General features: G+C 35.1%; 401 protein-coding genes, 9 tRNA genes, 2 other RNA genes, 27 pseudogenes and 1 riboswitch (1 of these 440 only partly in view). Of the genes and pseudogenes, 266 read left to right on the forward strand and 173 right to left on the reverse strand.

All coding sequences use genetic code 11. The features are described from left to right. Positions 1-20 precede the first annotated feature (20 nt). Positions 21-1,016 (forward strand): uroporphyrinogen decarboxylase, encoded by a 996-nt coding sequence (gene hemE / locus ABWU55_RS00005; RefSeq protein WP_410529762.1) that lies wholly within the window; start codon positions 21-23, stop codon positions 1,014-1,016. A gap of 68 nt (positions 1,017-1,084) precedes the next feature. After that, entirely contained in the window at positions 1,085-2,278 is a 1,194-nt protein-coding gene (locus ABWU55_RS00010; RefSeq protein WP_353286323.1) for a pyridoxal phosphate-dependent aminotransferase, read from the forward strand. Positions 2,279-2,323: 45 nt separating this feature from the next. Here ABWU55_RS00010 and ABWU55_RS00015 read toward each other — a convergent pair whose 3' ends face one another. Beyond that, the gene (locus ABWU55_RS00015) at positions 2,324-2,812 is read right to left on the reverse strand and encodes a hypothetical protein (protein WP_006280043.1); all 489 of its coding nucleotides are present in this window, start codon (positions 2,810-2,812) and stop codon (positions 2,324-2,326) included. A gap of 488 nt (positions 2,813-3,300) precedes the next feature. Here ABWU55_RS00015 and ABWU55_RS00020 point away from each other — a divergent pair, with 488 nt between their 5' ends. The 4 genes from ABWU55_RS00020 to glyA all read left to right on the forward strand — a co-directional run bounded on the left by ABWU55_RS00020 (position 3,301) and on the right by glyA (position 8,494). Beyond that, on the forward strand, positions 3,301-4,515 hold the full coding sequence (locus ABWU55_RS00020) for an MFS transporter (protein ID WP_174515889.1): 1,215 nt from the start codon (positions 3,301-3,303) through the stop codon (positions 4,513-4,515). Between the two features lie 75 nt (positions 4,516-4,590). After that, positions 4,591-5,820, forward strand: a complete 1,230-nt coding sequence (locus tag ABWU55_RS00025; RefSeq protein ID WP_010962993.1) for an MFS transporter — start codon at positions 4,591-4,593, stop codon at positions 5,818-5,820. A 135-nt stretch (positions 5,821-5,955) separates the two neighbouring features. Next, the gene (locus tag ABWU55_RS00030; protein WP_010081954.1) at positions 5,956-7,176 is read left to right on the forward strand and encodes an MFS transporter; all 1,221 of its coding nucleotides are present in this window, start codon (positions 5,956-5,958) and stop codon (positions 7,174-7,176) included. Between the two features lie 40 nt (positions 7,177-7,216). After that, entirely contained in the window at positions 7,217-8,494 is a 1,278-nt protein-coding gene (gene glyA, locus ABWU55_RS00035) for a serine hydroxymethyltransferase (protein WP_010962995.1), read from the forward strand. Positions 8,495-9,573: 1,079 nt separating this feature from the next. Here the strand turns inward: glyA and ABWU55_RS00040 are convergent. Together ABWU55_RS00040 and ABWU55_RS00045 are read right to left on the reverse strand one after the other, a co-directional pair. After that, positions 9,574-11,160, reverse strand: a complete 1,587-nt coding sequence (locus ABWU55_RS00040) for a collagen-like protein (RefSeq protein WP_353286324.1) — start codon at positions 11,158-11,160, stop codon at positions 9,574-9,576. 686 nt (positions 11,161-11,846) lie between these two features. Next, positions 11,847-15,224, reverse strand: coding sequence for a peptidase M2 (locus tag ABWU55_RS00045; RefSeq protein WP_353286325.1), 3,378 nt, complete (start codon positions 15,222-15,224; stop codon positions 11,847-11,849). Between the two features lie 250 nt (positions 15,225-15,474). On the opposite strand from ABWU55_RS00045, the gene ABWU55_RS00050 reads away from it, so the two are divergent. From ABWU55_RS00050 to ABWU55_RS00060, 3 genes are all read left to right on the forward strand, one after another. Continuing rightward, positions 15,475-15,547 (forward strand) — tRNA-Val (locus ABWU55_RS00050). A gap of 11 nt (positions 15,548-15,558) precedes the next feature. Further along, the gene (locus ABWU55_RS00055; RefSeq protein ID WP_083250476.1) at positions 15,559-16,470 is read left to right on the forward strand and encodes a cation diffusion facilitator family transporter; all 912 of its coding nucleotides are present in this window, start codon (positions 15,559-15,561) and stop codon (positions 16,468-16,470) included. Positions 16,471-16,522: 52 nt separating this feature from the next. Continuing rightward, positions 16,523-18,400 carry a hypothetical protein gene (locus ABWU55_RS00060; protein WP_353286326.1) on the forward strand — a complete coding sequence of 626 codons (1,878 nt, stop codon included), beginning with the start codon at positions 16,523-16,525 and terminating at the stop codon, positions 18,398-18,400. On the opposite strand, the gene plsY is transcribed toward ABWU55_RS00060, so the two are convergent. From plsY to recA, 6 genes are all read right to left on the reverse strand, one after another. After that, positions 18,391-18,969 carry a glycerol-3-phosphate 1-O-acyltransferase PlsY gene (plsY, locus tag ABWU55_RS00065; RefSeq protein WP_010963004.1) on the reverse strand — a complete coding sequence of 193 codons (579 nt, stop codon included), beginning with the start codon at positions 18,967-18,969 and terminating at the stop codon, positions 18,391-18,393. The genes ABWU55_RS00060 and plsY overlap by 10 nt on opposite strands. Positions 18,970-18,981: 12 nt before the next feature. Beyond that, complete coding sequence (locus ABWU55_RS00070; protein WP_155969383.1) at positions 18,982-20,448, reverse strand: alanine/glycine:cation symporter family protein; 1,467 nt, start codon at positions 20,446-20,448, stop codon at positions 18,982-18,984. A gap of 1 nt (position 20,449) precedes the next feature. After that, a complete protein-coding gene (locus ABWU55_RS00075) occupies positions 20,450-21,793 on the reverse strand; it encodes an alanine/glycine:cation symporter family protein (protein WP_038199325.1) in 1,344 nt (447 codons plus the stop codon). 22 nt (positions 21,794-21,815) lie between these two features. Continuing rightward, on the reverse strand, positions 21,816-22,586 hold the full coding sequence (locus ABWU55_RS00080) for a CDP-alcohol phosphatidyltransferase family protein (protein ID WP_015589351.1): 771 nt from the start codon (positions 22,584-22,586) through the stop codon (positions 21,816-21,818). Continuing rightward, positions 22,583-23,275, reverse strand: a complete 693-nt coding sequence (locus tag ABWU55_RS00085; RefSeq protein ID WP_007548750.1) for a phosphatidylserine decarboxylase — start codon at positions 23,273-23,275, stop codon at positions 22,583-22,585. The genes ABWU55_RS00080 and ABWU55_RS00085 overlap by 4 nt, the downstream gene beginning before the upstream one ends. A gap of 187 nt (positions 23,276-23,462) precedes the next feature. After that, positions 23,463-24,530 carry a recombinase RecA gene (recA, locus tag ABWU55_RS00090; RefSeq protein WP_353286327.1) on the reverse strand — a complete coding sequence of 356 codons (1,068 nt, stop codon included), beginning with the start codon at positions 24,528-24,530 and terminating at the stop codon, positions 23,463-23,465. 624 nt (positions 24,531-25,154) lie between these two features. Between recA and ABWU55_RS00095 the strand changes: the two genes are divergently transcribed. Next, a complete protein-coding gene (locus ABWU55_RS00095; RefSeq protein ID WP_410530060.1) occupies positions 25,155-26,063 on the forward strand; it encodes a J domain-containing protein in 909 nt (302 codons plus the stop codon). Between the two features lie 34 nt (positions 26,064-26,097). After that, a protein-coding gene (locus tag ABWU55_RS00100; RefSeq protein ID WP_156518142.1) for an IS630 family transposase occupies positions 26,098-26,957 on the forward strand; the annotation gives its coding sequence in 2 pieces (ribosomal slippage) (positions 26,098-26,422 and positions 26,422-26,957; 861 coding nt in all). 80 nt (positions 26,958-27,037) lie between these two features. Here ABWU55_RS00100 and ABWU55_RS00105 read toward each other — a convergent pair. Together ABWU55_RS00105 and ABWU55_RS00110 are read right to left on the reverse strand one after the other, a co-directional pair. Further along, positions 27,038-28,327, reverse strand: a complete 1,290-nt coding sequence (locus tag ABWU55_RS00105) for a bifunctional folylpolyglutamate synthase/dihydrofolate synthase (protein ID WP_022626401.1) — start codon at positions 28,325-28,327, stop codon at positions 27,038-27,040. Continuing rightward, positions 28,324-28,908 carry an ABC transporter substrate-binding protein gene (locus tag ABWU55_RS00110; RefSeq protein ID WP_317050406.1) on the reverse strand — a complete coding sequence of 195 codons (585 nt, stop codon included), beginning with the start codon at positions 28,906-28,908 and terminating at the stop codon, positions 28,324-28,326. The genes ABWU55_RS00105 and ABWU55_RS00110 overlap by 4 nt, the downstream gene beginning before the upstream one ends. 116 nt (positions 28,909-29,024) lie before the next feature. Between ABWU55_RS00110 and ssrS the strand changes: the two genes are divergently transcribed. The 3 genes from ssrS to ABWU55_RS00125 all read left to right on the forward strand — a co-directional run bounded on the left by ssrS (position 29,025) and on the right by ABWU55_RS00125 (position 30,425). Next, positions 29,025-29,185, forward strand: a non-coding RNA gene (gene ssrS, locus ABWU55_RS00115) — 6S RNA. Positions 29,186-29,204: 19 nt separating this feature from the next. Next, the gene (locus ABWU55_RS00120; RefSeq protein WP_010963012.1) at positions 29,205-29,666 is read left to right on the forward strand and encodes a type II toxin-antitoxin system RatA family toxin; all 462 of its coding nucleotides are present in this window, start codon (positions 29,205-29,207) and stop codon (positions 29,664-29,666) included. Positions 29,667-29,720: 54 nt separating this feature from the next. Further along, positions 29,721-30,425 (forward strand): DsbA family protein, encoded by a 705-nt coding sequence (locus ABWU55_RS00125; protein WP_038199341.1) that lies wholly within the window; start codon positions 29,721-29,723, stop codon positions 30,423-30,425. A gap of 29 nt (positions 30,426-30,454) precedes the next feature. Here ABWU55_RS00125 and ABWU55_RS00130 read toward each other — a convergent pair whose 3' ends face one another. Beyond that, the gene (locus tag ABWU55_RS00130; RefSeq protein WP_006279425.1) at positions 30,455-30,733 is read right to left on the reverse strand and encodes a DUF2671 domain-containing protein; all 279 of its coding nucleotides are present in this window, start codon (positions 30,731-30,733) and stop codon (positions 30,455-30,457) included. Between the two features lie 250 nt (positions 30,734-30,983). On the opposite strand from ABWU55_RS00130, the gene ABWU55_RS00135 reads away from it, so the two are divergent. Beyond that, entirely contained in the window at positions 30,984-31,631 is a 648-nt protein-coding gene (locus tag ABWU55_RS00135) for an O-methyltransferase (protein WP_010081993.1), read from the forward strand. A gap of 1 nt (position 31,632) precedes the next feature. On the opposite strand, the gene ABWU55_RS00140 is transcribed toward ABWU55_RS00135, so the two are convergent. Both ABWU55_RS00140 and ABWU55_RS07810 read right to left on the reverse strand, forming a co-directional pair. Further along, positions 31,633-32,286 (reverse strand): glutathione S-transferase family protein, encoded by a 654-nt coding sequence (locus tag ABWU55_RS00140; RefSeq protein WP_010081992.1) that lies wholly within the window; start codon positions 32,284-32,286, stop codon positions 31,633-31,635. A 107-nt stretch (positions 32,287-32,393) separates the two neighbouring features. Further along, positions 32,394-32,510 (reverse strand): annotated as a pseudogene (locus ABWU55_RS07810) (WPE palindromic element domain-containing protein); the annotation flags it as partial. Between the two features lie 236 nt (positions 32,511-32,746). On the opposite strand from ABWU55_RS07810, the gene ffs reads away from it, so the two are divergent. The 7 genes from ffs (at position 32,747) to dnaN (ending at position 39,089) form a co-directional block, all read left to right on the forward strand. Then, positions 32,747-32,836, forward strand: an RNA gene (gene ffs, locus ABWU55_RS00150) — signal recognition particle sRNA small type. 21 nt (positions 32,837-32,857) lie between these two features. Then, positions 32,858-34,459, forward strand: coding sequence for a DNA polymerase III subunit gamma/tau (dnaX, locus tag ABWU55_RS00155; protein ID WP_353286329.1), 1,602 nt, complete (start codon positions 32,858-32,860; stop codon positions 34,457-34,459). Positions 34,460-34,462: 3 nt separating this feature from the next. Beyond that, the gene (locus ABWU55_RS00160; protein ID WP_010963017.1) at positions 34,463-34,795 is read left to right on the forward strand and encodes a YbaB/EbfC family nucleoid-associated protein; all 333 of its coding nucleotides are present in this window, start codon (positions 34,463-34,465) and stop codon (positions 34,793-34,795) included. 597 nt (positions 34,796-35,392) lie between these two features. After that, complete coding sequence (locus ABWU55_RS00165) at positions 35,393-36,106, forward strand: P44/Msp2 family outer membrane protein (RefSeq protein ID WP_138264894.1); 714 nt, start codon at positions 35,393-35,395, stop codon at positions 36,104-36,106. Positions 36,107-36,424: 318 nt separating this feature from the next. Continuing rightward, on the forward strand, positions 36,425-37,318 hold the full coding sequence (locus ABWU55_RS00170) for an RNA polymerase factor sigma-32 (protein WP_010963019.1): 894 nt from the start codon (positions 36,425-36,427) through the stop codon (positions 37,316-37,318). Next, a complete protein-coding gene (locus ABWU55_RS00175) occupies positions 37,311-37,808 on the forward strand; it encodes an invasion associated locus B family protein (protein WP_006279310.1) in 498 nt (165 codons plus the stop codon). The genes ABWU55_RS00170 and ABWU55_RS00175 overlap by 8 nt, the downstream gene beginning before the upstream one ends. Positions 37,809-37,931: 123 nt before the next feature. Next, on the forward strand, positions 37,932-39,089 hold the full coding sequence (gene dnaN / locus ABWU55_RS00180; RefSeq protein WP_038199350.1) for a DNA polymerase III subunit beta: 1,158 nt from the start codon (positions 37,932-37,934) through the stop codon (positions 39,087-39,089). A 79-nt stretch (positions 39,090-39,168) separates the two neighbouring features. Here the strand turns inward: dnaN and truA are convergent, their stop codons facing one another. The 5 genes and pseudogenes from truA to ABWU55_RS00205 form a co-directional block, all read right to left on the reverse strand. After that, a complete protein-coding gene (gene truA, locus ABWU55_RS00185; protein WP_010963021.1) occupies positions 39,169-39,906 on the reverse strand; it encodes a tRNA pseudouridine(38-40) synthase TruA in 738 nt (245 codons plus the stop codon). Between the two features lie 62 nt (positions 39,907-39,968). Continuing rightward, positions 39,969-40,100, reverse strand: a pseudogene (locus ABWU55_RS00190) (IS630 transposase-related protein); the annotation flags it as partial. A 284-nt stretch (positions 40,101-40,384) separates the two neighbouring features. Beyond that, positions 40,385-41,143: a cytochrome c1 gene (locus ABWU55_RS00195; RefSeq protein ID WP_010963022.1), complete on the reverse strand. Its 759-nt coding sequence runs from the start codon at positions 41,141-41,143 to the stop codon at positions 40,385-40,387. Between the two features lie 368 nt (positions 41,144-41,511). Further along, positions 41,512-42,741: a cytochrome b gene (locus ABWU55_RS00200; protein WP_006280242.1), complete on the reverse strand. Its 1,230-nt coding sequence runs from the start codon at positions 42,739-42,741 to the stop codon at positions 41,512-41,514. Positions 42,742-42,845: 104 nt separating this feature from the next. After that, the gene (locus ABWU55_RS00205; RefSeq protein ID WP_010082675.1) at positions 42,846-43,016 is read right to left on the reverse strand and encodes a J domain-containing protein; all 171 of its coding nucleotides are present in this window, start codon (positions 43,014-43,016) and stop codon (positions 42,846-42,848) included. Positions 43,017-43,084: 68 nt separating this feature from the next. Here ABWU55_RS00205 and ABWU55_RS00210 point away from each other — a divergent pair, with 68 nt between their 5' ends. Further along, a complete protein-coding gene (locus ABWU55_RS00210) occupies positions 43,085-44,614 on the forward strand; it encodes an N-acetylmuramoyl-L-alanine amidase (protein ID WP_353286330.1) in 1,530 nt (509 codons plus the stop codon). Positions 44,615-44,754: 140 nt separating this feature from the next. On the opposite strand, the gene ltrA (ABWU55_RS00215) is transcribed toward ABWU55_RS00210, so the two are convergent. Further along, positions 44,755-45,921 (reverse strand): group II intron reverse transcriptase/maturase, encoded by a 1,167-nt coding sequence (gene ltrA, locus ABWU55_RS00215; RefSeq protein WP_353286331.1) that lies wholly within the window; start codon positions 45,919-45,921, stop codon positions 44,755-44,757. Between the two features lie 91 nt (positions 45,922-46,012). Here ltrA (ABWU55_RS00215) and ABWU55_RS00220 point away from each other — a divergent pair. Together ABWU55_RS00220 and ABWU55_RS00225 are read left to right on the forward strand one after the other, a co-directional pair. Continuing rightward, positions 46,013-46,845 (forward strand): annotated as a pseudogene (locus tag ABWU55_RS00220) (IS5 family transposase). 405 nt (positions 46,846-47,250) lie between these two features. Next, on the forward strand, positions 47,251-48,444 hold the full coding sequence (locus ABWU55_RS00225; RefSeq protein WP_209472538.1) for a bifunctional 2-C-methyl-D-erythritol 4-phosphate cytidylyltransferase/2-C-methyl-D-erythritol 2,4-cyclodiphosphate synthase: 1,194 nt from the start codon (positions 47,251-47,253) through the stop codon (positions 48,442-48,444). Positions 48,445-49,480: 1,036 nt separating this feature from the next. Here ABWU55_RS00225 and ABWU55_RS00230 read toward each other — a convergent pair. Continuing rightward, positions 49,481-50,545, reverse strand: coding sequence for a 5-(carboxyamino)imidazole ribonucleotide synthase (locus ABWU55_RS00230; RefSeq protein ID WP_353286332.1), 1,065 nt, complete (start codon positions 50,543-50,545; stop codon positions 49,481-49,483). 96 nt (positions 50,546-50,641) lie between these two features. On the opposite strand from ABWU55_RS00230, the gene apaG reads away from it, so the two are divergent. From apaG to ABWU55_RS00250, 4 genes and pseudogenes are all read left to right on the forward strand, one after another. Then, positions 50,642-51,043 carry a Co2+/Mg2+ efflux protein ApaG gene (gene apaG, locus ABWU55_RS00235; protein WP_007549064.1) on the forward strand — a complete coding sequence of 134 codons (402 nt, stop codon included), beginning with the start codon at positions 50,642-50,644 and terminating at the stop codon, positions 51,041-51,043. Positions 51,044-51,220: 177 nt separating this feature from the next. Then, positions 51,221-51,466: pseudogene (locus ABWU55_RS00240) on the forward strand (PD-(D/E)XK nuclease family transposase); the annotation flags it as partial. 633 nt (positions 51,467-52,099) lie between these two features. Further along, on the forward strand, positions 52,100-53,647 hold the full coding sequence (ltrA, locus tag ABWU55_RS00245; RefSeq protein WP_151807757.1) for a group II intron reverse transcriptase/maturase: 1,548 nt from the start codon (positions 52,100-52,102) through the stop codon (positions 53,645-53,647). Beyond that, positions 53,644-54,414, forward strand: a complete 771-nt coding sequence (locus ABWU55_RS00250) for an Rpn family recombination-promoting nuclease/putative transposase (protein ID WP_353286333.1) — start codon at positions 53,644-53,646, stop codon at positions 54,412-54,414. The genes ltrA (ABWU55_RS00245) and ABWU55_RS00250 overlap by 4 nt, the downstream gene beginning before the upstream one ends. Positions 54,415-54,424: 10 nt before the next feature. Here the strand turns inward: ABWU55_RS00250 and ABWU55_RS00255 are convergent, their stop codons facing one another. Continuing rightward, the gene (locus ABWU55_RS00255) at positions 54,425-56,023 is read right to left on the reverse strand and encodes an ABC transporter permease (protein WP_264374021.1); all 1,599 of its coding nucleotides are present in this window, start codon (positions 56,021-56,023) and stop codon (positions 54,425-54,427) included. Between the two features lie 129 nt (positions 56,024-56,152). Here ABWU55_RS00255 and ABWU55_RS00260 point away from each other — a divergent pair, with 129 nt between their 5' ends. Next, complete coding sequence (locus ABWU55_RS00260) at positions 56,153-56,980, forward strand: rhodanese-related sulfurtransferase (RefSeq protein ID WP_264705317.1); 828 nt, start codon at positions 56,153-56,155, stop codon at positions 56,978-56,980. 178 nt (positions 56,981-57,158) lie between these two features. Here the strand turns inward: ABWU55_RS00260 and topA are convergent, their stop codons facing one another. Together topA and terL are read right to left on the reverse strand one after the other, a co-directional pair. Continuing rightward, a complete protein-coding gene (gene topA, locus ABWU55_RS00265; RefSeq protein ID WP_353286334.1) occupies positions 57,159-59,609 on the reverse strand; it encodes a type I DNA topoisomerase in 2,451 nt (816 codons plus the stop codon). Between the two features lie 276 nt (positions 59,610-59,885). Next, a complete protein-coding gene (terL, locus tag ABWU55_RS00270) occupies positions 59,886-61,337 on the reverse strand; it encodes a phage terminase large subunit (RefSeq protein ID WP_353286335.1) in 1,452 nt (483 codons plus the stop codon). Positions 61,338-62,767: 1,430 nt separating this feature from the next. On the opposite strand from terL, the gene ABWU55_RS00275 reads away from it, so the two are divergent. Then, positions 62,768-62,841 (forward strand) — tRNA-Arg (locus tag ABWU55_RS00275). A gap of 8 nt (positions 62,842-62,849) precedes the next feature. Here the strand turns inward: ABWU55_RS00275 and ABWU55_RS00280 are convergent. Both ABWU55_RS00280 and ABWU55_RS00285 read right to left on the reverse strand, forming a co-directional pair. Beyond that, positions 62,850-63,800: a complex I NDUFA9 subunit family protein gene (locus tag ABWU55_RS00280; protein WP_010082395.1), complete on the reverse strand. Its 951-nt coding sequence runs from the start codon at positions 63,798-63,800 to the stop codon at positions 62,850-62,852. A gap of 50 nt (positions 63,801-63,850) precedes the next feature. After that, positions 63,851-65,380, reverse strand: coding sequence for a UDP-N-acetylmuramoyl-tripeptide--D-alanyl-D-alanine ligase (locus tag ABWU55_RS00285; RefSeq protein ID WP_022626416.1), 1,530 nt, complete (start codon positions 65,378-65,380; stop codon positions 63,851-63,853). Between the two features lie 183 nt (positions 65,381-65,563). Between ABWU55_RS00285 and ABWU55_RS00290 the strand changes: the two genes are divergently transcribed. Genes ABWU55_RS00290 through mdh form a run of 7 tightly spaced genes read left to right on the forward strand, consistent with a single transcriptional unit; the run spans position 65,564 to position 69,369 of the window. Beyond that, the gene (locus tag ABWU55_RS00290) at positions 65,564-66,322 is read left to right on the forward strand and encodes a hypothetical protein (protein ID WP_264329491.1); all 759 of its coding nucleotides are present in this window, start codon (positions 65,564-65,566) and stop codon (positions 66,320-66,322) included. A gap of 16 nt (positions 66,323-66,338) precedes the next feature. Continuing rightward, complete coding sequence (locus ABWU55_RS00295) at positions 66,339-66,596, forward strand: hypothetical protein (RefSeq protein WP_353286336.1); 258 nt, start codon at positions 66,339-66,341, stop codon at positions 66,594-66,596. A 3-nt stretch (positions 66,597-66,599) separates the two neighbouring features. Beyond that, positions 66,600-66,968 carry an HIT domain-containing protein gene (locus ABWU55_RS00300; RefSeq protein ID WP_010082356.1) on the forward strand — a complete coding sequence of 123 codons (369 nt, stop codon included), beginning with the start codon at positions 66,600-66,602 and terminating at the stop codon, positions 66,966-66,968. Between the two features lie 18 nt (positions 66,969-66,986). After that, positions 66,987-67,340: an NADH-quinone oxidoreductase subunit A gene (ndhC, locus tag ABWU55_RS00305; RefSeq protein ID WP_353286337.1), complete on the forward strand. Its 354-nt coding sequence runs from the start codon at positions 66,987-66,989 to the stop codon at positions 67,338-67,340. Positions 67,341-67,343: 3 nt separating this feature from the next. Next, a complete protein-coding gene (locus ABWU55_RS00310) occupies positions 67,344-67,850 on the forward strand; it encodes a NuoB/complex I 20 kDa subunit family protein (RefSeq protein ID WP_006279574.1) in 507 nt (168 codons plus the stop codon). Beyond that, a complete protein-coding gene (locus tag ABWU55_RS00315) occupies positions 67,843-68,415 on the forward strand; it encodes an NADH-quinone oxidoreductase subunit C (RefSeq protein WP_006279573.1) in 573 nt (190 codons plus the stop codon). The genes ABWU55_RS00310 and ABWU55_RS00315 overlap by 8 nt, the downstream gene beginning before the upstream one ends. Positions 68,416-68,418: 3 nt before the next feature. After that, positions 68,419-69,369, forward strand: a complete 951-nt coding sequence (mdh, locus tag ABWU55_RS00320) for a malate dehydrogenase (protein WP_209472522.1) — start codon at positions 68,419-68,421, stop codon at positions 69,367-69,369. 27 nt (positions 69,370-69,396) lie between these two features. On the opposite strand, the gene ABWU55_RS00325 is transcribed toward mdh, so the two are convergent. The 3 genes from ABWU55_RS00325 to ABWU55_RS00335 are packed head-to-tail and all read right to left on the reverse strand — an operon-like array spanning position 69,397 to position 71,259. Continuing rightward, entirely contained in the window at positions 69,397-70,164 is a 768-nt protein-coding gene (locus ABWU55_RS00325) for a TatD family hydrolase (protein ID WP_010082353.1), read from the reverse strand. Beyond that, entirely contained in the window at positions 70,161-70,607 is a 447-nt protein-coding gene (locus ABWU55_RS00330; protein WP_007548581.1) for an RNA pyrophosphohydrolase, read from the reverse strand. Before ABWU55_RS00330 ends, ABWU55_RS00325 begins: the two co-directional genes overlap by 4 nt. 34 nt (positions 70,608-70,641) lie before the next feature. Continuing rightward, positions 70,642-71,259 (reverse strand): AAA family ATPase, encoded by a 618-nt coding sequence (locus ABWU55_RS00335; RefSeq protein ID WP_022626414.1) that lies wholly within the window; start codon positions 71,257-71,259, stop codon positions 70,642-70,644. A gap of 179 nt (positions 71,260-71,438) precedes the next feature. Between ABWU55_RS00335 and rsfS the strand changes: the two genes are divergently transcribed. The 11 genes from rsfS to ABWU55_RS00390 all read left to right on the forward strand — a co-directional run bounded on the left by rsfS (position 71,439) and on the right by ABWU55_RS00390 (position 79,275). Continuing rightward, positions 71,439-71,756 (forward strand): ribosome silencing factor, encoded by a 318-nt coding sequence (rsfS, locus tag ABWU55_RS00340; RefSeq protein ID WP_006279567.1) that lies wholly within the window; start codon positions 71,439-71,441, stop codon positions 71,754-71,756. After that, on the forward strand, positions 71,747-71,986 hold the full coding sequence (locus tag ABWU55_RS00345; protein WP_010963049.1) for a hypothetical protein: 240 nt from the start codon (positions 71,747-71,749) through the stop codon (positions 71,984-71,986). The genes rsfS and ABWU55_RS00345 overlap by 10 nt, the downstream gene beginning before the upstream one ends. A gap of 1 nt (position 71,987) precedes the next feature. After that, positions 71,988-73,238 carry a tyrosine--tRNA ligase gene (tyrS, locus tag ABWU55_RS00350; RefSeq protein ID WP_007548582.1) on the forward strand — a complete coding sequence of 417 codons (1,251 nt, stop codon included), beginning with the start codon at positions 71,988-71,990 and terminating at the stop codon, positions 73,236-73,238. 398 nt (positions 73,239-73,636) lie between these two features. Then, on the forward strand, positions 73,637-73,966 hold the full coding sequence (locus ABWU55_RS00355) for a transposase (protein ID WP_007548762.1): 330 nt from the start codon (positions 73,637-73,639) through the stop codon (positions 73,964-73,966). Then, positions 73,950-74,150 (forward strand): hypothetical protein, encoded by a 201-nt coding sequence (locus ABWU55_RS00360; protein ID WP_010082383.1) that lies wholly within the window; start codon positions 73,950-73,952, stop codon positions 74,148-74,150. Before ABWU55_RS00355 ends, ABWU55_RS00360 begins: the two co-directional genes overlap by 17 nt. Positions 74,151-74,169: 19 nt before the next feature. After that, positions 74,170-74,577, forward strand: a complete 408-nt coding sequence (locus ABWU55_RS00365; protein WP_353286299.1) for a transposase — start codon at positions 74,170-74,172, stop codon at positions 74,575-74,577. Between the two features lie 371 nt (positions 74,578-74,948). Further along, positions 74,949-75,278, forward strand: a complete 330-nt coding sequence (locus tag ABWU55_RS00370; RefSeq protein ID WP_007548583.1) for an SWIM zinc finger domain-containing protein — start codon at positions 74,949-74,951, stop codon at positions 75,276-75,278. An 870-nt stretch (positions 75,279-76,148) separates the two neighbouring features. Then, positions 76,149-76,730, forward strand: a complete 582-nt coding sequence (ruvA, locus tag ABWU55_RS00375; protein ID WP_353286338.1) for a Holliday junction branch migration protein RuvA — start codon at positions 76,149-76,151, stop codon at positions 76,728-76,730. After that, positions 76,727-77,707, forward strand: coding sequence for a Holliday junction branch migration DNA helicase RuvB (ruvB, locus tag ABWU55_RS00380; RefSeq protein ID WP_353286339.1), 981 nt, complete (start codon positions 76,727-76,729; stop codon positions 77,705-77,707). Before ruvA ends, ruvB begins: the two co-directional genes overlap by 4 nt. 77 nt (positions 77,708-77,784) lie before the next feature. Further along, complete coding sequence (locus ABWU55_RS00385; RefSeq protein WP_353286340.1) at positions 77,785-78,702, forward strand: hypothetical protein; 918 nt, start codon at positions 77,785-77,787, stop codon at positions 78,700-78,702. Positions 78,703-78,765: 63 nt separating this feature from the next. Beyond that, complete coding sequence (locus tag ABWU55_RS00390; protein WP_353286341.1) at positions 78,766-79,275, forward strand: DNA-3-methyladenine glycosylase; 510 nt, start codon at positions 78,766-78,768, stop codon at positions 79,273-79,275. A 19-nt stretch (positions 79,276-79,294) separates the two neighbouring features. On the opposite strand, the gene purF is transcribed toward ABWU55_RS00390, so the two are convergent. The 3 genes from purF to ABWU55_RS00405 are packed head-to-tail and all read right to left on the reverse strand — an operon-like array spanning position 79,295 to position 83,329. Further along, positions 79,295-80,680: an amidophosphoribosyltransferase gene (gene purF, locus ABWU55_RS00395; protein WP_353286342.1), complete on the reverse strand. Its 1,386-nt coding sequence runs from the start codon at positions 80,678-80,680 to the stop codon at positions 79,295-79,297. 25 nt (positions 80,681-80,705) lie between these two features. Then, positions 80,706-81,809 carry a rod shape-determining protein RodA gene (gene rodA / locus ABWU55_RS00400; RefSeq protein ID WP_353286343.1) on the reverse strand — a complete coding sequence of 368 codons (1,104 nt, stop codon included), beginning with the start codon at positions 81,807-81,809 and terminating at the stop codon, positions 80,706-80,708. Between the two features lie 53 nt (positions 81,810-81,862). After that, positions 81,863-83,329, reverse strand: coding sequence for a proton-conducting transporter membrane subunit (locus ABWU55_RS00405; protein WP_038199409.1), 1,467 nt, complete (start codon positions 83,327-83,329; stop codon positions 81,863-81,865). A 64-nt stretch (positions 83,330-83,393) separates the two neighbouring features. Here ABWU55_RS00405 and ABWU55_RS00410 point away from each other — a divergent pair, with 64 nt between their 5' ends. From ABWU55_RS00410 to virB9, 3 genes are all read left to right on the forward strand, one after another. Then, positions 83,394-83,708 (forward strand): NADH-ubiquinone oxidoreductase subunit NDUFA12 family protein, encoded by a 315-nt coding sequence (locus tag ABWU55_RS00410; protein WP_007548590.1) that lies wholly within the window; start codon positions 83,394-83,396, stop codon positions 83,706-83,708. Between the two features lie 2 nt (positions 83,709-83,710). Next, entirely contained in the window at positions 83,711-84,166 is a 456-nt protein-coding gene (locus ABWU55_RS00415; RefSeq protein WP_010082331.1) for an outer membrane lipid asymmetry maintenance protein MlaD, read from the forward strand. Between the two features lie 185 nt (positions 84,167-84,351). Beyond that, positions 84,352-85,134, forward strand: coding sequence for a P-type conjugative transfer protein VirB9 (gene virB9, locus ABWU55_RS00420; protein ID WP_353286344.1), 783 nt, complete (start codon positions 84,352-84,354; stop codon positions 85,132-85,134). A gap of 3 nt (positions 85,135-85,137) precedes the next feature. Here the strand turns inward: virB9 and ABWU55_RS00425 are convergent, their stop codons facing one another. The 5 genes from ABWU55_RS00425 to der form a co-directional block, all read right to left on the reverse strand. Further along, the gene (locus ABWU55_RS00425) at positions 85,138-85,734 is read right to left on the reverse strand and encodes a ribonuclease HII (protein WP_010082329.1); all 597 of its coding nucleotides are present in this window, start codon (positions 85,732-85,734) and stop codon (positions 85,138-85,140) included. Positions 85,735-85,740: 6 nt separating this feature from the next. Further along, positions 85,741-86,721: a phospho-N-acetylmuramoyl-pentapeptide-transferase gene (gene mraY / locus ABWU55_RS00430; RefSeq protein ID WP_209472500.1), complete on the reverse strand. Its 981-nt coding sequence runs from the start codon at positions 86,719-86,721 to the stop codon at positions 85,741-85,743. Positions 86,722-87,301: 580 nt separating this feature from the next. Then, positions 87,302-87,844, reverse strand: a complete 543-nt coding sequence (locus tag ABWU55_RS00435) for a demethoxyubiquinone hydroxylase family protein (protein WP_006279362.1) — start codon at positions 87,842-87,844, stop codon at positions 87,302-87,304. Further along, positions 87,819-88,340, reverse strand: coding sequence for a disulfide bond formation protein B (locus ABWU55_RS00440; RefSeq protein WP_010963042.1), 522 nt, complete (start codon positions 88,338-88,340; stop codon positions 87,819-87,821). Before ABWU55_RS00440 ends, ABWU55_RS00435 begins: the two co-directional genes overlap by 26 nt. Continuing rightward, positions 88,337-89,662: a ribosome biogenesis GTPase Der gene (gene der / locus ABWU55_RS00445; protein WP_010963041.1), complete on the reverse strand. Its 1,326-nt coding sequence runs from the start codon at positions 89,660-89,662 to the stop codon at positions 88,337-88,339. The genes ABWU55_RS00440 and der overlap by 4 nt, the downstream gene beginning before the upstream one ends. Before the next feature lie 131 nt (positions 89,663-89,793). Here der and ABWU55_RS00450 point away from each other — a divergent pair, with 131 nt between their 5' ends. Next, a complete protein-coding gene (locus tag ABWU55_RS00450; protein WP_010081834.1) occupies positions 89,794-90,003 on the forward strand; it encodes a hypothetical protein in 210 nt (69 codons plus the stop codon). A 9-nt stretch (positions 90,004-90,012) separates the two neighbouring features. On the opposite strand, the pseudogene ABWU55_RS00455 reads toward ABWU55_RS00450, so the two are convergent. Both ABWU55_RS00455 and ABWU55_RS00460 read right to left on the reverse strand, forming a co-directional pair. Continuing rightward, positions 90,013-91,156, reverse strand: a pseudogene (locus ABWU55_RS00455) (transposase). 296 nt (positions 91,157-91,452) lie between these two features. Beyond that, on the reverse strand, positions 91,453-91,845 hold the full coding sequence (locus ABWU55_RS00460) for a TraR/DksA family transcriptional regulator (protein WP_010963040.1): 393 nt from the start codon (positions 91,843-91,845) through the stop codon (positions 91,453-91,455). A gap of 106 nt (positions 91,846-91,951) precedes the next feature. Between ABWU55_RS00460 and ABWU55_RS00465 the strand changes: the two genes are divergently transcribed. Further along, on the forward strand, positions 91,952-92,599 hold the full coding sequence (locus tag ABWU55_RS00465; protein WP_353286345.1) for a heme exporter protein CcmB: 648 nt from the start codon (positions 91,952-91,954) through the stop codon (positions 92,597-92,599). 476 nt (positions 92,600-93,075) lie between these two features. Here ABWU55_RS00465 and trmB read toward each other — a convergent pair whose 3' ends face one another. Further along, positions 93,076-93,741, reverse strand: coding sequence for a tRNA (guanosine(46)-N7)-methyltransferase TrmB (gene trmB / locus ABWU55_RS00470; RefSeq protein ID WP_012673367.1), 666 nt, complete (start codon positions 93,739-93,741; stop codon positions 93,076-93,078). A 139-nt stretch (positions 93,742-93,880) separates the two neighbouring features. Between trmB and ABWU55_RS00475 the strand changes: the two genes are divergently transcribed. From ABWU55_RS00475 to ABWU55_RS00485, 3 genes are all read left to right on the forward strand, one after another. Beyond that, complete coding sequence (locus ABWU55_RS00475) at positions 93,881-95,533, forward strand: 30S ribosomal protein S1 (RefSeq protein ID WP_012673366.1); 1,653 nt, start codon at positions 93,881-93,883, stop codon at positions 95,531-95,533. A 29-nt stretch (positions 95,534-95,562) separates the two neighbouring features. Beyond that, positions 95,563-95,841 carry an HU family DNA-binding protein gene (locus ABWU55_RS00480; RefSeq protein WP_010963035.1) on the forward strand — a complete coding sequence of 93 codons (279 nt, stop codon included), beginning with the start codon at positions 95,563-95,565 and terminating at the stop codon, positions 95,839-95,841. A 72-nt stretch (positions 95,842-95,913) separates the two neighbouring features. Beyond that, positions 95,914-96,240: a cell division protein ZapA gene (locus ABWU55_RS00485; RefSeq protein ID WP_010082086.1), complete on the forward strand. Its 327-nt coding sequence runs from the start codon at positions 95,914-95,916 to the stop codon at positions 96,238-96,240. Here ABWU55_RS00485 and ABWU55_RS00490 read toward each other — a convergent pair. Further along, positions 96,215-96,493 carry a succinate dehydrogenase assembly factor 2 gene (locus ABWU55_RS00490; RefSeq protein ID WP_006279484.1) on the reverse strand — a complete coding sequence of 93 codons (279 nt, stop codon included), beginning with the start codon at positions 96,491-96,493 and terminating at the stop codon, positions 96,215-96,217. The two genes, ABWU55_RS00485 and ABWU55_RS00490, sit on opposite strands and share 26 nt — an antisense overlap. 99 nt (positions 96,494-96,592) lie before the next feature. Between ABWU55_RS00490 and rseP the strand changes: the two genes are divergently transcribed. The 7 genes from rseP to ffh all read left to right on the forward strand — a co-directional run bounded on the left by rseP (position 96,593) and on the right by ffh (position 107,163). Further along, positions 96,593-97,711: an RIP metalloprotease RseP gene (gene rseP, locus ABWU55_RS00495; RefSeq protein WP_353286346.1), complete on the forward strand. Its 1,119-nt coding sequence runs from the start codon at positions 96,593-96,595 to the stop codon at positions 97,709-97,711. 8 nt (positions 97,712-97,719) lie between these two features. Next, the gene (gene bamA / locus ABWU55_RS00500) at positions 97,720-100,056 is read left to right on the forward strand and encodes an outer membrane protein assembly factor BamA (RefSeq protein ID WP_253303390.1); all 2,337 of its coding nucleotides are present in this window, start codon (positions 97,720-97,722) and stop codon (positions 100,054-100,056) included. Continuing rightward, entirely contained in the window at positions 100,057-100,608 is a 552-nt protein-coding gene (locus ABWU55_RS00505) for an OmpH family outer membrane protein (protein ID WP_209472492.1), read from the forward strand. It abuts the gene before it with no gap. A gap of 4 nt (positions 100,609-100,612) precedes the next feature. After that, complete coding sequence (fabZ, locus tag ABWU55_RS00510) at positions 100,613-101,044, forward strand: 3-hydroxyacyl-ACP dehydratase FabZ (protein ID WP_010082082.1); 432 nt, start codon at positions 100,613-100,615, stop codon at positions 101,042-101,044. 45 nt (positions 101,045-101,089) lie between these two features. Then, positions 101,090-103,972, forward strand: a complete 2,883-nt coding sequence (locus ABWU55_RS00515; protein ID WP_353286347.1) for an FAD-dependent oxidoreductase — start codon at positions 101,090-101,092, stop codon at positions 103,970-103,972. A gap of 303 nt (positions 103,973-104,275) precedes the next feature. Next, the gene (locus ABWU55_RS00520) at positions 104,276-105,835 is read left to right on the forward strand and encodes a proton-conducting transporter membrane subunit (protein ID WP_264329484.1); all 1,560 of its coding nucleotides are present in this window, start codon (positions 104,276-104,278) and stop codon (positions 105,833-105,835) included. Next, on the forward strand, positions 105,820-107,163 hold the full coding sequence (gene ffh, locus ABWU55_RS00525) for a signal recognition particle protein (RefSeq protein ID WP_095742798.1): 1,344 nt from the start codon (positions 105,820-105,822) through the stop codon (positions 107,161-107,163). Before ABWU55_RS00520 ends, ffh begins: the two co-directional genes overlap by 16 nt. Positions 107,164-107,480: 317 nt before the next feature. Here ffh and ABWU55_RS00530 read toward each other — a convergent pair. Continuing rightward, positions 107,481-108,340, reverse strand: a protein-coding gene (locus ABWU55_RS00530; RefSeq protein ID WP_156518142.1) for an IS630 family transposase whose coding sequence is annotated in 2 segments (ribosomal slippage) — positions 107,481-108,016 and positions 108,016-108,340 — 861 coding nt in all. Because the reading frame shifts where the segments join, the coding sequence is not laid out codon by codon here. 1,164 nt (positions 108,341-109,504) lie between these two features. On the opposite strand from ABWU55_RS00530, the gene surE reads away from it, so the two are divergent. Next, the gene (surE, locus tag ABWU55_RS00535) at positions 109,505-110,257 is read left to right on the forward strand and encodes a 5'/3'-nucleotidase SurE (RefSeq protein ID WP_010081939.1); all 753 of its coding nucleotides are present in this window, start codon (positions 109,505-109,507) and stop codon (positions 110,255-110,257) included. 20 nt (positions 110,258-110,277) lie between these two features. Here surE and hisS read toward each other — a convergent pair whose 3' ends face one another. Further along, positions 110,278-111,504, reverse strand: a complete 1,227-nt coding sequence (gene hisS, locus ABWU55_RS00540) for a histidine--tRNA ligase (RefSeq protein ID WP_010963026.1) — start codon at positions 111,502-111,504, stop codon at positions 110,278-110,280. After that, positions 111,501-112,073: a NifU family protein gene (locus ABWU55_RS00545; RefSeq protein WP_265044031.1), complete on the reverse strand. Its 573-nt coding sequence runs from the start codon at positions 112,071-112,073 to the stop codon at positions 111,501-111,503. The genes hisS and ABWU55_RS00545 overlap by 4 nt, the downstream gene beginning before the upstream one ends. A gap of 169 nt (positions 112,074-112,242) precedes the next feature. Here ABWU55_RS00545 and ABWU55_RS00550 point away from each other — a divergent pair, with 169 nt between their 5' ends. The 3 genes from ABWU55_RS00550 to ABWU55_RS00560 all read left to right on the forward strand — a co-directional run bounded on the left by ABWU55_RS00550 (position 112,243) and on the right by ABWU55_RS00560 (position 114,016). After that, entirely contained in the window at positions 112,243-112,503 is a 261-nt protein-coding gene (locus ABWU55_RS00550) for a J domain-containing protein (protein WP_353286348.1), read from the forward strand. Between the two features lie 382 nt (positions 112,504-112,885). After that, a complete protein-coding gene (locus ABWU55_RS00555; RefSeq protein WP_255324786.1) occupies positions 112,886-113,014 on the forward strand; it encodes a hypothetical protein in 129 nt (42 codons plus the stop codon). Between the two features lie 142 nt (positions 113,015-113,156). Next, positions 113,157-114,016, forward strand: a protein-coding gene (locus tag ABWU55_RS00560) for an IS630 family transposase (protein WP_156518142.1) whose coding sequence is annotated in 2 segments (ribosomal slippage) — positions 113,157-113,481 and positions 113,481-114,016 — 861 coding nt in all. Because the reading frame shifts where the segments join, the coding sequence is not laid out codon by codon here. A 55-nt stretch (positions 114,017-114,071) separates the two neighbouring features. Here the strand turns inward: ABWU55_RS00560 and ABWU55_RS00565 are convergent. Further along, positions 114,072-114,904, reverse strand: a protein-coding gene (locus ABWU55_RS00565; RefSeq protein WP_094189578.1) for an IS5-like element ISWpi1 family transposase whose coding sequence is annotated in 2 segments (ribosomal slippage) — positions 114,072-114,535 and positions 114,535-114,904 — 834 coding nt in all. Because the reading frame shifts where the segments join, the coding sequence is not laid out codon by codon here. A gap of 73 nt (positions 114,905-114,977) precedes the next feature. On the opposite strand from ABWU55_RS00565, the gene ABWU55_RS00570 reads away from it, so the two are divergent. From ABWU55_RS00570 to ABWU55_RS00600, 7 genes are all read left to right on the forward strand, one after another. Next, on the forward strand, positions 114,978-115,913 hold the full coding sequence (locus ABWU55_RS00570) for an AI-2E family transporter (protein WP_353286547.1): 936 nt from the start codon (positions 114,978-114,980) through the stop codon (positions 115,911-115,913). Between the two features lie 129 nt (positions 115,914-116,042). Next, on the forward strand, positions 116,043-116,678 hold the full coding sequence (locus ABWU55_RS00575) for a DnaA ATPase domain-containing protein (RefSeq protein WP_006280257.1): 636 nt from the start codon (positions 116,043-116,045) through the stop codon (positions 116,676-116,678). Between the two features lie 205 nt (positions 116,679-116,883). Continuing rightward, entirely contained in the window at positions 116,884-117,054 is a 171-nt protein-coding gene (locus ABWU55_RS00580) for a hypothetical protein (RefSeq protein WP_007549057.1), read from the forward strand. Then, positions 117,044-118,030: a site-specific tyrosine recombinase gene (locus ABWU55_RS00585; protein WP_353286349.1), complete on the forward strand. Its 987-nt coding sequence runs from the start codon at positions 117,044-117,046 to the stop codon at positions 118,028-118,030. The genes ABWU55_RS00580 and ABWU55_RS00585 overlap by 11 nt, the downstream gene beginning before the upstream one ends. A gap of 55 nt (positions 118,031-118,085) precedes the next feature. Beyond that, complete coding sequence (locus ABWU55_RS00590) at positions 118,086-118,811, forward strand: lysophospholipid acyltransferase family protein (RefSeq protein WP_010963063.1); 726 nt, start codon at positions 118,086-118,088, stop codon at positions 118,809-118,811. A 51-nt stretch (positions 118,812-118,862) separates the two neighbouring features. After that, complete coding sequence (rpsT, locus tag ABWU55_RS00595; protein ID WP_012673338.1) at positions 118,863-119,132, forward strand: 30S ribosomal protein S20; 270 nt, start codon at positions 118,863-118,865, stop codon at positions 119,130-119,132. An 80-nt stretch (positions 119,133-119,212) separates the two neighbouring features. Then, positions 119,213-120,463: a citrate synthase gene (locus ABWU55_RS00600; protein ID WP_353286350.1), complete on the forward strand. Its 1,251-nt coding sequence runs from the start codon at positions 119,213-119,215 to the stop codon at positions 120,461-120,463. 291 nt (positions 120,464-120,754) lie between these two features. Here the strand turns inward: ABWU55_RS00600 and ABWU55_RS00605 are convergent. Further along, a protein-coding gene (locus ABWU55_RS00605) for an IS630 family transposase (RefSeq protein ID WP_156518142.1) occupies positions 120,755-121,614 on the reverse strand; the annotation gives its coding sequence in 2 pieces (ribosomal slippage) (positions 120,755-121,290 and positions 121,290-121,614; 861 coding nt in all). Between the two features lie 312 nt (positions 121,615-121,926). Beyond that, positions 121,927-122,877, reverse strand: a pseudogene (locus ABWU55_RS00610) (transposase); the annotation flags it as partial. Positions 122,878-123,031: 154 nt separating this feature from the next. On the opposite strand from ABWU55_RS00610, the gene ABWU55_RS00615 reads away from it, so the two are divergent. From ABWU55_RS00615 to ABWU55_RS00630, 4 genes are all read left to right on the forward strand, one after another. After that, positions 123,032-123,166: a hypothetical protein gene (locus ABWU55_RS00615; RefSeq protein ID WP_255324782.1), complete on the forward strand. Its 135-nt coding sequence runs from the start codon at positions 123,032-123,034 to the stop codon at positions 123,164-123,166. A gap of 32 nt (positions 123,167-123,198) precedes the next feature. Beyond that, positions 123,199-123,555 carry a hypothetical protein gene (locus tag ABWU55_RS00620; RefSeq protein ID WP_223823154.1) on the forward strand — a complete coding sequence of 119 codons (357 nt, stop codon included), beginning with the start codon at positions 123,199-123,201 and terminating at the stop codon, positions 123,553-123,555. Positions 123,556-123,579: 24 nt separating this feature from the next. Then, on the forward strand, positions 123,580-123,882 hold the full coding sequence (locus ABWU55_RS00625; protein WP_231115838.1) for a hypothetical protein: 303 nt from the start codon (positions 123,580-123,582) through the stop codon (positions 123,880-123,882). A 107-nt stretch (positions 123,883-123,989) separates the two neighbouring features. Then, complete coding sequence (locus tag ABWU55_RS00630; RefSeq protein ID WP_209472540.1) at positions 123,990-125,516, forward strand: acyl-CoA carboxylase subunit beta; 1,527 nt, start codon at positions 123,990-123,992, stop codon at positions 125,514-125,516. Between the two features lie 46 nt (positions 125,517-125,562). Here the strand turns inward: ABWU55_RS00630 and ABWU55_RS00635 are convergent. Then, positions 125,563-125,635 (reverse strand) — tRNA-Thr (locus tag ABWU55_RS00635). 19 nt (positions 125,636-125,654) lie between these two features. Between ABWU55_RS00635 and ABWU55_RS00640 the strand changes: the two genes are divergently transcribed. From ABWU55_RS00640 to pdxH, 3 genes are read left to right on the forward strand one after another with little or no spacing between them, the layout of a single operon-like run. Then, the gene (locus ABWU55_RS00640) at positions 125,655-125,798 is read left to right on the forward strand and encodes a hypothetical protein (protein ID WP_187296969.1); all 144 of its coding nucleotides are present in this window, start codon (positions 125,655-125,657) and stop codon (positions 125,796-125,798) included. Continuing rightward, a complete protein-coding gene (gene mutM / locus ABWU55_RS00645; protein ID WP_353286351.1) occupies positions 125,764-126,567 on the forward strand; it encodes a bifunctional DNA-formamidopyrimidine glycosylase/DNA-(apurinic or apyrimidinic site) lyase in 804 nt (267 codons plus the stop codon). Before ABWU55_RS00640 ends, mutM begins: the two co-directional genes overlap by 35 nt. A gap of 16 nt (positions 126,568-126,583) precedes the next feature. Beyond that, positions 126,584-127,177 carry a pyridoxamine 5'-phosphate oxidase gene (pdxH, locus tag ABWU55_RS00650; RefSeq protein ID WP_209472544.1) on the forward strand — a complete coding sequence of 198 codons (594 nt, stop codon included), beginning with the start codon at positions 126,584-126,586 and terminating at the stop codon, positions 127,175-127,177. A 3-nt stretch (positions 127,178-127,180) separates the two neighbouring features. Here the strand turns inward: pdxH and ABWU55_RS00655 are convergent. Further along, positions 127,181-127,257, reverse strand: a tRNA-Met gene (locus tag ABWU55_RS00655). Positions 127,258-127,426: 169 nt separating this feature from the next. Further along, a complete protein-coding gene (locus ABWU55_RS07815) occupies positions 127,427-127,576 on the reverse strand; it encodes a hypothetical protein (RefSeq protein WP_410530057.1) in 150 nt (49 codons plus the stop codon). Here ABWU55_RS07815 and ABWU55_RS00660 point away from each other — a divergent pair. The 3 genes and pseudogenes from ABWU55_RS00660 (at position 127,569) to ABWU55_RS00670 (ending at position 132,187) form a co-directional block, all read left to right on the forward strand. After that, positions 127,569-129,493: pseudogene (locus ABWU55_RS00660) on the forward strand (ComEC/Rec2 family competence protein). The gene ABWU55_RS07815 and the pseudogene ABWU55_RS00660 sit on opposite strands and share 8 nt — an antisense overlap. A 61-nt stretch (positions 129,494-129,554) precedes the next feature. Continuing rightward, complete coding sequence (locus tag ABWU55_RS00665; RefSeq protein WP_353286352.1) at positions 129,555-131,252, forward strand: hypothetical protein; 1,698 nt, start codon at positions 129,555-129,557, stop codon at positions 131,250-131,252. Continuing rightward, positions 131,243-132,187: an RluA family pseudouridine synthase gene (locus ABWU55_RS00670; RefSeq protein WP_038227940.1), complete on the forward strand. Its 945-nt coding sequence runs from the start codon at positions 131,243-131,245 to the stop codon at positions 132,185-132,187. The genes ABWU55_RS00665 and ABWU55_RS00670 overlap by 10 nt, the downstream gene beginning before the upstream one ends. 11 nt (positions 132,188-132,198) lie before the next feature. Here the strand turns inward: ABWU55_RS00670 and ABWU55_RS00675 are convergent, their stop codons facing one another. The 5 genes from ABWU55_RS00675 to ABWU55_RS00695 all read right to left on the reverse strand — a co-directional run bounded on the left by ABWU55_RS00675 (position 132,199) and on the right by ABWU55_RS00695 (position 134,672). Then, positions 132,199-132,549 (reverse strand): diacylglycerol kinase, encoded by a 351-nt coding sequence (locus ABWU55_RS00675; RefSeq protein WP_007549043.1) that lies wholly within the window; start codon positions 132,547-132,549, stop codon positions 132,199-132,201. A gap of 97 nt (positions 132,550-132,646) precedes the next feature. Further along, positions 132,647-132,835, reverse strand: a complete 189-nt coding sequence (locus ABWU55_RS00680; protein WP_010082006.1) for a hypothetical protein — start codon at positions 132,833-132,835, stop codon at positions 132,647-132,649. Beyond that, positions 132,813-133,142, reverse strand: coding sequence for an EndoU domain-containing protein (locus ABWU55_RS00685; RefSeq protein ID WP_010082007.1), 330 nt, complete (start codon positions 133,140-133,142; stop codon positions 132,813-132,815). Before ABWU55_RS00685 ends, ABWU55_RS00680 begins: the two co-directional genes overlap by 23 nt. Beyond that, positions 133,139-133,426 carry a hypothetical protein gene (locus ABWU55_RS00690; protein ID WP_012673373.1) on the reverse strand — a complete coding sequence of 96 codons (288 nt, stop codon included), beginning with the start codon at positions 133,424-133,426 and terminating at the stop codon, positions 133,139-133,141. The genes ABWU55_RS00685 and ABWU55_RS00690 overlap by 4 nt, the downstream gene beginning before the upstream one ends. Before the next feature lie 49 nt (positions 133,427-133,475). Then, a complete protein-coding gene (locus ABWU55_RS00695) occupies positions 133,476-134,672 on the reverse strand; it encodes a phosphoglycerate kinase (RefSeq protein WP_010963073.1) in 1,197 nt (398 codons plus the stop codon). Positions 134,673-135,497: 825 nt separating this feature from the next. Between ABWU55_RS00695 and ABWU55_RS00700 the strand changes: the two genes are divergently transcribed. From ABWU55_RS00700 to ltrA (ABWU55_RS00735), 8 genes are all read left to right on the forward strand, one after another. Beyond that, complete coding sequence (locus ABWU55_RS00700; protein WP_010082022.1) at positions 135,498-136,019, forward strand: cytochrome b; 522 nt, start codon at positions 135,498-135,500, stop codon at positions 136,017-136,019. 5 nt (positions 136,020-136,024) lie between these two features. Then, complete coding sequence (locus ABWU55_RS00705) at positions 136,025-137,053, forward strand: NAD(P)H-dependent flavin oxidoreductase (RefSeq protein WP_209472394.1); 1,029 nt, start codon at positions 136,025-136,027, stop codon at positions 137,051-137,053. A 113-nt stretch (positions 137,054-137,166) separates the two neighbouring features. Next, on the forward strand, positions 137,167-138,306 hold the full coding sequence (locus tag ABWU55_RS00710) for a hypothetical protein (RefSeq protein WP_353286353.1): 1,140 nt from the start codon (positions 137,167-137,169) through the stop codon (positions 138,304-138,306). Between the two features lie 94 nt (positions 138,307-138,400). Continuing rightward, positions 138,401-138,775, forward strand: coding sequence for a hypothetical protein (locus ABWU55_RS00715; protein WP_022626145.1), 375 nt, complete (start codon positions 138,401-138,403; stop codon positions 138,773-138,775). A gap of 44 nt (positions 138,776-138,819) precedes the next feature. After that, positions 138,820-141,174, forward strand: coding sequence for a type VI secretion protein (locus tag ABWU55_RS00720; protein WP_353286354.1), 2,355 nt, complete (start codon positions 138,820-138,822; stop codon positions 141,172-141,174). Next, on the forward strand, positions 141,155-144,016 hold the full coding sequence (locus ABWU55_RS00725) for a hypothetical protein (protein WP_353286355.1): 2,862 nt from the start codon (positions 141,155-141,157) through the stop codon (positions 144,014-144,016). Before ABWU55_RS00720 ends, ABWU55_RS00725 begins: the two co-directional genes overlap by 20 nt. A gap of 526 nt (positions 144,017-144,542) precedes the next feature. Next, the gene (locus ABWU55_RS00730; protein ID WP_255324786.1) at positions 144,543-144,671 is read left to right on the forward strand and encodes a hypothetical protein; all 129 of its coding nucleotides are present in this window, start codon (positions 144,543-144,545) and stop codon (positions 144,669-144,671) included. Further along, positions 144,634-145,947 (forward strand): group II intron reverse transcriptase/maturase, encoded by a 1,314-nt coding sequence (gene ltrA, locus ABWU55_RS00735; RefSeq protein WP_006280268.1) that lies wholly within the window; start codon positions 144,634-144,636, stop codon positions 145,945-145,947. The genes ABWU55_RS00730 and ltrA (ABWU55_RS00735) overlap by 38 nt, the downstream gene beginning before the upstream one ends. A gap of 91 nt (positions 145,948-146,038) precedes the next feature. Here ltrA (ABWU55_RS00735) and ABWU55_RS00740 read toward each other — a convergent pair whose 3' ends face one another. Together ABWU55_RS00740 and ABWU55_RS00745 are read right to left on the reverse strand one after the other, a co-directional pair. Further along, on the reverse strand, positions 146,039-146,212 hold the full coding sequence (locus tag ABWU55_RS00740) for a reverse transcriptase N-terminal domain-containing protein (protein ID WP_353286356.1): 174 nt from the start codon (positions 146,210-146,212) through the stop codon (positions 146,039-146,041). 633 nt (positions 146,213-146,845) lie between these two features. After that, positions 146,846-147,091 (reverse strand): annotated as a pseudogene (locus tag ABWU55_RS00745) (PD-(D/E)XK nuclease family transposase); the annotation flags it as partial. 580 nt (positions 147,092-147,671) lie between these two features. Here ABWU55_RS00745 and ABWU55_RS00750 point away from each other — a divergent pair. From ABWU55_RS00750 to ABWU55_RS00790, 9 genes are all read left to right on the forward strand, one after another. Beyond that, positions 147,672-147,956, forward strand: coding sequence for a transposase (locus ABWU55_RS00750; protein WP_038198869.1), 285 nt, complete (start codon positions 147,672-147,674; stop codon positions 147,954-147,956). An 88-nt stretch (positions 147,957-148,044) separates the two neighbouring features. Continuing rightward, a complete protein-coding gene (locus ABWU55_RS00755) occupies positions 148,045-148,404 on the forward strand; it encodes an IS3 family transposase (RefSeq protein WP_081420805.1) in 360 nt (119 codons plus the stop codon). Continuing rightward, positions 148,404-148,568 (forward strand): hypothetical protein, encoded by a 165-nt coding sequence (locus ABWU55_RS00760; RefSeq protein ID WP_156768652.1) that lies wholly within the window; start codon positions 148,404-148,406, stop codon positions 148,566-148,568. The genes ABWU55_RS00755 and ABWU55_RS00760 overlap by 1 nt, the downstream gene beginning before the upstream one ends. Then, the gene (locus tag ABWU55_RS00765; RefSeq protein WP_080717614.1) at positions 148,558-148,722 is read left to right on the forward strand and encodes an IS3 family transposase; all 165 of its coding nucleotides are present in this window, start codon (positions 148,558-148,560) and stop codon (positions 148,720-148,722) included. The genes ABWU55_RS00760 and ABWU55_RS00765 overlap by 11 nt, the downstream gene beginning before the upstream one ends. Positions 148,723-150,258: 1,536 nt before the next feature. Continuing rightward, positions 150,259-151,023 carry a cytochrome c oxidase subunit II gene (gene coxB, locus ABWU55_RS00770; RefSeq protein WP_010962498.1) on the forward strand — a complete coding sequence of 255 codons (765 nt, stop codon included), beginning with the start codon at positions 150,259-150,261 and terminating at the stop codon, positions 151,021-151,023. 15 nt (positions 151,024-151,038) lie between these two features. Further along, positions 151,039-152,589: a cytochrome c oxidase subunit I gene (ctaD, locus tag ABWU55_RS00775; protein WP_353286357.1), complete on the forward strand. Its 1,551-nt coding sequence runs from the start codon at positions 151,039-151,041 to the stop codon at positions 152,587-152,589. 1 nt (position 152,590) lies between these two features. Then, complete coding sequence (locus ABWU55_RS00780; protein WP_155968887.1) at positions 152,591-153,478, forward strand: heme o synthase; 888 nt, start codon at positions 152,591-152,593, stop codon at positions 153,476-153,478. Between the two features lie 175 nt (positions 153,479-153,653). Continuing rightward, a complete protein-coding gene (gene rnhA / locus ABWU55_RS00785) occupies positions 153,654-154,091 on the forward strand; it encodes a ribonuclease HI (RefSeq protein WP_151807582.1) in 438 nt (145 codons plus the stop codon). Further along, on the forward strand, positions 154,084-157,206 hold the full coding sequence (locus tag ABWU55_RS00790) for an AsmA-like C-terminal domain-containing protein (protein WP_353286358.1): 3,123 nt from the start codon (positions 154,084-154,086) through the stop codon (positions 157,204-157,206). Before rnhA ends, ABWU55_RS00790 begins: the two co-directional genes overlap by 8 nt. Positions 157,207-157,728: 522 nt before the next feature. Here the strand turns inward: ABWU55_RS00790 and groL are convergent. Continuing rightward, a complete protein-coding gene (groL, locus tag ABWU55_RS00795) occupies positions 157,729-159,378 on the reverse strand; it encodes a chaperonin GroEL (RefSeq protein WP_010962503.1) in 1,650 nt (549 codons plus the stop codon). A 100-nt stretch (positions 159,379-159,478) separates the two neighbouring features. Then, positions 159,479-159,760 (reverse strand): co-chaperone GroES, encoded by a 282-nt coding sequence (locus ABWU55_RS00800; protein ID WP_173862895.1) that lies wholly within the window; start codon positions 159,758-159,760, stop codon positions 159,479-159,481. Between the two features lie 186 nt (positions 159,761-159,946). Between ABWU55_RS00800 and ABWU55_RS00805 the strand changes: the two genes are divergently transcribed. Further along, complete coding sequence (locus ABWU55_RS00805) at positions 159,947-160,753, forward strand: YgfZ/GcvT domain-containing protein (RefSeq protein ID WP_010962504.1); 807 nt, start codon at positions 159,947-159,949, stop codon at positions 160,751-160,753. Positions 160,754-161,650: 897 nt separating this feature from the next. On the opposite strand, the gene recJ is transcribed toward ABWU55_RS00805, so the two are convergent. The 12 genes from recJ to ABWU55_RS00865 form a co-directional block, all read right to left on the reverse strand. After that, on the reverse strand, positions 161,651-163,390 hold the full coding sequence (gene recJ / locus ABWU55_RS00810) for a single-stranded-DNA-specific exonuclease RecJ (RefSeq protein WP_010962506.1): 1,740 nt from the start codon (positions 163,388-163,390) through the stop codon (positions 161,651-161,653). A 60-nt stretch (positions 163,391-163,450) separates the two neighbouring features. Beyond that, on the reverse strand, positions 163,451-163,684 hold the full coding sequence (locus ABWU55_RS00815; RefSeq protein WP_010962507.1) for a hypothetical protein: 234 nt from the start codon (positions 163,682-163,684) through the stop codon (positions 163,451-163,453). A 771-nt stretch (positions 163,685-164,455) separates the two neighbouring features. Beyond that, on the reverse strand, positions 164,456-165,715 hold the full coding sequence (locus tag ABWU55_RS00820; RefSeq protein WP_353286548.1) for a cbb3-type cytochrome c oxidase subunit I: 1,260 nt from the start codon (positions 165,713-165,715) through the stop codon (positions 164,456-164,458). A 34-nt stretch (positions 165,716-165,749) separates the two neighbouring features. Beyond that, positions 165,750-166,778, reverse strand: coding sequence for a Na+/H+ antiporter NhaC family protein (locus ABWU55_RS00825; protein WP_353286359.1), 1,029 nt, complete (start codon positions 166,776-166,778; stop codon positions 165,750-165,752). Then, positions 166,771-167,603, reverse strand: a protein-coding gene (locus tag ABWU55_RS00830; protein ID WP_209472412.1) for an IS5-like element ISWpi1 family transposase whose coding sequence is annotated in 2 segments (ribosomal slippage) — positions 166,771-167,234 and positions 167,234-167,603 — 834 coding nt in all. Because the reading frame shifts where the segments join, the coding sequence is not laid out codon by codon here. Before ABWU55_RS00830 ends, ABWU55_RS00825 begins: the two co-directional genes overlap by 8 nt. 90 nt (positions 167,604-167,693) lie before the next feature. Next, positions 167,694-168,553 (reverse strand): IS630 family transposase gene (locus ABWU55_RS00835; RefSeq protein WP_156518142.1). Its coding sequence is split into 2 segments (ribosomal slippage): positions 167,694-168,229 and positions 168,229-168,553, totalling 861 coding nucleotides; the frame shifts between segments, so codons are not numbered across the junction. A gap of 34 nt (positions 168,554-168,587) precedes the next feature. Further along, positions 168,588-168,917, reverse strand: coding sequence for a hypothetical protein (locus ABWU55_RS00840; RefSeq protein ID WP_353286360.1), 330 nt, complete (start codon positions 168,915-168,917; stop codon positions 168,588-168,590). A gap of 283 nt (positions 168,918-169,200) precedes the next feature. Beyond that, entirely contained in the window at positions 169,201-171,654 is a 2,454-nt protein-coding gene (lon, locus tag ABWU55_RS00845; protein ID WP_264329549.1) for an endopeptidase La, read from the reverse strand. A 15-nt stretch (positions 171,655-171,669) separates the two neighbouring features. Then, positions 171,670-172,947: an ATP-dependent Clp protease ATP-binding subunit ClpX gene (gene clpX / locus ABWU55_RS00850; protein WP_353286361.1), complete on the reverse strand. Its 1,278-nt coding sequence runs from the start codon at positions 172,945-172,947 to the stop codon at positions 171,670-171,672. Continuing rightward, positions 172,947-173,573: an ATP-dependent Clp endopeptidase proteolytic subunit ClpP gene (gene clpP, locus ABWU55_RS00855; RefSeq protein WP_006280254.1), complete on the reverse strand. Its 627-nt coding sequence runs from the start codon at positions 173,571-173,573 to the stop codon at positions 172,947-172,949. The genes clpX and clpP overlap by 1 nt, the downstream gene beginning before the upstream one ends. 11 nt (positions 173,574-173,584) lie before the next feature. Next, positions 173,585-174,919 (reverse strand): trigger factor, encoded by a 1,335-nt coding sequence (gene tig, locus ABWU55_RS00860; RefSeq protein ID WP_155968869.1) that lies wholly within the window; start codon positions 174,917-174,919, stop codon positions 173,585-173,587. Positions 174,920-175,077: 158 nt separating this feature from the next. Then, positions 175,078-175,159 (reverse strand) — tRNA-Leu (locus ABWU55_RS00865). Positions 175,160-175,299: 140 nt separating this feature from the next. Here ABWU55_RS00865 and ABWU55_RS00870 point away from each other — a divergent pair. Both ABWU55_RS00870 and gshB read left to right on the forward strand, forming a co-directional pair. Further along, complete coding sequence (locus ABWU55_RS00870) at positions 175,300-175,884, forward strand: BON domain-containing protein (protein WP_353286362.1); 585 nt, start codon at positions 175,300-175,302, stop codon at positions 175,882-175,884. 60 nt (positions 175,885-175,944) lie between these two features. Continuing rightward, a complete protein-coding gene (gshB, locus tag ABWU55_RS00875; protein WP_353286363.1) occupies positions 175,945-176,805 on the forward strand; it encodes a glutathione synthase in 861 nt (286 codons plus the stop codon). Positions 176,806-176,868: 63 nt separating this feature from the next. On the opposite strand, the gene ltrA (ABWU55_RS00880) is transcribed toward gshB, so the two are convergent. After that, positions 176,869-178,182: a group II intron reverse transcriptase/maturase gene (gene ltrA / locus ABWU55_RS00880; protein ID WP_006280268.1), complete on the reverse strand. Its 1,314-nt coding sequence runs from the start codon at positions 178,180-178,182 to the stop codon at positions 176,869-176,871. After that, positions 178,145-178,273 carry a hypothetical protein gene (locus ABWU55_RS00885; RefSeq protein WP_255324786.1) on the reverse strand — a complete coding sequence of 43 codons (129 nt, stop codon included), beginning with the start codon at positions 178,271-178,273 and terminating at the stop codon, positions 178,145-178,147. The genes ltrA (ABWU55_RS00880) and ABWU55_RS00885 overlap by 38 nt, the downstream gene beginning before the upstream one ends. A gap of 389 nt (positions 178,274-178,662) precedes the next feature. On the opposite strand from ABWU55_RS00885, the pseudogene ABWU55_RS00890 reads away from it, so the two are divergent. Then, a pseudogene (locus ABWU55_RS00890) lies at positions 178,663-178,791 on the forward strand (glutathione synthase); the annotation flags it as partial. Here ABWU55_RS00890 and murG read toward each other — a convergent pair. Next, a complete protein-coding gene (murG, locus tag ABWU55_RS00895) occupies positions 178,776-179,807 on the reverse strand; it encodes an undecaprenyldiphospho-muramoylpentapeptide beta-N-acetylglucosaminyltransferase (RefSeq protein WP_353286364.1) in 1,032 nt (343 codons plus the stop codon). The pseudogene ABWU55_RS00890 and the gene murG sit on opposite strands and share 16 nt — an antisense overlap. A 69-nt stretch (positions 179,808-179,876) precedes the next feature. Here murG and ABWU55_RS00900 point away from each other — a divergent pair, with 69 nt between their 5' ends. Further along, on the forward strand, positions 179,877-180,269 hold the full coding sequence (locus tag ABWU55_RS00900) for a hypothetical protein (RefSeq protein WP_006279962.1): 393 nt from the start codon (positions 179,877-179,879) through the stop codon (positions 180,267-180,269). A gap of 5 nt (positions 180,270-180,274) precedes the next feature. Here ABWU55_RS00900 and lpdA read toward each other — a convergent pair whose 3' ends face one another. The 4 genes from lpdA to ABWU55_RS00920 all read right to left on the reverse strand — a co-directional run bounded on the left by lpdA (position 180,275) and on the right by ABWU55_RS00920 (position 183,954). Beyond that, complete coding sequence (gene lpdA, locus ABWU55_RS00905; protein ID WP_353286365.1) at positions 180,275-181,648, reverse strand: dihydrolipoyl dehydrogenase; 1,374 nt, start codon at positions 181,646-181,648, stop codon at positions 180,275-180,277. A gap of 75 nt (positions 181,649-181,723) precedes the next feature. Further along, a complete protein-coding gene (locus ABWU55_RS00910; protein ID WP_049973639.1) occupies positions 181,724-182,146 on the reverse strand; it encodes an IS110 family transposase in 423 nt (140 codons plus the stop codon). A gap of 323 nt (positions 182,147-182,469) precedes the next feature. Next, a complete protein-coding gene (locus ABWU55_RS00915) occupies positions 182,470-182,637 on the reverse strand; it encodes a hypothetical protein (RefSeq protein ID WP_155968863.1) in 168 nt (55 codons plus the stop codon). Between the two features lie 484 nt (positions 182,638-183,121). Continuing rightward, a protein-coding gene (locus ABWU55_RS00920) for an IS5-like element ISWpi1 family transposase (RefSeq protein ID WP_094189578.1) occupies positions 183,122-183,954 on the reverse strand; the annotation gives its coding sequence in 2 pieces (ribosomal slippage) (positions 183,122-183,585 and positions 183,585-183,954; 834 coding nt in all). A 302-nt stretch (positions 183,955-184,256) separates the two neighbouring features. Between ABWU55_RS00920 and ABWU55_RS00925 the strand changes: the two genes are divergently transcribed. The 5 genes from ABWU55_RS00925 to ABWU55_RS00950 all read left to right on the forward strand — a co-directional run bounded on the left by ABWU55_RS00925 (position 184,257) and on the right by ABWU55_RS00950 (position 187,846). After that, positions 184,257-185,855, forward strand: coding sequence for a hypothetical protein (locus ABWU55_RS00925; protein ID WP_353286366.1), 1,599 nt, complete (start codon positions 184,257-184,259; stop codon positions 185,853-185,855). 249 nt (positions 185,856-186,104) lie between these two features. Beyond that, a complete protein-coding gene (locus ABWU55_RS00935) occupies positions 186,105-186,434 on the forward strand; it encodes a transposase (RefSeq protein ID WP_353286368.1) in 330 nt (109 codons plus the stop codon). After that, positions 186,418-186,618, forward strand: a complete 201-nt coding sequence (locus ABWU55_RS00940; protein ID WP_264378130.1) for a hypothetical protein — start codon at positions 186,418-186,420, stop codon at positions 186,616-186,618. Before ABWU55_RS00935 ends, ABWU55_RS00940 begins: the two co-directional genes overlap by 17 nt. Positions 186,619-186,637: 19 nt before the next feature. Next, positions 186,638-187,030, forward strand: coding sequence for a transposase (locus tag ABWU55_RS00945; protein WP_223823060.1), 393 nt, complete (start codon positions 186,638-186,640; stop codon positions 187,028-187,030). Positions 187,031-187,342: 312 nt separating this feature from the next. Further along, the gene (locus ABWU55_RS00950) at positions 187,343-187,846 is read left to right on the forward strand and encodes a protein-disulfide reductase DsbD domain-containing protein (RefSeq protein ID WP_015589109.1); all 504 of its coding nucleotides are present in this window, start codon (positions 187,343-187,345) and stop codon (positions 187,844-187,846) included. Positions 187,847-188,002: 156 nt separating this feature from the next. Here the strand turns inward: ABWU55_RS00950 and ABWU55_RS00955 are convergent, their stop codons facing one another. From ABWU55_RS00955 to ABWU55_RS00975, 5 genes and pseudogenes are all read right to left on the reverse strand, one after another. Beyond that, on the reverse strand, positions 188,003-188,566 hold the full coding sequence (locus ABWU55_RS00955) for an IS110 family transposase (RefSeq protein WP_010082346.1): 564 nt from the start codon (positions 188,564-188,566) through the stop codon (positions 188,003-188,005). 12 nt (positions 188,567-188,578) lie between these two features. Further along, positions 188,579-188,963: pseudogene (locus ABWU55_RS00960) on the reverse strand (IS110 family transposase); the annotation flags it as partial. A 333-nt stretch (positions 188,964-189,296) separates the two neighbouring features. Beyond that, positions 189,297-189,704, reverse strand: coding sequence for a transposase (locus ABWU55_RS00965; protein ID WP_095742667.1), 408 nt, complete (start codon positions 189,702-189,704; stop codon positions 189,297-189,299). A 19-nt stretch (positions 189,705-189,723) separates the two neighbouring features. Continuing rightward, positions 189,724-189,924, reverse strand: coding sequence for a hypothetical protein (locus tag ABWU55_RS00970; RefSeq protein WP_010082383.1), 201 nt, complete (start codon positions 189,922-189,924; stop codon positions 189,724-189,726). Next, entirely contained in the window at positions 189,908-190,237 is a 330-nt protein-coding gene (locus ABWU55_RS00975; RefSeq protein WP_007548762.1) for a transposase, read from the reverse strand. The genes ABWU55_RS00970 and ABWU55_RS00975 overlap by 17 nt, the downstream gene beginning before the upstream one ends. Before the next feature lie 375 nt (positions 190,238-190,612). On the opposite strand from ABWU55_RS00975, the gene ABWU55_RS00980 reads away from it, so the two are divergent. After that, entirely contained in the window at positions 190,613-191,956 is a 1,344-nt protein-coding gene (locus tag ABWU55_RS00980) for an alanine:cation symporter family protein (protein ID WP_038198671.1), read from the forward strand. Positions 191,957-192,302: 346 nt separating this feature from the next. Next, complete coding sequence (locus tag ABWU55_RS00985; RefSeq protein WP_209472823.1) at positions 192,303-194,981, forward strand: hypothetical protein; 2,679 nt, start codon at positions 192,303-192,305, stop codon at positions 194,979-194,981. Here the strand turns inward: ABWU55_RS00985 and ABWU55_RS00990 are convergent. The 5 genes and pseudogenes from ABWU55_RS00990 to ABWU55_RS01010 all read right to left on the reverse strand — a co-directional run bounded on the left by ABWU55_RS00990 (position 194,973) and on the right by ABWU55_RS01010 (position 200,761). Beyond that, positions 194,973-195,569 (reverse strand): Maf family nucleotide pyrophosphatase, encoded by a 597-nt coding sequence (locus tag ABWU55_RS00990; RefSeq protein WP_010082554.1) that lies wholly within the window; start codon positions 195,567-195,569, stop codon positions 194,973-194,975. The two genes, ABWU55_RS00985 and ABWU55_RS00990, sit on opposite strands and share 9 nt — an antisense overlap. After that, positions 195,547-195,810, reverse strand: a complete 264-nt coding sequence (gene infA, locus ABWU55_RS00995) for a translation initiation factor IF-1 (RefSeq protein ID WP_007550159.1) — start codon at positions 195,808-195,810, stop codon at positions 195,547-195,549. Before infA ends, ABWU55_RS00990 begins: the two co-directional genes overlap by 23 nt. A 112-nt stretch (positions 195,811-195,922) precedes the next feature. After that, positions 195,923-198,400, reverse strand: a complete 2,478-nt coding sequence (locus ABWU55_RS01000; protein ID WP_353286369.1) for a hypothetical protein — start codon at positions 198,398-198,400, stop codon at positions 195,923-195,925. A 251-nt stretch (positions 198,401-198,651) separates the two neighbouring features. Next, positions 198,652-199,380: pseudogene (locus ABWU55_RS01005) on the reverse strand (IS5 family transposase). A 103-nt stretch (positions 199,381-199,483) separates the two neighbouring features. Beyond that, complete coding sequence (locus ABWU55_RS01010; protein WP_070357042.1) at positions 199,484-200,761, reverse strand: adenylosuccinate synthase; 1,278 nt, start codon at positions 200,759-200,761, stop codon at positions 199,484-199,486. A gap of 180 nt (positions 200,762-200,941) precedes the next feature. Here ABWU55_RS01010 and ABWU55_RS01015 point away from each other — a divergent pair, with 180 nt between their 5' ends. The 3 genes and pseudogenes from ABWU55_RS01015 to ABWU55_RS01025 all read left to right on the forward strand — a co-directional run. Further along, positions 200,942-202,387 (forward strand): hypothetical protein, encoded by a 1,446-nt coding sequence (locus tag ABWU55_RS01015; protein WP_353286370.1) that lies wholly within the window; start codon positions 200,942-200,944, stop codon positions 202,385-202,387. Between the two features lie 20 nt (positions 202,388-202,407). Then, positions 202,408-203,240, forward strand: a pseudogene (locus tag ABWU55_RS01020) (IS5 family transposase). 86 nt (positions 203,241-203,326) lie between these two features. Continuing rightward, a pseudogene (locus ABWU55_RS01025) lies at positions 203,327-203,473 on the forward strand (transposase); the annotation flags it as partial. Between the two features lie 42 nt (positions 203,474-203,515). Here the strand turns inward: ABWU55_RS01025 and ABWU55_RS01030 are convergent. Further along, positions 203,516-204,787 (reverse strand): annotated as a pseudogene (locus ABWU55_RS01030) (IS4 family transposase). A gap of 90 nt (positions 204,788-204,877) precedes the next feature. Between ABWU55_RS01030 and ABWU55_RS01035 the strand changes: the two are divergent. After that, positions 204,878-205,575, forward strand: a pseudogene (locus ABWU55_RS01035) (IS5-like element ISWpi1 family transposase); the annotation flags it as partial. 23 nt (positions 205,576-205,598) lie between these two features. Further along, positions 205,599-205,799 (forward strand): annotated as a pseudogene (locus ABWU55_RS01040) (hypothetical protein); the annotation flags it as partial. Between the two features lie 51 nt (positions 205,800-205,850). Here ABWU55_RS01040 and ABWU55_RS01045 read toward each other — a convergent pair. Continuing rightward, on the reverse strand, positions 205,851-206,267 hold the full coding sequence (locus tag ABWU55_RS01045) for a GNAT family N-acetyltransferase (protein WP_353286371.1): 417 nt from the start codon (positions 206,265-206,267) through the stop codon (positions 205,851-205,853). 8 nt (positions 206,268-206,275) lie between these two features. Continuing rightward, entirely contained in the window at positions 206,276-206,986 is a 711-nt protein-coding gene (gene ccmC / locus ABWU55_RS01050) for a heme ABC transporter permease CcmC (protein WP_010962525.1), read from the reverse strand. Between the two features lie 135 nt (positions 206,987-207,121). Between ccmC and ABWU55_RS01055 the strand changes: the two genes are divergently transcribed. The 7 genes from ABWU55_RS01055 to ABWU55_RS01085 all read left to right on the forward strand — a co-directional run bounded on the left by ABWU55_RS01055 (position 207,122) and on the right by ABWU55_RS01085 (position 209,617). Further along, positions 207,122-207,952, forward strand: coding sequence for a pyruvate, water dikinase regulatory protein (locus ABWU55_RS01055; RefSeq protein WP_006280267.1), 831 nt, complete (start codon positions 207,122-207,124; stop codon positions 207,950-207,952). Between the two features lie 49 nt (positions 207,953-208,001). Then, a complete protein-coding gene (ykgO, locus tag ABWU55_RS01060) occupies positions 208,002-208,130 on the forward strand; it encodes a type B 50S ribosomal protein L36 (RefSeq protein ID WP_006279631.1) in 129 nt (42 codons plus the stop codon). 49 nt (positions 208,131-208,179) lie between these two features. Next, a complete protein-coding gene (locus ABWU55_RS01065) occupies positions 208,180-208,494 on the forward strand; it encodes an FtsB family cell division protein (protein WP_010962526.1) in 315 nt (104 codons plus the stop codon). A 79-nt stretch (positions 208,495-208,573) separates the two neighbouring features. Then, complete coding sequence (locus ABWU55_RS01070) at positions 208,574-208,876, forward strand: transposase (RefSeq protein ID WP_209472831.1); 303 nt, start codon at positions 208,574-208,576, stop codon at positions 208,874-208,876. Positions 208,877-208,947: 71 nt separating this feature from the next. Next, entirely contained in the window at positions 208,948-209,295 is a 348-nt protein-coding gene (locus ABWU55_RS01075; RefSeq protein ID WP_353286549.1) for an IS3 family transposase, read from the forward strand. Between the two features lie 3 nt (positions 209,296-209,298). Next, complete coding sequence (locus tag ABWU55_RS01080) at positions 209,299-209,460, forward strand: DDE-type integrase/transposase/recombinase (RefSeq protein WP_010082071.1); 162 nt, start codon at positions 209,299-209,301, stop codon at positions 209,458-209,460. Next, on the forward strand, positions 209,453-209,617 hold the full coding sequence (locus ABWU55_RS01085) for an IS3 family transposase (protein ID WP_010082072.1): 165 nt from the start codon (positions 209,453-209,455) through the stop codon (positions 209,615-209,617). The genes ABWU55_RS01080 and ABWU55_RS01085 overlap by 8 nt, the downstream gene beginning before the upstream one ends. Positions 209,618-209,717: 100 nt before the next feature. Here ABWU55_RS01085 and ABWU55_RS01090 read toward each other — a convergent pair whose 3' ends face one another. The 5 genes and pseudogenes from ABWU55_RS01090 to ABWU55_RS07820 form a co-directional block, all read right to left on the reverse strand. Then, positions 209,718-210,800: an efflux RND transporter periplasmic adaptor subunit gene (locus ABWU55_RS01090; protein ID WP_174515936.1), complete on the reverse strand. Its 1,083-nt coding sequence runs from the start codon at positions 210,798-210,800 to the stop codon at positions 209,718-209,720. Between the two features lie 201 nt (positions 210,801-211,001). Further along, positions 211,002-212,084 carry a Fic family protein gene (locus ABWU55_RS01095; protein ID WP_010082532.1) on the reverse strand — a complete coding sequence of 361 codons (1,083 nt, stop codon included), beginning with the start codon at positions 212,082-212,084 and terminating at the stop codon, positions 211,002-211,004. A 329-nt stretch (positions 212,085-212,413) separates the two neighbouring features. Then, complete coding sequence (locus ABWU55_RS01100; RefSeq protein WP_353286161.1) at positions 212,414-213,679, reverse strand: IS4 family transposase; 1,266 nt, start codon at positions 213,677-213,679, stop codon at positions 212,414-212,416. 219 nt (positions 213,680-213,898) lie between these two features. After that, positions 213,899-215,647, reverse strand: a complete 1,749-nt coding sequence (dnaG, locus tag ABWU55_RS01105; RefSeq protein WP_353286372.1) for a DNA primase — start codon at positions 215,645-215,647, stop codon at positions 213,899-213,901. Positions 215,648-216,265: 618 nt separating this feature from the next. Next, a pseudogene (locus tag ABWU55_RS07820) lies at positions 216,266-216,352 on the reverse strand (WPE palindromic element domain-containing protein); the annotation flags it as partial. 195 nt (positions 216,353-216,547) lie between these two features. Here ABWU55_RS07820 and ubiG point away from each other — a divergent pair. Then, on the forward strand, positions 216,548-217,717 hold the full coding sequence (gene ubiG, locus ABWU55_RS01115; RefSeq protein ID WP_353286373.1) for a bifunctional 2-polyprenyl-6-hydroxyphenol methylase/3-demethylubiquinol 3-O-methyltransferase UbiG: 1,170 nt from the start codon (positions 216,548-216,550) through the stop codon (positions 217,715-217,717). Between the two features lie 28 nt (positions 217,718-217,745). Here the strand turns inward: ubiG and ABWU55_RS07825 are convergent, their stop codons facing one another. Then, on the reverse strand, positions 217,746-218,183 hold the full coding sequence (locus ABWU55_RS07825; RefSeq protein ID WP_410530058.1) for a TrbC/VirB2 family protein: 438 nt from the start codon (positions 218,181-218,183) through the stop codon (positions 217,746-217,748). 157 nt (positions 218,184-218,340) lie between these two features. Between ABWU55_RS07825 and metG the strand changes: the two genes are divergently transcribed. Then, positions 218,341-219,978, forward strand: coding sequence for a methionine--tRNA ligase (metG, locus tag ABWU55_RS01125; RefSeq protein WP_353286374.1), 1,638 nt, complete (start codon positions 218,341-218,343; stop codon positions 219,976-219,978). A 159-nt stretch (positions 219,979-220,137) separates the two neighbouring features. Further along, a protein-coding gene (locus ABWU55_RS01130) for an IS630 family transposase (protein WP_156518142.1) occupies positions 220,138-220,997 on the forward strand; the annotation gives its coding sequence in 2 pieces (ribosomal slippage) (positions 220,138-220,462 and positions 220,462-220,997; 861 coding nt in all). A gap of 25 nt (positions 220,998-221,022) precedes the next feature. Here ABWU55_RS01130 and ABWU55_RS01135 read toward each other — a convergent pair. Further along, positions 221,023-221,877, reverse strand: a complete 855-nt coding sequence (locus ABWU55_RS01135; protein WP_353286375.1) for a hypothetical protein — start codon at positions 221,875-221,877, stop codon at positions 221,023-221,025. A gap of 470 nt (positions 221,878-222,347) precedes the next feature. Between ABWU55_RS01135 and ABWU55_RS01140 the strand changes: the two genes are divergently transcribed. After that, positions 222,348-222,476, forward strand: a complete 129-nt coding sequence (locus tag ABWU55_RS01140; protein WP_255324786.1) for a hypothetical protein — start codon at positions 222,348-222,350, stop codon at positions 222,474-222,476. After that, positions 222,439-223,752 (forward strand): group II intron reverse transcriptase/maturase, encoded by a 1,314-nt coding sequence (ltrA, locus tag ABWU55_RS01145; protein ID WP_006280268.1) that lies wholly within the window; start codon positions 222,439-222,441, stop codon positions 223,750-223,752. The genes ABWU55_RS01140 and ltrA (ABWU55_RS01145) overlap by 38 nt, the downstream gene beginning before the upstream one ends. Positions 223,753-223,815: 63 nt before the next feature. On the opposite strand, the gene ABWU55_RS01150 is transcribed toward ltrA (ABWU55_RS01145), so the two are convergent. Both ABWU55_RS01150 and ABWU55_RS01155 read right to left on the reverse strand, forming a co-directional pair. After that, the gene (locus tag ABWU55_RS01150) at positions 223,816-224,376 is read right to left on the reverse strand and encodes a hypothetical protein (RefSeq protein ID WP_353286376.1); all 561 of its coding nucleotides are present in this window, start codon (positions 224,374-224,376) and stop codon (positions 223,816-223,818) included. A 115-nt stretch (positions 224,377-224,491) separates the two neighbouring features. Further along, positions 224,492-225,943 (reverse strand): replicative DNA helicase, encoded by a 1,452-nt coding sequence (locus ABWU55_RS01155; RefSeq protein WP_353286377.1) that lies wholly within the window; start codon positions 225,941-225,943, stop codon positions 224,492-224,494. 114 nt (positions 225,944-226,057) lie between these two features. On the opposite strand from ABWU55_RS01155, the gene ABWU55_RS01160 reads away from it, so the two are divergent. The 4 genes from ABWU55_RS01160 (at position 226,058) to ABWU55_RS01175 (ending at position 228,814) form a co-directional block, all read left to right on the forward strand. Continuing rightward, positions 226,058-226,140 (forward strand) — tRNA-Leu (locus ABWU55_RS01160). Positions 226,141-226,164: 24 nt separating this feature from the next. Beyond that, a complete protein-coding gene (locus ABWU55_RS01165) occupies positions 226,165-226,761 on the forward strand; it encodes an RDD family protein (RefSeq protein ID WP_190321214.1) in 597 nt (198 codons plus the stop codon). Positions 226,762-227,571: 810 nt separating this feature from the next. Then, positions 227,572-228,246, forward strand: coding sequence for a RadC family protein (radC, locus tag ABWU55_RS01170; RefSeq protein ID WP_353286378.1), 675 nt, complete (start codon positions 227,572-227,574; stop codon positions 228,244-228,246). Positions 228,247-228,523: 277 nt separating this feature from the next. Next, positions 228,524-228,814, forward strand: a complete 291-nt coding sequence (locus tag ABWU55_RS01175; protein ID WP_010082530.1) for a GIY-YIG nuclease family protein — start codon at positions 228,524-228,526, stop codon at positions 228,812-228,814. Positions 228,815-229,138: 324 nt separating this feature from the next. Here the strand turns inward: ABWU55_RS01175 and ABWU55_RS01180 are convergent, their stop codons facing one another. Continuing rightward, on the reverse strand, positions 229,139-232,456 hold the full coding sequence (locus tag ABWU55_RS01180; protein ID WP_353286379.1) for a UvrD-helicase domain-containing protein: 3,318 nt from the start codon (positions 232,454-232,456) through the stop codon (positions 229,139-229,141). Between the two features lie 81 nt (positions 232,457-232,537). Between ABWU55_RS01180 and ABWU55_RS01185 the strand changes: the two genes are divergently transcribed. The 11 genes from ABWU55_RS01185 (at position 232,538) to ABWU55_RS01235 (ending at position 241,523) form a co-directional block, all read left to right on the forward strand. Further along, entirely contained in the window at positions 232,538-233,404 is an 867-nt protein-coding gene (locus tag ABWU55_RS01185) for a 4-(cytidine 5'-diphospho)-2-C-methyl-D-erythritol kinase (protein WP_265023264.1), read from the forward strand. 3 nt (positions 233,405-233,407) lie between these two features. Next, entirely contained in the window at positions 233,408-233,773 is a 366-nt protein-coding gene (locus tag ABWU55_RS01190) for an Mth938-like domain-containing protein (protein ID WP_151808071.1), read from the forward strand. A gap of 1 nt (position 233,774) precedes the next feature. Then, a complete protein-coding gene (locus ABWU55_RS01195) occupies positions 233,775-234,575 on the forward strand; it encodes a metal ABC transporter permease (protein WP_010962536.1) in 801 nt (266 codons plus the stop codon). Between the two features lie 131 nt (positions 234,576-234,706). After that, positions 234,707-234,886, forward strand: coding sequence for a hypothetical protein (locus ABWU55_RS01200; protein WP_010082539.1), 180 nt, complete (start codon positions 234,707-234,709; stop codon positions 234,884-234,886). Between the two features lie 5 nt (positions 234,887-234,891). Next, positions 234,892-235,884, forward strand: coding sequence for a DNA polymerase III subunit delta (gene holA, locus ABWU55_RS01205; protein WP_265042721.1), 993 nt, complete (start codon positions 234,892-234,894; stop codon positions 235,882-235,884). Positions 235,885-236,053: 169 nt separating this feature from the next. Next, on the forward strand, positions 236,054-237,088 hold the full coding sequence (locus tag ABWU55_RS01210; protein WP_264374183.1) for a Fic family protein: 1,035 nt from the start codon (positions 236,054-236,056) through the stop codon (positions 237,086-237,088). 219 nt (positions 237,089-237,307) lie between these two features. Beyond that, positions 237,308-238,167 (forward strand): IS630 family transposase gene (locus ABWU55_RS01215; RefSeq protein ID WP_156518142.1). Its coding sequence is split into 2 segments (ribosomal slippage): positions 237,308-237,632 and positions 237,632-238,167, totalling 861 coding nucleotides; the frame shifts between segments, so codons are not numbered across the junction. 519 nt (positions 238,168-238,686) lie between these two features. Next, positions 238,687-239,472, forward strand: coding sequence for a 4-hydroxy-tetrahydrodipicolinate reductase (gene dapB, locus ABWU55_RS01220; RefSeq protein ID WP_010962542.1), 786 nt, complete (start codon positions 238,687-238,689; stop codon positions 239,470-239,472). Next, on the forward strand, positions 239,469-240,227 hold the full coding sequence (pstB, locus tag ABWU55_RS01225; RefSeq protein ID WP_006280935.1) for a phosphate ABC transporter ATP-binding protein PstB: 759 nt from the start codon (positions 239,469-239,471) through the stop codon (positions 240,225-240,227). The genes dapB and pstB overlap by 4 nt, the downstream gene beginning before the upstream one ends. Before the next feature lie 78 nt (positions 240,228-240,305). After that, positions 240,306-240,599 carry a transposase gene (locus ABWU55_RS01230; protein ID WP_010082069.1) on the forward strand — a complete coding sequence of 98 codons (294 nt, stop codon included), beginning with the start codon at positions 240,306-240,308 and terminating at the stop codon, positions 240,597-240,599. Between the two features lie 64 nt (positions 240,600-240,663). Further along, positions 240,664-241,523, forward strand: a protein-coding gene (locus ABWU55_RS01235) for an IS630 family transposase (RefSeq protein WP_353286256.1) whose coding sequence is annotated in 2 segments (ribosomal slippage) — positions 240,664-240,988 and positions 240,988-241,523 — 861 coding nt in all. Because the reading frame shifts where the segments join, the coding sequence is not laid out codon by codon here. A 210-nt stretch (positions 241,524-241,733) separates the two neighbouring features. Here ABWU55_RS01235 and prfB read toward each other — a convergent pair. Further along, a protein-coding gene (gene prfB / locus ABWU55_RS01240) for a peptide chain release factor 2 (RefSeq protein ID WP_151808105.1) occupies positions 241,734-242,838 on the reverse strand; the annotation gives its coding sequence in 2 pieces (ribosomal slippage) (positions 241,734-242,762 and positions 242,764-242,838; 1,104 coding nt in all). Positions 242,839-242,991: 153 nt separating this feature from the next. Here prfB and mgtE point away from each other — a divergent pair. Further along, on the forward strand, positions 242,992-244,362 hold the full coding sequence (gene mgtE, locus ABWU55_RS01245) for a magnesium transporter (protein ID WP_353286380.1): 1,371 nt from the start codon (positions 242,992-242,994) through the stop codon (positions 244,360-244,362). Positions 244,363-244,625: 263 nt separating this feature from the next. Here the strand turns inward: mgtE and ABWU55_RS01250 are convergent, their stop codons facing one another. From ABWU55_RS01250 to ABWU55_RS01260, 3 genes are all read right to left on the reverse strand, one after another. After that, the gene (locus tag ABWU55_RS01250) at positions 244,626-245,129 is read right to left on the reverse strand and encodes a potassium transporter TrkG (protein ID WP_353286381.1); all 504 of its coding nucleotides are present in this window, start codon (positions 245,127-245,129) and stop codon (positions 244,626-244,628) included. A 15-nt stretch (positions 245,130-245,144) separates the two neighbouring features. Next, a protein-coding gene (locus tag ABWU55_RS01255) for an IS630 family transposase (protein ID WP_156518142.1) occupies positions 245,145-246,004 on the reverse strand; the annotation gives its coding sequence in 2 pieces (ribosomal slippage) (positions 245,145-245,680 and positions 245,680-246,004; 861 coding nt in all). 60 nt (positions 246,005-246,064) lie between these two features. Continuing rightward, positions 246,065-247,039, reverse strand: coding sequence for a TrkH family potassium uptake protein (locus tag ABWU55_RS01260; RefSeq protein WP_353286382.1), 975 nt, complete (start codon positions 247,037-247,039; stop codon positions 246,065-246,067). A gap of 141 nt (positions 247,040-247,180) precedes the next feature. Between ABWU55_RS01260 and ABWU55_RS01265 the strand changes: the two genes are divergently transcribed. After that, the gene (locus ABWU55_RS01265; RefSeq protein WP_244226868.1) at positions 247,181-248,239 is read left to right on the forward strand and encodes a hypothetical protein; all 1,059 of its coding nucleotides are present in this window, start codon (positions 247,181-247,183) and stop codon (positions 248,237-248,239) included. 72 nt (positions 248,240-248,311) lie between these two features. Here the strand turns inward: ABWU55_RS01265 and ABWU55_RS01270 are convergent, their stop codons facing one another. Next, positions 248,312-249,328 (reverse strand): substrate-binding domain-containing protein, encoded by a 1,017-nt coding sequence (locus ABWU55_RS01270; protein WP_070356802.1) that lies wholly within the window; start codon positions 249,326-249,328, stop codon positions 248,312-248,314. 141 nt (positions 249,329-249,469) lie between these two features. Between ABWU55_RS01270 and dcd the strand changes: the two genes are divergently transcribed. Further along, positions 249,470-250,027: a dCTP deaminase gene (gene dcd / locus ABWU55_RS01275; RefSeq protein WP_006280485.1), complete on the forward strand. Its 558-nt coding sequence runs from the start codon at positions 249,470-249,472 to the stop codon at positions 250,025-250,027. Here dcd and ABWU55_RS01280 read toward each other — a convergent pair whose 3' ends face one another. After that, positions 250,028-251,038, reverse strand: a complete 1,011-nt coding sequence (locus ABWU55_RS01280; protein ID WP_353286383.1) for a hypothetical protein — start codon at positions 251,036-251,038, stop codon at positions 250,028-250,030. Positions 251,039-251,319: 281 nt separating this feature from the next. Between ABWU55_RS01280 and ABWU55_RS01285 the strand changes: the two genes are divergently transcribed. The 4 genes from ABWU55_RS01285 to ABWU55_RS01300 all read left to right on the forward strand — a co-directional run bounded on the left by ABWU55_RS01285 (position 251,320) and on the right by ABWU55_RS01300 (position 260,489). Continuing rightward, complete coding sequence (locus tag ABWU55_RS01285) at positions 251,320-254,664, forward strand: glycoside hydrolase TIM-barrel-like domain-containing protein (protein ID WP_353286384.1); 3,345 nt, start codon at positions 251,320-251,322, stop codon at positions 254,662-254,664. A gap of 57 nt (positions 254,665-254,721) precedes the next feature. Beyond that, positions 254,722-255,537, forward strand: coding sequence for a hypothetical protein (locus tag ABWU55_RS01290; protein ID WP_022626257.1), 816 nt, complete (start codon positions 254,722-254,724; stop codon positions 255,535-255,537). Between the two features lie 394 nt (positions 255,538-255,931). Then, positions 255,932-257,122: a multidrug effflux MFS transporter gene (locus ABWU55_RS01295; RefSeq protein ID WP_353286550.1), complete on the forward strand. Its 1,191-nt coding sequence runs from the start codon at positions 255,932-255,934 to the stop codon at positions 257,120-257,122. A gap of 112 nt (positions 257,123-257,234) precedes the next feature. Further along, positions 257,235-260,489 (forward strand): ankyrin repeat domain-containing protein, encoded by a 3,255-nt coding sequence (locus ABWU55_RS01300; RefSeq protein WP_353286385.1) that lies wholly within the window; start codon positions 257,235-257,237, stop codon positions 260,487-260,489. A gap of 244 nt (positions 260,490-260,733) precedes the next feature. Here the strand turns inward: ABWU55_RS01300 and tkt are convergent, their stop codons facing one another. Next, the gene (gene tkt / locus ABWU55_RS01305; RefSeq protein ID WP_264373794.1) at positions 260,734-262,806 is read right to left on the reverse strand and encodes a transketolase; all 2,073 of its coding nucleotides are present in this window, start codon (positions 262,804-262,806) and stop codon (positions 260,734-260,736) included. A gap of 113 nt (positions 262,807-262,919) precedes the next feature. Between tkt and rpsD the strand changes: the two genes are divergently transcribed. The 8 genes from rpsD to ABWU55_RS01345 all read left to right on the forward strand — a co-directional run bounded on the left by rpsD (position 262,920) and on the right by ABWU55_RS01345 (position 267,746). Beyond that, positions 262,920-263,534: a 30S ribosomal protein S4 gene (gene rpsD, locus ABWU55_RS01310; RefSeq protein WP_010962555.1), complete on the forward strand. Its 615-nt coding sequence runs from the start codon at positions 262,920-262,922 to the stop codon at positions 263,532-263,534. 9 nt (positions 263,535-263,543) lie between these two features. Continuing rightward, positions 263,544-263,630, forward strand: a tRNA-Leu gene (locus tag ABWU55_RS01315). A 30-nt stretch (positions 263,631-263,660) separates the two neighbouring features. Beyond that, positions 263,661-263,861, forward strand: coding sequence for a Fe-S cluster assembly protein IscX (gene iscX / locus ABWU55_RS01320; RefSeq protein ID WP_010962556.1), 201 nt, complete (start codon positions 263,661-263,663; stop codon positions 263,859-263,861). A gap of 446 nt (positions 263,862-264,307) precedes the next feature. Further along, complete coding sequence (locus ABWU55_RS01325; protein ID WP_010082513.1) at positions 264,308-264,649, forward strand: DUF721 domain-containing protein; 342 nt, start codon at positions 264,308-264,310, stop codon at positions 264,647-264,649. Between the two features lie 37 nt (positions 264,650-264,686). Then, on the forward strand, positions 264,687-265,001 hold the full coding sequence (rpmB, locus tag ABWU55_RS01330) for a 50S ribosomal protein L28 (protein ID WP_006279619.1): 315 nt from the start codon (positions 264,687-264,689) through the stop codon (positions 264,999-265,001). Further along, the gene (gene lipA, locus ABWU55_RS01335) at positions 264,994-265,857 is read left to right on the forward strand and encodes a lipoyl synthase (protein ID WP_010082514.1); all 864 of its coding nucleotides are present in this window, start codon (positions 264,994-264,996) and stop codon (positions 265,855-265,857) included. The genes rpmB and lipA overlap by 8 nt, the downstream gene beginning before the upstream one ends. Positions 265,858-265,917: 60 nt before the next feature. Beyond that, positions 265,918-266,634 carry a bifunctional demethylmenaquinone methyltransferase/2-methoxy-6-polyprenyl-1,4-benzoquinol methylase UbiE gene (gene ubiE / locus ABWU55_RS01340; RefSeq protein WP_353286386.1) on the forward strand — a complete coding sequence of 239 codons (717 nt, stop codon included), beginning with the start codon at positions 265,918-265,920 and terminating at the stop codon, positions 266,632-266,634. Next, positions 266,631-267,746: an FtsW/RodA/SpoVE family cell cycle protein gene (locus ABWU55_RS01345; protein ID WP_353286387.1), complete on the forward strand. Its 1,116-nt coding sequence runs from the start codon at positions 266,631-266,633 to the stop codon at positions 267,744-267,746. Before ubiE ends, ABWU55_RS01345 begins: the two co-directional genes overlap by 4 nt. A 194-nt stretch (positions 267,747-267,940) precedes the next feature. Here ABWU55_RS01345 and ABWU55_RS01350 read toward each other — a convergent pair whose 3' ends face one another. The 3 genes and pseudogenes from ABWU55_RS01350 to ABWU55_RS01360 all read right to left on the reverse strand — a co-directional run. Beyond that, positions 267,941-268,681, reverse strand: a complete 741-nt coding sequence (locus tag ABWU55_RS01350; protein WP_353286388.1) for an Rpn family recombination-promoting nuclease/putative transposase — start codon at positions 268,679-268,681, stop codon at positions 267,941-267,943. Then, entirely contained in the window at positions 268,678-270,225 is a 1,548-nt protein-coding gene (gene ltrA / locus ABWU55_RS01355) for a group II intron reverse transcriptase/maturase (RefSeq protein ID WP_151807757.1), read from the reverse strand. Before ltrA (ABWU55_RS01355) ends, ABWU55_RS01350 begins: the two co-directional genes overlap by 4 nt. Before the next feature lie 633 nt (positions 270,226-270,858). Beyond that, positions 270,859-271,104: pseudogene (locus tag ABWU55_RS01360) on the reverse strand (PD-(D/E)XK nuclease family transposase); the annotation flags it as partial. A 129-nt stretch (positions 271,105-271,233) separates the two neighbouring features. Between ABWU55_RS01360 and ABWU55_RS01365 the strand changes: the two are divergent. The 9 genes from ABWU55_RS01365 to ABWU55_RS01405 all read left to right on the forward strand — a co-directional run bounded on the left by ABWU55_RS01365 (position 271,234) and on the right by ABWU55_RS01405 (position 280,813). Then, positions 271,234-272,145 (forward strand): helix-turn-helix domain-containing protein, encoded by a 912-nt coding sequence (locus tag ABWU55_RS01365; protein ID WP_010962718.1) that lies wholly within the window; start codon positions 271,234-271,236, stop codon positions 272,143-272,145. 169 nt (positions 272,146-272,314) lie between these two features. Next, positions 272,315-272,971 carry a RadC family protein gene (locus tag ABWU55_RS01370; RefSeq protein WP_006280787.1) on the forward strand — a complete coding sequence of 219 codons (657 nt, stop codon included), beginning with the start codon at positions 272,315-272,317 and terminating at the stop codon, positions 272,969-272,971. A gap of 100 nt (positions 272,972-273,071) precedes the next feature. After that, entirely contained in the window at positions 273,072-274,205 is a 1,134-nt protein-coding gene (locus tag ABWU55_RS01375; protein WP_007549714.1) for a hypothetical protein, read from the forward strand. A 75-nt stretch (positions 274,206-274,280) separates the two neighbouring features. After that, positions 274,281-275,189, forward strand: a complete 909-nt coding sequence (locus ABWU55_RS01380; RefSeq protein ID WP_006280075.1) for a helix-turn-helix domain-containing protein — start codon at positions 274,281-274,283, stop codon at positions 275,187-275,189. Between the two features lie 25 nt (positions 275,190-275,214). After that, positions 275,215-276,126, forward strand: a complete 912-nt coding sequence (locus ABWU55_RS01385) for a helix-turn-helix domain-containing protein (RefSeq protein WP_010962716.1) — start codon at positions 275,215-275,217, stop codon at positions 276,124-276,126. Positions 276,127-276,609: 483 nt separating this feature from the next. Then, the gene (locus ABWU55_RS01390) at positions 276,610-277,524 is read left to right on the forward strand and encodes a DMT family transporter (RefSeq protein WP_006280073.1); all 915 of its coding nucleotides are present in this window, start codon (positions 276,610-276,612) and stop codon (positions 277,522-277,524) included. 470 nt (positions 277,525-277,994) lie between these two features. Further along, entirely contained in the window at positions 277,995-278,123 is a 129-nt protein-coding gene (locus ABWU55_RS01395) for a hypothetical protein (protein WP_255324786.1), read from the forward strand. Continuing rightward, a complete protein-coding gene (gene ltrA, locus ABWU55_RS01400; RefSeq protein ID WP_006280268.1) occupies positions 278,086-279,399 on the forward strand; it encodes a group II intron reverse transcriptase/maturase in 1,314 nt (437 codons plus the stop codon). Before ABWU55_RS01395 ends, ltrA (ABWU55_RS01400) begins: the two co-directional genes overlap by 38 nt. A gap of 157 nt (positions 279,400-279,556) precedes the next feature. Continuing rightward, entirely contained in the window at positions 279,557-280,813 is a 1,257-nt protein-coding gene (locus ABWU55_RS01405; RefSeq protein WP_353286389.1) for a UDP-glucose dehydrogenase family protein, read from the forward strand. A 17-nt stretch (positions 280,814-280,830) separates the two neighbouring features. On the opposite strand, the gene ABWU55_RS01410 is transcribed toward ABWU55_RS01405, so the two are convergent. From ABWU55_RS01410 to ABWU55_RS01450, 9 genes are all read right to left on the reverse strand, one after another. After that, the gene (locus ABWU55_RS01410) at positions 280,831-281,976 is read right to left on the reverse strand and encodes an MFS transporter (RefSeq protein WP_006280071.1); all 1,146 of its coding nucleotides are present in this window, start codon (positions 281,974-281,976) and stop codon (positions 280,831-280,833) included. A gap of 127 nt (positions 281,977-282,103) precedes the next feature. After that, positions 282,104-283,156: a threonine aldolase family protein gene (locus ABWU55_RS01415; RefSeq protein ID WP_006280070.1), complete on the reverse strand. Its 1,053-nt coding sequence runs from the start codon at positions 283,154-283,156 to the stop codon at positions 282,104-282,106. Further along, complete coding sequence (locus tag ABWU55_RS01420; RefSeq protein ID WP_006280069.1) at positions 283,153-284,202, reverse strand: threonine aldolase family protein; 1,050 nt, start codon at positions 284,200-284,202, stop codon at positions 283,153-283,155. The genes ABWU55_RS01415 and ABWU55_RS01420 overlap by 4 nt, the downstream gene beginning before the upstream one ends. A 1-nt stretch (position 284,203) precedes the next feature. Next, a complete protein-coding gene (locus tag ABWU55_RS01425) occupies positions 284,204-285,979 on the reverse strand; it encodes an ABC transporter ATP-binding protein (protein ID WP_006280068.1) in 1,776 nt (591 codons plus the stop codon). Next, positions 285,980-286,969 carry a phytanoyl-CoA dioxygenase family protein gene (locus ABWU55_RS01430; protein ID WP_006280067.1) on the reverse strand — a complete coding sequence of 330 codons (990 nt, stop codon included), beginning with the start codon at positions 286,967-286,969 and terminating at the stop codon, positions 285,980-285,982. It abuts the gene before it with no gap. Positions 286,970-286,972: 3 nt separating this feature from the next. Beyond that, positions 286,973-288,667: a WG repeat-containing protein gene (locus ABWU55_RS01435; RefSeq protein WP_006280066.1), complete on the reverse strand. Its 1,695-nt coding sequence runs from the start codon at positions 288,665-288,667 to the stop codon at positions 286,973-286,975. Further along, positions 288,628-290,964, reverse strand: coding sequence for a glycosyltransferase (locus ABWU55_RS01440; RefSeq protein ID WP_353286390.1), 2,337 nt, complete (start codon positions 290,962-290,964; stop codon positions 288,628-288,630). The genes ABWU55_RS01435 and ABWU55_RS01440 overlap by 40 nt, the downstream gene beginning before the upstream one ends. Then, positions 290,921-291,880, reverse strand: coding sequence for an NAD-dependent epimerase/dehydratase family protein (locus ABWU55_RS01445; RefSeq protein ID WP_006280064.1), 960 nt, complete (start codon positions 291,878-291,880; stop codon positions 290,921-290,923). The genes ABWU55_RS01440 and ABWU55_RS01445 overlap by 44 nt, the downstream gene beginning before the upstream one ends. A gap of 131 nt (positions 291,881-292,011) precedes the next feature. Then, positions 292,012-292,773 carry a sugar phosphate nucleotidyltransferase gene (locus ABWU55_RS01450; RefSeq protein WP_010082157.1) on the reverse strand — a complete coding sequence of 254 codons (762 nt, stop codon included), beginning with the start codon at positions 292,771-292,773 and terminating at the stop codon, positions 292,012-292,014. Positions 292,774-293,466: 693 nt separating this feature from the next. Between ABWU55_RS01450 and ABWU55_RS01455 the strand changes: the two genes are divergently transcribed. Together ABWU55_RS01455 and ABWU55_RS01460 are read left to right on the forward strand one after the other, a co-directional pair. After that, positions 293,467-296,994 carry a DEAD/DEAH box helicase gene (locus tag ABWU55_RS01455; protein ID WP_353286391.1) on the forward strand — a complete coding sequence of 1,176 codons (3,528 nt, stop codon included), beginning with the start codon at positions 293,467-293,469 and terminating at the stop codon, positions 296,992-296,994. Between the two features lie 707 nt (positions 296,995-297,701). Continuing rightward, positions 297,702-299,897, forward strand: a complete 2,196-nt coding sequence (locus ABWU55_RS01460; protein ID WP_006280189.1) for an AAA family ATPase — start codon at positions 297,702-297,704, stop codon at positions 299,895-299,897. 1,158 nt (positions 299,898-301,055) lie between these two features. Here ABWU55_RS01460 and ltrA (ABWU55_RS01465) read toward each other — a convergent pair. The 5 genes from ltrA (ABWU55_RS01465) to ABWU55_RS01485 all read right to left on the reverse strand — a co-directional run bounded on the left by ltrA (ABWU55_RS01465) (position 301,056) and on the right by ABWU55_RS01485 (position 305,717). Continuing rightward, positions 301,056-302,369 (reverse strand): group II intron reverse transcriptase/maturase, encoded by a 1,314-nt coding sequence (gene ltrA, locus ABWU55_RS01465; protein WP_006280268.1) that lies wholly within the window; start codon positions 302,367-302,369, stop codon positions 301,056-301,058. After that, a complete protein-coding gene (locus ABWU55_RS01470; protein WP_255324786.1) occupies positions 302,332-302,460 on the reverse strand; it encodes a hypothetical protein in 129 nt (42 codons plus the stop codon). Before ABWU55_RS01470 ends, ltrA (ABWU55_RS01465) begins: the two co-directional genes overlap by 38 nt. A 382-nt stretch (positions 302,461-302,842) precedes the next feature. Beyond that, positions 302,843-303,799 carry a hypothetical protein gene (locus tag ABWU55_RS01475; protein WP_353286392.1) on the reverse strand — a complete coding sequence of 319 codons (957 nt, stop codon included), beginning with the start codon at positions 303,797-303,799 and terminating at the stop codon, positions 302,843-302,845. A 133-nt stretch (positions 303,800-303,932) separates the two neighbouring features. Beyond that, positions 303,933-305,144, reverse strand: a complete 1,212-nt coding sequence (locus tag ABWU55_RS01480; protein ID WP_353286393.1) for a DNA modification methylase — start codon at positions 305,142-305,144, stop codon at positions 303,933-303,935. Positions 305,145-305,252: 108 nt separating this feature from the next. Then, positions 305,253-305,717, reverse strand: coding sequence for a crossover junction endodeoxyribonuclease RuvC (locus ABWU55_RS01485; RefSeq protein WP_353286394.1), 465 nt, complete (start codon positions 305,715-305,717; stop codon positions 305,253-305,255). Positions 305,718-306,553: 836 nt separating this feature from the next. Here ABWU55_RS01485 and ABWU55_RS01490 point away from each other — a divergent pair. From ABWU55_RS01490 to ABWU55_RS01625, 28 genes and pseudogenes are all read left to right on the forward strand, one after another. Beyond that, positions 306,554-307,558, forward strand: coding sequence for a virulence RhuM family protein (locus ABWU55_RS01490; RefSeq protein ID WP_010962468.1), 1,005 nt, complete (start codon positions 306,554-306,556; stop codon positions 307,556-307,558). 494 nt (positions 307,559-308,052) lie between these two features. After that, on the forward strand, positions 308,053-308,181 hold the full coding sequence (locus ABWU55_RS01495) for a hypothetical protein (RefSeq protein WP_255324786.1): 129 nt from the start codon (positions 308,053-308,055) through the stop codon (positions 308,179-308,181). Further along, the gene (gene ltrA, locus ABWU55_RS01500; RefSeq protein ID WP_006280268.1) at positions 308,144-309,457 is read left to right on the forward strand and encodes a group II intron reverse transcriptase/maturase; all 1,314 of its coding nucleotides are present in this window, start codon (positions 308,144-308,146) and stop codon (positions 309,455-309,457) included. Before ABWU55_RS01495 ends, ltrA (ABWU55_RS01500) begins: the two co-directional genes overlap by 38 nt. Before the next feature lie 112 nt (positions 309,458-309,569). Further along, a pseudogene (locus ABWU55_RS01505) lies at positions 309,570-310,523 on the forward strand (hypothetical protein); the annotation flags it as partial. A 183-nt stretch (positions 310,524-310,706) separates the two neighbouring features. Beyond that, positions 310,707-311,189: a hypothetical protein gene (locus ABWU55_RS01510; RefSeq protein WP_155968600.1), complete on the forward strand. Its 483-nt coding sequence runs from the start codon at positions 310,707-310,709 to the stop codon at positions 311,187-311,189. An 18-nt stretch (positions 311,190-311,207) separates the two neighbouring features. Beyond that, entirely contained in the window at positions 311,208-312,692 is a 1,485-nt protein-coding gene (locus tag ABWU55_RS01515) for an ankyrin repeat domain-containing protein (RefSeq protein ID WP_353286395.1), read from the forward strand. After that, on the forward strand, positions 312,689-314,515 hold the full coding sequence (locus ABWU55_RS01520) for a phage terminase large subunit family protein (RefSeq protein ID WP_353286551.1): 1,827 nt from the start codon (positions 312,689-312,691) through the stop codon (positions 314,513-314,515). The genes ABWU55_RS01515 and ABWU55_RS01520 overlap by 4 nt, the downstream gene beginning before the upstream one ends. A 1-nt stretch (position 314,516) precedes the next feature. Further along, positions 314,517-314,741, forward strand: a complete 225-nt coding sequence (locus tag ABWU55_RS01525) for a gpW family head-tail joining protein (RefSeq protein ID WP_353286552.1) — start codon at positions 314,517-314,519, stop codon at positions 314,739-314,741. Further along, on the forward strand, positions 314,742-316,148 hold the full coding sequence (locus tag ABWU55_RS01530; protein ID WP_353286396.1) for a phage portal protein: 1,407 nt from the start codon (positions 314,742-314,744) through the stop codon (positions 316,146-316,148). After that, complete coding sequence (locus tag ABWU55_RS01535) at positions 316,148-317,182, forward strand: S49 family peptidase (RefSeq protein WP_353284060.1); 1,035 nt, start codon at positions 316,148-316,150, stop codon at positions 317,180-317,182. The genes ABWU55_RS01530 and ABWU55_RS01535 overlap by 1 nt, the downstream gene beginning before the upstream one ends. Before the next feature lie 67 nt (positions 317,183-317,249). Next, positions 317,250-317,618: a head decoration protein gene (locus ABWU55_RS01540; protein WP_047759659.1), complete on the forward strand. Its 369-nt coding sequence runs from the start codon at positions 317,250-317,252 to the stop codon at positions 317,616-317,618. A gap of 32 nt (positions 317,619-317,650) precedes the next feature. Next, positions 317,651-318,655, forward strand: coding sequence for a major capsid protein (locus ABWU55_RS01545; RefSeq protein ID WP_353286397.1), 1,005 nt, complete (start codon positions 317,651-317,653; stop codon positions 318,653-318,655). A 97-nt stretch (positions 318,656-318,752) separates the two neighbouring features. Next, the gene (locus ABWU55_RS01550; RefSeq protein WP_353286398.1) at positions 318,753-319,058 is read left to right on the forward strand and encodes a hypothetical protein; all 306 of its coding nucleotides are present in this window, start codon (positions 318,753-318,755) and stop codon (positions 319,056-319,058) included. Continuing rightward, entirely contained in the window at positions 319,059-319,556 is a 498-nt protein-coding gene (locus ABWU55_RS01555; protein ID WP_353286399.1) for a phage tail protein, read from the forward strand. Continuing rightward, positions 319,553-319,855 (forward strand): annotated as a pseudogene (locus ABWU55_RS01560) (hypothetical protein); the annotation flags it as partial. The gene ABWU55_RS01555 and the pseudogene ABWU55_RS01560, both read left to right, overlap by 4 nt. 401 nt (positions 319,856-320,256) lie before the next feature. Beyond that, the gene (locus ABWU55_RS01565) at positions 320,257-320,385 is read left to right on the forward strand and encodes a hypothetical protein (protein ID WP_255324786.1); all 129 of its coding nucleotides are present in this window, start codon (positions 320,257-320,259) and stop codon (positions 320,383-320,385) included. After that, positions 320,348-321,661 carry a group II intron reverse transcriptase/maturase gene (ltrA, locus tag ABWU55_RS01570; RefSeq protein WP_006280268.1) on the forward strand — a complete coding sequence of 438 codons (1,314 nt, stop codon included), beginning with the start codon at positions 320,348-320,350 and terminating at the stop codon, positions 321,659-321,661. Before ABWU55_RS01565 ends, ltrA (ABWU55_RS01570) begins: the two co-directional genes overlap by 38 nt. 93 nt (positions 321,662-321,754) lie before the next feature. Further along, a complete protein-coding gene (locus ABWU55_RS01575) occupies positions 321,755-321,946 on the forward strand; it encodes a hypothetical protein (RefSeq protein ID WP_353286580.1) in 192 nt (63 codons plus the stop codon). Next, on the forward strand, positions 321,933-322,397 hold the full coding sequence (locus ABWU55_RS01580) for a phage baseplate assembly protein V (protein ID WP_015588267.1): 465 nt from the start codon (positions 321,933-321,935) through the stop codon (positions 322,395-322,397). The genes ABWU55_RS01575 and ABWU55_RS01580 overlap by 14 nt, the downstream gene beginning before the upstream one ends. Then, entirely contained in the window at positions 322,394-322,648 is a 255-nt protein-coding gene (locus ABWU55_RS01585) for a PAAR domain-containing protein (protein WP_015588268.1), read from the forward strand. Before ABWU55_RS01580 ends, ABWU55_RS01585 begins: the two co-directional genes overlap by 4 nt. A gap of 2 nt (positions 322,649-322,650) precedes the next feature. Beyond that, complete coding sequence (locus ABWU55_RS01590) at positions 322,651-322,986, forward strand: GPW/gp25 family protein (protein ID WP_015588269.1); 336 nt, start codon at positions 322,651-322,653, stop codon at positions 322,984-322,986. Between the two features lie 2 nt (positions 322,987-322,988). Beyond that, positions 322,989-323,789, forward strand: a complete 801-nt coding sequence (locus ABWU55_RS01595) for a baseplate J/gp47 family protein (protein ID WP_353286400.1) — start codon at positions 322,989-322,991, stop codon at positions 323,787-323,789. A 278-nt stretch (positions 323,790-324,067) separates the two neighbouring features. Further along, on the forward strand, positions 324,068-325,228 hold the full coding sequence (locus ABWU55_RS01600) for a phage tail protein (RefSeq protein WP_338481574.1): 1,161 nt from the start codon (positions 324,068-324,070) through the stop codon (positions 325,226-325,228). A gap of 167 nt (positions 325,229-325,395) precedes the next feature. Then, on the forward strand, positions 325,396-326,124 hold the full coding sequence (locus ABWU55_RS01605) for an ankyrin repeat domain-containing protein (protein WP_265039209.1): 729 nt from the start codon (positions 325,396-325,398) through the stop codon (positions 326,122-326,124). A gap of 38 nt (positions 326,125-326,162) precedes the next feature. Beyond that, a complete protein-coding gene (locus ABWU55_RS01610; RefSeq protein WP_338481571.1) occupies positions 326,163-326,615 on the forward strand; it encodes an ankyrin repeat domain-containing protein in 453 nt (150 codons plus the stop codon). Between the two features lie 4 nt (positions 326,616-326,619). Further along, positions 326,620-327,060, forward strand: a complete 441-nt coding sequence (locus tag ABWU55_RS01615) for a DUF2924 domain-containing protein (protein ID WP_264704370.1) — start codon at positions 326,620-326,622, stop codon at positions 327,058-327,060. Then, on the forward strand, positions 327,053-328,540 hold the full coding sequence (locus ABWU55_RS01620) for a recombinase family protein (RefSeq protein ID WP_353286401.1): 1,488 nt from the start codon (positions 327,053-327,055) through the stop codon (positions 328,538-328,540). Before ABWU55_RS01615 ends, ABWU55_RS01620 begins: the two co-directional genes overlap by 8 nt. A 66-nt stretch (positions 328,541-328,606) precedes the next feature. Then, on the forward strand, positions 328,607-329,617 hold the full coding sequence (locus ABWU55_RS01625) for a hypothetical protein (protein WP_141456727.1): 1,011 nt from the start codon (positions 328,607-328,609) through the stop codon (positions 329,615-329,617). A gap of 117 nt (positions 329,618-329,734) precedes the next feature. Here the strand turns inward: ABWU55_RS01625 and ABWU55_RS01630 are convergent, their stop codons facing one another. The 3 genes from ABWU55_RS01630 to ABWU55_RS01640 all read right to left on the reverse strand — a co-directional run bounded on the left by ABWU55_RS01630 (position 329,735) and on the right by ABWU55_RS01640 (position 332,067). Continuing rightward, entirely contained in the window at positions 329,735-329,947 is a 213-nt protein-coding gene (locus tag ABWU55_RS01630) for a plasmid pRiA4b ORF-3 family protein (protein WP_141456728.1), read from the reverse strand. 384 nt (positions 329,948-330,331) lie between these two features. Next, positions 330,332-331,414: a hypothetical protein gene (locus ABWU55_RS01635; protein ID WP_264339566.1), complete on the reverse strand. Its 1,083-nt coding sequence runs from the start codon at positions 331,412-331,414 to the stop codon at positions 330,332-330,334. Positions 331,415-331,611: 197 nt separating this feature from the next. Next, positions 331,612-332,067: an Hsp20/alpha crystallin family protein gene (locus tag ABWU55_RS01640; protein WP_141456730.1), complete on the reverse strand. Its 456-nt coding sequence runs from the start codon at positions 332,065-332,067 to the stop codon at positions 331,612-331,614. 302 nt (positions 332,068-332,369) lie between these two features. Between ABWU55_RS01640 and ABWU55_RS01645 the strand changes: the two are divergent. After that, a pseudogene (locus ABWU55_RS01645) lies at positions 332,370-333,325 on the forward strand (IS630 family transposase). 179 nt (positions 333,326-333,504) lie between these two features. Here ABWU55_RS01645 and ABWU55_RS01650 read toward each other — a convergent pair. Further along, complete coding sequence (locus ABWU55_RS01650) at positions 333,505-335,763, reverse strand: hypothetical protein (RefSeq protein WP_353286402.1); 2,259 nt, start codon at positions 335,761-335,763, stop codon at positions 333,505-333,507. A 379-nt stretch (positions 335,764-336,142) separates the two neighbouring features. Here ABWU55_RS01650 and ABWU55_RS01655 point away from each other — a divergent pair, with 379 nt between their 5' ends. The 4 genes from ABWU55_RS01655 to ABWU55_RS01670 all read left to right on the forward strand — a co-directional run bounded on the left by ABWU55_RS01655 (position 336,143) and on the right by ABWU55_RS01670 (position 350,577). Further along, positions 336,143-336,799 (forward strand): exopolysaccharide biosynthesis protein, encoded by a 657-nt coding sequence (locus ABWU55_RS01655; protein ID WP_264339068.1) that lies wholly within the window; start codon positions 336,143-336,145, stop codon positions 336,797-336,799. Positions 336,800-337,430: 631 nt separating this feature from the next. Continuing rightward, positions 337,431-338,681, forward strand: coding sequence for a hypothetical protein (locus ABWU55_RS01660; protein ID WP_353286403.1), 1,251 nt, complete (start codon positions 337,431-337,433; stop codon positions 338,679-338,681). A gap of 204 nt (positions 338,682-338,885) precedes the next feature. Beyond that, entirely contained in the window at positions 338,886-339,395 is a 510-nt protein-coding gene (locus ABWU55_RS01665) for a hypothetical protein (protein ID WP_353286404.1), read from the forward strand. 16 nt (positions 339,396-339,411) lie between these two features. After that, complete coding sequence (locus ABWU55_RS01670) at positions 339,412-350,577, forward strand: ankyrin repeat domain-containing protein (RefSeq protein ID WP_353286405.1); 11,166 nt, start codon at positions 339,412-339,414, stop codon at positions 350,575-350,577. Positions 350,578-350,922: 345 nt separating this feature from the next. Here the strand turns inward: ABWU55_RS01670 and ABWU55_RS01675 are convergent, their stop codons facing one another. The 6 genes and pseudogenes from ABWU55_RS01675 to ABWU55_RS01700 all read right to left on the reverse strand — a co-directional run bounded on the left by ABWU55_RS01675 (position 350,923) and on the right by ABWU55_RS01700 (position 356,966). Next, the gene (locus ABWU55_RS01675; protein ID WP_353286406.1) at positions 350,923-351,741 is read right to left on the reverse strand and encodes an Rpn family recombination-promoting nuclease/putative transposase; all 819 of its coding nucleotides are present in this window, start codon (positions 351,739-351,741) and stop codon (positions 350,923-350,925) included. Beyond that, a complete protein-coding gene (gene ltrA / locus ABWU55_RS01680) occupies positions 351,738-353,285 on the reverse strand; it encodes a group II intron reverse transcriptase/maturase (RefSeq protein WP_151807757.1) in 1,548 nt (515 codons plus the stop codon). Before ltrA (ABWU55_RS01680) ends, ABWU55_RS01675 begins: the two co-directional genes overlap by 4 nt. A gap of 633 nt (positions 353,286-353,918) precedes the next feature. Next, positions 353,919-354,164 (reverse strand): annotated as a pseudogene (locus ABWU55_RS01685) (PD-(D/E)XK nuclease family transposase); the annotation flags it as partial. A gap of 315 nt (positions 354,165-354,479) precedes the next feature. After that, on the reverse strand, positions 354,480-356,300 hold the full coding sequence (gene glmS / locus ABWU55_RS01690) for a glutamine--fructose-6-phosphate transaminase (isomerizing) (RefSeq protein WP_353286553.1): 1,821 nt from the start codon (positions 356,298-356,300) through the stop codon (positions 354,480-354,482). Positions 356,301-356,380: 80 nt separating this feature from the next. Then, on the reverse strand, positions 356,381-356,752 hold the full coding sequence (gene yajC / locus ABWU55_RS01695; protein WP_010081840.1) for a preprotein translocase subunit YajC: 372 nt from the start codon (positions 356,750-356,752) through the stop codon (positions 356,381-356,383). A 140-nt stretch (positions 356,753-356,892) separates the two neighbouring features. Further along, a tRNA-Asp gene (locus tag ABWU55_RS01700) sits at positions 356,893-356,966 on the reverse strand. Positions 356,967-357,157: 191 nt separating this feature from the next. Between ABWU55_RS01700 and rpsB the strand changes: the two genes are divergently transcribed. The 7 genes from rpsB to ABWU55_RS01740 are packed head-to-tail and all read left to right on the forward strand — an operon-like array spanning position 357,158 to position 361,753. Next, on the forward strand, positions 357,158-358,006 hold the full coding sequence (gene rpsB / locus ABWU55_RS01705; protein WP_010962661.1) for a 30S ribosomal protein S2: 849 nt from the start codon (positions 357,158-357,160) through the stop codon (positions 358,004-358,006). Then, positions 357,987-358,847: a translation elongation factor Ts gene (gene tsf / locus ABWU55_RS01710; protein ID WP_070356839.1), complete on the forward strand. Its 861-nt coding sequence runs from the start codon at positions 357,987-357,989 to the stop codon at positions 358,845-358,847. Before rpsB ends, tsf begins: the two co-directional genes overlap by 20 nt. Before the next feature lie 16 nt (positions 358,848-358,863). Continuing rightward, positions 358,864-359,601: a UMP kinase gene (gene pyrH, locus ABWU55_RS01715; RefSeq protein ID WP_369800793.1), complete on the forward strand. Its 738-nt coding sequence runs from the start codon at positions 358,864-358,866 to the stop codon at positions 359,599-359,601. Positions 359,602-359,608: 7 nt separating this feature from the next. Next, positions 359,609-360,166: a ribosome recycling factor gene (frr, locus tag ABWU55_RS01720; protein WP_010962658.1), complete on the forward strand. Its 558-nt coding sequence runs from the start codon at positions 359,609-359,611 to the stop codon at positions 360,164-360,166. 5 nt (positions 360,167-360,171) lie between these two features. Then, the gene (locus ABWU55_RS07830) at positions 360,172-360,435 is read left to right on the forward strand and encodes a hypothetical protein (protein WP_010962657.1); all 264 of its coding nucleotides are present in this window, start codon (positions 360,172-360,174) and stop codon (positions 360,433-360,435) included. 6 nt (positions 360,436-360,441) lie between these two features. Further along, entirely contained in the window at positions 360,442-361,137 is a 696-nt protein-coding gene (gene uppS / locus ABWU55_RS01735; protein ID WP_006279327.1) for a polyprenyl diphosphate synthase, read from the forward strand. Next, positions 361,127-361,753 (forward strand): phosphatidate cytidylyltransferase, encoded by a 627-nt coding sequence (locus tag ABWU55_RS01740; protein ID WP_209472786.1) that lies wholly within the window; start codon positions 361,127-361,129, stop codon positions 361,751-361,753. Before uppS ends, ABWU55_RS01740 begins: the two co-directional genes overlap by 11 nt. Before the next feature lie 16 nt (positions 361,754-361,769). On the opposite strand, the gene ABWU55_RS01745 is transcribed toward ABWU55_RS01740, so the two are convergent. Continuing rightward, positions 361,770-361,961 (reverse strand): zinc-finger domain-containing protein, encoded by a 192-nt coding sequence (locus ABWU55_RS01745; RefSeq protein ID WP_006279326.1) that lies wholly within the window; start codon positions 361,959-361,961, stop codon positions 361,770-361,772. Between the two features lie 68 nt (positions 361,962-362,029). Beyond that, a complete protein-coding gene (gene coaD, locus ABWU55_RS01750; RefSeq protein WP_006279325.1) occupies positions 362,030-362,536 on the reverse strand; it encodes a pantetheine-phosphate adenylyltransferase in 507 nt (168 codons plus the stop codon). Between the two features lie 79 nt (positions 362,537-362,615). Between coaD and ABWU55_RS01755 the strand changes: the two genes are divergently transcribed. From ABWU55_RS01755 to ABWU55_RS01765, 3 genes and pseudogenes are all read left to right on the forward strand, one after another. Further along, positions 362,616-362,688, forward strand: a tRNA-Phe gene (locus ABWU55_RS01755). A 218-nt stretch (positions 362,689-362,906) separates the two neighbouring features. Continuing rightward, positions 362,907-363,770: a gamma-glutamyl-gamma-aminobutyrate hydrolase family protein gene (locus ABWU55_RS01760; protein ID WP_353286407.1), complete on the forward strand. Its 864-nt coding sequence runs from the start codon at positions 362,907-362,909 to the stop codon at positions 363,768-363,770. A gap of 221 nt (positions 363,771-363,991) precedes the next feature. Continuing rightward, positions 363,992-364,370 (forward strand): annotated as a pseudogene (locus ABWU55_RS01765) (IS4 family transposase); the annotation flags it as partial. Positions 364,371-364,459: 89 nt separating this feature from the next. On the opposite strand, the gene ABWU55_RS01770 reads toward ABWU55_RS01765, so the two are convergent. From ABWU55_RS01770 to ABWU55_RS01785, 4 genes are all read right to left on the reverse strand, one after another. Continuing rightward, the gene (locus ABWU55_RS01770; RefSeq protein ID WP_353286408.1) at positions 364,460-364,624 is read right to left on the reverse strand and encodes an IS3 family transposase; all 165 of its coding nucleotides are present in this window, start codon (positions 364,622-364,624) and stop codon (positions 364,460-364,462) included. Continuing rightward, on the reverse strand, positions 364,614-364,778 hold the full coding sequence (locus tag ABWU55_RS01775; RefSeq protein ID WP_156768661.1) for a DDE-type integrase/transposase/recombinase: 165 nt from the start codon (positions 364,776-364,778) through the stop codon (positions 364,614-364,616). The genes ABWU55_RS01770 and ABWU55_RS01775 overlap by 11 nt, the downstream gene beginning before the upstream one ends. 84 nt (positions 364,779-364,862) lie before the next feature. Continuing rightward, positions 364,863-365,204, reverse strand: a complete 342-nt coding sequence (locus tag ABWU55_RS01780; RefSeq protein WP_095866567.1) for an IS3 family transposase — start codon at positions 365,202-365,204, stop codon at positions 364,863-364,865. Between the two features lie 21 nt (positions 365,205-365,225). Next, positions 365,226-365,510: a transposase gene (locus tag ABWU55_RS01785; RefSeq protein ID WP_038198869.1), complete on the reverse strand. Its 285-nt coding sequence runs from the start codon at positions 365,508-365,510 to the stop codon at positions 365,226-365,228. A gap of 85 nt (positions 365,511-365,595) precedes the next feature. Between ABWU55_RS01785 and ABWU55_RS01790 the strand changes: the two genes are divergently transcribed. The 3 genes from ABWU55_RS01790 (at position 365,596) to ltrA (ABWU55_RS01800) (ending at position 367,925) form a co-directional block, all read left to right on the forward strand. Next, the gene (locus tag ABWU55_RS01790) at positions 365,596-366,138 is read left to right on the forward strand and encodes a hypothetical protein (protein WP_245994758.1); all 543 of its coding nucleotides are present in this window, start codon (positions 365,596-365,598) and stop codon (positions 366,136-366,138) included. Positions 366,139-366,520: 382 nt separating this feature from the next. After that, positions 366,521-366,649 (forward strand): hypothetical protein, encoded by a 129-nt coding sequence (locus tag ABWU55_RS01795; protein ID WP_255324786.1) that lies wholly within the window; start codon positions 366,521-366,523, stop codon positions 366,647-366,649. Then, positions 366,612-367,925, forward strand: a complete 1,314-nt coding sequence (ltrA, locus tag ABWU55_RS01800) for a group II intron reverse transcriptase/maturase (protein WP_006280268.1) — start codon at positions 366,612-366,614, stop codon at positions 367,923-367,925. The genes ABWU55_RS01795 and ltrA (ABWU55_RS01800) overlap by 38 nt, the downstream gene beginning before the upstream one ends. 361 nt (positions 367,926-368,286) lie before the next feature. Here ltrA (ABWU55_RS01800) and gatA read toward each other — a convergent pair whose 3' ends face one another. Continuing rightward, the gene (gene gatA, locus ABWU55_RS01805; RefSeq protein WP_353286409.1) at positions 368,287-369,756 is read right to left on the reverse strand and encodes an Asp-tRNA(Asn)/Glu-tRNA(Gln) amidotransferase subunit GatA; all 1,470 of its coding nucleotides are present in this window, start codon (positions 369,754-369,756) and stop codon (positions 368,287-368,289) included. 389 nt (positions 369,757-370,145) lie between these two features. Here gatA and mtaB point away from each other — a divergent pair, with 389 nt between their 5' ends. Further along, the gene (gene mtaB / locus ABWU55_RS01810; RefSeq protein ID WP_010082135.1) at positions 370,146-371,372 is read left to right on the forward strand and encodes a tRNA (N(6)-L-threonylcarbamoyladenosine(37)-C(2))-methylthiotransferase MtaB; all 1,227 of its coding nucleotides are present in this window, start codon (positions 370,146-370,148) and stop codon (positions 371,370-371,372) included. Between the two features lie 66 nt (positions 371,373-371,438). Further along, the gene (locus tag ABWU55_RS01815; protein WP_353286410.1) at positions 371,439-372,350 is read left to right on the forward strand and encodes an outer membrane protein; all 912 of its coding nucleotides are present in this window, start codon (positions 371,439-371,441) and stop codon (positions 372,348-372,350) included. A 7-nt stretch (positions 372,351-372,357) separates the two neighbouring features. Here the strand turns inward: ABWU55_RS01815 and ABWU55_RS01820 are convergent, their stop codons facing one another. The 3 genes from ABWU55_RS01820 to ABWU55_RS01830 all read right to left on the reverse strand — a co-directional run bounded on the left by ABWU55_RS01820 (position 372,358) and on the right by ABWU55_RS01830 (position 376,949). Beyond that, a complete protein-coding gene (locus ABWU55_RS01820) occupies positions 372,358-373,845 on the reverse strand; it encodes a type II secretion system protein GspD (RefSeq protein WP_353286411.1) in 1,488 nt (495 codons plus the stop codon). 134 nt (positions 373,846-373,979) lie between these two features. After that, the gene (locus tag ABWU55_RS01825) at positions 373,980-375,344 is read right to left on the reverse strand and encodes an ankyrin repeat domain-containing protein (protein ID WP_012673105.1); all 1,365 of its coding nucleotides are present in this window, start codon (positions 375,342-375,344) and stop codon (positions 373,980-373,982) included. A 930-nt stretch (positions 375,345-376,274) separates the two neighbouring features. Next, entirely contained in the window at positions 376,275-376,949 is a 675-nt protein-coding gene (locus ABWU55_RS01830; RefSeq protein ID WP_209472799.1) for a septal ring lytic transglycosylase RlpA family protein, read from the reverse strand. A gap of 26 nt (positions 376,950-376,975) precedes the next feature. On the opposite strand from ABWU55_RS01830, the gene murC reads away from it, so the two are divergent. The 4 genes from murC to fumC all read left to right on the forward strand — a co-directional run bounded on the left by murC (position 376,976) and on the right by fumC (position 382,548). After that, the gene (murC, locus tag ABWU55_RS01835; protein WP_038250394.1) at positions 376,976-378,472 is read left to right on the forward strand and encodes a UDP-N-acetylmuramate--L-alanine ligase; all 1,497 of its coding nucleotides are present in this window, start codon (positions 376,976-376,978) and stop codon (positions 378,470-378,472) included. Between the two features lie 4 nt (positions 378,473-378,476). Then, positions 378,477-379,751 (forward strand): phosphopyruvate hydratase, encoded by a 1,275-nt coding sequence (eno, locus tag ABWU55_RS01840; protein WP_010082238.1) that lies wholly within the window; start codon positions 378,477-378,479, stop codon positions 379,749-379,751. Continuing rightward, positions 379,739-380,761 (forward strand): Obg family GTPase CgtA, encoded by a 1,023-nt coding sequence (gene cgtA / locus ABWU55_RS01845; RefSeq protein ID WP_006280016.1) that lies wholly within the window; start codon positions 379,739-379,741, stop codon positions 380,759-380,761. The genes eno and cgtA overlap by 13 nt, the downstream gene beginning before the upstream one ends. 392 nt (positions 380,762-381,153) lie before the next feature. Then, the gene (fumC, locus tag ABWU55_RS01850; RefSeq protein WP_264706075.1) at positions 381,154-382,548 is read left to right on the forward strand and encodes a class II fumarate hydratase; all 1,395 of its coding nucleotides are present in this window, start codon (positions 381,154-381,156) and stop codon (positions 382,546-382,548) included. A gap of 194 nt (positions 382,549-382,742) precedes the next feature. Here fumC and grxD read toward each other — a convergent pair whose 3' ends face one another. Then, the gene (grxD, locus tag ABWU55_RS01855) at positions 382,743-383,066 is read right to left on the reverse strand and encodes a Grx4 family monothiol glutaredoxin (RefSeq protein WP_006280013.1); all 324 of its coding nucleotides are present in this window, start codon (positions 383,064-383,066) and stop codon (positions 382,743-382,745) included. A 15-nt stretch (positions 383,067-383,081) separates the two neighbouring features. Next, entirely contained in the window at positions 383,082-383,300 is a 219-nt protein-coding gene (locus tag ABWU55_RS01860) for a BolA/IbaG family iron-sulfur metabolism protein (RefSeq protein ID WP_006280012.1), read from the reverse strand. Between the two features lie 129 nt (positions 383,301-383,429). Here ABWU55_RS01860 and ABWU55_RS01865 point away from each other — a divergent pair, with 129 nt between their 5' ends. Next, on the forward strand, positions 383,430-383,702 hold the full coding sequence (locus ABWU55_RS01865; RefSeq protein ID WP_353286412.1) for a hypothetical protein: 273 nt from the start codon (positions 383,430-383,432) through the stop codon (positions 383,700-383,702). Beyond that, on the forward strand, positions 383,699-384,337 hold the full coding sequence (locus ABWU55_RS01870) for a P44/Msp2 family outer membrane protein (RefSeq protein ID WP_237357341.1): 639 nt from the start codon (positions 383,699-383,701) through the stop codon (positions 384,335-384,337). The genes ABWU55_RS01865 and ABWU55_RS01870 overlap by 4 nt, the downstream gene beginning before the upstream one ends. Before the next feature lie 14 nt (positions 384,338-384,351). On the opposite strand, the gene ABWU55_RS01875 is transcribed toward ABWU55_RS01870, so the two are convergent. Beyond that, positions 384,352-385,674 (reverse strand): malic enzyme-like NAD(P)-binding protein, encoded by a 1,323-nt coding sequence (locus ABWU55_RS01875; protein ID WP_077188090.1) that lies wholly within the window; start codon positions 385,672-385,674, stop codon positions 384,352-384,354. 134 nt (positions 385,675-385,808) lie between these two features. Here ABWU55_RS01875 and pgsA point away from each other — a divergent pair, with 134 nt between their 5' ends. The 11 genes from pgsA (at position 385,809) to ABWU55_RS01930 (ending at position 397,619) form a co-directional block, all read left to right on the forward strand. Beyond that, on the forward strand, positions 385,809-386,351 hold the full coding sequence (gene pgsA, locus ABWU55_RS01880) for a CDP-diacylglycerol--glycerol-3-phosphate 3-phosphatidyltransferase (protein WP_253303417.1): 543 nt from the start codon (positions 385,809-385,811) through the stop codon (positions 386,349-386,351). Positions 386,352-386,462: 111 nt separating this feature from the next. Continuing rightward, the gene (locus ABWU55_RS01885; protein WP_010962628.1) at positions 386,463-387,404 is read left to right on the forward strand and encodes a hypothetical protein; all 942 of its coding nucleotides are present in this window, start codon (positions 386,463-386,465) and stop codon (positions 387,402-387,404) included. A 60-nt stretch (positions 387,405-387,464) separates the two neighbouring features. Beyond that, positions 387,465-388,172 (forward strand): outer membrane protein assembly factor BamD, encoded by a 708-nt coding sequence (locus tag ABWU55_RS01890; RefSeq protein WP_155968525.1) that lies wholly within the window; start codon positions 387,465-387,467, stop codon positions 388,170-388,172. 59 nt (positions 388,173-388,231) lie between these two features. Then, positions 388,232-388,966, forward strand: a complete 735-nt coding sequence (locus tag ABWU55_RS01895) for a YebC/PmpR family DNA-binding transcriptional regulator (RefSeq protein ID WP_353286413.1) — start codon at positions 388,232-388,234, stop codon at positions 388,964-388,966. Between the two features lie 3 nt (positions 388,967-388,969). Continuing rightward, on the forward strand, positions 388,970-389,908 hold the full coding sequence (locus tag ABWU55_RS01900; RefSeq protein ID WP_265023748.1) for a M23 family metallopeptidase: 939 nt from the start codon (positions 388,970-388,972) through the stop codon (positions 389,906-389,908). A gap of 7 nt (positions 389,909-389,915) precedes the next feature. Continuing rightward, positions 389,916-390,761 carry an SPFH domain-containing protein gene (locus tag ABWU55_RS01905; RefSeq protein ID WP_264705665.1) on the forward strand — a complete coding sequence of 282 codons (846 nt, stop codon included), beginning with the start codon at positions 389,916-389,918 and terminating at the stop codon, positions 390,759-390,761. 76 nt (positions 390,762-390,837) lie between these two features. Then, positions 390,838-390,940: riboswitch (TPP riboswitch) on the forward strand. Then, positions 390,929-391,204 carry a SemiSWEET family sugar transporter gene (locus ABWU55_RS01910; protein ID WP_006280002.1) on the forward strand — a complete coding sequence of 92 codons (276 nt, stop codon included), beginning with the start codon at positions 390,929-390,931 and terminating at the stop codon, positions 391,202-391,204. It overlaps the preceding riboswitch by 12 nt. Then, on the forward strand, positions 391,185-391,877 hold the full coding sequence (locus ABWU55_RS01915) for a thiamine diphosphokinase (RefSeq protein ID WP_353286414.1): 693 nt from the start codon (positions 391,185-391,187) through the stop codon (positions 391,875-391,877). Before ABWU55_RS01910 ends, ABWU55_RS01915 begins: the two co-directional genes overlap by 20 nt. 1,246 nt (positions 391,878-393,123) lie before the next feature. Next, a complete protein-coding gene (locus ABWU55_RS01920) occupies positions 393,124-394,518 on the forward strand; it encodes a malonyl-CoA decarboxylase (protein WP_038198837.1) in 1,395 nt (464 codons plus the stop codon). A gap of 75 nt (positions 394,519-394,593) precedes the next feature. After that, entirely contained in the window at positions 394,594-396,390 is a 1,797-nt protein-coding gene (gene lepA, locus ABWU55_RS01925; RefSeq protein ID WP_264373826.1) for a translation elongation factor 4, read from the forward strand. An 854-nt stretch (positions 396,391-397,244) separates the two neighbouring features. After that, positions 397,245-397,619: a TrbC/VirB2 family protein gene (locus tag ABWU55_RS01930; RefSeq protein WP_006279664.1), complete on the forward strand. Its 375-nt coding sequence runs from the start codon at positions 397,245-397,247 to the stop codon at positions 397,617-397,619. Here the strand turns inward: ABWU55_RS01930 and ABWU55_RS01935 are convergent. Together ABWU55_RS01935 and ABWU55_RS01940 are read right to left on the reverse strand one after the other, a co-directional pair. Next, positions 397,595-398,593: a pyruvate dehydrogenase complex E1 component subunit beta gene (locus ABWU55_RS01935; RefSeq protein WP_010082654.1), complete on the reverse strand. Its 999-nt coding sequence runs from the start codon at positions 398,591-398,593 to the stop codon at positions 397,595-397,597. The two genes, ABWU55_RS01930 and ABWU55_RS01935, sit on opposite strands and share 25 nt — an antisense overlap. A gap of 547 nt (positions 398,594-399,140) precedes the next feature. Then, positions 399,141-400,136, reverse strand: a complete 996-nt coding sequence (locus ABWU55_RS01940; RefSeq protein ID WP_353286415.1) for an ATP-binding protein — start codon at positions 400,134-400,136, stop codon at positions 399,141-399,143. Between the two features lie 819 nt (positions 400,137-400,955). Here ABWU55_RS01940 and ABWU55_RS01945 point away from each other — a divergent pair. From ABWU55_RS01945 to ABWU55_RS01965, 5 genes are all read left to right on the forward strand, one after another. Beyond that, the gene (locus tag ABWU55_RS01945; RefSeq protein WP_353286416.1) at positions 400,956-401,222 is read left to right on the forward strand and encodes a hypothetical protein; all 267 of its coding nucleotides are present in this window, start codon (positions 400,956-400,958) and stop codon (positions 401,220-401,222) included. Positions 401,223-401,429: 207 nt separating this feature from the next. Continuing rightward, entirely contained in the window at positions 401,430-402,635 is a 1,206-nt protein-coding gene (locus ABWU55_RS01950) for an MFS transporter (protein WP_353286417.1), read from the forward strand. 249 nt (positions 402,636-402,884) lie between these two features. Further along, positions 402,885-403,829: an ankyrin repeat domain-containing protein gene (locus tag ABWU55_RS01955; protein WP_353286418.1), complete on the forward strand. Its 945-nt coding sequence runs from the start codon at positions 402,885-402,887 to the stop codon at positions 403,827-403,829. Positions 403,830-404,099: 270 nt separating this feature from the next. Continuing rightward, positions 404,100-405,173: a hypothetical protein gene (locus ABWU55_RS01960; RefSeq protein ID WP_353286419.1), complete on the forward strand. Its 1,074-nt coding sequence runs from the start codon at positions 404,100-404,102 to the stop codon at positions 405,171-405,173. Next, complete coding sequence (locus ABWU55_RS01965) at positions 405,166-405,645, forward strand: hypothetical protein (RefSeq protein ID WP_353286420.1); 480 nt, start codon at positions 405,166-405,168, stop codon at positions 405,643-405,645. Before ABWU55_RS01960 ends, ABWU55_RS01965 begins: the two co-directional genes overlap by 8 nt. Before the next feature lie 71 nt (positions 405,646-405,716). On the opposite strand, the gene ABWU55_RS01970 is transcribed toward ABWU55_RS01965, so the two are convergent. From ABWU55_RS01970 to secG, 3 genes are read right to left on the reverse strand one after another with little or no spacing between them, the layout of a single operon-like run. Then, a complete protein-coding gene (locus ABWU55_RS01970) occupies positions 405,717-406,124 on the reverse strand; it encodes a nucleoside deaminase (RefSeq protein WP_209472967.1) in 408 nt (135 codons plus the stop codon). A gap of 25 nt (positions 406,125-406,149) precedes the next feature. After that, positions 406,150-407,754, reverse strand: a complete 1,605-nt coding sequence (locus ABWU55_RS01975; RefSeq protein ID WP_015588967.1) for a CTP synthase — start codon at positions 407,752-407,754, stop codon at positions 406,150-406,152. Beyond that, positions 407,754-408,074 (reverse strand): preprotein translocase subunit SecG, encoded by a 321-nt coding sequence (gene secG / locus ABWU55_RS01980; protein WP_353286421.1) that lies wholly within the window; start codon positions 408,072-408,074, stop codon positions 407,754-407,756. Before secG ends, ABWU55_RS01975 begins: the two co-directional genes overlap by 1 nt. 135 nt (positions 408,075-408,209) lie before the next feature. Here secG and ABWU55_RS01985 point away from each other — a divergent pair, with 135 nt between their 5' ends. Then, the gene (locus ABWU55_RS01985) at positions 408,210-408,725 is read left to right on the forward strand and encodes a gamma carbonic anhydrase family protein (RefSeq protein ID WP_182320224.1); all 516 of its coding nucleotides are present in this window, start codon (positions 408,210-408,212) and stop codon (positions 408,723-408,725) included. 50 nt (positions 408,726-408,775) lie between these two features. Here the strand turns inward: ABWU55_RS01985 and ABWU55_RS01990 are convergent, their stop codons facing one another. After that, the gene (locus tag ABWU55_RS01990) at positions 408,776-409,708 is read right to left on the reverse strand and encodes a hypothetical protein (protein WP_353286422.1); all 933 of its coding nucleotides are present in this window, start codon (positions 409,706-409,708) and stop codon (positions 408,776-408,778) included. A 259-nt stretch (positions 409,709-409,967) separates the two neighbouring features. Between ABWU55_RS01990 and ABWU55_RS01995 the strand changes: the two genes are divergently transcribed. The 8 genes from ABWU55_RS01995 to ABWU55_RS02030 all read left to right on the forward strand — a co-directional run bounded on the left by ABWU55_RS01995 (position 409,968) and on the right by ABWU55_RS02030 (position 419,416). Beyond that, positions 409,968-412,529 (forward strand): valine--tRNA ligase, encoded by a 2,562-nt coding sequence (locus ABWU55_RS01995; RefSeq protein ID WP_353286423.1) that lies wholly within the window; start codon positions 409,968-409,970, stop codon positions 412,527-412,529. A 66-nt stretch (positions 412,530-412,595) separates the two neighbouring features. Then, entirely contained in the window at positions 412,596-413,165 is a 570-nt protein-coding gene (locus tag ABWU55_RS02000; protein ID WP_353286424.1) for a hypothetical protein, read from the forward strand. Between the two features lie 12 nt (positions 413,166-413,177). Beyond that, the gene (locus ABWU55_RS02005; RefSeq protein WP_353286425.1) at positions 413,178-414,101 is read left to right on the forward strand and encodes an ATP-binding protein; all 924 of its coding nucleotides are present in this window, start codon (positions 413,178-413,180) and stop codon (positions 414,099-414,101) included. Positions 414,102-414,406: 305 nt separating this feature from the next. Then, positions 414,407-415,266 (forward strand): IS630 family transposase gene (locus tag ABWU55_RS02010; RefSeq protein WP_156518142.1). Its coding sequence is split into 2 segments (ribosomal slippage): positions 414,407-414,731 and positions 414,731-415,266, totalling 861 coding nucleotides; the frame shifts between segments, so codons are not numbered across the junction. 15 nt (positions 415,267-415,281) lie between these two features. Then, positions 415,282-416,382 (forward strand): hypothetical protein, encoded by a 1,101-nt coding sequence (locus ABWU55_RS02015; RefSeq protein WP_353286426.1) that lies wholly within the window; start codon positions 415,282-415,284, stop codon positions 416,380-416,382. A gap of 159 nt (positions 416,383-416,541) precedes the next feature. Then, entirely contained in the window at positions 416,542-417,864 is a 1,323-nt protein-coding gene (locus ABWU55_RS02020) for a hypothetical protein (RefSeq protein ID WP_353286427.1), read from the forward strand. Between the two features lie 30 nt (positions 417,865-417,894). Next, complete coding sequence (gene pyrF / locus ABWU55_RS02025; protein ID WP_010082622.1) at positions 417,895-418,569, forward strand: orotidine-5'-phosphate decarboxylase; 675 nt, start codon at positions 417,895-417,897, stop codon at positions 418,567-418,569. Positions 418,570-418,618: 49 nt separating this feature from the next. Next, positions 418,619-419,416, forward strand: coding sequence for a hypothetical protein (locus tag ABWU55_RS02030; protein ID WP_155968486.1), 798 nt, complete (start codon positions 418,619-418,621; stop codon positions 419,414-419,416). A 192-nt stretch (positions 419,417-419,608) separates the two neighbouring features. Here ABWU55_RS02030 and ABWU55_RS02035 read toward each other — a convergent pair whose 3' ends face one another. Beyond that, positions 419,609-419,902: a hypothetical protein gene (locus ABWU55_RS02035; protein WP_010962608.1), complete on the reverse strand. Its 294-nt coding sequence runs from the start codon at positions 419,900-419,902 to the stop codon at positions 419,609-419,611. Positions 419,903-419,950: 48 nt separating this feature from the next. On the opposite strand from ABWU55_RS02035, the pseudogene ABWU55_RS02040 reads away from it, so the two are divergent. After that, a pseudogene (locus ABWU55_RS02040) lies at positions 419,951-420,532 on the forward strand (phage major capsid protein); the annotation flags it as partial. A gap of 59 nt (positions 420,533-420,591) precedes the next feature. Then, positions 420,592-421,424 (forward strand): annotated as a pseudogene (locus tag ABWU55_RS02045) (IS5 family transposase). Between the two features lie 55 nt (positions 421,425-421,479). Here the strand turns inward: ABWU55_RS02045 and ABWU55_RS02050 are convergent. Continuing rightward, positions 421,480-422,339 (reverse strand): IS630 family transposase gene (locus tag ABWU55_RS02050; RefSeq protein ID WP_156518142.1). Its coding sequence is split into 2 segments (ribosomal slippage): positions 421,480-422,015 and positions 422,015-422,339, totalling 861 coding nucleotides; the frame shifts between segments, so codons are not numbered across the junction. Positions 422,340-422,388: 49 nt separating this feature from the next. On the opposite strand from ABWU55_RS02050, the gene ABWU55_RS02055 reads away from it, so the two are divergent. Beyond that, positions 422,389-423,021, forward strand: coding sequence for a phage major capsid protein (locus ABWU55_RS02055; protein ID WP_353286428.1), 633 nt, complete (start codon positions 422,389-422,391; stop codon positions 423,019-423,021). A 327-nt stretch (positions 423,022-423,348) separates the two neighbouring features. Here ABWU55_RS02055 and ABWU55_RS02060 read toward each other — a convergent pair whose 3' ends face one another. From ABWU55_RS02060 to ABWU55_RS02070, 3 genes are read right to left on the reverse strand one after another with little or no spacing between them, the layout of a single operon-like run. After that, positions 423,349-423,990: an amino acid ABC transporter ATP-binding protein gene (locus ABWU55_RS02060; protein ID WP_209472947.1), complete on the reverse strand. Its 642-nt coding sequence runs from the start codon at positions 423,988-423,990 to the stop codon at positions 423,349-423,351. Further along, complete coding sequence (locus tag ABWU55_RS02065) at positions 423,974-424,621, reverse strand: amino acid ABC transporter permease (protein ID WP_022626279.1); 648 nt, start codon at positions 424,619-424,621, stop codon at positions 423,974-423,976. The genes ABWU55_RS02060 and ABWU55_RS02065 overlap by 17 nt, the downstream gene beginning before the upstream one ends. After that, on the reverse strand, positions 424,621-425,355 hold the full coding sequence (locus ABWU55_RS02070; RefSeq protein ID WP_038198776.1) for an ABC transporter substrate-binding protein: 735 nt from the start codon (positions 425,353-425,355) through the stop codon (positions 424,621-424,623). Before ABWU55_RS02070 ends, ABWU55_RS02065 begins: the two co-directional genes overlap by 1 nt. A 125-nt stretch (positions 425,356-425,480) precedes the next feature. Between ABWU55_RS02070 and ABWU55_RS02075 the strand changes: the two genes are divergently transcribed. Next, positions 425,481-425,936 (forward strand): ArgR family transcriptional regulator, encoded by a 456-nt coding sequence (locus ABWU55_RS02075; protein ID WP_353286429.1) that lies wholly within the window; start codon positions 425,481-425,483, stop codon positions 425,934-425,936. Positions 425,937-425,989: 53 nt separating this feature from the next. Here ABWU55_RS02075 and tatC read toward each other — a convergent pair whose 3' ends face one another. Both tatC and ABWU55_RS02085 read right to left on the reverse strand, forming a co-directional pair. Then, a complete protein-coding gene (tatC, locus tag ABWU55_RS02080; protein WP_010962605.1) occupies positions 425,990-426,751 on the reverse strand; it encodes a twin-arginine translocase subunit TatC in 762 nt (253 codons plus the stop codon). After that, entirely contained in the window at positions 426,748-427,836 is a 1,089-nt protein-coding gene (locus ABWU55_RS02085) for a type I glyceraldehyde-3-phosphate dehydrogenase (RefSeq protein WP_353286555.1), read from the reverse strand. The genes tatC and ABWU55_RS02085 overlap by 4 nt, the downstream gene beginning before the upstream one ends. 919 nt (positions 427,837-428,755) lie before the next feature. Here ABWU55_RS02085 and ABWU55_RS02095 point away from each other — a divergent pair. Together ABWU55_RS02095 and ABWU55_RS02100 are read left to right on the forward strand one after the other, a co-directional pair. Then, positions 428,756-429,289 (forward strand): HK97 family phage prohead protease, encoded by a 534-nt coding sequence (locus ABWU55_RS02095; protein ID WP_353286430.1) that lies wholly within the window; start codon positions 428,756-428,758, stop codon positions 429,287-429,289. 135 nt (positions 429,290-429,424) lie between these two features. Next, positions 429,425-431,149: a hypothetical protein gene (locus tag ABWU55_RS02100; RefSeq protein WP_353286431.1), complete on the forward strand. Its 1,725-nt coding sequence runs from the start codon at positions 429,425-429,427 to the stop codon at positions 431,147-431,149. Here ABWU55_RS02100 and ABWU55_RS02105 read toward each other — a convergent pair. Together ABWU55_RS02105 and ABWU55_RS02110 are read right to left on the reverse strand one after the other, a co-directional pair. Further along, positions 431,133-432,308, reverse strand: a complete 1,176-nt coding sequence (locus tag ABWU55_RS02105; RefSeq protein ID WP_353286432.1) for a CCA tRNA nucleotidyltransferase — start codon at positions 432,306-432,308, stop codon at positions 431,133-431,135. The genes ABWU55_RS02100 and ABWU55_RS02105 overlap by 17 nt on opposite strands. Before the next feature lie 75 nt (positions 432,309-432,383). Beyond that, on the reverse strand, positions 432,384-433,328 hold the full coding sequence (locus ABWU55_RS02110; protein ID WP_353286433.1) for a hypothetical protein: 945 nt from the start codon (positions 433,326-433,328) through the stop codon (positions 432,384-432,386). Between the two features lie 117 nt (positions 433,329-433,445). On the opposite strand from ABWU55_RS02110, the gene ychF reads away from it, so the two are divergent. From ychF to ABWU55_RS02135, 5 genes and pseudogenes are all read left to right on the forward strand, one after another. Next, the gene (ychF, locus tag ABWU55_RS02115; RefSeq protein ID WP_353286434.1) at positions 433,446-434,540 is read left to right on the forward strand and encodes a redox-regulated ATPase YchF; all 1,095 of its coding nucleotides are present in this window, start codon (positions 433,446-433,448) and stop codon (positions 434,538-434,540) included. Positions 434,541-434,807: 267 nt separating this feature from the next. Beyond that, positions 434,808-436,001: an ankyrin repeat domain-containing protein gene (locus ABWU55_RS02120; RefSeq protein ID WP_353286435.1), complete on the forward strand. Its 1,194-nt coding sequence runs from the start codon at positions 434,808-434,810 to the stop codon at positions 435,999-436,001. Further along, complete coding sequence (locus tag ABWU55_RS02125; protein WP_070356815.1) at positions 435,994-437,799, forward strand: pentapeptide repeat-containing protein; 1,806 nt, start codon at positions 435,994-435,996, stop codon at positions 437,797-437,799. The genes ABWU55_RS02120 and ABWU55_RS02125 overlap by 8 nt, the downstream gene beginning before the upstream one ends. Beyond that, the gene (gene gmk, locus ABWU55_RS02130; protein WP_264339592.1) at positions 437,783-438,388 is read left to right on the forward strand and encodes a guanylate kinase; all 606 of its coding nucleotides are present in this window, start codon (positions 437,783-437,785) and stop codon (positions 438,386-438,388) included. Before ABWU55_RS02125 ends, gmk begins: the two co-directional genes overlap by 17 nt. A gap of 286 nt (positions 438,389-438,674) precedes the next feature. Continuing rightward, positions 438,675-441,216, forward strand: a pseudogene (locus ABWU55_RS02135) (ankyrin repeat domain-containing protein). Here ABWU55_RS02135 and sdhA read toward each other — a convergent pair. Both sdhA and gltX read right to left on the reverse strand, forming a co-directional pair. Continuing rightward, positions 441,188-442,987 carry a succinate dehydrogenase flavoprotein subunit gene (sdhA, locus tag ABWU55_RS02140; protein WP_353286437.1) on the reverse strand — a complete coding sequence of 600 codons (1,800 nt, stop codon included), beginning with the start codon at positions 442,985-442,987 and terminating at the stop codon, positions 441,188-441,190. The pseudogene ABWU55_RS02135 and the gene sdhA sit on opposite strands and share 29 nt — an antisense overlap. Positions 442,988-443,952: 965 nt before the next feature. Continuing rightward, positions 443,953-445,383, reverse strand: coding sequence for a glutamate--tRNA ligase (gltX, locus tag ABWU55_RS02145; RefSeq protein WP_265013744.1), 1,431 nt, complete (start codon positions 445,381-445,383; stop codon positions 443,953-443,955). Positions 445,384-445,533: 150 nt separating this feature from the next. Here gltX and ABWU55_RS02150 point away from each other — a divergent pair, with 150 nt between their 5' ends. Together ABWU55_RS02150 and ABWU55_RS02155 are read left to right on the forward strand one after the other, a co-directional pair. Beyond that, entirely contained in the window at positions 445,534-446,289 is a 756-nt protein-coding gene (locus tag ABWU55_RS02150) for an ankyrin repeat domain-containing protein (RefSeq protein ID WP_353286438.1), read from the forward strand. 72 nt (positions 446,290-446,361) lie between these two features. Continuing rightward, positions 446,362-448,437 (forward strand): acetyl-CoA carboxylase biotin carboxylase subunit, encoded by a 2,076-nt coding sequence (locus tag ABWU55_RS02155; RefSeq protein WP_353286439.1) that lies wholly within the window; start codon positions 446,362-446,364, stop codon positions 448,435-448,437. Here the strand turns inward: ABWU55_RS02155 and ABWU55_RS02160 are convergent. The 6 genes and pseudogenes from ABWU55_RS02160 to ABWU55_RS02185 all read right to left on the reverse strand — a co-directional run bounded on the left by ABWU55_RS02160 (position 448,386) and on the right by ABWU55_RS02185 (position 452,984). Then, on the reverse strand, positions 448,386-449,414 hold the full coding sequence (locus ABWU55_RS02160; protein WP_353286440.1) for a COX15/CtaA family protein: 1,029 nt from the start codon (positions 449,412-449,414) through the stop codon (positions 448,386-448,388). The two genes, ABWU55_RS02155 and ABWU55_RS02160, sit on opposite strands and share 52 nt — an antisense overlap. Then, a pseudogene (locus ABWU55_RS02165) lies at positions 449,396-450,989 on the reverse strand (glycosyltransferase family 2 protein). Before ABWU55_RS02165 ends, ABWU55_RS02160 begins: the two are co-directional and overlap by 19 nt. A 14-nt stretch (positions 450,990-451,003) precedes the next feature. Continuing rightward, positions 451,004-451,480: a hypothetical protein gene (locus tag ABWU55_RS02170; RefSeq protein WP_065094793.1), complete on the reverse strand. Its 477-nt coding sequence runs from the start codon at positions 451,478-451,480 to the stop codon at positions 451,004-451,006. A gap of 8 nt (positions 451,481-451,488) precedes the next feature. Continuing rightward, positions 451,489-451,968 (reverse strand): ATP synthase F0 subunit B, encoded by a 480-nt coding sequence (locus ABWU55_RS02175; RefSeq protein ID WP_010962584.1) that lies wholly within the window; start codon positions 451,966-451,968, stop codon positions 451,489-451,491. Positions 451,969-451,971: 3 nt separating this feature from the next. Continuing rightward, positions 451,972-452,199 (reverse strand): F0F1 ATP synthase subunit C, encoded by a 228-nt coding sequence (locus ABWU55_RS02180; protein ID WP_006014985.1) that lies wholly within the window; start codon positions 452,197-452,199, stop codon positions 451,972-451,974. Between the two features lie 59 nt (positions 452,200-452,258). Next, entirely contained in the window at positions 452,259-452,984 is a 726-nt protein-coding gene (locus tag ABWU55_RS02185) for a F0F1 ATP synthase subunit A (RefSeq protein WP_353286441.1), read from the reverse strand. Between the two features lie 229 nt (positions 452,985-453,213). Here ABWU55_RS02185 and ABWU55_RS02190 point away from each other — a divergent pair, with 229 nt between their 5' ends. Continuing rightward, positions 453,214-453,477 carry a hypothetical protein gene (locus tag ABWU55_RS02190; RefSeq protein ID WP_010962582.1) on the forward strand — a complete coding sequence of 88 codons (264 nt, stop codon included), beginning with the start codon at positions 453,214-453,216 and terminating at the stop codon, positions 453,475-453,477. Between the two features lie 112 nt (positions 453,478-453,589). Continuing rightward, positions 453,590-455,929 carry a phenylalanine--tRNA ligase subunit beta gene (pheT, locus tag ABWU55_RS02195; protein WP_209472911.1) on the forward strand — a complete coding sequence of 780 codons (2,340 nt, stop codon included), beginning with the start codon at positions 453,590-453,592 and terminating at the stop codon, positions 455,927-455,929. Here pheT and ABWU55_RS02200 read toward each other — a convergent pair. Both ABWU55_RS02200 and ABWU55_RS02205 read right to left on the reverse strand, forming a co-directional pair. Further along, complete coding sequence (locus ABWU55_RS02200) at positions 455,920-458,667, reverse strand: hypothetical protein (protein ID WP_353286442.1); 2,748 nt, start codon at positions 458,665-458,667, stop codon at positions 455,920-455,922. The two genes, pheT and ABWU55_RS02200, sit on opposite strands and share 10 nt — an antisense overlap. Positions 458,668-458,725: 58 nt before the next feature. Then, positions 458,726-461,373: the 3' portion of a class I tRNA ligase family protein gene (locus ABWU55_RS02205; protein ID WP_353286443.1), read on the reverse strand. The gene runs 694 nt beyond the window's last position; only the last 2,648 of its 3,342 coding nucleotides appear in the window; its start codon lies beyond the right edge, outside the window; its stop codon occupies positions 458,726-458,728.

Consider the following 461,373-nt stretch of genomic DNA (forward strand, 5'->3'; position numbering starts at 1 on the left):
TGGAAAGCGGCAAAACAACAATAGCGAAAATTATTAAGAGAAATGAGCCGGGTGGAAGAGTGCCTATCTGGCTAATGCGTCAGGCTGGCAGGTCTCTTCCTGAGTACCGCAAAGCAGTAGAAAATATGAATAATTTTATGGAGATATGCTACAACACAGATTTAGTGACAGAATTGACGTTACAGCCGGTGACAAGATTTGACATGGATGCGGCGATAATTTTTTCAGACATTTTAATAATAGCTGATGTTTTGGGTTGTGACGTGAATTTCGTACGCGGTGTAGGTCCAATAATAAAACCCGTGGAAAGTCCTAAGGAATTGAAGGGTCCACAAGAAATTGAAACTAAAACCTTACCAATTCTAAACGCTATAAAAAAAGTCAGAAGCCAATTACCAAAAGAAAAATCTCTCATAGGATTTGCTGGTGGACCATGGACAGTAGCCTCATACATCATAGAAGGTAGGAGCAGCAAAACTTTTTCCAAAGTATTAAATTTTTATCCTTCGTGTTTGAAGGAAATAATTGAACGAATAACGGAAGTAACGATTATTTATCTAATTAAACAGATAGAATTTGGAGCAGATGTTATTCAGCTATTTGACAGTAATGCTGGTGCGTTATCGGAACCATTGTTTAAAGAATATGTTATCGAACCAACAAAGAGAATTATCTTGGCAATAAAGGATAGATTTTCTGATTTTCCAATAATAGGTTTTCCAAGGTCTGCTGGAAATCTTTATAAAGATTACTGCGAACAAACAGGTGTATCTGCAGTAAGTATAGATTATAATGTTCCAATAAAATGGGCGAAAGCGAATCTAAACATCCCTCTACAAGGAAACCTTGATCCTAATCTTTTAGCCTATAATAAAACGGAAGCAATCAAAGAAGCAAAACGTATAATAGATTGCTTTAGAGATTTACCCTTCATATTTAATCTCGGACATGGAGTACTCCCTGATACTCCAGTTGAAAATATTGCTGCATTGGTAAACCTGGTAAAAAGCTACTAATACAATACACAAAATTCTAGCTTTTTTGTTGTACGGGGTTTATCATTTGAATTTAGCTTCAGTAAGATATGTCAGACCTTGCAAAAAGAATGTCCCTAATAAAACCATCACCTACGATTGCTGTAACTGATAAGGCAAATAAGTTGAAAAATGAAGGAAAAAAGATCTGTGTTTTAGCTGCAGGAGAACCGGATTTTGATACTCCAGATCATATAAAAAAAGCAGCTATTCAAGCAATAAGTGAAGGTAAGACTAAATATACTGCTGTTGATGGAACGCGTGAGCTGAAAGAAGCAATAATTAATAAGTTAAGAAAGGATAATAACCTCGAGTACACGCTTAACCAAATCTGTGTTGGTACAGGTGCTAAGCAGGTGTTATTCAATTTGTTCATGGCAACAATTAACTCTGGAGATGAAGTTATTATTCCAGCTCCTTATTGGGTTTCATATGTTGATATGGTAAGTCTTTTTGGCGGCTTGCCAGTTGTAGTAGAATGCAAACAAAATTTTAAACTGACAGCGGAATTATTAAAAAGCAGGATAACTAAAAAAACTAAATGGTTAATTCTTAACTCACCGAACAACCCTGCAGGAGCTGTGTACACATGTGATGAATTGAAAGACATAGCACAAATATTGCTTGAATATCCACATATGAATGTCGTTACAGATGGTATTTATGAGCATATAATATACGACGAAAAGTTTTTTACTATCGCTCAGGTTGAGCCGAAGCTTTATGATAGAGTTTTTGTAGTCAATGGAGTATCAAAAGCCTATGCAATGACAGGCTGGAGAATAGGGTATATTGCAGGTAGAAGTGATGTGGTAAAAGCTATCTCTACGCTGCAGTCTCAAAGCACTTCTAATCCAAATTCGATAGCACAAGCAGCAGCAGCAGCAGCATTAAACGGTGATCATAGTTTTTTGAAAGAAAGAACAAGGATTTTTAAGAGTCGTAGAGATTTTATGGTGAAAGAGCTAAATTCTGCCCCGGGATTATCAGCGTCTGTTCCACAAGGTGCGTTTTATTTATTTGTCTCATGTGAAGGATTGCTCAGTAAAAGCACAAAAAGTGGTAAGATAATAAATAATGATTTAGATTTTACTGAATACTTACTGGGAGATCATTTGGTTGCTGTGGTTCCAGGAATTGCATTTGGTCTAGAAAATTTTATCAGAATTTCTTATGCAACCTCTCAGGAACAATTAGAAATTGGATGTGATAGTATTACTAAAGCGTGCCAGGAGTTAAAATGAAATAGACTATCCATAAGTTGTATATTTTGCCATACTTCGCCAAGGTTATTTTGAATGTTCTAACTTGTGTTTTTCTATGGAAGGCATTTTTATTGATTGAGCAAGTGTCTTTCTAATATTGAATTCCTCATTTTTTTCATTTTGTTGCAGTAAGTTAATGTTATTTATTTTATTTACTAAATCTTTCCCCTTTTCCAGAGTCTTTAAATCACTTTCGTTAATGTGATGTTCATTGTAAAATTCTGCAACAATTTCTTTTCTTTTCGGATAAGTATTTAAAAATTCCGACACCTGATGTTTAGCAACAGCTTGAATAAATTTCTTATTAAATCTTGAATCGTTATATAGATCTTCTAAATTTTCATCGTAGTGTTTTGCTTCATTTACAGCAAGCTTTATTATCTCTTCTATACCACTTAGAAGTTTCCTATACAATTTGTCGTATCTATTGCCTAGCACGTGTGTAGCGAATGTTTGTTCAATGTATTTTGTTATGTAATTTTGCAGCGTATTATCTATCGTGCTTATATTCATCAGCCTGCTTTAATATTATATTAACTATTTTACACATAAAAAGGTTAATATTGAATTAATAGAATACTTCTGAAGTCAAATTTTACTGAAAATTATGGTATTTAAGATATAATTGTCAGCATGAAATAAAAACATAAATAAAATGGATCTTGTAACAAAAGTGAAGCTCAAGATAAAGATGAATAAGGGTAAAATCATAAATATACTTATCATTTGTGGTGTAATTTTTTTCATATACCTTATTCATGAGCCAGTTGTAGATATGGTAGAAAAAATTATAAGTAAAATAAAAGGTCTCTTTTAAAAATAGAAAAAGTGAACTTTTTCCATCATCCAAACTTGAACCTGTAAAATTTAGTTAATGCATAAACTACTTATGTTGGCTATGAGTTCAACTGTATAAAATTCCGGTAAATTAAAATAAGTATTCATAAAAATATTGTTTTCTATAAACAGAGTATCTATAATGCTAGCTTTGGGGTAAAGTATTGCAGAGGAATTTTTTAATCTGGTTGTTGGCGTCACTGTTTTATGCATACCAATATATATTACGCGTAATTCCAAATATTATAATTCCTGAATTGGTAGTAAGGTTTAATATAGGAACAACAGAAATAGGACAATTTTGTGGACTGTATTATGTAGGTTATGTGTTAGCACATATTCCTGTAGGTATTCTTTTAGATAGATTTGGTTCTAAAGTTGTTATACCGATTTGTATTGCATTAACATCTTTAGGTGCTTTACCTTTAGTCAGTTCTAATGATTGGAGTTATTCTATTATTGGAAGAATAATTACTGGTATTGGATCCTCTGCTTCAGTACTTGGACTCTTTAAAATAATAAGAATCTATTACCATAGAGAAAAATTTGCCATGATGTTCAGCATATCGGTTATTATTGGCATTTCAGGTGGTGTATTTGCCACCAAACCATTACATGTCTTACTTGATAAGTTTGGGTGGGATTATTTATTTACTGTGTGTATAATGCTTGGATTATTGCTTGCTTTAACTACCTTTATATCTATACCTAAAGTTGGCACCTCAGACGAAGAATTAAATATTAAAAATTTAAGCAAAGTTATATTTAATAAAGATATTTTATTGATAGGTTTGTTTGGCGGTTTTATGGTTGGACCATTAGAAGGCTTTGCAGATGCGTGGTCCGCAACATTCTTGCATGAGATGTACGCTATAGATAGACACATTGCATATAGCATTTCAAAATGGATACTAATAGGCTTTGGCTTTGGGCATTTATTACTTCCTTACATATTAGCAAAAAATCCAACCAAGCACTATGAAATAATAATTTCTTGTGCTATGGCCATGATAATTGTGTTCTTATTACTTTTTATATGCAATATTAGTGAACTCCTGGCATGTATATTACTATTCATTATTGGTCTTGCTTCTGCATACCAAATTGTTTTTACTGCTAAAGTTGTAAGTTGTGTAAAAAACGAAGCAGTAGCAAGTGCAGGATCTGTAGGTAATTCCATAGTTATGAGTTTTGGTTATTTTTTTCACGTCATTATTGCAAATATAATGAATTTTTATTGGAACGGTGAAATTATCGATGGAAAGCCATTTTATGGAACTGATGTAATGGTTAAGTCTATGTTAATAATACCTATATGCCTACTAATAGGAATGATAGGCTTTTGGTTACTTAAAGTTATAAGCTGTAAAAAGAGCTAAGCAGATTTAGATGATTAATATAGTATTGTTTTTTATAACTAAAGTATCTATAATCCTAAATTTTAGCTGAGATTCATGTTGCAGAGGAATTTTTTAATCTGGTTGTTGACGTCACTGTTTTATGCATACCAATATATATTACGCGTAATTCCAAACATAATTGCGCCTGAATTAATAACAAAATTTAACATAAGTATTGCAGATGTTGGCCAGTTTGGTGGGTTATACTATGTAGGCTATACGCTAGCTCATATACCTATTGGTCTTTTCCTTGATAGATTTGGACCAAAGTTTGTTTTACCTGCTTGTACCGTTTTGACATTTACCGGAACACTACCGCTTATATGCTTTGATGAGTGGAGTTATTCAATAATTGGAAGAATAATTGTGGGAATTGGGTCATCCGCTTCGGCAATTGGAATCTTTAAAGTTGCAAGCATGTATTTTGCGCAAGAAAAATCAGCAAGAATGGCCAGCTTATCTATAATTATAGGAATTTTGGGAGGGATATGTGGCGGGTTACCTTTAGACTTCTTACTCGATAAATTTGGCTGGAATTATGTTATCTATACATTCTCAGCATTTGGGTGTTTACTTGCTCTGTTGCTGTTCTTAGTAACGCCTGAAAGCAATGCTCAACAGGAAAAAGTTAGCATTAGAGACTTAAAAAACATACTTTTCAACAAGCATATTATTCTAATTAGCTTTTTTGGTGGACTCATGGTCGGTCCAATGCAAGGTTTTGCCGATGGTTGGGTGAAAGCATTCTTTTTTGAAGTATATAAAATGAATGAAGACTTGGCATCTTCTCTCTCTTCCGTAATATTGATAGGAATGTTAACAGGATCATTCTCTTTGGCTTATTTATTGGAAAAATATAAAAATAAGCATTATGAAGTAATAATTGCATGCTCATTTGCAATGATCGCTAGTTTTCTTTTGCTTTTTACTCAGATTGGTGGCTTGTATGTTGTATTACCTACGCTTTTTATTATTGGCTTCACATCTGGATATCAGGTGGTTACCATTTACAAAGCGATAAGTTATGTAAATAATAACTTAGTAGGCCTGGCTACAGCTGTGTCAAACATGATAGTTATGGTTTTTGGCTATTTTTTTCACACTGGGATCGCAAAAATAGTAGATTTGTGTTGGGATAGAACAATAATACAAGGAAATCCTGTGTATGGTGCTGAATTGCTGATAAAAGCAACATCAGTTATTCCTGTATGTTTGCTGGTGGCTGTTTTTGGGCTCTTATGGTTAAAAAATAAAGATTTTAGAGAAGTTGATTGTAATAAGTAGATAATTTATCGAAGGCTCGTATGATAAAATCGTTAGATGTACTAATTTAAGGCTCTTGTTATTATGAAATATAATACTTTATTTTACTTTGATATTTTTGTTTTAATTGTAATTGGGTTTTATTAGGTGGTAGGTATGTCGAAAAGTAATTTTTTTGTATGGTTGATAGTATCTCTTTTCTATGCATACCAGTATGTGTTACGTGTCATGCCAAACATAATTGCGCCTGTATTAATAACAAAATTTAATATAAGCATTGCAGATTTAGGGCAATTTAATGGTCTCTACTATGTGGGATTTACACTAGTTCATATCCCTGTTGGTCTTTGTTTTGATAGATTCGGTCCAAAAATTGTTTTACCTATTTGTGCTGTCTTGGTATCTATTGGAACATTACCTCTTGTGTGCTTTGATGAGTGGTATTATTCAGTATTAGGTAGAATAATTGTTGGGATTGGCTCGTCTGCGTCAGTAATAGGAGTATTTAAAGTTGCCAGTATGTATTTTCCGCGAGAAAAATCAGCAAAAATGGCAAGCATATCTGTTATTATAGGGCTATTAGGGGCAATATATGGTGGTCTACCAATAGAACTTTTGCTTGATGAGTTTGGTTGGAATTACGTAATTTATATTCTTTCAGGGTTTGGTTTCTTACTCGCTTTATCTTTATTTTTAGTTATTCCTTACAATGCTTACGACTTTCGAAAAGAAAAAATTAGCATGAAGGATCTAAAAACTGTGCTTTTCAATAAATATATCATTCTAATTAGTTTTTTTGGTGGCTTAATGGTAGGTCCACTAGAAGGTTTTGCTGATGCTTGGACAAAAGCTTTTTTATGTGAGGTATATCAAATGGCCGGTGATCTAGCGTCTTCAATTTCTTCTGTTATATATGTAGGATTTGCAGCTGGATTGCTCTCTTTTGCTCACATATTAGAAAAATATCCAAATAGACATTATGAAGTTATTATTGTCTGTTCCTTTGCAATGATTGCTAGTTTCCTTTTACTTTTTACACAGGCTGGCGGATTGTATATTGTATTGCCTGCACTTCTTGTTATAGGTTTCGCTTCTGGATATCAAATAGTAACACTGTACAAAGCATTAAGTTATGTAAATAATAACTTAATAGGATTAACTACAGCTGTGTCAAATATGATAGTCATGGTTTTTGGCTATTTTTTTCACACTGGGATCGCAAAAATAATAGATTTGTGTTGGGATAGGACAGTGATACAAGGAAATCCTGTGTATAGTGCTGAATTGCTGATAAAAGCAACATCTATTATTCCTGTATGTTTGCTGATAGCTGTTTTTGGGCTCTTATGGTTAAAAAAGCAGGATAAGCAGTCTTAAAATTGCTTGTGCATCTTAAAATTAAAGCGAGGTTTGATCTATGATGAGTGTTTTAAAAAAAATCTGTGGCTCTAAAAATAGTTTAAAGTCTTTTGATAACGAGGTTTATCAGTCTATAGAAAAAGAATTACAACGCCAAAAATCACAATTGCAATTAATTGCATCAGAAAATTTTGCAAGCAAAGCGGTAATGGAGGCACAAGGCTCTTTTCTGACTAATAAATACGCAGAAGGTTATCCAGGTAAAAGATATTACTGTGGTTGTGAGCATGTGGACAAAATTGAAAGTCTGGCTATAGAAAGACTTTGTAAGTTGTTTGGTGTTAAATTTGCAAACGTTCAACCTCATTCTGGTTCTCAGGCAAACCAGGCGGTATTTGCTTCACTGCTTACTCCAGGCGATACAATACTTGGATTATCACTGAGTTGCGGTGGGCACCTAACTCATGGTGCGGCACCAAGCCTTTCTGGTAAATGGTTTAAGTCAATTCAATATACAGTGAATAAAGACACTTATCTGCTCAATATGGATGAGATAGAAAAGCTGGCGCTGGAGCATAAACCGAAATTGATCATAGCTGGTGCTTCTGCTTATCCAAGAAAAATGGACTTCAAACGCTTTCGCGAGATTGCAGATAAAGTTGGTGCTTATTTGCTTGCAGACATTGCTCACTATGCAGGGCTTATTGCAGCGGGCGAATATCCATCCCCTGCTGAATATGCACATGTTATGACTTCCACGACTCACAAAACTTTGCGTGGTCCTCGTGGTGGAATAGTGATGACCAATGATGAAGCATTACACAAAAAAATTCAATCCGCAGTTTTTCCAGGATTGCAGGGCGGGCCACTTATGCATGTGATAGCTGCAAAAGCTGTTGCATTTAAAGAAGCATTAGCACCAGAGTTTAAGACTTATAGCAAGAAAGTCGTGGAAAATGCGAAAGTGCTGGCTCAAGAATTGCAAAAGCATGGACTTGACATTATAACCGGTGGCACTGACTCTCATATAGTGCTAGTTGACTTAAGATCGCAGAAATTAACTGGAAAAGACGTTGTAGATAGCCTTGAGAGAGCCGGTATTACCTGTAATAAAAACTCTGTACCATTTGATACAGCAAAGCCGACCATCACTTCAGGGCTCCGTTTTGGCACCGCTGCTGAGACAACACGCGGACTTGAGGCAGAAAATTTTAAAGAGATAGCTGGTCTAATAAATGAAGTAATTCAAGGATTAATCAGCGGAAATAGCTCAAGTGTCGAAAAAGCAGTAAAAGCTAAAGTTGAAAGGATTTGTAGTAATTTTCCTATTTATTAATTTATGTGGTGTCATCCAAGTAGCTGGTAGAAACGAAAAAACTTACTTGACACCCTTCGCCAGCCCTCTTATCATGAAACTGAAGGTATTCATTTATCTTCAATCTGTGCAGATTAAACGACAACAGTATTACGTAATTGGCGTCTTATTTTTAATTTTTTGCACTATGCGCACCCTACGTCTTCACAACATTTCTGGGTTTTTACCTATATAAGCTGAAACGCGCTTATAAAGCGTTTAAGACAGTATAGCACGCCAATTTGCAGGATTAGAGAGTGACAACTAGCTAATACGGGATTTCTTTTGCCTTTTTTTCTGCTTAGTAAATTTCTTAAACATTTAAACTAAGATGAGTTGCATTTAAAAGCAGCTAAATTGCAGTGTTTAAGACTTAAAAAACGCCAATACTGAAAATAGACAATGACTGGGGCTTCTTTTGCCTTTTTTTCGTTTGGTAAATTTCTTAATGTTTGTAGCTAACATGAACAAACATTTGAGAGTAACTTCTGCTAGTAGGGTGTCATCCCAGTGCCCAGACACTGGGATCCAGGAATTTTATTAAGTTAGTAAGCATAAAAGTAGCCGTTTTATGTTAAAATACAACATTTTAATGATTATGAAAAGGCTGGATTCCAGCGGGCTTTGTTGCATCGCTAGCTATGATGGATTAAAGATAAAAAAGATGGAGAATATCAGTAGCTTATTATTCTGGTATTTATAATAAGAACGGTCAGTGAATACCTAAATTTGAGTAAAAGAAATTTCACTACCACTCACTAATCTGGCTAAAATTCAAGAATTTCAATGCTTTAGCTATTTTCAATAGAATTAAATTTATTAATATAAATAATAAATTACTATTCTTAAATTTGATCAGATTGATTGCAAAAAAACAAGATTTTCAATAGGTTGCTTATAATTCTAACTATAGTTAGCCTTTCATAAGTAGCGATGCAACAAAGCCATTCCAGCGTCACGCGCTGGAATGACATTGTAGGGTGTTATCCGAGTCCTTTTTCCGTCATCAGAGGACCATATGACGTCATCCAAGTAGCGTGACTACTTGGATCTAAGCTGTATTACCAAGTCCAATTAAGTGCAGCATCATCACTTGTTGGAGGCTCAAAATACGGTTGTGACATTTCCTCTTGCACAGCTCTTTTAAATTCTGGACTTTGTATGCTTATCTTTGTTACATGCTCTTGTAAGGCTTTCTCAGTAGCTATTTCAGCAGCTGTTGGACTTTTACCATCTGCTCCTGTCTCCCCTTTCTCCCCTTTCTCCCCTTTCTCTCCTTGTGGGCCTTGAGCTCCATCTTTACCATCTGCTCCTTTAGGACCAGTGGCTCCTGTCTCCCCTTTTAGCCCTTTGCCTCCTAAGAACACCTTTGCTGTTTGATCATTTTTGTCACCATACGCTGTGTCAGTAGCATCAAGAAATCCTCCTAATTTATCCACTAAAATTGATTTGTCGCCGTCTTTTGCATCAAATATAGCATTCACGACATCTTTCGCTGCAGCTTTTGTTTTAAGCTCTGTAGCTTTAACAAAAGCAGTCTCTGCAGCAGTTTTAGTGTAAACTTCATCGGCTGGAGCAGCTTTAATATATACCTTATTTGTAAAATCAGGAGAAGCAGTTATAGCATCCACAACAGGCTGTTTTACTACTTCTGTTTTTAGCGTATCTGTAAGTCCTAAAGTTTTAACAAATGCATCATCAACACCTTTTTTGGTATAGATACCATTATCATCAGCACCTTTTGCTAATTCTGGTATTAAAGCATCCACAACAGCTTTTTCTGCAACTTTTGTTCCAAGATCTGCAGTTTTAAGAAACGTGTCATCAACACCTTTTTTAGTATAGATACCATTATCATCATCACCTTTTGCTAATTCTGGTATTAAAGCATCCACAACAGGCTGTTTTACTACTTCTGTTTTTAGCGTATCTGTAAGTCCTAAAGTTTTAACAAATGCATCATCAACACCTTTTTTGGTATAGATACCATTATCATCAGCACCTTTTGCTAATTCTGGTATTAAAGCATCCACAACAGCTTTTTCTGCAACTTTTGTTCCAAGATCTGCAGTTTTAAGAAACGTGTCATCAACACCTTTTTTAGTATAGATACCATTATCATCATCACCTTTTGCTAATTCTGGTATTAAAGCATCCACAACAGCTTTTTTTGCAACTTTTGTTGCAAGATCTGCAGTTTTAACAAACGCAGTATCTGCATCATTTTTAGTGTATACTTTATCGGTAAAATCAGTAGAAGCAATTATAGCATCCACGACATCTTTCGCTGCAGCTTTTGTTTTAAGCTCTGTAGCTTTGACAAAAGCAGTGTCTGCATCAGTTTTAGTGTAAACATCTGCAGTATTAGCTTTGTTGGCTAGATCAGCTGCACCAGCTTTCTCTCCTAGCTCAGCATCGACGTAATTCTTGTCAGCTTTTTTTGCCAACTCATCATTTACATTTCTTTTAGTGTAAACATCTGCAGTATTAGCTTTCTTTCTCAACTCATCATCCACACCTTTTTTAGTATATATACCTTTATCATTAGCACCTTTATTGAGTTCCACTATCAATTTTCCTAAAAAATTTTTGTTAGTTGCAAGGTTTTCTATTGTATCTATTGTACTCAATTTTTCACTCAACGCCATATCACCCTCCATTAATTACAAAAACCATAGCATGCATGAAAATAGTATAATTTTCGTTAATGTTAGATTTTACATAAGATTTCCTTGAAACTTGTTGTTTCAGAATTCTTCTCTTGTCATTCAAGTGTGTAGCAGATGATGTCATTCCAGTCTGGAATCCAGCCTTTATTATGCAGCCACTTATTTAAAGTTAAGTTTTCTGGATCCCAGTGGGCTTTGTTGCATCGCTAGCTATGATGGATTAAAGATAAAAAAGGTGGAGAATATCAGTAGCTTATTATTCTGGTATTTATAACAAGAACGGTCAGTGAATACCTAAATTTGAGTAAAAGAAATTTCACTACCACTCACTAATCCGGCTAAAATTCAAGAATTTCAATGCTTTAGCTATTTTCAATAGAATTAAATTTATTAATATAAATAATAAATTACTATTCTTAAATTTGATCAGATTGATTGCAAAAAAACAAGATTTTCAATAGGTTGCTTATAATCCTAATTATAGTTAGCCTTTCATAAGTAGCGATGCAACAAAGCCATCCCAGTGTCTGGGCACTGGGATGACACCGAAGGGGCTACTCGGATGACAAACCCTGTCATTCCAGGGCGTGACGCTGGTTTCCATCCAAGACGGCAGTGCTTGACACTGGAATGACAAGAAGAGGGCACTGCCCTCCTTGTATGTATTAGATATAGGCCGAGTTGTGGTCGTGATAAATGTGATCGCTTGCGCAATCGAACATTTTCACAAAACCATTCTCTAGATAAAGATTATATTCGTGATGTTGATCTGATAATACAATATTATCTTGCTCCCCTGAATTGAAATGACTTGAATCTGACAGCAATTCGTAATTTGGATTATCTATTTTACTAATGCTGTTTATTACTTTGCCATTACCACTTGATATAGCTAAACTATAACTATCACCATCCTTCATTATCTTGATGGACACCTTATCTTCAGGTAACACTATAAGCTTCTTTGTGCCACTATCGTGGATTACGAATTTGCCTTTTTCAAAATAGTATTTGTCTTCCGGCAAAGCACCAACCTTATAATCTGATGTGTGCAGTTTGTTCCAAAAATCTAACACAGATTGCTTTTCTGCTCCTTCCGCTCTATCATACAAGGCTTTCACATCATTATAATTTATCGTTACATTTGCCTTATGCTTCCCTTCTGAGTCCTGCTCGTAGCTCTTTTCTATTTTGAGAATTGTGTCTTTTAATACTACCTGTTCTTGCTCTTTCTCCTCCACTGAAGCTGACCTTTTTGCCCTTGTTGGAATTTGTGGCTGATCAGACTGCATTTCACTATTGTCGTTTGATGCAGTTTTCTCTTCAGCAGCTTGTGCAACAACATTAGTAGTACTATGAACTTCTGTCTTAGTTTCACTTACTTGCCCTTTTGGACTTTCGGTTTTTGTATATATTCTCTGATAGTCCGTGTAGCCTCTATTAGTATCACCGATATCACCACTACCTTGATCGAAAGTTATTTTTTTACTTCCATTTCCCATATCCTCAATTTCAACTTGAGGAGAAACAGATGCTAGGAAATCGTTATAACTGTAGTTGTAGTCAGCAGAAAAGAATATTTTACCTTTGAAGTTATGGAAGTTATTAGATAACATTCCAATTTCTTCGTCGCCATCAAACAATTTTACTTTAGTGAAATATGTTTGATCTTTTATTCTAACTATTTCACCGCTAGAGTTTCTTTGTATGTGGTAATCATTTGGGTCGTACTTTATAGCAAAAAGTTTGCCAGAGCCATATTTCTCTAAGTTTATAAGGCCCACATTTACATGTTTATGGGAATAATCTCTCTTTTCATATTCATGTGCAAATATTGGATCTATATATCTATATTCGTCTGATATATTTGGCATACCTACTGGATGTTCATTCCCATCTTTCGTCACCGGAACAAGCTTATATGCTCCATCTTTTTCCACTAATTTTAGGTGAGTAATACTTTGTGGTAGTTGAAACCTTACGTTTGCTCCATGGTCATGAATAAATAGATCACCTTTCTCGGTAATATAAAAGCCCATATTTTTAAATTCATGTAAGCGCTCGTCTCCTTGCTTTACGACAGCTTCATATACATCATCGTCTGTCCTATCTGTTCCCTTATTATCCAGTAATTTTCCTTTTTCCACGATTACTCCATTTGCCTTTTGCTCATCAGAATATTGTGCATGTTCTGAATCCTGATGATTCAAAATTTTGGTACCTCTAAGAAGCAGAGAATCTAAATCTTTTTGGATGTGTCCAGTGCTAGGATGCAACAATTCATTTTCATGTAAATGCGCTTCATCAAAGTATTCATCGCGTTCAACTGTTCTGCCATCTATTAGGGAAGCTTTATAATGACCATTTTCTTTTGTAACTGCCATGTAAGCACCGCCTTCGTATGAAACATTTAAGTTGTGCAATATATCCTCAAAAACGAAAGTTTCTTTAGTTTGGCCTTCAACTTGCTTAAAAAATCCTGATTCGCTCAATAATTCTCCAAGCTTTGTATTTCCGTCATATATAGACAGTGCACCCATATCTCCTTGACCATGAGCTTGCATAGAAAAAATCTTACCTTCTTGTAGATCAATATGATTTGTACCTCTTATCAAGTTTGAATCGATGTTGATCATCTCTCCTAACATCTTTTCTACGTCGATGTTCTTAGTCGCTTTTACTTGTTCTAAGCCAGTGTTTATGGTTTTATCAAGTAAGGTACTTTTTAATTCCTCATATTTGGAGGGAATTGAATAATATTTGTCTGAATACTCTTCGTAAGAAATCTTCCCTTCGCTATATTCTTTATTTATCTTGGGATATTCCATTTGCCTCTGCTCATCCAGATTTTTTAATGCATCATCATAAGCTTTCTTTAAATTTTCATCATACTTTGATAGCATTCTAAAAGCCTGATTTTTATACTCTAGACTGTTTCGGTACTCATTACCTTGTTGGTCAGAGTAAGTTAGTTTATCCTGTCCATCGGAAGTTTTTACTACCTTGAGGAAATGATATTCCTTTGATATATCAAGTGTATCATTTGTTGCCCTATTTATAGCACGAGCAACATCATAAAATGCAACGTGTTCTACAGGAGAAAAACTTCCAACGTTTTCTCCATCCATTTTTTCTATATTTGCTTTATAGTAGGATACGTTTTTAATTTCTCCACCCACTATTTCTTGACCAATTGCTATGAAATCTCCTTTTGTAACTTGCAAAGCGTTGAGATGTTCCATTGCAGTTTCTGTATCATTCTCAGCAAGCCAACTTTTGAAGTCAGTATCGTGTCCTTTTATGTCTTTCAAGAAACTTTTTGACTCATCTGAGTTACCTTGACGTAAAGCATCTAGGTAGTCTCTTAATAAACTAGGATCTTTTTCCTGTAAGTACATTATCAACGCATGACCTGTTTTATAAACCAAGCTATTTGCTTCGCTGTCCTTTGAGTATTCTAAACTTAAAATTTTATCTAAATCCAAATTTGCAGCTTCAGTTTTGTCGATACTTGATCCTTGAGAATTGAATTTATGATCTGAATGATGCTCAAAGTAGTCTGCAATTCCTTCCATTAATACTGTAGGTAAAGATTTGCCTCCTGTAGCCAAGTAAGTTAAACCATGTGCAAATTCATGCTGAAGGTTATGAATGCCACCTTGCTGGTAGACGTACATTTCAGCAAAAACGTCAGCTTTCCCTTTGTAGTAACATTTACCACCTTCGTCTCCAAGGTAAGAACCGAAACGCTCGCTTCCGCCAAGGTGAGTGTAATCATCCTTGTCATCAAACATGTAAATTTTAAATGTTTGTTCTGAACTGCCGCGTTCTAACTCGAATGCGTTTTTAAAATTAGTAGCTGTTTCTCTTATCTCACTTTCAATGTTAGCAACTTTACTTGCTCTTAAATTGTGAGAATAAACCTCTACTTTAATATTTAAATCTTCAACTTCTATAACATGTGGCGAATTAAACCCTTTGCCGTTATTGTTGAAATATTCTGCTTTAGTTATATTTTTATTTACTTGTTGACTAATTGTCATAATTTTAACCTCTAATTTGCTGATCTTTCAATATCAAGCATAAAGTAATTTCCCTAAAAAAAACGTAAATCCCTGTATTAATATAATTTATATCTTAATAAATAAAGTATAGATAGTTAACTTAATATGTAAAATTTAGAATATGGCTGAAATTCTATACAGCTATATTCCGGAATCACATTGGACAAGGACAAAAGCAAAGTGGTTTATTGACTTTCATTCCACCAAAGCACTATACTAAAACCACGATGGGTAATTAGCTCAGTTGGTAGAGCACTTGCTTGACGTGCAAGCGGTCGCTGGTTCGAACCCAGTGTTACCCACGTTTTTGTTTATGAAAAGATTTTATATGACAGCAGTGCATAACGGTAAACACTCAGCAGCGCAGTCCAAGCGCTTAATCTATTCCATAATAATAGTTGCGATAACAATGTTTATGGAAATAGTAGGTGGAATAATTTCACATTCGCTTGCTCTATTATCAGATGCAGGGCATATGCTCACTGACCTCTTTGCCTTGGTTTTAAGCTGGTTAGCACATAGGTTTTCAGCTAAGAAATCCGATTTGCAGAGATCATACGGATATCATCGGTTGCAGATAATTGCAGCATTTGTTAATGGTTTAACTCTATTCCTCATTGCAGTAATCATTATAATTGAGTCAATAAAGAGGTTTATTTTTCCAGTCAATGTTGAGTGGAAAGTAATGTTAATAATTGCTACACTCGGTCTTGTCTCTAACATAATAGTCTTTTTTATATTACATAGTAAATGCGAGAGCAATATAAACATAAAAAGTGCTGTACTACACGTTATAGGAGATATTTTAGGTTCTGTAGCTGCTATACTTGCATCTATAATTATCATGCTTACTGGATGGCAAATAGTAGATCCAATCTTATCAGTATTTGTTAGTGTGATAATTCTAAATAGCGGCTATAAAATTCTCAAAAATTCTTGCCATATACTCCTTGAAGGTACGCCTGAGGGTATATCTGCTGAAGAGATAAAAAGTAAGATCACATCAGAATTACCTGAAGTGATAGATGTGCACCACATACATACATGGTCGCTGTCTGATAATTATTTTATAATTACCATGCATGCTAAAATAAAGCAAAATGTGCAGCACACCAATGTTTTATATGAAATAAAAAAAATATTGCTAGATAAGTTCGAGATAGCACACTCTACAGTCGAGATCGAATACGATGAGTGTGCGGATAATAAGATACTTAAACATTGACGTTTTAAATTATTATGCTATTACTAGAGTGTAATGATGTTGAAGGTAAGCTATGATAGGTATTTCTCAAATACAATTTCCTTCAAAGGATTCTAGTAAGCTAAAATTTGTTAGCTACTTTGGAGCTTTTGTCTCGTTAAGCATTATCACTAATCCTGTTAATGTTCTTTTTTCTTTTGGTACTATGTTCTTCAGGTCTGAAATTAAAACTCTTTATATCTACAAAGAAATAAAAACGGCAAAACAGCAAAAAATGAGCAAAAGGGAATATTGGGAAATATTTTTTAAAAACAATACAATCAAGGTAGCAGCCTTCCTCTTGTTTTCTGCTTTCATAACATATCTAACTTTCACTACCACTTTCTTGCTTATTTCGTTACTGGGAACTATACCACTTACAATGCTATTAATTTTATTGCAGAGTGAACTAAGGCCAAAAGATTTTAACCCATTTACGCTGCTTAAAGCTTCTATAAATTTCTTTTTGGAAGGTATAAAAGAGAATTTACGTGGTATGGTTAATAGTTTTGATGTTAAGCTTGAACATTTACTGCCCCATCAATTAAATGATGATATCATTAAAAATATTGATAAATTAAAAGGTAAGTATAGTGAACAAGTACCTGAAGACGTAATCAAAAATGATGAATATATTCAATTCATTGGATATATAAACAATTCATATGAGTTTAGTGATGAGGATAAAGGAAGAGTAATTGCATTTTTAGATGACTTTTGCAAAGATGATCAAAAGCATAGCTCCGGCTTTACAGGTGGGCAGGTTCTGCTTTTAGTTTTAAGGGCTTGCAATGATGGAGACGGAGAAGCCGTTAAGAGTAAAAAGGATGCATTGATTTCTAATTTAATTGATAGCCAAACTTTCTCTAGAAAAGAGCGAATTCCTAACACTTGCTTCACCGGTATTATCTATAGAATGTTAAGCACGCTAGGGGGTATTCATCCTGATCCAGAAATTAGATTTACTCCCCCAAGGGAAATGTTGCTCTCAGAAGCACAAAATAAAGCACGTGAGTTTATGTTAGACAGGTTAAAAAACAAGAAAAACAATAAAGAAATTCTTAAGGCTTGGTATGACGTTCAAAATGGTTATGAAGACGATGAAAGTCAAAAAATAGTTGATGATTTTATTTCAGAAGTAAGTATTCCTTTAATGAGAAAATTATTGAGTATTACTTCTCAATATAGTGAACAAATTGTGCTGACGTTAATGAAAAATATTAGCTCTATAAAGTTAAATAAATTACAATGTTGTGAGCTGGTTCAGCACATGAGAAATAAACTGCAGGAGCATGATTTAGATGACCAAGAAAGTTTACTCGAAAACATCGGAAAAAAAGTATTCTTAGAGCTATTAAATCGAGATCTACTCGAGACAGATTTTTCTCTCAAGGATTCATCTTTGGATGGAGCTAAGAGAATAGCTAATAAGATAATAGAAGAAGAAGTAGCAGAATTTAAATTAAAGGCTGAGAAGACTATTGAAGGTCAGATAATTAGCATGTTAGATGGGTTAAGAATGCTCCCAAGAGAAAAAAGATGTTATAGGGTATATGTAGAACTCAGTAAAAATAACGAAAATGATAAGGAAAAAATAAAGAAAATTTTGCAAGAAAGGTTAAAAGTAACAAAAGCAGCAATGGATGAAATGTTAAAAAAAGGAGCTTCACATAAGCTAGAGTTAGAAATTGAAAGTGTATATGAAGGAAATAAAGATCACGTTACTCAACTTTATGAAAAAATAAGAGAAACAAAAAAGGAATTCATTGAAGATGGTCTTTTAACACCTCAAGAAGTAGAGAATATAACAAAAGCAAAAATCATAGACTTAAACAAAGAGGACAAAATCATACCGTCAAGCAATTTGTCTCGTAGTTTAAGTGTCAATAATTTGGCAGTACATTATCTATAAAATTTATACTCTTTACCTTGCAGAAGATTCACAATATTTCTGTGGTGTTTTAGGAAGACCAGTGCTCCTATAATTAGTAATGTTAAGAACAAATTCCTCTGAAAAAAAAAGGACCATGCTACAGCCGTTGAAGTAGCACTGAGTGAAGCAAGGGAAGAGTATCTAAAGGCAAGAAAGACTATTATCCAAATTATTACGAATACTAAAGTAATATCGATGTTAAATGCTATCAGTATCCCTAGAGTGGTTGCAACGCCCTTTCCTCCACTGAATTTTAGCCAAATAGGAAACATGTGTCCTAAAACTGCTAAAATTGCAGATACATATATATAAAAATCGTTATTATCACAAAATTGTTGTGCTATATAAACGGCAATAAATCCCTTAAAGGAATCCAGAAATAATGCCAAAGCAGCAAGAAATTTATTTCCCGTCCTTGCAACGTTTGTAGCACCAATGTTTCCTGAACCTACTTCTCTTAAGTTTATCCCTTTTATTCTTGTAATGATTAAGCTAAACGGTATTGAACCGAGTATGTAGGACAGTATAAGGACTACATACTTTTCCATTATACCAAGAACCTAATTAATTTTATTATTCCTCAGCCTTTTTAGGTAGCACTGAACTTCATCGTTAATCTGATTACTAAACAGTATAAGCGCTGTCATGTTGATGAGAGCTAAACAAGAGAATAAAGTTCCACCGATATTGGCAATAGCCATTATATCTTTAGAAAGACCAGAGAAAAACGCCACAATTATTACCGCTATGCGGTATATCACTATACTTTTTGCACCGAATAAATATAGCCACCCCATTTCACAACAATATACAAACGAAATTACTGAAGAAAATGCAAACAAAGGAGCAGCTACTGTTAGAAGGATAGGAAACCATGGAGAAACTGTCTCAAATGCTTTGTGAGTAATTAATATTCCCTCACCAACACCTGTTTGGTATGCACCTGTTATTACTATTGTTATTCCTGTTAAACAGCAAATTAACATTGTGTCAAAGCATGGTTCTATCATAGCGACTAGTCCAGTTCTTACTGGTTCTTCATCTTTAGTTGTTGCATGAGTAATTGAAGCAGAACCAACACCTGCTTCGCTGGCAAAGATTGCCCTTTGAATTCCAGCAACAAATGCTCCTACCATCCCTCCGCCAACAGCATTGAAATCTATCATAGTGGAAAATAATATTTTCAACGTATAACCAAGGTTATGAATATTAAATGCAATAATAATAATACAACTAAAGATATATATAAGTGACATAATAGGCACTAGTGCAGAAGATACTCTAGCTATCCTTTTAATTCCGCCAATAATCACTAGAGCAAGCAGCGCAGAAATTATGGAAGAAAGAAACCAAGAGTGACCATCTACCCAACTTGAATAGCCAGATAATATTGAAACCATTTGGTTGGTTTGAAACGCTACACTTCCACCAAGACCTGATAATACAAAGAATACTGCATACATGGCAGCCAGCACAATACCAAGTTTTTTAAATCCAAATTCCTCCAGACCATTCCTTATATACTGAAAGGGACCACTAAACAATTGGTCCTGATCTTCTGTTCTATGTCTAAACGCCAACGTTACCTCAGCAAATTTTGCTGACATACCAAAAAAACCTGTAATCATCATCCAAGGCACCGCTCCTGGTCCACCCATTGAAACTGCAATTGCGACTCCAGCAACAGTTCCAAGGCCTACTGTGCTTGAAAGTGCAGTCATAAATGCCTGAAAATGCGTAATATGACCATCATGGTGATTCGTGTCATATTTTCCACATAAAATAGCAAACGCATGCTTAAACATTCTTATGTTGAGAAATCCAAAACGTAATGTTAGAAACACATAACCAAAAACTAGTAGAAGGATTATAAATGGCACGTAAAGGATCTTGAAAAACAGTACTTCATTCATGAAGTTATTTATTCCATTCAACACAGCGTCATAACTTTCGTAAAAACCTGAAGCAGCGTACACATCATTAAACAATAGGCAAAATAACACCATACAAAGCAATCTATAAATCATGTTAATACCCTTTAGAATTGTAATAAGAATCTATTGTATTCAAAACTTCCCTTCTTAGTAGATATATTGCAACAGCATTTGGAATCATAAGGCACATAAACAAACTGTCACCTAGATAAGATATAAATTCTATATTCTTTGACATACAGCTGATATACACTGAAACCACTATAAGAATTTGGAACGGTATCAGTATTTTTTTACTACCAAATAAATACAGCAAAGCAACTTCACAGTAGTAACAATAAGCTATTATTGTGGAAAATGCAAAGGAAAACATCATTAGCGGAAAAACTAACTTGCTGAACAAGGGCAAAGCTGTTGAAAATATCGAACTAATTAGTGTAATATCACCCACGTTATCAGTGCTATGCATACCAGTGATAATTATCACAATACCAGTCAAAAATGAGATTAATATTGTGTCTATAAGTGGTGCAATCATTGCAACGCACCCAACTTTAATTGGATCTTCTTCTTTTACAGCTGAATGTGCTATAGCTGCTGTTCCGGTACCTGCTTCGTTAGCAAACACTGATCTTCTCACTCCGGCTATTAATCCGCTCAATACTCCGCTTCCTATAGCTGATTTATTGAAGATATCTTGGAATATTATGGATAGAGCATTCAGCAAATTACTTCCGTTTACATAAATTAAATATATACACATACCCACATATAGCACTATCATAATTGGTGCTAAGCTCGTTGAAACGAAAGCAATGCGCTTTATTCCTCCCAATATTACAATAAAGACAAGCAGGGATATAATAATGGATGCGTTGTATTCTAGGAGGTTATTTGATAGTGCTGCTATTTGATTTGCTTGAAATGGTATACCGCCCAAAATCATTGCAATAAGTAGCATAATCGCATAAGTGAAGGCAAGAAATCTACCAGTTTTTGCAAATCCAATTTTTGCAAGCCCGTACTTCATGTAATAAAAAGCCCCGCCAGTTGTATTTTCAGAGCGATAAGTAAATGCAAGCACCACCTCGGCAAACTTTATCGACATACCAAGTATTCCGGTAATTACCATCCAAAAAACTGCACTTGGGCCCCCTATTGTGATAGCTATTGCAACTCCTGATATTGTTCCAAGACCAACTGTTCCTGAAATTACTGTTGCAAACGCTTGAATATGAGTGATTATGCCATTGTTGCTGTTATTACACTTTAGATTGAATAGCGTCTGTATTCCATATTTAAGTAACCTAAAGTTAATGAATTTGAACTGGGCAGTACAAAAGATTCCAGTTGCAATTACCCAAATAATTATAAATGGAATGTTGAATATCTTTATATACAGAAATGAATTTAATAGTTCACTTATCTTCAAAATCATGCAGTTTTCTATTTTTTGTTAGCTAACGAGTTTTATATGTAAAATATATGTAAAACCCGATGCTTATTGGAATAGTAAGTGTATACACTATACCTAAAATTGGTAGAGTCATCCAGGGCTTACTGATGAAAAATACAATAAGTACTCCAAAAAATGACACAAATATATAGGATAGACTTTTGGGAATATAAATATATTTTGCAGAGAAAGTTGGAATGTGACTTATCGAAAAAAATGAAATGGCCAGAAAGTAACAAGCTACGTTTCTTGTGTTAAAAAATCGCTCTATGAGAAGTAAGTATTCACTCTCATGAGATTGAAAGGTAATAATTATTGGTAACAAAGAAAGTAAAGCACACACTGGAGCTGGAACACCAGAAAAGAAAAATTTTTCCCAGTATGGTTGTTCTGAGTGTAGCGAAACATTAAATCTTGCAAGTCTTATTGATATGCAGATTACGTATATCATTACTAAAATCCAACCTATGACTTTGATTTCGTTTAGCTTCCAAAAATACAAAAGAAATGCAGGCGCTGCACCAAAATTTAGAAAATCTGCAAAAGAATCAAGCTGGGCTCCAAAATCGCTAGTTGATTTTAGAATTCTAGCTATTCTGCCATCCATTCCATCTATTATTGCTGCAATGATGATAAAAATTACTGAGAATTCCCATTGTTCATTAAATGTAAATTTAAGTGAAGTGAGACCAGAACATAAACCCAATAAAGTTATAAAGTTTGGGAATAATTTAGTAATAGGTAAGAATCTACTGTTACTTCCATCGTTATTCATATAACGTCAAAAGTAAGCTTCTCTTGAACGTTTTCCTTATTTAAGTTTGCTATAATTGTTTCACCACCAATAACAGTTTGCCCTTCTGAAACTCTGACTTCTGTATCAGCAGGAACATAGATATTCACTCTACTGCCAAACCTTATAATTCCAAACCTTTCACCTGCTTTTACGTTCTGGGATATTCCTAAATTACAAACGATACGACGTGCAATTAATCCAGCTATTTGCTCCACAATAATTTCTTTCCCCTTTTCGTATTCAATTACAATAACCTGCTTTTCATTTTCATTACTAGACCTATTGCTCATTGCGGATACAAACTTGCCTTTTTTATAACTCATTTCCTTTATCGTACCAGATATTGGTATACGGTTCACATGGACGTTCAAAACACTTAAAAATATGCTAACAAGCGTAAACTTCTTCTCCTCTCCGTTTTCTGCTGATAAAGGATAATTAACTTCTTCAATTTTTGAAATCACACCATCAGCAGGACTTAATATAAGATTCTTATTGTTTGGCACAGCTCTTGCTGGATCACGAAAGAAATAAGTACACAATAATGTCGGAAACAAGCACGTAACGCCAAACCCCCAAGATATAGAGAATGCTATACACGTTACTATAAAGGAAACTACTATAAATGAATAACCTTCCCTGTTTATATTAGGTAAACCAAAACACATAATCTTATTAACAATAACCTATTGTTAACAATTTATCATTTATAATTTCTCATGAAAAGCTTTTTTTAACTGCTTCAGCAAAGTCTTTTTGATACAAGGTAACATTACAGATTGTTATATTAGCACATAGAATTACCGTCATACTGTAACAACCCGTCCAACACAAAATCTAATGCCTAAGTTTAGATCAGAAAACTGATTCTTCTAAAAGTTGCTCACTATCCTCGTCTATTATGATAGAATTATCATGATTTCTGAGTAAATCTCTGATTTTCGTTTCTATTTCATTTGCGACTTCTTTGTTTGTTTTTAGGTAAGTTTTTACATTCTCTCTTCCTTGCCCAAGACGTGTGTTGTTATATGAATAGTAAGCGCCTGCTTTTTCAAGCACACCAAGCTTTGCTCCCATATCTATTATTTCTCCGAGTTTTGATATACCTTCATTGTACATTATATCAAATTTCGCTTCTCTAAATGGAGGAGCAACTTTATTTTTTACAACTTTAACTCTTGTTTCATTACCTGTAATATTTTCTTTGTCTTTTATTACACCAACTTTTCTTATATCAAGCCTTACAGAAGTATAGAATTTTAATGCATTTCCACCCGTGGTAGTTTCAGGATTTCCATACACTACTCCTATTTTCATACGAATTTGATTAATAAATATCAATATACAGTTCGCTTTTGAAACGGCAGAGGTTAGTTTCCGTAGCCCATGACTTAGAAGCCTTGCTTGCAGCCCCATATGTTGATCACCCATATCACCTTCAATTTCAGCTCTTGGAGTTAATGCTGCGACAGAGTCAATAACTATCACATCAACTGCACCAGAACACACTAAATACTCAACAATATGCAACGCCTGCTCTCCAGTGTCTGGTTGTGAAATCACTAAATCATCAGTGCTTACCCCAAGTTTACGAGCATATAAGACATCCAATGCATGTTCTGCATCGATAAATGCGCATGATCCTCCTTTTTTTTGTGCTTCAGCAATCACGTGCAAGACAAGAGTGGTTTTACCAGAACTCTCGGGGCCAAATATTTCAATTATACGCCCTTTTGGCAGACCTCCAACACCTAGAGCCGAATCAAGCGCAATTGATCCTGTGGATATTGTGTCTATTTTTTCTACAGGGTTTTGCTTCAACTTCATTATTGCACCTTTACCAAATGCTTTTTCAATCTGGCTTATTGCGTTATCTAGCGCTTTTTGTTTATCACTATTTCTTTCTTCTGGGTTACTTGCCATAGATCATTTATTAATTTATATAATTCTCTATGATAATCAAACGCGAATAACCTGCCAAGGTTTTTCTAGTATTTATGTATTATTTCAATGAAAAATATTAACGTTTTCATAAAGCAGATATTTGTTTGCCTTCGTTAGTAACACACTATACTTTAGTGTACGAACGTTGCAATTTGCAGCATAGCAGGTGGTGTCATCCAAGTAGCCAACACTGAAATGACTAAATTCGAAATGGCTACATGAATTTATTGTAAATTACTACCGTATAAGGTGCGATGCAACAAAGCCATTCCAGTGTCAGCTACTTGAATGACACCTCTTAGATGGGTCAGCTACTCAGATCTGCCATGAAAACTGCAACCCTAAATGTTGGAGCACTGTCGTACACTAAGCGCTGTAATGACAATTTTAGTCGCTTCATACACTTATCATGCTAGTCATAACAGAAATAATTTTTACCAAAGATATTTATGAAATAATTGACATAGTTTGGAAATATGTATATTATAGAACATTAATAGTTAGTTAATTTGTAGGTGTAATGTGGCTAGAAATGTTTTGAATGAAAATGAGTACCACGCTTTAAAGCAGTTGTTTTTAACATTTAATATTCAAAAGGAGGATGTGGTAAATTCTGACATTAAGAATATTAAGAAAAAGCTTAGTCAACAATACCGTAAATTATCGTTAAAATATCACTCAGATAAAAACCCAAACAATAAAGAAGCGGAGGAGAAATTTAAGGTTATTGCATTAAATAAGCCATTTTTTGAAGAATTTATAATAGAGCCATTGGAGAAAGGTCTCAATAAAAGAAATAATTTAATAAAAGAATTACGCGGTAAGTTGTGGAGTCGCAGTTATGAAGAATTGCAAAAATACTTAGATGATAAGTGCAGAAATAAACTCTATAATAAGCAGCAGTCAATTAACAATAATGTAACTGCTTATGTAAAATATTCTTCTTATTCAAATCTCTTAGGAGTTCTTTTAGTATCCTTCACATCAATTGCATTTTTAATAATTAATGGTATTTCTTCTAATGTACCAATAGCAGTAGGTTTTCTTGCTCCCTTGTTAGCAGGATCTATTTTAAATCTAGCTGTTAAGAGCATTTATACTAGAAATGGGAAAGAGTTTAATCATCAGACTAATATTTTATTATTGTTTAACTTTGACCAAGAATGCGAAAATTTTTCAAAGAGTGATAGGACTAAATTAAAGTGGCTAAAAAATTCAGTTATTTTGAGCAACACAATCTGTACATCTTTAATGTTTTTCGGTATGGGATTAGATTTAGTTGCCAACGGCTTTGGTATAACTAACTCTATGATGTTATCCGGCTTATTACTTTCATTACCATTCACGCTTTTAATTGTTACTTCACCTATTTTAAATGCTGCAAGTAATTATATTCTCAAAAAGACAGCTATAAATTCAATTGAGGAGCAATTTAAAGGTGATGATCAGTTTATAGAAGTCGATAACGAAAAGCCAAGCAGTATAGCTCTTTCCACAGAAGTCCGGATATGATAAGATTAAGGATAGATGGCGATAAGGAGGTTGGATGCCGGCAGCATATAGTTATGATTTAAGAAAAAAAGCAATGGAAGCACTAGACGAAGGGGAAAGCAGAGAAGCAGTGGCAGCAAGATTTAAAATTGGACGAACTACTTTGTGGGAGTGGCAGCAAAGAAAAAAAGAAACAGGCGACTTTCAGTCAAAAAAACTCGGTAATGGAGGTTACAATCAGAAAATTATCGACTGGAATAAGTTTATCGAATTTGCTAAAAAACACGGTAGAAAAACTCTGTCGGAAATGGCTAAACTTTGGGGCAACGTTAGTATCCAAACGATCCACCGAGCTCTCAGAAAAATTGGATTTACGCGCAAAAAAAGACATATGGATACAAGGAAAGGAACGAAGAAAAACGTGCTGAATTCTTAAAAATTATAGCAACAAAAGAACCAGAAAACTTAGTGTATATAGATGAGTCTGGGATTGATAACACGGAGGACTATCCATATGGGTATTGCCAGAAAGGACAGCGATTTTATGCCCTAAAATCTGGAAAAAAAACTCAACGAATCAGCATGGTTGCAGCCTTAAGTAGAAGAAAGATAGTTGCTCCATTAACATTTGAAGGCCACTGTAATATGGATATTTTTAATGGATGGTTTGAGCAATTTTTGGCACCGATCTTAGAACCTGGACAAACTGTCATTCTTGATAATGCTACTTTTCATAAGTCTGATAAGCTTATCAAGCTCGCTAAAGGAGTCGGTGCAGAAATTTTGTATCTGCCGCCTTATTCTCCAGATTTTAACAAAATTGAGCATCATTGGTTTGCTATAAAAAACAGAGCCAGGAAAAACATTCCTCTATTCGAATCCTTTCGTCGTGCTGTTGATTCTGCCTTCCTATGACCTATTCGGACTATTATGAGAAATGCTATACTATGAGCAATCAAAGTTATTTCCCCATCGGTCAGTTAATATCATCAAAGTTAGCTATTCTCCATAGCGAAGTCTCTAGCTAGGAACAATGAGCCACAGATTAGTATGGTTTTGACGTTTTGGGTAGAGGCTTTTAATATGTGATTTGATATTGCATCGCCAATTGATTCACATTCAACTGCTTTTATTCCTATGTTATTGGCTTTTTCCCTAATCAAATTTGTATTTGTTGCTTTAGGTTCAGACTTAACACAAACCGCACATAGTAGCTTGATATATGGCTTTAAGTGCTCTAAGAACTCTTCCACATTTCTGTTACTAGTAACACCAAAAACCATATAAATACCTTCAGCAAAATTATCTTTTACCCACTGAGATAGTACTCTAGCACCATCATTATTGTGTGCACCATCTAAAAATAATTGCCAATCTTTCGGTAGTAGGAAAATTAAATTACCTTCTTTTATAGACTCTAGCCGTGCAGGCCAATAAGTGCACTGTAAACCTGAAGTGATATCCTCTTCTCCAATATCAAATTCATACTTTCCACTTAAAATACTACATGCTGCAATAGCATTGCCTGCATTAATCACCTGATGATCACCCTTTAAAGATGGCAAAGGAAATTCTATTGATTGAATAGCTGATTGAAAAACCATTTTGTTGTTCTTTTTTTTGCAATTCCATTCAAGACCTCCTCTATACAAGGGAGATTTCTTATTTATTGCGTGGTGTTCTAGCGTGTTCACTATAGATTTTTCTTGCGGTGCTATTACGCAAGGAACATTAGGTTTCATTATTCCAGCCTTTTCACCTGCTATAATTTCTACAGTAGGGCCAAGATATTCCGTATGATCAAGTGCAATGGAAGTAATTATTGTTAAAATCGGATTATCTATAACATTTGTTGCATCAAGCCTTCCACCCATACCCACTTCAACTAAAGTTATATCGGCTTTATGACGAGAAAAAGCTAAAAAAGCTGCAATAGTTGCAGCTTCAAACAGAGTGATAGGTTGTTCTGCAATTACTGCACGACATTCTTCTAATAAGCTATATAATTCATTATCGTCGATATAGCTGCCGGCTATCACTATCCTCTCATTAAAACTCACTAAATGTGGAGAAGTGTATGCGTGTACCTTATACCCTGCTGCTTGCATTATATATCTTATAAATGCTAGTGTTGAGCCTTTCCCATTAGTTCCAGCTATATGAATTACGGGAGGCACTTTTTTCTCGGGGTTATCTAGTTTGCTAAGAAAGCCTTTTATGCGATCAAGAGAAAAATCATTCGGCCTGCTACCAAGTGGCTTAGGCCAATGAGGCATATATATCATGGATTGTTATTGCATTTTAATTCAGCTATAACGCTTGCTATGCCATGCGTGTCGATTTTTTCACTAAATTGATAACGTTGATTAATAGCAATACTTATTCCACTCATTACAACATCACTTATCAAGAAAGAACTGTTATTTTTAGTAACTTTAAAATCAATATTTGTAAATTCTTCATCACCGTAAGAAAATCTTGTACCAATTAAGCAAGTTTCATCGTCAACTGCTTTTGTACTCATTATGATCATTTCACTATCATGCATGTATTTATATAAAATTTTAACGCACAAACGCGTAAGATACACTTCATACTCTCTTAAAAAATCTTCTTTTTGTTTAACTAAAGCCCAATGTTTTCCTATGACGAATTGCGATATTCCTTTGAGGTTAACATTGTTTTGAATGACCTCCTGAAGCTTTTTTTGCACACATTCCCGGTTTTTTTTATTCTCCTTTGTAGATATACCATCCACTTGTTGCTTCATAGTATGCACAAAAATTTTGTGATCTGTACAATTAGTGTAAGCACTTGAAGAAATTACAATAAAAACAATGATAGTTAAAACTTTAGTAATGTTCATAAGATATATTTATTAGCTATGATACTTAGAATGCAAAGTTTAATAAAGATTAAATAATAATCGCTAGCTTTAATATATCTATAGACACACCTTGTATAAATCATCTACAATTAATTAAGGGTCTGTTCTATGCGTTATGAGTTAAGTTAAATTTCCCGAGCGATAATTTCTAGTCAAGGGAATTGCCTCTGTTAATTTCGTTGAAATTGATACGCGATGCCCACCTTAACTTTAGTCTCAGGAATCTACTAAGGCTGACGGTAGATACGGATCCTATTTTGATTGGTTTAACATTTATGCTTCATCAATACAAAGAACAGGGTGTTTTCCTATGTTTGCCTAATGAAGTATTCCAAATTGTAATTGATGTTGAAAGGTATCCTGATTTTGTTCCTTGGTGCAAAGCCGTTTATATAAAAGAAAAAATTAACAACCAAATGGTTGTGGATCTCCTCGCAGCTTTTCATGGAATTAAAGGTAGATATACATCAGAAGTTACTTCTCTTTCTCCAAGTGGAACAAATGAAGGTTGGATAAAAGCTGTATCATCAAATGGAATATTTAAACATCTATACAATGAATGGCAATTCATTCCCATAGATGAAAATAAAACTATGGTAAAGTTTTATATAGAGTTTAAGTTTAAGTCCAACTCATTTTCCACTTTATTAAACTCAGTATATAAGTATACACAAAGTAAAATAATTGCTGCATTTAAAGATAGGGCTGAAAGCCTTGCTAAACAAAAGTTATCTTGACATTATTAATATAAATGTATAATTTTTTTTAGTAAGTTAAGTGTTTATATTGTAATGATTTTTAGACTATTGTTTTTATTAATTTTCATAAGTGTTAATTCTTATGCAGTTGTTAAGCAAGATTTATCCGATAACCAATACATTCAAAAAAAACCCAATGAAATAACATCAAATGAGCTATTATCGCCATTACCTAATGATAAATTATTAGGAGATCCAAAAGCACCAATTCTAATGATAGAATATGCTTCATTAACTTGTTATCACTGCTCTCTTTTTCATAGGAATGTTTTTCCTAAAATTAAAGAGAAATATATAGACACAGGTAAGATGTTATATATATTTCGTCATTTTCCTTTGGATTACAGAGGGCTAAAGGCTGCAATGCTAAGTCATTGCTACGAAAAACAAGAAGACTACTTTAATTTTAACAAAGCTGTTTTTAACTCAATAGATTCGTGGAATTACTACAATTTAAGTGATTTGACTTTACTACAAAGAATTGCTGCACTAAGCAACTTAAAGCAAGATGCATTTAACCAATGCATTAATGATAAGAAAATAATGGATAAAATCGTAAATGATAAATCACTGGCAATTAATAAACTTGGTATCACAGCCACTCCAATATTTTTCATCAAGCTTAACGATGATAAATCATATATAGAGCATAATAAAGTTAAACATGGAGGGTATAAAGAGCTGAAATATTTCACTAATGTGATAGATAAATTATATGGAAAAGCTATAGTGAAGTAATACCACTGTAGCTTACCATATAAAAGACTCTATGCTGAGTCATTGTTTTTCACTACTGTTTGTTGTTTTTTACGCTCAAACTCTCTTTTTTTACTGTGCCAAGTGTAGTAATACATAGCGATTTTATTCTCTATTAATACTATTGTCCCATCATAAAACTGAACCATATCCATAACTTTTCTCTGAGCTTCATCAAAACGTTCTTTATACTTTTCACGATAAGCTGGATTATGTAGTAACATAACCCCTTCATTCTTGTTAGATTTTTTGTTTAACGTTTCAACTTCACCAGCAATAGTATAAGACATATAACCCCCTCTAATTGATTATAAAAATTATATTTTAAAAAGAGAAATGCGCATAAACAATCCCTTTAATTCTAGCATAATAATCGACTGTTTATTATACTAGTTAACTATAGTACGATATATAATAATTTTTGTCACTTAAAATTTTATACTATGAAATAATAACTTAAAATAAATGTTTTTATTATTTTAAACTATATTATTATATTTATAAATTGTGTATGAATTAAGTCTCCCTAATTTATAATATATGCGTAATAATTTTAGTATAAAATTGTCATACATAAGAAATCTATTTGCAAAAGAATATAAAAAAATAGAAGAATATTGTATTCTTGAAAAAAAGCAACATATTCAAATTGGCCCTGAAGAAGGAAAGCTATTAAGTTTATTTATAAAAATCCAAAAAATCAAAAGTATTGTTGAGATTGGCACGTTATACGGTTACTCGTCGATTTGCATGGCAAAAGCTCTACTAAAAGACGGTCATATATATACAATAGAAAATAATCCTCAACACTCAAGAATAGCAAAAAAAAATTTTAGTGCTTTTAATCTAAGTGATAAAATTACTCTAATAGAAGGCGATGCACTGGAAAAAATTAATGAATTATCAGCAAAAGCACCATTTGACATGATATTTATTGATGCTGACAAAAGTAGTTATCCTAAGTATTTAGATTGGGCAGAGTCATACATTAAACAAGATGGGCTAATCGTTGCAGATAACACTCTACTGTTTAACACAGTATTTTTAGAATCGCCTCCAAAAGAAGTATCAGAAAAATCATGGCATGCCATGAGGGAGTTTAATAATAGATTATCAGATGAAAAAAAATATTTCTCTATATTGATTCCAACTGATGAAGGAATGACTGTAGCTTTAAAGCTAACATAAGTTAAAAATCAAGGTCAGCATAATGTTTAGGAGGGATTAAACCAGAAATCCTCTCTAATAATATCTCACGAAAACAAGGCTTTGATTTAACAATGGAGTACCATTCTTTTAAAATTTTACTTTTTTCCCATGGAAAACTACTTACATAATCCATTACGGAAATATGCGATGCTAAAGTAATATCAGCTAAAGTGAACTTATCAGTTGCAAGCCAAACGTTCTTGTTAATTAAGTGTTCGGTGTATTCCATATGGCAAGGCAGGTTATGCTGAGCTGCATGAAGAAATCTAGAGTCAGGGCTGCGGTTAGTAATTACTTTTTCATTCATAATATACTTAGTAACTTCATTGTAAAATTTGTTATCGAACCAATTGATTAGAGCGCGTATTTTAGACTTAATAATAGTGGATGAACCAAGTAATTTGACGTCGCTATTGTAAGTCTCTTCTATATATTCACAAATGGCATTACTATCCGCTATTACAAAGTTATTATCTATTAACACTGGTACTTGCCCGGTTGGATTGATCTCCATAAATTCATTCCGCTTTTCCCACGGATTTTCATACACTAGATCACAGCCTAATTTTTTTTCTTTTAGAAAAGCTCTAACTTTTCGTGAAAATGGACAAAGAGGAAAATGATATAAAATCATAATGTTCCTCTTTTGTTATACCAATATCCTTTTTTTGTTACTCTATGGCTTGACCTACAACTGTACGAACTTTCTTTGTAGTCCACAGAAGTTTGCGTAGCAGGTAGTGTCATGCAAGTAGCTGACACTGGAATCCAGTTCTTGTTATACAATTGCCTAGTGCGCTCATTTACAGTTAAGTTTTCTGGATCCAAGTAGTCAAGCACTGGGATGACATCCTTTTCGGTAAAAATTGCTCTTATATCACAACATTCATACAGCTGTATGCCTAGGCACTGGGATGACATAAATAAGCGCTGAAATGACATAAATAAACATTGGAGTGACAATCTTGTAGTGACTTGCATGACAACTAACTTTTTGTTTACTTCAAAATAGCACTGTAAAAAATTTAACATATCAAATTATAGAGCTAATATAGGATATACCTTGCTAAATAAAAAAAAAAGTATAATATTTTATAAGGTATGCAGGCAAAAACTCTGTAATTTGGTCAGATCAGAAATGAAGCAGCCATATCAGAACCTTTTTGGGTTGCATACCTATTTCATTATTTGTTTTATCCGAGGCTATGAATATAGCATTAAAACATCGTCCTAGTAGCTTCAAAGATCTAGTAGGTCAAGATATATTAGTGCGTGTATTAGAAAATGCTTTTATTTTAAACAAAATCCCACAATCTATACTGCTCTCTGGTAGTAGTGGAGTTGGTAAAACCACCACTGCAAGGATAATAGCTTTATGTTTGAATTGTTCCCTGGGGCCAATTTTTGAACCTTGCGGATCATGTGAAAATTGTCTAGCAATAAAAAATTCAAGCCATCCAGATGTAATTGAAATCGATGCAGCAAGTCACACTAGCATTGACGATATTAAAGTAATCCTGGGAGATATTTGCTATTCACCTATAAGCTCTAAATTCAAAGTCTACATTATAGATGAAGTACACATGCTATCTAGCAGTGCATTTAACGCATTACTTAAAACCCTAGAAGAGCCACCATCTAGTGTAAAGTTCATTTTAGCAACTACGGAAATAAAAAAGATACCAATAACTATTATTGCACGTTGTCAAAGATTTGATTTACACAACATTCCTGTAGCTAAAATAGTGGAACGTTTAAATGATGTTGCACAAAAAGAGAGTTATTCCATTGAAAAGGGAGCATTAGAATTAATTGCACGACACTCTGGAAATTCAATGCGTAACGCCTTGTTTTTGATGAATCAAGCAGTGCTATATAGCAAAGATGGTGCAATATCCACTAAAAATGTGACAGACATACTTGGCCTAGTGGATAAAGATATTATATTCGATCTATTAGGGGCAATATTAGAAGGTGATTTACAGAAAGCTCTATCAGTGTTTGACAAGGCGGTAAAAACAGCAAACCCACTTAGTATTTTTGAAGGTCTATTGCAAACAATTCAGTTAGTATGCCGTTTTTTGATTACAAAAGAGATTGATAATGCAGTTACAGAGCATGAAAAGAATAGGATAAAAGATTTAAGTATAAAGAGATCTTTAATATTTTTTTCGAGATTGTGGAAGATGTTGCTTAAAGGTATTCAAGATATAAAAACTTCAACATGCAACGATGTTGCTGCTGAAATGATGTTAATTAGCCTCTGTTATCTTTCTGATCTGCCTTCTCCGGAACAGGTGATCAAAAAAGTTCTTTCGCAGAATGTAGAGCAAGGAAATGGACAGGGCAGACCTGTTGCACCTTCCCCCTCTGTCATCCAAGTAGCTGACTACTCGGATCCAAAAAAATATGTGGAAAGTAAACAACAACCCCACTCTGTCATCCCAGTGCGTGACACTGGGATCCATGTGGAAAATAAACAACAAAATTACGATTTTGATAAGATTTTGCAACTATTAAGGCGAAGTAACCAAATTTATCTTTACAAACAACTGTGTAATAATCTACAATTAATAGATTGTAAACCTGGATATTTAAAATTAAAAGCTGTATCTAAGTTGGATAGTAATTTTTGCAATGATTTAAAAAATTACTTAAACCAGGTGACTCAGCAAGAGTGGGTTGTTGCAGTTGATACAGGTTATATAAACAGGGAAGTGAGTAATTTAAATTATGCACCTGCAGTTAAGGATATCCTTGACACGTTTAAAGGTGCAAAAGTAGTTAATATAGAAAATAAGGAGTAAGTTGTGGATTTTAGTCAAATAATGAAACAAGCGCAAGAGATGCAAAAAAAGCTTGCAGAAGCTCAAGAAAAATATGTTGGAAAAGAGTTTCAAGGTATTTCTGGTGGTGGCAAAGTTTCTGTATTAGTGGAAGTCATAAAAATAGGTAGCTATAAAGCTAAAAAGGTGAACATAGACTTAGAACTTATGAGAAATGAGGAAAAAGATATAGTAGAGGATTTAGTAACAGCAGCGTTTAATGATGCCGTTAAAAAAGCAGAAGAAGATATGGCGAATGCAACTTCTGATCTTGCAGGTATGATGGGTTTACCATCTGGGTTTAAACTTCCTTTTTGAATTTACTACTGAAGTTTCTTTTAGTGTAAGTATTTTTTTTCTAATATTCCCAACGCTAGTACTTCTTCATATAATGTACCTATACTAGCATAGCCCTACGTCATACCGTGATTCATTCCACAACTGTACAAACATTGCAATATGGCACATAGTAAACGATGTCATTCCAGTCTGGAATCCAGCCTTGCCGTAATCTCATCAAGAACATTGTGTTTTAACATAAAACGGCTACTTTTATGCTTACCAACTTAATAAAATTCCTGGATCCCAGACTGGGATGACAAGAAGATGGTACTTGGATAAGAGGCATTGCCCTCCTGGTAGGCCCAAATTGCAATGTTCGTACAGTTGTGGATTTCTCATCCGCTAACAAGCAGCGGAATGACGAGGTCTTTCGATAGTAAATCTTACCTGTGTTAGCTATACCAAAAAATCAAGAGTAAAAAAGTCGTATTTATTCATTAATAAAATCTTTGTCTTCTCCTAAAAATTAGTTAAAATGTAGAATATTTTGTGTTATTAAGTTAGCACTTGACTTAACTTTAGTTGTTACTTAGACTGCTAAAGTGGAATTTTAATTTTTTTACGAGGACAATTATGCATTATAAAAAGTTTTTTTCAGCAGCCGCTTTAGCAACGTTGCTAAGTTTATCAAACTCTGCTTTTTCAGATCCTGTTGGTCCAATAAGTGATGAAGAAACTAGCTACTACGTTCGTTTGCAATACAACGGTGAATTTTTACCTCTTTTCACAAAAGTTGATGGTATTACCTATAAGAAAGACAAGAGTGATTACAGTCCATTAAAACCATCTTTTATAGCTGGTGGTGGTGCATTTGGTTACAAAATGGACGACATCAGGGTTGATGTTGAAGGAGTTTATTCATACCTAAACAAAAATGATGTTAAAGATGTAACATTTGACCCAGCAAATACTATTGCAGACAGTGTAACAGCAATTTCAGGATTAGTGAACGTGTATTACGATATAGCAATTGAAGATATGCCTATCACTCCATACATTGGTGTTGGTGTTGGTGCAGCGTATATTAGCACTCCTTTGGAACCCGCTGTGAATGATCAAAAAAGTAAATTTGGTTTTGCTGGTCAAGTAAAAGCTGGTGTTAGTTATGATGTAACTCCAGAAGTCAAACTTTATGCTGGAGCTCGTTATTTCGGTTCTTATGGTGCTAATTTTGATGGAAAAAAAACAGATCCTAAAGATTCAACCAGACAGGTTACTGATGCAGGCGCATACAAAGTTCTTTACAGCACTGTTGGTGCAGAAGCTGGAGTAGCGTTTAATTTCTAGTCTATCTCAGTCTTGTTATCCCAGTGAGTTTTTTCTTGCCATCTAAGTGGCATGACACTGGGATCTAGAAAAAAGAAATGTGGATTCCAGTGTCAAGGCACTGGAATAACACTATTTGCTATGTGTTTAAGCTATAACGTTTACCATTGTACTGGTAGAATATCATCTAAGGTTACATAATGTTATCCAATTAGCTAACACTGCGGCCTACTGTCTCCAAGAAATTAGATGGAAAATTTGTACTTTTTTCAAATCAAAGCTTGAATTTTTGCTGGAAAATCAATATATTATATGCATGAAGTTTTGATTTAAGTTGTTATGTTGACCTCAATGGCAAACTTATGTGTCGATAGCAGAACCAATCTCATGCAATATATTGCTAGGGTGCAAAAATTTCCTATGCTGTCTCAAGAGGAAGAGGTACGATTAGCAAAAAATTGGAACCAATATAAGGATGTTTCTTCTGCTCATAAATTGATTACCAGCCATTTGAATTTGGTAGTGAAAATTGCAATGAAATTCAAAAATTATGGGCTATTGTTGATGGACCTGGTTATGGAAGGAAATATGGGTTTAATGCACGCAGTGAAAAAGTTTAATCCTGATTTAGGGTTTCGTTTTTCAACTTATGCAGTGTGGTGGATTGAAGCTTCAATAAAAGACTTTATATTGAAATCTTGGTCGTTTGTGAAAATAGGCACAACGCAAGCACAAAGAAGATTGTTTTTTAGTTTACGTAAAATAAAAAAAAGAATTTTACAGTATACAAACAGGGAAACTTTAAATAATGAAGAAATAAAAGCAATATCTAATGAGCTTTCTGTATCCGAAGGAGACGTTCTGCAGATGAATTACCGTATGGCTTGTAAGGATCAGTCGCTAAACGATTGCATAAAAATAGGTGATGACTCTAAAAGGGAGTTGCAAGATATGATCCCATGTAACTTGGTCAGTCAAGAAGTAACCTATCAGAATCATGAAGAAAAAGAATTAAAAGAAACAATTTTAAACAATGCACTAGCGAGTCTCAACGAAAGGGCAAGAGACATTTTTATCAGTAGATATTTGTCTGAAAACATTCAAACTCTGGATGAACTTAGTAAAAAATATTGTGTTTCAAGAGAAAGAATAAGGCAGTTGGCTGAGCAGGCGATGGCTAAGGTAAAACAATATATACAATCTGAAAGTTTGAAATTTGGTTTGCATGCGTAGTTTTTTTATATTTCTAATATTTTTTTCGATAGGCGCTTTTGCATCGGTTAGTGATGTACAATTGAAGGAAAAATATAAAGATTGGCTCGTGTATACTGCATTGGAAGATGGAGAGAAAGTATGTTATATTGTATCCTATCCTAAAAAAAAAAGCGAATATTATACAACCAATCGCAAGCCGTATGTAATGGTTAGTTATGTTGATAAAAAAGCAGATGAGGTAAGCGTTACCTCTGGTTTTCAGTATGATAAGGAGCCTGTAGCTCTCAATATCGACAAAAAAATTAAATATACACTGCCCATAATACAGGGAAGTTTTGCGTGGGCGGAGCATACAAAAATAGATCAAGATCTCATTCTAAAAATGAAGCAGGGATTATCAATGGTAGTTAATGGAAAAACAAAAACAGTGACCATTGATGATACTTATTCCCTACTTGGTTTTCAAAAAGCGTATCAAAAAATGCATGATTTATGCCATACAAAGTAAATTATTGTAACAGAATACCCAGCTATAGTATAAACTAGACTACTCTTTCAATGGAAATATAAATAGCACTTTACTTTATATGGGATGTGGATATCATTTAAAATATATTTTTGAGAGTTAGCAATGTCAGAGGTTGCAGGTGTAGATACAGAAATCAAAAAGCAAAATTCTGTGTGCGAGCAGATGCGTTTTAGCGTGAGCCGCACAAGTCTTTTAAATACATTATCCAGAGTAAGTGGAGTGGTTGAAAGGCGTAATGCAATAGATGTTTTGGCGTGTATAAATATCAAAGCACAACACGGCAGCATAAAATTAATGGCAACTGATCTTGACATTTCAATGTTTGCCTCACTTGCTGCAACCGTATTAACAGAAGGAGAAGTAAAAATTTCAGCGCATACTTTACATGACATAGTGAAGAAGTTACCCGCTGATTTGGATGTCAATTTTGAAGTAAACAACCAAGGAAAATTATTGATGTCTTGCGGAAATGCAAACTTTTCTTTACCGAATGTAGTTTCAAGCAGCTTTCCTGCTCTTGAAGAAGACAATTATAAACATGATTTTACTCTACTAAATACAGACCTGATAGACTTATTAACTAAAACAAAATTTGCTGTATCACTAGATGATACAAGGTATAATTTAAATGGAATATATCTACATACAGATGAGCAATTTCTGTACTGCGTTGCAACTGATGGCCATCGTTTATCATGTATAAAGAGGCCAAAGCCTGGGAACATCAATGGCGAATTTGGTGTGATCATTCCACGTAAAACTGTTATGGAGCTGTTAAAAATATTGGACGATTGTAATGAAATTAAAGTAAAACTCTCAGACAGAAAAATCAAGTTTACATGCGGTGAATATATTCTAATATCAAAATTAATAGATGGAACTTTTCCAAATTATAAAGCAGTTATTCCAGCATCTCAAGATAAGCATATGATTATTGAAAGTAAAAAACTTTCAGACGTTATAGATCGAGTTTCCGTTGTTGTATCTGATAAAGTAAAATCTATTAAATTCTCACTACAAGAAAAGCTGCTAACTCTGCATTCAAACTCCCAAGAGTGCAGTGATGCAACTGAATCCATAGAAGTGGACTACAATGAAGCCCCTATAGAAATAGGGTTCAACTCGCGTTATTTACTTGATGTTCTATCCTGCATAAAAAATAAATGTAAGTTTAGCTTAGCCGATGGTAATAGTGCTACAATTATCACTGATGAAGACGATTCAAGTGCATTATATGTAGTAATGCCAATGAGAACTTAAACTCGTCATCTCGCTGCTTGTTAGCGGAATCTGGAGATACCGTGGCGGTATGGCACTTATTTCACTAGCTTTTATTAAATTAGTAATCTATCTTTACCAAATATAAGCCAAAAGGTGGTGCAGTAACTCCAGCGGCACTTCTTTTGCATTGGTTTAATATATTTAGCATTTCTTGCGGATTGGTTCTATTTTTTCCAAATTCAACTAAAGTACCCACAATAATCCTCACTTGGTTATGTAAAAAGGAAATAGCAGATATTTTGATGTGTATATGATTCCCATTTTGTATTATATCGATATCATCAATTGTTCTTATCGGATTTGCGGCTTGACAATCTTTTGAACGGAAACTTGAAAGGTCATGTTTTCCAAGTAGATGTTTAGCAGCTTCACGCATAATATTTACATCAAGTGGGCTAAACACTTGCCATACATAACCCGTCTCCAGAGCGGCAGGAGCATAGCGATTAACTATTCTATATTCGTAATATCTTTTTTTTGCTGAAAACCGTGCGTGAAACGCATCATCTACAACTTCTGCATTAAGCACGACTATAGGAATTGATTTTAAATGATAGTTTATTGCATTCCTTATTCTATAAAGCTCAAATTCCTTTTCCATATCAAAATGAGCAACTTGTCCTAAAGCATGAACTCCTGCATCAGTCCTGCCACCACAGTACAAAGTAACTTTCTCACCACTAAAATTAAATATAGCATTTTCTATCTTCTCCTGGATTGAGTTAGCAGAGTGTTGCTGTTTTTGCCAACCAGAGAAATTACTACCATTATATTCTACCGTTATTTTGTATCGCACTGCATTACATCAAGCTCTATCTAAAATAGTCATTTTCTATCTTAACATAATTTATGGTCAAGCCTACGGTGCTGCCACTCCCATAAAGTAGTTCGTCCAATCTTAAATCTTGCTGCCACTGCTTCTCTGCTTTCTCCTTCGTCTAGCGCCTCCATTGCTTTTTTTCTTAAATCATAACTATATGCTGCTGGCATTCAACCTCCTTATCATTATCTATCCTTATCACATCCGGACTTCTATGAAAAGAGCTATAAATCGTGAAAAAGAACTGCTCATTAAGTGCTGTTTGCTTAATAAATTTACTGACATTGGTATGGCTAAATTCGAAATGGCTACATGAATTTATCGTAAATTATTACCGTATAAGGTACGATGCGACAAAGCCATCCCAGTGTCAGCTACTCGGATGACACCGTCATAAAGGAACCAGTGTTAGCTACTTGGATGACAACCATTGTGCTTGAGGCAAAATTGACTATCACTTCTTTTTATAGAGCTTGCTCCAAACTTTGTTGTTAGTTAATACAAAAAACACTGTTAAAATTATAAAATACGCCACTACTTTTAATCCAAGTTTATGCCGGCGCTCTAATTCTGGCTCTGCTGCCCATTGTAAAAAATTTATCACATCATACGCCATATTTTCAACTGTGGCTTGCCTTGCACCATCATATTCCACCATTCCTTCAGAAAGTGGTGGCGCCATAGCTAATCTGCCTGTTGGAAAATACGAATTAAAATATAAATCATTTTCATCGTGTTCGCCGTTTTGATAGCCTGTTAACAATGAATAGACATAATTTGCACCATCATGCCTTGCTTTAATAATTAATGATAAGTCTGGTGGGACTGCACCATTGTTGCTTGCTGCAGCTGCTTCTTTTGTATCAAAAGGCGCAATAAAATAATCCGAAGGTACTCCAGGTCTGTCAAACATTTCACCCAAATCATTCGGACCATCTTTAACTTGATAAGAAGCTGCTATTTGTTTTACATCTTCTTCAGAAAAACCGACATCTTGCAAATTACGAAATGCTACCCTATTCATTGAATGACAAGCAGCACAGACTTCTTTATACACTTTATAGCCACGCTGAATTGACTCTCTATCGAAAGATCCGACAATTCCATCAAATTTCCAGTCTATTTTCTTATTTGGTGATGATTTAAATTCTTCTGCAGATATAAGACTAGATAGAAATAACATGCAGAAGATTGCAAATACATTAGATCCCATGCATAACCACTGTTTTAGTAAATTTCGAATTGATGTCATGCAAGTAGCTGACACTGGAATCCAGCTTATTTCATCACTGACATTATGGTTATCATGCACTCCTAGAATCTGTTGTCCATTGCATGATTTGTAAGTATTTTTATACCTGGATCCCAGTGTCAAGCACTGGGATGACAACGGAAGATAGTGGAATGACACTGTGTGTTGTATACAACGTTCATACAATTGTGTACATGATGCTGGAATCCATTTATTTTTTTTCTGGATCCCAGTGTCAAGCACTGGGATGACAAAAGAGGGCTCTGGGATGACAGAAGAGAGCTCTGGGATGACAGAGAATTTTGTAAGAGATCTGCTTTGAATTGACATCACCTCATCTCCGGCACAGAATCACTTAAGGTTTTTGGTGGTTCTTTTGGCTTTTCATACTTACTAAGCAGTGGTAAAACTATCACAAAGTATGCAAAGTAATAAAGAGTAGATAGCCTACTCATAGTGATGTAAGGCTCTTTTACCTCTTGTCCTCCAAGCCAGGCAAGAAGTACAAAATTTATTGCAAAAACCCAAAAAAATTTCTTAAACACCGGGCGATAAGCACCACTTTTAACTTTTGATTTATCAAGCCAAGGTAACAAAAACCACACTAAAATAGACGCAAACATGGTAAGCACACCAGTAAGTTTATCTGGAATTGAACGTAGCATTGCATAAAAAGGTAAAAAATACCACTCTGGCACTATATGTACCGGAGTGACCATAGAATCAGCTTCTATATAATTGTCTGGATGCCCAAGATAATTGGGAGCATAGAAAACAAATGCGAACAAAACTACAAAAAACAGACCAAAAGTTATGCAATCCTTGACTATATAATAAGGATAGAGAGGGATGGTATCCTTATCTGATTTTACCTCCACTCCACTTGGGTTACCAGAGCCAAACCTATGCAGAGCTATCACATGAAGCATAGCTAAAGCAATAATAACAAAAGGCAGAAGATAATGCAGAGCGAAAAAACGGTTAAGTGTTGGGTTATCCACTGAAAAACCACCCCATAACCATATAACTATTTTATTGCCAATTAAAGGTATAGCAGAAAATAAGTTGGTTATAACTGTTGCACCCCAGAAACTCATTTGTCCCCAAGGCAATACATATCCCATAAAGGCAGTTGCCATCATTGCAAAAAATATAAATATTCCAATAAACCACACCATCTCTCTCGGTCTTTTATAAGATCCGTAATATAATCCACGCATTATATGAACATAGACTACCATAAAGAAGAGCGATGCTCCAACAGCGTGAGTGTAGCGTATTAACCACCCGTAATTCACATCTCGCATTATGCGCTCTACACTATTAAACGCATAATCAACATGCGGAGTGTAGTGCATAGCAAGAAATATACCTGTTATTATTTGTAAAATCAGCGCTATACCAGCCAAAGAGCCAAAGTTCCAAGCATAATTTAAGTTTTTTGGCACTTGGTAAGAAGCAGTGTGTCTTAGAAAAGAAAATATAGGCAATCTATATTCTATCCATCCTAATATGCCTTTTTCTTCTTTTATTGTTTCTTTTTTGTTATCTTCCTGCATAACTTAAACCTTTCTGAACACATGTCCATTGCTACTTTTATCTTATTTTTTTATTGTAGCAACTTATCCTTTACGCACAAATAAAAACTTTAAAGCAATATTAATTACCTCTTCAGCAACCTGTCACGTGCTGCGTTTAATTTTTGTGCAAAATATTCCGAGCCTCCTTTATCTGGGTGAACTAATTTCATTAAATTTTGATATGCTTTATTGATTTCATTTTGGTTCGCTCCAGAATCTATTCCTAGCACTTTAAATGCTCCATCTCTGAACATGTTACTACTACCAGACTAGTATGATTTTGTCTTGTAAATTTATTCAACAACCCTATTCTAACTATATAATGAAAAATTATCTACAAAGTGTTTATGAAGATGGTATGAAAATCCAACTATCTAAAGTCAACAAATATTTATTAGTTTTACTGATTACTGTCTCAGCATTTCTCATATCTGGGCAAGTATCCAGTTCAAGCAATATCGAGAATGATTTTCAAGATTTACAAGAAAAATTACCATTATTGAAAGATCAGGATTTGTTATTTTTAGATCCAGCTTCAGCTTTAAATTATGGTGATAGGGCAGGTAAAAAAGTGTTAATGGTTATAGTTCACCATACTGAAACATCAACACTAAAAGGTACAAAAGATACGCTGAATGCTAGAGGATTGTCAGTTCATTTTATTGTCGATAGGGATGGCAGCATCACCTTAATGGTTCCATTAGAGAAAGAAGCATGGCATGCTGGTATTAGTTATGCAGGAGTTAAGGTAGATAGTAAGCTTGAAGAGTTACGGAAGCTTAACAACTATTCTGTAGGTATTGAAATTGTAAACACAGGACTTGAGCCTTTTCCGGAAGAGCAAATGAGATCTGTTAAAGAGCTGATTTTATACCTTATGGAGCGTTTTAAAATTAAAAGGGATATGATATTTAGTCATTCTGAAATAGGAACTATAGTGTATGATCCAGAGCTTGGCTATACAATGCGTAAACCAGATCCACACAAATTGTTTGATTGGGAGTTATTAGAGAAAAATGAAATTGGATTGCACATAAGTGACAGAATAAACCCTAAAGATGCTAAACACAAAATGGGCAAAACATTGTATAAAGCAGGTGATAGAAATGAAGGTATTTTGAAATTAAAACAAAGGCTGAACAGATTTTTCTATAAGATAGAACCTTGGAATGATAAGAAAGGTAATGTAATTTTTCCTGATAATAATGCTGATTACTCAGATGAGTTTGATGAGAATTTTGTATGGGTTATTTATCAGTTTTCAATACATAATTTACCAAGAGAAATTAGAAAAGATCTACCTCTTAAACTAGAACAAGCAGATATATTTCCTGAATTCTTTAGTGAATATAGTCATGGCATTTCTTCTAGTTATCTAACCTTTAGTGAAAAAATTAAATCGACTCTACAACCATGTTTAAGCAAAGTAGATTATGAGAATTTATTATCTTCTCTTGCACAATATGAGAATAACATTTCTCCTGATGCATCTACCACTTTAATGTACAAAATTAAGTTATACTATGATTCTTATTTAAGATATCGCATATGGTCTTCACTCTATAAACCATTTAAGCTTAATGTATTGGAAGAGTTAGAGATTTTAAAGAGTGGAGTGTTATCTTTAAAATCACTAGATAGCTCTAAAGCTGCAGAAGTTTCCAGTTTAATTGATAGCTTTAAAGTAGATATTTCTTTAGAATTTCAGGGTTTTGAAAAACAGTGGTTTCAGGAGTTTAAGAATGCTTGGAGACAAGAATTTATACCTTCCCTGGAAGAACAGATAACATGGACTGCACTACATGAAGCAATATTGGAGTATTTAGAAAAAGCAAAGGAAGAAATTCGTTAAACGAAAACTTTTTTTAAGATCACTTTTTTAGTCTGGTAGAGACTCATGACCTTGAAACCAGCGATTTGGTCTCATAACCATAGTCTCCCCAAAAGAACCGTGCTTGCGGATTTCCCGCACACGGCTCCACAATACAGCGTTCACACTAGTGCTCCTGTGTATAAAGAAACATATACCTTTGGTTTTGGTAATGGATTTACTTTTAAATAGTGTATAAATTGTTCCCAATCCATACTTTTCTTTTGACTACGTCGGTTTATCCACTTAAATGCTAACTTTGTTACCGGTCGATAGAATTGAATCAAACACCGATAATTTCCGCTAACTCCGAAGTAGCTATAGTGTCCTGTTAGTTTGGCTTTAAGTTTCTGCCACCAATCTTTGAGACAGATACGACTTCGTACCATCTTCAACCATTCTTTGATTTCTTTAATCTTTCTGGCTAGGCTTATTTTTGAAGTTTTCTGCTTCATCATAAGTTTACCATTACGACTTTTTCCACAATAATGTGTAAATCCTAGAAAGTTGAAGCTAGCCGTCCTACGTTTCTCTCTTTCTGCTTGATACCATTCTTTCTTACCAAACTTTACTATTTTTGTTTTATTTTCAGCTATTTCCAACCCAAATTTACTTAGTCTTTGTTTCAGTAATTCTAGAAATTCTTTTGCGTCTTCTTCCCTCTCGCAGCCAACTACAAAATCGTCGCAAAACCTTATTAGCTGTAAATATCCTCTGGCTTTTGGCTTAAATTTCTTTTCAAACCATAAGTCCAGCACATAGTGTAAGTATATATTAGCTAATACAGGGCTTACTATACCACCTTGTGGTGTGCCTTGATCGGTTGCTTTATAACATCCAACTTCGACTATTCCTGCCTTTAGAAATCGTTTTATTAACCACAATAAATTTGGGTCAGCTATTCGTTCCCTTAGACAATTCATTAGCCATTTATGTTGAACATTATCAAAGAACTTCTTGATATCCACTTCTACAATATAGTTAATTGGTTTGTGCATAACTGCTTTATCTAGAGCGTTTATCGCCTGATGACAATTTCTTCCTGGTCGAAATCCATACGAGCTGTCCATAAAGTTTGCTTCATAAATATTTTCTAATATCTTCTTTAGCATTACCTGTACCAACTTATCTTCCGTTGATGGTATTCCGAGACCGCGCTTCTCTTTGCTCCCGGCTTTGGGTATGTATACCCTTTTCACTGGTAGCGGTTGATATTGTTTTCTCTTCATACTATCCACTAGTGTTTTAAGTTTCTCTTCTAGATTTTCTCCATAAGCTTCCACTGTCACACGATCTATACCACAAGCCTTGTTGCGTTTTAGAGGTTGTCCGGAAACAAGTAAAAGGCTATAATATCTGAAATTTTAGTACGGGGTAAAGATGAGAAAAAAGTATCCAACAGATCTAAGCGAAAGGGAATGGGCAAGAATAGAAAAACACTTCAGAGTATCATACAAGAAAGGAGGAAGGCCGCCAAAGTATAGCAAAAGAGAAATATTAGAAGCAATTTTCTATGTATTGCGTACAGGGTGTCAATGGCGGTATTTACCAAATGATTTTCCGCTATGGAAGACTGTGTATGAGCAGTTCAGGCAATGGAAGAAGCAGGGAATTTTTGAGAAAATGAATTATGAAATTACAAAATATAGTAGAAGAAAAATAGGAAGGAATGAGCAGCCGAGTGCCTGTATAGTAGATAGTCAATCTGTAAAGACTACAGAAAAGGGGGGATCAAAGGCTATGATGGAAGTAAAAAAGTAAAGGGTAGAAAAAGGCATATAATTACAGACACTCAGGGTTTTATACTAGGTTGTTACGTAGGCGCTGCTAACGAAAATGATAGAGATGGTATTAAAATAGCATTAAACAATATGAGAACAAAATATACTAAAGTTAAAAAAATGTGGGCTGACATGGGATACCAAGGAAGAAATTTAAAGAATCACATAAAGGAAGAATATGACATAGATATTGAAATTGTTAAAAGGCCTCCATGTAGATTTTGGGTGCACAAAGATACGCCACCTGAGCTACTACCAACAAGAGAACAAGGGTTTAAAGTACAGCCAAGAAGATGGGTTGTAGAAAGGACTTTTGCTTGGGTTAATAGGAATAGAAGGCTATCGAAGGAGTATGATTTACTCACAACATCCACTGAGAATTTCATATACCTAGCTATGAGTAGGGTTATGTTAAAGAGGGAATATGCTTGAATTTACTAGTTTCCGGACAACCTCTAAACAAATATGCAATAATAATAGATATTAAACATGGAAAAATCATAGTACGCATCAGGAATAACATCCCTATTATAAAAAGCAGTATGAAACAAATAGTTATATGACGTTTTTGCATGTGTTTAGCATAGCTAATTTACTGAAAAATATGCAATTTATTTTTCCTATGTTGAAAGTATTTTACGATTTGTAATACTATCGTTTTTTACTAAAATTTAGTTGTTTAATCCGCAGGCAAAGATAGATTTTGAGCTCTCTAAATATCTCTTTTGCTATTATAATTATGCTAGTTAATAGGGGAAGTAACTTTTATATGATGTCAGAAATTTTATTTTTCGGAAAGAATCTTGGATAGAGAGGAAAGCTTCTACAAAAAGAAATATGTGCGCTAAGAAATACAAAATAGCAGCATTAATAGTTGCAGCGGGAGTAGGCAGTAGATGCAATTCTACGATTCCTAAGCAATATATAAAACTGGCAGGTAAATCTGTTTTATTTCATACAATTAAAAGATTTCTGGCTAACCAATATATAGATTACATAAGAATAGCAATTAATAGAGACCATGAAAGTTTCTATGAGAAAGCTATATCACTCATTACAGACACTAAATTACTAAGCCCTGTATACGGAGGAGAAAACAGGCAAAGTTCAGTTAAACTAGGGCTTGAAAGCTTACAAAAAATTAACCCAGATTTTGTAGTTATACACGATGCTTGTAGGCCTTTTGTGTCAGATGTTCTGATAGATAACTTGGTTGAATCTATGATTAATGATCAATATACAGGAGTAGTTCCAGCAATAGAAGTTGAAGACACTATGTCATTGGTGAGTAATAGTTTTATTGAATCTACGATTTCAAGAGGAAAGCTCAGAGCCATACAAACCCCTCAAATTTTTAATTTCAAAGAATTATTATCATGCCATCAATCAGTCAAAGAATTTACTGACGATTCATCACTAATGGTAGAGCACAAAAAACATGTTGCGATTATTAAAGGTGAGAAAAGCAATTTTAAGTTAACCACAAAAGAGGATATCAATATGGCAAAGCTTCTTTTTGAAGAGCCAAAATTTCGTGTCGGAGCCGGTTATGATATACATAAGTTCATTAAAGTTCAAAATGGTGCTGAAAGCTTTATAAAAATTTGCGGTGTGAAAATTGAACACAACATGGCAATAGAAGCGCACTCTGATGGTGATGTTGCAATACATGCAATCGTTGATGCAATACTCGGAGCACTGGGATGTGGCGACATAGGAGAGCACTTTCCTCCTAGTTCCTCTGAATGGAAAGATTGCAATTCATCTCACTTTCTTGACTTTGCTGCTAAAAAAGCAAAAGAAAAAGGGTACAGCGTGTCTAATTTAGATATTACTATAGTTTGTGAAGAGCCTAAAATATCGCCTTACAAAGTAGAAATGAAGAAATTCATATCAAAAGCATTAGAAATTGATGATGAATTTGTAAATATCAAAGCAACCACTGCAGAGAAATTAGGTTATATTGGAAGAAATGAAGGAATAGCAGTGCATGCTTCTGTGTTATTGCATACAAACTTTTATTGGGAATAGAAACGAAAAAACTTACTTGACACCCTTCGCCAGCCCCCTTATCATGAAACTGAAGCTATTTATTTATCTTCTCTGTACAGATTAAATGACAAAAAAACTCACGTATCTGGCGTCCCATGTTTAATTTTTTGCACTATGTGCACCTTATGTCTTTATAAAATTTCTAGGTTTTTACCTAATATAAGCAGAAATGCGCTTATAAAGCATTTAAAACATCAAAAAACGCCGATTTAAAAAATGGATAGTGAATAACTAGCTACCCTAGGGTTTCTTTTGCCTTTTTTTCTGTTTAGTAAATTTCTTAATGTTTATAATTTAGATTAGTTGCGGCTTAAAAGCAACTAAATCGCGGTTATTAAGCGTTTAGAATAAAAAAACGCCATACTTGAAAGTATAATGTAAGTAATTAGCCAACCACGGGGCTTCTTTTGCCTTTTTTTTTATTTGGTAAATTTCTTAATATTTATGGCTAAACGACAATCGTCATCCCGCTACTTGTTAGCGGGATCTAGAGATACCGCGGCGGCATGACGTAGGACTGCTGTCATTCAAGTAGCTGACGCTGGAATCCAGCCTTGCTGTAATCTCATCAAGAACGTTGTGTTTTAACATAAGATCAGCCACTTTTATGCTTACCAACTTAATAAAATTCCTGGATCCAAGTAGTCAGGCTACTCGGATGACACCTTCATAAAGTGAAATGAGATCCCGCTAACAAGCAGCGGGATGACGAGAAAGGGGCTACTCGGATGACACCCTCATAAAGTAAAATGAGATCCCGCTAACAAGCAGCGGAATGACGGGAAAAGAGGTGCTGGGATGACACCTTCATAAAGTGAAATGAGATCCCGCTAACAAGCAGCGGAATGACGGGAAAAGAGGTGCTGGGATGACACCTTCACAAAGTGAAATGAGATCCCGCTAACAAGCAGCGGGATGACGGGAAAAGAGGTGCTAGAATGACACCGTTTACTATGTAACATCTCATCATATCACAATGTTCGTACAGTTGTGGCGGTATGACGTAGAAAAACTGTTAACTTAAATCTATATTGACATGTCCCATTTTACGCTTATCCCTAACCTCTTTTTTCCCATATATGGTTAAACTAGCTTTTTCGTTGCTCAAATACTTATGAGAATCATATATATCATTACCTATTATATTTTTCGTCATACAAGGAAAGCGTAATACTACTTCCTGCATAGGTAGCCCGCATATTATCCTAACTAGCTGTTCAAATTGACTAACGTTACATGCATCCAAGCTCCAGTGGCAAGAATTGTGAGGTCTTGGAGCTAGTTCATTAACTAACAATTCGTTATCCCTAGTAACAAAAAATTCAATAGCCAGAATTCCTATTACATCAAGCGCATTTGCTATTTTCTTTGCAGCTCGTTGTACCTCTTGAGTTAATTTACTATCTATTTTAGCTGGCACTGTTGAAGTATCAAGTATTCCATCAACGTGGTAATTTTCTGCTATAGGAAAAAAAGCTACTTTACCGTTTTTATCTCTTGCAACGACTATTGAAACCTCTTTCAGTAAATCAACACTTGCTTCAAGAATGTACTCTGTATTCCAATCAAAGGAAGCAAATTGCTTCACTTCAGAATCATTCTCAAGCACATATTGCCCTTTTCCATCATAACCCATTTCTGTTGTTTTCAGCCTTGTTGGATAGCCAAAAGCTCTACTGCTTTTCAGTAGCTCATTATAATTTTGTATACTTTTGTATTCAGCAGTTTTTATACTCAAGCTTCTAATGAAATCTTTCTCTCTAAGCCTATTTTGCGCAATGTGTAACGCTTTTTTACCCGGATAAAAATTTACATCGATATCAATTGCACTACATGGAATATTTTCAGACTCAATAGTGACCAAATCCACACTCTGTGCAAAAGATTCAAGCGCTTTCTTATCAGAGAAATCTGCTATTGTGAAATCATCAGCAATAGAACAAGCTGGATCGTCTTTAGCACTGGCAAAAACATGTATTTTTTGTCCAAGTTTTGTTGCAGCGATAGCAGTCATTTTACCTAATTGTCCACCACCTATTATTCCTATTACTTTTTTGCTCAGCGCATCTGGTTCATTCATACTATAAATTGATATTTCCTAATTAAAGTATACTTGAAAAATCTATGAAAAAAGTATATAATTAAAATACTATTTTCTTATCATGAATATTTTATAATGATAGAATACACACTAACTACCAACTTTGTTGAAGTTACAGTTTTACCAATTTATATTGAAGAGCAATCCATTCCTTATGAAAATTGCTATGTATGGATGTATAACGTTAAGATAAAAAACAAAAGCCAATCAACTATTCAATTGTTAAGTCGTCATTGGCAAATAATAGATTATAAGGGAAAAGTAAATGAAATTGCCGGAGTTGGTGTTATCGGAGAACAACCTGTGATAAAATCTGGAGAGGTATTTAAATACACAAGTGGAACATACTTAAATGTACCGTCAGGAATAATGCAGGGTAAGTATGAATTTCTGAATGAAGAAAGCATAAAAGTTTTTGAAGTTATGATACCACCCTTTTCTTTGGATAGTCCATACATCAAAACTAGACCCCATTAACTGTCAAAATAGTTTATTTGTAACCAGACTGCATTCTGTGATTTTTAGCAAAGCACGATCTTTCATTTGAGCTTTCTTCAATTTAAAATAAATACAGAAACTAGCTATCTTCAAAAATATGGTTGAATAATTGTTAATAATAGTGTATAATTATTAATATTTTCAAGCATTTTTGCCATGGCTCTTTCAAAATTTCTCGATCCTCGCAATGATTTGTGTTTCAAAAAAATCTTTGGAACGGAAAAAAATAAGAATATCCTGATCCACTTTTTGAACGATATTTTAGGGTTTACTGAGATAAATGCAATACAAGAAGTTGAGTTTCTTAGCACTATTATGGATCCCGAAGTTGCCTCTGATAAACAAAGTATTGTTGATGTTCTCTGCAAGGATTCTCACGGAAATAGATATATAGCAGAAATGGTGCGACCTGAAAGTCTTCGGTCATATTGTTTAAAAGGAGAGGAATTCCTCCAGAAAGAAACTGAAAGGATTCTAAAACTTATTAAACCAGATGTTTTGCCATCTGAGTCTACGCATCAGTGCGAATCGGGCAACCGGTTGGTGCCAAGCGATGCGGACAATGAACCTCCTCTTGAAAAAGAAGATGCTCAATCGTGAGAGGAGCATAAACTACAAGCATCATGTGGTTGGAGAGCTAGGCTAGTGGTATGGTGAACGTAAGTGAAACTTCAAAGTATCGTAATTATGAAGGAGCTAAAGATGCTGATAAGCTCTAACCAAAAAGGTAATGTGGATAAGTTACATTTCTCATTTCTAGATGTACGCAAATAATAACTCCACCGGTATAGAGAAGTCACCTAACCCACTGTTGTATGACAGAAGGAACAGGGTAAGCCTGTATTTTCGCCTACATGGCAAGCAAACCGCAAGGAATGCTGATGGAAGTGCAGGTAAAGGAGAATGGAGAAAGCGAATGCCATTTTGTAACGAAATGGATAGAATTTGTAACATTAATTCGCGTGAAAACGAGCAGACTTCCGTTTGGTCCCTCGTGACAAGAAACTTTGTTAACCACTTAAGGTAGGAAAGCAGATGATTACAAGTAAACCTGTAAGTGCATCTACCGAAAGCTTTGAAGCATGGAAGCAGTTGCCATGGAAGAAATGCCAGAAAGTTATTGTGAGGCTACAAAGACGTATTGTTAAGGCTGTCCAAAAAGGAAGATGGGGTAAGGTAAAAGCTTTACAACATCTTCTCACACGCTCTTTTAGCGGAAAAGCTTTGGCTGTTAAGAGAGTAACTGAAAACCAAGGAAAAAACACAGCGGGTGTAGATCGTCAATTATGGTCAACTTGCAATGCTAAATTTCAAGGAATAAAGCAGTTAAAGCAAAGAGGATATAAACCTTCTCCGCTAAAACGGATTTATATCAGTAAATCTAATGGCAAAAGAAGACCTCTTGGAATACCATCGATAAAAGATAGAGCCATGCAAGCATTATATCTGTTTGCTCTGGAACCGATAGCTGAAACAATCAGTGATCGTCACTCCTATGGCTTTAGGCCTAAAAGATCCTGTGCAGATGCTACAGTAGCTTGTCATTTGTTACTGGCAAGTCGTAATCAACTACAATGGATACTTGAAGGTGATATCAAAGGATGCTTTGACAACATTAATCATGAATGGCTTATGAAGCATATTCCTATGGAGAAGAAAATTCTGCATAGTTGGTTAAAAGCTGGCTTCCTAGAATCGAAAACTCTGTATCCCACAACTGCAGGTACCCCGCAAGGTGGTATAATTTCTCCAATACTAGCCAATTTAGCCTTAAACGGACTTGAAAAGTTATTGGAAAGTCGATTTGGTAAACTCGGCAGTAGAAGAAGAAACAAAATCAGAAGTGGAGTGAACGTAATCAGATACGCAGACGACTTTATTATTTCAGGTTTCACACATGAAGTACTGGAAAATGAAGTTAAGCCTTTAGTATCATCTTTTCTTCATGAGCGAGGTTTAATTCTTTCAGAAGAGAAGACAAAGATTACATCTATCACAACAGGGTTTGACTTTCTTGGTTGTAATGTACGTAGATATAATAAGAAGTTAATTATTAAACCTTCGAAAGAAAGTATTAAAAGACTTCTTAATAAAGCACGTACATTGATAAAAGCAAATATAGCGAACACTCAGGCTATAGTAATTAAGTCACTCAACTCTCTACTGAGAGGATGGGGAAATTACTATCACCATGTGTGTGCTAAAAAAGCGTTTAGAAAGATCGACAATGAAATTTGGCATAGTTTATGGAAATGGGCAAAGAAAAGACATCCTCGTAAAGGATTACGTTGGATAAAGAATCGTTACTTCAAAGTAATGGGTCAACGCCAATGGGTCTTTGCTGCACCCATATGCAAGAACAAACCAAAAGAGATACGGTATTTAAGACTGCTTAAGCTGATTGATATACCTATCAGACGACATGTTAAAATCAGAGCGGATGCAAATCCCCTTGACTTAAAATGGAAAAAGTATTTTGATGAGAGAGTGAAACGAACAAGAATGTTAGCAAGCTCTTTCTCAAGAGAAGGTTCTCTACTGTTGGTGTCACCATTAAGAATGATGTTTCCTGAGGAATCATGAAGGACAAGCCGGTTCTAGAAAAGAAGAACTTAGATAAGGGGCTCAAGCGTAGTGTGGGGAAACCTGCATGCTGCGTTTCTAAGGGAGGGGGTAGTAGTAATACTGCTTCCTTACCTGACCAGCTCGCTAGAGACAAGGGCTTCGAAAAACGCGCTCAATTATATGCCGCTAAAGCCTACTCAAGACAATTAGATAAATCTGGCAACTACATTGATTTAAAGAAAGTCTTCTTTATTGCTATATCAAATTGTAACTTACTTCCTGAAGAAGTTGATTATATTTCTACTCACAATATACGTGATATAAAAACTAACGGCCATTACTTAAAAGATTTTCAATTTATCTTTATAGAATTGCCCAAATTTTCAAAAAGTAAAGTAGAGCAGCTAGAAAGTACAATAGAAAGGTGGTGTTTCTTTTTTAAATATGCAGAAGAAACAACAGAAGAGGACTTAAAAGAGATAGCAGAAAAAGCACCAATAATAAAGCTGGCGTATGATGAGTTAGACAAGTTTCGTTGGAACGAAAAAGATTTAGTAGCCTATGAAGAAAGGATAATGGATCTACGCAAAGAAGAAGCCATTCTTGAATACAGACTTGATCTTGCTACTGAAAAAGGCAAAAAAATTGGTAAAGAGGAAGGGAAAATTGAAGGGAAAATTGAAGTCGCAAAAGCAATGCTGGCTAATAATGTTGATGTCAACACTATTGTCAAGTTTACTGGCCTTTCTATTAGTGAGATTGAAGAATTAAGTGGAAATCTGTGAACGGTTACGTTTATTTTTTATCCTTATCATCAAGTGTAAATAAGGTTATTGTAGAGATTAAGCCTATTATAACTATTATTAACGAAAATGGGGCAGCTTCTCTATAGCGCTCATCGCTTACAAGTTCATATATTCTAGTTGATATAGTTTCAAAATTAAATGGTCTTATAATAAGTGTTGCTGTGAGCTCTTTGATAGTATCCATAAATACGAGCAAAAATCCCGATAATATACTCTTCTTGATGAGAGGGATATGAACATTCAAACATGTGGAAATAGGTCCATGACCCATAGTATATGCAGTCCACTCAATTTCATTTGGTGTTTTTTTGAGCCCTGACTCTACCGCCTTGAAAGATATAGCAAAAAAACGAAATAAATATGAGTAAACTAATGCGCCAATAGTTCCTACCAAGCTAATTTCCACAATATATTGAGTAATGAAAGAGGATATTCTGCTTAAAAATATTATTATGCTAATTGCGATAATTGCATTTGGAATTGCGTAGCCTAAAGAAATGAGACGTGCTACATTATTGATTACCTTATTTTTACGCGCCGTATATCCAATAATTATTGCAATGCTAATTGAGATTAGTGCAGTGATGAATGATAAACTAACGCTATTTGCTATTATGTTATAGAATCTTGCTTCATATATGAAAAACCCCTTCTCTATGCTCCAATATATGAGCGGAATCATTGGCAAAATAAAACCTATTAATATCGGCAATACACACATAAGATAAGCAAAGATCAATGGTATAGTGCCACTTATACTCCGTTTGTTGTGATAATCTGAATTGGTATTGATTGAAGAGTAGGATATTCCTTTTTTTTGTAGTTTTTTTTCGATAGCTATTAGTGTTGCAACGAAAATCAACTCTGCAACTGCTAAAACAGTAGTTGAATATTTGTCATGCAGTAAAAACCAGGTGCGATATATTCCTGTTGTGAAAGTATCGATAGCAAGAAACTGTGGTGTGCCGAAATCTGTAATTACTTCCATTAGTACCAAAGACAACCCAGCTATAATTGATGGGCGTATGGAGGGTATGATGACAGAAAACAGGCTCTTCAATGAGGAGAACCCAAGTGTTGACGCAATAGTGACTGAGTTACTAACATTCTTTAGACTTGAGCGGACTAACATATAAACGTATGGATATAGGCTGAATCCCATTACTAATATTCCACCACCTAGGGATTTTATTTCAGGAAACCAATAGTCACCTTTGCTCCACTCTAAAATGTCTCTTAATGAGCTCTGCACCGGACCTGAAAACTCTAGTGTATTTACATAGACGAACGCTACTATATATCCAGGAATCGATATTGGAAAGAATAAAGCAATCTCAAAAATTTTACTTCCAGGAAATGAAAAAAATGTGGTGAGCCAAGCTGGAATTACTCCAAATATGAAAGATATTCCCCCTACTCCTACCATCAAAATTAACGTACTCAGTATATATTCAGGAAAAAGTGTACTGATTACCCATTCGGAATTCGCTGAATCTGTAAATAAGATTGATATTAACGATAGTATAGGACAGACGAATAATATACTTACTAAAAATAAGAATATATTTTTAAATACTCTTAAAAACATTAATTTGAATCTATATTTTATATTAAAATGTTATATGTAAAAACTGAAGATATCCAGTAATTAACAGCCGTACTATTGAATATCTTTATAATTTTGTATATCATGTTTTTAGTTGATAAGTGAATAATCATGAGCTTCGTCATTGCAACTTTCTATCACTTTGTAGAACTCTCTAATTATTATGACATGAAAGACGAAATAAAAGCTGCATGCAACAACGTTGAGTTAAAGGGCACTATACTCCTTGCAGAAGAGGGTGTTAATGCAACAATATCTGGTGAAAGAAACGCAATTGATAAAATATTCGATTTTCTACGTTCTGATTATAGGCTAAGGGACCTTACATGGAAAGAGAGTGCAGCAGAATATCAACCATTTAGCAAGATGAAGGTAAAATTAAAAAGAGAGATTGTGAATCTTGGTGTAAGCAATCTTGATATTTCCCTTAAGGGTAAATATGTTGATCCAGAGCATTGGGATGATTTTACTTCTCAACCTGACGTTTTAGTAATAGATACACGAAACGAGTATGAAGTGAAATTAGGCAAGTTTAAGAATGCAATTAATCCACACACACAATGTTTCCGTGAGTTTCCTCAGTGGACAGAGTCATTTTCTGAGAGTAAAGACCTGAAAGTGGCTATGTACTGCACTGGTGGGATTAGATGCGAAAAATCTACAGCATATATGAAAAGCCTTGGATTTAGTGATGTTTACCATCTTAAAGGCGGCATTCTTTCTTACCTTGAAAAAACTTATAATAAAAATGGTAATTGGAAAGGAGAATGTTTTGTTTTTGATGATAGAATTGCTGTTGATAACTCACTTACTCCAAGCAACACAATAAAATGCATATTCTGCTCAAATCAAGTTTCAACTGATAAACTGAAATCAGTTCCACGTGGCCAAGTGGTTTGTTCTGATTGTAAACTTCAGTGTTATAGCTATAATAAATAAAACATCATACTGCTGCAGTTGTATGCACGTTGTGATTTGAGAGCAACCTCTACCAGAAAGGGTGTCATGCCAGTGCCCAGACACTGGCATCCAGGTTCTTTTTTTCTAGATTCCAGCGTCACACGCTGGAATGACAAAAAAGCTGATTTTTAACGTAGATAATGGTTATGCAAGAAGTCTACTTCTTACCCTTAATCAACTCTAAAGCCTTCTCCAGATCTATACTCTCAATATCTGCACTCTTGCCCAAAGCAACGTTTGTTTTACCGCATTTTATATAGAATCCGTACCTACCGTTGCAGATAAAAACTTCTTTTCCCTTTTCATTAACCCCGAGAGATTTTAACTCTTTGCGTGGACTGTTTGCAATAATTTGTACAACTTCGCTCAATTCTGTATTCAGCACCTCTTTGGAGCTTTTCTTAAGAGAAAAGTATTTACCATCATAGAAAATATAGTACCCAAATCGTCCAAGGCATATTTTTACTTCCTTTCCGGTTTCAGGGTGTTCTCCGATTACTTTTGGCAAGGAAAGTAACTGAGTAGCGGTGCTCAGATCAATCTCATTAACATTTATATCTTTTGGTATGGAAACCGTTTTTTTCTTTTTTAACTCGTTATTAAACTCCAGATAAAGTTCAAAAGGACCCTTTTTGATCATCACTTCTTGGTTTGTTATATCATCTATACCTAAACTTTTTGGATATTCTGAATTGTCGTTACTGCCCGTAATTTCTTTTGTATGGTTGCATTCAGGATAGTTAGAACATCCAAGGAACACCCCGGCTTTTCCAAAGTTCAATTTCAATATGCCATCAGAGCAAGCAGGGCATTTTGTATTCACCTCTTTTTTTCCTTCTTCTGAACAAAACCAATCGATTACCAAATCGTGAATGCCGCTGAAAACTTCATCATGCGTCATTTGCTTGACAGAGTTTACATGACCAAAAAATGGCACCCAAAAGTGGCCTAATTCTTTTTTCCAATCTGCATGTCCATTTGAAATTAAATCAAGCTTTTCTTCCATTTGTGCTGTGAAATCATACTCTACACAACGCTGAAAAAAAGTTTCTAAAAATATAGTAACGATTTTACCACGACTGCTTGGAATAAACCTTTTGCTATCCAATGAAACGTACTCACGATCTTGTAATACCGAAATAATTGTTGCATAAGTTGATGGTCGACCTATACCGATTTCTTCCATTTTTTTAACGATACTTGCTTCACTATAACGAGGTGGCGGTTGAGTGAAATGTTGTTTTGGCTCAACTGAAATCAGCTTGCATGCTTCCCCTTCCTTCATGGCAGGTAGCAGGCCTTCATTTTCGGCTTCCATGTTATCTTGGTAGACTCTATAAAAACCATCAAAGAATATACTTGATCCACTTGCTCGCAGAATTACTTTCTGGTCAGTAGAACTAATTTCGACTACCACTTGATCAAGAATCGCCGACTCCATTTGACTTGCAATGGTCCTTTTCCAGATTAAATCATACAATTTAAATTGCTCTGGCGTTAAGTAATCCTTAATACTACCCGGCGTTCTATTGATATCAGTTGGACGAATTGCTTCATGTGCTTCTTGAGCATTTTTGACCTTTTTTACATATTTACGAGGAAACTGCGGTAAATATTTATCACCATATAATGACTTAATTGACCCTCTAATTGAGTTTATAGCCTCATCTGCAATATGAAACCCATCTGTACGCATGTAAGTTATCAACCCTACAGTTTCACCACCAATATCGATACCTTCATATAAATTTTGCGCTATGCGCATAACACTTTTCACATTAAAATACAGTTTATTCACTGCATCTTGCTGAAGACTTGAAGTAATAAACGGAGGAAGCGGGTTTCTCTTAACTTGCTTGCGTTCTACTGTGCTTACAGCATATTGCCTTGATTCAATCTCCCTGACTAAGTTCTTTGCTTCTTCTTCATTCTTAATATCAAATTTTTCTAGCTTTTTATTGTCATAGTGGCTTAGCATAGCAAAAAAAGCCTCATCTTTGCTATTTTGCATTTCTGCTTTTATGCTCCAATACTCCTGTGTTATAAATTTACTAATTTCATCTTCTCGTTCGCATATAATCTTTAATGCAACAGACTGCACTCGCCCTGCAGACTTGCTTCCCGACAATTTTGTCCACAGCAGTGGTGACAAACTAAATCCAACTAGATAATCCAAAGCTCTACGTGCTTGTTGTGCACGCACTAAATCCATATTAATTTCACGTGGATTTTTTATTGCTTCTTGTACTGCTCTTTTTGTTATCTCATTAAAGACTACTCTATAAATGTTGTTTTCATTACTGATTGCTTTCTTTTCTTTTAATGTCTCTATCACATGCCAAGCCATTGCTTCCCCTTCTCTGTCTGGGTCTGTTGCAAGATATATATCTGATGTTTTGCTTGCGGCTTTTACTAGCTCTTTTATATACTTTTCTGCTTTTTCAATGGTTTCATACTTTATAGCAAAATCATTATCCGGATCGACAGAACCGTTTTTTGCTGGAAGATCCCTCACATGTCCAAAGGATGCAGCTACTTTGAACTCTTTACTCAAATATTTACCTATTGTCTTTGCTTTCGCAGGTGATTCAACTATTAATAATGCCATATTGTTAATTATTTTAGTACTTAAAGATAATATGTTGAGAAATATACAATGAAAAGTAAAAAAATATTTTAATGGTTCTTGTGAATTTTACGAACCGGGTTGTGGGACCTTTTCAGAAAACCCTTGGACGTTGCTATTTTTAAGTGACTTTGAAGGCTCATTACAATAGTATATGATCGCAGCAGCAACGAGAAGCTAGATTCCAGTGTCAGCTACTTGCATGACAAAAAAAGGAGCGCTGGGATGACATCCTCCCTTGTGGAAATTGCTCTCAAATCACAATGCCCGTACAGCCGTAACCCTAGAGGTACTGTTTCTCACCCACTGCAAATATTGCACGGTACTGTCCACTTGGTCGTCGTGGCGCGTTTCTGGAAACATTAAAATTTCATACTCAAAATCATTTAGCCATACTGCTTGATGCGGCAAAATAATCCTGCCAGACTCTATCATCGGAGCAATCCGGTGGAATCGAGTGAGCTTACCATCATGTGGCACTATTTCGATAATGGGCAAATGACTGTTTGCCTTCAGCTCTTGTGCTAATTGCTGACCACTTGTTTTGGCTTCGATCAAAATCGCGTGTGGTGACCATCTTGCAGCTAGTGATAAAACTTGTTCTTTAAGCTTTGGATACTCAAGCTTTGCGCGATATACATCAAGTAAATAGAATTTATTATCTATTTTTGCCCAGGTGGTGCAGACACTAAAGTTGCTCATGTCGCTTGTTGAAACCGCAGTATCCCAACTTTGTGTTACATGCGAGAGATTATCAGGAACATTTTTATAGCGCTTTAGCCACTCTCGTTTGACTATACCACTTGAAAGCGGCAGAGGGTTTTGTTGATATTGCGCAGCAAAAGCATAACTCCCAAGTTCAACTTTTATCGTCTCAACTTCTTCTTTTCCTCCATCGAGGGGATATAGCAACTGACCTTCTTCTCTTGAATATAATATCCTTACAGGTGACGCTGGTTTATTATATAATCGCCTGGTCGCACAGTGCTGAGCTACTCGGATGGTAGGAACGGGAGGTATTGGCTTTTTGATTGAATAAATAACCTGCTTATTTTCAGAAATCATTGGCAAACAAATATGATGCCATATGTTTTTTGGCTTGGAGAGAAGGTGTCCAGTTAAGTCCTCCTGGTGTAGCCTGTGCATTACAAGAACGATGACTCCTTTTTTTCTATCGTTCAGCCTGGTTACTAAAGTCTGATCAAACCAGTTTGTGGCACGCTTTCTAAGCGTTTCACTCAAAGCTTGAGCAGAACTGAGCGGATCGTCCACAATGATAAAATCACCACCTTCACCAGTTAGTGTTCCACCAACTGATGTTGCGATTCTGTATCCTCTCTGCACTGTTTGAAATTTATATTTTGTATTCTGGTCTTTGGATAGTTCTATCTCTGGAAATAGCGCTCTATACCAACTAGACTGCATCACGCACCTGGTGTCGAGCGAGTGCTTTTCGCTGAGCCGCTGAGAATAACTTGCAACTATTATTCTCGCAGTTGGTTGGTTTCCCAGTATCCATGCGGGCCACGCAACGCTTATGCACATGGACTTCATCGAGCGCGGAGGCATATTGAATATTATTCGTTTCACTTCACCAGCGCTCGCTGCTTCCAGCCTATCTGCTATGACTTTTATATACTGATAATCGTTATACTCACACCCCGGCACTACCGTTTGAAAGCACAGTTCAATGAATTTTAGAAAGTTCATGATATAATGTTGAAACCAACGCGTGACGCTGGGATGACAAAAAAAGGAGCACTGGAATGACACCTTACTTAACCGTCATACCGCGATTCATTCGCGGTATCTCTTAACATAGATCCCGCTAACACGTAGCGGGATGACGAATTACTTAACCATCATCTACACCGTCATACCGCGATTCATTCGCGGTATCTCAAAGCATAGATCCCGCTAACACGTAGCGGGATGACGAATTACTTAACCATCATTACACCGTCATACCGCGATTCATTCGCGGTATCTCTTAACATAGATCCCCCTACTATACCTTAACATAGATCCCGCTAACAAGCAGCGGGATGACGAATTACTTAACCATCATTACACCGTCATACCGCGATTCATTCGCGGTATCTCTTAGCCGCTAACAAGCAGCGGGATGACGAATTACTTAACCATCATCTACACCGTCATACCGCGATTCATTCGCGGTATCTCTTAACATAGATCCCGCTAACAAGCAGCGGGATGACGAATTACTTAACCATCATTACACCGTCATACCGCGATTCATTCGCGGTATCTCTTAACATAGATCCCCTACTATACCTTAACATAGATCCCGCTAACAAGCAGCGGGATGACGAATTACTTAACCATCATTACACCGTCATACCGCGATTCATTCGCGGTATCTCTTAACATAGATCCCGCTAACAAGCAGCGGGATGACGAATTACTTAACCATCATCTACACCGTCATACCGCGATTCATTCGCGGTATCTCAAAGCATAGATCCCGCTAACACGTAGCGGGATGACGGTTGTTGTTTAGCTATAAATATTAAGAAATTTACCAAATGAAAAAAAAGGCAAAAGAATCCCCGTGGTTATTATCCGCTTTAAAATATTGGCGTTTTTTATGTTTTAAACGCTTGACAAGCGAGATTCAGCCGCTTTTAATTGCAACTAACCTACGCTGCAAATGTTTAAGAAATTTACTAAGCAGAAAAAAAGACAAAGAATCCCCGAGTTAGCTAGTCTTTTACTATCTCTGTCGAGTATTGGCATTTTTTGATGTCTTGTAACGCTTTATAAGCGCGTTCAGCTTATTTAGATAAAAATCTAGATGTAGATGAAGTTTTGTAAAGACATACAGTATCTATATACTGCAAAAAATTGAACATAAGACGCCGACACATTAAGTAATCCTTACCTTTTAATCTGCAGATTGGCGAAAGCAAATACAATAGCTTCACTATCATGATAAGGGCGCTGGCGAAGGGTGTCAAGTAAGTTTCTATATAATATTTTCTAAAATAAATAGACTTCTCGCATCCAATTTTGGCAGCGCGCGACACACAACTGCAATGACAAGGTGTCGCAAGATAAACATCATATTCACACGAAGTACTTGACTTCACTTGTACTAAGAAGCATTTTATATATGTTGTGTGCCCGTAGCTCAGCTGGATAGAGCAACAGCCTTCTAAGCTGTGGGTCGTAGGTTCGAATCCCACCGGGCACACTCTTTTATCAATACTTTCTATAAATCTTCAAGTACTCTGGCACCACATTTTCAATTGCTAATGGTCGAACCTTCATTGTTTCAAGGTCAACTGACTTTTCGATTGAACTATTCATCATAACTTTCACCTGATCTTGAGTAAGCATAGGGTTCGTATCTCCGGTTATTGGTTTTAGCAGCATAGAAATAATTTTATTTTCTAAAAAGAAAGCTATTAACTTTGCCATTGGAAAAGATACATTGATCAACAAACACTTTCTGTTAGTAACATTCAGAATAAACTTCAATAAGCTTTTGAAAGAGTAAACCTTTGGTCCACCCATGTTATAAATTTTCTTGTCTTGCTTATTAAAACTGATAATACGATATACCACTTCAGCTAAGTCTGTTACACATATTGGCTGAAATTTAGTTGTTCCATTGCCAATTAGTGGTAAGAAAGGAAGAATAGTTGCTAATCTTGCAAATTTATTAAAGAAGTTGTCTTCTTTACCAAATACAAGGCTTGGCCTAATTATTATTGCTTTTTGAAATGCTGAAGTTACAGCTTTTTCACCTTCCAATTTACTTTTGGCATATTTTGACAACTTGCTATTTTCTATTCCCATAGCAGAAAAATGTATCATCATAGGTACATTTTTCATTTTTGCAGCTTTTGCTATCCTTTCAGCTATTTTAACGTGAACAGCGTAAAAATCGTGCTTTTTTGCTTCATATAATATTCCCACTAAGTTTATAGCTACATCACATTCTTCCATACCATCCAGAACTGATTTTTCATCAAAAAAATCGCCTTTAAATATTGATATTTGTCCTAAATTGCCACACAATTTTAAACAAGCAGCTTTTTCCTGATTACGAGTGAATATCTTTATTAAATATCCTTCTGCTGCCAAGCGTCTTACGATGTGTTTCCCTATAAACCCCGTTCCACCAAAAATAATTACACGTTTTGTCACAATTAAAGTTCCTAATAATTTGTTACTGTAAATTAATACAATGATTTCGCTTAATATTTTATTACGAATTCCCGTACAATAAGATCCATTTTCATTCCTCGTGAGCCTTTAACTAGAATTGCGTCATTATTCTGAATAATGTTAGCTAAATCACTTTTCAATTGATTAGAATCATTAAAATGCGTGCCTCTTATATTATCTGGCAAAAGCTCATGCAATTCTAACATAAATTTACCAACTGTATAAACTTTATCTATATTATTTTCTGTGATAATCTTAACCAAATCTGTATGAAACTCTATGCTTTCATCACCAAGTTCCAACATATCACCAAGCAAAGCTACTTTTCTCTGATTAGAATATGTACTCAAAGTTTTTATTGCAGTTTTCATCGAAGCAGGGCTGGCGTTATAGGAGTCATCAATTAAATGTATATATTTTTTATTGCATTTGACCTTATGAATATTGCCTCTACCTTTCGCTACACTAAAATTCTTAAGTGCAAGTGGTAATTTTGATAAATCAAGTCCGAGGCTTTGCACAACTGCTGCAACAGCAAGTAGCGAATAAGCAAAATGCTCACCTTGTACACGTAAATTACAGTTTATAATTTGATTATCACTCAGCCTGATTTTTAAACTTAATCTATTAGCAACTCGGTTTGATGTCATTCCAGCGCGTGACGCTGGAATCCAGTCTTTATTATACAACCGTCTGATATGCTCATTTGCAATTGAACTTCCTGGATCCAAGTAGTCAAGCACTGGGATGACAGAAGATAGTGCTGAAATGACAGAAGATTCATCGTTTCTTATTAAGTTTAGTAAACAAACTTCAGCATTTTTATCTTTACCGAAGCTTATTACATTTCTATTGGCGTGTGATGAGAGATAATCATAATATTTATTATCTCTGCTTAAAACCAAAGTACCGTTATTTTTCATACCATACAGAATTTCTAACTTCGCTTGTGCAACGTCAAATAGTGATGAAAAATTTTCAGTATGTGCAGGTTCGATGTTGGTAATAACTGCAATATTCGGATTACTAATTTTTGATAATTCTTTTATTTCACCAGCTTTATTCATTCCCATTTCAAGAATTAAGTACTGGCAGTTTTTTGGAGCTTTCAGAATTGTCAAAGGCAATCCTATATTATTATTTAAGTTACCTTCGTTTGCATGGGACACTCCATATTGCGATAAAACAGTGTGTAGCATATCCTTTGTAGTGGTTTTTCCGACACTGCCTGTAACTGCAATAACTTTAGCATCAATAAGAACATTTCTAATGTAATATGATGCCATATCGTGCAAAGCTTTCAGGGTATCTTGTACAATAATGAGAGGGAAACTTTTATATTTACCCTCACTCACTATTGCAGCGATAGCCCCTTTTAAAAACGCTTCATGCAAAAAATTATGGCCATCAAAATTCTTTCCCTTGAGGGCAATAAATAAATCACCTTTTTTTATGCTTCTTGTGTCCGTTGAAATATTTGAGCTATGTATCCAATTACAACCATTTACGTCTCTTCCGCCAGTTGCATCAATGATATTATTTGTGTTCCATTTAAACATAATTTAGAGTATTCTTTATAATAAATTGAACAATAAAAGTAGCGAAAATACTATATGTTTTAGACAATGTGCAAATAATGGTTGCAATCCCTATAATTCTATCTTATAATGGATATAGAAGTTTAAATTTTTTCGTCTATAATTAAAATGTATTTAGTTATAGAAACTACCTTGGAGGTATGTATGGCAGAATCTATTTGGGCTAAGATAGGCGGAGCAGTTAAAACAGGTGTAGAAGCTACAGGTCGGGTGTTTGCTCTTGTGCCTAAAGCACTTATTTACCCTATAAAGAAGCCGTTTGCTTCAACGGGTGAAATGAAACATGATGCTACAGTTTCGTTAAAGAAAGCTGTTGGTATAGATGTACCTGAAGAAGAAAGGGAATATGATCCACCTATAGAAACCACACAGGCTAGTAAGGATCTTGGTGTACAAATAACAGAGCAAAAGAAAGGGATAGGAAAGGTAAGTTTTTTAGTGTCAAGAACTCTGACGGGAGATATACCTTATTTGAATGATGAACAAATAAAAGCACTAAAAAGTGAGTATTCAAACATCACTATACATAGAGAAGAAAATAAAATTGTAATTGAAGTTGATGTTAAAAAAATAATTGAAGACATTAAAACTGACTATAAAGGAAAGAGTCCAGAGGAGATAAAAAAGCTTGCTATTGAAGAAATTAAACAAAAAGTTGACGGTAACCTTAAAGATCTAGCAAAAATTACTGGTGGAGAATTTAAAGTTCACACAGACTTAAAATTGCTGTATGGTATTGCAGAAAAATTGTATAAGGAATATGATAATCAAAAGCAGTCATCAGACAAAGTTGTGAAGTCTGATGTTGGTCAGCCTTCAGAAACTATAGCTTCAGGTGAGAAAAAATGGGCGCAAGAAGCTATAAAAGCAGGTAAGTCGCAAAGTTGTGGAATGCAAAAATAAGTTATAGGGGAGTATTATGAGTGAAGCTAAAAAAATAGAGGAAAGACATCATAGTCTAACTGTTCCTGGGGATATGTATCACTTACAACCAGGAGTTATTACTGGAAAAAGGGTAAGTGGAATAGAACCCTTTTTGAAAGAACAGCAGGACATGGTAGAAGTAAGGGAACTTGTAAGCTCTTTAAATCTTGAAGATGCTTCTGGTGAAGCGATAAAACCACTATCTACACCTAATGTAGAGAAAAACGAAGAAAGAGGGGAAGGTCGCTCTTAAAATATGAGCAATGAAGTTTATGATAGCGATAACATCTTTGCTCAAATATTAAGAGGTGAGTTACCTTGTGAGAAGGTACATGAAAATGAAAATGTACTAGCTTTTCATGATAAGTACCCTGACGCACCAGTTCATATTTTAGTTATATCAAAAAATCAATATATTTCATATGATGATTTCATTCTAAAAGCTCCTGAAGAGGAAATAGCGGATTTCTTCAAAACTGTAAGAGAGATAGCACACAAATATAATCTAGAAAAAACAGGATATAGATTAGTCACTAACTACGGTGAAAATGGAGAGCAGGTTGTACCACACTTTCACGTGCATATTTTAGGTGGTAAAAAGTTAGGAAAGCATGTAAACTCATAGTGTTATATGTTTTGTTAAATGAGCGAATATTTAACCATAGTAATCTTTATCTGCGTATCAATTGTAGTATCTTTTGCTTTAGGTATATTGCCTATGTTTCTTGCAGTGAGTAAGCCAGATGGTGAAAAGCTTTCCACATATGAGTGTGGCTTCAATCCACTATCCAGTGCAAGGAAAAATTTTGACATTAAATTTTACCTAGTTTCAATATTATTTATAATATTTGACTTAGAAATTGCTTTTCTTTTTCCTTGGGCTGTTTCTTTATCTAAGATAAGCTATGGTGGATTTTGGTCTATGATGGTATTTCTTGCAATACCCACTATAGGTTTTATCTATGAATGGTGTAAAGGTGCATTAGAGTGGGAGTAGTTTATGACAAATCAAATTCTATCTAATGATGACTGGGGTCGTTATAAAAAAGAAGGGTTTCTTGTCACTAAATTTGGTGATTTAACAGATTATGTAATGAATTGGGCAAGGTCTGGTTCATTGTGGCCAATGACATTTGGTCTTGCATGTTGCGCAGTTGAGATGATGCATACTGCATCCAGCCGTTATGATCTTGATAGATATGGTATAATGTTTCGTGCAAGCCCACGTCAATCAGATGTGATGATTGTTGCTGGCACACTAACTAATAAAATGGCAGCAGCATTGCGCAAGGTTTATGATCAAATGGCAGACCCGAAGTATGTTATTTCCATGGGAAGTTGTGCAAATGGTGGTGGTTATTACCATTACTCTTATTCAGTAGTCCGAGGCTGTGATAGAATTGTGCCAGTTGACGTGTATGTCCCTGGATGCCCACCAACCGCTGAGGCGTTGCTATATGGAATGCTATGCCTACAAAACAAAATAAAACGGACTCGGAATGGATAAAACTGCAAAGTATATACAAAAAAAGACCAAATGCGAGTGCATTCAAAAAGATGATGGCATTATTGTAATATATTCAACTTTAGATGAAATTGAAAAGTACCTATTCTTTCTACGTGATGATGAAAAGTGTAGGTTTGAACTATTAGTTGATATTTTTGGGGTTGACTATCCAAATAGAGAGAAGCGTTTCGAGCTAATATACAATCTGCTCAGCATTGTGCATAATATTAGAGTACACATAAAGCTTCAGTTATGTGAAAGCGACATGCCTCCAAGTGTAGCGAAGATATTTAGTACGGCTTTGTGGTTTGAGCGTGAAGTGTTTGATATGTATGGAATAGAGTTTTCTGATCACCCTGATTTGCGTAGGATTCTAACAGACTATGGATTCAAAGGTCATCCAATGTTAAAAGATTTCCCTCTCACTGGTTATGAGGAAGTAAGATATGATATAGAGACAAAAAAGGTTGTGTATAATCCTATAGATTTACCGCAAGATTTTCGTATGTTTGATAGCTTATCGCCTTGGGAAGGTAAAACCATAAAAGTAAATACAAAGGAGTAGAAAATGACAGTACAAAGAAAAAAAATATCTTTAATCGGTGCAGGAAATATCGGTGGAACTCTCACCCATATGATTGCACTAAGGGAACTCGGTGATGTTGTTTTACTTGATATTAGTGATGGAATACCACAAGGTAAAACACTCGACATAGCAGAATCATCCCCTATTGATGGATTTAATGTCAATATTACTGGCACAAATAGGTATGAAGATATAAAAAACTCCGATGCAATTATAATAACCGCTGGCATCGCTAGAAAACCTGGAATGAGCAGGGATGACCTCCTGCAAACCAATGCTAAAGTAATGAAGGAGGTTGGCGAAAATATTAAAAAATATTCTCCAAACGCGTTTGTAATAGTGGTTACCAACCCTTTGGATGCCATGGTTTCAGTGGTGCATAAATTTTCAAACCTTCCAACTAATATGATTGTTGGCATGGCAGGAGTGCTTGATTCTTCCCGTTTTCGTTACTTTCTTGCAAGTGAGTTAAATATCTCAGTTGAAGATATATCTGCTTTTGTGCTTGGAGGACATGGCGACACTATGGTACCACTAATCAATTGTGCTTCAGTTGCTGGAGTTCCACTTACTCAAATTATCGATATGGGTCTTATCACACAGAAAAAAGTCGATGAAATAGTTGAACGCACTCGCAATGGCGGTAAAGAAATAGTTGATCTGCTTAAGTCTGGATCTGCATACTACGCTCCTGCATCTTCAGCTATATGCATGTTAGAATCATATTTAAAAGATAAGAGGCGCATATTACCATGTGCTGCTTACCTTAATGGTGAATATGGTGTAGAAGAGTTGTTTATTGGTGTTCCTGTAATTATTGGAAAAAACGGAATTGAAAAGATCCTAGAAGTTAAAATGAATGATAGTGAACAAGAAATGTTTAATAAGTCTGTAAACTCGGTGAGAGAGCTGGTGAAATCTTTAGGTTCATAAGCAAATTAATGGTTTTATAGAGCTTCTTTATAGCTCAAACAGCCTAAAAAAGTTGCTTGTGGTTACCTTCGCTACTTGTTCTGGTGACTCATTCCACAACTCTGCCAAACAATCAACAACGTATTTCACCATTGCTGGTTCATTCTTTTTTCCCCTATAAGGCTCAGGTGATAGATATGGTGCATCAGTTTCGACTAAAACACGCTCGCGTGGTACATTTTGTGCAATTTCTCTGAGTAAGCTCGCATTTTTAAAAGTAATAATTCCAGAAAATGAAATATATAACCCCAAATCTATAGATTGATAAGCAAGTTCTTTAGAGGAAGCAAAGCAGTGCATTACTCCACTAAAAGCACCGGCTTTCATTTCTGACCTTAACATATCGATCATCTCATTATCAGCGCTTCTTGTGTGAATAACTAAAGGTAGTCCAGTTATTCTTGACGCTTCTATATGTAATGCAAAACTTTTTTTCTGATTGTCTTTGTTGTCAGATTTATAAAAATCTAACCCGGTTTCACCGATACTAATTACCTTTTGGTTCTTGGTAAATTCAACTAATTCATCAACATGTATACACTCACCGTTTTCTATAGCAGCATCAAGCGGATGTATACCAACAGAGGAGTAGACCTGATCATAGGATGAAGAAATTTTTAATAACTTAGGAACATCGTCAATGCTTACGCATATGTTATGCAAAACCTTTACACCATTTTGCTCTGCCCTTGAAATTACTTTTGGTATTTCATCGTCAGAAAAATAAATCAAGTGGCAATGAGAATCTACTATCATGAGCTTATTGTTGAGGCTTTTATTATAGAAGAAAACTCTTCTATCACTGTTTTATAAACTTCTTTTTTAAATGATATAGCACTGGCTACTAAACTATCTATACCTTGCCAACGCCACTCTTTGAACTCTGGATGACCAGTATAATTAATATCAATGTCCTCATCCTCTCCGCAAAACTTCATTAAGAACCACCTTTGCTTTTGACCAGAATATTTTCCATTCCAGCATATTGGTATAACTTCTTCAGGCAAGTTGTAGTATATCCAATCCTTGCTTTTAGTTATAACCTTTACTTTATTAGTACCAACCTCCTCTAGCAACTCACGTAACGCTGCTTGTTCCAGTTCCTCACCATCATCAACACCTCCTTGTGGCATCTGCCAGTAAGAATCGCTATCAAAGCGTTTTCCAATAAAGGCATGTCCTTGTCTGTTAAATAGCATTATGCCAACACAAGGACGGTACTTATCTTTCTGCTCAACCACGAGTACGCTCTGTTTTTAAATGATTTGTTACAGAAGTTTTAATTAATTTTCCATTTTTTTCTTTCTTCATCTCTTCAACAATTTTCTTTGCAACTTCCTTTGCACTCAAGTTCGAGTTATCAATTTCAAGCGAACCCTCAGGTATAAATAGCCTTTTCCCTTCAATTTTCTTTATAGCAAAATCCGGATCAGTAATTTTATTTTCCTGATATCTCTCTTCTGATTGGACACGTCTTACTAGTTTTTCATTATTACAATGTAATACTACAGAAAAAATTTCCATGTCCATTTTTTTACTTAAATTTACCACTGAGTTATATAATCTTTGGTCATAGGGATCACCCTCTATCAATTCATTTGTAAATATATAATGTTTTGATTTTACGTAGTGTTTTTCCAGTATTGCTAATACATTTTCCCTAACTGCAAAAATTTTTTCCCATAGGTCATCTGGAACTTCAGCGTTTTGTAATTTAACAATATCAAATATAATATTATTGAATAGATTATTGCTTACTATTACTGCACCAATGATTTTACACAGTTCCTTTGCAGTAGTAAACTTACCACTGCCTGGAAAGCCGATTAAGTAGATGAGAGTCTTGCCCATAATGAATACTAGTAAAAAGCTATTTTCAATTATATAAAAAGTATATACATTGTACATGCTAAAAACATGATGATAAAATAGATGCAGGTAATACCTTTAACAAGTAGTTGCGTTGAAAATAGTTCATATTTAGAAATTTTGAGTATATAATTATAAATGAATCATATAACCTGTAAACAATGCTTAGCGATATGGAATCGATAAGAAGTACAATTGAAGAGATAATAGATCAAAATAAAGGTCATGATATAGTAACTTTTGATGTGCAGAATAAAACCGTTATTGCAAAATATATGATTATTGCATCTGGTGATTCAAGCCGTCACGTTAAAGCTTTAGCTGAGCACGTAATAAAAAGCCTCAAGCCACATGATAAAATAGATGTAGAAGGTATGGATGAAGGCAATTGGGTAGTTTTGAATTTTCAAGGCATAATGGTTCACATATTCAGGCCGGAAGTAAGGGAGTATTATAAAATAGAAGAGTTATGGAACTGATTGCCTGGATAGCTGGTGCACAACTGCACAAACGTTGTAATTTTGAAGGCAACTCCTGCACAGGTAGTGGTGTCATGAAAGTAGCTGACACTGGAATCCAGTTTTTCATGCAATTTCATCGAAAACGTTGTATAGTGTGCTTGTTTATAATTAAGTTCCAGTGTCTGGGCACTGGCTTCTCTATTAGGGTTACCTTCGGCATTAATGACAGGATAGACTGGGGTTTATAAAATGAAACACGCATCTGAATTTTTAAATTTCATCCAAGAAAGAGGGTACCTATACCAATGCACAAACATTGAAGGACTAGATCAATTATTATTGCAGAGCAATTATATAGTTGCATACATTGGGTTTGATTGCACAGCACCAAGTCTTCATGCTGGTCACCTAATTCAGATTATGATGCTCTGTCACCTACAAAAATTTGGTTATAAGCCGATAGTCTTACTTGGAGGTGGCACAACAAAAATTGGTGACCCATCCTTCAAAGATAAAGCAAGAAGCATCTTGCCTGTAGAGAACATCAATCAAAATACATCCAGTATAAGGAGAATATTAGAGAAAATGGTGTCTTTTAATGACAGCAAGACTGGTGCAATGATAGTAAATAACGCAGATTGGTTGGATAACATAAAATACATAGATTTTTTGCGTGATATAGGAGCTTATTTTTCTGTAAATCGTATGCTAAGTTTTGATAGTGTGAAAACCAGGCTGGATAGAGAGCAAACCTTAAGCTTTCTAGAATTTAATTACATGCTATTGCAAGCTTACGACTTTATTGAATTAAACAAAAAATATGATTGTCGTCTGCAGATTGGAGGGTCAGACCAGTGGGGAAATATAGTAAACGGAATTGAACTTGGAAAAAAGTTGAATTTACCTGAGCTATTTGGCCTTACCATGCCTCTTTTATTAAATGCACAAGGAAAAAAAATGGGCAAAACTGAAAGTGGAGCAGTGTGGCTTGATGATAATATGCTAAAGCCTTACGACTACTGGCAATATTTTCGCAACGTTGATGATCAAGATGTTGGACGTTTTTTAAGATTGCTCACTGATGTGCCAATTGATGAGATTAGAAAATTAGAGTCTTTAAAGGATCAAGAAATAAATGAAGCAAAAAAGGTCTTGGCAACAGAAGTGACAAAAATATGTCATGGTGACAAAGAAGCGGAACTTGCACAATTTGCTGCAATTTCTGCTTTTGAGAATGAAGATAGCTCACTACTTCCTGATTACATCATAAAAAAAGAACAAGTTGCAAGCGGCATATCCTTAGTAGACCTACTACATGACACCGGTTTTGAACCTTCAAAAGGCGCTGCAAAGCGTTTAATACAGGGCAACGGATGCAAGATTAATGATAATGTTGTAAACAATATTGATCATGTAATAAATTTCGAAAGCTTTAAAGATCAGCCATTTATAAAATTATCTGCAGGAAAGAAACGCCATATAAAAGTTGTGGTAGATTAGGTCTCGAAGTAAGAAAACAAATTTTATACAAGTGAGAAATTAGATATGGAGCAAATTTTCAAAATTCGAGAATTATGTATAAAACAACTGGAAAGATAGTAGAAAGCGAAATTCTATTATATATAGCTAAAGTGGCTTAGGTTTACCTACAATTTGAAAAACAACAAATTCGTCATTCCGCTACTCATTAGCGGAATCTATACCGCGAATGAATCCATAACTGTACGGACATTGCAATTTGGGCCTACCAGGAGGGCAATGCCTCTTATCCAAGTACCCTCTTCTTGTCATCCCAGTGCTTGACACTGGGATGGCTTTGTTGCATAGCAACTGAAAAAATCTGGTGGCTACTGACAAAATTCATTATAAAATAGCCATTTAACCTTGAAAGAAAAAATATGCCACAAAAAATGAGGGTCAGTAACCATAGCGAATATAACAAATTTCTAGAAAAAAGAGGAAATATTTTTCATTATATCAACGAAGCCATAGAAAAGTGGTACGAGAATGGTCCAAAAATACCAGGTGGCAACAATATTTATAGCGATAAAGTTGTAATTTTGGTGCACATAATAACTTGTTTATTTAGAATAGGCCTGAGGCAAACAGTTGGGTTTATAGCAGGATACCTTGAGCAAATTGGGAAAAATTTGCAAGTTATCAGCTATTCACAATCATCAAGAAGGTTTAAGAAACTCAATATTAAGATCAATGATTGCAGAAAATAATATGGAAGATATCGAAATTGCTATAGACAGTACAGGAATTAGTATATACAACAACACTCCTGGTCATAGCAAAGAAAATAGCGAAGATAGAAAGTATCGCAGCTATGAACAGACAAGAAAATTGCATGTAATGTTGAATACAAACAGCAAAAAAGCCATAGCTGTAAAATACAGTAACGGCTGATCACTATGGAGCTTGTGATTTGCTAAAAGAAGTCGATTTTCAGTATGTCATAAAAGTACTATATGCAGATAGGGCATATGACAGAGAAAAGCTCTATAAGCTGTGTAATCAATATGGTATAAAAACGAAAATTCCTCCGCAAAACAACGCAGCAGAGCATCCAAAGTTAGACTATATGGCTGAGAGAAATTCTGCAGTCAAGCTCATAAAGTCATATGATGAAGATGGTATAAAGAAGTGGAAAAAAGAGATGAGTTATGGAAAAAGATCTTATATAGAAAGTTTTTTCTCGCAACTGAAACAAACATTCGGGTTTAGTTTTAGGAATAAATCTGAGACAAATAGAGAGAAGGAACTACTTGTTAAATGCTATTTGCTCAATAAGTTCACTGATATTGGTATGGCTAAATTTGAGATAGCTTCATAAATTTATTGTGCGTTACCTACTATCCGAAGAGCGATGCAACAAAGCCCACTGGGATCCAGGAATTTTATTAAGTTGGTAAGTATAAAAGTAGCCGTTTTATGTTAAAACACAACGTTCTTGATGAGATTACGGCAAGGCTGGATTCCAGTGTCAGCTACTTTCATGACACCATTTGCTGTGCAATTTACCTTCAAAAATGAATGTTCATACAGTTATGGAATGAATCGCGGTATGACGTAGGGAAACCTTTCTTGAGTTAGCTATAGCACTATAAAATTGTCCGCAGGGCCATATAAAAGTCGTGGTGAGTTAATAAATTTTTATGGAAGAAAGGATATATTAGAAAATTGAGGGTTTTAAAGGAGGTAAAAATGAGACTGTATTATAAAGATATCACAGGTCTTATCAAAGAACCCTACCGCTCCAGAGGAAGGGATTATTTTGACAAAAGAAAGGTACAGATTATATCTGTTAATGAATCTCAAGCTAAATCAAAGGTAGTTGGATCAAATGTATATCGAGTAACACTAAAGCACGATGGTCCTCTTTTGAGTGGAACATGTTCCTGTCCTGCATTTGTGTATTATGGTCCATGTAAGCATATGGCTGCAACAGGTTTTGCTTTGGTTGCACTTGATAGAAAGGAGTATCGATCGTCTGCGCGCCCAGATGAACAGACTCTCTTTGAAAGGTTTTACTAAGAAAAACAAAGCAAGAGCTAATTTCAATAATTACTCGTTCCAGTAAACATTATCCTGAGATTTTTGAAGAACTAGAGGATAAAGAATATGAGCAATTTATTCAAAGTGAACTTTCAAAATCCGAGAATTATGTATAAAACAACCGGAAAGATGGTGAGATCAGGTAATCTATGGCTAAGACGTCATACCGCCGCGGTATCTCTTAGCCGCTAACACGTAGCGGGATGACGAGATGCCACCACGAACCGTCATACCGCGCGATTCATCCGCGGTATCTCTTAGCATAGATCCCGCTAACAAGCAGCGGGATGACGGTTGTCGTTTAGCTATAAACATTAAGAAATTTACCAAACGAAAAAAAAGGCAAAAAAAGCCCCATGATTGGCTAATTACTTACATTATACTTTCAAGTATGGCGTTTTTTTATTCTAAACACTTAATAACCGCGATTCAGCTACTTTTAAACCGCAACTAATCTAAATTATAAACGTTAAGAAATTTACTAAACAGAAAAAAAGGCAAAAGAAACCCTAGGGTAGCTAGTTATTCACTATCCATTTTTTAAGTTGGCGTTTTTTGATGTTTTAAATGCTTTATAAGCGCATTTCAGCTTATATTAGGTAAAAACCTAGAAATTTTATAAAGACATAAGGTGCACATAGTGCAAAAAATTAAACATGGGACGCCAGATACGTGAGTTTTTTGTCATTTAATCTGTACAGAGAAGATAAATAAATAGCTTCACTTCCATGATAAGGGGACTGGCGGAGTTTGTCAAGTGGTTTTTTAGCCACGTTTCCCTGTTATAATGTTCGTTTACTTGACCTAAGATCCAGGAGTATTTAAACTGAATCCTATATAGTACTAAAAATGATAGGAAATCTAAGCGGAATAGTTGATGAAGTGCGCAGTGATCAGATAATCCTGAATGTGAATGATGTTGGCTATATGGTGTATCTCTCAGCCAAAACTTTAAATGCATGTTCCATCGGAAGTAGAGTTAAATTACTTATCGAAACCTATGCAAATAACAGAGAAAACACTGCTCAGCTATATGGTTTCATAAGCAAAGAAGAACAGCAGTGCTTGAGATTGCTTGTTAAAGTAAGCGGTGTTAGCTACAAAACTGCAATGTCAATTTTGAGTAAATTAACTCCAGAACAGCTGTTTTTGGCAATTATGAATGAAGATAAAGTAGCACTCAAGATGAGCGGACTTGGCCTGAAACTCATAAATCGAATCATCACTGAATTAAGTGGCAAAGTGAGTAAATTAGAAATAAATAACAATAATTTTCATCCAATCAATGAAGATGCACTTTCAGCATTGATCAATCTTGGGTATGAAAAAATGAAAGCTTATGATACGATAAAAAAAATACAAGACGAATCGTCAAATCTGGGCACTAAGGATATTATTCGCATAGCGCTTAAGGAGCTCTCAACATTATGAAATCAATATCGTGCGGTAAAGAATATACTGAAGATGCGCGCAATATCAACATCAGGCCTGAGCAACTTGACGATTTTGTCGGGCAAAAAGACTTAATACAAAATTTAAAAGTGTTTATAAACGCTGCACAGACGAGAACTGAAGCTTTAGATCACGTCTTATTGTACGGTCCTCCAGGGCTTGGCAAAACAACTTTAGCACAAATTGTTTCTAAAGAATTAAGAGTTAGCTTTCGCGCAACTTCTGGTCCTTTACTTAGTAAAGCTGGGGACTTGGCTGCAGTGCTTACCACTTTAAATGCAAAAGATGTTCTATTTATCGACGAAATCCATAGATTAAATCGCAGCATCGAAGAAGTTTTATATACTGCTATGGAAGATTTTTGCTTGGACATATTAGTAGGTGAAGGTCCATCTACTCGCACTTTAAGGATAGATCTACCACCATTTACGCTAATTGGAGCAACCACACGGCTTGGATTACTTTCTGCACCACTCAGAGATCGCTTTGGCATTCCTTTGCATCTTGAGTTTTATTCTTTTGAGGAGCTAGTCGATATTATAAAAAGAGGCGCAAGAGTTCTTTCTGCTGAAATTGAAGAGGATGCAGCACGGGAAATTGCCTGCCGTGCGCGCGGCACTCCAAGAATTGCTTTGAGGTTACTCAGAAGAATAAGGGATTTTGTTGAAGTGAAAGATGATAAAAAAATCACTTATGAAGTCGCTGATTCTGTATTACTAAAATTGGGTGTAGATAAAATGGGACTCAATAAACTTGATGTGCATTATCTAAGATTTTTATTCAACACCTCAGGACCTGTTGGAATTGACACTATATCTATTGCGCTATCTGAGGATGTTGGCAATATTGAAGAAACAGTAGAACCTTACTTAATCAAAATTAGTTTTGTAAAGCGCACACCAAGAGGACGCGTTCTAACCGACCAAGCAAAGGAGTATTTGAGCTTTCAACATTAAACATCATAATTTATATTGACTAATTGGCACGACATCTATATGTTAACATTTATATATTAAGAATAATGGAGGCATATATGTTAACTAATAGCACTGAAACTGTATCTTTGATTGGAACTTCTTCTAATCTAAATATCAGTCCTTCTGATAATAATCCAATTTCGGATACTAAAAATGTACCTAAATCAACACTGGATGAGAATGTACCTAAATGCGTCACTCTTAATAATGAAGAAAAATGGAATGAGTTCTTTGTAATGCAGAACAACACTTCTACTAATACCACTAATAAAAAGAAACCAACACCTTATATTCATAAGGATAGTAATGGTATATATACATATACTGCTCGGGATGAGAATAAATATGGTGGTAAGAACATTATAGGCAAAGTTGCTGAACAAATTAAAGAAGCGATATCTAAAAATATAGAAAATAATGATATAGAATTTATAAAACTTAAAGAAAGCAAAAATGAAGATAATATTATTGAGCCTGCCGTAAGAATTGCGATGGGTAGTAATACAAAAGAAACAAGCATGAGTGACATTCTAAATAACGATTTGTGCAAACAATATGGCGTGAAAGCAATTACATTATTGCTACCTCAAAGTAAAGCAAGGGGGCTACGTTGCCGGGTTGATAAACATGGAACAAGAATTTATGAAGTGGCAAATGGGTCATATGAGATGACTCTGAAGTGGAATGCTCAAGGAAAAGAGTGTAACATAAAAATTAGCATTCACGATGATGGTTCTATAAAACTTATTGAGGGTAATGGTGTTACTATGGAGCAATTAGCTGCACATAAAGAAGTAAAAGTAGGAAGGCAATATGAAGCAAAGCCTTTACATGAAGCATTAGCATCACAATTGCCACAAACACAATTACAAAAAAGCTCTGAAGAAGTAAAATTTTTGGAGCAACCTTCAACAGATGTAACAGAGAGCACAACACAAAAACATCAAGCTCCTGCTGCTCAAATGAGTAAGTAAGAAAAAACAAAAGTAGTAATTAGTATAAGTTGCTTGCACCTGCAAGTAACTTATACTCTTATAATGAGCAACATAATACTACCAAGAAATTTCTACGAGCGGCCAACTTTGGTTGTAGCCGGGGAGTTACTAGGAAAGATGCTGAAATTTTCTAACTTTAGTGGAACGATAACTGAAGTTGAAGCCTATATAGGAATGAGTGACCCAGCTTGTCATGCAGCAAGAGGCTATACTAATCGAACCTCAGTAATGTTTGGTATGCCGGGGTTTTCATACGTGTACTTTATATATGGAATGTATTACTGTTTAAATATTGTAACAGAAGCAGAAGGGTTCCCAGCAGCAGTGTTAATACGGGGATTAAAGCTCATTGAACCGCTTGAAGCAAATTTAGGTGGGCCAGGAATATTGTGTAAAAGATTAAATATTACAAAAGAACATAACAAACAGGACCTTACTATAAGCCACAAATTTTGTGTCTATGAATCTCACCTCAAACCAGATTATGTTTGCACTCCAAGAATCGGAATTAGTAAAGGCCAAGAGAAATTTTGGCGGTTTAAAATTTTCTAAACTTAAGATCTTGCGTAGACTATTTGCCAATCGGATAATCACCAGTGAAACAAGCATCACAATATTGTGGTGTAGCATTGTTACGCACCTCTCCTTTAACAGCCTGATATAGTCCATCAATACTCAAGAAGGCTAGGCTATCTACTCCTATAACTTCCTTAATTTCCTCTACAGATTTATTTGCAGCAATTAAATCTTTGCACTCTGGCGTATCTATTCCATAAAAACAAGAATGCTTAATTGGTGGGCTTGAAATTTTGAGGTGAATCTCTTTTACTCCTGCATCCTTTAGCATAACTATTATATTTGTTAACGTACTACCACGCACTATACTATCATCTATTAAAATTATGTTTTTACCTTTCAAAGTGTGCTTATTAGCATTGAATTTTAATTTTATTCTAACTTTACGTACTTCAGCGGTTGGTTGTATAAAAGTTCTTCCTATGTAATGATTACGAATTATTCCCAGTTCCATAGGTAACCCTGAATGCTTTGCATATCCAATAGCTGCAGGTATTCCAGAATCAGGTATTGGTACAACCATATCCATATTGTTTTTTGGTGGGCTCTCTTCTGCAAGTATTCTTCCTATTTCTTTTCTTATATCATATATGGACCTATTCTCCATTATGCTGTCTGGTCTCGAAAAGTAAACGTATTCAAAAATACAAAAACTTGATTTTTGCTGTGGGAAAGGAAACATTGAGGCTAGCTTACTACCCGAACTGATGGTAACTAATTCGCCTGGTTCTATTTCTCTAACAAACTCTGCATTTATTATATCAAGAGCACAAGTTTCAGATGCAAGAACGTAAGAACCGTTTAACTTTCCTAAAACAAGAGGCCTGATTCCAGATGAATCACGTACTCCAATAACTACTTCTTGATTGATTGCCACAAAAGAATAAGCACCTTGTATTTGCTTTAATGCATATATAAAACTCTCTAAAAAGCTATCTTTTTCACCGCTTGCTGTCAGATGCACTACTACTTCTGTATCAATATCTGAATGAAAAACGCACTCTTGTTTAATTAATTGTTCGCGTATTGGAGAAATATTAATTAAATTACCATTATGTGCTATGGCGAAATCCCCAAATTTGCCACTTTTGCCAAGCATGGGCTGCACTCCAAACTTATTACCACTTGTTGAGTATCGAACGTGACCTATTGCACAATCTCCAGGTAAGGATTTCTTTATTTCATCTATATCATCAAATACGCTGCTCACTTGACCTTGAAAGTGATAAGAGTGCAGCTTATCATTGTTACTGGTTACTACGCCAAAAGACTCTTGACCTCTATGCTGCAAAGCGTGGAGAGCAAGTATAGAGTTAAAAGCAGCACTTTGGTTGCAGCTTATGCCAAATACTCCACACTCCTCACGCATTTCATCTAGCATAAAAACTATTAAGTAAAGTTTAATTCTACTTTAGCATAGGTAAAATACAAGCATTTTGTTGTTCATCTGCTTTTATTGCCAGCAATAATCCTATGCATATCAAGCTTGCAGCAGTTGTACTTCCTCCATAGGACAGAAATGGCAATGGGTCGCCTATCACAGGTAAGAGGCCTATTGACATTCCAATGTTTATAAAAAAATGAGCACCAAAAAAAGCAAAAATCCCGATAGATACTAACTTAGAAAAATAATTTTTCGACCTATAAGCGATAGAGAAAATTATGCCAAGTAATGAGGTATAAAGCAAAATTAAAGCCATGCTACCTAAAAATCCCCATTCCTCACTCAGCACTGCAAAAGCAAAATCCGTACGTTTCTCCGGCAAAAATCCAAGTTGAGTTTGACTTCCACTCACAAAACCTTTACCAAGTAAACCTCCTGAACCAATAGCTATTTGAGATTGCTGCGCATTATAACCTATCCCAAGTGGATCCACTGATGAATCCAAAAACGACAATATCCTTTGCTTGTGATAAGGACGTAAAAAAGGCCAAATAGCCGGTACTGCAAAAATGCCAAGCGTTCCACATATTACTAAATGAGATCTTTTCATTATTGCTGTGAATATAATTGATATCCCTATAAATAACATTATCACAGCTGTGCCTAAATTAGGTTGCTTTAACACCAAGAACACGGGTAAGAAAATAATTATAAGTGCCTTAAGCAATCTTTTAAATTCCATCATTTTATGCACACTCTGCTTATCAAAATAGCGAGCAAGCGCAAGTATTAAGCCTACTTTTGCAAATTCTGATGGTTGCAAACTAATTGATCCAATTCTTATCCACCTTGTTGCACCCATTATGTGTGAGCCAAAAAAATTCACTACTAATAGCGAAATCACTGCTGCTACATAAAAAAAGTAGGCGTGCTTCAAATAAAAATCTAGCTCTATGAATGACATAGCTATAGCAAGTAGGAAAAAGAAGGAGAATATGACCAGTTGGTGAATCGCAAATGGCACCCACTTTCCTCCAGCAGAAGAGTATTGAACAACAATGCCAACGCAAAACAGCGCTATCACGTTAATGACTAACAACCAATGAATCTTCTTCAGTCTATCCACAATAAAGACCTTATAACCTTAAAGTATAGTAAAATATGAAACAAAGATAAAAATCAAAAAACCAACTTCTCAACTACTAACCGAATTGGAGTGCTATATATTCCAGTTACTACTGTTAAAACTGCCATAAACAATAGACAGAAAAGCATAGGAAATGGCACATCATTAATTTTGTCCGGTGTCATTCCAGTGCGTGACGTTGCATCATTTTCAAAATACATTTTCTCTACCATCTTCCACATATATATCAATGCAAGGAAAGAGCCAGCAGCAAATGTTACAAGGGAAATCCACGCATGAGATTCGATAATTGCTTTCATTATATACCACTTGCTTACAAAGCCATTTGTTAAAGGCACACCGATTAATGCTAAACTGAGTAGAGTGAACGCAAGTGCTGTATAAGGCATTGATTTCTTGAGTCCCGATAAATTCTCTATTTTTGTTGTATCAAATTTGTAAGAAATACATCCTGCAGCCATAAATAAAGATGTTTTTATTATGCTGTGGTTTACTATGTGAAGAATTGCTGCAAATACACCTGTTTTTGAGTTAAAACTCAGTGCTAAAATTATATAACCAATTTGGCTAATACTAGAGTGAGCAAGCAGTCTTTTTATGTCTTTTGCGGTTATTGCAAATATCGACCCAAATATAACAGCGCAAAGTGCGAGGATAATTATCACGTTGCTTAGTGATGGTTTAAATAAGAAGAAATTTTGATGAAAAACAGTATAAAAGATTCTGATGAAAACATATATCATCACTTTTGTCACTGTGCCTGAAAAGAATATGCTAATGAAACTTGGCGCCTCACTATATGCATTAACCAGCCACCTGCTTAATGGAAACAGTGCCATTTTGATTGAGAGACCAATAAAAATGAACAACGTGCCAAGTTTTATGATGTTGTTATCGTGTAATGGAACTATTCTTTCAGCCATGTCAGACATATTGAGCGTTCCAGTCATTGAATACAAGAGCCCGATGCCAAATAAATAAAATGTTGCGCCTATTGTTCCACTAATTAGATATTCAAATGCTGCAACCAAGGCTTTTTTATCCCTTCCCATTGAAACTAATACATAAGAAGAAAGAGATGAAATTTCCAAGAAAACGTAAAGGTTAAATATGTCGTTTGTTACTAGAATCCCGAGCAGTCCGCTTAAGCACAGTAGAAATAGAGAGTAAAAACCAGTGATTTTGTTTTTGCTAATTTCTTTTTCGTTAATATAAAAGCTATAAAGCACGCTAATCAGCGCTATAAAATTCACCAAAGTTAGAATCAAGGAGTTTAACACGTCGATTCTTAACTCTATTCCATACGGAGGAGCCCAATTTCCAAGGTGATAAGTTATAATTTCACCTTTATATGTTTTAATGAGTAGTATTGATGAAATGATAAGAGTGATTGTTGTTGCAATAAAAGAAATAAACCAAGATACCTTGTGTTTCTTGGCAAGAAAGCAAAACATTGATGCAATTATTGGTATAATAACTTGTAAGATTGGTAATTGCATTAAATTGTTGTTAATATATCGTTAAAGTATTAGTATATATAATACTTTTTGTTTTAATACCCTTATGTTATCTAAAATTTGTAACGCAATAAAACGCCTATTACGAAGAGAAGATAAATTTGTAGGAAGAGATGAAAATGGAAATTCTTACTATGAATCAAGTAAAGGAAAAAGGTGGGTTATGTATAGCAGTGTCTCTGAGCCTACAACAGTGCCTCCGGAATGGCATATATGGCTTCACTATACTGATAATGTAGTACCAGTTAATAATAAAAAAAGAAAAGTAAAACATACTCCTAATTTAACGGGTACAAAAGATGCATACTATCCAAACCAAAAAGTGAAAAATTACTATAAAAGCTGGAGTCCTGATAACTAAAGATGCGAAGGTCAAATATACTTGAAATAACCGCTGGATTATTTGTATTAATTTTCACTATTTTTCTGATTTTCTTTGCTATTGATAAGCTATCTTACATAAAGAAAAACTATAAGGATTGCAATAAAATATATGGTCTTTTTGCTAACGCTAACGGTATAGGAGTTGGTGATAGTGTCAAGATCTCTGGTGTAGATGTTGGAAGCATAACTGGTGTATCACTTGACAAAGCTACCTACGTAGCACGAATCGATATGTGTATAAGCAAAGACATAAAATTGCCAATTGATAGTTCAGCTCTGATCACTAGCAGTGGAGTTGTTGGCAGTAAATTTGTTAATATATCACCTGGATCAGATATTAAACTAATCTTGCATGGTGGTAAAATAGAGTATACTCAAGCTGAAGCAAATATGGGTGGAATAATGGACAGAATTCTTGGTATGTTTACAAAGTGAAAATGGCAGGATTCCAAGTATATCCGTTCAGGTAAAGCCTCCTGTAGTTCTAAAGTATTTAAGGAGTTTGCCTTATTTCTTGCCTTTTCTACCGCTTGCTTTGGGGTTTATAGTATAGAAAGTGCCTTAATAGTTGCAGTGCATGTCTATCAATGATAAAATGAAAATTAATTTATTTTGATATTATGATTGGTTTACTGTTTGCCGTACTGTTGTTCCTCTGTGGTAGTGATGCACTTGCAAAACAGGAGCCACGTTCAATAGCTGGAGATAATCACATAAAGGTGATAAATTATAACCCACAAGCTATACATAAGTATACGGGTTTTTATGGTTATCAGTCCAGTATATTGTTTGAACCAGGGGAGGTAATACAAAACCTTTCAATGGGTGATTCAACTGGTTGGCAACTCCTTCCTCAAGGTAATAGATTGTTTATTAAGCCTATAGATGATATTGCCGATACTAATGCAACTATAATTACCAATAAAAGAGTTTATTACTTTGAACTTCATGCTGAAGAAGCAACTGGACTAGATGATCCAAGATTAGCATATGAAGTAAGGTTTCTTTATCCACTATTTAGCAGTGATGAGATTTACACAACAAATAACGGTGATATCTTCGAACAAGCTAGTCATACCATTATTCCTGATATCAATGATATTGAAGTTGTAAAGAAGGGATTAAATTTTAATTATTCCATCTCGCACGTCAAAGGTAGTCAGTCAATAATACCAATTAAGGTTTTTGATGACGGAAAATTTACATATCTACAATTCAATAAAATAAACTCTGATTTTCCGGCAGTTTTTATGGTTGATTCTGCAGGATATGAGTCTTTAGTAAATTTCCGTACAGTTAATAACTACCTGATAATCGAAAGGGTAAGTTCAGTGTTTACCTTAAGGAATGGATCGAGTACAGTTTGCCTATTTAATGAAACCATACCTTTCAAAAAAGGGTAAAGGCTATAATGCCCGAGATATGGGTGCAAAATTTTTTCTATGATGTTCTGTAATTCCATAAAGGCCAATAGCGTTAAGGTGCTCTTTTGTCCCATATCCTTTATTTTTATACCAATTATATTCAGGATGCTTATTATGCAATTCTTGCATAAGCCGATCTCTCGTAACTTTTGCAACGATTGAAGCTGCTGCAATTGATGTACTCAAATTATCACCATTTACTATGGATTTCACTTGCCATTTCACTTCAGGTGGTTGATTACCATCAACTAGTACATAATCTAATTCTAGGTCCAAGTCTATCAACGCACGTTTCATTGAAAGCTTTGTTGCTTGCAAGATATTGTATGAATTTATTTCTTCTACGCTTGCCATTCCTATACCAAATTTTGCAACGGATGTTATTTTTTCATATAGGACTTGCCTACATTGAGGAGTCAACTTTTTCGAGTCGTTGATTCCATCAATAATTGTATTTCTATCAATAAACACTACGGCTGCGGATATTACTGGACCAGCTAGCGGACCTCTTCCAACTTCATCCACTCCTGCTATCACTCCTGATAATTTATTTTCTAATGTAAAGTCTGGGTATTTCATAGGTTTTTATAATAAGAAAGTTATAGTAAAAACTGAACAGATAATAGAAATTATCCAAAATTTCATAACGATTACATTTTCTGACCATCCCTTCTTCTCAAAGTGATGATGTATTGGTGCCATAAGAAAAACTCTTTTTCCTTCTCCATATTTAAACTTTGTATATTTAAAATATGATATCTGAATAATAACAGATAGAGTCTCTATTACAAAGATTATTCCAATAATGGCAAAAAGCATTTCTCTTTTAATTAGGACACTAGTTAACCCTAAAGCCGCACCTACCGACAAGCTACCAACATCACCCATAAATATTTTTGCTGGATGTGTGTTAAACCACAAGAAACTTAGAATAGCTCCTATAAATGCAATGCAGAATAAAGTAATATTCATATCTGCCTGAGTTATATATGCAATTAGCCCCAAAAAAGCAAAGGAAGTGATAACTTGAGTTGCAGCAAGGCCATCCAAACCATCTGTGAGATTCACAGCATTAGAAGAGCCGACAATTACAAACGCAGCAAACGGAACATATAGATAGCCAAAATCTATTATTACTCCTTTAAATAGGGACGTTTTTGTAAAACATTCAGCAGAGTATAGCTTAAGTATAAACACACCAACCAGAGCAACAATAAACTGAATAAGTATTTTGGTTTTTGCACTTAAACCTCGATAGTGATTTGTCTTCAATTTTAAATAATCATCAATAAATCCAAGTAGAGCAAAAAATAGAGTTATCAATATCAGCAGCAAAATTTCTGGTGTTAACTGAGCCCAGAGTAAAATTGGTAATAAAGAAGAAATCAGTATTATTATTCCGCCCATAGGTGGTACATTCTTTTTTGTTATTAAATGACTTTCTGGTCCACATGATCTAATTGGTTGCCCATCTTTGCTTATTTTTTTTAGAAGCTTTATAAAATAGGGAAAAAGAATAAACCCAAAAACAAATGAGGTAAAAAATACTTTTGTAGCTAAGATCATCTGCTTACTTAAATTGACTAAGTGTCATACCACCTATAGCTAATAAAGTCAACTTCTGTCATCCTATAGCCTGACCCACAACTGTACGAACATTGTGATTTGGGCCCATCAGTAGGGTGTCATCCCAGTCTGGAATCCACAACTGTACGAACGTTGTAGTTTGGACCACCAGTGGGGTGTCATCCCAGTGCCCAGACACTGGTTCTATGCAACTTAATTAAAAACGTTTGTTTTAGTGTAAGACAATTACCTTTAGCTTATCAGCTCAGTTATAAGCAAAATTTCTGGATTCCAGACTGGAATGACACCATTTGCTGTGCAATTTACCTTCAAAAATGAATGTTCGTACAGTTGTGAACCTGTGGCAGGTATTACATAAGAGCATTTCCCTCTTCTAAATTAAAACGCACTTTTGCCTCCTTTGCAGTCTATACTTTAGATGTATTTAATTTACAAATACTAATTATTTATTAATAATGGTGATATGTAAATATAGTTATAAAATAATTGTTACACTTGAATTCCTTCCTGGTTTCTGTTGTTATCAGAACATTTAAAACACTTTAAGAAAGCTGCTTAGTTAAATTAACTTAGACAAGTAAATAGCAGTTTTGCAGCCTGTTTTTATGAATGATGATAAAATGTTGTAGCCAAATGCGCTTTCAGCATTGTGCTGAATTGCAATATCTTTGTGCTCTAACTCCTCGTCGCGAAATTTACTTATAGTTTCTCTTAATTCCCCATCTTCTAAATGTGAAACTTGCTCTTTGTAGTGCTCCCCGATAACTTCTTCAACTGCAGCAGTGCAAGCCATAGCAGCTTTTTTGCCCATAATGGCAGTTGCAACGCCAAGCGACACTCCTAAAACACGCCAAACAGGCAACAAAACAGTAGGACGAACTTTTTGCTCTTTGATTTTCTCATTAAAATAGTGAAAATGCTTTTTTTCCTGCTCTTCCATTTCAATTATTTCATTGATTATAGAAGATTTCTTAAGAATAAATTTTTGACCAGAATAAATGCAAATAGCTCCATATTCTCCAGCGTGATCTACTCTAATTGCCTGTTGCAAGAACTGATTGTTGCTGTACCTTAAATTATTTAGATTTCTTTCTTTCTCCACAATACACCTTACCTGATACGAACAGAGCTACTATGAGATAAATTAGATTCCATGTTGCTAAGGAAACACCTAGAACGTAATGAGGTCTGTCACAAGATGGAGAGTAATTAGGATTTAGTAGATTATTTCTGAGCTCTTCTATACTAACGTTACTACTTGCTTGCTCTGTACAACCTAAAACATCATGAAATAAGTGGAGTTCAAGACCTATATGATAAAAAGATATTACTGCACCTATGAGGTAGCTGCAAAACATTGCATAGATTAGAATTTTGTTGTCTTTAAGCATGCACGCTACTGCAAGTAATCCAGCGATATAGTAAACTATTCGCTCGTATGTACATAACTTGCATGGCAGCATGTTGAAAAAATATTCTAGCACATATGCAAAAATTAGAGCAGCGGCACTCGACAGCAGAAAGATTGCAGGAATTCTGGAATTATTACACATAACTTTAAGTAAATTATCCCTGAAAGTATAAAGCAGAGTATTCATTTTACATAGGGATTTTTATTTTTTTTCAAAAGCAATCTAACTGGCACACCGTCTGCAAAGAAATTTTTTCTGAGATCGTTAATTAAATAGCGTTTGTAACTTTCATCAACACTTTCAGGTATGTTACATATCAAAGAAAAAGCTGGAGGTTTAGTACCAATTTGAGCGATATACTTCATTTTAACTGCTTTGCCTTTTACAAGAGGGTGAGAATGTTTTCCTACAGCATCTATGAGCCACTTATTCAGTTTTGCAGTGCTGATCTTCTTGTTCAAGGATTCACTCACTTCAAGACACTTATCTATCACATCACCGCAGCGCATGCCTTTTAACGCAGAAATTGTTATAGTTGGCACTTCCAAGAATAACCTGGTTACTTCCTGTTGTTTGACAAATTTTATTAACCTGCTTCTGTCATCCTTACCTATTAAATCCCACTTATTTAAAACAACAATAATCCCTTTCCCTCCCTTAATTGCAGCTTCACCAATTGATAAATCCTGCTGCTCAATACCAACTAGGGAGTCTAGCATTAAAACTACCACATGAGAGCGCTTGATTGATTCCATGCTTTTCTCAACAAATCTTGATTCTAAGCCATCTACAACATTCGCCTTTCTGCGGATTCCGGCAGTGTCAATTAGAGTAATTAACTCTCCATCATGATCATATGTAATATCCACAGAATCACGTGTGGTACCTGGCTCTGAACTTGTTATTAGTCTGTTTTCTGCAAGTAAACCATTTAAAAAAGTTGATTTTCCAACATTCGGACGGCCGATGATCGCGATCCTCAGCCTACTCAGTTCATTGTTAGGTAACTCAGTGTTCTCGTTAAAATTTTCAATAACACCAGCTAATGCATCATAAAGATCAACCATGCCAAGATTATGCTCGGCAGAGATATACACCGGGCCAAGAAAATCAAAAAACTGCAAATAATCAACATTTTCGGATTTATGACTCTCGCATTTATTTGCTACTAGTATTACAGGTTTATTTATTTTTCTCTTCAGCCACTTTGCAAACTCTTCATTTCGCTCATTTTGCACTTTTGCATCAACAAGAAAGAAAATTATGTTTGAATTGGATAAAGAAAATTCGATTTGTTCAATAACTTGTAGTGAAAAATTAGTTTGGTCGTTCCATCCTCCTGTATCTATAACTTTAAACTCCAAATCGCTAATTCTCCCCATTCCCTCTCGCCTATCCCTTGTCACTCCTGGAATGTTACTCACTACTGCTGCTTTTCTTCCTACTAATCTGTTGAATAGGGTCGATTTTCCAGCATTTGGTAGGCCTACTATGGCGATTTTTAGCATAATTCAAGGGCATGTTCTATATGAAGTAAATTATAACCGAAACTTTTCAATTTAACTATTGACTTCGTAGATTATATAAGCATACTACAGTTAGAATTTTTTTATTTCGTTATGTAAAATATGGGGTAGTTATGCTAGTGTCAGAGCAAATAGAGAGTGTAGATAGAGAAGAATTAAAGCAACAAAATCATATACATAAAGATACAGAGTATTCGGAAGAGACGACAATATATGGGCATATTAATCAACATATGGAAAAAAACATCTCAAATACATTGCATGAAATATATGATGCTCTTATGTCATATAACGAATCGGAACAGCCAATGGCGTCAACTTAAGAACTTTCATTAGCAAACTCTCCTAAAGACATGATGGCGTTTAGGCTTATCTACTTTATTGCGGCTGTCCCGGTCGGATTTTAACTTTAGCGCGTATACTTAAAAAGGGCTTGAAAGTTTTTTGGCGCAATAAGTACCTGATAGAGTTTCTGTCTCATTACACTAAATAAAACTGAAAAATTTAAACGATACTCAGTAATTTGATCTGGGTTCCAAGGCCCTTGTGCATCACATATATGAAGCGATAATATATTGCACATGACCAAGTTTGCCCAAAATTCTTGTAATACAGCCTCTCCAGAAAAATTCTCTAACTCTGCTCCTACTTTGAGTCGTTTATAGCACTCCTCTATGTGCCACCTTAACACATAAGCTTTGCTCCAAAGTCTCGGTCAAAAACTCTGTTTCTCAGTTGGCTAATGTCAGCACTATAACTCTTACTTTCTGTCCTTTCATTTTATTTTTTAGCTTTTCATTTTCTAATATAAAATCAAAATCTAATTCGCCAGCGTTCCCATAGCTTACTATAATTTCTTTTTTGCAAGCGAAAAATAAAATCTACTTCCAAATTATAATGCTGCTGAATGAATTTTACTGAAGACGATCATAGATAAATAATAATTTCTCTTGATTTAATAAACGCATTTGAGTGATAACTTCGGGTAATTGCTCTGCCGCCAACGTTTGTTCACCTATATTCCAAGCTGCAAGACGAGCACTGCAAATCAATGAAGTACACAAATCAACAAACAAATTGCCAATGGTGCCTGTTGTTCCATTTGGTTCAAACTCGGATACAATTTCCCCAGAGCTGGGTAATCTCATACCAGAACCATCTGCTGCAATAAGTCTATAGCCTCTCCAACTCAGGTTCATCCTGATAGGCTGTTTGGATGCTTAAATTCTTGAAAGCCTGTATGGCAAATCTTATATCTTGCTTTAGAAAAAGCTTGCTTTGAGGGTACATGTCAATGGCTCCATAAGTTCACATTCTATTCCCAAACTTTTTTTAACTAACTTTAAAATCATAGAAAATACTGTCGAAAAAGGAAGTTTTCTTGTTCGTGTAAAACTCAACACAATGGATTTTCTGAAAAGTTTTCGAGTATATTATATTTTTAATTTGTAGAATAAGGTTTTTTCCTTTTTGCATATTTCACCTAAAAAGGACACATTTTAGACTTCTTTGTTGAAATAAAACAGAAACAAAAGTGCTGTCCCTTGCACTCTTTGGATAATTTAATGATAAAAAATTTGGAGAGAAATTTTATACACTATCGCTGATATTTTTCCTTAAGTTGACGCCATTGCCTGAACGGATACAACTTAATTTTTAATCTGCAGGAGTCAAGTTGAGAATGTCCAATTTTCCACTTTCTTTATAGCATAACATACTTCAGCGCCTCTTGCTCCTCTTGAAGTCCAATGGGCTCACCACTTATGTGTAAATTAATCGTTAATGTTGTACACGTTCTTTTCTTTTTCTACTCTCTCTTGCTCTTCAATACAATATATAGCAAGCGGATTAGCTTTAAGTCTTTCGACTCCTATTTCTTCTCCTGTTCCATCGCAGTAACCATAAGTGCCTAATTTTATTTTTTCTAACGCCTCCTTAATTTTTTCTTTTCTATCTTTTCGACGCTTGATTAATTCCTCGTTTCCACTATCTTCATCAGAATAGTATGTATCAATACTATTATCTTCTAGTTCTTGTTTCTCTAACTCAGCGAGTATTGATTGTAACTTTAAGCTGAAGTATTCCAGTTGTTTTACGCTCATATATTCTTCATCTTCTGAAGGAGTGTAATCTTCTGGTGACTTTATTTTTGGTAACTTTTCCATAATTGCATTATCAAAAAAATAATAAAACCTATATAATTTATGAACAAAAAATTATACTACCTCAAAGTAAACACTATAATTTATAATAAACATTTAAAAGCCTAGTATGATCGACTCAGTAAAAAAATTAGTAATAGATGATAAGAACTTTACCTATATAGTATGTATTTTTATCATAATGTTAAGTTTATCTTCATTTACACTTAAAAACAACAATAAACAAGAAGTTATGTTAACATTAACATGGATATGTGCTACATTTGTTTTGCAGATTTCTACAAATAATTTGTTTACATCTGATTATCATGATGGAATATTAGAGCAAATCTTTGTACAGCCACTCTCTTCTAGGCTTATAGTTGCTTATAAAATTTTCGCTCACTGGTTATTATTTGGGTTACCGATTTCAGTAATTTCTTCCATATTCAGCTTTGCAATTCTAGGCAATAGTATTGAACACTCAATAGCAGTTGGAGTGTCTTTATTATTTAATACGCTGATAATCACTAATATTTCAGCTACTGGAAATGCATTGATGATTGGTCAAAACAACTTAGCATCAGGAGTATCGCAAATTCTTGTTTTGCCAATGATAATGCCAACCTTTGTGTATTTTAAAATGCTAACTCAATTTGAAAATTTATCCTTGAATACTTATACACTACTAATCACCATCTTAGTTTTTGTTATTTTGATTGTTAACAGCACCATAACTACTCACATGGCACTAAAATTTGCTGTGGAACAGGATTGAAAAATCTTACTGTTATTCAGTAGACTTCTTGCATAACCTAGAAAAAAGGCAAATAGTTATTATAGATTTAGGTTTATCGACAATTTGAAAAACCTTCATTCCAGCATCCTTCCCTGTCATCCAAGTAGCCCTTCGTTGTCATCCCAGTGTCAAAAACTGGGATAACAGCTAACCTGACAACCGTCATCCCGCTACTTGTTAGCGGCTAAGAGATACCGTGACGGTATGACGGTTCGCGGTGGCATGACGATAAGCCTCATCATCCCGCTACGTGTTAGCGCCGCGGCGGTATGACGATTCGCAGCGGCATGACGAGAAAGGGGCTACTTGGATGATACCTTTTTTCTACTTAGTTTGGGTTATGCAAGAAGTCTATTCCTTCATAAGGAGAAGTAGTTAAAGGAATTTACTCTATTTCTCCCTCTTTTTTTATTATTTTTAATCTATAGTTAACGTAAAAGAGATATGCAAAAACTCTATTGATCCATAGTCTGCAAATTATTAATAACACTTACTTTAAAGAACCTCACTTTACGCTGATCTTTGAGCGCTCTTCTGTGGTATTTTGTAAGAGTATAACTTGTGAAATCGTCTTCCCTATAGATTAAAGAGTTACACTGCTTTATATGTGATGCTATCCACTCTGCATAGTCCTGATGATCGGTTGCAATGAATATTTCCCCTGTTATAAGTATTTTTTTTGCTAATAAATTTAAAAATTCCGTATTAATTAATCGTCTTTTATTGTGACTTCTTTTTGGCCATGGATCTGGAAAGAGAATAAAGAATCTTTCAACACTGTTATCAGGAAAATTTGCAATCAATTCTCTTGCATCTTCTGTCCACATTAAAATATTTTTTATGTTCTGTATTTCTATGTTTGTTAGCAAGCGAGAAACCCCCTTTAAGTAGGGCTCACATCCTATAAATAATAGATCAGGTTCATTGAGCACCTGGTAAAGCATATTTTCACCGTTGCCAAAGCCTATTTCTACCCATATTCTTTTTTGTGAATTTACAATTTTCTCTATAGATTCCTTGCTGTTTTGAATAGAATATTTTTCCAATATTTCATCAACATCAGGTTTTAGCCTGGACCTTCTGGAGAACGATCTAATCCACTTGCTATTCTTAAATAGCATATTCTTGATACATATATAATTTTCTCACTATATTTTATATAGCTTAAACAATTCTCGAAATGAGTTAATGAAAAATTACTTGTCAATAATTGTTAATATTATATAATATATGAGTTCTAATAAAGTTTAAGTTAAAGGTATGAATAATAATAATCCAGTCGTAAATCTACCGGTTACTATCAGAAAGCTATCATCAAACAAATTTATAGAAGAGATATGTCAAGGCCAATTTGAGGATCAAGATAATACCTTGTTTGAAGATTCTTTTGTTAACAAAATTAAAGAAGGAGATGTGGTAGAAGGTGTAATTACAAGAATAAACCCTAACGACGTTGTGGTTGATATTGGTTTAAAATCTGACGGGAGAATTCTGATCAAGGAACTCGGTTGTAATGATGAGGTCATTATTGGCTCGAAAATCAGAGTTTATGTGGAAAGAATTGAAGATTATCATGGTAATGTTGTTCTTAGTCGTGAAAAAGCAATTAGGGACGAAAAATGGAATAAGTTGGAAGAAGATACAGTTACAAGGGCTGAAGTAAGCGGAGTTATTAAACGCTCAATTAAATGTGGCTTTATTGTTGATCTTGGTGACGGAATAAGCGCTTTTTTACCGCTGAGTCATGTGGATTTGAAGCAAGTAAAAGATGCGAAGCACCTTATTGAAACTGAACAAAAGTTCATCGTGCTTAAAATGGATAAGAAGCAGGGCAATATTGTAGTATCAAGAAAGCTGGTGTTAGAAAAATTGCACGCTGGTGAAAAAATTAAATTTTTAGAATCTTTAAATGAAGGCGATATAATAGAAGGGAAAATAAAAAGTATCACTCATTACGGTGTATTTGTCGGTATTCATGAATCAGATGTAGTGGGAGTTATAGATGGATTGTTACATATTACAGATATCTCTTGGAGTAGGGTAAGTCATCCGTCTGCAGTTTTTACTTGTGGTCAGACTATAAAAGTTAAAATTATAAAAATAGATAAGGAAAATGCTAAAATTTCCTTGGGTGTGAAGCAGCTAGAAGATAGCCCTTGGCAAGATGCAGAGTCAAAATATCCAGTTGATAGTGTGCATAAGGGTTATGTAACAAGCATAGAAGATTATGGATTATTTGTTGAGCTTAGACCTGGAATTGAAGGTTTAGTGCACTCGTCAGAAATAACTTGGGTTAAGAGTAATTTACCAGTTAGTAGTCTCGTAACAAGGGGACAAGAAGTATATGTAAAAATTCTCAGTATTGACATTGCTAAGAGTAGGATGAGTTTAAGCATGAAAAGGTGTGTAGACAACCCTTGGCAAGTATTTATCAATAAATATCCTCCTGGTTCTATTGTTTCTGGTGAAGTGAAGAATAATACCGGCTCATATGTATCTGTTGCTTTCGGTGATTCTGAAATAGATGAGAACGTAGAAGGGACAATATATGTGAAAGATTTTAGTTGGTCTAAAAATGGTTCAGATGAGATAAAGAAGTATAATGTAGGTGATAAAATAGAAGCAAAAGTAATAAGGGCTAACGTGAATCGGGCAAGAATTTATCTTGGAATAAAACAAATAGAGTATGATCCTCTTGAAGAACTGATAAAGAAAGTTAAGGTAGGTGATAAAATACAGGTTATTGTAGGTAAGAGAGAAGATAATGGACTAGTCGTTGAAGTTGAGAACGATGTAACCCTTCTAATAGATCAAGAGCATTTACCAGAGAATAAAAAATTCTCTATATCAGAAAAAATAGAAGTTGAAGTATTGGGTGTTGAAGAATATAACATAGCATTATCTGCTAAGTGATAAGGTTTACTTATTTTGGCTTCATATAAATGGCAACAAAGTCTGATATAATAGCGAGGGTAGCAAAAAGACATCCTTTTTTAGATAAGATTGTTATAGCAGCTATAGTTGATAGATTTTTTGGGATACTTTCAAGCACATTGAAACATCATAATAGAGTTGAAATTAGGGGGTTTGGTTCTTTTTCAGTTAGAAGTTATAACTTGAAAGAAACAAGCCATTTAATGTTACAGAAGTTTACAAAGAATCAATACTTTAAAACATATTTTCGTAGCAGTAAAAAATTATCTGATTTGATAAATGAATAAAAATTTATACCATAAATAAGATGAAAGTAGGGGTTTGAGTTTATACTGTACGATAGAAATTTTTAGCACCATATGCAAGTAGTAGAAATAGTTATACGTAATAACACATATAAAATATCTTGCGAAAGTGGGAAGGGGAATCATTTATTACGCCTTGCTAATAGTTTTGACAAGTTAGTTAGTTCTGTATCTCAAAAAACTGGAGGTAAGGGTTCGGATGCATTAAATTTCTTACTTGCAGCACTAATTCTTGAGGATAAAATTTTAGAATTAACAAAGCGATTAGATGAAGTAAATCAAGAGCGCGAAAAGTATAGAAACGAGAAAAGAATAGAATATACTGAGGTACTAGATAAGGTAAATAAGATTATCACTAATCTTGAGTGCATAAAGGATTAGCTTCAATAAAGCAAGCAATTAAATTGACTATCTGACTATTCAAGCCAGGAGGGAGGTTTGTCTTACGAGTTATGTAACAATATAATTCGTAATCATCAAGATCAACTATTTTTTCGTATTCGATTAGTTCGCTTAAGGAAAATTTATCAAGATATTTCAATGCGAAATGCCCTAAAAGTATATCGGTTTCTTTGCAACCCCTATGCCAGCTTCTATATATTAATTTTCTTCTGAGTAGTGAGGTATCTGTCATTACAATTAAACTTTTTTTAATTTAAAAGTTAAACTAAATACTTGTCAAGCGAGGCGCATTTTAATATACTTAACATTTTGTTAAGATCTAAATATACAGGTGGAATTAATTTCTAATCTTATCCATCAATTTAGCGATGGAATATATTATTTTTTATCATTTTCTTTAATAATTTCTGTCATAGTATTCGTGCATGAATATGGGCATTATGTTGTTGCCAAAGCATGCAAAGTTAAAGTTGAATCTTTTTCCATAGGTTTTGGTCCTGAAATTTTTGGTTTTAACGATAAGTCTGGAACTAGATGGAAATTAAGCGTTGTTCCATTGGGTGGTTATGTTAAAATCCTAGGAGATACTAATGCAGCGAGTGTCCCAGCTGATCAACAAGAATTAACGGAAGAAGAAAAATTGTATTCATTTCATACAAAACCGCGTCATAAAAAAGCAGCAGTAGTTTTTGCAGGGCCTTTTGCAAACATGGTATTTGCTGTTATAGCTTTTACAATATTTTTTAGCATAGCAGGTTATTATCGCACTCCACCGGTGATTGAAAATGTAATCGAAGGTAGTGCAGCTAAGCAAGCTGGTTTGTTGCCAGGTGACACTATTACACAAATCAATGAGCATAAAATAAAATACTTTGAAGATATTTCACGTGTGATAATGTCGAATCCTAAAACAAGAATGGAGATTGAGTATAGCAGAAATAATGAGAAGCACAGGACCAGTTTAACTCCATTAATAATCAAGGACAAAGACGTTTTTGGCAACACAATAGAAAGAGAAACTATAGGGATTATTTCAGTCAATACATTAAAGCAGTCGTCTTTTCTTGGGGCTGTGAGCTTATCAGTAAGTGAAACTTACCACACTATGTGCTTAACGATTAAAGCTATCTTTCAAATTATTGTTGGTAAGAGGAGTGCAAGTGAAATAGGTGGACCAATAAAAATCGCAAAATATTCAGGACAATCAGCTAAAAAGGGATTTATTATGGTTCTATATTTTATGGCAATCATTTCAGCTAATTTAGCTGCAATTAACTTGCTGCCAATACCACTGCTAGATGGTGGGCATTTATTTCATTATATCATAGAAGCGGTTATACGTAGGGATTTAAGCTTGAAATGTCAAAAATATGCAGCTATTTTTGGTGCTTTAGTGTTGTTTTTGCTTATGGCAACTGGAATGTCAAATGATATTAGGGATCTTTTTTGAAATAAAATATGAAAAAGCTATTTTATATACTGGTAGTGGTTTTTATTTCTTTTCCTGCCCTGCTTGTTGCTTTAGGAACTGCGGAAAAAGTGCAGGTGAAAGATGTCAAATGTATTGGTAATGAGAGGGTAAGCAACCAGACAATAGGGTTCTATATAAAACTAAAATCTGGTGATTATATAAACGACGATGATATAGACTCAATTATAAAAGATCTATATAAAACAAAGTTATTTGCTAGTGTTAATGCTTACATAGATGATAAAAAAAATTTAGTAATAAAAATTCAAGAAAATCCACTGATTAACAAGGTAGTGTTAAAAGGCAATAAGTTATTTAACAGCAAAGAGCTGCTAAGTAATGTGATTCAATCAAAGTCGCTAACTATTTTAACTGAAACAAAATTGCAAAACGATTTAGTGAATTTAGTCACTACTTATAGAAATAACGGTAAGATTGGTGTTAAAATTGAATATGACCTGAATAAGCTTGATGGCAATAGGGTCAATCTAATTTTTAAAATAAAAGAAGGCAAAACCTCTAAAATTAAGGATATAAGATTTATAGGCAATAAAAACTTTTCTGAAAATGAGCTAGAGCAAGTTATCAAAAGACATAGTAATGACATATTTAGTAAGTTATTTAGAGCTATTTTTAAAGGCGGAAATCATTATTCACCGCAATATCTATTGATTAACACAGAATTGCTCGATCATTTTTATTCATCTAAAGGATATATTCAAAATAATATTCAACCAATTGTTGAGGTTGATAATAACAATCAAACAGAGTTAACTTTTTTGATTGACGAAGGACAGCAGTATTTATTTGGAAATAATGAGGTTAATATTGAAACTGAAATTCAGGATTTGAGCCTAAAAGAAGAAATATTGGATTTTATAACAGAGGAAAACGATAAGATATTTAATAGAGTTAAAATTAATAATACAGTAGAAAAAATAAACAAATATTTAAATGAGAAAGGATATATATTTGCAAAAGTTAATCCAGAGTATGCACAACGTGACAATGTTGTAGATGTAACCTACAGAGTGCTGCCGGGTAAAAAGATTTATATAAATCAAATTACAATTGATGGTAACGATCGCACTTTAGATAAAGTGATCAGAAGTAAGCTAAGTGTAGCAGAAGGTGATGCGTACAATATATCTGAGATTCAAAAGTCACGTAAAAAACTAATGAGTAGTGATTTTTTTGAAACAGTGAAAGTAAATAGTTATGCAGTTAATGATAATGCAGTAAATCTTGACTTAAGTGTTAAAGAAAAAAACACTACTTCGTTGTATTTGGGAGGAGGTGTGTCTCTTCCTGGTGGAGCATTGATTAAAATTGACCTCAAAGACCGTAATTTATTTGGTACTGGAAAAGAGCTCTCTTTTGCTCTTGAAAAAAGTCAATACGTATTTTCTACTGATTTAGAGTTTGTTGAAAATAATTTTAACGATTCTGATACGTCACTAGGCATGGGTGTATTTTATGAAAAACAAGATAAACCAAACACTACTTTTGATAGTTGCGATATGGGATTTTTTACAAAGTTATCATATAAAGTCACAGAGAACTTAACTAATTCCCTTCGCTATTCTTATAAGTATAATCATATACACATGGATAATAAGGGTGGACAAGACACCGATATCTCTGAAATAATACTGGACCGAAAAGGTAAACATCAGATTTCATCAGTGGGATACACGTTGGCATATAATAAACTGGATAATCTATATGCTCCAAAAGAAGGGTATTTACTGCGCTTAAGTCAGGATATTTCAGGATTGGGAGGAAACGTGAATTTCCTAAAATCTGAATTCTTATCTTTTTATACGCACCCTATATTAAGCAAAATTGACGATGATATAACGCTACGCTTTAAGATGGCGGCAGGTCATATTTTTTCTTATACTGATGAAAATCTAAACATTGGCCAGCACTTTTTTAAAGGGGGTAATGAGATTAGAGGGTTTGACCTTTCCGGTATTGGACCAAGAGCAGAAGACAAAAATAAAAGCTCATTAGGAGGCAAAACTTATTTTAATCTAACACAGCAAGTGGATTTTCCTCTACCAAAACTATATGACTATGCTGGTATCAAAGGCTCACTATTTGTTGACTATGCGACACTTTTTGGCTTAGATGATAAAAATAAGAAGTATGAAGGGAAATACTATGATAGCAAGCTTGTGAGAGTGTCACCAGGTTTTGGCTTTTCAATGCTTTCTCCTTTTGGTAGACTTAGATTGGATTTCGGGTTTCCTTTAGTAAAGGAATCTTATGATATAATACCATCACCAAATGTTAAATTTTCTATTGAAGCGGGGATTTGAATGAAATATATACAGTTATTTATATCAGTTATTGCCTTAATTATTTCCTTATTTGTGGGGTATAAGTTTGTAGGATATCAACCTCAGAACACAAAGGCTGCAATTATCGATAGTGACAAAGTCATCAATGAATCTCTTGCTCTGCAAAATATACAACAACAAATAAAGGAGCAGAATTCTAGATTACAACAAGAATTTGAAAATGAGTTAGAAAAACTTAAGCCATCAAAAGAAGAATTTGACCTTTTGTCAGAAGAAGCAAAAAAGGAAAAGACAGGACAATTTAATAAGCACACTGTAAATGTTAGAGATAATTATGCTAAAAAAATGTTACATTTAGAAGAAAGCTATAGAGAAGCAGTAGAGAGTGTTTTTAACAAGATAAAAGAAGTCGCTAAAAAAACGGCAGAAAAAAACAACATAGATTTGGTACTATTTATTTCAAAAAAGAACCAAGTTTTATACTCCATGGATGAAGTTGATTTATCAGATGTGGTATTAAACAATATAAACAAGGAAATACCTGAATTTGCTTTAAAAGGCATTGAATAGACTTATGCAATTTAATATCAGTGATATTATAAAAACACTACCACATTCTTATCCGTTTCTCTTAGTAGATAGAGTTATAGAGTGTGATCCTGGTAAAAGTATAAAAGCAATCAAAAATGTGACTTTCAATGAGCCATTTTTTATTGGCCACTTCCCTGGTCATCCGATAATGCCAGGAGTCTTGATAATTGAATCTCTAGCTCAGGCATCTGCTATATGTGTTCTAGGTAAAGAAACAATAGAAAATAAAGTTGTTTACTTGAGATCCATTGAAAATGCAAAATTCAGAAAGCTAGTTACTCCAGGGGACACATTGATTCTTCAAGCTAACATTCAAAGTGTGTGTTTAGGTGTATACAAATTTAGGTGTATTGCATCTGTTAGCGAAGAAAAAGTTGCAGAAGCAACAATCTCAGCAGTATTGCAAAATAAATAAAATCTTCATCTGTAAGAAACAGCATGTACACTTTATAGTATAGCAATGAAGCTGAATTTCAAAATCTCATTTTCGAATCTATATACTCGCAATGGATTAACAAAATTAGATGAGACATTTTTGAATTATATTAAATCATGTGATGAGAGCTTGTTTTGTTCATTAATTGAAGCAAGAGAAAAAGCAGCTTCTTCTTCGATGTCATCCCAGTGTCACCTCCCATCATCCCAGTGTCACCCCCCGTCATCCCAGTGCTTGACACTGGGATCTAGAAAACAAGAAGAACGGTCAGCTACTTGGATGACAGATAGCCAGCTCATTATAGACCTTTCGTACTTACTTGATGGATTTATTGCAAAACTTTTCAATATTGAAAAAGAAATAGAGGAGCTAAAGAAAAAGCACAACGACTTTGCTGTAATATATAAGTGCAAAAGATTATTTGTCCAACGCTATGCATTGAAGAAATACACTAATGTGGCGAATATAGATATTACTAACAAACTAAGTCATTTTCTCACTTTGCCAACAACAGAAAAAAATTTTGCTGAGCAGGTGATGCATTGGTTTGAAGATAAAGAAAATCACAAAGAGGAAATAGAACTTGCGGCACAATATGCAGTGTGGAGAGTAAAAAATAAACAGAGTATATTATTCAGTATTCATAAAAAAATCGACCACGAAAACCTCATACCATTTTCTAAAAAAGAAGTGGGCAAAGTTGAAGTGCTGTATTCAAATGAAGTAAAAAGACGATACGGTTTTGATCTAACAAGCAAAAAGGTAAGTTTGAATAAAGCACTAGATAATGCTCACTACTGCATATTTTGTCATAAGCAAAATAAGGACAGCTGCTCAAAGGGGCTAATTAATAACGACAATACTTTTAAACAATCTCCACTAAAAGTTGAACTGCACGGCTGCCCACTAGAGCAGAAAATATCAGAAATGAATCTGGTGAAAAGCGAAGGATACAGCATAGCAAGTCTTGCAATTGTGATGATAGATAACCCATTATGCGCGGCTACTGGACACAGAATATGCAATGACTGCATGAATTCGTGCATATATCAAAAACAAGAACCCGTAAATGTGCCAGCAATTGAAACAAGGATTCTGGATGATGTGCTCAGTTTACCGTACGGATTTGAAATATATTCTCTGCTCAGCCGTTGGAATCCTTTAAATTTTCAGCGTTCATTGCCAAGAGAAAACACCGGAAAAAACGTTCTAGTTGTAGGCCTTGGTCCTGCTGGTTTTAATTTAGCTCATCATTTGTTGAATGATGGGCATAACGTTATCACCATTGATGGACTAAAGATTGAACCTTTGATCGATAATTTCCAGCTAATTAAAGATTTCAAACACGAAAAATTGAGTGAACGCACGGCAGGAGGGTTTGGTGGGGTGGCAGAATATGGCATTACTTCTCGGTGGGATAAGAATTACTTAAAGATTATTAGATTACTGCTGGAAAGACGTGAGCATTTCGCACTTTATGGAGGCATTCGTTTTGGTGGCACGATTAATGTTGATGACGCGTTCAACTCGGGTTTTGATCACATCGCCCTAGCACTTGGCTCTGGTAAGCCACGAATGATCAAAATAAAAAACATACTAGCTCGTGGAGTACGCATGGCATCTGATTTTCTGATGTCGTTACAACTGACTGGCGCTCTTAAATTTGATTCTATAGCAAATCTGCAAGTTCGTATGCCGATAGTTGTCATAGGGGCGGGGCTTACTGCGATTGACACTGCCACTGAAGCTTTAGCGTATTATCCAATTCAAGTAGAAAAATTTCTTCTTCGTTATGAGATATTAGTTGATAAGTATGGAAAGGACTGTGTTGAAAAAGATTGGACAGAAGAAGAGCGCGAAATTGCGAATGAGTTTATATCGCACGCACAATTGATCCGAGAAAAGCAAAAGTTAGCAAAAAAAGAGAATAGAGAAATAAAAATATTAGAGTTAATGCAGAGCCTCGGGGGAGTGAAAGTTATATATAGAAAAGAGCTAAAAGATTCACCGAGTTATCGATTAAATAGCGAAGAGGTGCAAAATGCACTGTCAGAAGGAATTTACTTTATTGAAAACTTAGAGCCAGTTGAAGTTGTGACGGATAAATATAACCATGCTGAATTAATAAAACTGATAGACACAAAATCCGGCGAAATCAAACGTATAAAAGCACGTTCTATTTTTATAGCAGCAGGTACTGAGCCAAATACAGTTATTGCAACAGAAGATAAAAAGCATTTTAAATTAAGTAATGGGTATTTTACTCATTTGAATTCATCAGGAAAAGAAATAGACCCAATATTTTCTCCTAAAATGCAAAATAAAGATAGAATATTAGTGTATAAGCAAGGCAATAAAACAATCAGCTTTTTTGGTGATCTTCACCCTTCGTATAGTGGCAGCGTCGTGAAAGCTATGGCAAGTGCTAAAAACGGCTACCCTATTATTTCTCAGCTTTTGAGTGGAGTTAATAGCTTCGTTTCTGTCATTCCAGTGTGTGATGTTGTGGGCCAGAAAAAAAATGCGTGGTCAAGTGTTGAAGACCTGGCTAATAAAGAATTATTTAATAGAATCAAAGAGCAATTCACTGCAAAGGTTATAAAAGTTCAATATTTAACAGACAAAGTTGTGGAAATAGTGATCAAAGCACCACTTGCGGCAAAGAATTTTAAGCCTGGGCAATTCTTTAGATTGCAAAATTTTGAAACCAATGGCAGAAAAGCCAATAATACAAACCTTGCTATGGAAGGTATAGCCGTAACCGGCACTGAAGTAGACAAAAAAAAAGGAATTATTTCCACTATTGTGCTGGAAATCGGCGGCTCCACTAATTTATGCAGACACTTAAGAGAAGGCGAGCAAATAATTCTTATGGGCCCAACTGGCAGACCTACTGAGGTTTACTAAGTCTCAATATTAAAGTGATGCCAAATTTTATTTCAAAAAGTAAATAATTTACTAACGCTCGTGCACAAATTAAAAATAAATTATGCACGAGTGTAGCGTTATGAATTAGGAGTGCTATATTAAAGCTTACCTCACTATTAAAGCTATCGGTCAGATTAGATTAAAAACCTAATCTGACCGGTTTCTCTATAACCCTCTAAACTCTGATATAATTATATGATAATTAGTTTAATTAGTGGTTAATATGCAAATTGATTTTATTCATATATTGAGATAGCATAAACCATATTGGTTTTAATTATTGTGCAACTTTATAAATCGTCACTGTTACTTCTACTGACTGTATTAATAGTTATAGTCCTAAAATTACCTGAAAATTTGAGCATTGCAGTAAATTGGTCTCTCCCAATTCTAGATTTTGATTTATCTTTTCGTACCATACTAATATCTTTTTTATCAGTTGCATTTTTAGCTGTTCTACCAGCACAAAATTTGACTTTTTCAGAGATGCTATCTTTTGCTGCTTACACTATTAGTTCACTTTATGCAGTTTTATCTGAACATATGATATTGGTTATAATATTCTGTGAATTAATGACCATCAGTGCATTTTTTATTATCGCAGCTAGCTGTAGAGATAGTGGACCTGCAATAAGGTACGCTTGTGTACACTTTTTCGTTGGAGTTATATTAATAGCAGGATTGGCACTTCAAAGCACTAACCTGATAATTTTGGGTTTATTGATAAACTGCGCTTGTTTTCCTTTTTCATTTTGGGTTGTTGATGCATATCCTGCTGCATCGCTACATGGCACCACATATCTCTCTTTATTTACCACTAAAGTCTCTTTTTTAGTGATGCTTTTACACACTTATAACCTATGGCAAGATTGTACTGAAATATTAGCGCTTGTAGGCGCCATCACTGCAATTTACAGCATTATATTTGCTTCTCTTGAGCAAAATATTCGCAGATTTTTATGCTATAACGTTGTAGGACAAATGGGCTTGCTGATTATTGCAGGAAGTTTGCTCAGTCCTTCGGAAAAAGCAATACCAATTTTGATACTGCATATAATCTTCTCTCTTGTTTATCAATCATTATTGTTTGTGGTCAGTAATTCGATTATTTCACAAACAAAAACAATTAGTTTTAATGGAGTGGGTAAACTGATGTCAGTGGAAGGCATGTGTGCTATAATCGCAATACTTACAATGGCTGCATTTCCTGGAACCGTTGGATTTATCAGTAAATCATATATCACAGCTGAAATTGAAATGAACACTGTTGCCTTAAAAGGGTATAAAAATTTATATAAGCTTCTAAATTTGCTGCTTCATTTAAGCGTGGGGCTAAAGTTTCTTTATTACTTATTTATTGCAAAAAGTAAGTCAAAACCTTTAGCAGAGAGAGGAGGCAAAATGACTATGATTATTTTAGCATTTATATGCGTAATCGCTGGCAATCCTTACTTACCTATTTACAATAAACCTTCGATTTTCGATTTTGTGTACAACACAAAAAATATTTGGTCGCAATTTAATTTATTACTATGTACCACTTTATTGTTTATTCCTTTACGCAAGTTATTTTACCCGAGAGTAAATTTTAAAATGGATGTTGATTGGATTTTTAGAGCTTTCATACCCTATATTATCTTGCTGTTCAATCAGTTAGTCTCTAAAACTAGAGAAATGTTTGCCAGCGTAGTGCAAAACTTGACTAATCCACTTGTTGGTTTATACTTTAATAATATTACTAAACTTAAAGAAGTGCTGAGTTATAACTCAGTGAGTTTTGTTTCAGCTTCTTCTCTCTTTTTAATGAGTATTCTACTAATGCTATTATGTTTAAATCGTTAACTGAAAGTTTAAATTCTGTATTTAGTAAACTGAGAGGAAAGTCAATCATTTCTGAAGATGATTTTAATCTTGCCATGCGTGAAATACGCATAGCCTTAATTGAAGCTGACGTTTCACTTGAAGTTGCAAAAAAATTCATCAACGACATTAAAGATAAAGTGATTGGGGAAAAAGTCATAAAAAGTGTTTCTCCAGCACAAATGATAATTAAAATTGTACAGGATAATTTAGTTGCAGTTCTCGGATCAGAGAAAAGTGACTTAAATCTAGCAGTTAAACCCCCTGCTGTGATTATGATGGTGGGCTTACAAGGTGCAGGTAAAACAACTACCTCAGGAAAGCTTGCTTTAAAACTAAAAAAGCAAAAGAAAAAAGTGATGCTTGCCTCTTTAGACATTTATAGGCCTGCTGCCCAGAAACAACTTGAAGTGCTAGGTAAACAAATAGATGTGCAAACTTTACCTGTAGTAATAGATGAGAAGCCCATTACAATTACAAAAAGGGCAATAGCAATAGCAAAGAACGATAATTATGATGTATTAATACTAGACACTGCAGGCAGGCTTCATATTGACAATAATATGATGAATGAGTTGAAAGCCGTAAAGGAAATAGCTTCACCTGCAGAAGTTATTTTAGTAGCCGACGCAATGATAGGCCAGGATGCGGTCAACATTGCCAAATCATTCAATGAGGTAATAGGTGTAACCGGCATTATTCTCACCCGTGTTGATGGTGATGCACGTGGTGGTGCTGCTCTTTCTATGAAAATGATCGCCGATTGTCCAATTAAATTTATTGCTTGTGGTGAAAAATTAAGTGACCTCGATGATTTTTATCCCGATAGAATTGCAAAAAGGATACTTAGCATGGGTGATGTTGTATCATTGGTTGAAAAAGCTGCTGAGATTGTTGGTCAGGAAGAAATTGATAAGTTACAAAAGAAAGTGAAAAAAGGTAAATTCGACCTAAACGACCTAGTGGGAATGTTAAAAACTCTGAGTAAAATGGATGGCATTAGCAACATAATGAAATTCATTCCTAGTTCATTTACAAAAAAGCTAAGTAGCAGTGTGCCAGATGACAATAAAGTGAAAAAATATATAGCCATCATAAACTCAATGACTGAAAAAGAAAGGCAAAATCCAGATATTTTAAATGGCAAAAGAAGACTTAGAATTTCTAAGGGGTCCGGAACAACTGTAACTGACATTAATCTTCTAATTAAGCAGTATAATCAAATGAGCTCTATGGTAAATAAGTTCAGTAAAGTTGACCATAGTAAACTCAAAGAATCTGATTTGATGGATATGCTAAGCAGAAAGTAAGTCAGCAGGTAGTGGAATGAGACAAATCATCAGTAAACCTTTAGCTATATCAAAAGCGGCTTAGGTCTCGCAAAAAAATTTACAGCTTCTTGCTAGCCAAGAAATTTATTATTAATTTTAAGAAATACTATAGCTGACCCAAGCAACACGTCATACCGCCGCGGTATCTCTAGATCCCGCTAACACGTAGCGGGATGACGAGGCTTACCTTATCGGATTGTTTCAACACGTCATACCGCGATTCATTCGCGGTATCTCAGCCGCTAACAAGCAGCGGGATGACGAGTTATAGCATTTCTCATAATAGTCCGAATAGGTCATAGGAAGGCAGAATCAACAGCACGACGAAAGGATTCGAATAGAGGAATGTTTTTCCTGGCTCTGTTTTTTATAGCAAACCAATGATGCTCAATTTTGTTAAAATCTGGAGAATAAGGCGGCAGATACAAAATTTCTGCACCGACTCCTTTAGCGAGCTTGATAAGCTTATCAGACTTATGAAAAGTAGCATTATCAAGAATGACAGTTTGTCCAGGTTCTAAGATCGGTGCCAAAAATTGCTCAAACCATCCATTAAAAATATCCATATTACAGTGGCCTTCAAATGTTAATGGAGCAACTATCTTTCTTCTACTTAAGGCTGCAACCATGCTGATTCGTTGAGTTTTTTTTCCAGATTTTAGGGCATAAAATCGCTGTCCTTTCTGGCAATACCCATATGGATAGTCCTCCGTGTTATCAATCCCAGACTCATCTATATACACTAAGTTTTCTGGTTCTTTTGTTGCTATAATTTTTAAGAATTCAGCACGTTTTTCTTCGTTCCTTTCCTTGTATCCATATGTCTTTTTTTGCGCGTAAATCCAATTTTTCTGAGAGCTCGGTGGATCGTTTGGATACTAACGTTGCCCCAAAGTTTAGCCATTTCCGACAGAGTTTTTCTACCGTGTTTTTTAGCAAATTCGATAAACTTATTCCAGTCGATAATTTTCTGATTGTAACCTCCATTACCGAGTTTTTTTGACTGAAAGTCGCCTGTTTCTTTTTTTCTTTGCTGCCACTCCCACAAAGTAGTTCGTCCAATTTTAAATCTTGCTGCCACTGCTTCTCTGCTTTCCCCTTCGTCTAGTGCTTCCATTGCTTTTTTTCTTAAATCATAACTATATGCTGCCGGCATCCAACCTCCTTATCGCCATCTATCCTTAATCTTATCATATCCGGACTTCTGTGGAAAGAGCTATACTATACCGCTGCGAACCGTCATACCGCCGTGGTATCTCTAGATCCCGCTAACACGTAGCGGGATGACGAGGCTTACCTTATCGGATTGTTTCAACACGTCATACCGCGATTCATTCGCGGTATCTCAGCCGCTAACAAGAGATCCCGCTAACAAGCAGCGGGATGACGAGTTACTATACCGCTGCGAACCGTCATACCGCCGTGGTATCTCTAGATCCCGCTAACACGTAGTGGGATGACGATTGTCAGGGTAGCTGTCATCCCAGTAGCCTCTTTCTCTTGTCATCCTAGTGCCCTGACTACTTGGATCCAGGAAAAAGAATGGTGTCATGAAAGTAGCTGACACTGGTCTCCATCCAAAAGGGTGTCATCCGAGTAGCTTGACTACTTGGATCCAGGAAACTTAATTGCAAGTAATGCATTGGGTTTGGTGAGTATGGGTTTTGCGTTATAGAATGAAGCACTTTTTGTGAATTTGTAAAGAAAACTGGATCCAAGTAGTCAGGGCACTGGGATGACATCATCCTTTTTTTTGGATTCCAGACTGGAATGACAGCAGTCCTACGTCATACCGCGATTCATTCGCGGTATCTCTAGATCCCGCTAACAAGCAGCGGGATGACGGTTGTCGTTTAGCTATAAATATTTAAGAAATTTACTAAACAGAAAAAAAGGCAAAAGAAACCCTAGGGTAGCTAGTTATTCACTATCCATTTTTTAAGTTGGCGTTTTTTTATGTTTTAAACGCTTTATAAGCGCGTTTCAGCTTATGTAGGTAGAAGTTTGATAAAGACATAAGGTGCACATAGTGCAAAAAATTAAACATGAGACGCCAGATACGTGAGTTTTTTTGTCATTTAATCTGTACAGAGAAGATAAATAAATAGCTTCAGTTTCATGATAAGGGGGCTGGCGGAGTTTGTCAAGTAAGTTTTTTCGTTTCTATTGTAATGACAGTTATGGCCTGTGCAAGAAATCTATTGATTTACAGCAGGTTCTTTGTTACAGTCCACAGTTATGCAAAGAAACTTAAAGCCTCATGAGTTTATTTACAGCCAGTGGTTTACATAATTTGGAGCTGTATAGCTGAGTATTGTATATGATAATATTGATAACAAACGATGATGGCTTTGGAAGTGAAGGAATAAAATTACTCAAAGAGGTTGCACGGAATTTTGCGTCAGAAATATGGATAGTGGCACCAGATACTGATAGAAGCGGAGCTGCAAGATCTCTTGATTATCCAGTGAAACAATCTATTGGAATAAAACAACATAGTGAAAGGGAATTTAGTGTGTCTGGTACTCCTGCAGATTGTGTCATTATTGCGCTAAATAAAGTTATGAATAAAAAACCAGACTTAATATTGTCCGGAGTAAATATTGGATCAAATGTCGGGGACGATATTTGTTATTCAGGAACAATTGGTGCTGTAATGGAAGGTGCTGCAAGGTCTATACCTTCTATTGCGCTAAGCCAAGTTTATCATGATAAAATAGACTGGCACAATACAAAGGTTTTTGCACCAAAGGTTATTGCCAAGCTAGTTAAGGTTGGTTGGCCTAAAAACATAGTGATGAGTGTAAATTTTCCTGCTACGGAAAAAGTAAAAGGAGTAGAATTTGCTGAACAAGGTGAATATAACATTGATGGGGATTTAACTTTTACTGAAAATTCGAATGGCTCTTTTAGCTTAAATTGGTCTCGAGAGCACTCAGGCAGTGGTAGTATAAATAAAATAAAAGAAGGATTTATTACTATTACACCGGTAAAATTAGATTTTACAGATTATGATACTTTGAATACTATGAAAAATTCTTGTGCAGACGAATTTTCTTCTATAGCTGACTGAGAAAAACATTTGCATTGCTCCTAATAGATATTTTCTATTGTGTTATCGCGAGCAATTATTTTTTCTTCACCTGTATCCATGTTTTTAATCTTTAAAGTTTTACTACTCAATTCTTCATCGCCAAAGATTAAAGCAGCTTTAGCATTTGCTTGATTTGCTTTTTTCATTCGGGTTCTGAGCGTTCCGCTATATTCATAGATTACATATAAACCATTTCTGCGCAATTCATTTGCAAGTGTTAAAGCATGTTTTTCAGCCTCTCTACCGATTGGAATTAGGTAAATAGGTCGCTCTTCTTTCGGAGAATAATTGATTAACTCCATTATGCGCTCAATACCCCCTGCAAATCCTATTGCTGGAGTGTGTTTTCCACCTACTGAAGATACTAAATTATCGTATCTTCCACCGGCAAAAACTGCCCCTTGTGCACCTAAATCCTCTGTAACAAACTCAAACACTGTGTGGCAATAATAATCCAAACCTCGAACTAGTTTATTGTTTACGGTATAAGGTATATCAAGAATTGTTAATCCATTTAGTATTTGTTCAAAGAAATCTGAGGACTCTTTCGTATAATAATTGCTGATTTTAGGCGCATCAGAAATTATTGATTTATCTTTCTCATCCTTGGAATCCAGTATTCTGAGTGGATTTTTGATCAACCTATTTTTGCTATCTTCTGATAGATCATTTTGATACTTTGTAAAGTATAAGATCAAAGCTTCTCTATATTTAGTTATTGTTTCACCATCACCTAAAGAGTTGATTTCCAGCTTTACATTTTTATTGATGCCAAATTCAGTTAGTAAGTGCTGAGCGAGTGATATCAATTCAATATCAGCTTTTGGATCTTCTATGCCAAAAACCTCAAAATTTATCTGATGAAATTGCCTTTGTCTTCCCTTTTGCGGTCTTTCATAGCGAAATGCAGGTCCTGTTGAGAATAATTTTATCGGTGTTTGCAGTTTTTTTTCAATGAGTAGCCTGACAATCGCTGCAGTGAACTCAGGACGTAAAGTTATGCTCTTTCCCCCTTTATCATTGAAGCTATACATCTCTTTAGTGATGATGTCTGAGCTATCACCTAAGGTTTTTGTAAAAACCTCCGTGCACTCAAATATTGGAGTTTGGGCGGGCAAAAAGCCGTATAAACTTGAGATTCTGTTTGCTGTTTGCTCTATGTATTTAAACTTGTACCATTCATCAAACAGGAGATCTTTTGTTCCTCTAACCGTTTGATTAGTCATAGTGTGGTCTCTATACCTGCAATCTCTGGTATGTGGTAGCTCAGCATATTTTGCACTCCTTGCTTTAAAGTAATTGCAGCACTTGGGCATCCAGAGCAAGCTCCTTGCAACTCAACATAAACTATTCCATCTTTATAGCCACGAAATTTGATATCGCCACCATCTTGAGCAACTGCAGGTTTGATATGACTTTCCATTAATTCTTTTATTCTATTTACAATTTCTATATCATTTTTATCAAAAAATTCTTCATCCGGTATATTATTATCATTTACTCCTTCTTTATCTAGTGCTTTTCCACCTGAAGTAAAGTGATCCATGATTGTAGTTAAAATTTCTACTTTTAATGTATCCCAATTAATTCCACCCAATTTTGTTACTGAAATAAAATCATGACCAAAAAACACTCTTACCACATGTTCTATTTGAAAAAGATTTGCTGCTAGTTTAGAATTTTTTATCTCATTCGCATTTGAAAAATCAGCAGTTTCTCCTTCGTTTAAAATTTCAAATCCAGGAAGGAATTTTAGCGTATTTGGGTTTGGTGTTTCTTCAATCTGGATGAACATGTTATTTACCATGACAATTATAATTGTTACTATTTAATCATAAAATGATAAAAAAATATACATGTCATTCATCTTTTTTCTTTTTTTAGTATTCATAGTAATTACATTTGTCTTGCCTAGCGTTGTTATATTTTTTCTTTTCCTGACAAAAAAAAATAATATGAGTTTCATGATGAACTCTATATTGAGTAAGTTTTTGAACGAATTTAGTAGCAGTAGAAGTTATACTGAAAATTACACTGGTGATAACATGTCCAAGGATGAAGCATTAAAGATACTGGGGCTGAATCCTGAGGCAAGTCAAAATGAAATCAATAAAGCATATCAAAATTTAATGAAATTAGTTCACCCAGATAAGGGAGGCTCGGAATATTTTGCGCAAAAGCTAAATGCGGCACGTGATAAATTGTGTGCGCCAAGAAGTGCGTAAGGAACAGTTGGTGAAAATCCAACACGGGTAAAGCTTAGCCGGCAACCTGGAACAAACCATTATGCTGCGTAAGGTAACGAGCGTAGTAAAGCTAATGGAATGGACAACATAGGGTGCAACGAAAGTGAAGGTATTGAGTCCCGTAATTCACGCGTCATGGGGGCTGACACTTTACATTTGGTGGAAGGCAACATGGGTAATAACGCTAAGGCAAGATATTACTCACCTCATCGGGATCGAAGGCCGCGTCATGTGTTGAGATGGACCTTACGTGAACTTGGGAGATCCTTTGTATTCCTGTAAGGGTACTCTGGAACAAGTCAATAAAGGCGAGGACTGGAGGAAGATGCAAAGGAAGTCGGACTAACTGATAGTACTCGGAGTGTGGGAAAGCCACATACAAGGGGAAGCGGTTAGCAATATAGTGACTGGTATAGGGATTGCTATACCAATACAACAGAGATTGGAGGAGTATGCAAGGAAAACTAAACCAGATAGCAGTAAGGGCTAAGCAAGATAAGCGAGTAAAATTTACATCATTAGTTCATTTGATTAATGAAGAGAATCTTGCAGAGTGTTATAAGGAACTATAGCTCTTTCCACAGAAGTCCGGATATGATAAGATTAAGGATAGATGGCGATAAGGAGGTTGGATGCCGGCAGCATATAGTTATGATTTAAGAAAAAAAGCAATGGAAGCACTAGACGAAGGGGAAAGCAGAGAAGCAGTGGCAGCAAGATTTAAAATTGGACGAACTACTTTGTGGGAGTGGCAGCAAAGAAAAAAAGAAACAGGCGACTTTCAGTCAAAAAAACTCGGTAATGGAGGTTACAATCAGAAAATTATCGACTGGAATAAGTTTATCGAATTTGCTAAAAAACACGGTAGAAAAACTCTGTCGGAAATGGCTAAACTTTGGGGCAACGTTAGTATCCAAACGATCCACCGAGCTCTCAGAAAAATTGGATTTACGCGCAAAAAAAGACATATGGATACAAGGAAAGGAACGAAGAAAAACGTGCTGAATTCTTAAAAATTATAGCAACAAAAGAACCAGAAAACTTAGTGTATATAGATGAGTCTGGGATTGATAACACGGAGGACTATCCATATGGGTATTGCCAGAAAGGACAGCGATTTTATGCCCTAAAATCTGGAAAAAAAACTCAACGAATCAGCATGGTTGCAGCCTTAAGTAGAAGAAAGATAGTTGCTCCATTAACATTTGAAGGCCACTGTAATATGGATATTTTTAATGGATGGTTTGAGCAATTTTTGGCACCGATCTTAGAACCTGGACAAACTGTCATTCTTGATAATGCTACTTTTCATAAGTCTGATAAGCTTATCAAGCTCGCTAAAGGAGTCGGTGCAGAAATTTTGTATCTGCCGCCTTATTCTCCAGATTTTAACAAAATTGAGCATCATTGGTTTGCTATAAAAAACAGAGCCAGGAAAAACATTCCTCTATTCGAATCCTTTCGTCGTGCTGTTGATTCTGCCTTCCTATGACCTATTCGGACTATTATGAGAAATGCTATAAGAGGTTGTCCGGAAACTAGTAAATTCAAGCATATTCCCTCTTTAACATAACCCTACTCATAGCTAGGTATATGAAATTCTCAGTGGATGTTGTGAGTAAATCATACTCCTTCGATAGCCTTCTATTCCTATTAACCCAAGCAAAAGTCCTTTCTACAACCCATCTTCTTGGCTGTACTTTAAACCCTTGTTCTCTTGTTGGTAGTAGCTCAGGTGGCGTATCTTTGTGCACCCAAAATCTACATGGAGGCCTTTTAACAATTTCAATATCTATGTCATATTCTTCCTTTATGTGATTCTTTAAATTTCTTCCTTGGTATCCCATGTCAGCCCACATTTTTTTAACTTTAGTATATTTTGTTCTCATATTGTTTAATGCTATTTTAATACCATCTCTATCATTTTCGTTAGCAGCGCCTACGTAACAACCTAGTATAAAACCCTGAGTGTCTGTAATTATATGCCTTTTTCTACCCTTTACTTTTTTACTTCCATCATAGCCTTTGATCCCCCCTTTTCTGTAGTCTTTACAGATTGACTATCTACTATACAGGCACTCGGCTGCTCATTCCTTCCTATTTTTCTTCTACTATATTTTGTAATTTCATAATTCATTTTCTCAAAAATTCCCTGCTTCTTCCATTGCCTGAACTGCTCATACACAGTCTTCCATAGCGGAAAATCATTTGGTAAATACCGCCATTGACACCCTGTACGCAATACATAGAAAATTGCTTCTAATATTTCTCTTTTGCTATACTTTGGCGGCCTTCCTCCTTTCTTGTATGATACTCTGAAGTGTTTTTCTATTCTTGCCCATTCCCTTTCGCTTAGATCTGTTGGATACTTTTTTCTCATCTTTACCCCGTACTAAAATTTCAGATATTATAGCCTTTTACTTGTTTCCGGACAACCTCTTAATCCGCTAGTAATTAAGTTTGAAAAGTATAGAATACCACGTTCATGTTCTGTAATTTTTATAATACTTGTTTTATTAATAGCTTTTATACTAGTCATAACATTTGTTTTACCTATTATATATGTTCAAATTACTTCAATATTAAATTTCTTAGTGAGTAAAGTGCCTTCATTAGAGCTTAAAGTAATCCCCTCTGTATTAGAATTTCTTAATATAAAAATCGAGGATAGCTTATTTGATCACTTATCTAAAAATCTAGCAGAAAATTACAGCAACTATGTATCTTATTTCATGAATGCTCTTGATATTGCTAGTAACTTTATAATCCAAGTGTTAAGTTCAAGCTTTAACACGGTATCATTAATGGTGATTACTCCTGTAGTGTTTTTCTATATATTACGTGATTGGCCTTTAATTATAGAAAAAGCTAATAAATTAATCCCTATTCCTTACAGGGGAAAAATTGCAGATTATTTTTTCAAAGTGGATTTCATTATATCTAATTATCTAAAGGGGCAGGTAAATGTATGTATTGTCATGATGATCTTTTACTCTGTAAGCCTGAGCATAATCGGATTGAAACACTCTATTGTTATTGGAATTTTATCAGGAATGTTAACGTTCATACCTTACGTAGGGCCATTATTATATACCATTATTGGGTTTTTGAGCGCTATCACTCAATTTAGTGGATGGTTTGAAAGTGCTGCTGTTTTGCTATTATTTGGTGTTGGGCAATTAATAGATTCAAACATATTAGTTCCTTTATTAATAGGAAAAAAAGTTCATATACATCCAACTGTAATTATTCTGGGAATTACTATATGCGCTTCATATTTTGGATTTACAGGTATATTACTTTTTATTCCAATAATAGCAATGTTCAATGTATCAGTAGAATATGCAATCAATAAATATTTTAAAAGTGAGCTTTATAAAAACGGCTAACAGACCTTTTGCATAATCAATTTATGGTAAGAGGAGAAATGAGCCCAGAATACCTGACACATTTGAGGAGCGTAAGTAAATTTCTGCGCAAAAATTACTACCAGAAAGAGGTTACGTAAGAGGTTCAACGTGCAATTAAATTTATTTAACAACAATCAAGCTGATTATAGCCGGCAAAATTACATCATCTTAGATGAAAATAAGCACGTATATAATTCGGTAGTTAATGATTTATCTTGGAAATGTCTGATTCTTTTTGGACCTAAAAGCTCCGGTAAAACTCATCTTGCTCATATTTGGCAATCAATAAACGATGCAATCTTTATCAATGTGAATAACTTCGTAAGCGAGATTAGGTATAGCGATGCTTTTATTTTAGAAGACGTACAAAACATTAAAGATGAAGCAATGTTATTACATTGTTACAATTACATGAAAGAAAACGACAAGAGGCTGCTAATCACTTCTTCAATTTCACCAAAAAAGCTTAACTTCAAACTAAGAGATTTAAGTTCTCGAATATTATCAACTATCAGCGTAAAAATTTTGCCTGCAAGCGAGGAATTATTAAGAATTATGCTAATAAAACGATTTTCAGATAAACAGTTAAAAATTGATTTAAAAGTGATTAATTATATTTTAGCAAGAATAGAACGTTCTTTCTATAGCATTGATAAAATTATAGAAAAGATAGATAATGAATCTATAGGGTCAAATGTGACCGTTCCTTTTATTAGCACTTTATTAAAAAAAGATGCCATTTGATTTCTTCTTTTGTAAAGGTGTATATTAAAAATTTATTAACACCCATAACACTAACGTAATTGGAATCTCTATCTGTCCATGTTAGAATTATAATCAATGTTATGTTATAATAAATATAGATAGATACAGCTAAGAAGTATTCTATATTTATAGTAGAGCTCACTTTATAAGGTGTTTTTTATAGATTTAACGTTATAATTTAACTATGATAAGAGTAAGATTAAATTTAAGAAAAAGGTTAAAGCAAAAGTTTGTGATGTTCACTCTATTGATAAATGCTTTATTTGTCTCATATTTTCTCATAAGAAACACAGGGAACACTTCTAATCAAATTATAGCCAAAGAAATAAATATAGGAACTGATAATGAAAAATAAACAGTCGCAAAATAAAAAAGAAAATCTTTACATAACATATTACATAGATGCTTTAGCTTCAGAGAGGTCCGCTGCACAAAATACTCTGGAAAGTTATCGTTCGGATTTACACCAGTTTGAAGAATTTTTATTGGAAAGCGGCACTACCTTGGTTGGTGTAAACAAAACCAATATTAAAGATTATGTGAAATCTTTATGTACACAAAAAAAATATAAAAGTAGCTCTATACCAAGAAAAATATCCGCTATGAAAAATTTTTACAAGTGTCTATTTAATGACGGAATAATAGATTTTAATCCAGCGCCGGCTAATGATGCTGAATTAAAGAATCCAAAAGTTTCTCGTCCTTTGCCTAAGTATTTAAGTGTCGAAGAAATATTTTTGCTAATGGACACAGTGAGAAAATCAGCAAGCGAATCGAATAAAGAGATAAGCAGTAAAAGGCTATGTGCGATTTTAGATATCCTTTACTCTTCTGGAATGCGTGTTTCTGAACTAATTAGTATGAAATTATGTGAAGTGTCACATTTAATAAACAGTAATAACAAAGAATGCTATATAATAATAAAAGGAAAAAGTGGTAGAGAGAGGCAAATTCTTTTTAATGAACAAGCATTGCAGAGCCTTAGAAATTATTTATCAGTTCGTGATAATCTGATCTCTAAAGAAAAGGAATCCGATTGGCTATTCCCAGGTGATAAACCTAATAAACCAATTACAAGGCAGAGGGTCGGTCAATTAATGAAGGAGTTGGCAAGAAAATGCAATATTGATGAAAATAAGATCTCTCCACACGTGATTAGGCATTCTTTTGCTACCCATCTACTAAATAGCGGAGCAAATATTGTGTTGATACAGAAAGTTCTTGGCCATACTAACCTTTCTACAACACAAATATATACTCATATTGCTAACGAAAAGTTAAAGGACAAATTAGCTGATTCGCATCCTATTACTCAGATGATCAATAATTAAATTTATTGTTTTTAATTTGTAATAAAGTTAAATTTAAATAAATTTATGTGAGTTTGTGATTTCAAGTTTATTGTTTAATTTCTTTCTTATATTATGGGAGGTATTCTATACTTTCATTACTCTCCCTGTAATTTTCTTTTCTGAGTGTGTAATAACCATTTTCCTCGTCTGTTCGGTGAGAGTTGTATTATTCATGCTGCGTTTATTATGTGGCATTAAATATGAAGTGAGGGGAATGGAAAACATCCCTAAGCAACCTTTTATCATTGCATCTAAACACCAATCTCCATTTGAAACATTTATTTTTATACTACTATTTAGAAAAGCGGTTTTTATTTTAAAACGTGAATTGAAATGGATTCCATTCATTGGTTTGCATCTTATAGCGCTGAAAATGATTTTTATTAACCGTTCAGATGGTATCAGTTCTATACGCCATATAATCAAACTAGCAAAAATGCGTATAAAAGAAAATAGAAGCATAATAATATTTCCTGAAGGTACAAGAACAACTATAAACCAAAATATAAAATATCAACCAGGTATTGCTGCTTTATATAGCGTATTATCTGTTCCTGTGTTACCGGTTGCTTTAAACACTGGTTTGTTTTGGCCAAAAAGCATACTTTCTCTGAGAAAGAATCCCGGAAAGGCAGTAATAGAAATATTGCCCCCAATATATCCTGGGTTAAACAAAAATGAATTCTTGCAAAGTTTAGAAAAAATTATTGAAGAGAGAAGCAGTAGATTAACCATAGGAAAAACTGATATTGCAAATTAACAAAAAAACTTTATAATTAAAAGAAAAGTACAGTATTTTAGGTATTAATATATGGCAAATCATAAGAGTGCTAAAAAAATGATAAAGGTAATAGCAAAGCGCACTTTAATAAATAAGATGCGGAAAAGTAAAACTCGCACCTCTATTAGAAAATTGGTTGATATAATCAAGTCTGGCGACAAAGAAAATGTTGTTCTGGCATTTCGGAATGCTGAATCTAATTTACACAAGTGTGTGAATAAAGGTGTTATTCATAGGAATACTGCTGCGCGTAAAATAAGTCGCTTAAATGCAAAAGTAAAAGCATTGATGACCGCTTAATACGGTTAATGTAAAGTTAACTGTATTAATATATACTCCTCAGTTTGTATATTCTGTATAAAATTTAAGTAGCTTAAGTGATGGATAAAAAAGTGCTATTAGAACTAAGTAATGGATTAAAAATCGAGCTACCTGTATTAAGCGGAACAACAGGTCCTGATGTGTTAAATATCAAGGATTTATATAAGATGACAGGATTATTCACTTACGATCCAGGGTTTGTTTCTACAGCTTCATGCTCTTCTACAATTACATTCATTGATGGAGATGAAGGAGTTCTTAAATATAGGGGACATAATATAGCTGATTTGGCAGAGAATAATAATTTTACTGCTGTGATTTATTTATTGCTCTATGGTGAATTACCCAGTTCAGAGCAACACAAAAAATTTCTTCTCAAAATACAAAAATTATCCAAAGTATCAGAGCAAGTTACAAATGTAATCAAAGCATTTCCAAAAACTGCTCACCCTATGTCAATCTTAGTTGCATGTTTTGCAAGTTTGTCAGCATCTTATCATGAAAAGCATGGCAACAATGTCAATGGTGAAGACCTAGATTTTGGAATTTCTGCAATAGCGCAAGTTTCCACAATTATTGCAATGATTTATAGGCATATCAACAATCAGGAATTCATAAATGCTAACAATGAATTAAGTTACAGTGAAAATTTCTTAAAGATGATATTTGGCGATGCTGTTGATAATGATAAAAGCGCCCTTTTTGCAAAAGCTCTGGATAAAATATTTACTCTCCATGCTGATCATGAACAGAATGCTTCTACGGCGGCTGTCAGATTGGTGGGATCGGCTGGTTCTAATCTGTTTGCAAGCCTCTCTGCAGGAGTTGCTACACTTTGGGGACCAGCACATGGTGGAGCTAATGAGGCAGTTATAAATATGCTAAAAGAGATAGAGCAAAGTGGAGATATAGATAAATTCATCGAAAAAGCTAAAGATGATAAAGATCCATTTAAATTGATGGGATTTGGACATCGTGTTTATAAAAATTATGATCCGCGCGCGCGTATATTGGAAGGCGCTTGCCATGAGGTTCTAAGTAAACTAGAACAAAATAATGAACTGCTTAAAATTGCAAAAAAACTTGAAGAAATAGCTTTAAAGGATGAATATTTTATCGTGCGTAAGTTATATCCAAATGTTGATTTTTACTCAGGTATAATAATGAATGCTATTGATATCCCCTCAAATATGTTCACGCCTATTTTTGCACTTGCAAGAACCACTGGTTGGGTTACTCAGTGGTATGAAATGATAAATGATAAAGAAACTAAGATCTGTAGACCAAGGCAACTCTATTTTGGTAAATAAATTTATTTTCACTTCATTAGACTTCTTGCATAACCCAAACTAAGTAGAAAAAAGGTGTCATCCGAGTAGCTGACACTGGTTCCTTTACGACGGAAGTGTCCAGAGGTGTCATTCCAGTCTGGAATCCAGAAAAAAGGATGGTGTCATTCCGTATCCGTTCAGCCAATGGCGTCAACTTAAGAACTTTCATTAGCAAACTCTCCTAAAGACATGATGGCGTTTAGGCTTATCTACTTTATTGCGGCTGTCCCGGTCGGATTTTATAGCATTTCTCATAATAGTCCGAATAGGTCATAGGAAGGCAGAATCAACAGCACGACGAAAGGATTCGAATAGAGGAATGTTTTTCCTGGCTCTGTTTTTTATAGCAAACCAATGATGCTCAATTTTGTTAAAATCTGGAGAATAAGGCGGCAGATACAAAATTTCTGCACCGACTCCTTTAGCGAGCTTGATAAGCTTATCAGACTTATGAAAAGTAGCATTATCAAGAATGACAGTTTGTCCAGGTTCTAAGATCGGTGCCAAAAATTGCTCAAACCATCCATTAAAAATATCCATATTACAGTGGCCTTCAAATGTTAATGGAGCAACTATCTTTCTTCTACTTAAGGCTGCAACCATGCTGATTCGTTGAGTTTTTTTTCCAGATTTTAGGGCATAAAATCGCTGTCCTTTCTGGCAATACCCATATGGATAGTCCTCCGTGTTATCAATCCCAGACTCATCTATATACACTAAGTTTTCTGGTTCTTTTGTTGCTATAATTTTTAAGAATTCAGCACGTTTTTCTTCGTTCCTTTCCTTGTATCCATATGTCTTTTTTTGCGCGTAAATCCAATTTTTCTGAGAGCTCGGTGGATCGTTTGGATACTAACGTTGCCCCAAAGTTTAGCCATTTCCGACAGAGTTTTTCTACCGTGTTTTTTAGCAAATTCGATAAACTTATTCCAGTCGATAATTTTCTGATTGTAACCTCCATTACCGAGTTTTTTTGACTGAAAGTCGCCTGTTTCTTTTTTTCTTTGCTGCCACTCCCACAAAGTAGTTCGTCCAATTTTAAATCTTGCTGCCACTGCTTCTCTGCTTTCCCCTTCGTCTAGTGCTTCCATTGCTTTTTTTCTTAAATCATAACTATATGCTGCCGGCATCCAACCTCCTTATCGCCATCTATCCTTATCTTATCATATCCGGACTTCTGTGGAAAGAGCTATAACTTTAGCGCGTATACTTAAAAAGGGCTTGAAAGTTTTTTGGCGCAATAAGTACCTGATAGAGTTTCTGCCTCATTACACCAAATAAAACTGAAAAATTTAAACGATACTCATACCAATTCTCATTATTAGTGAATCAAATAAGCGATATTGTAGAGTTATTTAATTGTGGAGTGAGAAAGAAAGGCAATAGTATGGCTTTTTTTCCATTGTTATCTATCCGTTTATTGTGCAGTGGGAATTGGTATCAGTAATTTGATCTGGGTTCCAAGGCCCTTGTGCATCACACATATGAAGCGATAATATATTGCACATGACCAAGTTTGCCCAAAATTCTTGTAATACAGCCTCTCCAGAAAAATTCTCTAACTCTGCTCCTACTTTGAGTCGTTTATAGCACTCCTCTATGTGCCACCTTAACACATAAGCTTTGCTCCAAAGTCTCGGTCAAAAACTCTGTTTCTCAGTTGGCTAATGTCAGCACTATAACTCTTACTTTCTGTCCTTTCATTTTATTTTTTAGCTTTTCATTTTCTAATATAAAATCAAAATCTAATTCGCCAGCGTTCCCATAGCTTGCTATAATTTCTTTTTTGCAAGCGAAAAATAAAATCTACTTCCAAATCATAATGCTGCTGAATGAATTTTACTGAAGACGATCATAGATAAATAATAATTTCTCTTGATTTAATAAACGCATTTGAGTGATAACTTCGGGTAATTGCTCTGCCGCCAACGTTTGTTCACCTATATTCCAAGCTGCAAGACGAGCACTGCAAATCAGCGAAGTACACAAATCAACAAACAAATTGCCAATGGTGCCTGTTGTTCCATTTGGTTCAAACTCGGATACAATTTCCCCAGAGCTGGGTAATCTCATACCAGAACCATCTGCTGCAATAAGTCTATAGCCTCTCCAACTCAGGTTCATCCTGATAGGCTGTTTGGATGCTTAAATTCTTGAAAGCCTGTATGGCAAATCTTATATCTTGCTTTAGAAAAAGCTTGCTTTGAGGGTACATGTCAATGGCTCCATAAGTTCACATTCTATTCCCAAACTTTTTTTAACTAACTTTAAAATCATAGAAAATACTGTCGAAAAAGCTTGTTCGTGTAAAACTCAACACAATGGATTTTCTGAAAAGTTTTCGAGTATATTGCATTTTTAATTTGTAGAATAAGGTTTTTTCCTTTTTGCATGTTTCACCTAAAAAAGACACATTTTAAACTTTTTTGTTGCAATAAAATAGAAACAAAAGTGCTGTCCCTTGCACTCTTTGGATAATTTAATGATAAAAAATTTAGAGAGAAATTTTATACACTATCGCTGATATTTTTCCTTAAGTTGACGCCATTGCCTGAACACTTACCTAATGATGAAGCTATCGAAAACATAGCAAAGAGACTTCAAAAATCTATAGACGATGCAAAAAAGCACAAGGTCATGTTTAGTGTTGATGTATTCCAAGGAGAAAAAAGTCATCAATAATAGATTATTCGATACTGATCTTATACCACCTCATGGAGCAAGATAAAAATGTTACTGAGACTGGAAAAGAAAAACTACGGCCTCTTATGTTAGAAATGTTTAATCTAGTTTCAACAGGCACTGATGTGAGCCAAGAAGTTCGGAGATTATTGCCAGAAGATATACTGAAAGAACGCGGCGAATATTTGTCACGTCTAAAACAAATTGTAAGTGATAGTATTGAAAATGACAAAAAAAAAGGAATTGTAGTAGAAAGAGATAATAAATTTTATTATGTACAGTGTCCAGAAAAAAGTGTGATCACTCCTGCAAAATTTATGAACTCCCCGGAATTTAAGGACTTAGAATATGGTGCATTGCGAATAGGAGAAGGAGATAATCTAATCTGAATAAAAAGCTGGCAATATCATGATATGCAAGGCAAAGTAAAAATGACCTTTAGGGTAGGCGATGAAAAGATCGAAATGATTTTATCTTCTGAAAAAGCTGAAAGTTTTGGTAAAATAATGGTACATATGGATGACAAAAGTTGTGAAATCTTCTCAAAGTACCTAAAAGAGCTAGAAAAAGAACCTCGTATAAGCAAGGTTGTTGAAGCTGCTAAAAGTTTTGCACAAACGAAAAGCAGTGCAGTTAGTCCACCTCTTTCTAATATGAAAAGTGTTGACACATCGCAACATTTTCAAAGTAGTGACCATGAATCACCAGAGCATTAACAATTATCATACATACATTGTTGCATATAGCAATAGTGTATGTGTATAGTTAGTAGGGTTTGTAAACTTAATAAAGTCTACAACTAATTTGAAAACTACTTTATTGTATGCAAGACTTTAAAATACTAGAAAATCTAAAAACCAAAGCACTAGAAGCTGAAAAAGGAGGCGGTTCTGACAGGATTACCAAACAACATGAAAAAGGGAAATTAACTGCTAGAGAAAGGCTCAGTATATTGCTCGATGAAAGTTCTTTTGCAGAATACGATAAATTCGTAAAACATCATGCAAATGATTTTGGCATGCAAAATGCTAATTTTTTAGGTGATGGGGTAGTGATTGGTCATGGTACTATTTATGGCAGAAAAGTTTTTGTTTATTCTCAGGATTTTACTGTCTTTGGTGGTTCACTTGGTGCGTCACATGCAAAAAAAATATGCAAAATTATGGATATGGCAATTAATGCCAGAGTTCCAATTATCGGACTAAATGATTCTGGTGGAGCCAGAATTCAGGAAGGAGTAAATTCTCTTGCTGGTTATGGAGAAATTTTTCAAAGAAACGTAAATGCATCGGGTGTTATACCACAAATTTCTTTAATTATGGGCCCATGTGCAGGAGGTGCAGTTTATTCCCCAGCATTAACTGACTTTACTTTCATGGTGAAAAACAGTTCATATATGTTTATAACCGGACCAGATGTAGTAAAAAAGGTTACCTACGAAGATGTAAGTTTCGAAGACCTTGGTGGAGCAAAAATTCATACAAGCAAAACAGGAGTAGCGGATTTTGCATTCAATAATGATGTTGAAATGCTGCTAAAAATGCGTGAATTCTTTACTTTCTTACCAGCAAATAATCAAGAATCACCAAAATCTGCACCAATCTGTAATGATGTTAATGAGATTGATGAATCTTTAAATACTCTGATTCCTAGCAATCCTAATACTCCTTATGATATGTATGAACTCATTGAAAAAGTTTGTGATGAAAGGAATTTCTTTGAACTGAAACCTGATTTTGCTCGTAATATCATAACTGGTTTTGGTAGAATTGGAGGAAATACTGTCGGTATTGTTGCAAATCAACCTATGCACCTTGCAGGATGTTTGGATATTGATTCTTCAAGAAAAGCTGCGAGGTTTGTAAGGTTTTGTGACGCATTTAACATTCCGATCATCACACTTATTGATGTTCCAGGATTTTTGCCGGGTACAAATCAAGAATACAATAATATAATACAACACGGAGCGAAACTGCTTTACGCTTACGCTGAAGCGACCGTGCCGAAAATTAGCCTTATCACTAGAAAAGCGTATGGTGGTGCATACATTGTTATGAATTCGAAACATCTAAAAGGTGATATAAATTATGCCTGGCCAACTGCTGAAATAGCTGTGATGGGCCCTGAAAGTGCAGTTGAGATTATATTTCGACACGAAAAAGATCAGCAAACGTTAATTAAAGAATATAAAGAAAAATTTGCTAATCCATTTTTTGCTGCATCACATGGATACATTGATGACATTATAGTGCCAAGTAAAACAAGGCATCACTTTCACAAAGCATTAGAGCTACTCAAAAACAAGAAAGTAGAAAGGATATGGAAAAAGCATGATAACCTGCCTCTGTAACTTTCTTTTAAGCCTTGCTTGCAAGTTATGCAATATTGTAAGAGTGTGCCGTTACCAAGATTCGAACTTGGGACCTCGTCATTACCAATGACGTACTCTACCACCTGAGCTACAACGGCAGTCTTATATATTATGATAATGAATAACACAAAAAGGAATAAGGAAAAAGAAGAAGAGAGAAAAAGATTGGCAAAAGCTTTAAAGCAAAATATTGTAAAAAGAAAAAAACAGCAACAGAGTAGACAAGATGCCAGAACTACCGGAAGTGGAAGTAATCTCTAATTTTTTGCTTGATAAAATTAAAAACAAGCAAATAAGCAGTGTTACAGTAAATAATTGGAATTTGCGTGTACCAATAACAAAAAATATTGATGATTTGCTAAAGGGCAAAGTTATAAACGATATCAAGCGTAGAGGTAAGTATATAATCTGGAATACAGATAGTATGGCTGTAATCATACATCTTGGCATGAGCGGAAAGCTTATATATGCTCAAGTGCGGAATAAGCACGATCACGTGGTATTTTTATTTTCCGATAATACTTCAATAATCTTTAATGACCCAAGAAGATTTGGACTAGTTATTATTTTAAGCAAAGAACAAGAAATAAATTTTTTTGACGGTTTCGGAATAGAGCCCCTCACGGATGAATTCAGTGGAGACTATTTACAGGAGTTGCTGAAAAACAAAAAAGTGAATATCAAATCAGCGTTAATGGACAATAAATCAATAGTTGGCGTAGGCAACATATATGCTTCTGAGAGCTTGTTTAGAGCCCGTATATCACCACTCAGGTCAGCAAAAAACTTGACCTATAGAGAGTGCGAAAAACTTGCTGCTGAAATAAAAAATACTCTGAGTGATGCAATTGCTGCAGGCGGTTCAACACTGAAAGATTATGCACAGCCATCTGGATCTGCTGGATACTTTCAAAATAACTTTTACGTATATGGTAAAGTTCAAAAACCTTGCAAGATTTGCAATAATATCATAACACTTATACGACAAAATGGCCGTAGCACTTATTTTTGCAACGCGTGCCAGAATTAAGATTTTATTTTTAGATATGACATTCTCACCTGAAAAAGATCCGTTTGATTTGTTTTCAAAGTGGTACAAAGCAGTACTTAATTCTCCGTGTGAACAACCAACTGCAATGACGCTAGCAACTTGTAGCAAAGACTACATTCCATCTGCAAGAGTAGTATTACTAAAGGAATATAGCAAAGAAGGTTTTGTGTTTTTCACTAACGTAAACAGTAAAAAAGGGAAAGAATTGACTGAGAACCCCAAAGCTGCGTTAGTGTTTCATTGGATAGAATTTGCTAGGCAAGTGCGAATTGAAGGAGAGGTTAAACTTCTAAACGATGAAAGAACTGACAAATACTTCTCTTCTCGAGCGCTGGGTAGTCAAATTAGCGCATGGTGCTCAAAACAATCGAGCATTCTGAAAGATTGGCAAGATTTTGAGCAAGCTATAAAATTGAAGGAAAAAGAATTTCACAATACACAAGTTTCTCGTCCTGATTTTTGGGTGGGATTTTGCGTAATCCCAAAAGTAATTGAATTTTGGCAAGAAGGTGAATATAGGAAGCATATTAGATTTAGATACACTCTTGTTGAGGGAAGCGATTGGAAAGTGGAACAACTATATCCTTAAAAATGGTTGCGGGAGTAGGATTTGAACCTACGACCTTCAGGTTATGAGCCTGACGAGCTACCGAGCTGCTCCATCCCGCGTCGTTGCTTATTTAGTTATTATATATACAAATAATGAAAAAAGAAAAATAAAATTTCACCACATGCAAATATCGACACACTTATTAACTTTTCTTGACATAATAGTTAGTTATATACGTAACAATCTGCGCAATGAACAATATAACTTGATACTGTGGTTTCCTGTTCTTCAGTGTACAGGAATTTTAACATATTTTTCCCTAAGTTTTGAACCAAGCTGCATATCTATTTTTCTTTTGCTTTTACCCACACTAATTTTGATTGCAATATTATACAGAAAGTACGCAATATTATGCATTGCTTTAATTGCAGTGCTCATAGGATTTACAGCCAGTAAATTAAGAACAGCTTTAGTTGATACTCAAATTCTTGATAAAGAGAGGTATGTAAAAAATATCGTTGCCACAGTGAAGGATATTAATGACAGGGGCTCATACAAACAATTTCTGCTTTCTATTACAAAGCCTTCCACCATTCCAGAATCCTCCTCTGTCATCCCAGTGCTCCCTTCTGTCATCCCAGCGCCCTCTTCTGTCATCCCAGTACTTGATACTGGGATCCAGAAAAAAAAGATATGGATTCCAGCGTCACGCGCTGGAATGACACCGGATAGAGCTCTAGATAACATCAGAATATCAGTTAGAACCAAAGTGGAAAAAGGCATTAAAATAGGCGATCAAGTAAAATTATCAGCAAAACTCTTCCCTCCAAAAATTGCGCCTTCGGAGTATGCATACGATTTTGCAAGAATAGCATATTACCAGAAAATAAGTGCAACAGGTTTTGCAACAAGCAAAATAGCCCTACACAAAAAGGCTGAAGCAAGGCAATTTCTAGAGTATATGGAATCTTTCCGTCAATACATTTATGAAAACCTGCAGCAAAATATTAAAAAACCACATGCAGACATAATTTCTGCATTACTGATCGGTAAAAAGGACGGAATAGACCAAAAAACTATGGATGCGATACGAGATTCAGGTATAGCACATTTGTTTGCCATATCTGGTTTGCATTTATCATTTGTTGCTGGCCTGTTTTTTATAGTGTTTCGTAATTTATTTGCAACATCTGAAACTTTAACTCTTAAGTATAACACCAAGAAAATATCTGCATTCCTTACTATTTTGCCAACCACGTTTTATTTGTTGATTACCGGCATGCAAATTTCTGCTCAGCGTGCCTACATCATGGTGATTTTAGTACTCGTTGCAATAATGATAGAGAGAAAATATCGAGGGTTAATAGCAATTGCGTTTGCTGCTTCAGTGATACTCTCAGTAGAACCAGAAGCAATTTTAAAGCCTGGCTTTCAGATGTCATTTTCTGCTGTTTTGGCACTGGTTGCCAGTTATCAAATTAATGCTAATAAGTTGTTCAAAATAAAAATAATAAAATATTTTGTGTCGATAATGATCAGCTCAGTAATAGCAAGTTTAGCAACTGTTCCGTATACGATATATAATTTTAATTATTTTTCAATTAGTGGCATTATCACAAATTTAGTTGCTATACCAATAGTTACATTAATTATTATTCCACTTGGAATAATCTATGTTTTGTTGATTCCTTTGGGTGTTGAATGGATTATAGCGCCATTTATAGAGCGCCCAATTGACAGCATTTTGTATATAACAAACGCTATCGCTAGTCTTCAGTATTTGGTTATTCCCATTCGTACTTTTCCTGCCTCATCAATTATTATAATAACATTTGGGTTATTGTGGCTGTGCTTGTGGGAAAGAAATTGGCGTTTTTTGGGATTTTTTTTATTGTACTAGGTATTTGCTTTAGCGCTGCATATAAAACCCCCGACATCCTAATAAATGCTGATAATGTTGCTGCAAAGGAGAGTGATAACTTACTATATTCTCTCACTAGAAAAAGCAGAAATTTTGTTATCAAAACGTGGGCAAAGCAAAACGGACAGAACCAAATTTTGAATCATACAAAATATAGCAATCCAGATAAAAGACTAAAGTATGGCTGTATATATAATAAAGGAAATAATAAATCAGTACTGCTTGCTTATAAAAAAGAAGATATCTTGAGAAACTGTAATAGTGTTGATCTGATAATTCAATTAAGTGAATTCGACTATTCAGCTTGCAACGCTAAAATTATTAAACATGCTGATCTAGAAACGTATGGCACACATTCTGTTTGGTTAACAAATCGTTACGTAAAGATTAATACAGTGCGCTCCAATAGGCCTTGGCACATGTTGAAAAATTAAGAAACTTGATTTTAAGGTTTGGTTAACGTATACCTAAATAAGTTTAAACTAGAAAAATGTTATGGTTACAGACACTCAAGATCCTTTCAAAGACTATTTTGATTTTTTAGGATTTAGAAAACTTTCTGACCAGCCCAGTAGAATTTTGAGCTCTATAAGAAAGTATTCTGGTACTATATCGATAGCAAGTACCATTGCTACTCTTATAGCATTTACTGCCTTTTCTATTCAGCCTGTTACAGTAAGTATTGCTGGGTTTGCGTTCACGCCAGCACCTCTTGCCTTTATTCCTCTTATAGTTCTCTTATTTACTGCTGTTATAAACTTTATAAATACACAAAAAATAAAAGAGAATGAAATAGATAAAAAAATAGGAAACTATCAAGTTGATGAACAGTACAGCCAGATTGCTCAAGAAGCTAAAAAAATTGAAATTGTAACAAATTTAGATAAAAAGGGGGAAAAGCTTTCAATAGTTTTACCAATTTCTAAGACGCAGAGAGAAATACTAGAAGATATAGAAGCAGAAAATAGAAATAGGATTCTCTTGTTTACTGGATCATATGTATTTGGTACTATTATAGTAGTTTCAGCAATATCACAATCCATTAATGCTCCAATAATATTAATAGCTTTATTAGTCGCTATTCTTTTATGCATCATATCAACACTTAGCAATCTAATAAGTAATAGCGTGGATCATGAAAATCATACTATTAGAAAACACAGTTCTTTAGGTCTTCTATTTCCATACTGGTCTGGAAAGGGCATGGTTGTATCAGTAGTAGAAAATAAGCTTGGTAAAAGGGAAAATGAACTAATATCTCTAATGAAAAAACTACTTAGTCCGCTTTGCAACTCATTTGACAGTAACCTTAAAAAAGCTTGCGATTTACTTGATAATAGTCTTTTAAAGCCTGCAAATATTAACATTAAAGAAACGCTTGATCACCTAAAAAAAATCAGAGAAGACATCAAAAAAGATTTAGATTGGCTACATGCAGAAATTTCAGAAGTTTTAAACAACACTAAAGAATTGACAAAAAAAGCACATTCACTAGATATTGAAGGTACTTTTTCTAGGTTAGAGAATGCTATTAAAATTGCTGAAGATAAAATTGAACGATTTGAACCAAGCCGCTTTGTAGGCTGGCTTCAATCAACTACGCAGTCTAATAATAACGAGTTCCTTAGCATGCTAAAAAAGTTAAAAGAGGATACAGAAGAGGGAAAAACGGAATTGAAGGAGCAATTAAACGTAGTAAGGAATGAATTAGAAGAAATAAAAAAGAAGCAAGCTCAACCAAGTACGCCTGATTTAGAAGCTAACAATGGAAATAATACTAATAAATTATTAGTATTAGAAAATAAAGTCAAAGAACTACGTGACACAGTTAGAAAGTTAGAGCTGGAAGCAGAACAAAATAAGCTGCAGCAAAAGAAGGAAAAGTTAGAGCAAAAAAAATCTGAACAAGAAAAAACAGATGAATGGAAAGAAAAAATCAACGGCAAACCAAGTGAATTCTTATATTATTTATTAGAATCTATTAAGCTGGAAGAAAAAGATAATAAAGAAAAAAAGGTTGAGGCAACATTACGAGATTTTGATAATAAAGTTACAATCTACTGGAAAGATGGCTCTCAAACAATTTGCCATATTAAAAAACAAGGTGATCTGCAAATTGAGTCTAGTGCAACAATGTTTACAGACCCAAATGTTCAAGCAGCATGGGAAATGGCGCGGGGTAAATCACTATAGATTACTCAATAATAACCTTAAGTGTTAATAATGATAAAGAGAAATTAAGGTTAGACACCTATATAGCTGAAAAATGCAACATATCACGCAGCAAAGCGCAAAGATTGATACAAAATGAGCAGGTGAAATTACTTGGCACACCGATAATTAATAATGACTACATAGTAAAACCAGATGAAGAGTATGTGGTGCATCTCGTTCAACCTGACATATCCACATCAATTGAGCCTAATTATGACATAAAACTTAATATCGTCTATGAAGATGAGGACATTATAGTTCTGAGTAAACAAAGTGGATTAACAGTGCACCCAGGTGCTGGGACAAACAATGATACGCTTTTGAACGCAGTTATCGCTCACCTTAATGTAAGACCAGGAATTGTTCATAGACTTGATAAAGATACTAGTGGGCTAATGGTAATTGCAAAAAATGAAGCAGCCCATAGTTTTTTGTCTGAATTGTTATCGAATCGCAAAATAAAGCGGGAATACTTAGCAGTAGTTTGGGGAACATTATCTTCTCAGCAAGGCACGATAAAAACTAACATTGCTCCCAAACGCGGTAATAAAGAAATGATGTGTGTAACAAAAATCACAGGCAAATTAGCAATCACTCACTATTTAGTGCAAAAAGTTATAGGACAAGTAAGCCTCGTTAAATGCACTTTAGAGACAGGCAGAACACACCAAATTCGAGTCCACATGAGCCACATAGGACATTCCATAGTTGGTGATCAAGTTTATGGAAAAAATAGTAGTAAAAGCACAAAATATGCTAAAAACTCTAGTTTCATTCGTAATTTCAATAGACAAGCACTACATGCTTATACACTGGGCTTATACCACCCAAAAAGTAAGGAATACATGGAATTTGTCTCTGATTTACCGCAAGATATAAAAACTTTAATTGGTGAGTTTGACAACATATCTTAATAACATTCGTATTAACCTATCAATATTATCATCCATGTTATCAGGAAGTTAATTAATGAAAGAAAAACTGCTGCACTACCTAGATCTTTCACCTTTTTTGAAAGTATGTGTTGTTCACTGGAAATACGCTCAATTGTCGTTTCAAAAGCAGTGTTAACAATTTCCACAATTAACACCAGGAATAGGCTGCTTATCATTACTGCACGTTCTAGATTACTTACATCCAAAACAAACAAAATTGAGACACATACTATAAAAAGCAGTAACTCCTGTCTGAACGCAATTTCTGATATAAAAGCTGATTTTATTCCTTCACAAGAGTATTGAATTGCTTTTATTAGACGAATAATGCCCTTCTTCATTATTATTCACAAAACCCTTTAATCAAAATTTTAACTCATTTAGATTTGCTACACCCTATAGCATTTTTATCATTTGTTCACCCTATTGGTTTTGAAATTAAGATTTACCGCAACTACAATAAGTACTCTTATCATCACATTTTGGTGTTAAGTCAGGATAGAACGTGAGTATAGCATCATTCTTTCTTACAAACACTGATTGATAATTGTCATCTTCCATTTCATATAGACACATTCCATCTTTTCCTAATTCCTTAAACGCCTTAGTTGCAGAAATTATCGGCATGAAGGTTATATGCGTATCCATTTGGGCATTTAACTTTCACTTCCCCATCCTTACCCAAATATTTCATTCCAAATGTATAAACCGGCGGCTTAATATCTGATTCATTGCACAGGATTCCAACTGCCCATTTATCCTCTTGAGCTTCAACATATCTACCTACAAAATGCATACCACCTAATTTATCGTTTGGCTCACCACAAAAAATATGTCCAAACCCTATAGTTTCTTTTTCACTTCCACTATTTGTAAACCAAATGTTAGCCAGTTCATCTTTAAGTAACTCCAAATCCGCATCTGGCGTAATCACTTATATATTCCTTTCACTACTTCTTGATGCTGCGGACAACTAAGTAAAATTTTGAAATCTTCTTTATCTGGATGTGCTCCCCAATCTCCACAAACTTTCAACACTCCTCTATCGAAGTCAGTTAATTCTGAAACGGTGGCTGGTTGTGAACTGAAAAATGGTTCAAAATTGACTTCAACATTTTCTTCTACATAGCCGGTGTGAAAATAATGATCCTTAATATAAAAAATAAATCCTATTATTGGTATTATTAAACACAAAATTAGTTTAACTGTCTTCGACATAATCACGTTCACAAAAAAGCTAGCCTATAAGAAATAATTTAAAAAAGTTTTAATCTAATCGTTTTTGCAGAGCAGCAACTCCCGGCATTTCATCGCCACTTAACCAATCTAAAAATGCTCCTCCACCAGTGGAAACATATGTAAAATCCTTATCGGCAAGGCCTGCAGCGCTTATTGCAGATAGACTATCGCCTCCCCCTATTATGCTGGTTAACTTTCCTTTGTGCGTTAAGTCACTTACGATTTTCATTACCCCTATTGTACCGCTTGCAAAAGCTGAATGTTCAAAAACACCAATAGGTCCATTCCACAGCAGAGTCTTACTGCTTGCTATTATACTGCTTATTGTACTCAAAGTTTGTGGTCCGATATCCAAAATTATATCACCGTCCAAAATGGACTCAGTTCTTCTTGAAATACTAGTGCTGTAATCAGAGTTTACTGCAACCAGAACGTCTTCTGGCACAACTATTTTGCAATTGTTTTTATTTGCTGTTTCAAGAATATTATGCAGAAGGTCGTCAACACCATTTTGAAAGAAAGATTTCCCTATATTTACTTTGCTAAATGACAAAAAATTATTGGCTATTGCACCACCTAGAACTAGGTAATTAACCTTTTCTGTTAGCTTCATAAGCACTTTTATTTTAGTTGATATTTTAGCTCCCCCAACTATCGCAGTAATAGGTTTAGCTTTAAACGATACAGCTTTTTCAAGATACTTTAGCTCATCTTGCAAGCAAAACCCTGCATAAGAGGGTAAAAATTCTGTAATGCGTGAAATAGAAGCGTGAGCTCTGTGAGAGCAAGAAAATGCATCATTTACATATATATCCGCTAGAGATGCTAGTTGTTTGGCAAAATTTGAGTCACTTTGCTCTTCCTCTTTATAAAATCTTAGATTCTCTAGTAATATTATATCTCCTGCATCCATAACACTTACTGCTCTTTGTACTTTTTCACCAAAGCAATCGTCAATGAATTTCACTTTTTTATTTAGTAACTGCGATAAAGTGTCAATTACATTTTTTAGCGACAGATTATTGTCTCTGGCCTTTGGGCGTCCAAAATGTGATATAATAATAATCTTTGCACTCGCATTCACTAAATACTGAATAGTAGGCAATGCTCTCAAAATACGAGTGACGTCACGAATTTCTCCATCTTTTATAGGAACATTGAAGTCAACTCTGAGTAAGACGGTTTTATTGTGAAGATCACAATTTTCTATACTAGGTATATTCATTACAAAATTGAAGCTATAAAGTCACTATACAGCAGTTTGATCTAAAGTAAAGTTTTAAGCTTACGAACGTTTAAGGAAATTTGCATGCCAAACGCTTGACACTGGAACCTTATCGTCATGCCATCACGAACCGTCATACCGCCGGGTATCTCTTAGCCGCTAACACGTAGCGGGATACTTGACCTTTACAGGGATGACGATTGTCGTTTAGCCATAAATATTTAAGAAATTTACTAAACAGAAAAAAAGGCAAAAGAAGCCCCGTGGTTGGCTAATTACTTACATTATACTTTCAAGTATGGCGTTTTTTTATTCTAAACGCTTAATAACCGCGATTTAGCTGCTTTTTAATGCAACTAACCTTTAGTCATAAATATTTAAGAAATTTACTAAACAGAAAAAAAGGCAAAAGAAACCCTAGGGTAGCTAATTATTCACTATCCATTTTTTAAGTTGGCGTTTTTTGATGTTTTAAATGCTTTATAAGCGTATTTCAGCTTGTATAGGTAAAAACCTAGAAATTTGATAAAGACATAGAGTGCACATAGTGCAAAAAATTAAACATGAGACGCCAGATACGTTGAGTTTTTTTGTCATTTAATCTGTACAGAGAAGATAAATAAATAGCTTCAGTTTCATGATAAGGAGGCTGGCGGAGTTTGTCAAGTAAGTTTTTCGTTTAATCCGTTTCTTGATTTAGGTGCCCTTGACTTCCGGCTGGGTCGAATTTGTATAGCTACATTGTCGGTAAATCTAAATTGCTTTAATGATTTTGATTGAAAAATAGTTTTTCTATTATATAAATGCTACTTTAGGGTAATCAAAATGGAAGACGATAAATATAGCCTAGGTTTAAGAGTTATCCATTGGTTGATGGCTGTTTTTATTATCGGTATGCTTTGTTCTGGACTTTATATGAAAAGCCTGCCACTTAGCAATGAAATTAAGTTCAACATATACGCTATTCATAAGGCTTGCGGTATCACTATTCTTGGATTAATCATAGTACGCATATTTTTTCGCGTCTTTACTTATGTTCCACCACTTCCAGCAAATTTTTCTCGGTTTGTAATCAATATAAGTAAAGCAGTACACTTTGGTTTATATTCTTTGATGGTGCTAATGCCACTATCTGGCTATGTCATGTCTTCTGCTTCTGGCAAACAGATCAAATATTTTTTTCATATCCCTTTGTTGATTAATCAAAACAAAGACCTAGCTAACACGGCTAACGAGCTACATTCGATGCTTGCATATTTTATGGTACTCTTTATAATCTTACATATACTTGGCGCCTTAAAACACACATTTATAGATAAACAAAACATTTTTAAACGTATGATATAGGTTATATGTTAAGTAGCCTCTGGAAAAAAGGAACAGATTTTCTTGGCAGTGAGTTTGCTATAATGGGTGGTGCTATGAGCTGGGTTTCAGAGAGAAACTTGGTCTCAGCAATCTCAAACGCTGGTGGTTTTGGTGTGATTGCATGTGGTGCAATGTTTCCAGACTTGCTAAAAAAAGAAATCATAGAGACGCAGCAATTAACTAACAAGCCATTTGGTGTAAATCTAATTACTATGCACCCAAAGTTGAGTGAGTTGATAGATGTGTGTATTGAAACGAAAGTGAGCCATATAGTGCTTGCCGGTGGACTGCCAACAAAGCCTAATATAGAAAAAATCAAGGGTGCAGGCATTAAAGTTATGTGCTTTGCACCAGCATTAAGCCTTGCGAAAAGGTTAGTAAAAATGGGAGTAGATGCATTAATAATAGAAGGAATGGAAGCAGGTGGGCATATAGGTCCAGTTAGCACTTCTGTTCTTGCACAAGAGATATTGCCTCATTTTAAAAATGAACAAATACCAGTGTTTGTTGCAGGTGGAATAGGAAGAGGTGAAATGATAGTTAATTACCTGGAAATGGGAGCAAGTGGCTGTCAAATAGGTACATTATTTGTCTGCACTAATGAGTCAATTGCCCACAAAAATTTCAAGGAAGTGTTTATTAAATCGGCCGCACGTAATGCAATACCTTCTGTACAGATAAGTGCTGATTTTCCTGTAATTCCTGTAAGAGCTATAGCCAACAAAGCAAGCGATGACTTCATGAAGCGTCAAAAAGAAGTTATTGATGAATACCAAAAGGGACAGATCTCAAAAGAAGATGGGCAGCTTGAAATAGAAAAGTTCTGGGCTGGAGCTTTAAGAAGGGCAGTGATTGAAGGAGATGTTGAAACAGGATCTTTAATGGCTGGCCAAAGTGTTGGCATGGTTGATAGGGAAAAGCCTGTAAAAGAAGTAGTGAATATGTTAGTTCAACAGGCAAACAATTATATTGAGAGCAAATCTGTAGAAGTAGAAAGCCCAGAAAGCAAATAGTTAAGCGACCTCACAATAAGCAAATTATCCATATATGGCATAATTGCCCAGTTTTAATGTAAAATTAACGCTAAAAAGGTATCTATACATTTTATTATGTATGGAGGAATGTTATGCTAAGTCCTTTAAAAAAATCTCAGAATAATACAGGAGATATTAACCAACAATTGCACAACACTATATACAAAAAGGTAACAAAAAAAACACATAATCATAAAAGCCCAAAAAAAAATGGAGATGGAACTATCAAAAAATGCATAGAGTTGTTCAAGCAAGGGGCTGATCCTAAGGTATTAATTCGATTAGAAAAATCACTGAAAGAGCAAGAAGAATCTTATAATTATTACACCAAAAAATTTCTTCCAGTGTTGGAAACAGAAGTAATGAAATTAGAGGTCGAGCTTTCAGTATCTAACAATGAAAGAGAACAATTACAAAGATCACCAACAAGAAGAGGGAAAATATTAGAAATAATTTCAGGGATTATTAAAAGGAGCAGCAATAAAGATTCAAAAATAGAAGAACAACCTATTAATTCCATAAAAAAAGAGATCCCAGTGTCAAGCACTGGGATGACAGAAAATAATGTAGAAAGTCCAACTAAAGAAGAAGTATGTGCTAGTAGCTCAGATAGTGGAGTAAGTTCACGCAAACCGAGTGAAGAAAGTTTAGAATCACCAATAAGTAGTAGAAGGAGCAGTATGAGCTCAATATTAAGCTCTGCTGGAGAAAATAACGATCCACAAAAAGAAGATACTGGGAATCAAATGCAACCAGAGCAGACTGCAGAAGAAGAGCCACAGGTGTCATCCCAGTGCGTGACACTGGGATCCAGAGAAAAAGAAAGTATGGATCCAAATAGTCAAACTACTCAGATGACAGGCAGCCAGGCAAAAGATTCAATGCAACCCGAAGAAAAAAGGGACAGAAAAAACGCCATTACAATCGTGCAGAAATTTCCTTTGAATAAGAAAAAGGGTGAAGATACTCCACTTGAAAAACAACCCAATAACAGAAATCTTCACGTTGCACTTGTAGCAGGTTGTGCTCTCTCCACAATAGGGTGCATTGTTGCAGGAGCAATGACATCAGGATTGATAGGAGCAGGACTACTTGCTATGGTTGCAGTGCTTGCTATAGCAGCAGTAGCTGAATTGCATTCAAACTTCCTATCAAGTAAATTAACATCCATTAATGTGAGTCCTCTTGTTGATGATAAGAGCTTACAGCATGTTCGCAGCGGTAAAAATTAAATATGTGTTACTTGTAGTGGATAAGTGAATTCAGTTCTTGCCTATTGATATAAAAGTTGTTATATTTGAGGAATGTTTAAAAGGTGTTTAGTTGATGCGCATTCAATTGAATAAAGTTTTGGTTTTTATAGCCTTATTAAGTTTCATTTTTGCATCATATTCTAGCGAAGCAAGTTCGGCGAGTGATGAATTAAAGGGTATACAAGAAACGGTAAAAAATTTTATTTCTTCATTTTCAGTTAAAGATACTGTAGAAAATATGAGTCCTTCAACAATCATAGGGTTGTGTATAGCTGCAGTGATACTTGCAGTAGTGTTCAGAGGTCTAATCTTTTTTATGATAATGTTTGGTGTACTGGTCCTGATGTTCGGTAGTACAGAAAAGGCAACAGACTACTTAAAAGAAAAATTTAACTTTGCAAAAGATATAAAATTACAATCCGATAGCGAAAAAAAAGATAAAAATTAAGATAGTATTTTTATCTTTTTTAATTATCTTTATTGAATACGCATATGCAGTTAAAAGTACCAACAGTTAACTCTAAGCTTAAAAAAAAGAACAACTTAGCATTACTAGAAAGCATTGATTTAGATTTTGTTCCTTATGCTTGTCATTACGATGAAGAAACCATACTAACAAAACAGGGAGAATTGTTAAAAATAATCAAGTTAGAAGATTATTCTTCTGTTGATAACTACAGCGACCTCAGAACTGAAATTAGAAAAAGCATATCAAAAAATATTAATAGCCTGTGTTTTACCGTTTGGATTCATACCGTTAGAAAGCGCAATAAACTGAGCTTGAAATGGAATAAAACTGAAGACTTCTCTGACAACCTACATTCAACGTGGTTTAATAAACTAACTGATAGTAAATTACAGTATATAAATGAACTATACATTGTAATATTGTTTAGCGATTTTGGCAAGCATACTAATAATTCGTTTTTTTTCAATAGAATAAAGAATAAGCATAAGTTGTCTTTACAAGAAAGCCATCAGGAGTTGCAAAAGATAACTGACGTAATTCAAAATGATTTAGGACCTTTTGGAGCTAAAAAACTGAGTCTAAGGTTTAGTGAAGGTAAAATATATTCTGAAATGATAGAATTTCTCCACTATATTGTTACATTAACGCACAAAGATTATCCAATACATGAAAGGGACCTGTCGCAATATATTAGAAATTTTAAAATAGCTTTTGGTTTCAATACGTTTCAAACAATATTTGAAAATCAACAGAAATTTGGCTCTATTTTCAGCATAAAAGAATACCGGGAAATCTCTTTAGGTAATATAGATAGATGCTTGCAGCTTGAATCTGAATTTATCATTACAGAAATAATGATATTTACTAGTAATAACAAAGCAATAAAAGAATTTAAAAAACAAATCAACATGCTGCAAATTAGTGAGGATAATACCTTACTTAAAAGCTCAGGAATTGAAGAAATAATAGAGCTTGAAAAGACCTCTAGTATAGACTTCTGCCAACAGAAAATTATTTTTACAATATTTGCAGATGATAGGAATAAGTTAGCTGAAAGTATTAGTGATTTATCTTCTATAATGTCATTAGTTGGCTTCATGATGTTTAGAACTGATTTACATATGGAAAGTCATTTTTGGGCACAACTTCCAGGCAATTTTGCTTTTATTACGCAACCGAAAAATATCTTAACAAAATACGCTTGCAGCTTTGCTATGCTGCACGATTTTACGTCAGGTACATTAAAAGGAAGAAGGTGGAAAGAAGCGGTAATGATTTTTTTCTCAAAAAAAGGAAATCCTTACTTCTTTAATTTTCATGGAAAAAGAAATAATGGCCATACTACGATACTCGGAGCTCCAAATTCAGGCAGAACTTCACTCATTAATTTTCTATTATCAGAATCAAGAAAGTTTAACCCAAGAATTGTCATATTGGATAACACTGGAAAATCAATAATTTTTACTAAAGCAGTGAGTGGTAAATATTACATAATCGATCCAAAATATAAGGACAAAAGCCTAAAATTTAATCCACTAAACATTGAAGATAGTGCTTCCAATCGCAATATGTTGGTTGAACTGATCAGAAGAATGGTAGCCGATACGAGCTTGGTGGACGTAGAAGAAAAGATAAGAAAAATTGTGGATTCTATATTTGCTATACCCAAGGAATCACGTTCTATTTCACAAATTTCTGAGGTGCTCTTGCTTCTTGGGGGTAAGATAAGTAGATGGTGTGACGATGGTGACTTTGCTTACTTATTTCAAGATGGTAATGAATCAGATATTGACTGGGAAACAAAAATTATATCTCTCAACACCGCAAACCTTACAAAACAAAAGGAATGTATGTCCGTGATACTTTACTATTTTTTATATTCTTTTGAGGCAAAATGTGATGGCTCGCCTGCAATACTTGTTTTGGATGAAGCATGGGAGATAAGTAATATTTTTCCTACAGAGAAAGAGTTTGATAACTGGATGCAAAGAATGACGGAACTAAATGTTGTAGTAATCCTAAGTACTGAGAATTTAAATCTCGCATTTGCTAGCAAATTTACTCAATATTTAGATAAACATGTTGATACAAGAATCTTGATGCCGAACGTCAATGCAAATAGATTATACATGAAGGCATTTTCTCTATCGAAAGAGGAGCTGAATATAATTCTGCAGACGCCAACACAGGAAGGTTTATTTTTGATAAAACAGTACAAAGGATTAGTAACCTTAAATCTGGATTTGAAGGATATGCAAGAAATACATGTACTTTCAGCTAACAAAGAGACTATAAAGTATATGTATGAGGCAATAAAAGAAAAAGGAGAAGAAGTTAATGAGTGGTTACCGGTATTTTATGAGAAGTGTAAGGCTTAATTTCTTATTGATATTTTTTTTGATACTTGGTCTTTCGTATCAAGGATATGCTGATTGTCCAACATTTGTAGAAAGTAATACTTGGTGGGAAGCAATAGTTGGTGGAGATTGGGTAAAGGAAATTAAGGTGCAAGCAATAAAAGATCAAGGAGTTGATGGTTACTTTAATCCCAAAATTAGAGTATGTGCTTATGATGGACAAAGTTATTGTTATGACTTACAAAGTGGGGAATCCTGCCGCCAGATATATGGAACGCAAGGTACAGGAGCTGGAGTTTCTGCTGCAGCTTTTATCGACTGGGAAGGAGATAAAACAAAAGCTGGAGGAGAAATTGCTCGGGGTCTTAAATGGGAATGGGCAGACGGTGTTACTGATGAGGAAAAAAGAAGATTCGCTAACTCTCCTAAAATATGTGCTTGCAGTCAAAAAGGGGCTTGTATGTCAGGAATTTCTTCATGGGGTTCTAGAGTATTTTCGGGTGAGAATATTTTCCGTCCTGGGGAGATGGAAAAAGTCTGTGATACCTGCTACCAAACGGCAGTAAAATGTGCTCCTGTTCCACTTGCACCTGGCCCCCCTCCATTTTGTGAACAACTTGCAATGTCGCTTCCACAAGTTAGAATTGTTCCTATAACAGATAAAGACAATGATTACTTTAATCCTAAGGTTAAGGTAATCATTGGTGATCTGAAAGGAAGAGACGGAGAGATTGGAGAAAAATTAGATTTCCCTAAAGGGTATGGAGAAAATAAAGCTGAGTGGCGCTCTATTTTAGACAAAGATGGCATCACGTACTACTTCAAAACTTATAGAGAAAAAGATAAGCTCTGCGCTGAATACCTTGGAACTCAAAGTATAGATGAAAACAATCCACAGTTCATCCGCTGTTTTCCTGCACCACCTGCTCCAGAACCTGAGATAGTGGAGATAGTAAATGCAAATACATTGAAAGTAGAAATGAAGATGAGTGAGAGCACTTGTGCTAAAGCACATGGAACCTATAGTAATGGTTCCTGTACTTTTAATGTTAATACTGACCTCAACCATCCTATAAACATTGGCCCCCTATCTTTAAAAGTAGTAAAACCAGCAATAGTAGCAAAAACAACTGATAGTAATATTGATAATATTATAGAAGGTATATTAGAAAGTAATCCGCAACAATTTAAAGTTCTGAAAGAATATGGCTATGTTCCTGATGTGCAAATTAAATGTTCTAAAGGCGGAAGTTTTTATAGTTTTAATGATTTTGAGAAAAAGTTAAAAGACAAATCTATTCAATGTGAATTTAATAACTCTGGGCAGCCGGAAATAGAAGTAAAGTATAAAGGAAATTCTAACAGTAAAATGCTTTGTCTTTCTGGATGGCAGCCAGAACCAGAGGAGTTTGTTCTTAAAAGAGAAAATAAAATAATACCACTAAAATTAATGGGAACAAGATATACTAAATACAATGCTGTTTACTCCAAGGAATCAAATCAGTTCTATTATCTTCCAAGCAAGGAAATAGTTTACCCTTTGAAAGAAACTCAAGAGAGGTTGGATAAAATAATATTTAATAAGCAAGAGTATGTTTTCTTCCCTGATGAAAATGAGCAGAAGAAGGAAGAATGCAGTTATTGTGTGAAGAAAGATAGCAAAATAGACGAAAAATTAAAATCTGGTGAAGGACTGAAAGTAGTATACAAATTGACGGATGTAGAGCATAAAGAAGGATGTGAGCAAGGTGATGATGGTTGCATCTGCTTTGATGGAAAGTGTAGCCGTTCAAAACAATATTTGAATAAAAATGAAGATGATAAGCCATTCTACTTAAGGTATGAGGAAGTGGATTGTAAAGATAAGGATGGTAAAGTATTAAGAGATGAAAAAAATGAAGTACGAAAGTGTACACAATTAAAAGATCAACTGATTAAAGCAAACAGAACAGAGGTTTTTTACGCTGATAAATTGTGTAGGTTCGATTTAGAAGGTCTCAAAAAGAAATTAAAAGAAAAATTAAAAGAGATAATCAAGGAACATCTGAAAAATAAGAAACCAGATCTTGAAAAAAATAATGAAAAATCCTATGATCATAAAAATAAAGATGTTTATACAGATGACTTATCAATAAAATTTGATCGTATTAAAATAGAAGCGTGGGGAAGTGGTGAAGCAGGTCATATACAAGGTAGTGGCTGTAACAATCAAAAATGCCATTCTACTGAAAGCAGAGTAGGGATGCCAGGAGATTATATTAAAGCTAAACTGAAAATCGATCCTAATTATCCTATAATTAAGGTGCAAGTCACAGAGGGAGGGGGTAACCAGGAAAGTAACTTCTCAGATAAGGACGGGGGACCTGTTTTCATAGAAATGTGCAATTCGCAGAAGCAACATTGCCAGCAACTGATTACTGTTGCAGGTGGAGGTGAGTATAGAACATACGGTGGTAAGGGTTATGAGGAAACAGTAATTCATAAGCAAGATTTAAAGCTAGAGGAGAAAATTGTAAAGGCAGATAAACTGAAGTCTACACAAGACAATCAAATAGCATATATAGAAAATGGTGAAATCAAGTATGAAACAGTAGAGTGTGGAAGTGGTTTGAGAAGCAGTAGATCTGGTGCAGGTGGCTGCATTAATAAAAGCAAAGGAATTTATGGTAAAGGCTCTCCAGGGTATGTGAAGATTAGACCTATTATAAAGGAATTTGACGAAGAAGAAATAAATGCTGCTATTAAAAAAGTAATAGAGGATCTATACGATCTTGAAACTATGACTGATTTTTGGGTAGGGGATCTTAACGTGAATATAAGTGGGATAATTAAAGAGGAAGTCAAAAAAGAATTATCAAGGTAAAAAGATATAGCTCTGGAAATGATGCTCTTGTTTTAATAATTAATTAAAGTAAAGCATGTAGTAAATGGTGTAATTGCTGTATCTTAACAAAAAGGTATAACGAATGTAGGAGGGTGCTTTATGTGTGCGCCAAGAAGTGCGTAAGGAACAGTTGGTGAAAATCCAACACGGGTAAAGCTTAGCCGGCAACCTGGAACAAACCATTATGCTGCGTAAGGTAACGAGCGTAGTAAAGCTAATGGAATGGACAACATAGGGTGCAACGAAAGTGAAGGTATTGAGTCCCGTAATTCACGCGTCATGGGGGCTGACACTTTACATTTGGTGGAAGGCAACATGGGTAATAACGCTAAGGCAAGATATTACTCACCTCATCGGGATCGAAGGCCGCGTCATGTGTTGAGATGGACCTTACGTGAACTTGGGAGATCCTTTGTATTCCTGTAAGGGTACTCTGGAACAAGTCAATAAAGGCGAGGACTGGAGGAAGATGCAAAGGAAGTCGGACTAACTGATAGTACTCGGAGTGTGGGAAAGCCACATACAAGGGGAAGCGGTTAGCAATATAGTGACTGGTATAGGGATTGCTATACCAATACAACAGAGATTGGAGGAGTATGCAAGGAAAACTAAACCAGATAGCAGTAAGGGCTAAGCAAGATAAGCGAGTAAAATTTACATCATTAGTTCATTTGATTAATGAAGAGAATCTTGCAGAGTGTTATAAGGAACTAAAACGCAACAAGGCTTGTGGTATAGATCGTGTGACAGTGGAAGCTTATGGAGAAAATCTAGAAGAGAAACTTAAAACACTAGTGGATAGTATGAAGAGAAAACAATATCAACCGCTACCAGTGAAAAGGGTATACATACCCAAAGCCGGGAGCAAAGAGAAGCGCGGTCTCGGAATACCATCAACGGAAGATAAGTTGGTACAGGTAATGCTAAAGAAGATATTAGAAAATATTTATGAAGCAAACTTTATGGACAGCTCGTATGGATTTCGACCAGGAAGAAATTGTCATCAGGCGATAAACGCTCTAGATAAAGCAGTTATGCACAAACCAATTAACTATATTGTAGAAGTGGATATCAAGAAGTTCTTTGATAATGTTCAACATAAATGGCTAATGAATTGTCTAAGGGAACGAATAGCTGACCCAAATTTATTGTGGTTAATAAAACGATTTCTAAAGGCAGGAATAGTCGAAGTTGGATGTTATAAAGCAACCGATCAAGGCACACCACAAGGTGGTATAGTAAGCCCTGTATTAGCTAATATATACTTACACTATGTGCTGGACTTATGGTTTGAAAAGAAATTTAAGCCAAAAGCCAGAGGATATTTACAGCTAATAAGGTTTTGCGACGATTTTGTAGTTGGCTGCGAGAGGGAAGAAGACGCAAAAGAATTTCTAGAATTACTGAAACAAAGACTAAGTAAATTTGGGTTGGAAATAGCTGAAAATAAAACAAAAATAGTAAAGTTTGGTAAGAAAGAATGGTATCAAGCAGAAAGAGAGAAACGTAGGACGGCTAGCTTCAACTTTCTAGGATTTACACATTATTGTGGAAAAAGTCGTAATGGTAAACTTATGATGAAGCAGAAAACTTCAAAAATAAGCCTAGCCAGAAAGATTAAAGAAATCAAAGAATGGTTGAAGATGGTACGAAGTCGTATCTGTCTCAAAGATTGGTGGCAGAAACTTAAAGCCAAACTAACAGGACACTATAGCTACTTCGGAGTTAGCGGAAATTATCGGTGTTTGATTCAATTCTATCGACCGGTAACAAAGTTAGCATTTAAGTGGATAAACCGACGTAGTCAAAAGAAAAGTATGGATTGGGAACAATTTATACACTATTTAAAAGTAAATCCATTACCAAAACCAAAGGTATATGTTTCTTTATACACAGGAGCACTAGTGTGAACGCTGTATTGTGGAGCCGTGTGCGGGAAATCCGCAAGCACGGTTCTTTTGGGGAGACTATGGTTATGAGACCAAATCGCTGGTTTCAAGGTCATGAGTCTCTACCAGACTGTAAAGCTTTTACCTTACCCCATCTTCCTTTTTGGACAGCCTTAACAATACGTCTTTGTAGCCTCACAATAACTTTCTGGCATTTCTTCCATGGCAACTGCTTCCATGCTTCAAAGCTTTCGGTAGATGCACTTACAGGTTTACTTGTAATCATCTGCTTTCCTACCTTAAGTGGTTAACAAAGTTTCTTGTCACGAGGGACCAAACGGAAGTCTGCTCGTTTTCACGCGAATTAATGTTACAAATTCTATCCATTTCGTTACAAAATGGCATTCGCTTTCTCCATTCTCCTTTACCTGCACTTCCATCAGCATTCCTTGCGGTTTGCTTGCCATGTAGGCGAAAATACAGGCTTACCCTGTTCCTTCTGTCATACAACAGTGGGTTAGGTGACTTCTCTATACCGGTGGAGTTATTATTTGCGTACATCTAGAAATGAGAAATGTAACTTATCCACATTACCTTTTTGGTTAGAGCTTATCAGCATCTTTAGCTCCTTCATAATTACGATACTTTGAAGTTTCACTTACGTTCACCATACCACTAGCCTAGCTCTCCAACCACATGATGCTTGTAGTTTATGCTCCTCTCACGATTGAGCATCTTCTTTTTCAAGAGGAGGTTCATTGTCCGCATCGCTTGGCACCAACCGGTTGCCCGATTCGCACTGATGCGTAGACTCAGATGGCAAAACATCTGGTTTAATAAGTTTTAGAATCCTTTCAGTTTCTTTCTGGAGGAATTCCTCTCCTTTTAAACAATATGACCGAAGACTTTCAGGTCGCACCATTTCGCAAATGTATTGAGCACCTGTAGAATCTCTACAGAGAACATCAACAATACTTTGCTTTTTAGCGGCGATATCGGGGTCTTGAATAGTACTTAAAAACTCTATATCCTTTATTTCATTTTTACCAGTAAAGCCAAGAATATCATTGAGGAAGTGAATAAGGATATCTCTATTTTTTTCAGTACCGAAGATACGCTTAAACGATACATCATTTTTGGGATCAAGAAACTTAGAAAAAGTCATAAGAAAGAACCTTAAAAAGCATTAATAATTATACATAATTCTGAAGAAATGTTCAAGTTTTTTATTTTTTTAAGTTTTGAATGCGTTGATGAAAAAAATGTCTCCCATAGATGGCTTTAGAATGCTACTACGCACCTTAGACGTCCTTTTGTACATCTTTTATTAACCCTTCTATAAAGCGCCTTAAAAGGCCGGCAAATGGATGCTATGAGTTTGGAGCTGTAGGAGACATCAAAGATACCCTTTTTGGTGTATAAAAATACGAATCTACGACAACATCGTTTAAAGAAATTAGCAGCTATTAATATCTTCTACCTTTTCATAAAAAAATAAACAAAAAAAAATTGAAAATTTGATTTGACTTCACCCAAAAGCTATGGCTTTATGCCAATACTGCTAAGAAAATAACAGTAAACATTTAAAAATAATTTATTATTAGTGAAGGGTATATTATATGAACAATAAGAATAAAAGTAAAGATCGTAAAAAAGAAATAGAGTTCCGAATTGACCTTACCCAGAAAAAGTGGAGAGAAAGAAAGGAGTTTTTTCGGGTAAAATAAAATTTTGGAGGATTAGAAATGGCAAGAGAATATACAGCAGAATTCAAATTGGAAGCTGTTAAGCTGGCAAATGAACAAAGAAAGGTAGGTCAACCAGTTGCAAAAGTAGCAAGAGATCTAGGAATAAGGGATAGTGTATTAGGAAAATGGATGAAGAAATATAACGAAAAAAAGTCAGCGGCAAATGCATTTCCAGATGTAGCACCTTATGACAAAGAGAGATTTGATTTACAGAAAGAGTTAGCAAAAGTAACAAGAGAAAGAGACATTTTAAAAAAAGCCCTGGCCAGTCAAAAAGAGTAAAATATTTTTTTATATAGTAACTGCTATAAAGTACAGGAATTATGTAGGATTTTCTGCTAGTGGCTACTATAAGTGGACCACAAGAAAAATAAGCAGTAGAGAATCAGCAAATAAAGAGTTATTAGCAGATATTCAAAAAATATATCAAGCTTCTAAATGTAGATATGGAGCTCCTAAAATTCATGCTGAATTGAAGGCTTTGGGTAAAAGTTGCAATTTGAAAACGGTGCAAAGTATTATGCAGAAAAATGACATCAGGGCTATACTGAAAAGAAAGTTTAAAATTAAAAAACAACAAACAGATAATAGAGCTGTAGCTCCCAATATACTAGATCAAAACTTTATTGTTGATCAACCAAATAAAGTATGGGATTACTTATATAAAAACCAAAGAAGGATGGCTATATTTGGCAACAATAATCGATCTATATTCACGCATGGTAGTTAATGAGCAGTTCAATAAATAAACAATTGGTTATGGACTCTTTATTAATGGCCGTTAACAAGCGTAAACCTGCCAAAAATCTACTATTACATAGTGATCAAGGTTCACAATATACTTTGCAAGGTTATCAATATCTCTTATCCATAAAAAACATAGATGAGTCATAAAGGTTGTTGTTACGACAATTCTGTTGTGGAAAGCTTCTTTAGCTCATTGAAAAGAGAAATACTTATTGATACTTCACAACACTCTGCTCAACAAACTAGAACTGCAATATTTGAATACATAGAAATTTTTTATAACAAACAACGTCACTATTAACTATTGCATTCCTGAGCATTTTGATTCATCATTCTCTTTGTGAAAAACATTCCAAACTTTCTCTCCACTTTTTCTGGGTAAGGTCATCATAGCATTAGTTAGATGCATTAGAATTGATCATGATGATGTACATATAATGTTTAGGTTTCAAGAACTTGCTCTGGAAATGCAAAAAAAAATGTTCAACATTATGTCGCGAGTCAAACTTAGGGTATTTGGCGTCTCATGTTTAATTTTTCGCACTACGTGCATCGCATGTCTTTAAAAATTTCTGGGTTTTTACCTATATAAGCCGAAACGCGCTTATAAAGCGTTACAAGACATCAAAAAATGCCAATACTCGACAGAGATAGTAAAAGACTAGCTAACTCGGGGATTCTTTGTCTTTTTTTCTGCTTAGTAAATTTCTTAAACATTTGCAGCGTAGGTTAGTTGCAATTAAAAGCAGCTGAATTTCGCTTGTCAAGCGTTTAAAACATAAAAAACGCCAATATTTTAAAGCGGATAATAACCCCAGGGCTTCTTTTGCCTTTTTTTTTATTTGGTAAATTTCTTAATGTTTATGGCTAAACGACAATCGTCATCCCGCTACTTGTTAGCGAGATCTAGAGATACCGCGAATGAATCGCGGTATGACGGTTTGTGGCGGCATGACGATAAGGTTTATACCTTGTCATCCCAGTGCTTGACACTGGGATCCAGTTTTCCATATAATCTCATCGAAAATGTTGTAACCACTTTCTGTGCTAGTTTGCTTGCTTACAAGCAAACTTTCCTGGATTCCAGTGTCAAGCACTGGAATGACACCATAGGGGCACTGCCATCATAAAGGAACCAGTGTCAGCTACTTGAATGACATCATAGGGACACTGCCCTGACAACCGTCATCCCGCTACTTGTTAGCGGGATCTATGCTTTGAGATACTGCGAATGAATCGCGGTATGACGGTTAAGTAAGGGATCTATGCTAAGAGATGCCAAAGACCTTCATGAAACTTTGCCCATTTGGCTTCTCTAAAGATTTCGTTTACAGAATCTAGTAACTCAGCTATGCAGAATGAAAAAAGTTTGTATGGTATATAAATAGTGTGTTTTTTTTGTAATTATTTTCTATAATACGCAAACCTTTGGTTCAGTAAATGCTACCATAGGCATTAAAAGTTAATTAACAAACTGCAATGTATAATGAAATAAAGACACTTGCAAGATTTTGATCTTGCAAATCATAAACTTATCATAAAGTTTAATAGTGTCTGTTACTGCTTTTAGGTGTGAGGCTAGAGGGTTATTAGCAGTAACAGACACTATTAAACTTATTATAGAATTTACTTAAAGTAAATACTTAATTTAAAATATTATAATATTTTTACTTACAATAGATTTATGTAAATGCTTTTTTCCTCAATTAGTATTGTACTATTATACTTGTTGAATGCTAAAAAATTATTAACCATCACTAATCTCTATTTGCATAGTAAGTTTATATATACTATTATACAGTATATCACTTAGTTTTATAGCAAACAAACAAAAGATATGGTGAAGTTATTTGCACTATTGATAATATTTTACTCAAATATATCTGTTGCCTCTGCTCCTACTTCCTGGCAATTTGGATTTCCTGCTCCTGCAACTGAAGTAATGGAGGCTGTAGTTAGGTCACATTCGTTTGTGATGCTTGTGATGGTTACAATAATGCTTTTTGTGTGGGCGCTGCTTGCTTATATAGCGTTTCGCTTTCGTAAAAGCAAAGTAACAAACATAAGTAAAACTACCCATAGTGTTCCTTTAGAAATTATTTGGTTTGTTATACCAACTATCATTGTTGGAATATTAGCCTTTGAAAACGCTAAATTACTGAAGCTACAGGAAGAAATACCGAAAGCTGATATAACACTGAAAGTTATTGGCCATCAATGGTATTGGAGTTACCAATATCCAGAATATCAAGGTGTGTCATTTGATAGTTATATTAAGGGAAAAGAAGACTTTATCGAAGGAGATTTAAAGCTATTCTCTGTTGATAACAACATCATTTTACCCGTTAATACTAACGTTCGTTTACAAGTTACAGCAGGAGATGTGATACACAGTTGGGGAGTACCGGCTTTTGGTGTAAAAATTGATGCGATACCAGGTAGGCTGAATGAGGCGTGGTTTAATATCAAAAAGCCTGGTGTTTATTATGGGCAGTGCTACGAATTGTGTGGTCAAGGCCATGGATTTATGCCAATTGTTGTTGAAGCAGTAAGCAAAGAAGATTTTAATAAGTGGATTGAAAATAGAAAATTAGTGAGTTAAATTTGGAGTATAGATATGAGTGACGTACCAAAGGGCATAAAGCGTTGGTTGTTTTCCACCAATCATAAAGATATAGGGACACTGTACATTATTTTTTCCATATTAGCTGGAATTATTGGTGGATTATTATCGGTGATTATTCGCACTCAGCTAATGCACATTAATATACTTAACAATAACTATCAATTATATAACGTAATGGTTACAGGGCATGCGTTGATAATGGTGTTTTTTATGATAATGCCAGCCCTCATGGGAGGATTTGGTAACTGGTTTGTACCTCCCATGATTGGCGCACCAGATATGGCATTTCCTCGTATGAATAATTTAAGTTTTTGGTTATTAGTGTCATCTTTTATTTTGCTCATTCTCTCAGTGTTTATTGGTGAAGGTCCAGGTACAGGTTGGACTTTATATCCACCTCTATCACAGGTAATGTCCCATCCAAGTGCAGGAGTTGACATTGCTATACTTGCACTTCATGTTGCTGGTATGTCGTCAATTGTTGGGGCGATCAACTTTATAGTTACTATATTTAACATGCGCACAAAAGGAATGTCATTAACTAAGATGCCACTGTTTGTTTGGTCTGTCTTGCTAACAGCATTTATGTTGATTGTTGCCTTACCAGTGCTTGCCGGTGCTATAACTATGCTTCTTACTGATCGCAATGTTGGTACTTCCTTTTTTGATCCTGCAGGTGGTGGTGACCCTGTGTTATTTCAACATTTATTTTGGTTTTTTGGTCATCCAGAAGTTTACGTAATTATTTTTCCTGCATTTGGCATCATAAGTCAGGTTGTATCAACTTTTTCTCACAGACCTGTATTTGGTTACATAGGGATGGTTTATGCAATGATAGGTATAGCAGTATTTGGCTTTATGGTTTGGGCTCACCATATGTTCACTGTTGGGCTTAGTGCTGACGCTGCTGCATTTTTTAGCACCACCACAATTTTTATCGGTGTTATAACTGGTGTAAAAGTCTTTAGTTGGATTGCAACTATGTGGGGCGGAGCAATTGAGTTTAAGACCCCTATGCTATTTGCACTAGGTTTTATTTTTATGTTTGTTGGCGGTGGCATAACGGGAATAATTCTTTCTCATGGTGGAATAGATAAGCTCCTGCACGACACCTATTATGTTGTTGCTCACTTCCATTATGTCATGTCACTTGCTGCATTATTTGGAGCTTTTGCTGGCTTTTATTATTGGATTGGTAAAATGTCGGGTAAACAATATAATGAGCGCTTAGGTCAAATCCACTTTTGGCTTACTTTTATTAGCACCAATATCACTTTTTTACCTCAACATTTCTTAGGATTAGCTGGTATGCCAAGGCGTATACCTGATTATCCTGATGCGTTTATCCCTTGGAATTATATATCCTCAATTGGTTCGTATATGTCCTTTGTTTCAGTTATGTTTTTTGTGTTTATAGTTATACATCTTTTTAAATGGGGCAAGAAAGCTGGAGATAATCCTTGGGAAGGTGACACCTTGGAATGGACGGTATCTTCACCACCGCCTTTTCATACTTTCGAAAAGCCACCAGTGGTAAAATAGAATGTACACAAGTGTTTTGCTAAATGTTGAATCAACAATACTGGATTTTTGGCGTTTGCTGAAGCCAAGGATAATGTATCTTGTGGTATTTACTGCAGTTGCTGGTATGGTTACTGCACCAGGTAGTATGCACCCTTTTCTAGCACTAATATCTCTTATATGTGTTGCTCTTGGCTCAGGATCTGCAGGTGCTATAAATATGTGGTATGACAGAGACATAGATCTGCTCATGGAAAGGACAAAAAACCGCCCTATACCCTCAGGTAGAGTTTCTGCAGAAAGTGCGCTTGAATTTGGTATAACTCTTGGAATATTGTCAGTATTTATCATGGCAATAGCAGTAAACTATATTTCTGCTGCTTTGCTTGCTGTTAGCATATTATTTTACGTTTTCATATATACAATTTGGCTAAAAAGGCGTACTCCGCAGAATATCGTTATCGGTGGTGCAGCAGGTGCTTTCCCTCCAATGATTGGCTGGGCAGCTGTGACTAATTCTGTAAGTTGGGAAAGTTTCATCTTATTTTTAGTAATTTTTATGTGGACTCCACCACACTTTTGGGCCCTATCTTTAAATAAGTCTGAAGACTATGCAAAGGCATCGATTCCAATGTTCAATATTGTTTATGGTCCGGAAAAAACAAGAAAATATATATTAATTTATAGTGTTTTGCTGGTGCTAACTAGCTTGCTTCCGGCTCTATTTTTGAAAAAGGCTTTACTTTATCTAAGCATGGCAACCTTTGAAGGTTGCGTTTTTATTTGGTACGCTGTATCTGTTATGAAGTTCAAGAATCACAGCTCACAGAAAAAAATGTTTTCTTATTCAATTTCTTATCTATTTTCCCTATTCGCCAGTATTATTTTTTGTTCTATTGATTTATTTTAGTTATGAAAGAACGGCAGAAGCATAAAAACTATTTTTTACTTTTCCTTTTGGTAATGCTCGTTGTCACACTTTTTTTTGTTTCTATAATAAAATTTAAAGGTGCAGCTTAAACTACCTTTAGAAATTGTGCTTTCATAAAAGCAACTATATACTTTGTTAACCGATATAAACAAAGATGAGTAAAAAAGAAGTGACAATATATACGGATGGGGCGTGTTCTGGTAATCCTGGAGCGGGAGGATGGGCAGCTATCATATTATTTCAAGATTACAGAAAAGACATTTATGGTAGAGAAGAAAATACCACAAACAATAAAATGGAGTTAACAGCGGTGATCAATGGGCTGAAAGTATTGAAATTTTCTTGTAATATTAATTTATATACGGATAGTCTTTATGTTAAGCATGGCATAACAGAATGGATAAATAAGTGGAAAATGAATGGCTGGAAAACAAGTAATAAAAAATCAGTAAAAAATATGGAATTGTGGAAAGAGCTAGACAACGTTGCTTCACAACACGAAATTGATTGGAAGTGGGTTAAAGCACACAGTGGCGATAAGTATAATGAGGAGGCTGATAGTTTAGCAAGAAAAGCAATAATCGATGCTTAAAAAAATTACTATATTATTTTCCGTAGCTTTATTATTCATATTGTGCTTCTTTATTTTTTTTAAGCCTTTAGAAATCAATATTAATTATATTGATTTTTATGTTAAACATAAAATATCAAAAATATTTGTTGGCTCAAGCGTTAATATGGAGAATACCTCAGTTGTTTGGCAGAAAGATGGCAAAGATCCGTATTTAGTCATTACGGATTTGGCAATAGCAAACCCTAATTTTACTATAAAAGTTCCTGAGCTTTTTGTACATTTTAAGTTAAGTTCCTTATTTAAAGCTAGCACAAATCTCTCTCAGGTTTCAGCTGATAATGTGCATGTATGTATCAAGAGAGAAGAAACTAATGTTAATCCGCAAAACTCATTAGACCTTTTGGATAATCATTATTTAAGTAGTAACCGCCTTCCTTCGGTGTCATTCCAGCGCGTGACGCTGGAATCTAGAAAAAAAGAAACAAGTAGTCAAGCTACTTGGATGACAAGGACGAGTGCTGGGATGACAGGAAAAAAAGATACTGGGATGACAGGGAAGAATTTCAAGATGACAGAAAGTAGTGCAAAAAATCTATTAAAAACAATAAGGGAATTTTTTTTTGACTTAAATGCGGATTCAAAAATTGAATTTACTAACATCGCTATTGATAAAAGCACAGAAGATGAATTTTTTATTGATAAATTATATATAGGGAAGGGGGAAGATTTTAATGTTTTAGATATTCATGTGAATACAAAAGATGGAAAGGGATTTTTGGATGATTTATCAATTACGATAAAAAATCGCAACAATTTGCTAAATGTGTACGGGACATTTTATGATCTAAAATTGGGACTATTGAGCAAGTTTTCTACATTAGTTAAAAGCTACAATTTGGACAAAAATATAGGATTCAAAGGAAGCTTCTCAGTGAAAATTAATAAAAAGGATGAAATTGTAGATGGAAATATATACGTATTAAATACAGAAAATTATTTGAACAAAAATTTGGCCTTAACTAATGTAAATATAAATTTAACATATAGTAATGGAATTATTAGTGTAAAAAACTTCCATTTTAAGTTAAATGACACGTATCTCTCTTTAATAGGCAAAATGAACTTTGGTACAAGTCATGCTTTGCTTAGAATTAATATTAGTAAGTTTGCTGCAAAGGATTTATGTACTTATATACCAGATAGTGTAGTAAATAGTAAATTTAAAAGCTGGTATTGTGATAATATTGATGGGGATGTTTTAAATACCATTGTAAGTTTCAATGGCAAAATTAACAATTTGGTTGATGACGATCTGTCAGACATTGTAATTGTTGCTGATATAGAAAACGGTAGCGTAAAATTTGATGAAGATTTTGAGCAAGTAAAGGAATTAAAGGGTGATTTGATCATCAAGAATAACGATCTTGAAATTACTGTAAATAGCGCTAAGTTTCAGAATTTCACTGTTAATGGTGGTGATATTGAAATGAAATCTCTAAATAAGGAAGATTCAGTTCTAACCATTAATGGCAAAGCTGTAAGTGATGCGTATGGTTTATATGAGCCTATAAGATTTAAGCTGGATGATGTGGTGAAGGTTGAAAGGGATAAAGTAAGTGGAATGGCAAAATCCGTATTTAATTTTCGCATTTTTAATCTAAATGCTGATGACAAAAAAGTAGACTTCTCAGCAAATTTTCATTCTGAAATTGACAATTTGGCCGTCTATAATGCAAGTCTTGGTAAATATGATATTAAGCTTAGTTTTGGCAGTGACTTTATAGATTTAAATGGTAGTGGTATGGTGAATAACACACAGCTATTATTTGACCTGAAAAGTAGCAATAGGAATGAAAGTTTCGCCTGGAATTTGACCGGAGATTTACCCGCTCAAATATTTAATTTTGATAGTGGCTATGTCAGTGCAAATTTAGAGTCAGTGATAAATCAAGATAAGACGGGGTATGTTAATGGTGATATAGATTTATCAGAATTTGAATCACATTCAAGCTACTTAGGGTGGAAAAATCGCTTTGAAGATCACAATAAAATTTTGTTTTCTACAAGGTTAAAAGGAGCAGGTGAATTGTTAGTAGATAAATTAGACATTGTAGGAAATGACCTAGATATAAAATTCAGCGGAAGAGTAGAAAATGGAAATTTATATTTAAATTCTAGTAGCTTTAAATTGCCTGATAATGATTTTAGTATAGAAATTGAATCAGGTAAGGAGAAAAATGCCATAACTATTTATGGTGAGGAAATTAACTTAAGTGATATTTTAGGCTTGCTTGGCAAAAACAGTAATGGATTAAATAAAGATATAGAGATTAGTATGAATGTTGACAATGTAATTATGAAAGAAGGCATCGTTATCAAAAATGCTAAGCTGAATGTAACCTGTACTAAAGGTAATTGCAATGGAAGTCAATTTACAGGGCAGTTTCTGGAAAATAGCAGCAACATACTAGCAGAATACAGTGGAATAGGGCTCGAAATATATGCGGATAATTCAGGTATGCTTTTGCGTTCCTTAGGCATTAGTAAATCAATTAAAAACGGCAAATTGTCTTTTTATCTCTCTCCTCAGAGAGAAAGTGGAGAACATTATGGTACGTTATCCATTAGCAATTTCTACATCAAAGATGCTCCACTACTTACTACTTTATTGTCGATGTCTTCATTGCCTGGCATTGTAAATGCCATAAAAAATGAAGGTGTATACTTTTACAAATGTAATGCACCTTTTTCATACAAAGATGGCACTATTGAAATTGAAGAATCTTGGCTTGAAGGGGCGGAGTTAGGTATTAGCACTGGTGGTAAGCTCGATATTAGAAATTATAAATTCCAGGTTGCAGGACAAGTAATACCAGCATATTCAATTAATAAATCTTTGTTAAAAATTCCTATAATTGGAAAACTTCTTACTGGTGGGAAAAGTAGGGGAATCGTTTCAATAGACTATAAAGCAAGTGGTGATGACAAAAACAATAACGTATCTGTTGATCTTATCTCTTCGCTAACTCCAAACCTATTAAAGAGGTTATTGGGAGTGTTTGATCGCATTATGACAAAAACTAACGAAAGTGGCTTAAAAGGTGGTGTGAAAAAGAAATTTGGTTCGATATGACCAAAAGGGAAGTTATTTAACAAAATTATGGACAAAAATGCAAGAATTTCAGAATGATCTACCTGGTTTTTTATTTAGTTGTTTAAGTAATACCACTCCCTTTAACCTCTCTATATTTGCTGAACAACTAAAAAGGGTAGGGGGGTGGTTGTAAATTGTATCTGTTCAGCAGAGTGGCAAAATAAGGTAGACGAGAAAAGACAACTATAGGAACAAATGGGTGTCATTCCAGTGTCAGCTACTTTCATGACATCGTTTACTATGTGCCATATTGTAATGTTCGTACAGTTGTGGAATGAATCGCGGTATGACGTGTTGCTTGGGTCAGCTATAGTATAAATATACTAGGGGTTATAGTTTTCTTATGCTGCCTTTTTGTTATTAGACAACCACAATATAAAGGAGTGAAACGGATGCAAACAGTAGTGCATTTCTGCACCAAACGTATTACCTTTAACGAATAGTAAAATGTGAGATTTTTTGGAACTACCGTGGAGCAATTGCTCCACGGTTTCATTCTACTTAGAATCCACCCATGCCACTCATTTCTCCTGCACCCATAGGAGATGAAGCATTTTCTTTGCTTGGTACATCAACTATCATAGATTCAGTAGTTATCAGCACACTCGCAACAGATACCGCTGTTTCAAAAGCAATACGCACCACTTTTGCTGGATCAATCACACCAGCTGTAAACGCATTAGCATAATTCATAGCCTCAACGTTGTATATAAGCTCTTTATCATTCTGCTTAATCAAATAGTCAATTATAACAGCAGATTCAAGACCAGCATTTTTGACTAACCTTCTAATTGGAGCACTGAGAACTTTCTTGATAATGTTTATGCCTATTTGCTCTTCGTCACTTGCACCTTTTAATTTGTCGAGAACAGATGAAGCATAAAGAAGCGCAACTCCACCACCTGGAACTATGCCTTCTTCAATTGCAGCTCTTGTTGCATGCAGCGCATCTTCGACTCTATCTCTACGTTCTTTAACTTCCACTTCAGTTGCTCCACCAACTTTGAGCACAGCAACGCCACCTGATAATTTCGCTAAACGTTCTCTTAGCTTTTCTTTATCATAATCAGAAGTTGAAGTTTCAATTTGAGATTTAATCTGCTCGATTCTAGCTTTCACACTGTCAGAATCGCTATTTTCGCTGACAACTGTGGTATTATCTTTAGTAATTTTAACATTTTTAGCCGTACCAAGATCATCAAGCGTGAGATCTTCCATCTTGATTCCAAGTTCATCTTTTATGACGTACTTAGCACCAGTTAAAGTTGCTATGTCTTCGAGCATCTCCTTTCTTCTGTCACCAAAACCTGGAGCTTTTACTGCAGCAACTTTTAAACCACCACGCAATTTATTGATAACTAAAGTGCTTAATGCTTCACCTTCGATATCTTCTGCAATAATAACCAAAGGTTTACCAGATTTAACAATAGCTTCAAGAATAGGAAGTAAAGGTTGAATAATATTTAATTTTTTCTCTGTAATTAATAGATAAGGATTATCAAGCTCCACGATCATTTTTTCATTATTTGTAATAAAATACGGAGAGAGATAACCGCGATCAAATTGCATGCCAGTAGTCAGCTCAACTTCTAACTCTTTTGAACCTTTACTCTCTTCAACAGTTATTACACCCTCTTTTCCAACTTTTTTCACGGAATCAGCGATACTGTTACCTATATCCTTATCACCATTTGCAGAGATTATTGCAACTTGTGCCACTTCGTCTATTTTCTCTAGAGAAATTGTACGAGACATTGACGCAATTTCCTTTAATATTACATCTTTTGCCTTCTGTATTCCGTTTTTAATACCAACACGATCGTTTCCAGCAGCAATTGATTTTGAAGCTTCCATTATCATGTTGCTAGTTAGTATTGAGCACGTTGTTGTACCATCACCAACTTTATCGTTACATTGAGAACAACTTTGTGCAAAGATGCTTGCTATCGCAGCGTTTAATGGTTTTTCAGGCTTGATACCCTTCATCACCTTATAACCATCTTTTGTAATTTCTGGTGCTCCATAGGGCTTATTAATCCCTACTGTTTTTCCTCTAGGTCCTGCAGTTATTGCTACCGTTGAATCCACTATTGCTGCAACTTCACGAAAGGCTTCTTGCAACTGCTCACCTGATACTACTACATTAGTCATTTTTATCACCTCTTGTTAATAAAAAATTTAGAAAACTATAATAAAATTACTTACAATGCACTATGTCGTGCTTTGTTTTAGTTTAGTAAAATAAAGACTGCTACTTAATGACAGCAAGTATATCGGACTCTTTCATCACGATAAGCTTCTCATTATTATGTTCTATTTCTGTACCAGCCCATTGGCGATAGAACACTTTATCACCAGCTTTCACAGTTAAAGTTACGCGTTCGCCACTTGAATTGCGTGAACCTTCACCAATTGCTATAACTTCACCTTTAGTAGGTTTCTTTTCAGCACTTGATGGAAGCACAATTCCACCTTGCTTTTCTTCGCTAATAGGCTTGATCAGCACGCTATCATCTAATACATTTAAACTTATACTTGACATTTGTTTTTCCTCATCAACAAATTAACTTATAAGTTTATATATATATACTCGTAAGTTAGATTTCAAGGGCTGGAGTTTATAAAATATGCACACCATATAAAATATGTACGCCAAAAGCAGTTTCTATAAAGAGCCTAATGTTATATAATAGAATTTAGATTTATTTATAGAGATTTCATGAGTTATATACCATTCTTAAGTCGTGGTGTGATAGTGCTATATGGGCCTGACACTAGAGATTTTCTGCAGGGCATTATAACCAATGATATTAATAAGTTGGATAGCCAAAAAGCCATTTACTCTTTATTACTTAGCCCTCAGGGAAAATATCTATATGATTTTTTTCTTATTGAATATGGTAAATACACCCTCTTAGAGTGCGAAAACATGCACTTGCAGCAAATAATCGAGAAACTGGATTTGCTTAAAACTTATTTGAGGGTGAAAATTAAAGACGTTAGCGCACTGTATAAGGTTGGGGTTTTGTTTAATACTAAGTTGGCGGAGTGTAGTAGTAAGTCACAAGTTATTTTTCAAGATCCAAGGCACAAGCTGCTAGGAATGAGGATCATACATAAAGATGAAATGAAAGAGCCGGTTGGGGATTTTACTCAGTATGAAAAAGTCAGAATTCAAAATCTCGTTCCAGATGGAGCGAAAGATATGGTGCAGAATTCATCGTTTCCGCTGCAATTTTTAATCGATAAAGTAAACGGTATAAGCTTTAATAAGGGGTGTTATATAGGTCAGGAAGTTGTAAATCGAATGAGCAGACAAGAAATATTCAGAAGAAAACTTTACCTTGTTGAGGGGGATAACGCACTTCCAGATATTGGCACTAAAGTGACAAATGAAAACAATGAGGAAATAGGGGAACTGCGCTCTAGTGTAGACAACATTGGATTTGCATTGCTTAATACTGGAAAGAGCCATGCAAATTTATATGCTGGTGGGGTCAAGTGCGTTAAGACGTTGAAGTCTTAAGGTAGCCCATATAGAAACGAAAAACTTGCTTGACAAACTCCGCCAGCCCCCTTATCATGATATTGAAGGTATTCAGTTATCTTCATCTGTGCAGATTAAACAGCAAGAAAACAACGTAGTTGGCGTCTTATTTTTAATTTTTTGCACTATGTGCACCTTATGTCTTCACAACATTTCTGGGTTTTTACCTATATAAGCTGAAACGCGCTTATAAGTCGTTTAAGACAGTATAGTACGCCAATTTGCAGGATTAGAGAGTGACAACTAGCTAACACGGGGTTTCTTTTGCCTTTTTTTCTGCTTAGTAAATTTCTTAAACATTTGCAGCGTAGGTTAGTTGCATTCAAAAGCAGCTAAATTGCAGTGTTTAAGACTTAAAAACGCCAATACTGAAAATAGACAATGACTAGGGTTTCTTTTGCCTTTTTTTTCATTTGGTAAATTTTTTAATGTTTATGGCTAAACGACAACCGTCATCCCGCTGCTTGTTAGCGGGATCTCTTGTTAGCGCCGCGGCGGTATGACGGTTCGTGGCGGCGTGACGATAAGCTCGTCATCCCACTGCTTGTTAGCGGGATCTAGAGATACCGCGAATGAATCGCGGTATGACGGTTCGCGGCGGTATGACGGTTCGCAGTGGCATGACGATAAGCTCGTCATCCCGCTACTTGTTAGCGGCTAAGAGATACCGCGAATGAATCGCGGTATGACGGTTAAGTAGGGTGTCATCCCAGTGTCACGCACTGGGATGACATTATAGGAGCACTGGGATGACACCCTCTTGGATGGAAATCAGTGTCAGATAATTTCATGACACCAGTTGTTGTAAACTCACTTTTTCTCGATTTTTTGGTTTATCTTGTCTACCTATTTTGCCACTCTGCTGAACAGATACACTCAACTTATGGTCAATACATCTTCTATTAAAAATTGTACAAATTCATTGCCATTCCAGTAATTCATAGAGATTTTACCCAAAATAGCTTTAACATTACCCTGCATGATAGCAGAGCCAAGATGAGTATTTGCAGAACGAAATGCAATAGCTCTTACCATAACATTATCATCAGCAATAAAACATTTTATATGGTCAACTCCTATAACTTCAGGCTTTCTTATCTTTGCTCCTTGGATAATAAACCTTGGTTCAGGATTTCCAACTCCAAATGGTCCCAAGCGTTGCAGTTGGTTCCACAGAGATAAGTTTATTGCTTTAGCAGTTACTATACTATCAGCTTTTAAAGTTTTCTCATTTATAGAGTTTGAAAATCTTTCAGTAAAAAAATCATGCAAATCATTTATTTTGTCTTCTTTAATTGAAAATCCTGCCGCCATACTATGGCCACCACCTTCAATAATCAAATTTATAAACTTTGCGGAAAGGACTGCAGCACCGATATCAACTCCCAAAATTGATCTACAGCTTGCTTTTCCTATTCCATTATTTAAAGATATCACTACTGTTGGCAAGTGAAACTGCTCCTTTAGCCTTGATGCAATTATACCAATTATTCCCTGGTGCCAATTGCCACTTATCATTATAAAATTCGCACCTGATTGGGCAGACTTTTCCGCTTGTGCTGTAGCTTCCAAGAGAGCCTCATTTTCTAACACTTTTCTTGCATTATTCAAATCTATTAATTTTAGCGCGATTGAATGTGCCTCTTCATCATCATCGGTGGAAAGCAACCTTGCACCAAGCGATGCTTCTCCAATTCTTCCTCCAGCATTTATGCATGGCCCAATACTAAACCCTAATCGAGAAACACTTGGTTTTTCAAGGATTCCCAAAGCATCAAATAAAACACGCAAGCCAACGTTTTTTCTTGTTGACATAACTTTTAATCCTTGTGAGACAAGTGCTCTATTGAGGCCTGTGATCTGCATAACATCACAGACAGTTCCCAGGGCAACCAAATCCAACAGATCAAATAAATCTGGTTCTTTTTTGTTGGTAAAAAATCCTTGCTCACGTAGGCTTTTATTAAGAGCAACAATTAGCAGAAATGACACTCCAACTGCTGCTAGGTTATTATAAGGAGAGCTCTCATCAAGGCGGTTTGGATTCACAACTGCTACGGCGCTTGGTAATTTTTCCGTACCAAGGTGATGGTCAACAACTATAATATCAAGACCAAAAGCCTTTGCATCTTCTATTGGTTGATATGCAAGCGTACCACAATCAACGGAAATACATAAATCAATTCCATTCTTTTTAAGTTGTAATAAAGCATCTGTGTTTAATCCATAACCCTCATCAACACGATCTGGAATGTAGATTATAGAGTGTATATCGATTGCTCTCAGGTACCTGTTAATCAATGCTGACGACGTTGCACCATCAACATCATAGTCACCAAATATTGCAAGGTTTTCATCATTTTTTATTGCCCGTATTATACGAGAAACAGCTTTATCCATATCAAGAAGGTGAAAGGGATCTGGTAATAGCGATCTGATTAGTGGATATAAGAAGTCGCTTGCATTTTCTATGTTAACACCACGAGTAACCAATATTCTTGCTAATATTTCTGGTAACTCAAATCTCTGTGTAAGAGTTAAGATTTGCCTTTGATCTGCTTCTTGCAACTTCCACAATGCATTTGTTATGCTGCGCTTTTCAATTTCAAGTAGCATATTCTTTCTTTGTAAATAAAACTACTTTACCAGAATTTTTAAGCTTGTTCTATAATTGTATTAGACTTCTGCATAACCTAAACTAAGTAGAAAAAAGGTATCATCTAAGTAGCTGACACTGGTCTCCATCCAAGAGGGCAGTAGCCCCTTCGGTGTCATTCCAGCGCGTGACCAGGTCTTTTTAGCTATCATAGGATGACAGAAGCAGACACTCCACTTTGTCGTTCCAGTGCCTCCTTTTTTTGTCATTCCAGTGCCTTGACTATTTGGATCCAGGAAAAAGAATGGTGTCATCCCAGTGCCCCTATGATGTCATCCAAGTAGCCTCCCTCTCCTGTCATCCCAGTGCTCCTTTTTTTGTCATCCGAGTAGCTGACACTGGGATCCAGGAATTTTATTAAGTTGGTAAGCATAAAAGTGTTATGTAAAATACAACGTTCTTGATGGGATTGCGTGAAATGCTGGATCCCAGTGTCTGGGCACTGGGATGACAAAGGAGGACAGTGTCAGCTACTCGGATGACAAAAAAAGGAGCACTGGGATGACATCATCCTTTTTTTGGGGTTCCAGCGTCACGCGCTACCTTCCGTATAAATATTAAAAAATTTACCAAATGAAAAAAAAGGCAAAAGAAGCCCCGTGGTTGGCTAATTACTTACATTATACTTTCAAGTATGGCGTTTTTTTATTCTAAACGCTTAATAACCGCGATTTAGTTGCTTTTAAGCCGCAACTAATCTAAATTATAAACATTAAGAAATTTACTAAACAGAAAAAAAGGCAAAAGAAACCCTAGGGTAGCTAGTTATTCACTATCCATTTTTTAAATCGGCGTTTTTTGATGTTTTAAATGCTTTATAAGCGCATTTCAGCTTATATTAGGTAAAAACCTAGAAATTTTATAAAGACATAAGGTGCACATAGTGCAAAAAATTAAACATGGGACGCCAGATACGTGAGTTTTTTTGTCATTTAATCTGTACAGAGAAGATAAATAAATAGCTTCAGTTTCATGATAAGGGCGCTGGGGGAATTTGTCAAGGAAGTTTTTTTTGTTTCTATGGGTCAGTTGGTACGCGCTTTGCCTTTTAACAGATGTAAAAGCACAATTATTACGAACAACATTCCACCAACAACTGATATAGCGCCACCTATAATGAAGCACGTGCGTGCTAACATTGACGAAATACTTGGCAGATCTGCAACCTTCCTTAAAGCACCATATCCACCAAGCCACACAAGGCCAGTGATATGGAGAAAATGCCCTATACTGTAGGCATAAATCTGTAATCTTACCATGGAACTTTTTATCTCTTTAAAGTTTAATTTAGGTAACATCCAGTAGACAAAATTCATAAAAGCTATAGTGATACCAACTACAGAACCGTGATAATGAGCAGGAATCGTGACATTACCTTCAATAGTCAACACTCCGAGCACATCTCCATAAGTGAACAACAAAAATGAATGTAATAAATAGTTGCTTTTATCATTAATAAAAGTTCTGATGTTGTAGCACACTAATATTATCAAAAAGCACGGCAAAACTGCTCCAGCAATCCTCATATGCCAAGTAAAAAACTGTATTAACTTGGCACTATCAACTGGATAAACAAAATATACAAACGGTGCGCCTACAGCTAAAATCGTGTTTATAAATAGTGGTAAAATAGTAATTTTATTGTTTGAAGCTAAACTAATATCATTGGAACTTAGCATTATTAAATAGACTAAAAACATTCCTTGAGTAAAAGCAAACTGCAATAAATGTCCGCCTCCCCAAAAGAGATATTCGTAAAATAAATTATTATCTGAGTGATATAGACCTGGAGGCATATTATTATATGCTAAAACAAAGCAAAGAAATGACGATACAAGTATAATAACTAGCCCAATTTGCCCAACAGAGAGAAATGAAACCTCTTTTTTTGATGTGTATGCTAGCATTGTATTTACTAATATACTGGCAATAAACAAACTGAGTCCAAACAAAAATAATTTGTTTTGTAACACGGGAATATAGTTACTTTTGATAACTTCAGTGTTTGGAACGAATGCGGATATAAACATGAGCAGCATCGAAAGGGTTGATAGAACCCATGAAAAGTTAAACCAACTATTGGTATTTTGTAGGTTTATGATAAAGAGCAGAGATATTATAGAGCACATCCACACTAAAATTGACAAGTTCACGTGTATTACCAGCGCATTATCAAAAATATATTGTGCAGAAGGAACAAGAGAGGAGATAAAAGGCAATCGTAGAAAAATAACAATTATTGACAGTAACCCAGAGCAAGCAAGAGCACATACTGCCAAGAACATCCATTTTCTACAGAGCGGAGCGTTGTCTTGTATATTAAGCACAATCTTTTTTCTCAATTTTGTTCAATACAATATATAACACTGCAATAATACCTAAAACATAGCAATAGTATACGTGTGGCACGACTGCCAAAGGTGAAACTCCAGCAATAGTGCTAGCCAAAAGCAATTGAGCGCCATACGGTATTAATCCTTGAAATACACAAGAAAATATGCCTAGCCATGCTGCACTATAGTGAGGCGGTATTTCATATTTCTTAGCAATATCTCTAGCAATTTCACCACTAAAAATTATAGCGATGGTGTTATTTGCAAGTAAAATATCAAATATGCTGACTATTTTTGCAATAAATAATTGCGCAGTTTTTTGTCCACCACGTTGTATCATAACCCAAGATGAAAGTTTATCTGCAAGCTCCTTAGAATTTTTACCTACCAGTCCTGAAAGCCCGCCAACCATCAATGACAGTAGCATAATTTCATGCATACTCATAAACCCCTTAGTGATGTTTTGGCTTAAAAACAATAAACCATAATTGTTGTTATTTATAAATCCAATGATTCCAGCAAAAGTTATGCTTAAAACCAATGCCGTAAATACATTTATTCCAAAGTTTGCAAGCAATATAAGTATTATGTAAGGAGTCACAAGCAATAAAGAATACTCCTTAACTGAAATAGCAGCACTATTGCTTGAGCTATAAAATAATATAATTATTGTGAATATAGAAGCAATTAGTGCCACTTTTGCATTCAGTTTTAATTTTTTCTTTATATCAGCCTTTTGAGACATCACAGATGCAATTGTAGTATCAGAGATAATAGATAAATTGTCGCCAAACATTGCTCCTCCTACAACGGTTGCCACTCCTAAGGAAGGAGAAATCCCAGCTTGTGTCAGTTCAACTGCAATAGGAGCAATTGTTGCAATGGTGCCCATTGATGTACCAATAGCAGTGGAGATGAAAGCTGCTACAAAAAATAATCCTATGAGTAAAAATTGTGTTGGTATAAATGAAAGAGCCAAATTAGAGGTTGTCCGGAAACTAGTAAATTCAAGCATATTCCCTCTTTAACATAACCCTACTCATAGCTAGGTATATGAAATTCTCAGTGGATGTTGTGAGTAAATCATACTCCTTCGATAGCCTTCTATTCCTATTAACCCAAGCAAAAGTCCTTTCTACAACCCATCTTCTTGGCTGTACTTTAAACCCTTGTTCTCTTGTTGGTAGTAGCTCAGGTGGCGTATCTTTGTGCACCCAAAATCTACATGGAGGCCTTTTAACAATTTCAATATCTATGTCATATTCTTCCTTTATGTGATTCTTTAAATTTCTTCCTTGGTATCCCATGTCAGCCCACATTTTTTTAACTTTAGTATATTTTGTTCTCATATTGTTTAATGCTATTTTAATACCATCTCTATCATTTTCGTTAGCAGCGCCTACGTAACAACCTAGTATAAAACCCTGAGTGTCTGTAATTATATGCCTTTTTCTACCCTTTACTTTTTTACTTCCATCATAGCCTTTGATCCCCCCTTTTCTGTAGTCTTTACAGATTGACTATCTACTATACAGGCACTCGGCTGCTCATTCCTTCCTATTTTTCTTCTACTATATTTTGTAATTTCATAATTCATTTTCTCAAAAATTCCCTGCTTCTTCCATTGCCTGAACTGCTCATACACAGTCTTCCATAGCGGAAAATCATTTGGTAAATACCGCCATTGACACCCTGTACGCAATACATAGAAAATTGCTTCTAATATTTCTTTTTTGCTATACTTTGGCGGCCTTCCTCCTTTCTTGTATGATACTCTGAAGTGTTTTTCTATTCTTGCCCATTCCCTTTCGCTTAGATCTGTTGGATACTTTTTTCTCATCTTTACCCCGTACTAAAATTTCAGATATTATAGCCTTTTACTAGTTTCCGGACAACCTCTTATAGCATTTCTCATAATAGTCCGAATAGGTCATAGGAAGGCAGAATCAACAGCACGACGAAAGGATTCGAATAGAGGAATGTTTTTCCTGGCTCTGTTTTTTATAGCAAACCAATGATGCTCAATTTTGTTAAAATCTGGAGAATAAGGCGGCAGATACAAAATTTCTGCACCGACTCCTTTAGCGAGCTTGATAAGCTTATCAGACTTATGAAAAGTAGCATTATCAAGAATGACAGTTTGTCCAGGTTCTAAGATCGGTGCCAAAAATTGCTCAAACCATCCATTAAAAATATCCATATTACAGTGGCCTTCAAATGTTAATGGAGCAACTATCTTTCTTCTACTTAAGGCTGCAACCATGCTGATTCGTTGAGTTTTTTTTCCAGATTTTAGGGCATAAAATCGCTGTCCTTTCTGGCAATACCCATATGGATAGTCCTCCGTGTTATCAATCCCAGACTCATCTATATACACTAAGTTTTCTGGTTCTTTTGTTGCTATAATTTTTAAGAATTCAGCACGTTTTTCTTCGTTCCTTTCCTTGTATCCATATGTCTTTTTTTGCGCGTAAATCCAATTTTTCTGAGAGCTCGGTGGATCGTTTGGATACTAACGTTGCCCCAAAGTTTAGCCATTTCCGACAGAGTTTTTCTACCGTGTTTTTTAGCAAATTCGATAAACTTATTCCAGTCGATAATTTTCTGATTGTAACCTCCATTACCGAGTTTTTTTGACTGAAAGTCGCCTGTTTCTTTTTTTCTTTGCTGCCACTCCCACAAAGTAGTTCGTCCAATTTTAAATCTTGCTGCCACTGCTTCTCTGCTTTCCCCTTCGTCTAGTGCTTCCATTGCTTTTTTTCTTAAATCATAACTATATGCTGCCGGCATCCAACCTCCTTATCGCCATCTATCCTTAATCTTATCATATCCGGACTTCTGTGGAAAGAGCTATAACTGTGGCATCAGCACTACCGATTGCTTTAGTTACTTCACTGAATGCACCTGCAAGTAAGAAAATGATACACATAGTGATAATATTACGATCTCTTACCCCATCTAGAAAGGCATACATTTTTTCTTCAGTATTGCCTTTGTATAAAACCCAGCCCAGAGCTATGGCAGGAACAATGGCTACCAGTGGAGATAACTGATAAAAAGCATTTGACACGCCAAGAACAGTAAAATATATACCACTTCCTACAAAAAGAAATAGGAACAGTAAAATAGGCAAAAAATTTGTAAGATAAAACATACCTCAGCTCTGATAAACGCAAATCAACTATGATATAATTTATATTATTATAAACCACAGTTGGCACCTTGACCAAGGTTTTTCTAGAAAGCAATCTACCAGAAAAGGTTTCCATGAAAAGGACTATTATAATATATCATCTACTTGAATAAAACTGGGAGATAGAATAAGTAAAAAATATGAATGACATAACAACAAAGCAAGTCATATCCTTATGGGACACACAAGTTGGTGGGTTTTTGCCGGATAAAAGAGAAATGGAGATTGATAATATTTTTTTAATCTAATGCTTCAATGTTTCCGACATAGGAAAAGTATCATCTTTACTTTCTATAGAGGAAGGCACACTATTTTGATTATCATCACCATCAATTGGAGTAGTAGGGTGCATTAAAGCAACTTTCATAACTTCATCAATATTCTTAGCAAAAACTACGTTGATCCCCTCTTTGATGCTTGCCGGAATCTCTTGCATATCTTTCTCATTTTCACTTGGTATAATCACAGTTTTGATTGATCCTCTGAGCGCTGCAAGCAATTTTTCTCTTAAGCCCCCAATAGCTAAAACTCTACCACGCAATGTCACTTCGCCTGTCATAGCAACATTTTTGTTAACTGGTATATTCGTCATAAGAGAAACAATAGACGTACATACCGCGCCGCCAGCAGAAGGGCCATCTTTTGGTACTGCACCCTCAGGTACATGTAAATGTATATCATTATTTTGGAATTTTTCGGGCTTTATACCAAAAAACAAACAATTTGATCGAATATAACTATACGCAGCTTTTATAGATTCTTGCATAACCTCTCCAAGCTTTCCTGTGTATTTTATTTCTCCCTTGCCCGGAATTAGGACTGATTCTATCATCAAAATATCACCACCTGTTTCAGTATAGGCGAGCCCAGTTACTATTCCTACTAAACTCTCATTTTCCGCAATGCCAAAGGTATATTTACGTACCCCTAAATAATCTTGTAAATTGTCAACCCCTACGGATATTTTCTTATTTTTATCAGTCAATATTTCTTTAACTGCCTTTCTCATGAGCTTTGCAAGCTCCCTTTCCATACTCCGCACACCACTTTCACGTGTATATAAACGTATCAACTCGTATAACGCCTCATTAGTTATGTCCCATTCCTTCTGATACAAACCATGCTCCTTCTTTAACTTCGGAATAAGGTGGTGTGTAGCAATACTGATTTTTTCATCTTCAGTATACCCGGACAATTGTATAATTTCCATCCTATCACGCAAAGGATGTGGTAAATTTAAGCTGTTTGCCGTAGCTACAAACATTACACTTGAAAGATCAAACTCAACTTCCAAGTAATGATCCGTAAAGTGTTTATTGTGCTCAGTATCTAAAACCTCAAGTAATGCAGATGCAGGATCGCCACGCGAATCAGAACCCATCTTATCTATTTCATCAAGCAGAAAAAGCGGGTTGCATGAATTAGCTTTTTTCATGTGTTGAATGATTTTACCAGGCATTGAGCCAATATAAGTTTTCCTATGCCCTCGTATCTCAGACTCATCACGCACACCACCAAGAGCTATGCGAACAAAATCTCTTCCTACTGCTCTTGCCATAGACTTAGCTAAAGAAGTTTTACCAACACCTGGCGGTCCAACTAAGCAAAGTATAGGACCTTTTATCTCTTTTACTCTTTTTAATACCGCTAAAAATTCTATTATTCTATCTTTTACTTTCTCTATGCCATAATGATTTTCATCTAAGATTTTCTTAGCTGCATTTAAGTTAATTTTTGCATCTTTGTACTTTCCCCATGGCAACTCAAGCAACCAATGCAAGTAACTAGATATAACTGTAGCTTCAGGAGAAATGGGATTCATTTTCTTGTATCTCTTCAAATCAGTTATAGCTTTCTCTCTTGCTTCCTGAGAAAGCTTTGTTTCATTTATCTTTTTTTCAAATTCATTGAGTATATTCCCTTCATCACCATTCTCAAATTCGCCTAATTCTTTCTGTATAGCTTTCAATTGCTCGTTAAGGTAGTAAACTTTCTGAGTGCTTTCAACTTGCGATTTAATTGTCTTATATAAACGGTTTTGTGCGTTCAAAATACTCATTTCTCTCTCAATAAAAGCAAAAGCTTTTTTTAAACGCTCTTCTGGGTCATAAGCCTCAAGTATACTTTGTTTATCTGATACTTTTATATTTAAATGTGAAGCTACCGTGTCTACAAGTTGATCAACTTCTTTGATTTGATCAATGGAGTTAATGGCAACCTCGGGTTGATTTTTCTTGTTTAGCTTACACCAGCTATCGAACGCGTCTACAACAGACCGCCTTAAAGCTTCTAAATCAATATTGTCTTCATCTTCTTTATAATAATTGTCTAACTCTACCCTGGCTTGTAATAAAGTATGAGAGCTAATATATTCTACAACTCTTCCCCTTCTTATCCCCCGGATTATAACTTTTACTGCATTGTCAGGTAATTTTATTAACGGTTGTACAATGCTTGCTAACACACCTACTTCATAAAGATCTTCAGGCTCTGGATTATCAACAGAGCCATCTTTCTGTGCTACAAGAAAAATCTCATTTTGGTGATTACTACTACTTATTGCATACTCTAGTGCATTAACAGATTTTTCTCTGCCTATGAATAAAGGCACCATTATATTTGGAAAAATTACTACATCTCTTAAAGGTAATACTGGCAATGCAGTAAAACTAGAGCTTACAGCACGTTCAATGTTCATAATATATGCCTCAAATTAATCATTAACCGTTATAACATTGCCATTGTTATTATGATTAACCGTTGCTTTTCCTAATTCTACCATTTTCTTAGTGATTACTATAGTGCTACCTTCAAAGCCTCCGTTTCCAGATGTATACATAATGTCAAGCAAAAGTGACTCCAAGATAGCACGTAACATTCTTGCACCTGTTTTGTAGCTTATAGCCTTTTTAGCAATAGCTGATATTGCTTCATCTGAAAACTCAAGGTTTACTTTGCTAAACGCAAGCAATGCTTTGTACTGTTTTATTAGTGCATTCCTTGGCTCTGTCAACACATGTATTAAATCTTCATGATCCAGCTCATCTAAAACAGCAGTTATTGGAACCCGCCCTACAAATTCGGGTATTAAACCGAATTTGATTAAATCTTCAGGTTGAACATCATGTAAAGCATTCTTTTTCTTTTGCTCTTTAGACTGACTTATATCTGCTCCAAAGCCAACTGACGTTCCCTTTTTTCTCGCTTCAATAATTTTATCGAGGCCTTCAAAAGCTCCTCCACAAATAAACAGTATGTTACTAGTATCCACTTGTATAAACTCTTGTTGTGGGTATTTTCGCCCTCCTTGTGGCGGAACATAAGCAACTGTACCCTCCATAATCTTAAGCAGAGCTTGCTGGACCCCTTCACCTGAAACGTCACGGGTTATTGAAGTGCTTTCAGATTTTCTTGTAATCTTGTCTATTTCATCTATAAACACTATACCACGCTGTGCTTTTACAACGTCATAATTTGCAGCTTGTAATAAACGCGACAACACGCTTTCTACATCATCACCCACATAACCTGCCTCAGTTAAAGTTGTCGCATCAGCCATAGCAAATGGCACATCTGAAACTTTAGCAAGTGTTTTGGCTAGCAAAGTCTTACCAGAACCAGTGGGACCAATAAGCATTATATTTGACTTCTCGATTTCAATATCACTTATAGCATGAAATTGTACCATGGATTGACAATGGTTATACATAGCTACAGATAAAACGTGTTGCGCGTGTTCTTGACCTACAACATGCTTGCTGAGAAAGTTTTTTATATCCTCAGGTTTCTTTAGTAATAGCTTCATATCAGATATACGATCTGAATTAAAAGATCTATCTTTCTTTTGACTTATTGCTTTATGGGATAATTCTATGCACTCATTACAAATAAACACCTTTAAACCATCCGAAGAGTTAGTAATCAATTTATCTACTTCATCTTGCGCCTTGTTGCAAAAAGAACAGTAGTGTAAATCATTATTGTTATCCATTAACCCACCTTTTGTTTAACTTTAATATTTTCAATTTCAATATCTGTACGCTCAGCTATCACCCTGTCAATTAAGCCAATTTTCCTTGCTTCTTCAGGATCCATGAATTTATCTCTTTCCATCATTCCTTCAATTTTCTTCAGTGAATTTCCAGTATGTTTTTCATAAATTTGATTTAGTTTTTTCTTAACCCGCAAAATTTCATTAGCATGTATTTCTATATCAGTTGCTTGACCATGATAACCACCAGATGGCTGATGTATCATAATTCTTGAATGAGGTAGAGAGTAGCGCTTACCTTTTGTACCAGCTGCAAGCAATAAAGAACCCATAGACGCAGCTTGACCTATACATAAAGTTGAAACGTCTGGGTTTATATACTGCATTGTATCGTAGATCGACAAACCAGCAGTTACAACACCACCTGGTGAGTTGATGTACATACAAATGTCTTTATCGGGATTTTCCGATTCTAAAAATAAAAGCTGTGCTACTATTACACTGGCCATATTGTCTTCAATAGGACCTGTTACAAAAATTATTCTTTCTTTCACTAGTCTTGAATATATGTCATAAGCGCGCTCACCGCGACTAGTTTGTTCAACTACAATTGGTATAAGAGTCATACCTTTTCCTATTAAATATTATCAAATAATTCCTTTAATTCTTTCACAGAAACAATCTGCTCTTCTTTACTAACTTTTTCTATTATATAATCTGTCACTTTATACTCAAGCGCTTGCCCTCTAACTAATTCTTGAAATTGTTTATTTGATTCAAAATGCTTAAGTACTCTGTCAAATTGCACATCTTTACTGACATATTGATTTACAATAACACTCAAAACATCATTTTGAGTTAATGATATTTTATGTTCTGCACTAAATTTCATAAATAACATAGCAAGCTTTACACGTTTTTCAGCTTCTTTACGAGAATCATTTTGAGCACCCAATTCTCCTTCCATTCTTTGTTGCTCCTGTTTTACTATGTCTGTGGGTAAATCAAAACTATAATTAGCATCCAAATAATCAAACAGCTCCTTTTTAATTAAGAGATTTCTCATTTCGGTGCACTGATCACCAATCATTTTTTTTGCATGATTTATTAGCAAAGAATAATCTTTAAACCCAATACTCTTAGCTATTTCATCATCATTTTCAAAATCTTTGGCAATTTGAATCTCATTAACTCGCACAGAAAAATCAGCTTCCTGTCCTGCAAGGGAAATGGCTTGGTAATTTTCAGGAAATTTCAACTTAAAGTTCTTTGTTTCTCCCTTTTTCATACCAGTTAATTGATCTTCAAAACCATTAATAAATGTGCCAGACCCTAAATTAACGGCAAAATCTTTGCTACTTCCACCTTGAAAGAGCTTATTCCTAATCCGCCCTTCAAAATCAATTATCAATTTATCCCCATCTTTCGCTTGATAAGAAGCATCATCAACAGAGGCAAAATTGGGGAACTTTGTTTTGATAGAATCAATAAATTCTTTTATATCTTCCTCTTCAATCTTTGCTTCAATTTTCTTTAAGTTTATTTTGTCAAGATCTATCATCGGTACTTCAGGCATCGACTCAAAAGATAGCTTGTATACAAAATTGCCCTCCTCATTTTCTTTGCCCAGATCTGGTAATGATATAACATCAACCTTAGGATAAATGTGAGACTTGACTTCAATTTTTTTCATCAAATCACTTGAGCAATAATCAATTGTATTATTTATCACATATTCCAAAGCCTCGTTTTTATAATTTGCAACAACAAGGTCATAGGGCATCTTTCCAGCCCTAAATCCAGGTGATTTTGCATTTTCTGCTATCTCTTGCAACCTGGAATTTACCTTTTGTTTTATATAATCACTACCAACTGTGATTTCATACTCATACTTTAGTTTATCTATACTAAGCTCTTTGTAGGTATATACGCTACTTACTTCGACTGTATTTTGAGGTATATTATTAGACATCATAATTCATTTATTAACATTTTAATTCATATCTTAATAGAGTCATTTTACCAGAATTTAAGTTAAACACAATCCTTAAGAACAGGTTTTTACACAAACAAAAGTGTATTTAGTGATTATAAATTTTCCCTTAAAACCTAAGTTACATGACTTTAAAGTGCGGATAGAGGGACTTGAACCCCCACGAGCAAGCTCACCAGGACCTAAACCTGGCACGTCTACCAATTCCGCCATATCCGCAAGAAATTTTCAGTACCCTATTATAGGTATTCCATTAAAAATATTCAAGGTTTAAAGTCTTACTTAATTTATGGTATTTACACAATCAAAAAAGCTTATTAACATTTCTTAATGAAAGCTCTAAACCCTGAAAATCAATAATGAGATTAATAACAGGCTTCTTACTCGCAATTTTTTTGATTACACAAAGTGGTTGCACAACCCTTATAATAGGTGGTGTGGTGGCTACAGCAATAACAATGCAGGACAAATCCTTGGGAAATATCATTGATGATACGACTATGGTCATCAGAATTAATAAGGGGCTCTTAAAACATGGGCTATTTTCATCCATAAAGGTTAAAGTAAGTGAAGGAAGAGTATTGCTCATTGGAAGTGTTGACACTCCTGAAAAACAACTTACAGCAGAAAAAATAGCTTGGCAGCAAAAAGAAATTAAAGAAGTGATAAATGAAATAAGAGTAATACCAATTCAAATGGCTTCCATGCTAGACACTACTGTAGATGGCATGATAACAGCGGAAATAAGAACAAGACTTCTGGGGAAAAGAAATATTAAATCAATTAATTATAGCGTTAATACGGTTGATAGAGTTGTTTATTTGATGGGTATAGCCCAAAATAAAGCGGAATTAAAAGCTGTAATAGCAATTGCAAGAAAAGTAAAGGGAGTAAAACAAGTTGTAAGTTATGTACGATACAGGTACAGTAAGTTACGCCATTAGGCAAAAATCGCTTTCAAATTATAACATTTGTACAGTTGTGACAATAGGTAGAGAACATAAATGAAAATTGCCTTTCAGATGGATGAAAATATAAATTTTGAAACTGATACTACATTTGTGCTAATAAAAGAAGCACAAAGGAGGGGGTATGAAATTTTTGTTTATACTCCTGATAATTTAGCACTAAAGCTAAACTATCCAATTGCTTTTGCTCAGAAAGTCAGCGTTGATGATTTTAGTTTTATCTCCAAAAAAGATGTAGCTATCAACTTGAATGAAATGAACATCATATTTATCAGACAGGATCCACCTTTTGATATGCGTTACATTACAACAACATATATCTTAGAAAAAACTAGCGCATTGGTAATTAACAATCCAACAGAAATAAGAAATTGTCCTGAAAAATTGATAACTTCATTATTTCCAGAACTAATTCCGCCAACTTTGATTACTGAAAATATATCAATGATTAGAGATTTCTACTACAACTATCAAGATATTATTCTGAAGCCATTGTATAGTTATGGAGGAAACGATGTGATAAGAATACAAGATGAGAATAGTATTCAAGTAGTAGTGGATCTCATGATAGCAAAATACGAATGCCCTGTGATTGCACAATCATTTTGTAAAAACATAGATAAAGATAAAAGAATATTGCTACTTTATGGCCAACCAATTGGTGTAATGAAACGAATTCCAAAAATCAGTGGAGAGATCAGAACAAACATGCGACTTGGAGCAAGTTTTGAGCCCGCTCAAATGAACGATAGAAACAATGAAATATGTAACAAAATTGGTCCTGAATTAAAGAAAAGAGGGCTAATATTTGTTGGTATTGATATTATAGATGACTTCCTGCTCGAAATTAGTCTGGTAGAGACTCATGACCTTGAAACCAGCGATTTGGTCTCATAACCATAGTCTCCCCAAAAGAACCGTGCTTGCGGATTTCCCGCACACGGCTCCACAATACAGCGTTCACACTAGTGCTCCTGTGTATAAAGAAACATATACCTTTGGTTTTGGTAATGGATTTACTTTTAAATAGTGTATAAATTGTTCCCAATCCATACTTTTCTTTTGACTACGTCGGTTTATCCACTTAAATGCTAACTTTGTTACCGGTCGATAGAATTGAATCAAACACCGATAATTTCCGCTAACTCCGAAGTAGCTATAGTGTCCTGTTAGTTTGGCTTTAAGTTTCTGCCACCAATCTTTGAGACAGATACGACTTCGTACCATCTTCAACCATTCTTTGATTTCTTTAATCTTTCTGGCTAGGCTTATTTTTGAAGTTTTCTGCTTCATCATAAGTTTACCATTACGACTTTTTCCACAATAATGTGTAAATCCTAGAAAGTTGAAGCTAGCCGTCCTACGTTTCTCTCTTTCTGCTTGATACCATTCTTTCTTACCAAACTTTACTATTTTTGTTTTATTTTCAGCTATTTCCAACCCAAATTTACTTAGTCTTTGTTTCAGTAATTCTAGAAATTCTTTTGCGTCTTCTTCCCTCTCGCAGCCAACTACAAAATCGTCGCAAAACCTTATTAGCTGTAAATATCCTCTGGCTTTTGGCTTAAATTTCTTTTCAAACCATAAGTCCAGCACATAGTGTAAGTATATATTAGCTAATACAGGGCTTACTATACCACCTTGTGGTGTGCCTTGATCGGTTGCTTTATAACATCCAACTTCGACTATTCCTGCCTTTAGAAATCGTTTTATTAACCACAATAAATTTGGGTCAGCTATTCGTTCCCTTAGACAATTCATTAGCCATTTATGTTGAACATTATCAAAGAACTTCTTGATATCCACTTCTACAATATAGTTAATTGGTTTGTGCATAACTGCTTTATCTAGAGCGTTTATCGCCTGATGACAATTTCTTCCTGGTCGAAATCCATACGAGCTGTCCATAAAGTTTGCTTCATAAATATTTTCTAATATCTTCTTTAGCATTACCTGTACCAACTTATCTTCCGTTGATGGTATTCCGAGACCGCGCTTCTCTTTGCTCCCGGCTTTGGGTATGTATACCCTTTTCACTGGTAGCGGTTGATATTGTTTTCTCTTCATACTATCCACTAGTGTTTTAAGTTTCTCTTCTAGATTTTCTCCATAAGCTTCCACTGTCACACGATCTATACCACAAGCCTTGTTGCGTTTTAGTTCCTTATAACACTCTGCAAGATTCTCTTCATTAATCAAATGAACTAATGATGTAAATTTTACTCGCTTATCTTGCTTAGCCCTTACTGCTATCTGGTTTAGTTTTCCTTGCATACTCCTCCAATCTCTGTTGTATTGGTATAGCAATCCCTATACCAGTCACTATATTGCTAACCGCTTCCCCTTGTATGTGGCTTTCCCACACTCCGAGTACTATCAGTTAGTCCGACTTCCTTTGCATCTTCCTCCAGTCCTCGCCTTTATTGACTTGTTCCAGAGTACCCTTACAGGAATACAAAGGATCTCCCAAGTTCACGTAAGGTCCATCTCAACACATGACGCGGCCTTCGATCCCGATGAGGTGAGTAATATCTTGCCTTAGCGTTATTACCCATGTTGCCTTCCACCAAATGTAAAGTGTCAGCCCCCATGACGCGTGAATTACGGGACTCAATACCTTCACTTTCGTTGCACCCTATGTTGTCCATTCCATTAGCTTTACTACGCTCGTTACCTTACGCAGCATAATGGTTTGTTCCAGGTTGCCGGCTAAGCTTTACCCGTGTTGGATTTTCGCCAACTGTTCCTTACGCACTTCTTGGCGCACACACAACTTCACCCACGGGAGTAGTTTATATCAATAAATTGTATAATATATCGCTAGAAAAGGATCTTTGGGACGTGTTTGAAGAAAAAGCAAGCAGCCATCAACTAAACCTGTGAACAATCACCTTAACAAACTCAGTAGTCCCATTCTTTATCCCTGTTTTTTCTGTACTATTGCTCATATCACGCAATTTTTGAGAATTATTTAATAGATCAAATAGTACCTCTGTTAGATTTTTTTTTGCTTCACTATTCTGCTTAACTATTATAGCTGCTCTCGAGTCTTCAATATATTTTGCGTTATAAAATTGGTGATTATCTTTTGAGTAAGGGTAAGGAATATATATAGCAGAACGCCTAGCAAGAGTGATCTCTGCTATTGAAGTTGCTCCTGCTCTGCTAATTACCAAGTGAGCATTGGCCAGTCTATTCTCCATATCATCAAAAAATTCACTCAATTCACAATCGATCTTTTCACTTTTGTATAGACTTTTGACCTTGTTTACATTTTTCTTCGTACATTGCTGCGTCACTCTAATTTTCTTTTTCATTTTAATAGGTAAATCACAAATTACGCTGCTTACTACATCATCAAAAAAATTTGCACCTTGGCTGCCTGCTATGACCAATATATTTAGGATTTTCTCAGTGCTAGAATGGCTCTGTGCTTTTATATCAACAAAATTTCCTGTAAAAATACATTTATTGCCCTCTGCATATTTAGTCTCCGGAAAGCTGGTTGCAATTAATTTTGCACTCTTGAAAAAGAATCTATTTACTCTCCCTAAAACTGTGTTTTGTTCATGTAAAATTATAGGTATAGAAAGAACTCTTGCTGCAAGAAGAGTTGGAAAAGAAGCATAGCTACCAAAACCAATGACCGATTTTGGTTTTAATTTTCTTACTTGATACAGTGCTAACATAGAGCTGTATATCAAGAAAAGGAAAAACTTAAATTTGTTGCTGCTTGGTCTACGTAATGGTAAGGTGTAGCTTTCTATGTCGGTATTTTTATTTGTTTTTTTATCAGTGAATAATATGCAATTGTATCCTTGTGTCTTTAGTGCTTTTGCTAAAGCTATGGCCGGAAAGATATGCCCACCTGTGCCACCTGTTGCTAAAATAATATCCATCTGTAAATAATAAATCCTAGATTGTTAACTGTTATTTAACAATTTGCACGTAGAATTTTATTAAGCGTTATGATAGTTGAGTTAAAAATGCCTAAAAGTAATAGTAAAAAAGAACCTAATGAGAAAAATAAACCTCAAGAACAAAGAGAAGGCAGAAGCGGAGGTTTTTTAGAACTGCTAAAAAATATAATAAAAATTCTTTTCAATTCGGTCGTTGACCTACCTGAGCACGAGCAGCATAATAAAATGAAAAGCACTAATCTACAACAAGGTTTGGATACTAAAGGAAAAGGCCCAGAAGATCTTCATCCAAAGGCAAAGCTTGAAGTTAAAGAAGCAGCTAAGGGATTGAAAGAAGAGTTACAGAATTCTGATGCTGGTGGTAATCAATCTATTGAAACTAAAGTGCCTAATCAAACTACTACTCAAGACATTGACAACTCTAAAACGATGGAACGTTAGTTCAACTATTTAACATCTGCAGCAAGCACTGATTCATGTATCATCTCTGAAATGGTTGGATGAGGAAAAATCGTAGATTTTATGTCGAAGTCTGTTCCTTCTAGTTGCTTTGCAAGAGCAAAATTGCTAATTAACTCCGTTACTTCTGCACCTATCATGTGGCTACCCAGAATTTCTCCGGTTTTTTTATCTATAATCGTTTTCACTAACCCTTCAGTTTCACTGAGTGCAACAGATTTACCATTAAAGTTAGAGTGAAATTTTCCTATTTTTATATCATACCCACCTTTTATTGCCTGTTCCTCAGTAAGGCCGATGCTCGCTATTTGTGGATGAGAATAAGTGCAATTTGGTATGCATTCTTTTTTTAACGCATGAGCATTTTTACCAGCAATCTTTTCAATGCAGATCACGGCTTCATGGCTCGCTTTATGTGCTAAACATGGTGGGCCAGCTACATCACCTATTGCATACACATTTGATTCACTAGTTTCATACCATTCATTCGTTTCAATAAAGCCAGAAGGGCTTAATTTAATTTTTGTATTTTCTAAACCTATATTTTCAATATTTGCTTGAATTCCAACCGCAACAATCACCCTCTCAAATTCTTTGCTCTCACCACTACTTAGTAGCACTTGAGCAGAGTCTTTACTTTTAGTAAGAGCTTTTACGCTACTGCTTGTATATATTTCTATCCCCTGTTTTGTGAATATTTCTTGTGCTAAATCTGAAATGTCCTTATCCTCCAGCGGCAAAATAGTGCTCTTTATCTCTATGATTGTTACATCAACACCCAAAGTACTATAAAAACTTGCAAATTCTATTCCAATTGCACCAGACCCTATAATTAGTAGCGATTTTGGTAATCTCTCTGGAGTCATAGCGTGCTGCGCATTCCATATTAAATCTCCATCTGCCTCTATTCCAGGCAGATTCCGTGCCCTCATGCCTGTTGCTAAAATGATATGCTTGGAAACAATTTCTTGTTCTTCCTTATCGCTAACGACTTTTATAGTACCATTGCCTGCAAGTTTACCAAAACCTTGATGAACTTTGATATTATTTTTTTTCATCAAATATGCAACACCGCTTGACAATTTATCAACAACGTTTCTTGAGTATTTCACTATTGATTGTATACCAAAATTCGCTTCCTTTACTTCTATACCAAACTCTTTTGATCTTTTTATTAGCCTATAAACCTCAGATGCTCTAAGCAGTGATTTTGTTGGTATACATCCCCAATTTAAGCATATACCGCCTAAATTTTTTTCTTTTTCCACAATTGCAGTTTTAAACCCAAGCTGTGCCGCCCTAATTGCCGCTATATAACCACCAGGACCGCTACCTATAACCGTAATATCATACTCATTCATCAGTTTTCTTCGTATTCAAAAAGATTATATATAACAGATGGAACCCATACAATCAATGGTCTGTCATCTACCGTCTTAAGAGTCAAGATAAAAGTTGTTATTTTTTATCATGGCATTTAAACAAACGATAATTTTTCTCATGACAGCAACTAATGCAACCTTAGCAGCTTTGCCAGAATCAACCAAACGCTGATAAAACGCTTTCATTTTTCTGTTGTGGCGCATAGCAACAAGAGCTGACATGTATAGTGCTTTCCTTGCATAAAACCTGCCTCCTTTGATTTGAGCTTTGCCAACTTTTCTTCCACTTTCACTAGTTTTAGGTGCAACTCCAACTAAGCATGCAATTTCTCTATTCTCTAATCTACCAAGCTCAGGCACCTCTGTCAGTAGAACGCTCGCCGTCTTTGATCCAATACCTTTATAGCTGATTAAAAGCTCATTTTTTCCTTTCAATTCAGCTATTGCGTCTTCTATGTCTTGCCTAATTTCTTTCAATTGTTTTTCAGCAAACCCTATCTGTCTTTCTATGTATTCTCTAGCTTTTCCCGTCGCACTTTGCAGGCGACACTTGTTTGCATGAATTGCATCATTTAAATTACGCTCAACTGCCCCCAGCTCCTTTAATTCCTCTTGCTTTTGTGAAATTATACATCCTTTTACTTCACCGTCTTTACTGACAAATTCAGCGTATTTTTCCAGTAATTTAGCATCTAACTTGTCAGTTTTTGCAAAATGATTGCAAGCTTTGGCAAATGCATATACCCGATTCGGGTGAGCTTTATGGACAGTTATCTTGCAACAATTTTATAATGAGCTTTTCATAGCCACCAGCTTACACATAACTTGATGGGTAAATCGACTATATTTGTTTCTATAAACTTAGATATAGCATCACTCACGTTTGCTATGCGCTTATGCTTGCCATTAATTGAGATGTCCAATGCTTCCTTGGAAACATCTACTCCCATGAAAATTATTCTAGCCATTTTTGTACCTATAAATATAATCAAACAATAATGCAAAATGCTGTATACAGGATTGTAATTCGATCTTTTAGATCCACCTACCGTTCGTACTACATTTTGCTTTAAGCCTTACTATTACCCACAAATAAAAACATAGTATTGTATTTACTCAAATAATTTAATTTTATTAACCTGAAAGCTTATTAGATTAAAATTATTAAACTAAGAGTTATAATTTTAGCAACTAAAAGCTGTAAATTGCACCATATAAACAGTTATTTCAAGCAAAAGTTATGCCATTAAGAGCTATGCAACAAACATTTATATTTGTGGGTAATAGTAAGATCTAAATCCGATAGAGCATTGTTGGCACACCATCAAAAGTCGCCTCAGACCTCTAATGCATCAATGTACAGACTTACACCTTTTAGTTGGTAATACCATTTTAGACGTTTATCATTCGTTTTAGAAAATACTATAGGAGGTTGTCCGGAAACTAGTAAATTCAAGCATATTCCCTCTTTAACATAACCCTACTCATAGCTAGGTATATGAAATTCTCAGTGGATGTTGTGAGTAAATCATACTCCTTCGATAGCCTTCTATTCCTATTAACCCAAGCAAAAGTCCTTTCTACAACCCATCTTCTTGGCTGTACTTTAAACCCTTGTTCTCTTGTTGGTAGTAGCTCAGGTGGCGTATCTTTGTGCACCCAAAATCTACATGGAGGCCTTTTAACAATTTCAATATCTATGTCATATTCTTCCTTTATGTGATTCTTTAAATTTCTTCCTTGGTATCCCATGTCAGCCCACATTTTTTTAACTTTAGTATATTTTGTTCTCATATTGTTTAATGCTATTTTAATACCATCTCTATCATTTTCGTTAGCAGCGCCTACGTAACAACCTAGTATAAAACCCTGAGTGTCTGTAATTATATGCCTTTTTCTACCCTTTACTTTTTTACTTCCATCATAGCCTTTGATCCCCCCTTTTCTGTAGTCTTTACAGATTGACTATCTACTATACAGGCACTCGGCTGCTCATTCCTTCCTATTTTTCTTCTACTATATTTTGTAATTTCATAATTCATTTTCTCAAAAATTCCCTGCTTCTTCCATTGCCTGAACTGCTCATACACAGTCTTCCATAGCGGAAAATCATTTGGTAAATACCGCCATTGACACCCTGTACGCAATACATAGAAAATTGCTTCTAATATTTCTCTTTTGCTATACTTTGGCGGCCTTCCTCCTTTCTTGTATGATACTCTGAAGTGTTTTTCTATTCTTGCCCATTCCCTTTCGCTTAGATCTGTTGGATACTTTTTTCTCATCTTTACCCCGTACTAAAATTTCAGATATTATAGCCTTTTACTTGTTTCCGGACAACCTCTAGTAGCGGAATGACGAATTTTTGTTTTTCAAATTGTCAGTAAATCTAAGTCAGTTTAGCTATATAAAACATAGTATAAAAAGAGCTATTTTAGCAAAATTTTAAACAAATAAAGTTAATTACTTCACAATTGATACCTTACGAGAAAAGCACATTTGATACAGATTTAAAATACAAGTTAACGAATTATTATGATTTTTACCAAGATAATAATATAGTAAGGTTTGGTAGTGAGGTATCAAAATGGAAAAATACACCAACGCATGGTTTAATAAGAAAGATAATCATGATTGTGCAAATGATGGCACTTGCGGGCAATCTATAAAGGATTTTAGGATTGGTAATTCTGATATTTCTTTTTTTGATAGTAACAAAAACTTAATTGCCAAAGTACCTAAACTACCAAAGTATTCTAGGGATAAATATGGGCATCAATTGTATAAGGAAGCTGAGTCAAAGCAGTTCAATTATTTTTCCACAAATATACATGATGTTTTGTCTAACAGCTTTACCGTTAAATACGGGTATATAAATTGTACTATAAAATACGACAACTTATCTGAGCAGGAACAAAACCAAATAGAAACAGACATTAAAACTGCCTATGAAGCATTTAAAGAAAAGTTTTGCTTGAAAAATAGTAATGCAAGTTACAATATAACGGTTCACATTTTTAATAATAGAAGCGATTATACAAAGTATAACAATCTTCTCGGCTTAGATGAAGATGGTGGTCCAGGATATATTACACGAGGAGTAACAGATTGTCAGAATATTCTGACATATAAGCAAAGTGCCATGGATTTTGTTCTAGGTCATGAGCTAGGCCACATATTTCAATTGTGTTTTTCACCATCGGCAACAGTCCAAACTTTGAGTATTCTGGATACTGAACTCATAGCAAATGTTGTTGGACGAGAAGTAGAAGAAAAAAATTATAAAGCTATTTGCAAGCAGATGGGTGTAGATGAATATAAATACGATGGATGGAGTTTTATTTTTAAATACATAGGTACAACTGGTAGTGTATACCGCCTAAACCTTTCAGAAGAAGAGAAATTTCAAATTATACAACGTGTCAAGAGTTCTGGACTAGATGAATATGAAGACCATGGATGGATGTTTAAATTTAAATATAAAGATACAACTGGTAGTATATACCTCAAGGACCTTTCAGAAGAAGAGAAATTTCAAATTATACAACGTGTCAAGAATTCTGGACTAGATGAATATGAAGATCGTGAATCAATGTTTAGTTTTAAATACAAAGGCACCACTTATAGAGCAGAACACAGAGATTATCTTTCAGCAGAAGAAGAAAAACTTCAATTTATCAAAGACATTAAGAACTCTCATGAATCGCTCGTTAGTGAATGTGATGGATTGGGGAATGAGAATACAACTTTAGTGATTTACGTTGATGAAAATAAGGAGATAAGTCAAATGTATTTTCATAATCTAGACAAGAATATATTCAAATGGTTAGATAAGACACTTATAAGCAGAAGTAAACCTGAAGAAGATGTGGATGACACAGCAGGAAAAGAGCCTGAACCAGAATCAGCCGAAGAGGATACTCAGCAACCCAGTAATTTCTTATCCAATATTTTTTCAACAATTAAATCCATTATTGATTCTATCTCATCACTCTTTTCATGGTTATTTGGGTCGAAAGAGAAAGAGTCTAATCAACAATCTGATGATAATCCTTCTTTGTTTAAGCTCGATGCTAATGAGTTAGATCACGAAGTTAAGCCTGATGCCAATGAGTTAGGTCACGATGTTAGAGATCACTTATCAGACAATTATAACCATTACAACTCATCTGATGGGCTAATGTAATATAGCTAATTTACAGTATCTGTTCAGATGCATGGCTAATGTACAAATATTGAAACAAAAATTCCAGTGCCCCTGTGATGTCATTCCAGTGCTTGACACTGGAATCCAGCTTTTAATCGAAAATGTTGTATAGTACACAATCAAATTTTCTGGATCCCAGTGGGCTTTGTTGCATCGCTCAAGTGAAAAGAACTGGCAGTTACTGACAAAATTCGTTATAAATAGCCATTTAACTGTTGAAGAAAAAATATGCCACAAAAAATGAGAGTCAGTAACTGCCATGAATATAACAAATTTCTCCAAGAAAGAGGAAGCATTTTTTGTTATATCAATGACGCCATAGAAAATTGGTACGAGAATTGTCCAAAAATGCAGGGCGGCGACTATATTTATAGTGATAAAGTTGTGATTTTGGTGCATATAATCGTCAGTTTCTTTAGAATTGGTTTAAGACAAACAGTCGGGTTTATAAAAGGGTATTTGCAACAAATAGGAAGAGATTTGGCAGTTATCAGCTATTCACAAGCATCAAGAAGGTTTGAGAAACTTAATATTAAGATAAATGATTGCAGAAAATAATATGGAAGATATCGAAATTGCTATAGACAGTACAGGAATTAGTATATACAACAACACTCCTGGTCACAGCAAGGAAAATAGCACTGACAGAAAATATCGTGGCTATGAGCAAACGAGAAAATTGCACGTAATGTTGAATATAAACAACAAAAAAGCCATAGCTGTAAAATACAGTAACGGCTGATCACTATGGAGCTTGTGATTTGCTAAAAGAAGTTGATTTTCAGCATGCCATAAAAGCACTATATGCAGATAGAGCATGTGATAGGCACAAGTTTTATAAGTTGTGTAACGAATATGATATAAAGACAAAAATTCCACCAATAAACAATGCGGCAGAACATCCAGAAATAGATTATATGTCTGACAGGAATGCTGCTATTAGGTTAATAAAATTATACGGTGAAGATGGCATGAAAGAATGGAAAAAAGAAGTAAATTATGGGAAAAGATCTTATATTGAAGGGTTTTTCTCAAGATTAAAGCAAATATTCGGATTTAGTTTTAGGAATAAATCTGAGATAAATCGAGAAAAAGAACTAAATGCTATTTGCTTAATAAATTCACTGATATTGGTATGGCTAAATTTGAGATAGTTACATGAATTTACCATAAATCACCATCTCATAAAGTGTGATGCAACAAAGCCATCCCAGTGTCAAGCACTGGGATGACACCCTCCTTATGGGCCAAAATCACAATGTTCGTACAGTTGTGGATTCATTCGCGGTATCTCGGCATAGATTCCGCTAACAAGTAGCGGAATGACGAATTTGTCGTTTTTCAGATTGTCGTAAGTCAGTTTAGCTATAGCATAATGCTATATTAATAAATAATCTATATAATACTATTAAATATAATAATTAAAATCTAAATTACTTTCTCTATAAAAGGAGAAATTTACCTTAATGAAAATATATATATATTTAATATTATTTTTATTTTTTTCTTGCGCTCAACTATATGCTGACGAGGAAATTGCAAAATTTGATTTACTTATTGGCGAGATAAATGAAGCAAGCTTCACTCTTAAAGGTGCAATAAAGGTTACAGTAGAACCAGGCTGGCACATATATTATAAAGATCCTGGAGATTTTGGCCTTCCCACGTCTATTAGTTACAAAGGTAATGCATCAGATATAAATATTCACTGGCCTATTCCAAAGGAACATAAAGATAAAGTAGGGAGAGAGACGTTTGTAAGTAACGTATATGAGGATATGGTATTATTTCCCTTTAAGATGAATATATTTTTAAATCAAGGGTATATTGACCTTAACTTCCATATAAATTATGCGATATGTAAAGATAGGTGCATCCCTAAAAATGTTGAGATAAAAATCAGGCAACCATTAAAGGATTTTATAGATTCTGATATCAATAAACTTATAAATGAGTGGTATGAAAAATAGAGTTCTCATGGGGTAGGTGTCATTCCAGCGCGTGACACTGGAATCTCATTTACTTTTTTGTTCACTATGTGAGGAACTTGGGCCTACAAGTATATAAACATAATGGTTTCGCATAAAAAATTTAGATCCCAGATACTGTCTCTGCTGTCAAACAAATTATCCAACAAAATTACAATTAAATGGTTGATTATTTTTAAGAATACCAAAAAAGACATGCATTAATTTTCGCATTAACGCAAGAACTATGACTTTTGGACATTTGCCTTTACTTGCTAGACGCTGACAAAACTTTTGAAAATGATTATTATGGTTTTTGACTACTATAGCTGGCATATAAAGAGCTTTTCGAATACGCTCAGATCCTATTTTGCATATGCAACTTCTCTTACTTACTGACGATCCCGATTGATAATGTCCTGGATTTAGACCAGCAAAAGCTGTAAATTGTTTAGCATTGTCAAAGTTATCAACTGATGGCATTTCTGCGACAACAGCAACAGCAGTAAGATATCCTATACCTTTTATAGTCTTAAGGTTTTCCACCATATTTTTTAGATGTGGATAGTTATTTATATGCTCATTAATTTCTTTTTCGAGAACAATAATTTGCTCCTCTATTGCCAAAATTACTTTAGATATAGCTTCTTTGCAACTGGAATGCATATTTTTGTTTTCCAAGCGATTTGTCTGTTGCACCTTATCATCTTTTAGCGATTGCATGCAACGGTAAAGCTCCCTCAAATGCCTCATTTCAGGTGCAATGGGCTTCCAAAGAGCAGGTTTGTTGGCGATACAAAATCTAGCTATCATAGCTGCATCTGATTTATCTGTCTTATTTCTGAGCAGCTCACTTTTGCCAAAAGCTTTCTGGGTTTACTATACTGACATTATGTCCTAAATCGTGCATAAAAGTAGCCAAATCTTCTCCATACCAACTAGTTGCTTCAAGACATAAATGAGTAAGATTTGCTCCATGGCCATTGCACCAAACTACAAGTTTTGCAAAACCATCTTGATTATTTTGAAAGACTTTGTGTCGTTTTTTACTGTCCACTAACAAACAAACATCAAATTTCTTTTTTGAAATATCCACACCCAAAATAGCATTTACTTGCATAAAATTGCCTCCAAGACTATAAATAAACTGAGAGTTTAGACTAACCTTGTAATACGGGATATAATTCCAAAAGATACTGTTCAGTCTTTAACTCTATGGGAGGGAAGCAAAATCTGGCTTAATGGCATTAGTGTCGCATCAGCTTCACCCTCCCTGTGAGGTATTTTAGCTCTAATGCCTCACATCATAAAGATACAAGTGTCACGCACTAACTGTACGAACATTGAGATATAAGAGTAATTTGTACCAAGAAAAAAGATGTCATCCCAGTGCCCAGACACTGGGATGGCTTTGTTGCATCGCTCTTCGGATAGTAGGTAACGCACAATAAATTTATGAAGCTATCTCAAATTTAGCCATGCCTATTTCAGTAAATTTGTTAAGCAAATAACATTTGAGTAGCAGTTCCCTCTCACGATTCATTTCAGATTTGTTCCTAAAACTAAATCCAAATGTCTTTTTTAATCGCGAGAAAAAACCTTCTATATAAGATCTTTTTCCATAACTCATCTCTTTTTTCCACTTCTTTATACCATCTTCATCATATGACTTTATGAGCTTGACTGCAGAATTTCTCTCAGCCATATAGTCTAACTTTGGATGCTCTGTTGCGTTGTTTTTCGGAGGAATTTTCGTTTTTATACCATATTGATTACACAGCTTATAGAGCTTTTCTCTGTCATATGCCCTATCTGCATATAGTACTTTTATGACATACTGAAAATCGACTTCTTTTAGCAAATCACAAGCTCCATAGTGATCAGCCGTTACTGTATTTTACAGCTATGGCTTTTTTGCTGTTTGTATTCAACATTACATGCAATTTTCTTGTCTGTTCATAGCTGCGATACTTTCTATCTTCGCTATTTTCTTTGCTATGACCAGGAGTGTTGTTGTATATACTAATTCCTGTACTGTCTATAGCAATTTCGATATCTTCCATATTATTTTCTGCAATCATTGATCTTAATATTGAGTTTCTTAAACCTTCTTGATGATTGTGAATAGCTGATAACTTGCAAATTTTTCCCAATTTGCTCAAGGTATCCTGCTATAAACCCAACTGTTTGCCTCAGGCCTATTCTAAATAAACAAGTTATTATGTGCACCAAAATTACAACTTTATCGCTATAAATATTGTTGCCACCTGGTATTTTTGGACCATTCTCGTACCACTTTTCTATGGCTTCGTTGATATAATGAAAAATATTTCCTCTTTTTTCTAGAAATTTGTTATATTCGCTATGGTTACTGACCCTCATTTTTTGTGGCATATTTTTTCTTCAACAGTTAAATCGCTATTTATAATGAATTTTGTCAGTAATCACTAATTTTTCTGCTGCTATGCAACAAAGCTCACTGGGATCCAGATTGGACACTAAGTTGGTGAGTATAAAAGTAGCTAACCTTATGTTAAAACACAATATTTTTGGTGAGGGGTTGCATTAAAAGCTGGATTCCAGTGTCAAGCACTGGAATGACATCGTCTTAACATTGTACCATATTACAATGTTCGTACAGTTATGTGTCACGCTACTTGGATGACAAGAAAAGGTTTCTAGAATGACGGAAACGAAGTCATACATAGAAAATAGGTTAGGTATTTTCAATTTTTGTTGTATACTCAAATAAAAATCTCACTTTTACAGATGGATACAGTAAAGTTTGTTTTATTACTGCCAACAATATTACTCATGCTAGTTGCTGGTGTTTACCTATCGATTAAACTAAAATGGCTACAGGTATTTAGATTACCATACGCCCTTTCACTCCTTGGAGCTAAAAAAGGAGAAAATAAATTTTCTTCTATAGCCGCTCTGTTTACAATTTTAGGGGGAAATTTAGGAGTAGGAAATATTTCAGGAACTGCTGTTGCTCTAAAAACCGGAGGACCGGGCTCTATTTTATGGATGGCAATAATTATTGTTATCACTTCTGTGATAAAATATGTCACTTGTTATCTAAGTATAAAAACCAGAAAGGAAAAGAACGAACGGTTTATAGGTGGCCCTGTAGCCTACATGACTGATGCGTTTAACTCTAGGAAGGCCACAATTGTCTTTCTAGTTATCATGATGATGGTTTCAATAACAGTTGGTAACCTTGTTCAGGTAAATTCTCTATCAATACCACTTAATATGATAGATGTGCCTGTAGTTGTTGGTGGCATTGTAATGGCCATAATATTTTTTGTTGTTGCAGCTCTCAGCTTAAAAAAAATTAAAATTTTTATATCGGCTATGATACCGATAATGACGGTAAGTTACCTCACACTTTGCGGTATCATATTATTTAAATTTAGTGAAAATATTCTTCCTTCTCTAAAACTAATAACAAGCAGTTTTTTTACAACTAGTAGCTTTAACTCTGGTTTATCTCTAGGTTTGATTTTAGAAATGTTGACTATTATTCAAGTTGGAACTTTGCGAGGTATTTTTGCAACAGATATAGGGCTTGGCCTCGAAGGAATCGTACATTCTTCAATTGTTCCTAAGAAAAATAATAATAAATTTATTATTGAACAGAGCCTAATCACAATAATATCGCCTTTTATAGTTGCATTCATAGTGTTTATTACAACAATGGTACTGCTTGTCACAGATTCTTGGGTCACTGATTTAGAGAGTACTAACATGTGCATATTTGCTTTTAGAAAAGCTATGAATTGGCCCTATATTGACTATTTAATTATGGCCATAATGTTTTGTTTTGCCTTTACTACTATTTTTACTTGGTTTTTTTGCTCAAAACAGACAATACGCTATGTGTCTATGGATAATAAATACACTAAAATCTGGATTGTAATTTTTACCATGATCATTCCGCTTGGTGCGATAGGTAAAGTCCGGTTGCTATGGGATGTTGCTGATATCTCGATTGCTGCTTTGTTGTTTATCAACATACTCGCTATACTCAAGCTAACCTCTCAAGATCCAGAAGTGTTTACTATGAGTAGCAGATATTTGAAGTTGCAAAAACAGAGCTATAGCTAAAGCAATTTAGGCTATGCAGCTGTTGTGATATAAGAGTGATTTCCGCCAAGAAGGATGTCATCCCAGTGCCCAGACACTGGGATCCAGGAATCTTGATTGGCACTAAGTTAGTGAGCATAAAAGTAGCTAATCTTATGTTAAAACACAACATTTTTGATGGGGTTCGTGAAAGGCTGGATTCCAGACTGGAATGACAACTTAAATCGTTTGATGTTACCATAAAATAGCTTGTGTCATCACATTAGTAACACAACCTTCCTTAATAAAAATTCAACCAATGCTTGTGATAATTATATTAGCTAGTATTAGCTAGAACTAAAGGCAGAGGGTTATTAGTGAGGGATATATGGGCACTAACGATACACAACAAGAACACATTTATAATGAGCGCATTCAAGAAATTTTTCCTTTATTTGATAAAATAAAAAAGGAAGACGACCCAATTTATAATGCTAGAGTTGATTTTAACACAGTAAAGTTTTTAACAAAACACGCCAACTGGAATTGGGACGAAGAAGAAAACAAAGATAAAGCATATGGAGTTATTCTTCAGAAATGCGACAAGACAAAGAAAGCTGGACAAGACCTTGAAAGTGAAGTTAAAGAAAGGTTGAAAGAGTATGTTGATGATGTTGCAGGAGTTTCAATATACGGTAATCACGCAAGTATTACGCTGGGAAATAACAAAAAAGAGTTTAAAATCAGCGAATTTTTAAACAGTGATTTTTGTGAGAAGAATGAAATCTCGGGATTTTCAACATTGCATAGTGATGGAAAGAGCGGAATGCATGGTTTTGTTGCTGAGGAAGAAGGGAAAAAAATAAGACATTATGTCGTAACTGATGGTTCATATGAAATGACTTTAAAGTGGTATGCGGAGGGGAAGGAATGTAAGATCAAAATTAAGATTGATGCTAACGGTGTAGACCTTGTTAAAGGTGATGATTTTTCTCTAGAACGGTTAGAAGTAAACAGAGATGTAAAAATAGGTGGTTTATTCTTGCATGAAATACAATTCAGGGAGAAAGGACAAGGAAAAGCGAATGAGATGCAACATAATAAAGACAGTAACGAGCTATCATCTGAAACTACAACAAGAATTGATGTTAATAGAGGTGTTAGCGTTCAAGCTACTGATATAACTCAAAAAAAAGAAGACCACCATTCACATTTTGGACTACAATCTAACAGCAGAAGGCAGTCTTACGATAGCGGAATTGGAAAAGATTTTGACGATAAAATTAATTCTCAGGAGGCTAAAGAAAAGCGTGAGCTTAGACAAGCAGCACGAGAAGCAAATTCGGGAGGTCAAGTTTATAACCTACAATCGCTTTTTGAGGAGAATCCTCAGAACAAAAAAACTCCTCCGCCACTTCCACCTAGAACTAGTTCACTACCACCTAAAAAAGGTGTTTTCGATGAGCAAGGGGGAGCCAAATCTGGAAGCCAAAAACCAGATGACTTGCGCGAAAATGAGCAAACACCTAATAATCAGCAAAAAGGTGCAACTTCTGATTCTTCAGATAGTTCTACTTTCACCAAGTCTGTAAGCCACAATCAAGATAATAGGCAAGAAGATGAACGGTATGACAATCCTACATTTGGACATGCTGTACCTGGAAGCCAAAAACCAGATAGAAGTGAGCAAACACCTAATGATCAGCAACAACCTAAAACCCAGCAACAAGAAGGAAATAGCAAAGGCGATCTGTTACAAGACATCAGAAATTTCAAGAAAAACAACTTACGGCACATTGATGTTGATGATAGAAAAGCATCAATTGCAGGAAGTAGAAAAAATAACCCATCACCGTTAGAGACATTAAAGGACATAATTCCTTATTCATCTTCTCCAGATAACAGTGATAACCAAGATGCTAGTGATGCTAAGTGGAAAGAAAGTGAACAGCCGCTCTCTGCTACAGCACTCAATAATAAAAGTGACTCGGGCTATTCATCTCCAACTCATGACAATAATGAACAATCTCAAGTAAATCCTGAACAGTTAAAGAAGAGCTTAGAGAACATTGAACAAAGTGATCAAACTCCACCTGAAAATCTTCTTAAAGAAATCAGAGATAGATCACAGCAGGATAATAGAGGATTAAGGCAAGTTGATCCTACTGATAAACTGTCACAAGATAAAGAAGATGGATTGCAAAAAGACGATTTAGCAGATGTAAAAATAGTGGAAGGTCCAACTATTAGTGTCTCTGCTTCAACACCAAATAGTATAAGTGATTCAGGCTATATATCTCCAACTAATAGTGATAGTAAATCTCAAACAGATTTAAAACAGGTAGGAAGGAAATTAGAAGAACATATTAGACAAAGTAATCTAACTCTATTTGAAGAACTTAAAAATACATTAGGTCAAGAAAATCTCGGGTTAAAACCAGCTGATCAGAGTCAGATTAGCGAAGAAACTAAAAAACGCTTGAGAGAAGTTGGGTTGCTAAAAGACAGCTCAACAGACATAAAAGCAAACGATTCGGGCTATTCATCTCCAACTCATGACAATAATGAACAATCTCAAGTAAATCCTGAACAGTTAAAGAAGAGCTTAGAAAACATTGAACCAAAAGAAATCGGAGATACGAGTGAGTTAAAAGGAGCATTGGGAAACCCGGATAAAGGGTTAAGAGAACCGGCACAACAGGCTACTAAAGAAAATATTCCTAAAGATTCATTCTCAGAAAACATTTTAGAAAAGATAGGAGAAGGTAAACAATATGACCCTATACGTAAGTGGTTAGAAAAAACAGTGGCAGAACGAGAAAATAATGACACTAATCCAACTGTAGATAAAAATAGCGAACTATATAAATTACTAGAGAAAGATGAAGCACAACTGAAAGCTGGAGTAATAGAAGAAGAAAGAGGAGATACTTTAACAGAACACACTGATGGTTATGATCGCAATAGAATTGCATTAGCTAACAGAAATAAAAGACCACTAGATTGGGCTAAACAGGTTGCTGAGTCACAACAAAAAAAAGATACTAATAAAGGTATTTCAATATAAATTGAAGTTAAAATAATTGCTTAGCAAACAATAGGTTTCATGTAATGGTAACCCTATAACGGAAGAGTAGGAGCCGCGTAAGAACAATACGAACACTCCAGCTAGGCCTTGTATATTGCATCCCCCCGCCCTATTTTTCCACTCTTCTGATGCTAAATAATACTTAATTTCTTGTTCACTGAGACGTTTAAATTTCACTATTGTAACCACAGTCCTGATATGTTGTTTAGATTGATCGGGAGTTAATAGACATACACTGGTGTATACTCTATGCCTTCTTCCTGATAACAAGCGGATACATTTTTCTGCTTGCTCAACGTTTTCAGCTTTGAGCAATATCCTTCTACCACAAGCAACAACTGTATCAACACCAAGCACAAAATAATTTGGATTTAAACTTTGTATTTTCTCAGCTTTACTTTTTGCCATACGGATTGAGTAATCCTTCGGAAGTTCCTTTTTTAAAGGGGCTTCATCTATATCTGCTGGCAAAATTAAACCTGGCTCAATGTTTATTTGTTTTAGTAAAGCTATACGCCTTTTCGATGATGAAGCAAGAATAAGATTATTTAGAGATCGTTCTGTCACTTGTACCTTTAAGCCTTCTAATGATCCTACCCTTTCTCGCATTCCTATCGTAAATGCTCATCTCAACTAACACCCTATCCCCTATAATGATGCGTATTTTACTTCTTCTCACTTTCCCTGATACATGACAGATAATCTCATGTTCATTGTCCAGTTTCACTCTAAATTCTGCTGCAGGTAGTAAAGCAGTTACTGCCCCTTCCACTTCAAAAATTGTTTTCGATTTCTCGTCCTTTATCATATGTTATATTATAATTTAATAATCTTTTTTAGTCTACTATAGATTTTAAATTATTATCAACACAAAAGACCTTTTGCGCCCCACTTAAGTTGCAACTTAACCCCAACCATCTTCACAATGATACCCTACCTACGTTTCTACTCTCTGCCACCTTCTCAATAGAACTTATAGGACTTATGTTGAAAGATAAATCATTATCACAATTTTCTTCATCGCTATCAAGTCCACTATCAACGCTTAAAGATCTGAGTAATGTTGTCTTCTCTCTCAGTGGAACATAAGACTCATTATCAACGCTTGAAGATTTGGATAACCTTTTCTTCTGTCGTGGAGCATTACCAGACTCATTAGAAATTTCTCCCGTTAATTGATTGTTGAAGCTCCTTTGTTCATCAGCACGAATTTTTTCTTCCAGTCCATCAAGCATTCCTACCAATTCATCACCCCATTCATTTTCTTCTTCTAATAATTGTTTACACTTTTCTTTCTCACGCTCTAGCTCGTTTCTTAACTCTTCGACTTTATCTTCATCTTTAGTGAGTTCAAGTGTAAGCACCTTATCTCCTGGAAATTCCTCGTACTCGTTTTCTAGTTCTTCAATGTTGAGTTTTAGTCTCTCTTCTCCAAGTGTATCTTGTAAATCGCTATCCTGCCTATCTGATTCTTTAATCTTTTGCTCAATTTCTACTTGTACCTTATATTCCTGATCTAATTCTCTTAGCTGATCTTTCAAGCGCTCTTTCTGCTGGCGTCGTTCAACCATTATCTGTTCCGCATCTTCTCGTGCTTGATTTAGCTCTTTTTCCAAATTCTTCTTTCCTGCATTAACAATTTTCAGCTCTTCCTTTAGCTTTCTTTTTTCTTCATATACACCTTTAAGTTCTTGTGCTTTCCCTTGTAGCTCTTTTAACACACCTGCTAATTCTTCATTTTTTTGTGCCAGTTCAGTTTGCAATTCCGTGTTTTTTTGCTCCTCTTTTTCAAACCTGTCTTGTAAATTGCTATTCTGCTTCTCTAACTTTACAATTGTTTGATTAGCTTCTGCTTGGGTTGTTTCTAGTTTCTCCTGTAGTCGCTGATTTTCTTGTATTAATTCATGGTGCTTTTTATTTATCACTTGCAACCCTGCTTCTATTTCTTGCTTCAATTCAACAGCTTCTTTTTTCAAATTTGACATTTCTTGCTTCAATTCAACGTTTTTTTCGGACAGCATCTGATTATTTAAAATCAATTCATCCATTTGTTGTGAAGCAAATTCTGTCTGAGTTCCAGTGTGCTGTAAATTGACTTCCGTTTTAGTTTCAATTTGTTGTGAAGCAACTTTTGTTTGAGTTTCAGTGTGTTGTAAATTGACTTCCGTTTGAGTTGATGCATTGCTATTAATAGAAGGAGGAAGGCTATTGTCAGCATCAACTTTAGGGTCTAATTCCCCCTCTGGTTCCTCGCGATAGGCCGCTATAGACTCATTTTGAAAATTATTATTAGCAGTAGGTACAACATCAGCAGCCTTACCTTTTTCTAGTACAGCATCATATAAGGAGAGACCTTGAATATATAATTCATCGTTTTGCTTTATTAATTCTAAGATCTCATCCGATAGCACAAAATCTTCATCATTAAATTTTAGTACTTCAGTTATGCCATCGCTACTCACATTCATAATCATGGTACACATTTCGGATCCATCCTTTACAGGCCAAGTGCTTTTCATTTCATAATATGTGCCCTCTTTAAATTCATAATATCTTTCCTTACCTTTCCGATGAGCGTGTATTTCATGTTTTTTATTGCAATAGATATTCAGCTCTTTAATATCTTTCTCTTGCTGTAAAATGTCACTAATCCTGGTTGGCTCACTTCTATTGTAATTAATAGAGTTGATATTCAAAACTCTATAAGCGTTATCAGTTTCTGTGTAATAAGCTTGAAGCTCTACGCCTTTCTCTCCAAGATATTTACTTGCAGCTTCTTTTCCCTGCTCTGCCAACTTTATGCATTTATCTATATCTTCCTTAAAGCTCTTATTAGCAGACTCTGTTACTGCTTTATCTATGTACGTTTTTTTAAAATCTCCATCATTTATTAGGTCATAAAAACTCCACTTATCCCCAAAAGCCCTCTGCACGTAAGTGAAATTCTTTTTTTCCTTTAGTTTTCCTAAGAACCACACCTTTTCTTTCAGATTTTTCAGTTGAAAGCTTACCCTTGCCTTTACACTAGAGTTTTTGGCAGGAATACTAACTTCTTCTAATTCTTTAAGTAATTTGTTATTTTTTATAATTGAGGAGCAAAACTTTACAATAGCAGAATTTGCAAACGAAGGATCTTTTTTTATATCTTCATCAATAATTTCTTTAAAACGTGCAAATTGAGGTAGAACATAAAAATTGATTATTTCTTTTTCTGATCTTGTTTTATTAGCATAAGAGATATCACCTAATTGTGAATATAACTCTTTTAATGTATAGTAGATAAGCGTAGAGTAATAAACCTCCCTATTCAGTGAAGTTGGTCCAATACACTTTTCAAGTTGATCACCTGTTTTTCCTGCCTCTGCTGTTTTTTCTTCTTTAGCCAAACTTCCAATCATAATACACCTCCTTAACTATATTTATATTATACCAATTAACATATATTAAAAGAAATCAAACTGTATAACCTCGCCCTACACTAACTTTTATGATTACTTAATTGTGTAAAAATAACTGCAAGTGTTAAACTTGAGCTTTTATTTTTCATTATACATTTCTTACTACATGTTTATACTGTTGTCTTGCATAATAGACTATTCGAAGTTACACAAGTATTTTTTTTATTAGATAAGAGTTAGTAAGAGCCTGTTCATAATTTTTTCAGAAGTAAGGCAGTGAAAGCCAGAACTACCATTTGTAGGCTAGTATTGAGTTTTCGCTCACAATTTTTCCACAATCTTCTACATTTTTCTAACCAAGCAAAAGATCGCTCCACAACCCATCTTTTGGGCAATACAACAAAGGAACGTAATTCATTTCTTTTGATCACTTCAACGGTTGCACCAATAATCGTTTTTATTTGAGTTACAAAATTCTCTCCAGTATAGCCTGCATCAACCAGTACATTTTTAACTCCCGAGAGGTTTTCTTTTGCATTTTCGACCATTCTCACAGCACTGCTACGGTCAGTTATCTCTGCTGTTGTTGTATAAATTGCATGCTTGCGTATCTACTGCAATACGGCCCTGAAATCTTCTTGCCTGCATCATAGCTTCAGCAGTATCTGCATTTTTTATACTCTGTGCATCAATTATGCAGAAGCTTTTCCGACCATTGTTTTGTCGCAATTATTTTTTTTTAATACCAGCTCCAGAACACTTTCTTTATTTACATCTGGTTTTTCACTCCACTTCTTAAAATAGTCGTAACAATTGCGCCATTTTGGGAACTCTTTTGATACCATTCTCCACTGGCAACCACTTTTTAACACGTATAACACTCCACAAAATATATCATGTAAATCAAGTGTTCTTGGTTTTGTCTTCTTTCTGCAAGATTCCAGATCTGCTACAATAATCTCAAACTTTTCTCGACTTATGTCACTTGGTTATAAACTTCGCATATCCTACTTTATATACTTTATCCTCTCACTTTATCTCTTTTTTGAGATTACGTACAGGCTCTAAGATACAAAGACGTTTTCAGAAATCTTTAAGCTTAATAACATCCTCTCTCTTTGGACTAGTTGAGATTAGATGAATTGGTACACCTATTAATTTTTCTAACCCTTCTATATATTTTATTAAATTGATAGGCAATGTTTCAATCGACCTTTTACCTTGAGTGTTTTCTTTCCAGCCAGGAAACTCTTCATATATTGGCTCTAATTCCCCTTGTATTGAATGCGATGCGGGTAAATAATCATACATTTTTCCGCTATACTTGTAACCAGTGCATATTTTAATTGTATCAAAAGAATTAAGCACATCTAATTTGGTTAATACAATGCTTGAAACTCCAGAGAGTTGTACGGCCTGGCGCACTAAAACTGCATCGAACCATCCGCAACGCCTTCTTCTATTGCTCACTGTTCCAAGTTCCTTACCTATAGTAAACAAGCTATCTCCTACTTCATTTTTCTGCTCAGTAGGAAATGGGCCATTGCCCACTCTTGTTGTATAAGCTTTTACCACACCAATAATGTAAGCATTGGAGGATAACCCTGAGCCTGTTATTGCTTGCGATGCTACAGTATTACTTGAAGTAACAAAAGGGTAAGTTCCGTGGTCGATATCTAAAAATGCGCCTTGGGCACCTTCAAATATTATTTTCTTACCTTCTTTCATCAAGTCATTTAATATCTTCCACACAGGTTTTTTATATGAAAGAATTTTTTCTGAAATCTCTTGAATTTCCTTTAATATTTCTTCTTTTTTAACCACCTGGTAGTTAAGGCCTTTCCTGATAGCATTGTGGTAATTCAAAAGAGTATCCACTCTTTTATTGAGCTCATCTGCGTTTTCTAAGTCACAAAGGCGTATAGCTCTCCTTCCAACTTTATCTTCATAACATGGCCCTATCCCTTTGTTTGTTGTACCAATTTTGTGATTTCCATTTAAATCTTCAAATAGCTTTTCCTTGTCCTTATGTATGCTAAGTATTAATGGACAGCTCTCGGATACCATCAAGTTGTTATAGTTTACGTCTACTCCTTTAACTTTCAATGACTCTATTTCTGAGATTAGAGCGTGTGGATCAAGAGCAACGCCATTTCCTATGATAGATATTTTGCCTGGCCTCAAAACAGCAGAGGGCAGTAAATTTAATTTATAAACCTCATCATCTACTACTATAGTGTGCCCTGCATTATTTCCTCCCTGAAATCTCACAACTACATCTGCATTCTCAGAAAGATAATCTACTATTTTACCCTTGCCTTCGTCACCCCATTGCAGACCAACAATTACAATGTTATTCATCATTATTTTCTAGATTAATACATAAATATTAATGCAGTACGCTACAAATGGAAAGAGAAATCTACGCCTTTCCTACACCCCTTAAATAAAGAAATATACTGTCGATTTTCTTAATATATTACCAAATTATTCATCATTATATGATATAACTTACAGCATATTTACAGTAAGGTGTTATTTATGAAAGAGACAAAAGGAAAAAATAATAAGAGTCCAGTAGTTAGATTAAAGGCCACAGCTAAAGAGTTCAATTTTAGTAAATTAAGAGCAGATCAAGATAATAAATTAGCGAATTCCGGTGAAACAATGTTCTTAGATTTTCAAAGGATGAATTTTATTATTAACGGAAAAGAAATAGATAAAAATCTTATTATTGCATTTAAGGAAGGAGCTAAGCACCGCAAAAGCGAACTTTTTAATAGTGATGATATATATAATGACGAAATATTTAACAAAAAAGGAACAAGAGAAATAGATACGGATCATGGCAAAGCTTTTGTTGCTTCAGTACTCGAAGATATTGAGAAAGAGCTTGTAAGTAATGCATTGGGTGAGCTATGGAAAAATCACTGTGAAAATTCCAAAACTGCCAATCATCAAAAAACCGATTCATATAAGAAAGAATTTGAAGAATTTTACAATGCTGGCCAAAGGTATATCCATCTATTACCAACAGAGAAAGATGAAAACAAGGATTACCGTTCCTTTGCAAAAGAAGTTTTCAAAAAAATGTTCAGATACGCTGGGGCAGAAGTTCCAAGTGATGCTATTTTAGAAGAGCTAGTTACCAATTGTAATCAAGCAGGGTATGAGGCTGCTCCATTTATACAAACCCAACTTGCACTTGGACAGTCGTTCATAGTAGAAAATCCTAAAAAAGTAATAAATATTGATTGTGCTAACCAAAATAATGTGAGAATTAGATCTGATATGAGGCTACCAATACTCTCTGTTAAAAATCAAGTTATGCATGGCGATAAGATATGTAATCTGTCTAGTTCATTGGAATTTACAATTGAATCTCACAATGGTGAAGACTTTGTAACATACAGAGATGGTAAATTGTCACTTACTATTCCTAAAGAGTTAAAAAATTATAAAGATAATGGCAAGAGCTTGTTTGACATTATTAAAGAATATTTTCAGAAATTCTGTGCAAAATTAGGATTTAAACCTGAGACAAAAATACAAATAGAGCATGGCTTCGGTGCTCAAAGTAACTATTTAGATGGTACAATATCAACCACAGGATCAGATGCAAATGAAGAATTTATCAATCTTTTAAGCGAAAATCTCAGAGAGAGGTTATTGGGGTCAGGAGTTGCTCTAGAAGATGAAGATGTTGATGATGTTGTTGAAGTCAGAGTATCTACCGTTATAGATCTATTGAGTGATTATGCTAAATTGGAAGATAATAAAGAACACAGAGAGTTATTAATAAGTAAAGTAGCAGATAATTTAGGACTTTCCACTCAAGATAAAACAGCACCAGAAGTATTGATGGAATTAGGCTCTTTACCTTCTTTGACAAAAGGTCAGGTTAATCATAATCAAGTGCAGTCTGTTGTAAATACTTTTATTAAGTTAGAGGTTGTCCGGAAACTAGTAAAAGGCTATAATATCTGAAATTTTAGTACGGGGTAAAGATGAGAAAAAAGTATCCAACAGATCTAAGCGAAAGGGAATGGGCAAGAATAGAAAAACACTTCAGAGTATCATACAAGAAAGGAGGAAGGCCGCCAAAGTATAGCAAAAAAGAAATATTAGAAGCAATTTTCTATGTATTGCGTACAGGGTGTCAATGGCGGTATTTACCAAATGATTTTCCGCTATGGAAGACTGTGTATGAGCAGTTCAGGCAATGGAAGAAGCAGGGAATTTTTGAGAAAATGAATTATGAAATTACAAAATATAGTAGAAGAAAAATAGGAAGGAATGAGCAGCCGAGTGCCTGTATAGTAGATAGTCAATCTGTAAAGACTACAGAAAAGGGGGGATCAAAGGCTATGATGGAAGTAAAAAAGTAAAGGGTAGAAAAAGGCATATAATTACAGACACTCAGGGTTTTATACTAGGTTGTTACGTAGGCGCTGCTAACGAAAATGATAGAGATGGTATTAAAATAGCATTAAACAATATGAGAACAAAATATACTAAAGTTAAAAAAATGTGGGCTGACATGGGATACCAAGGAAGAAATTTAAAGAATCACATAAAGGAAGAATATGACATAGATATTGAAATTGTTAAAAGGCCTCCATGTAGATTTTGGGTGCACAAAGATACGCCACCTGAGCTACTACCAACAAGAGAACAAGGGTTTAAAGTACAGCCAAGAAGATGGGTTGTAGAAAGGACTTTTGCTTGGGTTAATAGGAATAGAAGGCTATCGAAGGAGTATGATTTACTCACAACATCCACTGAGAATTTCATATACCTAGCTATGAGTAGGGTTATGTTAAAGAGGGAATATGCTTGAATTTACTAGTTTCCGGACAACCTCTAAGAGGTTGTCCGGAAACTAGTAAAAGGCTATAATATCTGAAATTTTAGTACGGGGTAAAGATGAGAAAAAAGTATCCAACAGATCTAAGCGAAAGGGAATGGGCAAGAATAGAAAAACACTTCAGAGTATCATACAAGAAAGGAGGAAGGCCGCCAAAGTATAGCAAAAGAGAAATATTAGAAGCAATTTTCTATGTATTGCGTACCATACGCGTCAAGTTAAGAGATTGTGAGCAAATTTAGAGAGGTTCAAGTGGATACTCTAGCCCTTCTACGTTTGTCTTTTAATGAAAATCGCGACCAAGTTATAGTGAGTTTTTTAAGAAATGCTTTTAAACTATTAATTTTGGTTAATACTAAAAATAACTCTCTAACCCGCCTTTTTAGCTCAATAAATGCCTTTGTTAAGCTAAGTTCTGTATTCTTTTTCACTTCTGTGCAACCAACTATGCCGTGAAATATAAGAATTGCGCACAATTTAGCATATAGTTCACATAATACTCTGCATGGCTTTCCTTTTAGCTTATCAAGCCTGATATGGCTTTTATACAATTTAAATAATAACTCAATTTGCCACCTTACTCTGTAAATCGTTAATACTTGCTCAGCACTAATTTTATTTTCTGGAACATTAGTTATAAATATTGACCAGTTCAACAATTTTTGATTTCTTTTAGAGGATCTGCGATCTTGCTAATCTATTAGCTTTCCTTCTTCTGGCCATAGACTGTTCTTCAGTTAGTTTCTGACATATAATTCTTACTCTAATTTTTGCTTCTTTTCCTAACAATACCTCGTTTTCTAAAAATCTCTAAACATTCTAATAACTCCATTTTTTGATTTGTTTCTACATCATATATGTTGGTATCGACGACTTATGAAATAAGCTCCTATTTCATTGATTTGTTTAAAAGAACTTGGCACAAAATAACCGAGATCAGATATTAGCAAATCATTGCTTAATATATTACTTAAATGTTTCCTATATCCCTGGTCTGATCTTACCCCCTCCGTTAAATTAAGTTGGTCTATTATCTGATTCATGTAGTCGAAAACTAATTGTAACTTTATTCCAGACTTAGTATTGCTTTCATAGCCACTGTAGCTAGTACCATAACCTTTATACATCTCTTCCATACTGTTAGGTAGAGTAATATAGCTACTGTCCAATAATTTAACACTATTAAATTGCTGTAAGATTTTGCAATCAACTTGCAAGATATTTTTAAAGAGAATCACAGATTCATTATACATCCTTTTCATAAATTCCACTGCTTCTTCAGTAAATCTAAAATCCAAACCTTGTTTTGTTATATCTATCGAGTCCTCGTTTAGTAATTGACACATTGTTTCTACGCTACAATTATCAACTCCTATATTACCCAAGACCATGGCTTTTACGAATGATGAACCTTTTAGCTTTCTCTTTCTTTTTATAAACCTTGTTGTAATTGAGATTTTCTCTGCTTTTTCATTAAAAAATTCTTTGAGCTTTTTTGATAAGCAAGTTATTTTATTCATTGGTTCTCTCACTAAAAGTATATCTGGGAGAACTTATACCTTATTATTCTATCTCTTTCATACCTTTATTTCCTTAACTTGACGCGTATGGTATTGCGTACAGGGTGTCAATGGCGGTATTTACCAAATGATTTTCCGCTATGGAAGACTGTGTATGAGCAGTTCAGGCAATGGAAGAAGCAGGGAATTTTTGAGAAAATGAATTATGAAATTACAAAATATAGTAGAAGAAAAATAGGAAGGAATGAGCAGCCGAGTGCCTGTATAGTAGATAGTCAATCTGTAAAGACTACAGAAAAGGGGGGATCAAAGGCTATGATGGAAGTAAAAAAGTAAAGGGTAGAAAAAGGCATATAATTACAGACACTCAGGGTTTTATACTAGGTTGTTACGTAGGCGCTGCTAACGAAAATGATAGAGATGGTATTAAAATAGCATTAAACAATATGAGAACAAAATATACTAAAGTTAAAAAAATGTGGGCTGACATGGGATACCAAGGAAGAAATTTAAAGAATCACATAAAGGAAGAATATGACATAGATATTGAAATTGTTAAAAGGCCTCCATGTAGATTTTGGGTGCACAAAGATACGCCACCTGAGCTACTACCAACAAGAGAACAAGGGTTTAAAGTACAGCCAAGAAGATGGGTTGTAGAAAGGACTTTTGCTTGGGTTAATAGGAATAGAAGGCTATCGAAGGAGTATGATTTACTCACAACATCCACTGAGAATTTCATATACCTAGCTATGAGTAGGGTTATGTTAAAGAGGGAATATGCTTGAATTTACTAGTTTCCGGACAACCTCTAATTATTGAAGGGAAAAGCGAAGTATACAAAAAAGGAGGTGCGATTAATGCAATTGATGCAATTCATAAGGAGATAGATAAGGCAATTGTTGAGCAAGAAAAAAAAGCAACCAACAAACAAGATATAGAAAATGATAAATGGACAGATAGAATCAAAAAACAGAATTATTCTGCGGAATCACATGAACATTTACCTTAAAGATATTAGTAGGCTCTTTAAATATTTTAGAGTTCATGGTTACAACGGTTGCTATTTTACAGTGCATCTCACAACACTTTCTTCAAAAATATACATGTTAACATACCCTGGACGTACAAGATCACACTTATACCCAAGCTTTTCATAAAATACTTTCGCTTTTTGAAAATGCATGGTTGCAACGGTTGCTATTTTACAGTGCATCTCACGACCATAATCATGAACTTCTTCCATTAGCTGCTTTCCCATACCTTTTCTTCTATAATCAGAGTGCACCCAAAGCAAGTCAGTGTAAATTGAACCATAGATAACAAAACCGCTACAACCTACAATAATTTGTTCAGTATCATCGCGAATAAAAAAAGCAAATGGGTTACACGTACCTTTATCAACGGTTTCTTCATTAATCTTTTTGAGTAGGAATTCAATGTCTTTGCTACTTGGTGATGTGGTGTGTTCTATTTTCATCTCTCGGCCTAATACCGCATACTGATTTCTCTCTTTATCTTATATAAATTAATTAAGTAAAGTGAATACAGTATCCACACTACTAAAAAAAATGTGGCACAAAACATAAACATTGCAACCAGTGGCAACAGCAGGGAACTTTCTATTGCTATTCCACCTTTTCTCAAAATGCTTGCTGGCTGATGGAGAGTGGACCATAAATTCACGGAAAATTTTACTATAGGAATATTTATAGCACTAAAGATGGCAAATACTGCTGCTGATTTTTCTGCCCTCGCTTCATTATCAAAAGCGCTCCACAATGAAAGGTAGCCAACATATAGGAAAAATAAAATCAGCATTGAAGTAAGCCTTGCATCCCATACCCACCAAGTGCCCCAGGTTCCTTTTCCCCAGATGCTGCCTGTGATTAAGCATATTGCCGAAAAGACTGTCCCTGCAGGAGCAGCAGCATGTGCCAAGACACTAGCAATGCTATTGTTCCATACCAATGAAATGAAACCAAGTGATGCAATTAATCCATATATTCCAAGAGCAAGCCATGCAGAAGGCACATGAATGTACATGATTCGTACAATTTCTCCTTGTTTATAATCTTCTGGAGAGAAGAATAACGCCAAAGACATTCCAATTAAAAAACATGCGAAACAAATAACCCCAAGCCAAGGTAGAGCTTTCTTAGAAAAATAAGAGAAATTTGTAGGCTTTAATAAAAACATTCGTTTTGAGAATAATTGTGTTAAGAATTTACCAATTAGTTTGAGTTTTATCAACAGGATAGTTTTTCTATATTTACGTAGGTCAACAAATTAGCATAATTTCAGTAGCAGATTGCTAGCTATTATTTTTAGTATATGACCCTTAAAAAGCTTAATCTACACTTAGTATCAGATTCAAGTGGTGAAACTGTTATATCAGTTGCAAAATCAGCTCTGAAACACTTTCGTTCTGTAGAAACGATCGAATATGTTTGGTCTTTTGTAAAAGGAGAAGAGCAGATTGACAAAATTCTGGAGGAAATTAATAGGAAAAGTGATGAGCATAATTTTGTTATATGCACTATTACTGATGATGAGCTAAGAAAATATCTAAAAGATAACTGTATAAAGTTGAAAATTCCCTATAGAGCAATATTATCACATATTATTAGAGAAATTTCGTCTTATCTTGAAATTGAAAAAGACGAAAAGCTTGACTTGCATACTGAGATAAATAACGAATATTTTCAGCGCATTGAGGCAATAAACTACACTATTAATCATGATGATGGACAAAATATTCAAGATATTGATAAAGCAGATATAATTTTGGTTGGAGTTTCACGTACATCAAAATCTCCCACCAGTACGTATTTAGCTTACCGAGGCTATAAAGTTGCAAATATTCCTTTTGTTAGTGGAGTACCCTTTTATGTTGACTTGGCAAAATTAAAAAATAAACTAACGATAGGGGTAACAATAGACGTAAGTAGGCTAATAGAAATACGCAAAAATAGACTTACTTCAATTAACAACGAAGATAATAATATATATGCTAACCCTGAGAAAGTAGAAAAGGAAATTAAAGAAGCAGAGGAGCTCTTTAAACAGAATAACTGGCCAATTATCGATGTCACGCAAAAGTCGATCGAAGAAGTATCAGCAACAATTATACAATATTTTAATAAAATGTTATCAATTGACTAACTCTTGATAAGTGATTATAATGTAAAGTAATTTAATTCTTACTATAGATATGAAAGTCAAAGGGTCGCTAAAATCTCATCGTAACAGAGATAAAAATTGTAAAGTTGTGAAAAGGGGTGGTAAGATTTACATTATAAATAAGGTAAAGCCAAGGTGTAAAGCGCGTCAAGGTTCTTAGCTTTTTGTTCACCTTTTCATGTTATATATTTTTTATATGTGAAAGTACGGTGCTTATATCTAAAAAGAAGCAAAAGTTACTGTGTTTAAGCGCAGCCTTACTCATTTCTTCCCTTACATTATATTTCAGCATTAGCACAATTACAGGTAAACGTGGCTTATTGACGTTAATCGATTTAAAAAAAGAAATCGAGTACAATAAACTTTTGCTAAAGGATGTCTCTTCTGAAAAGGAAAAGTTGGACAACAAAGTATTTGGCTTATATGAAAAAAGCTTAGATTTAGATCTGCTTGATGAGCAAGCAAAAAATGCTTTAGGTTATGTGAACCCTAATGAACTTATGGTTGTTCTTGACGTGGAATAGCAGTAGTGACCTTACCCAGAAAAAGTGGAGAGAAAGAAAAGAGTTTTTTTGGGTAAAATAAAATTTTGGAGGATTAGAAATGGTAAGAGAATATACGGCAGAATTCAAATTGGAAGCTGTTAAACTGGCAAATGAACAAAGAAAGGCAGGTCAAACAATTACAAAAATAGCAAGAGATTTAGGAATAAAGGGTGGTTTATTAGGAAAATGGATGAAGAAATATAACGAAAAAAAGTCAGCGGCAAATGCATTTCCAGGTAGAGGTAACATGGCTCCTTACGACAAAGAGAGGTTTGATTTACAAAGCAAGAGTAACAAGGGAAAGAGACATTTAAAAAAAAGCCCTGGCCAGTCAAAAAGAGTAAAATATTTTTTTATATAGTAACTGCTATAAAGTACAGGAATTATGTAGGATTTTCTGCTAGTGGCTACTATAAGTGGACCACAAGAAAAATAAGCAGTAGAGAATCAGCAAATAAAGAGCTACTCGAAGCTATTCAAAAAATATATCAAGTTTCTAAATGTAGATATGGAGCTCCTAAAATTCATGCTGAATTGAAGGCTTTGGGTAAAAGTTGCAATTTGAAAACGGTGCAAAGTATTATGCAGAAAAATGACATCAGGGCTATACTGAGAAGAAAGTTTAAAATTAAAAAACAACAAACAGATAATAGAGCTGTAGCTCCCAATATACTAGATCAAAACTTTATTGTTGATCAACCAAATAAAGTATGGGATTACTTATATAAAAACCAAAGAAGGATGGCTATATTTGGCAGCAATAATTCTCACGTATGGTAGTTAATGAGTAGTGCAATAAATAAACAATTGGTTATGAACTCTTTATTAATGGCCATTAATAGGCGTAAACCTGTTAAAAATCTACTGCTGCACAGTGACCAAGGTTCACAATATACTGCGCAAGGGTATCAATATCTCTTAGCTGTAAAGAATATAGATGAGTAATAAAGGCTGTTGTTACGACAATTCTGTTGCAGAAAGCTTCTTTAGCTCATTGAAAAGAGAAATACTTATTGATACTTCACAACACTCTGCTCAACAAACTAGAACTGCAATATTTGAATACATAGAAATTTTTTATAACAAACAACGTCACTATTAACTATTGCATTCCAGAACAATTTGATGCATCATTCTTTTTGTAAAAAACATTCCACACTTTCTCTCCACTTTTTCTGGGTAAGGTCAAAGGATCTTATGTCTTAAACCTTATCACCAGGCTTAACAAATAGGTGGCCCAATACTATTAACTTTATGGGTTTATCTTCGTTATTTGCTACTATCCAAACCCCATCGCTCTCATGATCAACAATTTCTATTGGTGCAAATACTACATAATTATTGTCATCAACAATCTTTATTCCAAGAGCACCCTCGTCACTTAAGCTCAGGGCTGAAGAAGGAACTTTATATGCAAATCTTTCGCCTGAAGGTAGCCTTACGTTGGCAGTTAGTCCCTGCAAGGATATCATTTTATTATTAGTTACCTTTACTTCTACCCTATAAGACCCAGTTTTAGGCTCAGCAATTTTACTAATAAAACTTACTTCACCTGCCAATTCTTTTCCGTCCAGCAAATTAATTTGAGCTGTGCTGCCTAGCTCTATTTTATTTACTTCATTTTCCGAAACGTATAACACTACAAGAATTTGATCGAAATTAACCACGTCAGCTATTTTTTGCCCAGCATTAACAAAATCCCCTTCGTTTGCATTGATTTTATCAATATAACCATCTATAGGAGATGTGACTGCAGTATTTTCTAAATCCAATTCTAGCCTTTTTAGGTCAGCTTTTGCACTTTGTAACGCAGTAAAAGCTGCTTCTACTTGTATTTGTGCCCCATAGCCTTTTTTATTCAGTTTGTGAGAGGAATCATACTCAATTTCACGCTGCTTTAATAAAGCTTTGGCTTTCTGAGCTTGCTCAATCCTGTCATAATCTTCTATCTTTAACACTACATCATCTCTTTTTACCTTTTCACCATCAGGTAAATAAATAGCAATAATCTTACCACTTATTTTTGAGACAAGGCTAGCTCTATGTAAGGGATTTACTGTACCAGAAAAATTTAAATATATAGTGCGGTTTTGCGGCGCACATTCTTGAGTTTTTACTGAAAAGCTACTAGTTGCATTATCGCTATGAACCGCCTGATCTTTTTTTAAAAATGCACTGCTGATAAAAAACAGTAGAATAAAAGCAATACTGGAAATGATGATTACTTTATTTCTCATCTTTAAACAATAGAATTTGTTGACCAATCTTGTTAGAAACAACTGCATAAATTTTCGAATCAGAAATGTAAGTATAATACATGTACCATTGTCACTCCATAAATAGTTTTATATGAGAACAAACACAAGATTTTCCTACAATAAGTAAGTTTTTTATTGCTAAAATGCAATTTTTAATCGAATAAAATTGCAAACAAAGTTGTGCATAAGACTGGATTTAAAAAAATCTCGAAAAACATACTAAAACTTTTAAATAATAACTTTATATCTAGTGGCTTTGCCTTCTCCAAGACGCTGTAAGTATTTCATCCCTAGCAGTTTCTTTGTAATTGCCTCTACTGTTCTTGGAGGAAATCCTAGAGCTTCTATAGCATCTTTTCTACTAAATTCTTTATCTGCAAGGCTAAGTGCCCATTCCCAGAAGAACAATTGTTTTCTTGATAATAAATATTCAGTATTCTCCCTCTCAAGAATATAATGCGCCTCATTTGCTTGCGTTTTGAGTACATTAAGAAAAAATATTAACCACGGGGAAATATCTTCTTTGCCACTTTTCCAGCTACTTTGTGTTTTATTAAGCGCTAAATAGTAATCAAGTTTGTTAGTTTCAATTATCTTTTCATGTGATACAATAGATACAAAATCATAACCCTGCTGCAACAGCATTAAATTAGTCATCAATCTACTAGTTCTGCCATTCCCATCTTGAAAAGGGTGTATTGCCAGATACTCAAAAACAAAGTTAGCAATAATAATAAGAGGATGCTTAAATTTATTATTTAAGGACCAGTGATACCAATCAATAAGCTCTTGTACTTCCTTTCTAACAAGGTAAGGTGGTGTGGGATCAAAAATTATACCAACAACTTTTCCATTCTGATCTTTTGCCTCAACTCTATTAGAACTTGCTTTGTATTTTCCTCTATGATACAAATCTTTTTCACTATAAAGTAGCATCTGGTTGTTAATGTGCAATATTGATGACTCACTAATTGGAATATCCGTATAATCATGAAATATTAGTGTAAGCATTTCTAAGTAGCCAGCAATTTCTTGCTCATCTCTATTTTTGAATTTTTTGACACGTAGGTTTTTATATAGATCCTCAACTTCTTTATCGGTTAGACGATTTCCTTCAATACGGTTAGAAGCGCCAGAAGATGTAACAATAACTGAATGAGTTAATCTTTCAATTGTTTGTGGTAGTAGTTTTTTCGTTATCTGCCAGCTATTTTTAACACTATCAACTGCAGTAATTAACTCGTACACTTGCTCAATTACAGGCCCTTCTAGGTTGAGACGTGTACTAAGACGAAAATTCTTCCAGTTCATATTCTTCTCACATGCATATTATGTGAGATAATGTGAGATAATGTGATAAAAGTCAATAGTAAGCTTTATATGCACAGCAGAGCTAACTACAAAAATTATACATTTTCAAGTGATCCTAACCATATCAAAAACTACAGGGCAAAGCTGTTAGCACTGCCATTAAGTTAAGGAAACAGGAGTTAAAATTCGACCAAAAATATAAGTAATTTTGTAATGATGACAAATATTATGGTGAACCTTGAGGGAAGTAAAATTCAAGGTACTGAAAAAATAACAACTGTAGGTTATTGAGTGAAAGATGTAACCTCTAACAAAAAGGTATCTTAGGTTCAAAACACATGTTTTCTAGTTCTTTTTTGGTAGTTCAGTGAACGAGTATCAGTTACTTTATTACGCTCGACCTTCCTTCCTTTTCTCACTACTAAAGTATTCATCAAAAATAACTGTGATAATCGATCCATAATGCAGTCTATGTCTGACTCTGTAGAAAAAACATCGAAAGCTAAATTTTTTATTGCATTAAATGAGACAGATTTATTGATGCTTTTCTCGTACTTGCAATTGGCTAGACCCGCGTTCAATGTCTCTTCTATATCCTCTGTCATAATACTTTCTAAGTTGCTAATAAAGATGGTTGACCAAAAATCCTGCTTTATGGTTTCAACACTTTTACCTGTAAAATTTTCTAAACCTAACCTTCCTTTGAGTTTGGAAAAAAATGTTTCTACTCCCCAACGTAAATAATATAACTCTCCAAATTCTTCAACTTTAAACTGCTGTTCTTCTAACAACGATGTAGCCAACACTTCAATCTCGCCAGAAGAAAGAACTATCTTGACCAATCTAAACTTTATTTTATCAGGTAATCCTAGCTTCCTTAGCTGTCTTGCTACCTTGACAGGTGCGGTTGACACGACTATCGCATCAGATGGACTTTCTGGCTTAAACATAGCATTAATTTCATTAAATGACGAATATGGACAGCGAATTATGTAATTAATACCTCTTTGTGCAAGCTCAGCAAAAAACCGATAAGAAACATATCCCCTATCACAGATCAGCAAATCGTTAGATTTCACGCTGCCAAGCATATCAATAGCTAAGGCAACTTCATAACTGTCACTTCTGCCAAGTACTGATTTTATAGAGACATTATTTAATACATCGTAACATACTTCAAAAGTTGTACTTGTGTAATCTCCAAACTCTTTTTTAGTCCAATTTCTTATTGGTCTTGAGCCAAATTCATTTATTACCTCACTACTTTTTGGCAGGATAAGTATAGAAGCATCAAAGGCAAGCATTCTGAAACCATGATAGGTTTTAAATTCCTTATCTTGATAGTATAGAGAAACTATATCATCGTTTAGCTCTGAAAACGCAGTATGCTTTAGCTTTTTCCTTGCTTGAGTAAATGCACTTGCCGTGATTGTGTGATCCTTTCTTGTATGCAGAACAAACTCATTAAGCATTACTTGCAATGATTTTACACTCTTTCTGAAAATTAGAATAAACACATCAATGAAAGGCAGCTTTCTTTTTCTTGAAAAATCTTTTGAGGATACTTTGTGAGCGTTTATAAAGTTCAAACTCATCAATTTATTTTTTATAAATGTAATTACTCTTTTTTTTACTCATATTATTGCTTCTTTTAACTTATGGATCTTACTTGATTTTATAATACAGTCCATCACTTTTTCTTTAACTTAATGGCAGTGAAGCTGTTAGAGGAAGGCTTAATTAGTTAAAAATTTCAATCTTATGTAAAATATTGTCTTATTTTGTAATTTTCTTGTTGACTAACGAGACGATATCTACTTTTCAATAAACTCCATTTGCATTTCTTGTATACTGCTTTCTATTTGCTTTATTTGTTCTATCAACCTTTCCTCTAAGTCAAGATTACCGCTCAGCCTCGCTTCGGTTCTTTCTTTTCGTAATGCATTTAACTCTTTTAGTAACACTATATTATTCCACACAATTTCTGCAGATTTTCTCTCGTTCAGTTGGCTATTTAGTACACTAGTTTTTTCAAATACATACTTTATAACGTTAAACTGTTTCAATTCTTGTAACAAAGCCTCTTTATCGAGTTTGCTTTTGTTACTTATTACATCAATTATACGCTGTTGTAATCTTTTCATCTCATTAGTAAATTCAAAATGAGAAAATTGCTCAAAAAATATAGGACGGTTCAAGATTTCAGGAAATTCTACGGCTATACGCAAAATTACGGCCTGATTTTGCTCTGCTTCAATTAGCTCTGGAGATTTGTTATGAAGATACTCACCTTTTGTTGCTCCAGTTTTACTATTAAAAATCTGTTTTTTGAAGCTACTTCTTAGTTCACTAGCCTTATTGTAAAAATAATCTCTGTAATACCTTCTAATACTGCTGTTGCTAATAGTATTTACATATTCCATGAACTTGTGCTCAAGAATTGAATATTTTTCCGGAGCAAGTTTTTCATAATTTTGCAAATTGCTATCGATTATGTGATGCCATAAATATTCAGAATGCAGTTTTGTTGAATGGTCAAGAGCAGTCAACACGTCTTCTTTCTTGTATGCCAGTTCGTTACATATATCGTATGGATCTTTATTACTTGGCAAAGTCACAAACTTTAACGTGTATCCAGGCTCTAATATTGGCAGAGCAAGTTCTGCAACTCGAGTAGCAGCATGACGTCCAGCACTATCGCCATCCATACAGATGGAGATTTCTTTAGCAAATCTCCATAGATTTTTTATCTGTTCTGCAGAAATTGCGGTACCAAGCGGAGCAACTGCATTACTAATTCCTGCTTGATGTAGCGCTATAGCGTCCATATATCCTTCAACAACGAGTATGTGCTGTTTTTTACGTATTTCGCTTAAAGCAAAGTTTAATCCGTATAAATTCTCCCTCTTCTTGAAGAGCTGACTCTCTGGACTGTTTAAATATTTCGGCTGTTGCTCAGAACTTAGCGCACGTCCGCCAAAACCAATAACTCTCCCTGCAATGCTCTGTATAGGAAATATCAGCCGGTCATAAAAATAATCATGAAAATTTTTGTTTACTAATCCAATATCAATTAAAATTTTGTCTTCAATACCTGAAGAGTTTAAATACTCTTTCAAACCAGAGCTTGGTGCATAACCTATCTTAAATTTATCTATGATTTTAGGTAAAATCTTACGCTGCTTTAAATAATCTACAACACCTTGATTTTTTTGTGCAAACCAATTTGCAGCTAAATCAAGCGCTAAAAATAGTTTATTGTCCTCTTTTGTAATACTAAGATTTTTGGGCAGTTCAACACCTGTAACCGATGCTAATTTTTCCAATGCTTCTTTAAAGCTTAATCCTTCAGTTTGTGAAATAAATTCAAATGCATCACCACTAGCTAAGCAACCAAAACAGTAATATAACCCCTTAGTATTGCTCACCGAAAAAGATGGGGTTTTTTCGTTATGAAATGGACAGAGCCCAACAAAACTATCTCCTCTTTTTATTAATCTGACTTTTTTACCTACTAGGTCGGATAATAATAATTTTGATTTTATAATATCTATATGATCCATCTTGTTAAATTAGTAGTAGGATAAAAATTATATAGAATTTATACACATCTGACTCGAAATTTATTTCTATAACTAAAGCAATTTAGATTTACCGACAATGTAGCTATACAAATTCAAGAGCAATCCTGTCATCCAGGTAGCCCACAGAAACAAAAAACTTCCTTGACAAACCTCGCCAGCGCCCTTATCATGAAACTGAAGCTATTTATTTATCTTCTCTGTACAGATTAAATGACAAAAAAACTCAACGTATCTGGCGTCTCATGTTTAATTTTTTGCACTATGTGCGCCTTATGTCTTTATCAAATTTCCGGGTTTTGACCTACACAAGCTGAAATACGCTTATAAAGCATTTAAAACATTAAAAAACGCCAACTTAAAAAATGGATAGTGAATAACTAGCTACCCTAGGGTTTCTTTTGCCTTTTTTTCTGTTTAGTAAATTTCTTAACGTTTATAATTTAGATTAGTTGCGGCTTAAAAGCAGCTAAATCGCGGTTATTAAGTGTTTAGAATAAAAAAACGCCATACTTGAAAGTATAATGTAAGTAATTAGCCAACCACGGGGCTTCTTTTGCCTTTTTTTTCGTTTGGTAAATTTCTTAATATTTATACAGAAGGTGTCATTCCAGTGCTTGACACTGGAATCCAGTTCTTATTATACAGCTATCTGGTGTACTTATTTAAAATTAAGTTTTCTGGATCTCAGTGCCAAAGCACTGGGATGACACCCTTCCTGGCGGAGATTATTCTCAAATCACAATGTTCGTACAGTTGTGGAATGAATTGCGGTATGACGTAGGAAAACCTTAGCTATAGCTTTAGAACTCCCAAAAGGTCAGAAGCATTGAATGACTTGACAGAAAGTTCAAACCCATATAAAATGTCCTTATTTCTTATATGTTAGGTATAGTATCAATTGCCTCAGATCATGCTGGTTATGAATTAAAATCAGAAATAAAACCTTACCTGGAAGCCCTAGGTTACAGAGTAGTAGATCAAGGCTGCACTGCTAAGCAAAAGTGTGTAGATTACCCAAACTATGCTGTTAAAGTTGTAGAAGATATAACAAGCAAAAAAGCAAATTATGGGATATTAATTTGTGGTACAGGTTTGGGCATGAGTACTGTGGCAAATCGTTTTGAAGGAATCTACGCTGCTTTATGTAACAGTGTTGAGATCGCAAAATTAGCTCGCGAGCATGGCAACGCAAATGTACTGTGTCTTGGTGCAGGATTTACTGCGAGTGGATTAGCAAAAGACATAGTCAAACAATTCCTCGAAACAGAATTTTCAAAAGAAAGCAGACATAAAAAACGCCTTGATAAACTCAGCAATATAACCTCTAAGAAAAAAAAAACAAAAACTTATAACGAAGATGAAATATCAAAATTCGCTAAAATGGCAGGCCAGTGGTGGGATGAGAACGGCAAATTCAAACCATTGCACATGATGAATCCTGTTAGAGTATCTTACATTATTGAGAAAATAAAAGAGTTAAAAAAATGCAATTTAAAAGAATTATCATTGCTTGATGTCGGGTGTGGTGGTGGCATTTTGTCAGAGTCAATGGCACGCGTTGGCATTAACGTTGTGGGAATAGATGTATGTGAAGAAAACATAAAAGTAGCGCATTCACATGCGAAAAAAGTAGGGTTAAATATAGAATATATACACACCAGCATTGAAGAGCTAAGCAATGACAAGAAGTACGACGTGGTTCTGTTGATGGAAGTAGTTGAACATGTGGATAATTTAGAGCTTTTCATGAAAAAAGCGATAGAACTGCTAAAACCGGAGGGGTTAATCTTTATATCCACAATAAATAGAACTATTAAATCCTTTTGTCTTGCAATAATTGGTGCAGAGTACATATTAAATTGGCTGCCAAAAGGTACGCATAACTGGAATAAATTTCTCAAGCCGTCAGAAATTGCAAATCACTTAAGAGAAAATAATGTAACGCTGCAAAACATGGCTGGCATGGAGTACAACGTAATAAAGCGTGAGTGGAATTTAACTAAAGGTGTGGATATTAATTATATACTTTGTGGTTTGATGAGTGGTTAGATTTAACTCTATAAAAGCACCATTTTCACTACCAATACTTTGAAGGATCTAGACCAGCTTTCTTACATTTGCCCTTACTAGTGAGCACCCAGCCCTTACGACAGCAACCACCACTAGGTGCACACCGATCACGACCTATATATTCAAATCCAGAAGCAGCAACGCATTTTCCATTATTCAATGTTTGTCTCTTATCAAGACAACAAACTTCTTTTTCTGTTACCTTTGTTACAATTTGAGGAGCACCAAAAAACACAGCAACAAACATACCCAGTGCGAAAAGTGCAGGCCAAGGCATTCTGCCAAATATTGCAAGTAAGCTTGAACCAATTATTACCACTGTAATCATTGGTCCACCTATTCCATGAACGTAACCTATTACATTACACATTACATCTGTTGCTCCATCAGCGTGTGCATCAAATGCATAGAAAACTATAAATAGAATTACAAGAAAATTTCCCATTGTTCTTTCAATAATCATGCCTGATTGTTTCTTATTTTAATAAAATTTCAGTAAATAGCTTTTTTCAAAAATTATGCTTAACCCAATCAATATTTATTTATTACTGCCTTTTTAATACTATAATTAACTCAGTTGATTTTTATCAAAATGCTAAACCATGGAACAATTCGAGAACTTTTACATCACCACGCCAGTATATTACGTAAACGATAAGCCGCATATTGGTCATGCATACACTTCTCTCTTGTGTGACGTGGTGGCAAGGTTCATGAAACTAGCTGGGAAAAATGTCAAATTTACCACCGGTACAGATGAACATGGACAAAAAATAGAAAAAGCAGCTAAAGCAAAGGAAATGCAGCCAAAAGAATTTACAGATGAAGTGAGCGTTTCATTTAAAGAATTGGCTAAGTTCATGAATTTTGAGTATGACGATTTTATTCGCACTACGGAGGAACGTCACAAAAAAGCAGTTATAGCTTTATGGAATAGACTTGAAGAGAGAGGGCAAATATATTTGGATTCCTATTCGGGTTGGTATTCAGTTCGTGATGAAGCATTTTATCAGGAGTCAGAGCTGATAGATGGCAAAGCACCAACAGGTGCTGAGGTCCAGTGGATAAAAGAAGAGAGTTACTTTTTTCGCTTATCAAACTGGCAAGAAAAATTACTGGAACTCTATAAAAATCAGCCAAGTTTTATCTTTCCTGAGAGCAGAAGAAATGAAGTGATATCGTTTGTAAGATCAGGGCTCATTGACCTCTCAATCTCTCGCACTAGTTTTAACTGGGGAATAAAAGTACCAGGTAATGACAAACACGTAATCTATGTCTGGATAGATGCATTAACCAATTATCTTACATCAATAGGTTTCCCTAGTACTGAAGGTGAGGAATATAAGAGGTTTTGGGCAGAACCAGAAACACAGATTCCAGTGTCAAGCACTGGAATGACACCAAACCAAGGGAAAACGCAGATTCCAGTGTCAAGCGCTGCAAACCTAGCTGACAACTCTTTCAACGTTCATGTAATCGGTAAAGACATATTGCGCTTTCATGCTGTATATTGGCCAGCGATTCTCCTTGCAGCAGACCTGCCACTGCCAAAACAAATTGCAGTTCATGGTTGGTGGTTGAACGAGGGAGAGAAAATATCCAAGTCCCTTGGTAATGTCATAGATCCAATTGGCCTCGCTCAAGAGTTTGGTGTTGATCAGCTACGCTATTTTCTCCTTCGGGAAGCAAGATTCGGCCAAGATGGCAACTTTAGTAAGAAAAATATGATCAGCCGGATAAATTCAGAACTGGCAAACAACATAGGCAATTTAGTACAAAGAACAATTTCATTTTTACACAAGCAATGTTCTGGAATTGTACCAACAATCGATCAAAGCCTACTTAAAGGTGAAGAAAGTTTGCCAAATTGCAAAGCTATACTAGGTCAAGTGATAGACCATTTATCAAAGTATGAATTTAACCAGATTATACTTCTAATTATCAACATCTCTTCTGAAGCAAATGCCTACATAGACAAAAGTGCACCCTGGACACTAAGCAAAACTGACAGAGAGCGCATGAATTTAGTAATTTACAAGTTACTGGAATATATCAGGATAATAGGCATTTTATTGCAGCCAATCGTTCCCAAGTCAGCAGAGATGATACTAAATCAACTGCAAATTCCGAAAGAACAACGAGATTTAAAATCTTTGTGCGACGCGTGCGTAAGTTCAGGCATAACATTGCCTAAACCTACGCCGGTTTTTTTGAGGGTTGATGCTAAAGAGGAGAAATAGTGTAAAAACTATTTCTCCTGGATGGGATTATCTTTAGTTAACGACGGTGCACACCGCTGTCTACATATTCAAGTTAGGTGGCAAGTGCCTTAGTTATAGCTCTTTCCACAGAAGTCCGGATATGATAAGATTAAGGATAGATGGCGATAAGGAGGTTGGATGCCGGCAGCATATAGTTATGATTTAAGAAAAAAAGCAATGGAAGCACTAGACGAAGGGGAAAGCAGAGAAGCAGTGGCAGCAAGATTTAAAATTGGACGAACTACTTTGTGGGAGTGGCAGCAAAGAAAAAAAGAAACAGGCGACTTTCAGTCAAAAAAACTCGGTAATGGAGGTTACAATCAGAAAATTATCGACTGGAATAAGTTTATCGAATTTGCTAAAAAACACGGTAGAAAAACTCTGTCGGAAATGGCTAAACTTTGGGGCAACGTTAGTATCCAAACGATCCACCGAGCTCTCAGAAAAATTGGATTTACGCGCAAAAAAAGACATATGGATACAAGGAAAGGAACGAAGAAAAACGTGCTGAATTCTTAAAAATTATAGCAACAAAAGAACCAGAAAACTTAGTGTATATAGATGAGTCTGGGATTGATAACACGGAGGACTATCCATATGGGTATTGCCAGAAAGGACAGCGATTTTATGCCCTAAAATCTGGAAAAAAAACTCAACGAATCAGCATGGTTGCAGCCTTAAGTAGAAGAAAGATAGTTGCTCCATTAACATTTGAAGGCCACTGTAATATGGATATTTTTAATGGATGGTTTGAGCAATTTTTGGCACCGATCTTAGAACCTGGACAAACTGTCATTCTTGATAATGCTACTTTTCATAAGTCTGATAAGCTTATCAAGCTCGCTAAAGGAGTCGGTGCAGAAATTTTGTATCTGCCGCCTTATTCTCCAGATTTTAACAAAATTGAGCATCATTGGTTTGCTATAAAAAACAGAGCCAGGAAAAACATTCCTCTATTCGAATCCTTTCGTCGTGCTGTTGATTCTGCCTTCCTATGACCTATTCGGACTATTATGAGAAATGCTATACTTTAGCAAAATGTGATTTAGTAACATCAGCATCTATCACTACTACTTCAGTCATTGCCGACTTAACCTTTCCTAGGCTCCATGCAAACCAGCCTTGACCATTTTCTTCTTTAGTTGGCTGACTTTCTGGGCTAGAAATCTCAGTACCTTTTTCATCACCAGATTCTGCATCATAAAATACATCCTGATCCTCAGAAAGACTCATTAAATACCTTTTAGCAGCATCAACATTTAAATGATCAGGTTGCTTAGGAACGTTATCAATATTCATCTGATTTTCCTGGCTAGGAGTCTCAGTTTTTAAATTTTCTTGTGTAGCCACATTCTTTTTTTCATCAGTTTGCTCTCTTAAAAATTGCCTTACCATCTTCTGTTTTTCTCTAAACAAAAAATCAAATAATATTGGAGAAAGCTCTAGCTTTGCCCCCTCTGGAATAACAATACCATTACCTTGAGATTCACTTGAAAGTTGACTAGCACCACTTGCTTGATCTGCCTTATTACCAAACATCAAGTTTTTAACACTATTCCAGTATGGTGAAAATTTTTCTGAGACCCATGAAAATTCTATTTTAGTTGATGGCATAGTATCATAAACATTTTTTAATTTATTTCCAACACTACTAATTGTCCCTTTTGCTGACTCAATTGATGTATCACAAGTGTTTTTCAAGCTGCTTCCAAAGCTATTAAGTGCACTTTTTACTGGTTCAAATGACGTACCATAAACATCTTTTAAGCCATCTTTAACAATACGAGTTACACGACCACTAATAAATGCTTCTTTTGTAGATGTAAATGCTTTTTCAGATGCTGTTTTGATATCCTTTGCAAACTCAGCTGATGGCATAGTATCATAAATATTTTTTAATTTATTTCCAACACTATTAAATTTCCCTTTTGCTTGTGAAATAATGGGTGCGCCAAGAAGTGCGTAAGGAACAGTTGGTGAAAATCCAACACGGGTAAAGCTTAGCCGGCAACCTGGAACAAACCATTATGCTGCGTAAGGTAACGAGCGTAGTAAAGCTAATGGAATGGACAACATAGGGTGCAACGAAAGTGAAGGTATTGAGTCCCGTAATTCACGCGTCATGGGGGCTGACACTTTACATTTGGTGGAAGGCAACATGGGTAATAACGCTAAAGCAAGATATTACTCACCTCATCGGGATCGAAGGCCGCGTCATGTGTTGAGATGGACCTTACGTGAACTTGGGAGATCCTTTGTATTCCTGTAAGGGTACTCTGGAACAAGTCAATAAAGGCGAGGACTGGAGGAAGATGCAAAGGAAGTCGGACTAGCTGATAGTACTCGGAGTGTGGGAAAGCCACATACAAGGGGAAGCGGTTAGCAATATAGTGACTGGTATAGGGATTGCTATACCAATACAACAGAGATTGGAGGAGTATGCAAGGAAAACTAAACCAGATAGCAGTAAGGGCTAAGCAAGATAAGCGAGTAAAATTTACATCATTAGTTCATTTGATTAATGAAGAGAATCTTGCAGAGTGTTATAAGGAACTAAAACGCAACAAGGCTTGTGGTATAGATCGTGTGACAGTGGAAGCTTATGGAGAAAATCTAGAAGAGAAACTTAAAACACTAGTGGATAGTATGAAGAGAAAACAATATCAACCGCTACCAGTGAAAAGGGTATACATACCCAAAGCCGGGAGCAAAGAGAAGCGCGGTCTCGGAATACCATCAACGGAAGATAAGTTGGTACAGGTAATGCTAAAGAAGATATTAGAAAATATTTATGAAGCAAACTTTATGGACAGCTCGTATGGATTTCGACCAGGAAGAAATTGTCATCAGGCGATAAACGCTCTAGATAAAGCAGTTATGCACAAACCAATTAACTATATTGTAGAAGTGGATATCAAGAAGTTCTTTGATAATGTTCAACATAAATGGCTAATGAATTGTCTAAGGGAACGAATAGCTGACCCAAATTTATTGTGGTTAATAAAACGATTTCTAAAGGCAGGAATAGTCGAAGTTGGATGTTATAAAGCAACCGATCAAGGCACACCACAAGGTGGTATAGTAAGCCCTGTATTAGCTAATATATACTTACACTATGTGCTGGACTTATGGTTTGAAAAGAAATTTAAGCCAAAAGCCAGAGGATATTTACAGCTAATAAGGTTTTGCGACGATTTTGTAGTTGGCTGCGAGAGGGAAGAAGACGCAAAAGAATTTCTAGAATTACTGAAACAAAGACTAAGTAAATTTGGGTTGGAAATAGCTGAAAATAAAACAAAAATAGTAAAGTTTGGTAAGAAAGAATGGTATCAAGCAGAAAGAGAGAAACGTAGGACGGCTAGCTTCAACTTTCTAGGATTTACACATTATTGTGGAAAAAGTCGTAATGGTAAACTTATGATGAAGCAGAAAACTTCAAAAATAAGCCTAGCCAGAAAGATTAAAGAAATCAAAGAATGGTTGAAGATGGTACGAAGTCGTATCTGTCTCAAAGATTGGTGGCAGAAACTTAAAGCCAAACTAACAGGACACTATAGCTACTTCGGAGTTAGCGGAAATTATCGGTGTTTGATTCAATTCTATCGACCGGTAACAAAGTTAGCATTTAAGTGGATAAACCGACGTAGTCAAAAGAAAAGTATGGATTGGGAACAATTTATACACTATTTAAAAGTAAATCCATTACCAAAACCAAAGGTATATGTTTCTTTATACACAGGAGCACTAGTGTGAACGCTGTATTGTGGAGCCGTGTGCGGGAAATCCGCAAGCACGGTTCTTTTGGGGAGACTATGGTTATGAGACCAAATCGCTGGTTTCAAGGTCATGAGTCTCTACCAGACCTTGCTCTTGAGTTTGTACTTCGAAATCTCTCTTAGTAAGCTGCTGGTTTATGCTATCAAATTCTACCGCATTACCTGGCTGAGAAGCATTAATCCTTCTGGTTGCAGCCAACTCATTTTTCATTCTAAAAATCTCCCGATCTTTCTCAGAAATAGTTTTATCTTTATCTTCTATCTCTTTTGCTTGATTAGCCAGTTGAGTATTTTTTTCGGATATTTCTTTTACTTTCTCAGAAATTATTTTACCTTTAGCTTCTACTTTACTTTTTTCATCAGAAAGCTGAGCTTCCTTCTCAGAAATAGTTTTGTTCTTACTAACTGCTGCATACGAAAGTGCAATAGCTACAGCAGAAAATACAGCACCACCAATAATAAATGGAAGGCCAACACTTAATGCTGCAACTGGAGCTAAGAAACCAATATAAGGAGCTGCAGCAAACACTCCAGATGCTAATAAAGTTAAAGCAGCCAGAGTTCCAGCTATATAATAGGGTACATTGTTTTTATTCATCATCTCACGTATTATAAAATATAATACCATTATAAAAGGATTTTTAAGAAGTTGTCAAGCTATCTTTACATAAAAAAAAATAATTGATAAACTTGGGAACAAGAAGATTGCTGCCAAGCTATGAACTATGCCTTTCCGTGTAATCTTTAAATGCACCTCTGTTAGAGTCAAAATATAGCTTCACACTGCCAATTGGTCCATTTCTCTGCTTTGCAATAATGAGCTCTGCAATGTTTCTAATTTTCTCCATTTTCTCTTGCCATTCCCGATGTTTATTGTTTCCTTCATTTGGCTGTTTTCTTAGTTCATAATACTCTTCTCTATAGAGAAACATTACTATATCTGCGTCTTGCTCTATGCTCCCTGAATCACGTAAATCAGAAAGTTGTGGTTTTTTATCATCCCTCTGCTCAACAGAACGAGAGAGCTGAGATAGTGCAACAATGGGAATATTTAGCTCCTTTGCAATTGCTTTCAAACCCTGCGTCACTTCCGAGATTTCTTGCACTCTATTTTCATTACTCCTTTTTGTTGTTCCTCTGATTAGCTGCAAATAATCAATGAATACCACTTCTACATTATATAATTGATACAGCAAGCGTATTCTGGTGCGAAGGGCACTAATTGATAGCGCAGGGGTGTCATCTATGATGAAAGGCAGTTCAGATAATTCTGTACTAGTATTGATAAACTCATGCAATTCAAAATCACTAATTCTCCCGGTTAATGCCTTATAATAACTAATTCCTGAATCTATAGTGATCAGCCTTGCAGTTAATTGCTCTGCTGACATTTCAAGCGAGAAAAACGCTACATAGTGTTGCTTATCTGCTCTTTTTTGCAACATCTTACAAGCATTAAGTGCGATGTTTAGCGCCAATGCTGTTTTACCCATAGAAGGCCTTGCAGCTAAAATTAATAAATCAGATTTTTGTAGACCACCAAGAAGCTGATTTAGATCTTGAAGTCCGGTTGTAACGCCTAGCGCTTCTGGATTATTTTTCAGTGTGCTGATCTTCTCAACTACATCTTTAATTGAACTTGCAAGTTTTATATATGTTTTCTCACCTTGTTTTTTTACTGCCAAATTGAACAATTTTGTCATTGCTTGTTCAATTTGCGCCTGTGCAGGATTTTCAATATCGTAGTTGTAGCTATCACCAACTATTTCTTGCCCGAGCTTGATTAAACATCTCCTTAAGTAAGTATCACGGATTATTCTAGTCAAACTATAAATATCAAGTGCAATACTTGCCTTCGCTGCAAGCTTTGCTAAGTACTCTACCCCGCCACACTCGGTAAACGCTTGGTCGTTCTCAAAAAACATTTTGAGGCTCAGTTCATTGGCAACTATACCGTGTTTCCTGGTTTTAGATATTTGCGTAAAAATACTTTGATGCAGTGGATCATAGAAATTTTCTGCTGTAATTGTGTCTTCAACTGCATCACAGATTCTATTATCACGAATCATTGCACCAATAAGCATCTGTTCAGCTTCTAAATTATGCGGTAATTTACATATTTCCTTGTCTACACTTCTTGAACTGAGGAGACTAGCTAATTCATTCATTTTAAGTTTTGAGAGTAACTGTTGATTATTGTAGAATATTTAGTTCTCATTTGAAAGATGTAAAGGCAAAAAAATTTGACTAATTCCGTGTTGCCTATAGCATTAAACCTTAATGCCCCTGTGGTGGAATGGTAGACACGGCAGACTCAAAATCTGTTGCTTGCAAAAGCATGCTGGTTCAAGTCCGGCCAGGGGCACGTTAAATATTGGAAAGTATATATATGTTACATAAATTTTTTAATCGTTTATTTTCTATTTTTTCTTCTATAAATGTTATTCAAAAGGTAAAGAAAGATGAAAATGGGATATGTTATGTAACGGGCCTCAGGCGCTATATATCAGTATTGCTTGATTTAATTATTATCGTTTTGTTCTTGCAGTTTTGCAGCCAAGCCTTTAATCAGCTCTTTACAAACTCAGAGGATAGCAAAATATTCAGCCAAGTTGCTGCAAAATCCCCAATGCAAGTGCCACTTTCTATAGAAGAAAAGGCAATGCAGAGTAGACTTGTAAAATTAATGATTCTAAATCAAATAGTCCAGTTTATTATGCTCTTTTGCTATGTAATATATATGTGGGTAAAGTTTGCTACTACACCTGGAAAACTATTATTTGGGCTTAGAGTTGTGGATGCACAAACTTTCGAAAAGATGACCCTAAAACAAGCAACAAAGAGATTTTTTTCCTTTATATTGTCAGTTGCACCATTGTTCTTGGGCTTTTTATGGTCAAATTTCAACAAACGCTGTCAAACTTGGCACGATAAGATCGCAGGCACAGTGGTTGTCACGAGTAAAAGCCTTAGAAGGCAGAGCTAAAAACTACTTGACACCCTTCGCCAGCCCCTTTATCATGATAGTGAAGGTATTCAGTTATCTTCATCTGTGCAGATTAAACAGCAAGAAAACAACGTAGTTGGCGTCTTATTTTTAATTTTTTGCACTATGTGCACCTTATGTCTTCACAACATTTCTGGGTTTTTACCTATATAAGCTGAAACGCGCTTATAAGTCGTTTAAGACAGTATAGTACGCCAATTTGCAGGATTAGAGAGTGACAACTAGCTAACGCGGGGTTTCTTTTGCCTTTTTTTCTGCTTAGTAAATTTCTTAAACATTTAAACTAAGGTGAGTTGCGTTTAAAAGCAGCTAAATTGCAGTGTTTAAGATTTAAAAAACGCCAAATACTGAAAATAGACAATGACTAGGGCTTCTTTTGCCTTTTTTTTCATTTGGTAAATTTCTTAATGTTTGTAGCTAAACGACAACCGTCATCCCTGTAAAGATCAAGTATCCCGCTACTTGTTAGCGGGACCTAGAGATACCGCGAATGAATCGCGGTATGACGGTTCACGGTGGCATGACGGTTAAGTAATTCGTCATCCCGCTACTTGTTAGCGGGATCTCTTGTTAGCGGATGAGATACCGCGAATGAATCGCGGTATGACGGTCTGCGGCGGTATGATGGTCTGCGGCGGTATGACGTAGAGCTCGCGTCAGCTACTTTCATGACACCATTTGCTGTCTTTAAAAATGAATGTTCTTACAATTGTGCGTCATGCGCTTTATTAAATATTTTACTTAAAAATCTAATTTCTTATTATACAAGAGATAAGCAATTCATTGATGATGAAAAATTACAAAAAGGGGCATAGAAAGCGCCTAAGAGAGAAAATTATTTTAGATAATGGACAATCATTACTTGATTATGAAGTTTTAGAGCACATTTTATATTCAGCATATAGTAGAATTGATGTAAAACCGGTGGCAAAGAGTTTGATAGAAAGTTTTGGCAGCTTAAATAAAGTTTTTAATGCTGACCTGGAAGCGCTGCAAAACGTTGATGATGTCAGCAATGCAGCGATATCTGCCATCTTTTGTGTAAAACAAGCCTTTGTTCGTTCTGCAAGAGAAGAAATAAAAAACCTGCCTGTAATCGATAACTGGGAAAAATTGCTTGATTATTTAAGAATAAGTATAGGAAGCCTCAATAAGGAAAATTTTCGTGTCATCTATATGAATAAAAAGTATCGTCTAATAGCGGAAGACTTGCAAAATATTGGTACAGTAGATCAAACTCCTCTTTATGTCAGAGAGATCATCAAGCGCGCACTTTTGATTGGTTCAACATCCATTGTAATATCTCACAATCATCCAAGCGGAGATACACAACCTTCAAATAGCGATATATCTCTCACTAGACAACTAGCAGAAGCTTGCCAAAGTATGGGAATAGAATTAATAGATCACATTATTATTACATTCAGTAGCTATTTTAGTTTCAAGGAAAATAGGTTGTTGTGAAAGCCTTTATAGCTACAGTAACTTAGATTTACCGACAATCGTCATTCCGCTACATGTTAACGGCTAAGAGATACCGCGAATGAATCGCGGTATGACGTAGATTGCTGTCATCCCGCTGCTTGTTAGCGGCTGAGATACCGCCGCGGTATAGTAACTCGTCATCCCGCTACGTGTTAGCGGGATCTATCTGCGGCGGCATGACGGTAAGTTTTATTGTGGTATGATGGTGTAGTATAATGTTGGTAAACCTCAGTTACTTTAGCTATAAACGATTAAGATGAAGTTATCATATATCTATATACTTACAAATAAAGCTAATAGCACATTATATATTGGTGTAACTGCAAATTTGATCAAGAGGATTTGGGAACACAAAAACAAAATTGTTTCAGGTTTTACATCAAGATATAATGTAAATAAACTTGTATATTTTGAAGAGTTTGAAGATATAAGTTTAGCTATTGCAAGAGAAAGGCGCCTGAAAGAATGGCCAAGGCAGTGGAAAATTAATTTGATCAATCAAAAGAATCCTAGCTGGATTGACTTATATTACTTAGCTTTAAGATAGCTATGCTGAGATCCCGCTAACACGTAGCGGGATGACGAGAAAGGAGCAGCAGGATAACGGTTGAGTAATTCGTCATCCCGCTACTTGTTAGTGGCTGAGATACCGCGGCGGTATGACGGTTTGCGGTGGTATGACAGTTAAGTAATTCGTCATCCCGCTACTTGTTAGCGGGATCTATCCGCAGCGGTATGACGTAGGACTGCTGTCATTCCGCTACGTGTTAGCGGCTGAGATACCGCGAATGAATCGCGGTATGACGGTCTGCGGCGGGATGACGGTTCGCGGTGGTATGACGTAGCAGCTATTTCTTGCAATCAAGTTTCGTTAAAAGTCAGATTGAATGGTTAAATCTTCCACCCAAATAACCACGCACTCTACTTGCTTGTTTGGATATATTTCTTGTACTAAGGTTTTATAGATTAACATCTGTTTTTTTATTTCATTTAATAAGGAAACAGAAACGTTACGGTGTGATTTGTAGTCAATTATGATTGCTTTATCTTGCGTTATGCATAGCCTATCTAGTCGTACTAATACTGACTTGCCATCAATTGTTCCACTCAGTGTAATCTCTGATTTGCCTTCCAAGTCAAACAAATAGCCATATTTTTCATTAAAGGCTAATATTTTACTGTAAATTTCATCCTTATCTTCGCTGATGTTATCAAGGTATTTTCTGACCCAATTTTTTCTCCTTTCTTTTTCTATCTTGGGCATATACTGCAATATGCTGTGAATAATCAGGCCTCTTGCATAACCATCTGTCATCCAAGTAGCTGACACTGGGATCCATTCTGCTCCTTCTTTTTCACTGGATTCCAGCGTCACGCGCTGGGATGACACCGAAGAGTGGGCTAAAGCTGGTGGAAGGGAAATGACCGGAACGTCAAAGTAATCACGTTTTTTATAAATGTAAGGGTAGTTTGCATTCACGCATAATACTTCAACTTTTTCTTTAAATATTGGCCGTAAACCCCTTTGTTTCTTTTCATATGGTTCTCCATACTTAGTGATTAGATCATACCAAGAGCCCTTTTGCACTGGCTCTTTACTTAAGATGTATAACTCATCTTCAGCACGCGTGAGTGCTACGTATAATAAACGCAAATATTCATTATAATCCTCTAGTTTTTTCTCTCTTTTTACTTGATCGCAATAAGCGTTGTTGTTTTTTCCACACCAAAATGGCACTTCTGTTCCATCAAAGATAATGCTTTCACTGTTTCTTGGCACTGTGTTTGTATCAACCAAAAATACTATGGGAGCTTGCAGACCTTTTGATTTGTGAATTGTCATTATTCGCACAGCATGGCGTTCTGATTGCATATCATTCTTAATCTCCGGATTATTCTCCTTGATCCATTGAACAAACGCTTGAAGAGATGGGTTTTCAAATTGCAACACGAGGTTCATAAATTCGTCTAGGACCTCAAAGCACTCAAGACCTAGCCTTGCAGCAAATTTCTTCTTACCTGTACGCAATATATGTGTAAATAGTGTAAGAGGAGATTCTATGCGAGATAAGTTAATGAGATAGTTTAATTCACTATAGATAACCTTTTGATAATCTTGAAGTTTTTCCCATAACGACTGTTCTTTGCGGTCGTATGCAATATTGAATAAATCATCCTCGGTGAAATTAAATAGCGGTGATTTTAAAGCATTTGCAAGAGCTAAATCATTTGCCTGGAGGAGTAAAAATTCGGCCAAAGCTATTAAGTCCTGCACGGCTATATAGTCCATAATTCTAAAATAATCCCGGCCTACAACTGGCACATTTGCTTTTTTAAGTTCGCTTATTATGTAATCAACTAACACGTTTCGTTGTCGCACCAAAATCATAATGTCTCTTGGCTCTATATGGCGATCTTTAGCGACTAAAATTCGCCCTTCATTTAACCAATTGTGAATTCTGTTAGCTATTGTTTGAGCAAGTAATCGATCTGCTATTGTATAACCTTCCTTGCATGTCAGAGGAATTTGTAAAGCTCGCTGTTCTTTCTCTTTGCGCCTTGGTAACGCTGGCCAAATTTCAATATATCCTTGGTCATTTTCTCTATGTGGAACATGTTTTATTTCATTATCATTAAAAGATATTTCTGCGCGGAAGTTATTAAATATTCTATCTACAAGCATCAAAACTTCTGGAGTTGAGCGAAATGACTTTTCAAGTTGGCATGATATCCAATCTCTACCACCAGTTTTCGTATGAAAGTATTGTTGCATATAGTTGAATAGATGGGGATTTGCTCCTTGAAATCTGTATATGGATTGTTTTACGTCACCAACAACAAATAAGGTTCGCTTTTCATCATTACCGGCAAAAAATTCATCGCAGAGATTTGTTATAATTTTCCACTGGCTGATGCTATTGTCTTGTGCCTCGTCAACAAGGATGTGATCTATTTTTTGATCCAAGTTAAACAATATCCAATCTTTATAGTTTGGATTGCTGAGAAGATTTGTTGCTAAGTCAATTATATCATTGTAATCAAGCAGTGCATTTTTTGATTTTTCGCTACTGTATAGATCAACATATACTTTAAATATACCAAGTAAGCTACTGGTTCTCTTGAATATTTGATAAGAGTTCATGTCTCTTATATGGGTAAATACTACATTCTGAACGCTCTCTATTATTTGCTCTGCATCTTTGAATTTCTCCAAAATACTTTTTGTTGCAATGGATGATATGCTCTTTTTTTCGTGCGATTCTGATTTTAAAAAGACCTTGGCTAGGTTTTCTATTTTGGTGTCATTCCACTTTATTCCGGTATCATCCGAGTAGCTGACACTGGTTCTTTTTTTCTGGATCCCATCTGGGATGACAGTAGAATAAAGTATTTCACTATAACTCTGATCTCTTTTACTGCCTTCACTTAATATCTCGGCTAGTCTTTCCACGTGCTCAATTGTTTCACTCTGTAAGTCATGAATTTCATCTGGGGCGCTCAATTTATCTTTGATATATTTCGAATCATTTGCTGACGCTGATCTTTTTACACATAAAGTATAAAGCAAATCGCGTAGTTTATTTTCATCAATTTCAGTTGCAATAAGGTTGATATCATCCTGCACAGTTTCGTTATGAAGCACTTTATTGAATATGATGGAATGTAATTCTTTGCATTCGCTCAGCGTGCAATTTGGAGCAATGCCAGCTTCTATGGGAAAGCTGGAAATTAATTTGTAACAGAAAGCGTGTATGGTTTGTATAGTTAGACCAAGATTTTCCAATTCAGAGAAAAGCCTTCTTGCTCTTGTTAAATAATCTTTATTTTTTCTGGATCCCTCCGTCATCCCAGCATTCTCCTTTGTCATCCCAGTGCTTGACACTGGGATCCATTCTTTTTTTTTACTGGATTCCAGCGTCACGCGCTGGAATGACATCGGAAAGAAATCTAGTTGTTCCAGATCCATTATTAATTCACTATCTGAACATATTGCCCACTTACTGAGTATGCTGTGAATGCGATTCTCCATCTCGTTTGCTGCAGCATTGGTAAATGTTAAGCAAAGAATATTTCTTTTGTTTTCTAATAAAAGTCTCAATACTCTGTCTATTAAGATTTTTGTTTTGCCTGTACCAGCAGATGCATTTACCCACACAGAGAAATTAGGATTTATGGCATTTGATCTCATCAGAAGTGCGAGAACCTTATAAAAGTTGACTAGAATAGCATTATACATATAATGTAAAAATAGTGTTAGTGAAGATATATAATGAAAAGTTTTTGTGTAAAGGCGCCTGCAAAAATCAATCTTTTTTTGCATGTTGTAGACAAAAAAGAAACAGGGTATCACTTGATTGAAGGTTTATTTGTCTTTGCTAATCTCTCTAATTTTTTGGAAATAAAAGTAGGTGAGAAGGATTCTAGATACGATAACTCTACAGTTGAATTTATAAACTCCGAGTCTAAAATAAATAACCAATATAACACTGTAATGAAAGCGGTTAATCTGCTGCTTAGGCATGCTCCTGTACGCACTAAAGTCACTGTAAAGGTTGTAAAAAACATACCAATTGCTGCAGGACTTGGTAGCGGATCCTCAGATGCTGGAGCTGTGGTACGTACGCTAGGGAAGCTGTGGGAGATTGATAGGACGATTTTAAATGAAATAGCCTTAAACGTTGGTGCTGATGTTCCCGCAAGCGTAGATAGCAAGCCAGTTTTTGTTAGAGGTATTGGCGAAGAATTATGCCACATTAAAAAATTCTCTTTACCTACAAATGTGGTGCTTGTGAAACCGAAAAAAAGGTTTTTGAGTACACCAGAGGTATTTTCCAAACATGAAGGAAAATTTTCTGAGCCAATTAAATGGAGCGATGACGCTGAAAAGGATTTGTTGAAGTTTCTTAAAGAGACGAGAAACGATCTTCAAGAAATAGCAATAAGCTTTGTACCTGAAATTAAGGATGTGATATCAACACTTGAGTCACAAGAAGGCTCTATACTTTCTCGCATGTCAGGCAGTGGTGTATCATGTTTTGGAATATTCGATAGTGAGGAAAATGCAAAAGCTGCTGCAGTTAATATCGGAAAAAAGCAACCAGAATGGTGGGTATGTGACACTCAATTAATAGTTTGACTTATGGATGTAACTCCCTTAATTTCCGAGAATAAAAATCTTATAAATGGTTACAGGGAAGGAAAATTTTTGGTAAACAATCAAGAATATTATGGCTCAATTATAATTTTTCCTGAAAAGGTGATAAAATTGAAAGAAAGTGATATAAACAGCAAGGAGTATTTTGAATCTTTTTTAACAGAGGAAATAGAAATTTTGTTAATAGGTACTGGTAAAACACGCAATATACTAAGTTCTTCAGTGAAGTCCTATCTTATGGAACAAAAAGGTTTAAATTTTGAATTTATGACAACAGGTTCTGCATGCAGAACCCATAACGTTTTAATATCCGAAGATAGATTTGTTGTCAGTTATCTAATAGCCATATAGCATGCTTACCCAGGACTTTTTCATCAATAGTCTAGTTGCAGTAGTTGTAATTAGCCTAGTAACAGGCGCTTTAGGATCGTTTATGATATGGCAAAGGTTATCTTATCTTGGTGATAGTTTGTCCCATTCTTCGTTGCTTGGTGTTGCACTTGCTTTAATCTTTAAGATTAGCCCATCGCTTAGCATAATGCTCATTGCAATTACATTTGCTATACTACTTTCTCTTAATTTTAACAGATTATATTCTGCTGATACGATATTGAACATTGTTACCAATGTAGTTTTATCATCGAGTTTAATACTTATGTCTTTTCTTCCATCTGGCAATAATAGTATTATTAGCTCACTGTTTGGTGATATATTAACGCTCGATCAAAGTGATATAGTATTGATTTTTTTAACCTCTGCAGTAGTTACTTTGATATTAATATTTAGATGGCGTTATTGGTTAATGATTTCAATTAATCAAGATTTAGCAGTAGTTGAAAAAATTAATGTTACCTTTGTTAGACTAGAATTTTTAATCACTCTTGCTATATTTATAGCAATTGCTGCCCAACTAATAGGAATATTACTCATTGCTGCATTTTTGCTAATACCAGCAGCATCTGCAAGGCTCATTTCGAAAACTCCAATGCAGATGATTATTGTTGCAACAGTTTTTTCTGTGATCTCTGGGATATCAGGTCTCATGTTATCTGCAAGTTTTGATTTGTTAACTGGACCTGCAATTATACTTGTTGCAGCGGTATATTTAATTATCGCTTATTTTATAAGGCTAGTATTAAGCAGGTTGGCTTAATTTTGATCTCGAATGTTAATAATTTTGTAATATACTCATTATAAAACATCACTATCTTAGCACAAAATAGTTTTTGCTATACTATTATTTATATGCTAATGATAAGTTGTTAATTTTATGGAGTAAGCAATATGAGCGAAGAAGGATTTTTTTCCAAATATATATCTCAACCTGTGAAAAAATTTTATAATTATATTACAGGAAAAACAGAAGAGTCAGATGATGTAGCAGGTGATGTGCATAATATTGCACAAGGAGACTCAGAGTCTTTGGATACTCATGTACAGTCAAATGAGAATGATATCATATAGATAGCATGAGGGTCACACCATCCAAAGTTAAAAAATTCCTAGAGAAACCTGATGCTTTACGTGGTGTGTTAATTCATGGAAGTGATAACAGTAGGGTTGATTTTTATGTACAAGAAATAATTGCTAATTTGGGTGAGTATTCAGTTCAGGTGATGGATTTTGCAATAGTGCATAAGTCACCCAGTTTACTGTTTTCTGAATTGGCAAACGTTTCGATGTTTACCAGCAAAAAATTAATTAAGCTGATAAATGTGAGTGGAGGTATATCCAAGGAGTTAAAAAATGTATTGGATTATAACGCAAGTGGTCATTATGTAATGATGGTAGCAAATGATCTTCCATATAATTCTGCGACTAAAAGTTATATGGAGAGTTCAAAAATTTTTGGTGTGATTGCTTGCTATAAGGACAGCAACAGCAATCTTTATGACATTATATCAAGTTACTTAAAACAAAATGATATAAAATGCACAAATGAGATAATCTACCATTTGCAATCTTACTTTAATCATAGCAAGCTGCCTATATGTTCAGAACTTGAGAAGTTAGTTTTGTACTTAGGGGAGAGAAAAGACCTAAAACTTACTGATATAGAATTATGCTTTTCAACTTCCGGCAACGACTATGCTACACTTGATGATCTATGCTCTGCCATAGCAAGTAAAGATATGTCGCGCTTCATTAGAATTTCTGATGCATTGATATCGCAAGAAAATTTTTCACCGATAGCGCTAATTCGCATTATATCAAATTATTTCCTACGCCTTGAAAACGTTTTGCTGTCAGTGCAAGGTGGAATGAGTGAGCAGGCTGCGATTGATCAGCTAAGCCCTCCATTGTTTTTTAAACAATTGCAGAGTTTTAAATCTCATTTGAAAAGTTTGCAACTTTCAGAACTTAAGAAGATCTTGGAAAAATTGATAAGCTTAGAAGTTACCTGTAAAAAAACTGATTTAGATCATAAAATGATTTTTCAACATGCACTGACGGGTAGCTGACTACTCGGATCCAGCCTTTCTTATAATTTCATCAAAATGTTGTATTTTAACATAAAATAGCTGCTTTTATGCCTACCAAAATTCATTCTTTAGTGTGTGTCTCACAAGTATTCTTTGCTAATAGGATATTTTCGAATATAATTGAATATAATTAGATAAAAATACAGATATGTTTGACATTTCAAAAATTGTAATAACACCTGAAATGTTAAAATTAGTTGCTGAAATTGATGAATTTAAAGGAGCATGGCAATTGTTTGGTAATTTAGCTCCAGAACGTTTACAAATGCTCAAGAAAATTGCAACAATTGAAAGTATTGGTTCTTTTACTCGTATTGAAGGGGCAAGATTATCAGACCGTGAAGTTGAGCAATTACTATCCAAACTTGATACACGCTCATTTCGTTCTCTAGATGAACGAGAAATAGCCGGATATGCGTATGTGTGTGAAGAAGTATTTCAAAACTTTAACAAGATGCCATTTACAGAAAACACTATAAAACAGTTTCACATCTGGCTTTTACAATTTTCATATAAAGATCAAAGGCACATGGGAGAATATAAAAAATTCCCCAATCATGTTGAAGCGTTTGATGAATCTGGAAAAAGCTTGGGCATAGTTTTTGAAACAGCCTCTCCATTTGAGACAGCAACACAAATGCAAGAACTTATTTATTGGACTAGCCAGCAATTAGAGGTGAAATCGTTACATCCTCTATTAATTATTGGCATTTTTATAGTTACTTTTTTAGCTATTCATCCCTTCCAGGATGGAAATGGCAGATTATCACGCATTCTCACAACTTTCTTGTTACTAAAGTTAGGGTATATCTATGTACCTTACAGTTCCCTTGAAAGTAATAAGGAGAGTTACTACTTAGCTTTGCGTCGTACTCAACAATCCTTGAAGACGAGCAGCTATGATTTTAATCCATGGCTTATATTCTTTTTAAGGTCACTACAAAAGCAAAAATTTCATCTCGAACAAAAGGTGTCACATGAAAAAGTGTTAAATCTCTATTTACCACCACTTTCTGCTAAAGTATTAGCACTACTCAGCAAACATGGACGTCTTACAATTAAGGATTTGGAAAATATTACTAAAGCAAACTGCAATACCTTAAAGAAGCACGTATCTAATCTCGTAAAGAGTAATCACATCACTCAGCATGGAAAAGGCAAAGCAACCTGGTATGTAATATAGAGCTCAATAGGATATGTATTCATTTTGAATTGTTAAATTATTCAGCTATAGAATATAGATCACAGCTGTACAAACATTGTAGTTTGAGCCCACTAGATCCCAGTGCCCTATTCTTGTCATCCCAGTGCCCAGACACTGGGATCTCATTTTACTTTATAGCTCTTTCCACAGAAGTCCGGATATGATAAGATTAAGGATAGATGGCGATAAGGAGGTTGGATGCCGGCAGCATATAGTTATGATTTAAGAAAAAAAGCAATGGAAGCACTAGACGAAGGGGAAAGCAGAGAAGCAGTGGCAGCAAGATTTAAAATTGGACGAACTACTTTGTGGGAGTGGCAGCAAAGAAAAAAAGAAACAGGCGACTTTCAGTCAAAAAAACTCGGTAATGGAGGTTACAATCAGAAAATTATCGACTGGAATAAGTTTATCGAATTTGCTAAAAAACACGGTAGAAAAACTCTGTCGGAAATGGCTAAACTTTGGGGCAACGTTAGTATCCAAACGATCCACCGAGCTCTCAGAAAAATTGGATTTACGCGCAAAAAAAGACATATGGATACAAGGAAAGGAACGAAGAAAAACGTGCTGAATTCTTAAAAATTATAGCAACAAAAGAACCAGAAAACTTAGTGTATATAGATGAGTCTGGGATTGATAACACGGAGGACTATCCATATGGGTATTGCCAGAAAGGACAGCGATTTTATGCCCTAAAATCTGGAAAAAAAACTCAACGAATCAGCATGGTTGCAGCCTTAAGTAGAAGAAAGATAGTTGCTCCATTAACATTTGAAGGCCACTGTAATATGGATATTTTTAATGGATGGTTTGAGCAATTTTTGGCACCGATCTTAGAACCTGGACAAACTGTCATTCTTGATAATGCTACTTTTCATAAGTCTGATAAGCTTATCAAGCTCGCTAAAGGAGTCGGTGCAGAAATTTTGTATCTGCCGCCTTATTCTCCAGATTTTAACAAAATTGAGCATCATTGGTTTGCTATAAAAAACAGAGCCAGGAAAAACATTCCTCTATTCGAATCCTTTCGTCGTGCTGTTGATTCTGCCTTCCTATGACCTATTCGGACTATTATGAGAAATGCTATATAATGATGTCATGAAAGTAGCTGACACTGGGATCCAGAAAACTTAATTTCAACCAAATAATAAAGGCTAGATCCCAGTGTCACGCACTGGGATGACAAAAAAAGGAGCACTGGAATGACAGTAGTCCTACGTCATACCGCGATTCATTCGCGGTATCTCTTAGCATAGATCCCGCTAACAAGTAGCGGGATGACGGTTGTCAGGGTGTCATCCCAGTACCTTCTCCTGTCATCCCAGTGCCCAGACACTGGGATCCAGAAAAGTTTGCTTGTAAGCAAGCAAACTAGCATAGAAAAACGTTTTCGATGAGATTGCAGAAAGGCTAGATTCCAGACTGGAATGACATCGTTCACTATGTACCATATTGCAATAGTTGTGGTCAAGGCACTGGGATCTGAAATTGCAGTGTTCGTACAGCTATAGAATATAGATCAGAAGTGACAGAGCTTAAAAAAAGGCCTAACATTCTTAATAAACGTAAAAAGCTTTATGAAAATCAGAGTTGGAGTAATAGGCTGCTTAGGCAGAATGGGCAAAAAAATACTCAATGAATTAATTACAAATACCAAAGTGGAAATAGCAGGTGCTGTTGCCCGTTCAGGCAGTAAGTACATAGATTCAGATATTGGACCAATTATAGCCAATCTAGGAATTAAAGTTACAAGTTCTATTAGTGGCATATTTGAGTCATCTGACGTTGTAATAGATTTTACAACTAAAGAATGTATGTTAGACTGCCTTAAAGCAGCTGTAAAATTTAAAACACCGCTGGTTAGTGGCACAACTGGAATAGAAGGTGTCGATTTGAAAGAATATGCTGCTGAAGTTCCAATATTATGGTCAGCAAATATGAGTGTTGGGGTTAATGTGTTGCTGAAATTGGTAAAAAAAGCTGCTGAGCTTTTAGGTAATGAATATGACGTTGAGATTTGGGAAATGCATCATAACTTAAAAAAGGATTCACCATCTGGAACAGCTATAGAACTTGGCAAAACAATTGCTAACGCTTCAAAAGTGGATTTTCAGTCCAATCAATATTTACATAGTGGTTCAAACATAAGGAAAAAGGGGGGAATAGGTTTTGCAGTATCTCGTGGAGGTGGAGTAATAGGAGATCACAGCGTGATGTTTGTTAATTCTGATGAACGGATAGAACTAAACCACAAAGCAATTGATCGCACAACATTTGCTAGAGGAGCTGTTCAAGCAGCAGTATGGCTATACGAAAATAAAAGAGAAATTCCGGGGCTCTATTCAATGCAGGATGTGATATGAGCAATACACGTGCCTCTGTTAAAGATTTAAATCTCTGGTACGGCTCTAAGCAAGTTTTATTCGATATAAATTTGAATATTTATAAAAGAAAAGTTACTACTTTTATCGGACCATCCGGGTGCGGTAAATCAACATTTTTGCGTTGTTTTAATCGTATGAATGACTATGTACCAGGTTGCAAAACTGTTGGTGAATTAGATATCGATGGGCTGGGTGATATATATTCACGCGATATGGATGTTGTACTACTTAGAGCAAAAGTTGGTATGGTATTTCAAAAGCCAAATCCTTTTCCAAAATCAATATATGATAATGTTGCTTGTGGGCCAAAATTGCATGGTATGGCGAAGGATAAGCAAAAATTGAATGAGATGGTGGAAAATAGTTTAACCAAGGTTGGTTTATGGGAAGAATTGAAGGACAGATTGCAAGATAGCGCACTCAATTTATCCGGTGGCCAACAACAGAGGCTATGCATCGCTCGCGCAATTGCAGTGAAGCCAACTATTTTATTAATGGATGAACCGTGCTCTGCTCTTGATCCAATGGCAACCAATGCAATCGAAAATCTTATACAAGAGCTGAAATTAAGATTTACTATAATTATGGTGACTCATTCAATGAAGCAAGCTAAAAAGTTATCTGATAGTGTAATTTTCTTTCATAATGGCAGAATTGTTGAGTCTGGAAGCACTCAAGAAATATTCGAAAATGCTCAATCTCCCTTAACAAAGGAGTATATCCTGGATCATTAAATTTCTGACCTTACCCAGAAAAAGTGGAGAGAAAGAAAAGAGTTTTTTTGGGTAAAATAAAATTTTGGAGGATTAGAAATGGTAAGAGAATATACGGCAGAATTCAAATTGGAAGCTGTTAAACTGGCAAATGAACAAAGAAAGGCAGGTCAAACAATTACAAAAATAGCAAGAGATTTAGGAATAAAGGGTGGTTTATTAGGAAAATGGATAAAGAAACACAACGAAAAAAAGTCGGCGGCAAATGCATTTCCAGATGTAGCACCTTATGACAAAGAGAGGTTTGATTTACAAAGCAAGAGTAACAAGGGAAAGAGACATTTAAAAAAAAGCCCTGGCCAGTCAAAAAGAGTAAAATATTTTTTTATATAGTATAGCTCTTTCCACAGAAGTCCGGATATGATAAGATAAGGATAGATGGCGATAAGGAGGTTGGATGCCGGCAGCATATAGTTATGATTTAAGAAAAAAAGCAATGGAAGCACTAGACGAAGGGGAAAGCAGAGAAGCAGTGGCAGCAAGATTTAAAATTGGACGAACTACTTTGTGGAAGTGGCAGCAAAGAAAAAAAGAAACAGGCGACTTTCAGTCAAAAAAACTCGGTAATGGAGGTTACAATCAGAAAATTATCGACTGGAATAAGTTTATCGAATTTGCTAAAAAACACGGTAGAAAAACTCTGTCGGAAATGGCTAAACTTTGGGGCAACGTTAGTATCCAAACGATCCACCGAGCTCTCAGAAAAATTGGATTTACGCGCAAAAAAAGACATATGGATACAAGGAAAGGAACGAAGAAAAACGTGCTGAATTCTTAAAAATTATAGCAACAAAAGAACCAGAAAACTTAGTGTATATAGATGAGTCTGGGATTGATAACACGGAGGACTATCCATATGGGTATTGCCAGAAAGGACAGCGATTTTATGCCCTAAAATCTGGAAAAAAAACTCAACGAATCAGCATGGTTGCAGCCTTAAGTAGAAGAAAGATAGTTGCTCCATTAACATTTGAAGGCCACTGTAATATGGATATTTTTAATGGATGGTTTGAGCAATTTTTGGCACCGATCTTAGAACCTGGACAAACTGTCATTCTTGATAATGCTACTTTTCATAAGTCTGATAAGCTTATCAAGCTCGCTAAAGGAGTCGGTGCAGAAATTTTGTATCTGCCGCCTTATTCTCCAGATTTTAACAAAATTGAGCATCATTGGTTTGCTATAAAAAACAGAGCCAGGAAAAACATTCCTCTATTCGAATCCTTTCGTCGTGCTGTTGATTCTGCTTTCCTATGACCTATTCGGACTATTATGAGAAATGCTATAACTATTGCATTCCAGAACAATTTGATGCATCATTCTTTTTGTAAAAAACATTCCACACTTTCTCTCCACTTTTTCTGGGTAAGGTCACTTTTCCACTGATCATATTTAATCGCCATAACTTTACTCCTACTTTAACAATATTTTAATTATCATATATTATGGCAAGAAAGTCAATCCTACCTAATTTTGCTTAGTAAGCACACTAACTATGAAACAATCTATATTACCATCAAAAACAGAATTTATATTGCCCACTTCATGTCCGGTTCTTAAATCCTTCACCATTTGATATGGATGCATAACGTACGATCTGATCTGATTGCCCCAGCCTATATCGCATTTTTTACCATATTCTTCAGCCATTTTCTGTTCTTTTTTTTCCAGTTCAATTTGGTATAAACGTCCTTTAAGTAATTTTAACGCCTCATCTTTATTTCTGTGTTGAGAACGACCATTTTGGCATTGAACTACAACACCAGTTGGAATATGCGTAATGCGTACCGCACTTTCAGTCTTGTTCACATGCTGACCGCCTGCTCCGGAAGCACGATAGGTGTCGATCTTTAGATCCTTTTCATCCACAGCAATATCAATTGAATCTTCTATCACTGGAGTTACTCCTACACTTGCAAAACTGGTATGACGTTTACCATTTGCATCAAATGGCGATATTCTAACCAGCCTGTGAATTCCACTTTCACTTTTTGCCCACCCATAAGCTTTTTCTCCAACGATTTTTATCATTGCGGACTTTATACCAACCGACTCTCCTTCTAATTTTTCTACAACTTCAACTTTAAAGTTATGATAAATTTCTGCCCACCTTACATACATGCGCATCAGCATTTCAGCCCAATCATTGCTCTCTGTTCCACCAGCTCCTGAGTGGATTTCTAAAAAGCAGTTATTATTATCTGCTTCACCAGTAAATAAGGACTCTGTTTCTTTATACTTGATTAATTTCTCTAGCTTAGCTAATTCATTTTCAACTTCAGAGAAAAATTCTTCATCATTTTCATCAATAGCAGACTTCATTAAGCTGATGGCATCGTTGTAATCGCTTTCCAGCTTTAAAAACGACTCTACGTCATTTTTAATTTTAGAACGTTCTTTTAAAACTTCTTGTGCTTTTTGGTTATCTTGCCATAGGTCATCATTCGACGCTTGGGAGTCAAGCTCTTCAAGACGCAACTTTAATTTTTCTATGTCAAAGACACCTCCTGATAAGAGAAATACTTTTATTTAAGCTTTGAAAGTGTTCAAGAATTTCTGGATAAGTTTTCATTATACTTTAGATTTTAATATATTTACTATCAATAACAATAACAGTAAACAAAATAGAAATTTAACCATATGATAGTTAATTTAAATAATTTCATTATACTTTAATGTTTAAGGAAATCAAGCGCGTATATTTATTAAAAAACAAGGTAAAGTAATGAATATTGAAATAAGTTCCCATTATGGTTTAGACAAAAAGGCTATTGATGACTTAATAGAGTCACTTGATAACGAGGAGCTAGAGAATGTTCGTAATATTGTAAAAACGATAGACAGTGTTCAGTTAGCTTATTTTTTATCTACTTCGATCAGTGATCACAGGGAGAAATTAGTTAATATCCTCGATCAACATTTGTTAAGTGATGCCCTAGTGCATGTAGTGCCAGATTTACAAATAGAGATCATAGAAACATTGGGAATAGAAAATACAGCAAAGTTACTAATGCTCCTTGATGTAGAAGATATAGTAACCATAGTGAAAGATTTAGATAGAAAGTCTGTAGAAAATATACTTTACTATTTGCCCAGCAAAACTCAGAAATCGGTAGAGGAGTTGCTATCATATCCAGAAGAAAGTGCAGGAAGGTTAATACATAAAGATATGGTTATAGCTCCATATTATTGGACAATAAATCAACTGACAGAATTTGTGTGCAACTATAAAAAAATACCAGAAAAATTTCACCAGATATTCATTATCAACTCAAAATTAGAGCCTATAGGCAGTGTTAATTTAAATAAGGTAATATCTCACTCAGGAGACACAATAATAAAAGAGATAATGGATCATGACATAAAAATCATTAAAACTGGAATAGACCAAGAGGAAGTAGCAAGAATATTTAAAGATTACTCTCTATTATCGGCTCCGGTAGTAAATAAGAATGGTAAAATTATTGGTGTGATCTTAATTGAAGATGTGATAAAAGTTGTTCAACAAGAAACAGAAGAGGATGTACTCAAAATAAGCGGTGTATCTTCTAAAGCCGATATAAATGCCCCTATACATAAAACTATAATTAAAAGGCTACCTTGGTTACTGTTTAACCTCTTAGCTGCAACAATGTGTTCCATAGTAGTTGGCTTTTTCGATGATGTAATAAAAAGTTTTATAGTGCTGCCAATAATCATGCCGATAATTGCATCAATGAGCGGAAATGCAGGATCCCAAACAGTAACGCTAACCATCCGGGCAATCGCAACAAAATATCTAACTGAGCAAAATGCAAAAAGAATACTGATGAAAGAATTTTTAATAGGTCTTATAAACGGGGTGATCTTATCTACTATTTCATTAGTAGTGTTAGCAATAAGGTTTCACAACTTCAAAGTGGAGATGATTTTTGTGGTCTCCATGATTATGATGTCAGTTATTGCAACGTTCATCGGAACTTTCATTCCTATAATGCTTCATCGCTTAAAGTCTGACCCTGCCGTTTCTTCTTCAATCCTAACATCGGCAACAACTGATATTCTCTCAGCTTTTATATTTCTTGGTTTAGCTACGATCTTTTTATTAAATAGCTAATACTATCTATAGCTATACCGCCGCGAACCGTCATGCCGCGATTCATTCGCGGTATCTCTTAGCATAGATCCCGCTAACAAGTAGCGGGATGACGAGAAAGGGGCTACTTGGATGACATTCTTCCTGGTGTGCCCAAATCACAATGTTCGTACATCTGTGGATTTATTCGCGGTATAGATTCCGCTAACGAGTAGCGGAATGACGGTTTTTCAAATTGTCGTAAGTCAGTTTAGCTATAATATCAAATTTCACAACTTCACCAACTATTTCTTTCTATTAAATAAGAATAAATTGCCTATACAAAAATAGATTGGCAATATTTCAAGTCTGCCAAGCAGCATTAAAAACGATAGAAATAATTTTACTTCATTACTGAAAGAGGAATAATTACCCGAAGGACCTATTAAATTACTAAATCCCGGGCCAGAGTTTGTAAGCGTTGCAGAGACTGAACTGATGCTAGTTATAAAGTCTGCATTGCTTAAGTAAGACATCACTATTGATGAAATGGTAAACGTTAACATGAAAATTGCAAAAAATATAAAGACAGAGTGAACTTCATCATTCTCCAGGGTTTTTCCATTGAATTTTACTCCATTGTCTGCATCAGGGTTTAATAAAAGGTAAAAGTAATTTCTTATAGACCTTAAAAGAACAATCAAGCGGAAGATTTTGACACCACCACTTGAAGAACCACTACATCCACCAACAAAGGTGAGAAAAAAAGCTAAGACTGAAATGAAACTCCAATCTATAGCATTTCTCATAATAGTCCGAATAGGTCATAGGAAGGCAGAATCAACAGCACGACGAAAGGATTCGAATAGAGGAATGTTTTTCCTGGCTCTGTTTTTTATAGCAAACCAATGATGCTCAATTTTGTTAAAATCTGGAGAATAAGGCGGCAGATACAAAATTTCTGCACCGACTCCTTTAGCGAGCTTGATAAGCTTATCAGACTTATGAAAAGTAGCATTATCAAGAATGACAGTTTGTCCAGGTTCTAAGATCGGTGCCAAAAATTGCTCAAACCATCCATTAAAAATATCCATATTACAGTGGCCTTCAAATGTTAATGGAGCAACTATCTTTCTTCTACTTAAGGCTGCAACCATGCTGATTCGTTGAGTTTTTTTTCCAGATTTTAGGGCATAAAATCGCTGTCCTTTCTGGCAATACCCATATGGATAGTCCTCCGTGTTATCAATCCCAGACTCATCTATATACACTAAGTTTTCTGGTTCTTTTGTTGCTATAATTTTTAAGAATTCAGCACGTTTTTCTTCGTTCCTTTCCTTGTATCCATATGTCTTTTTTTGCGCGTAAATCCAATTTTTCTGAGAGCTCGGTGGATCGTTTGGATACTAACGTTGCCCCAAAGTTTAGCCATTTCCGACAGAGTTTTTCTACCGTGTTTTTTAGCAAATTCGATAAACTTATTCCAGTCGATAATTTTCTGATTGTAACCTCCATTACCGAGTTTTTTTGACTGAAAGTCGCCTGTTTCTTTTTTTCTTTGCTGCCACTCCCACAAAGTAGTTCGTCCAATTTTAAATCTTGCTGCCACTGCTTCTCTGCTTTCCCCTTCGTCTAGTGCTTCCATTGCTTTTTTTCTTAAATCATAACTATATGCTGCCGGCATCCAACCTCCTTATCGCCATCTATCCTTAATCTTATCATATCCGGACTTCTGTGGAAAGAGCTATATATGATTACAGATTGCATAACCAGTTGACGTAATCAAGGAAGTGATGGTAAATGTGCTGCATCTAAATGATAATGACACTCCTAAATCAACATTTTTATACAACCAAAAACAAGCAAATAAAGATGAAACAATAGCTATCTTAAAAAAGTAAGAGACCTGCTCATCATAGCAAATGTCTAACCGTCTTATGATTTTTAAATAGCTAAGAAAAGGCAGAGAACCCAAAATCATAAAAACGATCGTTATGGCTTCTAGTATGGGATTATTATAGTGCCCTATAGAATCATTATAGTTAGCAAATCCACCAGTTGATACAGCAGACATTCCGTGACATATTGCATCAAATAGTGGCATACCAGCTAGATAATAGGAAAATATACATAACAAAATTAAGCCATAATATATTGCCGTAACATGAATTACTACGCTTCGCGTGTTCGGCAACTTCCTTTTGGTAGCATCTGAATATTCAGAATAAAGTAAATTATTTAGGCTGAGAACCTTAAACATAGGAAAAACTGCAATTCCTAAAGTGATTACACCAAAACCCCCCATGCCATGTAGCATTGCTCTCCACAGCAGTATTCCCGGAGATTGCTTTTCAATATCATTAAATATAGTTGCTCCTGTGGTTGTGATGCCAGATATCGTTTCAAACAATGCATCAACATAGCTCAGATTATCAAAATAGAAAGGAATAGCTGCAAACAGAGACAAGGCAATCCAGGTGCAACTAGTAATCGCAAAAATTGCTGGCATTCCATGCAATCTACTTAATTTACCGAGTAAAATAAAAATTGCGCCAGATGTGCAGGTAATTATGAATCCAGCGAGGAAATTTTTCCATTTGTAGCTGAGACATTTATTAGTAATAGCAGGAATAAGCATTGCTAAGCTAAACAGCAATAGGAATATTCCCACAATAAATACAATTGAACGCAAATTTTGTAAACGTTGATGATTTTTCATAGAATTACTTCCTCGCTATACAAAGCCATAAAAGCTACTCTAACGTCAAGCATTTTGTTGGCCTTTATTAACAGTTATTAACAATATACTTGATTTACTTGTAAATATGTGTGATAATTAAATTTTTATTAGAGGTAAGATATGGTTGAATTAACTGATATACAAAAAAAAATTCGAGCTTCATTAATTATAGCAATTAGCAATAACTACCCTCAAAAGGTCCAGGGCATATTCGACAATAATGAATGTGATAATATACAAGCAGTTTTGAACCACGAGGGGATTGGGGCTGGTTACAAAGATAATTTTTTAGATTTTGCTATTATTGGTCTTGACGCTGGAGTTAAAGTTCAAGGAGAAATTGGAGAAAACGTAGAGATCATTAAACAAATTTGGAAAGTTGCTAATCAGAAAACTCGTGATTTTGTGTGTTGTCGTGCAATAGAGAGTTTTCGAGGATTTGGCCTTTATAACATACCTGCTCTTAAAACAGTTATTCAAGAAATAGAAGAGCACAAGAGGGTAATGGATCTTGATATGGCACTAAGGCGTGCAATAAGAAGTCTTAATGTTGATCAAGTTAAAACAGCACTAGAGAATTGCGGTGAAGATGTAGAAAGTGTTTTGACGCGAAATGTATATTGGAGTGATGCTACTGATATTGATTGCTTGTTAATTTATCCTCTGATGGTTGACTATGAAAGAAATCTTGGCAAAGAAGAATTTGAAAAGATAAAAGAGATCACTAAACTTCTTTGGGATAAAGCTTCCCCTGATGTTCGTAACTTCTGGCTTGAAGACCACATGGTTAATAGAGAAGGTCAAAATACAGAAGATAACTATATAATAGGTTCTCTTGAAAAGCAACAAAAAGAGTATGCTAATATAGCTGGTGAGGGATGGCTTGAAGACTTTATTCAAGAAGTTAAGGGTTATAAAAAGGACAGAGAAATAAAGCTTAATGAATACAAAGGGAAGATCGCTCTAGGCGTTGTTGGACTATGCGTAGTTGGTGCTATTGCAGCCTATGTGCTGGCATATCCTGTAGTTGCATTAGTTTTAGAAGTTTCAGCAGTTTCAGCATTGGCTGTACTAGCTTATATTGGAGGAGTTTGTGAGAAATCAGAAAGTCCAAATACGAAAAGTTTGAACCCGGTTGTTTCTGGGTGTTGCAACAACGCAGAACTGCCTAATCAGTAATCCATTGTCATCCCAGCGCGCCGCGCTGGGTCTGACTACGCTAGAACAAAGAATATAAAAGAAACGTTGCCGTCACGTTATATCATAAACCTTTGCTGAAGCTTTCTTTATATCTTCACTTGAAAGTGGAATTAGACCAAGCCTAGATAGGTACCCATCTTCAATGCCGATCGAATCTATAATTTCTTTTACGAATTCTCTTAATCCATCAACAGTATCCAAGTGTTCCCTCTTTATGTAAAGGTATAGAGGTCTTGCTAATATATATTTTCCCGATGATATATTTTCGTAAGTTGGCTCAATTCCTGCAATTGTGCTCCCTTGTATTTTATCTTGATTCCTCATTAAAAAGCTGAAACTAAATATCCCTAAGGCGTTCTTGTTACTTTTCAATTTTTGTATTATTATATTTTCATTAATTCCAACTTCTATATACCTTCCGTCATCCCTTATATTACCACATGCTTTCTTTCTTTCTTCCTGATCTTTATAATTCTCTTTGAAAATTCTCGAGTTCATGCATGAATATTGATCAAGCATAATAGAATTAACCAAAGTTTCGTATGTACCTGTATTTTGATGTGGACCATAAATTTCAATTTCTGTTTTTGGTAAGGCTTGATTGACATTAGACCAAAACTTCTTATTATTTTTTACTAATTTATCATTTTCTTGAGAATATGCAGATAAAGTTTCAAATAAGTCCTTCTTTGTGAAATCAAATCTATGGCTTTGATTTGAATTTGCAATGACAACTCCATCATAGCCAATGATGATTTCTATCACTTCATTAATTTTATTCCTTTTACATAGTTCTCTTTCTACTTCCTTCATAGGGCGAGATGAAGTGGTGATGTCTGGAGTGTCTTCCCCTATTCCTGAGCAAAACATTTTGAATCCTGATCCACTTCCTATCGATTCCACAACTGGAGTCTTAAAGGAGAATACACGGTTGAACTCTTCGGCTATAAACGAGATAAAAGGAAAAACAGTTGAAGATCCAACAATTCTGATGTATTTCCTGGCATCAGCATTTGATAGCGGCGTGAATAATACGAATACAAAAATCAGGAGAAAGTTTCTAAGCATTATTTTTAGTTAAGAACATAAATCTAATTATTGTAATAAAAAATCAAACTGAAAAGCTTTAATTGCATGACAAAAGCTACAGTTTACATTTAAATTTTATTTTATATTATTGTAAGTATTACACAACTTTAAGGGGCAATTATGGCAGTTATGCCAGATAAATGGATAAGAGAAAAAGCTGAAAATTTTGGAATGATAGAACCTTTTGTGAACCACAAAAGCAGCAAAGGTGTTATATCTTTCGGACTATCATCTTATGGTTACGATGCAAGAGTGGATAATAAATTTAAAATTTTTACTAACGTTAATTCAGCCATCGTGGACCCTAAAAATTTTTCTGAGAATAGTTTCATAGATAAGGAAACAGACGTATGTATAATTCCACCAAATAGCTTTGTGCTTGCAAGTACAGTGGAATATTTTCGTATACCAAGGAATGTACTGGTCATTTGTGTTGGTAAATCAACTTACGCAAGATGTGGAATTATAGTAAACGTTACTCCCTTAGAACCTGGATGGGAAGGTCATGTCACACTCGAATTCTCAAACACCACTCCACTTCCTGCGAAAATTTACGCTAATGAAGGCGCATGCCAATTCGTATTTTTAAGCGGCGAAAGTGAATGCGAGAAATCATATGATGATATGAAAGGAAAATATATGAATCAGCATGGTATTACTTTGCCGCTGGTGAAATAATTACTGCTTTCGTTGTGAGCTACCAAACTGCTCTATAGACAATATTCCACTATCACCAGATAGCAAAGTTCGCGCTGATTCACTTTGCTTAAGATGTTTAATTGCTTGCTTTTTGTCAGTTCCAGTGCGCATACTGCAGCCAAGTTGGAAATCTATTCCATTTTCAACAATGTTACATGAAAACCCCATAGCAGTAGCGAAACCTTCTTGTTTATTAGTAGCATTTCCGGTAACAACACCACAAGCAGTGAAGTTACGATCATTTCCAACTGTTCGCATCATCATTCCACCATCTCGTATACCATCATTATTTATATCCTTTGCTATAACAGTCTGGTCTACAAATCGCGTATTACCCACTTCTCGAGATATTACTTCTACAGTCAGTTGATTATGTAGTTGACCATTACTTACTAATGCTTGATTATATGCTGAATGGTGTTGTTCTGAATTACTTTGACTATTACTCCTTAGTTCATTTTGCTCGTGCTCTTCATTATTTTGATGTTGGTCAGTTCCTAATATGCTAGCTTCTTTTTCAACACGCTCATTGTATTCTTTATCATTACTTATCTCAACTTTATTTACTGGTTGACCTTGACTGTTTTCTATGTCTTTTTGACTAAACATGTCTTTATTAATGTAATAAAAAATAAGACCAGGTATCAGTGAAATTATTAGATTTAATACAATGCACGGAATTAAAACCACGGTAGCAGCTATATAGATTAGAGAGCTAACTATAAACTTTATTACTTTAGATAATTTAGAATCATCTTTTTGAACATTAACAGCATTCAAAAAAAGCATAGTTAAGCTAAGAGATAATGCTGTTATAGCAGTAGGCACGATGATTGGAACAAGTAAAAAAGCATTGATTAATTTTTTTCCAGAACTAGTTGGTTTAGTGCTATTATTCAGTGATGTAAGATAGTTTTGACCAACATTAGTAATCCATTTTGTACCAGACAAGACTCTTTTACTATTTTCTTCCGACATTTCAAATTTCATTGGCACCCCCAGATTATAATGCTAAATTGTACTAAAAATTAATATAAAATCAACATAAATTTTTCACTTCCGCACTTTTTCATTGTTGCTTACAATAACTATAGCTACACGATTTACTTGTGTGCTTTTCTTAATTAAAAACTTCAACTATCCATTGTAAGCTGCTGAATTTCTTATCATAGTATCTGTCATCCCAGTACCACTTTCTTGTCATCCAAGTAGCGTGACACTTGGATCTTCTCTCAACAATTTCAAAAAAATCTATCAAAAGGAGGATTACCATGTCTACAATAATTTTATCATCAATTTTTGGTCAAGCAGGCAGCATTTTTGGTCCAATTGGCCGGATTATCGGCTCAGAACTCGGTGCTCTTCTTGGTGCACAGCTAGATGGGGCAATGTTCGGCCTTGATGCCGAGCAAAAAGTAACGCATGGTGCGAGACTAAAAAATCTGCAAGTTCAAACCTCAACCTACGGCAGAACGATTCCAATTATCTATGGCACTGCTCGTGTTGCAGGGAACATTATTTGGTCACAGCCAATAAAAGAAGAGGCGATAACCACCAAAAGCAAAATTGGAAGAGGTATGAACGTTACATATAATTACTACGCAACGCTTGCAATTGCGATCTGCAAGGGGAAAGTAGAAAAATTAAACAGAATCTGGGCAGATACAACATCACTTAGCTTTGATGAAATAGATTATACTTTTTACAGCGGCAGAGAAGACCAAAATCCTGATCCATTTATGTCATCAATTGAAGGAGAGGGGAATGTGCCGGCTTATAGGGGAATATCTTACATAGTCATCAAGAATTTTCCTTTAGCAGACTATAACAATCGCGTCCCGATATTTACATTTGAAGTGCGAACTGCATTAAAGCCCGTTGGGTTTTCAATAGCGGAAAATATTCGGAATATCAATATCATACCAGGTTCAGGTGAGTTTGTATATGATACAAAAATACAGAAGAAAATCGCGCAAGAGAAAATAAGCAGCAACCAATATATCCCATATGGGCTGGCGCAAAGGGTAAATCACAACAACCACACTAAAAAGAGCGATGCAATGCTTTCTTTGGATCAATTAAAAGAAGATTTGCCAAATGTTGAGTTGGTGTCGGTGGTAGTCAATTGGTTTGTGAATGATCTGAACATTAAAGATTGTAAAATATATCCTGCAGTTGAATTTCAAGATGATTCCGCAATATTACCTGATGATTGGCAAGTAGGGGGTGTAACCAGAGATAATGCTCAGCTAATTTCAAAAGATGCGAGTGGAAACCCAAGGTATGGTGGCACAGTTAGTGATGCAGCGTTGATAAGATATATAGAAGAGCTACACAGCAGAGGCTACAAGGTGATGCTCTATCCAATGCCCTTACTTGACACAAAGAACAAAGAGTGGCGAGGAAAATTGAGCGGGACCCCTGGGGATATAAGTGATTTTTTTGAGAATCAATATAACAAATTTATAGAGCATTATGCAAGCATTGCCAAACAAACTAAAGTGGAAGGGTTTATCATCGGGTCTGAGTTTGTCCAGCTTACCAGAGTAAAAGATGCTCAAGGTAATTATCCTGTGGTGATAGAGCTGGTCAAACTTGCAAAACAGATAAAACTTAATCTTGGAAAAGAAGTAACAGTTACCTACGCTGCAGATTGGAGCGAATACCATTCATATGATGGTTGGTATAATATGGATGAACTGTGGTCTTCAGAGTATATCGACGTTGTTGGCATAGATGCTTATTTTCCACTGACTGATGGTCCAGAGCCTCCTTTTGGTTATTCCGCGGAAGATGTAATGGGTGGTTGGAGCAGTGGAGTGGGGTATGATTATTTCTATGATTACTCAAAGAGTGAACCTGAAAAAGTAAAGTATAACGACAGCAGGTATGCGTGGAAAAATATAGAGAAATGGTGGAGTGAAACTCACATAAATCCAGGTGGTAGTAAAACGAAATGGCAACCAAAAATGAAAAAAATATGGTTTACTGAGTATGGATTTCCCAGTATGAACGGCTGCACTAATGAGCCAAATGTGTTTGTTGATAAAGGCAGCATAGAGAGCAAATATCCACGATATTCAAACGGAGAGGTGAGCTTTCTTTCGCAAAAAATTGCAATTGAAGGAACGCTAAAGAAGTGGCAAAGCTCGGAAATGGTAGAAAAAATGTTTCTCTGGGCATGGGATGCAAGGCCATTTCCTTATTTCCCCAATTTGTGTGATATGTGGACTGACTGCCATAATTGGCAGACAGGACATTGGATTCAGGGAAAGCTTTCACAGCTTAATATTTCCGATGTTTTATCGGATCTATTACAAAAAGCAGGTTTAAAAAGCGATCAGTTCGATACGAGTGATGTTAAAGGATTATTGTCTGGATATGTAATAAATGACCAGCAATCGGTACGTTCAATTATTAAAATGCTGCAAAGTTGCTATTTTTTTGATGTGGTTGAACAGGACTCTAAACTGAAATTTGTCCAAAAGGGCAGGGGAGTTACAACTGTAATGCCAATTGGTGAAATGGTTTTCAATAACAGTTCAAAGTCGATGCAACTTGTTAATATTAGTCAACTGGATTTAAACAATAAAGTTAACATCGTTTACTTTAACCGCAATTTTGGCTATCCAATTGATGTTAAATATGCTGAGTTGCCAAAGCAAGGCACTGCTATAACAGTTGAAATACCACTCATTATGGAGGAGGGAGAGGCGCAAAATATAGCTGAGGTTTTACTTTATTCTTCGTGGCAAGAGAGAAATATATACAATTTCAAGCTGTCGATAAAATATGCGTGGCTTGTGCCAAGTGATGTAATAACGATTTTAGACGGTGAGAAAAAGCATACGGTGAGAATTATAAAAACGAAATTTGAAAGCATGTCCATTCAAGTAATTGGCGTTGGTTATGATCGCTCTATATATAAGCTCTCTTTTCCTTCAACAAGGTCACTTATGCTGAAGGAATACCCTCCCTCTCACGTTAGCAAAACCATCATAGAAATGATAGATTTACCGCATGTTAAAGATAATACCACAAGCTTTACTTTAATTAGCGAGGAAAAGAATTGGAAAGGAGCAACACTCTTTATTTCGTACAACGATAAGGATTATAAGCCTATCGCAAGCACAAACAAGCAGTCTACTTACGGATATGTAATGGAATCTACCGACGAGGGGCTTATAGTAGTGTTACGTTTTGGTGTATTGAGTTCTTCATATAACCATTATTTAAGTGATGGTGTCATTCCAGCGCTTGACCATATTTCTCCTGGATCCCAGTGTCTGGGCACTGGGATGACAGAAGAGGGTTTTACAAGCACTAATGTTAGTACTATAAATGTAAGCAATTTAGCACTGGTTGGAAAAGAGATAGTAAAATTTCAGAGTGCCGAACTTATAGATAAAAATAAATATAAGCTTAGCAACCTAATTAGAGGGCAAGAGGGCACCAAAGAGTATCAGCACACCGCAGGTGAAAAATTTACTCTGCTTGATGATTCAGTAATATCTTTCGAAGTGCAAAGGGGAAAAAAGTTTTACCTAAAAGCAGTGACTTACGGTGACTCGCTGGAAAATACGGAAGTGAAAGTGATAAATTCATTTAGTAATTGAAATTTAATAAAGTAAGTGCTAGAATTAATATACAGGTATTAATGGTAGAGATATAACATGTCAAAGGAAATGGTCAATGCGTTGAAAGCTGAAGTAAAGAAGCTCAAATATGCTGATTTCAAAGCTAACACTTGGGACGAAGTAATTTCTGGTGAGGGAACATATAAGGATCTTAATAGAACACACGGCCTTGCTATTAACGGACAAAAAATAACTAACGAATTTATTAACAATCTGTATTCAAAACATAAAAATCTAATTCTACGGGATGAAAACGGAAAAGGGAATTATCGTCCATTTCTCAGACAAATTTTTACAGAAATGTTTAAACACGTTGGTGCAACAATTCCCAATAACTCTATTATTGAGGAGTTAATAAATAACTATTATCAGGGCGGATATACTCATTTTCTTCCTAATGATATGAGTCAAGCTCTTGGATCTTTTCATTTGTCAACGCAAAGCAACTGTATGACAAGAGAGTATATTATGGATTGTCGTGAACCCAATTGTATAAAGCTTAGTTTTAGCATGAAATATACAAAAATGCTTAACTATGATGATTGTACATATATCGAAACACCAGGTTTTTGCAGTTCAGCGGAGTTTAAACTGAAATGTGAAGATAAAAATGTAACATATGAAGATGGTAAAGTACTTCTTACCATTCCTAAAGAGCTAAAAAACTACAAAGTAAGTGGTAAGAATTTGTTTGATGTTATTGTTGAATATTTTCAGAAGCTTTGCGAAAAATTGGGCTTTAAATTTGAGACAAAAGTGGAACATAGCCTTGGTGAACCACTAAAGGTAGTAAGTGAGGCAAATGCATCTTCTGTTGAAGATTTAAAGCTTAAAGTGAATAATCAAAGGTAAGATATTGAAATTCGTGCTTTTCATGATTTTAGCTTAAGATTTCAGTGTCAAAGCACATAACTGTACGAACATTGTGATTTGAATCCACTAGGAGGGTGTCATCTAAGTAGCCTCCTTCTCCTGTCATCCCAGTGCCATGACTACTTGGATCCAGAAACTTAATTGCAAGTAAGTAAACTGCTTTAATGAAATTGTATAATGGAAACTAGATCCAAGTAGTCATGGCACTGCCCTACTGGATAGAGCCTTCACAGGCTTTTTCTTGAATAGCTACTCTTAATTTCAGTAGTTAATTTAATATACTAATGAAAAAAATACATTATAATTAAGTATATTTAATCCAGTAAATCATTAAGTGAAAACAGCTCTTTCGCAAAATATCATCTCTCTTATTATGATATTGTCTGTAGCAATTGTCGATATGGCAACTGACCTATACTCAGTTGCACTACCAAGCATTGCCAATTATTTTAAAGTAGAAGGCAGTGTAGTGCAGCTTACAATTAGCTTAAATCTAGTTGGATTTGCGGTATCTGGCTTAATTTATGGTCCATTATCGGACCATTATGGTAGGCGTCCAATGATGCTGATTGGTATGACAATTTTTACTTTGGCAAGTGTCATGTGTTATATAGCCGACAGTATTATGCTCTTGATACTAATTCGCTTCATACAAGGGGCAGGAGCTGGTGTTGCAGGTGTTGTTGGGTATGCAGCAATAAGGGATATGTACTCGGGTAGTGAATACTCGAGAGTAATTTCAAAATTAAATATGGTTGTGGCACTCTCACCTGGAATAGCTCCAGTGGTGGGCAGTTATATAATTTCACATGGGTATCATTGGAAATTTTTGTTTTTTATTATGTCACTCGCGGCAATTGCTATACTTATTTTTATCTACTTTAAGTTACAAGAAACACTCACTGTAAATAAAAATGAAACCAGTATAACTAACATAACTACTAATATCTTCAAGCAATATATATCAATATTTAGAAGTTATCGTTTCCTTGGGTTTTCAGCCATTCATGGATTAACTTTCATGTGGCTTTGGGCATACATTGCTAACTACCCGTTCATATTTGAATCGATGGGCATTGAAGTACAGTATTTTGGCTACCTCATATCGATCATAGTCATATTTTACATAATTGGAACTTTAATTAATAGAAGGTATGTACCAAAAGTAGGGGTTAGCAAAATGCTAATAATAGGTTTGGTGTTACCGATAATATCCGATAGTTTATTGGTATATTTTTATTTCGCGGACAAGTTGAATATATTCATTCTTCAAACTGCTTGGATTCCAGCTAATATCGGACTTGCATTAATAATAAGCAATAACGTAACTTCTGCTTTAGAAACGATCAAAGGTATAGGGCTTGGTAGTGCAGTTCTCTCATTCTGCAATATGATGTTTGGGGCTATTGGAATATATATAGTAGGAAAATTTTTTCGCTATGGTATTTTACCAAATTTACTATTAACAATAGCATGCTCTACAATTGCAATTCTTATGTACAGCCGGCTCAAATATACTGAAAACATGGGGAATAGCCATTATTTACGTGATCCAGGAACATAGAGCTCATGGGTTATTAATGGCTTTATCATGATAATATAATTTTACAGGGGGTGAGAGCTCATAGATTATTAACGACTTTATCATAACAATATAGTTTTACAGGAGGTATGGGATGAGCAATTCAAACAGAGATATAAATGCTGAATTACTTGAGGCTGTTAAAAACGGTGAAATTGATAAGGTAAAAAGTCTAATAAGTGAAGGAGCAAAGGTTAATGTAAAAGATCAAGATAAAAAGACTCCTTTACATTGGGCTGTTGAAAATGGCCATAAAGAGGTAGTAGAAGTTTTACTAAATAATGGGGCAAATGTTAATGCGGAAGATACAGATGGAAAGACTCCTTACGATTTAGCCACTGATGAAGAAATAAAAACTCTACTACAAAACACAGCTAAATTACTTGAGGCTGCTGAAAAAGATAACATTGAGGAAGTAACCCGTCTAATAAGTGAAGGAGCAAATGTTCATGCACAAGATAGATTTGGCAATGCTCCTTTACATTGGGCTGCTGGAAATGACAATACAGATGCAATAAATGCCTTATTAGCAGCAGGGGCTCATGTTAATAAGGAAAATGGTTGGGGATATACTCCTTTATATTTAGCTGCTACCTATAGCTGTAAAGAGGCAGTTGAAGTCCTATTGAGAGCAAATGCAGATGTTAATAAGGAGGAAAAGCTTTTTGGATATACTCCTTTACATTCAGCTGCTAAAAAAGATAGTAAAGAGGTAGTAGAAGTTTTACTAAATAATGGGGCAAATGTTAACGCAGTAGATCGAAATGGAGACACTCCTCTCAATTTAGCCACTAACGAAGAAATACGCACTCTATTAATAGATACTGCTTTACTTGAGGCTGCTAAAAGTGGTGATATTAATGAAGTAAAACATCTAATAAGTGAAGGAGCAGATGTTAATGCAGTTAAAGGTTTGCATACTTCTTTATATTGGGCTGCTAAAAATGGTCATGTTAGTATAATAGAAGTTCTATTAGATAATGGAGCAGATGTTGCTCATGTCAATTATTCTATGGAACGTGATGTGTTGACTCTATTACAAGAAAAAGAAGCTGAATATTGCAAGAGCTCTTTACATCTGGCTGCTAGGCTTGGCAACTTGAAAGAAGTAGAAAATCTATTAAGGGAAGGAGCAGATGTTAATGTAAAAAATGATAAAGGAAAGACTCCTCTACATTGGGCTGCTGAAAAGGGCCATGCAGAGATAGTAAAAGATCTATTGGACAAAGGGGCAAATGTTAATGCAGAGGATGATAATGGAAATACTCCTTTAGGTTTAGCCGCTGATGAAGAAATAAAAACTCTATTAGAAAATGCAGGAAAAACAGATAATGCTAGTCCAGTATTGCAAAATGATGAAGAAGAAAGCCAAGTTCCACAAAATGCTGCTTTACTTGAGGCTGCTAAAAGTGGTGATATTAATGAAGTAAAGCGTCTAATAAGTGAAGGAGCAAACGTTAACGCAGTTGAAGATTTGTATACTCCTTTATATTGGGCTGCTAAAAATAATCATTTTAATATAGTAGAAGTTCTATTAGATAATGGAGCATATGTTGATGGTGTCAATTATTCTATGGAACGTGATGTGTTGACTCTATTACAAGAAAAAGAAGCTGAATATTGCAAGAGCTCTTTACATCTGGCTGCTAGGCTTGGCAACTTGGAAGCAGTAAAAGATCTATTAGGGAAAGGGGCAAATGTTAATGCACAAAATGACACAAGAGAGACTCCTTTACACGTCGCTGCTAAAAAGGGCCATAAAGATGTAGTAGAAGCCCTACTGAACGTAAATGGGATCAATGTTAATGCACAAGATAAATATGACAGCACTCCTTTACATCGGGCTGCTAAAGAGGTCCATAAAGATGTAGTAGAAGCTCTATTGGACAAAGGGGCAAATGTTGATGCAGAAGATGAAAATGGAGACACTCCTTTCGATTTAACCACTAATCAAGACATACAAACTCTATTACAAAACACAGATGAATTACTTGAGGCTGCTAAAAGTGGTAATATTAATGAAGTAAATCGTCTAATAAGTGAAGGAGCAAGTGTTAATGCAACAGATCAAAATGGAAATACTCCTCTACATTGGGCTGCTAAAAATGGCCATGAAGAGGTAGTAGAATCCCTATTGGGAAAAGAGGGAATTGATGTTAATGCACAAGATAGAGATAACAATACTCCTTTACATTGGGCTGCTGTAAAGGGCTATGAAAAGGTAGTAGAATCCCTATTGGGAAAAGAGGGAATTGATGTTAATGCACAAGATAGAGATAACAATACTCCTTTACATTGGGCTGCTGTAAAGGGCTATGAAAAGGTAGTAGAAGCCCTATTGGGAAAAGATGGAATCGATGTTAATTTAGCAGATAAGAATAAAGATACTCCTTTACATTCTGTTCTTAAAAAGGGCAACATAGATATAAATGTATTGAACGCTCTACTTAGAAAAGAGGGAATTGATGTTAATTTAGCAGATAAGAATAAAGATACTCCTTTACATTCTGTTCTTAAAAAGGACAACATAGATATAAATGTATTGAACGCTCTACTGAAAGCAGAAGGAATTGATGTTAATATAAAAGATGAACTTAGAGAATGGACTCCTTTACACTGGGCTGTTTCAGAGAACAAGATAGACAAAGTGAAAGCGCTACTGGGAGCAGAAGGAATCGATGTTAATATAGAAGATAAATATGAAAAAAAGACTCCTCTACATTTGGCTGCTCAAGATAACAACCAAGAAATAGTAGAGGATCTAATAAGAGCAGGAGCAGATGTTAATAAAAAAGATAAAAATGGAGACACTCCTTTCGATTTAGCCACTGATGACAAAATAAAAACTCTATTGCAACCCGCAGAAGAATCTGATGATGGTTCAGTGGATGAGTCATCGACAGATAGTGAAGAGGGCCCAGAGGAAGAAAAACGAGTAGGTGATGATACTGAACTACAATCAGATAATAGCAAAGAAGGGGAAAAAACCAGCACCACCAGTGCAGAACAAGGAACTGGTGTAAGCAACGGTAGTCAACCTACGGGATCTACACAAAATAAGGGAGGACAAACCAGCACCACCAGTGCAGAACAAGGAACTGATGTACAAGACAACGATGTAGGTCCTGTTGCTTCCACAGAACCTGCACAAACAGAAGAACAGCCGAGCTCTTTTTTTGGTAGTTTGTTTAGTATACTTATGAAGCCTTTTTCATTAGTTGCATCATTTTTTGGTGGGTTTTTTTCATGGTTATTTTGTTTTGATGAGCCAACACAATCATCATCTGAATCTGACCAACCAGTTGTATTAGAATCACCAAGTAGTTCAGAAGGCAATGACATAATATAGCCAGAGGTTTACTAGATTCCAGCGTCACGCGCTGGAATGACATGGTGGTATGTATTCAAGTAGCTGACACTGGTTCCTTTATGACGGTGTCATCCTAGTATCTTCCCCTGTCATCCCAGTGCCCAGACACTGGGATCTAGGAAACTTAACTTTAAATAAGTGGCTGCATAATAAGGACTAGATTCCAGTGTCACGCGCTGGAATGACAAAGAAGAGTGGGCTTTCATATGGTTATGCAAGAGGTTTACTGAATGCAACCTAACTTCTCACACACACATTTTACCACATGATCAGCGTTGATATTAAAATGCTCATAAAGTGTTTTATAAGGTGCTGATTCTCCGAAGCTTTTCATGCCAATAAATATACCGTTTGAACCTATGTATTTATGCCAACCCATTTCACTTCCGGCTTCAATTGCAACTTTAATGCTGTCATTATTTAATATTGCCGCTTTATATTCATCGCTTTGCTCGTCAAAAAGCCTCCAGCATGGCATAGAAACAATCCTTGTACCTATACCCTTTTCCTGCAATTTCTCCCTTGCTTCAACTGCAATTTCAACCTCGGACCCCGTAGCAAATATCGTCACTTTTAATTCTTTTGAACATTCACACAAAATATATGCACCAAACTTCGATAAATTAGCAGATTGATCGATATCAGAGTAGAACTTGCGCATGTAACTTACGTTTTGCCTTGAGAGCGCAAACAGTGCTGGAGATTCTTTCTTTTCGAGTGCAATGCTAACACACTCCAGAGTTTCAACTGCATCGGCTGGCCTAAAAACATATAGATTTGGTATAGCACGCAAAGAGGCTAAATGCTCTATTGGCTGATGAGTCGGGCCATCTTCTCCCACTCCAATTGAGTCGTGAGTCATGACATACATAACCTGCTGCTTCATCAGAGCTGAAAGACGTATAGCAGGACGACAATAGTCGGAAAATACCAAAAAAGTGCCGCCATAAGGAAGAATCGCGCCGTGAAGTGCCATACCATTCATACATGCTGCCATAGCGTGCTCTCTCACTCCATAGTGGACATAAGAGCCACTATAATTATTGCTATTTATTACCTGCATGTGCTCATATTTAGTGCAATTTGACCCGGTAAGATCAGCAGAACCGCCGATTAATTCCGGCATAGACTCAGTTAAAAGTTCCATTACTCTGCCGAAAGAAGATCGAGTAGCTTCGTTTGGCATTAGCTCACATATTTGTTTCTTCAGGTCAGCTAAAACACCAGCGATATTATCTGGTAGATGTTTATCTAACCGTCTTTGAAGTTCTGCATGATACCCTGTCATCCCAGCATTCTCTTCTGTCATCCCAGTACTCTCTCTTGTCATCCCAGTGCTTGACACTGGGATCCATTCTTTTTCTTCTTTCCTGGATTCCAGCGTCACGCGCTGGAATGACATCGTGTAGTTTTGTTTTGCTCTCTCAACAGTTTTCTTCCAGGCATTTTTCACATCTTCTGGTACATGGAATGGTTCATAATTCCAGTTTAATTTCTCTCTCATCTGTTTTATGTCTTCCTCCGAAAAAGCACCACTGTGAGCAGAGGATGTGCCAGCACGGCTTGAAAATTTTCCGATAATAGTTTTGCAGCAGATCATTGTAGGTTTATCAGACTTTTTTGCTTGCTCTATTGCAAGGGATATGGCATCAAAATCATGGCCATCAATTTTGTCAACATTCCATCCATACGCTAAGAAGCGTTTCTCTACATCGTCAGAACAGGAAAGGCAAGTAGCGCCATCTATAGAAATATCATTATCATCAAAAAGAGCTATAAGCTTATTCAATTTAAGATGCCCAGCAAGTGATGCTGCTTCATGGCTTATTCCTTCCATAAGACAGCCATCCCCTAGCATCACATAAGTGTAGTGATTGATTCTAAACTGCTTTTCAAGTATCGATTCAGCAAGTGCCATGCCAACAGCAGCGGCAAACCCCTGACCGAGCGGGCCTGTTGTTGCCTCTACCCCGGAAGTCAAGCCGAACTCTGGATGACCTGGGGTCTTGGATCCCATTTGTCTGAAGTTTTTTAGCTCATCTACGCTAATATAACCTGTCAAATATAATATTGAGTATAGTAACATTGACCCATGACCGTTTGATAAAACAAAGCGATCTCTATTGAACCATTTAGAATCATCAGGATTATGATTCAGATATTTAGCAAACAAAACAGTTGCAACATCTGCCATGCCAAGTGGCATACCTGGGTGTCCAGAGTTTGCTTTTTGTACTGCATCAATTGATAAAAAACGGATGGCGTTTGCCATAGATTTTAAATGTGAATGATTCATGTGTTAATAGAAAAACTTAAAAATGAAGTATAAAAGATTATATCAGCAAAAACAAGTTGACACTGAGTGCTAAAATCCTTAATAATCTAAAGTTAAATCGTGAGAGTTTTTATATGACAACTGTTATCACTAGAAAGTATAGGATTAGCCGTAGACTTGGTGTAAATTTATGGGGTAGAGCTAAAGACCCAGTAAACAAAAGGAAATACCCTCCAGGTCAACATGGTATTCTTGGATTCAAGAAGTTATCCGACTTTGGTAAGCAGTTTGCTGCGCATAAGAAATTTAAGTTTTACTATGCGATTTCAAGTAAGCAGCTCAGACGCACATTTTTAGATGCTTATAACAGAAAGGGTTATACGGCTGATAATTTTATCGGTATCTTAGAATCGAGATTAAGTTCTGTTTTATACCACTCTGGTCTTGTTCCAACAATTTACTCAGCAAAGCAGCTCATATCTCACAAGCACGTTACAGTTAATGATAAGGTGGTTAACATATCGAGTTATCGAGTGAAGCCAGGTGATATAATAAAAATAAGAGAAAGGGCAGCAAAAATCCCTGTAGTAGTAGAGGCTGAACAAAAACAAGAGCGCAAGGCTCCGGATTATTTAGAAGCAGATAGTAAAGAGCATTCAGTGAAGTATTTGAGGTCACCTCAATATTCTGAGGTTCCTTATTCAGCAGACATGGAAGTCAATTTAGTAGTAGAGTTTTACTCTAGATAGATAAAAAAAGCCCGTGTGGCGGAATCGGTAGACGCAGCGGACTTAAAATCCGTGGGTTTTGCGACCTTGGGAGTTCAAGTCTCCCCATGGGCACCAATTTAACTTAGCAGATAAATACAAAAAAGTATGAAATGGCTTGATATAGAAGATATTGTAGAAGCTCTGGAAGAAAAATTTCCAGATGAGAATATAATTAGTATTAGATTCACTGAGCTTAAAAAAAAGGTCTTGAGTTTAGAGGAATTTGATGATGATGAAAAACGCTGTAACGAGAAAATACTCGAAGCTATTCAAGCAGCTTGGATTGAGGAAAGATTAACTGCATAGCAATAAACCATACGCAAACGTGATTTCTATTGCAATTTGCATATTGATTATGCTATTTTTTGGATCTAGCCTGGCAAGTTAATAATAATTTAACCAATTACAATTAAAACAGCTATAAGGTTAATTATGAGGCAAAACAAAAATTTTTGAATGGAACGATCTTGACAAGTGCTACGTTGAGATAAGTTTTGCATAAAAATACTGCTTTTACGGTGTGAGGCCAGAGGGTAGAGCCTTTGTAAAGCAGTTAGAAGGTTGTCATCTAAGTAGCGTGACCAGAGCTAGATTCCGCGAACACGCCGCGGAATGACGACTATGCAATATGCGTTGCGGAGTGACGATTATGGTCATACCGTCACGGTATCTCACAAACATGTAGCAGTAATGACAAAATCTCAAGTTATATGTATACTTTTATATTATCTACCTACTAAAAAAACAGAAAAATGCTCAAACGTAGCGGTCCAAAAAAATTAAAGTCTATAATTGAAAACTATGCATTAAAATGCATGAAAAATAAGATTAGTAAAAATGAAATACGTCTTATTTTAAACTGGCGAAATATAGTAGGGAAAGAAATAGCAGAGTGTACAAAACCGAAAAAGATCTCATATGCACAGAATATAAATTCGGGTGTATTGCATCTGGTAGTAACAAATGGCAGTAAAGCATTGGAAATTCAGCATATGATTTCTCTTATAATAGAAAAAATTACGATATTTTTTGGTTATAAAGCAGTATATGGTATAAAAATTAAGCAAGAGAGTATTGACTATTTGACTATATAAGGTAATCTAAGTACATAGAATAATTTGGTATATTGAAGTGAGTAGAGTTTGTGAATTAACAAATAGAAAAAAATCTTTTGGTAATAAGGTATCACATTCGAATCGTAAAACAAAGCGTACCTTTCTTTTAAATTTACATAAGGTTACGTTGACAAGTGATATATTGAATAAAAAGTTTAGATTTCGTGTGGCAACAAGAACTTTGAGAACTATAGATTACAAAGGTGATTTAGATGCTTTTTTGCTCAACACAAGAACGATTAAACTAAGTGAGAAAGCGCAGAAGATAAAAAGAAGGTTGAAAAAAGTTTTAGTAAAGCAAGAGGTAGAGTTAGCAGTTTCAGATGCATAGCAAACCTCAATGGCTCAGAGCAAAAGCTCCGACCGGTGAAGTATTCAATGAGACCTTAAACATCGTTAAACTGCATAACTTGCATACAGTGTGCGAAGAGGCTGCATGTCCAAACATTGGTGAATGTTGGAATAAACGTCATGCTACTGTGATGATTCTCGGTTCTGTTTGCACTCGTGCTTGTGCATTTTGCAACGTTGCAACTGGCATTCCTGATAAACTAGATCCTCATGAACCAGAAAATTTAGCAAAAGCAATAAAAAAGTTAAACTTAAAACATGTTGTCATTACTTCCGTTGATCGTGATGATTTGCCAGATGGTGGCGCAAATCAGTTTATACAGTGCATAGAAGAAATTAGAAAGATAACTTCAGAAACAACAATAGAGATTTTAACTCCTGATTTTTTAAATAAGAAAGGAGCATTTGAAGCAATCGCTGTTGCATCACCTGATGTCTATAACCACAATATTGAAACAGTGCCGAGATTGTATGCAAAAATAAGACCACGAGCTCGCTATTTTCATTCACTATATTTACTGAAGATGGTAAAGCAGATTAATCCTAAAGTTTTCACAAAGTCAGGGCTTATGGTTGGTCTTGGAGAAACAAAAGAGGAAATACTGCAGGTTATGGACGATTTGCGCAGTGCTGAGGTTGATTTTATTACAATTGGTCAATATCTACAACCAACTCCAAAACATGCAAAACTTGATAGGTATGTTACCCCAGAAGAGTTTGAGCATTATAAATACATTGCTTACTCCAAAGGTTTCTTAGTGGTTGCATCAAGCCCACTAACTCGGTCATCATACCACGCTGAAGAAGATTTTAACAGGCTCAAGGCCTGTCGTTGACATTTGTGTTAATTCAAATTAATTTTTACTAATTATAAAGGAGTTGAGCGACTTTACGTAATGTCTACTATAAAAATCAAGAAGAAATCACAATTAGTTAAAGAGGTATTCGATTCCGTGGCAAGTCGCTACGACACCATGAATGATATAATGAGCCTCGGAATGCACAGATTATGGAAAGATAAGATGGTAAATAGTGTGCATTTTACAAAAAACTCTAAGGTTTTAGATGTTGCTGGAGGAACTGGAGATATAGCAATAAGAGTAGTAAGAAAAGAGCCAAGTGCTAAGGTTACAGTATGCGATATAAATCAAAACATGCTAAGCAGAGGACGTGATAAAGCTATAAATTCAAACCAAATTAATTTTGATTGGGTATGTGCAAGTGCAGAAAGTTTACCATTTGAAGACTCCGAATTTGATTATTGCACAATAGCTTTTGGCATTCGAAATGTTTCTGACCGCAAGAAGGCTTTAAATGAGGCGCACAGGGTATTAAAACCACATGGGAAATTTATCTGCTTAGAATTTGCCCCTATGCACTATCAAAATGAGATATTTACCAAACTTTATGACTTATATTCATTTAAAGTAATTCCTAAAATTGGCAGCATAGTTGCTAAAGACAAGAGTTCTTATGAATATTTAGTGAAGAGCATCAGAGAATTTCCAACTCAGGCTGATTTTAAAATGGAAATTGAAGAGGTAGGCTTTAAGAATGTTGAGTTTCATAATATGAGCTATGGAATAGTGGCATTACACATTGGAACAAAATGAATATTAAACTCTGGTATAGAACGCTGGATTATTATCTCATCCTTCCAGTGTTTTTTTTGCTCACTATAAGCTTCATTCTTGTTTATTCAGCAAGCCCTGTAATTGCGCAGCGTCTTTCTTTACCACAAGATTATTTTATACGGCGTCACACAATTTATATAGTCCTGTCACTAATTACCTTGGTGACATTTTCTTTTCTCAACACAAGAACTATACTTAACCTCTCATTCGCAGGTTTCGCTTTATTTACTATTCTAGTAGCAACTGCGATAATACTTGGTATAGAGGTAAAAGGTGCGAAACGATGGTTACATATTGTCAAAATTTCAGTTCAACCATCTGAGTTCGTAAGGCCATTTTTTTCTGTTGTTATAGCTAGTATCTTGGCCAGCGAAATGAAGTTTAAAATACACATATCAATCATAATATTTCTGTTAGTTTTTGTGTTGTTACTTTTGCAACCTGATTTCAGTATGTCTATGCTTTTAACATATTCTTTTATTGGTCAAATGTTTATTGCATGTATACCACTTTTATACTTTCTATGCATAATAGGAATGGCCACAACTGGAACTACAATAGCTTACTTATGCCTCCCACATATAAAGCAAAGGATTTACAATTTTGTCTTTTTTACGCAACGCGATAACTTTCAAGTCACAAAATCATTAGAAGCATTCAAAAGAGGTCAATTAACTGGAGTTGGACCTGGTGAAGGTAGCGTAAAAGCCTCTCTTCCTGATTGTCATACAGATTTTGTGTTTTCTGTTTTAGCAGAAGAATTTGGTTTGATTACGTGCTTAGCCACATTGATGTTATTTGGCATCATTTCCGCCCGCTTGCTTTACATTGCATATAGGGAAAATGAATTATTTAATCTGTTGGTGATTCTCGGTATCTCAATGCAATTCATCACACAATTCATAATAAACATAGGGGTAACATTGAGTGTTTTTCCTACCACCGGCATAACCCTGCCGTTACTTAGCTATGGTGGTTCTTCTATTTTATCTTCGAGCATCGCACTTGGCATAATGCTGTCTTTCAGTAGAAACCAAGCTATCGCATTAAAGTTTCGTGAGCGTGTTATGCTTGGAAGGTATATGGACTAAACTTGTACCGCTCACAACTATTATTGGTATCCCTCCAAAATGGGTATCTGTTCAGATGAGTGGCAAGAGATATTATGAAATCTGAAAGAGTTATGTGGAAATTTTTCAGAAAATATTCCACTGACATGCTGAACAACAAATACATCACTATGTCGTTTATCGCAAAAACTTATATTTTTCGTAACCATTCACACTTAATTCTGCAATTCTTTGATCTCACTCATGGAAAGACCAGTAGTTTGAGCTATGATATCAATAGAAACCCCTGCTTTAAATAGATTTTTTGCAACTTCAATTTCCCTTTCTTTTCTACCTTCCTCTTTAGCAAGATCAAGTCTGTATTCAAGAATGGCTTCTTCTTTCCGTAGATCCATTATTCTTTCTTCATAAGCTACTAAATCTTTTTCATTCCAGCTAAACCTGTCTAATTCATCGTAGGCTAACTTTATTATTGGTGCTTTTTCTGCTATTTTCCTTAAGTCTTCTTCCGTAGTTTCATCTGCATATTTGAAGAAAAATAACCAACGATCCACTATGCTTTCTAGCTGTTCTTCCTTATTCTTAGGAAATTTAGGTAGTTCAATAAATACAAATTGAAAATCTTTTAAGTCATGCTCATTGGTTTTCTCATCTCTTATAGTGTGGCTGGATATATAATCAAGCTTATCAGGAAATAAATTACAATTAGAGATAGCAATAAAGAAAACCTTCTTTAAATCAATGTACTTACCAGATTTATCAGCTTGCCTTGAGTAAGCCTTAGCAGCATATAGTTGAGCTCGTTTTTCGAAGCCTTTATCGCGAGTGAGCTGGTCAGGTAAGGAAGCAGTATTACTACTACCCCCTCCCTTAGAAACGCAGCATGCAGGTTTCCCCACACTACGCTTGAGCCCCTTATCTAAGTTCTTCTTTTCTAGAACCGGCTTGTCCTTCATGATTCCTCAGGAAACATCATTCTTAATGGTGACACCAACAGTAGAGAACCTTCTCTTGAGAAAGAGCTTGCTAACATTCTTGTTCGTTTCACTCTCTCATCAAAATACTTTTTCCATTTTAAGTCAAGGGGATTTGCATCCGCTCTGATTTTAACATGTCGTCTGATAGGTATATCAATCAGCTTAAGCAGTCTTAAATACCGTATCTCTTTTGGTTTGTTCTTGCATATGGGTGCAGCAAAGACCCATTGGCGTTGACCCATTACTTTGAAGTAACGATTCTTTATCCAACGTAATCCTTTACGAGGATGTCTTTTCTTTGCCCATTTCCATAAACTATGCCAAATTTCATTGTCGATCTTTCTAAACGCTTTTTTAGCACACACATGGTGATAGTAATTTCCCCATCCTCTCAGTAGAGAGTTGAGTGACTTAATTACTATAGCCTGAGTGTTCGCTATATTTGCTTTTATCAATGTACGTGCTTTATTAAGAAGTCTTTTAATACTTTCTTTCGAAGGTTTAATAATTAACTTCTTATTATATCTACGTACATTACAACCAAGAAAGTCAAACCCTGTTGTGATAGATGTAATCTTTGTCTTCTCTTCTGAAAGAATTAAACCTCGCTCATGAAGAAAAGATGATACTAAAGGCTTAACTTCATTTTCCAGTACTTCATGTGTGAAACCTGAAATAATAAAGTCGTCTGCGTATCTGATTACGTTCACTCCACTTCTGATTTTGTTTCTTCTTCTACTGCCGAGTTTACCAAATCGACTTTCCAATAACTTTTCAAGTCCGTTTAAGGCTAAATTGGCTAGTATTGGAGAAATTATACCACCTTGCGGGGTACCTGCAGTTGTGGGATACAGAGTTTTCGATTCTAGGAAGCCAGCTTTTAACCAACTATGCAGAATTTTCTTCTCCATAGGAATATGCTTCATAAGCCATTCATGATTAATGTTGTCAAAGCATCCTTTGATATCACCTTCAAGTATCCATTGTAGTTGATTACGACTTGCCAGTAACAAATGACAAGCTACTGTAGCATCTGCACAGGATCTTTTAGGCCTAAAGCCATAGGAGTGACGATCACTGATTGTTTCAGCTATCGGTTCCAGAGCAAACAGATATAATGCTTGCATGGCTCTATCTTTTATCGATGGTATTCCAAGAGGTCTTCTTTTGCCATTAGATTTACTGATATAAATCCGTTTTAGCGGAGAAGGTTTATATCCTCTTTGCTTTAACTGCTTTATTCCTTGAAATTTAGCATTGCAAGTTGACCATAATTGACGATCTACACCCGCTGTGTTTTTTCCTTGGTTTTCAGTTACTCTCTTAACAGCCAAAGCTTTTCCGCTAAAAGAGCGTGTGAGAAGATGTTGTAAAGCTTTTACCTTACCCCATCTTCCTTTTTGGACAGCCTTAACAATACGTCTTTGTAGCCTCACAATAACTTTCTGGCATTTCTTCCATGGCAACTGCTTCCATGCTTCAAAGCTTTCGGTAGATGCACTTACAGGTTTACTTGTAATCATCTGCTTTCCTACCTTAAGTGGTTAACAAAGTTTCTTGTCACGAGGGACCAAACGGAAGTCTGCTCGTTTTCACGCGAATTAATGTTACAAATTCTATCCATTTCGTTACAAAATGGCATTCGCTTTCTCCATTCTCCTTTACCTGCACTTCCATCAGCATTCCTTGCGGTTTGCTTGCCATGTAGGCGAAAATACAGGCTTACCCTGTTCCTTCTGTCATACAACAGTGGGTTAGGTGACTTCTCTATACCGGTGGAGTTATTATTTGCGTACATCTAGAAATGAGAAATGTAACTTATCCACATTACCTTTTTGGTTAGAGCTTATCAGCATCTTTAGCTCCTTCATAATTACGATACTTTGAAGTTTCACTTACGTTCACCATACCACTAGCCTAGCTCTCCAACCACATGATGCTTGTAGTTTATGCTCCTCTCACGATTGAGCATCTTCTTTTTCAAGAGGAGGTTCATTGTCCGCATCGCTTGGCACCAACCGGTTGCCCGATTCGCACTGATGCGTAGACTCAGATGGCAAAACATCTGGTTTAATAAGTTTTAGAATCCTTTCAGTTTCTTTCTGGAGGAATTCCTCTCCTTTTAAACAATATGACCGAAGACTTTCAGGTCGCACCATTTCGACTATGACTTGCAGCCCATTTTCATCCCTACAAAGAACATCAACAATGCTTTGTTTTTTAGAAGCAATATCAGGGTCTTGAATAGTACTTAAGAACTCTATATCCTGTATTGTACTTTTGCCAGTGAAGCCAAGGATATCATTAAGGAAGTGAATAAGAATGTCCTTATTTTTTTCAGTACCAAAGATGCGCTTGAACGATATATCATTCTTGGGATCGAGAAACTTCGAAAGAGCCATAGGAAATCCACTTAAAAAGCATTAATAATTATACACAATTGTGAAGAAATATTCAACTAAAATTCAAACATAGAAAGAAGCATCCCTTTTGTATATCTTTATTTGGTAGTATTAACCTGTATAATATTTATGGCAAATATCTCGATAAGGTACAAAATAGCACAAAAAGTAAGGAGCTGGAGGTTAAAGCGAGGTTATACTCAAAAAGATTTAGCGGGAAAAATTGGCGTAACGTATCAAGTAGTACTACAATATGAAAAAGGAACACGTAAAATTTCGATTGAGAAATTGTATGCTATAGCAGAAGTGTTATCGGTTGGCATCATAGATCTTATTCCTGTATCAAGTGAAAAAATTTGCCTTAAAAACGAAGAAGAGGAAATATTAAATCTAGTAAGAAAATATAAAACGATTAATGATCAAGAGTTGCGCAAGGTGTTTTACTTGCTAACAAAATTTACCCGAGTTGGTGAGAAAAGTAGTAAAAAAGCAGAGAAGGTAAAAATTGCAAAGGGTATGGTTAAAGCAGGAATTTCTGTTGATATTGTTTCACAAGCAATTGGCCTCTCTGCTAATGAGTGTGTTGAAGAAAAAACAGGTTCTATCTACTACCAAATAGGAAAAAAGATAAAAGAATGGAGGCTAGTGAGAGAGTATACTCAAAAGGATTTGGCTGAGAAAATGGATACAACACGTGATGAAATAAGCAACTATGAGCAAGGACGTGTGGCCATTCCACTGGAAAAATTATATGCAATAGCAGAAACATTATCAATTAGCATTACAGATCTGCTCATAGAGGAAGATGAGATAGTAGAAAGTGAGCTACCTGATTTAATAAAAGAATACAAAAAAATTGAGAGTCAAGAATTACGCTATGCGCTAATAAAATCTCTGTTTGAAAGCATACAAATTTGCGAAGAAAAAGTGAAAAGAGCAGAAAAGATGAAAATTGCAAAGGATTTAGTGAAAGGAGGAATTTCTACCGATATTATTTTGCAAATAACAGGCCTCTCTTTAGGCGAAATTCAACAGATTTAAAATAAAAAATCAGTATATATTAATATCTTTACTCTTAGATGAAAAAATAAGTAAAAAAGATTGAGAAATTGATTTGACTTCACTCGAAAGCTATGGCTTTATGCCAATGCTGATAAAAAACAGCAGTAAATATCTAAAAAAAGTTTGTTGTTAGTGAAAGGTAAATTATATGAATAAAAGTAAAGAAGAAATCGAATTCAGAATATTAGAAAGCAAAGGCAAAGCACTACTTGATCGTGAAATAATGGAAACGTTTCTAAGTGCAGTACATGAAAGCCCACAGGCTCAAGAAATTGCTAAAAATTTGGTGAATACTTATACAGGAGTAGGAAGGATTTTAGGTAGAGAAATGGATGACCTGAAAGTTATAGAAGGAGTAACTGATTCTGCAGTAGCAATGATTATGTGTGTTAAGGAAACACTAGAAAGGGTACTGAAAGAAAAGCTTAAGAGTGAGCCAATCATGGACTTACAAGGGATAGTAGAGTACTTAAACGTAAGTATAGGCCACTCAGAAAGGGAATGTGTAAAAATACTGTACTTGAATAAAAGGCGTCAACTAATTGGAGAAGAATCCTATATTGGTGAAATGGAAAAAGCACCAGTATACATAAAGGAAATTACAAGAAAGGCATTAATGAAAAATGCAACATCAATAATAATGTCACATAACCATCCTGGAGGGAGCTTAGAGCCATCAGAAGAAGATCAAGCAGTAACGAAGAGCTTAGCAGCAGCATGTAGTACTGTAAGCGTAAAATTGTTTGACCATATTATCATCACAAGTGGAGGCTATTTCAGCTTTCGAGAAAATGGATTGTTATAGTAGAAAGTATTTGCAAATCTACTCATTATAATTTATAATGAGTAGTAAGATGTATAAAGTTTATTGTACGCTTAAAAAGTATTTTTAATATGAGGTTTATATGACTAGTAAAGATCGGAATAAAAAGACTAATGTTAATCACAAGAAAATATTTGGTGCTCTTGAAGGCGTTGATATAAAGCAGTCTAAATTTGTGAGTAAAATTAATAACCAGAAGGAGATAAACCGGGAGGCCTCCCCTAGCAGAAACATTCGCGAAAACAAAATCAACTACGGGAAAAGCCTTGACTATGTTTATGGCACAAAACCTTTAAATGATCAAGCAGAAGATTTAAATCCATTTGCTTCAAATTTGCAAAAAATAAAACCAAGTGCAAGCGAAAGTGAAAAGTTGAGCTGGTTTAAGAGTGCTGTAGTAGAGACAAAAAACGTAAATGCATTGCATAAAGTTATAGAGCAAGTATTAGCCTCTGGAGCAAGAGTAAATGCATGTAATGATGGGGAGTGGAGCTTCGCAGAATACATGATATTGGGCACACACTTTCACAGATTAGAAAAAAGTGATCGAAAAAAGATAATGCGTAAGCTAATGCTAAGTGGTGCAGAGTTTCATGATACTCTACTACAGAATAAACTGATAGGTGAAATCTATAATGAGCTACAACCAGAAGTTCAGCCACAGATAGATGAGAGACTAGAAGAACTAGAGAAAGCTGGCGAAAGTGCTGTGCAAGAAGGAGAATTAATAGATGTTGAGATAGATAATACAACATCGTACATAGAGTTTTCTGGGAATAGCAAGGTAGAGGTAGCCAAAATACTGAGAGAGTTAGGGAGTAACATTTTAAAAATGGGTAATAATGCAGTTGAGATCAGAAGGGAGGAAGGAGGTGCAAGAAATTACGTTGATGTATCAGATGGTAGCTCCGTTGTGTTAGAATTTCCTACAAGCCTTGGTAAGCTAAATATTGTATTGTACCAGGACGTAAAAAACTGCAGTCAGGTACAAGTAAAAGTAGCGGATAAGGAAATGTGGGCTGAATTACAAAAAAGAGGAGAAGAAATTGGAAAAAATTGCCTTTTTGGGGGAGTGAAACTTAAGAAAGTGGTAGAAAGAGGTAATTTCACTAGGTGCGGCATATGGAGTGAAAAGCAGAAGGAAGTAAGTGAAAAATTGTTTTCATGGGCAGACAAAGTACGTGAAAATAGTAAAGAAACTTGTAGGGCACTTTAATTCATCAATTTAAAGGTTCCAGAGTCTGGCTATTATATCTGGAGCCTTTGAGCTATAGTATAAAATATTATATGTATGGTTCTTTTTGTGGAAAAAAGTCTAGATTATAAAGTGGGAGAAAAATTAAAAAGTTGGAGGTTAGAGAGAGGGTATACTCAGAAAGATTTAGCAGAGAAACTTGGTGTAAAGTACTGGGTAATACTTCAATATGAAAAAGGGAATCGTAGAATTTCAATTGAAAGGTTATATGCTATAACTGAGGCACTATCAATCAGTATTACGGATCTAATTCCTATATCAAAAAGCTGTCTTGAAGATGAGGGAGAAGAAATCTTAAATCTAGTAAGAGAATATAAAAAGATTAATGACCAGGAGTTACGTAAGATGTTTTGTTTACTAACCAATTTTGTCCAAGTTAGTGAAAAAAGTAGTAAAAAAGCAGAGAAAATAAAGATTGCAAAAGGTTTGGTTAAAGCAGGAGTTTCTGTTGATATTGTTGCAAAAACAATTGGCCTCTCTGCTGATGAATGCGTTGAAGAAAAAGGAGGTTCTATTTACTGCCAAATAGGAAAGAAGATAAAAGAATGGAGGCTAGTGAGAGAGTATACTCAAAAAGATTTAGTAGAAAAAATGAGTACAACACGTGACGAAATAAGCAACTATGAGCAAGGAAGGACTGCTGTTCCACTTGATAAATTATATGAAATGGCAGAAGCATTATCGATTAATATTACGGATCTACTAATAGAGGAAGGGAGTAAAGTGAAAAATGAGCTACCTGATTTGATTAAAGAATACAAAGAAATTGAGAGCCAAGAACTACGGCATGCACTAATAAAGTCTTTGTTTGAAGGGATACGGATTTGTGAGGAGAAAGTGAGAGAGATAGAAAGGATTAAAGTTGCAAAGGATTTAGTAAAAGGGGGAATTTCTATTGATATTATTTTGCAAATAATCGGTTTATCCGTTGATCAAATTGCATGAAAATTTATTTCTAAGTAAGGTATATATGTTTGTTTCTGTAAGCGATATTAGTTCTATAAGCTACAAAATAGGACAAAAAATAGAAGATAGCAGGTTAATGCGAGGGCATACTCAAGTAGAATTGGCAAGTGAAATAGGTTTAACATACCAAGAAGTAAACAGCTATGAAAATGGGTATATTCCTATTCCAATTGAAGTACTATATGTAATAGCAAGAGTATTGTCAGTTAATGCTATAGATTTATTACCCGAACCAGTAATAGTAAGGGAAGACAGCTATGAAGACGAGGAAATACTCTATCTAACGAAAATATATGAGAATCAAAAGTTAGGCAAAATAGTACCTTCATTAGTCAGGTTTGTTCATATTAGCGAAAAAATTAATCAAGAAGAGGCAAGGTTGGAAATAGCAAAAAATCTAGTGAAAGAAGGAGTTTCAGTTGACATAATTTCCCAGGCAACCGGCTTATCTATTTACGAGTATGATAATACAGAGAGAGAAATCTGCACTGATTCTATATATTACAGAATAGGGCAAAGAATAAGAGAATGGAGGTTAATAAGAAGGTATACTCAAAAAGATTTAGCGGATAAAGTTGGCGTAACACTCAAGGAAATACATGAATATGAAAGAGGTTATACTACCATACTATTTGATAAATTATATGAAATAGCAGGAGCATTATCAGTAAATATTAAAGTCTTGCTACCTGAAACGAGAGAAAGTAAAAAGCTATTGAGTTTAATAAACGAGTACAGAGAACCGGAATCATTAGATGCGTTAGTCAAATCTCTATCTGAAGATATGAAAAGCGGCAAGGAAAAAGTTAAAAAAGCAGAGAAAATCAGGGTTGCGAAAAATCTAGCAAAGGCAGGTGTTGCAATTGATATTATTGTGCGAGCAAGTGGCCTAACTGCTGATGAGTGTGAAAATTGAATTGTGTTAAAGACGGTACTGAGAAACATTATATTAAGATATAAGTAAAGATGGTTACGTATTTAATACATCTATTCTGAAAATTTGTTTAGCTGACTCAACTGAAGCATTTTCGTAAAGTTTTGCTGCTAATTTGCTTGTTTGATAACTTTCTTTAACGTCTTCACAGCTAACACTGAAAACACATATTGCTAATGCTAGCAGAGAAGCTAGTTGGTAAAATTGCCACAGCCGTCAGTACTCCCGATTACTTTTCCTGATAATGTGATAGTATTCGCAAGTATTATCATATATTACAAAAAAATCAGTTAGCATTTCTGTTTATTAAAATTATACAATAAAGCTGCACTTTATATAATACTTCTCAAATCATTTCTACTAAATATTTATGAATATGGTTAAACAGTAGATAGAGGAAACCTTGTCTAGTATTGATCTTTTTTATAGTAAAGTTATCTCATAAAATATTAAATTGGGAGTTTTATGGATCACAGATTAAGAGCTTATTTGCTTGGAGTTACCTGGTTTATACTCAGTTTACTTAGTAGTGTAGCTAATGATACTATATCAAAATATCTAAGTTTACATCTCCAAAGTTTTGAAGTAATCTTTTTCCGCTTTTTATTTAGCACTATTACCCTTGTACCTTTTATGCTTTACTATGGAAGAGAAGCTTTTAAAACAAGTCAAATATCTATTCAGATAACTAGAGGAGTATTGTTATTTGTTGGAATAACCTTGTGGACCTATGGGTTAGCTATTTTTCCCATAGTAACTGCAACAATTATAAGTTTTTCTATACCATTATTTGTTATACTTCTTGCAATCCCTTTACTAAATGAAAATATAATTTGGCAAAGATGGTCAGTAACTGTTATTGGCTTTGTTGGTATTGCTATTACTACCAAAGCTTATAGTGAAGACTTTAATCCTAAAATTCTTATTTTTATTGTATCTACATTAATCTTTGCTATATTAGACATACTTAATAAGAAACTCGCAATAAAAGAGTCCGTAATAAGTATGTTATTTTATTCAGCTCTAACAACAACTATTTTTTCCACTGTGCCTTTGCTGTTTTATTGGCATTTGCCTTCCTTGTTAGAATTAGTATTACTACTGATTTTGGGAATTAATTCAAATCTAATTCTGTTCTTCACATTAAAAGCTTTTACTCTTGCAGATGCTACTGCACTTGCACCATATAGATACATAGAGCTAATAATTTCTGCAATAGTAACATATGTTATGTTTAATGAGTTGCCTGATAAAAGTGCTTTGTATGGTATTTTAATATTAATACCATCGACTTTGTTTATAGTTTATTCAGAAAGTAAAGTAATTAAGAAAAATAATGTATGCAACGCTAGAGTAAAAATTTATGACTCTAATTGTTAATGATGTTCTTTTTAAATGTTTAAGCAGTTGAGCTACATTAGGATATTTTTAAGGTGATGACAAGATGTGTGCGCCAAGAAGTGCGTAAGGAACAGTTGGTGAAAATCCAACACGGGTAAAGCTTAGCCGGCAACCTGGAACAAACCATTATGCTGCGTAAGGTAACGAGCGTAGTAAAGCTAATGGAATGGACAACATAGGGTGCAACGAAAGTGAAGGTATTGAGTCCCGTAATTCACGCGTCATGGGGGCTGACACTTTACATTTGGTGGAAGGCAACATGGGTAATAACGCTAAGGCAAGATATTACTCACCTCATCGGGATCGAAGGCCGCGTCATGTGTTGAGATGGACCTTACGTGAACTTGGGAGATCCTTTGTATTCCTGTAAGGGTACTCTGGAACAAGTCAATAAAGGCGAGGACTGGAGGAAGATGCAAAGGAAGTCGGACTAACTGATAGTACTCGGAGTGTGGGAAAGCCACATACAAGGGGAAGCGGTTAGCAATATAGTGACTGGTATAGGGATTGCTATACCAATACAACAGAGATTGGAGGAGTATGCAAGGAAAACTAAACCAGATAGCAGTAAGGGCTAAGCAAGATAAGCGAGTAAAATTTACATCATTAGTTCATTTGATTAATGAAGAGAATCTTGCAGAGTGTTATAAGGAACTAAAACGCAACAAGGCTTGTGGTATAGATCGTGTGACAGTGGAAGCTTATGGAGAAAATCTAGAAGAGAAACTTAAAACACTAGTGGATAGTATGAAGAGAAAACAATATCAACCGCTACCAGTGAAAAGGGTATACATACCCAAAGCCGGGAGCAAAGAGAAGCGCGGTCTCGGAATACCATCAACGGAAGATAAGTTGGTACAGGTAATGCTAAAGAAGATATTAGAAAATATTTATGAAGCAAACTTTATGGACAGCTCGTATGGATTTCGACCAGGAAGAAATTGTCATCAGGCGATAAACGCTCTAGATAAAGCAGTTATGCACAAACCAATTAACTATATTGTAGAAGTGGATATCAAGAAGTTCTTTGATAATGTTCAACATAAATGGCTAATGAATTGTCTAAGGGAACGAATAGCTGACCCAAATTTATTGTGGTTAATAAAACGATTTCTAAAGGCAGGAATAGTCGAAGTTGGATGTTATAAAGCAACCGATCAAGGCACACCACAAGGTGGTATAGTAAGCCCTGTATTAGCTAATATATACTTACACTATGTGCTGGACTTATGGTTTGAAAAGAAATTTAAGCCAAAAGCCAGAGGATATTTACAGCTAATAAGGTTTTGCGACGATTTTGTAGTTGGCTGCGAGAGGGAAGAAGACGCAAAAGAATTTCTAGAATTACTGAAACAAAGACTAAGTAAATTTGGGTTGGAAATAGCTGAAAATAAAACAAAAATAGTAAAGTTTGGTAAGAAAGAATGGTATCAAGCAGAAAGAGAGAAACGTAGGACGGCTAGCTTCAACTTTCTAGGATTTACACATTATTGTGGAAAAAGTCGTAATGGTAAACTTATGATGAAGCAGAAAACTTCAAAAATAAGCCTAGCCAGAAAGATTAAAGAAATCAAAGAATGGTTGAAGATGGTACGAAGTCGTATCTGTCTCAAAGATTGGTGGCAGAAACTTAAAGCCAAACTAACAGGACACTATAGCTACTTCGGAGTTAGCGGAAATTATCGGTGTTTGATTCAATTCTATCGACCGGTAACAAAGTTAGCATTTAAGTGGATAAACCGACGTAGTCAAAAGAAAAGTATGGATTGGGAACAATTTATACACTATTTAAAAGTAAATCCATTACCAAAACCAAAGGTATATGTTTCTTTATACACAGGAGCACTAGTGTGAACGCTGTATTGTGGAGCCGTGTGCGGGAAATCCGCAAGCACGGTTCTTTTGGGGAGACTATGGTTATGAGACCAAATCGCTGGTTTCAAGGTCATGAGTCTCTACCAGACATATAACCATTATAGGAATAGGGTATGTAGGTTTAGTATCTTGTGCAATGTTATCAGAGCAGGGTCATAACGTTGATTGCATTGACATAAATACTAAGAAGATTGAGTTATTGAAATTAGGAAAAATTCCTATATATGAGCCTGGATTAGCAGACTATTTAGAGAATAATATAAAGTTACAAAGGATAAGATTCTTCGATTCGTATTCTCAAATAAATCCCAACACAGAAGTAGTGTTTGTAACTGTAGATACTCCATCAGACTCCCTAGGAAATGCAAATTTACAGAATGTATATAATGCAGTAAGTGAAGTTTCTGAGAGAGTTAATCAAGATTGCTTAATAGTGATAAAGTCAACTGTTCCTCCTGGTACTGCAGAAAATATATATAATTATTTATCTAATAAGGGCTATAACTTTGATTTGGGGGTTAATCCAGAGTTTCTCAAGCAAGGCTCTGCAGTATCAGATTTTTTATACCCAGATAGGATAATAATAGGAGTAAAAACTAAGCTAGCTAGAGCAAAACTAGAAGTTATATATAGATCATTTATAGATAAGAATATTCCGTTAATAGTCACTGATACAGTTACTGCTGAAATGATTAAATATGCTTCTAATGCTTTTCTAGCAACAAAGGTTGCTTTTATCAATGAGATGGCAGGTTTATGTGAGCTATTAGGAGCAGACATTGACCTTTTAGCTAACAGTATGGGAATGGACCATAGAATAGGTAAGGAATTTCTCAAAGCTGGTCCAGGATTTGGAGGATCATGTTTTCCTAAAGATTTGTCAGCTTTAATAAGGCTTGCTGAAGATCACAATGTCAAGCTACAAATTTTAAATTCAGTTAAGGAATCTAACTATAATCATATAACAAACATTGCTAAAAAGGTAGAATATGTATTAAATGGAGTCCAAAATAAAAAAATAGCAATATGGGGGCTAACTTTTAAGTCTGGTACTGATGATGTAAGAAATAGCCCAGCTATAGATATTGCACAATTGTTAGTGAATAACAAGGCTAAAATTACTGCATATGACCCAATGGGGATGGATAATGCTAGGCAAGTTCTAAAGGATATAGAATACGCGGACAATGCTATAGGGGCTGCAAGGGACGCGGAAGCCTTGTTATTGTTAACGGAGTGGAAAGAATTTAAAAATCAAGATTTTGCAAGTTTAAAGAGTATTATGGCTGCACCTAATGTTTTTGATTTCCGTAATTTATTAGATAGCGAGCTATTACTAAGATATGGTTACCATGTTTATTCCTTGGGTAAAAAATCTATCTACAAAGTTTAACTGTTGAGAAATTTTTTTTACACCGCTTTACTTAGTTTTTTTAGATCTTTGCTTGATAGTATGGAAAAGCAAACGAGTGCAACAACAGAGCAAATGGAAAAAAATGAAAACATAATACTGTTACCACAGTGCTTAACAAGTACTCCTAAGAGCACGCATGAAAATATTGAACTTGCAATATACCCAAATAATCCTGTTAAGCTTACAATTGCACATACATTATTTTGTGGAGCAATTTCTACAGCTATAACACCTGTCAGTACTTGCACTCCAAATATAAAGAATCCTGATAAGATTGCACAAAGGTTCATAAGAATTATGTTTTGACCAAAGTTCATTGCAATAAAAGTGAGTGCTATACCCAACATATAAAGTGATGCCAGCAAGCTTCTATTTTGAAAGAAGTACATATCACTAATTCTTCCTGTTATTAAAGTTCCAAGGATTCCACCTAAATCATATACGCCTGTTATTAGTGAGGATTGTACAAGAGAAATTTGTAATTTATTCTTTAAAATTATAGGAAACCAAAAGAAGATTCCCATTTTTATAATATAAGCACAAAAAGTAGCACAACATAGAAACCATATGGAACTTGTTACCTTGATACCTATTTGAGATTTCTGCACCTTATAATAGGTAGTAAAGTTGGCACTTTCTTTGTAATATGCCTTTAATATTATATAAATTCCAAAAAGTAAGCATAAGAAACCAGAGTACAAAAATGCACTTTTTGCATTATATATTTTAATTATACTTGGTAATACAATTAAAGTAATACAAGAACCAAGTTGCTGAGATGCGCTCATAACTCCCCATGATGATGCAATTGAAGAGATGCTAGAGTTTGTAACCATAAACTTGGTAATAGCTGGCCAACCTAACCCTTGTGTCCAAGCTAATAATATTAATGTTAACAGTAATAAAGTTAGATTATTATATGATAAAGTTATACCAATGGTTAATAATCCAGTTGCAATATTGCATAGCCCAAACATAAATAATGGATTATTTTTGGAGTCCATGATTATTCCATTAACAAATTTTGATACTCCATAAAAAAAAGAAAAGCAGGCAAAAAAATAGCTTAATTTTACATGGTCAGTATCTATTAACAGTGGTAGAGCAATTGGTATACTTTGTCTTGATAAATAAAGCAGCATATATCCACAGAAGAATAGTAAATATTGAAAGAAGACAAAGTTCACACCTATTCCCAAATAGCTCTATGCAGATGCTAGCATAATACTATATTGGTATAATATTGTTTGACAAGAAGTTTGCAAACAATTAGTGCAGAAAATTACTTAGTATCTTTCTTATAGCAGATACAGTAGTATTAATATCTTCATAGCTTATATCTCTATGTGTTATAGCTCTGATTTTACCTTTGATGTTAGCCATTCTAATTCCATAATTTGTCATTAGTACGTTTATTAATTCTTGAGTAGATATACAATTAGTACGTAATGAAAAATACGCTATATTAGTTTTATACAGGTCGATATCAATTATAACTTGATCTATGGAGTCTAGGCCTTCTATAAGGTGCTGCATTTTTTTATGATCTTCTTCTAAAGAATTTACATTATTACGTAGAGCATATAAACATGCAGCTGAAATAATGCCAGCTTGGTGCATACCTCCGCCAATTTGAAACTTATAGTACCAAGCTTTTTCAATAAAATCTTCACTTCCAAGCAATATTGCGCCCATTGGAGCACCTAATCCTTTACTAAAATCAATGAATACCGAATCAAAATAACTTGCATACTCCTTTGGAGATATTTTAGTATGAGCACAAGCGTTGAACAGTCTTGCTCCATCTAAATGAGTGAATACGTCATTCTCTTTGCAGAGACTTGAGATCTCTTGAATATATTCTAAAGGCCACACAGCTCCACCACCAAAATTTGTCGTTTGTTCGATAGAAACAAGCCCAACTCTCGGAATATTTCTTAAACTAGGACGAGTAATAAACTCAACAATTTGTTCTCCAGTAAATATTCCTCTTGTACCTTTGATGGGCAAAGGAGTAGCATGTGCCTGGGCTGCGATCAAGCCAGATTGTACTATGAGTGGATGTGAAGTTTCATCAAGCAGCAAGTAATCACCAGGTCTTTGAATGTGTACTTTATAAGCAATTACATTGGACATCGTTCCTGAAATCAAAAAGATTCCTGCAGGTTTACCTAATATTTTACATGCGGTTGCCACTAATTCGTTCACAGTTGGATCTTCACATGCAGCTTCGTTTCCAACTTTTGCTTTAGCCATCGCTTCCCTCATTTTAGCTGAAGGGTCAGTGTTTGAATCGCTAAAGAAATCTATTTTTACTCTCATATTAAATTTAACACAACCTCCTTTATAATTTCAGCAGCTTTCATGATGTCTGTTTCCTTTGTGCCAAGATGGGTAACTGCTCTTATATGAGACTCGAGCCAAGGAAAAAGCAATAAACCATAAGCTTGGCACTTACTCAAGAAAACCTCATTAGTTACATTTAGTGCTTTTATACTAAAGCTTACTATATTAGTTTCTGGATAAGGTAGTACCAGTTTTATGTGTGGAATTTCCTTAATCTTGTCTGCAAACAGTTTGGCGAGTTTATTGTCTTCTTTAAGCCTAGAAATATTGTTCTGTAGTACATACTTTGCTGCATTAGCACAATACCCTATCTGATGATAACCACTACCTAGCCAAACCTGTAGCTTTTTAGCCCTTTCAATTATCTCTCTTTTACCCATAAGCATTGAACCAAAAGGAGCTCCAAGTCCTTTGGTAAAAGAAAAGCTCATTGTATCCACATATTTAGCATAATCTGCTAAAGCAATATTTGTTTCGACATGAGCATTAAATATTCTTGCACCGTCTAAATGAAGATTTACATTGTGAGCTTTTAAAAAGTGATATAACTCGACTTGTTTTTCAAAAGGATAAATTTTACCATTAAACCCGTTTATACTATTTTCTATAGAAACAAGACTCACCTGAGCAAAAATTTTGTACCTTGGCTTAGAATTAATAGCATATTCTACTTCAGCAACATCTAAGATTCCGCTATTATTTCTAATACAATTAAATACGATATTATTTACTTTTGCATTGCCTGCGCTATCGAAAAAATTAACGTGATAATTATAATGAGTTATTAGTTCATCACCAGGACTTGTTTGACTGGCAATGGCTAATCTATTTGCAAGCATACCGCTGGTTGCAAATAATGCTTCTTCTACTTTGAATAATTGTTTGCAATATTCTGATAAGTCATTACAGCTTTTGTCTTCACCATAAGCAAAATCTCCAACAGTTGCATTACTTATTGCATGTATAACGTTGGAGCTCTGCAGAGTTGTAGTGTCACTTCTCAGATCAATAATTTTTTCCATCTTATTTTTTGCCATTCAAACAACCAATTTGAGCATTCCAAAGTTCCTTATAAAGACCTTGCTTAGAAACTAATTCAGCGTGTTTACCATCTTGGACAATTTTTCCTTTGTTAAATACTAGAATTCGGTCCATATGTAAAAGTGTAGAAATACGGTGTGCTATAGTAATGGTGGTTTTATTTTCCATCAACTTAAATAAACTCATTTGAATTGTTTTCTCTGTTATAGAATCTAACTGACTAGTTGGCTCATCGAAAAATAATATCGGAGCGTTTTTTAGAAATGCTCTTGCTATGATTATTCTTTGTCTTTCCCCTCCAGATAGCTTTATGCCTTTTTCTCCGACTACAGTTTCATATTGATCGGGTAGAGTCATAATGAAATCGTGAATACCAGCCAGCTTTGCAGCTCTTATTATTTCTTCGATAGTAGATTGAAGTTTACCATATATAATATTTGCTAAAATAGTATCATGAAACAACAATGGTTCTTGAGGTATTACAGATATTTGTTGCCTCAAAGAACTCTGTGTAACTTCCGATACTACTTGATTATCAATCTGTATATTACCTTTTTTAACATCAAATAGCCTTATGATTAAGTTTATAAAAGTAGATTTACCACCTCCAGAATAACCAACTAGACCTACCTTTTCGCAAGGATTAATGGTAACTGAAAAATCTTGAAATAATGACTTCTGACCCTCATAAGAAAAAGAAACATTATTAAACGTTATTCTTCCACTTAATAAATTTAATTTTTTAGCATTTTCCTTATCTTGAATTTCTGGTACGGTAGTCAAGATTGGCAATGCATCTGAAACTTTGCCGAAATGAGTAGAAAATTGGGTAAGATTCCTAGTTAGATGGTTAAGAAACTCTATAATCGATATATTAATTCCAAGTACAAGAGCAATATCTCCTATTGCAATCTTGTTCAATTGATAATCATGAATTAAAAAATACAAGTTTACTGCTTGGAGTATATCAAATGAATAGCCATATATAAACCAAAGCCAAAAGTATGCCCATTGTAATTTTCTTTCTGCAATAGTTTTTTTCTTGCATACTTGAAAAAATTTATGCCTCTCATGCGCTTGCCGAGAAAATAACCTTACTGATATAACATTTAAAATACTGTCGGCTATACCCGCTATTACTTGTGAACTTTGTTTAGAATGATCATCGGCTAATCCGGTAAGCACCCGAAAACTGAAAACCGAAATCAAAATAAAAATGTTCACCCAAATGAATGTAGCTATTGCAAACTTTATATTTACTAGTGATAAAGTATAAATAGCCAAGATTAATGCTATACTATAACTAAAGAAACAGTCTATAAGCAGTCTTATTAGCTCTATCACACTATCCATTAAGTTACTGACCTTATATACTAAACTTCCGGATAGGTTGTTTTGATAATAGGAATGGTCTTGCTGAAGCAGCCTGTAAAAAGACATATCAGCTATTTTTTGACGCATTGAGGTAAACATTCGAATGTCAACAAAATAGCCATAGAATCTAAAAGCAGTAGTAATAAGTAATGCCATACAAACATAAGCGCTTACAGGTAATAAAAGATTTTCAATTACATTACCTTCTTGATATTTTACAGCTGTATCTAAGATATTTTTTACTAAATACTTTCTAAAAGATAAATCAACAGCCACTACTAGGGCAACCAGGAACATTACAAGCACATTAAGCTTAAACTTGGATAAGATATTCAAAATGAACACCAATATATACTTGAAACTACCAACTCTACTTTTGTTCATTTATAATGCTAGCTCCACCACATTGACTTTTTTATTGAGAAATACAAGCAGTGAAAACCATAAATTTTTGTATATTTTTCCTGAAATGTCTCCAGCATCATGTAGTGCTGACGCTTGATTCAGAATAAGTAGCTTATATAAATCTCGCTTAGCTTCAGCAGTGTTGACCTCAGAAATATTTGTAGTTGTGTCTGTAATAAAGGCTAACCAGCTCTTAATAAGTTCTTCCATATTTTTTGTTTTTATACTTTCCTGGCGACGAAATAATGATAAGTATTCTCTCAGTATAAATTCTGTTAATGCACCACAGTTTAATATACCAAAAACTGAAGGCTGAGGTTTTGGCACACAAGGAAGACTTTTATCTTTTACAACCCATCTCGTAACATAAGCAAACCTATCTTTAGCATCTATATTCTTATCACTACCATGCCATAACCGTGAATCAAAAACTATCGCATCTCCTGCTGAAATAGGTAGTGACTTAATTTTATAATTTTCCCGGTTATCCGAGTATTGATCCAAAAAGTATGGATGCCAAAAATCAACTAGAGGCTGTATTTTCCAGTTGTGACTATCTTCTATAACTTGTAGTGCACCTGAAGTTTTATTGACATTATTCAAAGCTAGCCAAACAGAAAAATGATAAGGGTCATTAAAGCTATAAGAGATGTCCTGATGGAAGGGAACTGCATCTATTAAATCAGCAGTTTTACATATAACATTTGATTTTTTCTGCAGTATCTGGCATTGAAGTGACTTTTCAAGATAATTTTTAATAATTTTATCTAATACTTGAGATACAATTCTAGTTACCTGAGATGATGTACCCCATCTTCCAGTGCAGTTTAAATAGTCAGAAGTTGAAACACCTAATTCTTGAGATAACTTTGATATCTTGCTTATTATATCATTTAAAGACTGAGTTATTAACTCTAAAGGAACTAGATTTTTGATAATAAAAAAACCATTTTTTTGCAATGCTTTCATATATTAACACCTAATGTCAATAACTGATAAATAATCTGTTAAAGGTACAATACTAAAAATTTTAAGCCCTTTTACTTGTTTTAGTATTCTTTTCCAATCGCTCAATGTCCTTAGTTTACCCCCTGTTTCAACCATTACATTAATATCTACAGAACCTCCCACTGGGGAGTAGTAATCTAGGATAGTTTCTATCACTAAAACGCGTGGTATTCCTTTATTTTTTACCAATTTTAAATAAGACAATACCTTATTATCATCATAATGCTGCAGAAAGCGGCAAAAGACACCTAATTCATAATTTGTAGCTGATAATTCTTCTTGAGTTATGAGTTTAATTTTTAAATCTTCTACTGCCTGCCTAGGCACTTTATGTTCGTTGTAATAATATAAGCCTATAGAACCTTTATTGTGTATATCAGAATAAGCAAGAAATAAAGAGTGTACGCCAAATAGCAATATATTTTTAGCACCATCTATATTAACCCTAGAATTAAACTCTTTAGTGTCAAACCTGGAATATCCTAGCAATGCTTGGTAAAACGCTATTTTCCTGTCTTCTGATGTTTCTTTCTCCTTAAAAGATTCAAATGAAGATATTGACTCCTGCCTTAATATATCGGCAATTTTTAACCAATTCTTTTCAGCGGCAACCCTTGCCCACATTGCTGCTGCTTTAGGCAAAAATGGTATTTCCTTAAAACACTTACCTTTTGATGATAGTTGCCATAAGTCCTTGTTCTTATCGTAATCAATAAACCCTATTTCCCACAACGCCCTTAACAGCCTTTCTAGATTTGGAACGATAATATTTAACTTTTGAGATAAAACTGGCATAGTTGCAGGTAAGATATTTAACAAATCAAGTTCAATAGCAACATTTGCGAGGTAAGTTTTCCAAAAGGCTGAAAGTTCTGCAGAAATCTTATGCACTTGAGATTCTTTATCTAAATCAAAAATACTAAACTTTACGTTTCCGGTAATATCGATCTGTCCTAATACACCTTCAAAAGTTTCAACTTTTGCCATGCCATTATAGAATGCTTCTACCATTTTAAATCTTTGCCGGTAAACAGGATTGCCATTAATATCTATATGAAACCAGCCATGCTTATCTTCTGCAATAGCAAATCCTTTATGAAAAACATTAAGCTTTTTATACCATTTATTATGTACTAACTTTCCATGATTATTAATATGTGTAGCTTTACCATCTTTATGGACTACAGCGATACCATCCTTAAAATCCCCAACATAATTGTATTCTTGCTCATAAACTCTATTGCCGTTCAAATCAATATGAAAAAACTTATCATGCTTTCTAATCACACAAATATCTTCTTGGTAATTTCCAATCCATTGATACGAATGTTTGTATACTCTACATCCAGATGGATCAATATGGTAATACCCTGTGTCATCTTCTACGGCTGCTCTATTGCAGTAAAATCCAAAAGTTTTTAAAAATCTGTCGCGATAAATTGCTTCTCCCATTGCATCGATGTGATAAGCGCCTGTCTCATCATAAACTGGTGCAAGGCCAGGCTCGTGAAATTTATCAACTCTAATAAATCTATTTTTGTACAAAGGATTTTCTGACAATTGGTGAAACCTTTCACAGGGGGAAACCCTAATAGATTTAAGGTACTCACTATCTTTCATTAATTGACTAATGGTTTTCTCATGTTGCATGTTTTGCATAATTCATAGTTTAAATAATTCTTTTGTAAGTTTAGGTACTCGCTACTTTGCCATATTTCCTCCAGTTTAACTTCATTAACATTGCCAAAATCTCCTAATGTTTTGCGTAGTTCATCTGGAGCACAGCAGGGACTAAACTTGCCTTCATTGTTTATCCATGCTTCTTTACCTAAAAATGGGCACTGACCACCTGGAGCCAAATCCTTGATACCCTCTTGAGAAAGGATCGTAAAATTTTCTAATTTTATCTTTTTACCATTTGGCAATAGCATATTATCCCTAAGTTCATATAACCTTCCCACCTCCGTATTCCATCTACTAATTGCTAATTCATCTCTCCTCATAGATAGATCCTTAATTTCCTTAAAATGTGCCCAAAGATGATGTCCTTTAACTCTATCTATGCCATTTTTTATAGCCATCTCAACTATGTCGTAAAGTTCATGTAAATTACTTTCTAAAAATGTTAATTGTAAAGTAACGGTACACCTTTCACCTGTATCGCTAAAGTATTTATCTCTAACTTCAAGGAAAGTTTTTAAATTTTCTGTCACTACTTCCCATTTTGAACCTTTCATGATTCTTTCATGAGTTTCTTTAGTTGCCCCATTCCAGGAAATCTTAACATCAGATAAAATTGGTACCAATAGTTCAGCCCATTTTCTAGCTCCTTTAATAGGAAAAGAACCATTGGTCGTGAGGTTAAGCTTCAGGCCGAACTCATGGCACAAATTGATTATTTCATCAAAGCTTTTATACATTAAAGGCTCACCCATAGTAGAAGGAATGATTTCCCTTAAAGGTGTTCCATCTGCTTCCTTAATTACCTTCCTGATAGTTTCTATTGACATTATCTTGGGTTTTATCCCTTTAGCTTTCTTCTCCTCTTTAACTTTACTATATGGTGAAAAGCATTCACACATTACACAAGCAAAGTTGCAGTAATCTGGATTAGTATCAAAAGTAATTCTCCAAGGACCAGGTTTTGTAGCCACTGATTTGCCTTTATTTTCAATAACATTACGGTAAATTTTGTTAAGTTTCTCAGTATGCTCACTTATAGAAGGTACATTACCATTTTTAGTATAAAGATAGCCTCTTTGGGTCAGTTCACTGTATAATTCCTGGTCTGTAGATAGGACTTGCATTTTTTCTGACAAACTATTTGTATCTCTATGCTTAAATAATAGTCCGTTTATTCCATCTCTTACATATTCTGCCATGCCACCATAATCAGCCGTTATTACTGGTACACTCAGTTGCTGTGCTTCATGTATTACTAATGGTGAATTTTCACCCCAAATTGAAGGAACAACTATCGCATCAACTTTATTAAATACATCAGTAACTATATTTTTATTGTTATAACTTCCCATCCATTCTATCCTTTCTTTAACAGCATGTGGAAACTGATCGGCAATCGCTTTTAAAGTTTTAGTTTCTTCCCTTGCCGCTCCCCAAATTCTAAGTTTTGCTTTAGATGATAAGCGAGAAAAAGCCTTCAATAATAGGTCAACACCTTTCTCGGGAGTATGAGTACCTATATAACCGAAAATAAACCCTTTTTCTTGCACCCTATTTCTATTCTTAAGACGATTTAGATCAAAACCATAATCAAGATAAGAAATTTTGTTTATCGGAACATTAAAGTCTTGAGTAAATTTATCCATTAAGAATTTTGACGGAGCAATGAAGTAATCTATATAGTCCACTACTTTCTTTGTTTGCTTCATTCTAGTTGCAACCCATTGTTCCCAATAATTTAAGTCTGAATTCAAGAATTCTTCATCTCCTGTAAAATACCCCTTGTAACATTGGGTTGCACATTTTTGATCCTTCTGTCCATCACAAAGCCGTAACAAATCTTCAGAATTACGTTGAATAAATCTTCCTCTTGGACACATTAACCAAAAATCATGTAGCGTAAAAATTGTAGGTATATTTTCTTTAAAAGCAACTTCTGGTAAAGTAATTGATAGATGATTAAGATGACCAAAATGTATAAGATCTGGTTGAAAGTTATCTATTATTCTTTTAAATTTTATATTTACTTCTTCATTGATAAATTTGTAACGATATTTAGTTGTAGGTATATTAATTAAATTCAGTAAGATCCGGGAATCACTACAGTCCAGAGCTGTAGTATAATGGAAATCAGGTAAGAAGCTGTTTTCATGCCTAGTAAATATTTGTACCTCATTATTATTGGCTAGTTCATGGGCAAGAGTTTGGCTGTAAACCTCCGAACCAGCGCTATAATAAGGAGGGTAACCATGAATAACTTTTAATATTTTCATATATTACCATATCTATATTGTTAGGATATTCTTGTGTATTGTTTTGTAGACTTTTTATAAATTTACCTAATCCTACTTTTAATGAATGCTTTGGAGACCAACCAAGTAGCTCTTTAGCTCTAGTAAAATCACCATGGAACTTAGTTACGTCAAAATTTCTTGGAGGATAAAAATCAATTCTAGAATCACTTTCCGTGACTTTTAATATTGTTTTTGCTAAGTTTTCTAAAGTACATGGGCTATTAGTAGTAAGATGAATAGCAGGAAGAGAAGATTTCTCGTTTTGTAAATATTTAACAGTTAAGTATATACCCTCTATAACATCATCCAAATAGGTAAAATCAAAAACACATTCTTTACCTTCTATCCTAATTGGATCGCCTTTCAATGCATTGATACAGAGTGCAGGAATTACTCTACTACTATGATCTAGTAAACCACCATATACATTTGAGAAGCGTAATATTGCTACATTAAAGTTAGAACCTTTTAAATTTATTACTTGTTCTTCAATAAATGCTTTACCTTTGGCGTAATTATTTATTGGGTTGATACTAGCAGACTCTGCAACTGGTAGTTCCTTTTGTTCTCCATATACTTCTCTACTGCTTGCATATATAAACCATGGTTTATTCGGAAGCGACTTGCAGAATTCTAAGAATTGGATTGTACCATCGACATTAACTTTTTGGCACAATTCAGGATAAAGCTCACCATGTATAACTCTAGAAATTGCAGCCAGATGAATAACCCCCGTACACTTAGCGAGTAGCGGCATTATATCTTCTGAAAAAAAACTGAGTGGGTTGTCGCGAAACCTAATATCGCAGCTTATTACTTCATAACCCTGCTTTTCTAACTTTTCTACTAAAGCCGATCCTATCAAACCTGCAGCACCTGTTATTAATATTCCCATGTGTCCCTCTCACTACAACCAGGAAAATCTTTCACACCTATCATCTTACAAGTAAGACTTAAAAAGCATTATAAAACTAGTATAAAACAAATGTCAACTTAAATTAAGGATCAATGAATAAAAAAATATAGTTATGAAAGAAGGGTTGGTTGTCTTCTTCTATTTGCCTGAAAATAACGTTCTGCTTTGACCAAATCCTCTTTGTTATTTACCCCCATTGCTTCCTTTTCGTCAGCGACTACATAACCTGCACGTAAGTTATTGCTTGCTGCAATGGGTATTATATCATTAAGACAACATTCGTTGGTCGAATCATTAAATTTTACTTCTTTTATTAGGGTATAAAGATCTTTAGCGTATGAAACCATTATTCCAGAGTTTGCAAGAAGAATTTCATCTTCACTTTTCAAGACTTTTTGAACATTGTCATTATCATCAATTACTAATCTTCCATATTGCTTATCTTGACTATTAAATCCAAGAAGAACTAAATTTTTATTATTACACTTTAAACAATCAGTCATTCTCATAACTGTATCACTAGATATAAACGGGGTGTCTCCGTACTGTATTAAAACTATGTCTTGGTCAGATAACCGCTCCAGGCTTTCTAGGGCAATTTTAACTGCAGTGCCAGTACCTGTAATATTTTCTTGAATTATCAATTTTATATTATATTTATCAATTATATCTTTTAAGGTACTAAATCTTTCTAACTCCTTTAGAAAAGGCTTGTTAATGACAATTGATAGACTTTTTAAACTCAGCGGTTTTGCATTGTGAATTATATGCTCTAAAAGAGTAAAATTTCCTACTAGGTGTAGTGTTTTTGAGTACTGTGAATTCATTCTACTGCTTTTTCCTGCTGCTAATATTATCAACGTGTTATCCATACATAACTCAAGAACTTACTAGGAGGTAAGTTAAGTGATAATTAATGAGTTGTAAAGTCTACTATAGTTTCCTAAATGATCCAGAAAAAATAATTAACATGCTTGAAATATATAAATCCTCTATGACGCTAATATAGATTAGCCGATAAAGTAAGCTTCCCAGAACTACTCATTTATATTGACCCATCAGTACTTATACAAAAGCTAGTTGATCGAGAAAATAGGCAAATCCTTATCAACGGCCTACTACTTTTCCTAACTTATGCTTCCTTGTTATATTGTTGAGTATACTTTTTAAATAGTTTTTTTCTGTTTTCTATCAACCAATAGAAGTTTCTTTTAGCCCATAAGGATATTTATATAGGAACTGATATTTTCTATGCTGGCAAGAGTCTTGACGCCGTAAAAAAAACTACTCAATAATTGGGTAACTTCTGATGACATTTTCACTGTACATTTATCGCACAACATTAGTGCTACAATCACAGGTGTAAAGGTATTAAACAACCTTTAAAAAGTTTCACTTTTCCCTTAATCAATTTTTCCTTTGATATAAGTGTTTATTGCTTTTGCCCTCTCTGTTGTTATAATTAACATTTTGTAGTAGTTCAAGATGAGTTTTGCATATTCAGAGAAAATCGTCCATAGAATCAGCATCTAGCTTATCTAGGTTAAAATATATAGTTTTACAAGATGACTATTTATGGAAGAACATGGTGGGGTAAGAAGTGGCTCCAGTCTTTTGACGGAATAGATTATGATAACCGTCTTCCACGTGGCAGAACTTGTGCTAATACTGGTCGAGCTTTTGGTATTAAAATTAATGGTCACATAGTTACAGCTAAAGTTCATAGCTCAGGATCTTACCCATATCGTGGTTCAAAACCTCAACCATATAAAGTCAAAATTATACTCAATGAATTAAGCTCATCAGAACAACAGACCATTCGTCAAATTATTGAAACTTCACCAGCTATATTAGCTAAATTGATAAATAGACAATTATCAGCCAGCTTGTTTGATAAGCTTAATGATCTTGGGATTAAATTATTTCCTTCAAATTGGCAGGAGATGAATGCAAGTTGTAGTTGTCCTGATTGGGCTATGCCTTGTAAACACATTGCTGCTGTAATTTATCTTATTGCTGCAGAAATTGATAAAAACCCCTTCATGATTTTTAATATTCATAATTGTAATTTGTCAGCACTTATCGATGATTTTGGGAATGGAAAATTAGAAAATGCTCAAAACATTTTAAAGATAGATGATATATTTAAGGCATGTTCTAAAATTAGAATACATAACCAAGCAATTTTAAATGATATTGATTTATCAACTATTCCTAACCTTTTTGATTGTATCAGTAGTATTTTAACAGATAATCCACTTTTTTTTGAAAAAAACTTTCATAATATCTTACAGATAGCTTATAAGCATTGGCAAAAGTATCCTGCAGGAAGATTAGTGTACTATCCAGCTTCTAAGAAGGAACTATCAGAAGAGGAGCTATTTATTAAAAGATGGGGAAATATTGAGAATTGGCAAACATTTCAACTATTCATTGATGATCAGCATTACCTTACTCAAGTGAGCAATGGTACAACTAATTTATTTAGGCTCAGTGGAAATGTATTGAGGGATGTAGCACGATTTTTAAATGATATTCCTAGTTCGTTACTCCACAAACTTAACCCTGAACTTCGCTTCATGCATATGATTTCACAGTTTGCACATATGCTAATGGAAAAGTCAGCGCTAATACCACAAGTATTACAAAACAAAAGAGGAGAAGTAATAATTAGGTGGATTCCGGCGTTGTTTAATGAGTCAGTTAAGGAAATTCATAGCAAGATATCATCTATTTGTCCGCCTCTATTGATTAAATATCAAGAAATCGTTATGGAACCAGAGGAACAAGTAAATGTTGCTATCTCTCTCATCCTTTTAGGGTATATAGAAGATAACTTTCCTGCATCACTGGATAAGCATAGAGATAAATCCATCTTTGAATTATTCTTTACTGGAAGACCATACAAGTTTACTGAGTTTAGCAACAAGGAAATACCGCAAGCAATTAATCTCTGGCTTTCACGTCTTTATTTAGCAGATAAACCTTACAAACTCTATTTAATGATAAAAGATCACCATGAAAAATTTGAACTTGAGGTACAGTTATCACTGGATGATGAGAAGTCATTCATCAAGCTGGAAAAAGCACTCTCTAATCAAAACGTAAAGCTTAGTATTTTATCTGATCTTGCACTTTTGTCTGAATATATACCTGAACTAGAAAAGTCGATTGACGATAATAGCACATTATCATTTAATTTAGATAATTTTGCACCATTATTTTTGCATATCTTGCCTGTACTAAGAGCAATAGGCATCAAAGTTATTTTGCCGAAATCTTTACAAAAAATCTTAAAACCACAATTAAGTCTTAATTTATCTACTAAAGATAAAATAAAAGAAGATCGCGAAAGCTTTTTAACGCTGGAAAATTTATTGAAATTTGATTGGAAAGTAGCAATAGGAGATAAAAAACTAAGCGTTACAGAATTTAAAAAATTGCTAAAAGATTCCCGAGGGCTTGTGCGAATAGTCGATCAGTACGTCCTTTTGGATGACAAAGAGGTAGAAGCTTTATTAAAAAAACTTGATAAATTGCCTGATTATTTAAGTCAAGCAGAGCTTATGCAAGCTGCTCTAACAGGAGAAGTAAATGAAACTAAAGTAGCATTTGACCAGCAGCTTACAAGCTTATTTAATAAACTTAATACTTACACACCTGTTACTACACCAAATAATCTAATAGCACAACTACGCCCATATCAAGAACGTGGATTTAGTTGGCTTGTACAGAACATAGAAAACGGGTTTGGTAGCATAATTGCTGATGATATGGGTCTTGGTAAAACATTACAGGTTATAGCAGCTATTCTGTGTTGCAAAAATACAGGGTTTTTGGATCGGGACAGAGTCTTGGTAGTAGCTCCCACAAGCATATTAAGTAATTGGCAACGAGAGATGGAACGTTTTGCACCAGAATTAAAGCTTTTCGTCTATCACGGACAAAATCGAGAATTGGCAAGTGATTATGATGTAGCTCTAACATCCTATGGTCTTGCACGTCGTGATAAAAAAGAACTTAATAAAATTCGCTGGTTTTTGCTCGTGATTGATGAAGCACAAAATATAAAAAATCCTAATACCGAACAAACCAAGGCAATTAAAACTATTGCAGCAAAACATAAGATAGCTATGAGTGGTACGCCTGTTGAGAATAGGTTGCTTGAGTATTGGAGCATTTTTGACTTTATCAACAAATCTTATCTTGGTACTCCTAAGCAGTTTAAAAGCAGCTTTGCAACACCGATTGAAAAAGCAAGAGATAAAACTTGTCTAGAAAGGTTTATGAAAATCACTAGCCCTTTTATGTTACGTAGGCTTAAGAGTGATAAAAGCATTATTCAGGATTTACCAGATAAAATTGAGAACAATCGTTATTGTTCCCTCACTTCAGAGCAAACAGCGCTTTATCAAAAGGTTGTTGATACAACTATGGAGAAGATAGAAAAAAGTGAAGGGATTGAACGTAAGGGACTAATCTTTAAACTTATCAATGCTTTAAAGCAAATTTGTAACCATCCATCACAGTTTGGCAAGAAAAAGCGTGCGAGTATTGAACAATCCGGTAAAATGCAGATGCTTGAGGAAATATTGATTAGTATTGGTGAAGTTGCAGAAAAATCATTGATATTTACTCAATACACTGAAATGGGTGAGATTATAGCTAGGCTACTTGAAGAAAGGTTTGAATCAGAAGTGCCATTTTTACATGGAGGACTTTCTAGAAAAGCACGTGATACAATGATTAATGACTTTCAAAACTTATTCCAGTCCAACATTCTTATAGTGTCTTTAAAAGCTGGTGGAACAGGGCTTAATTTAACAGCGGCAAACCATGTAATACATTACGATTTATGGTGGAATCCAGCAGTGGAAGCACAAGCAACAGATCGGGCCTATCGTATCGGGCAAGAACGTAATGTCATGGTGTACAGGCTACTTTCAACAGGTACATTTGAAGAGCGTATTGATGAGATGATTCAAAGCAAGAAGGAATTAGCAAACCTAACTATAAGTAGTGGCGAGAGTTGGATTACAGAATTTAACAACGATCAATTAAGAGATTTAGTTAATATAAAAAATGCACTATAATATAGCTGAGTTATTTAATGTAAAGAACCAGCTAACTACCGCTAATAGTTCAAAATAGAGACAAAGATTTATATTTCGTACTTTATGTCTCATTGGTAGGCAAAAAGCCTGTAATTACGTTTTAAAGTGATTCCACTTTAAACTGTACCCTTTAGCACCTGTAATGCCCTTTAAAATTTGAATAAAAAGCATCTTTAATAATTCTATTCATGAACCAAAAAGTAATTGCCGTTTTCAGAAACTTTTCATTTTTACAGATGGCTTGAAAAGATTATCATTAATAGGTAGGCCAAACTCCTCCAAAGAAAAAAGTTTTTAATTTTTTCAGAAAAAGTCATAAGAAACCCGGTATATATATAGTAGAGGGTTTTCTATCAAAGACACCATTATGAATTATATAGCAGAAAGAAAACATTAGTTTTTTTAATTTATTTTAAATATATCAACAGAATAAAAACTAAGTGGTTGACATGGTGAGTAAAATGTAGTAGAATTATAATAGAGTATTTTTCCTTAAAAGAAAGAAGATACTAAAACCTCACTTTTCACCTGAACTGACTTCCTTTACTTCTTAATATATTTTTCAAGCTTTGCCAAGAGAACCCCCACCGTAGTTTTTACTTACATAATGAAAGAGTAAGACCCCAATCAAAACAGCCTTACTCAAAAACCTTTCAAACGCTTAATCTTAAAAGGAGTTTCAACTTATGGTACAAGATTTTTTAACTGATGTCAAACAAAAAAATACTTTAAATGATGAATATTATGATTTTAATAATACTGTAGAACCATTAGAGCAATTTGATGTAGAAGAAATAAAAAGACAACTATTATTAAACATAAGATCATGCCTTTCTTATTTATTCCCAAGGGGAACTTTTCATGGAGATGAATTCCGAATAGGTGATGTGCATGGTAACAAAGGACAAAGCCTCAGAGTAGCATTAACTGGTGGAAAAGCCGGACTCTGGCAGGATTTTGCAACTGGGCAGAAAGGTGATGTTCTTGATATTTGGGCAGGTGCACAGGGAAAAGATACAAAGAGAGACTTTTGTGAAGTGATGGCCTCTATAAGTGAATGTCTTGGATATAACAAGAAATGCGCAAAGGCTGACGAAGACTTCGAGAAATTTATTACCCACAGTTGGAATTATTATGATGAAAATGGTCAGGTCATTGTAAAAATTTATCGTTCTGATCCTCCTAAAGGAAAAAAGCAATATAAGCCTTTTGATGTTAAACAATCTCGGTATGGTGCGCCAAAAGTAAGACCTCTCTATAACATACCAAGTATTTTAAAGTCTGATAAAGTTGTTCTGGTTGAAGGGGAAAAATGTGCAGAAGCGCTGATAGAACAAGGTATCACAGCAACAACAGCAATGTCTGGAGCAAACGCACCAATTGATAAAACAGACTGGTCACCACTTAAAGGTAAGCATATTATCATTTGGCCAGATAATGATGAAGCAGGTAATAAATACGCAAAAAATGCTGAAAAAAAGCTTTTAGAGATCGGAGTTGCATCACTTGCTGTGCTTGAAATTCCTCGAGGTAAGCCTGAGAAATGGGATGCTGCTGATTGTGTAGAGGAAGGTATAGATGTCAAAGAGTTTTTAGCTTCAACTCCGTTGCTTACTATTGATACTCCAGCTACTGATACTTCAAATATGAAAAGTTTAGAAAGATCCACAAAACAGCCACTTAACATTTTAGATTGGAGTGCAGAGCGCTTTGTAGGTCCGGTACCAGAGCAAAAGTTTCTTGTTGAAGGTCTATTTCCTTTAGGTGTTACTTCAATAATAGCAGCAATGGGAGATACAGGCAAAGGTATGCTTCTTCTTGACCTAGCGCTTAAGGTTGCAAGTGATAAGGATCAGATGTGTGGCTTTGGTTCACTTGTTACTGAACATGGATCAGTAGTGATTTTTTCAGCAGAAGATGATGCAAGTGAGATACACCGCCGCTTAGAACGACTCGACCCTAAGTGTGAAAGGTTGAAACATAAAGATAAATTATTTATTGTACCACTGCCAAACGTCAGAGGATCACTTACAATACTCAGAAATGTTCGTGGTAAAATCGTCGAAGTTTCTCCTGAATTCGAATCCGTAATGAAACAGCTCGAGGAAATTAAAGATCTGAAATTGATAGTATTTGATCCACTTGCTTCATTTATCCATGCAGATATAAATGCTGATCCTGCTGTAGGGGATTATCTAATGTGCTTATTATCTGATTTAGCATGTAGTACTGGAGCTTCGATAATTACTGCTCATCACATGAGAAAGCCAAAAGGAGAAAAACCAATATTAACTGCTGAACAAGCACGCGATGCAATTAGAGGTACCTCTGCTCTTGTTAATGGTGTTAGATGCTCATACGCTTTTTGGCCAATAGAAAATACAGCTAGGCTAGAAATCTTTAAGGCAGTAGGAGAAACACCAAGACAGAATGCTTTGTTTCATGGGGCAGTTGTGAAGGCCAATGGTTTAGCTGATCGCACTGTAAGAACTTACCTAAGAAATCAGGAAACAGGGCTACTAGAAGATATAACAATACAACTAACAGTTAAAAATGCTAGTGAAAAAGACCTTAAAATATGTCTTACTGATGCAATTACACGATCTGCTGTTGCAGGACACCCATTTACTCACACAGGAAGCACAGGAGTATATAAACAACGGCATAGGCTACCTGAGATTTTCCACAGTATGGGAAGAGATCGACTAGAGCGTATAGTTCAGGAACTTTTACAAGCAAAGCAGTTAGTTAAAGGAATGTCTACAGGTGCAAAAGAGGATAAGTGGCTTGACATTCCAACTGGACCATTTGCTTGTGGTATAGGAAAGTTCACTCTTGGAGCTGAAGATTTTAGCTATAGGCAAAATTTAATGTTAGGATAAGTCTTTCTTTATGGGTGGCTCTTTAAATATTTTAGAGTTGCCCTATTTTCTCTATTCAATCTACCATCTACTCAATCTAACTTCGGAGCCACAACCCTATTATAAGTTATGATTTCAATTAAAAAGGGATAAGACATCAAATGGTTGAATTATATTCCTGATTCCTTGGTTACTAAATAAGTAATGAGAAACTAGGAAGCTAAAGATCGCTTGAATCCTAACCTTTTGCCCTCTATTCCTAAAAGTGTTCCTAGTTATTATGTGTCTGAAGTCAGCCAGTATAGCGGATTCTACGTTCCTAAAACCCTTATATATATATAATAGTAATAAATAATAATAGATAATATAAAATAATAGTAAAATACAAATAAAGTACAATAACTTAAACAGCAAAAAGAAAGAAGTCCAGAAAGGCTGCCACAAAATATTATTAAGATATTTACATTTAATGAAAAATACAATTAGTGCGTTTTTAAAAGGCTCTTACTCTCATCTTTTTTTTATGCTGATAAAACTCAAATAAACGTTGGTCTGCTAATGCGGTTTTAAAACGATTCTACGACTTCAGGGTACAATTATACCACCAAGACCTAAGTTGCTCATGTAAGGTAGCTTAAAAATCGATTATGAGGCATTTCTAAATTATTTTTTATCTCAAATTTTTATTTATTACAAAAAACCCTAAAGCTAGTCTATCATGTTTTTTTGTTGGTTGCAAAGAAAATTTTTCAAAAAAGATTGAACAACTTGTGGTGAGTATAAGGGGTTAATGGAGACTATATGAGAATACAACAACTTTTATTGCAAACCTCTGAGCAATTGATTGCAAAACTCTCAGTGATGAAACAATCTTTATCAGCAAATTGTAGATGAAGCTAAAGGAAAAAAGTTTGAAGTTACTGCCATAGAAGAAGAGACAGAAGCTCGTAAAATTTGATTGCTGCTTAAAATGGAGACAAAGAGCAAAGTTTATTTACGTCTCCAACAGAAAAGCTTCTTTTGTAGTAGTCAAAAAAAGCAGAGATATAGGGCTTTCTGAAGGGAGGGGGTCTGGTAGAGACTCATGACCTTGAAACCAGCGATTTGGTCTCATAACCATAGTCTCCCCAAAAGAACCGTGCTTGCGGATTTCCCGCACACGGCTCCACAATACAGCGTTCACACTAGTGCTCCTGTGTATAAAGAAACATATACCTTTGGTTTTGGTAATGGATTTACTTTTAAATAGTGTATAAATTGTTCCCAATCCATACTTTTCTTTTGACTACGTCGGTTTATCCACTTAAATGCTAACTTTGTTACCGGTCGATAGAATTGAATCAAACACCGATAATTTCCGCTAACTCCGAAGTAGCTATAGTGTCCTGTTAGTTTGGCTTTAAGTTTCTGCCACCAATCTTTGAGACAGATACGACTTCGTACCATCTTCAACCATTCTTTGATTTCTTTAATCTTTCTGGCTAGGCTTATTTTTGAAGTTTTCTGCTTCATCATAAGTTTACCATTACGACTTTTTCCACAATAATGTGTAAATCCTAGAAAGTTGAAGCTAGCCGTCCTACGTTTCTCTCTTTCTGCTTGATACCATTCTTTCTTACCAAACTTTACTATTTTTGTTTTATTTTCAGCTATTTCCAACCCAAATTTACTTAGTCTTTGTTTCAGTAATTCTAGAAATTCTTTTGCGTCTTCTTCCCTCTCGCAGCCAACTACAAAATCGTCGCAAAACCTTATTAGCTGTAAATATCCTCTGGCTTTTGGCTTAAATTTCTTTTCAAACCATAAGTCCAGCACATAGTGTAAGTATATATTAGCTAATACAGGGCTTACTATACCACCTTGTGGTGTGCCTTGATCGGTTGCTTTATAACATCCAACTTCGACTATTCCTGCCTTTAGAAATCGTTTTATTAACCACAATAAATTTGGGTCAGCTATTCGTTCCCTTAGACAATTCATTAGCCATTTATGTTGAACATTATCAAAGAACTTCTTGATATCCACTTCTACAATATAGTTAATTGGTTTGTGCATAACTGCTTTATCTAGAGCGTTTATCGCCTGATGACAATTTCTTCCTGGTCGAAATCCATACGAGCTGTCCATAAAGTTTGCTTCATAAATATTTTCTAATATCTTCTTTAGCATTACCTGTACCAACTTATCTTCCGTTGATGGTATTCCGAGACCGCGCTTCTCTTTGCTCCCGGCTTTGGGTATGTATACCCTTTTCACTGGTAGCGGTTGATATTGTTTTCTCTTCATACTATCCACTAGTGTTTTAAGTTTCTCTTCTAGATTTTCTCCATAAGCTTCCACTGTCACACGATCTATACCACAAGCCTTGTTGCGTTTTAGTTCCTTATAACACTCTGCAAGATTCTCTTCATTAATCAAATGAACTAATGATGTAAATTTTACTCGCTTATCTTGCTTAGCCCTTACTGCTATCTGGTTTAGTTTTCCTTGCATACTCCTCCAATCTCTGTTGTATTGGTATAGCAATCCCTATACCAGTCACTATATTGCTAACCGCTTCCCCTTGTATGTGGCTTTCCCACACTCCGAGTACTATCAGTTAGTCCGACTTCCTTTGCATCTTCCTCCAGTCCTCGCCTTTATTGACTTGTTCCAGAGTACCCTTACAGGAATACAAAGGATCTCCCAAGTTCACGTAAGGTCCATCTCAACACATGACGCGGCCTTCGATCCCGATGAGGTGAGTAATATCTTGCCTTAGCGTTATTACCCATGTTGCCTTCCACCAAATGTAAAGTGTCAGCCCCCATGACGCGTGAATTACGGGACTCAATACCTTCACTTTCGTTGCACCCTATGTTGTCCATTCCATTAGCTTTACTACGCTCGTTACCTTACGCAGCATAATGGTTTGTTCCAGGTTGCCGGCTAAGCTTTACCCGTGTTGGATTTTCACCAACTGTTCCTTACGCACTTCTTGGCGCACACATATTCTCCCATCCTTGATTGCCACAAGACTCACTCATTTCTGTTACTTGAGAATTTGATCTTGTCATCTCTGCACTTCTACTGTCTATTCCACTATCACTTCCTTCCAAACTCTTTTTTAAAAATTTTGTATTCAGATCTACAGGTTCACCAATTATATCTTCTGATCCTTTCTTAATTGATGTTTCTTCAGAATTTGACTTTTCCATCTCCGGACTTTGATCGTTTATTTCACCATCTAAACCTCTTTTCGAGAATTTTTTATTTTTGTCTATAGTTGCATACATAGGTTCTCCTATAGCTTCTTGCTCATCACATTTTTCTCCATTTAATTGGAAAGAAGAATGTGGTAGCTTTGGTGGTGCAATATTCTGAATAATACTCAACCGATGATTTTCTGCTGTTCTAGGTGAAGGTGGAGCTACATTTCTAATATTGTCCTTCTCCAACATTCCATTCCTAGGTAACGGCTTTGGTTTATCTCCTAATTCTTTATCCTCTTCCTCTTTTTGCATTTCTTTTGTATTGTCTATTTTGGGGTTGGAAGATGTGTTGGATGCTGCCTCAAACTGATCAAGAGAATACGGACGGTTATATTCTATTCCATTTGCCTCACAAACTGCATTAAATTCGTCCTCTATGTCTTTACCATCATCAAATACTAAAGAAGAACAACTCACTGAAAAATCAGCACCTGCTTCGTCTATTTTTGCTGTAATACTGCTATCGCTACTATTGCTAATCACATTTAAAGAAGCTAGTTTGCATTCAGTGTTCAGGTCAGGTTCTTGCTTCGTACCTTTTTCAAACAATTCAATTCTCTCCTTAACAGATAGTGTAGAATTTGAAACATTATTTTCTACTTCTTCAGAAAACGATGCTTCATTATTTGTTTGCGACGTTACTACTCCAGCTAACGTCTTTTCTTGATTCATTGAGTACACCACATTTAATCCAAAGTTATTTGTTACGCTAAACTCATTAAAATACGGTATATACCAGTAAATTAATATTACAACTACCAAGGCTTACTAAATTTCTGTTTGCGTTATCTTTTCCACTTTTTTCTTACTGTTTTTCTTCTTGAATCTCTGAAAAAGTTTTACCAGTACCAGAAAGAATTGCTTCCCTACCTGTGTACACTTGCCAACGTTTTATGGTTACATCTACAAATTTTGAATCTAGCTCTATTGTCCTACAAATTCTTCCTGTTCTCTCACATGCAATCAGTGTACTTCCAGAACCGCTAAATGGATCAAGTACTATGTCTCCTGATCTGCTGCTGTTTACTATTGCTCTCTCCATTAGCTCTACTGGCTTCATTGTTGGGTGCAGTGAGTTATGTATTGGCTTATCATAAAACCACAGATCACTTTGATTTCTACCACCATGCCACTCACGTTTATTGCCGCTTTTCCATCCATAGAGCATTGCTTCATATTGTCTCTGATAATCAGATCTGCCTAGTGTAAAATGATTCTTTGCCCAAATGATAAATGTTGACCATTTTCCTCCTGCCTCCTCAAATGCTTTTTGCAACGTTGAAAACTCTGATGATGATATGCAAATGTAAATTGCACCTTTCGTATATGCTAAAATATGGGAACAGATATCGTAGAGAAAAAGTTCGTACTTTTCACCTTGATTATCGTTTAGTATCTTTTTGTCTTGACTGCTACCATAATCAACGTTATACGGAGGATCACACACAGTAATATCTGCCATTTTATCATCTAACAGCGCTTTATATGATTCAACTACAGAGCTATCACCACAATAGATTCGATGATCACCTAAAATCCATAAATCCCCTGGTTTTGTTATTTCTACTTTTTTGTCATCAACAACTAAGTCAGAAAGATCTTCTTCTTCACCATCAAAATCATCAAGAAAGTTTTGAACTTTTTCTAGCTCAAATCCAGTCATTTTAAGATCAAACTGTAAATCTTCTAATTCTTGAATTTCTACTTTCAAAAGCTCATCATCCCACTTTGCCCAATTAGCTGATTGATTTGCAAGCAATCGAAAAGCTTTGGTTTGTGGTTCATTTAAATTATCACTTAAGACCACTGGAATACTCTCCATACCAAGTTTTCTTGCTGCTTTAAGTCTTAAATGACCATCAACCACAGTTCCATCGCTTTTTGCAACTATTGGTATACGAAAGCCAAATTCCCGAATAGAAGCACACATTCTATTTACTACGTCATCATTTTTACGAGGATTACGATCATATTCAACTAGGTTTCGAGTAGGATAGTAGTGGATTGCTAAATTCATATAATTGCTATACTAATTAAAAAGTTAATATTCAAAATATCTCTGACGCTAAAGAAGGCCTGGGGTCAGCACCACCAAACCCGCTAGTATGGCCGAAAGGACCCACTTTTACGGTATTTTTAATGTGTTAAAATCTTTACTAAGATTCATAACGTAGAACATTAATGCCAAAGCATCCGCCTCATTATCATCTTTAGGAAAAACCCCTTTTTCCTTTACAGCTTCAATAACTTCACTCTTACTTGCATTGCCTTTGCCTGTTATAAAGCGTTTTATAGTTTTAACATTAACACCTTTGTACGGCACATGATGTTCTTCACACCAAGCAGACAGAACTGCGAGAAAACCGCCATAGCAATGCGCTGCATCAGTTCCTAGATGTCTTCTTACTTCCTCAAAATACACTGCAGAAATGTCCTTCAAAGAATTAAGCCAATTACGAAAATTCAAGAAGCACATGCCACCTCCGCTAAAGCGGCTACCATGAAAACTTTTGCTTCCACTTTCAATTACTCCATCTGTTAGAATTGCCCAGCCGGTTTGTTTGCCGAGGTCGAGTGTGAGGATTGACATTTGCTATTATTTAAAACTATAAGTAGCGCTAAATATCGTCTGGTTCCTTCAAAATACGCTATGAATGGGTTTTTGTTGGCCAATGACAAGAATCTTATGCTACCTACCTTAGTTAGGACTTGCTATTATATATATTCACCGATTTTACAAAAACTGTTCACTTTTTTTTAATTTTTCTTTGCAAAGCGTAAAAAACGTGCTAAACTCACCTGTGAGTTTGCTATACAGTAATAGAATTGCTAAGAATGCCATTTATTCGAGTTCTAAGGGGTATTATATGCGTTCTTTGGTAATAGTAGTATTTGTACCCTAAAGTTGCATCTAGCCTTAAAACAAAGTTTTTACCTCATCTAAAAAAATACAAATTCTCAATTACGTAACTTACCAAAAGCCTAAATTTCTTTTGCTTCCTTCAATCTTTTCTACTCTGTTTATTTGCCGACTTTTGTGTTTGAAGCACATCTACACTCAATGCCCCTATACTCCGGATTTCTCACCACTTTTTCCGGGATTTTCTGAAAAAAAGTTAAAATAATTTGAATGCAGCTCAGAAATTAAAGAGAGCCTAAACTTTAAGAACCCGCTAAACGGAAGTCCGACCTCCTAGACACCTTACTATTTGAGTTGTTTCCATTTTGGAAATAACTGTTTACTGGAGCTGAGAAGAGGTCACATGAATTTTTGATAAAACAGATATTCCCCTCTATCCAGCTCATTAATAAGTTATAATAGCCCTCTAAAGACGTTTTAAAGAATTTAGTTGCAGTAGAGACAATTAATTGGTTAAATTCCTATTGATGATCAATGGTTTGTTTGTAAGTTATAGGAGATAGATAATGGATGAGAATAAGATTGTATTTTATACTACTCCAGGTGGAAATATAGAAATTGAAGTTTTATGCAGAGATGAAAATCTTTGGCTTACGCAAAAAAGGATGGCTGAATTATTTGATGTACAACTGCCAGCTATTAGTAAGCATATCAAGAACATATTTGAATCTGGTGAATTACAGGAAAAAGAAGTTGTTTCCACTTTTGAGGTAACCGCTGCAGACGGTAAAAATTACCCAACACAACTTTACAATTTAGATACAATTATAGCTGTTGGTTATCGAGTTAATTCTAAAAAAGCAACATTATTCAGAGTATGGGCTACAAAAGTTTTGAAGGATTTTATTATCAAAGGATTTGCTTTAGATAGTGAACGACTAAAAAACGGGAAAAAGTTTGGCAAAGACTACTTCAATGAATTACTTGAAAAAATCAGGGAAATACGAGCATCCGAACGTAGATTTTACCAGAAGATTACCGACATTTATGCCGAATGTTCTGCAGATTACGATCCAAATTCAGAAATAACAAAACAATTTTACGCAAAAGTACAAAACAAATTATATTGGGCAATTTATGGTTTAACTGCAGCAGAGTTGATATGTTCTCGGGTTGATCACAAAAAACCACATATGGGGCTAACTACATGGAAAGATGGTCCAGGTAAAAAAATTCACAAGAGTGATGTAAGTATTGCGAAAAATTACTTAACTGAAGAAGAACTAAGTGAACTAAACCACATTGTTTCGATGTATCTAGATTATGCAGAACTTCAAGCAAAAAAGAATCGGCTGATGAAAATGCAAGACTGGGCTGAAAAATTGGATGCATTTCTATTGTTCAATGATTATGAAGTACTTAAAGATGCCGGTAAAGTTAGTGCTGAAGTTGCAAAAGCCCTGGCTGAAGGAGAATACGAAAAGTACAGAGTTATACAGGACAAATTACATGAATCTGATTTTGATGAATTAATTAAAGCAAGTAAAGAAAGTGAGAAAATAACTATCTAACTACAACAAAAACCAGCTTGTAGTTGAGTTATCTGTGTTTGACATCTTGTTTACCACCTTTTGTTTTAATTTTAAGGGGGGTGAAAAATTGTGTGCGCCAAGAAGTGCGTAAGGAACAGTTGGTGAAAATCCAACACGGGTAAAGCTTAGCCGGCAACCTGGAACAAACCATTATGCTGCGTAAGGTAACGAGCGTAGTAAAGCTAATGGAATGGACAACATAGGGTGCAACGAAAGTGAAGGTATTGAGTCCCGTAATTCACGCGTCATGGGGGCTGACACTTTACATTTGGTGGAAGGCAACATGGGTAATAACGCTAAGGCAAGATATTACTCACCTCATCGGGATCGAAGGCCGCGTCATGTGTTGAGATGGACCTTACGTGAACTTGGGAGATCCTTTGTATTCCTGTAAGGGTACTCTGGAACAAGTCAATAAAGGCGAGGACTGGAGGAAGATGCAAAGGAAGTCGGACTAACTGATAGTACTCGGAGTGTGGGAAAGCCACATACAAGGGGAAGCGGTTAGCAATATAGTGACTGGTATAGGGATTGCTATACCAATACAACAGAGATTGGAGGAGTATGCAAGGAAAACTAAACCAGATAGCAGTAAGGGCTAAGCAAGATAAGCGAGTAAAATTTACATCATTAGTTCATTTGATTAATGAAGAGAATCTTGCAGAGTGTTATAAGGAACTAAAACGCAACAAGGCTTGTGGTATAGATCGTGTGACAGTGGAAGCTTATGGAGAAAATCTAGAAGAGAAACTTAAAACACTAGTGGATAGTATGAAGAGAAAACAATATCAACCGCTACCAGTGAAAAGGGTATACATACCCAAAGCCGGGAGCAAAGAGAAGCGCGGTCTCGGAATACCATCAACGGAAGATAAGTTGGTACAGGTAATGCTAAAGAAGATATTAGAAAATATTTATGAAGCAAACTTTATGGACAGCTCGTATGGATTTCGACCAGGAAGAAATTGTCATCAGGCGATAAACGCTCTAGATAAAGCAGTTATGCACAAACCAATTAACTATATTGTAGAAGTGGATATCAAGAAGTTCTTTGATAATGTTCAACATAAATGGCTAATGAATTGTCTAAGGGAACGAATAGCTGACCCAAATTTATTGTGGTTAATAAAACGATTTCTAAAGGCAGGAATAGTCGAAGTTGGATGTTATAAAGCAACCGATCAAGGCACACCACAAGGTGGTATAGTAAGCCCTGTATTAGCTAATATATACTTACACTATGTGCTGGACTTATGGTTTGAAAAGAAATTTAAGCCAAAAGCCAGAGGATATTTACAGCTAATAAGGTTTTGCGACGATTTTGTAGTTGGCTGCGAGAGGGAAGAAGACGCAAAAGAATTTCTAGAATTACTGAAACAAAGACTAAGTAAATTTGGGTTGGAAATAGCTGAAAATAAAACAAAAATAGTAAAGTTTGGTAAGAAAGAATGGTATCAAGCAGAAAGAGAGAAACGTAGGACGGCTAGCTTCAACTTTCTAGGATTTACACATTATTGTGGAAAAAGTCGTAATGGTAAACTTATGATGAAGCAGAAAACTTCAAAAATAAGCCTAGCCAGAAAGATTAAAGAAATCAAAGAATGGTTGAAGATGGTACGAAGTCGTATCTGTCTCAAAGATTGGTGGCAGAAACTTAAAGCCAAACTAACAGGACACTATAGCTACTTCGGAGTTAGCGGAAATTATCGGTGTTTGATTCAATTCTATCGACCGGTAACAAAGTTAGCATTTAAGTGGATAAACCGACGTAGTCAAAAGAAAAGTATGGATTGGGAACAATTTATACACTATTTAAAAGTAAATCCATTACCAAAACCAAAGGTATATGTTTCTTTATACACAGGAGCACTAGTGTGAACGCTGTATTGTGGAGCCGTGTGCGGGAAATCCGCAAGCACGGTTCTTTTGGGGAGACTATGGTTATGAGACCAAATCGCTGGTTTCAAGGTCATGAGTCTCTACCAGACCATTAAATCATGATAGTCCAGTTACACTTTCAACTAGCTCATCAGAAAAAAGTGATAATGAAGAAACCCCGTTAATTAAAAAAGAAAAGAAAACAAATAGAATTTTGCCAAGAGTAAAATATGCAGTGCAGCAGAAGGAATTTATAATTTTCGGTATAGCTGCTGTTGCACTTAGCGTTTCTGCAGCTTTGGTATATTTACAGGATAAAGCACAATTTATTGCATTTTTTGCAAACAGTGTCATCTATGTAACTATACCAATTCTAGCTGTTGCATTATTGGTTGCAATTAGTCCGATATTTTGTGGAATAAAGCAATTTAGAGATACTGAAGAGTGTCAAATAGGGGGAAAGAATGCGAATGAAACTTTGAATCAGGTGCTAAAGTATCAACCAAAAGATAAAGTAATAAAATCAGTCAAACTGGAATACGGCAATGGTACTCATTCGCATTTTACACTTAACGCTTGGGAGGGTAAGAACAACTTCATTAATATTGACGACAAAGTCATTAGTAGAAGAAATAAAGTAGAATCAGTAATCAAAGATAGGCCATTATTTACAGCATTATTAAGCAGTTTGGTTGCTGCAAATATAGTATTGCCTTTATTACTGTATGTAGAAGGTGATATTAATAGTGTACAGAAGTTTTACCAGAACGCTTTGATTAATAACGTAGGGTTATCACTACTTATAGGCTCGAGTATACTTGCACTATCAGTGATATTCCTTGGAGTACATTACTACAGAAAAACAAATTGCACAAATCTTGTATATTGTGAGGAAAGAATTGAACCAGAAAAAGTTAATGGAAAGTTCATTGAGGAAATAAAGGAAGCAAGGACAAAAGTGCTTGAAGAAAACCATAGTAAAGATGCCAAATGCAGCAGTTTAACGCTAGAGCAAGTAGTGGTTGAATCTCATAACTACAAAGATGCAATTTATAGTATTAGTTGAAAATAGCCAAATTTCACTATGTAAAAAGAAAGCAGCTATAAACCGGAGTACTTCGCTCTATATTAGTAAAATATCTCTAAGACGCCGGCAAGTATAAACAGGTAGGAAATTGCTGATACTGGCAAAACCTTTTCAGAGATTCAAGAAGAAAATTCGTAGAAACAAGAGAGAGGAGAAAAAAAAGTGAAAATCACACAAACAGAATGGGCAAGAGAGATAGGAGTATCAAAGCAATATGTCTGTTATTTAGTAAAAAAAGGAATAGTTGAGTTGGAGGATGGTTTGATCAATAGAGAACAAGCAAATGAAGCGGTGGCAGCAATAAGAGATCCAAGTCAGCCACTTAGGAGGAAAAATCCAGAAAACGAAAATACAAATAACCTTTCTACAATGTTGCTAAAAACGCGAATAAAAAATGAAATGGAGCGAGGAAGGTTGCTAGAAGCAAAGGCAAAAGCTGAAATAGGAGAACTTGTAGCAGTAGAGGAAGTAAAAAGTGAGGCATTTAACGTAGCAAGAGTTGTACGTAATAATTTGCTTAATATTCCAAATAGAGTTTCAGCACTGCTTGCATCACTGAGTGACACTGAAAAAATTCACGAGACGCTAACTGAAGAGATTACAAACTCACTTGAAGAATTATCTAACGCTAAATTTAAAATATAAAAAGATTTTGAATACAAAATGGCTGATAACTTAAGTTTAGAGTTAATAAAGTGTTTAATCAATCAACCTGGATTAGATGTTAATGTCAGAGGGTTAAACGGAAAAACTCCACTGCATTGCGCTATAGAGTTTGATGAATTAAGCATGGTAGATTTGTTACTCACGAAGAAGAACATTAATCCTTTTGTGGAAGATAATGAAGGTAAAACATCTCTTGATTACGCCAAAGAAGGGAAAAAAGCAGAAATATTACAAGCACTAATTAATAACAAGTACGGGTCAGAACAAGATAGCTTACTTCATTTAGCTGCAATGATAGGTGAAATTAATGCAGTGAGATATTTGATCAGAAAAGGTATTGACGTTAATGTACGAAATGCTTTGCATCATACGCCATTACATCTAGCAGCAGGGATAGGACATGCAGAAGTTGTAAAGGTTTTGATAAGAGAAGGAAAAGCTGAAATAGATGTCTTTGATGCACGAAATCAGACACCAATGCACTATGCAGTTAATAATAAAAAGTTGGAGATAGTAAAGTTACTGCTGAAGCTTGGAGCAGATGTGAATAGTGCACGCATGGGACAAAACTCAATGAAATTGTCACCTGTGCATATAGCTGTAAGTAATACTAATTACGATGAAAGAGACTTATGTCTTGATATCCTCAAATCCTTAATAAAGGAGCCTAATGCTCAAGTCAATTTGCAAGACTATGAAAATAAAACACCACTACATTACGCTGAGAGACTTAAAACAATAGAAGTTTTACTAACGCGAGAAGATATAGACCCTCTGGTAAAAGACGATAGCGGTAAAACACCATTTGATTACGCTAAACCTGAGATAAAGAAGGCTTTGATGAGTAATAAATATGGTTCTGAAAAGAATAGTCTACTCCATTTAGCTGCACAAAGAGGAGAAATTGAGCTTGTAGATACAATTTTAAAAGAAGAAATCGATATTGATATTGTAAATAATAAAGGTCTATCACCGATTTATCTTGCTGCAGAAAAAGGGTATTTACATGTAGTAAAGTTATTGCTGAAAAAAGGAGCAAATTATACACCTGTTCTGCACTTAGCAATCAAATCAAACAATTTAGAGTTACTTAAAGTTTTGTTTACTGAAAAAAATGGGTCTTTGCTCTGCAGAGATACCGTTGTTAATTTTCCAACCCTTCATAATAAATATATAGCACAGAGAGAAATAGCAGATAAAAGGACGAAAAAACATAATAATATTATCTGCATCTATACTACAGTCAGCGCAATAGCAGTAGCAGTATATATAGGGTTGATAACAACAACAATAAGCAGTGCAATCATTTTTGCAACAATAACAGGGGTATTTGCGCTTGTTATAGCACTAATGATAAGTGAGATGAGCAAAAGATATATAGAAAACGAATTTCAGAAAAAGATGTTTATGGAATTGGAGGAGTGTAGTTCTACTGTTAATGATGTTGAGATAGAACCAGTTATGAGTAGATGCAGACAATGATATACGCTACATCTTTTTCTGAAGGTTTAAGGCCAGATCCGCAGCTTAAAGTATCAGAGTGGGCGAATGAGTATCGAGTTTTAGCGCCAACTGCAGCATCAGAGCCAGGTAAATGGAGAACAGAAAGAACTCCTTATTTAAAAGAAATAATGGATTCACTATCACCATCTTCACCTGCAGAAAAAGTAGTATTCATGAAAGGAGCGCAGATTGGGGGAACAGAAGCTGGCAACAATTGGATAGGCTATATCATCGATCAAACACCAGGTCCAATGCTGGTAGTACAGCCAACAGTTGAAATGGGAAAACGTTGGTCGAAGGGAAGATTTGCACCGTTAATAGAGAGTACACCATGTTTAAAAAGTAAAGTAAAAGACCCAAGGTCAAGAGATTCAGGGAATACTGTACAAAGTAAGGAGTTTCCAGGTGGAATAGTAGTAATAACTGGAGCGAATAGTAGTGTAGGACTGAGATCTATGCCAGTAAAATATCTCTTTCTTGATGAAATAGATGCCTACCCAGGAGATTCAGGAGGAGAAGGAGATCCAGTACTGCTCAGTATTGCTCGAACTAATACATTTGCAAGGCGAAAGATTTTTTTAGTATCGACACCAACGATTCATGGAATAAGCAGAATTGAGAAAGAATTTGAAGCAACAGATAAGAGATATTTTTTTGTTCCCTGTCCGTATTGTAATTACTATCAAGTTCTAAAATGGTCACAAATAAAATGGGAAGATAAAAATCCAAGTACAGCACACTATATATGTATAGAATGTGGTGAAAAGATAGAAAATCATCAAAAGACAGAGATGCTTGAACGTGGAGAATGGAGAGCTACAAATCCAATGAAAGGTGAGAAAAAAGGATTTCATCTTTCAAGTCTTTATAGTCCAGTAGGCTGGTATAGCTGGACTCAAGCAGTGGAGGATTTTCTCCATGCAAAAGAAAGTGAACAATTACTAAAAGTATGGATAAATACTACGCTTGGAGAAACCTGGGTAGATAAAGGAGAAGTACCTGATTGGAAGCAATTATTTAACAGGAGAGAATTTTTTCAGATTGGCACAGTACCAAGGAGAGAAGTGGTACTTACTGCAGGAGTAGATGTCCAAAAAGATCGTCTAGAGGTGGAAGTTGTAGCATGGGGAAAAAGTCGTGAAAGTTGGTCAATAGATTACCGAGTATTTGAAGGAGATACAGGAAGTAGAGAAGTATGGGGAAAGCTTTCGGAGCTCCTCAATCATCATTTTATTGGTGAAAATGGGCTTGAATATATGATAAGTATGATGGCGGTTGATGCAGGGTATGCAACGCAGGAAGTTTACAACTGGGTGAGAAGTCATCAAGGGTCTGGAAGAGTAATGGCAGTGAAAGGTGTAAATAAAGCACTAGTGCCGCTGAGCAGCCCAAGTAGAGTAGATATAACAGTTGGAGGGCAAAAGCTGAAAAGAGGAATAAAGCTCTGGCCAGTCGGAGTATCGATATTAAAGTCAGAGCTTTTTCAATTACTTAATATTTTAAAAGAAGGTGAAGAAACACCGCCAGGGTATTGTCATTTTCCCGAGTATGCACCTGAGTATTTTAAGCAGCTAACGGCAGAGCAATTAGTCAGCAAAGTAGTAAAAGGATATACCAAACAAGAGTGGCAAAAGGTAAGAGAAAGAAATGAAGTACTAGATTGCCGAATTTATGCAAGAGCAGCATCGATAGCACTGGGAATAGACAGATGGCCAGAGAGTAAATGGAATAGTTTAAGTGAAAAACCAGAAAGCAAAAAACCTAAAAAAGTGAGACAAAGCAAATGGTTGAATGAGAAGTAAGATGTACAACGAAGAGTATTTAATTCAAGTCGAAGAAGCGATAAAGAAACTACAAAACGGGGAGCGAGTGGTATCAATTGCTTATGGTGACCATGTTGTGCGGTACGGGGAAGTTCAAATAAATGATTTATTGAATTTAAGACAACGAATTAAGGCTGAGTTAAAAGTTGCAGGTATGAAGCCAAAGAGAAAGATTATTTTTTCAACCAATAAAGGAATTTTATAAATGCTGCTAAAAACCTTCAAACAATTATTCAACAAGCCAAAAATCAAAAGTTCAGCCTGGGATGCATCTGGCTCAGGAAGAAGATTTTTTCACTTTCAACCAGAGTTAGGAAGTATAAACAATTTGCTGTCTCAAAATCTTGAAACTTTACGTAGTAGATCACGTGACATGGTGAGAAAAAATCCATATGCAGCAAATATCATTGATACGATAGTAAGTAACTCTATTGGAACAGGAATAAAACCACAATCAAAAGCAAGAGATGGAGAATTTCGAAAGAAGGTGCAAGAATTATGGCTAAGATGGACAGATGAAGCAGACAGTAGTGGAGTAAGTGATTTTTATGGATTACAAGCTCTAGTATGCAGAAGTATGATAGAGGGAGGAGAATGTTTTGTACGTTTAAGAACGAGAAAGCTGGAAGATAGATTTTCTGTACCACTACAACTGCAAGTACTTGAGTCTGAACATTTAGACAATAAAACAAATCAAACTTTAGCAAATGGTAATGTAATAAGAAACGGGATTGAGTTTAACAAGCTTGGGCAAAGAGAAGCATATTACTTATTTAGAGAACATCCAGGCGAAGGCTCATTTGGAGAATCAGTAAGAGTACCAGCAAATGATGTTTTACATATTTATAGACCACTAAGACCTGGGCAAATTAGAGGAGAGCCATGGCTTTCGAGTATACTGCTAAAGCTCTATGAACTTGATCAATATGATGATGCAGAATTAGTACGAAAAAAGACTGCAGCAATGTTTGCGGGATTTATTACGAGACTTGATCCAGAAGCAAATATCATGGGAGAAGGTGAAGCAAGTGAGCAAGGAGTAGCACTATCTGGCCTGGAACCTGGAACAATGCAGCTTTTAGACCCAGGAGAGGACATAAAATTTTCAGAGCCATCAGATGTTGGAGGAAGTTATGAAGCGTTTATGAGACAGCAACTGAGGGCAATAGCAATAGGTACAGGAATAACATATGAGCAGCTAACAGGAGATTTAACAAGCGTTAATTATTCATCCATTCGGGCAGGGTTGATAGAGTTTCGCAGAAGGTGCGCAATGTTACAGCATAACGTGATAGTGTTCCAGTTTTGTAGACCTATTTGGAATAGATGGCTAGAATTAGCAGTGCTTTGTGGAGAACTGAGTATAGATGAAAAAGTAGTAAAAGCAGCGAAAGAAGAAGTAAAATGGATACCACAGGGATTTGATTGGGTGGATCCACTGAAAGACCAGCAATCGCAGCAAATGGCAGTAAGGAATGGATTTAAGAGTCGATCGGAAGTAGTATCAGAAATGGGTTACGATGTTGAAGAAATAGATCAAGAAATAGCAGAAGATCAAAAACGTGCAAATAGTCTCAACTTAATGTTTGACTCTGATTGTAAAGGATTATGATGCTCTTAGGAAAACCATTAATGCTTGAACCAAGGAGTTTTGAGCTATTGTCATTAAACAATCAAAAACATCCCACGTTTAAAAACATAAAGCACTCCATCAAAAGTAACGTAGAAAGAACTGCAATTATAGCAATACATGGAATCTTGACTAAAAAACCAGGTGCGTTTGATGAAATGCTCGGGATGACATCATATGAGCAAATAGAAGAACAAATCAAACAAGCATTAGCAGATAGTAGCATAGAGACAATTATGCTGGAAATAGATAGCCCCGGAGGAGAGGTAAACGGTATATTTGACCTAGCTGACTTTATTTATGAATCAAGAGCAAAAAAGAGGATAATAGCGATAGCAAATGATGATGCATACTCTGCTGCATATGCTATAGCTTCAAGCGCTGAGAAGGTATTTGTGAGCAGAACTTCTGGTGTTGGCAGTATTGGAGTAATAGCAAGTCATATAGATCAAAGTAGATTTGATGAAAAGCAAGGTATTAAGTACACCACAATCTTTGCTGGTAGTCGAAAGAATGATTTAAACCCACATGAGCCAATGACGTCTGAAAGTCTGGGAAGCTTACAAAAAGAAGTAGACCGACTATATGAAATGTTTTTGCAGCTAATAGCAAGGAACAGAGGTCTTTCAATTGAAAAGATTCGATCAACAGAGGCAGGGCTATATTTTGGGGAGAAAGCAGTAGAAATAGGCCTTGCAGACGGAATGACAATTCTTTCATCTATTAATAAAAACAGGAGTATTACTATGAATGAACAAATTACAAATGACCTAGAAACTGATAATTTAACCAAGTATCGTACTGAAGTTCTTGAATTAATACGTTTATGTAATTTATCGAAGATGCCAGAAAAGATAGGAGAATTTATTGAGCAAAGTGTAAGTGTTGAGCAAGCTAGGGAAGTTTTAATGGAATTACTTGCAGAGAGAACAAAGAAGACAGAGATACTGAGTGCAATACCACAGAATTCAGGAGAAGAATTGATGATGCAGGTAGCGAAAAGTCGTAGGAGTTAAAGTATTTTTATAACCGCCGTATATAGCATTGATAAAAGCGGCGGTAAGCAGTTAAGGAGAGAAATTTATGAGTTGTATAAGCGAACAAAATAATCTGGGTGACTTATTAAAGTATGAGGCATCAAGTCTATATTCAAGAGATCAGATAACAGTAGCAAAAGGGCAGAACCTAAAGCTTGGTACAGTAGTAGCTCTCGATAAAGATAGCATGGTTAAGATAATAAATCCAACTGCCACAGATGGTACACAAACAGCGATAGGTGCAGTAGTAAGTGATGTAAATGCGACAGAAAATGCTAAAGCAGTAATTATTACTCGTTGTGCAATACTAGCAGATCATGCGGTTGTGTGGCCAGCAAATATCACTGAAGAGCAGAAAGCTGCAGCAATAAAGCAACTTGAAGCACGAGGGATCATTGTCCGCAAGGGAATTTAACTAAAATTAATAGGAAAAAAAGGAGAGAAAAAATGCAAAATCCATTTACAAATACAGCATTTAGCATGACGGCACTAACAAATGCGATGAATATATTGCCGATAAATTATGGACGTGTTGAAAATCTAAATTTGTTTCCAAGTAGGTCAGTAAGATTTAGACATATTACCATAGAAGAACACAACGGAGTATTAAGTTTATTACCAACGCAAGTACCAGGGGCGCCAGCAACAGTAGGAAAAAGAGGAAAAAGAAAGGTAAGAACATTTACGATTCCACATATTCCGCATGATGATGTAGTGTTACCAGAGGAAGTACAGGGAATAAGGGCATTTGGATCAGAAAGTGAACTTAAAGCGCTAGCAGACGTAATAACTGACCATTTACAGCTAATGATAAACAAACATGCAATAACATTAGAGCATTTGCGAATGGGAGCGCTGAAGGGAATAATTTTAGATGCTGATGGGTCAGAATTATTAAATCTGTACAACGAATTTGAAATAACACCAAAAGTAGTAAATTTTGCCCTTGGAACAGCAACAACTGATGTAAAACGTAAGTGTCTGGAAGTATTGCGGCATATAGAAGATAACCTAAGTGGTGAATATATGACTGGAATTCATGCCTTGGTAAGCCCTGAGTTTTTTGATGCACTAACTTCTCATGCAAAAGTAAAAGAAGCATATGAAAGATGGCAAGAAGGAGCAGCACTTCGAAATGATATGAGGTCAGGGTTTACATTTTGTGGCATAACGTTTGAGGAATATAGAGGGCAAGCAACTGACCCTGAAGGAACGGTTAGAAGATTTATTGAGAAAGATACAGGGCACTGTTTTCCACTAGGAACAGCAAGCACGTTTACAACATATTTTGCACCAGCAGACTTTAATGAGACGGTGAATACTCTCGGACAGCCACTCTATGCAAAACAAGAGCCAAGAAGATTTGATAGAGGGACCGATTTACATACGCAGTCAAATCCTCTGCCAATGTGCCACCGCCCGGCCGTTTTGGTCAAGATCGTTGCAGCATAACAATACTGGTAGAGTAACTACAAGGTGGTGAGGCACAGAACGACTCTACCGGTATGCGCTTTCTTAGCATGTAAAGGTTAGTATATCAAAAAGAAATATGCAAGAGAATATTAAGCGATTATTAGAAGATTGTTTTGCCCATTTAGGAGAAGTGGCTTTATATAAATCAAAGGATAAGTCATATATGGTACAGGTGTTAAAGCAAGAGCCAGATAAATTATACGAGATTGGTGAAGGACAATTTGTGGGAGGGATGATTTTTTTTGAGGTAAGCGTTTTTGATTTACTGAGGCCAATGGTAGGAGATATTTTTGTTATAGGTGATCGTAAATATAAAGTATATTCTCCACCGCTGCAAGATAATTCAGGAATGGTATGGAAAATTCGAGCGTCAGGAGTATAAATGCGTATTAACACCGGTAGTATTATACAAAGTATAGATGCTGAAAGGAAAAAAGTGGAAAAAGTGACGGTGAGTGCATTAAACAAAACAGCAATATGGCTAAAATCAAAAGCAGCTAAGGAAATTAGTGAGGAAAAGAGAATAAAATTAAGTTTGATAAGAAAGAGATTAAGAATTTTTAAAGCAAAAACAAGCAGATTAGAAGTGTTAATTAGAGCAAATCTCTACGACATTAGAGCATCGACAATTGGCAAAATACAAAAAACAAGAAGAGGATCGAAAGTAGGAAAGCATGAGTTTATAGGAGGATTTGCAGCAGTTATGCCAAAAGGAAATAGCGGTATGTTTAAACGTGAAGGAAGAGCAGCATTGCCAATAAAGGAAGTTAAATTGTCACTCGAACCTGAGGCTTCAAGGATAATAGGGAATCTTGTTAATTATGAGGTTGAGGAAGTGTTTGAAAAGTTCTTTGAACGTGATATTACAAGAAATATATGAATTTTAAAGATTTGCATAACGCAATCTGCACTACGCTGAAGAAAGAAATACCAGCAATTCAAACTTGTGAAATTTATCCATCGATAAGGAAAGAATTAGTAGCGCCAGCGGTGTTTGTAGAACTAACAAGTTTAGAACCAGGTAAAGATGCAGGTACTGATGAATTAGCATTGAAAGCCAGGTTTGAGGCGAGGATTGTAGTTGATGGAACAGTAGAGGATTCCTCGGTAGTTGTTAGAACATTAGCTGCTGAGGTTGCGAGAGTAGTAAATAAAAATACTTGGAATGTGGAAAATGTGTGCGCCAAGAAGTGCGTAAGGAACAGTTGGTGAAAATCCAACACGGGTAAAGCTTAGCCGGCAACCTGGAACAAACCATTATGCTGCGTAAGGTAACGAGCGTAGTAAAGCTAATGGAATGGACAACATAGGGTGCAACGAAAGTGAAGGTATTGAGTCCCGTAATTCACGCGTCATGGGGGCTGACACTTTACATTTGGTGGAAGGCAACATGGGTAATAACGCTAAGGCAAGATATTACTCACCTCATCGGGATCGAAGGCCGCGTCATGTGTTGAGATGGACCTTACGTGAACTTGGGAGATCCTTTGTATTCCTGTAAGGGTACTCTGGAACAAGTCAATAAAGGCGAGGACTGGAGGAAGATGCAAAGGAAGTCGGACTAACTGATAGTACTCGGAGTGTGGGAAAGCCACATACAAGGGGAAGCGGTTAGCAATATAGTGACTGGTATAGGGATTGCTATACCAATACAACAGAGATTGGAGGAGTATGCAAGGAAAACTAAACCAGATAGCAGTAAGGGCTAAGCAAGATAAGCGAGTAAAATTTACATCATTAGTTCATTTGATTAATGAAGAGAATCTTGCAGAGTGTTATAAGGAACTAAAACGCAACAAGGCTTGTGGTATAGATCGTGTGACAGTGGAAGCTTATGGAGAAAATCTAGAAGAGAAACTTAAAACACTAGTGGATAGTATGAAGAGAAAACAATATCAACCGCTACCAGTGAAAAGGGTATACATACCCAAAGCCGGGAGCAAAGAGAAGCGCGGTCTCGGAATACCATCAACGGAAGATAAGTTGGTACAGGTAATGCTAAAGAAGATATTAGAAAATATTTATGAAGCAAACTTTATGGACAGCTCGTATGGATTTCGACCAGGAAGAAATTGTCATCAGGCGATAAACGCTCTAGATAAAGCAGTTATGCACAAACCAATTAACTATATTGTAGAAGTGGATATCAAGAAGTTCTTTGATAATGTTCAACATAAATGGCTAATGAATTGTCTAAGGGAACGAATAGCTGACCCAAATTTATTGTGGTTAATAAAACGATTTCTAAAGGCAGGAATAGTCGAAGTTGGATGTTATAAAGCAACCGATCAAGGCACACCACAAGGTGGTATAGTAAGCCCTGTATTAGCTAATATATACTTACACTATGTGCTGGACTTATGGTTTGAAAAGAAATTTAAGCCAAAAGCCAGAGGATATTTACAGCTAATAAGGTTTTGCGACGATTTTGTAGTTGGCTGCGAGAGGGAAGAAGACGCAAAAGAATTTCTAGAATTACTGAAACAAAGACTAAGTAAATTTGGGTTGGAAATAGCTGAAAATAAAACAAAAATAGTAAAGTTTGGTAAGAAAGAATGGTATCAAGCAGAAAGAGAGAAACGTAGGACGGCTAGCTTCAACTTTCTAGGATTTACACATTATTGTGGAAAAAGTCGTAATGGTAAACTTATGATGAAGCAGAAAACTTCAAAAATAAGCCTAGCCAGAAAGATTAAAGAAATCAAAGAATGGTTGAAGATGGTACGAAGTCGTATCTGTCTCAAAGATTGGTGGCAGAAACTTAAAGCCAAACTAACAGGACACTATAGCTACTTCGGAGTTAGCGGAAATTATCGGTGTTTGATTCAATTCTATCGACCGGTAACAAAGTTAGCATTTAAGTGGATAAACCGACGTAGTCAAAAGAAAAGTATGGATTGGGAACAATTTATACACTATTTAAAAGTAAATCCATTACCAAAACCAAAGGTATATGTTTCTTTATACACAGGAGCACTAGTGTGAACGCTGTATTGTGGAGCCGTGTGCGGGAAATCCGCAAGCACGGTTCTTTTGGGGAGACTATGGTTATGAGACCAAATCGCTGGTTTCAAGGTCATGAGTCTCTACCAGACTTCACCAGGAGAATTTATCTCTGCGGAAATTGACGGATTTAGGCCAGAGCTCGATGCATATTTAGTGTGGATGGTTGATTGGAGTCATCAGCTTCATTTAGGTAAATCAGTATGGGAAGAGGGGAAAATTAAACCACATATAATAAACGTAGGAAATATAAATGTTGGATCATAGTTTTGCGATTTCAGAGCTGAATAGGAAGCTAGCAAACGTTATTCGTATAGGAATTGTAAAAGAAATAGATTATGAAAAAGCAAAAGTAAGAGTGAAAATAGGAGAATTTTTAACAGATTATTTACCGTGGATAACAAGTAAAGCAGGAAAAGATAGAGATTGGTCTCCGCCAGATATTGATGAACAGGTTATGATATTTTCTCCTCTTGGTGAACTATCATTAGGAGTGGTATTAGGAGGAATATATCAGGAAAAATACCCTGCACCAGAGAATAAAAAAGAAATAAATAGTGTGAAGTTTCAAGATGGAACAAGATTGTTATATGATAAGGAAAAACATCATTTAGAGATTGAAGTAGTAGATAAAATAACACTGAAAGCTGGGGAATCGAGCATAGAAATGACAAAAAGTGGAATAAAACTGAAAGCAGAAAGGATCGACTTAAATTGAACAAAGGAATAGTGAGGTTAGGAGACTACTGTGGAGAAGCTATACCACATTTCTGCATTAGCGGAAGTAATAATGTTTTTGTAAACGGTAAGTCAATGTGTAGACAAGGAGACAGTTTTAGTGAAGGAAGAGCATTAACTGAAGGATCAAAAACAGTGTTTGCAAATGGTCTTGGTGTAGGAAGAGTAGGAGATATAGTTTCATGTGGGTTTAAAGTAATAAAAGGCAGTGAAAGCGTCTTTGCAAAATAGAAATGAAGGGTATGGATGCTAAAACAGGAAAAACGTTAGAAGGAATAGAGCACTTAAAGCAGTCGATAATTGATATACTGACCACTCCTATTAACAGTAGAATAATGAGGAGAGATTATGGCTCAAGATTATTTGAATTAGTGGATAAACCAATCAGTAGAGATTTTACTTTGAAGATCTATGCAGCAACAGCAGAAGCACTGGGGAAATTTGAGAAGAGATTTAAGTTAGAAAAAGTAAAGATTGCTGAAGCTAAAGAAGGAAAAATGACTCTTGTACTTGAAGGTATGTATCTTTCAGAAGGCAAGTTCATAAATATTAGTGGAGTAGTTGTTTAGAAATGCAAACATCTAATATTATTGAAAAACTAAGCTATGAGGAAATATTTTCGAGAATGAAAGAAGAGTTAGTAAATCGAGACACAAGTTTTACAGCATTAGTTGAAAGTGATCCAGCGATAAAGATTCTGGAGGTGGCAGCATGGAGAGAGTTGTTACTCAGAGAAAGAATAAATGAAGCTGTAAAAAGTAATTTACTAAAATTTGCAACGGGAGAAGATCTTGGTAATTTAGCTGAATTTTATGGAGTAGAGAGAGAAAAAGAAGAAGAGGACGAACGATTTAGAAAAAGAATAAAAGCAAAAATAAAAGGCTGGAGTACAGGAGGAAGTAAAGAGTATTATCGTTATCATGCACTGTCAGCAGATAGTAGAGTAAAAGATGCATTAGTAGAATCACCTATACCAGGGAAAGTACAAATTTCAATCTTATCAACACAATTATCCACAACTGGCATAGTATCAGAAGAACTACTTAAAATTGTAAAAAAGCAGGTTACTAGAGATGATATAAGGGTTTTAACCGATACAGTAACAGTGATAGGTTGCAATATTACGGAAATAGATATTCACAGCAGAATGAGCATAAGTCCTGTGATATCGAAGGAGGAAATCAAGAAGCAGTTTATTAAGAAGTTTGAATTAGCAAAAAGATTAGGATGGAATGTTACAAGATCTTGGATAATAGCAAACCTATTTGTAGAGGGTGTAGAAAACGTAGAATTAATCGAGCCAAAAGAGGATGTTGTGGTATTGGGGAATGAGTGTGCAGTGCTTGGCCACGTCAAGTTAGATAGGATTTAAAACGTATTTTTTTGTTTTGTGGAATCGTACCAGTGAGGGGATTGCGTGCAATAAGTGGTTTAAGGTTTACTGGATCCAATGTTAGGGAGAGGAAAGTATTGATTTTCTTCCAGAAGTTGTAACTTGTTTTTTAAAGTATGGATAGTATGGTCAAATATTATGGAAAGTGTTTTCGATATTAAGAACATCTTTATTTTTGATCAGTTCTGAAATGATCTCTTGCTTACTCATAAGCTACCTAAATAAAGGAAATTAAAGCAACTTGAAAGAAAAGACAAATGAAAAGTTTATTACCGCCAAACGCAACAAAGCAAGAAAAAGCGCTGGTTAATGCAATAGATTATAAGGTTGATCCGAGCTGTATCAGAGGATTTAAGTTTAGTCTTAAAGAAGAAACATTGCCGTGGTTAGTTGAAGAATATGGATTGGGGGAAATTCTACGTTGGATAAGGGATAAAAGAAAAGCCGTAGTAGAAGGAGTAAAATTTCAAAGACTGAGAGGAACTCCAGCATCACTAAAAATAGCACTAAAATGGGCAAATATAGAAGATATTAAAATTATCGAAGAACCACCTGGTAAACATTTTTTTGAGTTGCAAGTAGGGATAAAAGAGGTACCAAATGACTTCTTCGTAGATGCAGTAGTAGAGCTGGCAAAACTATCACTGCCTGTAAGATCCAGATTGATGAGGATTTTTAACGATTATTATAATGCGCAGAGATTTATATTGGATGAGAGTTTATTTGGAGATCTTCTTTCTGATTATTCAGGGGTAAAAATAGAAAAAGATGGACCAGTGTTATCATTTGGAAGAGTAAATTTTTTCAGGTCTAGTGGTCCAGTTATTAGGATTATAGAAAACTATCTACGCGATCATTATGAACGAGCTTTAAGCAATGATATATATCGCCTAGATGTAGCAATCCTTGGAGAAACCGAGCCTCACACAAAGAATTATAACGGTATTTATGAAAGAAATCATTTGTGGTACAACTTAAAAGCACTATATCCATTACCACAGAGTTTATTACCATCGATTAAATTTGCAAAAGCGCAGATAGTATTATCAGACAGTTGGGATTTAGGAGACATAAATACGTGCTTTCCAGTTAGTAGCGTAGAAGAAAGAGGAAATAAATTTGTATTGGGAAGCGATAAACTTTCAGGGCAATATTGGAATTTAAAACACAAGCCAATTTTAGAAAGATTTAGCGTTACTCACAACTATAAAGCAAAAAATTATACAGATCAGAAGGTCAGAAAATATGTTTTAGCAGAACACAACGTTTACTATAAAAATGATTTAGAGCAAAAAGACTCAATACACGAATTAGAAAATTACATTTTAGTATTTTACCCAGGAGTACTAAAGTGGCATGAACATCGACATTTGCACAGAAGTTGGAAAAATAGTCAAGTAATATCTCTAATAAGTTAAGTACTTATATTTAGATCCTCATATATTATATTAACAATAGTTTAAAGTGTATGAAATAAAAAGAAAAGGACTTGCTTCCTTATGCTAAAAAGGACATGAATTAAATAGCAGCAGGTAAACATAAGAAATTTATCTGGCGCTAGAAAAGCTAATTTTGTGAGGTAAGTATGAAGTTTAGCGAAGAAAAGAGAGAATCTTTTAGTAAGTTTTTTAAAGAAGTATCAAGTAACGGGTTTAAAAACATTAATAAAAGAAATGAAGAAGGAGAGACGATATTGCACCAAGCAGTAGAAATCTCTGATTACAAAACAGCGAGGTTATTAATAAAAAAAGGGGCAGAGGTAAATGCAAGAGATAAAAATGGTTATACACCACTACACTGTGCAGTATTTGCGAAAAGCTTAGAAAATGTAAAAGTGCTGCTAAGGGAAGGAGCAGAAGTAAATGCCACTCAATATGTCACTGGATGTACGCCACTACACTCTGCATGCAAAATAGGAGGAGCAGGAGTTGAAATAATAAAAGAGCTAGTAAAAGCAGGAGCTGAGGTTAATCAACTGAATAAATATGGTGCAACACCAATGTATTACATTTGGGAAAGTGAAAAGTATCGTCTATGTGATAGCAAAGAGAGTGAAAGGGCGAGTAAATTTCTGAGAGAAAAAGGAGGAATAACAAAAAGTAGAGAACTGACGTGCTATGGAATAGAGAGGATAGTGGAAGAAATAGCAGACATGCTGAATGGGAGCTATATGCCGGAGCTAAAAATAATAGAGATAGAAGAAATAAGAAAGAGAGACAAATCACTAATAAAGGAAGAATGTGAAAATTTAGCAAGCAAAATAATGAGCCAAGTAAATGAGATGATAGATGAGGTGGTGAAAAGGAGGGCTTAGAAAAGGGATTTAAATTCAAAGAAAAGGTGAGGTAGGTCATGAGTAAAAAAGGAAAAGAGGAGTCACTATTAGAGAACTCATATAAAAATATTTATGCAAGAGACAAGAATGGAAGAACAGCTCTACATTATGCAGTAGAGGTAAAAACAGTGGAGTTATTAGTCGAAAAAGGAGCGAATGTGAATGCTAAAGATATAGAAGGATACACAGCACTGCACCTAGCGGTAACGGAGAAACGTCTAGAAATCGTGAGGGAATTGATAAAATCAGGAGCAGACGTAAATGCTGAGGAATATGGAAATAAATGCATACCTCTACACCTTGCGTGCATGGTAGGTGAAAAAGAAATAGTGGAGGAGCTAGTGAAAGCTGGAGGAGAAATAGAGCAAGCGGATAAATTTGGAATGACAGCAATGGATTATAGTAAAGAAGTAACCGAGGTATTAAAGAAAGAAACAGACAGAATTGAAAAGTTATTTATGAAAGGCTAAAAATATGGAGGAAGAAATAGAAAAGAAAGTAATGAATTTAGAGAGAAAACCTTTGGGTGAGCTGAGAAAAACGTGGAAGAAGGTATTTGGGGAAGAGGCGCCTAGATACTCAAAGAAATATCTGATACCAAGATTAGCTTATAGAATGCAGGAAAAAGCGTATGGAGAAATGTCAAGAAAGGGGACAAAAAGACTAGAGTATCTGGCAGATCGGCTAGAGAAGGGAAAAAGAATAAGTAGCGATAAACTGCCAGTAGAGGGAACAGAGCTAATATTAGAGAGAGGGGAAGAGACTCACGCAGTAATGGTAACAGATAAGGGTTTAATCTACAGAGAAGAATTTTTCACATCATTATCAGCAGTAGCCGGAAAAATAATGGGAATGAGTTACAATGGGCCGCTCCTATTTGGTTTGCGTGATCAAAAGGGAAGGGAAAATGTGTAAAGGGATAAGATGTGGAATATATACGAGAAAGTCAAATGAAGACGGTCTAGAGCAGAAGTTTAACAGTTTAGATGCGCAACGAGTAGCATGTGAGAAGTACATAAAGAGCAAAGAAGGCTGGGTAGCATTGGCCAAAAGGTACGACGATGGAGGTTTCTCAGGAAAGAATTTAGAAAGACCAGCAATAAAGGAATTATTTGAAGATGTAAAAAAAGGAGAAGTAGATTGTGTAGTAGTATATACGCTAGGTAGATTATCAAGGGAAACAAAAGACAGCATCGAAGTAACATCATTTTTTAGAAGACATAGAGTAAATTTTGTAGCAGTAACGCAGATATTTGACAATAATACGCCAATGGGAAAGTTCGTACAAACGGTGTTATCAGGAGCCGCACAACTAGAAAGAGAAATGATAGTAGAGAGGGTAAAAAATAAAATAGCAACATCAAAAGAACACGGACTATGGATGGGAGGAACTTTGCCGTTTGGGTATGATGTAAAAGATAAAGAATTAATAATAAATGAGAAAGAAGCAAAAATAGTAAAGCATATATTTGCAAGATATTTGGAGCTGAAGTCAATGGCAGAGTTGGCAAGAGAGTTAAATAGCCAAGGGTACCATACGAAATCAGATATCTTTAAAAAAGCGACGGTGAGAAGAATAATAACAAATCCAATATATATGGGAAAAATACGGCATTATGAGAAAGAGTATGAAGGAAAACATGAAGCAATAATAGAGGAAGAAAAATGGCAAAAAGCGCAGGAATTGATAAAGAATCAACCATATAGAAAAGCAAAATATGAGGAAGCGCTACTTAGGGGAATAATTAAGTGCAAGAGTTGTAATGTGAACATGACGCTGACATACTCAAAAAAAGAAAATAAAAGATATCGATATTACATATGTAACAATCACTTAAGGGGAAAAGGTTGTGAATCAATAAACAGAACTATAGTAGCGGGAGAAGTGGAAAAAGAAGTGATGAAGAAAGCTGAACAGCTATATGAAAAATGGGGAAAAAAAGCGGAAGAGTGGAAAAATTTAAGTTTTGGAAAACAGAAAGAAGTAGTGAAAAAGTTAATAAAAGGAGTAATGGTAAAAGAAGATGGAATAGAAATGGGTTCGGAGGATAAGGTGGAATTTATACCAATAATGAAGAAGAAAGGAAATAAATGTACAGTGATTGAGCCAGAAGGTAAAACAAACAATGCGTTACTGAAAGCAGTGGTAAGAGCCCACCTATGGAAACGTCAGCTAGAAGAGGGAAAATATGCAAGCGTAGGAGAGCTAAGTGCCAAAATTAATATAGGTACAAGACGTATACAACAAATTTTAAGGTTAAATTATTTAGCACCAAAGATCAAAGAAGACATAGTAAATGGGAGGCAGCCAAAGGGTTTGAAGTTAGTTGAATTGAGGGAAATACCAATGCTGTGGAGTGAGCAGATGAAGAAATTTTGCAAATTAGCGATTTAAAAATCACACGATTAATACTTTACTAATACAAATTAGCTACATAAGAGATACAAAGAAAAAAATAATATGAGAAAACTAATTACCGGAAAAACTAATGAAGCAGATATAACCTATGAGTTGCCATTTGATCAAGATCAGTTAACAAGCAAAGATAAAAAGGAGCTTTTTAAGCTATTAAAAAGGATACAAGAGGGTAAAAGTATCAGTGAAAAAATTAGTAAATCCTTTCATGATACACGAAAGATTCCGTGGATACTAATAGTTGATATATATGAACGTAGAAGAGACGTATTCACACTATTACATTATGCTAGATTTTGCAAGAATAAGCAAGCTGAGAATGATCTTTTAGAAGAAGCTAAAAAACATGGGCTTTTTAAGGAGTTTAATCGTACGAAAATAGTCTCGGACTACTTAGGAAGTCATGGAGAATTAATACGTACATATAGTACTGTTAAAGATGGTGTAGTAAGGGTAGAAGGTTTTGAGCCTTGGGATGATAAGGAAGTGATGAATCCAAATATGACAAGTGACAAAGAAGAAAAAAACTCGTTAATAGAAACTATTATGGAAGGATCAGTGGCTTATAATATTTCAGAAGATATTGAAGAAGTTTCGGATAAGAATAAAGAAAATTTTTATGGAGAACAACAAGAAGAAACCGCAGAAACTGGCACTCAGCCGTGCAAGAAGATTAATAATGGTGAAGATTATGAAAGGAATGAAGAAAATCAAGGGAATTTCGCTAACTCAGGAAGAACGGTGGTAAAAGAGCTGAATGCTTTAAGAATCTTTTCTTCTAACCCTTGTGTTAACGATAAATCTTTCAAAATTGCAGATGAAGAATCATCAACAAAAGCAATGCAACGGAGAGCGATTCTGACTGGTGCCGTTGGGGTGGTGCTACTGGTAAGTGGTATTGTATCACATATTATGAAAATGCCTACTATAGGAACAGTTGGAGTGATTGCTGGATTGGCATGCATAAGCTTTGCGTTGTACAGTACCCTAGAACCGAGTACAAAGCTAGAGAAGGTAGAAGAGCTCTTCCGATCCAACGCAAGAGAACATTCCTAAAAAACACAGATATTAAAATAATTTCCTAAGAAATACTTCTAATTTACTAACCAAGTACTAAACCTGCTGCTATTTTCCTCAAGGCAATCCATCAACTTAATAGGTATATTGTTTACACTACTCATCTTCGTAGTCAGGATATTGTGGAGGAGCCTCTCCTTGCTTTTTAGTAACTTTTGGATATCTTGTTCCAGCTTCTGCTTCAATAATGCCACAACATTCTACTAAAAATTCCCAATTATCGCCATAATCAAAAAGAAAAATCATTTTTTTATCTGGCTCAAAAACCTTGTAGATATAAGAATTTTTGACGCTTTTTTCATTAGGCATAAACTATAATCAGTATTATAAAATAAAGTGTATACTTCATTACTTTCATAAATATCGTTTATGTTACTATAAAAACCAAATTAATGATCTAACTCAAAACTAAAGACCTTTATGATAGTTTCTGCAAATTTATAAAGACAGCTTTCAATTCCATCTCACGGTAGATTTTTTTGTCTAGAGAAACTTTAAATAAGTATACTTTCTTTTTCTTATCCACTTAATTTATCTTTAACTTACATTAAATTAACCAATAGCAAAAAAACAACACAAGTCAAACATAACCTTACCCACATATCTTACCCTATTCGGACTATTAGGAGAAATGCTATACTTTAGAAAAAGCTTAACTGAACTTTCATTCGTTCTGACAACACATACTTACTTTTAATGACCGATGATATGGTCGTTGCTGGAAATAGGCGTTCTTAGGCCTTGAAGATGACTGTTTACTTTCGGCAAATCGTCTAAATCATGCTCTATTTTTTGTGTTTCCATCTCAAATTTAAATCCCAATTTTTCACAGAATTTTTGAAAGTATTCTCTAATAATAGAGAGCAAGTTTCTATCTCCTTCTTTATAATTTTTTAATTCCTTGGGAACAGTGAGTGATAATTTACCGTCTTTATAGGTTACACCATCTTTTCCATCTTGAGACTCAAGTGTAAATTCCAGTGAGGTGGATAGACCACATATTTTTTCCCCTGGATTATCAAATTTGATTACAGGTATTTCCATATCAGACTTTACTCTTATGTTATTATGGTCAGTGTAATCAATATTCATTACTTTGTCAGGGTCTTGCGTTGTTAATCGATAATTGCTAAGTGCAGAGTGATATTCAATAAATATACCTGCTAAGTATCCTGCTTGATTACAATTAGTAACTAGTTCTTCTAAGATAGGGGCACTCGGAACTTCTGCTTCAGCATATTTAAACATTTCTTTAAAAACTTCCTTTACAAATGGTCGGTAGTTCTTATTCTCATCTCCTACTTTGAGTAATAGATGCATATGCTCTCTTCCAGCATTGTAAAATCTCTCAAAATCTCTACCGTACGAATTGGTTTTCTGATAATCAGGAATTTCAGGATTTTCACAATGACTTTCCCACAATTCACTTAACGCGTTATATGCAAGTTCTTTTTCAAGATCCTTAAGGACTGAATTAACAAAAGCCCTGCCATGATCTTTATCTATTTCTCTTTGTTTTTTGCTTGCGGCTTCAGCGCTATATATATCATAACTATTAAAAAGGTTGCTTTTGCGATATTTCGCTCCTTCCATTAACACAGAGGTTAAAACTGTATCTATAATCTTTCCATTAATAACAAAGTTCATTCTTGGAAGATCGAAATACATTGTTTCACCAGAGTGTGCTGATTTATTGCTCTCGCCAGCCTTTAATTTACTAAAGCTAAATTCTTTAATTTTAACCTTCAACGTAACTATTGGATTTGCTTCTGTCATAGTCCGTACTTATTAAAGCCCCTAAACTTGATTATAACATAAGAACCATTAATAGATTATTAACAACACCTAAACGCAACAAAGGCCTTACACCATCTGTACAACAAATACGCAAAGACAATAGAACTTTATTATATTCTATCTATAATGATTCAAAATAGCAAGCCTCAAACTAGAAGCCTGCTACCACTTACTGGTTACTTTACATCAATCTTCTTGATGTGTTTCTCTGACTTAGGTATGGTTACATGTAATACTCCATCTGAAAAACTAGCAGATACTTTATCTCGCTCCACATTTACTGGAAGCTGAATAGACCTATAGAAAGAGCCATAGTACCTTTCTCGATGATAAAACTGCTTATCTTTTGACTCGTTATCACATGTCTTTTCACCCTTCACTATTAAGCTATCGCCAGATATACTAATATCTATGCTTTCTTTGGAAATACCTGGTAACTCTAATGAGAGGCAATAGCTTTCCTTTGTTTCATAAAAGTCACAAGCTGGTAATAGACTGTTGCTTCTTCTGGAAAGCTCTGGATTCCATCCTGTAAAGAAGCTATCAAATATGTCATCAACGGCCCTTTGTAACCCTCTTACACTAAAGTTATCACGGTTATTGTTTTTATTTGAATGAACTATATTACTCATGTTGTACCTCCTTTCACTAATATGTGCATTATGTAATCATTCCACTTGTTAGTTTCAATACCTTATACCAAATATCATAAATAAGTAGGCAAATAACTCACAGAACAAATAGTTTTGATCGAACTTTCCGTAATATTACGAATGAATGCACATATAGTATCCTCCAATAAACTAATACCAATTCCTAAAAATAAATAGACAAATAAAGAAAAATTTCTAAAATAGAACAATTTAAGAATTAGTGAGGAGTTATGGCAGGAAAAAGTAAAGCAATAGGAGAAGAATGATATAATAAGTGTAACCTGGAATTAAAGAAGCACGGAATAAGAGGAGAGATAGGAAGAAGATTACAGGCAATAATATCTGGAAAAGAATATGGAATAACAAAAGTTGCTCAAATATACCGAATTACTAGAACTACATTGATGAAGTGGATTACAAGATTTAAGGAAGGAGGAGTCGATGCGTTTAAAATACAACCAGGACGTGGAGTAAAGCCGAAGTTGAGCTACAAGCAGCAAGAAGAAATTAAAAATGTCATAGCAGAAGAAGGAGCCAACCTAACGGCTAAGAAATTAAAAATCATAATTGAGAAAATGTTTTCTATTGAGGTAAGTAAGTCTACAGCACATGGACTGATGCAAAAGTTAGGTTTTTCGTATATTACTCCAAGGCCTGTGCACAATAAACAGGACAAAAATAAACAAGAAAAGTTTAAAAAAAAATCTTAATGAAACTATTGTCACGTATCCCGAAAAAGAGCTATTTTTCTTCGATGAATCGCGGTTTGGCACACATTCAAAACGGGTGGTTTAAAAAAGGCATTAGGACACAGGTTAAGGTGAAATTAGGTAGGCAAAACTTTTATCTCTATAGTGCAGTTAATCCTAGAAATGGAGAGACTTCTAGTTTATTCGCACCAAACGTCAATACTGATTGTATGAATATATTCCTTGAGCAGATGTCACAATATTTAGGAACAAGGGAGGCATTTCTTATTGTGGATTGTGCAGGATGGCATAGATCCAAAGGTTTAAAAATACCACAAAATATTACCTTAATCTACTTACCTCCATATTCACCAGAGTTAAATCCAGTAGAGCGTTTATGGCAATATTTGAAAGACAATCTCATTAAAAATAGAATATATGACTCTGTTAGTTTATTGGAGGATACTATATGTGCATTCATTCGTAATATTACGGAAAGTTCGATCAAAACTATTTGTTCTGTGAGTTATTTGCCTACTTATTTATGATATTTGGTATTATACCTAAATTTTGGATGAGTGATAAAAAAGCTAGAGGAAGAATGGACTATGGATTTGTCGAATTGGACTTTGAATACTTGATATCTTCTTTCCAGATAGATTGAAAACGAAGTTGTATAAAAAATGCTGCTTTGAATGGTTATTTTTGAAATATTTGAGCCTGATTTTTAAATTCCCCTTTCATTTACTAACTGATTGCAATAAGCTTCTTTCATAAAGCTAGATGGAACATATGATTTTTCTATTGTACAATCTGACTGTTTCATAGTTTTAGCTAACTCTTCAGAAACGTCACTGTTTATTTCAAAATAACCATCTTCTATGCCTATAGAAACATTTTTTCCTCCTAAAAGACAGCTCCCCCCTAAACTTGATTTATCCTCCAACTTACTAAAACGTGCTATGCTTTCTTCGTTGGCGAGCTTTACTTCTATTTTATTATTATCTCTATCACTAGGAGATAAATAAACACTGACCTTCCCAAAGTAAGTAGTAAAAGACATTTCAATTCTACCCTCCGAAATGTCGGTGTAATTCCTAACTCCTTCTTCATTTTCAACTCTAACTATACTTTCTCCAACTTGAAGCATACCAATTTCCAGACCTAAATTTTTAGCTTTTTTATTGTTGAATATTCTTGCAACTTCGACAACACTATCTTTTGTATATTTTATACAAAAGTGTCCATTGTCCATCTCTAACTCAAAATCATGATCATCAGTTTTTACACTTACGTCTACGATACTTTTGTACACCAAGTCCTTAAGTTCTAAAAGTATTTTTTCTCGTTGATCTAGAGCGTATCTATCTGAGCAAATTATGTTCACGAAATCGCCATGTTCTTCATCGCTAAATCTATTTAAAGACGCACCTCTTGATACTATTTGCAATATCTTTTTCTCATCTAAAAATCCATAAATTCGGGTAGTATCGTAAGAAAAATATAGCTTTTGCAATGTATCAATTATGCGATCCACTAAAGATATATTAGCTTTATACGGAAGAGTGAACATTACTCTTTGTTTCAGCGCCTCGCTTACAATTTTATCAAGTCTTTTATTGCACTCTTCATAATCCTCTTCATTACCATAGTTACCCAAAGCATCCAATTCATCATGAATATTATCTATTTTTTGCCAAATACTTTCATATTTTTCTCTTTCTCTTTCTCTTAATTTTACTTTTGCTAAGGAAAAAGAATCTTTTTTACGTATTATGTTTGCATTGTAGACTAGTTGACCGTAGGTCCTACCAACAATTTCATCATAATCAAAGCAATAGCTAACATTATAGTCACTTTCACTAGTTGATTCCTGATCATTGCTACTTTCATCGTCATCTTTATTCCATACTTCAATATCGTAATCAGTGTTTTCAAGGTTTTTGTCTTCACTTGTTCGATAATCTTGATTGTTTTCTACTTTTTCGTACAGCCAGGTTGATTTTTGATCATCGCTACTTTCATCGTCATCTTCATTCCATACTCCAATGTCGTAGTTAGTATTTTTAGGTTTTTTATCTTCACCTGTTTGATAATCTTCTGCTTCTCTATATAGCCATATTGATTCCTGGTCATCATTATCATTGATACGCCTCATTTCCACTTTTGTTGTAGACTGAGGTCTTACTATTTCTTTTCTTACGTTTTCTTTGTTTAATTCATCTTCAAGAGACACTTCATTACTAATATAGAAGTTTTTCTGTTTTAAACTCTCATTTTCATTCTGCAATGAACTAAATTCTGCAAACAGTTCTTCACGCTCTGATAAATAAACATAGAGCTGGCCTATTACATCATTAAGTTCCTTATCTTTTTCTAATATCTGGTTTTCATAATTACTCTTCAAATCCTCTATACTGTCTACCAGCACTACACTTTCTTTTCTTAGTCTACTTGAGTTAGATTCAACCAAATTTAACCTTTGCTGTAACTCTTCATTTTTTTTGTCTATCATCTGTATTTCACTCTTCATATCTTCTAATTTGCTGTCCAAGTTCCCTATTATGTCATTTTTATTCTTCACGTCCAATAATACTTTTTCTATTTCTTGTTTTAGCTGTTCAATTTCTTGGCCATTTTTAGTTAATTCTCTTGTTTTTCTTTGTAATTGAGCTTCAAGATCTTTAATTTTCTTTTCTAGGATCTGATTTTTCTTGCTGAGCTCACTCACTTCTTGATCATACTCTTCCGCTATACCTTTATAGCATTCCAAGAGCTTTTCATTTTTCTTGAGATCAAAGTTTTCTTGTTGCAGCCTTTCTATTTCACCATCTGAATTATCTATTACTTGGTTACCCTCACTACCAATCTCAAATATCTCTTCAGAAGTAATCGTAAAATCTTTAAATACGCAAGGCAAAGTAGTGTCTTCAAGGTTATTACTATCAAATGAGTTATATTGTACTACCTGCCTTGAACTAGGCATACTTATACCTTTCTATTAACAAAGGCACACAATGCATTATATTTACTATATACGCAACTGATTTAAACATAATTTATTTACTAATTCATATTGTGAATTTTTATAAAATAGGTTTATATGCAAAATATTATAATAACGTTAAAGCACGTAGCTAATACCATTATTAGTACAGTATAAAGGGCCTTTTTGCCTATAATTGAAGAGTTTAAGCAAATTCATAATATACCTCATTTATCTTCTAATAACGAAAATTTGTATCGAAACAGATAAGACCATAAGTATGAAATTCAAAGAGGAATGAATCAGTTAAATCAAGAATAGATGTTGTGTTATAGTAGTGATTATGCTAATTATTGGGTCGTTTGGTTAAAAGGTAATTGTGAAAAGGGGTAAGAATTTGACTGAAGATAAAAAATTAGCATCTGATATTCTAAAAGAGGTTGCAGGTACTGGTACTGCTGATAGTGATAAAGTGACATTGTTTGACATTAAAACAGCTTTACAAGAACGTGGTTTTGGTATTTTAATAATCATCTTCTCCTTGCCGCTATCGGTGCCTATACCGGTTCCACCTGGTTATACAACTATTCTTTCTATACCTTTAATCTTGTTTTCATTACAACTTCTGCTTGGGTTTCATTCTCCCTGGATGCCACGTTGGTTGGAAAGGAAATCCTTTAAACGTTCAACATTAGCCCTTGTGGTTAAAAAAACTTTACCTGCATTAAAAAAAATAGAAAAGTTCATGAAACCGAGAATGTCTTTTATCTTCTGTGGGCCAGGTGAAAAGATTTTGGCATTTATAATGCTGGTTTGCGTATTGGTGATAGCCAATCCGCTTCCGTTGACTCACTTCATTCCAGCAATCGGTACGACTCTTATTTCACTTGGTATTATGAATAAAGACGGGCTTGTCTCGATACTTGGAGTGTTGGTATCCTTGTGTGGAATATTATTTGCTCTTATTGTAATAGTAAAAGGTCCACAGCTTATAATTAGTGCGTTTTCTTTTCTCAAGAGTTTTGCATACGGTTAATCTTGAGCTATTAGCAAATTAGATATTCTATAGAAATACCATGGCAACCAGTGTGGAAGCAAATTCTTTTGTTTACTGTTTGTGTCTCAAAAGCATAAAAAAGTACGTACTGTTGTGAGAACAATTTAAACAAAAGCGGCGTTTTAAAAGTAAAAGCTTGGAATTTTTACAACAAAGTTAGGCAAAACAGTTCATATGTAGATTTAGCGAAAGTAAGCCAATATAGGTGATTTCAGCGTATAATAAAATCACCATATAAAAAAGTTCGTATGTATCGTTTGGAAGACCATCCCATCCCAAAACGAACAATTCTCACCGCCCTTGGTTTTGAGTGGTAGAAATGGTTATATCATTTAATTCATTAGCGATATATAGTATTAAATTAATAGTAATTTATTTAACAATAAGTATTAAGATAAACTTATAAAAAACAGAATTTAAAATAAACAAAACGTCATGTATCTCTCATATTAAGAGGCTTTTGTTGAGAGTTATTCAAGTCTAAAAAAATTTTTCAAGTTGATGATTGACAAAACTTAGAAACGGGATATCTTACTCAAAATGGTATCAAGTTACAAGTGTATGTTAGGTGTAACAGTTTCCATGTTTTTCCATTCATAGAGGAGTGATCATGCTGCGTTCAGATATTCCAAAAGTTTTATTTTCGTCTATTAAAGAGGATGATCCCTATAGAGCATCTAAGCTTTTTCAAATTGAGCGCTGGTGCTATGCAAATTGGCTTCTGCACCAAAGAAGCGGCAAGAAAGGACGTAATTTTCTTGCACAAGTGCTGTCTAGTGAGGATTGTTGGAAAAAAGTAGACAATTTACACGGAGTTAAGCTTGATAGGCAAGTGGTAGGCAAAAAGTTAATTGCGCCAGATTCAGGTAATCTCTTTGATAAGTATGCCATTGCCTGTCGGTACTGTCTAGAAGAAGATATTATTGCTTTGTTTGAGGAAAGAAAAAAAAGCCTATCAGCTCAAGGTAAAAGTAGTCTATTGGAGTATGAGCACTTAGTTAGGTGTTGCGGATCTGGTCTTTTAGCGCAGTTTTGGTCACATTTTATCAGCGGTTATATCTCTGAATTAAATTTAGATGGCTGTCATCCATATGAGTACGGGCTTAAATGTGCTATGAGTTTTAAGCAAGAGCAGGCAGTGGAATTCTTCTGGAATAAAATAAAATCATTACCTGAAAGTGAAATGAGTGCAGAGAAAAAGGATGAGATTTTCATGAAGACAGCAGTATATTCAGCAGGTAGTCGTTGTAATAGTTATCCTGAAATATTCGAATTTTGTTTTAGTCAAATAACTCCTGATAAGTATCTAGAACTTCTAAAAAGAGACTTAGCTGAAAATGGTTATTATGGTAGTCTAAACACGCTACAGGGTGCACTTCGCTTTGATCAATTTCAAGCATTGTTTGACTGCTTAAAGCCAAGTGATGTTTCAGGAGATTATTATTGTGTTTGGTTAAAGTATATAAGAAAAATAGAAAGCTATTCAAAATCTTGCGTAGATGAAGGAATAAGGCTTTTTATGCATATGTGGACAAAGGAAGGGTTTGATAGCCATCGTGCCTTATTACTAAATGAAGAAATGAGAAGTAGCCCAGTGTTTCAAGGAAGGTTGTTAGTACCTCTAATTAATAGGGGGTGTGTGGAACCAGTATGGGCGGTATTAAATAAAGCTAATTCTGATCAAATCAAAGAATTTATGGATTCTAGACAAGCAGAGTATATACGATCTGTGTTGGAAAAAAGAGATACTGATTCACTGAATAAGTTTCTAGTATATGGAAAGTCTACAGTTGAAGAGTTTACTAGCTTAACTGAGGTTAAATTAAGTAAGGCATGTGAGCAATTAGAGTTGAGTAATTAAGAGGTATTATAAGGCAATTCTATAAAGTAGGTGGTGGTTTCTTGTTACTACTTTAGCTTCTGTCAAAAAGATGTTGCATTGTAATACAAATGTTATATACACAAGTCAGCATATAGGCAAAAATAGCTTTTATTATTGATATCTCTGATGGTTATATAATAAGCTTGGCATGGTGGGTTTAGTATAATATAATGAAGGGAGTTTATGTTCAAGATACAATATCCAACAGATCATCTAAAAAAAGAAGATGTTAATTCAAAGATTACCGAATCATCGGGTAAAATACAATATATAGAGCAAGCTAAAGAATTTTCTCAATTCAAGCGTTATCGGAGGTCTGACGCTAATTCTGAAAGTGAAAGTAGATTTGAAAGAATCGATGTTCCAGGGGACAATAGTTGCTTATTTTGGTCTGTTACTATGGCTTACTTAATACCTGTCAGAAACGACGATGCTTTATTTCGACAAAGGTATGAAGTACTATTTGGAAATGAAGGAGCTGTAATTCAAAATTCAGATCGTATTAGGAATTTGGTAAGGAATTTAAGTGCTGCCGATTATGATGATACATTTGCAAACTTAGTAAGAAATGTATTTCGCAACCGAGTAGTTGATTATATACGTGATCATGAAAATGAGTTCAGAAATTTTGTTGAAGGCAATTTTGAGAATTACTTAAAGAACATGAGGAACCCTAATACTTGGGGGGGGTGAACCTGAAATAAGAGCAATGAGTGGAATACTTAGCGCAAGAATTAGTGTTTCTGGTGAGGTTGAAACTCAATATGGTGATGGAAATACTCAAATACAGTTATTTCATGTTGGTGCTCCAGGCAACCGAAACCATTATAATTTTGGTCTTGAGAGAGGTGCTGTTGATAATGATGTAGACCTTGCGAAAGGTTTAAAAAAAGTCATGGGCAAAGGAGGGCCACAAGATTTTGAATTAATACAGTTATTAATAGAGGAAGCAGGTAAAAAAGTTGGTATAAGCTGGCAAGGTGAGGATTTTAAATCTTTTGAAACGAGATTTCAATCATTTGTGGATCAGATTCCATCTTATTTACACTCTGTAGAAAAAGCAGGATTTTTTACTCACTTCTTCTTAGGGAGCTTTTCTACTTTGCTGGATACAGGGATTGCAGAAAAGTTAAATATTAAAAAGATTTATTTTAGTTTTGATACTTCGAAAACTTTAAAAGTAGCTATTGTTAAAAATGGTCAAATTGGAAATGCTGAAGACGCTATTAATAATATAGATTTATTTTCCATTTCAGAAGGTAAGCGTGGCCATCAGTTTACCGTCAATGAGTGGAAGAACATATTAAGAAATAATATAGATAGGAGTAAGATTAGAGATCGGAACGTTGAGAATGAGATCATAAACATTGAGAATAAAATTCAAGACAGAATAAAATCTAGACTAGTACAGATCTATAAAGGGAAGGATGGTATTTTTGTTAACATGGAAGTTAAGGAAATACTTGATTCTCCTGCTAGCAAAGAATTTCATGAAATAGAAAAAGGAATATGGAATAATCCAGAAGCTGATATAGCTGAGCTAAATGGCTCTGATGAGGCAATAGTTGAAAGATCTCTTGAGAGAGTTCTTGGAAAGATTAGTGAAGTTCATTCTAAATATGAAAACTCATTAACCTATGATAGTAGTGCACGTGAAGCAGCACATCATGGATTTATGGTAGGCGTTTTCATGAATTTCCACTATAGGTATAATCTTAGAGTTTACCCAGAGCAATTTGCGGGAAGGGGTTATGCAGATATTATCCTGCTAGCTCGTGGTCCTGATCGTGCATTAGACTCTATTCCTATCATTATTGAGTTAAAAGCGGGAGAAGGCCCTAATGCTACTCCAGATAAGGCTTTGCAGCAAGCAGAAAAGTATGCACAAGGCTTCCAACCAAACGTTCAGCGAGTTCTAACTACTGCAGATGACATTTTATGTGTTGGTGTCAACCTTGATAATCCATCTCCTTTCTCTGATATTAAGGTATCAAATCGTGGAGAAGAAATAATCCCTCTTTTTCAAGGTATGCTAAAATCTGCTGATGACTGGGATACGCAAAGGATTGGAACAATAGAATTAAAGGGACAGGTGAAAGATAATCTAGAACGTATTTATCATACGTTTCCTGGTACACCTGAGAAGGGAGATAAACATTATTTTAGTAGATTTTTACTAGGGCAATCACTATTGCTAAATAGAGTTGAAGATTTAAAAACTGGTTTTAAAAAATACATTTTTATCTATGGAGACAATATACCTACCGAGGTACGTCCTAATCTTCGTGGGTCTGGACGTTTAGCAGCTGAAAGAGCCAGGGAGAGATTGTCAGCTAATCTTGATGCGAGTCATGCAGTTGTGACAATGGTGCTCATTCCAGAAAATACAAAGAAGTTGGTTTATGTAATAAATATTGTTGAAGCTAACAGAAAGGATGTTCTGAACGGGCTGGATGAAGTGCTCCCTCTTGAGAGATTAAACAGAGAAATAGGAGATAGGGAAATAGTCGAATTAAGTCTTAATTTTGATACTAGATACAAGTCAGATTTTAGAAGATATCTTACTGTTTGGGCTGAAAAATACAATTCTTTACAAGAGTACAACAACGGAGCTGACAGATTTCAAGGCACTTTCAAAGAAGTTCCTTATCCTAATGAGTTAAAAGAAACATTCGATAGAGCATTAGATATCCAATCTTTATCAATAAGGGAATATAGTGGATTATTAGAAAAAATTGGAGAAGGAATATTCCCTTTTAAGACTCTCATTAATAAAGAAGCTCATTTCCAGGGAATATTGAATGGAGTGTTTAGTTATTATAGTGACTTAAAATTACAGGAATCACCAGAAACTAGAGCATTAGTTTTAACTGAGTTTCAAACTGGTAGAGGAGAACGTATTGACATGCTAGTTCATGGTATTAAGTTTGTGGCTCAAGGTGGAAATGCTGAGGAGTACACACCAATAGGGTTGGAACTTAAGACATCAAGGCAGGGCAAAGGAGCTCAAGCTTTATTGAGAGAAGCAAATGATCAAATAAATGAAGAATACAAAGAAGGTGTTACCTATAAAACACTTACAGATGGTGATGAGGTAAAGTTTATCGGTGTTGTTTTCGATAAAGGATCTAATAATCCGAATAAACTTATTTTAACAAGTAGGACAGCTAAGGAAGGATTTATTCCTGTTGAAGTAGTTCATAGTTCAGTTCATATGTTACCTACTGTAGGGCAGTGTTCTAAAAGAAAATCTTCATCGCCGGAGTATCCACCAAGTAAAAAGCCAAGAAGAGAAAGAAGTGTAAGTATGGCCTGCATAGATTCGTTTGATGAAGAAAAGATTACAAACGAAGAAAAAGAAAGACTTATTAAAGAGTTATTTGGTATTGAAGCTCATGACACAAAAATTATAACAATAGATTCTCCTCAAGTGAGGATTGATGGTGGTAAAGTAAATGTAAAATTCAAAGACAATAGTGGTAATGATAAAGAATTAATGATAGATGATGCTGCAAATATTAAGAGTATAGAAAATTATATACTGGATGAGAAAAATCTTGAGATAAAGTTAAAAGTAAGCAGCGATAAAGAGTATGCTATAATAGAAGAAATTAAAGAGCAAGGTAGCGAATATTATTTAAAAATTGATGATTATAGAATAAAGCTAGATAGTATATTTCAGGATGGAAAAGAAGTAATCTTTGATAAATTACATCAACTATCAAATGATAAGCAGTTGTTAGAGAATAAAAAATACATTGAAGATATAGGTGATGTTCAAACTAATCAAGATTACTCTAATATTGTAGAGGAAATTAAACAGAACTTGCTAGCAAAAGGTGTTAGGGAAGATACTTTTGATACGTTTAAAAATCATTTTGATGATCTTGGTGAAAAAGTTTTTGCAGATTATATTAGTAATGTAGAAAGCAGCCTTCAAGAAAAAGGAATTGCATTTGATCGTGATAAATTTGATTCAGCGAAAATAAAAGGAGCAAAAGGTGGAAAGTTTTTTTCCATGATGGCTATATATGACTTGCTTGATAGTATAAGTGATACAGCAACACTTGGACGACATAATAATGATGGTTTAAAGCAAGTATTTGGTATCAATGGTATACTAGATGCTATGGATGATGTTAGGACGAGTGTAAGTATTTCTCCTAGTAGTAAAGTAGGAAAATTGATTGGTAAAGTACCACAACCTGTACGTCAAACGTTTGTTAAGATTATCAGTAACCCCATAGTTCAAAGTATTACATTTGCAACCATTGCTTATCAATTTGGATATAGCGTAAATGAAATAGCTCAAGGAAATCATCATCCACTAAATTATTATTGGACAGCTAGCAGTGGTGTAAAACTAGCAAGCATGAGCATAAGGCCTATAAGTGCGGGAGTTAGTTTTACGATAAAAAGTGTCAGTGCTACTACTAAGGTTTTAAGAGGATTATCTGCTGCAGGCAAAGTTTTAGGTAGGGCATCAGTAGTTACTATGGTTGCTGATGTATTGATAACAATGGGCGTAAAAATTCATGAAAGAATGGAGTATACTAAAGCGATAGCAGAGCAAGTGCCTCTATTACCTGGTGGTGAACAAGCGGAAGTATTTTTTGCAGGGGTGATTAAGTTTTTTACAAGAAGAGATGTAGAAAAAGAATATGAAGACACAATTAGAATAAAAGGTTATTTAACTTACGTAAAAGAAGCAGCTATTAAACTGTTAAATGATAATTATGACATAGATGCGGTTGTACAATACGTAATCTCCATTGAAGAGAAATATAGTGAGGTGATTAAAAATATGGGTGCACAGGCTATATGTATTATGCCATCACCGTATGGTCCTGAGTGTGCGACGCAGATGAAGTGGGCATGTGATTTAGAAAAAAAATATAAAGATATCTCTTTTGACAAGATCAATATAGCCTCTAGTGTAAAGAGAAATTTGTCTTCTATTGATATCTCTAAGATATTGACTATGACACCTTATACTTTGGTTATGAGTGAAGGTTGGGAAAGGTTTATCTGTGGTATAAAGAATAGTCCTCAATGCTATCAAGAGATTGAAGAAAAGAAAGTTTATGTTGTTAATACGGATGCAAAACATATCCCTCATCTAACAAAATACGAGTATGAAAATCTTGGCTTAAGAATTGTAGATGCACCATTAACAAATCCGATACAAAAATCTCAATGCAGCAAAACAATCAATACAAAGCACACAGGTGACGATGCGTTCGCTCCATGTAACATTGGCAAAATTTATAGAAATTGTCAAGAGAGCTTTACTCTCTCAGGCGAACCTTTTATTTTTACTAATCCAAAAAGGAAAGATCCTGGTAATACAAAAAAGCAAACATTTCCTAGAGAATCAGTATTATATATTTCAGGACCAAGAACGTTAACAGCAGCTGCAAATTATCCAGCAGTAATGCATATTCCAGAGGGTAGTAATATACGTTATGTTGGCTCAAAAAATAATGAAACTATTTTTATTATTAATGACTATACGTCTGGTACTCTTGAAGGTGGACCAGGAAAAGAAAATACTCTAGTAATGAATGTTAAGGCTAATAATGTCGTTGCAAATTTGCATGGTAGAACTATACGTTATGGTAATAGTAATAACATAAGATTGGTTAACACATATAACTATGTGTCTAATTCTGACAGCAAGCAAAATATTACTACTCACTGTAAAACAAGATTGATTAATGTAAAAAATGCAGAAGTCTGGCAGAATTCATTTAACTGCACAGACAAAGATTATGAAGTTAGAGTAGTTAACAAAGAAAATGTGCATAACAGGGGATTAAAGCAAACAATATTTGTTGTTAATGAAGATAGTGATAATGCTAAGATAGTAAGTGATTTGGGCAGTACAGGAAAAATAAAAGGAAATATTGACATAATAAAGGTTCAAGTTGCTAATATCACACAGTGGGGAATAAGTGAAGATATAGAAAAGGTCGGCTATAGCTTAGATGTTTTAGCTAATAATACACAAAGTATTGTTTCAAGTACTAAAATCAATGATTTTAAAAATCTAGTAATTCAAGTAAATAGCAATGGAATAACAGAGTCTGTTGCAATACAAGATAAGTCTTTGTCTGATACAATAGAAGATATTAGATATCAAGAGCTGAAAAGTTCAGGAAGTGATATTAGTAGAGAGGTAATACACAATAGTGCAAAAAAGTTGAAAGCATTTATACAAGCAAGTATACTAGACCAAGAATTACTTGATACTTACCAAATTGCAAAAGATATTGTCAATAACAATAATTTTGACATACCAGTATCTCAAGTAGAAGTTATTAAAAATCATATGGGAGTACCTAATGGAAAAGTGATAATTGCTGGCATGTACTCAGGTCAAGTCATTGTTGATTTTAACTATAATAATTCTGACGTTACAAGTAGTTATCAGAAATACCGTAATAATAGAGGGAGCTATAGTTATGATGACTATATGGTGCTATGTAATTACTATCAAGACATTACAGTAGAAGGAGAGAAAATGCACCATCGGTATGTCATTAAACTACCAGATACATTAAACAGCGAAATTTCATCGTCGCCAATAAGGCTTAATATAAAAATAAAAAACAAAGCGTTACCTTATCAAAGCATACCTTATAATATTATTGATTTTGCTGAGTTGAATGTAGCAGATATTGATAGCATAGGTATAGAAGAAGGTGAAAGGAGTTATATAAATGAATGTTATAACAAATCAATCTCTGACCTTACAGAGGATAGCTTAGAGATAAAAGATATTACAGTACTTGGTAGTGAAGGTACTAAATGGTCTTTATCCATTGGTTTAGTTGATTATTTTCAAAGCCCAGAACATCAACAAATTGTATTACGAATGAATAATGAGCTTTATAAGATTGATAGTACAAACTTAAGGCTTGAGCATGTAGAAATGAACCCTAACTCTTTCAGATATTATCAACCAGAAGAACAAGGGTTACAGATTTATCATAATCAACCTATCAGCAAGAATGACATTGGTTTAGTTGATTTTAGAGATAAGTCTGTATTGGGTTTTGATATGGAGATTGCTGATGGTAGTTTAGTGCTATCATATGGAAATAGCACCATTGCAAAAGTGGAGAATTGGAGTAATTATCAACCTGCAAGAGAAATGATGTTCGCTTTTAATGATACAATGGTTTCTAATCCAAAGTGCATAGTCTCTGTTTGTAATTCAGAGGATATTATAGAGGACTTTAACAAGGAGAAAGTAATTTTATTAAAAGAGCAGGTATTTAATGCTATAGTGCAAAGTGATATCAGTGAAGCTGAAGATTTAACTAGAAAAATTGAAACTATTGATATTGAAGGTAAACGTTTAACACCTTTATACATTGCTATCCAAAAAGGTAGGTTGGACATAGTAGAAATTCTTTTTGATAGGAAGCATTTTAGTGTTAAAGATAAAGACATCTATGGTTGTAACCCTCTGCACTGGACTGCTCAGCAAGGCAATTTGAATATAGCTAAGTTTCTTGTGGATAAAGGTGCTGATATTGGGGCTAAAGGTAATGATGGTAGAACACCTCTGCATGTAGCCGCTTGTAGTGGTGACCTAGATATGGTCAAATTTTTTCTTGATAAGAATGCTAGTATTGAAGCTAAAAGTAACGACCCATATAAGATGATGGGGATAGTTGAAAGTGCAAAGAAGGAAATTATTAATCAAGCAGATACTTCATCTAACGTAAAAAGATGGGCAGAGTTTTTTGCAGAGAAGTTAAGACATTCAATAAAAAGTGTAGCACAAGAGAAGCTAAAAGATGGTATGTTACATGATCGTTATGGTTCGGTTAATAGACTTGCTAATGAAATTTATAAATCAGATGGAAAGTTGTTTGATGATATAATTAAAACAGTTATAAATGATGTATATGGAAGGATAGATACAAAAAAAATATTAAGTTCTGTACGCAATCATGGTTATATTGCTCAGCTTATTCCAGGTTATATAGCTGTGTTTGATACAATGCAAAGGAATAATGATTTAAATAATGGTGCAGTATTTAAGTTAGCTTATTATATAAAAGAGGCAATGGAGATGGAACACTATCCTGATGTTGATCAAGAAAAGAAATCTCATCTTGAGGAGCTAAAAAGCAGATTGCCAGAGTCAGTAAAGAATATAGTATTTGCGTCAAAAGTATGTATTAAAAACATTTATCAAAATGAATATTTATATGCTGCTAATGATTATTTTAGTTATGATAATGATAGGAGGAGAGTATTTACTTGGATTCCAAAAGATGAAAAGAATGATAAATTTAGATGGGAGATTGAACTTGATGGTGATGATTATTCTATAATGAATGTTAAATTTAATGAATATTTATACGGTGCTGTTGATCATTTTAATTATGATAACGAGAGGAGGAAAGTGTTTACTTGGATTCCGTGGAGCAGAATTGGACGAGATACATGGAAGATAGAACCTATTGGTAGCAGATGTTATATAATGAATGTTGAACTTAACGAATATTTATATGCTGCTGTTGATCATTTTAATTATGATGACGAGAGGAGGAGAGTATTTACTTGGATTCCAAAGAATTCAAAGAGTGATCAATTTAAATGGAATATTGAAGATTGTGGGCATGCTGTGAAAAGAAGGGATATCTCTAGTTCACATACTGATCTCAACTCAGATACGACAAGATCTTCAAGAAAAGCAGAACTAGATAAAGAATTGTTGAGTGCTACAAAAATAGGAGATCTGAGTAAAGTAAAAGATCTTATTAATCAAGGAGCTAGCATTAATGCTGAAGATAAAGATGGTAACACCCCTTTTCATAACGCTGGATTGAAAGGGTATTTGACTATAGCTCAGTATCTTGTTGAGAAAGGTGTTGATGTCAATGCTTCTAATGAAGATGGTTGGACACCTATGCATGGGGCTGCATTGAAAGGTCATTTAGAGGTTGTAAGGTTTTTGATAGAAAAAGGTGCAAATATTAGTGCTGAAAACATTTTTGGTGAGAAACCTATACATTGTGCTGCAAAGAGAAACAATAAAGATATAATAGAGGTTCTTCTCAGAAAAGGGGCAAGTATCAATGATGCTGATAAAAATGGTAGAACACCTCTATATTTTGCCTCTTGGAACGGTTACTTAGGTTTAGTAGAATATTTTGTACGTGATAAAAAGGCAAATATAAACATCAAGGATAAGTATGGAAAAACACCACTAGACGTTGCTATTAATAGGAACTATATCAGTGTTATAGGATATTTAAGTAAAAAACAATTGGAATTATGTAAGGAGCTATTGGTTGTAGTACAAAGTGGTGATCTTAGTAAAGTTCAAGACCTTGTAAATCAAGGTGCTAGTTTAGATATTCAAAGTGAGGATGGTTTGACACTGTTACATTTTGCTTCTATTAATAATCGTTTAGATATAGCAGGGTATCTTATAAAAGAAGGAGTTGATATTAATGCTAAAGATAAGGATGGTAAAACCCCTCTACATTATGCTTCACGTTCTGTTCATCATTTAGATATGGTGAAGTATCTTATAAGTAAAGGTGCTGATATTGATGTTAAAGATAACAGTGGTAGAACTCCTGAAGATGAGGAACGTTATACTAATTCTGATAGAATGAGGCAAGTTTTTATGCAAGCACACTTAGATAGAGAATTATTACTTACTGTAAAAAATGAAAAGGATCTAAAGACAATTAATAATCTTATTGCTAAAGATATTGACGACAGAACGCATGGCGGGTTTTATTATACTTGGAGTGGTAACTTAGACACAGTCGAGTTTCTTGTTAGTACAGATGTGAGTGTTAATACGACTGATAAATATGGCTGCACACTACTACACTGGTCTGCATTGAAAGGTCATTCAAGTATTGCTGAGTTTTTAGTTGATAAGGAAGCTAATGTGAATGCTAAAGATATACTTGGCAGAACTCCCATGCACTTTGCTGTTATGAATAATCACAAGGATATTCAAGATGTATATGGTAGAGGTCCTACATACACTACTGCTGAGAGCAATGATGAAGAGATTGTACAACTTTTTCTCATGAAAGGAGCAAGTATTAATGAGGCTGATGAAAATGGCGAGACGCCACTACACTTGGCTTCTTGGGATGGTCATTTAGGTATATTGCAGCATCTTATAAATAATGGGGCTAATATTGGTACTAAAGATAGTAGTGGCAAAACACCGCTAGATATTGCTAGAGATAAGGGACATAATAATCTTGTACAGTACTTACAACAAACACAGTCAAGTCTAAATAGGGAATTGTTAACTGCAGTACGAGGTGGTGATCTTAATAAAGTTAAAGATTTTATAGGTAGAGGTGCTAGCCTAGATGCTAAGGATGAATATGGTTGGACATCACTACACTTGGCTGCATCGCAAGGTTATTTAGAGGTTACAAGGTTCTTAGTAGGAAAAGGACCTAGTATTAATGCTAAAGATAAGAATGGCAAAACACCGCAAGATATTGCTATTGATCACAAACATGACAGTGTCGCAGTGTATTTACAACAAACACAATTAGGTTTAAATGAACAATTATTGGTTGCAGTGCGAAGTAATGATGTTAATAAAGTTAAAGATCTTGTAAGTAAAGGTGCTAGCGTAGATACTAAAGATAGTGATGGTTGGACACTACTACATCATACTGCAAGAAGAGGTTATTTAGAAGTTGCAGAGTTTTTGATAGAAAAAGGTGCTGATATTAATGCTGAGGATAAATATGGCAAAAAGCCTATACAGCGTGCTGCTGAGGACAATAATAAAAATATTATAACTCTCCTCCTCAGCAAAGGAGTGAATATTAATGATACTGATAAAAATGGTCGGACATCGCTATATTGTGCTTCTTATAATGGTAATTTAGATGCAGTAAAATACCTTATAAGTCAAGGTGCTAGTATTCAGGCCGGAGACAAGGGTGGCAAAACACCTCTAGATATTGCTAGAGATAAAGGATATAATAATATTGTAAATTACTTAGAGGAAGAGCTTAATAAAGAGAGGGAAAAACCTGTACAACGCAGACGCCGTCATCACCATGGAGATCATGCTCGTCATCATATGTCAAGAAAACCTCTTGCTATAGATTCAAGTGATCAACCTGAGATAACAGCAAGCAGTGGCACAAGACCATCTTCATGGATAAATAATTTGTTTAGTTGGGTAAAAAGCTCTGTAGGTGGATTATTAAATTCTAAACCTACATTATCTAAGGAAACATCAAATACTTCAAGTCCAATCTCACAAGTTGATGCGCCAATAGATGTAAATGGTACGATAATGTTACTTGATGTGCTGGTTAGAAAGGTTACGGGTCAAAAGTATATTTCTACAGTAGATCAGTCTATATCTCCACTAGAAGCACAGGGATATGTACTTAATATTACAAAGGGATTTGAGAAAGTAGTAGAGCAAGCTGGATTAAAAAGCGGTGTATCAATGCATCGATTAAATATTGATTTTGTGGAAATACAGAAAGAAGTTACAGGAAAAATCATGAGTGGTAAATTTAATGAGATTTCAGGGGTTTTAAGCTCATATGTAGAGAAAGCATGTACTGGTAGAGAAGCTGGATATCCTGGTAAATTAAGTTCGAAAAAGTTTGACAAGTTTATGCTAGAATTTAATAGCAGGCTAAATGTTGTACTAGATCAATCAATACAACAGATATTACACAACGTAGATGGTAGATTAGAAGTTGATGGTGCAAAAAAACGGCAAATGAGTTTAGAGCCTCAAAGTTATTTAAGTAATGCTTCAGTTCACAGCCATTCAAAAGTATCAACTTGTCTTTCTGAGATAGGAGTAACCAAGCTTGGAGGTAATCTCAATAGGTAGGTTATAATATAAGAGGTGGAGCTATAATATGCCAAGTAGTGGAAAATTTAAAGTGAAGGTGGCAAAATTAGCCAAAATAATTAGGGATACCAGACCAAGTTTGATGGTCCTAATAGTAAAATGGATGAAGTAGACATTAAATGCTAAGTGATTAATGTATTTTCCATATTGAACTTAAAGCACGTAGCTCTGATATAGAAGTTTGGGTAACGTTATGATAGTAATTTATATAATTCTGTGTGCAATCTTCATAGCTGTTTTAGACAGTTCACTAGATTCTTAATTAGGAGACATGTCTAACTTAGAAAAGGTTTTTATAAATGTTAAAGTGAATAAGTAGGAATATTATGTTTTTTCTTTGAGTTGTGAAATTTCAGAATGAGAAAAACCTGTAGTTTGTGATATGATATCAGTAGAGACGCCAGCTTTAAGTAGGTTTTTTGTCACAGCTATTTTAGCTTGTTTTTCTCCCTCTTCCCTACCTTTTTGATGGCCGATTTGGATGCCTTCTTGTCTACCTTCTTGTCTACCTTCTTGTCTACCTTCATGTTTAGCATCATCGAGTTTTTGAGCAAGGACAGCCTGTTCATCACGAATACGCTTGATTTCTTGTTCATAGGCTATAAATTCTTTTTCTGACCAGTTGAACCTATTTAGTTCTTCATAAGCTCTTTTAATTATTAGATCACTTCCTATTATTCTCTCTAGCTCTTCTTCACTAGTTTCATCTGCATATCTGAAAAAGTATACCCATTTTTCAACTATACTTGAAAGCTGATCTTCTTTGGTTTTTGGAAATTTAGGCAACTCAATAAATATAAAGTAAAAATCTTTTAGATCATGTTCATTAGTATCTTCATCGCGAATAGTATGCTTTGATTTGTACTCAGACTTATCAGGAAATAAAATACAATCTGCTATAGCAATAAAGATAATTTCCTTAAGGTCATGATATTGATCACCCTTACTAGCTTGTCTTGAGTAAGCTTTAGCTGCGTAATATTGGGCACGTTTTTCAAAGCCTTTGGTTTTAGCGACCTGGTCAGGTAAGGAAGCAGTATTACTACTACCCCCTCCCTTAGAAACGCAGCATGCAGGTTTCCCCACACTACGCTTGAGCCCCTTATCTAAGTTCTTCTTTTCTAGAACCGGCTTGTCCTTCATGATTCCTCAGGAAACATCATTCTTAATGGTGACACCAACAGTAGAGAACCTTCTCTTGAGAAAGAGCTTGCTAACATTCTTGTTCGTTTCACTCTCTCATCAAAATACTTTTTCCATTTTAAGTCAAGGGGATTTGCATCCGCTCTGATTTTAACATGTCGTCTGATAGGTATATCAATCAGCTTAAGCAGTCTTAAATACCGTATCTCTTTTGGTTTGTTCTTGCATATGGGTGCAGCAAAGACCCATTGGCGTTGACCCATTACTTTGAAGTAACGATTCTTTATCCAACGTAATCCTTTACGAGGATGTCTTTTCTTTGCCCATTTCCATAAACTATGCCAAATTTCATTGTCGATCTTTCTAAACGCTTTTTTAGCACACACATGGTGATAGTAATTTCCCCATCCTCTCAGTAGAGAGTTGAGTGACTTAATTACTATAGCCTGAGTGTTCGCTATATTTGCTTTTATCAATGTACGTGCTTTATTAAGAAGTCTTTTAATACTTTCTTTCGAAGGTTTAATAATTAACTTCTTATTATATCTACGTACATTACAACCAAGAAAGTCAAACCCTGTTGTGATAGATGTAATCTTTGTCTTCTCTTCTGAAAGAATTAAACCTCGCTCATGAAGAAAAGATGATACTAAAGGCTTAACTTCATTTTCCAGTACTTCATGTGTGAAACCTGAAATAATAAAGTCGTCTGCGTATCTGATTACGTTCACTCCACTTCTGATTTTGTTTCTTCTTCTACTGCCGAGTTTACCAAATCGACTTTCCAATAACTTTTCAAGTCCGTTTAAGGCTAAATTGGCTAGTATTGGAGAAATTATACCACCTTGCGGGGTACCTGCAGTTGTGGGATACAGAGTTTTCGATTCTAGGAAGCCAGCTTTTAACCAACTATGCAGAATTTTCTTCTCCATAGGAATATGCTTCATAAGCCATTCATGATTAATGTTGTCAAAGCATCCTTTGATATCACCTTCAAGTATCCATTGTAGTTGATTACGACTTGCCAGTAACAAATGACAAGCTACTGTAGCATCTGCACAGGATCTTTTAGGCCTAAAGCCATAGGAGTGACGATCACTGATTGTTTCAGCTATCGGTTCCAGAGCAAACAGATATAATGCTTGCATGGCTCTATCTTTTATCGATGGTATTCCAAGAGGTCTTCTTTTGCCATTAGATTTACTGATATAAATCCGTTTTAGCGGAGAAGGTTTATATCCTCTTTGCTTTAACTGCTTTATTCCTTGAAATTTAGCATTGCAAGTTGACCATAATTGACGATCTACACCCGCTGTGTTTTTTCCTTGGTTTTCAGTTACTCTCTTAACAGCCAAAGCTTTTCCGCTAAAAGAGCGTGTGAGAAGATGTTGTAAAGCTTTTACCTTACCCCATCTTCCTTTTTGGACAGCCTTAACAATACGTCTTTGTAGCCTCACAATAACTTTCTGGCATTTCTTCCATGGCAACTGCTTCCATGCTTCAAAGCTTTCGGTAGATGCACTTACAGGTTTACTTGTAATCATCTGCTTTCCTACCTTAAGTGGTTAACAAAGTTTCTTGTCACGAGGGACCAAACGGAAGTCTGCTCGTTTTCACGCGAATTAATGTTACAAATTCTATCCATTTCGTTACAAAATGGCATTCGCTTTCTCCATTCTCCTTTACCTGCACTTCCATCAGCATTCCTTGCGGTTTGCTTGCCATGTAGGCGAAAATACAGGCTTACCCTGTTCCTTCTGTCATACAACAGTGGGTTAGGTGACTTCTCTATACCGGTGGAGTTATTATTTGCGTACATCTAGAAATGAGAAATGTAACTTATCCACATTACCTTTTTGGTTAGAGCTTATCAGCATCTTTAGCTCCTTCATAATTACGATACTTTGAAGTTTCACTTACGTTCACCATACCACTAGCCTAGCTCTCCAACCACATGATGCTTGTAGTTTATGCTCCTCTCACGATTGAGCATCTTCTTTTTCAAGAGGAGGTTCATTGTCCGCATCGCTTGGCACCAACCGGTTGCCCGATTCGCACTGATGCGTAGACTCAGATGGCAAAACATCTGGTTTAATAAGTTTTAGAATCCTTTCAGTTTCTTTCTGGAGGAATTCCTCTCCTTTTAAACAATATGACCGAAGACTTTCAGGTCGCACCATTTCAATCACATACCTAGCCCCACTAGAGTCCCTGCAAAGAACATCAACTATACTTTGCTTATCAGAGGCAATTTCAGGATCCATTATAGTACTGAGGAATTCCACTTCTTGTATAGTATTTATCTCGGTAAACCCTAAAATATCATTCAAAAAATGTATGAGAATATTCTTATTTTTTTCAGTGCCAAATATTTTTTTGAAGGTTAAATCCAGCTTAGGGTCGAGAAACTTAGATAAAGCCATAGCCAAAGTGCTTAAAAATATTAATAATTATACACTATTATTAACAATTATTCAACCATATTTTTGAAGATAGCTATGCCGCCGCGAACCGTCATACCGCCGCGGTATCTCTAGATCCCGCTAACAAGCAGCGGGATGACGAATTACTTAACCGTCATACCACCGCGAACCTTCATACCGCGATTCATTCGCGGTATCTCGGCATAGATTCCGCTAACAAGTAGCGGAATGACGATTGTGTATCGTGTTTTGCTAAAAATCACAGAATGCAGTCTGGTTACCTTAATTAGAAGTTTAGCTTTAACTTTAAATGGACTACTCAACCGTGACAGACTTAGCTAAATTTCTTGGACAATCTGCATCTAACCCTTTTTTTGCTGCAGTAAAGTAAGCAAGGAATTGCATAGCAACACTGTAGATGATTGGAGAGATAAAATTATCAGTGTCTGGAAGTTGCACCACATCTGCGCAAACTCCCCTTAGGAATGGCGCTCCTTGTTTATCACTGAAGGCAATTACTTTGCCTTTTCTTGCAATAATCTCTTGTATATTAGATAGCGTTTTAAAGAATAAATCATCATAAGGGATAATTGCTATAACAAGCACAGTAGAGTCTATTAAAGCAATAGAACCATGCTTCATTTCTCCCGCTGCAATACCAGTTGTATTGATATATGAAAGCTCTTTTATTTTCAATGCGCCTTCCATTGCAACTCCGTATGAACTTCCTCTGCCGATTAAAATAACGTTATTGTGTTCTAATATACTGCCCGATATATGTTGTATTTTCATCACATTCAAAACGTGCTCAACATACTCGGGAATAGAGTTAATAGCGTTGCTTAGCTGTTTTATTCTCTCTCCACCCAGTACACCTTTTATTTTTCCAAGCTCCACGGCAAAGCATGCTAAAGTTGCAAGTTGCGCAGAAAAGGTTTTTGTTGAAGCAACACCAATTTCTGGCCCAGCAAGAGTATGTAACACAATATCTGAGATCTTTTCAATGCTGCTGCTAAATGTATTAGTTATACTAATGATTGTTTGCTTCTGTGATTTTGCATAACGCAGCGCTTCTATGGTATCTGCAGTTTCACCAGATTGAGAGATAAATAACCCAATGCTGCCTTCTTCCAGCTTGACGTTGCTATACCTAAATTCTGATGAGATTTCTAGATATACTCGAACTTGAGCGACATTTTCCAGCCAATACTTTGCTATTAGCCCAGCAAAATAAGATGACCCGCATCCAACTATAGTAATGTAACTCAGCTCAGAAAACAATTTTTTGTTAGCAAATATTACCTCTTTATATTGCTTGTAAAATTGATTTATTGTTTTGTTTAATGCACGCGGTTGCTCAAAAATCTCTTTTAACATGAAGCTAGGGTAACCATTTTTGCTAATTAGAAAATCACTTGGACTACTATTTTCTATACTGCGTTTAACTTGTGTACCATTGTTGTATATACTAACTCCACTAGATTTTATCACTGCAATGTCATCATCTTCCAAATGCGATATTCTTTCCACAAATGCACTTAAAGCATTAGAGTCAGATGCAGCAAACACTGTGTTACAGTTATAGCCTATTGCTAAAGGCAAATTTCTCTTCGCAACAAATAAGGCGTCTGGATATTCTGCAAATAATAAGACCAAGGCAAATGAGCCATGTAAGTTGTTTAAACACTTAAATAGAGAATCAATTGGCGACAATCCTTCATCAAGATATAAGGTTAGCATGTTTGGTATGATCTCTGTGTCAGTGTCAGTATGGAATGACATGCCCCTTTCTTCTAGGCCCTTTTTTAGCAGATTGTAATTCTCAATTATGCCGTTATGAGCAACAACAACGTTATTTGTACGAATGGGGTGAGCATTTTTAAGGCCTGGGACTCCATGTGTAGCCCAGCGAGTATGTGCTATACCAACTGTACTGTGAGACATCTTGCTGTCATCAACAACTTCACATAACCTTTCGACTTTACCTTCTGATTTTTTGACTTCTATCTCGCCTTCATTATTTATGATTGCTATACCTGAAGAGTCATATCCCCTATATTCCAATTTTTGCAACCCAGTTAGTAAAGTTGGTATTACTGAATCACCGCTACTTACTACACCAAATATTCCACACACAAATGGATCACCAAACAAACTTTTTTCTAAACATGTTAAGCATTTTTGCCTTTATTACTGGTTGATTTATATTCTTTTTATCATTCTTTCGATTTTACCTTTTTAATTGGTTTAGCTGCTACTTTTTGAGTTTCTTTGCTTAAAACCTCAGATATAGCGGACTTTAGAACTTTTATCTCAACTTTTGGTGCTATTTCTATTATAAATTGTGCATTTGCCTCATCAACTTTATTAACTTCACCTATTATTCCACCAGAAGTAATGACTGTATCACCACGTTTTATTTGATCTATCATCTTTCTATGTTCTTTTAGTTTTTTTTGTTGCGGGCGAATAATGAGAAAATAAAATACCACAAATATTAAAATCAGTGGAATAAAACTAGCAAAAGATGCGCCGATACTTGATGTATTGCTAGTTGCATCTGCTGCAAAAACTTCAGAAATGAGCATATTTAATCCTAATTGTTAATGATAAAAACAAACCTATTTAAGTATTAATTACAATACCATGCCATGTCAAGTTTGGTGAAGGCGTTTCTCAATACCGGCAATAATACTGCGAATTCTAAGTTATGCTAAAACTAATATGACGGGAGTGATGAGACTTGAACTCACGACCTCATGCGTGACAGGCATGCGCTCTAACCAACTGAGCTACACCCCCCTAATTTCTTTTTAGCATTTTCGGGCTTCAACTTTAAAGCTAATAAACATGTTGCCCTTTGTCAATATTTTTTGTTTGCGCTTTGCTGTCTTTTCTATTACTATGTAAATAATTTAATTTCACACATGGCTTATACAAGTAGTCCCATTAGGGTTATGCCATGGAAGATAAACTATTTGGAGGAATGATATATGACAAATTTGCCTAAAGTCACTGTGCGTGATTTAGCTGAATCTGGTGTACATTTTGGTCACAAAATTAGTCGCTGGAACGCAAAAATGGCTCCATACATATATGGAGTGCATCAAGAAAATCGTATACATATAATTGATTTGCGAAAAACACTACCATTGCTACAGGTGGCCATGAAGGCTTTATATGACGTTGCATTTCAAGGTGGTCGCATTCTATTTGTTGGTACAAAGTTTCAAGCTTTTGATATTATTGCAAGTGAAGCGATTCGTTGTGGTCAATATTATGTGAATCATCGTTGGCTTGGTGGTATGCTTACTAATTGGGGCACTGTTTCTTCTTCGATAAAAACCTTGATGCAATATGAGAAAATATTAAATGACGAGGATAGCATTTTAACAAAGAAAGAATTGGGAAACATTGAAAAGAAAAAGCAAAAGCTTGATAAGGCGCTTGGCGGTATTAGAGAAATGGGAGCAATTCCTGATATCTTATTCATCATTGATACTAATAAAGAGCATATAGCGGTTAAGGAGGCTAAGAAGTTAGGAATTCCAATAGTTGCAATACTTGATACTAATTCTGATCCAGATGGTATTACTTATCTAATACCTGGAAATGATGACTCAAGAAAATCAATAGAGCTCTATTGTAAATTAGCTACCGACTCTATATTAGCTGGAATAGAGTCTAGTCTAGCAAAATCTGGAGTTAAGATTGATGATATAAGGGGTGATGAGTTTATTCAAGAAAAAGAAGATGGTATTGTGCAAACTAAAAGGAGACGTAGTAAAGTTTACAAAGAAGAAGAAAGGGAGGTAGTAACAAATGAAGATGAATCCAGATGATATAAGAGAATTACGTGATAGAACAGGGCTTGGCTTAAGTGACTGTAAAAAAGCATTAGAAGAATGTGATGGTGACATTAAGAAAGCCGTTGATAAGTTACGTACAATAGGTCTTGCTAAAGCTGACAAAAAATCTGATAGAGTAGCTTCAGATGGGCTCGTTGCTATGTGTTTGACTGAAAATTGTGGTGTATTGATTGAACTCAATTGCGAAACCGATTTTGTCGCAAGGAATGAGAAATTTATAGAGTTAGTTTTAAATTTAGCATCAATTGCTCATCAAGAACGCTGTACTAGCGTTGATGAGTTAAAAAATGCCAAGTATGAAAGCATTGGCACAGTGCAGGAAGCTATTATGAATGGTACGTCAGTTCTTGGTGAGAAGCTAGAGTTAAGCAAGCTTTGTTACTTAGAAGCTAAGGATGGAGTTATTGCTGGCTACGTACATGGTGATGTGTGTGGCTTAGGTAAGATTGGTGCTTTAATTGCATTGCAATCATCTGGTGATAAGGCGAAGCTACAAGAGATTGGGAAACAAATAGCTATGCATGTAGTTGCTATGAAGCCTGAAGCTTTGTCTATAGATGATTTAGATCAAATGAAGTTGAACAACGAACGTTCTATAATTGAAGAGCAAGTGAGGAGCTTAAATAAACCTGAAGAAGTAGCAAAAAAAATAGTAGATGGACGAATGGCTAAGTACTATGAAGAAGTTGTTTTACTGGAGCAAAAATTTATAAAGGATGATAAGATGAAGATTTCTGATTTTATAAAATCAAGCGAGTTGAGTGCTGTTAAACTCTCTAATTACAAGTTACTTGTTTTGGGTGATGCAGATTAAATAGCAAAAAATGTTTATTTCAACAAATGAAAAAAGCGAAATAAAATATTCCAGGGTGTTATTTAAAATCTCTGGTGAGGCTTTGATGGGATCAAAGCAATTTGGTCACGATATGGAGACTATCGGTGAGTTATCTAAAGGCATAGTTGAAGTTTGTAATCTTGGAGTTCAGGTATGTATTGTTGTTGGTGGTGGTAATATCTTTCGTGGCACATCTGCGTCTTTAAGTGGTTGTGAAAGAGCAAGCAGTGATTATATTGGAATGCTTGCAACTATAATCAATGCTTTAATTTTACAAAACTTTTTAGAAAAAAATTTAGTAGCTTCTAGGGTATTATCTGCAATACCCATGGCCACTGTATGCGAACCTTACATCAGAAGGAAAGCTATTCGTCATTTAGAAAAAGGTAGAGTGGTAATTTTTGCAGCAGGCACAGGCAACCCATTTTTTACTACAGATACAGCTGCAGCCTTACGTGCTGTTGAAATGAATTGTGATGTTATTCTAAAGGGTACGCAAGTAAATGGTGTATACTCCGCTGATCCGAAAAAAAATGAGGATGCTGTAATGTATGATAGGCTTTCTTACACGGATTTATTGACTCGTGATTTAAAAGTTATGGATGCATCAGCAATTTCACTTGCTCGTGAGAATTCTATTCCAATTATAGTTTTTTCTTTGAAGGGAGAAAAAATAGTCAATATTATTAAGGGTCAAGGTACTTATACTATAGTTTCAGATTGTAAACAGTAGGTAATTTATGTTAAATGAAATAAAAGCTAAAACAAAAGAAAGAATGCTAAAAACTATTCAGTCCTTTCATGATGATATTAAAGGCGTACGCACTGGTAGAGCTAGTGCATCTTTGCTTGATGGTATAGTTGTAAACATCTATGGTGGGCATCAAAAGTTAAATCAAGTTGCAGGCGTTTCGGTTATAGATAACAAAACCCTATCAATTAAAGTTTGGGACATTAGTGTTGTAGGTGAAGTGAAAAACGCTATATTAAATGCTAACCTGAATTTAAATCCTGTTGTCGAGGGTAGCACCATACGTATAGCTCTTCCGGACTTGACACAAGAAACCCGTGAAAAATTAGTGAAATTATTGCATCAGTTTGCTGAAAATGCACGGATTGCCATTAGAAATATACGTAGAGATATTATGGAAGAAACAGAAAAAATGAAGGAAAATAAAGAAATCTCAGAAGATGATTTTCATGGTGCTAAGAAGGAAATACAAAATATTACTGATGATAATATAAAAAAGATTGATGGTGAATTGTCCATCAAAGAAAAGGATATACTGAATCACTAAATGATATGGAGAAAGCTTACATAGCAAATGATGTCATTCCAGTGTTTGACACTGGAATCCAGTCTTTACTATACAACTATCTGATGCACTTGTTTGAAATCAAATTTCCTGGATCCCAGTGTCGGAGCACTGGGATGACACCAATTTTGCATTCAAGTATCAACTATTGGTGTCACTACAGTAACTCTCTTCCTGTCATGCAAGTAGCTGACACCTTCCAGGTGTCCATTGAAATCCAAAAAATTTCACTCAAGTCAAAATTAGGTTAAATTTAAATGTTGAATCAAGAATCTTTACCGAAACATTTAGCAATTATTATGGATGGTAATGGTAGATGGGCGAACAATCAAGGAAGGGTAAAAATTGATGGTTATAAAAAGGGCAGTGAAGTTGCATACGATATTGCCAAGTATTGTACGGACTTAACTATACCCTACTTAACTTTGTATGCATTCTCTATGGAGAATTGGCTTAGACCTAAAAACGAAACTGACTGTCTATTTGATTTATTTTACTCCGTTTTAACTAATGAAGATAAAGTCAATTTCATTTACAATTGTAACATTAAGTTGAATTTTATTGGCAATTTAAGTCTGTTACCCAGTAAAATATTGGATCAAATTAAAAAAGCAGAAGAAATGACACATAAGAACGATGGTTTATTACTCACTGTGGCAGTCAGTTACGGAGCAAAGCAAGAAATTACACAAGCTATAAGCAATATTATAAAAGAAAATATTGCTTATGTATCAGAAGAGGAATTTGAAAAGTTTCTATATACTAAAGATTTGCCAAAATTGGATTTATTAATTCGCACTGGTGGCGAAAAAAGGTTAAGCAACTTTTTATTATGGCAAGCAGCTTATGCTGAATTGTATTTTTGTGATACTTTGTGGCCTGATTTTTCTTGTCAAGATTTGAGCAAAGCATTAGAAGATTATACAAAAAGAGAGAAGAAATATGGTAGATAATAATTTTATAGTTAGAATATTGTCCTCAATAGTAATATTATTCATATTTTCTTTTGCTACATATTTCAGTGATTTATCGTTTTACCTATTGATTTTTTCGATAGCAGTTTTATCTTCTTTTGAATGGTATAATCTAACCCAGGGAAACAAAATTTTATACGTTTTTGCATTATTATTGATTGCACTACCAAGCGCCTCATTAATATATTTATATAATCTACCACAGGGAAAATACGCATTAGTATGGTTCGTCTTAACCATTTGGGGAATTGACGTTACTGCCTACCTGTTTGGCAAGAATTTTGGTGGAGCTAAAATTTGCCCAATTATTAGCCCTGGAAAAACTTGGGCAGGACTTCTTGGTGCGATTTTAGCTGGAGTAGTGTGCACAATTTTTGGATCAATATTTTTTGGTCTATTTTCAATTTTTTATTCTCCAATCATTGGCCTTGCAATTGCTATTCTAGCGCAACTTGGCGATTTCACTGAGTCGCTTGTTAAAAGAGCTTACGGTGTTAAAGATAGTGGAAATATGATACCTGGCCATGGGGGAGTGCTCGACCGTATGGACAGTTTCATTTTTACTGCCCCTCTTATTGCTATTTACATAAGCTAAGTCTGCAGAAGTGCCATTAGAGCTCATCCCTAGTCAGCTCCCCAACCGCTTCTACAGTGCAGTCATGGACAAACGTCTTTTCACAATAAGGGCAGGCTATTTCCTCTTCTTCTCCCATATCTAAATATATTAATGGATGGCCGGAACCCTCATCATTCTCATCACCATGACAACAAACTTTTCTATTATTAACCCTCACTTTTGACATGCTGCTCCTTTAGCTTATAACATTTTATATATTGAATATACCCATTCAGAAATAAAAAACAACAAGCACTATTCTCCATTTTTTATCCTATTCAGGTTAATCAATTCGTTTTGAACACCTTTTGATACAAATTTGCTAACATCTTCTCCTAATCTTGCTATTTCCTTTACAAAGCTTGATGAGATAAATTGAGTATCTTCAGAAGCAGGAAGAAATATGGTTTCGATTTCAGGAAGAAGTTTATAATTTACCCAGCTCATTTGAAACTCGTAATCAAAATCCGATACTGCTCTTAATCCCCTAATAATAACAGAAGCATTCTGCTCTTTGGCAAACTTCACTAGCAACCCATTAAAAGATATAACATCTGCATCAATTCCTAGCCCTTTGATTTCATTTTCAGCCATGCTTGTGCGTAGCTTTGTGTCAAAGGCAGTATGCTTATTAACGTTTTCTGCAACTCCTATTATTAATTTATCGACTAGTTTACACGCTCTTTTGATTATGTCAAGATGCCCAAAAGTTATAGGGTCAAATGTGCCAGGGTAGATTCCTATTTTGTCATTAATGTTCATCCTTTATTTTTATAAACTACTTTAAAAACTTTTGATAGACATAATAACATTTTTTATCTAAAAATAAAAGTATACAGTTGGCCTGATAGCTCAGTTGGTAGAGCAAAGGACTGAAAATCCTTGTGTCGCTGGTTCGATTCCTGCTCAGGCCACCTTCTCTTTCTTGGCAAACTTGCCTTTTTGTTATAAAATACTCTATATCGTAATATAAATATTAGGGAGGCAAGTCATAGTATATAAATATTATAATAAACTATTTAATATCTTATTAATTATAGTTCTATTATTAAGCAATATTACTTATGCTGGCGTTAGTGAAAAACCGGCATCTCAACATGTAACCAGAAAAGAAGAACCAGCGTCAACTGTCTTGACGGCAGAAAATACAGTAAATAATGACATAGTTGTTGGTTTGTTGAAAACGGAAGAAGCACATGAGCTTGGGCTATCTCAAAATATCTACGAGATGTTTAATAACTTTGGAGTTAAAACCGTACTCATTGACTACAATAAAATAATTAACTTAAAAGAAATCCAAGAAAAGTCGCTTATCTTTGCAAAACAAGATGAAACATTGGCAAAGAAGCTAACATTAGACCGAATAAAAGTTGAAGTTGCAAAGTTTGTTAAAGAGCACAAAATAAATAGAATATTTATTCCGGATAATTTACACTCAGCACCCACTCCTTGTTGCCAGCTTGTTACTGAAGCAATTGTAAAAATAGTGGATGATAACCCTGCAATTCATTTACTTGGCATATGTGAAGGCATAATGAATGCAAAGGGAATTGAAGTAGTGAGTGTTGTGAGTGATGAAGAGAAACGAAGATCTCATTTAAAATCAGCACCTAATCCACAGAAAGAGGATGTACCTCTCCAGCAGATAAAGATCGTTCCAAATAGTCGTTTAGCAGAAGTAGTAGCCAAATTCCTAATACCTAATGAAAATGGCTGGTTTTCAACATATTTTCCAGATGCTCATTCAGGAGCAGTAAGTAATACGCCAGAAAATAGAAGAAAATTGGAGTCACTTGGATATAAAGTTGCAGCATTTTCCAGTGAGGGGGTAATAGAGGCTATTGAAGATAAGCATGGTAATGTTCACTTTCAAAGTCATCCAGAAGCCCTTGTTGTGAAGTCAGATAAAAACCTCTATTTATCAAATCACAAGGAACGTCAAGTGTCTACACTAGTTGCTATAGCGATTATGAATGATTTTCTTTATCGTGCTTAATGGCTATAGCTTTAGGCTTACCGACGATTTGATAAACGATAGATTTGTCATGTATCCGTTCAGGCAATGGCGTCAACTTAAGGAAAAATATCAGCGATAGTGTATAAAATTTCTCTCCAAATTTTTTATCATTAAATTATCCAAAGAGTGCAAGGGACAGCACTTTTGTTTCTATTTTATTGCAACAAAAAAGTTTAAAATGTGTCTTTTTTAGGTGAGGCATGCAAAAAGGAAAAGATCTTATCTTACAAATTAAAAATGCAATATACTCGAAAACTTTTCAGAAAATCCATTGTGTTGAGTTTTACACGAACAAGAAAACTTCCTTTTTCGACAGTATTTTCTATGATTTTAAAGTTAGTTAAAAAAAGTTTGGGAATAGAATGTGAACTTATGGAGCCATTGACATGTACCCTCAAAGCAAGCTTTTTCTAAAGCAAGGTATAAGATTTGCCATACAGGCTTTCAAGAATTTAAGCATCCAAACAGCCTATCAGGATGAACCTGAGTTGGAGAGGCTATAGACTTATTGCAGCAGATGGTTCTGGTATGAGATTACCCAGCTCTGGGGAAATTGTATCCGAGTTTGAACCAAATGGAAACTGACCTTACCCAGAAAAAGTGGAGAGAAAGTTTGGAATGTTTTTCACAAAGAGAATGATGAATCAAAATGCTCAGGAATGCAATAGTTAATAGTGACGTTGTTTGTTATAAAAAATTTCTATGTATTCAAATATTGCAGTTCTAGTTTGTTGAGCAGAGTGTTGTGAAGTATCAATAAGTATTTCTCTTTTCAATGAGCTCAAGAAGCTTTCCACAACAGAATTGTCGTAACAACAACCTTTATGACTCATCTATGTTTTTTATGGATAAGAGATATTGATAACCTTGCGAAGTATATTGTGAACCTTGATCACTATGTAATAGTAGATTTTTGGCAGGTTTACGCTTGTTAACGGCCATTAATAAAGAGTCCATAACCAATTGTTTATTTATTGAACTGCTCATTAACTACCATGCGTGAATATAGATCGATTATTGTTGCCAAATATAGCCATCCTTCTTTGGTTTTTATATAAGTAATCCCATACTTTATTTGGTTGATCGACAATAAAGTTTTGGTCTAATATATTGGGAGCTACTGTCCGTTTGTTGTTTCTTAATTTTAAATTTTCTTCTCAATATAGCCTGAATACCATTTTTCTGCATAATACTTTGCACTGTTTTTAAGTTGCAACTTTTACCCAAAGCCTTTAATTCAGCATGAATTTTAGGAGCTCCATATCTACATTTAGAAGCTTGATATATTTTTTGAATATCTGCTAATAACTCTTTATTTGCTGATTCTCTACTGCTTATTTTCCTTGTAGTCCACTTATAGTAGCCACTAGCAGAAAACCCTACATAATTCCTGCACTTTATAGTGTTTACTATGCTCTTTTATGAAAAAATATTTTACTCTTTTTGACTGGCCAGGGCTTTTTTTAAAATGTCTCTTTCTCTTGTTACTTTTGCTAACTCTTTCTGTAAATCAAATCTCTCTTTGTCATAAGGTGCTACATCTGGAAATGCATTTGCCGCTGACTTTTTTTCGTTATATTTCTTCATCCATTTTCCTAATACACTATCCCTTATTCCTAGATCTCTTGCTACTTTTGCAACTGGTTGACCTACCTTTCTTTGTTCATTTGCCAGCTTAACAGCTTCCAATTTGAATTCTGCCGTGTATTCTCTTGCCATTTCTAATCCTCCAAAATTTTATTTTACCCGAAAAAACTCCTTTCTTTCTCTCCATTTTTTCTGGGTAAGGTCAGTATGGGAAAAGGTGAAAGATGTACTAAAAAACCCAGAGATGATAAAAAAGGAATACCAACGTAGAGTATTAGAAAATAAAAATGATGAATCATCAGAGAAAAAGTTTGCAAGAAGAGAAAATCAAATAAAAGAAGGTATCGAAAAATTAATGGAAGATTATTATAGTCAAGAAAATGCAGGAGAGAAAGGATATATAAGCGAGGAAGAATTTAAACAGACAATGAGAAAAATGAAAGAACGCTTACAAGGGATAGAAGAAGAGAAAAAAAAGGTAGTTGATCAGAAGGCAGTAGAAAAAGGAATAAGTCTTATTATAAATAGCATAAAGAATTTTTATTCTAGTGTAAAATCGAACCTGGAACAGCTAGATTGGCAAACTAAGCGCGGCATTATTAAAGCATTAATAGGACAAATTAACATTGGTTGTGATCAGGTAGAAGTAGGATTTCAGATCGAAGAACCAGCACAGGATGGGGGAATTCTTAATTTGTATCATTGTACTACACATCATAATAAGGGGGTTGGCAAAATGTGTGCGCCAAGAAGTGCGTAAGGAACAGTTGGTGAAAATCCAACACGGGTAAAGCTTAGCCGGCAACCTGGAACAAACCATTATGCTGCGTAAGGTAACGAGCGTAGTAAAGCTAATGGAATGGACAACATAGGGTGCAACGAAAGTGAAGGTATTGAGTCCCGTAATTCACGCGTCATGGGGGCTGACACTTTACATTTGGTGGAAGGCAACATGGGTAATAACGCTAAGGCAAGATATTACTCACCTCATCGGGATCGAAGGCCGCGTCATGTGTTGAGATGGACCTTACGTGAACTTGGGAGATCCTTTGTATTCCTGTAAGGGTACTCTGGAACAAGTCAATAAAGGCGAGGACTGGAGGAAGATGCAAAGGAAGTCGGACTAACTGATAGTACTCGGAGTGTGGGAAAGCCACATACAAGGGGAAGCGGTTAGCAATATAGTGACTGGTATAGGGATTGCTATACCAATACAACAGAGATTGGAGGAGTATGCAAGGAAAACTAAACCAGATAGCAGTAAGGGCTAAGCAAGATAAGCGAGTAAAATTTACATCATTAGTTCATTTGATTAATGAAGAGAATCTTGCAGAGTGTTATAAGGAACTAAAACGCAACAAGGCTTGTGGTATAGATCGTGTGACAGTGGAAGCTTATGGAGAAAATCTAGAAGAGAAACTTAAAACACTAGTGGATAGTATGAAGAGAAAACAATATCAACCGCTACCAGTGAAAAGGGTATACATACCCAAAGCCGGGAGCAAAGAGAAGCGCGGTCTCGGAATACCATCAACGGAAGATAAGTTGGTACAGGTAATGCTAAAGAAGATATTAGAAAATATTTATGAAGCAAACTTTATGGACAGCTCGTATGGATTTCGACCAGGAAGAAATTGTCATCAGGCGATAAACGCTCTAGATAAAGCAGTTATGCACAAACCAATTAACTATATTGTAGAAGTGGATATCAAGAAGTTCTTTGATAATGTTCAACATAAATGGCTAATGAATTGTCTAAGGGAACGAATAGCTGACCCAAATTTATTGTGGTTAATAAAACGATTTCTAAAGGCAGGAATAGTCGAAGTTGGATGTTATAAAGCAACCGATCAAGGCACACCACAAGGTGGTATAGTAAGCCCTGTATTAGCTAATATATACTTACACTATGTGCTGGACTTATGGTTTGAAAAGAAATTTAAGCCAAAAGCCAGAGGATATTTACAGCTAATAAGGTTTTGCGACGATTTTGTAGTTGGCTGCGAGAGGGAAGAAGACGCAAAAGAATTTCTAGAATTACTGAAACAAAGACTAAGTAAATTTGGGTTGGAAATAGCTGAAAATAAAACAAAAATAGTAAAGTTTGGTAAGAAAGAATGGTATCAAGCAGAAAGAGAGAAACGTAGGACGGCTAGCTTCAACTTTCTAGGATTTACACATTATTGTGGAAAAAGTCGTAATGGTAAACTTATGATGAAGCAGAAAACTTCAAAAATAAGCCTAGCCAGAAAGATTAAAGAAATCAAAGAATGGTTGAAGATGGTACGAAGTCGTATCTGTCTCAAAGATTGGTGGCAGAAACTTAAAGCCAAACTAACAGGACACTATAGCTACTTCGGAGTTAGCGGAAATTATCGGTGTTTGATTCAATTCTATCGACCGGTAACAAAGTTAGCATTTAAGTGGATAAACCGACGTAGTCAAAAGAAAAGTATGGATTGGGAACAATTTATACACTATTTAAAAGTAAATCCATTACCAAAACCAAAGGTATATGTTTCTTTATACACAGGAGCACTAGTGTGAACGCTGTATTGTGGAGCCGTGTGCGGGAAATCCGCAAGCACGGTTCTTTTGGGGAGACTATGGTTATGAGACCAAATCGCTGGTTTCAAGGTCATGAGTCTCTACCAGACGTCAAGCAAGTTTTTTCGTTTCTATAAATCTGGATTTCAGCGTTATGCGCTGGAATGACAACGTGAGGTAAATTTTTCAACATCCCAAAATTACAGAATTCAGTCTGTTTAATTAAGTGTGAACTGTTACACGAAAATTTTGTAAACAGATTAATATACCCTGTTTTTGCTATTCATCTAAAAATGGAACCATAGAGTACGTTGAGGAGCGTAAGCAAATTTTAATGCAAAAATTACTATCAAAAAATAGATTATGCAAGAGGTCTAATTATTCTGCCGCAATTTTGCTCTATCACACTTGCCACATTTAATATTCCAGCTTCATCATAATAATTTCCAATCACTTGCAAGGCAAGTGGTAAACCCTCATTGGAGAGCCCAACAGGAACAGAAATAGCAGGCAATCCTGCCAGACTTGCCGGCACAGTAAACACATCATTGATGCACATAATTAGCGGATCTGGCTTTTCATTTAAGCCAAAAGCTTCTGTTGGAGCAGATGGCACAAGTATGTAATCTATTTTTTCAAACGCTTTTATAAAATCATTTCTGATTAATGCCCTGATACACTGTGCTTTTTCGTAATATTCATTGTAATGACCTGAGGAAAGCGCATAAGCGCCAATTAAAATTCTTCTTTTCACCTCTTTACCGAAACCTTCTGCTCTTGTTAGTGAATACATTTCTTTAAGGGTATCAGCATCAACCCTGAACCCATAACGCACACCGTCATAACGAGCAAGATTGGATGAAGTTTCAGCAGAACAAATTAAATAATAGACTGGTATTGCATATTTAGTATGTGGCAGAGTAACGTCAACAACTTCAGCGCCATTTTCTTTTAAATAGGAAGCAACTTTCTCCCAATTATGGACTATTTCCTCTGAAATTCCATCCATCCTATATTCTTTTGGTATACCAATACGCTTACCCTTGACATCACCATTTATAAAGCTAGAAAATTTAGGCACTGGCTTTTCGCTTGATATTGAATCTTTTGTATCATAGCCACAGATTGCTTCCAGCATTAATGCTGAATCAGAGACAGAACGAGTAATGACTCCTGCTTGATCTAGAGAACTCGCAAATGCAATCATACCAAAACGCGAGCATCTTCCATAAGTTGGCTTTATTCCAACCACTCCACAATAAGCTGCTGGTTGGCGCACAGATCCACCGGTGTCACTCCCTAGTGCTCCAGCGCATAAAAATCCAGCCACCGATGCTGCAGATCCACCAGATGATCCACCAGGAACAACTTTTTCCCCATCGCTTTTTCTAATCCACACATTTTCAACAGGGCCAAAATAGCTATTTGTGTTCGCAGAACCCATAGCAAATTCATCCATATTAAGCTTACCGAGCATGGCTGCTCCACTTTTTAACAGCAAGTCAGACACCGTAGATTCGTAAGTCGGAACGAAATTTTCCAGCATTTTTGAGCATGCTGTTGTTTTTATTCCTTTTGTACAGAATAGATCTTTGATGCCAACTGGTACACCCATGAGCGGCGAGATTAAATCATCCTTTTGCCTAGAGAAATGTTCATCTGCAGCTTTAGCAGCTTTCATTGCTATCTCTGGGGTTTTTGTTATAAATGCATTTAATTTCTCATTTTCAACCGCACTGATGTGCGCCTCTACGAGTTCAACGGCAGAAAAACTCTTTTTTTTGAGCCCGTCATGCATTTGTGTAATACTTAACTTTCTTAGTTCATTCATCAATATTTAATTTTTAGCAAGACGTTAATTATAACATGGCACGATAAAAAATCCATACATTTATAGTTACAGCTAGAAATGTAGCTAAGGTAACTTAGATTCACCGACAATCGTCATCCCGCTACTTGTTAGCGGCTAAGAGATACCGCAGCGGTATGACGTAGAAGCTATACTTTTATACTCACCAACTCAGTATCCAATCCGGATTGTATCTTAAAAAGGTCAAAAGACTATAATAAGCAAAGGAGTGATACTGTGTCTGAGTGAAAATCGTTGAGATCCCAGTGTCTGCTGCTTGCATAGCATTTATTTACAAAAAAATAGTCATGCAAGAGACTTTGCTTGGATATTTGATATAATTTAGGTCTATTAAAGCAAAAAATACTAACATGAATGAAGTGATAACATTTGGTTGTCGTCTAAATTTTTACGAGAGCGAGTTAATCAAAGAAGCATTAAAAAAAGCAAAGAGAGAAAATGTTGTTGTGGTGCATAGCTGTGCAGTGACAAACGAAGCAGAACGTCAGGTAAAGCAAAAGATACGTAAGATTTACAAAAATGATCCAAATAAAGAAATTATCGTAGTTGGTTGTGCTGTTCAGTTGGATCCAGAAGTTTACAGTAGCATTCCTGGTGTAAGTAAAGTGCTCGGTAATCAAGATAAGCTAAAAGCTGAAAATTACTTACTAAATGACGATAAAATCTTGGTCAGTGATAACCAAGTAGAACCTGTTCTAATTAATGGATTTGAAGATAAGTCAAGGGCATTTATTGAAATTCAAAATGGTTGTAATCATAGCTGCACATTTTGTTCAATTACTGAGGCAAGAGGGAATAATCGATCTGTGCCAATAAACAGTATTATAGAGCAAATCAGGATCTTTGTAGAAAATGGATATCAAGAAGTAGTGTTTACAGGGGTTGATATTACTGACTTTGGTACAGATTTGTTGGGTAAGCCATCACTTGGTTCAATGATTAGGAGAGTTTTAAAGGATATACCAGAGTTGAAGAGGCTAAGACTTTCCTCTATCGATGTTGCTGAAGTTGACGACGAATTAATGGATTTAATAGCTAATGAGTCAAGACTTATGCCTCATTTACATTTGAGTCTACAATCTGGTAATAATTTAATACTAAAGAGAATGAAGCGTCGTCACAACAGAGAACAAGTGATAGAATTTTGTCATAAAATGAAGAGCTTGAGGCCTAATATAGCATTTGGCGCTGATATTATTGCTGGATTTCCAACAGAAACTGATGAAATGTTTCAGGATACAGTTGATTTACTGAAAAAAACAAATATAGTTTACCTACATGCTTTTCCATATTCAGAGCGGAAAAATACACCTGCTGCACGAATGCCACAAGTACCAGAGAATGTGCGTAAAGAACGAGTAAAAAATTTAAGAGAAGTAAATAAAGAAATTATGAGCAGTTTTTGTCAATCCTTGATCAACACTAAGCAAAGTGTTCTGGTTGAGCAAAATAATGTCGGTAGAGCAGAAAATTTTGCATTAATAAAGCTTGAATCAAAAGCTCAAGCCAAGAGTATTGTGAAAGTTAATGTTAAAGGAGTGGAAAATAATTATCTAATTGGAAATATTTTTTCTTAATTTTTGTACATTGAAGAAATATACGATATAGTAATTATACTGTAAATGATAATTGTGAATTCATTTATGATAACTAGAATATCTATTACTTTATTTTTGATTTTCATTTCATGTGTCTATTTTTTTATTACTTATATTAGTAATGATACACACATTGAGCAAGTACAACCCTTAAAATTAGAAACAGACAATAATAAAAGTGTGATACGTTCTGAGGAGGTTACTGCAAAAGAAATACCAATAAAATATCAAGAACTTGAAAGTAGTCCACCTTCTGTTTTCCAAGTAGCTGATCAGAAAAATATGTGGTCACGTATTGCAGATCAAGCTGAGCCTACAAAAGAAAAATCAAAAAAACTTGATTTTTATGTTAGCGCTAACGGTGGTAAGGTATACCATGATAATTCAGAAATATTTGTAAAGGGTATACAAGAAATAGGAAAAAGAGTCCTAACTTTAGTTGAAAGTCATTATGGTTTTATAATAAAAAATATAGTGGCAGATGAAATTAAAAGTATACAGCAATTTGATGGTAAAATTGATTTCCAGTGGTTTAGCAGCATGTCTTTAGGTTACTATGCTGGAGAAAATGGTAAAATTGATTTTGAAGCCGCGTATTCTATAGCCAATATTGAAGATAGTAATTCTCCTCCGGTATTTGATAAATCAGCAAGTATATTTGTGTTTTTGTTAAACTTCTATTATAATCCCAGCGTTCAGGATACACAATTTGCTCCGTACATCGGTCTTGGTATAGGACCAACAGTTTTTAGATTAAAAAGGATTAATGGGTCACCCCAAAATTCAATGCCACTGAATGTTTCTTGGTTTGCTTATCAAATAAAACTTGGTGTTGATTATTCAATAATCCCAGAAATCAAAACCTTTCTCGGCTATCGTTACTTTAGCGTTCCGATACCTGTTGCAGATGACATATCTACTCACAATATTGAAGTTGGTTTGATATTTAATTTTTAGTGATAATTTAATATATATATAAATTCTTATCTTTTCTATCTAACAAACCAAATGTTGGTACGATTGTTGCTTTTAAAAAAATGACAGTTTCTACTGTTCTAATATTATTCGCTAGCCTTTTTGATTTCTGATGCAATAAGCTTTGCTTATCTTCTCTATGTTCTATAAGCCCGCCGATTACCATAATTTCACCGCTCTTAATTTTTAACATAGAGTTCATTTCTCTGATTTCAACAATTGGAATGTCGCTATTTAATTTCATTTTACTCTGCTGTGCGACGTACTCTATATCTGGATCTTTAGTGTAGCCGTTAATTCTTGATAAAGTTGGATGTATATCCATGAATATTTCACTAGTATCAATGTTAATGCTTGGGTGGATTATTAGCACAACACCTATTGGGACGCTATTCATCTTGGTAATTAAGGTCTGATTAGAGTTTCTAGTATCTTTTTGTATATCGGAGGTAAAATAAATATGGTTTTTAGTAAATGAAATCATCGCTTGCTGATTATTTATAGCATGTACTCTGGGGCTTGAAATTACAGTTGAAGTGCCAAATTTGTCTAAATTTTTTACTAAATCTCCTAGATCATTTGCACCAAAGTTCATTGCTAGGTTAATAATGGAGTTATCTTGATTTATTATAGACTTAGTTCCATCTTGTAAGTCATTTAAGTTCATACCAGAAAGGTATTTGTCATCTAGCACAACTTCAACTATTTTTGCCTCTATCATTACTTGAGAAGACGCTAACTTCTTAACCTTATTAATATATTCTTCAACAGCTTTGTGGATATCTTTTCTAGCATTCAAAATAATAACACCAGCTTCTCTGTTGGATGAAAGGAATTCGCCATCATCCACCCCGTTAACATCCATTATTGCATTCAAGCCTTTTTCTAATGAATTCCATAAGTCACTACTGTATTGAGACTTCATAACATTGTTATAGTCCCTATCAACGTTACTTCCATCACTGTTAGTAATATTGTTATTAATGACGAAACTGCTTTGAGCAGAATGTTGAATATTGATGAAGTCTACGTAATAATTTTGTGCGTATGGCAAGTCCTGCTCAATTCTAATTACACCATTACTTGTTGAGTAACGCAGTTTGGCGCTATTTGCTATACTCTGAATTACTTCGTTTATATCCTTATCTTTTAGCTTTAAAATAATATTACCTGATATTTTTGGGTCCATATCCAAGTTAACGTCAGAAAGTTTTCCTATCTCAATCAGCAAATCCTTTACTGATACTTCTTCACTAACATTAATAGAAATAAGCTGATTACTGATTGTGAGATCGGGAAACTCTATTGGTAAAGGCATAATTTCTGGTATTGCCGGTTCATTAATCTCCAAAGAGGTGTTATATTGTTGCAACGGATAATCGTACTTATAATTGTCTATGTTAATAGGATATTGCTTGGTAGGTAGATGTGTGCAAGAAATAATGAAGAGGAGTATTAAGCATTTAAAAATAGCCATTAGAACAGCATACAAAATCTATACTAATAGATTTCTATAAAAATATTAAAAATGTATTTAATCTCATTTTCATCGAGCAGATAATTGTCGTGTATTAGCTTTGGCTATGTATTTTTTGTATACTCTTCTTGTACTTAAATGTAGACCAGCATAGCCCTAATTTTTTTATATATTGTACTTCTTTCTCTGTATTTAATAATAGGCTTGAAAATAAATGGTAAGCCTATAATTGTTAAGCTTAGAGCTAGGGTTGAAAGTATACAACAGGCTTTGTGTTTACTATGTAGCTCTTTCAGATAAAGCATCAAAAATCTACAAAATTTTTTGTAATTTTCTTCGATGTTTTTTTTGCTATGAGCCTTGCTAATGAACATATCTATTGCGGTATGACCGTTATTGCACTTAATGTTAAGGTCTGCACCTTTTTCTGTTAACAACTGAGCTATATCAAAATAATCCTTTTGAACAGCAAGATGTAGAGGTGCAAAACCTTGTTGCTCACAAATGTTCATATTGGCTCTAACTTCCAATAACATTTTCACAATTTGTGTATGGCCTTTTTTAACTGCGAGTAGCAAGGGAGTTCTGTTACATTTAGTAACAGCATTAACGTTTACCTTAAGCTTCAATAAGAGCTTAACTGTTTTAGTGTTACCATTATGGCTAGCTTTATGCAGCCTAGCGTTACCATTAAAATCTTGATCGTTTGCTTCTATTCCCTTTGAAACAAGAAATGTTACCATTTTTCTATTATTATGCTCAATAGCGCAATCTAACGCATCAAAACCATGGTTGTTTTTTGTGCAAAAAAACTCTTTAAGTTTAATTTTATCGTTACTTGCTTGCTGTTTTTTTGCAATAAGTTTTACTATTTGCATTTTGTTGTTATACGCTGCTAGGAAAAGCGTAGTGTTATTTTCTGCATCTTTGGCTTCTATATTTGCACCTTTCTTTATCAGATATTCTATAATTTCTGCTCTGCTGTCATAATGTGCGGTGCATTGATAAATGGTTAAAAACAAAGGAGTACGAAAATTGTTATCTTCACATTCGAGATTTGCTCCGCTATCAATTAAAATTTGGACGCTTTTTTTAGAACCGTATAGTGAAGCTATATGAAGAGGAGTATAGCCCTCTTTGGCATCTTTTTCATTAATTTTTGCGCCTTTTGTTATCAAAAAATCTATTAATTCCGTGTCATCTTGTAGTGCAGCAAGGTGCAGTGGAGTGAATCCATTTTTATCCTTGGAATTAATTGTCAGTTGGTTAACAAAAAGTTTAGCAACTTTCTTGTGTCCATGCATAATGGCGTAATGCAGAGGGTTTCTATTTTCGTTGTCTACGACATTGAAATCAGCTTCGTGCTCTAGTAATGACTTTACTCCAACTAAATCGCCTTCTTTTGTGAACTTATGCAAGAGAGTGATTCCACTTGCATCTTTTGAGTTAATATCAAATCCATTTTCTACTAATTGGTTTATATCTTCCTCACGCGCCATATCACTTAAATCTCTAATTAAACTCTTTTCGCGTTAATAATACTCCTACTTGATTAAGTTTAAATGAATCTGTGAGAAATGGCTAGTGCATTCTTGCATAACAAACTTTTGGCAGCGCATTGGATGAAACGAAAAACTTACTTGACAAACTCCGCCAGCCCTCCTATCATGAAACTGAAGCTATTTATTTATCTTCGCAATCTCTGCAGTGGATTAATGACAAAAAACTTAATGTATTTGGCGTAAATCATGCTTAATTTTTTGCACTATGTGCACCTCATGTCTTTATAAAACTTTTAGGTTTCTACCTATACAAGCCGAAACGCGCTTATAAAGTGTTTAAGACAGTAAAAGACGTCAAATAGACAAGGGAGAATTTGAATACTAGCTACCCTAGGGTTTCTTTGCCTTTTTTTTTATTTGGTAAATTTCTTAACATTTATAGCTAAACGACAACTGTCATTCCTGTAAAGGTCAAGTATCCCGCTACTTGTTAGCGGGATCTAGAGATACCGTGACGGTATGACGTAGGATTGCTGTCATTCTGCTACTTGTTAGCGGCTGAGATACCGCGAATGAATCGCGGTATGACGGTTCGCGGTGGCATGACGATAAGCTCGTCATCCCGCTACTTGTTAGCGGCTGAGATACCGCGAATGAATCGCGGTATGACGGTTAGCGGCGGCATGACGTAGGATTGCTGTCATTTCGCTACTTGTTAGCGGCTGAGATACCGCGAATAAATCGCGGTATGACGGTTAGCGGTGGCGTGACGATAAGCTCGTCATTCCGCTACGTGTTAGCGGCTAAGAGATATCGCGGTGGTATAGCTATAAATTGTTGATATCTTTTTTATATCACATTTTTAACTTACAATAGTTAGCCAGCGTTCCTTACATTAACCAAATCTTTCAAATTCTGCACTCACCACTACCTATAACTCACTTTCACGCAATATTGATCGTTCTTAAAAAGCAATCTAACATTTTTTATTCCTTGATTGCGAAGCTTTGATGCAGCTGATTTAGCAGCCTGAGCACTTTTAAAAAATGCAACATATCCCTTACTTTCTGCACTGTCTTGTTTCGGGTGACGTTTCTGCATTTCTTTTTCATATTGCTTTCTGTAATGAGGAGTATTTTGTATCAATTGTTCTGACATCTTTCTTAGGTATTGAACTTTTACTTTTGCAAGCCCAGATTTATGAAATCCTAAGACTTGAGCTGCTTTTTCTGATAAGTCTATTATTCTGCCTTCAATAAAAGGCCCTCTATCGTTAACCCTTGTAACAAGCTTTCTTCCATTTTCTAAATTAGTGACAAGAACAAAGCAGGGTAAGGGCAAAGTCTTATGCGCTGCAGAGATCAAGTGACGGTTAAACGCTTCACCATTTGCTGTAAGTGTGCCATGATCTTCTATTCCATACCACGATGCTATCCCTATCTCTTCATAGTGTTTACAGTTTTTTGGGTGATAAGTTATACCATTTATTGTGTAGCTGCTGCCAATTTTATAATGACCTGCAGTGCAGTTAAACCTGTTGCTAAAACTGCAGCTACTTATCAAAACAAATATTAGACATAGAAAGGTTAGGTTTTTTATCATTGTATTCGGTAAGATGGTTCGATACTATGAGGATTTTAAATTATACTATAATAAATTTAGTAATGAGTAAACATCTACTGCTAAATATTAACAAAACTCAAAAAGGAATAATACATATTATTGGTATAGGTGGAATCGGAATGAGTGCCATTGCTGAAATTCTTCACAATTCCAATTGCAAAGTTCAAGGCAGTGATGCACAATCAAACGACAATATAAATAAGTTACAAAAGCTAGGTATAGAGGTTTTTATTGGTCACAATGCTAATAATATAAGCCAAGCTCAAATAGTTGTACATTCTTCTGCAATAGAATCTGATAATGTGGAGTTAATTGCGGCAAAAAATAACAATAAAACCGTTTTGCATAGATCAGACATACTTGCTGAAATTATGAAAGGTAAATATGTGATAGCGGTTTCAGGTTCAAGCGGAAAGACAACAACAACCGCTATGATTGCTTCCATTTTTGATCATTCTGGCATTGATGCGACTGTAACTGTAGGAGGGATATTAAATTCCTATAAGAGCAACTTCAAACTTGGAGGGAGTGACACTTTTCTGATCGAGGCTGATGAGTCTGATGGAACTATGCTAAAAATCCCTGCAAAGATTGCTGTCATAACAAGTATCAACAATGACCACATAGATTATTACGGCACATTTGATAATATCAAAAATGCATTTTCCCAATTCGTGAATAATGCAGGTTCTGCAGTTTTACCTGATTCTGTAGACATCGATTATGATGCGGGTAATTCTATAACGTTTGGGTTTGAGAATGGTAGCATAAGAGCCAGCAACATTAAACAGCATGCTAACAGCATAGAATTTGATGTGTTGAACAACTGGATTCCAGCATTACGTGCTGGAATGACAAAAGGAAAGTGTACAGAGATGTCATCCCAGTGCGTGACACTGGGATCCAGCCCTTTAAAAAACATAGTACTATCAAATGCAATTGGAATTCACAAAGTAAGCAACGCCCTAGCTGCAATATCAGTTGCGATAAAGCTCGGAATTAGCGATGCAGATATTAAAAAAGGCCTTTTGGAATTTCAAGGAGTAGCAAGAAGATTCTCTTTGATTGCCGATATTAAAGGTGTTAAGTTAATTGAGGATTATGCCCATCATCCAAATGAAATATATGCAACTTTAACGGCTGCACGTTCGATTACTAAAGGAAAAGTAATAGGAATTATCGAACCACTTCGTTTTGCCCGCATTCGTAATTTTTTTGATGAATTCATACGAATTTTCATGATGTTTGATTATGTCATCCTCACTCCTGTTCATCCCCCAGAAGACAAGCCTATTCCTGGTTGTGGGATTGATGATATACAAAAAGCTTTAATCAGTAATGGATTTAATAACACAAAAATTATGAATGATGCTTTGCTCATTTCACATTTTATTAGTGATTCGACAAGTCCAAGTGATATAGTATTATTTATTGGTGCTGGTAGTAATATAGCTAAATTGGCAAAGGAAACTGCAGCACTTATTGCGGAAGTTAAGGTTTAATGTAATGAATAAGATAATCAATAACGTATTTGCAAGAGAAATTTTAGATAGCAGGGGTTACCCCACTATTGAGGTAGAAATTGAGCTCTGTGATGGTGCAATAGGCAGGGCATCTGTACCTTCTGGAGCTTCAACCGGTAAATTAGAAGCCTTGGAACTCAGGGACCAAGATGAGAAAAGGTATTGTGGTAAGGGAGTGCTGAAAGCTGTTCAAGCTGTAAATGGGATAATAGCAGATGAAATCATTGGAATGAATGCAGCGGACCAAAATGCAATTGATAAAGCATTAATTGAACTGGATGGAACAAAAAACAAATCAAAACTTGGAGCAAATGCAACTTTGGGTGTGTCTCTTGCAGTTGCAAAAGCAGCAGCAAACAGTTTCAAAATGCCGCTATATAGATATTTGGGAGGAAAGCAGACGAGTGTTATGCCGGTTCCACTCATTAACATAATTAATGGTGGAGTACATGCAGACAATAAGCTCGATTTCCAAGAATTCATGATTCTTCCGGTCGGTGCTGAGACTTTCAGCGAAGCGATTAGAATATCTGCGGAGGTATTCCACAACTTACGTAGCATTCTTAAGAAAAAAGGTTATAGCACAAATGTAGGGGATGAAGGTGGTTTTGCACCAAATATTGAAAGTACTGAAGAAGCACTTGATTTGATCATATACGCTATAGAATCAGCAGGTTATTCAGCGCAAAGTGATTTTGCACTAGGCCTTGATGTTGCTTCATCTACTTTTTATGAAGATGGAATTTACAAATTTGAACACAGAGATCTTACTTCAGAAGAGTTGACTGAATATTATTGTAATCTTGTGGAAAGATATCCAATAATTTCTATAGAAGATGCAATGAGTGAAGACGACTATGAAGGTTGGAAATTACTTACTGCAAAATTGGGGAGTAAAATTCAATTGGTTGGGGATGATTTGTTTGTTACAAATTGTGAACTGATATGCAAAGGAATAGAGGAAAAAATGGCAAATGCTGTACTGATCAAGCCAAATCAAATAGGGACGTTAACAGAAACTTTTGCTGCTATTGAAATGGCAAAATCAAATGGCTATAAAGCTGTTGTTTCTCATCGCTCAGGTGAAACAGAAGACACAACAATATCTCATATAGCAGTTGCGTCAAATTGCGGGCAAATAAAAACCGGGTCGCTATCGCGTTCTGATAGACTCGCGAAGTATAACGAGCTAATCAGAATAGAAAGCGCATTAGGAAAGGATGCTAAATATTATCGTGGGTTAGCATGGGTTTTATAGACGAAGTAAAATTGTGTTTAAAAGCTGGTGACGGTGGTGATGGCTGTGCAAGTTTTCGTCGAGAAAAGTTCGTTGAATTTGGTGGTCCAAATGGTGGTAATGGAGGAAAGGGTGGAAACATAGTTTTCATCAGCGACGCTAATCTCAACACTTTGCTTCATTTTCGTTATAGAAGACACATTAAAGCAGATAGTGGAAAAAATGGTGCAGGCAGGGATAGATCTGGCACAGCAGGGAAAGACGTTATACTTAAAGTTCCAGTCGGTGCACAAATAATTGATGAAGAAAGTGAAGAGATAATAGTAGACCTTGACAAGCCTGGTATGGAATTTCAAGTAGCACAGGGTGGAAAAGGTGGACTTGGAAATACTAATTTTAAATCTTCTACTAATAAGGCACCAAGACATTTTACTTACGGTCAGCCTGGCGAAGAAAAACATGTATTATTAAAACTAAAAGTTTTATCAGATGTTGGAATTATTGGCATGCCAAACGCAGGTAAATCAAAATTTTTGACTCGCTGCTCAAATTCCGATACAAAAGTAGGCGATTATCCATTTACCACCGTAAGACCTCATTTAGGCATGGTAAAAGTGGATGATAGCGAAGTTGTAATAGCAGATATTCCTGGAATAATTACTGATGCTCACCTTGGAGTTGGGCTCGGGCATAAATTTTTAAAGCACATAGAAAGGTGTCAAATTTTACTTCATTTAATCGATGTAACTCACGATGACGTTGTTTCGGCTTATAGTTGTATCCATAATGAATTGGAACTTTACAATAGTGATCTTGTTGAAAAAGAAGAGATTGTAGTATTAAACAAATGCGACTTATTGAGGGAAGCAGAAATTCTGGAAAAGAAGAATCACCTAGCTAATTATCTCAATAAAGAAGTGCTGTGCTTATCAATTAATGGTGATTTACAGCCTATTTTAAGATTATTAAGTGAAAAATTGAAAAAGAGTAATTCTAAGGAAATCGATGTATATGATCCTTTTAAAGCGTAAATTTTCTATTTATGGATGTACAAGAATGGTAGCGTGCAACCAGAACTAAGCGTACAGCTGTGCAAACATCGTGATTTGAGTCCACCAGAAGGGTGTCATCCCAGTGCCCAGACACTGGGATCCAGGAATTTTATTAAGTTGGTAAGCATAAAAGTAGCCGTTTTATGTTAAAATACAACGTTTTGATGATTATGAAAAGGCTGGATTCCAGACTGGAATGACACCATCATAAAGTGAATCAGTGTCAGCTACTTGCATCTACCATGCAAGTTAACTGAAAATTGCAATGTTCGTACACTTGACTACTTGGATCTAGTATGATTTAATTAACCAAGAAGTAGGCATGAAAAAATTATGTAGTGAACCAGTTTGCATAACACCAGGAGGAAAATATGGATAGAAAGACGAGAATAGAATCAGACAGCTTAGGGGAAGTAAAAGTACCAAGTGAACATTACTGGGGAGCACAGACTCAGCGTTCTTTAGAAAATTTTAAGATTGGCACAGAAAAAATGCCAGAGCCTCTGATTAAAGCATTAGCAATAGTAAAACTTGCAGCAGCGCGTGTTAATATGAAACATGGTGTTATAGATGATAGGGTAGGGGACGCAATTTGCACAGCCGCGAGGGAAGTAATAGATGGCAAATTTAATAATGAATTTCCGCTTGTTGTTTGGCAAACCGGATCCGGAACGCAGACTAATATGAATATGAATGAAGTGATCAGCAATCGTGCAATAGAGATTTTAGGTGGTAATTTGGGTAGTAAATCTCCAATACATCCAAATGATCATGTGAATTATGGTCAGTCGTCAAATGACACCTTTCCAACAGCAATGCATATAGCAGCAGCAGAGCAAATAAACTGCTTGCTTATTCCAAATCTTGAAAAATTGCATAAGGTGCTGGATAATAAGGTTCAGGAATTTAAAGATATAATAAAAGTAGGACGTACTCATCTGCAAGATGCAACGCCCCTAACACTAGGACAGGAGTTCTCTGGCTATGCAGTCCAGATTAAAAAGGGGATAGAGAGAGTAAAATCAACTTTAAGTGGTATATACGAGCTTGCACAAGGTGGCACTGCGGTTGGCACGGGACTCAATACTAAAAAGGGTTTTGCTGAAGATTTTGCAAAGCAAGTTGCAGGAATTACTAACCTTCCATTTACTTCAGCAGGCAATAAATTTGAAGCGCTAGCAGCAAATGATGCTTTAGTTGAGCTCAGTGGAACACTCAATACAGTAGCAGTCAGTTTAATGAAAATTGCAAATGATATAAGGTTGCTTGGTTCTGGTCCAAGATGCGGAATTGGGGAAATAATGTTACCGGAAAATGAGCCTGGTTCTTCAATTATGCCAGGTAAAGTGAATCCAACTCAGTGTGAAGCGGTGACTATGGTATGCACTCAAGTTATGGGAAATCATGTTGCTGTAACCATTAGTGGTTCAAACGGTCATTTTGAATTGAATGTGTTTAAGCCAGTGATAATTTACAATGTTTTGCAGTCTATAAGACTTTTAGCTGATGCAAGTTTAAATTTTACAGAAAAATGTGTAATTGGTATTAAAGCAAATGAAGAGAGGATAAAAGATTTACTGAATCAGTCGTTGATGTTGGTCACTATATTAAATACGCATATAGGGTACGACAATGCAGCAAAAATAGCGAAGCTTGCTTATAAAGAAAATATCACTCTAAAAGAAGCAGCAGCAAAACTTCAACTGCTCACTGAGGAAGAGTTTGAAAGGATAGTGAAACCAGAAGAAATGGTAAATTATTTGTAACCGCTCACACTTAATTCTTCAATCTCACTAATAGAAAGGCCAGTAAACTTGACAATAGTGTTAACATCAACATTATTATCTTGCTTTGTCTACCTTATTTTGCCGCTCCCCTGAACGGATACGGTTTAAGACATAAGATCCTTTTTCATAGCTATACTACGTTATCCAGCGTCTGGGCACTGGTTTCTTGGTACTTATTCCGCAATAATTTTTTTTTCCTTCAATAAACTTTGCAGTTCGCCTTTTTCGTACATCTCGCGAGTGATGTCGCAACCACCAATAAACTCTTCCTTTATATATAATTGTGGAATTGTTGGCCAATCAGAAAACTTTTTTATAGATTCACGTATTTCATCATTCTCCAACACGTTAATATACTTAAACTTCACGTTCAATTTTTTTAGGATTGACACGACGAGTCCAGAGAATCCGCATTGAGGAAAATCAGAAGTGCCTTTCATATACAATACCACATCATTTTCTGTTATATCTTTTTTTATTTGTTCAAAATTGCTCATAAATTCACCTTATTTTTAAGTATTAGTTTCCAGTTGCAAGGCGTGTATAGACTGACCTTCCAGAGCTTTATATACCATTTTATGCTGTTCTATTTTTGTCTTTCCAAGAAAACACTTGGAGTTTATTTTTAAATGATAATGGTCATCATCTCCAGCAAGATCATGAATCTTTATATCAGCGTCGGGGAACGATTGTTTGATGATCCTCTCTAATTCGTGAATTGCAATAGTCATTGATTTGCTTTAAATTACAATACTTTCATTATAAATCTAAAACGATTGAGCGCAATAAAAAGTTGCTATCATAAAAAATAGAAGCATACTATAATAATGGAATGACAAATTATGCAGGGAGGCTTTGTGGTGGGCGAAAGATTTAAATTCACATATCTATTGGTTTTGCTAACTTTTTCATTTAGGTGCTTATCTTACGATGATAAAATAAATAACTTAGAGAATGTTTACATCAAAGCTAACTATTTTGGAGCATTCTTCAATGCAATAGGTTCTCTAGAAGGAAAAGAAGATGCAGGTGACAATATAACAGAGGGGTTTTTAGTTTTAATAAGAAGGAGCGAATTGAAGCTGGATACAGTCCTAAATATGTTCCAGGGTTTGCCGGTAGTGCTGCAATAGGGTATTTATTCAAAAATATGAGAGTTGAGTTTGAAGGCTTATATTCTCAGACTAACTTATATGATGAAGATTATTCAGATAAGAAAAAAGCAAGATATATTGAACTTCGTCGTCACAATGATGCGTCTACTGGAGCGGAATGCAATTCACCTTGGAGAAGTGGAAAGGTTGATATTCACATTCAAGAAAATTGTAGTGTTGAAGCAGAGTTCAGAGCTGCATTTAAGATGAAAAATGAAGGTTTTAATAACTTAGCTGGAATGGTCAATGTATATCGTGATTTTAATATAGCAAAAATGCCATTCACCCCATATGTTGGTATTGGTGCAGGTGTAACTAGGGTTAAATTTCTAGGAAAAACCAGATATGCCTTGGCTTACCAAGCAAAACTTGGTATCAATCACCAACTTACAGCACAAACTCAAGCATTTGCTGGTTTACGCTATTTTGGTATCCTTGATAACCAATTTAAAGATATTGTACCAGGAATAAAGATACTAGCTGGTGAAGGATATATTCCTGCCGGTGGAGGAAGTAAAGTTGATGAAACTGCACGTGTTGAATCAACAACTGCAACCATTACCAATAGGTTTGGCATATATGGCTTAGAGTTTGGGTTGGTTTATCACTTTTAACTTTATCCAATAAATTACATATGTGAAGATAGTAAATTCAGCGTGCTGAGAACATTAGAAAGACGAGATTTTAATTGATTTTCATATTTACTCCAATCTTGTATTGCCTTTCTTGCAACACCTGAATCAACTGCGGCTTTTGCAACAGCAGGAGCTACTATAGAAATTAATCTTGGGTCAAATGGAGTAGGTATTATATATTCACGTCCATAGCCCATTTTACGACCGCCATAGACTGCAGATATCTCACCTGGTACTGGCTCACGGGCAAGCTTTGCTATTGCATCTGCAGCTGCAATTTTCATTTCATCATTTATTGTTGTTGCATGTACATCAAGCGCCCCTCTAAATATATAAGGAAAACCCATTACGTTGTTGACTTGGTTGTTGTAATCTGACCTACCAGTTGCAATTATTGCATCTGGCCTCACAGATTTTGCAAACTCAGGCCTTACTTCTGGATCGGGATTGGCAAGAGCAAAAATAATCGGGTCTTTGCCCATACTCTTTAACATCTCTTCATTTAACACATCTTTTGCAGATAGTCCGATGAATACATCAGCGCCTTTTATTGTATCAAGTAGAGAACGTTCGGAAGTATCAATTGCATACTTTTCCTTCCACTCATTCATATCCTCGTTTCTACCTTTGTATATTACTCCTTGCTTATCACACAGCACTATATTTTTAGCGCCCATGGACTTTAGTATTTCTAAACATGCAATACCGGCTGCTCCAGCACCATTCATAATGATCTTAACGTCCTCTAATTTCTTTTCAACAATATCAAGAGCATTTTCTATGCCAGCTGCAACAACCACCGCAGTTCCATGCTGGTCATCATGGAACACTGGAATATCCATCAGTTCATTCAGGCGTTTCTCTATTATAAAACAATCGGGAGATCTTATATCTTCTAAATTTATCCCCCCCCAACTTGGCCCAAGATACCTTACTGCATTGATGAAATCTTCTATATTTTCTGTACCAACTTCTATATCAACTGCATCAATATCAGCAAAACGCTTAAATAAAACAGCTTTGCCTTCCATGACAGGTTTTGCAGCAAGAGGACCGATATTACCAAGTCCAAGCACTGCAGTGCCATTTGAAATGACAGCAACACAGTTGCTTTTTGCTGTATAATCATAAACAACCTCAGGATTTTTAGCTATTTCAAGGCACGGAGCTGCAACACCAGGGGAATAAGCAAGTGACAAATCATACTGGGTAGATAAAGGTTTTGTTGGCATGATTGAAATTTTACCAGGGTTACCACCTCTGCTGTGATACTTAAGCGCTTCTTGTTTTGTGGTACTATCTAAATCATCGTTCATCATTACATCCTTATATTTTAAGCTTGTATTTTTTAAGTATATGGAGTTTTTATAAATGTTCAATTGTAAATTATTAACTTGTGAACTCTGTTGTACTTCTGTATAAGTTTACCTATTACGTAAGATGATATTACATGCTTAAAAAAAACGTGCCTAATTTGCTTACAATTTCTCGTGCACTTGCAATACCAGCAATAATATTAAGTTTTTATATAGAAAATAAATATGCAGGCCTGATAACAATATCAATCTTTGTGTTTGCGTGCATTACGGATTTTTTTGATGGTTACCTGGCGCGTGCGTGGAAAGTCCAATCAAAGTTTGGCAAGCTATTTGATCCAATTGCTGACAAATTAATAGTGGTTTCAACGATAATTATGCTAGTTTATAAGCATAAGATAAATGATTTTACAATAGTACCATCGATTATCATCATCTGTAGGGAGATATTAGTCTCGGGTTTGCGGGAGTTTTTGATAGCTACAAATGTTAGTCTACCTGTAAGCAAAGCTGGCAAAATTAAAACATTTTTGCAGATGGTTGCTGTAGTAGCGCTAATAATGAACGATTATTATATGATTCAATATACAGGTGCGATTTGTTTATGGGTTGCAGCTATTATAACTATGTGGTCAGGCTATAATTATATCCTAGCCGGCATCAAACAGATTGATTAAATCTCCTAGGAAATAGTTAATAGACAAGAGTAGTTAATATCTTAGTGATATTGACTCAGAAAGCAAAAAGGTGTATAATTATATTAACTTACAACTAATTAGGTTAATATTATGAAAATACCTAGTGGCAAATTTTCTTCTACTAAAAAGGTTCCAGGAAAGAATAAGAAAAAAAGAGATTTTGAACCATTAGAAGAGTTTTTTTGGGATTTTTGGCCAACAGTTGATAAAGAAGTCAAAAGAGAAAGGCTAGAACAAGAACTATTAGCACTAAAAAAAAGAGAGCTATATAGAAAATGTGCATCATTGGCAACAATGGTCCCATTTACATTGCTGATGGCGATTGAACTGGAAAAAACATATAGCGATCAGGTATTACTTGGCGTGATAAGTGGCGCGCTAAGCCACACTATATTACCTTTTACAGTCTTATCTCTTATTTGTACGCTATATTTAATTTACAATAATAGGAAGATAGCACAAAAAGAACGAGAGTTGGAGATTATTGAAAATGGAGAGGAAGTAAAGGAAAAAGAGCACAATATTTCTGATATAGGTCAGTGTTTGATCTATATTGAGGCTATAACAACTGCACTGGTTATTGTAGGTATGATAATGGGTGAAACATCTTCACTTGAAGCAGCAGAGGATGCAATTTTATTTCTTGCCAATGCAATTGCTTTTCTTGCAACTCTTGTTTCTTATATTGATAAGCATGAAAAAAATAAGAAAAAGGAAACAGAAAAGTCTGATCTTGATGAGAAATCTAGCAAGAAAACTAGCAATATATCTGTAGCCGGATTGGCGCTTGCTGGTTCTTCTGTATTTTTAATAAGAAGGATAATGTTAATAGCATTAGCATCGTCCTTAAATCCTGCTGTTGGACCTACTTTAGGCTTGGTAGGTATTGCAATTTTTATGGCTGTACAGGTCTTAACTATACATTCCTACAGTAAGACGCTGAAAGATCCAAAAGTGGAAGGACGAGGTGAATCAAGAAATGCAGGTAGTTCTGACCGTAGTTATAAAGAAGAAGGACCGGCTATTGCCTAAGAAATTTATTTATTTAAGTAATATTTAGGTCTATACTTTATTTTGATCGAAAAAAATCTTATGTATAAGACTTTAATCACGTGCTTTATTTTCCTAATTTGCTCCTTTACACAATCGTATGCGGATGATCTTGAAAAAACTGAAACTGAACTATATGAAGAAGCAGTTGAACTTTTTGACCAGAAAAAATATAAACAAGCTATTAGGGCATTTCATAAGATAGAGGATTTGTATCCTTTTTCTTATTGGGCAATGAAAGCAAAATTATTATCTGGGGTCTCTCACTATAATATGGGTAACTATAGCAGTGCTGCAAGTGATATGGCTGATTATATATATGTTTATTCAAATGGTGAAGATTTACCATATGTATACTACTTAAGGGTATTATCTTATTACATGCAAATTAATAAAGTGCAACTTGGACAGCAAACTGCATATAAAACTTTAGAGCTAGCCACTGAGTACATTAATCTCTTTCCAGGCAGCGAATATGTAGACGAGATAAAGGAAAGAGCAAAATTAATCACAGAACATATATCAACAAAAGAGTATTCTATCGGTAAATTTTACCTGAGGCGTGGTGAATATTTAGCAGCAATTAAGCGTTTCCAGAATATGGCAAGCTATAAGGATTCTAAATATTTTTCTAAGTCTATTAACTATTTAGTAGCAGCCCATTCAGCCCTTGGCCTTGACTTAGAAGCTGAGCAGTATGAAAGTATGTTATTAGCAGAAAACCTGCAAGATGCCAAGCCAGAGGCTTGAAAATTTGCTTTAGCTTTTTCTATGCTTTGATATATAATTAGGTTTTTAACTATTTGAATATGGCTGGTCATTCACAATTTTCAAATATAAAACACCGGAAAGGTGCTCAGGATGCAAAGCGCTCTCAAAAATTTACGAAGCTGATTAGAGAAATAGCAGTTGCTGCAAAGCAAGGGCTACCCGAACTCAACCCGCGCCTTCGCTCTGCTATATTTGCTGCACGCAAGGAAAATCTACCAAAAGATAAAATAGAAACAGCAATAAAAAATGCAACTGGTAACGTTGCTGGAGAAAATTACGAGGAAATCCAATATGAAGGTCATGGGCCTTCTGGCACTGCACTCATTGTCCATGTTTTGACTAATAATCGCAACCGAACTGCTTCTGAGGTACGTTATATATTTTCTCGCAAGGGTGGAAACTTGGGAGAAACAGGAAGTGTTAGTTACCTTTTCGATCATGTAGGCTTAATCGTCTATAAAGCAGAGGGTGTGAATTTTGATGATTTATTCAGTCATGGAATCGAATTAGAAGTATTGAATGTTGAGGAAAATGACAAAGAAGGATTACACGTTATAACTTGTGAAATAAAAGATTTTGGTAAAGTACGCGATGCCTTTTATGCAAAATTCGGAGAACCAGAACTTGCTCGTCTTTCATGGCAGCCAAAAGATCTGATTGAAATTAGCGATAAAGAGTTGATTGATAAATTATCTGCATTGGTTGAAGAATTAGAAGATAATGATGATGTACAGTATGTGGAAGGTAATTTTACTTTTGTTGATGCTGTTTAAATGATGAAGCTGATTGTATTTATGCTGCTCTTTATCTTACCGTTATATACCGCTGAAACATCAACAGATCTTGCACAGCCATTCCAGCATGGAATCAGAAAAAAAAAAGCTACTTTGACGACAGAAAGTGATAGAAAGTTGTTATTCATATCCAGTACCATAAAATCTTCCTTTTTTGCCACGGAAGGGTTGGCGCCAAATACAGTGGTGAAATTGATCAACATATATAAAGATTTCGGTGTTGATTTTAAAAAAGACATTGTGCCGAAGAGTAAATTGGAGGTTCTTTTTGAGAGATTGCCTAATAATCAGAAGACTGAAGAAAAAATTTTATATGCTTCACTGACAATAAACAAGAAAGCTATTAGTTTATATCATTATAAATCGCAAGACGGCAAAGAAAGGTATTTTAATAAAGAAGGAATAAGCTTAAAAAATGGCGAAATTTTTGCAAATCCTTTAAATGGAGATTATCGCATATCCTCAAAATTTGGCAATAGAAAGCATCCTGTTCGCGGTAAAATTGCTTTTCACAAAGGAGTGGATTATGCAGCTAAACTTGGCACTCCCATATACGCTGCTGCAGAGGGTGTGATAGAATATATAGGAAAGAATGGTGGCTATGGAAATTACATCAAAATAAAACACAAAAATGAATATTCAACCTGTTACGCGCATATAAGTAGATTTAGTGGCGATATAAAGTTAGGCTCTAAAGTAAAGCAGGGGCAGATCATCGCTTATGTTGGTAGCACTGGTGTTGCAACAGGACCCCATTTACATTACGAAGTTATATATAATGGCAAACACATTGATCCGCTTACGATAGCACATAAAACTGAAGTAAAATTGCCTGATCATGAATTAAGAGAGTTTAAACTATTTGTAAATAAGATAAACAAAACGATCAACAGAGAGAGTTCAAGTGAAAAAGAAGTTTAAAGACAATATGGATAAGAATACGATAAACGATAGAAATTTGAGTCAAATTCGGGCTTTTCCTGTACTAATAGCGCTAGGATTAATTTTATCGCTGCTTTTTTTGGCATATGACAGCACAATTGCACTTGGAGTTGCTGCCGTTTCAATTTTGACTTTTCTTCAAGGATTTTTTATTAATGACCCTAATGAAGCAAGAGTGATAGAATTTTTTGGTCATTATATTGGAACTTATTTTAAGTCTGGAATATGTGTAACGCTTCCCTTTTCAAGCAAATATATAGTTTCCCTAAAATTTCAAAATATCAACACAGAAAAAATAAAAGTGAATGATGCCAATGGAAGTCCAATAGAGATTTCAGCAGTGATTGTTTGGAGAGTGAGCAGTCCTGCAAAGGCGTATTATAATGTTAACAACTATCACGAATTTGTTTTTGTACAAAGTGACTCAGTAATAAGAGAATTAGCAAGCAATTATCCGTATGATAGCGAAAGCGATGAGGAGTCTTTACGTAAAAATTCTGATAAAATTTCGAGTGAATTGCAGTCAATGTTACAACAAAGATTAGATATTGCAGGAATTGAGATTACAGAAGCAAGAATATCGCATTTGGCGTATTCGTCCGAGATTGCACAAGCAATGTTAAGGCGTCAACAAGCACATGCTATCACTTCGGCAAGAAGGCATATAGTGCAAAATGCAATAGGAATTGTCGAGGAAGTAATAGCTCATTTTGAAAAAAACAAAAGCTTACAATTAGATGGCAAGCAAAAGGTTCAATTGATAAATAATTTGTTGGTTGCCCTAATCTCTGAGCAAGATGCACAACCGACGATTAGTTTAGATAATAATTAGCATAGAAGCCGATTGGGTTTCATAAATGCAAGTCACTATTAATTTCTTGATTAATAGACTAAATGATGTTATAAATTACACGCATTAGGGGTGCTCTAGAAAAGCTGAGAGTACATAAAGTACAACCCTTTGAACCTGATATTGTTAAAGCAAGCGTAGGAAAATGTATGTATATAAATATTGAAGAATGCTTCGGCTTCATTGCGTTAATTGCATCTCTAATTGGATTATCACCTCAAGTATATAAAGCATATATCACTAAAGTTACTCGTGATGTATCGATGTTAATGTTAGTAAACTATCTTATTTGTTCATTGTCTTGGATTGGCTATGGTCTTTACCAGAGCTCAATTTTTGTGGTGCTTAGCAATATTGCTGGATTAGTGATTAGCATAATATCAATTATTCAAAAATGTTACTACGATGCAAAACCTGCACCATGATCATGTGCTGCACTGCAGTACACAACAACAATATCGTTCTATTGTAGTGCTAAATGGAAAAATACCGAGCTCATCGTTTTTTAAACGAGATATACCTATTATTGCTGTAGATGGAGGAGCAAACAAGCTTCTATCAATTGGCGTAAAACCTGATCTTGTAGTAGGAGATTTGGATAGCGTAAATCTGGATTTACGTGCTAATTTGAATACGATATATCTACCTGATCAAGATTATTGCGACTTTTCTAAAGCAATGGCTCACTTAAAAACAGTAAAGTTATTGCCATCAATAGTAACGGGTATTACTGGAGGAGCAATTGATCACATACTACAGAATATTAACATTTTTCTAAGTACGGGCAGTATCTTTTACACACCTTCACCTCCCATGGTAGGTTACACTTTACAAAAAGGTATTACCCATTTTTTTTCTTTGCCAAAAAATACTAAAATATCTTTACTTGGTATACCGAGAGCTCAAATATCAACTAAAGGATTAAAATGGGAACTGCACCTTAGTAATCTTGCTTTTCCGGGAAAAAATTCTTGCTTTAATCGAAGTTTAGACAATAAGGTATCCGTAGAAGTACACAGTGGTATATGTCTAGCAATGATTTATTTAGAGACAGTAGATGATGCTGCAAGACATCATGTGCGTCAAGTTAAGAAGTAAATAGACTTCTTGCATAACCCAAACTAAGTAGAAAAAAGGTATCATCCAAGTAGCTGACACTGGTTCCTTTATGACGTGTCATTCCAGTTTCAGCTACTTGAATGACAGCAGTCCTACGTCATACCGCCGCGGTATCTCTTAGCCGCTAACAAGCAGCGGGATGACGAATTGCTTAACCGTCATACCGCCACAGACCGTCATACCGCGATTCATTCGCGGTATCTCTTAGCTGCTAACACGTAGTGGGATACTTGATCTTTACAGGGATGACGGTTGTCAGGCTAGCCTGTCATCCCAGTGCCCAGACACTGGGATCCAGGAATTTTATTAAGTTGGTAAGCATAAAAGTGTTATGTAAAATACAACGTTCTTGATGGGATTGCGTGAAAGGCTGGATTCCAGCGTCACGCGCTGGAATGACAGCAGTCCTACGTCATACCGCGATTCATTCGCGGTATCTCAGCCGCTAACAAGAGATCCCGCTAACAAGTAGCGGGATGACGGTTGTCGTTCAGCCACAAACATTAAGAAATTTACCAAATGAAAAAAAAGGCAAAAGAAGCCCCGTGGTTATTATCCGCTTTAAAATATTGGCGTTTTTTATGTTTTAAACGCTTGACAAGCGAAATTCAGCTGCTTTTAATTGCAACTAACTTACGCTGCAAACGTTTAAGAAATTTACTAAGCAGAAAAAAAGACAAAGAATCCCCGAGTTAGCTAGTCTTTTACTATCTCTGTCGAGTATTGGCATTTTTTGATGTCTTGTAACGCTTTATAAGCGCGTTCAGCTTATTTAGATAAAAATCTAGATGTAGATGAAGTTTTGTAAAGACATACAGTATCTATATACTGCAAAAAATTGAACATAAGACGCCGATACATTAAGTAATCCTTACCTTTTAATCTGCAGATTGGCGAAAGCAAATACAATAGCTTCAGTTTCATGATAGGGGAGCTGGCGGAGTTTGTCAAGCAAGTTTTTTCGTTTCTACTGAATGACAGTTGTGGCTTGGGAGGTAGTGCAAGAAGTCTATTGTATTACTGAATTATTAATAATCTAGTAATAGTGCCTGCTATGTAGCTAAAATTTTCCTTTAACTTAAGCTATATGTAGCTAAAATAACTTGGGTTTACCGACGATTTGACAAACGACAAATTCGTCATCCCGCTACTTGTTAGCGGGATCTAGAGATATCGCAGCGGTATGACCCTGACTTGCATTAGCTATGTATAATAAAGGGAATCTATGACAAAAGAATCATTGGTAAAAACTGATATAGTGAAAGTTGAAGACAAAAAGGCGGTAAGAAGCTTTTTTAAAATACTAGGTGGAGTGGCAGATGCTGTAAGATCGTGGATTGGTAACATCAGTCCTGATTTAAGCAACAGTCGCGATATCGATAGTTTAGTCTTGAAGATGAACGAGTGCTTAAATCCAAAGGGAGGGGAGGTTTCAGCACGTAAAAATGCTGTATCTCTTGGTAACTTGTACTTAAGCTTATCAGAGAAAGGTAAAATAAAATTTCTACAAACCCTGGCAGAAAAATTTAATCCGAATAAAGCGGAAATAGATGAGAAAATTAGAGAGTATAAGAAAAACCAAGATCCCGAGTTAAACTATAAATTTGAACAGGATTTAATAAAAATTCTTGAATCACCGCGTTCTAAAATATTGAAGCAATTTATTTCTTTACCAGAAGGCCTTAAGTTTATTGTTGATATGCGTTCTGACGTGCTTAAGCTAAAGAACCAATATAGAAGCTTGAATCCACTAGAAAGCGAATTAAAAAATATACTCTATACTTGGGTTGATGTTGATCTACTTGATCTTCGTCAAATCACCTGGGATTCACCTGCATCATTGCTAGAAAAACTTATAAAATATGAAGCTGTGCATAAAATTTCCTCTTGGGATGACTTAAAAAACAGGCTGGGTCTCTGTTTTGCTTTTTTTCATTACAAGATACCAAACGAACCTCTAATTTTTGTAGAGGTTGCATTGGTGGATAAGATTGCAGATAGTATTCAACACCTTTTAGATGAGTCAGTACCTTCAAATGATCCGAGTAATGCAAGCACTGCTATATTCTATTCAATATCAAACACTCAAGCAGGGTTATCTGGAATCAGCCTTGGTAATTTTTTGATCAAAAGGGTTGTAGAAAAGCTATCACAGGAGTTTAAAAGTATAAAAACATATGCAACTCTTTCTCCAATACCTGGCTTTACGAAATGGCTAAAAAACAATCTAAACCAAGATGTCACTTTATTGGGCAAACTAAATATAAAACAATCTAGTGCAGAAATTTTAGAAAGTGCAGAGCAATTAAAAATTAACGTTGAATGTATAAATGAAACTAAACAATGCATGCTTAAACTATGTGCATATTATTTACTAAAAGTGAATAATAGTAATGGGAATGCTTATGATCCGGTGGCGCATTTTCATTTAAGCAATGGTGCATCGATAAAACAATTAAACTGGATGGCGGATACTTCTGAAAAAGGTATTAGTCAGTCGGCTGGAATGATGGTAAATTATCTGTATGAGTTGCCTAAAATAGATAATAATCATGAAAACTATATGGTTAATAAAGTGATTTCCTGCTCGAAAAAAGTGTCGTCTATGTTGAAGGAGTAAATAGTCTCTTAATAAAGGATTGCCCTCACAACACTTAAAATGTAAAATGGTTCTACTTAAGTAAAATAGCCATAAATGAACAACATAAGAAATTTTGCAATAATAGCGCATATAGACCACGGTAAGTCAACGCTTGCTGACCGTTTAATAGAGGAATGTAACGGCCTTGAAGCAAGAGAAATGATCAATCAAATACTCGATTCAATGGATATAGAACGCGAACGTGGGATTACAATTAAGGCACAGACGGTAAAACTCAATTATACGGCAAACGACGGTAATCAATATTGCCTAAATCTCATGGACACCCCAGGTCACGTTGACTTTTCTTACGAGGTAAGTCGAAGCTTAGCCGCATGTGAAGGTTCACTTTTAGTGGTAGATAGTAGCCAGGGCGTTGAAGCACAAACCCTTGCAAATGTATATAAAGCTATTGACAACAACCATGAAATAATAGTTGTGCTCAATAAAGTTGATCTTCCTGCTGCAGATCCAGAAAAGGTAAAACTCCAGGTTGAGGAAGTAATTGGCATTGACGCAAGTGAGTCAGTTTTAATATCAGCAAAAACTGGACTTGGAATAAAAGATGTACTGGAAGCAATAGTAGCAAAACTTCCAGCTCCTCAAGGTGATGTAAATGCTCCACTGCAAGCAATTTTGGTTGATAGTTGGTATGACACTTACTTAGGAGTAGTAATTTTAGTGCGAGTTAAAAATGGAGTGCTAAAAAAAGGCATGAGAATTGTTATGATGTCTAATAATGCTACATACCAGATAGATAATATCGGTATTTTCACCCCTAAAAAAGTGATGACGGGTGAACTTTCAGCGGGTGAAGTTGGTTTTATAACTGCTTCAATGAAGGAAGTAGCAGACTGCAAGGTAGGGGACACTATCACTGAGGAAAAGAGACCTTGTAGTGAAGCACTTCCTGGATTTAAAGAAGTGCATCCTGTGGTATTTTGTAGCATTTTCCCTCACAAAACGGATGATTTTAAATATCTAAGGGAAGCTCTAGAGAAGTTACATTTAAATGATGCAAGTTTTACCTTCGAAGCTGAAACTTCAAATGCACTAGGCTATGGATTTCGTTGTGGTTTTTTGGGAATGTTGCATCTTGAAGTTATTCAAGAAAGGCTCGAGAGAGAATTTGATTTAGACCTAACAGCAACTGCACCGAGTGTTATATATAGGGTTACAACACGAAGTGGTGAAATTTTGAATATTCATAACCCAAGTGATATGCCAGATCCAACGAAAATTGAAATTGTGGAAGAACCATGGATTACTGCAACCATAATGGTCCCTGACCAATACTTGGGAGAGATTCTATCTCTATGTGAAGAAAGGAGGGGAGAACAGGAGGATTTATCTTACATTGGTAACACAACAACAGCATTGTTAAGATATAAATTACCACTGTCTGAAGTTGTTTTTGACTTTTATGATCGATTAAAATCAATTTCCAAAGGATATGCAAGTTTGGATTGGGAAATTTCCAGCTATCTGGTAAGCCAAATAGATAAATTAAGCTTTTTAATTAATGGAGAGCCCGTAGATGCACTGGCTTGTATCGTTCACAAAAGTAGGGCAGAAAAAAGGGGGCGTGAAATATGTGCACGCTTGAAGGATTTAATACCACGTCAGCAATATAAAATCGCGATTCAAGCGGCAGTGGGCGGAAAAATTATTGCCAGAGAAACGATTAACCCATACAGAAAAGATGTAACAGCTAAACTCTATGGTGGGGATGTAACGCGAAGAATGAAGCTTTTAGAAAAGCAAAAGAAGGGTAAAAAAAGGTTACATTCTATAGGGAACGTAAATATTCCACAGAATGCTTTTATTCAAGCTTTGAAGATAAGTGATTGATCTTAAAAGACTTCTTGTATAGTTTTTGGCAACAACCGTTAGAAACGAAAAAACTTACTTGACAAACTCTGCCAGCCCCCTTATCATGAAAGTGAAGCTATTTATTTATCTTCTCTGTACAGATTAAATGACAAAAAAACTCACGTATCTGGCGTCTCATGTTTAATTTTTTGCACTATGTGCACCTTATGTCTTTATCAAACTTCTACCTACATAAGCTGAAACGCGCTTATAAAGCGTTTAAAACATAAAAAAACGCCAACTTAAAAAATGGATAGTGAATAACTAGCTACCCTAGGGTTTCTTTTGCCTTTTTTTCTGTTTAGTAAATTTCTTAATGTTTCTAATTTAGATTAGTTGCGGCTTAAAAGCAACTGAATCGCGGTTATTAAGCATTTAGAATAAAAAAACGCCATACTTGAAAGTATAATGTAAGTAATTAGCCAACCACGGGGCTTCTTTTGCCTTTTTTTTCATTTGGTAAATTTCTTAATGTTTATGGCTAAACGACAACCGTCATCCCGCTACTTGTTAGCGGCTGAGATACCGCGGCGGTATGACGTAGGACTGCTGTCATCCCAGTGCTTGACACTGGGATCCAGTTGAGCTATTTCAACAAAAATACTGCATTTGAGATGAACGTTCCAGACTTATTTATAAATATAACAATTAAAGTCTGGATTCCAGCGTCAAGCACTGGAATAATATCGTTTACTATGTCTATATTACAATATTTGTGCAGTTGTGTGTCAACTACTTTTGTGGCACCGTTTGTTGTTCAATCTTTATGCTAGTTTTACTAAAAATTATAGTATTTTAGGTATAATTGCAATATCTAAATTTAAGGTATAGAGATGAACCCTAGGAAAGTTTTTAATATTCTTTTTATAGTATTATTTATTTCTTTTTCTCATGTTGGGAGTGCTGCTGCTGACACTAATACTGATACAACTGCTCAAGTAATATGTAACATTATTGGCTACGTTTGGGGAATAGGCGGACCGCTTATGACCGTAGTGATAATAGGTGCAGCTTTGCTTGCGATATTTGGTAGAATGCCATGGCCAGCTCTTTTTGCACTCGGTATATTTTGTGCTGTATTTTTCGGTGCTAAAACTATCGTCATAAAAGTAATGGGTGGTATAGGCGGCACTGGAAATACTTCTTTGATGGACCAATGCGGAACAGGAGACACAAAAAAGAACTATTTTTTTCTAAAACAGACCTGATGCACGGCTTCAACTATATCTTCCACTTGCGGTAATGCTTTTTTTTCTAGATTTGCAGCGTAAGGTAAGGGGATGTCCTTGCCAGTTACACGTACAACTGGAGCATCAAGGTAGTCAAATCCTTGTTCCATAACAACGGCTGACAGCTCTGCTCCTATTCCTGCAAATGGCCATCCTTCTTCTACACTAACTAACCTATTAGTCTTCTGAATAGAGTTAATAACAGTTTGAGTGTCAAGTGGTCTTAAGGTTCTGAGGTCAATAACTTCAGCTTCTATACCTTTACTCGAAAGTAAATCTGCTGCATTTAAGGCATCCATTAATTTTAATGAAAAAGCAGTGATAGTTACATCCTTTCCTTCCCGTATAACAGCAGCTTTGCCTATCTCAAGTAGATAATCTTTGTTTGATAGCTCAGAGTCAGAAACTTCATGCTCATGTCCATAAGCTATTTCGTTTTCTAGAAATATTACCGGATTAGGGTCACGAATTGCAGCTTTAAGCAGACCTCTGCAATCTGAGGCAAAATAGGGTGCTATTACTTTTAACCCCGGTATATGCGAATACCAAGCTGCAAAGCATTGAGAATGTTGTGCAGCAACTCTTGCTGCAGCGCCATTTGGTCCACGAAATACTATAGGGCATCCAAGTTGTCCGCCTGACATATAATTTGTTTTTGCTGCGGAATTCACAATTTGGTCAATAGCTTGCATAGAAAAATTAAAAGTCATAAACTCGACTATTGGCTTTAATCCAGCAAATGCCGCTCCAACAGCAAGGCCAGCAAATCCATGTTCGGTAATAGGCGTATCAACTACTCTGTTTTCTCCAAACTCTTTCAGTAATCCTTTCGTTACTTTATAAGCACCATCATACTCTGCAACTTCTTCACCCATGATAAGCACATCAGAGTCGTTTTGCATTTCTTCTCTAATTGCTGTGCATAAAGCTTCTCTTACACTTAAGGTTGCCATTTATAAACTTTTATAGACTTTAACTAAAGTAACTATATCAGAATTACTGGGGGTAAGTAAAGTGTACAAATTAAGTTTTACAAACATCATGACCAACTCATTCCAAAAAAAAATCTTCTCACGCTTGCTGGTTTTGGTTGCTAAAAATGATTGTATTGCTTGTGTTTTTAATAATATATACTGCTAAGTTAATAATAATTCACTTGGGAATAACAGAAAAATACATGATAATTTTATATTTCAAATAGAATAAAATCCTTTTTATTGATACTGTCTTTTTTTGTAAAAAACATTCCTAACTTTTCCACCACTTTTTCTGGCTAAGGTCAGTATAACTTTTGCTTGAAATAACTGTTTATATGGTGCAATTTACAGCTTTTAGTTGCTAAAATTATAACTCTTAATTTAATAATTTTAATCCAATAAGCTTTCAGGTTAATAAAATTAAATTATTTGAGTAAATGCAATACCATGTCTTTATTTGTGGGTAATAATAAGAATAACGAAGGTTGGCTCAGCTACACTTCTATAATTTCAATTTTTATGTTTACCGTATAAAAGAAGTTTCTTCTATCTGTGTCTTCGCGTTTGAAACTAACTTTATTCTATCTCTTTCTTGTTCTGGACTTAACCTGTGAAGCGCGTAACTGAAATCTTCCTCACTCACTATAAGCCGTCTTTGCGCACCAGCGCTAATTTTTGCTTCATTCACTAATTGCTCTAACTCAGCCCCAGAATAGCCTTCAGTCTTGTCTGCAATGTCTTGGAGGCTTAGCTTTTCATCAGTTTTTGTACCTCGCATATAAAGTGCCAATATCTTTTGTCTCACCTCTATGTTTGGATTAGGGACATAAACCTTCTGACCTAAACGTCCAGGTCTAATAAGTGCTGGATCTATACCACCGATAAGGTTAGTTGCACCAATTACTATTATATCTTTTCTGCTCTTAAATCCATCTATTTCAGTTAACAACTGTGTTAAACTCTCTCGACAATGGTAAGCTGAGTTATTAGCGGTACTTCTTTTTTGTGCAACTGCATCTATTTCATCTATAAAGACTATACAAGGAGAATATTTTTTTGCTATTTTAAAAAGCTCGCGTACAGCATGTGCACCATGACCAATATATACTCCAATAAGTTCAGGACCTGAGATGCTTATGAAATTCATATTTGATTCACCTGCAATTGCACGAGCGATAAGTGTTTTACCATTTCCAGGAGGGCCATATAATATGTAACCTCTTAGTGAATTAATACTTTTATTTCCAAACAGCTTGCGCATTTCTTCTGTCATTTGGTCACAGCAAATCATCTGCAACCGTTGTTTTAAGGAGTCATCAATTATAGCATCAGCAAATGTTATTCTTTTATCATCTGAATTAGCTAATTCTATCGATATAGGCAGCTCTACTTCCTTTAGTTTGCTGAATACTTGATCATATACAAACCAAACAATAAAAAGGAGAACGACAAGTAACACACAAGGCATAGCTTCACTAACATAATGTGCAGCTAACTCATACCCTTTACTAAGCAACATTGTATGCATATAGGCAAACAAAAAAGCGATAGAGACAATAGTTGCCACGCATAGTAAACAGATTGAAATTCTTTTTAGTAATTCTGAAATTTCAATTTTTTTCATCTTAATACCTTATACCAATTTTAAACTAAGAATAATTTTATCTAGCTTACCTATTTTAGCTTGATTAGAGCGTTCAGAAAAATTATCAAGTACGTACTTTATTAAATACTAAAAACAATATATCACCATATTGTCACATACATCTTTAAAGTTTACCAAATTCATTTTCAAAAAACAAGATTTTATTATTAACCCGAATTCTGGATTAGATTTTAGGTAAATTATTGAAAGTCTTGAATTTTACTAAATTAGTAACTAGTCTTAAAATGCTTACTGCTTTATCGTAAATGCTAAAACAATAAGCTATTGATATTCTTGTTTTTTTTAATCTCCAATCCAGAATTCGGGTTAAAAACGCTAACTTGTATCTTCAAGAAGTAAGACATAATAGCTCTAAAATGTCTTGCAAGGAAAGGTAAAGCTGAACGCTAACTTATGCCAGAAAAATACCGTCTTGTTTGCCTTTTTGAGTAGTATCATCTTATTTTTCCTGTAAATTTTGTTTATAACGCCTAAGATTTACGATATTTTAATCCCGGTAGAATATCTTATAAAATCAGATTATATGTTATACCTATGGAAATAGATAACTTTCAGCAATATTACAACCAAGAAGAAATGAAGACAGTAACATTAGCTCAAATTTATAAAGACTTGGTAATAAAGATATTCGATATAGCCACAAGCAAAATGTAAGCTACTATTAATGGTATTATGGAAATAGCACCAACGATACCACCTACTATACCTACTACCAGAGGTGACGGAGTAGTAAGGCTTAATATAATAAGTGGGAGAGATATAATTGATAGTATTATAGAAATTACACCTACTGTTTTCAGAAGAGATAGAAATCCTTTTGAATCTAAGTGTTCTTTAATTCCCTTAAATAATATAAAGAAAATGCTTATACACGCTATAGCACAAAGTATTACTGCTGCTATTTTTATTATAGCTGCTGATATAAGTGCTGCTAAATAGGCTATATCTATTATAACTTTACCACTAAACTTAATAACACTGCAATTATCACACACCATAATAAAAAAGTCAACTCCATATGTTTAGGTTGTAAAATCCCAAAAAGCAGCCAGAATAGAATAAGCAAACATTTACGAATTGAATTTAGTGCAAACAAGGGTGTTGATATCAACCATACTCTGCAAAATCGCAATATGGTATGACTACATGCTTTTTATTGATTTGATTAACATAATCAGCAGAGAGTTTTGTTTTGCAAAAGATGTCTACAGTAACATACTGCAATTATTTGGAATTGTAGGGCTAGGTGCAATTGTAAGGCCACTTGGTGCATTCATATTTGGTCACGTTGGTGACAGGTATGGAAGGAGGATAGCATTAATAATTACTATCTTGCTAATATCGATACCATCAAGTCTCATTGCATTTATTCCAAGTCACAATCAAGTAGGTATAATTTCTACTATATTGCTTCTTGCAATCCATATAACACAAGGAATTGCACTTGGTGGTGAACAAGGAAGTTCTGTTTATCTTATAGAGCATTTATCCAGTAGGAAAGAGAACTTAGGGATGTATTTTGGAATGATGGGTTTTGGTCGCTCCATTGGCGTCTTGCTTTCTGCGGTGATAGTGATTATCTGCAAAAAAACTACTGATTTTTGTACCTGGGGTTGGAGATTGCCATTTATTTTCTCAGCTATTTTAGGATTAATTAGCGCGTATAGCATATACACATTGGGAGAAACTCCAGCATATGAAAAAAATCGAAAACAAAGAAATTTACCTGATTTGCCAATAATAGAGCTTATAAAACGCCACAAGAGAGCTCTTATACTTGCTATTTTAATATCTGTACCTGTTAATGTTGCTGTTGGATTTACCATATTTCTTCGAACTCTCGCAAAGGAAATAGCATCAGTGGATGTTTATGTAACAACATATACCAACGAAATTGTATTGATTATAACCAGTGTATTAATGCCGATATCTTCAATAGCGTTTGGAATGTTGGCTGATAAAGTTGGAAAAGAGCGCACTGCAATCTTATTTATAGCAATTACAATGGCACTGTGTTGTCCTGCGTTATCTATTGCATATTACTATAAAAATTATCTTGTGATTGCGTTGAGCGTAATGGTTCTCTCTATAATAGAAAGGGGTATAGTTCCTATAGGAATAGTTGCATCTGAACTCTTTCCTACCAATGTTAGATTTAGTGGTGTGAGCTTATCACGCAATATCTCTTATGCGTTACATGGAGGATTTACTCCTATGGTTTGTATTTGGTTGACTGTAACATTTCCTCAAACAAACCTTGCTGCTGGGCTTTATATAGTCTTCTGCTTGTTGATCAGTGTGGTAGCAATATTGCAAATAAAACCGCAAGATAAGAAATTTGATTGGTCTTAGTTTTCTCTTAAGTGTGTATTCTCCTAAGTTGAAAAAAGGTGTGAAAAATGCGCTAATCTCGCTAAATGAGAAAATTTTATTGCGGAAAAATTAGAACGATCAAAAACACATGCCATGATAAACTTTTTTATGCGTAACACTAATTTCTTATTCTATTCGTCTAAAAAAACAGTATTTCCAACTGTAAATTTAAGTCTTTACAAGCGTCACAAATATAGTATGATATAAGTTAGGCTTTATAGAGGGTATATGGCAACAGATACAGAAAATAATAATAGAATTAATATAGTACGTGAACAAGCAGGAAATGCTGTTCATTCAGATATTGCTTACTCAGAAAGAATACAAAAATCAGTAGAAAATGAAGCATTGTGTGATGCGTGGTCTAATTTTGAGTACTTTGAAGATGTGTTGAGAATAAAAAACAGCACCGATAGGGAAAACAGAATTAAGCAGCTTATCAAGGAAGATTTAGATATAAATGCTACAAAAAATGGCAAAACTATTCTAGACGTTGCTATAGAAAAAAAATGCTCATCAAAAGTTATAAGTTCATTAATAAGCAATGGCAGTAGGATTGATACTATAGATGCTAGCGATCGTACTGTACTGCATAGATCTGTTAGGAATGAAAATAGAAAAGTTGTTGAGTTGTTTTTAGAAGCTAATGAAAAAGAAGTGTCTCAGTACCTGGTAGCAAGGTTTTTGCCATTGTCTATGTTATATCAAAAAATAGAAGTAAATGCTAAGGATAATGATGGTTGTACTGCTTTGGATTATGCTCAATATGGCAGTGAAATGTATAGCTTGCTGCAAAAATATGGAGCACAACATAGTGAAAAGTTTTTATACTCACGCAACCTTAATATAGGGGAATTAGATTTAAATAAACTTGTTTCTGACCATAACTACTGCTTTGATGTGCTTACAAAAGCATTAGAGATTGAGGACAGATGCGAAAAGGAAGAGGTTATAGATTGGTTGCTAAAAAATGGTGCTAACATTAATGTTAATAAAGGTGATCAAGCCCTACTGAGTGTTGCAGCTGAAAAAGGTGATGTTGAAAATGCTGTGCTATTGCTTGAAAGGGGAGCACATGAAGGAGTAAATTCTCAAGATGCTGAAGGAAGAACGTTATTACTAAATGCAATTATTCAAGATAAGTTGGGCCATGCAAAATATCTCATAAAATAAAGAGTTAACGTTAATATACCAGATAATAATGGAAATAGCTCACTACACTACGCTGTTGTCAATTTTATTAAGCAGCGCTTAATTGAATGTGATGAAACCTATACAGCTAACGCTACTTTTTATGATTTTCTTAAGAATGGTGCAGATCTCTATATCAAAAATCATGATAACCTTACAGCATTTGAATATGCTTTTCACGCAAGAATAGCTCCTAGGGAAGCTGTTTATTTATTCAAGCTATATATAGAAAGAGGTGATCAGAGTGAAAACATGCAGTTAGTAAAAAATTTCAAATTGCCTTCTGGTGAAACACTATTGGAGTATTTTTTCAACAATAAATTATTTGATAGTGCTCAATCTTGTATAGATCTAGGAGCAAATGTTTCGCATAATGGGTCATCTTTACTGATACAAGCTCTTCAGAATCGAGATATAGAAGGTATCGGGTTTCTTTTACGAAACAGAGCAGACATTTCAAATAACGCAAACATTTCAAATAATAAGAAAAACTGTAAGTTGTATTTCCAAGTAGCGGTTGGATGTGTAGCGATGTTTTCGCTTGGTATGGGAGCTGCAGCCACGTTTACTCTAATTAAAATGTCTCCGCTAGTGTTAGTAATAGTAGCTGTGACCTTCTTTTTGACTGCAATAGCATCTATGTCTCTGTTTGTATTATATAAAAAAGTAAAAGGGGAACGCAAACACGAGGTAATTGTTAATAATGCTGTATTTAACATAAGTCTAGAAGAAGCAGCTAATGATTTGTTTAGCGGGTTATCAACTATAGCAGAAAGAGGAGCAGAAGCAGGTGCACTATACCTGGAAGTAAAGGAAAAGACTGAAAGTGTAGCTAAAAAAATGACATCCAAAAAGGAATTAATTGAAGCAAGATTTCAAAATATACAAGAAAACTTCATTAATAAGTTAAGTAATTTTGAAGAACTTCAAGGTGCTAGAGATTCTAGTACTTTAAAGAAATTCTATGCTGCTGTTAAAGATGTTCTAAAGATACGCTCCAGCATTCCTATTTCCAATTTACATCTATTATCGCTTGTTTACCATTTATCATTGGAAGTATCATATGCTATTTTTCAGGCAATAACTGATCCAACTCTTGGAAGTACAATTTTAACTGCCATAAGTGAAAGAAAATTGCCTGAAGATAAGCAGTGGGCTAAGGTATTAAAAAATACAGTACCAAACTTAATAAGAAATCAAGAAGTTGTGCGGAATGTTATAGTACCAACTCTTACTGATATTTTAAAGAGCCTATCAGAATCAAGAGAAGAAAGAAAATTTATAATCTATACTCTATACTCTGGTCTGCCTGAAAGAAGTGATTGATGAAGTTTATACGACATCGGTACAAGAGTCATTGTATAGGATATTAGGAGTAGAACTTGCAAATAGTCTAAATGGTATGGTACAGGCAATAAGTAACCTATTAGGCTGCTATGGACACGAAGAAGTAGAACGTGCAAGAACCGCAAATGAGTTAGATTACAGAGTAGGTAAACTTACACCTGAAGAAACGCAGCAATTCGTTATAAACTTAGGAGAGAGAGTAGGATCTCTCAGGGAGTTTGAGGGTCGAGTTACAAATAAACAGTCAATTAGTAAATTGATAGATTATTGTTTGGACCCAAAACTGAATGATAGGGAAGCAGCCGCAACACTATTAAATTATATACTCACATGTACTGAAGATGGTCGTTATTTGGCCGCTGAAGCTGGTACTAATAATAATTTATCTAGCAACTCTAATGTTGTACTTATTACGCACGTGGCAGCAAATCGATCTGCACAGTTAGACTAGAGGCGGCTATATGGAAAAAAGTGAAGATAGTTTCAGAGATAAGCAAGCAAATGACAATTGATAGACTTAAACTATGTTCTCAATTTCTCAAAAAAATCCTTTAACAAAAAAGAGCATTCTGTTTCTAATATCCCACCATAAACTTCAGGTATATGGCTGCAAAATTGAAATATCTTAGCACCATTTTCAATTCCTCCACCTTTTGGATTATAAGCTCCAAAGTACAATCGTTTAATTCTGGCAAAGGAAATGGCTTGAGCACACATCGGACATGGTTCTAATGTTACGTACATATCAGCATCACAAAGCGTGGGAGTTGAAAATGCTTGTCTGATCGCTAACATCTCTGCATGTGCAGTTGGATCGCTGGATATATTGTGTGCAGAAGAAATGATATTGTCTCCACTCACTATTACAGCACCTATTGGCACCTCATCATTTTTTTGAGCGAGTTTGGCTTGCTCTATGGCAAGCTCCATATATTGATACTTAAACACTAGGCACTTATTTCTTATCAATTGCTGCTTTAACGAACGACACGAAAAGAGGATGAGGAGAAAACGGCTTTGATTGAAACTCTGGATGAAACTGCACACCAATAAACCACGGATGACTCTCTAACTCCACTGCCTCTATGCACGTTCCATCTTCTGATATGCCACTGCATAGCAGCCCATTTTTTTCCAAATCATCTTTATAATCTGAATTGATTATGTATCTATGCCTGTGTCTTTCTGAAATAGTAGTGTTACTATATGCATCCATCATTTTAGAGTTTGCATTTATATTACATTTGTATGCCCCAAGTCTCATGGTTCCACCAAGATCGTCATCTTGATCGCCAGCTAACTTAACGATTGGATGTTTACAGTTACGAAATTCTTCAGAGTGTGCATCTTCAAGCTTAACAACATTACGAGCAAATTCAATAATTGCAAGCTGCATACCAAGGCAAATTCCGAAAAATGGGATATTATTTGTACGGGCATAATTTATTGCTAATATTTTACCCTCTACTCCGTCATCACCAAACCCCCCTGGAACAAGGATTGCATGAGAATTCTGTAATTTCTCTCCTATAAGTTTTTCATTTATAGGTTTTTCTTCCTTCTCTCTTGAGTTAACCCAATTTATCTTTACTTTGACTTTATTACTAATCGCACCATGATTTAATGCTTCAACCAGTGATTTATACGCATCAGGGAATTCGGTGTATTTTCCCACTATAGATACAGTAACTTCCTGTGTTGGGTGCCTTATGGAATGCACTATTTGATCCCATTCAGTCAAGCTTGGTTTTGGCTTACTTAAATGAAAGTGCTCCAAAATTTGCGTATCAAGCCCACATTGGCTATACAACACCGGTAACTCATATATATGACTCACATCAGGGGCAGGTATCACATTGGATAAAGAAACATTGCAAAGCTTAGCTATTTTCTCTCTTTGATTATCGAAAATTTCTTTCTCACTGCGGCATAATATAATATCTGGTTGTAACCCCGCGGAATTTAACTCTCGAACTGAATGCTGCGTTGGCTTTGTCTTTAATTCTTGCGCTGCGGTAAGATATGGTATTAAAGTTAAGTGAATAAGGATAACTCTTTGTTTTCCTAATGTGTAGTTAACTTGGCGTATAGCCTCCAAAAATGGTTGGCTTTCAATGTCACCTACAGTTCCACCTATTTCACATATTACAAAATCTAAACCTTCCGTACCATTAAAAATGAACGATTTGATCAAATCTGTTACATGAGGAATGACTTGCACAGTTTTGCCCAGGTAATCACCACGCCTCTCTTTCTTCAATAACTCATGATATATCTTACCAGTTGTTATATTGTCATCTTTTGTTGCTTTAATTCCAGTAAAACGCTCATAATGCCCAAGATCCAAATCAGTTTCAGCACCATCTTCGGTAACAAATACCTCTCCGTGCTGAGTTGGGTTCATTGTCCCAGGATCAATGTTGAGATACGGGTCAAGTTTTCTGATACGGATCTTAAAACCATGAGCTTGAAGAAGAGCACCAACGCTTGAAGCGACTAAGCCTTTACCAAGCGACGATACAACTCCACCTGTAACAAAGATAAATTTAGCTTCCTTCATTAATTTTCAAATGGAACAGAAGTAGGTTCACTTTCTTGCTTTTTTTCTAATATAATTTTCTCTGCAATCGATTTTTTATGTACGTCTTTTGAATATAATCCTGACAATAGCAATGTGTTTATAATAAACAATCCAGCAACAATAGCCGTTATTCTGCTGAGCGGGTTTTCAGAAGATTTCACCGGAATCATCGAATTGACCCCCTGTTGTGTATTACTAAAACCACTTAACGAACTACTTCCAGGCAGCTGCAAGAGCACTAAAATTACTAACACAACAACCAATATTATTTGAAATATACTTAATACCGCTACTGACATTATAGATAGGGCTGAAAATAAAAATCTTAGCAGTACAAAGCACGTAAGTCAAGAACATCTGTCACCCAAGTAGTTTGAAATCTAAGACTGCTTACCTTATTTTGATTAACATATGCATAAGACTTTGGGCTTAATATGTATCACATTTTAAAATACAAAGATTATGAACCAAAAATAGACGAAAGTGCTTTCATCGCAGGTGGTTCACATATCATAGGCAAGGTTGAAATAGGAAGAAATGCGAGCATCTGGTTTAATTGTGTGGTCAGAGGGGACGTTGGATCAATAAAAATAGGTGATGGAACAAATATTCAAGATGGAACGGTAATTCATGTGGATAGAAACCCAGGTGGTGACACAATTATTGGCAGTATGGTAACAGTGGGACATTTTTGTATGTTGCACGCATGCACGGTGCATGATAAAGCGTTTATTGGTATGGGCTCTACCGTGATGGACCATGCAGTTGTGGAGTCTGAAGCTATGGTAGCTGCTGGCTCGCTAGTGACACATGGAAAAGTAATAAAAAGTGGGGAAATATGGGCTGGCAGGCCAGCAAAGTTCTTCAAAAAGATGTCGAATGAAGAAATTAAACATATTACACAATCAGCACAAAATTATATTATGCTAATGAAGGAATATAAAAACTGAAGTTCGCGTCAAGTGTTTTACTTGACACGTACATTTCGGCTTAACCCTTGTTACTTCTTTTTCCCATTCTCATTTACTTCTTGTGCTTTTGCCCCATCTACTTGAGTACTAGGTAATACTGCATATGTAATACCACCGGCTACGAGTGCAGATGCTACTGCTATACCAATCATTACTAACATCTCTAACTTAACTGTACGTTCAAGTGCAGTAAATGCTATCAGTCCAGCAGCAAGACCCATACCAACAGTAGCAGTGTACCGTGCTCCATTGCCTTGTTTTAGTTGTTGATTTTTTTTGTTTTCAGCTTCTAATTCTTTATTTTCCTTCTTTAGCTTGTCAACTTCTTTCTCTTTAGCTGTTAAGTCTGCCTTCAGTTTGTCAACTTCAGCATTTGGCTGTTGTTGTTTTAGTTGTGCTATTTCTTTCTCTTTATCTGCTAATTGTTGCTTTAAGTCTGTAACTTCTTGTGTATTTTGTTGAGCTTTTAATGCTGTTATTTCCTCGTCTTTAGCTTGTAACTGTTGCTGTAAGTCCGCAACTTCTTGTGTATTTTGTTGAGCTTTTAATGCTATTATTTCCTCGTCTTTCTCTTTTAACTGCTGCTTACTCCGTTGTATTCTTTTACTTGTTGATCTTTTTCCTTTTCCTTTTTTTGACTTAGTAACACCTTCTTGCTCATTAACAGAACCTTCACTTAATGTCGTGCTATCACTAGAAACAACACTTCGATTACCTTTATTGCCCGACGTAACCTCATTATCACCGGCAACCTGCATTGTATCATTAATCCCTTCAGACACAGGCGTGCTACTCGCATCAACATAATCATTTAAAGAATCTTGATTACCAACTGAAGAACCTTGTAACGACTGCTCTGTTCCTGATTCAATAGAGTTTTTATTTATAGTTCCTTCTTGATCAGATGTTATATCAGTTGGTGAAGTTGCTCCAGGTGAAAGATTTTGATTTGAATTATGCATATTTAACCTCAATATATATAATTAACATTACATAATACCCTTAGAACCTAAGGTCAAGTAATATTTTTATCATAGCATAGAAAATTTATGTTCGTAAACAAAAAATTTTGGCGTAAAATTGCCGTATTTACTTAATTGTGCTATAGCTAAAGTAATTTAGGTTTACCGACCATCGTCATTCCGCTGCTTGTTAGCGGGATCTAGAGATACCGCGGCGGTATAACGTTGCTAGCTTAAGGTTTAAAATTGAGAAATATTTATGTTAAAAGAAAAATACGGCTTTAAAGAAGTTGAAGACAAATGCAACATATTATGGGAAGGTAGTAAAGTTTACAGGTGGAATGGTGAAAAGGATAACACTTTCACTATAGACACACCTCCACCGACAATATCGGGTAAATTGCATATTGGCCATATATTTAGCTATTGCCACACGGACTTTATTGCAAGGTTTCAGCGCATGCTGGGAAAAGATGTGTTTTACCCAATTGGGTTTGATGATAATGGGCTTCCCACTGAAAGATTGGTTGAGCAAACCTATAAAACCCGCGCAAAAGAAGTTGGCAGGGAAAAATTTATAGAGATGTGCCATGAGGTTATTGAAAAATCAAAGCAAGAATTCAAGGAACTATTTAAATCGGTCGGCATTAGTTATGACTGGGATTTGGAATATCACACGATCAGCAAGGAAACTGTGACGCTTTCACAGATGTCGTTTATTGATCTATATAATAAAGGGTATGCATATAGAAAAATGCAGCCCATCCTTTGGGACCCGGTTGATAAAACAGCAATTGCGCAAGCAGAAATAGAAGATAAAGTTTTTGAGTCATCCTTAAACACGATAGTTTTCTCTACTCAAGAAAATGAGCAGATCAATATTGCAACTACGCGACCTGAACTACTTCCAGCATGCGTTGCAGTTTTTTGTCATCCAGAGGATACGCGCTACACTCATCTGATCGGAAAAACAGCGGTAGTGCCAATAACAAAGGAAAAAGTACTAATCATTGCTGACGATAAGGTCAAAATAGATAAAGGCACTGGGCTTGTTATGTGCTGTACGTTTGGTGATGAGCTCGACATATATTGGCAGCAAAAGCATAATCTACCGATGAAAATTATCATCGATCAGGATGGAAGGATGGACCTAGATGATGTCATTCCAGTGCTTGACACTGGAATCCAGGAAAAAGAGCCAATGCCAGCGATGACAGAGGAAGATATCATGTCAGCGTATGGTCAGAAAAAAGAAGAATGGATCCCAGTGTCAGCTACTCGGATGACAGACGATATACTAAATGAAATAAATGGATTGAAAGTTACAGCAGCAAGAAAGCGGATAATCGAAATCCTAACTGAAAAAGGACTTTTGGTAGAAAGCACTAACATTTCTCATTCTGTTAAGTGTGCAGAAAGATCTGGTGCACCACTTGAGATATTGCCTACTTATCAATGGTTTATCAAGACCTTAGAGCAAAAAGCTCAAGTATTAGATAAAGTAAAAGAATGCAATTGGCACCCAAGCAATATGCGTAAACGCATGGAAGTGTGGATAGAAGGGCTAAATTGGGACTGGTGCATCTCAAGGCAGCGCTATTTTGGTGTGCCATTTCCAGCGTGGTATTCCAAGCGTAAAGGAGAAGAGGGCAAAATCATCCTAGCTGAAATAAAGGCCCTACCTATAGATCCATCGAAAGATTTACCAAAAGGGTATAGCAAAGAAGAGATTATCCCAGATCAAGATGTAATGGATACTTGGGCCACAAGTTCAATTACTCCTCAACTAAGTGCACTGGCAGTAAACAGTGAGTTTAGCTTACCAAATCATCGCTATGATACGATATTTCCTGCAGATCTGCGCAGCCAGAGCCATGAGATAATAAGAACTTGGGCTTTTTATACTATTTTAAAGGCACATTATCATGCAAATTCTTTACCTTGGAAAAACATTATGATCAGCGGTTGGTGTTTAGCAGATGATAAGAAAAAGATGAGTAAATCAAAGGGTAACATCATCACTCCTCATGTAATACTTGAAACTTATGGAGCTGATGTAGTGCGCTATTGGGCAGCGAACTCAAGGCTTGGAGTTGATACAGTCTACTCTGAAAATACATTCAAAATTGGCAAGCGCCTCGTTACAAAACTTTGGAACGCTAGCAAGTTCGTTTCCATGTTCATGGAAAAGCATCAAGTGATGAGCATAAATTCTGCTCACGAGACAATGGATAAGTGGATATTGTCTAAGTTATACAAAGTTATAGAAAGAGCAACAAATAACCTATTACAGTTTGAATACTGCGAAGCTTTGGGCGCAATAGAGGAATTTTTTTGGAAGGATTTTTGTGATAGTTACTTGGAGTTAGTAAAAAAACGTGCGTACGGAAGCAGTGAAGCAACCTTAAGTGCAAAACAAAGCTTGGCGTATGTGTTAAATGTTATTTTGCGGTTATTTGCACCTTTCTTGCCATACATTACAGAAGAGATATACCACCAGTTGTATAGTTATAATTCTGTACACAATCAAAGTAATTGGCCAAGCAAAGAAGAACTTATCTACGATAAATATTCAGAGGAAATGGGAGATAATGTTATTCAGATATTAAACATTATCAGAAAGATAAAGGCAGATAATAATGTATCAGTTAAGCATCTGATAAAAAAGTTGATGATAAAAGCAGATCTACGAGAGGATAAGTTGGATCAATCCGCACAGAATGATTTGCAGGCAGTTTGCAATGCGGAAACGATAGAGTGGATGCAGTCTGAGCTTGAAACTGAAGACGAGAAATACATAGTGAATATAGATTTATATTGATTTTTATAGCTTTACTTCCTTTAATATCCATGCTATTGTAATCATTATTAGTATGAGGGAATAATAATGGGGGATTTATATAATAAAGCCAATGCACCGTATCTTATAGCTGGTGCTCTTGCTACTTTGGTATTGCTTGCGTCTGGGACACTTGCCGTTGCCCCTTATGTTGAGTTCTTGTCTTCAGTTGCAGCCTTTAATGTAGCTCTTCCTGTTGCTTTGAGTTTGTCTATACTTTCTGTTCTGGTGCTTGTACTTTCATGTAAAATGATCAGCCAGAATAAAAAGCTTGATGCACAAAAAGCAGAACCTAATGAAAAAAATGGATTAGCTAAAGAGCAAGAAAATATAATACAAAGCTTAGAGCCTCAAATCAAAGAGCTAAATAAGAGGCTTAGTAGTCAGTACAATGAGATTGAAAAGCTAATTGCTAGTGCTGCAAAAAAAGAGGAGCTAAATAAGCTTAACAATGAAGTGAAAGAGCTAAAGGTAAAGATTGCTAGTGTTGCAACAAAAGAAGAGATAAATAAGCTTAGTAATGAAGTTGAAAAGCTAATTGGTAGTGCTGCAACAAAAGATGAAATGGAAGAGCTAAAGGCAAAGATTGCTAGTACTGCAACAGAAAGTAAAACATAAGAAAAGATTTTTATGAAATTTTGCGCAAAAGGTGAAAAAAGAGGGAAGAAAGCATTTGAGGATTTTATATTTATAAAAGAGATAAAAACAAAATTAGTAAATATTTATGAATCAATAAAAAATAATATTAATATAGTGTCTTCAGCAAAATCAGGTGATTCAGAAGAAGAGCAAGAAAAAATACAAAGAGGATTCATTTTTCACGGTCCAGGAGGAACTGGTAAGAGTTCAATTGTTGAGGCGATTGGGGATCAGCTGATATCTCTAACTACATTTATAAAAGTTTCTGGAGCTGATTTGCTTGAAAAATCAAATATAAATGAGCTTTTTAATAAAGCAAACGAAAACGCTCCTTGTATAGTTCTTATAGATGAAATCGACAGCTTTGGCAAGGGACGCACTGATGCCAATCGAGTACCTTTAAATTATTTTTTCACTAGATTCGATGAAGCTGATAAAGGTGTGACGGTGTTTGCTACAACTAATGTTAGTCTGCAAGATTTAGATGCATCACTTGTTAGGGGAAGTCGTTTGAGTAGTAAACTCAAGTTTACTATGATAGAAGGAAGTATACTTAAGAATATACTGAAGGATGGTCTGAATGAAAAATTAAAAAATAAAAAGTACAAGCATGCTATCTTAAGAATTTTAAACGAAACAAGACTTACAACACTCTCTATCTCAGCAGCAGATGTGGAATGTTTTATAAATTATATAGTTGAAAAGTTAAACAACAAGATTGGAACTTCTGCTTATACTATAATTAAAGATTTTTGTATTGAATATAATATTGGAGAGGTGTCGAATAAGCAGACTAACAGGAAAATTGAAAATTCTATAGGAGAATCACAGCAATACACATCCAGACCATCACATAAGCTGAATGACGCTTTATGTGATTCTGGATATACCAGTATGTTCTACTCCGATCAATAGCTAACTAGACTTATAAGTACAATGGTACACTCGATACACAAGGTCTAAGTCATTTTTTAGCTAGCAGACTGAAGATGGGAAGTTTGTTGTAGGTGCAGCACTATAATTCCTCCACAGATAAGAGAATTTTAATAAATATATACAAGACTGCTGAACGTGGGGGGGAGGGGAGTAATGAGCAATTTGCTTAGTGAGGCTAATGCATTTTATTTTGTAGCTAGTTCCTTAGCTACTCTTACGTTATAGCTCTTTCCACAGAAGTCCGGATATGATAAGATAAGGATAGATGGCGATAAGGAGGTTGGATGCCGGCAGCATATAGTTATGATTTAAGAAAAAAAGCAATGGAAGCACTAGACGAAGGGGAAAGCAGAGAAGCAGTGGCAGCAAGATTTAAAATTGGACGAACTACTTTGTGGGAGTGGCAGCAAAGAAAAAAAGAAACAGGCGACTTTCAGTCAAAAAAACTCGGTAATGGAGGTTACAATCAGAAAATTATCGACTGGAATAAGTTTATCGAATTTGCTAAAAAACACGGTAGAAAAACTCTGTCGGAAATGGCTAAACTTTGGGGCAACGTTAGTATCCAAACGATCCACCGAGCTCTCAGAAAAATTGGATTTACGCGCAAAAAAAGACATATGGATACAAGGAAAGGAACGAAGAAAAACGTGCTGAATTCTTAAAAATTATAGCAACAAAAGAACCAGAAAACTTAGTGTATATAGATGAGTCTGGGATTGATAACACGGAGGACTATCCATATGGGTATTGCCAGAAAGGACAGCGATTTTATGCCCTAAAATCTGGAAAAAAAACTCAACGAATCAGCATGGTTGCAGCCTTAAGTAGAAGAAAGATAGTTGCTCCATTAACATTTGAAGGCCACTGTAATATGGATATTTTTAATGGATGGTTTGAGCAATTTTTGGCACCGATCTTAGAACCTGGACAAACTGTCATTCTTGATAATGCTACTTTTCATAAGTCTGATAAGCTTATCAAGCTCGCTAAAGGAGTCGGTGCAGAAATTTTGTATCTGCCGCCTTATTCTCCAGATTTTAACAAAATTGAGCATCATTGGTTTGCTATAAAAAACAGAGCCAGGAAAAACATTCCTCTATTCGAATCCTTTCGTCGTGCTGTTGATTCTGCCTTCCTATGACCTATTCGGACTATTATGAGAAATGCTATACTTACATCTTTAGCGCTTATTGTAACTTCTAATGTGCCTCTTCCTCTAATTCTTGCTTTAGCTACATTATCTGTTTTGGTGCTTGCACTTTTATATAAAATAATTCGTAATAATAAGAACAAAGATTTACGTGATAAAAATGTAGAATTGGAAGCAAAAGTAAAAGGTCAGTTAGAACATAAGGAGGAGATGCTTTCTCTTGAACACCAAGAGTTACGTGATGAAAATACAAGATTGAATGAAAGAGTAGATTCTTTAATGGAGGAATTGTGTCAATGCAAATTAGAAAGTGAAAAGAATAAGTTATGTTTAAAGTCAGAATATGAAGATGAGTTACGCTTAAGATTGGAATATGAAGATGAATTAAACTTGGAATTAGAACATAAAAGTAGGGAAGCTTCTTCTCTGCGTACTCAATTAACTATGTTAAGAAAAAAAGTAGAAGTAGAAGAAGTAAAACAATTAAAAACTTTAGAATCGGAAGAACAACATGAGAGCTCAGAAAGCGACATAGAAGAATTAGAGAAGAAGTTATGCCAGTCGGAAAAGGAAAAGAAAGAATTAGAAGGTAAAGTTAGTGATGAACGTCAAAAGCGCACTGATCTTGAAAGTAAAGTTGATAAATTGTGTACAAAGGAGAAAGAGTACTTATCTAAAATTAAGGAGCTGGAAAAGGAGTCATTATCTTTACAAAAAGAAGAGAAAGAATCTGATAACACATTAACAACAGTGAATGATGATCGCGATAATAAGGTGAAAGAATTAAACAGTTCACTTTTGAAGCAATCCTCTCAAATAGAACAACTTCAAAAAGCTTTATTGGAAAAGAAAAAAGAAGAAGTGCTTTTTTTGCAACGGATGATAGAATATGTAACAGATGAGGTAGAAAAATTAGTAAGGGAAAATGAAGTGATCAGAGATGATGATAAAAAAGTAATATTACAAGTGATTCAAGCAACAAAGTCTGTGTTAGTAGAAGAAGCTGCACAATATTTGCCAGGCGAAACGTCTGTTCCTTCATTTGTGGAAGATCCTGGATATACCAGTGGATGTTCTACCCCGACCAACAGCTGCCACACATTTTGAGTACAGTTGTACACTGGATACATAAAACCTTAGCCATTTTTAGCTAGCAGACTGAAGATGGGAAGTTTGTTGTAGGTGCAGCACTATAATTCCTCCACAGATAAGAGAATTTTAATAAATATATACAAGACTGCTGAACGTGGGGGGAGGAGGGGAGTAATGAGCAATTTGCTTAGTGAGGCTAACACATTTTATTTTATAGCTAGTTCCTTAGCTACTCTTACGTTACTTACATCTTTAGCGCTTATTGTAACTTCTAATGTGCCTCTTCCTCTAATTCTTGCTTTAGCTACATTATCTGTTTTGGTGCTTGCACTTTTATATAAAATAATTCGTAATAATAAGAAAATAGAGATTGAGAGAAATAAATTCGCTCAAAAAGAGCAAGAGTTGGAAAATAAAATAACTCTAGGAAAGGAAGCTGAAGAAGCTGCAAACAAAGAAGTGAAGAATCAATTACATGAATTAACTCGAGAAAAGCAAAATTTAGACAAGAGAGCAAAAAAATTGAATCAGAAAGTAAATGAGTCAGAAGTTGAGAGAGAATCTCTTCTTGAAGAAAAAAAATCTTTAGAGAAAAAATTAGAAACAGCAAAGAATCGTACGTTTGAAATAGACAATGAATTGGACAAAACAAGAAAGGAAATAGGTAAGCTTAATGAGCAGGAAGAGAAATTAAAACTTGAAATCTCATGTTTAAAGAAACAGTTGGAAGAAAGAAGTAGATTTATTGCAAAGCTGAAGATGGAAGTGGATGATAATAAACATTTAGAGCTAGAGAATAAGGGGTTAAATGATAGAATAGAAACGTTACGTGCAGTACAAAAGGCACTACGTGAGAAAAAACATGAACTTAGTGAAAAAGTAGAGGCATTGAATAAGGAAAAAAATAAACTTTCTAAAGAAGTAGAGGAATTACGTGAAGAACAAGAAAGGCTGCATGCAAACTTAGATAAGCTACAATGTAAAATTAAAGAGGTCAACAAAGAAAAGAAAAATTTATCTAAAGAATTAAAAGAGAAATTTGAAGAGTTAGATGAAGCAAATGGTTTAATTAAAAATCAATCTTTTGAGTTAGATGGGATAAGAAAAGATTGTAATAATGAAGTAAAAAGTTTAAGAAATTCACTTTTAGAACGAGACAGTCAAATAGAAGATTTTTTGAAAGAGAAAGAAAAACAAGTGAATTTTGCGCAACTGTTGATAAGATGCGTAACAGACAATATAGAAGAACCAATAAGAAATAATGATGGAAAAGCAATATTAGATACGATTCAAATATTAAAGTCTGCGTTACAAGGAGAAATTGCACGGCTTTTGCCAGACGAAACGCCTTCTTCTTCGCTGGAAGATCTTGGATATGAATCATTATTTGTCAGTCGCTCATCCACCCCGACCAAGTTGCCAAATTCACTATTGACAGAATCTTATGAACGCAGTCAGTTCAATCAGAGTGAAAGTATTTGCAAAACACAACAATGAGTCTTATTATAAGATAAATCATGCAAGATAATGAACCCAATAATATGCGCACTGGATACACAAGACTTAAATAAGGCTATTTCTCTAGCTAATGCTCTGCGTGGTAAAGTTGGCATGGTAAAGCTGGGATTAGAATTTTTTGCTGCTCAAGGTCTTTCTGGAGTGCAAGAAGTTGCAAAATGCAATGTACCAATTTTTTTAGATCTGAAATTGCATGACATTCCAAACACTGTAGCTAAAACAGTTGAAGTAATAAAAGTTCTGAACGTTGAAATGTTAACTCTGCACATCAGCGGTGGGACAAAAATGCTTGAAGAAGCGCTAAGTGTAGTGCAAGGCACAAAAATAAAGCTGATTGGAGTGACAGTGCTAACTAGTATGAGCAATGAGGATTTAAACGAGCTTGGAGTAGCAAGAGAAGTAAAATCACAGGTAATTTTGCTTGCAAAGCTTGCAAAAAAGATTGGACTCTATGGAATAGTCTGTTCTGCATTGGAAGCTCAGGAAGTGCGCCGAGAATGCGGTGAAGACTTTAAAATTATTACTCCAGGAATTCGTATAGATCCAGGTCATGACGACCAAAAAAGAACAGCAACACCAAAAGAAGCAATAAATTCAGGAGCTGATTATATCGTCATTGGCAGACCCATTACAAAAACTACAAGTAGTGCGGAGCTAATATTGAAATCCATGAAAGAATTTTAATATAATAACTTAATTTATAAAAATACTAACATATTAATTAGGAATAAGCATGAGTAATATCAATAGAATAATACGCGAAGTAATCAAGGAATTCCGCTCAAAATTACCAGATAAGGAAATAGAGGAATATTCTGGCAAATTGAATAAGCTACATATCTACCAGTGCAATAAGCATATAATAGAAAATAAGAAGCTATATCATTATACAATAAATGGGAAAACCCATGCTATGGGTCAGCATGGGCATAATTTTGTCAAGAGTTTAGAAGTTATCTTGAGGAATAAGCCACAAATTTCCTTAGAAGAGGTAATTGATTTTATGGAAAAAATAATTAATTTTGGTATTGATAGTTGTTATGGAGCATTTGAGATGATATTTGAATCTCGCTCTGGTGTTACAATAGATGATGCAGTTAATTTTGTAAAAGATAGCTTATCTAGTAAATTTTATAGATTCCATGGCAGTGGGATTTTCAAAGTAATATTAGAACTTAATCCAGAGAGCTCTCTTGAAGAGATAGAGAAACAATTTAGCAAAGTAGTAGATCCTTACTTTCTTAATGCTTGGAGTCGAGAAAGTGAAAGGGCTTTTGCTAAGATATGTAGGTTGTGTAGAGAAGGACATGTGGAGAATATGCAGAAATTTGATTTTAGCAATTTTAATTTAGATCAAGATAGTGCTGGAGCATTAAGAGCACTGTTACAGTATTGTGTTGACGTTTCTAATCAAAAAGCTTTAGGTGATTCACATGAATTGCATAGAGAAGAGATGGAGGGGATATATAAATTTGATGATAATTACGATTTAAATTTAGATAGTGATCATAATGATAGTATCTGGCATTGAAATTATACTACAATAATAAAATAACTGGATAAAAATTATCACCAAAAAAATTCAAAAAAGTGCTTGACATAAAAGAACGAACATTATATAGTGTCATTATCTTTTATTTTACCTCGCTTAATTTAATTACTGGATTAAGCTTACAGTACTAAGCGTGGCACAAAGTGCCACGCTATTTTTCGGTTTACATTTTCAACAGATAAAAAATGATGCCATTTCAGTGCCAAGCACATAACTGTACGGATATTCATTTTTAAAGGTAAATTGCACAACAGATGATGTCATTCCAGTGCTTGACACTGGAATCCAGAAATTTTGCTTATAACTGAGCTGATGAGCTAAAGGTAGTTGTCTTACGCTAAAACAAACGTTTTTAATTAAGTTGCATAGAAGCTGGATCCCAGTGTCAAGCACTGGAATGACATCGTTTACTATGTACCATATTGCAATATTCGTACAACTGTGGGAAACATCTATGGATGCCATTCCTATTACCTTATTTCCATTTTTATTTCATTTTCAAAGGAGGCTATTATGTCACTTACCGATATCGCTCACCGTATCAATGAACTCGCTTCATCATGGGAGCAATTTAAATTAATAAATGATCGCAAACTAAAAGAAATTGAAAGCAAAGGGCGTGCTGATTCTGCAACAATTGAGCAGCTATGCAAGGTAAATAATGCCATTGATAGTTGCAAAGAGCGTTTAGACTTGATCGAAACTGCAGCTCAACGCCCAGAAGTAAATACAGATTTTAGCACAAGCGATAAATATTTTTCTGATTATATCCGCAAGGGAATGGAAAGCGGTTTATCACACAAAACCCTCAGTGGAGATAACAGTGATATCGGGGGGTATCTAGTTACTCCGCATATTGTAAAACGCATAAACAAGCGCGTAACTGATTCGTCCCCAATGCGACAAATATGCTCCAGTCAAAGAATCTCTACTGAAACATTGGATTACATTATAGAAGATTTTGACCGCGCCGGTGCAGGTTGGAGCAGTGAAACAGTAGATGATGAGGACGGTGGCAATAAGTCTAAGTATGATTTTGCAAAAGATACGGACACGCCCAAAATCCAAAAGATTTCCGTCACAACTTACGAGTTAGAGGTTGTCCGGAAACTAGTAAAAGGCTATAATATCTGAAATTTTAGTACGGGGTAAAGATGAGAAAAAAGTATCCAACAGATCTAAGCGAAAGGGAATGGGCAAGAATAGAAAAACACTTCAGAGTATCATACAAGAAAGGAGGAAGGCCGCCAAAGTATAGCAAAAGAGAAATATTAGAAGCAATTTTCTATGTATTGCGTACAGGGTGTCAATGGCGGTATTTACCAAATGATTTTCCGCTATGGAAGACTGTGTATGAGCAGTTCAGGCAATGGAAGAAGCAGGGAATTTTTGAGAAAATGAATTATGAAATTACAAAATATAGTAGAAGAAAAATAGGAAGGAATGAGCAGCCGAGTGCCTGTATAGTAGATAGTCAATCTGTAAAGACTACAGAAAAGGGGGGATCAAAGGCTATGATGGAAGTAAAAAAGTAAAGGGTAGAAAAAGGCATATAATTACAGACACTCAGGGTTTTATACTAGGTTGTTACGTAGGCGCTGCTAACGAAAATGATAGAGATGGTATTAAAATAGCATTAAACAATATGAGAACAAAATATACTAAAGTTAAAAAAATGTGGGCTGACATGGGATACCAAGGAAGAAATTTAAAGAATCACATAAAGGAAGAATATGACATAGATATTGAAATTGTTAAAAGGCCTCCATGTAGATTTTGGGTGCACAAAGATACGCCACCTGAGCTACTACCAACAAGAGAACAAGGGTTTAAAGTACAGCCAAGAAGATGGGTTGTAGAAAGGACTTTTGCTTGGGTTAATAGGAATAGAAGGCTATCGAAGGAGTATGATTTACTCACAACATCCACTGAGAATTTCATATACCTAGCTATGAGTAGGGTTATGTTAAAGAGGGAATATGCTTGAATTTACTAGTTTCCGGACAACCTCTTATAGCATTTCTCATAATAGTCCGAATAGGTCATAGGAAGGCAGAATCAACAGCACGACGAAAGGATTCGAATAGAGGAATGTTTTTCCTGGCTCTGTTTTTTATAGCAAACCAATGATGCTCAATTTTGTTAAAATCTGGAGAATAAGGCGGCAGATACAAAATTTCTGCACCGACTCCTTTAGCGAGCTTGATAAGCTTATCAGACTTATGAAAAGTAGCATTATCAAGAATGACAGTTTGTCCAGGTTCTAAGATCGGTGCCAAAAATTGCTCAAACCATCCATTAAAAATATCCATATTACAGTGGCCTTCAAATGTTAATGGAGCAACTATCTTTCTTCTACTTAAGGCTGCAACCATGCTGATTCGTTGAGTTTTTTTTCCAGATTTTAGGGCATAAAATCGCTGTCCTTTCTGGCAATACCCATATGGATAGTCCTCCGTGTTATCAATCCCAGACTCATCTATATACACTAAGTTTTCTGGTTCTTTTGTTGCTATAATTTTTAAGAATTCAGCACGTTTTTCTTCGTTCCTTTCCTTGTATCCATATGTCTTTTTTTGCGCGTAAATCCAATTTTTCTGAGAGCTCGGTGGATCGTTTGGATACTAACGTTGCCCCAAAGTTTAGCCATTTCCGACAGAGTTTTTCTACCGTGTTTTTTAGCAAATTCGATAAACTTATTCCAGTCGATAATTTTCTGATTGTAACCTCCATTACCGAGTTTTTTTGACTGAAAGTCGCCTGTTTCTTTTTTTCTTTGCTGCCACTCCCACAAAGTAGTTCGTCCAATTTTAAATCTTGCTGCCACTGCTTCTCTGCTTTCCCCTTCGTCTAGTGCTTCCATTGCTTTTTTTCTTAAATCATAACTATATGCTGCCGGCATCCAACCTCCTTATCGCCATCTATCCTTATCTTATCATATCCGGACTTCTGTGGAAAGAGCTATATATGCTCAACCACAAATATCACAAAAGTTACTCGATGATGCGTTTGTCGATGTTGAGAGTTGGCTGGTGGAAAAGATTGCCGAGACTTTTAGTAAGGAAGAAAGCGAAGCCTTCATTAAGGGTGAGGGCACTTTTCAACCAAAAGGAATTTTAGCTTATGAAAATGGAAACAGTTATAATAAAATAGAGCAAGTTAAAACTGAAAAATTAGATAGTGATTCAATAATGATGTTGTATTACTCTCTGGACGAATATTATTCCAAAAATGCGTCATTTTTGATGAACAGGAGTACGTTGAAGGATATCAGGCTGCTAAAATCTCAAACAGGTCAGTATCTCTGGCAGCCAAGTCTGTCGCTTGAAGCTCCAGATACTTTAATGGGAATACCAGTATATCAATCTGCCGATATGCCACCAGCGCCAAACAATCAGCTACCAGTAATTGCGATGGCAGATTTCAAACAAGCTTATAAGATTGTAGATAACAGAGGAATGAGAATATTAAGAGACCCTTATACGAATAAACCTTATGTGAGGTTTTTTGTCACTAAGCGTGTCGGCGGAGAGGTTGTAAACACCAGTGCTATTAAATTGTTGAAAGTTGCGAGCAAGTACTAAAAACTTCCGCAGCATCATCTTTATAGCTGATCAAAGCAACACGTCATACCGCGATTCATTCCATAACTGTACGAACATTGTGATTTTGGCCCATCAGGAGGGTGTCATCCCAGTGCTTGACACATATAGCTAAACTGACTTAGATTTACCGACAGTTTGAAAAACAAAAATTCGTCATTCCGCTACTTGTTAGCGGAATCTATGCTGAGATATCGCGGCGGTATGACGTAGGAAAACCTTTCTTGGGTTAGCTATAGTTTGCTATATTATGTAATTTTCGATGCTAAAATCTGTTATAGCTCTCAGTATGATATGAGTGATTCTCTTTTAATAATTATTTTTTAAATAGTTTGTTGGTTCATCAATTTCTTTAGGATTGATATCTACAATTATTTTTCCGTTTTTTAACAGAATAATCCGATCTGATATTTTTGTTAAAAAATCCAAATTGTGAGAAGCGATAATCATAGTAATACCCATATCTCTAACTGATTGTAATAGTTCCACAACGTCGACTATTGTTGCTACATCTAAACCAGACGTTGGCTCATCGCATAATAGAATCCTTGGATTCATCATTAAGCTTCTGGCAAGCGCAACCCGCTGTTTTTGCCCACCGGATAGATTACTAGGGTAATCATTTTTTTTAGAGGCAATACCCAAAGACTCAAGTAGTGAATCACTTTGATCCTGAGTTTTGTTTTTAAGTTTGGGAGCATATGTAAGATTTTCCCAGACAGTCATATGTGAGAAAAGTTGAAAATCCTGAAATACAAAACCAGTACTATCATTGCATTCAATGCTACCAGAATCTAAAACTTCGAGTTTTTGTATACAACGTAACAATGTTGATTTACCACTACCAGAAGGACCAGCAAGACCAACTATAGATTGCTCTATAATCAGGTTAATATTATTAAGTACTGGAATATTATTAAATAATTTACAAACATTATGCATTTTTATCATATATACCTTTCTGTTCAATCTTTTTGCCTATATATTCAATTAGTAATACAAGAGCGTAATAATAAGCCCCAGCAAGACAAAGTGGTATAAAATAAGTAAATTGTTCTGCTGCAAGCATTTGCGCAGAGCGCATAATATCAACACCACCAATAGTAGAGATTAATGCCGTTTCTTTAAGGAGTGCAATGATCTCATTTATCATTGCAGGAAGAATATTTTTAATAACTTGTGGTAATATAATATCTCTCCACATATAGAAACTAGGTATTTGTAAAGTTTTAGCTGCTTCAAACTGGTTTTTTGATATAGTTTCAATACCAGCTCGTAAAATCTCAGCAATATAAGCACAGCTATTTAGACCAAATGCTATAATGCCAGCACTAAATATGTTTAATTTAATTCCTGCAATGGTTGGGGTCATAAAATAAACAACACTTAACTGTAATATAAGGGGGGTGCCACGTATTACAGATATAATTCCATTAATTAATGGAATACAGATCTTATTATATCTGAGTACTGACAATAATCCCCCTAGACTCACACCTAAAAGCAGTCCTCCAATCAATAATTTTAAAGTAAAGGCAAGGCCTGTTCCAACAAACAAGAAATTAGAAATTAATTCCTGCATCAGTTATCTCCTAGCCATTTTTCTGCTATTTTTTGTATTACACCTTTACTTTCTAAACTTTTTAATGCCTCGTTTATTTTATCCTTTAAAGCAGATCCTTTATTCACAGCAATAACATAACCACCATCTAACTTGGCAGTGGCTGACCATGATAGACCAGGATTTTTTTTGCTAAATACTTTACCTTGGAATTCATCAATTAGGACGCCATCAACATGACCAGACTTTAATGTTTCTACAGCTTGATTATTATTGTCTATAGCAATAATTTGAGCTGTTGTAGGAACATGCTCTTTTAGCCAAATTTCCATGACAGTTCCTAGTTGAACGGCTATCTTCTTGTGAGTTAAGTTGTTTATACCGGCTATGGGTTTATTTTTGTGATATAGAATACCAAATTCCCCTGTATAATAACTATTTGAAAAATCAAAATTTTTTTCACGCTCTTCTGTGCTACCAATAGTAGATATAGCAGCATCTACAGAATTACTTTGCAATGCTGCAAATATAGCACTAAACTGCATATCTTTAAATATCGCTTCTTTACCTAACTCTTTTGCTACTAATTGAGCAAGCTCAATGTCAAAGCCAGTAAATTTACCATTTTCATAATATTCAAAAGGTGGATAATCTGCAGAAATTGCAAATCTAATGATATTATCGTGTTTATTTTCCTTGCATCCTGTTAATAGAATACTTATCACTATAATAGCATTTAAAATATATTTTTTCATATTACTAATTTATATTCATATTTTATTCATCTTATGAATATAGACATTAAAAATTGAATAGTCAAGAAATAATGAATATAATTTCAAATATACTTATTACATATTCAATATGAGGAAAATGCATAATGCATGACAACACACTAGGTGAACATATTTTAAATATTATTCAAAATCACGAAATTTTAGAGCAGAGCGATTTACAGACCTTGCTTAAAGAAAGAGGGCACAACATTCCTCAGGCTACTTTATCAAGAAAATTAAAAAAACTTAAAATTGCCAAAGTTGCTGGTATGTATAAAGTAATTGACATCAACCAATATCGATTACCATTAATACTTAATATGCAAATTTCGGATTTTGGTTTAATAGTACTACACACTCAACCAGGACAAGCTAGCAGCCTAGCTTACTTTCTAGATCAGAAGTATGTTAATTATTCATTAAATAATAGCAAAAACATAGGAATTATAGGAACTATAGCAGGTGATGATACAGTATTATTGATCATCAAAAGTAAGGCTGAACTTAACAAAGTATTACAACCAATTTATGAAACATTTCCATATTTAAGTCCTGAATAAGAATGTTGTAAGTTAAAAATGTGATATAAAGGAGATAAGAGGGATTTCTTTGTTTAAATCTTTGTCTTCTTTTTTTCAATATACCTACATATCAGAATGGACAATTCATATAGAATCAGCATAGGTATTGCAAGCCCTACTTGGCTTAATACATCAGGTGGAGTTAAGATTGCAGCAATAATAAAAATTACCACTATCGCGATTCTGCGTTTATTTGACAAACTTTGTGTAGTGAGTAACCCTACTCTCACCATTAATGTGAGTATTACTGGAATTTGAAATGCAGTGCCAAAAGCAAACATAAATTGGAGAACGAGGTCTAAATATTCGCTAACTGATGGCATAAACTCTATTGGTATACCGAAAGATTTCCCACTATGTTCAAAAGTGATGAAAAACTTCCAGGCTAAAGGAAATATATAGTAATAGACTACAGTAGCTCCCGTTACAAATAAAACCGGTGTTGCAATCAAGTATGGCAACAACACTGCCCTTTCACTTTTATATAACCCAGGTGCTAAGAACATATAAAATTGCCATGCAAACACAGGAAAAGAAAACAAAAGTGCGCTCATTATTGCAACTTGGAGATACACAAAAAATGCCTCTGTTAAGTCTGTGTAAATTAAAGAAAAACCTTCGCTACCTTTTGTTGCTTCTATTAAAGGTGCGAGTAAAAAACGGTATATATTTTCCTTAAAGTAATAACAAAAACCAAAAGCAACGCAAAAAAATAGAAAGCAAAAGATAACTCTTTTTCTGAGTTCCGCAAAGTGCTCATAAAATGAGGCGTATTTGCTTGAGTTCCAGTTCATACTTTACTATAGCTCAATAATGCTATGTCTAACATTCTCAGCGAAAAAGCCCACTCATTGTCATACCACGCTGCAACCCTGCATATATCACCTGTAACATATGTACCAGTTAAATCCACAATTGCACTATAAGGGTTATGCACAAAATCTATTGAGACTAAAGGTTCCTCGCATATAGAAAGTACATTTGACATTGGATAACCCTCTGTCATCCTAGTACCCTCTGATGTCATTCGAGTAGCTGACACTGGATTAGATTCCAGCGTCACGCGCTGGAATGACGTAGAGGAGAGAGCTGCATCCTTAAATATTTCATTGATTTCTTCAACGGTCGCTTTCTTATCAGTCGTAAATGTAAAATCAACCATAGAAACATTGCTAACCGGAACTCTGACGGCAGTGCCATCTAGCTTTCCCTTTAATTCAGGAATTACAGAACCGATTGTTTTTGCTGCCCCGGTTGTAGTTGGCACCATAGATAATCCGCAAGCCCTTGCTCTACGCAAATCTTTATGATTACCATCAAGAACATTTTGATCATTCGTGTAGGCATGTATAGTAGTCATAAAACCGCTTTTTATACCTAAACTGGAGTGTAGGACTTTCACAATCGGAGCAAGGCAATTTGTAGTGCAAGAACCTGCTGATATCACTTTATGCTCTTTTTCGAGCATATCGTCATTCACACCATAAACTATAGTGACATCAGCATCCGGAACTGGAGCAGAGACAATTACTTTCTCTGCATTGTGCCTTATTGCTTCTTCACGTTTATTGAATGCACCAGTACATTCAAGTATTACATCAACATTCCAAGGAATATTTTCAGGATTCCGTTCTCTATATAAAGAAAACTTTTTGCCATTTATAGAAATCCAATTTTGAGACTCATTAAAATCAATATCACCACTGAATTTGCCATGAACAGAATCATATTTAATCAAATGTGCATGCTGCTCAGCACCGAGCGATCCATTGATAGCTACAACTTCTATTTGCTCACTATACTTTTCTATTTCATAAATAGCACGCAATACACTTCTGCCTATTCTACCAAGACCATTAATTCCTACACGAATCGTCATCTCTTCATTCAAAAAATTTAATTATAGAGGATATCACTTGATATTTCATTTTATTCTTTTGCTTTTCTATCGATATGAACATTATAGCAAGGAGACAGGGCTAAAAACTTGCTTGACAAACTCCGCCAGCCCCCTTATCATGAAACTGAAGCTATTGTATTTGCTTTCGCCAATCTGCAGATTAAAAGGTAAGGATTACTTAATGTATCGGCGTCTTATGTTTAATTTTTTGCAGTATATAGATACTGTATGTCTTTACAAAACTTCATCTACATCTAGATTTTTATCTAAATAAGCTGAACGCGCTTATAAAGCGTTACAAGACATCAAAAAATGCCAATACTTGACAGAGATAGTAAAAGACTAGCTAACTCGGGGATTCTTTGTCTTTTTTTCTGCTTGGTAAATTTCTTAAACATTTGCAGCGTAGGTTAGTTGCAATTAAAAGCAGCTAAATCTTGCTTGTCAAACGTTTAAAACATAAAAAACGCCAATATTTTAAAGCAGATAATAACCCCAGGGCTTCTTTTGCCTTTTTTTTCATTTGGTAAATTTCTTAATATTTATAGCTAAAAGAGCCCAAGAGAGGTCAATGCCCCTGTGATGTCATTCCAGTGCTTGACACTGGAATCCAGCCTTTATTATGCAGCCACTTGGTTGAAATTAAGTCTTCTGGATCCCAGTGTCAAGCACTGGGATGACAAAAAAAGGAGGCTACTCGGATGACAGGAGAAGGTACTGCCGTCATAAAGGAACCAGTTTCAGCTACTTTCATGACATCGTTGTAACATTGTACCATATTACAATTTAGCGTTTTTAGTAACTAAGAAAAGTGCTTCCCCCTTTTAGAGCACTGCATATAATAGAATTATATCGCAGTGCATTGCGAAACAAAATTCCCAATACTACAGGAGACTTTATGAATAAGAAATTTCTCTATTCACCATTGTCAATAAAAAGCATAGGAGAAAACGGTGTATTTTCTGGTTATGCTAGCGTTTTTAATATAATTGATAAACAAAATGATCTGATATTGCCTGGAGCATTTAAGGAAAATTTAAACAGAAATAAAATAAAACTCCTTTGGCAGCATAATCCTGACGAACCTATAGGTAGTATCATAGATATTTACGAAAATGATGTTGGTCTATATATAATTGCACATTTACTTTTGGGTATTCAGAAAGCAGAAGAAGTGTATTTGATGCTCAAAGCTGGAGCAATTAACGGACTTTCCATCGGCTATATACCTATAGAGTATGATGTTGATCATAAAAGCGGAGCTAGAGTGTTAAAACAAGTGGAATTATGGGAAGTCAGTTTGGTCACTTTTCCTGCAAACTTAGCTGCTCAGGTAATCAATGTGAAAAATCAGAACAATGAACAGGAAGTGTTAGCAAGAGCGATAGGAAAAGCAAATGCTGTACTTACAGACATGTGTATTTCTGCTTAAAGTGTATTACGCAGGCAAAGACTTTACCATAATTTGACACCTGTGTTAGTATTTGTTTAACATTTATACTAATATATATAACTTTATTACTATTAAAATTTTCTGTAAATTAAAGTTAAAAAATAAGGTAATTTTATGCTAAATATTAATAATAAGGTTAATTATGAAATTAATATTAAGCGAAAGGAAAAAAAATACAGCTGGTCTACTGTATTTGCTTGGTTATATCTAAAAACGATTGGACGAATATTGCCCAAGAGATGGAATAGATGGGCAGAAAATATTTTGTACTACGATAAAACTACTGCAAACAATGAAGTTCAAACTGATGCTTTTAAGACAATAGATGGAAGTGTTCAAGTTGACTTAAAACCTGAAGTAGCAGTAAGAGAGAGCCAAAGTGGAGTAATAAGTAAGGATGGAGAGGTTCAAACTAATAAAGTAACATTTCACGATATAGCAATGCAGACCGAATACGTCGAAACAACGGATAAAAATAGTGATCAAGCACAGCAGGTTGAAGACTTACAATCAAAAAATGGCTTATTGGAAGTGAAAATTGAAGAATTGCGATCTATAATCATAAGGCTTAAAGCGGACTTACAATCAAAAAATAGCTCGTTAAAAAAGGAAAATAGAGAATTGCAATCTATAATTATAAGACTTAAAAAGAATTATAGAGAATTGGTAGAAGTTACAGATAAACAAGAGAAAGAGTTTTTAGTAAAGTTGAAGGCAAAATCTGAGATGATAGGGTGCCAGGGAAGAGAATTAACTGAACTCAGAGCAGAATTTACCAATAAAATAAACGAGCTTTTTGAAAGGGTGGAAGAAGTCAGGAAAGAAAAATCGAAGAAAAAAAAAGAAGAGTTACAAGAGCAAGTTGAACATCTGAATGCAAAATTAGAAAGAGCAAGAAATGTTGCAATATTTTCTATTGGAGAGCGTACAAAAACACTTGATGAAAATCTGACATTAAAAAATCAACAAATTGAAAGTTCACCAGCTAAAGATGAACAACAAAATGGGAAGTTAACAGAGAAAGATACACAAGGGCAAACAAAAACTAAAGCGCCAGATACAGTGAGTACAGTATCTACTGCAAAATCAACTACTGGTTCTATGAAGTCAAAAATTCCAAAGGGTTTATCTAAGCTTCGTGGGAATGAGAATTGCGATAAATTTTTATCTGATAAAAATAAAGAGTTAAAAAAAGGTTTTCCTGAATTTAAAGAGAAACATTTTTGCCATAACGTGCTTAATGAAACTATAAAGTCTCTATCAAATCAAGATGATGGCAAATTTGAAAGCAGTAAGCTGCTTGAATTATTAGAAAGTAATTTGAAACAATCCGCAAGGGAGATCATAGAAGCTAAGGTTAAAGAAGTTGTCAACGAACATTGTAACATTGGAAAAAATATGGGTAAAGAACTACGAGATGACACGTTAAAAGCCAAGTTGTCACCTTCTGTTAGAAAATGCGTAAAAAAATTAGAATTTAACAAACAAGAAGGGGTAAATAAGATTGTAGACTCTATCTTGCACAGCTTTAATAGCAAGAATAATAATAATAACGACTCAGGAGAATTGCTTAAAGAAATTGTTACAGGAAAATTAACAGAGGCTAAAATGAAATGTTTTTCAAATAAGATTCAAGAGTTACAACTGGCATTAAGCATAAGAGATAAATTTTTATCTCCAGATCAGGGAATGTGTAATCAAACTCAAGGAGGAGTAAACGAATATCAATTAACAGAAAAAGCTAAAAAAGAACATATACCTAATTCCTCTATGAGTTCCCCTAATATTGCAAGCATACATTCATTGAACAGTCAGAAAGCAGTTAGAATAGGTTCTTAGCATAAAGCACCAGCTCCTCTTTTGTTAAAGTGTAGGAGCTATCTTCCCAATGTTGTTTTAGCAATTCCAAGTTTCTACCTAAACTTTTTCCTGGCTGGTGACCTATACTTATTAAATCATCGCCAGATAAAGGAAATTTTGGAATATTGAATGTGTTAGCAAATGAAATGTATTCATCAACATTTTCTCCAGACTCAACACCACAAATTTTCACTAAATCACAATATAATTCTCTACCAAATAAAGATATGTATTTTTTTTGCTCTTTTTCTGAGAGTTCTGTTTTGATATCGTTGGATAGTAAAAATAGCAGCTTTTTCTTTTGCTTGTTCGAAAGACGTAAAAATTTGCTTACATATTCTCCAAGACTTAGCCTGTCATTTTTTTTAGTAGTCCTAAGGAGTAACGCTAATTTTACTAGTGCATCAGTGCCCAAAAGAAGTGGCGAAGACAGAATTTCGCATTTTACTTCTTTTGGGATAATCTTTTGCAAAACATCAGATTCTTGCATGCTCTTAAGTGTTGGAAAAGGATCATTGCACTCCAGCAATTTAAGTATTTCATCTCTTATTCTCTCTCCAGAGAGGTTTTGAATCATATGCGAATGCTTTTTGCATACGTTTAGTATTTCATCACTCAAATCTCCGACACATATTTTTGCATGAAAACGAAATGCTCTTAAAATACGTAGATAGTCTTCTTTAATTCTATCTTCAGCGTTGCCTATAAAGTTTAACCTTCGCGCTTTTAAGTCCTCTATACCACCAAAGTAGTCATATATATGGCCATGCTTGTCTGCATACAGAGCATTAAATGTAAAGTCGCGCCTTGAAGCATCCGCTTGCCAATTATTGGTAAATTCTACTTTTGCATGCCTACCATCACATTTCACATCATGCCTTAGTGTTGTGATCTCAAAAGATCTTTGATTTAGAACCGCAGTGATAGTTCCATGTTTTAAGCCAGTTGGAATAGTTTTTATATTACGGAGTTTTAGCGCTTTAATCGTTTGATTGGGAAGCAAATTAGTAGCTAAATCGATGTCGTGGACATCACGCTGCAAAATTGAGTCTCTCACACACCCGCCGACAAGCCTAGCCTCACCACCAAATTCCTCTATGGCATCAATAATTAAACTAGTCTCATGGTTAACTTGCATTTAGGTTAGTACGTACTGCAAGTTCATATTATATGAAATGCTTGCAAAAGCCCTATATAAAAATATACAGAGCTATTAAGATTTTACAAGTTGTGGTGCTCGTTGTTGATGAAATGGTTCTGCCATCGATTCCGTACCACATCTTAGTAAACTTGAAGGGTTTTGCTGCTCTATGCGCTGCTTTATATCACTAACGCACTGCCCTACAACATCACCAATTTTTCCATCAGCATTTTCTGCCAATAACTTATCAAATCCCTTTTCAACCTCTGCTCTCTCAGAGATATCCTTTGAAAGGTTACAATATTCTAAGATCTCGTCTAGCTGCAGTTTTTTTGCTAATAGGAAATCTTCTTGTTCTTGCTCTTGTTTAAGTTTGGTTTCCTCTTGCAGTTGTTTTGCTAAACTTTTATTTCTATCAAGCAATGGTTCGAAATGCAATCCGCCTTTGTTTATTATATGCACAATACTACTATCATCATAATCAACTTTATTGTATTCACCTGCACTTTTTGAACCTGAATTGTCTATTAATTCATGCAAAAACCGATCTTGTTGGGTGTCAATAGCATGCAATGGGTTACTCTCTATAACATGTAATTTTACACCATACTTTTCACAAAGTATTCTGCCTTCAACGTCAGGATCACCCCATCTATCGTTACGCATAATGTTTGCTGTATAATCATCCACAGTTTCACTACGGTGCTGGCCATTGTTATCATGACTATTGACAATTGCATTTGTAAACCACTTTGGTGGATCCTTTTGTGCAAATTCCCTACAATCATTTCTTAATTTTTCGACAGTAACTTGCTCTCCTTTCTGTTGTTCTAGACTTTGCCTGAACGAGTCAAAAAAACAGCTTCCATTACCAATTGCTTGTCCTACATAGAAATTGTCAGGGTAAGGGTTACTATTTAAAAGAGTTATTTCTTGCCCTGAGATCCTGGGCCTTTTTATTCCAACCTCAACATCATGAAAGTCACTTGGTAGTTTCCGTTTCTTAGCTGTAGTCATAGTTTTACCTTAATTTAAGCTATATATTACTATACCAACAAAATTGTCAATAAGCGACTAATTAAGTATAGCAGAAATTTTTAAATTATGCAATAGTTATAATTTTACATAGCAAATATGAGTTTTAACTGCGGTATAGTTGGGTTACCAAACATAGGAAAATCAACCTTATTTAATGCGCTTACAGAGTCAAGTGCAGCCGAAGCTGCAAATTATCCTTTTTGCACAATCGAGCCAAATATAGGCAAGATTTCGATAAAAGATCAACGTTTGAAACAAATCGCAGCAATTGCAGGCTCAGAGAAGATAATCTACAACCAATTAGAAGTTGTAGATATTGCAGGTCTGGTAAAGGGTGCGAGCAAAGGCGAAGGGCTTGGCAATAAATTTTTAAGCCATATCAGAGAAGTTGATGCCATCGTTCATCTGCTCAGGTGCTTTACGGATGACGATATCAGCCATATACACAGTAAAATAGATCCAATATCAGATGCTGAAGTGGTAGAAATGGAATTAATCCTAGCTGATATTGATAGCATAGAAAAAAGGCTTCCTCAATTGGAAAAGAAAGCAAAGCAAGGTGATAAAGAGCTAAAGAGACAACTTGAATTAATGCAAGAGGTATTAGCTACTTTAAAATTAGGTAAACCTGCAAGAAGTTTGGAGAATATCAATGAAGATGAGATGAAGTTGCTTCAATTGCTGACAACAAAGCCCGTTATGTACGTTTGCAATGTTGAAGATACAAATGTTATAACTGGCAATGAATTATCTAAAAAGGTAGAGAGGATGGCGGAGGAAAATAAAAGCAAATTTTATTGCATTTCAGCAAAACTCGAAGCAGATATTGCAAATCTTGATAGTGAAGAGGAAAAACAGAGTTTTTTATCAGAATTTGGCTTACAAGAATCAGGCCTTGATGGAGTAGCGCGTATTATGTATGAAGTGCTGAGTATGATAACTTTCTTTACTGTGGGCCCCAAAGAAGCACGGGCATGGCCAGTAAAAATAGGGTCAACAGCCGATAAAGCAGCAGGTGTAATCCACACTGATTTTGAGAAAGGCTTTATAAAAGCAGAGACAATAAGCTTTGCAGACTACATAAAGTATGGAAGTGAATCAGCTTGCAAAGACGCAGGAAAAATTCGCTTTGAAGGCAGAGATTATATCGTGCAAGATGGCGATATAATGCACTTTAGGTTTAATGTGTAGTTTATTATGCAGCCACTTATTTAAAGTTAAGTTTTCTGGATCCCAGTGTCTGGGCACTGGGATGACATCCTCCCTAGCGGAGATTGCTCTCAAATCACAATGTTCGTACAGTAAGCACTGACCACTTTGCTTCAATATTTGCGATGCCCCTGAACAGATACAAAAAATCTATTGTTTTTTTATAAATTAAATCCTAAGGCATTTTTTACTGTAGATTAATCATTTGATTATAGTATCATTTTAATTAAGCTTATGCTTGGGATATTTATGAAGAATATTTTATATTTTATATTATTAGCTGTCGTATTCGGATCACCCATCCTGTTTGCCGTAGAGCAGCTTGAAGAAAAGAAAATTGAATCAGTTCATAAAAACGAAAATGTAGGTGTAAGGAAGCAAGATAGCACAAATCAAAAAGATGAGTTAAAAAGCAACGTCGATGCTAAACAAACACAAGAGGCTGAGAGCAAAAGATTAGACGGCACTACCGATAAAGAGAAACTGCAACACAACGAGAACAAAGCTTTCGTGGTTGAAAAAACTATAAGTGAAGGTGAAAGGATTGATAAAGATTGGCCAAATGACCAGCTAGAAGGAAGCACAGACAAATCTGCTCAAAATTTACCAAATGTGGCCAATAAAGAAGTGAATAAAGATTTGAAACCAGAGCCTTTGCCTTTAAGTGCTGATTTAAATGAGAATACAGCTAACCCGCAAAAAAATCTACAAGCTGATCAGAAGATTGATATAAAAGATAATGAACTTTCAAAAAGTGATGCGAGTCAATTATTAGAGGGAAAAAAAGAAAAAGTAGAGAATCAGTCTGAAGAAAAAAAAGTGAAAGAAACAAACAGTAATTCCAAGGACCGCAATAGAGTAAAACCTATAACTAAAAAAGATGAAGAAGAGCAAAGTGAAAAGAAAAGTTTACAAAAATGGACAAAGCTAAACAGAGAACCAATAAAAGAATGGGGTCATAAAGACATACAAAGCAAGTCAATATATAAACGACAATATGATAGCCTTAATGAGCATCTTCCTACAACTGTGTTTATTGATGATTACAGTAAGCAATTTTTTTACTGCATTAAGAAGAACAACTTAACTTGCTTAAGAGGAGTAATAAGTAAGCTAGAAAAAATTGGATTAACAATTCAAGAGATACTAAGGTTTAGAAATAAATTGGGTGATACTCCTCTCATTTATTCAGTTAAACAAGGTGAGGTAGACATAGTGCGCTTTCTCTTATTACAAGGTGCTGATCTTAGAGTAGTTAACAATAATTTTCAATCCCCAATTGATATAGCAATCGAAAAAAAGCAGATCAATATAATAAATGCGATTGCCGAAATGATGCCACATCTTTTGGAGGATAGAAAAATAGACAATAAAGAAAGCTCAGCAATGTACGATTGGGCTGTGAAAACGAAAGAAATACAGTGCGATAAGCAAGATGATTAGATTTTTGATATTAATTTTAGTTGGTCATTTATGTTATGGAAACGAAACAAATGATGAAAAAAATCAGATTAGTGATTTTTTAAACGCTTTGCGTGATGCAAAATACGTATCTTACAGTAAAAAAGACTTTGCTGAATTTTTGGTGCAGTGCCACAAAGAGGGCGTGCCAGAAGATTTTAAGAAAGGTTTTGGTTCTAACTTAAATGGAGCTAATTTTAACCAACTGTACCTAAGTAAATCTGTTTTTGATGGAGTAAGTCTGATTGGTGCCGATTTTTCTAACACCGATTTATCCGATGTGTCTTTCATTGATGTTGATTTACGTGGTGCTAATTTTTCCAATGCTAATTTACATGGCATTAAAATAAAAGGTACAAATTTGAGTTTTACAAAATTTGTTTCTGCAAACTTAACAGATATCGTATTTGATCAGTCTAATGTTAGTTATGCTGATTTTATCAGTTCCGATCTCAAAAAAGTAAGTATGCACAACGTAATTGGTTTGCATACTAATTTCTCGAATGTGAAAATGAATTTCTCCAACTTATCAAACTCGAATGTTAGCCACGTAAATTTTAGTGATAGTGAAATAAACGATACTGTTATGCAGAAAAACAACCTTGATAATGCAAGTTTCTTTGGAGTGGATGCATATAAATTAAAGATACAATTTTCTTCATTAAAAAATGCTAACATATATGGTGCAGAGTTAAAAGAATCAGACTTTACAGGTAGCAATCTTTCCGATGCTTGCCTTAATTCTTCTATCATAATTAACAGTAACTTCGACGAAACTGATTTAAGCAACACACAAATTTCCTATGTGAATGACGATAATTCAAGTTTTGTTCAATCTATACTAAATGGTTCCAAGATAAAACATGCATATGTTTCTGAAGCAAATCTTCATGATGCTGATTTATCCAATATTGATTTTAGTTTTAGTGAACTGCATCAAGTTAATGTCTCTAATGCTGACATTCGTCACGGAAAGTTTCATAATACTAAAGTTGCAAATTCTAACATGAATGGCTCATTTTTTGACCATTCACTATTCACCTATGTGAAGATAGAAGATTCAGACCTTTCTACAACTTCAATGTATAAGATAAAAATCCAAGACTCTCAAGTTTATAACAGTACACTTTCTCGCCATAATATTGATTCCAGTGAAATAGAAAATTCAACATTCTTTAATTTATTAGCTGATAATTCGAGTTGGTCCAATTTAAAAGTAACTAATTCAAATTTTATTGAAAGCGATTTCAGATCTTCTTTGCTTCACGCTAATGCCTTTAGGAAAACTAGTTTTTTTCTTAGCAATTTGAGTAATTCAACAATTAGTGATATGTCTTTTCACTCTTCAAGCATATATAAAAGTTCAGTTGCTGATGTTCATTTAACAGATTGCAAGTTTGATAATTCGATTTTGATTGACAATCAAGGACAGAAAAAACTTGCAGGGTTAGAAAATGCTATAACTTCAATTGGAGATTTGCAAGAGAAAATATCACAGGGTGAAAAATTTAATGTAAATTATTCTTACTTTGAATTTAAGAATATGAATTTAGAAAATGCCGATTTTTCTAATTCAACATTGAGTAGAGCAAAGTTTGTAAACGTTAATTTGAATAAGGCAAATTTTGAAAAGACCGATTTGCGCTATACTGTCTTTGATAACTCTTCTCTCATTGGCACCAACTTATCAAATTCTAATTTAGAAGGTTCTAGCTTTTTAAACTCTGATCCAAAAAGCACCATGTTAAAAAATGCAAAGAAAAATGACCGTAAAAAGTGAGGGCGTATTATTGGTTCTATCCTCCCCTTCTGGAGCTGGAAAAACTACTATATCAGCAAAATTACTTGAGCAATCAACTAATTTAGTTAGGTCTGTTTCTATGACTACACGCAAGCCTCGCCCCGGCGAAAGAAATGGAAAAGACTATTTTTTCGTTACCGAAGAAAAATTTCACGAGTTATGCAAAGCTGGCCAAATGCTTGAATACGCCAAAGTTTTTGAGAATTTTTATGGTATACCAAGAAATTTTATAGAGCAAAACTTAAGCAATGGAATAAGTGTTTTACTCAGCATAGACTGGCAAGGAGCATTTCACTTATTCAAGCTCATGAGAAAAAAAGTTGTGAGTGTTTTTATACTTCCCCCTTCAATGGAAGAGCTTAGGTTGCGTTTGCAAAAGCGTAATAGTGATGATGCAAGCGAAATAGAGCGCAGATTAGCCGAAGCTCAAAAAGAGATAAGCAAACGTGATAAATATGATTATGTAATAATCAATGATGATATTGATAAAAGTGTAGAAGAGATAAGCTCCATACTAAATAAAGAAAGACTTAAAAAACTAAAAGAAAAACCAAGTCTGGAAGACTGATAAAAACATCAATTTGGATATTTGCAGCTATAGTTTCTTATCCTATTTTAGCCAATAGCACATTTCACAGTTTAGCTATATTTATTATTTTTTAAGATTAAATGGTTAAAATAGTAGCAACTGTTCAAGTGAGGATTTGACTATGATAACAGATTTTCTAATAGAAACTAGTTTTCTGCCTTTCCACCTATACATATACAACGTTTAGCTCAATTTAAAAGTCAAACTTCTTGGTTGTTAGTTTAGTGCTGACAACTTAAATAGCTTTTAATATTGAGGTTTTAGTATGGGTATAGATATAACTGCACTAACTACTAATGCAGATAAATTAGGTGAATGCATAGATAAAAATAAAAAGCAAGAGCAGGATAGAAAAGACGAACAATTATATGGCATTATAGAGAGAAAGGTAAAAAAAGAAGAACACAAGCGTGAAAAACCAAGAGGTCAAGATGGAACCCTCAAGAAGTGTAAAAGGTTATTTGAGGAAGGTGCTAGCTCTGAAGTACTAACTAAATTAGAAGAATCACTTAGAGAACAAGAAAAATATTATAAGTATTATGTCCAATGCTTTCTTCCGGTATTGAATAGAAAAATATCGAAAGAACTAGACCCTATAAAAAAAGAGGAAATAGGACAAGCAATTTCAGAAATTACTTATAATAGCAGATATTGTTTTACCCACAACCGTAGGGACAGCGAAACAGAGAGTGGCTACGGCAGTGATGTTGAAGATGATCATGAAGTAGAAATAAGCAACGAAATAACAAATAACAATGCTCTACTACTAAAAGCGATCAAAAATGGAAATAACAGGAAATTTAGAAAATATCTAAAAGATTGTACGGATATTAGCAGCATAAAAGATGAGAAAGGAAATAATATTTTACACCTTATCGTGTCATTGGAAAAGAAACAGAAATGCAAGTTTCTAGGTACCCTAATAAAAACGGTCACCAAGGAAGATCTAGCACAACTCATTAATAGTGAAAATCAGACCCCTTTTCAGGTAGCACTAATTAACAAGGTGACAAAAGAAAAACATGAGTCTAATACAATTCGAAGTAACGATAACACACTTAAGTTTCTTACAAAATTGTTAGAGCATGGGGCCAGCTCTGATAATTTAGGATTATCTACAAAAAAATTACAAGACTTAAAAGAAGAGCAAAAGACATACTATCGTAATTTCTTAGAAAAATTAGCAGAGCAAGGAAAGAACTCTAAATTAAAGCCAGAAATAAAAATCAATACAGAAGCAAAAATTAAAGAAATTATACCACGTACCATAAATACTCCAGATAGTAATGATAATTATCAATTACATTTAGCAATTAAAAATAATGATAAAGAACTTTTTAAAGAACTATTGCAAAAAGGGGCAGATATTAGCCTTAAAGACACAGATGATAATAATGCTTTACACTTGATTGTTAAACCTGAAACAAAACAAACACTTAAACTTCTCCATATATTGCTAGAAGCAAGCCAAAAAGAACAATTTATAAAAGCTGTAAATGATAAAAAAGAAGGGCAAACACCGCTCCACCAGGTACTCCAGTGCATACAAGAGAAGAGTGAGAACCGATCACTTAAGAAATTTGAGAAAACTAAGAGATATAAAACCCTAGAGCTATTACTACAAAATGGTGCAGATATTACTGTGCAAGATAAAGATGAAAAAAATGCTCTGCACTATATTGCTTCATTCAAAGGAGAACAAAAAGTTGCATGTTTGAAGTTGACTTTAGGTAAGGATGAATTTAGTAAGGCTATAAATGCTGTTAACGGGAAAGAGCAAACACCGCTCCATCAGGTACTCCAGCGCATACAAGAAAAGAGTAAAGAACCTTCATTGAAAAATAAAATAAAGAATGTAATAAAAAAAGAATTTAAGGATACTGGCAGGTATAAAACCTTAGAGTTATTTCTACAAAATGGTGCAGATATTACTGTGCAAGATAAAGATGGAAAAAATGCTCTGCACCACATTGCTTTACTAAAAGGAGAACAAAAAGTTACATGTTTAGAGTTGATTTTAAATTCGGTGGAAAAAGAGAAATTTAGTAAAGCTGCAAACGCCACTAACGAAAAAGAACGAACACCACTACAAGTAGCGTTAATTACTAAGACGACAAAAGATAAACATAATTTGGTCAATCCTAAGAGCCGTGATAACACGATCAAGTTCTGTGTAAAATTATTGCAAAATGGTGTTGATCCAAAGCAGTTAATACTACCCGAAAGATTATGGAGCAAAGAGTATTATAAAACTATAAAAGGAATAGAGAAATCAATGGGTAGAGCGCTTATTCCAGATGATATGAGAACTGAACTGAAGTGCAACTTTGGCAGGAAGTTAAAAGCACGCGATATTGTGAAGTACATCAATAATGTTGCTTGTAAAGCAGTGACAACGCTTGTATTTGCTGCTTTAGCCTGTGCAGCAATATTCAGTGCTTCTCAAGGAATTATTACAATTGCAACTGCCTCATCTATTATAGCAGTTATTGGAGTTTGTTATCTTATTTACTTGAATTTAGAAAATATTTATGAAGGATTTGGAAAAATTAAAGGAAAGTTTACTGAAGAAAAGCAACTTACACTTCAAGATAACGCACCAAAAAATGATACACAATGCAATAACTCTGTTAAAGATATAGAAAATAAGTCCAACGATTTAGAAGAGCAAGAGGTGCAAAAATCATCAAATCAATCAGAATGTGCAGAAAATCCAGCTACCAAAATGAGCGATATATCAATACTACGTCAATTCATAAATAAGCTTAGATGGGCTGACTAATAAACCCTCTTCTCTGGCGCTATGAAATCAATCTCACCGCTCAGAGTTTTTTCAGCCACTTTTTTATAATCAATTTTTACGTTAATTTGCCCTTTCTTTTCTTCAAGCCACGCTATAGTGTGCTTCATCCAGTTTTTGTCATCACGTTCAGGAAAGTCTTCACGAGCATGGGCACCTCTACTTTCCTTTCGATTGGCTGCGCATTCCATGGTAATAACCGCTTGTGGGATCATGTTAGCAAGCTCCAGTGCTTCAACTAAATCACTGTTCCACATCATACTGCGATCCTCAATTGCAATATCAGGCATCATTTTTGCTACCTTTTTTATAGCTTTTTTGCCTTCTTCTAAAACTTCAGCAACACGGAACACTGATGCGTACTTTTGCATAGTGTTCTGCATTTCGCTGCGTATTTTTGCTACTTTGAGCTTCCCGGAAGCAAATCGCATTTTATTGAATCTATCTACTATCCAGTCTGTGCAGTCTGAATGCAATTTTTTATGTGGTGTACCGGATTTTAGTTTCTCTTTTGCTCTGAGCGCTGCAGCTCTGCCAAAAACCACAAGATCAAGAAGCGAGTTAGAACCAAGTCGATTTGCACCGTGCACAGAGACACACGCAGCTTCTCCAATTGCAAATAGTCCATCTACCACTTCTTCCTTACCTTGCTTCAGCGTGATCACTTCTCCATAATAATTAGTTGGAATGCCACCCATGTTATAGTGAACAGTCGGAATGACCGGTATTGGATCTTTAGTGACATCAACTCCAGCAAAAGTTCTTGCGGTTTCGCTAATGCCCGGCAATCTGAGTTTTATTACTTCCGGATCAAGATGTGCTATAGTTAAATACATGTAATCTTTTTTCGGTCCAACTCCCCTTCCCTCTCTAATTTCAATTGTTATTGCGCGACTTACCACATCACGAGAAGCTAAATCTTTTGCTTTTGGTGCGTAACGTTCCATAAACTTTTCGCCCTGAGAATTAACGAGGTACCCCCCTTCACCACGGCATCCTTCTGTCATCAGGCACCCTGAGCCATATATTCCTGTTGGATGAAATTGTACAAATTCCATATCTTCAAGTGGTAATCCAGCCCTTACTACCATGCCATTACCATCACCTGTGCAGGTATGCGCACTTGTTGCAGAGAAATAAACACGTCCATATCCACCTGTTGCTAACACCACTCTATGCGCACGAAATCTATGTAATGTGCCGTCGCATAGCGACCAAGCAAGAACTCCGCAGCATGTTTCGCTATCCATAATTAAATCAATCACAAAGTATTCAACAAAAAATTCAGCGTTGAATTTAAGACACTGCTGATATAGAGTGTGAAGGATTGCGTGCCCAGTCTTATCTGCTGCCGCACAAGTGCGCTGCGCTGATTTTCCTTTACCAAAGTGAGTTGTCATTCCACCAAAGGAACGCTGGTATATTTTGCCATCTTCTGTACGAGAAAAAGGTACGCCAAAATTTTCAAGTTCAATAACAGCTTTAGCAGCGTTTTTACACATATATTCTATTGCATCTTGATCACCAAGCCAGTCTGAACCTTTTATTGTGTCATATGCATGCCAGCGCCAATCGTCTTCACCGATATTACCTAAAGCTGCACTAATTCCGCCTTGTGCTGCAACTGTATGACTTCGTGTAGGGAAAATTTTAGAAATGCAGGCAACTGAAAAATTAGTTGCAGCCATCCCAAGCGTTGCTCTGAGCCCTGCTCCACCTGCACCTACTACTACCACGTCATACTCATGTTCTATGATCTCATACGCTGACTTATCCATATTTACTTATTTTATCATTACAGGCTTATGATATCACAGAAGTAGAAAAAATCTATACAAGTTTTCTATAGCTATACCACCGCGAACCGTCATACCGCCACGAACCGTCATACCGCCGCGGTATCTCTTAACATAGATCCCTTACTTAACCGTCATACCTTAACATAGATCCCGCTAACAAGCAGCGGGATGACGGTTATCAGGCTAGCTGTCATCCCAGTTTGGAATCCAGGAAAAAGAATGGTGTCATCCCATTGCCCAGACACTGGGATCCAGGAAAGTTTGCTTGTAAACAAGCAAACTAGCATAGAAAGTGGTTACAACGTTTTCGATGAGATTATATGGAAAACTGGATTCCAGTGTCAAGCACTGGAATGACATCACAGGGGCACTGGAATGACACCCTACTTAACCGTCATACCGCGATTTATTCGCGGTATCTCAAAGCATAGATCCCGCTAACACGTAGCGGGATGACGATTGTCGTTTAGCTATAAACATTAAGAAATTTACCAAACAAAAAAAAGGCAAAAGAAGCCCCGTGGTTATTATCCGCTTTAAAATATTGGCGTTTTTTATGTTTTAAACGCTTGACAAGCGAAATTCAGCTGCTTTTAATTGCAACTAACCTACGCTGCAAATGTTTAAGAAATTTACTAAGCAGAAAAAAAGACAAAGAATCCCCGAGTTAGCTAGTCTTTTACTATCTCTGTCGAGTATTGGCATTTTTTGATGTCTTGTAACGCTTTATAAGCGCGTTCAGCTTATTTAGATAAAAATCTAGATGTAGATGAAGTTTTGTAAAGACATACAGTATCTATATACTGCAAAAAATTGAACATAAGACGCCGATACATTAAGTAATCCTTACCTTTTAATCTGCAGATTGGCGAAAGCAAATACAATAGCTTCACTGTCATGATAAAGGGGCTGGCAAAGCTTGTCAAGAAATTTTCTTATTTCATTTAAATTGCTTGTAACCTTCTTATACACTCATCTTTACCAAGAATCACCATGATATCAATGATTCCAGGTGCATCCATTACTCCAGTTATAGGGGCGCGTAATGAGTGGTATACATCGCTTATTTTCATATCGTGCAATTTTGCACATTCCTTGATCTGAGAAGATAAAAAACCCTTATTCCAATTTTCATCGCCGATCTTTGACAGAAATGACGCGAGTAACTTGATTATATCGAGGTTAGATTTGACAATTTGCTCAGCCTCTTCACTTAAATCAAGTGGCGGATCTTGAATATAAAACTTTGCTAAATCCAGCAGTTCGGTCAGGTAGTTTGCTCTTTTTTTTAGCTCTGTCAGTCCCTGCAGTAAATAGCCCTTTTTTTTGTCAGTTAGAGTATTTTCTCTAAGCATTAGAGTCAGAATATCTTCATTGCTCATATTACTAATATAGTGGTTATTCAAATGCTCCAGTTTTTTGAAATCGAGCCGTGCAGGTGAACGACCAATACTTTCTAAATTAAACCACTCTATTGCTTGCTCATCGCTAATAATCTCATCGTTGCCGTGACTCCAGCCAAGTCTCAGCAAGTAATTACGCATCGCTTTTGGCAATATTCCCATCTTTTCATAATCGCAAACGCTTGTGGCACCATGCCTTTTGGATAGCTTATTCCCATCTTCCCCATGGATAAGCGGCACATGTGCAAAGCGTGGAATGTCAAAATCAAGAGCCTGGTATATTAGCAGATGTTTAAAGGTATTAGTGAGATGGTCAGAGCCACGTATTATATCAGTTATTCCAGCATCATGATCGTCAACTACTACGGCAAAAATATATGTTGGAGTGTTGTCAGAGCGTAAGATCACTATATCATCAAGCTGGTTGCTATTTACTTTGATTTGGCCGTATATTTTATCATCAATAACGATCTCTTGCGAATCTGGCACTTTAAAGCGGACAACTGACCTCACACCCGATGTCATTCCAGCGCGTGACCACATATTTTCTTCTGGATCCCAGTGTCGGCTACTTGGATGACAAGAAGGAGGTTTTGTAGTACATTTATGCTTGTATATCTTGCCCTCTTCTCTTGCTTTTATTTTCTTTTCTGCAACTTCATCCTCAGGGCAATAACAGTGATACGCCCTACCCTTCTCAACTAAAAGGTTTGCTACTTCTTTATGCCGCTCTATTCTTTTTGACTGATATACTATTTCCCCATCATAGCTCACACCGAGCCATCTTAGCCCTTCTATAATTGCATCAATTGCTTCTTTCGTTGAACGTTTTCTGTCGGTGTCCTCAATTCTTAGCAAAAACCTGCCACCATGATGCTTTGCATAGAGCCAATTAAATAACGCAGTGCGGGCCCCACCAATGTGCAAAAACCCTGTTGGTGATGGAGCGAATCTCGTGACTATACCTGGCATATTTGTCCGTTACAGTAATATAAATGATGATAGCTAAAATTTATGTTTGTAACAATTTAGAATTTATTTATTCTGAGAGATAAAATTTTATTTATTTTTCATAAATTGTGTTGTATAATTTAGTATTGGTTGAATATAGCGAGGTGAGTTATGGATGGACTTGTAGATATAGCAAAATTGCTTTCAGATAATGAAGCTAATATCAATTGGCGTTACACCGGCCCTTTTGATAAAACAAAACAAAGAGTACAGGCAGATAATCTCCTGCATTTAGCTGCAAGAATACAAAACAAAGGTAAATTTGTAGACATTTGTAAGAAGAACATTGCTTCTGTAACTGCGCATAATGAATATGGAGATAATCCATTTCATGAAGCAGCAAGAAGTGGAATTTTGCTGCCTGCAGTACAAGAGATTGTGAATGACTTAGAGAAGGAAGCTAATAACAAAATTACGAAAGCAGAAGAAGCTGGAGATCGGAAAGAAGTAAGCAGATTGAAAGAGGAACTCAAATGTAATAAAAAATATATTAAAGATGCGCTCTGCAGTAAAGGCTATGCTTTTAATAAGAAGAGGGAAACTCCTCTTTATTACTTAAATGCTGCACAACAGAAAGAAATTAAGCAAATCGCAGGCATAAAAGACAGCTTTATATGTAACCAGAAGTTTCACCTGTGCTTATATATAATAGGAGCGATAGCATGTATCGCTGCTTTATGTTTGTCTTTATACTTTTTATTTTTAGTTTCTCAATCTTTTGCACTAAGCTCGATGGTTGCAATAGCTTCTGGCGGAGTCACATACCTGTCAGTTAAAGCATGTAGCGAGATACATGCCTTGCATAACGAAAGCACTTTAGTGGAAAATGCTAATGTACAACTTGCAGGAGAAAGTTTAGGTGTTTGATGAAGCTAGAAATTACTTGCAGGCAATGATATAGAAATTTACTTTCTTAACTTCAGAAAGTATACTCATACGATGACGGAAAAGAAGTACAGTAAGATTTTAATAGCAAACAGAGGAGAGATTGCCTGCAGGATTATCAGAACTGCTCGTAGGATGGGTATATCTTGTGTGTGCATATACTCGGATGCAGATGTAAATTCTGTGCATGTAAGACAAGCAGATGAGTCAAGATATATCGGCCCTTCGCCATCTTGCCTCAGTTATTTAAACATTGAAAAAATATGTGAAGTAGCAGTTGAAACAGGTGCTGAGGCAGTTCATCCTGGCTATGGTTTTTTAGCAGAAAATCCAGATTTTCCACGTGCTTTGCAAAAACACGATATAGACTTCATCGGCCCCAGTGCAGAAACAATAGAAGTTACAGCCAACAAAATAACAGCAAAAGAAGCGGCAAAAAAAGCTGGAGTGAATGTAGTGCCAGGATATATGGGTAAGATTAGCGACGCTGCCCACGCAGCTCAAGTTGCTGAAGAAATTGGCTTTCCGGTTATGCTTAAAGCTGCATCAGGCGGTGGTGGCAAAGGAATGCGAATTGTAAACTCCAAAAAAGGAATTGAACTAGCATTTACATCAGCCACAAATGAAGCAGAGAAAAGTTTTAAGGATGGCAGTATCTTTATAGAGAAATATATAGAGTTGCCAAGACATATTGAAATACAAATCATAGCAGATAAATATGGCAATATAGTTTGTCTTGGAGAAAGAGAATGCTCGATACAAAGGAATAATCAGAAAATAATAGAAGAAACGCCAAGTCCATTCATTAGTGAAGAAGTAAGACAAAAAATGTATGTTCAATGTGTTTCTCTGGCAAAGCAAGTTGGCTATTTTTCAGCAGGCACTGTTGAGTTTGTTGTAGATAAAGACCAAAACTTCTATTTTCTTGAGGTAAATACGAGATTGCAAGTTGAGCATCCAGTAACAGAATTTATAACTGGAATAGACATAGTAGAAGAAATGATTAGAACTTCCTGTGGAGAAAAATTAAGGTTCAGTCAGGATGATATTAAACTTACTGGTTCTGCAATAGAAAGTAGAATTTGCGCTGAAGACCCATCGAAGAAATTTTTCCCTTCCAGCGGAAGAATAAAATATTACGATAAACCGGGTGAAAATGATTATGTAAGAATAGATGATGGAGTTGCTGCAGGTTCAGAAATTAGCATGTTCTATGATTCGATGATTGCCAAAGTGATAACATATGGAAAAGATAGAGTAGAAGCGATCAGCAGAATGCAAAAAGCATTGTCTGAATGCTATATAGAAGGAGTAACAAATAATATAGAATTTCTAGAATCCATCTTCCATCACCCAAATTTTATCGCAGCAAAGCTCCATACGAGATTCATTCCAGATCATTACCCTAGTGGGTTTCACGGCGATTTTGTTACAGAGGAGTATATTAAAATATTTATTTTCACTGCGTTATATGTTCATTTGGAAAATGAAGAAAGGTACCATCATAAAGCAGTGAATGAAACATCTCAGGTGTCATTCCAGTGCGTGACACTGGAATCTAGTAAAAAAGAAGGGGCACCAGTATCAGCTACTCGGATGGCAGGTGACCGTGCAAGAGATTTATTCATAGTGAATATAAATGACAATGAGTACTCCGTAAATGCAAAATACCAAGATAATATATTAATAACGGTATATAATCACAATAAATACTCCGTTATAGGCAAGTGGAAATCAAGTTATAGATTGCTATATATCACAATTAATGACGATACCAATATAGCACTTAAAATAGAAAGACAAGGCAGCAAGTACTTCATAAGGCATGCAGGCATGAAAGCTGAGTGTTGTATATTTAAGCCTCATGTAGCTGAATTAAGTAGGTTAATGCTAAATAATGAAACAGAAGGGATTTCAGCAGATGCTGTAAAATCCCCAATATCTGGTTTATTAGTTAAATTGCACGTAAATGTAGGAGATCAGGTGGAAATAGGACAACCTTTATTTGTGGTGGAGGCAATGAAAATGGAAAATATCATATGTGCTGAAGCAGCAATGGTGATAAAAAATATTCCCGTTCAAGAAGGAAAAAATGTGCAGATTGGTGATGTAGTCTGCTTTCTTAAATAACATAAGAAGTACAAACTTGACCCAAACAAGATAAATGAAAACACTTGATGAGCTATGGCAATGGCTATTGGTATGTGCAATAATAGAGTAATTACACCTAAAATGATCTGAATGACGACGGAGAGCAGCATAATATATACCGGTTTTATGCTAGCATTTTTTACTGTGAGTATTACTACCAAAGTTAGTATTAGCAATGCCAGTGCTCGATGTATAAATTGCACTGTTGCTCTGTTCTCAAAGATATTTAACCATGTAGGCTGTAAGAAAAATAAATCTTCTGGAACGATTTGTCCGTCCATTAGTGGAAAGGTATTGTAAATTAGACCAGCATTTAATCCTGCAACAAATGCGCCGAAAATTATTTGTATCATGATCAGAACTAAAATAATTCCTACGTAGTACTTGGTGTTACAACTAATCTTAAGTTTAGTTTGCTTTGGCCTGATTTGGTAATCAAAAAATTGATATGAAAATAATGCAAAGATAATTAATGCTAATAATAAGTGAAGTGCGAGCCTATAGTGGCTAACATGAGGCTTGGCTACCAAGCCGCTTTTTACCATATACCAACCAGCAAAAGCTTGTAAAGCTCCAAATAATAATGCCACAAATAGCTTTATTACTACCTTTTTAGATATTTTTCTTCTTAATGTAAAATATATAAATGGCAGGACAAAAACTAAACCTGTTAGTCTTGCAACCAATCTGTGTACATATTCTATTAAGTATATAGCGCGAAACTCCTCCATACTAATACCATAGTTAAGTGCTTTATATTCAGGTGTAGCTTCGTATTTTAATTTTTCTTGTAGCCAGTCTTGTTCACTCAGTGGTGGTAATGTTCCAGTAATGGGTTTCCACTCCGTGATTGACAATCCTGCTTTTGAAAGTCTGGTAAATCCACCAATCCCTACCATGAGAATTGCCATGACCGAGCAGAGAAAAAGCCAAATAGCTACAGGTTTTGCTTCCATAAACCATGCTGAGTTTTGTTCCATCGCTCAGGGTAAAGAATAAATTCCCATAAGGCAAGAAAAGCTGCAACACTATGTAGCAGACTATAGACCGGAAAAAATATCGATACTATATAAAAATAAAAAGGCATCTTTTGCTGTTTGACAGCTATTACCAAAAGAATCAGGTTAGTAACGTATACCACTACAAAGTAGTACAAAAATAATTCATTTAAAACTTTAGTTAATATCAATGAAAGCAGTAAAAATGGAGTAGTAAAAAATATAAAAGCTGCAGAGCCAACAAAAAGATTCAATAGCAAAATTCCCTTAAATCCAGTGTGTTTATAAAGTGACTTTATATTTTTTAAATGAACAATATAAGTTTGCATATAGCCTTTGATCCAGCGCGCTCTTTGCTTAATCCAAGCAAATACAGCAATTGGTGACTCTTCCAATGTTTCTGAGTCAATCATCCTGGTTTTATATCCCATTTGCGCAAGTCTCAAACCAAGGTCAGCATCTTCGACTATAAGCATCCCAGAAAAACACTTCTTTTAGAATTTTTACTGAAAAATGATTACTGCTACCACCCAAAGGTATCGGCATGTTCATTTTTTGGAATCCAGGCAATAAGTATTGAAACCAGTTCATATACTCCAGAGAAAAGAATTTTGTGAGAAAATTATAATCACAATTGTAGTAATTTAATTTCGCCTGTACACAGGCAAGCTTATCGTCGTCCTTATTAAATTCAATCAGTGCTTTTTTTAACTGCAATGGGTCTGGTTTATCGTCCGCATCATATATTACTGCATACTTTCCTCTAGCAAAGCTCATAGCATAATTGCATGACTTGGCTTTTGTTCTAGGCAAAGAATGAGGCACTTTTATTACTTCAAAATACTGCGGTAAAGTGTACTTTTCTATAGCTGCTAGCGTTTCTTGGTCATCACTTTCTACCTGAAGCTTCACATCTAATTTTGATTTTGGATAATCCAAACTTTCAATGCTTTCAACCAATTGCTCTATCACTGCACTTTCTTTAAAAGCAGGCAATAAAATAGTATATATAGGAAAATCTTCTTCACTCAGCTTACTATAATCCACTTTTTGGTTGGAGGTTTCACATAAGTTAAAAATTGTAGCTATAAACTTGAATAAATAGCTAGAACATCCGATTATAAATATCAACATCAAAGCAAAATATGTATATTTCTCTGTTAGTGTTAAAATTGAAGTTACAATAAAGAAAGAAGCAAAAAATATTGAGCTTAGTTTAATGCTTTTGGCTGAAAAATTAGGATTCTTGTAATATAAGTAGTTGCTTGCAAATTCTGAAATACCAAAGTGCGAGTTAAGAAGATTTAAAATCTGTTCGCTATCCACTTTTATTAATACATAGTCAATACCGTAATGAGCTTCGACCCAACGGTTGATATCTCGGCTTGTGTCTTCAACCATAAAAAAAGTAGTATTATTTAATTTTTGCCAAGGAATTATATTAAATTTATAGTAAAAAAGTTTCTCTGGCTCTTTGCACAAACTAGAATCAAACTTAATTTTTTCTACATTATCAGCTTGAAGTATAGGCAATTGTTGCATTGAACCTAATGCAATTTTTTATTTAAGTCACGTGAAAATGAAGATATGACCTCGCTACTACGCTTATCATCTTTACGTTCATGCATTATTTTTTTTACAGCATCAGCAGCTATATTCGCTGTGTTAGCCTGTAAATCTCCAAGAGCTTTTTCAACTTGGTCAGTGACTTTCTTCAAGTTAGAATGGGCATTGTCATCTAATGTCTGATCTAGCTGCTGTCTATTGTGCTTAATGATACTATTAGCTTTATCAAGTGCTTCATTCATCATTTTATTAACTTCTGCATCTAATTCTTTGTATTTTTTAGAAGATTTTTTGTAATACTCCAACATATCTTTCCTGAATTTTTCAGTTTCTTCACTTGAAAATTTGCTTTTGTTACGCTTATTGTTAAGCGCATTTTTTATCACTTTCTTTAGCAATTTATACGAAAGGACAAAACTTACCAAGAAGGCAAGACCGATAATCAGTGATGTAGACATAAAAACCCCTAAAATTCTTTGGACACCAAGTCAGCAATAAATTCCTCTTCAATTTCAGAATTAGTCAATTTAGTATAATAAATTAAAGCAATACTAGTAGCCATTTGTTTTAACTGATCAGTATATTCAGATTTAAATTCTGCCACTTTTTTTTCAATAAGCTTGCTCTTTTTTTTATCTTCCTCTTCTAATATATTCTTAACATTAGCTCTCATTTCTTCTACCTGAGCAAGTGCATCATCTATGATTTTTTTTGCCTGTATTCTAGCTTGGGTTAAAGCTGCGTTATACTTGGTAATCTGATCTTCCGTAAGTCTTAAAAGATGAACAGAACTATTAAAAGAACCCAATACTTCTTTACTTCTAGTGCTTATTATTTCATCTAACTTTGGCAAAAATAAACAACTTACTACGAAAAAAAGTGAAGAGAAAAAAATTAAAAACCAAAAAACTTGAGAAAAGAAGGTTGAAACATCAAGCTGTGGCATCTGTTAAGCAGCAAATATTAATAACATTGCAAGTACAAACGCAAGCAATCCCATGATTTCAACCATGGCAGCACCAATATAAACATAACTTTTCATTTTACCTTCTGATTCAGGGTTTCTCGCAATCCCATTTAACATAGCAGAGAAGATATTAGCTATACCTAAACCAGCGCCGAGCATTCCAAACACAGCTAAACCAATTGCTATAAATTTTAAAGCTACTAAATCCATATATTACCTTTAATTATTTCTTTATAATATAATTGTAAAATATTCTACAAGGAAGTCAATTACTTTACTGCATCTGACAAATATACACATGTTAATATAGTAAATATATAAGCTTGTAAAATTGCAACAAATACTTCAAATCCTATCAATGCAATTATGAACAAAAACGGCGCAGGAGTGAAAAATATGTTCATATTTACAATAAACCCTGCTATCACTTTGATGATTGTATGACCAGCAATCATATTTGCTGCAAGCCTTATTGATAGGATAACCGGCCTTACTAAATAAGCAAACAACTTAATAATAATTATTATAGGTGCAAGCCACGAAGGAGTTCCTTTTGGTAGCAATATGCGTAAAAATTCTACTCCCCTTTCTTTAAATCCAACAATCGTTATATAAATAAAAACCACCATCGATAAAGCGAAGGTGACTATCACATGACTTGTGACCGTGAAACTATAAGGAAGAACACCAACTAAATTACACGATAAAATGAAAATAAACACTGTAAATATCAATGGAATGTGCTGCAAGCCTTTGCTTCCAGTGTTATTTTCTATTATTGAAATAACAAAATCATATACATACTCAACTGCAGCTTGCAAATATCCTGGTATTACTGCCCCCTTCTTTATTCCAAAAAGCAAAAAGAGTATCACCAATATCACCGAAATCATCGTGAAAAGAGATGAATTGGTAAAGCTTACGTCATACCCAAATAACCTAGGTAACTCTATTACCGTATATACTTTAAACTGTTCCAGCGGATTTAATGCCATTTTAATCTGAATTATAAACAGTAAATAAAGTATGAATTTTATAGGACAAAGTCAAGAATTAAGATAAAGCTCTGTATTATTATAACATTAACATATTAACAAAATATGTAATTAGAATGTTAATTACAGTCAGCTCTGTATTTTAAAATTTACTAATCTTGTTAAATTATTCAATATCTTGACTTAATATCTTATTTTGATTATAATTTAATTTTTAGTGAGGTATATAATGAACGAAATAGATTTTATTAACACTAATCATCCTTTAAATTTGGAGCAGGAATTTGGTAACGGATACATCGAATCAGTAGATTGTTTCCTTGACGAAGATACTCGCGATTATTACATAGGACTCAACAATGCAATAATACACTTTTTTTTTGATGGTAACATTGATGAGGATGCCTGGGATTATGAAAGTCTTAAATTCTTTCTGGAGATAGATTTAAAAGGTGATATAGAAAAAATTCTTTCTCTTCGCAAGAAGATATAAAGTTACAAAAGCTTCTACATCATAAACAATGATGTAGAAGTATTCCACTACAACAAGCTTTAAAAGCACTACATTTTATATTACAATAACTTTTTTGTTTCTTGTTAGATCGATGAAATTCACGTTATCTTGGTTACTGGAGTATTTAGAAACCAATGCTAGTTTAGAAGAAATTACCGATAAATTAACTCACATAGGGTTAGAAGTAGAAGATGTGATCGACAATACCAAATTAGCTGGTTTTATTGTTGCAGAAGTATTAGAGGTGATACAGCATCCAAATGCTGATAAATTAAAATTATGTAAAGTAGATGACGGAAGTAAAATTCTACAAATAGTTTGCGGAGCAAACAATGTTAGAGAAGGTATGAAAACTGTGCTTGCATCTCTTGGTAGCACATTGCCAGAAAGTGATTTCACAATCAAGCCTACAAAAATACGAGGAGTGCTAAGTGAAGGGATGCTCTGCTCTGCTTCTGAACTTGCGTTGGTTCAAGAGGAAAGTGAAGGAATAATCGAGCTTTCCGATGATTATAAAGTAGGGGATAAATTTTTCAATTGTGACCCTGTAATTGATATAAATGTTACTCCAAACCGTGGAGATTGCTTAGGCATTTATGGAATAGCTCGCGACCTTGCTGCAACTGGAATTGGAACATTAAAGACTTTAAGCATTCCACAACTTACCAGCTCCATAAATTCACCAATCGATGTTGAAGTTACTGACGGAGAAAGTTTTATTAGTGGAATATACATCGCCAATGTAAAAAATCAAGAAAGCCCAAAGTGGCTAAAAGATAAATTGGAATCGATAGGAATGCGCTCCATTTCTACAATAGTTGATATCACGAACTATATTATGATATCTTTCAGCCGCCCAATGCACGCGTATGATGCAAAAAAAATAGAAGGAGAGCTCACAGTACGCAAAGCAAACGACGGAGAAAAATTTGCTGGTTTAAACGGTAAAGAATACTTATTAAACAAAGACATGAGCGTTATTGCAGGTGATAAAAATATTCATGGAGTTGCTGGAATTATAGGTGGAAAGTGCAGTGGATGTACACTTGAAACTACTGATATCTTTTTAGAGTCTGCTTGGTTTGACCCTATATCTATCGCTAAATCTGCAAGGCAAATAAACATCTCCACAGACGCTAGTTACAGATTTGCACGTTCTGTTGATCCCGAATTTACTTTTGATGGACTCAACCTTGCAGCTAAAATGATTCTGGATTTATGTGGTGGAGAAGCCTCAAGCGTAGTGTCTGCTGGCAGCTTAGATAGGGCTGACACCAAGGTGAGCTTTGATTACCAAGATGTAAACAAGTTTGGAAGTGTATCTGTATTGCCTGATGAAGTGTTCGATATCTTGACGAAACTAGGGTTTAATATTGATAAAAAAACCGAAGGCAATTGGAATGTACAAGTACCAAGCTGGAGACCGGACGTGACAATACCGGTTGACCTAATTGAAGAAGTAACAAGGATATACGGCTATGACAAAATAAAAGAAGAACCACTACCAAATAATGTTGAAGAAGTAGATAGTACATACGACAATTTGCGTATTTTGATGACAAACAGAGGGTTTCATGAAGTGCTAACCTGGTCGTTTATGAGTGAATCAACAGCTGAAAAATTTGGTTACTCGAATAAGTTATTTATCATCGATAATCCGTTTAACAATAACTTTAATATAATGAGACCAAGTATTATGCCAAATTTATTGCAAGTTACTGCTGATAATATTGCCCATGGAATATCTGATCTTGCAATCTTCGAAATCGGGCCGATTTACGATGGTGAAGCTCAGTCTAAACATGTTTTAAGTGGAATAAGAACAGGAAATAATTTACCGCGAAACCATTATAATACTAATAGGAAAGTAGATGTTTTTGACGCAAAGGCTGATTGCATAGCAGCTTTGGAGTTTTTTAACGTCAATTGCGATAATTTAACGATAGAGAGAGCAGAAAAAGAACATTACCACCCAGGAAAGTCAGGCACTCTCTCTTTTAAGAATAAAGTAGCAGGTTATTTTGGAGAGTTGCATCCTAATATATTAGATCTTTTTGACATCAAGCAAAAAGTTGTAGGTTTTGAGGTGATATTAGAAAATATTGAAAATTTACCTGTAAGTAGAAAGAAATTTATCGATTATAAATACCAAAGTGTAAAACGTGATTTTGCATTTATTGTAAATAAGGATGTGAAAGTAGGTAACATAATCAATGTGGTAAAAAAAAGCTCAGAGCTCATCACAGAAGTTTTAGTATTTGACGTATACCATGGAAATAATATAGAATCGAATAAGATGTCTATAGCATTGTCAGTTACTTTCTGCTCTCCAACTCACACTTTAACTGAAAAAGAGATCCAAAAAGAATCAAGTGCTATAGTTAATTTAGTATGTGAAAATACCGGAGGAACTTTGAGAACTTATCGTTGAGTCACAATCATAGTTTCCTGCCGTTGCTGTGTCACACTTACTTCATCCAATTTATTTCCAATATTGAATTCAATATCCTTGAAAAATCTATCCCACATTCCATGCAAATGCTCTTCTATTTTAGGCCACACATCATTTTTAAATGTTACCCCATCATCAGAAAATAAATTACCTAAAAAGGCTCCAACACCTTCATAATTTAACTGAAAACATTGAAGAAATGTCTCTCCTTCTTTATAAGTATTATGTGCCACATTTAACGCTTTTCTCTCTGTAGTCTCTTTATAAGCATTTGATGCTCCAATCTTTATTGCACCAAACATAACTTTACTCCAGTTCTTAACTTTCTGTATACAACCTTCACTATTTCCTGGTATATTATTTATTATATCTTTTGTCAAATTATCTATCAAAGGAGACAATAAACCTTGATAAAAGTGCTTGATATTATTTTTTGTTTTTATCACAGGACTTTTTATGCATTTTTCTGCCAAATAGTATTCAAGTTCCGCTTCCTCTAACAACTTCTTAACTGCTTCTTCGTTAAAAGTTTCACGCTCGAACTCCTTCAGTAAATCATCCTCTATTATTGCAAACTTTATTTTTTCGCGAGATTCTAGTTCTTCTATATAATCATTTTTTGTTTCTTCATTTATCAACAATCCTTTTTCTTCTAATTCTAACTGTTTTAATGCTTTGAGAATTTCTTGGTTATTTTTCAAATGCTTCTCTATTAATTTTGTACTTGGATGCTGTTCTCCTTTCCTATTTCGCTCACCTTCTAAATATTTGTTTAAATCCTCATTTTCTTCTATTACTTTCCTTAACGATATAGGTTGCTCTAAGCATTCTGCAATTTCCGCTCGGTGCGCATTAATCCTCTGTACTAAATCCGGCTCCTTTTCCTCTAACAGCTTACATGAATCCTCTATACCCTTTGCTTGGCCTTTGAGTACATTTTGTATTTTGCATTTCGTTATTTCTAAATATATCTTTGCTACAAAAGCATTTACTTTATCTGAAGCTTCTTTTAAATTCTCACTCAAAGAACCTTTTATCTCCTTTTCTAAATCCCGAAACTGGTCTATTAAGCTGAGCATGCCTAATAGGCCTAACTCACCCTTGGCTTTTTTCATTACTGATTTTACTAGCCTTTGCTCAACTTCTTGATCATCATACTCGAACTTAAAAAGACCTTCTAACCTTCTTCTTAAAACATCACCTGCTAAATTATTCTTTTTTACATCTCCATATATTTCTTTCAATTTTTCATGTATCCTAATATATCTTTTTTGTCCTTCTTTTTTTAAAAGATTAATCTCTTCTTTAGCATTACCTAGAGCTGTCTCTGTTTCTCTACTATGTATATATTTATAAACATCAATAATTGTTCTCTTAGCTATCTTCCCTTCTTCTTTAAGCCGCTTCCATTCTGCTTTAAATATAGGAAGCTCACTATCATCTAAAACATCCGGTACTTTTGCTCCTGCTTTTTTCAGATCTCTTATTATCACTTCTTTCTCACCTGGTAATTCCTTACCTTGACTCTCTAATTCCTGTCTCACTAAAGAATTTTTTATCTCATCTTCCAGTGAAAAACCTTCTTTCCGTCTATCCAGCTGAAACCTAACTGCTTGTATAAAGGCAACTTGATAGGCGTTGTATATTAAGTGAGTTGTCAACTTAAAATCTATGCTACTTACCACTTTTAACCTGAATTCGTCCAACAATTCCTTCAATTTATCATATGTAATCTCTTTCTTTTCTAGCTTTATCAGTTCTTCCATAGTCTTCGCAAATTCTTGAATAGAAGTTGCAAGCACATTCTTGATCTCATTACGTAAAGGCTTAAGACCATTTTTTAAGTGGATATTAGCTGATAATTTCAGTATGGTATTATGTTCTGAATCACGTGCAACATTAAACCAACTACCATCTTTATCTTCGTATAAATCTCTAAGTAGTTGTTTAAATTGCGGTGGAAACTTAACTTCCATATTCCACTTAATGTCTGCTTCAATAGCCTCTATCTCATGAAAAGACACCTCAATATTTTGGTGTTCATTTTGACATAACCCATTACTTATTTTAATAGCAGCAATCAAAAAATGAGATAATTTTTTATTTAAAAGATAAAAAGTAGCCAAAGCGAGTGTTGCAGGAATAAGTAATGCTGCAAGCACAGCGATATTAACAAGAATCACTATTGCAGCAAGAACACCATATGCCAATCTTTTTGCTGTACTTTCACTTACTTCACTTTTTTTTGTTTTATTCTCCTCTGAACTGATTTGTGTCTTATCATTTGTTTTTAATTTATTATATACGGCTAATCCTAACGCAGTGAAAACTATATAAGGAAACATTAAAACTGATAGAGCTAAATTTAATACTTTCTTCTCCGGGCAAGCTCGATTTACCTCTTTAAATATTCTACTTGATATATTATACCAAGAAGTAAAAAAATCAGAGTTATAATCTTTATAATGAAATATACTGAGTGGAACGTTAAAATTAGCTAACGGCTCTTGTTCTTCCACAGCATCAAAAAATTCTTCTTCCTCTTCTGAAGTAGCAAGACCTAAATCATTCCCTTCTTCTACATTAGAAACAGCTTCCATAGCATCAAAAGACTCTTCCTCTTCCAAAGTAACATTGGAAATAGATTCTACTTTACCTAAATCATCACTATTGTTATTTAAGTCAACAACTTTCTTACAATCTACAACAGCATGCATACCATAACCTTACCTCAAGTAACCTAAGTATAGCATAAACAATGACAACTTTCAACTACTAATAATTTAACCTAATACCAACTATCAAATTTTGGTACTCCTTAAAATAAAAGTTAGTTCCAATTTCTGTATTAATGTCCAAAGATAAGGTAAGGGTCTGCTCTTTTATATATTCAATCCACGTATTTATTGCTTCCTTAATTTTCTCATCTTCTGTTTTGATTATTACTCTGATTCTATCGGACATATGAAAATCAGCTTGTTTCCTGGTTTCCTGAATGAGCCTCACGACATCTCTTGCAAGCCCTTCTAGAATTAATTCATCATTTAGTTCAGTATTTAGAATGACAATCCCTTTATTGTTATCAAATACAGAGGAATATTCACTGTTTGCTTTTAACAATAGTTCATATTCGCCTTTTTCTATAATATAGTTCTCTGATTCGTCTCCTAGAAATATCTGCTCATTCTCAACTTGCTTCCATTTTCCCTCCTTGACATATTGAACTAGCTTCTTGATTTTGTCTGGAATTCTTTTCCCAAGCAGTGGGAAATTTAGCTTTAACTCTAGTGATGCAATACCTTCAAGTCTGTTTACTAATTCCAAGCTTTTTACATTCACCTCATCTTTTATCATCTCCTGGTACTCATTTGAATCTGCAGCACACTGGATCCCAGTGTCAGCTACTTGGATAACAGGAGAGAACTCTGGGATGACAGAAAGCGGTTCACCTTCAAGAAAACTACAGGAAGACTGATGATAAATGATCATACTGCCAAGCGGCTGTCTGATACGTATATTAAAAGTGTTTCTGATCGAAAGTGCAGAGTTGCACACCTCTCTCACTAGATCCATCTTGGCAATGAGCTGACTATCAAACTTCTCTAATTGTGGAAAATTAGCCAAATGAACAGATGTTTCTTCATACTTAAGCCCTTGCCATATATTCTCTGTTATAAGTGGCAACAAAGGAGCTGCAGCTCTTAGTATGTAATAAAAAACCGTATATAGAACATTATAAGCATCAGTTTTATCCTGATCCAAATCACTTTTCCAAAAACGCTCGCGACTGCGACGAATATACCAGTTATTCAGCACTTCAAAAAAATCTATCAGAATTTTGCAAGCCTCTTGGGAGCTATAGCTGTTCATAGAAGCTTGGATACTTTCTACAGCTTCAAAACATTTGGAAATCATGTAGCGATCAATAGTACTTTGATAATCCTTACAAACTTCAGCTTTAATTCCATCTGCATTTGCATACATAGTAAAAAAGTGATAACTGTTCCAAATAGGTTTTATTACGTTTTTCAGAACATCTCGTATTGAGTTTCCTTCTTTATCGAGTAGCAAATTACCACCACAAATAATAGATCCAGAAAGCATAAGAAAACGCAGTGCATCAGAACCGTATCTATCAAAAACCTCCATTGGATCTGCATAGTTATTCAAACGTTTGGACAATTTTTGCCCTTTTACATCCAAAACAACACCGTGGCATATGCAGTTCTTAAATGGTTCCCTATTAAACAAAGCAGTGGACAATACAAAGAGCGTATAAAACCACCCCCTGGTTTGCGCTATGTATTCAGTGATAAAATCCGCAGATTCAAACCACTCCTTATTTTCAAACGGATAGTGGATTTGCGCAAATGGCATCGAGCCAGATTCAAACCAGCAGTCAAACACGTCAGGTACACGGCGCATAACTGATTTTCCTGTTGGATCATCAGGATTTAGTCTTGTTAAAGTATCGATAAATGGTCTGTGCAAGTCGTCTATTTTAACATTAAAATCTCTCTCCAGTTCTTCTATTGAACCATATACATCTACTCTTGGATATCTCGCATCATCTGATTTCCATACAGGGATTGGCGTACCCCAGAATCGATTGCGTGAAATTGACCAGTCGTGTGCCCCTTCAAGCCATTTTCCAAATTGACCATCTCTAATGTGGTTTGGTATCCAATTAACTCTCTTATTTAGCTCTACCATTCTGCTTTTGAATTTTGTAACAGCAACATACCAAGAAGGCATAGTTCGATAGATCAAAGGAGTGTCAGTTCTCCAGCAGTGTGGATAATTGTGAATATATTGCTCAGTCTTAAACCAACTTCCCTGCCCTTTCAATTTTTTTATTACTGTATCATTGGCATCAAAAACATGAACCCCTGCCAAATCTGAAACTTCAGCAGTAAATTTTCCACTGTTATCAATTGGACAAATAACTGGAATATCATGGCTTTGGCAAAGGTAAAAATCTTCCTCACCAAATCCAGGAGCAGTATGCACAACGCCAGTACCGTCTTCTTCCGTCACATAATCAGCAATAAAAACGCGAAATGCATTTTTTGTGTCTTTAAAATAGTCAAACAGTGGTTTGTAAGAAAGACCTGCAAGATCATTCGCTTTAAGTTTTATATTGCAGTTTTCATATGGAATATTGTTTTGTTCAGAGTGGCTGATAAATTTCTCTAAGTAGCTTTCAGCAAAAATGTATATTTCACCATTCATTGAACTTCCTTCACTACTCCCTGTCATCCCAGTGCCCAGACACTGGGATCCAGAAATAGATTCCAGCGTCACGCGCTGGAATGACATCAAAGGGTGGACTGACACTGCACAATACTTAATATCTTTTCCTATTGCTAAAGCCAAGTTGCTCGGCAACGTCCAAGGAGTTGTAGTCCAAGCAAGTAATTTAC

This window comes from Wolbachia endosymbiont (group A) of Crataerina pallida (genome assembly GCF_964028475.1).
In the GTDB taxonomy this organism is placed as follows: domain Bacteria; phylum Pseudomonadota; class Alphaproteobacteria; order Rickettsiales; family Anaplasmataceae; genus Wolbachia; species Wolbachia pipientis.

What these genes read in the sequence shown, in the direction of transcription:
- topA (WP_353286334.1), bottom strand. Translation starts at nt 59,609, where the DNA reads ATGGCATTATTAATAGTTGAATCACCTGCGAAAGCAAAGACAATAGGT.
- ABWU55_RS01660 (WP_353286403.1), top strand. Translation starts at nt 337,431, where the DNA reads ATGCTGCGTTCAGATATTCCAAAAGTTTTATTTTCGTCTATTAAAGAG.
- ABWU55_RS01530 (WP_353286396.1), top strand. Translation starts at nt 314,742, where the DNA reads ATGCTGCTAAAAACCTTCAAACAATTATTCAACAAGCCAAAAATCAAA.
- ABWU55_RS00225 (WP_209472538.1), top strand. Translation starts at nt 47,251, where the DNA reads ATGTGCGCTAAGAAATACAAAATAGCAGCATTAATAGTTGCAGCGGGA.
- ABWU55_RS02095 (WP_353286430.1), top strand. Translation starts at nt 428,756, where the DNA reads ATGAATAAGAAATTTCTCTATTCACCATTGTCAATAAAAAGCATAGGA.
- ABWU55_RS01830 (WP_209472799.1), bottom strand. Translation starts at nt 376,949, where the DNA reads ATGATAAAAAACCTAACCTTTCTATGTCTAATATTTGTTTTGATAAGT.
- ABWU55_RS01410 (WP_006280071.1), bottom strand. Translation starts at nt 281,976, where the DNA reads ATGCTGCTTTATTTATCAAGACAAAGTATACCAATTGCTCTACCACTG.
- ABWU55_RS02000 (WP_353286424.1), top strand. Translation starts at nt 412,596, where the DNA reads ATGGGGGATTTATATAATAAAGCCAATGCACCGTATCTTATAGCTGGT.
- ABWU55_RS01995 (WP_353286423.1), top strand. Translation starts at nt 409,968, where the DNA reads ATGTTAAAAGAAAAATACGGCTTTAAAGAAGTTGAAGACAAATGCAAC.
- ABWU55_RS00620 (WP_223823154.1), top strand. Translation starts at nt 123,199, where the DNA reads ATGGAGCAAGATAAAAATGTTACTGAGACTGGAAAAGAAAAACTACGG.
- ABWU55_RS02085 (WP_353286555.1), bottom strand. Translation starts at nt 427,836, where the DNA reads ATGACGATTCGTGTAGGAATTAATGGTCTTGGTAGAATAGGCAGAAGT.
- ABWU55_RS07815 (WP_410530057.1), bottom strand. Translation starts at nt 127,576, where the DNA reads ATGAGCACTGCAATTAAAGCAATGCATAATATTGCGTACTTTCTGTAT.
- ABWU55_RS00700 (WP_010082022.1), top strand. Translation starts at nt 135,498, where the DNA reads ATGGAAGACGATAAATATAGCCTAGGTTTAAGAGTTATCCATTGGTTG.
- ABWU55_RS01440 (WP_353286390.1), bottom strand. Translation starts at nt 290,964, where the DNA reads ATGAAAATATTAAAAGTTATTCATGGTTACCCTCCTTATTATAGCGCT.
- ABWU55_RS00120 (WP_010963012.1), top strand. Translation starts at nt 29,205, where the DNA reads ATGCTTCATCAATACAAAGAACAGGGTGTTTTCCTATGTTTGCCTAAT.
- ABWU55_RS01460 (WP_006280189.1), top strand. Translation starts at nt 297,702, where the DNA reads ATGGTACAAGATTTTTTAACTGATGTCAAACAAAAAAATACTTTAAAT.
- virB9 (WP_353286344.1), top strand. Translation starts at nt 84,352, where the DNA reads ATGATTGGTTTACTGTTTGCCGTACTGTTGTTCCTCTGTGGTAGTGAT.
- ABWU55_RS02160 (WP_353286440.1), bottom strand. Translation starts at nt 449,414, where the DNA reads ATGGAAGCAAAACCTGTAGCTATTTGGCTTTTTCTCTGCTCGGTCATG.
- dnaX (WP_353286329.1), top strand. Translation starts at nt 32,858, where the DNA reads ATGAATATAGCATTAAAACATCGTCCTAGTAGCTTCAAAGATCTAGTA.
- ABWU55_RS00765 (WP_080717614.1), top strand. Translation starts at nt 148,558, where the DNA reads ATGAGTCATAAAGGTTGTTGTTACGACAATTCTGTTGTGGAAAGCTTC.
- ABWU55_RS01935 (WP_010082654.1), bottom strand. Translation starts at nt 398,593, where the DNA reads ATGGCAACCTTAAGTGTAAGAGAAGCTTTATGCACAGCAATTAGAGAA.
- ABWU55_RS01090 (WP_174515936.1), bottom strand. Translation starts at nt 210,800, where the DNA reads ATGCAGTTGTTTCTAACAAGATTGGTCAACAAATTCTATTGTTTAAAG.
- ABWU55_RS01615 (WP_264704370.1), top strand. Translation starts at nt 326,620, where the DNA reads ATGGAGGAAGAAATAGAAAAGAAAGTAATGAATTTAGAGAGAAAACCT.
- ABWU55_RS01640 (WP_141456730.1), bottom strand. Translation starts at nt 332,067, where the DNA reads ATGAGTAATATAGTTCATTCAAATAAAAACAATAACCGTGATAACTTT.
- ABWU55_RS00330 (WP_007548581.1), bottom strand. Translation starts at nt 70,607, where the DNA reads ATGCTATTTAACAGACAAGGACATGCCTTTATTGGAAAACGCTTTGAT.
- ABWU55_RS02200 (WP_353286442.1), bottom strand. Translation starts at nt 458,667, where the DNA reads ATGCATGCTGTTGTAGATTGTAAGAAAGTTGTTGACTTAAATAACAAT.
- ABWU55_RS01385 (WP_010962716.1), top strand. Translation starts at nt 275,215, where the DNA reads ATGTTTGTTTCTGTAAGCGATATTAGTTCTATAAGCTACAAAATAGGA.
- cgtA (WP_006280016.1), top strand. Translation starts at nt 379,739, where the DNA reads ATGGGTTTTATAGACGAAGTAAAATTGTGTTTAAAAGCTGGTGACGGT.
- ABWU55_RS01540 (WP_047759659.1), top strand. Translation starts at nt 317,250, where the DNA reads ATGAGTTGTATAAGCGAACAAAATAATCTGGGTGACTTATTAAAGTAT.
- ABWU55_RS00210 (WP_353286330.1), top strand. Translation starts at nt 43,085, where the DNA reads ATGAAAAATTATCTACAAAGTGTTTATGAAGATGGTATGAAAATCCAA.
- ABWU55_RS00720 (WP_353286354.1), top strand. Translation starts at nt 138,820, where the DNA reads ATGCAGTTAAAAGTACCAACAGTTAACTCTAAGCTTAAAAAAAAGAAC.
- lepA (WP_264373826.1), top strand. Translation starts at nt 394,594, where the DNA reads ATGAACAACATAAGAAATTTTGCAATAATAGCGCATATAGACCACGGT.
- ABWU55_RS00390 (WP_353286341.1), top strand. Translation starts at nt 78,766, where the DNA reads ATGAGCAACATAATACTACCAAGAAATTTCTACGAGCGGCCAACTTTG.
- ABWU55_RS00985 (WP_209472823.1), top strand. Translation starts at nt 192,303, where the DNA reads ATGGGCACTAACGATACACAACAAGAACACATTTATAATGAGCGCATT.
- ychF (WP_353286434.1), top strand. Translation starts at nt 433,446, where the DNA reads ATGAGTTTTAACTGCGGTATAGTTGGGTTACCAAACATAGGAAAATCA.
- clpX (WP_353286361.1), bottom strand. Translation starts at nt 172,947, where the DNA reads ATGGATAACAATAATGATTTACACTACTGTTCTTTTTGCAACAAGGCG.
- ltrA (WP_006280268.1), top strand. Translation starts at nt 366,612, where the DNA reads ATGCAAGGAAAACTAAACCAGATAGCAGTAAGGGCTAAGCAAGATAAG.
- fabZ (WP_010082082.1), top strand. Translation starts at nt 100,613, where the DNA reads ATGCAATTTAATATCAGTGATATTATAAAAACACTACCACATTCTTAT.
- ABWU55_RS01185 (WP_265023264.1), top strand. Translation starts at nt 232,538, where the DNA reads ATGAAAAGTTTTTGTGTAAAGGCGCCTGCAAAAATCAATCTTTTTTTG.
- ABWU55_RS01525 (WP_353286552.1), top strand. Translation starts at nt 314,517, where the DNA reads ATGTACAACGAAGAGTATTTAATTCAAGTCGAAGAAGCGATAAAGAAA.
- ABWU55_RS02015 (WP_353286426.1), top strand. Translation starts at nt 415,282, where the DNA reads ATGAGAAATGCTATACTTACATCTTTAGCGCTTATTGTAACTTCTAAT.
- ABWU55_RS01080 (WP_010082071.1), top strand. Translation starts at nt 209,299, where the DNA reads ATGAGTAGTGCAATAAATAAACAATTGGTTATGAACTCTTTATTAATG.
- mgtE (WP_353286380.1), top strand. Translation starts at nt 242,992, where the DNA reads ATGAATATTGAAATAAGTTCCCATTATGGTTTAGACAAAAAGGCTATT.
- lon (WP_264329549.1), bottom strand. Translation starts at nt 171,654, where the DNA reads ATGAACATTGAACGTGCTGTAAGCTCTAGTTTTACTGCATTGCCAGTA.
- ABWU55_RS00675 (WP_007549043.1), bottom strand. Translation starts at nt 132,549, where the DNA reads ATGAAGAAGGGCATTATTCGTCTAATAAAAGCAATTCAATACTCTTGT.
- ABWU55_RS00205 (WP_010082675.1), bottom strand. Translation starts at nt 43,016, where the DNA reads ATGTTCAGAGATGGAGCATTTAAAGTGCTAGGAATAGATTCTGGAGCG.
- ABWU55_RS01445 (WP_006280064.1), bottom strand. Translation starts at nt 291,880, where the DNA reads ATGGGAATATTAATAACAGGTGCTGCAGGTTTGATAGGATCGGCTTTA.
- ABWU55_RS01915 (WP_353286414.1), top strand. Translation starts at nt 391,185, where the DNA reads ATGCAAAACCTGCACCATGATCATGTGCTGCACTGCAGTACACAACAA.
- ABWU55_RS00200 (WP_006280242.1), bottom strand. Translation starts at nt 42,741, where the DNA reads ATGCAGGAAGATAACAAAAAAGAAACAATAAAAGAAGAAAAAGGCATA.
- gltX (WP_265013744.1), bottom strand. Translation starts at nt 445,383, where the DNA reads ATGCCAGGTATAGTCACGAGATTCGCTCCATCACCAACAGGGTTTTTG.
- dnaN (WP_038199350.1), top strand. Translation starts at nt 37,932, where the DNA reads ATGTCAGAGGTTGCAGGTGTAGATACAGAAATCAAAAAGCAAAATTCT.
- ABWU55_RS00480 (WP_010963035.1), top strand. Translation starts at nt 95,563, where the DNA reads ATGGCAACAAAGTCTGATATAATAGCGAGGGTAGCAAAAAGACATCCT.
- ruvA (WP_353286338.1), top strand. Translation starts at nt 76,149, where the DNA reads ATGATAGGAAATCTAAGCGGAATAGTTGATGAAGTGCGCAGTGATCAG.
- ABWU55_RS01015 (WP_353286370.1), top strand. Translation starts at nt 200,942, where the DNA reads ATGAAAGAGACAAAAGGAAAAAATAATAAGAGTCCAGTAGTTAGATTA.
- ABWU55_RS01535 (WP_353284060.1), top strand. Translation starts at nt 316,148, where the DNA reads ATGCTCTTAGGAAAACCATTAATGCTTGAACCAAGGAGTTTTGAGCTA.
- ABWU55_RS01210 (WP_264374183.1), top strand. Translation starts at nt 236,054, where the DNA reads ATGTTTGACATTTCAAAAATTGTAATAACACCTGAAATGTTAAAATTA.
- ABWU55_RS01545 (WP_353286397.1), top strand. Translation starts at nt 317,651, where the DNA reads ATGCAAAATCCATTTACAAATACAGCATTTAGCATGACGGCACTAACA.
- ltrA (WP_006280268.1), bottom strand. Translation starts at nt 178,182, where the DNA reads ATGCAAGGAAAACTAAACCAGATAGCAGTAAGGGCTAAGCAAGATAAG.
- lpdA (WP_353286365.1), bottom strand. Translation starts at nt 181,648, where the DNA reads ATGAATGAGTATGATATTACGGTTATAGGTAGCGGTCCTGGTGGTTAT.
- ABWU55_RS01650 (WP_353286402.1), bottom strand. Translation starts at nt 335,763, where the DNA reads ATGCCTAGTTCAAGGCAGGTAGTACAATATAACTCATTTGATAGTAAT.
- ABWU55_RS00625 (WP_231115838.1), top strand. Translation starts at nt 123,580, where the DNA reads ATGCAAGGCAAAGTAAAAATGACCTTTAGGGTAGGCGATGAAAAGATC.
- ABWU55_RS01155 (WP_353286377.1), bottom strand. Translation starts at nt 225,943, where the DNA reads ATGAATGAATTAGCTAGTCTCCTCAGTTCAAGAAGTGTAGACAAGGAA.
- ABWU55_RS02005 (WP_353286425.1), top strand. Translation starts at nt 413,178, where the DNA reads ATGAAATTTTGCGCAAAAGGTGAAAAAAGAGGGAAGAAAGCATTTGAG.
- ABWU55_RS01630 (WP_141456728.1), bottom strand. Translation starts at nt 329,947, where the DNA reads ATGCCTAATGAAAAAAGCGTCAAAAATTCTTATATCTACAAGGTTTTT.
- ABWU55_RS00310 (WP_006279574.1), top strand. Translation starts at nt 67,344, where the DNA reads ATGACAAATCAAATTCTATCTAATGATGACTGGGGTCGTTATAAAAAA.
- ABWU55_RS01420 (WP_006280069.1), bottom strand. Translation starts at nt 284,202, where the DNA reads ATGGAAAAAATTATTGATCTGAGAAGTGACACTACAACTCTGCAGAGC.
- murC (WP_038250394.1), top strand. Translation starts at nt 376,976, where the DNA reads ATGAGGATTTTAAATTATACTATAATAAATTTAGTAATGAGTAAACAT.
- ABWU55_RS01095 (WP_010082532.1), bottom strand. Translation starts at nt 212,084, where the DNA reads ATGAACTGGAAGAATTTTCGTCTTAGTACACGTCTCAACCTAGAAGGG.
- ABWU55_RS00970 (WP_010082383.1), bottom strand. Translation starts at nt 189,924, where the DNA reads ATGATTGCAGAAAATAATATGGAAGATATCGAAATTGCTATAGACAGT.
- ABWU55_RS01625 (WP_141456727.1), top strand. Translation starts at nt 328,607, where the DNA reads ATGAGAAAACTAATTACCGGAAAAACTAATGAAGCAGATATAACCTAT.
- gshB (WP_353286363.1), top strand. Translation starts at nt 175,945, where the DNA reads ATGAAAATTGCCTTTCAGATGGATGAAAATATAAATTTTGAAACTGAT.
- terL (WP_353286335.1), bottom strand. Translation starts at nt 61,337, where the DNA reads ATGAACTTTCTAAAATTCATTGAACTGTGCTTTCAAACGGTAGTGCCG.
- ABWU55_RS00255 (WP_264374021.1), bottom strand. Translation starts at nt 56,023, where the DNA reads ATGTTTTTAAGAGTATTTAAAAATATATTCTTATTTTTAGTAAGTATA.
- ABWU55_RS00060 (WP_353286326.1), top strand. Translation starts at nt 16,523, where the DNA reads ATGATAGGTATTTCTCAAATACAATTTCCTTCAAAGGATTCTAGTAAG.
- ABWU55_RS00080 (WP_015589351.1), bottom strand. Translation starts at nt 22,586, where the DNA reads ATGAATAACGATGGAAGTAACAGTAGATTCTTACCTATTACTAAATTA.
- ABWU55_RS00325 (WP_010082353.1), bottom strand. Translation starts at nt 70,164, where the DNA reads ATGATAGTAGATTCTCATTGCCACTTGATTTATTTTTCTGACGATGAA.
- ABWU55_RS00370 (WP_007548583.1), top strand. Translation starts at nt 74,949, where the DNA reads ATGAGACTGTATTATAAAGATATCACAGGTCTTATCAAAGAACCCTAC.
- ABWU55_RS01875 (WP_077188090.1), bottom strand. Translation starts at nt 385,674, where the DNA reads ATGAACGATGATTTAGATAGTACCACAAAACAAGAAGCGCTTAAGTAT.
- uppS (WP_006279327.1), top strand. Translation starts at nt 360,442, where the DNA reads ATGTTGAATCAAGAATCTTTACCGAAACATTTAGCAATTATTATGGAT.
- ABWU55_RS02110 (WP_353286433.1), bottom strand. Translation starts at nt 433,328, where the DNA reads ATGACTACAGCTAAGAAACGGAAACTACCAAGTGACTTTCATGATGTT.
- recA (WP_353286327.1), bottom strand. Translation starts at nt 24,530, where the DNA reads ATGGCAAGTAACCCAGAAGAAAGAAATAGTGATAAACAAAAAGCGCTA.
- ABWU55_RS01905 (WP_264705665.1), top strand. Translation starts at nt 389,916, where the DNA reads ATGGATAAGAATACGATAAACGATAGAAATTTGAGTCAAATTCGGGCT.
- ABWU55_RS01425 (WP_006280068.1), bottom strand. Translation starts at nt 285,979, where the DNA reads ATGAACAAAAGTAGAGTTGGTAGTTTCAAGTATATATTGGTGTTCATT.
- ABWU55_RS00580 (WP_007549057.1), top strand. Translation starts at nt 116,884, where the DNA reads ATGATAAGAGTAAGATTAAATTTAAGAAAAAGGTTAAAGCAAAAGTTT.
- ABWU55_RS00950 (WP_015589109.1), top strand. Translation starts at nt 187,343, where the DNA reads ATGAAAATATATATATATTTAATATTATTTTTATTTTTTTCTTGCGCT.
- ABWU55_RS00695 (WP_010963073.1), bottom strand. Translation starts at nt 134,672, where the DNA reads ATGAATATACCTAGTATAGAAAATTGTGATCTTCACAATAAAACCGTC.
- ABWU55_RS01890 (WP_155968525.1), top strand. Translation starts at nt 387,465, where the DNA reads ATGTATAAGACTTTAATCACGTGCTTTATTTTCCTAATTTGCTCCTTT.
- grxD (WP_006280013.1), bottom strand. Translation starts at nt 383,066, where the DNA reads ATGAGCAATTTTGAACAAATAAAAAAAGATATAACAGAAAATGATGTG.
- ABWU55_RS02060 (WP_209472947.1), bottom strand. Translation starts at nt 423,990, where the DNA reads ATGATAAAAATGCATAATGTTTGTAAATTATTTAATAATATTCCAGTA.
- ABWU55_RS00710 (WP_353286353.1), top strand. Translation starts at nt 137,167, where the DNA reads ATGCTAAGTCCTTTAAAAAAATCTCAGAATAATACAGGAGATATTAAC.
- ABWU55_RS01295 (WP_353286550.1), top strand. Translation starts at nt 255,932, where the DNA reads ATGATATTGTCTGTAGCAATTGTCGATATGGCAACTGACCTATACTCA.
- coxB (WP_010962498.1), top strand. Translation starts at nt 150,259, where the DNA reads ATGGTGAAGTTATTTGCACTATTGATAATATTTTACTCAAATATATCT.
- ccmC (WP_010962525.1), bottom strand. Translation starts at nt 206,986, where the DNA reads ATGTTTTTATTAAAGCCTACAAATTTCTCTTATTTTTCTAAGAAAGCT.
- ABWU55_RS00165 (WP_138264894.1), top strand. Translation starts at nt 35,393, where the DNA reads ATGCATTATAAAAAGTTTTTTTCAGCAGCCGCTTTAGCAACGTTGCTA.
- ABWU55_RS01100 (WP_353286161.1), bottom strand. Translation starts at nt 213,679, where the DNA reads ATGAGTTTGAACTTTATAAACGCTCACAAAGTATCCTCAAAAGATTTT.
- ABWU55_RS02035 (WP_010962608.1), bottom strand. Translation starts at nt 419,902, where the DNA reads ATGGCATCCATAGATGTTTCCCACAGTTGTACGAATATTGCAATATGG.
- radC (WP_353286378.1), top strand. Translation starts at nt 227,572, where the DNA reads ATGAAAAATTACAAAAAGGGGCATAGAAAGCGCCTAAGAGAGAAAATT.
- ABWU55_RS00505 (WP_209472492.1), top strand. Translation starts at nt 100,057, where the DNA reads ATGAAATATATACAGTTATTTATATCAGTTATTGCCTTAATTATTTCC.
- ABWU55_RS01200 (WP_010082539.1), top strand. Translation starts at nt 234,707, where the DNA reads ATGAGCGAAGAAGGATTTTTTTCCAAATATATATCTCAACCTGTGAAA.
- ABWU55_RS01070 (WP_209472831.1), top strand. Translation starts at nt 208,574, where the DNA reads ATGGTAAGAGAATATACGGCAGAATTCAAATTGGAAGCTGTTAAACTG.
- ABWU55_RS00140 (WP_010081992.1), bottom strand. Translation starts at nt 32,286, where the DNA reads ATGATTTTATATCATTTTCCTCTTTGTCCATTTTCACGAAAAGTTAGA.
- ABWU55_RS01000 (WP_353286369.1), bottom strand. Translation starts at nt 198,400, where the DNA reads ATGATTGGAAGTTTGGCTAAAGAAGAAAAAACAGCAGAGGCAGGAAAA.
- ABWU55_RS01775 (WP_156768661.1), bottom strand. Translation starts at nt 364,778, where the DNA reads ATGAGCAGTTCAATAAATAAACAATTGGTTATGGACTCTTTATTAATG.
- ABWU55_RS00640 (WP_187296969.1), top strand. Translation starts at nt 125,655, where the DNA reads ATGAATAACACAAAAAGGAATAAGGAAAAAGAAGAAGAGAGAAAAAGA.
- ABWU55_RS01675 (WP_353286406.1), bottom strand. Translation starts at nt 351,741, where the DNA reads ATGAAGGACAAGCCGGTTCTAGAAAAGAAGAACTTAGATAAGGGGCTC.
- ABWU55_RS01825 (WP_012673105.1), bottom strand. Translation starts at nt 375,344, where the DNA reads ATGGCGCGTGAGGAAGATATAAACCAATTAGTAGAAAATGGATTTGAT.
- ABWU55_RS00070 (WP_155969383.1), bottom strand. Translation starts at nt 20,448, where the DNA reads ATGATTTATAGATTGCTTTGTATGGTGTTATTTTGCCTATTGTTTAAT.
- ABWU55_RS01515 (WP_353286395.1), top strand. Translation starts at nt 311,208, where the DNA reads ATGGCTGATAACTTAAGTTTAGAGTTAATAAAGTGTTTAATCAATCAA.
- ABWU55_RS01055 (WP_006280267.1), top strand. Translation starts at nt 207,122, where the DNA reads ATGACCCTTAAAAAGCTTAATCTACACTTAGTATCAGATTCAAGTGGT.
- ABWU55_RS02065 (WP_022626279.1), bottom strand. Translation starts at nt 424,621, where the DNA reads ATGCAGGAATTAATTTCTAATTTCTTGTTTGTTGGAACAGGCCTTGCC.
- ABWU55_RS00545 (WP_265044031.1), bottom strand. Translation starts at nt 112,073, where the DNA reads ATGTTCATCCAGATTGAAGAAACACCAAACCCAAATACGCTAAAATTC.
- ABWU55_RS01910 (WP_006280002.1), top strand. Translation starts at nt 390,929, where the DNA reads ATGTATATAAATATTGAAGAATGCTTCGGCTTCATTGCGTTAATTGCA.
- ABWU55_RS02150 (WP_353286438.1), top strand. Translation starts at nt 445,534, where the DNA reads ATGGATGGACTTGTAGATATAGCAAAATTGCTTTCAGATAATGAAGCT.
- bamA (WP_253303390.1), top strand. Translation starts at nt 97,720, where the DNA reads ATGAAAAAGCTATTTTATATACTGGTAGTGGTTTTTATTTCTTTTCCT.
- ABWU55_RS01820 (WP_353286411.1), bottom strand. Translation starts at nt 373,845, where the DNA reads ATGGCTATTTTTAAATGCTTAATACTCCTCTTCATTATTTCTTGCACA.
- ABWU55_RS00760 (WP_156768652.1), top strand. Translation starts at nt 148,404, where the DNA reads ATGAGCAGTTCAATAAATAAACAATTGGTTATGGACTCTTTATTAATG.
- ABWU55_RS00355 (WP_007548762.1), top strand. Translation starts at nt 73,637, where the DNA reads ATGCCACAAAAAATGAGGGTCAGTAACCATAGCGAATATAACAAATTT.
- ABWU55_RS02155 (WP_353286439.1), top strand. Translation starts at nt 446,362, where the DNA reads ATGACGGAAAAGAAGTACAGTAAGATTTTAATAGCAAACAGAGGAGAG.
- ABWU55_RS01260 (WP_353286382.1), bottom strand. Translation starts at nt 247,039, where the DNA reads ATGAAAAATCATCAACGTTTACAAAATTTGCGTTCAATTGTATTTATT.
- ABWU55_RS00260 (WP_264705317.1), top strand. Translation starts at nt 56,153, where the DNA reads ATGAGCTTCGTCATTGCAACTTTCTATCACTTTGTAGAACTCTCTAAT.
- ABWU55_RS00410 (WP_007548590.1), top strand. Translation starts at nt 83,394, where the DNA reads ATGTTATCTAAAATTTGTAACGCAATAAAACGCCTATTACGAAGAGAA.
- ndhC (WP_353286337.1), top strand. Translation starts at nt 66,987, where the DNA reads ATGAGCGAATATTTAACCATAGTAATCTTTATCTGCGTATCAATTGTA.
- recJ (WP_010962506.1), bottom strand. Translation starts at nt 163,390, where the DNA reads ATGCTACTTGAAATTGAAAAGCGCAGCATAACAAATGCATTGTGGAAG.
- ABWU55_RS01345 (WP_353286387.1), top strand. Translation starts at nt 266,631, where the DNA reads ATGAATATTAAACTCTGGTATAGAACGCTGGATTATTATCTCATCCTT.
- ABWU55_RS01665 (WP_353286404.1), top strand. Translation starts at nt 338,886, where the DNA reads ATGTTCAAGATACAATATCCAACAGATCATCTAAAAAAAGAAGATGTT.
- mraY (WP_209472500.1), bottom strand. Translation starts at nt 86,721, where the DNA reads ATGATCTTAGCTACAAAAGTATTTTTTACCTCATTTGTTTTTGGGTTT.
- ABWU55_RS00630 (WP_209472540.1), top strand. Translation starts at nt 123,990, where the DNA reads ATGCAAGACTTTAAAATACTAGAAAATCTAAAAACCAAAGCACTAGAA.
- gatA (WP_353286409.1), bottom strand. Translation starts at nt 369,756, where the DNA reads ATGAATGAACTAAGAAAGTTAAGTATTACACAAATGCATGACGGGCTC.
- ABWU55_RS00425 (WP_010082329.1), bottom strand. Translation starts at nt 85,734, where the DNA reads ATGAAATACCCAGACTTTACATTAGAAAATAAATTATCAGGAGTGATA.
- ABWU55_RS01180 (WP_353286379.1), bottom strand. Translation starts at nt 232,456, where the DNA reads ATGAGATCAAATGCCATAAATCCTAATTTCTCTGTGTGGGTAAATGCA.
- ABWU55_RS02125 (WP_070356815.1), top strand. Translation starts at nt 435,994, where the DNA reads ATGATTAGATTTTTGATATTAATTTTAGTTGGTCATTTATGTTATGGA.
- ABWU55_RS01555 (WP_353286399.1), top strand. Translation starts at nt 319,059, where the DNA reads ATGCGTATTAACACCGGTAGTATTATACAAAGTATAGATGCTGAAAGG.
- ffh (WP_095742798.1), top strand. Translation starts at nt 105,820, where the DNA reads ATGTTTAAATCGTTAACTGAAAGTTTAAATTCTGTATTTAGTAAACTG.
- ABWU55_RS00055 (WP_083250476.1), top strand. Translation starts at nt 15,559, where the DNA reads ATGAAAAGATTTTATATGACAGCAGTGCATAACGGTAAACACTCAGCA.
- rpsD (WP_010962555.1), top strand. Translation starts at nt 262,920, where the DNA reads ATGACAACTGTTATCACTAGAAAGTATAGGATTAGCCGTAGACTTGGT.
- ABWU55_RS02100 (WP_353286431.1), top strand. Translation starts at nt 429,425, where the DNA reads ATGCTAAATATTAATAATAAGGTTAATTATGAAATTAATATTAAGCGA.
- ABWU55_RS00025 (WP_010962993.1), top strand. Translation starts at nt 4,591, where the DNA reads ATGTTGCAGAGGAATTTTTTAATCTGGTTGTTGACGTCACTGTTTTAT.
- infA (WP_007550159.1), bottom strand. Translation starts at nt 195,810, where the DNA reads ATGATAAAGGACGAGAAATCGAAAACAATTTTTGAAGTGGAAGGGGCA.
- ABWU55_RS00030 (WP_010081954.1), top strand. Translation starts at nt 5,956, where the DNA reads ATGTCGAAAAGTAATTTTTTTGTATGGTTGATAGTATCTCTTTTCTAT.
- ABWU55_RS01325 (WP_010082513.1), top strand. Translation starts at nt 264,308, where the DNA reads ATGCTCAAACGTAGCGGTCCAAAAAAATTAAAGTCTATAATTGAAAAC.
- surE (WP_010081939.1), top strand. Translation starts at nt 109,505, where the DNA reads ATGATAATATTGATAACAAACGATGATGGCTTTGGAAGTGAAGGAATA.
- ABWU55_RS00440 (WP_010963042.1), bottom strand. Translation starts at nt 88,340, where the DNA reads ATGAATACTCTGCTTTATACTTTCAGGGATAATTTACTTAAAGTTATG.
- ABWU55_RS00460 (WP_010963040.1), bottom strand. Translation starts at nt 91,845, where the DNA reads ATGGAAAAGTTACCAAAAATAAAGTCACCAGAAGATTACACTCCTTCA.
- ABWU55_RS00075 (WP_038199325.1), bottom strand. Translation starts at nt 21,793, where the DNA reads ATGATTTTGAAGATAAGTGAACTATTAAATTCATTTCTGTATATAAAG.
- ABWU55_RS00040 (WP_353286324.1), bottom strand. Translation starts at nt 11,160, where the DNA reads ATGGCGTTGAGTGAAAAATTGAGTACAATAGATACAATAGAAAACCTT.
- ABWU55_RS01300 (WP_353286385.1), top strand. Translation starts at nt 257,235, where the DNA reads ATGAGCAATTCAAACAGAGATATAAATGCTGAATTACTTGAGGCTGTT.
- ABWU55_RS00935 (WP_353286368.1), top strand. Translation starts at nt 186,105, where the DNA reads ATGCCACAAAAAATGAGAGTCAGTAACTGCCATGAATATAACAAATTT.
- frr (WP_010962658.1), top strand. Translation starts at nt 359,609, where the DNA reads ATGTTAAATGAAATAAAAGCTAAAACAAAAGAAAGAATGCTAAAAACT.
- ctaD (WP_353286357.1), top strand. Translation starts at nt 151,039, where the DNA reads ATGAGTGACGTACCAAAGGGCATAAAGCGTTGGTTGTTTTCCACCAAT.
- ABWU55_RS00175 (WP_006279310.1), top strand. Translation starts at nt 37,311, where the DNA reads ATGCGTAGTTTTTTTATATTTCTAATATTTTTTTCGATAGGCGCTTTT.
- ykgO (WP_006279631.1), top strand. Translation starts at nt 208,002, where the DNA reads ATGAAAGTCAAAGGGTCGCTAAAATCTCATCGTAACAGAGATAAAAAT.
- pheT (WP_209472911.1), top strand. Translation starts at nt 453,590, where the DNA reads ATGAAATTCACGTTATCTTGGTTACTGGAGTATTTAGAAACCAATGCT.
- ABWU55_RS00715 (WP_022626145.1), top strand. Translation starts at nt 138,401, where the DNA reads ATGCGCATTCAATTGAATAAAGTTTTGGTTTTTATAGCCTTATTAAGT.
- holA (WP_265042721.1), top strand. Translation starts at nt 234,892, where the DNA reads ATGAGGGTCACACCATCCAAAGTTAAAAAATTCCTAGAGAAACCTGAT.
- ABWU55_RS00230 (WP_353286332.1), bottom strand. Translation starts at nt 50,545, where the DNA reads ATGAATGAACCAGATGCGCTGAGCAAAAAAGTAATAGGAATAATAGGT.
- ABWU55_RS00740 (WP_353286356.1), bottom strand. Translation starts at nt 146,212, where the DNA reads ATGATTACAAGTAAACCTGTAAGTGCATCTACCGAAAGCTTTGAAGCA.
- ABWU55_RS01860 (WP_006280012.1), bottom strand. Translation starts at nt 383,300, where the DNA reads ATGACTATTGCAATTCACGAATTAGAGAGGATCATCAAACAATCGTTC.
- ABWU55_RS01175 (WP_010082530.1), top strand. Translation starts at nt 228,524, where the DNA reads ATGAAGTTATCATATATCTATATACTTACAAATAAAGCTAATAGCACA.
- ABWU55_RS00465 (WP_353286345.1), top strand. Translation starts at nt 91,952, where the DNA reads ATGATCGACTCAGTAAAAAAATTAGTAATAGATGATAAGAACTTTACC.
- ABWU55_RS02170 (WP_065094793.1), bottom strand. Translation starts at nt 451,480, where the DNA reads ATGTCTACATCACTGATTATCGGTCTTGCCTTCTTGGTAAGTTTTGTC.
- rpsT (WP_012673338.1), top strand. Translation starts at nt 118,863, where the DNA reads ATGGCAAATCATAAGAGTGCTAAAAAAATGATAAAGGTAATAGCAAAG.
- purF (WP_353286342.1), bottom strand. Translation starts at nt 80,680, where the DNA reads ATGCTAGATGAAATGCGTGAGGAGTGTGGAGTATTTGGCATAAGCTGC.
- ABWU55_RS01895 (WP_353286413.1), top strand. Translation starts at nt 388,232, where the DNA reads ATGGCTGGTCATTCACAATTTTCAAATATAAAACACCGGAAAGGTGCT.
- ABWU55_RS00015 (WP_006280043.1), bottom strand. Translation starts at nt 2,812, where the DNA reads ATGAATATAAGCACGATAGATAATACGCTGCAAAATTACATAACAAAA.
- ABWU55_RS01970 (WP_209472967.1), bottom strand. Translation starts at nt 406,124, where the DNA reads ATGGAGCTTGCCATAGAGCAAGCCAAACTCGCTCAAAAAAATGATGAG.
- ABWU55_RS02075 (WP_353286429.1), top strand. Translation starts at nt 425,481, where the DNA reads ATGCATGACAACACACTAGGTGAACATATTTTAAATATTATTCAAAAT.
- rnhA (WP_151807582.1), top strand. Translation starts at nt 153,654, where the DNA reads ATGAGTAAAAAAGAAGTGACAATATATACGGATGGGGCGTGTTCTGGT.
- mutM (WP_353286351.1), top strand. Translation starts at nt 125,764, where the DNA reads ATGCCAGAACTACCGGAAGTGGAAGTAATCTCTAATTTTTTGCTTGAT.
- ABWU55_RS01990 (WP_353286422.1), bottom strand. Translation starts at nt 409,708, where the DNA reads ATGCATAATTCAAATCAAAATCTTTCACCTGGAGCAACTTCACCAACT.
- ABWU55_RS01350 (WP_353286388.1), bottom strand. Translation starts at nt 268,681, where the DNA reads ATGAAGGACAAGCCGGTTCTAGAAAAGAAGAACTTAGATAAGGGGCTC.
- ABWU55_RS00815 (WP_010962507.1), bottom strand. Translation starts at nt 163,684, where the DNA reads ATGACACCATTCTTTTTCCTGGATCCAAATAGTCAAGGCACTGGAATG.
- ABWU55_RS00490 (WP_006279484.1), bottom strand. Translation starts at nt 96,493, where the DNA reads ATGACAGATACCTCACTACTCAGAAGAAAATTAATATATAGAAGCTGG.
- ABWU55_RS01085 (WP_010082072.1), top strand. Translation starts at nt 209,453, where the DNA reads ATGAGTAATAAAGGCTGTTGTTACGACAATTCTGTTGCAGAAAGCTTC.
- ABWU55_RS00125 (WP_038199341.1), top strand. Translation starts at nt 29,721, where the DNA reads ATGATTTTTAGACTATTGTTTTTATTAATTTTCATAAGTGTTAATTCT.
- ABWU55_RS00690 (WP_012673373.1), bottom strand. Translation starts at nt 133,426, where the DNA reads ATGTCGAAGACAGTTAAACTAATTTTGTGTTTAATAATACCAATAATA.
- ABWU55_RS01165 (WP_190321214.1), top strand. Translation starts at nt 226,165, where the DNA reads ATGTTACATAAATTTTTTAATCGTTTATTTTCTATTTTTTCTTCTATA.
- ABWU55_RS00940 (WP_264378130.1), top strand. Translation starts at nt 186,418, where the DNA reads ATGATTGCAGAAAATAATATGGAAGATATCGAAATTGCTATAGACAGT.
- ABWU55_RS01150 (WP_353286376.1), bottom strand. Translation starts at nt 224,376, where the DNA reads ATGATGAATAAAAACAATGTACCCTATTATATAGCTGGAACTCTGGCT.
- ABWU55_RS00975 (WP_007548762.1), bottom strand. Translation starts at nt 190,237, where the DNA reads ATGCCACAAAAAATGAGGGTCAGTAACCATAGCGAATATAACAAATTT.
- ltrA (WP_006280268.1), top strand. Translation starts at nt 144,634, where the DNA reads ATGCAAGGAAAACTAAACCAGATAGCAGTAAGGGCTAAGCAAGATAAG.
- ABWU55_RS02105 (WP_353286432.1), bottom strand. Translation starts at nt 432,308, where the DNA reads ATGCAAGTTAACCATGAGACTAGTTTAATTATTGATGCCATAGAGGAA.
- ABWU55_RS01435 (WP_006280066.1), bottom strand. Translation starts at nt 288,667, where the DNA reads ATGCAAAACATGCAACATGAGAAAACCATTAGTCAATTAATGAAAGAT.
- ABWU55_RS02185 (WP_353286441.1), bottom strand. Translation starts at nt 452,984, where the DNA reads ATGGCATTAAATCCGCTGGAACAGTTTAAAGTATATACGGTAATAGAG.
- ABWU55_RS01370 (WP_006280787.1), top strand. Translation starts at nt 272,315, where the DNA reads ATGAATAAAAGTAAAGAAGAAATCGAATTCAGAATATTAGAAAGCAAA.
- ABWU55_RS00415 (WP_010082331.1), top strand. Translation starts at nt 83,711, where the DNA reads ATGCGAAGGTCAAATATACTTGAAATAACCGCTGGATTATTTGTATTA.
- secG (WP_353286421.1), bottom strand. Translation starts at nt 408,074, where the DNA reads ATGTCAGTAGCGGTATTAAGTATATTTCAAATAATATTGGTTGTTGTG.
- dnaG (WP_353286372.1), bottom strand. Translation starts at nt 215,647, where the DNA reads ATGGATCATATAGATATTATAAAATCAAAATTATTATTATCCGACCTA.
- lipA (WP_010082514.1), top strand. Translation starts at nt 264,994, where the DNA reads ATGCATAGCAAACCTCAATGGCTCAGAGCAAAAGCTCCGACCGGTGAA.
- ABWU55_RS02020 (WP_353286427.1), top strand. Translation starts at nt 416,542, where the DNA reads ATGAGCAATTTGCTTAGTGAGGCTAACACATTTTATTTTATAGCTAGT.
- ABWU55_RS00820 (WP_353286548.1), bottom strand. Translation starts at nt 165,715, where the DNA reads ATGTTCTTGGCAGTATGTGCTCTTGCTTGCTCTGGGTTACTGTCAATA.
- pgsA (WP_253303417.1), top strand. Translation starts at nt 385,809, where the DNA reads ATGCTTAAAAAAAACGTGCCTAATTTGCTTACAATTTCTCGTGCACTT.
- ABWU55_RS00805 (WP_010962504.1), top strand. Translation starts at nt 159,947, where the DNA reads ATGAGTTATATACCATTCTTAAGTCGTGGTGTGATAGTGCTATATGGG.
- ltrA (WP_006280268.1), top strand. Translation starts at nt 278,086, where the DNA reads ATGCAAGGAAAACTAAACCAGATAGCAGTAAGGGCTAAGCAAGATAAG.
- glyA (WP_010962995.1), top strand. Translation starts at nt 7,217, where the DNA reads ATGATGAGTGTTTTAAAAAAAATCTGTGGCTCTAAAAATAGTTTAAAG.
- ABWU55_RS00705 (WP_209472394.1), top strand. Translation starts at nt 136,025, where the DNA reads ATGTTAAGTAGCCTCTGGAAAAAAGGAACAGATTTTCTTGGCAGTGAG.
- tyrS (WP_007548582.1), top strand. Translation starts at nt 71,988, where the DNA reads ATGAAACACGCATCTGAATTTTTAAATTTCATCCAAGAAAGAGGGTAC.
- ruvB (WP_353286339.1), top strand. Translation starts at nt 76,727, where the DNA reads ATGAAATCAATATCGTGCGGTAAAGAATATACTGAAGATGCGCGCAAT.
- ABWU55_RS01610 (WP_338481571.1), top strand. Translation starts at nt 326,163, where the DNA reads ATGAGTAAAAAAGGAAAAGAGGAGTCACTATTAGAGAACTCATATAAA.
- dapB (WP_010962542.1), top strand. Translation starts at nt 238,687, where the DNA reads ATGAAAATCAGAGTTGGAGTAATAGGCTGCTTAGGCAGAATGGGCAAA.
- ABWU55_RS00955 (WP_010082346.1), bottom strand. Translation starts at nt 188,566, where the DNA reads ATGCAATCGCTAAAAGATGATAAGGTGCAACAGACAAATCGCTTGGAA.
- ABWU55_RS01930 (WP_006279664.1), top strand. Translation starts at nt 397,245, where the DNA reads ATGAACCCTAGGAAAGTTTTTAATATTCTTTTTATAGTATTATTTATT.
- ABWU55_RS01945 (WP_353286416.1), top strand. Translation starts at nt 400,956, where the DNA reads ATGGAAATAGCACCAACGATACCACCTACTATACCTACTACCAGAGGT.
- ABWU55_RS01010 (WP_070357042.1), bottom strand. Translation starts at nt 200,761, where the DNA reads ATGAATAACATTGTAATTGTTGGTCTGCAATGGGGTGACGAAGGCAAG.
- ltrA (WP_006280268.1), bottom strand. Translation starts at nt 302,369, where the DNA reads ATGCAAGGAAAACTAAACCAGATAGCAGTAAGGGCTAAGCAAGATAAG.
- murG (WP_353286364.1), bottom strand. Translation starts at nt 179,807, where the DNA reads ATGGATATTATTTTAGCAACAGGTGGCACAGGTGGGCATATCTTTCCG.
- ABWU55_RS00285 (WP_022626416.1), bottom strand. Translation starts at nt 65,380, where the DNA reads ATGTTTAAATGGAACACAAATAATATCATTGATGCAACTGGCGGAAGA.
- ABWU55_RS01490 (WP_010962468.1), top strand. Translation starts at nt 306,554, where the DNA reads ATGGATGAGAATAAGATTGTATTTTATACTACTCCAGGTGGAAATATA.
- ABWU55_RS00110 (WP_317050406.1), bottom strand. Translation starts at nt 28,908, where the DNA reads ATGAACATTACTAAAGTTTTAACTATCATTGTTTTTATTGTAATTTCT.
- ABWU55_RS01620 (WP_353286401.1), top strand. Translation starts at nt 327,053, where the DNA reads ATGTGTAAAGGGATAAGATGTGGAATATATACGAGAAAGTCAAATGAA.
- ABWU55_RS00135 (WP_010081993.1), top strand. Translation starts at nt 30,984, where the DNA reads ATGCGTAATAATTTTAGTATAAAATTGTCATACATAAGAAATCTATTT.
- ABWU55_RS00130 (WP_006279425.1), bottom strand. Translation starts at nt 30,733, where the DNA reads ATGTCTTATACTATTGCTGGTGAAGTTGAAACGTTAAACAAAAAATCT.
- ABWU55_RS00475 (WP_012673366.1), top strand. Translation starts at nt 93,881, where the DNA reads ATGAATAATAATAATCCAGTCGTAAATCTACCGGTTACTATCAGAAAG.
- tatC (WP_010962605.1), bottom strand. Translation starts at nt 426,751, where the DNA reads ATGAACTGGAACTCAAGCAAATACGCCTCATTTTATGAGCACTTTGCG.
- ABWU55_RS01270 (WP_070356802.1), bottom strand. Translation starts at nt 249,328, where the DNA reads ATGCTTAGAAACTTTCTCCTGATTTTTGTATTCGTATTATTCACGCCG.
- mtaB (WP_010082135.1), top strand. Translation starts at nt 370,146, where the DNA reads ATGAATGAAGTGATAACATTTGGTTGTCGTCTAAATTTTTACGAGAGC.
- ABWU55_RS02190 (WP_010962582.1), top strand. Translation starts at nt 453,214, where the DNA reads ATGAACGAAATAGATTTTATTAACACTAATCATCCTTTAAATTTGGAG.
- tkt (WP_264373794.1), bottom strand. Translation starts at nt 262,806, where the DNA reads ATGAATCATTCACATTTAAAATCTATGGCAAACGCCATCCGTTTTTTA.
- ABWU55_RS01045 (WP_353286371.1), bottom strand. Translation starts at nt 206,267, where the DNA reads ATGAAAATAGAACACACCACATCACCAAGTAGCAAAGACATTGAATTC.
- ABWU55_RS01265 (WP_244226868.1), top strand. Translation starts at nt 247,181, where the DNA reads ATGGTTGAATTAACTGATATACAAAAAAAAATTCGAGCTTCATTAATT.
- ABWU55_RS00450 (WP_010081834.1), top strand. Translation starts at nt 89,794, where the DNA reads ATGCTAGTGTCAGAGCAAATAGAGAGTGTAGATAGAGAAGAATTAAAG.
- ABWU55_RS00405 (WP_038199409.1), bottom strand. Translation starts at nt 83,329, where the DNA reads ATGCAATTACCAATCTTACAAGTTATTATACCAATAATTGCATCAATG.
- ABWU55_RS01950 (WP_353286417.1), top strand. Translation starts at nt 401,430, where the DNA reads ATGCTTTTTATTGATTTGATTAACATAATCAGCAGAGAGTTTTGTTTT.
- ubiG (WP_353286373.1), top strand. Translation starts at nt 216,548, where the DNA reads ATGTTAGGTATAGTATCAATTGCCTCAGATCATGCTGGTTATGAATTA.
- ABWU55_RS02175 (WP_010962584.1), bottom strand. Translation starts at nt 451,968, where the DNA reads ATGCCACAGCTTGATGTTTCAACCTTCTTTTCTCAAGTTTTTTGGTTT.
- ABWU55_RS00725 (WP_353286355.1), top strand. Translation starts at nt 141,155, where the DNA reads ATGAGAAGTGTAAGGCTTAATTTCTTATTGATATTTTTTTTGATACTT.
- ABWU55_RS01135 (WP_353286375.1), bottom strand. Translation starts at nt 221,877, where the DNA reads ATGCCATCAGCTGAGTTTGCAAAGGATATCAAAACAGCATCTGAAAAA.
- ABWU55_RS01575 (WP_353286580.1), top strand. Translation starts at nt 321,755, where the DNA reads ATGAGTCTCTACCAGACTTCACCAGGAGAATTTATCTCTGCGGAAATT.
- plsY (WP_010963004.1), bottom strand. Translation starts at nt 18,969, where the DNA reads ATGGAAAAGTATGTAGTCCTTATACTGTCCTACATACTCGGTTCAATA.
- ABWU55_RS01290 (WP_022626257.1), top strand. Translation starts at nt 254,722, where the DNA reads ATGTCAAAGGAAATGGTCAATGCGTTGAAAGCTGAAGTAAAGAAGCTC.
- hisS (WP_010963026.1), bottom strand. Translation starts at nt 111,504, where the DNA reads ATGACTAATCAAACGGTTAGAGGAACAAAAGATCTCCTGTTTGATGAA.
- ABWU55_RS00515 (WP_353286347.1), top strand. Translation starts at nt 101,090, where the DNA reads ATGAAGCTGAATTTCAAAATCTCATTTTCGAATCTATATACTCGCAAT.
- trmB (WP_012673367.1), bottom strand. Translation starts at nt 93,741, where the DNA reads ATGCTATTTAAGAATAGCAAGTGGATTAGATCGTTCTCCAGAAGGTCC.
- ABWU55_RS01595 (WP_353286400.1), top strand. Translation starts at nt 322,989, where the DNA reads ATGCAAACATCTAATATTATTGAAAAACTAAGCTATGAGGAAATATTT.
- ABWU55_RS00385 (WP_353286340.1), top strand. Translation starts at nt 77,785, where the DNA reads ATGTTAACTAATAGCACTGAAACTGTATCTTTGATTGGAACTTCTTCT.
- ABWU55_RS01975 (WP_015588967.1), bottom strand. Translation starts at nt 407,754, where the DNA reads ATGAAGGAAGCTAAATTTATCTTTGTTACAGGTGGAGTTGTATCGTCG.
- eno (WP_010082238.1), top strand. Translation starts at nt 378,477, where the DNA reads ATGAATAAGATAATCAATAACGTATTTGCAAGAGAAATTTTAGATAGC.
- ABWU55_RS01985 (WP_182320224.1), top strand. Translation starts at nt 408,210, where the DNA reads ATGTATCACATTTTAAAATACAAAGATTATGAACCAAAAATAGACGAA.
- ABWU55_RS01580 (WP_015588267.1), top strand. Translation starts at nt 321,933, where the DNA reads ATGTTGGATCATAGTTTTGCGATTTCAGAGCTGAATAGGAAGCTAGCA.
- ltrA (WP_006280268.1), top strand. Translation starts at nt 222,439, where the DNA reads ATGCAAGGAAAACTAAACCAGATAGCAGTAAGGGCTAAGCAAGATAAG.
- ltrA (WP_151807757.1), bottom strand. Translation starts at nt 270,225, where the DNA reads ATGATTACAAGTAAACCTGTAAGTGCATCTACCGAAAGCTTTGAAGCA.
- ABWU55_RS00345 (WP_010963049.1), top strand. Translation starts at nt 71,747, where the DNA reads ATGGAACTGATTGCCTGGATAGCTGGTGCACAACTGCACAAACGTTGT.
- ABWU55_RS00680 (WP_010082006.1), bottom strand. Translation starts at nt 132,835, where the DNA reads ATGCCGATAATTTCTGCAACTAAGGCGTTTAAGGAATTAGGAAAAGAT.
- ABWU55_RS01285 (WP_353286384.1), top strand. Translation starts at nt 251,320, where the DNA reads ATGTCTACAATAATTTTATCATCAATTTTTGGTCAAGCAGGCAGCATT.
- apaG (WP_007549064.1), top strand. Translation starts at nt 50,642, where the DNA reads ATGATAGAATACACACTAACTACCAACTTTGTTGAAGTTACAGTTTTA.
- ABWU55_RS07830 (WP_010962657.1), top strand. Translation starts at nt 360,172, where the DNA reads ATGGAGAAAGCTTACATAGCAAATGATGTCATTCCAGTGTTTGACACT.
- rsfS (WP_006279567.1), top strand. Translation starts at nt 71,439, where the DNA reads ATGCTTAGCGATATGGAATCGATAAGAAGTACAATTGAAGAGATAATA.
- tig (WP_155968869.1), bottom strand. Translation starts at nt 174,919, where the DNA reads ATGTCTAATAATATACCTCAAAATACAGTCGAAGTAAGTAGCGTATAT.
- ABWU55_RS02070 (WP_038198776.1), bottom strand. Translation starts at nt 425,355, where the DNA reads ATGAAAAAATATATTTTAAATGCTATTATAGTGATAAGTATTCTATTA.
- ABWU55_RS00980 (WP_038198671.1), top strand. Translation starts at nt 190,613, where the DNA reads ATGGATACAGTAAAGTTTGTTTTATTACTGCCAACAATATTACTCATG.
- ABWU55_RS01405 (WP_353286389.1), top strand. Translation starts at nt 279,557, where the DNA reads ATGTTATCAGAGCAGGGTCATAACGTTGATTGCATTGACATAAATACT.
- ABWU55_RS00750 (WP_038198869.1), top strand. Translation starts at nt 147,672, where the DNA reads ATGGCAAGAGAATATACAGCAGAATTCAAATTGGAAGCTGTTAAGCTG.
- yajC (WP_010081840.1), bottom strand. Translation starts at nt 356,752, where the DNA reads ATGCTCATTTCTGAAGTTTTTGCAGCAGATGCAACTAGCAATACATCA.
- ABWU55_RS02120 (WP_353286435.1), top strand. Translation starts at nt 434,808, where the DNA reads ATGAAGAATATTTTATATTTTATATTATTAGCTGTCGTATTCGGATCA.
- ABWU55_RS00915 (WP_155968863.1), bottom strand. Translation starts at nt 182,637, where the DNA reads ATGGCTAGAATAATTTTCATGGGAGTAGATGTTTCCAAGGAAGCATTG.
- ABWU55_RS01390 (WP_006280073.1), top strand. Translation starts at nt 276,610, where the DNA reads ATGGATCACAGATTAAGAGCTTATTTGCTTGGAGTTACCTGGTTTATA.
- ABWU55_RS01955 (WP_353286418.1), top strand. Translation starts at nt 402,885, where the DNA reads ATGGCAACAGATACAGAAAATAATAATAGAATTAATATAGTACGTGAA.
- gmk (WP_264339592.1), top strand. Translation starts at nt 437,783, where the DNA reads ATGACCGTAAAAAGTGAGGGCGTATTATTGGTTCTATCCTCCCCTTCT.
- ABWU55_RS00085 (WP_007548750.1), bottom strand. Translation starts at nt 23,275, where the DNA reads ATGTGTTTTGGTTTACCTAATATAAACAGGGAAGGTTATTCATTTATA.
- ABWU55_RS00925 (WP_353286366.1), top strand. Translation starts at nt 184,257, where the DNA reads ATGGAAAAATACACCAACGCATGGTTTAATAAGAAAGATAATCATGAT.
- ABWU55_RS00790 (WP_353286358.1), top strand. Translation starts at nt 154,084, where the DNA reads ATGCTTAAAAAAATTACTATATTATTTTCCGTAGCTTTATTATTCATA.
- ABWU55_RS00585 (WP_353286349.1), top strand. Translation starts at nt 117,044, where the DNA reads ATGAAAAATAAACAGTCGCAAAATAAAAAAGAAAATCTTTACATAACA.
- ABWU55_RS00105 (WP_022626401.1), bottom strand. Translation starts at nt 28,327, where the DNA reads ATGATATATATGCCTCATTGGCCTAAGCCACTTGGTAGCAGGCCGAAT.
- ABWU55_RS00170 (WP_010963019.1), top strand. Translation starts at nt 36,425, where the DNA reads ATGTTGACCTCAATGGCAAACTTATGTGTCGATAGCAGAACCAATCTC.
- tsf (WP_070356839.1), top strand. Translation starts at nt 357,987, where the DNA reads ATGAAGATGAATCCAGATGATATAAGAGAATTACGTGATAGAACAGGG.
- ABWU55_RS00360 (WP_010082383.1), top strand. Translation starts at nt 73,950, where the DNA reads ATGATTGCAGAAAATAATATGGAAGATATCGAAATTGCTATAGACAGT.
- ABWU55_RS01550 (WP_353286398.1), top strand. Translation starts at nt 318,753, where the DNA reads ATGCAAGAGAATATTAAGCGATTATTAGAAGATTGTTTTGCCCATTTA.
- ABWU55_RS00300 (WP_010082356.1), top strand. Translation starts at nt 66,600, where the DNA reads ATGAGCAATGAAGTTTATGATAGCGATAACATCTTTGCTCAAATATTA.
- ABWU55_RS00780 (WP_155968887.1), top strand. Translation starts at nt 152,591, where the DNA reads ATGTACACAAGTGTTTTGCTAAATGTTGAATCAACAATACTGGATTTT.
- iscX (WP_010962556.1), top strand. Translation starts at nt 263,661, where the DNA reads ATGAAATGGCTTGATATAGAAGATATTGTAGAAGCTCTGGAAGAAAAA.
- ABWU55_RS00250 (WP_353286333.1), top strand. Translation starts at nt 53,644, where the DNA reads ATGAAGGACAAGCCGGTTCTAGAAAAGAAGAACTTAGATAAGGGGCTC.
- ABWU55_RS00900 (WP_006279962.1), top strand. Translation starts at nt 179,877, where the DNA reads ATGATAGTTGAGTTAAAAATGCCTAAAAGTAATAGTAAAAAAGAACCT.
- metG (WP_353286374.1), top strand. Translation starts at nt 218,341, where the DNA reads ATGGAACAATTCGAGAACTTTTACATCACCACGCCAGTATATTACGTA.
- ABWU55_RS00195 (WP_010963022.1), bottom strand. Translation starts at nt 41,143, where the DNA reads ATGGGATCTAATGTATTTGCAATCTTCTGCATGTTATTTCTATCTAGT.
- ABWU55_RS02180 (WP_006014985.1), bottom strand. Translation starts at nt 452,199, where the DNA reads ATGGATTTAGTAGCTTTAAAATTTATAGCAATTGGTTTAGCTGTGTTT.
- fumC (WP_264706075.1), top strand. Translation starts at nt 381,154, where the DNA reads ATGGATAGAAAGACGAGAATAGAATCAGACAGCTTAGGGGAAGTAAAA.
- ABWU55_RS00600 (WP_353286350.1), top strand. Translation starts at nt 119,213, where the DNA reads ATGGATAAAAAAGTGCTATTAGAACTAAGTAATGGATTAAAAATCGAG.
- ABWU55_RS01520 (WP_353286551.1), top strand. Translation starts at nt 312,689, where the DNA reads ATGATATACGCTACATCTTTTTCTGAAGGTTTAAGGCCAGATCCGCAG.
- groL (WP_010962503.1), bottom strand. Translation starts at nt 159,378, where the DNA reads ATGACTAATGTAGTAGTATCAGGTGAGCAGTTGCAAGAAGCCTTTCGT.
- clpP (WP_006280254.1), bottom strand. Translation starts at nt 173,573, where the DNA reads ATGACTCTTATACCAATTGTAGTTGAACAAACTAGTCGCGGTGAGCGC.
- ABWU55_RS00840 (WP_353286360.1), bottom strand. Translation starts at nt 168,917, where the DNA reads ATGTTTTATCTTACAAATTTTTTGCCTATTTTACTGTTCCTATTTCTT.
- ABWU55_RS01250 (WP_353286381.1), bottom strand. Translation starts at nt 245,129, where the DNA reads ATGAGAAATGCTATAGATTGGAGTTTCATTTCAGTCTTAGCTTTTTTT.
- ABWU55_RS00485 (WP_010082086.1), top strand. Translation starts at nt 95,914, where the DNA reads ATGCAAGTAGTAGAAATAGTTATACGTAATAACACATATAAAATATCT.
- ABWU55_RS01415 (WP_006280070.1), bottom strand. Translation starts at nt 283,156, where the DNA reads ATGAGAGTAAAAATAGATTTCTTTAGCGATTCAAACACTGACCCTTCA.
- ABWU55_RS01885 (WP_010962628.1), top strand. Translation starts at nt 386,463, where the DNA reads ATGAAAATACCTAGTGGCAAATTTTCTTCTACTAAAAAGGTTCCAGGA.
- ABWU55_RS01770 (WP_353286408.1), bottom strand. Translation starts at nt 364,624, where the DNA reads ATGAGTCATAAAGGTTGTTGTTACGACAATTCTGTTGTGGAAAGCTTC.
- ABWU55_RS00295 (WP_353286336.1), top strand. Translation starts at nt 66,339, where the DNA reads ATGAGTGAAGCTAAAAAAATAGAGGAAAGACATCATAGTCTAACTGTT.
- ABWU55_RS01375 (WP_007549714.1), top strand. Translation starts at nt 273,072, where the DNA reads ATGACTAGTAAAGATCGGAATAAAAAGACTAATGTTAATCACAAGAAA.
- ABWU55_RS01745 (WP_006279326.1), bottom strand. Translation starts at nt 361,961, where the DNA reads ATGTCAAAAGTGAGGGTTAATAATAGAAAAGTTTGTTGTCATGGTGAT.
- pdxH (WP_209472544.1), top strand. Translation starts at nt 126,584, where the DNA reads ATGACATTCTCACCTGAAAAAGATCCGTTTGATTTGTTTTCAAAGTGG.
- ltrA (WP_151807757.1), bottom strand. Translation starts at nt 353,285, where the DNA reads ATGATTACAAGTAAACCTGTAAGTGCATCTACCGAAAGCTTTGAAGCA.
- ltrA (WP_151807757.1), top strand. Translation starts at nt 52,100, where the DNA reads ATGATTACAAGTAAACCTGTAAGTGCATCTACCGAAAGCTTTGAAGCA.
- ABWU55_RS01785 (WP_038198869.1), bottom strand. Translation starts at nt 365,510, where the DNA reads ATGGCAAGAGAATACACGGCAGAATTCAAATTGGAAGCTGTTAAGCTG.
- ubiE (WP_353286386.1), top strand. Translation starts at nt 265,918, where the DNA reads ATGTCTACTATAAAAATCAAGAAGAAATCACAATTAGTTAAAGAGGTA.
- rpsB (WP_010962661.1), top strand. Translation starts at nt 357,158, where the DNA reads ATGACAAATTTGCCTAAAGTCACTGTGCGTGATTTAGCTGAATCTGGT.
- ABWU55_RS01430 (WP_006280067.1), bottom strand. Translation starts at nt 286,969, where the DNA reads ATGAAAGCATTGCAAAAAAATGGTTTTTTTATTATCAAAAATCTAGTT.
- ABWU55_RS01815 (WP_353286410.1), top strand. Translation starts at nt 371,439, where the DNA reads ATGATAACTAGAATATCTATTACTTTATTTTTGATTTTCATTTCATGT.
- ABWU55_RS00315 (WP_006279573.1), top strand. Translation starts at nt 67,843, where the DNA reads ATGGATAAAACTGCAAAGTATATACAAAAAAAGACCAAATGCGAGTGC.
- ABWU55_RS01195 (WP_010962536.1), top strand. Translation starts at nt 233,775, where the DNA reads ATGCTTACCCAGGACTTTTTCATCAATAGTCTAGTTGCAGTAGTTGTA.
- ABWU55_RS01230 (WP_010082069.1), top strand. Translation starts at nt 240,306, where the DNA reads ATGGTAAGAGAATATACGGCAGAATTCAAATTGGAAGCTGTTAAACTG.
- ABWU55_RS02030 (WP_155968486.1), top strand. Translation starts at nt 418,619, where the DNA reads ATGAGTAATATCAATAGAATAATACGCGAAGTAATCAAGGAATTCCGC.
- ABWU55_RS01670 (WP_353286405.1), top strand. Translation starts at nt 339,412, where the DNA reads ATGAGTGGAATACTTAGCGCAAGAATTAGTGTTTCTGGTGAGGTTGAA.
- ABWU55_RS00290 (WP_264329491.1), top strand. Translation starts at nt 65,564, where the DNA reads ATGGCAGAATCTATTTGGGCTAAGATAGGCGGAGCAGTTAAAACAGGT.
- ABWU55_RS01900 (WP_265023748.1), top strand. Translation starts at nt 388,970, where the DNA reads ATGAAGCTGATTGTATTTATGCTGCTCTTTATCTTACCGTTATATACC.
- pyrF (WP_010082622.1), top strand. Translation starts at nt 417,895, where the DNA reads ATGAACCCAATAATATGCGCACTGGATACACAAGACTTAAATAAGGCT.
- ABWU55_RS01940 (WP_353286415.1), bottom strand. Translation starts at nt 400,136, where the DNA reads ATGTTGCTTAGTAAAGGGTATGAGTTAGCTGCACATTATGTTAGTGAA.
- ABWU55_RS01920 (WP_038198837.1), top strand. Translation starts at nt 393,124, where the DNA reads ATGACAAAAGAATCATTGGTAAAAACTGATATAGTGAAAGTTGAAGAC.
- ABWU55_RS01475 (WP_353286392.1), bottom strand. Translation starts at nt 303,799, where the DNA reads ATGAATCAAGAAAAGACGTTAGCTGGAGTAGTAACGTCGCAAACAAAT.
- ABWU55_RS01365 (WP_010962718.1), top strand. Translation starts at nt 271,234, where the DNA reads ATGGCAAATATCTCGATAAGGTACAAAATAGCACAAAAAGTAAGGAGC.
- ABWU55_RS00010 (WP_353286323.1), top strand. Translation starts at nt 1,085, where the DNA reads ATGTCAGACCTTGCAAAAAGAATGTCCCTAATAAAACCATCACCTACG.
- ABWU55_RS01190 (WP_151808071.1), top strand. Translation starts at nt 233,408, where the DNA reads ATGGATGTAACTCCCTTAATTTCCGAGAATAAAAATCTTATAAATGGT.
- ABWU55_RS01380 (WP_006280075.1), top strand. Translation starts at nt 274,281, where the DNA reads ATGGTTCTTTTTGTGGAAAAAAGTCTAGATTATAAAGTGGGAGAAAAA.
- ABWU55_RS01590 (WP_015588269.1), top strand. Translation starts at nt 322,651, where the DNA reads ATGAAGGGTATGGATGCTAAAACAGGAAAAACGTTAGAAGGAATAGAG.
- ltrA (WP_006280268.1), top strand. Translation starts at nt 308,144, where the DNA reads ATGCAAGGAAAACTAAACCAGATAGCAGTAAGGGCTAAGCAAGATAAG.
- coaD (WP_006279325.1), bottom strand. Translation starts at nt 362,536, where the DNA reads ATGAACATTAATGACAAAATAGGAATCTACCCTGGCACATTTGACCCT.
- ltrA (WP_006280268.1), top strand. Translation starts at nt 320,348, where the DNA reads ATGCAAGGAAAACTAAACCAGATAGCAGTAAGGGCTAAGCAAGATAAG.
- sdhA (WP_353286437.1), bottom strand. Translation starts at nt 442,987, where the DNA reads ATGGATAAGTCAGCGTATGAGATCATAGAACATGAGTATGACGTGGTA.
- ABWU55_RS01605 (WP_265039209.1), top strand. Translation starts at nt 325,396, where the DNA reads ATGAAGTTTAGCGAAGAAAAGAGAGAATCTTTTAGTAAGTTTTTTAAA.
- ABWU55_RS01485 (WP_353286394.1), bottom strand. Translation starts at nt 305,717, where the DNA reads ATGTCAATCCTCACACTCGACCTCGGCAAACAAACCGGCTGGGCAATT.
- pstB (WP_006280935.1), top strand. Translation starts at nt 239,469, where the DNA reads ATGAGCAATACACGTGCCTCTGTTAAAGATTTAAATCTCTGGTACGGC.
- dcd (WP_006280485.1), top strand. Translation starts at nt 249,470, where the DNA reads ATGGCAGTTATGCCAGATAAATGGATAAGAGAAAAAGCTGAAAATTTT.
- ABWU55_RS01960 (WP_353286419.1), top strand. Translation starts at nt 404,100, where the DNA reads ATGCAGTTAGTAAAAAATTTCAAATTGCCTTCTGGTGAAACACTATTG.
- ABWU55_RS07825 (WP_410530058.1), bottom strand. Translation starts at nt 218,183, where the DNA reads ATGGGAAATTTTCTTGTAATTCTATTTATAGTTTTCTATGCATTTGAT.
- ABWU55_RS01450 (WP_010082157.1), bottom strand. Translation starts at nt 292,773, where the DNA reads ATGGATAACACGTTGATAATATTAGCAGCAGGAAAAAGCAGTAGAATG.
- ABWU55_RS01740 (WP_209472786.1), top strand. Translation starts at nt 361,127, where the DNA reads ATGGTAGATAATAATTTTATAGTTAGAATATTGTCCTCAATAGTAATA.
- ABWU55_RS01480 (WP_353286393.1), bottom strand. Translation starts at nt 305,144, where the DNA reads ATGAATTTAGCAATCCACTACTATCCTACTCGAAACCTAGTTGAATAT.
- ABWU55_RS01600 (WP_338481574.1), top strand. Translation starts at nt 324,068, where the DNA reads ATGAAAAGTTTATTACCGCCAAACGCAACAAAGCAAGAAAAAGCGCTG.
- ABWU55_RS01635 (WP_264339566.1), bottom strand. Translation starts at nt 331,414, where the DNA reads ATGACAGAAGCAAATCCAATAGTTACGTTGAAGGTTAAAATTAAAGAA.
- ABWU55_RS01280 (WP_353286383.1), bottom strand. Translation starts at nt 251,038, where the DNA reads ATGAAATTTGAAATGTCGGAAGAAAATAGTAAAAGAGTCTTGTCTGGT.
- ABWU55_RS00870 (WP_353286362.1), top strand. Translation starts at nt 175,300, where the DNA reads ATGAGATTAATAACAGGCTTCTTACTCGCAATTTTTTTGATTACACAA.
- ABWU55_RS00550 (WP_353286348.1), top strand. Translation starts at nt 112,243, where the DNA reads ATGATGAACTCTATATTGAGTAAGTTTTTGAACGAATTTAGTAGCAGT.
- ABWU55_RS00825 (WP_353286359.1), bottom strand. Translation starts at nt 166,778, where the DNA reads ATGCTTGAATTTACTAGTTTCCGGACAACCTCTAATTTGGCTCTTTCA.
- ABWU55_RS00665 (WP_353286352.1), top strand. Translation starts at nt 129,555, where the DNA reads ATGGTTACAGACACTCAAGATCCTTTCAAAGACTATTTTGATTTTTTA.
- mdh (WP_209472522.1), top strand. Translation starts at nt 68,419, where the DNA reads ATGACAGTACAAAGAAAAAAAATATCTTTAATCGGTGCAGGAAATATC.
- der (WP_010963041.1), bottom strand. Translation starts at nt 89,662, where the DNA reads ATGCTAAAAATCGCCATAGTAGGCCTACCAAATGCTGGAAAATCGACC.
- ABWU55_RS01455 (WP_353286391.1), top strand. Translation starts at nt 293,467, where the DNA reads ATGACTATTTATGGAAGAACATGGTGGGGTAAGAAGTGGCTCCAGTCT.
- ABWU55_RS00045 (WP_353286325.1), bottom strand. Translation starts at nt 15,224, where the DNA reads ATGACAATTAGTCAACAAGTAAATAAAAATATAACTAAAGCAGAATAT.
- ABWU55_RS00335 (WP_022626414.1), bottom strand. Translation starts at nt 71,259, where the DNA reads ATGGGCAAGACTCTCATCTACTTAATCGGCTTTCCAGGCAGTGGTAAG.